The organism is Nostoc sp. FACHB-133, from assembly GCF_014698055.1.
In the GTDB taxonomy this organism is placed as follows: Bacteria; Cyanobacteriota; Cyanobacteriia; order Cyanobacteriales; family Nostocaceae; genus Nostoc.
Map to the genome: position 1 here is coordinate 1 of NZ_JACJSH010000003.1, position 347,771 is coordinate 347,771.

The 347,771-nt window shown below is 41.1% G+C and carries 246 protein-coding genes, 4 pseudogenes and 2 CRISPR repeat arrays; of the genes and pseudogenes, 124 read left to right on the forward strand and 126 right to left on the reverse strand.

Translation table 11 applies throughout. The features are described from left to right. Positions 1-667: 667 nt before the first annotated feature. From H6G86_RS03475 to H6G86_RS03625, 32 genes are all read right to left on the reverse strand, one after another. Positions 668-1,207 (reverse strand): WcaF family extracellular polysaccharide biosynthesis acetyltransferase, encoded by a 540-nt coding sequence (locus tag H6G86_RS03475; RefSeq protein ID WP_190933127.1) that lies wholly within the window; start codon positions 1,205-1,207, stop codon positions 668-670. A 267-nt stretch (positions 1,208-1,474) separates the two neighbouring features. Continuing rightward, the gene (locus H6G86_RS03480) at positions 1,475-2,242 is read right to left on the reverse strand and encodes a glycosyltransferase family 2 protein (RefSeq protein WP_190933128.1); all 768 of its coding nucleotides are present in this window, start codon (positions 2,240-2,242) and stop codon (positions 1,475-1,477) included. A gap of 27 nt (positions 2,243-2,269) precedes the next feature. Further along, positions 2,270-2,935 (reverse strand): class I SAM-dependent methyltransferase, encoded by a 666-nt coding sequence (locus tag H6G86_RS03485; RefSeq protein ID WP_313930433.1) that lies wholly within the window; start codon positions 2,933-2,935, stop codon positions 2,270-2,272. Positions 2,936-2,953: 18 nt separating this feature from the next. Then, positions 2,954-4,147 carry a glycosyltransferase gene (locus tag H6G86_RS03490; RefSeq protein WP_190933130.1) on the reverse strand — a complete coding sequence of 398 codons (1,194 nt, stop codon included), beginning with the start codon at positions 4,145-4,147 and terminating at the stop codon, positions 2,954-2,956. A gap of 86 nt (positions 4,148-4,233) precedes the next feature. Next, positions 4,234-6,033, reverse strand: a complete 1,800-nt coding sequence (asnB, locus tag H6G86_RS03495; RefSeq protein WP_190933131.1) for an asparagine synthase (glutamine-hydrolyzing) — start codon at positions 6,031-6,033, stop codon at positions 4,234-4,236. Between the two features lie 314 nt (positions 6,034-6,347). Further along, positions 6,348-7,505: a glycosyltransferase gene (locus H6G86_RS03500; protein WP_190933132.1), complete on the reverse strand. Its 1,158-nt coding sequence runs from the start codon at positions 7,503-7,505 to the stop codon at positions 6,348-6,350. Positions 7,506-7,547: 42 nt separating this feature from the next. Further along, positions 7,548-8,771, reverse strand: a complete 1,224-nt coding sequence (locus tag H6G86_RS03505) for a glycosyltransferase family 4 protein (RefSeq protein ID WP_190933133.1) — start codon at positions 8,769-8,771, stop codon at positions 7,548-7,550. Between the two features lie 3 nt (positions 8,772-8,774). Next, positions 8,775-10,283 carry a hypothetical protein gene (locus H6G86_RS03510; protein WP_190933134.1) on the reverse strand — a complete coding sequence of 503 codons (1,509 nt, stop codon included), beginning with the start codon at positions 10,281-10,283 and terminating at the stop codon, positions 8,775-8,777. Beyond that, positions 10,280-11,617, reverse strand: a complete 1,338-nt coding sequence (locus H6G86_RS03515) for a glycosyltransferase (RefSeq protein ID WP_190933135.1) — start codon at positions 11,615-11,617, stop codon at positions 10,280-10,282. Before H6G86_RS03515 ends, H6G86_RS03510 begins: the two co-directional genes overlap by 4 nt. Before the next feature lie 13 nt (positions 11,618-11,630). Next, on the reverse strand, positions 11,631-12,443 hold the full coding sequence (locus H6G86_RS03520; protein WP_190933136.1) for an FkbM family methyltransferase: 813 nt from the start codon (positions 12,441-12,443) through the stop codon (positions 11,631-11,633). Positions 12,444-12,453: 10 nt separating this feature from the next. Next, complete coding sequence (locus H6G86_RS03525) at positions 12,454-13,482, reverse strand: glycosyltransferase (RefSeq protein WP_190933137.1); 1,029 nt, start codon at positions 13,480-13,482, stop codon at positions 12,454-12,456. 260 nt (positions 13,483-13,742) lie between these two features. Beyond that, entirely contained in the window at positions 13,743-14,705 is a 963-nt protein-coding gene (locus H6G86_RS03530; protein ID WP_190933138.1) for a hypothetical protein, read from the reverse strand. Positions 14,706-14,780: 75 nt separating this feature from the next. Further along, complete coding sequence (locus tag H6G86_RS39950; protein WP_369009461.1) at positions 14,781-15,029, reverse strand: hypothetical protein; 249 nt, start codon at positions 15,027-15,029, stop codon at positions 14,781-14,783. Positions 15,030-15,339: 310 nt separating this feature from the next. After that, a complete protein-coding gene (locus H6G86_RS03535) occupies positions 15,340-16,335 on the reverse strand; it encodes a glycosyltransferase family 2 protein (protein ID WP_190933139.1) in 996 nt (331 codons plus the stop codon). A gap of 220 nt (positions 16,336-16,555) precedes the next feature. Then, entirely contained in the window at positions 16,556-17,665 is a 1,110-nt protein-coding gene (locus H6G86_RS03540) for a glycosyltransferase (RefSeq protein WP_190933140.1), read from the reverse strand. A gap of 65 nt (positions 17,666-17,730) precedes the next feature. Continuing rightward, positions 17,731-18,705 (reverse strand): glycosyltransferase family 2 protein, encoded by a 975-nt coding sequence (locus H6G86_RS03545; protein ID WP_190933141.1) that lies wholly within the window; start codon positions 18,703-18,705, stop codon positions 17,731-17,733. 125 nt (positions 18,706-18,830) lie between these two features. Then, a complete protein-coding gene (locus H6G86_RS03550) occupies positions 18,831-19,796 on the reverse strand; it encodes a glycosyltransferase family 2 protein (RefSeq protein WP_190933142.1) in 966 nt (321 codons plus the stop codon). Between the two features lie 5 nt (positions 19,797-19,801). After that, positions 19,802-21,127 carry a glycosyltransferase family 4 protein gene (locus H6G86_RS03555; protein WP_190933143.1) on the reverse strand — a complete coding sequence of 442 codons (1,326 nt, stop codon included), beginning with the start codon at positions 21,125-21,127 and terminating at the stop codon, positions 19,802-19,804. Between the two features lie 222 nt (positions 21,128-21,349). Then, positions 21,350-22,513: a glycosyltransferase family protein gene (locus H6G86_RS03560; protein WP_190933144.1), complete on the reverse strand. Its 1,164-nt coding sequence runs from the start codon at positions 22,511-22,513 to the stop codon at positions 21,350-21,352. A 181-nt stretch (positions 22,514-22,694) separates the two neighbouring features. Then, complete coding sequence (locus H6G86_RS03565; protein WP_190933145.1) at positions 22,695-23,918, reverse strand: glycosyltransferase family 4 protein; 1,224 nt, start codon at positions 23,916-23,918, stop codon at positions 22,695-22,697. A 336-nt stretch (positions 23,919-24,254) separates the two neighbouring features. Next, positions 24,255-25,229 (reverse strand): glycosyltransferase, encoded by a 975-nt coding sequence (locus tag H6G86_RS03570; RefSeq protein ID WP_190933146.1) that lies wholly within the window; start codon positions 25,227-25,229, stop codon positions 24,255-24,257. Between the two features lie 175 nt (positions 25,230-25,404). After that, the gene (locus tag H6G86_RS03575; RefSeq protein WP_190933147.1) at positions 25,405-26,637 is read right to left on the reverse strand and encodes an aminotransferase class I/II-fold pyridoxal phosphate-dependent enzyme; all 1,233 of its coding nucleotides are present in this window, start codon (positions 26,635-26,637) and stop codon (positions 25,405-25,407) included. 108 nt (positions 26,638-26,745) lie between these two features. Beyond that, positions 26,746-27,696 carry an aldo/keto reductase gene (locus H6G86_RS03580; RefSeq protein ID WP_190933148.1) on the reverse strand — a complete coding sequence of 317 codons (951 nt, stop codon included), beginning with the start codon at positions 27,694-27,696 and terminating at the stop codon, positions 26,746-26,748. Then, complete coding sequence (locus H6G86_RS03585) at positions 27,693-28,490, reverse strand: TauD/TfdA family dioxygenase (protein WP_190933149.1); 798 nt, start codon at positions 28,488-28,490, stop codon at positions 27,693-27,695. Before H6G86_RS03585 ends, H6G86_RS03580 begins: the two co-directional genes overlap by 4 nt. A 30-nt stretch (positions 28,491-28,520) precedes the next feature. Then, positions 28,521-29,168 carry an acetyltransferase gene (locus tag H6G86_RS03590; RefSeq protein WP_190933150.1) on the reverse strand — a complete coding sequence of 216 codons (648 nt, stop codon included), beginning with the start codon at positions 29,166-29,168 and terminating at the stop codon, positions 28,521-28,523. Between the two features lie 71 nt (positions 29,169-29,239). Next, positions 29,240-30,535: an ABC transporter ATP-binding protein gene (locus H6G86_RS03595; RefSeq protein WP_190933151.1), complete on the reverse strand. Its 1,296-nt coding sequence runs from the start codon at positions 30,533-30,535 to the stop codon at positions 29,240-29,242. Positions 30,536-30,588: 53 nt separating this feature from the next. Then, positions 30,589-31,221: an Lcl C-terminal domain-containing protein gene (locus H6G86_RS03600; protein WP_190933152.1), complete on the reverse strand. Its 633-nt coding sequence runs from the start codon at positions 31,219-31,221 to the stop codon at positions 30,589-30,591. 155 nt (positions 31,222-31,376) lie between these two features. Beyond that, positions 31,377-32,384: a hypothetical protein gene (locus H6G86_RS03605; protein WP_190933153.1), complete on the reverse strand. Its 1,008-nt coding sequence runs from the start codon at positions 32,382-32,384 to the stop codon at positions 31,377-31,379. Between the two features lie 135 nt (positions 32,385-32,519). Beyond that, positions 32,520-34,748 (reverse strand): N,N-dimethylformamidase beta subunit family domain-containing protein, encoded by a 2,229-nt coding sequence (locus H6G86_RS03610; RefSeq protein ID WP_190933154.1) that lies wholly within the window; start codon positions 34,746-34,748, stop codon positions 32,520-32,522. A gap of 125 nt (positions 34,749-34,873) precedes the next feature. Further along, a complete protein-coding gene (locus H6G86_RS03615) occupies positions 34,874-35,719 on the reverse strand; it encodes an ABC transporter permease (RefSeq protein ID WP_190933155.1) in 846 nt (281 codons plus the stop codon). Positions 35,720-35,768: 49 nt separating this feature from the next. Further along, positions 35,769-36,191, reverse strand: coding sequence for a hypothetical protein (locus H6G86_RS03620; RefSeq protein WP_190933156.1), 423 nt, complete (start codon positions 36,189-36,191; stop codon positions 35,769-35,771). 341 nt (positions 36,192-36,532) lie between these two features. Continuing rightward, the gene (locus tag H6G86_RS03625) at positions 36,533-37,891 is read right to left on the reverse strand and encodes a glycosyltransferase family 4 protein (protein WP_190933157.1); all 1,359 of its coding nucleotides are present in this window, start codon (positions 37,889-37,891) and stop codon (positions 36,533-36,535) included. A 1,499-nt stretch (positions 37,892-39,390) separates the two neighbouring features. Here H6G86_RS03625 and H6G86_RS03630 point away from each other — a divergent pair. Further along, positions 39,391-41,571: a GumC family protein gene (locus H6G86_RS03630; protein ID WP_199338148.1), complete on the forward strand. Its 2,181-nt coding sequence runs from the start codon at positions 39,391-39,393 to the stop codon at positions 41,569-41,571. Positions 41,572-41,775: 204 nt separating this feature from the next. Here the strand turns inward: H6G86_RS03630 and H6G86_RS39425 are convergent, their stop codons facing one another. Both H6G86_RS39425 and H6G86_RS03635 read right to left on the reverse strand, forming a co-directional pair. Further along, the gene (locus H6G86_RS39425; RefSeq protein ID WP_277883534.1) at positions 41,776-41,898 is read right to left on the reverse strand and encodes a hypothetical protein; all 123 of its coding nucleotides are present in this window, start codon (positions 41,896-41,898) and stop codon (positions 41,776-41,778) included. 48 nt (positions 41,899-41,946) lie between these two features. Beyond that, a complete protein-coding gene (locus tag H6G86_RS03635) occupies positions 41,947-42,111 on the reverse strand; it encodes a BBE domain-containing protein (protein WP_190933158.1) in 165 nt (54 codons plus the stop codon). 126 nt (positions 42,112-42,237) lie between these two features. Here H6G86_RS03635 and H6G86_RS38515 point away from each other — a divergent pair. From H6G86_RS38515 to H6G86_RS03700, 13 genes and pseudogenes are all read left to right on the forward strand, one after another. Beyond that, positions 42,238-42,654 (forward strand): annotated as a pseudogene (locus H6G86_RS38515) (ISAs1 family transposase); the annotation flags it as partial. 1,051 nt (positions 42,655-43,705) lie between these two features. After that, complete coding sequence (locus H6G86_RS03645) at positions 43,706-45,742, forward strand: polysaccharide biosynthesis protein (RefSeq protein WP_190933159.1); 2,037 nt, start codon at positions 43,706-43,708, stop codon at positions 45,740-45,742. A 70-nt stretch (positions 45,743-45,812) separates the two neighbouring features. After that, positions 45,813-46,832 carry a glucosamine inositolphosphorylceramide transferase family protein gene (locus tag H6G86_RS03650; RefSeq protein ID WP_206758423.1) on the forward strand — a complete coding sequence of 340 codons (1,020 nt, stop codon included), beginning with the start codon at positions 45,813-45,815 and terminating at the stop codon, positions 46,830-46,832. Beyond that, positions 46,819-48,057, forward strand: a complete 1,239-nt coding sequence (locus tag H6G86_RS03655; RefSeq protein WP_190933161.1) for a lipopolysaccharide biosynthesis protein — start codon at positions 46,819-46,821, stop codon at positions 48,055-48,057. The genes H6G86_RS03650 and H6G86_RS03655 overlap by 14 nt, the downstream gene beginning before the upstream one ends. Continuing rightward, positions 48,038-49,225, forward strand: a complete 1,188-nt coding sequence (locus tag H6G86_RS03660) for a glycosyltransferase family 1 protein (protein WP_242064674.1) — start codon at positions 48,038-48,040, stop codon at positions 49,223-49,225. The genes H6G86_RS03655 and H6G86_RS03660 overlap by 20 nt, the downstream gene beginning before the upstream one ends. Positions 49,226-49,260: 35 nt before the next feature. Next, a complete protein-coding gene (locus H6G86_RS03665) occupies positions 49,261-50,460 on the forward strand; it encodes an O-antigen ligase family protein (RefSeq protein ID WP_190933162.1) in 1,200 nt (399 codons plus the stop codon). Positions 50,461-50,503: 43 nt separating this feature from the next. Further along, complete coding sequence (locus H6G86_RS03670) at positions 50,504-51,637, forward strand: glycosyltransferase (RefSeq protein WP_190933163.1); 1,134 nt, start codon at positions 50,504-50,506, stop codon at positions 51,635-51,637. A gap of 59 nt (positions 51,638-51,696) precedes the next feature. Further along, positions 51,697-52,950, forward strand: a complete 1,254-nt coding sequence (locus H6G86_RS03675) for a glycosyltransferase family 4 protein (RefSeq protein WP_190933164.1) — start codon at positions 51,697-51,699, stop codon at positions 52,948-52,950. After that, entirely contained in the window at positions 52,928-54,223 is a 1,296-nt protein-coding gene (locus H6G86_RS03680; RefSeq protein ID WP_190933165.1) for a hypothetical protein, read from the forward strand. The genes H6G86_RS03675 and H6G86_RS03680 overlap by 23 nt, the downstream gene beginning before the upstream one ends. A gap of 55 nt (positions 54,224-54,278) precedes the next feature. Further along, positions 54,279-54,959, forward strand: coding sequence for a sugar transferase (locus H6G86_RS03685; RefSeq protein WP_190933166.1), 681 nt, complete (start codon positions 54,279-54,281; stop codon positions 54,957-54,959). A 246-nt stretch (positions 54,960-55,205) separates the two neighbouring features. Further along, entirely contained in the window at positions 55,206-56,219 is a 1,014-nt protein-coding gene (locus H6G86_RS03690; protein ID WP_190933167.1) for an ATP-grasp domain-containing protein, read from the forward strand. A gap of 13 nt (positions 56,220-56,232) precedes the next feature. Next, positions 56,233-57,402 carry a DegT/DnrJ/EryC1/StrS family aminotransferase gene (locus H6G86_RS03695; RefSeq protein WP_190933168.1) on the forward strand — a complete coding sequence of 390 codons (1,170 nt, stop codon included), beginning with the start codon at positions 56,233-56,235 and terminating at the stop codon, positions 57,400-57,402. Positions 57,403-57,502: 100 nt separating this feature from the next. Then, complete coding sequence (locus tag H6G86_RS03700; RefSeq protein WP_190933169.1) at positions 57,503-58,906, forward strand: GumC family protein; 1,404 nt, start codon at positions 57,503-57,505, stop codon at positions 58,904-58,906. 304 nt (positions 58,907-59,210) lie between these two features. Here the strand turns inward: H6G86_RS03700 and H6G86_RS03705 are convergent, their stop codons facing one another. Next, positions 59,211-61,553, reverse strand: coding sequence for a glycoside hydrolase family 31 protein (locus H6G86_RS03705; protein WP_190933170.1), 2,343 nt, complete (start codon positions 61,551-61,553; stop codon positions 59,211-59,213). Positions 61,554-61,995: 442 nt separating this feature from the next. On the opposite strand from H6G86_RS03705, the gene H6G86_RS03710 reads away from it, so the two are divergent. The 15 genes from H6G86_RS03710 (at position 61,996) to H6G86_RS03780 (ending at position 98,702) form a co-directional block, all read left to right on the forward strand. After that, positions 61,996-62,940, forward strand: a complete 945-nt coding sequence (locus H6G86_RS03710; RefSeq protein WP_190933171.1) for a cation diffusion facilitator family transporter — start codon at positions 61,996-61,998, stop codon at positions 62,938-62,940. A gap of 1,064 nt (positions 62,941-64,004) precedes the next feature. Then, positions 64,005-64,397: a hypothetical protein gene (locus H6G86_RS03715; protein ID WP_190933172.1), complete on the forward strand. Its 393-nt coding sequence runs from the start codon at positions 64,005-64,007 to the stop codon at positions 64,395-64,397. Between the two features lie 73 nt (positions 64,398-64,470). After that, on the forward strand, positions 64,471-64,686 hold the full coding sequence (locus H6G86_RS03720; RefSeq protein ID WP_190933173.1) for a hypothetical protein: 216 nt from the start codon (positions 64,471-64,473) through the stop codon (positions 64,684-64,686). A gap of 61 nt (positions 64,687-64,747) precedes the next feature. Further along, positions 64,748-66,886, forward strand: a complete 2,139-nt coding sequence (locus tag H6G86_RS03725; protein WP_190933174.1) for a patatin-like phospholipase family protein — start codon at positions 64,748-64,750, stop codon at positions 66,884-66,886. 341 nt (positions 66,887-67,227) lie between these two features. Further along, the gene (locus H6G86_RS03730) at positions 67,228-68,316 is read left to right on the forward strand and encodes an isocitrate/isopropylmalate family dehydrogenase (RefSeq protein WP_190933175.1); all 1,089 of its coding nucleotides are present in this window, start codon (positions 67,228-67,230) and stop codon (positions 68,314-68,316) included. After that, positions 68,300-70,009 (forward strand): aconitase/3-isopropylmalate dehydratase large subunit family protein, encoded by a 1,710-nt coding sequence (locus H6G86_RS03735; RefSeq protein WP_190933176.1) that lies wholly within the window; start codon positions 68,300-68,302, stop codon positions 70,007-70,009. Before H6G86_RS03730 ends, H6G86_RS03735 begins: the two co-directional genes overlap by 17 nt. A 240-nt stretch (positions 70,010-70,249) precedes the next feature. Further along, on the forward strand, positions 70,250-70,642 hold the full coding sequence (locus H6G86_RS03740; protein WP_190933177.1) for a hypothetical protein: 393 nt from the start codon (positions 70,250-70,252) through the stop codon (positions 70,640-70,642). Between the two features lie 378 nt (positions 70,643-71,020). Next, positions 71,021-77,644 carry a non-ribosomal peptide synthetase gene (locus H6G86_RS03745; protein ID WP_190933178.1) on the forward strand — a complete coding sequence of 2,208 codons (6,624 nt, stop codon included), beginning with the start codon at positions 71,021-71,023 and terminating at the stop codon, positions 77,642-77,644. Between the two features lie 111 nt (positions 77,645-77,755). Continuing rightward, a complete protein-coding gene (locus tag H6G86_RS03750) occupies positions 77,756-80,986 on the forward strand; it encodes a non-ribosomal peptide synthetase (RefSeq protein ID WP_190933179.1) in 3,231 nt (1,076 codons plus the stop codon). Positions 80,987-81,079: 93 nt separating this feature from the next. Continuing rightward, positions 81,080-88,816, forward strand: a complete 7,737-nt coding sequence (locus H6G86_RS03755) for a non-ribosomal peptide synthetase (protein ID WP_190933180.1) — start codon at positions 81,080-81,082, stop codon at positions 88,814-88,816. Then, positions 88,813-93,024: a non-ribosomal peptide synthetase gene (locus H6G86_RS03760; protein WP_190933181.1), complete on the forward strand. Its 4,212-nt coding sequence runs from the start codon at positions 88,813-88,815 to the stop codon at positions 93,022-93,024. The genes H6G86_RS03755 and H6G86_RS03760 overlap by 4 nt, the downstream gene beginning before the upstream one ends. A 66-nt stretch (positions 93,025-93,090) precedes the next feature. Beyond that, the gene (locus tag H6G86_RS03765) at positions 93,091-94,269 is read left to right on the forward strand and encodes a hydroxymethylglutaryl-CoA lyase-like TIM-barrel protein (RefSeq protein ID WP_190933182.1); all 1,179 of its coding nucleotides are present in this window, start codon (positions 93,091-93,093) and stop codon (positions 94,267-94,269) included. A gap of 202 nt (positions 94,270-94,471) precedes the next feature. Continuing rightward, positions 94,472-96,499 (forward strand): ABC transporter ATP-binding protein/permease, encoded by a 2,028-nt coding sequence (locus tag H6G86_RS03770; protein WP_190933183.1) that lies wholly within the window; start codon positions 94,472-94,474, stop codon positions 96,497-96,499. A 30-nt stretch (positions 96,500-96,529) separates the two neighbouring features. After that, positions 96,530-98,248, forward strand: a complete 1,719-nt coding sequence (locus H6G86_RS03775) for a GUN4 domain-containing protein (RefSeq protein WP_190933184.1) — start codon at positions 96,530-96,532, stop codon at positions 98,246-98,248. Between the two features lie 25 nt (positions 98,249-98,273). After that, on the forward strand, positions 98,274-98,702 hold the full coding sequence (locus tag H6G86_RS03780) for a hypothetical protein (RefSeq protein ID WP_190933185.1): 429 nt from the start codon (positions 98,274-98,276) through the stop codon (positions 98,700-98,702). A 71-nt stretch (positions 98,703-98,773) separates the two neighbouring features. On the opposite strand, the gene H6G86_RS03785 is transcribed toward H6G86_RS03780, so the two are convergent. The 6 genes from H6G86_RS03785 to H6G86_RS03810 form a co-directional block, all read right to left on the reverse strand. Then, positions 98,774-99,364, reverse strand: a complete 591-nt coding sequence (locus H6G86_RS03785) for a Uma2 family endonuclease (protein WP_190933186.1) — start codon at positions 99,362-99,364, stop codon at positions 98,774-98,776. A gap of 249 nt (positions 99,365-99,613) precedes the next feature. Continuing rightward, positions 99,614-100,348 carry an HAD family hydrolase gene (locus H6G86_RS03790; RefSeq protein ID WP_190933187.1) on the reverse strand — a complete coding sequence of 245 codons (735 nt, stop codon included), beginning with the start codon at positions 100,346-100,348 and terminating at the stop codon, positions 99,614-99,616. A 152-nt stretch (positions 100,349-100,500) separates the two neighbouring features. After that, complete coding sequence (locus H6G86_RS03795; RefSeq protein WP_190933188.1) at positions 100,501-101,616, reverse strand: 30S ribosomal protein S1; 1,116 nt, start codon at positions 101,614-101,616, stop codon at positions 100,501-100,503. A 297-nt stretch (positions 101,617-101,913) separates the two neighbouring features. Next, positions 101,914-102,021, reverse strand: a complete 108-nt coding sequence (locus H6G86_RS03800; protein WP_012409025.1) for a photosystem II reaction center protein T — start codon at positions 102,019-102,021, stop codon at positions 101,914-101,916. 117 nt (positions 102,022-102,138) lie between these two features. Then, positions 102,139-103,668 (reverse strand): photosystem II chlorophyll-binding protein CP47, encoded by a 1,530-nt coding sequence (gene psbB, locus H6G86_RS03805; protein WP_190933189.1) that lies wholly within the window; start codon positions 103,666-103,668, stop codon positions 102,139-102,141. 506 nt (positions 103,669-104,174) lie between these two features. Next, the gene (locus H6G86_RS03810) at positions 104,175-104,501 is read right to left on the reverse strand and encodes a hypothetical protein (RefSeq protein WP_190933190.1); all 327 of its coding nucleotides are present in this window, start codon (positions 104,499-104,501) and stop codon (positions 104,175-104,177) included. 299 nt (positions 104,502-104,800) lie between these two features. Here H6G86_RS03810 and H6G86_RS03815 point away from each other — a divergent pair, with 299 nt between their 5' ends. From H6G86_RS03815 to H6G86_RS03830, 4 genes are all read left to right on the forward strand, one after another. Next, the gene (locus H6G86_RS03815; protein WP_190933191.1) at positions 104,801-105,667 is read left to right on the forward strand and encodes a DNA adenine methylase; all 867 of its coding nucleotides are present in this window, start codon (positions 104,801-104,803) and stop codon (positions 105,665-105,667) included. A gap of 213 nt (positions 105,668-105,880) precedes the next feature. Next, on the forward strand, positions 105,881-107,533 hold the full coding sequence (locus H6G86_RS03820) for an ABC transporter substrate-binding protein (protein WP_190933192.1): 1,653 nt from the start codon (positions 105,881-105,883) through the stop codon (positions 107,531-107,533). Positions 107,534-107,602: 69 nt separating this feature from the next. Continuing rightward, positions 107,603-108,628, forward strand: a complete 1,026-nt coding sequence (locus tag H6G86_RS03825; protein ID WP_190933193.1) for an ABC transporter permease — start codon at positions 107,603-107,605, stop codon at positions 108,626-108,628. A gap of 227 nt (positions 108,629-108,855) precedes the next feature. Continuing rightward, positions 108,856-109,353, forward strand: a complete 498-nt coding sequence (locus H6G86_RS03830; RefSeq protein WP_242064677.1) for a hypothetical protein — start codon at positions 108,856-108,858, stop codon at positions 109,351-109,353. A gap of 64 nt (positions 109,354-109,417) precedes the next feature. Here the strand turns inward: H6G86_RS03830 and H6G86_RS03835 are convergent, their stop codons facing one another. The 3 genes from H6G86_RS03835 to H6G86_RS03845 form a co-directional block, all read right to left on the reverse strand. Further along, positions 109,418-109,594, reverse strand: coding sequence for a hypothetical protein (locus H6G86_RS03835; protein WP_190933351.1), 177 nt, complete (start codon positions 109,592-109,594; stop codon positions 109,418-109,420). Positions 109,595-109,764: 170 nt separating this feature from the next. Beyond that, positions 109,765-112,935 carry an efflux RND transporter permease subunit gene (locus tag H6G86_RS03840; protein ID WP_190933194.1) on the reverse strand — a complete coding sequence of 1,057 codons (3,171 nt, stop codon included), beginning with the start codon at positions 112,933-112,935 and terminating at the stop codon, positions 109,765-109,767. A 288-nt stretch (positions 112,936-113,223) separates the two neighbouring features. Continuing rightward, positions 113,224-114,681: an efflux RND transporter periplasmic adaptor subunit gene (locus H6G86_RS03845; protein WP_190933195.1), complete on the reverse strand. Its 1,458-nt coding sequence runs from the start codon at positions 114,679-114,681 to the stop codon at positions 113,224-113,226. A gap of 571 nt (positions 114,682-115,252) precedes the next feature. Between H6G86_RS03845 and H6G86_RS03850 the strand changes: the two genes are divergently transcribed. Then, positions 115,253-116,134: an Npun_R2479 family HD domain-containing metalloprotein gene (locus H6G86_RS03850; protein ID WP_012409034.1), complete on the forward strand. Its 882-nt coding sequence runs from the start codon at positions 115,253-115,255 to the stop codon at positions 116,132-116,134. A gap of 136 nt (positions 116,135-116,270) precedes the next feature. Further along, entirely contained in the window at positions 116,271-117,386 is a 1,116-nt protein-coding gene (locus tag H6G86_RS03855; protein WP_190933196.1) for an ABC transporter permease, read from the forward strand. Here H6G86_RS03855 and H6G86_RS03860 read toward each other — a convergent pair. Beyond that, the gene (locus H6G86_RS03860; RefSeq protein WP_190933197.1) at positions 117,349-117,822 is read right to left on the reverse strand and encodes a hypothetical protein; all 474 of its coding nucleotides are present in this window, start codon (positions 117,820-117,822) and stop codon (positions 117,349-117,351) included. The two genes, H6G86_RS03855 and H6G86_RS03860, sit on opposite strands and share 38 nt — an antisense overlap. Positions 117,823-117,887: 65 nt before the next feature. Here H6G86_RS03860 and H6G86_RS03865 point away from each other — a divergent pair, with 65 nt between their 5' ends. Further along, positions 117,888-118,067, forward strand: coding sequence for a hypothetical protein (locus H6G86_RS03865; RefSeq protein WP_190933198.1), 180 nt, complete (start codon positions 117,888-117,890; stop codon positions 118,065-118,067). On the opposite strand, the gene H6G86_RS03870 is transcribed toward H6G86_RS03865, so the two are convergent. The 4 genes from H6G86_RS03870 to H6G86_RS03885 form a co-directional block, all read right to left on the reverse strand. Next, positions 118,064-118,279: a hypothetical protein gene (locus H6G86_RS03870; protein ID WP_199338150.1), complete on the reverse strand. Its 216-nt coding sequence runs from the start codon at positions 118,277-118,279 to the stop codon at positions 118,064-118,066. The genes H6G86_RS03865 and H6G86_RS03870 overlap by 4 nt on opposite strands. A gap of 362 nt (positions 118,280-118,641) precedes the next feature. After that, positions 118,642-120,177, reverse strand: coding sequence for a DICT sensory domain-containing protein (locus H6G86_RS03875; RefSeq protein WP_190933199.1), 1,536 nt, complete (start codon positions 120,175-120,177; stop codon positions 118,642-118,644). 221 nt (positions 120,178-120,398) lie between these two features. Further along, on the reverse strand, positions 120,399-121,898 hold the full coding sequence (locus tag H6G86_RS03880) for a UDP-N-acetylmuramoyl-L-alanyl-D-glutamate--2,6-diaminopimelate ligase (RefSeq protein ID WP_190933200.1): 1,500 nt from the start codon (positions 121,896-121,898) through the stop codon (positions 120,399-120,401). A 53-nt stretch (positions 121,899-121,951) separates the two neighbouring features. Continuing rightward, complete coding sequence (locus tag H6G86_RS03885) at positions 121,952-122,233, reverse strand: glutaredoxin family protein (RefSeq protein ID WP_190933201.1); 282 nt, start codon at positions 122,231-122,233, stop codon at positions 121,952-121,954. Positions 122,234-122,297: 64 nt separating this feature from the next. Here H6G86_RS03885 and H6G86_RS03890 point away from each other — a divergent pair, with 64 nt between their 5' ends. Both H6G86_RS03890 and H6G86_RS03895 read left to right on the forward strand, forming a co-directional pair. Beyond that, positions 122,298-122,486 (forward strand): DUF4089 domain-containing protein, encoded by a 189-nt coding sequence (locus H6G86_RS03890; protein ID WP_190933202.1) that lies wholly within the window; start codon positions 122,298-122,300, stop codon positions 122,484-122,486. Then, positions 122,483-123,856, forward strand: coding sequence for an AtzE family amidohydrolase (locus tag H6G86_RS03895; protein ID WP_190933203.1), 1,374 nt, complete (start codon positions 122,483-122,485; stop codon positions 123,854-123,856). The genes H6G86_RS03890 and H6G86_RS03895 overlap by 4 nt, the downstream gene beginning before the upstream one ends. Before the next feature lie 91 nt (positions 123,857-123,947). On the opposite strand, the gene H6G86_RS03900 is transcribed toward H6G86_RS03895, so the two are convergent. Together H6G86_RS03900 and H6G86_RS03905 are read right to left on the reverse strand one after the other, a co-directional pair. After that, entirely contained in the window at positions 123,948-124,457 is a 510-nt protein-coding gene (locus tag H6G86_RS03900) for a GNAT family N-acetyltransferase (RefSeq protein ID WP_190933204.1), read from the reverse strand. Beyond that, on the reverse strand, positions 124,454-124,963 hold the full coding sequence (locus H6G86_RS03905; RefSeq protein WP_190933205.1) for a GNAT family N-acetyltransferase: 510 nt from the start codon (positions 124,961-124,963) through the stop codon (positions 124,454-124,456). Before H6G86_RS03905 ends, H6G86_RS03900 begins: the two co-directional genes overlap by 4 nt. Before the next feature lie 257 nt (positions 124,964-125,220). Between H6G86_RS03905 and nrdJ (H6G86_RS03910) the strand changes: the two are divergent. From nrdJ (H6G86_RS03910) to H6G86_RS03920, 3 genes and pseudogenes are all read left to right on the forward strand, one after another. Then, a pseudogene (nrdJ, locus tag H6G86_RS03910) lies at positions 125,221-126,450 on the forward strand (ribonucleoside-triphosphate reductase, adenosylcobalamin-dependent); the annotation flags it as partial. Positions 126,451-126,759: 309 nt separating this feature from the next. Beyond that, positions 126,760-127,833: pseudogene (gene nrdJ / locus H6G86_RS03915) on the forward strand (ribonucleoside-triphosphate reductase, adenosylcobalamin-dependent); the annotation flags it as partial. Between the two features lie 144 nt (positions 127,834-127,977). Next, entirely contained in the window at positions 127,978-128,991 is a 1,014-nt protein-coding gene (locus H6G86_RS03920) for a zinc-dependent alcohol dehydrogenase family protein (RefSeq protein WP_190933206.1), read from the forward strand. Between the two features lie 85 nt (positions 128,992-129,076). Here H6G86_RS03920 and H6G86_RS03925 read toward each other — a convergent pair whose 3' ends face one another. From H6G86_RS03925 to H6G86_RS03940, 4 genes are all read right to left on the reverse strand, one after another. Further along, positions 129,077-129,748 carry a glutathione S-transferase family protein gene (locus H6G86_RS03925; protein WP_190933207.1) on the reverse strand — a complete coding sequence of 224 codons (672 nt, stop codon included), beginning with the start codon at positions 129,746-129,748 and terminating at the stop codon, positions 129,077-129,079. Between the two features lie 240 nt (positions 129,749-129,988). Then, a complete protein-coding gene (locus H6G86_RS03930) occupies positions 129,989-131,116 on the reverse strand; it encodes an aryl-sulfate sulfotransferase (RefSeq protein WP_190933208.1) in 1,128 nt (375 codons plus the stop codon). 103 nt (positions 131,117-131,219) lie between these two features. Further along, positions 131,220-132,257, reverse strand: a complete 1,038-nt coding sequence (locus H6G86_RS03935) for an NADP(H)-dependent aldo-keto reductase (RefSeq protein ID WP_190933209.1) — start codon at positions 132,255-132,257, stop codon at positions 131,220-131,222. A 454-nt stretch (positions 132,258-132,711) separates the two neighbouring features. Further along, the gene (locus H6G86_RS03940; RefSeq protein ID WP_190933210.1) at positions 132,712-132,909 is read right to left on the reverse strand and encodes a hypothetical protein; all 198 of its coding nucleotides are present in this window, start codon (positions 132,907-132,909) and stop codon (positions 132,712-132,714) included. A 312-nt stretch (positions 132,910-133,221) separates the two neighbouring features. Between H6G86_RS03940 and H6G86_RS03945 the strand changes: the two genes are divergently transcribed. The 5 genes from H6G86_RS03945 (at position 133,222) to H6G86_RS03965 (ending at position 137,279) form a co-directional block, all read left to right on the forward strand. Then, complete coding sequence (locus tag H6G86_RS03945) at positions 133,222-133,959, forward strand: Crp/Fnr family transcriptional regulator (RefSeq protein ID WP_190933211.1); 738 nt, start codon at positions 133,222-133,224, stop codon at positions 133,957-133,959. 187 nt (positions 133,960-134,146) lie between these two features. Beyond that, a complete protein-coding gene (locus H6G86_RS03950; RefSeq protein WP_190933212.1) occupies positions 134,147-134,893 on the forward strand; it encodes a Crp/Fnr family transcriptional regulator in 747 nt (248 codons plus the stop codon). A gap of 80 nt (positions 134,894-134,973) precedes the next feature. Continuing rightward, entirely contained in the window at positions 134,974-135,726 is a 753-nt protein-coding gene (locus H6G86_RS03955) for a Crp/Fnr family transcriptional regulator (protein ID WP_190933213.1), read from the forward strand. Between the two features lie 156 nt (positions 135,727-135,882). Next, entirely contained in the window at positions 135,883-136,293 is a 411-nt protein-coding gene (locus H6G86_RS03960) for a response regulator (protein ID WP_190933214.1), read from the forward strand. 317 nt (positions 136,294-136,610) lie between these two features. Continuing rightward, positions 136,611-137,279, forward strand: coding sequence for a peptidoglycan-binding domain-containing protein (locus H6G86_RS03965; RefSeq protein ID WP_190933215.1), 669 nt, complete (start codon positions 136,611-136,613; stop codon positions 137,277-137,279). A 256-nt stretch (positions 137,280-137,535) separates the two neighbouring features. On the opposite strand, the gene wecB is transcribed toward H6G86_RS03965, so the two are convergent. Both wecB and H6G86_RS03975 read right to left on the reverse strand, forming a co-directional pair. Next, complete coding sequence (wecB, locus tag H6G86_RS03970; protein ID WP_190933216.1) at positions 137,536-138,666, reverse strand: non-hydrolyzing UDP-N-acetylglucosamine 2-epimerase; 1,131 nt, start codon at positions 138,664-138,666, stop codon at positions 137,536-137,538. A gap of 232 nt (positions 138,667-138,898) precedes the next feature. Beyond that, positions 138,899-139,273 carry a hypothetical protein gene (locus H6G86_RS03975; protein WP_163939121.1) on the reverse strand — a complete coding sequence of 125 codons (375 nt, stop codon included), beginning with the start codon at positions 139,271-139,273 and terminating at the stop codon, positions 138,899-138,901. Positions 139,274-140,003: 730 nt separating this feature from the next. On the opposite strand from H6G86_RS03975, the gene H6G86_RS03980 reads away from it, so the two are divergent. Continuing rightward, a complete protein-coding gene (locus H6G86_RS03980) occupies positions 140,004-141,287 on the forward strand; it encodes a type IV pilus twitching motility protein PilT (protein WP_190933217.1) in 1,284 nt (427 codons plus the stop codon). On the opposite strand, the gene H6G86_RS39430 is transcribed toward H6G86_RS03980, so the two are convergent. Beyond that, the gene (locus H6G86_RS39430; protein WP_277883537.1) at positions 141,284-141,418 is read right to left on the reverse strand and encodes a hypothetical protein; all 135 of its coding nucleotides are present in this window, start codon (positions 141,416-141,418) and stop codon (positions 141,284-141,286) included. The genes H6G86_RS03980 and H6G86_RS39430 overlap by 4 nt on opposite strands. A 223-nt stretch (positions 141,419-141,641) precedes the next feature. On the opposite strand from H6G86_RS39430, the gene H6G86_RS03985 reads away from it, so the two are divergent. Beyond that, positions 141,642-142,409 carry a circadian clock KaiB family protein gene (locus H6G86_RS03985; protein ID WP_442936480.1) on the forward strand — a complete coding sequence of 256 codons (768 nt, stop codon included), beginning with the start codon at positions 141,642-141,644 and terminating at the stop codon, positions 142,407-142,409. A 366-nt stretch (positions 142,410-142,775) separates the two neighbouring features. Next, positions 142,776-145,382: a CRISPR direct-repeat array (repeat unit 37 nt; unit sequence ATTGCAATCAAATAAAATCCCTATTAGGGATTGAAAC). A 569-nt stretch (positions 145,383-145,951) separates the two neighbouring features. Continuing rightward, entirely contained in the window at positions 145,952-148,711 is a 2,760-nt protein-coding gene (locus tag H6G86_RS03990) for a M16 family metallopeptidase (protein WP_242064684.1), read from the forward strand. A gap of 583 nt (positions 148,712-149,294) precedes the next feature. On the opposite strand, the gene H6G86_RS03995 is transcribed toward H6G86_RS03990, so the two are convergent. Together H6G86_RS03995 and H6G86_RS04000 are read right to left on the reverse strand one after the other, a co-directional pair. Continuing rightward, positions 149,295-149,918 carry a DUF4231 domain-containing protein gene (locus H6G86_RS03995; RefSeq protein WP_190933220.1) on the reverse strand — a complete coding sequence of 208 codons (624 nt, stop codon included), beginning with the start codon at positions 149,916-149,918 and terminating at the stop codon, positions 149,295-149,297. Positions 149,919-149,921: 3 nt separating this feature from the next. Continuing rightward, the gene (locus H6G86_RS04000; protein ID WP_190933221.1) at positions 149,922-150,674 is read right to left on the reverse strand and encodes a TRP family putative cation channel; all 753 of its coding nucleotides are present in this window, start codon (positions 150,672-150,674) and stop codon (positions 149,922-149,924) included. Positions 150,675-151,097: 423 nt separating this feature from the next. On the opposite strand from H6G86_RS04000, the gene glyA reads away from it, so the two are divergent. From glyA to H6G86_RS04025, 5 genes are all read left to right on the forward strand, one after another. Then, a complete protein-coding gene (gene glyA, locus H6G86_RS04005) occupies positions 151,098-152,381 on the forward strand; it encodes a serine hydroxymethyltransferase (RefSeq protein WP_190933222.1) in 1,284 nt (427 codons plus the stop codon). A 114-nt stretch (positions 152,382-152,495) separates the two neighbouring features. Further along, entirely contained in the window at positions 152,496-153,746 is a 1,251-nt protein-coding gene (locus H6G86_RS04010) for a competence/damage-inducible protein A (protein ID WP_190933223.1), read from the forward strand. Positions 153,747-153,794: 48 nt separating this feature from the next. After that, on the forward strand, positions 153,795-154,055 hold the full coding sequence (locus H6G86_RS04015) for a CopG family transcriptional regulator (RefSeq protein WP_190933224.1): 261 nt from the start codon (positions 153,795-153,797) through the stop codon (positions 154,053-154,055). Further along, complete coding sequence (locus H6G86_RS04020; RefSeq protein WP_190933225.1) at positions 154,042-154,458, forward strand: type II toxin-antitoxin system VapC family toxin; 417 nt, start codon at positions 154,042-154,044, stop codon at positions 154,456-154,458. The genes H6G86_RS04015 and H6G86_RS04020 overlap by 14 nt, the downstream gene beginning before the upstream one ends. Positions 154,459-154,822: 364 nt before the next feature. Then, a complete protein-coding gene (locus H6G86_RS04025) occupies positions 154,823-155,617 on the forward strand; it encodes an LmeA family phospholipid-binding protein (protein ID WP_190933226.1) in 795 nt (264 codons plus the stop codon). Between the two features lie 170 nt (positions 155,618-155,787). Here H6G86_RS04025 and H6G86_RS04030 read toward each other — a convergent pair whose 3' ends face one another. The 8 genes from H6G86_RS04030 to H6G86_RS04065 all read right to left on the reverse strand — a co-directional run bounded on the left by H6G86_RS04030 (position 155,788) and on the right by H6G86_RS04065 (position 165,666). After that, positions 155,788-157,179, reverse strand: a complete 1,392-nt coding sequence (locus H6G86_RS04030; RefSeq protein WP_190933227.1) for a UDP-glucose dehydrogenase family protein — start codon at positions 157,177-157,179, stop codon at positions 155,788-155,790. Between the two features lie 150 nt (positions 157,180-157,329). Continuing rightward, positions 157,330-158,280, reverse strand: coding sequence for a UDP-glucuronic acid decarboxylase family protein (locus H6G86_RS04035; protein ID WP_190933228.1), 951 nt, complete (start codon positions 158,278-158,280; stop codon positions 157,330-157,332). 424 nt (positions 158,281-158,704) lie between these two features. Then, positions 158,705-160,843, reverse strand: a complete 2,139-nt coding sequence (locus tag H6G86_RS04040; RefSeq protein ID WP_190933229.1) for a cation:proton antiporter domain-containing protein — start codon at positions 160,841-160,843, stop codon at positions 158,705-158,707. 141 nt (positions 160,844-160,984) lie between these two features. Next, on the reverse strand, positions 160,985-161,641 hold the full coding sequence (locus H6G86_RS04045) for an HAS-barrel domain-containing protein (protein WP_190933230.1): 657 nt from the start codon (positions 161,639-161,641) through the stop codon (positions 160,985-160,987). Positions 161,642-161,827: 186 nt separating this feature from the next. After that, a complete protein-coding gene (locus tag H6G86_RS04050) occupies positions 161,828-162,025 on the reverse strand; it encodes an NAD(P)H dehydrogenase subunit NdhS (RefSeq protein WP_012411449.1) in 198 nt (65 codons plus the stop codon). An 87-nt stretch (positions 162,026-162,112) separates the two neighbouring features. After that, on the reverse strand, positions 162,113-163,426 hold the full coding sequence (rodA, locus tag H6G86_RS04055) for a rod shape-determining protein RodA (RefSeq protein ID WP_190933231.1): 1,314 nt from the start codon (positions 163,424-163,426) through the stop codon (positions 162,113-162,115). 171 nt (positions 163,427-163,597) lie between these two features. Continuing rightward, positions 163,598-164,668 carry an Mrp/NBP35 family ATP-binding protein gene (locus H6G86_RS04060; RefSeq protein WP_163933343.1) on the reverse strand — a complete coding sequence of 357 codons (1,071 nt, stop codon included), beginning with the start codon at positions 164,666-164,668 and terminating at the stop codon, positions 163,598-163,600. A gap of 473 nt (positions 164,669-165,141) precedes the next feature. Further along, a complete protein-coding gene (locus H6G86_RS04065; RefSeq protein ID WP_163933347.1) occupies positions 165,142-165,666 on the reverse strand; it encodes an SRPBCC family protein in 525 nt (174 codons plus the stop codon). A gap of 308 nt (positions 165,667-165,974) precedes the next feature. On the opposite strand from H6G86_RS04065, the gene hemF reads away from it, so the two are divergent. Both hemF and H6G86_RS04075 read left to right on the forward strand, forming a co-directional pair. Continuing rightward, a complete protein-coding gene (gene hemF / locus H6G86_RS04070) occupies positions 165,975-167,018 on the forward strand; it encodes an oxygen-dependent coproporphyrinogen oxidase (protein WP_190933232.1) in 1,044 nt (347 codons plus the stop codon). A 262-nt stretch (positions 167,019-167,280) separates the two neighbouring features. Beyond that, positions 167,281-167,649: an STAS domain-containing protein gene (locus H6G86_RS04075; protein ID WP_163933353.1), complete on the forward strand. Its 369-nt coding sequence runs from the start codon at positions 167,281-167,283 to the stop codon at positions 167,647-167,649. A 56-nt stretch (positions 167,650-167,705) separates the two neighbouring features. Here H6G86_RS04075 and H6G86_RS04080 read toward each other — a convergent pair whose 3' ends face one another. Next, positions 167,706-168,311, reverse strand: coding sequence for a chromophore lyase CpcT/CpeT (locus H6G86_RS04080; protein WP_190933233.1), 606 nt, complete (start codon positions 168,309-168,311; stop codon positions 167,706-167,708). Between the two features lie 204 nt (positions 168,312-168,515). On the opposite strand from H6G86_RS04080, the gene psb29 reads away from it, so the two are divergent. Beyond that, a complete protein-coding gene (psb29, locus tag H6G86_RS04085; RefSeq protein WP_190933234.1) occupies positions 168,516-169,223 on the forward strand; it encodes a photosystem II biogenesis protein Psp29 in 708 nt (235 codons plus the stop codon). A gap of 65 nt (positions 169,224-169,288) precedes the next feature. On the opposite strand, the gene H6G86_RS04090 is transcribed toward psb29, so the two are convergent. The 3 genes from H6G86_RS04090 to H6G86_RS04100 all read right to left on the reverse strand — a co-directional run bounded on the left by H6G86_RS04090 (position 169,289) and on the right by H6G86_RS04100 (position 171,420). Continuing rightward, positions 169,289-169,651, reverse strand: coding sequence for a phage holin family protein (locus tag H6G86_RS04090; protein ID WP_190933235.1), 363 nt, complete (start codon positions 169,649-169,651; stop codon positions 169,289-169,291). Between the two features lie 319 nt (positions 169,652-169,970). After that, the gene (locus H6G86_RS04095) at positions 169,971-170,651 is read right to left on the reverse strand and encodes an ExbD/TolR family protein (RefSeq protein WP_190933236.1); all 681 of its coding nucleotides are present in this window, start codon (positions 170,649-170,651) and stop codon (positions 169,971-169,973) included. A gap of 40 nt (positions 170,652-170,691) precedes the next feature. Further along, entirely contained in the window at positions 170,692-171,420 is a 729-nt protein-coding gene (locus H6G86_RS04100) for a MotA/TolQ/ExbB proton channel family protein (protein WP_190933237.1), read from the reverse strand. 365 nt (positions 171,421-171,785) lie between these two features. Between H6G86_RS04100 and H6G86_RS04105 the strand changes: the two genes are divergently transcribed. Continuing rightward, on the forward strand, positions 171,786-172,100 hold the full coding sequence (locus H6G86_RS04105; protein ID WP_190933238.1) for a YkvA family protein: 315 nt from the start codon (positions 171,786-171,788) through the stop codon (positions 172,098-172,100). 97 nt (positions 172,101-172,197) lie between these two features. On the opposite strand, the gene H6G86_RS04110 is transcribed toward H6G86_RS04105, so the two are convergent. The 4 genes from H6G86_RS04110 to H6G86_RS04125 all read right to left on the reverse strand — a co-directional run bounded on the left by H6G86_RS04110 (position 172,198) and on the right by H6G86_RS04125 (position 178,483). Then, on the reverse strand, positions 172,198-172,575 hold the full coding sequence (locus tag H6G86_RS04110) for a GxxExxY protein (RefSeq protein ID WP_190933239.1): 378 nt from the start codon (positions 172,573-172,575) through the stop codon (positions 172,198-172,200). 41 nt (positions 172,576-172,616) lie between these two features. After that, positions 172,617-175,823, reverse strand: coding sequence for a glycoside hydrolase family 15 protein (locus H6G86_RS04115; RefSeq protein ID WP_190933240.1), 3,207 nt, complete (start codon positions 175,821-175,823; stop codon positions 172,617-172,619). A 595-nt stretch (positions 175,824-176,418) separates the two neighbouring features. Beyond that, the gene (locus H6G86_RS04120; protein WP_012411463.1) at positions 176,419-176,760 is read right to left on the reverse strand and encodes a 4Fe-4S binding protein; all 342 of its coding nucleotides are present in this window, start codon (positions 176,758-176,760) and stop codon (positions 176,419-176,421) included. A gap of 13 nt (positions 176,761-176,773) precedes the next feature. After that, complete coding sequence (locus tag H6G86_RS04125) at positions 176,774-178,483, reverse strand: FAD-dependent oxidoreductase (RefSeq protein ID WP_190933241.1); 1,710 nt, start codon at positions 178,481-178,483, stop codon at positions 176,774-176,776. A gap of 604 nt (positions 178,484-179,087) precedes the next feature. Here H6G86_RS04125 and H6G86_RS04130 point away from each other — a divergent pair. The 3 genes from H6G86_RS04130 (at position 179,088) to H6G86_RS04140 (ending at position 183,112) form a co-directional block, all read left to right on the forward strand. Then, positions 179,088-180,050, forward strand: a complete 963-nt coding sequence (locus tag H6G86_RS04130) for a TauD/TfdA dioxygenase family protein (RefSeq protein WP_190933242.1) — start codon at positions 179,088-179,090, stop codon at positions 180,048-180,050. Between the two features lie 578 nt (positions 180,051-180,628). After that, the gene (mgtE, locus tag H6G86_RS04135) at positions 180,629-181,981 is read left to right on the forward strand and encodes a magnesium transporter (RefSeq protein ID WP_190933243.1); all 1,353 of its coding nucleotides are present in this window, start codon (positions 180,629-180,631) and stop codon (positions 181,979-181,981) included. A gap of 102 nt (positions 181,982-182,083) precedes the next feature. Then, the gene (locus H6G86_RS04140; protein ID WP_190933244.1) at positions 182,084-183,112 is read left to right on the forward strand and encodes an aspartate carbamoyltransferase catalytic subunit; all 1,029 of its coding nucleotides are present in this window, start codon (positions 182,084-182,086) and stop codon (positions 183,110-183,112) included. Between the two features lie 75 nt (positions 183,113-183,187). On the opposite strand, the gene H6G86_RS04145 is transcribed toward H6G86_RS04140, so the two are convergent. After that, the gene (locus H6G86_RS04145) at positions 183,188-184,951 is read right to left on the reverse strand and encodes a hypothetical protein (RefSeq protein ID WP_190933245.1); all 1,764 of its coding nucleotides are present in this window, start codon (positions 184,949-184,951) and stop codon (positions 183,188-183,190) included. A 650-nt stretch (positions 184,952-185,601) separates the two neighbouring features. Here H6G86_RS04145 and H6G86_RS04150 point away from each other — a divergent pair. Both H6G86_RS04150 and H6G86_RS04155 read left to right on the forward strand, forming a co-directional pair. Continuing rightward, positions 185,602-186,828, forward strand: a complete 1,227-nt coding sequence (locus H6G86_RS04150; protein ID WP_190933246.1) for a succinate--CoA ligase subunit beta — start codon at positions 185,602-185,604, stop codon at positions 186,826-186,828. Positions 186,829-187,018: 190 nt separating this feature from the next. Further along, positions 187,019-187,906: a succinate--CoA ligase subunit alpha gene (locus H6G86_RS04155; protein WP_190933247.1), complete on the forward strand. Its 888-nt coding sequence runs from the start codon at positions 187,019-187,021 to the stop codon at positions 187,904-187,906. Here H6G86_RS04155 and H6G86_RS04160 read toward each other — a convergent pair. Beyond that, positions 187,899-189,155 (reverse strand): phosphotransferase, encoded by a 1,257-nt coding sequence (locus tag H6G86_RS04160; RefSeq protein WP_190933248.1) that lies wholly within the window; start codon positions 189,153-189,155, stop codon positions 187,899-187,901. The two genes, H6G86_RS04155 and H6G86_RS04160, sit on opposite strands and share 8 nt — an antisense overlap. Positions 189,156-189,856: 701 nt before the next feature. Here H6G86_RS04160 and H6G86_RS04165 point away from each other — a divergent pair. The 4 genes from H6G86_RS04165 to H6G86_RS04180 all read left to right on the forward strand — a co-directional run bounded on the left by H6G86_RS04165 (position 189,857) and on the right by H6G86_RS04180 (position 195,834). Then, positions 189,857-191,497, forward strand: coding sequence for an adenylate/guanylate cyclase domain-containing protein (locus tag H6G86_RS04165; RefSeq protein WP_190933249.1), 1,641 nt, complete (start codon positions 189,857-189,859; stop codon positions 191,495-191,497). 296 nt (positions 191,498-191,793) lie between these two features. Further along, positions 191,794-193,161: an NAD-dependent succinate-semialdehyde dehydrogenase gene (locus H6G86_RS04170; RefSeq protein ID WP_190933250.1), complete on the forward strand. Its 1,368-nt coding sequence runs from the start codon at positions 191,794-191,796 to the stop codon at positions 193,159-193,161. 121 nt (positions 193,162-193,282) lie between these two features. Next, positions 193,283-194,926 (forward strand): acetolactate synthase large subunit, encoded by a 1,644-nt coding sequence (locus H6G86_RS04175; protein ID WP_190933346.1) that lies wholly within the window; start codon positions 193,283-193,285, stop codon positions 194,924-194,926. 347 nt (positions 194,927-195,273) lie between these two features. Next, on the forward strand, positions 195,274-195,834 hold the full coding sequence (locus tag H6G86_RS04180) for a hypothetical protein (protein ID WP_190933251.1): 561 nt from the start codon (positions 195,274-195,276) through the stop codon (positions 195,832-195,834). Here the strand turns inward: H6G86_RS04180 and H6G86_RS04185 are convergent, their stop codons facing one another. Both H6G86_RS04185 and H6G86_RS04190 read right to left on the reverse strand, forming a co-directional pair. Beyond that, positions 195,835-196,365: a hypothetical protein gene (locus tag H6G86_RS04185; protein ID WP_190933252.1), complete on the reverse strand. Its 531-nt coding sequence runs from the start codon at positions 196,363-196,365 to the stop codon at positions 195,835-195,837. Positions 196,366-196,426: 61 nt separating this feature from the next. Then, a complete protein-coding gene (locus H6G86_RS04190) occupies positions 196,427-197,038 on the reverse strand; it encodes a DedA family protein (RefSeq protein ID WP_190933253.1) in 612 nt (203 codons plus the stop codon). 150 nt (positions 197,039-197,188) lie between these two features. On the opposite strand from H6G86_RS04190, the gene H6G86_RS04195 reads away from it, so the two are divergent. Genes H6G86_RS04195 through H6G86_RS04205 form a run of 3 tightly spaced genes read left to right on the forward strand, consistent with a single transcriptional unit; the run spans position 197,189 to position 200,040 of the window. Further along, positions 197,189-197,971, forward strand: coding sequence for an ABC transporter permease (locus tag H6G86_RS04195; RefSeq protein WP_114083888.1), 783 nt, complete (start codon positions 197,189-197,191; stop codon positions 197,969-197,971). A 6-nt stretch (positions 197,972-197,977) separates the two neighbouring features. Further along, positions 197,978-199,291 (forward strand): cytochrome P450, encoded by a 1,314-nt coding sequence (locus tag H6G86_RS04200; RefSeq protein WP_190933254.1) that lies wholly within the window; start codon positions 197,978-197,980, stop codon positions 199,289-199,291. 8 nt (positions 199,292-199,299) lie between these two features. Then, positions 199,300-200,040, forward strand: coding sequence for a hypothetical protein (locus H6G86_RS04205; protein WP_190933255.1), 741 nt, complete (start codon positions 199,300-199,302; stop codon positions 200,038-200,040). Here the strand turns inward: H6G86_RS04205 and urtE are convergent. Further along, positions 200,003-200,701 carry an urea ABC transporter ATP-binding subunit UrtE gene (gene urtE, locus H6G86_RS04210; protein WP_190933256.1) on the reverse strand — a complete coding sequence of 233 codons (699 nt, stop codon included), beginning with the start codon at positions 200,699-200,701 and terminating at the stop codon, positions 200,003-200,005. The genes H6G86_RS04205 and urtE overlap by 38 nt on opposite strands. Positions 200,702-200,808: 107 nt before the next feature. On the opposite strand from urtE, the gene H6G86_RS04215 reads away from it, so the two are divergent. Continuing rightward, complete coding sequence (locus H6G86_RS04215) at positions 200,809-201,417, forward strand: Uma2 family endonuclease (RefSeq protein ID WP_190933257.1); 609 nt, start codon at positions 200,809-200,811, stop codon at positions 201,415-201,417. A gap of 18 nt (positions 201,418-201,435) precedes the next feature. Here the strand turns inward: H6G86_RS04215 and urtD are convergent, their stop codons facing one another. The 6 genes from urtD to H6G86_RS04245 all read right to left on the reverse strand — a co-directional run bounded on the left by urtD (position 201,436) and on the right by H6G86_RS04245 (position 208,279). Further along, complete coding sequence (gene urtD, locus H6G86_RS04220) at positions 201,436-202,182, reverse strand: urea ABC transporter ATP-binding protein UrtD (protein WP_190933258.1); 747 nt, start codon at positions 202,180-202,182, stop codon at positions 201,436-201,438. After that, positions 202,157-203,275 (reverse strand): urea ABC transporter permease subunit UrtC, encoded by a 1,119-nt coding sequence (gene urtC, locus H6G86_RS04225; RefSeq protein WP_190933259.1) that lies wholly within the window; start codon positions 203,273-203,275, stop codon positions 202,157-202,159. Before urtC ends, urtD begins: the two co-directional genes overlap by 26 nt. A gap of 30 nt (positions 203,276-203,305) precedes the next feature. Beyond that, positions 203,306-204,466 (reverse strand): urea ABC transporter permease subunit UrtB, encoded by a 1,161-nt coding sequence (gene urtB / locus H6G86_RS04230; RefSeq protein WP_190933260.1) that lies wholly within the window; start codon positions 204,464-204,466, stop codon positions 203,306-203,308. A 288-nt stretch (positions 204,467-204,754) separates the two neighbouring features. Continuing rightward, the gene (gene urtA / locus H6G86_RS04235; protein WP_190933261.1) at positions 204,755-206,068 is read right to left on the reverse strand and encodes an urea ABC transporter substrate-binding protein; all 1,314 of its coding nucleotides are present in this window, start codon (positions 206,066-206,068) and stop codon (positions 204,755-204,757) included. A gap of 313 nt (positions 206,069-206,381) precedes the next feature. Continuing rightward, positions 206,382-207,950 carry a sodium:solute symporter family transporter gene (locus H6G86_RS04240; RefSeq protein ID WP_190933262.1) on the reverse strand — a complete coding sequence of 523 codons (1,569 nt, stop codon included), beginning with the start codon at positions 207,948-207,950 and terminating at the stop codon, positions 206,382-206,384. 53 nt (positions 207,951-208,003) lie between these two features. Beyond that, positions 208,004-208,279, reverse strand: a complete 276-nt coding sequence (locus H6G86_RS04245) for a DUF485 domain-containing protein (RefSeq protein WP_190933263.1) — start codon at positions 208,277-208,279, stop codon at positions 208,004-208,006. 529 nt (positions 208,280-208,808) lie between these two features. On the opposite strand from H6G86_RS04245, the gene H6G86_RS04250 reads away from it, so the two are divergent. Continuing rightward, the gene (locus H6G86_RS04250; RefSeq protein WP_190933264.1) at positions 208,809-209,408 is read left to right on the forward strand and encodes a site-2 protease family protein; all 600 of its coding nucleotides are present in this window, start codon (positions 208,809-208,811) and stop codon (positions 209,406-209,408) included. A 162-nt stretch (positions 209,409-209,570) separates the two neighbouring features. Here the strand turns inward: H6G86_RS04250 and H6G86_RS04255 are convergent, their stop codons facing one another. The 4 genes from H6G86_RS04255 to H6G86_RS04270 form a co-directional block, all read right to left on the reverse strand. Continuing rightward, the gene (locus tag H6G86_RS04255) at positions 209,571-210,962 is read right to left on the reverse strand and encodes a hypothetical protein (RefSeq protein WP_190933265.1); all 1,392 of its coding nucleotides are present in this window, start codon (positions 210,960-210,962) and stop codon (positions 209,571-209,573) included. Positions 210,963-211,321: 359 nt separating this feature from the next. After that, positions 211,322-212,992, reverse strand: coding sequence for a phosphatidylglycerol lysyltransferase domain-containing protein (locus tag H6G86_RS04260; RefSeq protein WP_190933266.1), 1,671 nt, complete (start codon positions 212,990-212,992; stop codon positions 211,322-211,324). A 69-nt stretch (positions 212,993-213,061) separates the two neighbouring features. Continuing rightward, positions 213,062-213,970: an alpha/beta hydrolase gene (locus tag H6G86_RS04265; RefSeq protein WP_190933267.1), complete on the reverse strand. Its 909-nt coding sequence runs from the start codon at positions 213,968-213,970 to the stop codon at positions 213,062-213,064. Positions 213,971-214,106: 136 nt separating this feature from the next. Beyond that, entirely contained in the window at positions 214,107-215,072 is a 966-nt protein-coding gene (locus H6G86_RS04270; RefSeq protein ID WP_190933268.1) for an alpha/beta hydrolase, read from the reverse strand. A gap of 137 nt (positions 215,073-215,209) precedes the next feature. On the opposite strand from H6G86_RS04270, the gene H6G86_RS04275 reads away from it, so the two are divergent. From H6G86_RS04275 to H6G86_RS04305, 7 genes are all read left to right on the forward strand, one after another. Then, positions 215,210-216,163, forward strand: a complete 954-nt coding sequence (locus tag H6G86_RS04275) for a lysylphosphatidylglycerol synthase domain-containing protein (RefSeq protein ID WP_190933269.1) — start codon at positions 215,210-215,212, stop codon at positions 216,161-216,163. A gap of 442 nt (positions 216,164-216,605) precedes the next feature. Further along, positions 216,606-216,995 carry an agenet domain-containing protein gene (locus H6G86_RS04280; RefSeq protein ID WP_190933270.1) on the forward strand — a complete coding sequence of 130 codons (390 nt, stop codon included), beginning with the start codon at positions 216,606-216,608 and terminating at the stop codon, positions 216,993-216,995. Positions 216,996-217,155: 160 nt separating this feature from the next. Beyond that, positions 217,156-217,533, forward strand: a complete 378-nt coding sequence (locus H6G86_RS04285) for a hypothetical protein (protein WP_190933271.1) — start codon at positions 217,156-217,158, stop codon at positions 217,531-217,533. Positions 217,534-217,599: 66 nt separating this feature from the next. Beyond that, positions 217,600-220,182, forward strand: coding sequence for a tetratricopeptide repeat protein (locus H6G86_RS04290; protein WP_190933347.1), 2,583 nt, complete (start codon positions 217,600-217,602; stop codon positions 220,180-220,182). Between the two features lie 127 nt (positions 220,183-220,309). After that, a complete protein-coding gene (locus tag H6G86_RS04295) occupies positions 220,310-220,591 on the forward strand; it encodes a hypothetical protein (protein ID WP_190933272.1) in 282 nt (93 codons plus the stop codon). A 202-nt stretch (positions 220,592-220,793) separates the two neighbouring features. Further along, a complete protein-coding gene (locus tag H6G86_RS04300) occupies positions 220,794-221,363 on the forward strand; it encodes a Uma2 family endonuclease (RefSeq protein WP_190933273.1) in 570 nt (189 codons plus the stop codon). Positions 221,364-221,485: 122 nt separating this feature from the next. Continuing rightward, the gene (locus H6G86_RS04305) at positions 221,486-223,402 is read left to right on the forward strand and encodes an aspartate kinase (protein WP_190933274.1); all 1,917 of its coding nucleotides are present in this window, start codon (positions 221,486-221,488) and stop codon (positions 223,400-223,402) included. 28 nt (positions 223,403-223,430) lie between these two features. On the opposite strand, the gene H6G86_RS04310 is transcribed toward H6G86_RS04305, so the two are convergent. Then, entirely contained in the window at positions 223,431-224,303 is an 873-nt protein-coding gene (locus H6G86_RS04310; RefSeq protein WP_190933275.1) for a hypothetical protein, read from the reverse strand. 377 nt (positions 224,304-224,680) lie between these two features. On the opposite strand from H6G86_RS04310, the gene H6G86_RS04315 reads away from it, so the two are divergent. From H6G86_RS04315 to H6G86_RS04335, 5 genes are all read left to right on the forward strand, one after another. Next, entirely contained in the window at positions 224,681-226,738 is a 2,058-nt protein-coding gene (locus H6G86_RS04315) for a tetratricopeptide repeat protein (protein ID WP_190933276.1), read from the forward strand. A gap of 449 nt (positions 226,739-227,187) precedes the next feature. Continuing rightward, positions 227,188-228,168 (forward strand): magnesium transporter CorA family protein, encoded by a 981-nt coding sequence (locus tag H6G86_RS04320; RefSeq protein ID WP_190933277.1) that lies wholly within the window; start codon positions 227,188-227,190, stop codon positions 228,166-228,168. 121 nt (positions 228,169-228,289) lie between these two features. Continuing rightward, entirely contained in the window at positions 228,290-229,795 is a 1,506-nt protein-coding gene (locus H6G86_RS04325) for an acyl-CoA synthetase (protein WP_190933278.1), read from the forward strand. A 208-nt stretch (positions 229,796-230,003) separates the two neighbouring features. Next, positions 230,004-231,482 carry an amidase gene (locus H6G86_RS04330; protein WP_190933279.1) on the forward strand — a complete coding sequence of 493 codons (1,479 nt, stop codon included), beginning with the start codon at positions 230,004-230,006 and terminating at the stop codon, positions 231,480-231,482. Between the two features lie 376 nt (positions 231,483-231,858). After that, the gene (locus H6G86_RS04335) at positions 231,859-232,599 is read left to right on the forward strand and encodes an alpha/beta fold hydrolase (RefSeq protein WP_190933280.1); all 741 of its coding nucleotides are present in this window, start codon (positions 231,859-231,861) and stop codon (positions 232,597-232,599) included. 33 nt (positions 232,600-232,632) lie between these two features. Here H6G86_RS04335 and H6G86_RS04340 read toward each other — a convergent pair whose 3' ends face one another. From H6G86_RS04340 to H6G86_RS04350, 3 genes are all read right to left on the reverse strand, one after another. Next, positions 232,633-232,917 (reverse strand): hypothetical protein, encoded by a 285-nt coding sequence (locus H6G86_RS04340; RefSeq protein WP_190933348.1) that lies wholly within the window; start codon positions 232,915-232,917, stop codon positions 232,633-232,635. Positions 232,918-232,934: 17 nt separating this feature from the next. Further along, positions 232,935-235,178, reverse strand: a complete 2,244-nt coding sequence (locus H6G86_RS04345; RefSeq protein ID WP_190933281.1) for a DUF1796 family putative cysteine peptidase — start codon at positions 235,176-235,178, stop codon at positions 232,935-232,937. Positions 235,179-235,507: 329 nt separating this feature from the next. Next, positions 235,508-236,983, reverse strand: a complete 1,476-nt coding sequence (locus tag H6G86_RS04350) for an AAA-like domain-containing protein (RefSeq protein ID WP_190933282.1) — start codon at positions 236,981-236,983, stop codon at positions 235,508-235,510. Positions 236,984-237,452: 469 nt separating this feature from the next. On the opposite strand from H6G86_RS04350, the gene H6G86_RS04355 reads away from it, so the two are divergent. The 10 genes from H6G86_RS04355 to H6G86_RS04400 all read left to right on the forward strand — a co-directional run bounded on the left by H6G86_RS04355 (position 237,453) and on the right by H6G86_RS04400 (position 247,311). After that, a complete protein-coding gene (locus H6G86_RS04355) occupies positions 237,453-238,223 on the forward strand; it encodes a peptidoglycan-binding domain-containing protein (RefSeq protein ID WP_313930472.1) in 771 nt (256 codons plus the stop codon). Positions 238,224-238,274: 51 nt separating this feature from the next. Beyond that, the gene (locus H6G86_RS38525; RefSeq protein ID WP_190933284.1) at positions 238,275-239,066 is read left to right on the forward strand and encodes a peptidoglycan recognition protein family protein; all 792 of its coding nucleotides are present in this window, start codon (positions 238,275-238,277) and stop codon (positions 239,064-239,066) included. Between the two features lie 132 nt (positions 239,067-239,198). After that, positions 239,199-239,759: a hypothetical protein gene (locus tag H6G86_RS04365; protein ID WP_190933285.1), complete on the forward strand. Its 561-nt coding sequence runs from the start codon at positions 239,199-239,201 to the stop codon at positions 239,757-239,759. A gap of 175 nt (positions 239,760-239,934) precedes the next feature. After that, the gene (locus tag H6G86_RS04370; protein ID WP_242064685.1) at positions 239,935-240,834 is read left to right on the forward strand and encodes a hypothetical protein; all 900 of its coding nucleotides are present in this window, start codon (positions 239,935-239,937) and stop codon (positions 240,832-240,834) included. Positions 240,835-240,848: 14 nt separating this feature from the next. Continuing rightward, positions 240,849-241,271 carry a hypothetical protein gene (locus H6G86_RS04375; RefSeq protein WP_190933287.1) on the forward strand — a complete coding sequence of 141 codons (423 nt, stop codon included), beginning with the start codon at positions 240,849-240,851 and terminating at the stop codon, positions 241,269-241,271. 727 nt (positions 241,272-241,998) lie between these two features. After that, positions 241,999-242,715 (forward strand): biliverdin-producing heme oxygenase, encoded by a 717-nt coding sequence (locus tag H6G86_RS04380; protein WP_190933288.1) that lies wholly within the window; start codon positions 241,999-242,001, stop codon positions 242,713-242,715. A 155-nt stretch (positions 242,716-242,870) separates the two neighbouring features. Beyond that, on the forward strand, positions 242,871-244,253 hold the full coding sequence (hemN, locus tag H6G86_RS04385; RefSeq protein WP_190933289.1) for an oxygen-independent coproporphyrinogen III oxidase: 1,383 nt from the start codon (positions 242,871-242,873) through the stop codon (positions 244,251-244,253). 624 nt (positions 244,254-244,877) lie between these two features. Next, positions 244,878-245,156 carry a GlsB/YeaQ/YmgE family stress response membrane protein gene (locus tag H6G86_RS04390; RefSeq protein WP_114083921.1) on the forward strand — a complete coding sequence of 93 codons (279 nt, stop codon included), beginning with the start codon at positions 244,878-244,880 and terminating at the stop codon, positions 245,154-245,156. Between the two features lie 165 nt (positions 245,157-245,321). Next, positions 245,322-246,014, forward strand: a complete 693-nt coding sequence (locus H6G86_RS04395; RefSeq protein WP_163930946.1) for a manganese catalase family protein — start codon at positions 245,322-245,324, stop codon at positions 246,012-246,014. A gap of 556 nt (positions 246,015-246,570) precedes the next feature. Continuing rightward, entirely contained in the window at positions 246,571-247,311 is a 741-nt protein-coding gene (locus tag H6G86_RS04400) for a DUF3891 family protein (RefSeq protein WP_190933290.1), read from the forward strand. Between the two features lie 135 nt (positions 247,312-247,446). Here H6G86_RS04400 and psaK read toward each other — a convergent pair whose 3' ends face one another. Beyond that, a complete protein-coding gene (gene psaK / locus H6G86_RS04405; protein ID WP_012410900.1) occupies positions 247,447-247,707 on the reverse strand; it encodes a photosystem I reaction center subunit PsaK in 261 nt (86 codons plus the stop codon). A 649-nt stretch (positions 247,708-248,356) separates the two neighbouring features. On the opposite strand from psaK, the gene H6G86_RS04410 reads away from it, so the two are divergent. The 4 genes from H6G86_RS04410 to H6G86_RS04425 all read left to right on the forward strand — a co-directional run bounded on the left by H6G86_RS04410 (position 248,357) and on the right by H6G86_RS04425 (position 253,109). Next, positions 248,357-248,683 carry a zinc ribbon domain-containing protein gene (locus H6G86_RS04410; protein WP_190933291.1) on the forward strand — a complete coding sequence of 109 codons (327 nt, stop codon included), beginning with the start codon at positions 248,357-248,359 and terminating at the stop codon, positions 248,681-248,683. Between the two features lie 289 nt (positions 248,684-248,972). Then, on the forward strand, positions 248,973-250,241 hold the full coding sequence (locus H6G86_RS04415) for a glycosyltransferase family 4 protein (RefSeq protein WP_190933292.1): 1,269 nt from the start codon (positions 248,973-248,975) through the stop codon (positions 250,239-250,241). A gap of 300 nt (positions 250,242-250,541) precedes the next feature. Further along, positions 250,542-252,269: an Rqc2 family fibronectin-binding protein gene (locus H6G86_RS04420; RefSeq protein ID WP_190933293.1), complete on the forward strand. Its 1,728-nt coding sequence runs from the start codon at positions 250,542-250,544 to the stop codon at positions 252,267-252,269. A 561-nt stretch (positions 252,270-252,830) separates the two neighbouring features. Further along, positions 252,831-253,109, forward strand: coding sequence for a hypothetical protein (locus tag H6G86_RS04425; RefSeq protein ID WP_190933352.1), 279 nt, complete (start codon positions 252,831-252,833; stop codon positions 253,107-253,109). Positions 253,110-253,320: 211 nt separating this feature from the next. Here H6G86_RS04425 and H6G86_RS04430 read toward each other — a convergent pair whose 3' ends face one another. The 6 genes from H6G86_RS04430 to H6G86_RS04455 all read right to left on the reverse strand — a co-directional run bounded on the left by H6G86_RS04430 (position 253,321) and on the right by H6G86_RS04455 (position 260,706). Then, positions 253,321-253,842 (reverse strand): hypothetical protein, encoded by a 522-nt coding sequence (locus H6G86_RS04430; protein WP_190933294.1) that lies wholly within the window; start codon positions 253,840-253,842, stop codon positions 253,321-253,323. Positions 253,843-253,880: 38 nt separating this feature from the next. Then, positions 253,881-256,541, reverse strand: coding sequence for a CHAT domain-containing protein (locus H6G86_RS04435; RefSeq protein WP_190933295.1), 2,661 nt, complete (start codon positions 256,539-256,541; stop codon positions 253,881-253,883). A 47-nt stretch (positions 256,542-256,588) separates the two neighbouring features. Continuing rightward, on the reverse strand, positions 256,589-257,524 hold the full coding sequence (locus H6G86_RS04440) for a hypothetical protein (protein ID WP_190933296.1): 936 nt from the start codon (positions 257,522-257,524) through the stop codon (positions 256,589-256,591). A gap of 139 nt (positions 257,525-257,663) precedes the next feature. Then, positions 257,664-259,190, reverse strand: a complete 1,527-nt coding sequence (locus tag H6G86_RS04445; RefSeq protein WP_190933297.1) for an Hsp70 family protein — start codon at positions 259,188-259,190, stop codon at positions 257,664-257,666. 50 nt (positions 259,191-259,240) lie between these two features. Next, positions 259,241-259,885, reverse strand: a complete 645-nt coding sequence (grpE, locus tag H6G86_RS04450; protein WP_190933298.1) for a nucleotide exchange factor GrpE — start codon at positions 259,883-259,885, stop codon at positions 259,241-259,243. 602 nt (positions 259,886-260,487) lie between these two features. Further along, positions 260,488-260,706: a hypothetical protein gene (locus H6G86_RS04455; protein ID WP_190933299.1), complete on the reverse strand. Its 219-nt coding sequence runs from the start codon at positions 260,704-260,706 to the stop codon at positions 260,488-260,490. Between the two features lie 126 nt (positions 260,707-260,832). Here H6G86_RS04455 and H6G86_RS04460 point away from each other — a divergent pair, with 126 nt between their 5' ends. Together H6G86_RS04460 and H6G86_RS04465 are read left to right on the forward strand one after the other, a co-directional pair. Next, positions 260,833-261,420, forward strand: a complete 588-nt coding sequence (locus H6G86_RS04460) for a thylakoid membrane photosystem I accumulation factor (protein WP_163930935.1) — start codon at positions 260,833-260,835, stop codon at positions 261,418-261,420. Positions 261,421-261,563: 143 nt separating this feature from the next. Further along, positions 261,564-262,172 carry a hypothetical protein gene (locus H6G86_RS04465; RefSeq protein WP_190933300.1) on the forward strand — a complete coding sequence of 203 codons (609 nt, stop codon included), beginning with the start codon at positions 261,564-261,566 and terminating at the stop codon, positions 262,170-262,172. 183 nt (positions 262,173-262,355) lie between these two features. Here the strand turns inward: H6G86_RS04465 and H6G86_RS04470 are convergent, their stop codons facing one another. Next, positions 262,356-266,630, reverse strand: a complete 4,275-nt coding sequence (locus H6G86_RS04470; protein WP_190933301.1) for a PAS domain S-box protein — start codon at positions 266,628-266,630, stop codon at positions 262,356-262,358. 304 nt (positions 266,631-266,934) lie between these two features. Then, on the reverse strand, positions 266,935-269,076 hold the full coding sequence (locus tag H6G86_RS04475) for an EAL domain-containing protein (RefSeq protein WP_190933302.1): 2,142 nt from the start codon (positions 269,074-269,076) through the stop codon (positions 266,935-266,937). 279 nt (positions 269,077-269,355) lie between these two features. On the opposite strand from H6G86_RS04475, the gene H6G86_RS04480 reads away from it, so the two are divergent. Further along, a complete protein-coding gene (locus H6G86_RS04480) occupies positions 269,356-275,517 on the forward strand; it encodes an AAA family ATPase (RefSeq protein WP_190933303.1) in 6,162 nt (2,053 codons plus the stop codon). After that, positions 275,514-275,993, forward strand: a complete 480-nt coding sequence (locus H6G86_RS04485; RefSeq protein ID WP_190933304.1) for a response regulator — start codon at positions 275,514-275,516, stop codon at positions 275,991-275,993. Before H6G86_RS04480 ends, H6G86_RS04485 begins: the two co-directional genes overlap by 4 nt. A gap of 273 nt (positions 275,994-276,266) precedes the next feature. On the opposite strand, the gene bioF is transcribed toward H6G86_RS04485, so the two are convergent. From bioF to H6G86_RS04505, 4 genes are all read right to left on the reverse strand, one after another. Further along, positions 276,267-277,427, reverse strand: a complete 1,161-nt coding sequence (bioF, locus tag H6G86_RS04490) for an 8-amino-7-oxononanoate synthase (protein WP_190933305.1) — start codon at positions 277,425-277,427, stop codon at positions 276,267-276,269. 128 nt (positions 277,428-277,555) lie between these two features. Beyond that, a complete protein-coding gene (gene ruvA / locus H6G86_RS04495; RefSeq protein ID WP_041565497.1) occupies positions 277,556-278,188 on the reverse strand; it encodes a Holliday junction branch migration protein RuvA in 633 nt (210 codons plus the stop codon). Then, entirely contained in the window at positions 278,188-278,946 is a 759-nt protein-coding gene (locus H6G86_RS04500; protein ID WP_190933306.1) for a sucrose-phosphate phosphatase, read from the reverse strand. The genes ruvA and H6G86_RS04500 overlap by 1 nt, the downstream gene beginning before the upstream one ends. Positions 278,947-279,165: 219 nt before the next feature. After that, complete coding sequence (locus H6G86_RS04505; RefSeq protein ID WP_190933307.1) at positions 279,166-279,351, reverse strand: hypothetical protein; 186 nt, start codon at positions 279,349-279,351, stop codon at positions 279,166-279,168. A 99-nt stretch (positions 279,352-279,450) separates the two neighbouring features. Here H6G86_RS04505 and H6G86_RS04510 point away from each other — a divergent pair, with 99 nt between their 5' ends. After that, the gene (locus H6G86_RS04510; protein WP_190933308.1) at positions 279,451-285,675 is read left to right on the forward strand and encodes an ATP-binding sensor histidine kinase; all 6,225 of its coding nucleotides are present in this window, start codon (positions 279,451-279,453) and stop codon (positions 285,673-285,675) included. On the opposite strand, the gene H6G86_RS04515 is transcribed toward H6G86_RS04510, so the two are convergent. The 5 genes from H6G86_RS04515 to H6G86_RS04530 form a co-directional block, all read right to left on the reverse strand. Then, positions 285,644-290,164 (reverse strand): PAS domain-containing protein, encoded by a 4,521-nt coding sequence (locus tag H6G86_RS04515; protein ID WP_190933309.1) that lies wholly within the window; start codon positions 290,162-290,164, stop codon positions 285,644-285,646. The genes H6G86_RS04510 and H6G86_RS04515 overlap by 32 nt on opposite strands. A gap of 63 nt (positions 290,165-290,227) precedes the next feature. Then, positions 290,228-290,869 (reverse strand): IS630 family transposase, encoded by a 642-nt coding sequence (locus H6G86_RS04520; RefSeq protein ID WP_190933310.1) that lies wholly within the window; start codon positions 290,867-290,869, stop codon positions 290,228-290,230. Beyond that, entirely contained in the window at positions 290,788-291,174 is a 387-nt protein-coding gene (locus H6G86_RS39955) for a helix-turn-helix domain-containing protein (RefSeq protein WP_190933311.1), read from the reverse strand. The genes H6G86_RS04520 and H6G86_RS39955 overlap by 82 nt, the downstream gene beginning before the upstream one ends. A gap of 148 nt (positions 291,175-291,322) precedes the next feature. Next, a complete protein-coding gene (locus tag H6G86_RS39435) occupies positions 291,323-291,457 on the reverse strand; it encodes a hypothetical protein (RefSeq protein ID WP_277883539.1) in 135 nt (44 codons plus the stop codon). An 84-nt stretch (positions 291,458-291,541) separates the two neighbouring features. Then, positions 291,542-292,408, reverse strand: coding sequence for a WCX domain-containing protein (locus tag H6G86_RS04530; RefSeq protein ID WP_190933312.1), 867 nt, complete (start codon positions 292,406-292,408; stop codon positions 291,542-291,544). A 320-nt stretch (positions 292,409-292,728) separates the two neighbouring features. Between H6G86_RS04530 and cas3 the strand changes: the two genes are divergently transcribed. The 6 genes from cas3 to cas5d are packed head-to-tail and all read left to right on the forward strand — an operon-like array spanning position 292,729 to position 300,625. After that, complete coding sequence (gene cas3, locus H6G86_RS04535; RefSeq protein ID WP_190933313.1) at positions 292,729-294,861, forward strand: type I-D CRISPR-associated helicase Cas3'; 2,133 nt, start codon at positions 292,729-292,731, stop codon at positions 294,859-294,861. Between the two features lie 28 nt (positions 294,862-294,889). Then, complete coding sequence (locus H6G86_RS04540; protein ID WP_190933314.1) at positions 294,890-295,150, forward strand: DUF433 domain-containing protein; 261 nt, start codon at positions 294,890-294,892, stop codon at positions 295,148-295,150. Then, on the forward strand, positions 295,147-295,527 hold the full coding sequence (locus H6G86_RS04545; RefSeq protein WP_190933315.1) for a DUF5615 family PIN-like protein: 381 nt from the start codon (positions 295,147-295,149) through the stop codon (positions 295,525-295,527). Before H6G86_RS04540 ends, H6G86_RS04545 begins: the two co-directional genes overlap by 4 nt. Further along, positions 295,527-298,829, forward strand: coding sequence for a type I-D CRISPR-associated protein Cas10d/Csc3 (gene cas10d, locus H6G86_RS04550; RefSeq protein ID WP_190933316.1), 3,303 nt, complete (start codon positions 295,527-295,529; stop codon positions 298,827-298,829). The genes H6G86_RS04545 and cas10d overlap by 1 nt, the downstream gene beginning before the upstream one ends. Before the next feature lie 48 nt (positions 298,830-298,877). After that, positions 298,878-299,912: a type I-D CRISPR-associated protein Cas7/Csc2 gene (cas7d, locus tag H6G86_RS04555; protein ID WP_190933317.1), complete on the forward strand. Its 1,035-nt coding sequence runs from the start codon at positions 298,878-298,880 to the stop codon at positions 299,910-299,912. Between the two features lie 5 nt (positions 299,913-299,917). After that, positions 299,918-300,625: a type I-D CRISPR-associated protein Cas5/Csc1 gene (gene cas5d / locus H6G86_RS04560; protein ID WP_190933318.1), complete on the forward strand. Its 708-nt coding sequence runs from the start codon at positions 299,918-299,920 to the stop codon at positions 300,623-300,625. Here the strand turns inward: cas5d and H6G86_RS04565 are convergent, their stop codons facing one another. Beyond that, entirely contained in the window at positions 300,626-301,036 is a 411-nt protein-coding gene (locus tag H6G86_RS04565; protein WP_190933319.1) for a hypothetical protein, read from the reverse strand. 109 nt (positions 301,037-301,145) lie between these two features. Between H6G86_RS04565 and H6G86_RS04570 the strand changes: the two genes are divergently transcribed. The 5 genes from H6G86_RS04570 to cas2 all read left to right on the forward strand — a co-directional run bounded on the left by H6G86_RS04570 (position 301,146) and on the right by cas2 (position 304,758). After that, the gene (locus H6G86_RS04570; protein ID WP_190933320.1) at positions 301,146-301,766 is read left to right on the forward strand and encodes a 2OG-Fe(II) oxygenase; all 621 of its coding nucleotides are present in this window, start codon (positions 301,146-301,148) and stop codon (positions 301,764-301,766) included. Further along, entirely contained in the window at positions 301,756-302,613 is an 858-nt protein-coding gene (gene cas6, locus H6G86_RS04575) for a CRISPR-associated endoribonuclease Cas6 (RefSeq protein ID WP_190933321.1), read from the forward strand. Before H6G86_RS04570 ends, cas6 begins: the two co-directional genes overlap by 11 nt. Before the next feature lie 31 nt (positions 302,614-302,644). Next, on the forward strand, positions 302,645-303,238 hold the full coding sequence (gene cas4 / locus H6G86_RS04580; RefSeq protein WP_190933322.1) for a CRISPR-associated protein Cas4: 594 nt from the start codon (positions 302,645-302,647) through the stop codon (positions 303,236-303,238). Between the two features lie 181 nt (positions 303,239-303,419). Continuing rightward, complete coding sequence (cas1d, locus tag H6G86_RS04585) at positions 303,420-304,424, forward strand: type I-D CRISPR-associated endonuclease Cas1d (RefSeq protein WP_190933323.1); 1,005 nt, start codon at positions 303,420-303,422, stop codon at positions 304,422-304,424. 46 nt (positions 304,425-304,470) lie between these two features. Beyond that, positions 304,471-304,758, forward strand: a complete 288-nt coding sequence (gene cas2, locus H6G86_RS04590) for a CRISPR-associated endonuclease Cas2 (protein WP_190933324.1) — start codon at positions 304,471-304,473, stop codon at positions 304,756-304,758. Between the two features lie 268 nt (positions 304,759-305,026). Further along, positions 305,027-306,437: direct repeats of the CRISPR family, unit length 37 nt; unit sequence ATTGCAATTCATTAAAATCCCTATCAGGGATTGAAAC. Between the two features lie 27 nt (positions 306,438-306,464). Here the strand turns inward: cas2 and H6G86_RS04595 are convergent. Together H6G86_RS04595 and bchH are read right to left on the reverse strand one after the other, a co-directional pair. Continuing rightward, positions 306,465-313,082: a HAMP domain-containing protein gene (locus H6G86_RS04595; RefSeq protein WP_190933325.1), complete on the reverse strand. Its 6,618-nt coding sequence runs from the start codon at positions 313,080-313,082 to the stop codon at positions 306,465-306,467. Between the two features lie 948 nt (positions 313,083-314,030). After that, entirely contained in the window at positions 314,031-317,780 is a 3,750-nt protein-coding gene (gene bchH / locus H6G86_RS04600) for a magnesium chelatase subunit H (protein WP_190933326.1), read from the reverse strand. Positions 317,781-318,366: 586 nt separating this feature from the next. On the opposite strand from bchH, the gene H6G86_RS04605 reads away from it, so the two are divergent. The 4 genes from H6G86_RS04605 to H6G86_RS04620 all read left to right on the forward strand — a co-directional run bounded on the left by H6G86_RS04605 (position 318,367) and on the right by H6G86_RS04620 (position 325,391). Beyond that, on the forward strand, positions 318,367-320,316 hold the full coding sequence (locus H6G86_RS04605; protein ID WP_190933327.1) for a bluetail domain-containing putative surface protein: 1,950 nt from the start codon (positions 318,367-318,369) through the stop codon (positions 320,314-320,316). A gap of 395 nt (positions 320,317-320,711) precedes the next feature. Then, on the forward strand, positions 320,712-321,653 hold the full coding sequence (locus H6G86_RS04610; RefSeq protein WP_190933328.1) for an N-acetylmuramoyl-L-alanine amidase: 942 nt from the start codon (positions 320,712-320,714) through the stop codon (positions 321,651-321,653). 264 nt (positions 321,654-321,917) lie between these two features. Further along, positions 321,918-322,916 carry an SDR family NAD(P)-dependent oxidoreductase gene (locus H6G86_RS04615; RefSeq protein WP_190933329.1) on the forward strand — a complete coding sequence of 333 codons (999 nt, stop codon included), beginning with the start codon at positions 321,918-321,920 and terminating at the stop codon, positions 322,914-322,916. A 138-nt stretch (positions 322,917-323,054) separates the two neighbouring features. Further along, complete coding sequence (locus H6G86_RS04620) at positions 323,055-325,391, forward strand: cation:proton antiporter domain-containing protein (protein WP_190933330.1); 2,337 nt, start codon at positions 323,055-323,057, stop codon at positions 325,389-325,391. A gap of 46 nt (positions 325,392-325,437) precedes the next feature. Here the strand turns inward: H6G86_RS04620 and H6G86_RS04625 are convergent, their stop codons facing one another. Beyond that, on the reverse strand, positions 325,438-325,824 hold the full coding sequence (locus tag H6G86_RS04625) for a four helix bundle protein (RefSeq protein WP_190933331.1): 387 nt from the start codon (positions 325,822-325,824) through the stop codon (positions 325,438-325,440). Between the two features lie 98 nt (positions 325,825-325,922). Further along, positions 325,923-331,502 (reverse strand): trifunctional serine/threonine-protein kinase/ATP-binding protein/sensor histidine kinase, encoded by a 5,580-nt coding sequence (locus tag H6G86_RS04630; protein ID WP_190933332.1) that lies wholly within the window; start codon positions 331,500-331,502, stop codon positions 325,923-325,925. A 569-nt stretch (positions 331,503-332,071) separates the two neighbouring features. On the opposite strand from H6G86_RS04630, the gene H6G86_RS04635 reads away from it, so the two are divergent. After that, complete coding sequence (locus tag H6G86_RS04635; protein ID WP_190933333.1) at positions 332,072-333,121, forward strand: molybdopterin-dependent oxidoreductase; 1,050 nt, start codon at positions 332,072-332,074, stop codon at positions 333,119-333,121. Positions 333,122-333,141: 20 nt separating this feature from the next. On the opposite strand, the gene H6G86_RS04640 is transcribed toward H6G86_RS04635, so the two are convergent. From H6G86_RS04640 to H6G86_RS04655, 4 genes and pseudogenes are all read right to left on the reverse strand, one after another. Further along, the gene (locus H6G86_RS04640; protein ID WP_190933334.1) at positions 333,142-333,885 is read right to left on the reverse strand and encodes a hypothetical protein; all 744 of its coding nucleotides are present in this window, start codon (positions 333,883-333,885) and stop codon (positions 333,142-333,144) included. A 1,157-nt stretch (positions 333,886-335,042) separates the two neighbouring features. After that, positions 335,043-337,766, reverse strand: coding sequence for a CHAT domain-containing protein (locus tag H6G86_RS04645; protein WP_190933335.1), 2,724 nt, complete (start codon positions 337,764-337,766; stop codon positions 335,043-335,045). A gap of 373 nt (positions 337,767-338,139) precedes the next feature. After that, positions 338,140-338,853 (reverse strand): hypothetical protein, encoded by a 714-nt coding sequence (locus H6G86_RS04650; protein ID WP_190933336.1) that lies wholly within the window; start codon positions 338,851-338,853, stop codon positions 338,140-338,142. A gap of 908 nt (positions 338,854-339,761) precedes the next feature. Then, a pseudogene (locus tag H6G86_RS04655) lies at positions 339,762-339,983 on the reverse strand (hypothetical protein); the annotation flags it as partial. A 98-nt stretch (positions 339,984-340,081) separates the two neighbouring features. Here H6G86_RS04655 and H6G86_RS04660 point away from each other — a divergent pair. After that, entirely contained in the window at positions 340,082-340,708 is a 627-nt protein-coding gene (locus H6G86_RS04660) for a DUF1802 family protein (RefSeq protein ID WP_190933337.1), read from the forward strand. Between the two features lie 570 nt (positions 340,709-341,278). After that, positions 341,279-341,542, forward strand: a complete 264-nt coding sequence (locus H6G86_RS04665; RefSeq protein WP_012409208.1) for a hypothetical protein — start codon at positions 341,279-341,281, stop codon at positions 341,540-341,542. An 83-nt stretch (positions 341,543-341,625) separates the two neighbouring features. Here the strand turns inward: H6G86_RS04665 and ggt are convergent, their stop codons facing one another. Continuing rightward, a complete protein-coding gene (gene ggt / locus H6G86_RS04670; protein WP_190933338.1) occupies positions 341,626-343,422 on the reverse strand; it encodes a gamma-glutamyltransferase in 1,797 nt (598 codons plus the stop codon). Between the two features lie 204 nt (positions 343,423-343,626). Here ggt and H6G86_RS04675 point away from each other — a divergent pair, with 204 nt between their 5' ends. The 3 genes from H6G86_RS04675 (at position 343,627) to H6G86_RS04685 (ending at position 345,154) form a co-directional block, all read left to right on the forward strand. Further along, positions 343,627-343,938 (forward strand): type II toxin-antitoxin system TacA family antitoxin, encoded by a 312-nt coding sequence (locus H6G86_RS04675; protein WP_190933339.1) that lies wholly within the window; start codon positions 343,627-343,629, stop codon positions 343,936-343,938. Then, positions 343,939-344,454 (forward strand): GNAT family N-acetyltransferase, encoded by a 516-nt coding sequence (locus H6G86_RS04680; RefSeq protein WP_190933340.1) that lies wholly within the window; start codon positions 343,939-343,941, stop codon positions 344,452-344,454. A 70-nt stretch (positions 344,455-344,524) separates the two neighbouring features. After that, positions 344,525-345,154 (forward strand): Uma2 family endonuclease, encoded by a 630-nt coding sequence (locus H6G86_RS04685; RefSeq protein WP_190933350.1) that lies wholly within the window; start codon positions 344,525-344,527, stop codon positions 345,152-345,154. Positions 345,155-345,255: 101 nt separating this feature from the next. On the opposite strand, the gene H6G86_RS04690 is transcribed toward H6G86_RS04685, so the two are convergent. From H6G86_RS04690 to H6G86_RS04700, 3 genes are read right to left on the reverse strand one after another with little or no spacing between them, the layout of a single operon-like run. After that, the gene (locus H6G86_RS04690; RefSeq protein ID WP_190933341.1) at positions 345,256-346,158 is read right to left on the reverse strand and encodes a glycine betaine ABC transporter substrate-binding protein; all 903 of its coding nucleotides are present in this window, start codon (positions 346,156-346,158) and stop codon (positions 345,256-345,258) included. Next, positions 346,158-346,790 (reverse strand): ABC transporter permease, encoded by a 633-nt coding sequence (locus tag H6G86_RS04695; RefSeq protein ID WP_190933342.1) that lies wholly within the window; start codon positions 346,788-346,790, stop codon positions 346,158-346,160. Before H6G86_RS04695 ends, H6G86_RS04690 begins: the two co-directional genes overlap by 1 nt. Continuing rightward, positions 346,787-347,545 (reverse strand): ATP-binding cassette domain-containing protein, encoded by a 759-nt coding sequence (locus H6G86_RS04700; protein WP_190933343.1) that lies wholly within the window; start codon positions 347,543-347,545, stop codon positions 346,787-346,789. Before H6G86_RS04700 ends, H6G86_RS04695 begins: the two co-directional genes overlap by 4 nt. Positions 347,546-347,771 lie beyond the last annotated feature (226 nt).

Here is a 347,771-nt window from a genome sequence, read left to right on the forward strand (position 1 = left end):
TTGAGAGCATCTACACGCTTAAATACAGACCAAGGTGCCAGCGCGCTCGACGGAATAGTCAATGTGCTGGTAGCCGCGACAACCTTCAGTGGCTCCAAAACCGGAATATTTAATACATGACTAATACCGGATAAACTCAGTAGTAACAGTAACGTAATAGCAGTGTGCAGAAAAAATCTGCTTAATTTAGGGTTCACATCATTTATCCTCTGAAATTAAACGGCGTTGCTGAATCAAAACAAAACATAAACAAACTAGCCGCAGTCAACAGGCTGCCAGTTACTACATCTACTAATGACTCTTGAAATATGCAAGAGATAATAGATTAGAGATTGAACTAACAACTTCAGTATTTATTCGGGTGAAAAATTTTGAAAATGTGATGACTTCAAAATGTGATGACTATCACTTTTTCATTAATCTAGGCTAGGCATCCTTCCTTTGTTACTACGCAGAGAGTATATCAGGGATCAAACCGTTCGAGAACCATATATAATTAATTTTGTAATTTTGTCTGATTATTTATAAGCTTAGATTCTGACCTATTTACAACGAAAAATATCTTAAAGTACCATTATCAGTTTAAATTTACGTTAAGAGTGCAATCTGCGATCGCCTGCTTGAAGCTTTTTGCATAGAGGCTTTGGCTGTTTTCATATATGTGTTATCAAAGCTTTCGTTGCTTGATGGGTTGAGCCGGATTACCTGCATAAATGGTCATCGACTGTAGCGATTTTCCAGCAACGCCACCTAATGTTAGTACTGCTCCTCGACCAACAGTGACTCCTGGCCCAATTACAGACTTGGCAGCAATCCAACTACTCTCTTGAATATTGATTGGGGCAACAATTAATTTAAAATCGGGATGATTCCAGTCATGATTTCCGGTGCAGAGATAGACCATTTGAGATAGGCAAACATGGCTTTCAATGGTGACACAAGCGAGGTTATCTATCCATACATTTTCCCCAATCCAAACAAAATCACCAATGTCTAACCGCCAGGGAAATTTTACCCGCACTCCAGGTTTAATGCGGACACCTTGACCGACTTTAGCCCCAAAACTGCGGAGTACCCAAATCTTAAAAACTGAAAATGGTAGCCAATAACTTTCAACTAAGGGCGATCCAATAAAATACCAAAGAAGCTGTTTCCAGTATGGTGTTCCTGGAGTATAGTCGTTAACAGTATATTTATTTAGGCGCATACGGTGGTTAAATTTATCGAAATAGCATTCAGGAGCCAGAATTCAACATGAATTCTATACGACTGGCAGACTTTGACTTCGGTGTGACTCTTCAACAAGGCTCAGTCGAATGCTGAATAGATGGTTTTCAGACCCCAGCAAATCGTAGATTTAGTGGTCAACCTTTGTAGCTGTAGGTCTGAATCTCCTACTGATGGTTACTGAGTGTATCGAAGTATTATAAGTATTTATAAAATTTAAAATAAATTCTTAATAACTTCTGACTAATTAAGTTTTAAATTTCTCAGCTTCTATAAGTCGAATGCTCAAGAGTATTTCTGCCAGAACACGCTGAAAAGCATAGTACCAACCATGCCAACCATCTAGAATACCGCCTTTGATAATCAAGCAGTAAAATAAAATTATAAAAGGTGCAATAATTTTTTGTTTGCGGATGCGATCGCCCAAACTAAGTTCACTTGCAGGTGTTTCTAGTAGTTTTTTACTCTCGATTACCATATAACGATCCTGCGCCCATAGCCAACGACTTAAGGGTTTACGATCATCATGATGGATATAGTTAGAAAGCATGGCAGACTTGCCAGTTAGTTGCAAAAGTTGAGTGTGTCCATCATCTATATAAATTGCTTTAACTTTGCGAAATAAAACTTGTCGAGGAGGAAGTAGTGTACCTCTCAACGGTTTACCCACAATGCAATACTTAAATCTGGCAACATAGCCATTTACCCGCTCATTTACTGGTAAGGCGGCAATTTCCGCAATTAGCTCATCTGTGATGATATAGTCTGCATCTAAAGAAAGCACCCATTCGGATTCAACTTGCTCTAATCCAAAGTTCCACTGTTGAGTATGAGTATCAAATTTTCGTTGAAAAACTTTAATTTGTGAATAGGAAAATAATATTTCTAACGTTTCGTCTGTACTATAGCTATCAATGACAACAATTTGCTTTGCCCATTTAAGAGCTTGAACTGTACGCTCAATATTAGGAGCTTCATTGTAAGTAAGGATAAGAGGAGTAATCTTTTTTAACATTTATTAAAATACGTTAAAAACCTATTTTTATTTAACTAGGGTGCTAGAACAAAGCATAGACTTCCAAAGGTAGGGAAATCTACCTGCAAATTTAAACTTGATATCTGTATAGTTCTCTGACTCTAATAGTGCATTCATTGTTGCTACTGAAAAAAACTTTATGTGACCACCATCCCAGAGAGTAGTGAAGTGCTTATCCATTTCTCCTGAAACAGCAAGCATGAGATTTTTGAGATAGCCATGATAAGGGGTAGTAAGAATTAACCGACCATTTGGCTTAAGACATTTTTTGGCATTTCTTACTAATTCTTTAGGATAAAATAAATGTTCAATCACTTCAGCAGCAATAACAATATCAAATTTTTCTCCTATTTCTGTATAAGGTAAATTGTAGATATTGCCTTGAATAAAGTGGCAGTTTGGAAAAGTTTGGCTAGCAAATTTAACACCAGACTCTGATTCTTCAATACCAACAACTTCATAGCCTTGCTGTGCAATTAAGTTACTCAAACTGCCATTACCACAGCCAATATCTAAAATACGAAGCTTTTGCTGATTTTCAAGACGGTAATTATATTCCGATATCATCTCCATCAGAGGCTTTATAAGATAAAGATGATGGTGTGATGGATTGGGAGATTGGTATTGGTATTCATATTGGTTAGTAATCTTTGAATCCATATATTTAATCACCTATTATTTATCATTACGTTAACTGGCAGTAAAAACAGTCTGACTTTCAATGATCTCAGTATAAACTGAGATTAGTCTTGATGCGATACAATCCCAAGTATAATTTTCTAATACAAATTTACGGGCGCGATCGCCTCGCTTCTGTGCTTCTTCGGGACAATCCAAAACCTGCTGTATAGCAGCCGCGATCGCAGTTACCTGTAGTTCTGTAACATAGCCAAGATGTTGCTGTGCAACCAGATCAGCTAAAGCAATGCCAGGAGTAAGTAAGACTGGAAGACCGACAGCTAAAGCTTCTAAAGCTGCTACCCCAAAGTTTTCAGAGTAGGAAGTGAGAGCAAATAAGTCTGAGCCTTGCATTATTAAATCTTTGATTTCTCCCTTAACAAATCCTGTAATATGGGTGCGGTTTTTAATGCCATTGGATACGAGAAGTGATTTAATTTCACTTTCATATTCTTGTGAACCACTACCTGCTAATACAAATGTAAAGCGATAATCCGATAATTTTCCTAAAGCTGGAATCAGGTATTCTAAACCTTTTTTGTGATGTAGGCGAGATAAAAATAAAATAATTGGTTCATCGTCTGGTAAGTTTAAGTATTGCCGCAAATGCTGACGCGCGTTAGGGTTAATATTAGGAATATCAACACCGTGCGGTAAAATAAAACTTGGGGAACTTAGATTTAATTGCGAAGCTTCTTGTTGTTCTTGCTTTGAGGTAAAATGTATGGATTTACTATAATTGAGATTGGCTTTTTCTATGAGTTGGAGATAAATTTGTTTTTTGCGAGAGCTTTGTTGTAAAGACCATTCACATAGCTGTCCTAAAGGGCGAACGATGTAAGGAACTCCTTGGAAACGAGCGATCGCCATTGCTACTGTAGAAGGATAGGAAAAAATAGCGTGGACGTGTAGTAAGTCATACTTAGAAATATTTTGCCACAACCATATAGTTAGCTCTCTAGAAAAGGCAAATTCTCTGATGGAGCCAACTTTAGGAGAAAATCGCTTAAAGAAATTTACTGGTACTTGGTTGTACTCAATACGCCTACCAAGGGGTACATCAAGCAAATCATTACCATTATCATTAGTAGTAACAATTTCTGCTTCAATATTTTCATTTCTTAATGCTTTAACTACCTCTATTACTGCTTGACTTGGGCCACCTCTTACTGATGCTATTGAAGGAATAATATGAAGAATTCTCATTTTTATTCAAAATTGTGAGGTTTTTAATTATTAATCTAACTTTTTTTGGCAGTCCTCACAAGTTACCTTTAAAATTGAACAATTTTTTAGGCATAAGTTCGCTCTAGCCAATGTTGTAACATCATCAAACTCCAGTGCCGATACCAATGAGTAAGAGAAATATTATCGGGAACTTTTACATTATTAAAATGATTTTGTAAATCCCCAGAAATCCACTTATCAACGGGAACATAAAATCCTTTTTTAGGACGGTTAACAACCCATTCTGGCAATTCAGGAACTGATTGAATTAATAGTTTTTTACCGATTGCTAAACGGATATTACTAGGAATAGAAGCTACTGCCTCAAATAGATTACGATCAACTAGGGGAACCCGTAATTCTAATCCCCAGTTCATGCTCATTACATCACTATCCCTTAACAGTTGATTACGCATATAGCAGCTTATTTCTAACAAACTTACTTCATCTTCTATTGTCAAATCTGCTTTATGAGTATCGGTTGATGGAAAGATATAAGTAGTTAAAGCTTGATGAGGAATATACTGCTGCATAATTGCACATGCTTCTTTATGAGAGAAAATTCCTCTGAAAGTAGAATAGGCAGATGCAGAACTTGGAGGCTGTTCCAAAAAATCACCCAGGCGTTTAAGTTTTGGTGATTTTCCCCAACGCGATAATCCTTTACCTATATTCTTCCCTAGAACAGGAATTGTTTGCAATGTTTTACCCCATGCTAGCATCTGGGGGATTTTTTCAAATGACTTATATCCACCAAAAATTTCGTCTCCACCTAGCCCAGATAAGACTACTTTCATGCCGTTTTCGTGGGCAATCTGTGATACGAAAAAAGTATTAAATCCATCAATACTGGGTTGATCAATAGCTTGTAAGAATTCAGGAAAGAACTGTTTCGCAATAGAGGCCGTAACTTTATATTCTGTATGTTTTGCTCCAAATAAGTTGGCAACTTTTTTTGCAACTTCGCCTTCATTCCATTGGGTTTCTTCAAAAGCTATAGAGTATGTAGATAGCTGTTTATTCTGCACCTTTGTAGCTAGAGCTAGAATAGCTGTAGAGTCAATTCCACCACTAAGAAAAATGCCAACGGGCACGTCACTTACCAAGTGATGTTCGATTGTATCAACTAAAGCATTACGAACTTTTTCTTGGGCTTCTATTGGTGAAATTGCTTGTGGAGTAAAGTTAATTTGCCAATACTGTTGTTTTGTGACACGATCGCCTTGCCAATACAACCAATGACCAGCTGCTAAACAATGAATATCTGCAATCAGGGTATATGGTTCTGGAACTGAACCATATACCAGATAGCCATATAATCCTTCTGGACTCAAGTTAAGGGCAGGTAAACGAGATGCAAGGATAGCTTTAAGCTCTGAAGCAAAGACTAAAGTAAAACCAGATGACCAATAGTATAATGGCTTGATTCCTAAAGGATCACGAGCCATAAAGCAGGTTTTTTCCCAGTCATCCCAAATAGCAAAAGCAAACATACCTCTTAAATGTTCTAAACAATTAGAACCCATTCTTTGATAGAGCTTGAGGATAACTTCAGTATCTGTTTGGGACTGGAACTGCTCTCCTTGAGAAATGAGATTTTGCCGCAGTTGTGAAAAGTTATAAATTTCACCATTGAAAGTAATCCAGTACCGACCATCAGGTGTAGACATTGGCTGATGTCCAGCAGGGCTGAGATCCAAAATTGACAAACGAGTATGAGCAAGAGCTACTCGTCGATCCTCTGATATATAAGTACCTAAATCATCTGGGCCACGGTGCTTAATAGCATTTTGCATCTTTAGCACCAAATTTTCCAGATCCTGATTTATTTCTGTTTTAGTTAAAATTCCGGCAATCCCACACATTTAAGACCTCTTAAGAAATACAGAAAATATAAATATGAAAATTAATAGTAGATTAGCTTAATTTAGCGGTAAAGAATCTACAATCTTTCTTGACGCTAGCTACTCTTTGTACGACAGAGGTACCTATGGATTGGCATAAGTTTCTTAGAAAAGCAAGCTCTGTAAAGAAGTTTTTGAGTCTTCAAACTTTTAGGAAACTTGATTGTTTTCCTTAAGGCATAACGAATGCTGTTCTTTAGAAGCTCACCTTAGAATTACCATCATTTACTTACTTTTATGTAAAATTCATTCTACTCGACAGCAAAGACACAATATCAAGTCTGGGAAAACTGCTTTTCTAGGTAATAATTAAGGCGTTGTTGAAAGCGTTCAAAACCAAATTTATCAATTACCCGCTTTCTTAATTCTTCGGGTTGATATATTAGAGGGTTAGGATATTTACCTTGTAGGATTTGAATTATAGCTTCAGCGATCGCTTCTACATCATCAGGGTCAATCAGTGCGCCTAATTCTCCTTGACATAGAGCATCAACACTTCCATCTTTATTCCCTGCCAAAGTAGGTTTACCACACGCTAGTGCTTCTAGGTAAACAATACCAAATCCTTCACCTTTACTTGGCATGGCAAACAGATCGCAAAGATTATAATAATCTCCGAGTTCTCGGTCAGGAACATAGCCAGTTAAGGTTACACAATCTTGAAGTTTAGACTCGGCAATTAACTGTTCAACTGCTGGTCGGTCAGTTCCTTTACCGACTATAACATAGTGTACATTTGGGATAGCTTGACGAATTTGGGGTAAGACGCTAAGGATTTTATTATAGCCTTTGTATTGCTCTGATTGAGAAAGCCGAGCCACAGTAAGAATAATTGGTTGTTGTGCATTTAAGCCATATTGTTGGAGGAGATAATCTGGTTTGGGTGCAATTCTAAAGCGATTGGGAGTGAAAGTATTAGGCAGGACGACAACTTGATCTGGCTGGAGATTTTGTTCTTTGAGTAGGCGATCGCGAGTGTAATTACTAACGGCTAGAATTAAGTCAGCATTCTTGAGGGCTTTTTTAAGGGTAGGATTTTGGATGTCCCAGGCTTCGATTCCATGCGCTGCAACCCAATAGGGAATGCCAATTAATCGTTTCAATAGGTACGCTATCACACTAAAGTTGAGATGAGTAGAAAAGATGAGTTTTGGTCGTTGCCAAAGACCAAGACCAATCATTTGCGCTGCAAGTATTGGAGTACGTAGGGACAAAGGCCAATTCCCGATTGCATGAAAACACAAATTGGGTGACTTGGATGGCACATTTGTATCGTGCTTAATTACAATATCGTAAGCACAATCGGGGTAGAGACTTTCAAATGCTTTTAAACACAAAGAAGAGTAACATTCAATTCCACCTGTTGAGTTGAATAGACCAGGAAACCAGAGATGATAGTGTTGGTTATGTTTACTAAAGTTTTTCTTATTCACTTTTTGTTATTAACTATCAGCAAATTCAGGGTAGGAAACTTTTTAGATAAGGTTTTTATTTATCTTAGCTGTAACTTCCCCTTGCTTGGCGCGATATACATGTTGAAGCGCCTGTTTTAAACCCTTGCTTGCATGAGTATAGCTGTATTGAGACACAATTTTTTGGCTTTCTTCTCCCCAGCGCTGCAAACGCAGGCGATCAGAAAATGCTTCTTGCAGGCTACTGGCTAAAGCTGATACATTACCAGCCGGAAATACAAGCCCATTGTGTTTGTGATGAATCAAATCTTGGGCACAACCCACGTGGCTGCTGACAATTACTGGGCGAGATAAGCACATTGCTTCGTTAATTGCCAGTCCCCAAGTTTCTGAAGCGCCGTAACTGGGCAACACAACTAAATCAGCAATAGCATAGGTGCGAGGCATCAAGCTTTGATTTTGAAAAGGAGCAAAATAGATATTTGAATGATGGGCGGCTGCGGTTTTTAAATCTGCTTCTAAAGAACCTGCACCGACAAATAGTAGCGATACTTGAGACAGGGTTGCTGCCAAAAAAGCTTGTAGCAAATCCAAAGGACGTTTTTTGGATTCAAATTTACCTGCAAATAGAATCACTGCATGATCCGATGGGATACCCAATTCTTGCTTCCATATAGTTGCCTGGTGTTTGGCACTCTCAGCTTGAGTAAAAAAGCGATCGTTATCAACAGCATGGGGAGCAAAAAATAGATGATTACTGGGTACACCATGATATTGAAAGTAGCCATAATTAGCTTTACCTACATAAAGGCAAGCAGCAAAACGGCGATAAATCTGGGTAATAAACTGCTGACGTGCCCATGCTTTAATTCCAGTAGGCTGTAGTAGTCTATGGGAATCACCTCTAAATAGCAACGGTATCTCAGATGAATTCCATTTCCAGAGAAATTTATAGATGCTAGCGTAGTTGTAGGTCATCAAGAAGACTGCATCAGGATTATAGGCTTTCACTTGTGAGATTAAAGATGGATTTTGTAACCCCCAAAAATGATGAACTCCTGGTTTATAACTAACATTTGGTACAAACTCGTATTGATATCCATCTAAGAGGGGAATATCCCACTGTAGAGCTTGCTGGAAGCCTGTATCAAGCTGATGTGTAACACCGAAGTTCCACAAGTAAAATACCTTAATCTGCAAATCACCAGCACTAGCCAGGTAACGAAACCAAGGTGCGTAGTATTGTATTGGGTGAGATGTGATAATTGCCAGTTTTATCGTATTCATAATTTAATTCATTTGTCCCCCCTGAAAAGCATGTCGTGAAACCCGCTGCTTTTTCATCAAAACTAACGAAATACCAGCAATTGTTGTGCTTGATTGAAATAAAGCAGCAACATATACTCCGGCAGAAAATTCAGATTGGAAAGAGTATGACATCATCAGTACAGCAAACAGAGACTGGAATGATAAAATTGGAGCATTCATACTCCAACGAGTTGCTTTTCCATAAGCTGCACCCAAAATAATAGCCAGTCCTCCACAGCCAATTAATCCAAAATTGGCATAGGATTCAGCTAGCAAACCCCAGCCAATAGTAGTTTTCACACTTTGTTCGTATGTCTGTAGTTTATAGTGTACGTTTAAAATGCTTGTACCTTCGTGAGACCTGATTTTATTAGAGTTTAATATCCGAGGGACTAAAAGTTCTGGTAATATTGCATAGGTCGCTCCGTATAAATAAGGTATTCTATCGGGACTCTTGTCCTGAGCTAAAAGTAGCATTTGGATTACACTAGATCGTTCGACAAAAGAAGCTTTTTCTTCGGAATTACTAGGTAAATTATCTTCACTCTTATTTCTATTTATATAAGTTAGTGAATAGCCTATCCATTCAGAATACCAAGCAGGATAATTCCAGGGTTGAACATAACAAGAGCTATTTTTAGCAAACCAATACTTAGCTCTCATCTCTCCTTTGCCATAGTGCAAAAAATTCAAGATAACCAGAAGGATTATAATTGATATTATAGGTATTTTTTTTCGAGAAATAACAAAGGAAATTATAGCGAGCAAAGAGATACTAGAAGCAGAGACAAGCAGCAATGCAACTGTACTTGTCACTAAATTTGCAATTAGAAATAATATAAACAATCTAGCCTGTAATTTTGATAATTCTTTTTTTCCTAATTGATAAGAAAGGACAAAAACACCTAGTGCGGTTAATCCTAAAATTGTACCGCGCACTACAGCAATTGTTCCTCCATTAATAGATTCAAGCCAGCCAGCATTACTATATACATTAAATAAAACACTGGTTATCAATATAAATAAGAAAAAGTTAATGCCTTTACGAATGTTCAAACTCCGATAAAACTTAGGCATTGGAGGAATAGATTTGACAAATCGGAACCAGACTAAGGTTCCTAGTCCTAAAAACCCAGCTACCGTCAGACCAGCAAACAAATGGCTACTGGGAGAATAAGTCATAACGGTTGGATGATTACTGACAAGTGGTAAGGCATAAGTCCAAAGGAAAGTGAGAGCAAAAAATGGGAAGATAGGCATTCCATGAGCGCGACCTGAACACCAAAGATAGCTAGGTACCAAAGAAGCAATAGTAATCAATATTGCTCCAGCTTTACTAAGTAAAGAGGTATTTTCATTGAAGAAGATTTCAAAAGCAAAAAGCCCTAAAGCGATTATCCAAAATACTCTCAATAGCTGATCTTGTTTCTTCTTTGGGGGGCGAGGAAAGTATTCCCAAGGCTGAGGATTAGACTCAAAGTATCCGTTCATAATGATTTGTTAATTTTGGCAGTAGTAAGACAATTGTCAAATATACTACATTGCTTTTTAGTCATTTCTCTAGCGGTATAAGCTTGAAAAGCAGACCAGTTAGTTTCTGGTTTATAACCTTTTGGGATAGATAATAACCAATTGAGCTGGTCAACTATCTTGGGGAGCAAATCTTCTGGTTTGTTTTGGGAAGTGAAGGTTACAGATTTACCAGCTTGGCAACTCTGTAATATATTGACTACAGAACTTTGCTGGTGAAAAATTGCCAGAACGGGTTTGCGGGCTAGAATGCAAGGATAGAGTTTAGAGGCGGTATAGTCTGGGTCATCAGAACCAATCATTAGAATAGCATCGCTATCGACAAGAACTTGTAGCGCTTCAAAGTAAGGAATACGATGGACATGTTCTCGAACTAAGTCCGCAACACCTAATTCTTGAGCAATCGGCTCTACGGTTTTGACAGCGCGATTTCCTGGTGTATAACTAGTACCTACAAAATGTAATTCAACTGCTTGCCATTTTTCAGGGTGATGACGACGCTCTGACTGGATGCCGAGAAATAGAGTCCGCAGTGCCAAAGCCATATCGTTACCACCTCGACCTACGTAAACCCAATGACGTTTACCATCATGAGGGTTAAATATTTTTTGTTGAATATTGAGGTAGGGTAGTTGCTCAAAATCAGGCTCAGGCGCACCAAAGGGTAAAACAGTAAATTGTTCTGAAAGCAAATGTGGATATCGCTGTTGTAGAGTTTTTGGATAGGCTGGTGATACGCTAATGACATGACTGACTTTGCTCATAGCTCTGGGTTCCAGCAGTTTTGCTTGGAGTTGAGAAAACCCATATTTCCAGCGTCCCCCTGGTGGAGGTGTGTTTGTCTGTTTGTAGTAATCGCTTAACCAGGGATCTTGAAAGTCCAAGACGTAAGGTATGCGGAAGCGGCGATACCATCGGGTACCCAGAGCCATTGTGATAAATACAGTTGTTGAAAAGTATATTAAATCAAATTTTGTTTGCTGAAGTAAGCGATCGCCTGCCTTGAGTAAATAGGGAAAACTTCGTATACCCAGGCTACCTAGACCAATACGCTGAGTTTGTTGCAGAGGTAATGCCTTTGTATAAGTTACAGGGATGCGATCGGGAATTGTTTTTGCTAGTAGAGAGTCTTCAATACCTGCAACATAGTCTGGTTGAACCGTGAGAACGTGAGCTTCCCAACCAAATTGTTCCATGTAGGGTAGAGACATTCTTACCCGTTGATGATCGGGGGCATTAATGGGCGGGAAGTGGGGACTGATGATTAAAACTTTACGCTTTAAACTAGGATACATTGCATATTACAATTTAATTAGGCAGGAAAAGTCCGTTAGTATGACTTGGCCATTGACTTGGAGAATATATTTTACCTCGTGAGTCAAATAGGTAACAGCTATAGCCAAACTGAGTAAGATAATCTCGAATTCGCTGCCCATTTTCATCTATCATCTCTGCGTAAATAGCTTTTATCCGTTGCTCCTTTAAAAAAGCTTCTGCACCTTGTAAGGCTGAAATTTCATAACCTTCTACATCCAACTTCCACAAATCTACTTTTGTAATAGAACGTGCAGCTAATTCGTCTTCTAGACGTACTATCTGAATTTTTTCACCTTCAGTTTCAGATATTTGGCTCCAAGCACCATGTCCCAAGCTATCTCCAATATGGTTGAGACGTAATTGAGCCAGAGATGTACCAAGTCCTGCCTTAATTATTTCTACGGGCAGAGTGGTGTTAATTGCTAAACATTCTTTTAGCCAGTTGCCTGCTTCAGTACCGGGTTCAAATGCTAGTATTTTACCTTGCGGTAGCCACTGAGCTAAGTACATTAACATTTGACCGATATTTGCACCTGAGTCTACAACAATACCATCGCTAGGGAGAAATTTTTTCGCCCAGTTTAGAAATGCTGCTCCTTCATATTTGCCATAAACAATCCAGCGATGGGTGCAATTTGTCAAATCAAGCTTCCAGGGAATTCCTGCTCCGGTTTCCACCCAACAAATGCCTTTTAATGCGATCGCCTCACCAAACAATCGTTCGCAAATTCCCAATTTATGTTTAAAATCCAGCGTTTGTATCCAAGTTAGAGGTAAAGGTAAAGAAATTGTTTCTATGCTCATCTTCTTTTAACTAAAACAAAAGGTTATGATAAAGTTTTTCGTACTGATCTAAAATAACAGAAGCTGAAAAATGTTTTTCAGCCCGTTGACGACATTGATAACGATCAATATTTAGTAATTGGTTAACAGCAACAACTGCTTCGTCAATACTGTTAATTAAGTAACCGTCAATACCTTGACGCACAATCTCTGGCAATGCACCTCTAGGACATGAAATTACCGGAGTACCACAAGCCAAGGCTTCAGCAAAAACAATACCAAAAGGTTCTTCCCATTCAATTGGTACAATCATGGCAGCAGCTTGTCCCAACAGATAATTTTTCTGAGCATCGTTGACAGGCCCAACATACTCAATTCCATCTTTTCCTAGTTGAGGGAGAATTTGTTGTTGCCAGTATTGACCTGCTTCCCCAGTTGTGGAGTGATTACCAGCAATGATTAAGTTGCGTCCGGTTTTTTTAGCAATAGCGATCGCACTATGCGCTCCTTTAATCTGCTCTACTCTGCCGAGAAATACCAGTGGTGCATCGGGAGCTACCTTTGGTTGGAAAGTGTATTTTTCTAGTTCCACACAGTTGTGGATCGTATGCCAAACTCCCCCGGCAGTTCGTCCGATGCTACAAATATAATCACTACAACCAGTAAAAGTTAGAGAACCCTTAGCAAGCTTTGTACCCCAGCGAGTGGTGCGATGGCTGGGATCTCGCTGATAAGACATCACCTTGGGGAGGCTAGACGGTAACAGAGGTAATAAATAGAGGATGCGAGAGAAACTATGGATAATGTCGGGCTGAAACTTCTTTACTGCTGACCATAGGGTCATTGTATTCTGCAATGCATCAAATTTGTTTTGCGATCGCTTCCCCGGCCAAGGAAAGAATTGGGTTACTTTTGAGGTTGAGTCAGGGTGAGCAACTAGTCCCACGGTGTTACCACGAGTTTGTAATCCTGTAACCAATAAATCAACAATGCGCTCAATACCACCATACAATTTTGGTGGTACTGGTAGTTCAGGATCGGCACTGAGCAAGATTCTCATGACACTGGTTTAGTTATTATTTTATTTGTTCCAAAATCATGAAAAATCATTACCCATAAGGCAGCAATACCGCGCCAGTGGTCTAAGATTTTATACTTAGGATTCCAATATTTCATAAATATTCAGCTTGTATGCATTAAATTGCTTTTCTAGATTATCACGACCAATCAATTGTTAAATTAAAAGTATCTCAACGTACTAGATTTGAGTTTACTGAAAAATAAATAAGTTTAATGCTACAGCAGTGATTAGAGTTAATATCAGGTTGATGTAGTGAGAAAGTTTTCCCATGCTAATAGATTAATATCAGCTTCACCTTTTTGTTCTAATGGGACTTGATTTTTCATGACAAACTCTTGAATTTGTGGCAGAAGCTTTATGTATTGTGGTGGTTTAGTCGCAGGATGCAAAAGCCATGCTTGTTCAGATTTGAGATTCAATCGCCAACCACCAGCACCACCTATCCGCTTAAAGAGCATTATTTCTGGAGATCTGGGATAACCACGATTTAAATATTTAACAAGCAAGGTTTCTATCAATAGACGACCTTGAATAAGTGGTAAATAAGTATTTAATTTTTCATTATCCATAAAAAAACAACGGGTACTAAACCAATCGTTACGCCAGCCACCGTCAACTGGAATCAGTGGTCTCCCTTCATGGATGCTCGGTGCATCGAGAATATTTTTATCTTTGTTAAAGGGTGGGCTAATTCTTGGACTAGCAGCTATTGCTTTGGGATGTTGATCTATCAGATATCTGGCTTCAACTGACCAATCATAATTTGGTGCTTGATAAAGCAGCATATCAGCATCGTAGTGGATAATATAACGTGTAGTAGTTGCTTCAAAAGCTGCTAGATAAGACATAAGAGCGCAACCACCATAATCATGTGTTTTATTTACCCAATTGCCTAAGTATTTACGAGAGAGAAGTGGCTGTAAGGAATTACCAGGGTACAAGTAAACAATTCGGTCTAGATAACCCTGAGCTTTTAACTCTTCAGCTATCAAGGTAATTTTTTCTACTCTCTGACTGAATTCAGTTTCAGGGAAGCGATGAGATGGATTAATAATCTTAGTTTTTTGGGGACGACAACAATCAACTATTGCTAGGGTTTCATCTACATTTGTACGATGTGCAGTAACTAAATTTGGTACTGTTAGATGGGCGTAGTTAATATCACCGGGTGAAAGATTAATCTGCAAAGTTACATTATGCATAAGAGGTGATTTGTAGACTAAAGTAAAGTATTTTATTTGTAAAGGTTTCAGTAATTTGAGCAAATAAATCACCTATTACCTATTAATTTTGGGGAGGCTAGATGGTAACAGAGGTAATAAATAAAGGATGTTAGAGAAACTATGAATAATATCGGGCTGAAACTTTTTTACTGCTGACCCTAGGGTTATTGTATTCTGTAATGCATCAAATTTGCTTTGCGATCGCTTCCCCCGCCAAGGAAAGAATTGAGTTACTTTTGAGGTTGAGTCAGGGTGAGCAACTAGTCCCACGGTGTTACCACGAGTTTGTAATCCTGTAATCAATAAATCAACAATGCGCTCAATACCACCTACAGTTTTGGTGGTACTGGTAGTTCAGGATCGGCAGTGAGTAGAATACGCATTTTAGGCTGCCCAAGGCTTATCAGATATTAGAGAACTATGACGTAATACAAAAATGAAATCTGTTTGTCAAAGAGCGATGAATATTAGTGAACCACAAATAAACTCACCCAATACCCAATACTTCAATAAACCTAATCGAGGATCGGCAGGAATAAAAACAGAAGCTAATCCTAAACTTATAGCTATAAGAGTTATAGTGCTTTCTATCGTAAATAAAAAATGATCGGAGCTAAGTAAAATTTTTGCTGTTAACCAGAAATTTATAAGCTTCTTCTTGCAGGATTTTTGATTTTAAGATGAGCAGAGACGATACTGGTCTTCTTACGAGAGTCATTAAAAATCTTAACTTTAAGTTTAGAGGACACATTGACCATAATATCTTCGCTTCTTTAAACACGAGTCCAGTAAATAGCAAAGATGTGTATAATTGCTTTTGAGAAGTAAATGCTTTTTGCCAAAGAGAATCGGCTAACTGTTGTCTCATATCAAACATATCACCATAAACTGTTTCAAATATGGAGCCAATTAACAAAACTTGGTAAGATCCCCATCTTGAGACATCAGAAGACCTATAAGAGTCAATAGTTTCAGCATAATTCACAAGTGGCTTTTTTACTAACAATATAGGATGTGGGATAATCCGTTCTCGAAAATGCTCAGTTACGTCTATAGGAATAGACTGTGGTGTTTGCCAATTAGGTGAGTTTTTTGTTCTCCAAAACATTGAACTATTACAAATTTTAGCAGAACCACATTTGTCTAATAAGTTAGATTTGAATAATTCAAAATCGTTGTCATATTTCCAAATTGTTTTTTGCGTATTTAACCAGCTACCATCTGGTTCCTCTTTCCAGATAATTTCATTAGCACAAGCAAGTTCTATATTAGGAAAATTAGTCAATGCAGATATCATACACTGTAAAAAATCTTCTTGATACCAATTATCATCTTCAAGTAGGCAGGCATACTTAGTGTCTTGGGCTCGAAAAGCATAGTTAAAATTTTCTGTGCCTCCTCTATGAATCATTGGTTGAGATAGAAATATCCTAGAATCATTTAGATTTTTGATAACTTGATTGACGCTATCATCTGTAGGATCGTCATTAATAACTTCTGCGATCCATGATGTATAAGTTTGCTTAGTTAAACTTTTTAATGCTCTGACTAAAAGATGTGGTCTTCTATAGGTGACGATATGAACTTTTACAGTGTCTTGATAGGTCATTATTTTGATTTTCCTCTACTGTCTTGAAAAAAATACCTTAAAATATGACAATCGGCTGGCATTCTTCCAAATAATCCGATCGTAAATAGCTGTTATTTGATATTCATAACTTTGGATAATGACTAGGGTTTTTCCGAGTATCTGTCACGCATCAAAATTGTATGATGATCGCTATGAAGCCCATGCTGTTAGGGACTCAGCCCAAAAATTAAAATGCAGATTAGCTTATTTTGTTCAAAGCTAGTTTAGCTAGTGCAGCGACATCAAGAACAGAAGGAGATGTTTCTGAGGCTAGGATTAGTTTTTGTCTGACTAAAGATATATCATATTCTGAGTCCTTGCCACATAAATAAGAAGAATACTCGTTTATTGCATCGAATCTAATCACATTGCCTTTTTGCCATGTGTATCCTCTACAACCTACTTCAGTGGTTAGGACAGGTATTTGCCACTCCAGTGCATCGGCTAGCTTAGTGCTACAGCCGCGAGACCATATAAATAAAGGATGAATGAACCATGTCCAAGTTGATGCTTCATTTTTAAGGTCTTCGTTATCAAGGCGACCTAGATATTTAACGAAATGAAACCGCTCTTCTAAATATTTGCCCAGTTCTTTTGAACTACTGACTATTCTGATAGTTCCTTCAAAATCTTTCCTAGTTTGCAAGTTAGTCAATATACTTAGCAGTCCTTCATAGTTTGGTTGATGAGCTAATGTGCCAACAAACCCTGCACGACCAGCAATCGGTCTCCAGTCTAGAGGCTTTGGTGAAATAATGCGAGGCAGCCAACTTACGGACTTTGCGCCTAGCCAACGCTCAAATGCGACTTCTTGCTCACTTAATGTAAATACATGATCTATATATTGCCTAAGTTGCATCTCATCAAGAATTGTATTAGCTAGATGCGATCGCTTCCTTGGAGATATTGAAGTCTGATTCTGCGCTGCAAGAAAATCATCGACAAACTGCGCCCCATGAGATAGCAAGACAATCTTGACATCTGGTACGGCATTTTTTAAGTATGGTGCAATAGGTAATGCATCCACTTGGTTGAGAAATACGTAAGGAATATGTTCTGATTGAACTTGTGCAATTAAGGCATCAACAAAAGACTGCGGAATGCGATTATAAAAGCTCGATGGTTTAAGTTTGCGGAAAATTCTCGCCTGCCATCGGCGATCTATTTCATACGCTAAAAGTTCTAAGCTCCATCCTGCCGCTTCAATAACTTCTTGATATTCCTTTGTGCAGCGCTGCACTCCACCAAAAGCACTATTAACATAGACGGAGAAAGTTACAAATAGACCTTTCTTGATTTTGTTTGGCAAATTATTTCCTCTTTTTTATAGCAATTAAAATTATAAAAGTGACTGCACTGGAGTTAATAAACTATTTAGTAATTTATTTGATAGCGATACCGATAGTAAAATCTTTGCAAATTCATTGCAGCCTTCCAGCCAAAAATATCTCTCAAGACTCTAAATAGTGAACCACCGCCTGGCTTGACATCACAACCGCCAAGTTCAGTAATTTTCTTCTCTGCATATTGCACTAACTCTGGTAAACGATGATAAGCAAGAAAAACAAAGTTCTGCCAAGAGCAAGCAGCAGCATAACGTGTCCGATCGCTATTTTCAACACTTAATAATCGTTCTGTACTGAGTCGAATGACTTCATATTGAGACCACAAGGCTTTTTCAGAGCGTTGTCCACTCAAGCTAGGGTTTCCTGAGCGATAATACCATTTAGCTTCAGGACAAAAAACTAAGCGCCTACTGGCAAGTACGGCTCTTGTAAAATATTCCATGTCATTATTCAGTGTTAGTTCTTCATGCCATAAACCAGTCTTTTCAATGATTTCTCGTGGATATAGCCAAGAGCCTGGGGGCATTGTTCCGTGACCTGTCCAACATTCCACCAGCCAAGCGATGGGATCATCAAAGTCGCGCCAATCGTTGTTGGGTACAAATTTAGCGGTTGACAAATCATTTTGATAAAATCTTGCCCAGGGTGCGATCGCCAGAGTACCGCTAGGTTCTTCTAAAAGACGCTTAATTTGTACTTCAATTTTTTGTGGTTCTAAAATGTCATCAGCATCAAGGTATTGAATAAAGTCGCCCTTCGCTTCTGCCAAGCATCTGTTTAAGGCAGCCGTTTGTCCTTTATTTTGACCTTGAGAAATCACTTTTACACCCTTTGATTCGTAGCTTTTAGCTATCGCCAAGCTATCATCTTTAGAGCCATCATCAACTAATATTATTTCTATATTTCGCCAAGTTTGATTTAGAGCCGAGTCTAGATTTTCCCGTAGATATGGCTCGGCATTGTAAACGGGTATGAGTATTGAGACTAATGGACTTATTGACATTTTAATTGTTATTTATAGCAAATTCTAAAGAGCGAAATGCTGATTCCAGACTGATTCTTGAGCATTGCTTGCTCAAACTATTAGATAGCCCGTAAAATCTTGCCCATTAACATCCAGCAATAAATTCAGATTCTCCCAGACTCAGTGATTATTGGCTGACGAAGCTGTGGCTTAAAGAATCTGATTAACCACTCTCTAAAGCGAATAGCAAAATAAGGATTAAAATTACATAACAGCCGGAATAAAGCACTTAAATGATTAGGAGTTTTACTGTTGAGAGAGAAAGCTAGATTCACACAGCTATCAGCAGTGTTCCAGTCTAAATAAGCAGCAGAAACTCCAGCAATTCCCCAAAGTTTTTGAGAAATTTCATTAGAGTATTTCCCTTTGAGAGATTCAGATACCTTCCGCATAACATGAAATTGTGCTTGGGCACATTTAATTTGGTTAGCAGAGGACATAGAATTAGCTCGATAGTAATTAATGATTGTAGTTGTCGGTTCAGCCGCAAATTTTAAACCTGCGATCGCCATCCGACAATGGAATGCTACATCTTCGTTGTAAAGTACTAATGGATCAGTGTCATAACCACCTGCCTTTAGGTATGCTGAACGGCGATACAACCCACAAAAGGGATTAATTTGTCGTCTAATTGTGTATGCGATCGCATCTCGTCTCAATTCGGCATCATCAAACTTGCAAATGCCGAGCAACTCTCCAGTATCATCTCGTCGCCATTCATAATTGAATAGCACAATATCTGGCGGATTCTCTAACGCCATCCATTGATGAGCTTGTTCTACAAAATTTGGATATAGGGCATCATCAGCATCATGAAAATGAATCCACTCGCAAGTTGTGTGTTCTGCTAGCATATTTTTACCGTGAGAACAGCCGCGATTTATTTCTCCTCTAATAACTTTAGCTCCAAACTCAGCAGCGACTTTCCCCGTTTCATCGGTGCTGCAATCGTCATAAACCCAGATTTCATCGAACGGAATTGTCTGTGCTAAGGCAGACTCAAGTAATCGCGGTAAGTAAGCTGTAGCATTGTAAGCAGGAATACATAAAGCTAAGGAAGGATGAGTCATAGCTATCAACTTAGAAATTTTTGCAGACTGCGTTTCCACAGATAATTACTCAACTCACGCAAAGGTAGACGATCAAGAAATTCTAATGGTTTTTCTAAAGGCTGTGTAGGAGAAACAGCATCAATTAACCAAGAATTAGGACTAGTTGAAAATCTACCATTGTCGATCAGCTTTTGATAAATTTCAATTCTTTGTTGGGCAATTTTAGTCGGTGCAAGTTTTGTCTTGACAGTTTCTTGAGCAGCCTTGCCAATTTCTTCTCGTTTTGCGACACTCAAACTCAGTAGACTATCTAAGCCTTTTGCTAAACTTTGGGGATCACCTACTTTAAAAGTTAAACCATTGACTTCATCAGTAATCAAATCTGCTGCTCCAGCTCCCTGAGAACATAATACAAGCTGCCCTTGAGCCATACCTTCTATACAGGTGTAGTTGAATACGTCCCAAATAGACGGTACAAGTATAAAGTTTGCTGTTGCTTGGAGTTGGCAAGTTTTTTCTGGAGAAAAAGTTCCTAATGGCTGAATTTTTTTTCCCCAAATATCAGGATAGGTCTGTGTAAGATAGGCAGACATTAAAGTTTTTGAATCTCGATAAACTGTATCACGACCAATCCAGTTGATATTAGGTGATTTTTCCCCAAGTAATCTTAGAGTCTCACAGAGAATTGTTGGCCCTTTCCAGTACTGAATCCGCCCTACCACTAAACCATTAGCAGATTTATTTAATGGTTTGGTAATAGGCTTAGAAGACAGAGCTGGGGGAATATAGGTAACATCTCTGCCAGTCATCTGTTGCCAAATCTTAGCATTAGACTGACTGTTAGCTTGCAACTCATCTGCTAGCGATAGTAGGTTTAATTCTAATAAACGAATCAAACTACCTTGGAGTTGATTATCAAGTTGAGGATCAGAAAAATCTATTTGACCAATGCTGGCATGAAGTTGAACAACGGTGGGTGGACTGTTTTTTGAGACAATCCAAGGGGCAAACAACATACCCCAATCTGTTGTTTCAACTAAGTCGTAGTCTTGACCTCCGTTTACTTGTTCCCATATTGTCCAAGCAGCTGCAAGATGACGTTGAAATTCTGGAATTGCATGGTAACGATTAAATTTTGCAAGATTAGCATTTACTGCTTGGGGTTTGAGAAATTCTATGGTTAATCCGTTTACCTGATAGTCGGTTAGTGCTGATGAAAAGGCACTACCCACTACTACACGAACTTGATGTCCTTGACGAGAAAGTTCTGGTAGCAGGTTACTATAAAAAGTAGCTATTCCACCACCAGAGCAAGGTGGATATTCGGGGATGATGAATAGTAATTTCATGCAATTACTGAATCCCAAAAATTATCAATTTTAGACTTGAAAACTTGGCGTTTTGCTTTTTATCAAGTGTATAGCAATAATTTATATACATCTTCTGCAATTCTGATATAGGTAGATAAAATATATGATTAATCAATTTATAAATATTATTAAAATCCATATAAATATTTTTTTAATTTGCATGTTTATTTATAACACGTCATATAATGTTTTTGATTAATATTAAAATACCGTATCAGGTAGCTCAAATACAAACTGTGAATGAATACGTTCTGGATTGAATTCATGAAGAGCGAATTTTTGTGTTTGATCGGACATTTGCATCCAAGTTTCTTTGTTTGTCAGCTTGACTAAAGTATTCAAAATTTCTGCGTTATCTAGTTGGGTAATGTGTGCAAGCCACTGGTTTCTCTCAGCCCACTCAGATATGGCTGTAGAGCGAGGTGACAGGATAAGGATTGGTAAACCTAATTTTGAAAACTCAACTAACTTGCTCGGAAAACTAGTGGCTGCCCAAGGTTGTTCAACTAGGGAGAAGGAGTAGGATACCAATATACAACTAGCGTTATCTGATAGAAAGCTGATAACATCTTTATTTTGCTCAAAAGGCTCATGATATTTAACATTTGGGCACATATCAAGCAACTTAGTCAAAGTAGAATTATCACCAGAAGCAATGATTAAAAGTATCCCATTTATTTTTTGCAGAGTTTGAGCAAGGATTAGAAAGTTAGTAAATTGAAATGGATGTAAGCTTCCAGCATGAGCAACAACAGGATGGGACTGGAAATTACTTTTCCATTCCACAAAACTGCAATTGATTTTTTCAGGAATGGGGTAAAGGACAGAACTTTTTTCGGTATTGTTAAGGTTGTAAACTTTTGCAAGCTCTGACGAAACTGGCCAGATTCTAGCTGCTTTGTTAAGTATAGTTAGAGAGCGTTGCCTAATGCGGCAACGTTCGTCTTCTGATTTCGCCCATACTTCTTCTTGATCATGAATTATGACTGATAGAGGAACGTTCCAACTTTGTGATAGATGCAAAGCTAATAAAGGATAGATATCCCAAAGACACGTCAAAATTACTGAGGGTCGCTCTTTTAGTAGATATTGCTCACACTCCCATCGCCAAAGAGGTAGACGCATTTTTAATAGCCCTGAAATTTTCCGTCTAACAGGAGGCCACCACCATTTGCGACCAGTTAAAGGAATAATCTGCCACGAACTGGAAAATTTATTTGTATTGCTTAGAGATGATTCTGGTACTACAACTGATATTTTCCAGCCTTGAAGCTCAAGTTGGCTGAGATGTCTTTTTAAAATAATAGGACTACCAGTTCCTGCCATTGGTGGTAGGAAAGAAACTAAAAGAATATGCTTTTGCATTATTGTTGCCTATTCATAGCATTTACCAAGGACTTACTGAGGGGAATGTATAAGATGGGTATTGCTGCAAATGGACAATTTTCACTGATGCGATTTCAAATATCCACTTTATAATGCACAAACATTACAGTTATAGATAAGGGCGTAAGTGTAACCTGTTGTCAATATCACCCTATCCCAATCATGGCGATCGCAATACCTGTTGGTATAGCTCAATGTATTTTTTTGCTTGCAGTTCCAGGGTATACTCTTGAAGTGCGATCACTCGACAATTTTCACTCATTTTGTACCGTTGCTCTTTGTCTATTAGTAATTGGACAATACCATTACAAAAATCTTGTGTATCTTCTGGTTGAGCTAAATAACCAGTTATTCCTGCACGGACTAAATCAGGTACACCACCAACTTTGAAAGAAACCATTGGCGTACCACATGCCATACTCTCTTGCAGTACCAAAGGTAAATTATCCGCACGAGTGGGGAAGATAAATACATCAGCCGCAGAATAGGCTATTGACTTCATGCGATCGCCACTTACATACCCCAAGTTTAAAGTTGGTATTCCCACTACTTCAAGAACTTTTTCCCCTCCACTACCCAAAGTTAGTAATAATGTTTCCGCTTTTAACGCTTGAGGTAAAGTTTGGATCGCTTGTACAAGTAAATCCCCACCTTTACGAGAATCCTGTAAGCCATCTGCACAAAACATGATAACTTTTTTCTCGGCAGGAATACCTAAAATATTTTTACATTTGTCTTTATCTAAAGATTGATAAGCATCAGTGTCAAGACCATATGGTATGTGATAAATTGAAAATCGGTTAAGTATACTTTTTTTTGCCTGCTCAGTCAGCCATTGACTAGGAGTCACTATTGTGAGATCAGACTTACCGTAAACCCAGTCTTTCAGTTGCCATTCTAGATGAGTATTATCTCTTGCTATCTCTGGATAAGTTCCAGGGTAGGGACATTGACCACAACCTTGCTGCCAGCGATCGCAATCGTAACTATAGGCGCAATGTCCGGTAAAGCTCCACATATCATGGAGGGTAAAAATAGCAGGTTTACTTTTGGTTAATCCAGGAATACCTAAATAATTAAAATACCCTGTGTGCAGGTTGTGGAAATTAATAATATCAGCCTGTTCATAAAAATCATGCTTCCAGATGTCAAACGTGCTTAGTAAATGGAGGTAATTTAATCCTAAGCGCCTAGTCAAACGCAATAATTGATTTTCTACGCGATACTTATGACCTACGGCAGCAACAAGGCTACTATCAGTGTTAACTTTGCCAACTAACAGTTTTGAGTTAACACCTTGTTGCAATAAACCTTGATGAAGGCGATAGCCTGCGATCGCCGCACCGCCACCAATATCGGATTGATTAATATGCAGGACATTCATATATCTGATTAAATTATAGTTTTTATTAAAGTATCTTACGATAGATGCAGACTTAAATTATTCTTATTTATAATAATTAAGCCTTCATGTTAAGCGAGCAGAGGATATCTCTTGAACATCATACGCAACATATTGATTCATCGTATAAGTCTGACCATTATTATTTTAATTCAAGCTTAAACAACAGCTTTTGTAAATTTGCTAGATGCGACGCGATCATTACTTCTTTTGACTTCTCCTACCTAATATCTTCAGCTAGCCAACCTTTGCTATTTAAAAAAATAACTAGTAAAGTTTGGCTATTACCTTATATGTCTTTTTACTAAGTAAAACTTTTTAAATTATTTTTTCAGATGCTATTTTACTTATAAAAGTATACTTTATTTTTTTTAAAACTTTGTATAAAGCTGGAAGATAGATATTCATTAAAAATGAAGTTTTTAATGACAAATCGCTTAACAAGCGATTGTTTAATAAGTCTTGCAATAAGAATTTATTTAAAAATTTGCGAGCATTTTTTCTATCATCATTTTGCATATAAGCTATACATAATAATTTATAATTATCAGACATGGCTATTCTTATTTTATTCTGGTATTTAGAGTCTAGATAGTTTTCGATGTAATGATATGCTTTCAAGATTTCCAAGCGCATTTCTATTTGAGTTCTCCAAGACCAATTCCCATTAGGATGAATTCTATATACATTCATGGTTTCATTGATGTATCCAATATTTCCGTGTTGAGCAAGTAAAATTTGCAATATCCAATCAACAAAGTTTATATCGTACATCCACTCTGGAAATTCTTCTATAAAACCCTGTCGAAACACTATTGAAGCAAATGACATAATGTTTGAGTTAAGTATATCTTCAAGAGTAAAAGTATTTTTACAATTTTCTGGAGGCATAAAGCACCTTGTACTGCCATCCTGATAAAGATATAAGGCATTATGGAAACAGATTGTATAGTCAGTATGTGTATCTAAAAAATCTACTTGTTTTTGTAGTTTGTCCGGAGAAGTCCAGTAATCATCTCCTTCAAGAAGCGCTATATATTTACCTCGGCACGCTTTAAAAGTTTGAATGAAATTATCATGCATTCCCAAATTTTTCTCAGGCAGTAACAAGCGGATTTTCTCTGGATATTCTTGTTGATATCCAATCAGAATATCTTGCGTATTATCTGTAGAGCAGTCTTCGCCAATCACAATCTCATAGTCAAAATTAACTTGCTGCATCAGAACACTATCTAGCGCCTGAGTAATAAATTTTTCATGATTGTAGGCGAGTATTAATACACTTAGTTTCATAGGAATGCTGTCTAAATAATGTTGACTCAAACAAATTGCCCTCAGACTGAAAGTCTGGGGCTATACAAACTAAGTCATCTGTCACGGACTGAATTATCCTAAATTGCCGAGACCTGCTTCGTTTGTTTAATCGCGATTTCTCATTGTCTGATTTTTCCTAAGTGGAATATATTTGTCATCGACGTGTCCGTATCAACTCCTCAGATGCATTAACTAGTCTGTCCTTGACTTCACGACTATGTTGAACTACCAACCTAATAATCTGACAGATTTTATTGATTTCCTCTGTACCAACCGCCGTACCTGTAGGCAGAACCAGTACTCGTTTGCCCAAACTTTCAGTCTCCGGTAGCAGCAGTCCTGCATGAGGAAAGTAGGAGCGATAGGGTTCCATACGATGACATCCAGGATAAAAGTAGCGTCGAGCCAATATATTTTCAGCCCAGAATATTTTTACAAATTGATCTCGGCTGACGTGAGTAATTTCTTGGTCAATTTCCAGCACAATATACTGATAGTTGGATTTTTCAGTCTCATCGTAGGTTAATAATTTAACACCTGGAATATTCCTTACTTCGTGTTGATATTGTTTGTAATTTTGATAGTTGATAGCCACAAATTCGTCTAAACTTTCCAAACCTGTTAGCCCCATTGCAGCACAAACTTCGCTCATTTTGCCATTAGTGCCGATATAACTGACATTCTCAAATCCAGAAAAGCCAAAGTTTTTCATCAGACGAATTTTGCCAGCGAGTTCATCATTATTAGTGGCGACAGCTCCACCCTCAAAGGTATTGAAAAATTTAGTTGCATGAAAGCTGAACACCTCTGCATCGCCAAAGTTACCTATCATTTGTCCGTTGTAGGAACAGCCAAAAGAATGGGCTGCGTCAAACATCAGCTTGAGGTTATGCTTGCGAGCTATTTCTGTTAGGGCTTCTACATTACAAGGTTGCCCCCACAGATGAACGCCAATGATTCCGGTCGTGCGGGGTGTAATCATTGCCTCAACCCGCCACGGATTGATAGTGTAAGTATGAGGATCAATATCACAAAAGACTGGAGTTATCTCTTGCCACTGTAATGCGTGAGCAGTAGCAATGAAGGTGAACGAAGGAATGATAACCTCTCCCGTGAGTCCTGCTGCTCTAATAGCAATTTCTAAAGCGACAGTTCCATTACACATAGGAATGCAATGCTTGACCCCAATCATGTCAGCAATGCGCTGTTCAAACTCCTGAACGTAGCTACCGTTATTAGTCAACCATCTTCTATCTAGCAGGTCGTTAATTCGTTGGAACAGGTGATCGCGGTTCCCAATGTTAGGGCGACCCACATGTAGCTTTTCATTAAAGGCAGGAGCCGCACCGAATATTGCTAAGTGTTCCAATCGAGTTTTGTTACTCATTTGCTGTAAATAACCTTTTAGTTTATGTCTGTTTACTAGGTGATATAGAGAACCAATAGAGTTCTTGAACAATTGCTATTAATGATTTTTATGAACCAAACCTAAAAGCTAAAATTTCCAGTGTGCTGGTACATCACTAACAGCTTGTTTTATTTTTTCAACGACTTCGGGGTCGAGTACGCCAAATTCTACAGCTTGCAAGTTAGCTTTCACTTGTTGAGGATTTCTCATTCCTGGGATAACGACTCCAACACCTGAATGATATAAGACATAGCGCAACGCTGAAATTGTAATTCCTCCTGGCAATTCATCTAGAAAAGCTAATTTTCTGGCACTTTCCAGTAACCAATTTTTATCTATTTCGGACAAATAATGCCGCCAATCATTTTCGGCAAACTCTGGAGTTTGGTACAAATATTTTTGCTTAAGAAAACCGGAAGCTAAAGGCACTCTAGCTATAAATTGATATTCATGATCTAACTTATTAAATAAATATTCTTCAGCACGCCGATCCAATGCATTAAATATTGCCTCAATCGTACTTCCAAATTTATCTTCTGCTACTTTTAATGCGCCTTTGATAGTTTTTGAACTCACACCATATTCCTTAATATATCCTTTCTGCTTGAGGCGTTCTAGAATAAACTTATCGTAATTTTTCCAATCAAAATTATCTGGCGGGCTATGAAATAGTAAAACATCAATGCAATCAATGTTTAAACGCTCAAGGCTGTTAGTTACAGATTTTTCCAGCCATTCCGGAGAAAAATCATGAAAAGAATTACCTTGATTATCTTTTCGATTGCCAAACTTCGTACAAACAATAAAATTCCCACTCGGATAGCTTTGAAAAGCTTTACCTAAAATTTCTTCCGATCTACCCTCTCCATAAGAATCCGCTGTATCAAAGAATTGGATACCGTGATCAAGAGCAAGGTGAACTGCTTGAATAGCTTCTTTGTCGTCAATATACCCCCATCCTTTATGCTGACCAGCAATAAGGTTTTCCCCGCTAAATTGCCAGGTACCAAAGCCTAATTTAGCAATTGCTGTTTTCATGCTGGGCAAAAAAGCTCTAAATTTTTAGATTTTCTTGAATGTAAAATTACAGAACCTTTCATGAGAATACGGTCGCCTTTGTTAGGAGTAAAAAATGCATTTCTACCATGCAAAAGTCTTTCGTCATGGAAGAATACAGCATCTCCTTTTGTTAATATGATATTCGTGTAAATTCCGCTATGATGAACACGATCTTCAAGGAAGTGCTGAAATCTTTCAACTAAATCTTTAGCTTCTGGAGTGTTATCTTTATCTAAGGGGTAATAATTATAATTTAAGCGGATTCCTAATTCGTCTTCTGTAATAATGGGCTTAGTTTTGCTGACACCTTCTTTTGAAAAAGATACAGGAATTTTTTTTAGGTCTTCTAGTAACTGATGCTCATTGTCTAGCTCCAAAACTTTAATGAGCAATTCGCTATCTAAGAAAAAAGTAGCACCTCCCACTTGTGCCTGAGATAAGCAATAAAAATAATTCACTGCATCATGATGATTAAGATAAGAATTATCCGTATGAAGAGGCTGCCTAGTTTTACTTGAGCGGTACTTATTTGGACGTGCGGGATCGTAGCTAATATCTATCCAACGTTGACCCGTTCGTTTACCTGTGTCTTTATCTTCATCCATACTAATCACTAGTCCTAAAAAATCACTTAGTTCCGTGAAATAGTCGTGAATATTTATTTGAAAATCAAACCCGACAAAATGAACTATCTTATATTTATCGAGTGCTTCTTGGATAGCTTTTTTAGTTTCTTCAGGAGAAGTGTATTGTATTTTTTTATAAAATTCCATAATCAGCCTCACCAAATAAATCAATCTTCCTTATAAGTCAATTTTTCTGATTACTCTAGCCGGAACACCATAGACTAAGACACCATCAGGAATATCATTGACGACAACCGCGCCAGCCCCGATTAAGGCACCTGCACCTATCCGCACGCGGTCTATGACCGTCGCTCCAATTCCTACACAGGCTGCACGCCCCACAGTTACTCGTCCAGCTAAGTGAACACCTGGGCAAATATGCGCTCCATCTCCTATCACGCACTCGTGATCAACACTCGCAGAAGTATTGATAATGACATTTTGACCAATCTTTGATCCGGGATTAACAACCGCTCCAGCTGCAATTACGGTTCCCGATCCTATAGACACGTCAGAAGCAATTACTGCTGTTGGGTGAATAGCAGTTGCTAAGGAAAAACCTTTTCTATAAATTAATTCAGACAACTTTAATCGCGCCTGACAATCTCCGAATCCAAAAATTATATACTTAATCCCTTTATCTTTACAATAATCTAACTGTTCTTGTCCTCCCAGAATTTTAGCTCCGCAGAAGTTTTCACCATAACGTTGTGGATTCATATTATCAAGGAAACCAACAATTTCATAGATTCCTTGTAAGCGGATTATGTCTGCGACCACTAAAGCGTGCCCTGAAGCACCCCAGAACAGTAACTTTGATATCATAAAAATTTACTAAAAATCTTCGTTGAATTATCTATGTCTTAGTTCATCTTCAACATTTTTTAGTCAAAAATTTAGCAGGACTTAGATGCGAATATTTCAACGGGAGCAAACCTCCATTTCAAGTTAGGGCGAACTATTCCTTGCCATTTGCCATACCATTTGAATTCTCTCTCAATATCATGCACAGTAAAACTCAGTAAATTTTCACATGTATAAAGTATAGTTGAAGTATCTTGAACGACCATCATCGTAATTTGATAACTTCCATCATTAAAAAAATCTTCAGGAATGTAACAAACTCCTCTGATTAGACCTGAAGTACAAGGAATCGATCTTGAGATTGAATTAAAAACACAAACTCCCTCTAGTGTGTAGACGTGTAAGCTCAAATTTAAATTAGCACCATTGAGGTAATTCCAATACTCAAATTCAATCCTGAGAGGGGTTTTAACCGTAATCTCATCTATTGAGTCATCAATATCTGGAATTACCCTGATTTGATGTATGCGAATTTTATCGTTTCCGGGAGCAGTTTCAATATCATCCCAGATTCTTTCAAGAAATTTAGAGTCATTTTCGGACTCCAAATAACTAGATACGACCTGATGAGTTTCTCCATAAGTTACTAAACATCCTGATTTGAGCAAGATGGCTTGATCGCATAGATTTTTTAATGCTGTCATGTTGTGACTAACAAACAAGACGGTACGCCCTTCTTTTTCAGAAACATCATTCATTTTTCCCAAGCACTTCTTTTGAAATTGGGCATCTCCTACCGCCAGAACTTCATCCACAATCAAAATCTCTGGCTCTAAATGCGCTGCTACGGCAAATGCCAAACGCACATACATCCCTGATGAATAGCGTTTAACAGGTGTATCTAAAAATTTCTCAACTTCAGCAAAAGTGACAATTTCATCAAACTTTCTTTTAATCTCTGTTTTGCTCATCCCCAGAATGGCACCGTTGAGATAAATGTTTTCTCTACCTGTCAATTCTGGGTGAAAACCTGTGCCCACTTCTAAAAGACTTGCGACTCTACCCTTGAGAGAAATACAGCCGCTGCTTGGTTCAGTAATGCGGCTCAAAATTTTGAGTAAAGTTGATTTTCCTGCACCGTTGCGACCAATAATTCCAATGCTCTCGCCCTGTTTAATTTCAAATGACACATCCTTCAATGCCCAAAACTCTTCACGGGCTGGATTATATATTTCTTTGCCAGAAGACTTCACCAATTTTTTACCCAGTGAACTGACTCTATCACTGATGGATTCTCGCAAAGATTTATATCTGCTACTTCCTTCTTGTTGATGACTCAACACGTATTTTTTACTGAGGTTTTCAACCCTAATTACTGTATCAGACATTATTAAATTACTCTCAGTAGATCGAAAACTTTTCTCTTAAAACACCCAAGCTACTATGGTGTACCACGGACAGGCCAACCGTAGACGAGGCTCGGCTTACTGGTGTTGACAACGCCGCCGAAGTTTAGGAAGATTGCCCAGGCGGAATTCCCAGCCTCCTGGTAAGGTCCCGTAGTACTAGACCAGTAGTTGAATTGGATGCCAGTAGCCCACTGTGTCCCTTGTGCAAAGCAGCCTGAACCCTCTTGATCTACCAATGTCGGATTAGTACAGTTTAGATTTGAAGGAGGTAATAGTGCCGTAACCTCGTCTTTGGTCGGCAAACGCCAATCGCCAGAAGAAGAGTTATCCGACAGATTGCAGTCGCCGCTCTTAATCTCAGCTGCTTTGTAATTGGCTGTTGCCCAATCTGTTGCTTCAAGACAATCTGCCTTCTTGAGCCATATAAGTCGAGTTACGGTATCAGTCATCGTGCCATTACCACAGTCTACATAGCGATCGCTGTTATTGAAGCAGGGGCCGGAGGCTTTGACCACAGTTCCCACGGGATGTTGGGTATTGATGTAGTTTCTATGTTTCCTGGCTTGTACCGACACAGGAAGAGTAAAGGTAAAAGCCAGAAAAAATATGAATACAGCCCCGTATAGTATTTTGATAGCAAAACCAGGTAAACAAATGTGGAGCATATTTTTCAACTTCCAAACATCTAAGCGTGCAGATATCTGCCGCTTGCCTCGGTGAATCGGTACTCAGAGATTAAGCATAAAATACTATAAACTACTTCAACAGCAATCTTTTTGTCATACTTGTATATGATAATCACTTAGAGAACAAGGCTTTCTTAGGCTCGCACAAATAGAATTTTATCGACCGCAAATTTTCTCACCAGAGTCATAGCTCCGGTTTTCATATCCACGGTGAACAGGGAATTTGTTCCCTCATATTTGGGGTCAGCAAGGGCAAATAGTTGACCTGAAGAAGAAAAGGCTAAACTTGCCAAGTCATTTTCCAGAGGCTTGTTCTTGAAGCTTAATTCCACCAGTCTGATAATCTTTCCTCTGCCACTAACTACTGCCCTGTTCTCTAGGTCTAGTTGCACTAAACTTAGACCACCTTCACCGCCGACACTAGTAGCGTAAATTTTTCTATCTAATGGAGATTGAGCAAGATTACCAAGCCTCTCCTTGAGGGAAATATATGGTAGACCTGTTGCAACACTAGAATCTACTTGCCCTGAGTTTTGGTCAATAAATGCCAACTCAAAAGGAGGGCTACCTTCTGCAAGACTAATTATACCAAGTAGTACCTGCTTACCTTTTATAGTAGTTGATAATAACCCTTCAACAGTACTATACTTTTTATCCTGGTTTTTTTTGATTTTCAAGCCTTTTGGAGGCTTAATTCCACTCTTTTTAGGAGGTGTAATAGATATCAGGCGACTGAAATCGCCTTTCTTAGTGGCTGCAACAGCGGCAATAACAAATGTGTTATCGGGTAGGACAGTAAAAGCAGTTATCCGCTCGCTGGGCTTTTTAACAACCAAGGCTTTAGCAACAGTCTCAGTGGTTTCTAGGGAGTTAGTAACGCTGTCGGCGGCAATTTCGGCAGTTAATAACACCTGACCAGTTGTAAAGTTTATAGACTGAAAGATAATTCCTGGGATGGTGTTAGCAGTAGCAGCGTCAACTAAGTCTTGTGTTTTACTTTTGCTAGCTGAAGAAAGGGTCACTCCATAAAGCTGCTCCGACTCTTGTGCAAACACCTTAGATGTAAATTTAGCACTTGCTGCGGTGACAGCGCTGACGATAGCCAACTGCCCAAATCTTCGTCGTCTGATTCTCAAATTCATAACCTACACTACCTAAGCAACTGGGATTAGTATTTGCTCAATTATGAAAGATAACTGTGGTGCATCCATTTAGGTGGTACAGACAGTACTCCAGCAAGGGTAGAGCATAATATTTGTGAATTTTGTTACGGTTTTTCAAGGCACAATTATGCCGGAACCGGGAGTCAAAGGTCTAGCTCCCATATCTGCTAATATATTGACAACCATTTGCTTGACGCGATCATCTTCGCGAGGCCCGCTAACGCCCTCGCTGTCTAACCCCCACATAAACTGAATAGAGCCAGTCGAAAATACCTTGGCACCACTAGCAGAAGTGAAGCAAACTGCTTGGGAAATCCGTGGGTCTGTTCCAGCAGGAAAACCCTCTAGTTCAGCTTGATCAAAGTTTTGCGGCTGTATGGATTCGCCGAGAACAACCAACCCACTTGGAGATGCATTTAAATTGATTGCATCCCATTCAAAGCCCACCAAACCACTTAATTTATCCCCATCATTCAGGTTTGTGTTGGCATAGTAGGGGTGAGTACTGTTTTTCACCACAAAATCGAACCCATCAGAAAAGAAATTCCGCCATCTACCTCCAATGTACATATTGCCTTTCAACGCACTCTCTGGCTTGTTGTTTTCTGGGCTGCGGAATTTGTTGGTTGGTGCCACAGGATCTGAGGCATCTTTGTAGCAAACCATAACCCTGTTAGCTACTCCCATACTAGAGTTTTCAAACCGCACTCGCTGATAGACACTGTTCCCTGAGAAAAAAGCCTTGTTGATACTGCTGGTCTTGACACTATTAAACTCCTCTAGCGACCAGTACTCATCGTGACCGACTGACAGAAATACGTTATGCTGTTGCAGCAAACTTGGGTTGGCGTGGACATCCACGTTAGTTACGTAGGAGATGTCATAGCTTTGGGACTCCAGCCACCGCACCATATTGTACTCCCAAGACAAGATAGTGTTGTTATAAGGGTTACTACCAGTTAACGTGCTATGTTGTGCGACTGGTCTGTCGTAGGAAAGCTTAAACCCCCTTTGACCTCCAGTACTCTGTTCTGGGTATAGAGAGTAACCACCACTGAGGTTATAAGCCTGCAAAGTATTGAAGCTGCTCTGGAATAATATGTCAGACCTTTCACTGTCATGACGAACAACAAACACTACCTGCGACTTACTCCCACTTCTCTGGTCAGTTAGCTTGGCAATATACAAACCACTAGTCCAGTCATTGCCAACTTGTAGCGTGTAGGAAGTTGACCAGTTTTCACATGAGACTGTGCGGGTAGAACTGTCGAAATTACATGCGGGCTGGGTAATTCCGTTAAGCTGACCGCTACTCAGTATTAGCCGGCCGCCTTGTCCTCCGTAGTAACCTAAGCGATACACATCAATCGTGTAATTTCCGGCCTGTGCTAAAGAAACTTTGATTGGCAACGAGCCGCCCTTGTTTACACTAGTTGCTGTCGCATAGCCAGCAATATCCGATTGACCTACTTGGGGAATCCGCCAATCTGTAGTACCAGGTTTTTGGTTTTCTAAATAAATCGCATTAGTGTTTGCTGGGTTAGCCCTGGCACTGAAGGTCACGCTACCTATGTCAGAAGCTGTTGCACTCACAGTGTTTGTTATACCAGCTGTTGTCCCTAGAGTTAACACTGTGCTGGCTTGACCATCGTTACCAGTTACCGCACTAGTGGATGAAACCGAACCTCCACCACTGGTGATAGCAAAGTTGACTGTCACTCCTGACTGAGGATTGCCATTACTATCTGTAGCTTTCACAACGAACGGGTTGGCTAAGGCAGAACCTGCCGTACCAGTTTGATTATCGCCGCTTACTTTAGTCAGACTGTTGCCAACCACAAATACTATGTCGCGGAAATAGTTACTGTTCTGATAGGAATTAGTTGGGAAAGAATTCAGACTACCAAAGACTGAATTGTTGCCATCAGCAACTGAACTGAGATCGCCATTCACAACTGGGCTGGCTAATGCGTTATTAGTTACACCAAAATAGCTATTGCAACTGACAGTCACTATATAGGTGGTATTGGCTAAGATACTCACTGGCGTGCTGAGATCCTGCTGCTGCCAACCCGAAGAAGTTTCATTCGAGAAAGTAACACTTCCTAATATAGATCCTGTTGCCGACCAGATTCTCCCTATATGATTGCCAGTCTCATTGACCGCTTTCCAATGGCGGATTGCGGTAATTTGACCACTCTTGGCACTTTGGAACTTCATTCCAAGTTCATAGGATACGCCATCACTCCATTCAAACCCAGGAACCTCAGTTGTAAATAAAGTTTGCGAGGTGGTCTGAGATTGGGCTAAAAGTATTTTATCGAAATCGTTTTGCTGAGTCATTGCTGTTCAGAAATTTAATTTTCTTAACACGTTAGTTAATATAAAAAAGTCGAAGTACAAAATCTTTAGAGTGGGTAGTAGACTAACTACTTGATGTGGTTATGATCAAATATTTCAAATCCCTCCTAAATCACATCAGCAAATGTCCGTTCCATTTTTCGGAAGTACCAAATGCCACTTACCAGTAACAAAGCAACTAGTCCTAGAGATAGTGTGAATCCAGTCCAGTAAAGTTTGGACTCTCCCCCTAAAATTGCCCAGCGAAAGCCATCAATCACGCCTACCATTGGGTTCAAATAGTAGAGCAAACGCCATTGCTCTGGTACAATGCTGCTACTAAAACCGACGGGCGATACATATAGACCAAACTGCACAATAAACGGCACAATGTACCGGAAGTCTCGATATTCCACATTTAAAGCTGCCAACCACAGTCCTACTCCTAATGAAGCAGCAAAGGCAATGCCAATAAATAACGGTAATGATAATATCCGCCAATTGGGAACAAAATTATACCAGGCCATTAGCCCTAAGAGAATCATTGCAGAAACGAGAAAGTCCACAAAGCTGACAATCACTGAGCTGGCAGGCACAATTAAGCGCGGAAAGTAGACCTTAGAAATCAAATTGGCATTACTAATTAGGCTGTTACTACACTCACTTAGAGCATTGGAAAAAAATTGCCAGGGTAATAAGGCAGCAAATACCAGTATTGGATACGGTGCTGACCCCTCTGAAGGTAATTTTGCCAAACTTCCAAAGATGACGCTGAACACGATCATCGTCAAAAATGGTCGAATGAGTGCCCAGAGCATACCAATCACTGTTTGCTTATACCGCACCAGAATGTCACGCCAAGCAAGAAAATAGAATAATTCTCTATAGCGCCATATATCTTTCCAATACTGCTGCTCTGTACGTCCAGCTTCAATCACTAACTCCTGTTGGGAGACAATTTTTGGACTATTCATAGTTCTTGATTGAAGATTAATATTTTTAACGAAATGACACTAATAATTCTTAACTCACAAACTGGAAACCTCTAAGACCTTGATAACCAACTTGCCTGGCGCTTTTACGAGTAAACTCACCAACGGAAGGGTTCCCTAGAGAATCAATCACTCCTGTGACTTGCCGCCATATTTCTTGTGGTGCTACCAAAATTTCATAATTACTATCATCACACTTACGAATGTGATACCAAGTTGTTTGCTGACATCCTTCACACCAAAAAGCTTCTAACCATTCCCCTTCTATAGGAACTGTGGTTTGGTTCGCTACTAACATCAAAGCATTCCGTCGACTCATACCTCGTTGCTGTAATTGACCTGCTTGGTCAGCAAACATTTTATATTTTTGACTGACGCTATCTATATAGCAACTATGAATCGGGCAGTAAATTGCTCTTCGCTTGGAACGTTTCCGATTTCGGTCACACCTCATCTGTAATTTCACCTCCTGTATAGACAAAAACCATGAGCAAGGAAGGCTATCTTGGAGGGACTGAGATCAATAAGACCATCAAAGCCCTACTCCTAAAAAATATTGCAAAAATATTCAATTATAGATGATAATTTTGTTATTATTTTACCTTATTTTTTAATTAATTTACTTCCTTTGTAATTGAAAAAAATGATTTTGCGAAGAGTTAGTTTTTGACTAAATCAAAAGATTCTAATGCTTTATTTTTCTCCTAATAGTCTTATACCATGCAACCAAAAATTTGTGGATCAAATTGTTTAAGGTTTATCAAAATCATAGAAATTTAATAAACCTAAATATGCTTACTTTACATCGCTTCGAGACATGGTGATTATTTCATCAAATACTGCCTGCTGTAAAACATGCAAGTATTGTTTAGAGATAACTTTAGGTGTGAAGTGCGATCGCAAATACTGACGACCTGCTTTGCCCATCTGCTCTCCTATTTGGGGATCTCGATTCAGAAACCGAATAAATTGCGCTAGACCTTGACCATCTCCATTGTCAAATGTGCTACCACAACTAGCATCAGCTACGAGTTGTCTCAGATATGAAGTCTGGGAGCAAATTACTGCTATTGGTCGCCCAGAGGCTAAAGCTGAGTAAAGTTTGCTGGGAACAACTAAACCCTCTGTAGTTGCATCTACACTCACTATTGATAGATCGCAAGCCGTTAGGGAATAAGGTAACACCTGCTTATCTTGATAAGGTAGAAATGTAAAATTGGTCAGCCCTAACCGCTCCACTTCCATCATTAATTCTTCGCGTTTGGCACCACCACCAATGCAGACAAACTGAATTGGCTCATCTTGCAATTGCTTTGCAGCTTCCAACATGGTGTCAATATCATGGCAACGACCCATATTGCCAGAATAGAGGACGGTAAATTTGTTAACTAGGTTATACTTCCAGGCAAACCAGTTTTCTTTCTTAGCAATCGGTACGATCGCTTCTGGGTTAGCCCAACTGTGAATTACAGAAATTTTATCAGCTACTTGGGGACAATGTGCCACTACCTGTTGTTTCATCGCTGGGCTAAGTACTATGATCCCCTTGGCTTTTAACCAAACCTGTTTATTGATTGCACGCCACAATCGCACCAGCCAGTTACTCTTTGAAATTACACCTAGTGCGATCGCAATATCAGGGTACAAATCATATAATACGCATACATAAGGTAACTTGAATAAGATATAAGCTAGATATCCGATCACTGGCAAAAACGGGGGAGCCGTAGTTAGCAACAATACATTGTTGCGACGCGAACCTCTTAGCAAATAGAGCGTCGCCCGCAAGGTGTATAGCACACCATTAATGGCTTTGCCACGAATTCTACCCGGCCAGAGTTGAGCAGTACGCGATCGCTGAATTCGGATTTGGTCAGCCCATTCAACAGCTGGGGCCGTATCAGAACGAAATGCATATCCTGGCTGACTTGTAAAAATTTCAATATCCACTCCTTGCTGCCCTAACTGTTTCACTAATTCTTCAATCAACTGCCCTGTAGCGGCATAATCCGGAGGGAAAAATTGGGTAACTACAGATAACTTAATTGATTGTTGAGTTTTTACAGAAGGCTTGTTTTTTGTATCTTTTTTTGCATCTAAAGGAGTAGAAATGGATTTCAAAAAATTTTGATTAATCCATTGATTAAGTCTCATAGTCTATGTCCTCGTCTGAAATAGAAAAAACTGTTATCCAAAAATTGTATAAACTCGAAATAATCTAGAAAAAACATCTAGACTATATTGTAAGAATTTACAAATTTGGCTTAATATTCACTAAGAAAGCTTGACTCAACAAAATACAATTTTCGCGAAACTAATTCATTTATATAAGGTACTATCAAGACTAATTTTGTTTCGGCACGTTAGCCACAGCTTGGCATACCCTAACTAAACTGAAAACCTTGTATTTTGTTTAGTTCACGCTCCCAAGTAGGGTCTATTTCGTCACCCCACAATAGCTTAAAAGACCTCTGAATGTTGCACATTTAGGCATGATCTTATAACTCTATTCAGGCTAACTAACAGAACACTCTTTCTAGTTTATATATACACTTCTCTAACAGATACGAGAACACAAAAATGATGAGAACACTTCTAGCCGAGAACAAATTATTTTAGAGAGAAGTAATATTTTTATGTGTAAAGCAAGTACTTGACAGGTTGAGCCAGTACTTACTTAAACTTCTAAAAAGAGATTTTATGCTTGCTTGGTGGCAGTCTCTATTGTTTGAGTAACATTCAGTCAACTGAGATATCTGGAGTTATGATTACTATTCACAATTTAATTCTAGAATGCTTTGTTTTGAGTAGTGTTTAGCTTTTGTTTGAGTTTCTCTAGTCACACACAACTTTATAACTAAAGCTTTTAGGCTTTATTACTTTATTATATGTAACACTGAGAACTTCACAATACCATGTTTCCATATCGAATCATTTACTTCATTAAAAATTTATATTTTTAAATTATATCTAATCTAAAACTTTATAAAATAATAGTTTTATGGGCTAGGGGGACTCCTGTTTGATTGTTGAACAGGATTTAGATAATATACTGAGAAAATAAAAGTATAATAAAAAGATGCACTGCCTTTGTATTAAAATACACTTAATATTTATTCAACGAACTGCAAGGTATGCAAAGAAAGAGATCGTCCGAGGAATTAATTATTCAATGCATTTACATAGAATTTGGTAGAAGTCAGCATTTCCAAGGTACCACAGCCGCAGTAGAGGTATGGCAAAAACTCCACTTCATGCCAAGCATCGATAATTTATATCCCTTAATTGTTAACTTAAGCACTTAAGTATTACCTGTGTTTCCACTGAATCCAAAAATAAATTGTTTTTATGAGAGAATAATTTGGATATCATTACCGAAATTCACGTTTATTAAGTAGAAAATTTAAAGTTTTGTACTCTCTTATACTTAAACTAAATTGCTTGTATTATTTCATACTATTTAACGAGCCTAACTAGCAGCTTGCGTTATTTGTGTAATGGATTAAAGAATAAAGACTTGTGATTTCATCATAAGTTTATTAAGTAAATATCAAATCTAGTATAGATTGTTGGTTGTATCAAATTTATCTCACAGAAGCTTATAAAACTCTTTCTACTAATTCTGTCTAACTTATTACCAAATATTTAAGAATATGATAGAGAATTATCCTTCCCAACCTTCAAGTTCTGATCGCAGTAATAATTCTGCGCCTCCATCTCTTCAAAATCAACAAAATCAACTTGTTCCGTGGGTTGAAGAGGAAGAAGAATGGAGTGTGCAAAAATTTCTGGGTGTTTTACGGCGAAGAGCGCTAGTTATGACAGGTGTGACTATTACTGTTATGACAATTGCAGTTATTAGCTTAGTGCTAAAGCAGAAGCCCCCAGAATATGAAGGCAATTTTCAACTGTTAGTGGAACCTGTGAATGATGACTCCACAGATGTGGATGTTGTCAAAGACTCTAACTCACAGATGTCTAGTCTAGATTATGAAAGCCAAATTCAGGTTCTTAAGAGTCCTGAACTGATGAAAGACACTCTTAAACGGCTACAAGCTTCTTATCCAGAATTAAACTATTATTCTCTGATCGATTCTCTAAAAATTACTCGATTAGGTGAAACCAAGATTATATTAGTTAGCTATCACAGTAAAAATCAAGATCAAACTCAAGCTGTACTACAACGGCTCGCTAAAGATTACTTAGACTACAGCAAAATCAGGAGGCAAACCAAATTACGTCAAGGGCTTCAGTTTGTTGAATACCAATTACCTTTAACACAGAATCGGGTAGATCAACTCCAAAAAGAGTTGCAAATTTTTAGACAAAATTATAATTTTGACAACCCAGAAAGCCAAGCAGAGCAAATCTCATCACAAACCATTGAATTATCTCAGAAAAGACAAGAAATTGATCTACAGTTAGCTCAAGCTCGTGCTAATGTAACGAGTCTAAAAGAAAAAAATGGCGCAACAGCAATGCTGGATAATGCTCCTTTATATCAGCAGTTGATTACTCAAATACGTCAATTTGATATTCAGATTGCAACTGAATCTACTCGTTTACAGGACAAAAACCCAACCATTCAAACATTGAAAGAGAAACGAGCTAGTCTTTTACCTTTGCTACGTCAACAGGCACAGCAATTATTGGGTGTAAAATTTGCAGAAGTAGAGATGCAACTTCAGAAATTAGAAGTGCAAAGTCAAGAACTTACCAAAATAGAACAGAAACTTGCACAACGACGTAAGCAACTGCCAATTCTAACAAGACAGTACACTGAATTACAGCGTAAATTACAATTTGCAAATGATAGTTTAAATCGGTTTTTATCAACCCGCGAGAATCTCCAAATTCAAATATCCCAAACAGAGCTAGGCTGGCAATTACTTCAAGTACCAACTACACCGGACATTTCTATTTCTTCTTCTGATACCCTACGCAGTTTTGTATTGGCATTAGTTGCAAGTATCATCTCAGGAGTTGGTATTGTCTTACTAATAGAAAAGCTAGATAATGCCTACCATACTGTCGATGATCTGAAGAGAAAAGTTAAGCAGCCATTGTTAGGAAATATTCCATTTGAAGAGCAGATTCAAACTAAGCAAAACCGCCGCACTTTTCAGCAAAATTTTCCCTTGTTAAGGATACCAAATTTTCTTTCTAAGAAGATTGCTAAACTGACTGTTTTACCAGAGGAAGAACAGGGTGAGTATTCTTCCAACTTTTCCGAAGCTTTAAGGGTAGTTTATACAAATATTAAACTACTCAGTTCCGATAGCCCGTTTCGTTCCATAGTTATTAGTTCAGCTATGCCTGGTGATGGCAAGTCGACCATAGCCCTTCATCTAGCTCAGATAGCTACAGCAATGGGGCAACGAGTCTTACTTGTAGACGCTGATCTTCGTAAACCCACAATTCACAATCTCTCACATTTAAATAATCTCTGGGGATTAAGCAATTTAATTTCTACAAACTTGCCAGTGGGAGAAGTAATTCGACAACTACCTTCTATGAGCAAACTATCTGTAATCACTGCTGGACCAGTATCATCCGATCCCGCAAAGTTGCTCTCATCTTCAAAGATGAAGCAATTAATGACAGATTTTCAGAAGAATTTTGACTTAGTGATTTATGATGCACCTCCTTTAGTGGGATTAGCTGATGCTAGCCTGATAGCACCCCACACTGATGGACTATTGATAGTAGTTCGAATTCACAAAACAAATTCTTCAATACTAAAAATAGCTTTAGATAACCTGAAAATTTATCGGTTGAATATATTAGGCATAGTTTGTAACGGTCAAAAAACTAATTTCAATGGTTTGTATTAAGAGGGAATATACTTTATACTCTCCACATTAGAGTTATAGAAGCCTATGACCTTGTAATTATTGACTCTGGTTCATAGGTTCAATTTCCGGGATGGTGAGGCGAAAAATAATTAATTAACAATCCAATCTTGAAAGGATACTATTGGATCAGCAAAGAAGACAAGGGCAACAAACGATTCAGGCGTTGCTGAATCATGGGATGATTTAGCCAAATTTGGAATGAGTTATCAATGCTTTCACCCGCCAATTCATTCCGTATTTATGCAACGCCGCTTTTTCGAGCGAATCTTTTTCAGAAAGCGATCGCTGTTTTTGATTTGTTGACAACGAAAAAATAAGCCTTTATCAGAAGTATGCACTTCCCCAACAGCTATCTCAAGTAATCGTTTCTTGCTTGGGTGCTGATGCTTCAAGAATCCCTGGACTTGGAGTTAGCAAATTATCAGGATCATAGCGCCGCTTTGCACTTACTAACAGGGCAAACGCATCTAAATATTGACGAGCCTGAATCAGAGTGGAATTTAGGAAAACCCTAATCAAATAAGGCTTTGAGGAAATTAAATATTCACCTATATGGTAATGATAATCATTGTAGAGGGAGGGGGTAAAGAACACGGTGTTCTAACAGTTGCTCTAAAGAAGAATTTCATTCTGATTCTCCTCTCTATGAAGCTAAAGCCAAAAATTACAATTGCTGACCATTTTTTGGGAATAGAAGACCCACGAATAGATCGAACAAAGCGACACAACTTAATGGATATCATAACGATTGCCGTGTGTGCTGTGATTTTTGGGGCAGATGGTTGGGTGGCAATAGAGACTTATGGATGTGTCAAGTATGAGTGATTAAAAATATTTCTAGACCTACCAAATGGTATCCCGTGACATGATACATTCGCACGAGTATTTGCACAGATAAATCCCCAACAGTTTCAGCCATGTTTTCTAGATTGGATAAAATCAATACAGAAGATAACTTCTGGGAAAGTGGTTGCACTCGATGGAAAAACTTTACGTAGTTCTTATGATAGTAGTAACCAAAGCGCAATTATAATGGTAAGCGCCTGGGCAACTACAAATAAATTTAATTTTTAGGTTACACTAACTTGAACTCCGATCAATTACCAATGTGATGTTATTAGTGGTAAGTTTTAGATATAATATTCACTCTTTGCATAAAGATAGCAACGCCACTAAATTACAAAAAAATAATCAAACAGAAGTAATACCAATTTTTTATGAAGCTGCATAGAATTTGAGCCCCCCTAGCCCACGCCAGTCGCTCATGGGGGAAACCCCCTTCTCCACGAGACGCTCCGCGTTCGCGTAGCGTTCCGAAGGAAAGGCGCTAGCCTCTTCCTTTGCGAGAAGACCGCGCTGGCTCCCCTTAATAAGGGGGGAACCAGAAAAACATCTATCAAAGTCCCCCTTTTTAAAGTGGATTTAGGGGGATCAAGATATGTGCAACTTCACATTAAATTGGTATGAAATGTAGTAATATATACAAGAAAATATTAGTTTAAATATCCGGTTTTTCAGAACATAACTTGTCTAAAATTATCAAGGTAGATTATAACAATTGAACAATTGCTGAAGACAACTCAAGCATAACTTAATTGCAGGCATTTATAACTATGACCTTCAAAATGCTAGTTATCTTTTTGACAATTTGTTTAACGCTTTAATTTACCATAAAACTTTTTTGCAAGAGGTCTACTCAAAAAAGCTCTTAGGATATAAGCTGTAAACAAGTAGATACAGCAAGCACTATTGAGAGCCATTAGTAAAGCATATTCCAGTAAACTGGGCAAAGACCAGTAGAAATGTGCATGGGCATTTTTTTGATTATTAGCTATATCCATTTCTAGACAAGCCAACTCTAATATGGATGTAAAAATCAGAAATTAGTAAATTAGGAATTGATTTAAAAATTAAATTTTTGTTCATTTATAAATTATCAAATGGACAAAATACTTACCTATGTCAATTCTCTAGAAATGATTATTTAACAAGATATTCCAGGCAAAAAACATCATTTTCCAAGTTAATTGGCGATATGAAATATTCTCCAAAGGGAGAATTTTTATGTACAAAATGGGTGATTCTGTAGCTTGCTTAGGAGGTTTTTTCAAGTATGAAACTCTTACTTAGAATCTTTCAAAATTTTAGTGCCAATTTATTAAAAAAGCTGCTAGAGCTAAAAAATACGCATTTGTTAATTTTTGATATCATTATTTTTTCAATTACTCCTTTATTAGCGCTGCTTATCCGTTTAGACGGCTCTCTCGATATTCAAGCAAACATATCACAACTAGGAATCGCAACTCTACTATTTTTATTAGTTAAACTAATTGTATTTTGGAGTTTTGGTTTTTATAGGCGATACTGGCGCTATGCCAGTGTTGAGGAACTGACATATATAGCGATGTTGATGGTAGGTGCAATAGTCATCCAAAGCATGACATTTAATCTTCTTAATCACATATTGCCTTTTGTAACAGATAACCTGCCGCGATCGCTGCCATTTATTGATGGATTACTGTCATGTATTTTTATAGGAATGTTACGTTTCAGTTTTCGAGTTGTAGAAAGATTTATCCAACGTCAAGGAGTATTTCATCCACGAGAGCGGGTGCTGATTATTGGTGCTGGTAATGCCGGAGTTTCCCTTGTGCAAGATATGCAAAGCAAACCTAAACTAGGCTTTCATGCTGTTGCCTTCATTGACGACGATCCACGGAAATTAAATGTCCAAATTCGTGGTCTTCCAGTCGTAGGCAATCGCCACCAAATTCCTGATACTTTAAAATCTCTCCAAATCCACAAAGTTATCATCGCCATGCCTACGGTTGCTGGCCATGTTATTCGAGAAATCGTAGATATTTGCAAAGCAACTGGAATACAAACTAGTACTTTACCTGGAATATATGAAATCCTCAACGATCGTGTACGAGTAGATAGCATTCGAGATGTCAGGATTGAGGATTTGCTCAGGCGAGAACCCATACAGACTGATGTTGAGCAAGTGCATAAATTTATCAAAGGTAAGACAGTACTGATTACAGGTGCAGGAGGATCAATTGGTAGTGAACTTTGCCGTCAAATTTTCAAGTGTCATCCTGCGGAAATGATACTTATGGGACATGGGGAGAATTCTATATTTAATATCCAACAAGAGTTAGAAAAACTGATCCAAATACTCAAAAATGATGGGAAAGTACAGCGATACACCCCTCGTATTTATACTTTCATTGGCGATATTCGTTATAGCGTTCGCCTAAAACAAGCTTTTGAACAATTTCAACCTAACGTGATTTTTCATGCGGCTGCTCATAAGCACGTTCCTCTGATGGAATTAAATTCATCAGAAGCAATCACTAACAATGTGCTTGGAACAAAAAACTTATTGGATATGGCACTGCAATACAATGTTCAAAACTTTGTGATGATTTCCACAGATAAAGCTGTTAATCCCACTAGTGTCATGGGTGCTAGTAAGAGAGTTGCCGAAATGTTAGTGCTACAAGCTGCAAAAGAAAGCGGTAAACCTTATGTTGTTGTGCGTTTTGGCAATGTTTTGGGTAGTCGCGGTAGTGTAGTTCCAACTTTCAAAAAACAAATTGCTTCAGGTGGCCCAGTAACCGTTACTCATCCCGATATCTGTCGTTATTTCATGACCATCCCAGAAGCAGTGCAACTTGTTTTACAAGCTGCGGTATTGAGTCGTGGTGGTGAAGTCTTAATGCTGAATATGGGCGAACCTGTAAAAATTGTTGACTTGGCTAAAGAATTAATTCGCCTTTCGGGATATGAAGTAAATAAAGATATTGACATCTTATTTACAGGCTTAAGACCTGGGGAAAAGTTATTTGAAGAACTGTTTATCGAGGGAGAAGAGTACGAACAAACTCAACATGAGAAATTGATAGTAGTGAAAAATGGTAGTCGGATTGTTTCAGAAAATCTCGCCATGACTGTAGAAAAATTGTGTTCCGCAGCAGGTAAAAATGATATTAAATACATCATGTTATTACTGGAACAACTGGTTTCAGGATACAAACCTAAGTATTTAGAAAATAATGAACGAAGAAACAGTCTAAAGAGTAGTGCTGTAATCACATATTCAAGTAAAAACAAACTTGCGAAAGTGGAATCGGGAGGAGCTAAATAAAATAGAGAATTTGGACTCTAAGTCGATGGCTAATTCATCAAATAACTCTACATTTAATTTGGAGAATAACATGGAAACGATCTATGGCTTTCACAGTTTATTACGAAAAACAAATAGAGTATTTACCTTAAAAAAAAGATACTTCTCCTTTTTCAAGGAACTAGCAAGAACTTTGGTAAGAAGACAAACTAAATGGTCAATTGGAATTTATACAGGTCAATCTCTTTGGGATTTCGTTTCTACAGAAAACATCAAAAATCCAGTTTTAACTGCTAAAGATGTAACAGATGTAATGGCCGAATTTGTTGCCGATCCATTTATGGTTAGTGATAATGGCACTTGGTATATGTTTTTTGAAGTACTGAATAGTCTTAATAATAAAGGTGAAATAGGACTAGCAACTAGCAATGATGGATTCAATTGGAATTACAAACAAATAGTAATTAAAGAAGAATTTCATTTATCTTATCCTTATATATTCAATTTTAAAAATGAATACTATATGATTCCAGAGAGTTATAAAGCTAATTCTATTCGCTTATACAAAGCAGTTGATTTTCCAACTAGATGGATGTTTTTAAAAACTTTACTAGATGGCAAAGATTATGTAGATAGTTCTGTTTTTAATTTTAATGAAAGGTGGTGGATGTTCACATCTTCATCACAAAGCAATATTTTACGTCTTTACTATACTGATGACCTAATGGGGCGTTGGATTGAACATCCTCAAAGCCCTATTATAAAAGACAATTTAAACATAGCAAGACCAGGAGGAAGAGTTGTAGTATACGATAATAAAATTTTTCGATATACCCAGGATGATGAGCATTTGTATGGCAATCAAGTGAGAGCATTTGAAATTACCGATTTGACAACAACAACTTATAAAGAAAAAGCGGTTCAAAATAATCCAATTATCAATGCAAGTGGTTATGGGTGGAATAAAACCGGAATGCATAATATCGATCCTCACAAGCTTGAGAGCGGCAAATGGATAGCTTGCGTGGATGGTTATCAAATCATTGTTGTGTTTGGTATCAAACTGCAAAATTGGATGAGGTTAATGACTAAAGCAGATGCAACAACATAAGCCACTAACACTGCGCGGCAATTTTTCTTGGACTTTCGTCGGTAATTTAGTTTATGCAGCTTGCCAGTGGGGAATGTTGGTGATACTGGCTAAACTTGGCAGTCCAGAGATGGTAGGACAGTTTACCTTGGGGCTGGCGATAACAGCACCTATAATCATGTTTACAAATCTTCAGTTGCGAATTGTACAAGCAACAGATGCCAGAAAACAGTATTCTTTTAGCGATTATTTGGGGCTAAGACTAATCTCGACAGCTTTAGCACTTGCGATTATTACGGTTATTAGTTTGTTAGGCGGCTTTCGATGGGAAACATCTCTAGTTATCTTCTTGATGGGTTTGGCAAAGGCATTCGAGTCTATTAGCGACATATTTCATGGACTGATTCAGCAGCACGAACGCATGGATCGGATTGCAATATCGTTGATCATTAAAGGCCCTCTATCACTGCTACTACTGGGCATTGGAGTATATATATCCGGACATATTCTGTGGGGTGTACTTGGGTTAGTCTTCGCTTGGGCAGTGGTGTTAGTCGCTTGGGACATTTGCAGTGGTATCTTAATGCTACAAAGGTCACAATTACAACCACGCTGGCATCAAAAAACCTTAGTAAAACTGGTATGGCTCTGTTTGCCTCTGGGGTTTGTGATGATGCTAATTTCACTCAATACCAATATTCCCCGCTACTTTATTGAGCGATATTTAGGTGAGCGGGAATTGGGTATTTTTGCAGCCATTGCCTACCTGATGGTGGCAGGAAACATAATAGTAAATGCCCTAGGAGAGTCAAGCATTTCTAGGCTAGCTAAGTATTACGCGGCTAAAGATGCTATTGCTTTCCATACACTCTTACTCAAGCTGGTAGGAATCGCTGCTTTATTGGGCGGAACAGGTGTTTTGATAGCTGTTGTAGCTGGACATCAGATCCTGACTCTTCTGTATCGACCTGAATATGCCGAGCAAACAAATTTGTTTATCTGGTTGATGGTTGCAGCTGGAATTAACTATGTGTCATCCTTCCTGGGCTATGGAATGACGGCATGTCGGCACTTTCGCATCCAAATCCCTTTGTTTGTGATTGTACTAACTATCTCAACGATAACCTGTTTATGGCTGCTACCCAGTTTGGGATTGTTAGGGGCAGCGATCACACTAGTTATTGCAACTATTGTCCAAACAATTTTTAGTTTAGGAGTTATCTTTCATGCACTACACAAACTCTAGAGATATGCAGAAGGTCGATGAGCATTCAATACGTATCCTCCATGTTGTTGCGGGGATGAATAGAGGTGGAATCGAAACCTGGTTAATGTACATTTTGCGACACATTGATCGCGATCGCTTCCAGATGGATTTTCTGGTTAACACAGCCCAGTCCAGCGCTTACGATGAAGAAATTCGTACCCTTGGTAGCAAGGTTATTCCATGTCCTCATCCGTCACGACCCTGGTTGTACGCTCCTAATTTCAAACGTATCTTACGCGAGTACGGCCCTTATGATATTGTTCATAGTCATGTTCATCACTTCAGTGGTTATATTCTCCGCCTAGCACAGCAAGGTGGTGTGCCAATCCGTATTGCCCATAGCCAAGTTGATTCTTTTTCACTTGAGGCGAAGGCGAGATGGTATCGGCGTTTGTATCTAAGTTTGATGGAACGGTGGATTTCCCTATATGCAACTGTAGGTCTAGCATGTAGTCGCAAAGCAGGAGAGGCTTTGTTTGGTCTAAGCGATCCGCGTTGGCGGGTGGTTGACTGTGGAGCTGATCTCAAACCCTTCCAAGCTGTTGTTAATCCAGTTACTGTGCGTGCTGAATTGGGTATACCTAAAGATGCCTTAGTCATAGGTCATGTTGGCAGATTTGAGCAACCAAAAAATCATCACTTTCTTGTAGATATCTTTGCAGAGGTCGCTAATCGAGAACCAAAGATGTACCTCTTATTGGTAGGTAATGGATCATTGCGCCCAGATATAGAGCAGAAAATCATGCAAATGGGCTTAACAGATCGTGTAATTTTCGCAGGCGTTCGTCCTGATGTACCCCGACTGATGTTAGGCGCTATGGATATATTTCTGTTTCCATCTTTCTACGAAGGACTGGGCTTAGTATTAATCGAAGCACAAGCAGCAGGGCTACCTTGTGTATTCTCAGATGTTGTTCCTGAGGAAGCAGATGTGGTTAAGCATTTAATGCGAAGAATGTCTCTATCGGAACCAGCTTCTGCTTGGGCTGAGGGAATCCTAGCTGCAAGCAAGACTCTATCAGAAATGAGTCAAAGAAAAGCTTTTGAGATTATTGAGCAATCCTCATTTAATATTCACAATATTGTTGAAAGCTTAGAAAAAATATACTTAGAAAAATTTGTTTTATTCAAAACTATTAATTTTTAGATTTTATATAAAACTAATCATACTGGTGTAAATAAATGTCAAATACCATCATTCAAAAAACATCAAACCAGGATTTTTGGAATAATGTAATTCTTTTACCTATTGACTTAAGTTTGATTTTTTGTTCTACATTTTCTGGAGAAAATAAAACAGTATATGAAATTCCTTTCTTTTTGGTTTTTTGGATAATAGTTTTTGCCTTGAGAAGAAACTTTATTTTAAGCCCAGCAGAAATTTCTGCTCAAATATTCATTTTTCTCGCTCTCCTAGCTATTTTTATTCAATTTTATCAATACAGTTTTGACTATTATTTTGGCGCTGTATCAGGAATTCTATATGTTAATATTCTTGTTTTTGGAACGCATGTAATCGAGCGATTACTAAGTGATAGTCCAGGTTGTAAGCTAATTCGATGGCTACCTGCCATATCACTAATTTTTCTTGGAGTATTATCTCAACAGTTTTCTGGAAATGATCCGAGACAATCTTTTATATTTGGTCCCAATATTTACTACAGGATTATTGGAACTATTTTCTTGCTAAATCTCGTGTTGGTTCATGAAAATTACTCTAGTAAGAAAGAAAGAATTTCAATACTTAGTTTAATAATTACAATATTTTGTTTAGCTATTGCATTGTCTCTAATGGTTAAAACAGGTTCTAGAGGTGCAACAATAGTAGGAGTTTTGATGACTTTATCTTTTATTTACACAGTACTATCTATCAGATTAAATTGGCTAAAATTTGCTAGTATATCTATAATATTTGCTATTTCCGCACTCACTATACATTCAAGTTTTTCTAAATATATTATTGATTCTCGAGTATTTTGGTTTTATGATCGTGGTGTCTCCTCTACTTCTATTGCAGTCAGGGAAGGATATTGGCAAAACTTGACATCTTTTTTTCTAAAAGATAATTTTTTATTTGGAGAAGGAAGCAAATACATATATTCCTATCCTCACAATATTTATCTAGACCTGCTATATAATGGCGGCTTTTTACCTTGTGTAATTCTTCTAGTATTTACTGCAATGTATGGAATATTTTTGTGGAAAGGGAAATTAAATAGAAGCTGGAAGATTATAACTCTAGTTTGTTCACCAATTTATATAGGTTCTCTATTTTCTGGAACATTATATGACAACTATTCAATTATAAGCCTAATATTTGCGCTGCCAATTTTGATACAAAACCAAGTTACTCCTATATCTACAAAAAATCAAAGGGTCTGATAGAGATTCAAATCTATAGTTTGAACAGGAGAGAATCACTTTTATGTATGAATTTGATGAATGTAAAATACGGTCAACTGTTATCCTATATGTTGCGCCAATTACACACAATCGGATTACTGGGTTAACACCTGCCATAACGCCATTAGTTAATGTCCTGCAAAATTTAGGAGTGCAAACTGGACTTTTGACTACTTCTAAACTAGGGCGCTACGAAAATCCTGAGCCATATCCAGTTGTTTATATAAAGGATCTACCTCTTTATCCAAGTTTAGCTTCAATGCCAGAACCATTAAATAGACCCGATCTGATTGTTTTCCAAAGTACCTATGTTTTGAAGCATATTCCACTCATATATGAGGCTTTGCAACGCAAGATTCCCTATATAATTACGCCTCAAGGTGGGATGACAAAGAGAGCACAGCAGCAAAAACAACTGAAGAAAAAGGTAGGAAATTTTTTGTTTTTTAACTGGATGGTGCGAAATTCTGCTGCTTTACATTGTTTGAATGAACAAGAAGCCATAGAGGTCAAAAAAACCTGGAATCATCCTGTATTTATAGTTGGGAATGGAGTCCATATACCTCAATGTAAACTATTGACATATCCAGGGAGTAAACCAGAATTGAAATTTGTCTATTTAGGAAGGCTCGATATCAACCATAAAGGATTGGACTTTTTGTTAGAAGCTTGTGCGCTGCTACAAGAAAAATTGAGACAATCAAAAGTACAAATCCTTTTATATGGATCTAATATAGCTGGAAGTAAGGTAAAACTTGAGAAGATGATAAATAAATATCAAATTCAAGATATTGTTAATCTCAAGGATCCAGTTTTGGGAGACGCAAAGCAAGAAGTTTTCCAAAGCGCAGATTTGTTTATACATACCTCTCGCTTTGAAGGACATCCAATAGCAGTATTAGAGGCTTTATCTTACGGAATACCTTGCCTGCTTACACCCGGTACTAATATGGCAAGTGAAGTGGAGGCGGCTGAGGCTGGATGGTCTGTGGAAGCTACTCCAGCAGCGATCGCTAAAGGTATGGAAGAGGTTTTAGCCGCACGATTAGAACTCTCAAAAAGAGGGCTTGCTGCACGAAATTTAGTAGAAGAAAAATATTCCTGGAACGAGATTGGCAAGCAGTCACTTCGAGAGTACTTCAACTTATTACATTAAAATTACAAGCGTGCAGATGTAATAGTTAAGTCAAATAATTATGTATAGGTTTAACGTTGATGTATACTCGCAGATTAATTTATTTAGATCAATATTTTTCGATTCCCACAGTTTCTGGAGGCACAAGATCCTGGGAATTTTCAACTCGTATTGTCCAAGATAAATGGCAAGTTTGTATGTTTTGCGGTAACTCGAAAATTCATGGAATTTCCGCCGTTAATATCCTGAAATTGTTCAACAGAAAAAATGTGAGTTTTGAACTAAATATTATTCCTTTGAAGTACAGTAATCACATGAGCTTCTCTCGAAGAATTTTGGCATTTTTGAGTTTTGCTGTTAGGTCTTCTTTACAAGTTCTCCGAGAAGAAAAAGCTGACCTCACTTTTGCTACTAGTACACCGCTTACTATTGCAATACCAGCTTTGTTGCGAAAATGGTTGCATGGTACTCCTTATGTTTTTGAAGTCAGAGATCTTTGGCCAGAAATGCCAATAGCTGTGAAAGCTATACGCTCACCATTAGCTATATTTTTGGCTCGGCAATTAGAACTGATAGCTTATCAAAATGCTTCTCATATTGTGGCGCTTTCTCCTGGTATGAAAGAAGGCATCGTCAAGCAGGGTATTCCTCCTGAGAAAGTAGAAGTGATTCCTAATGCTTGCGATAATGCACGTTTTAACATTTCAGAAACAATTGGATTAGAGTTTCTCCGCCAGCATCCCGAATTATCTGGCGGGCCTTTGATTGTTTACACCGGTACATTAGGGCATATAAATGGAGTTAACTACTTGGCTTATTTAGCAAGTCACATGAGAAATATCATACCTGAAGCTAAATTTCTGGTAGTTGGTTCAGGTGCCTGTGAAAGTGAAGTCAGAGAAGCTAGTAGTCAATTAGGGATTTTGGAAAAAAACTTCTGGATGTGGCCACCTATTCCCAAAGCTGAAATGCCAGCACTTCTTTCTGCATGTACCGTTGCCACCTCCTTGTTTAAGCCAATTCCTGAGATGGAGCATAATTCAGCTAATAAATTCTTTGATGCCCTAGCAGCAGGTCGTCCAGTCGTAATTAACTATGGCGGTTGGCAAAAAGAAATTCTCGAACAGTCTGGTGCTGGTATTAGCATTTCTAGCAACGATCCAAAAGTTGCTGCAATTCAACTTGCAAAATTTTTAAATAGCTCTGAGTGCTTGCAAAGCGCTCAGACTGCTGCAAGAAAACTTGCAGACACAGTGTTTGATCGGGATATTTTGTACAAGAAACTAGCAAATGTTTTTCAGAAGGTTTTAAATGAAACGCATTCTGGCATTTAAAAAGTGGAAACATTGGTCGAAAATAAAATTCTTACGTTGTGCTGATAAGTTACTAGCAGCCGTTGGAATTGTTGTTGCGTCCGTCGTCTTTACGGCAACAAATACAGAAGTTGTTGGACAAGATATATACCCTAAGAGTAAGGAATTTCCGCTAGGACTATACTCCATACATGAAGCACAAGATATGCAGAGGGTGCGGCAATACGGATGGAAAATCGCCCAGACATATCATTTTACCCCTTCTTTTCTTGAGACTGTAGCTAAGGGTAAGATGCTTGCTCTTGCCAGCCTACCAGGTAAATCTGAGCCGATACCAGAGGTACAAGCGGCAAACAAGATTACCGCTCTTGCTAAGAGCGATCAGGTAGCGTGGTGGGAATTTCCTGAAGAACGGCGCTATTGGAGAGATGGAGAAATGGCGATAGTCACCAATTATGCGAGTTGGACACGCAAATATGACCCAAAAAAGCGACCAAATTATATGTACATCCCCGGTCACTATGATGCTATAAGTGTCCAGCAGTATGTACCTTATTTAGATATCATTCCCTCCAGCATTTACACAAACTATATAGGGGTGCCACACGCATGGGTGCGATGGCGGATGGAAACCACACTAAAGGGGATCAAGCTAGCACAAGCCACGATAGGCCCTGATTATCTGAATGGAGAAAAAACTCCTGTAGCGATTCTAGAACTTTTTCACGATTCTGGCAATGCGATCGCGACCACTGAAGGGGCATATCACGACTTTTGGCAGTCTATCGTATCTGGTGCTAAGGGAATTCTGATTTTTTCTTACTGGCACAAGCGCGATCATCCGAATCTAGAAAGTGTTTTGCAAACATATCATAAGGCTGCTGGAGAAATCGTAGGGCCAGAACAACTCGGCTCGGCTATCTTGTATGGCACGAGGTTGGACAATGTGAGCTTTGAGATTGTCGCTGGACCAACAAGGACAGAGAAGTTCTACACCTATGGCATGGAGCACCCACTCAGCTTTCCTTCTATTAATCTCTTGACAACTGTTTGGAATCAATCTACTTACGTTATTGCTGTTAACTCAGCAAATGAACCTGTTTCGGTTAGTCTTACTAGACTACCTAATACGTCCACGGAAGCAACTGTTCTATTTGAAAACAAGACAGTTCCGCTTACAGATGGAGTATTAAATACCGAATTTCAACCACTTGGTGTACATATCTTCAAAATTTCTAGCAGCAAAGTATTGAAAAGGAAAAAGCAAAGTCTCTACGCTCAAGTTACTCGATGAAAGTGATAGGTCTTGATTACTGATTTTTACCTTTGCAAAAGTGAAGAACACAGCTATGAACAGCAAATATTTACAGCAACATATTTTCATAAAAAGTAGCAGATTAATCAAGTCTATATTAGATAGATTTGTAGCAGCAATCGCATTAATTATTCTTTCTCCTGTGCTACTAAGCGTTGCGATCGCTATTTATCTTCGTATGGATCGCCCAATTCTCTTTACACAAGAACGTCCCGGTAAAGATGCTCGCCTTTTCACCTGCTATAAATTCCGCACAATGACAGATATGCGTGGGGCTAATGGTGAGTTATTACCTGATGCTGAAAGGCTCACAAATTTAGGCAAGTTTTTGCGTAAAACTAGCCTCGATGAACTTCCACAGCTTTGGAGTGTGTTTACAGGAGATATGTCTTTTGTAGGGCCTCGCCCCTTACTAGTTCAGTATTTACCATACTATTCGGCACGAGAGCGTCAACGCCATTCAGTTCTTCCTGGAATCACTGGATTAGCCCAAATTAATGGACGCAATAGATTGCTGTGGGAAGACCGACTGGAACTCGATGTCCAGTATGTTGAGAAGCAGTCCTTAGCATTAGATATTTACATCTTGTTTATGACTGTTTGGAAAGTAATTGCTCGTGTTGACGTTAATATTGATACAAGTCTAGAAGGTAATTTTGCTAAGTACCGTCAACAGCAGTTAGGACAGCCTATAGATTTGGAGCTAAAGCATTAAGAAAATCAAAAAATAAGGACTGTATGATCGCTACAAATGCACGCAAAGCTTTATTTTGGGGACTAGATTATATGCAGGGTGCACCCATCCATATCCACCTTCGCAATATTCGTTGGCACTCGATATGCATTTGTCGTAGCAGCAGGTTCAATACATAGAGAGAATCCCTAAGATATATTTTGGGTTTTTTAGTTTCATAATCAGCAGTTTTACAGAAATACCATTAGCTACAGAGGGTTGATATTTATGAACGTCATGTTGACTTGTGTGGGAAGACGGAATTATCTTGTAAAATTATTTCAAGAAGCTTTAGAAAATCGAGGTCTGGTGTTTGCTGGGGATACTAGTCTAGAAGCTCCAGCATTACAGGAAGCAGATAAAAGTTTTTTGTTACCACCTGTAAATCATGAAGACTATTTTGACAAACTACTTTATATCTGTGAACAATACCAGGTTCGTTTGTTGATACCACTAAATGATTTAGAATTACCTCTGTTAGCAAAACAACGCGATCGCTTTCTCAATATAGGGACTATCCCTGTAATTTCTTCTTCAGAAGTAATTGATATTTGTTTTGACAAATTAGCTACTTTTAAATTCTTAAATAGTTTGGGTATTTCTGTCCCCAAAACTTATCTTTCTATTAACGAAGCAAGAGAAGCCATCAAACATCAAGAAATCTGTTTTCCTTTAGTCGTTAAACCTCGATGGGGAAGTGCATCAATTGGGATTGAATATCCTGAAGATGATGAAGAATTGGAATTAGCATATCTTCGGTCAAAAAAAATGATATCCAAATCATTTTTAGCGGGCATAAGCTCTACAGACTCCGATGAATATATCCTGATTCAAGAAAAAGCAATTGGACAAGAATATGGTTTAGATATTGTTAATAATTTAGCAGGAACTCACATCACTACTTTTGTTAAACAAAAGTTAGGTATGCGAGCTGGAGAAACAGATCGAGCGTTAACTGTTGAGCATGAAGTTCTTAAAAAGCTGGGTGAAAAAATAGGTAAAAATATAGGACATATTGGCAACCTAGACTGTGATGTAATTGTGGGACAAAAAAGTGCGTGTGTGTTGGAAATGAACCCACGTTTTGGTGGTGGATATCCATTTTCTCATGTAGCAGGAGCAAATATTCCAGCAGCATTGATCGCTTGGGCAAATGGGGAAAATTCTAACGAGCAATGGCTGAAGGTTCAAACTAATGTAATGAGTGCAAAATACGATTGCATTATCACTGTTCGTAGGTAAAAAATAAAAAATTATGAATAAACCAATCCTTCTTTCAACTCCACACATGGGCGATCGCGAGTTAGAACTCATCAAAGAAGCTTTTGATACTAACTGGATTGCACCAGTAGGACCACACGTAAATGCTTTCGAGCAAGAATTTTGTCAAGAAACTGGGGCTGGGTATGCGGCGGCTGTTAGTTCTGGTACAGCAGCTCTACATTTGGCTTTACGGTTAGTAGGTGTCCAGTCTGGAGATGAAGTTTTTTGCTCTACCCTGACATTTATAGCTACCGCTAATCCAATTGCTTACTTAGGAGCAAAACCAGTATTTATTGATAGCGATCGCACTTCTTGGAATATGAATCCTGACTTATTGCAGGAAGCTCTAGAGAACCGCGCACGTTTTGGCAGATTGCCTAAAGCAGTGGTACTTGTGCATCTGTATGGTCAAAGTGCAGATATCGATCCCATCCTGAAAGCTTGCAATCAATATGATGTTCCTTTAATTGAAGACGCAGCTGAAGCTTTAGGTGCTAGCTACAAAGAGCGTTCCCCAGGAACTTTTGGGCGCATTGGCATTTACTCCTTTAATGGCAATAAAATCATCACTACCTCCGGCGGCGGGATGTTGGTTTCCGACGATCCACAATTGGTAGCAAAAGCCCGTTTCTTAGCAACCCAAGCACGTGATTCATCTCCCCATTACCAACACTCGGAAATTGGTTACAACTACCGCCTTAGCAATGTTTTAGCTGGTATTGGTCGCGGTCAATTACATCTTTTGAGTGAGCGAGTGGCAGCTAGAAGACGCAACTTTAAGATTTACCAACAGGTTTTAGGAAATCTTCCAGGCATAGAATTTATGCCGGAAGCTATTTTTGGCTGTGCTACTCGCTGGTTAACCTGTTTAACAATCGATCCAGCAACTTTTGGAGCAGATCGAGAACAAGTCCGCATCGCACTTGCCGCACAGCAAATTGAAACTCGTCCTGTATGGAAGCCTTTGCATCTTCAGCCTGTGTTTGCTGAGTGTGAATATATTGGAGATACAGTAGCTAAAGATTTATTTACACACGGTCTTTGCCTACCTTCGGGATCTAATCTCACAGACGAAGATTTGGAGCAAGTGATTAGTGAAATTCTAGCAGTTCACCATAATAGTTCTAAAACTCATACTTGTATGTCTTTATCTAATCAGTAGATTGGCTTGACAAATTACCTATCTTATCTGTTTTGCTTGTTTGTAATATTGAGTCATTCAAGCTTAATTACATCAATCATTAAAAATTCAATTTAAGTTTATGAAATCTCAAACAGAAAGCATTATTACATTTAATACATATTTGCAAATTTTGAAGCGCCGTTGGTTGTCTTTTATAGTAATATTTTTCCCAGCTTTGCTAATTTCATTGCTACCTTTGTTATTAAGGCAACCTAAGTATATGGCAGAGGGAAAGCTGCTGTTCCACAAAACAAATATAACTTCTTCCCTAACGGGAGTAGGAGCAGAAATAAACAAGCTAGAATCCGTATCTCAGGATCAAACTAATCCTTTAAATACAGAGGCAGAAGTTATACGCTCTATACCTATAGTGCAAAAAGCTATAAAAAAACTTAACTTGAAGGACGACAAGGGAGAGCTTATAAAACTCCAGGCTTTTCTTAAAAAGTTGACTGTGAATAATATTAATGGAACTGATATTTTATTAGTATCCTATCAAGATACTAATCCGAAAACTGCAACAGAAGTTGTTAATAAATTGATGTATGCTTATTTAGAATATAATGTATCTGCTCAGAGAAATCAAACTACGGCCGCTCGCAAATTTTTAGAAAACCAGATGCCGAATACAGAATTAACTGTTCTAAAAGCAGAAGCCGATATAGCAAAGTTTAAAGAAAAACATAGAAGTGTTTCCCTGCCAGAAGAAGCAAGTAAGGCAGTAGAAAACATTGCAGATTTACAAAAGAAATTTGGTGAAGCTCAATCAAGAATTGCCGATATCGATGCACAGTCTAAAGAAATCCGCGAACAATTGGGTATGAACTCTCGGCAGTCAATTATTAAGACTTCCCTTAGCCAAATTTCAGGTGTACAAGATATTCTTAAAGAAATTCAACAATTAGAGTCGCAACTTACACTCAGGCGAACTGTTGTAAAAGACACCCATCCGCAAATTCTAGATTTAGAAGACAAGTTAAAGTCTTTAAACGAGTTACTGCAACAACGCATAAAAAAAGTTACAGGAACGCATAAACTACAACTAAATCAAAACTATGAATTAGGAGAACTACAACAGCAACTCTCAGCGAAGCTTATAGAATTAGAGTCAACCCATCTAGGTTTAGAAAACCAAGCTGCTGCTTTATCTAACTTACAAGCTAGCTACAAACAACGTTTGAGTTATCTTCCGAAATTAGAACAACAACAACGCCAGTTAGAACGTAAAGCACAAGTCGCACAATCTACTTATTTACTTTTGCAACAAAAGCTAGAAGAAAGCCGTTTAGCAGAAAATCAAAACTTAGGTAATGCAATTATCCTATCCGAAGCTCAAGTTCCTCAAGAGCCTATTTCTTCTCCTTTTATGCTTGTGAGTGCTTCTTTGCTGGCTATCCTGGCTACTTTAGTGGCTATCTTTATTTTGGAAGCAACAGATAAATCAATTAAGACTGTTGATGAGACCAAAAGTTGTTGGGATTGACCTTTTTTTAATTAAAAATTAAAAATTAAAAGTTAAAAATTAAGGAGGATAATAATTTTTAATTTGGGGTACAAGCCCCCACTGAATTTTTGATTCAGTGGTCTACAATCAGTGGTGGGTACAAGCCCCGACTGATTGCAATTTTTAATTAATAATTTTTAATTTTTAATTGGAGCGTTCGCGGTAGCGTCTCGTAGAGAAGCGACTTGACTTCATTAGGGATTATTCTTTCTTTGAGTAATACCATTTCACGAATATTACTGAATTCTAAATGCAAATTTCAGAATCAATTTTATGGATCTGCCTAAGTAGAAAATTCCAACCGATGTGCAGTACCATTATCCACAAAAGTCTGTTCACCAACGCCGACTAATTCCACAGTGGTTTCACGCGTTATAGGTGAGAACTCACCTTCTCTAGCTGCAATCTCAACAATGGTTCTTTGCTGCTCGGAATAAACATGGTAAGTTGTGGTGCAAAAGGCTCCTGTTTTGTACTCAAAAGTATGACCATCATCTTCATAAAGGGTAAACTCACCAACGCCCTTCCAAATCCGCAGTCTCATTTGGTTTATGGGATGTTCATCTACATATTGCATTACTGGTGCGATCGCAATAATCGAGCCAGCACGAACATATAACGGCATTTTCTCCAGTGGTGCATAAGCAAGAATGTAAGTTGGCCCTGTAAATGTCTCCCCACTCCACCAATCGTACCAACAACCTTCAGGCAAGTACACAGCACGATGTTCAACGCCTGGACGGTAAATAGGTGCTGCTAGTAACGAGGGACCAAGCATTACTTGATCGGCAAGAGAAAAGGTTTTTGGGTCATTGGGGAAATCATACAGAAGTGGGCGAAGAATTGGTGCGCCAGTAGTTGCAGCTAACCAAAAAAGACTGTAAATATAAGGTAGTAGTTGATAACGGAGTTCAATATACTCGCGGCAAATTTTTTCGATGCGATCGCCAAATACCCAAGGCTCATGCTGTGCAGTAGTTAATGCTGAATGTCCACGCATCAAGGGGTAAAGCATTCCTAGCTGCATCCAACGCGCATATAGTTCAGCTGTAGCATTTCCCGCAAACCCCCCAATATCACTACCAACAAAGGGAATGCCCGATAGGCCCAGGTTACAAAGCATTGGTATGGACATTTCCAAGTGTTCCCACAGAGATTGATTGTCTCCTGTCCAGATAGCTGACCAGCGTTGAATGCCGGCATATCCAGAGCGTGTCAATATAAAAGAGCGTTCAGTCGGACGAGATATTTTCGCTCCTTGATAAGATGCCTGTGCCATCATTAGCCCATAAAGATTGTGAACTTCCTTGTGGGTGGTTATTTCCTCAATTGGTCCCTGTGGTGCATCAAGGGGAAAGGAAATTTTGTTACCAGGGTCGCCGAATGGACGGTCATCAAGTGCGGGTTCATTCATGTCGTTCCAGATGCCGGCAACACCAATATCAGTTAAACTTTTTTGCCAATTTCCCCACCAATCTCTAACTTCAGGACGTAGGTAATCAGGAAAGACAGCCTTGTCTGGCCAAACATAGCCGTGGAACAATTGACCATTAGTTTTTCGGATGAAATAGTTATTGTTTAATCCCTCGTCAAAGACTTTGTAATCTGCTTCTGGCTCGTATTTGACTCCCGGATCAACAATCGTCACTACTTTAAATCCATCTTGTTTGAGATTTTGGATTAATGTTTGAGGGTCAGCAAATCGCTTCGGACTCCAGGTAAAAACCCTATAGCTATTCATATAGTCAATATCTAAATGAATAACATCACAGGGAATGCGACGCTGACGAAATTCATCAGCTAGTTTGCGTACTATATCTTGTGACTCATAACTCCAGCGACATTGGTGATAACCTAATGACCATCGAGGTGGCAAAGGCATCCGTCCAGTTAGCTGGGTGTAAGTCTGGATAATTTTCGCAGGTTCAGGCCCATAAATAATGTAGTAATCTAGTTCACTCCCCTGAGTTTCCATCTGCCAAACTCCAGGCTGCTGTGCGCCCAGATCAAATCGGCTCCAATAAGTAGTATTAAAAAAAAGTCCGTATCCCAATCCAGGACGCAAGGCGATGAAAAAGGGAATTGCCTGATACATACTGTCTGTCATGATGCCGTAATCGATCGCATCTGATGCCCAGTTGGTTCTCACTTTTGATCGCTGATCTAGTAAACCAGTCGGTTCACCAAAACCATAGAAATGTTCGTCAGATTCAATCCGTTTCCACCCAGCAACCTCCCCTGTCCGCCACCCCATCCCTAAGTCTGTATCTTGAGCAAAAGGCTGTCCTGCTGAGTCAAAACACTGGATACGACAAGGATCGCGGGACACGACAATACACAATTGCTCAGTTTCAATTTCTATAGTCTCTGCTTTTTCCCGTACTTCAAACGGCACAGTAGGCCATTCTTCATCCGCAAGTGCCACTGCCCACGATCGCCTAAAGAGAAATTCACCACTTGGGGCCATCCGTACCCGAATTAAGTTTGGTGCTAGCACACTAACTATTAGACAAGGGTCGCCGCACAGCAATAGAATATGGCGCTCATTCTGTTGTATTGCTTGTACTGCTCCAAGGATTGACCAAGGCGCTTCAGTTGTGTGCAGTTGTCCAAAGTATTGTGGCATAATTTCTGATTTCAAGATAACTATTTTACCCAATTGAGATTCACATAAACTACTACTCAAAAGCGTGTATCTTTAGGCATAGGGTATATTGAACTTTATTTATCACTGTCCTAGTAGTTCGCCAAGTTCACTTGGCGGGGTAAAGGGTAAAGGGGAAGGGGGAAAGGTTTCAAATCCCTTACCCCTTACCCCTTACCCTTTCCCCAGCCATCACGCAGCATTTTTGGGTTGGCAGACTACTAGGCAATCAAAGCTGTGCTTTGGAGCCAAAAGTAGTAATATCTGCGATCGCAGATATTATCCCTTCAAGAGCGATCGCTTTTTGTGCCACACCATTACCCGTTTCTATGTGAATACGAAATTTTCATCAAAGTCTCAAGGTGGATGAAGCCATGAGCTAAATTTGTTACTGTTGGCTAAAAATTACAGTTGAGTAAATTTGATGAGTGTTCGAACAGTACGCTCCTACGCTTTCCTATCAATTGGGGCAGCAGTTGTTACTATTGCTTTGAAGTTTGGGGCTTATCTGCTAACCGGATCGGTAGGGTTGCTTTCGGATGCAATTGAATCGTGTGTGAATCTGGCGGCAGCATTGATAGCACTGTGGGCAGTAACTTATGCTGCCAAACCAGCCGATGCAGAACACACCTTTGGGCATTCTAAAGCGGAATATTTTTCCAGTGGAGCCGAAGGTGCATTGATTATAGTTGCAGCAATCAGTATTGGAGTTGAAGCCTGGGGAAGATTATTGCACCCAGAAGCGATCGCTCAAGTGGGATTGGGGTTGGCTCTATCAATGTTGGCAACAGCAGTCAACGGTGGAGTTGCTTTTGTTTTGCTAAAAGCAGGACGACGTTTGCGTTCGATTACACTGCGAGCTGATGCACACCACCTGTTTACTGATGTCTGGACTTCAGGTGGTGTGATAGTGGGAATCTTTTTGGTTCAGGTAACAGGTTGGTTAGTACTTGACCCAATCATCGCTTTATTGGTAGCAGTCAATATTGTCTGGACAGGATTTCGCTTGCTACGAGAAAGCTTTTTTGGATTACTGGATACTGCCTTGCCTATTGAAGAAATAGAGACAATCCGGGTTATTCTCAGTAAATATGAACGCCAAGGTATCCAGTTCCATGCAATGCGTTCTCGGATTGCTGGAACACGTCGGTTTATTTCCTTTCATATTTTAGTGCCTGGAGCATGGACAGTGCAGCAAGGACATGATTTATGCGAAGCAATTGAGTTGAGCATCATTCAAGCATTGCCAAAAAGCAGCATCACAACTCATCTCGAACCATTAGAAGACCCTGTATCCTGGGAAGATCAGGAATTGGAGCGGACTAGTAGTTCGCCAAGTGTACTTGGCGGGTTAAAGGGAAAGGGGTAAGGGGGAAAGGGTTTAAATCCCTTAACCTTTCCCCTTTCCCCTTTCCCCAGTCCTCACTTAGCATTTTTGGGTTGGCAGACTACTAGTAACCAATGACATGAATCACTTGCAAGCGTTGTTCAAGAGGTTAAATAATAGGTGAACCACCTTCTAAACACAAAACAGCCACCTCTGCTCCATTCAACGATCCAACATCAGCAGCGTTTTTTGAAAAGTGTATGTATGAGGCGGTAGCCCCTAGGGACGAAAAAAAGCAAGTACCTCTGGAAATCTGCATAATTATTTACCTAATTACACAGAAGTTACAGTTAGTAACTTCTGTGTAATTATTAATTTTAAAAATTTTAACTATCTCCTTAACTGTCTTAACTGTCTTAAATGTCCGCTTAACTGTCTTAAATGTCTTAAATGTCTGTTTAGCTATCTTAACCATCCGCTTAACTATCTCCTTAACTGTCTTAACTGCTATTGCATTTTGTAGATAAAGCTGAGATGATTTGTAGGCTGAAGTTCAGCTTGTTCTTTGAAATGCAGTTATTAAATTGAAAATTAGTCTATTTTAATAAATCTATCATAATGAAAGTTTTGTCCGATATTAAATAGCAGGAATAACCGTAAATATTATCTCATAAACAATCCCTAATCCACTCCAAAAAACTATAGAGGTCACACCAATAAAAAATATAAAGTTCTTGTCATTAATGGAGGCGGTATCGGGGCAATTGTACTAGCATAAACACAAAAGCGAATAGTAAGTAAAAATTATTTTTAGTTTGTTAGATTTAATTGCTGATATTTAAACCGGAGGTATTCTTACAATCAGACTAACAGAATTTTATTAAACTTAAACAAATCTCATACATTTCCGAGCGCTGAATATAGTATTGAAAATCTCATTAAAAATATTTTTAGTATAGGAATGAGATATTTTGCGAGCTATTATTTAAACATATAGTTGCTTCAATAGAGAATATATTATTCCCATGAAAATATTTCTCTGAATTAGATACTTAAGTAGTGTTTTCATCAGCATCCAAGTGTAAGGATTTTAGGTAATTATTATAATGGATGACATAGTTCAAAAACTTGCTGGTCTGGGTCTTCCTGGTGTAATACTCGTGATTCTAACGGTAACAACAGGGGGGAGTTCTGCTGCTGTTGCAGCTACCCTGACAGCCTTGGGAGGGCCGTTTGGCATCGTCGGAGGTATAGCCCTGCTAGGTCTAGTAACTTTGGTCGGAGATACTGTAACGGGATATGGAATTGAAGCCATTCTTAAAGGCATCTATACAGAACGTAGCAAAACCGAATCTGTGATATTTCTCCTCAAAGAAATTCAAGGTTTACCGATTACAGAGGAGCTAAAACTAAAACTAAAAAATCAACTTAGCGTAGCAATGATTACTGATACTAAAGAGGTTCGATATCTAAAAAAAATTGAAATTATTGAGGAATAATTTTTATATAAACTGTAAAACCGATCAATTGGCCATCTTTTTTAGTCCAAAACTTTTTGATGATCAGAGTTTAGTGAGTCTCACAAAAGGAATTCGCACTCGAATTGTGAACAATCTGAGAGTAAATCCCGATGATTTGATTCCACTAGATAAAGAAATTATTCCTAAAACTGCAATTGGCAAAATTCAGCGATCGCAACTTAGCCAGCGCTTTAATACAGGTGAGTTTAAAGCAATAATTAAACAGATTGATATATTACTGGGTAATGCCAATACTATTTCTGACTAGTTCTACCGTAAAGTATGAAAGCAAAATTACAAATTTATTTTTTTGTGGAGATTAAAATCTTGTGATAAACCAGATATATAGCCAATCAGTATTAACATTTGATGGTCAAGATGATTACATAGATTTTGGCAAAAACGATTTTGATGGTGTTTTTGCTCAAGGAAGTTCAGCCTTTACGATTTCAGGATGGGTGAATCCTCATCAACTAACAGATAAAGCCACCACTTATGGAACGCGCAACGTTTTTTTCGCCCGTTCTTCAGATCGATATAGTGATAATTTTGAGTTTGGCATCAGTGAATCAGGGAACCTAGATGTATACATTGACGAGAATGTTGAAAAGTTTATCAAACCCTTTGGTAATGGAGAATTAACTGTCGGACAATGGCACTTTTTTGCTATTATTTTTAATAAGGGTCAAGTAAGTATATACCTTGACGAACATGAGTACTTTGGCTACTTCACAGGTGACTCTTTAAACAAAGCAACCAGTTCTGTGACTCTGGGCGCGACTTTACACAACAACATATATTTCACCGGTCAATTAGCTAACATTAGCGTCTGGAATTACCCTTGTCCCCCAGTGGAAATCCAGAGGCATCGCTATCAACCTTTAGTTGGCAATGAACAAGGATTAATCGCTTACTGGGCATTAAACGAAGGACAAGGGACAAGTGTAAAAGACCAAACTGGAAATGGCCATGATGGAAAATTGCGTGGCAATCCCAGTTGGGATATTGCACAACTTCCCTTTGGAATTACACAATCATCCGACGAGAGTGAGAAACAAGACCAGATAGCAAGTAGTCCTGATGGGGAACAACCAGAGGAAACTGTGGTAGTGGATGAGGAAAGCCGCTTGATTGCAGAAGTTATCCCCACTGAAGTAACTGCGATCGCTGAAGATGATTTGCGGCAACTATCCGTTGAGGTTCCTCCGGTTGTAGAAACTGACATCCCCACAGAGAAAACAACAAAGGGAAAAAAAGGGACAAAAAGACAGACTGAAAAATCTGCAAATATTCAAACTAACCAGCCAAAGGGACAGAAATCAGAAACAGCCCAAACAGTTGCAGTCAATATCCAACAACAGGAACAACCACAAACATTAACTCAGGAGCGATCGCCAAAAGCTATGAATACTAAAGCCAATTCCAAATATAAAATCCTTGCCATTGACGGAGGCGGTATTCGGGGCCTTATCCCCACCATGATCCTGGCAGAAATTGAAAAGCGGACACAAAAGCCGATTTTTAGTTTGTTCGATTTAATTTCTGGCACTTCTAGCGGAGGAATTCTGGCACTCGGATTAACTAAACCCCGATTAGATTTAGAGGCCACTGATACCTCACCCACCGCCCAATATAGTGCTGAGGATCTCCTGCAAATATATATTGAGTATGGGGCTGAGATATTTTACGAGCCATTCTGGGAAAAAGTACTCGGTCAAATAGAGGATATATTCGTTCAACCAAAATATTCTTCCGAAGGAAGAGAAGAAATTATTAGGCAATATTTTGGTGATACTCCTCTAGAAAATAATCTCAAAGAAGTATTTGTAACTAGCTACGATATCGAGCAGCGAATTCCAATATTCTTTACTAACAAACTGGAAAAACAACAGACAGAATCGAAAAAGTTTCGTAAGTTATGTGCAGGTTTTACCCTCGCAGATGCGGCATTAGCAACTAGTGCAACTCCAACTTATTTTGCTCCCTATCGCGTTTCTAGCTCCCATAATACCAACGGATTTTATACTTTAGTCGATGGTGGAGTAGTTGCTAATAATCCAGCTAATTTGGCTATTTTAGAAGCACAAATCAGTAGACAAGAAACCAAACAACCCCTGAATATAGAGGATATCTTATTAGTATCCTTGGGTACTGGTTCCTTGACCAGTGTCTACGCTTATGATGAAGTGAAACAATGGGGACTATTACAATGGGCAAAACCACTGTTAAATATTGTGCTGGATGGTGGTAGCGAAGTAGTAGCTGGAGAATTAGAACGGTTGTTTGAGGCTACTAGTAAAGGGAATAAAGCTTCTTATTATCGATTCCAAACATTCTTAAAAAGCGAACTCGAGGCAATAGATAATGCCAAACTAGAAAATGTCCGGCAGTTACAAACTTTAGGTAGCATACTGATTCAAGAAAAAAGTCAACAAATCGATGAGTTGTGTAGTATTTTAACAAGCTAAATCTGAGAGGATGTTTTAAAAGTTGCCTTGGCGATATCAAAAGTTTTAGCTCCCTCTAAATCACTCGATAAATTGGGAAACTTTGATTCCAGTCTCCTGCCTTTTTAGGGGGATAGAGGGGATAAAGAAGTGTCTAAAATCACAGATAAACACTTTTAAAACAACCTTTGAGGCTTTCTGAGTAAGTATCAATACAGTTCAGTTAAAGTTAAAACTCTTTGCCCAAGTCAATTTTTTTAACGAACCGCAAAGGACGCAAAGGACGCAAAGATAAGAAAGAAGTCCTTAACTGAACCGTAAAGTAAGTATGTAAAACAACGAGGTATTGGAGTTGTGGCTAAATGGAGTCTTTAAGTAAGGCATATCGGATTGTTGCCATTCCTGGAGAAGGGATTGGGCCAGAAGTAGTGGAAGCTTCCTTAAAAATTCTGCAACACGTTGCTAAAATTCAAGGATTTAGCTTACAGGTAGACTATGGTTGGCTCGGCGCAACTGCCTTTGAACAGCTGGGTAGTTACTTCCCTCAAGCCACCGCCGAACTGTGCGATGGAGCCGATGGGATTGTATTTGGTGCAGTTAGCCAAGGCGGATTGCTGGAACTCCGAAAGCACTTCGACTTCTTTTGCAATCTTCGTCCAATCCTCAGCGTTAACAGTCTTGTGCATAAATCTAGTCTTCGACCAGAGAAAATTCAAGGACTTGATATTCTCATCGTTCGAGAACTAGTCAGTGGAATCTATTTTGGCCCATCTGGACGCTCTTGTGATGAACAAGGAAATTATGGATACCATACAATGCGCTACTACGATGAAGAGATTCGTCGAATTGCTCACAAAGCATTAGAAAAAGCGCAATCTCGCCGAGGATTACTGACCGTAGCTCACAAAGAAAATGCTTTACCTCATTTGCCTTGGACTCGTCTAGTTCAAGAAGAAGCTAGACAATTTCCCGGCGTTGTTGTTGAGCCAATGCTGGTAGATAACTTAGCTATGCAAATGGTTTTAAATCCCCAACGGTTTGATGTCATTTTGGCTGGTAATTTGTTTGGAGATATTCTCAGCGATATTGGCGGTGCATTAGTTGGCTCAATTGGCTTATTAGGATCGGCAAGTCTTAATGCTAATGGATTTGGTTTGTACGAGGCCATTCATGGTACGGCTCCAGATATTGCAGGCTTAGGAATTGCTAATCCCCTCGGAACCTTGGGAGCGTGTGTTTTAATGCTTCAGCAATGGGGAGAAGTGCAGGCTGCTCAACAGATTATTGCAGCGCAAGACCGAATTTTAGCTAAGGGATACCGAACAGCTGATTTGTTTACCCAAGGAGAAGAAATTTTAGTTAACACTGCCACCTTAATTGACCTTTTACTTGAAGAACTTTCAGTTGTGCAACATTCTCAATTAGGAGTGCTTCATGAGTCACGAAAATAAAGTTTTGTACCTTGGGGATGATATCAATACCGATGATATTATTCCTGCCAATCGAGCTACAAATGATGATCTAGATAGCTTAAAACATTATGCTTTAGAGCATGTGATTGGAGCAGGTGAACTGCTAAAATATGATGTGATTGAAGCAGGAGAAAATTTCGGCTGTGGTTCCAGTCGAGAAATTGCTCCCATTGCCCTACAAGCTGCTGGAATTACAAAGATTCGGGCGCGATCGTTCGCCGAAATTTTTTATCGTAATAGCATCAATATTGGACTTTCTCTAGAAATTCTAAGGGAGAAACAGGAGAATCCTGTCGTTGATGCGATCGCAGCAGCAGGTGGGTTAATGTCTTTTAATCAGCTGCGTCGTCAGGGTCAGATTACCATTCCTCGGAGCCTGACCCCGACCCGACCCATGACTTTAGTAGAAAAACTTTTGACCAAAGCCTCTAGAAATTCCTACGTCCAGCCTGGAGAAGTGGTTTTTGCTCAGGTCGATTTAGCATTATCCCATGATGCTGTAGCCGGGCCAGTAGCTAAAACATTCTATAAACAGTATGGAGAAGGAGCAAAGTTATGGGACTCCCAAAAGGTGGTCTTAGTAGCAGATCACTTCATCCAAATCAACGACATCCGTGCTGATGACAAAGCATATCTGATGTACGAACAGATGATTGAATTTGCTAAATTCCAAGAATGCCACTTATTTGATGTGGTTTCCCCAGGTGAAGCAGCAGGTATCTGTCACGTTTTACTCCCAGAAAAAGGGTTTGTCCGACCAGGGATGATAATTGCTGGTACAGATTCCCATACCTGCACCTACGGAGCATTGGGAGCCTTTTCCACAGGGGTGGGAACAACAGATATGGCTAATATCTATGCCACAGGAGATATGTGGATTCGTGTTCCTCCAACCCTAGTATTTGAGTTATCTGGAACCTTACCTCCTACAATCAGTGCCAAAGATATTATCCTGTTTATTCTGGGACAAATCGGCTGTGCTGGCGCTACCAGTAAAGTAATGGAGTTTAGAGGGTCAATCCTCGCACAACTGCCTTTTGATGAACGGTTAACTTTAGCCAATATGGCCGTGGAGTGTGGTGCAATCTGTGGGTTGATTGTTCCTGATGAAGTAACCCGTGAGTATCTAAAAAACCGAGTTTCAGAAGAATTTCAAGAGATTATCGGCGATGCTGATGCTGAGTACGAAAGGGTTTATCAATTTGACCTCAGCAGTTTAGAACCACAAGTTGCACGTCCCCCAAAACCAGATCAAGTAGTTGCCATTAGTCAGTTAGAAAACATTCCGATTACCAAAGCCTTTATTGGCTCTTGTACTGGAGGAAAACTCTATGACTTAGCTCAGGCAGCCGAAGTTTTAAATGGTCGCCAACTGGCAGACGGTGTAAACTTGTTTATTGTACCTGCAACCATTGAAATTAGAGAACAAGCTCAAGAATTGGGCTATCTCGACATTTTTGAACAAGCAGGGGCACAAATTCTCAAGACAGGTTGTGGGGCTTGTATCAATTCTGGATTTGGGGTTTTGGCGAAAGAAGAAACAGGTATTTATGCAACCAATCGCAATTTTAAAGGACGCAGTGGCGATCCAACGGGCAAAAATTATTTAGCCTCACCAAGAACAGTAGCTATCTCTGCTGTAAATGGAAAAATTAGCGATCGCTTTGATTGAATTGGGGACTAGGGACTGGGTACTGAGAAGAATTTAATAGCGATTGGAAACCCAACCAAATCGAACTATCAGATAGGGGTGAATTAGAGGTAAAACTCAAAATATTAACCCAATCTGAACGTGAATTACTCTTATTTAGCTTAGTCTAGGTTTTGAGAGAAGTTTCTTTATTTACAAAGACTCTATGCTCTTACCCTTAGTAATGTCTTAACCAAGAAAAAAGGATTTTAGGTAATTAAAATGGACGAAATCGCTAAAAAACTTGCTGGTCTGGGTCTTCCTGGAATAATTCTCGTGATTTTAACAGTTACATCAGCAGGTAGTAATGCTGCTATTGTTGCTGCCCTTACAGCAATAGGAGGCCCATTTGGCATCGTTGGAGGTATAGGTTTACTTGGTCTAATCACGGTTCTAGGTGATACTGTCGCGGGATATGGAATTGAGGCTGTTCTCAAAGCTGTCTATACAGAACGGAGTAAAACCGAATCTGTAAGATATCTCCTGAAAGAAATTAAAGATTTACCCATTTCAGAGGAGTTAAAACTCAAACTGAAAAATCACCTTAGTCCAGACACTATTACTGAGGTGGAAGATGTTCAGCCTCCAAAAACAATTGAAATTGTCGAGGAATAATTTCACGGTTAGATTCGGTAACATTTAAAATCAAATGGCACAACTCCTATTTGGGATTTTAGATTAGGGATTTGGGGTTATTAAAAGCTGATTGGATTTTGCTTTAAGATATCCATTCGGATTCTATTTAAAATCAGTATCAGTTAACCAATAACACCAAATTTCTGTGAGCAAAGAAAATGGCCTCTGAGTTCAATCTCACCGATTCAACCCTCAAAGGCCTATTTTTTGAGATATCTATGCAATAAATGTGTTACTTTGCAGAAGCCCAAAAATCGCTCTAAATGCTTGTGAAAAAAATAACTGTAAAGCCTGGGCAAGTATATAGCAAAAAGTTACAAAAATAGGAAAATATTTACTTTCTGTACCAAATTTATTATGGAAGAAACTATCATTAACTCTATTCAAAATATGAATAATTTGTCTGCCTTAACTGAGCAGGAGCAACATAAAATATTGGTGGAATGGAATCATACAACGGTAGATTATCCAAAGCACTTATGTATACATCAGTTATTTGAAGCACAAGTAGAAAAAACTCCAAACAGCATCGCTGTTGTGTTCAAGGAGGAACAACTAACTTATCAAGAGTTGAACCACCAAGCCAACAAAATTGCACATTATCTACAAATTTGGGGTGTAAAACCAGAGGTGCTGGTAGGTATTTGCGTTGAGCGATCGCTAGAGATGATTATAGGAATGTTGGGTATCCTCAAGGCTGGTGGAGCATACATTCCGCTAGATCCAACGTATCCCAAAGAGCGTCTATCGTTTATGCTCTCAGATTCGCAAGTCCAGGTGGTGTTAACCCAAGAAAAATTCGTTGAAGAGTTGACTGCAAGTGGGGCGAAGTTGATTTGTCTGGATACTGGCTGGGAATCTTTTCAGCGAGAGAGCCACGAGAATCTTAGTAGTGGGGCTGCACCCGAAAATCTGGCTTATGTAATTTATACATCAGGGTCAACAGGAACACCCAAAGCCGTGCTGATTCAACATCAAGGCGTGTGTAATTTAGTCCAGGCACAAATAAAGCTGTTTGATGTAAAGCAAAATAGCCGTGTTCTCCAGTTTGCTTCTTTCAGCTTTGACGCTTCAGTTTGGGAAATTTTCATGGCTCTGTGTTCAGGAGGTAGCCTTTACCTGGGAACTCAGGATTCCTTGCGCCCAGGAATAGATTTAATTCAATTTTTGCGTAAGCAATCAATAACTCAGGTGACACTACCACCCACAGCACTAGCAGCGTTACCAATAGCAGAATTGCCAAACTTGCAAACCTTGATCGTCGCCGGAGAAGCTTGTAATCCGAAGTTGATTGCTGAATGGTCAAAAGGGCGGCGTTTTTTTAATGCTTACGGGCCAACGGAATCAACAGTCTGTGCCACTGTGGCAGAATATACTGGCGACACTCAACTGACAATTGGTCGAGCGATCGCTAATACACAAGTTTATATCCTCGACAACCATCAACAACCAGTTCCGATTGGCACTCCTGGCGAATTGTATATTGGTGGCGACGGCTTGGCTAGAGGCTATCTGAACCGCCCAGAGTTGACTAAAGAGAGATTCATCTCTAATCCCTTCCAAAAAAGCAGAGGAGCAGGTGAGCAGGGGAGCAGGGGAGAGAAAGAAGACCAATCCTCAAATTCGGAACGTCTCTACAAGACTGGTGACTTAGCCCGCTTCTTACCAGATGGCAACATTGAGTTTTTGGGGCGAATCGATCATCAGGTAAAGATTCGCGGCTTCCGTATTGAACTGGGAGAAATTGAGGCGCTTTTAAGTCAACACCCAGATGTACAACAAGCGGTGGTAATCACTCGTGAAGACATTCCTGGTGATAAGCGTCTTGTCGCCTATATTGTGCTTAACCAAATTGATGCAAGTGTCACTACCCTCAAACGCTTTCTTCAAGAAAAACTGCCTAACTACATGGTGCCAGCAGTCTTTGTAATCCTAGACTCCTTGCCCGTTACTCCCAATGGTAAAGTTGATCGTCAAAATCTTCCAGCTTGCGATCGCTCACGCCCCGATCTCGAAGAAACCTTTGTCGCGCCTCGTAACTCCACTGAAGCAACACTCTTCAGCATCTGGGCTGAGTTATTGGGACTTGAGCAGATAGGAATCGATGACAATTTTTTCAATTTGGGCGGTCATTCCTTAATAGCAGCTCAGATGCTTTCCCGCATCCGCGAGGGTTTCCAAGTCGAGTTATTCTTTCACCACATTTTTGCCAACCCTACCATAGCGGGTCTAGCTGGGCTGATTGAACAACACAGCCACCTCAAGCAACAGTTGCAACGTCCTGCGATGCAACCGATTTCACGGTCAGGATACTTGCCTGCTTCCTTTGCTCAAGAGCGAGTATACTTCATCCAAGAAGTAGCACCTGAAAGTGCTGCCTATCAAGCTCAGGTAACTCTGCGATTCACCGGAAAACTAGATGTGGCGGCATTAGAGCAGTGCCTCAGTGAGATTGTCCGACGGCATGAAATCTTCCGCACGACTTTTCCGGCAGTAGATGGACGGTTATTTCAAGTAATCCACCCAGCCTCACCACTTAAGTTAACAGTAGTAGACCTCCAGACATTTCCGGAGTCTGAGCAAGAAGCAGAAAGTCAGCGCCTATTTGACGCAGAGGTGCAAAAGCCCTTTTACTTAAATCAACTGCCATTAGTTAGGTGGTTATTGTTGAAGTTGAGCGACCAAGATCATCTTTTGATCCACATCGAACATCACATGGTTCATGATGGCTGGTCTTTCAATAACGTGTTCTTGAATGAGTTTGTGGAACTTTATCAAGCCTTCTGTTTGGGAAACCCTTCTCCACTACCAGAATTAACACTCCAGTTTGGAGATTATGCCCATTGGCAGCGAGAGTGGGTTAAAAGCCAGGAAGCCGAAGCTCAATTAGACTATTGGCAACAAAAGTTATCCGGCAGTCCGCCCCTATTGGAATTACCATCAGACCGCCCGCGACCAGCAGAACAAACTTACAACGGCGCTCAAGTCAGGGTAGAGTTGCCCATTAGCTTGTGTGAATCTTTGAGAGTTTTGAGCCGTCAAGAGGGAATAACCTTATTCATGACGACGCTAGCGGCTTTTTTAGTAATATTGCACCGATACACCAGACAGGACGATCTCTGTGTGGGGACAGCTGTTGCCAATCGGCGGATGCGCGAGACAGAACAATTAATTGGCATGATCGTCAATAATTTGGTTTTACGCACCGATTTGTCTGGAAATCCCACATTTCGGGAATTACTGGATCGAGTCCGTCAAGTCAGTCTGGAAGCCTTCGCTAACGAAGATTTACCCTTCGATAAGGTCGTGGAGGTTCTCAAGCCAATACGGAACCTTAGTTATAATCCCCTGTTTCAGGTGATGTTTAGCTTCCATGATTCTCCTCGTCCAGACTTAACTCTCCCAGAGTTGAACATCACCACGAATGTAGCCCTTAGCAACAAATCAACAAAGTTTGATCTTGATGTCGTTCTGATCCCGCAACATGGTGGAAAAAAGGGAATTAGTGTTATTTGGGAATACAACACCGATTTATTTGACGCTGCCACAATCCAACAGATGGCAGAGCAGTATCAAACTTTACTTGTGGGAATTGTTGCTAATCCAGAGCAGCGAGTTTCTGAATTACCACTGTTAACTCAGACTCAGCAGCAATTACTGGTGGAGTGGAATCAGACTCACAGAGAGTATCCGTCTCAGCAATGTTTCCATGAATTATTTGCGGCTCGGGTGGAGTTAACGCCCGACGCTGTAGCTATTCAGCAAGAAGGTCAACAGTTAACTTACCGCGAATTGAGCGATCGCGCCAATCAACTAGCCCACCATCTGCAAAGTTTGGGAGTCAAACCAGAAACCTTAGTCGGTATCTGCGTTGAGCGTTCTCCAGAGATGATTATCGCCTTACTTAGTATTCTCAAAGCTGGGGGTGCATACATTCCCCTTGACCCTGCCTATCCCGAAGAGCGACTGGCTGATATTTTCGAAGATACGCAACTAAGCATTCTGCTGACTCAAGAAAGATTCCAGGAGAAAATACCAGATTATGCCGGAAAAACGATCTGTTTAGATACAGATTGGAAAATAATTGCTCAACACAGTACAGCCAATCCGATTACTAACGTTCAACTCCATAACCTCGCGTACATTATTTACACCTCTGGTTCTACAGGTAAACCCAAAGGGGTGATGATTGAACAGCGATCGCTAATAAATTTTGTCATCACTGCCACTCGTGAATATGGAATTAATGCGGGCGATAATATTCTGCAATTTGCGTCAATCTGTTTTGATACATCTATTGAAGAAATCCTACCTTGTCTTTTAGTCGGCGCAACATTAGTGTTGCGAACCGAACAGATGTTGCACTCCAGCAATGAATTTTGGCGGTGTTGCCGAGAATGGCAGTTAACTGTTTTGGATCTTCCCACAGCCTATTGGCATCAATTAGTCGCAGAACTTACCCCTGAAGACTCCCGAATTCCCGAAAGTATCAGAATAGTGATTATTGGTGGGGAAGAAGTTCAACCCGAAAAAGTGAAGCGCTGGCACAGTAGTGTTGCTCACTTCTGGCATCCACCCCAATTACTTAATAGTTATGGGCCAACGGAAGCAACGGTTATAACCACCTTAGATCGCTTAACCCCAGAAGCTTGCTCTGTTAGCATTGGACGACCGATTAGCAATGTTCAGGTTTATGTCCTGGATCAATATCTGCAACCTGTCCCTATAGGAGTTCCCGGAGAACTGCACATTGGCGGAGCCGGATTAGCTAGAGGCTATTGGCAACGGACTGAACTTACCGCAGAGAAATTTATCCAAAATGCAAAATTGGATCGCCTCTACAAAACAGGAGATTTAGCACGATTTCGCGCAGATGGCAATCTAGAATATCTTGGTCGAGTTGATGATCAGGTGAAAATTCGCGGCTTCCGCATTGAGTTGGGAGAAATTGAAACGGTGCTGAGACAACACCCACAGGTGTTTCAAACTGTGGTCATTGCTCGTGAAGACATTCCGGGACAAAAGCGGCTTGTAGCTTATGTTGTACCGCACGAGCCGCAACCAACCACTGATGAACTGCGCCATTTCCTAAAAGCAAAGTTGCCTAATTATATGGTTCCTTCAGCTTTCGTGCTGCTAGAGACGCTGCCGATGACTCCGAACCGCAAGATAGACTACTGCTCCCTACCAGCACCCGATCTCTCTCGTGGCGCAGAAGATAACTTTGTTGCACCCCAAACCCCTACAGAAGAGAGATTAGCAGCAATTTGGTCGGAAATCTTAAGACTAAAACAAGTCGGCATCCACGATAACTTCTTTGAATTGGGCGGAGACTCCATTCTCAGCATTCAGGTAATTTCAAGAGCCAATCAAGCGGGTATTCAAATTGCCCCTAAACAGCTATTTCAGTACCAAACCATTGCTGAGTTAGCTGCTGTGGCAGGCATGACTCGCTCCGTCAAAGCCGAACAAGGATTAGTAACTGGCAAGGTGGCGCTAACACCTATCCAACACTGGTTTTTCGAGCAGAAATTGCCCGAACCTGATTATTTTAACCAGTCAGCCATGCTGGAAGTGCCGCCAGATTTGCAACCAGAGCTATTGCAGCAAGTTGTACAAGAATTGTTATTGCATCACGATGCTTTGCGTCTGCGGTTTGTGCAGGAAGGCGAAAACTGGCAGCAGTTTAATTACGAATTACGAATTACGTTAGCGAAGCGGGGCGTAGCCCATTACGAATTATTTAGCGTCATCAATTTATCGCACCTATCGGCAGAAGAACAACAAACAGTAATGAAAGCGGTAGATGCTGAACTCCAAGCTAGTTTGAATCTATCGACTGGGGCGATCGCTACGTCCACCACAGGCATCGCACGAGTAGTACTGTTTAGGTTGGGCAACGATCAACCTGGTCGGTTACTGTTCATCATCCATCATTTAGTAGTAGATGGCATTTCGTGGCGGATTTTACTTGAAGATTTGGCTACGGCTTACCAGCAAATCAGCCGTGGTGAAGCCATTAAATTACCAGCTAAGACAACTTCCTTTCAATATTGGAGCGATCGCCTCACAGAATACGCCCAATCAGAGGCAGTCACAGAGTTGGATTACTGGCTAAGTCAATCTAGTATTCAAGTTACAGCTTTACCAGTAGACTATCACTTCGACTCCGCTCAGTACAAGCCTTCCGATAAAGAAAATAACACTGTAGCCTCAACTGCGTCTGTGTCACTTTCCTTAAGTGAAGAACAGACCCGCGCCCTTTTGCAGGATGTACCTTCTGCCTACAACACTCAAATTAATGATGTGCTGTTGACTGCCCTAGTGCAAAGCTTTGCTCAATGGACGGGAGAACGTTCTCTGCTTGTTGATTTAGAGGGACATGGACGAGAAGACTTGTTTGAGGATGTGGATTTGTCGCGCACCGTCGGTTGGTTTACCACCTTATTCCCCGTTCACTTACAGCTAGAAGAAATTGACCATCCAGGAGAGGTTTTAAAGTCAGTTAAAGAACAACTGCGGCGCATTCCCAACCGGGGAATCGGCTATGGTGTGTTGCGATATTTGCACCCCGATCACACAACCCGCACGAAACTACAAGCGTTACCCCAAGCACAAGTAAGTTTTAACTACCTTGGTCAATTCGATCAGGTGCTTCAGGCTTCTACCACCTTGGGTTTGGCTCAAGAATTCAAAGCTGAACAGAGTTTACTTAATCAGCGCAGCCACCTGTTAGGGGTAAGCGGATTCATTCGTGCAGGAAAGCTAGAGATGACTTGGGCTTACAGCGAGAAAATTCATAAACGAGACACTATTGAAGGTTTGGCCTTTGGATTTATGGAGGCATTGCGATCGCTCATTGCCCACTGTCAATCTCCTGATGCGATCGGTCATACACCTTCAGACTTCTCAGCAGCTAGACTCAGCCAAAAACAGCTTGACAAATTTATGACCAAAATCAAAAAAAATAAAACGAAGTAGTCATTTGTCATTTGTCATTGGTCATTTGTCATTTGTCAAGAATCATTTTTTATTCTCCTCATTCCCTATTCCCCATTCCCCATTTCCCATTCCCCAATCCGAGGTAGTTTCATGAACAACATCGAAGACCTTTATGAACTTTCGCCCATGCAGCAGGGGATGCTCTTTCATACCCTTTATGCGCCAGAATCGGAAGTTTATTTTGAGCAGTTGCTTTGTATCCTCTCTGGGAAATTGAATTTTACTGCTTTCCAGCAAGCTTGGGAACAGGTTGTTGCACGACACCCAATTTTACGCAGTTCCTTTTATTGGGAAGAGATAGAAAAGCCCTTGCAAATGGTGAGTAAGCAAGTGAATCTGCCGTGGGAGGAACTGGACTGGCGGAATTTCACGCCTGATGAACAACAAGAGCATTTAGAGAATTTTTTGAAATGCGATCGCCAAAAAGGATTTGAATTGGATGTTGCTCCTCTGATGCGCTTCACCATCATCCAACTAGAGGACTATACTTACCAATTTATTTGGAGTCATCATCATATCCTCTTTGATGGTTGGTCGATGCAGATTATTCTCAAAGAAGTTTTAGCTTTCTATGAAGCACATCAGCGAGGCGAACATTTACGCCTCCAACACGTTCGCCCCTATCGAGAGTATATTAATTGGTTACAGCAACAGGATATTGATCAAGCAAAGAATTTTTGGCAAAAAACTCTCCAGGGGTTTGAAGTTCCTACACCTTTAATAGGAAATAGGGTACAAGGAACAGGGAACAGGGGACTGGAAATATATAATGAGCAACGTTTTCAATTATCCCAAACGGTAACTGAAAAATTGCAATATGCGGCGCGACAGCACCATTTAACTTTGAATAATTTGGTGCAGGGAGCATGGGCGTTACTAATTTCCCGCTACAGAGGGGAAAGCGATGTGGTCTTTGGTGCAACTGTATCTGGTCGTCCACCAACGCTTGTCGGAGTGGATTCGATGGTGGGGCTATTAATCAACACCCTCCCCATACGGGTACAAATTACACCAAAAGCAGAATTATTACCCTGGCTCAAGCAATTACAAAGTCAAGCATTTGAACAGGAACAGTATGCTTATTATTCACTGGCAGAAATTCAGCGTTTGAGCGATGTTCCCCCAGGAATGCCTCTGTTCGAGAGCCTTTTAGTATTTGAAAATTATCCACTAGATTCTGCTGAACAGGAAACCAAAAAAACTTTAGAAATTAGTCATCTTCGTTGTTTTGAACGCACGAATTATCCGTTAACAGTGGTAATTAATCCTGAATCAAAATTGTCTGGAAGGATTGTCTATGATATTGGTCGTTTTGAGCAAGAGACAATTGAGCGGATGATTGGACATTTCCAAACATTGCTATCAGGGATGGGAGCCAATTTACAACAAGATATTTGCCAATTATCCCTGCTCGATGCAGCCGAAGAGGAAGAGATAATTCTACAAGAGAATAATAAAAATATAGATTCTATTCATTACAAATGTATTCATATTTTATTTGAAGAACAGGTAGAAAAAACTCCTGATGCAATCGCACTTATATATGAAAAGCAACATTTAACTTATCGGGAGTTGAATAACCGCGCCAATCAATTAGCCCATTATTTAAAAGGGCTGGGAGTTAAACCAGAAGTACGGGTGGGAATTTGTATAGAGCGATCGCTCGAAATGGTAGTAGGAATACTGGCGATCCTAAAAGCAGGCGGGGCTTATGTTCCGTTAGATCCCGCTTATCCAACAGATCGACTAGCGCTCATGCTGGAAGATTTACAGACACCCATCTTACTAACACAAACTCATTTACAAAATAGACTCCCAATTGATAATCAAACTGTAGTTAATCTTGACTCAGATTGGCAAATAATCGCTCAACACAAAGAAGAAAATTTGCTCAGTGAAGTTAATCCAGAAAACTTAGCTTATATCATTTATACCTCTGGCACGACGGGAACACCAAAGGGAACGGAAGTTACCCATCGTAGCATTATTGGTTTTATGTTTGGGGTTGATTATATTCACCTTGATGCAGAACAGATTTGGCTACAACATTCATCGATTTCTTGGGATGCACTAACCTTAGAACTTTGGCCGCCATTGCTTTACGGTGGGCGTTGTGTACTTTTTCCAGATAAAATTCCCACACCAGAAGGCTTAAGCCAGATTATTCAAGAACAAAGAGTTAACACCTTATTTCTGACTACAGCCTTATTCAATCTCATGATTGAGACAATGCCGCAAGGATTGTCAGGCGTAAAACAACTACTGTTTGGGGGAGAATCCGTTTCTGTAACTCATGTGCGTCGCGCCTTAGAACTATTGCCGGGAACGCAATTAATTAATGGCTATGGCCCTTCAGAATGTACAGTTTTTACTTGTTGTTACCCGATTCCTAAACAACTTGCTGAAGATGTGAATTCAATTCCCATTGGAAAACCCATCGGTGACAGGATAGTTTACTTACTAGATGGGGATTTACACAGAGTTGCAATTGGCATTTCTGGGGAACTTTATGTGGGTGGAGCGAGCGTTGCTAGAGGTTACTTAAATCAACCAACATTAACTAGTGAAAAATTTATTCCTAATCCTTTTATTAAGGGAGATACACTTTACAGAAGCGGAGATTTAGCACGTCGTCTCCCTGATGGAAACCTGGAATTTATCGGTCGAATTGATACACAAGTTAAAATTCGCGGCTTTCGCATTGAATTAGGAGAAATTGAGGCATTTTTAAATCAGCACCCTGACATCAAACAAGTTGTTGTTATTGTGCGAGAAGATGAACCTGGTAATAAGTATTTAGTGGCTTATCTTGTCACCACAGATAATCAACCAACGCCTAGTACACTGCGAAACTTTCTCAAGCATAAGCTACCTGACTACATGATTCCCGCCGCCTTCGTATTTCTAGAGGCATTTCCCTTAACACCTAATAGTAAAATCAATCACAGGGCTTTGCCCGCACCAGATACTTCCCAAAGAAATCTAGAGGTTAATTTTGTTGCCCCTCGCACGCCTACCGAACAAGAATTAGCTACGATTTGGGTTGAAGTTCTCAAAGTAAAACAGGTTGGAATTCACGATAACTTTTTTGAGTTAGGGGGACATTCTTTACTAGCTACACAAGCAATTTCTCGATTAAGAGAAGCTTTTTCTGTAGATTTTCCTCTCCGTTATCTGTTTGAAAATCCGACCATTGCTGAACTTGCCCAAAAAGCGATCGCCCAACAGATTGAACAAGCAGAAAATGATGATCTAGCACATATTTTAAAGGAAGTTGATCAGTTATCAGACCAAGAAGTGACGCAAGAATTGCTTTTGTAAATATTAATTCAACTACTCAATATTTTTGTTATCTCTCTGTGTTATCTGTGTCTCTGTGGTTCGATAAAAAATTAATTTTAAACAATAAATATTATGAGCGATATACTAAAACGTCTAGAAGGACTTTCACCAGAAAAACGAGAATTAGTTTTACAAAAGCTGAAAAAGCAGCAACAATCTGCACAAAATAATAACAGGCTAACTCCACCCCTAACACCCGTATCAAGAAAGCAACCCCTTCCCCTCTCTTTTGCTCAACAAAGACTGTGGTTTCTCGACCAACTAGAAGGCGAAAATTGTGTCTATAACGTACCGTTTTTCTGGCAGATTCGCGGATTTTTGAATATAAGTGCGTTAGAAAAAGCGATCGCAGAAATTATCCAACGTCATGAGGTCTTACGTACTAGTTTCTGTGTTGTCGATGAGTCACCGATACAGGTGATTCATGCTCATCCGCAACTGACAATGCAACTGCTAGACTGGCGACAATTGATAGAAGCAGTCCAGTTAGGCAAGGCGCAGCAGTTAGCAGCAGAAGAATTACAAAAGCCCTTTGATTTATCAAACCCTCCTTTGCTGCGGGTAAAGTTGTTGCAACTGGCCGATCAATCTCATTTGCTGTTGCTGGTTATCCATCATATTGTTTGTGATGGCTGGTCAATGGACATCTTTCGCCGGGAATTGTTCAGCCTTTATACTGCTTTCTGCGCTGGAAAACCTTCTCCTTTACCCGAATTATCTCTACAATATGCCGATTTCGCCCACTGGCAAAGACAGTGGTTACAGAAAGAGGTACTGCAAACCCAACTCAATTACTGGCAAAAACAATTAGCGGGAGTCCCGCCTCTGTTAGAATTGCCCACAGATCAACCCCGTCCATCAGTGCAAAGCTTTAGGGGACGGAGTGAGTTTTTAGAACTCAATCAAGATTTAACGCAGAAGCTGAAGCGTTTAAGTCAAGAATCAGGAACTACCCTGTTTATGACAATGCTTGCAGTATTTACGCTGTTATTGTCGCGCTACAGTGGTCAACAGGATATTGTAGTTGGTTCTGCGATCGCTAATCGCAACCGTCGTGAGACAGAACCCCTAATTGGCTTTTTTGTCAATACCTTGGCATTACGTACCAATCTGCAAGGGAATCCAACTTTCTTAGAATTACTCGAACGAGTAAAGCAAGTAACTCTGGATGCTTATGACCATCAAGATTTACCCTTTGAGAAACTAGTCGATGAATTGGGTTTAGAGCGATCGCTTTCTCATCATCCCCTATTTCAAGTGGCGTTTGGTTTGCAAAGTGGAACCCAAGAGAAACTAGAAACTCCTGGATTATCTCTAACCCGTTTTGAGTGGGAAAACACAACGACGCTGTTTGATTTGTCGCTGATGTTCCGTGAAACTCCTCAAGGCTTGGTAGGAGAATGGGAATACGCAACCGATTTGTTTGACGCTAAAACCATTCAACGGCTGACGGGGCATTTTGCCGTTTTACTTCAGGGAATTTTTGATAATCCTCAACAAAATATTAATAATCTGCCATTAATCGCAGAAAGCGAACGTCAGCAACTCCAAAACTGGAATCAAACTAAAACTGATTATCCCCTAAATCAAACTTTAGTTGACTTGTTTGAAGCTCAAGCTGCCAAAAACCCTAATAATCTCGCTTTAGTATTTGAATCTCAAAGCTTAACCTACCAACAACTTAATCAAAAAGCAAACCAACTAGCTCATTATTTAATTCAAAATTATCAAATTAAGTCAGACACTTTAATTGGTATCTGCGTTGAACGGTCTTTAGAAATGATTATTGGTGTTCTCGGTATCTTCAAAGCGGGTGGAGCTTATGTGCCGATTGACCCCAATTATCCTCAAGAACGAATTGAGTTCATGTTAGAAGATTCTGGGATATCAGTGTTGCTGACCCAAAGTCACCTTAAAGAACAATTACCTCTAGCTAAACTCAAATACCAGGTCATTTGTTTGGATGAGGAAACTTTTGCTCAAGAATCAATAGATAATCCCAATTCTAAAACTACTCCTGATAATTTAGCTTATATAATTTATACCTCTGGTTCAACGGGGCGACCAAAGGGGGTGATGATTGAGCATCGCGCAATTGTCAATCTCAGCTTAGTCTGGGCTGAAACTTTTAAAGTTCAACACGATAGCCGTTTGCTTCAGTTTGGTTCTTTTAGTTTCGATTTATCTGTCGCTGAAATTGCAACTACCTTTGTCACTGGTGCTTGCTTATATCTTGCTCAAAAAGATACCTTATTACCCAGCCAAATTTTAGTTGACTTCTTAATCAATCGCAAAATTACCCACAGCTTTTTATCTCCTTCGGCCTTATCTGTCTTACCTCAAGCGACCTTACCCGATTTACAATGTCTAACTGTTGGTGGTGAAGCTTGTTCAGCAGAATTGGTAGCACAGTGGGGAACAAAACGACATTTTTTTAATTGCTACGGGCCTACAGAATCTACAGTAACTGCTGCGATCGCTCTGTGTGATCATAATGGAAAAAAACCGCCCATTGGTAAACCGTTGTCTAATATCCGCATCTATATATTAGATGCTCACAATCAACCATTACCCGCAGGAATCCCTGGGGAATTGTGTATCGCTGGCGTTGGTTTAGCACGAGGCTATCTCAATCGTCCTGAAACTACCGCCGAAAAATTTGTTGAAGTTGAAATATTTGGCAAAACTGAGCGAATTTACAAAACTGGCGACTTAGCAAGATGGAGAGACGATGGAAATCTTGAATATCTCGGTCGCATTGACGATCAAGTTAAACTGCGGGGCTTCCGAATCGAACTTGGTGAGATTGAATCGCTATTATTGCAGCACTCTTTAGTTAAAGAAGCTGTTGTTATTTTATATGAAACTGATAATAATCCCAGGTTAGTAGCTTATGTCACGGCAAAGGAAATATCCAGCAATTTAGCGAGTCAACTTAAAGACTACCTAAAAATTCGCCTGCCGAATTACATGATTCCTAGCCAGATTATGGTATTGGATCAGTTGCCCCTTACCCCTAACGGTAAATTAGATCGTAGAGTATTACCAGCACCAGATACAGCTACTTCTACTAACTTTGAAACCCTTGTTACTCCAACTGAAGAACTGCTGGCTACTTTATGGCAAAATCTTTTAAAAGCTAAGTCTATCGGTCGTCAAGATAACTTCTTTGAACTGGGGGGACATTCTTTATTAGCAACCCAATTAGTTACTCGTATTCGTGACAGTTTTGGGGTAGAAGTGCCTGTCCGTAAGGTATTTGAGCAAAGTGTTTTGTCTGAGTTGGCAGGAGAAATTGACAAGGCTACTTCGAGTGTCGCCTTACCACCCATTACACCACAGCCTGAAAATGCTCCTAAAATTTTGTCCTATTCCCAATCAAGACTTTGGTTTTTAGACCAACTTGAAGGCATAGGAACTTCGGCTACCTACAATATGTCAACAGCGCTGCAACTTGACGGCAAGTTGAATATAGAGGCGTTGCGTGCAAGTTTTGATTATCTCCTCGATCGCCATGCCATTCTACGCACTTATTTTCCAGCACTGGAGGGAGAGGCGCAAGTAGTCGTCCAAAATTCAGAGGATATAGAAGTACTGACAATCGCAGATTTACAGTCACTCGATCCTCAGTCTCAAGCAGAAACTGTACAACGTTTAGCCGATACCCATGCACAAGAACCCTTCGATTTAAATACTGGCCCCCTGTTCAAAGCACAACTGCTGCAACTTAGTGAAGAGAAAAATGTACTGATGATTAACATGCACCACATTATCAGCGATGGCTGGTCAATGGGTGTGTTTAAGCGCGAATGGGAACAAGCTTATGCTGCTTTTGCTGCGGGGTATACTCCTAATTTGTCACCGTTGCCGATTCAGTATAGCGATTATGCAGCTTGGCAACGTAGTTGGCTACAAGGAGAGATTTTAGAAAGCCAGGAAAATTACTGGAAACAACAACTAGGCGATGCTACCCGATTGCTGGATTTGCCTACCGATCATCCCCGTCCAGCGCAACAAAGTTACCAAGGTGGGCGTGAGGAATATTCTTTAAGCAGTGAACTGACTCAGAAACTCAAAATTGTCAGTCAAAAACACGGGGTTAGTTTGTTTATGACCCTGTTAACGGCTTTTAGTATTTTACTATCTCGTTACAGCCGTCAAGAGGATTTATGTATTGGTTCTGCGATCGCTAACCGCACCCATAGCAACACAGAATCATTGATTGGCTTTTTTGTAAACACCTTAGTATTGCGGAGCAAAATTAAGCCAGAGCAAGGATTTAGTCAGTTACTCCAACAAACCCGCCAAACTTGCCTAGATGCCTACGCTCATCAAGATATTCCCTTTGAGTATTTAGTAGAACAGTTACAACCAGAACGCAGTCTGAGCCATAATCCCTTATTCCAAGTGATGATGGTGTTCCAAAATACTCAAGAAGTGGGGAAAAATATTAGTTTACCAGGGCTGGATATTCAATACTTAGAGCAAAGTTTACCATTTGCCAAGTTTGACCTAACACTGGATCTTTGCGAAAGGGGCGGCCAACTGCATTGTATGTGGGAATATGCCACAGATTTATTTGAAGTAGAAACAATTCAACGGATGGCGGGACACTTTGAAGTCTTGCTGGAAGCAATCGCCCAAAATCCCCAACAACCGATCAGTAAACTACCCTTAATCACAACCGCAGAAATTCAACAACTGCAAATTTGGAATCAAACCAATATCAATTATCCCAAAAATCAGACTTTGGTGAGTCTGTTTGAACAACAAGCAGCACAAATGCCCGATAAAATTGCGGTGGTGTTTGAAGATCAAAGCCTGAGTTATCAAGAACTCAACCAAAAAGCTAATCAGCTAGCCCATTATTTGTTGGAACTCAAAAGGGAGCAACAATTACCTGATAATCCATTGATTGCGATTTGTGTGGAGCGATCGCTCTTAATGGTCATTGGCTTGTTTGCTATTCTCAAAGCGGGTGGCGCTTACGTGCCGATTGATCCGAGTTATCCTCAAGAACGCATTCATTTAATGCTCGAAGATAGTAATGCTTCTGTATTACTAACAACAAATACCAATAAAAAGCAACTTCCCTTAGAAAAACTAAAAAATCCCTGTCAAGTAGTATTTCTAGAGAAAGAAACATGGGCTAATCAGCCAACAAATAATCTCAACTTACAAAGTAGCCCTGATGATTTGGCTTATGTAATTTATACTTCTGGTTCTACAGGAAGGCCAAAAGGTGTAGCAGTTTGTCACTCTTCACTGACGAATTTCTTATATTCAATGAAGGAAAAGCCTAGAATAGCTGCATCCGATACTCTTCTGGCTATTACCACTATATCCTTTGATATTGCTGCACTGGAAATTTATTTGCCTCTTATAGTAGGAGCCAAAATTGTTCTAGTCAGTCGTGAAATTGCTTCTGACAGTTTACAGTTATCAGAAAAATTGCTTAATGGTATCACTTTCATGCAAGCGACTCCAGCGACTTGGCGCATATTATTAGCCGCCGGATGGAAAGGTTCAACACAACTAAAAATCCTCTGCGGTGGTGAGGCTTTAACCTGGGAACTTGCTAATCAACTACTAGAAAGAAGTGCTGAACTCTGGAATCTTTATGGCCCGACAGAAACCACTATTTGGTCAGATATTTATCAGATAAATACTTTTGAGAGAAAAAACTATTCTCAAGGCGCTGTGGTATCTATCGGGAAGCCCATTGCTAACACCCGCATTTATATTCTAGACACCTATAACCAACCTCTTCCTCCTGGTATTCCTGGGGAACTCTGCATTGCAGGTGCAGGTTTAGCACAGGGCTATTTGAATCGTCCCGATTTGAGTGGTGAAAAATTCATTGACCTCAATCTCTTCAACCAAACTGAGCGAATTTATAAAACTGGCGATTTAGCTCGTTGGCTACCTGACGGCAATTTGCAATATTTAGGTCGCATCGATCGCCAGGTCAAACTTCGTGGTTTCCGCATTGAATTAGGTGAGATTGAAGCGTCTTTACTCAAACACTCAAAAATTCAGGAAGCAGTTGTCATTATACGAGAAGACAGTGATTTCGATCAACGTCTATTAGCATACATTGTCCCAACAGAAACAGAGGATGAAGACCTTCAAGGTGAACAGGTGGAATTATGGCAACAAGTTTTCAATGATGCTTACCATAAATCACAAGATCCAGAAGATGACCCAACGCTGAATTTGGCTAGCTGGAATGATAGCTATACAGATAAACCTTATCCCAAAGCTGTAATGCAAGAATGGCGGGATAAAACTATTGACCAAATTCTGGAACTTGCACCCAAACGGGTTTGGGAAATTGGTTGCGGGACAGGGATGTTATTGTTAAAAATTGCTCCCCATTGTCAAAAGTACCTGGGTACAGATATTGCCGCAGCAGGGTTACATTATATTGAACAATATCTTCCACAGCAATCTCTCAAAGAAAAAGTTACTTTAAAACAAAGTGCAGCTAACCAATTTAACGGTATTGAGACAAATAATTATGACCTGGTAATACTCAATTCTGTTATTCAGTATTTTCCTTCTTTGGACTACTTGTTAGAAGTTATTGGTGGTGCTGTTAGTGCGGTGAGAAATCAAGGAAAAATATTTATTGGAGATGTGCGAAATCTCCATTTACTAGAGGTTTTTCATACCGCCGTTAAATTTTATCGTGCCCCAGATGAATTATCAATTAAGGATTTGCGTCAACAGATTCAAAAAAGTATTCACACCGAAGGCGAGTTACTAATTGACCCTAATTTATTTATCGCCCTAAAACAAAGATTTCCTCGGATTAGTCATGTACAAATCCAAATGAAACGAGGTTATGGTCAGACGGAAATGAACCGTTTTCGTTATGACGTTGTTTTACATTTGGATCAAACAGATACTCCCGTCGCGGAACCTGAATGGTTAGATTGGCAAACTGAGCAACTCAATTTAGAAAAAATCGAGAGAATTTTAACAACTCAGCAACCCGATTTTATAGGTATTAAGAATATTCCGAATGCGCGTCTAACTTCAGAAATGGTGCTGTTAGAAAAAATTAGTCAATTGGATGGTACAGTTTCAGACTTAAAAGCCGCAGTTACCGAAGTCAGATCAGGGATAGAACCCGAAGCATTCCGAAATTTAGTACGAGATTTGCCCTATACGCCTTTTATCCAATATAGCCCCACGCAATTTTCTGATTACGATGTTGTTTTTCAACGGAATATTCCTGGACAGGTGACACTACCACGATTGAATCAAGAGGGAAATTTGCGGTTGAAACCTTGGCAACATTATGCTAACCAACCATTACAATATCGCACCAATCAAGTTGAGCCAGCGTTATTAGAAGAATGGCGAGATAATCTGGAAAAAACTCTTCCAGATTATATGATTCCTAGCCATTTTATTGTTTTAGAAAAACTGCCACTAACACCAAATGGCAAAGTAGATCGTAAAGCTTTACCCGCACCAAATGCAACCATTTCATCAACAAACATTGAATTGCCTGTAACCCCGACAGAAAAATTGCTGGCCGAATTGTGGGCGAAGCTGCTTAAATATGAAGCGATCGCCCGCCATGATAACTTCTTCAAGTTGGGAGGACATTCCCTACTAGCCACCCAAATGTGCTACCGCATCCGCGACACTTTTAAAGTAGAACTGCCACTGCGACAAGTATTTGAGTCTCCTATCCTCAGCGAATTGGCAAATTATATAGATAGCTGCATTTGGGTTAATTTTTCCACAGCAGATATACAACCTTTAAACTCAGACGAAGAGGAAATTGAACTATGACTATGACACAAAATCAGCAAATAGTTTCTTTAATGCTTCGTTTGCAGAACATAGGCTGCAAAATTTGGGCTGAAGATGATAAGTTACGGCTTCGTACTAGTAAAAACGCCTTAACTTCTGAACTCAAGCAAGAAATTCAAGCCAACAAAGCAGATATATTAGCGTTCTTAAATTCTGCCAAAGCTGGCTCTGTCATGGCAGAGGAAATTCCAACTTTAGCAGATGATGTCCCCAAACCACTTTCCTTTGCTCAACAACGCCTCTGGCTGTTAGGGCAACTCCAAGGCCCATCAGCTAGTTATAATATGCCGATCGCTTTACAACTGGATGGAAACCTCAATATTGATGCCCTGCATTCTAGTTTGGCTTATCTGCTGAATCGGCACGAGAGTCTGAGAATGTATTTTCCCACAGTGGCAGGACAACCCCAGGTTGCGATCGCAAATTTAGACGACATCGAAGTTTTAACGTACCAGGTACTGGGGACTGGGAATCAAGAAACAACCGTTCAGCGTTTTATCGATACTCATGTTCAAGAACCCTTTGACTTAAACACTAGCCCTTTATTTAAAGCAAAACTGCTGCAATTGAAGGATCACAAATATGTGTTGCTCATAATTATGCACCACATTATTAGTGATGGCTGGTCAATGGGGGTCTTTGTCCGTGAGTTACGGGAAGTCTATACTGCCTTTGCCCTAGGTCATACCCCAACACTTGCACCATTACCCATTCAATACAGCGACTACGCAAACTGGCAACGCCACTGGTTACAAGGAGAGGTATTAGAAACCCAGATCAACTACTGGAAAAATCAACTCAGTGATGCTCCTCCATTACTGGAATTGCCTACCGATTATCCTCGTCCGGCATTGCAAAGCTACCGAGGCGATCGCGATCGCTATTCTTTATCGGCTGACTTAACTCTTGCCATTAAAACTCTAAGTCAACAACAAGGGACAAGTTTGTTTATGACTTTGTTGACGGCTTTCAATATTTTGCTTTCTCGTTACAGTCGCCAAGAAGACTTATGTATTGGTTCTCCTATTGCTAACCGCACCCATAGCTATACGGAAGGATTAATTGGCTTTTTTGTCAATACTTTGATACTGCGTAACCAAATCAAGCCTGAGCAAAGTTTTATCGAGTTCCTGCAACAAACTCGCCAAAATTGTTTAGATGCATACTCTCACCAAGACATTCCCTTTGAGTATCTGGTAGAACAGTTGCAACCAGAACGCAGTATGAGCCATAACTCCTTATTCCAGGTCATGTTCGCACTAGAAAATAATGAAAGTCCCGACCTGAGTTTACCAGGCTTAGAGATTGAATGGCTCCCATTAAGCTATCCGTTTGCTAAGTTTGACCTAACACTGATGGTAATAGAATCTAATAACCAGTTAGATTTAACTTGGGAATACACCACCGATCTTTTTGAAAAGGCTACTATCCAACGGATGGCGGAACAGTTTGAAGTTCTGCTAAAGGGAATTATTGATAATCCTCAACAGCCTATCAATACTTTACCTTTGATGACAGCGCCCGAACTTCTGCAACTACAACGCTGGAATCAAACTCAAAACTCTTATCCTGACGATAAAACTTTAGCTGAGATATTTGAACAACAAGTTGCTAAAAACCCTAATAATCTCGCTTTGGTGTTTGAATCCCAAAGCTTAACTTATCAGCAACTCAATCAAAAAGCGAACCAACTTACTCATTATCTAATTCAAAATTACCAAATTAAACCAGACACTTTAATTGCTATCTGCGTTGAACGATCTAGTGAAATGATTATCGGTGTACTCGCTATCCTTAAAGCAGGCGGGGCTTATGTGCCGATTGATCCCAATTATCCTAAAGAGCGTATTGAGTTCATGTTAGAAGATTCTGGGACATCAGTGTTGCTGACCCAAAGTTTTCTGCTAAATCAATTACCAATCGCTGAACTGAAAAACCCCTGTCAAATAATTTGTTTAGATCAGGAAACTTTTATCACGTTAAAAGAAAATCCTAGCCCTCAAAGTACGCCTAATAATTTAGCTTATGTGATCTATACTTCTGGTTCGACAGGACGACCAAAAGGGGTAATGATTGAGCATCAAGCAATTGTCAATTTAAGCTTGGCTTGGGCTGAAACTTTTCAAGTTAAACAAAACAGCCGTTTACTTCAGTTTGGTTCCTTTAGTTTTGATTTATCTGTTGCTGAAATTGCGACTACCTTCGTCACTGGTGCTTGCTTGTATCTTGCTAAAAAAGAAACCTTGTTACCCAGTCAAATTTTAGTTGACTTTTTAACTCGTCACAAGATTTCCCACAGCTTTTTACCTCCTTCGGCCTTATCTCTCTTACCTCAAGCGACCTTACCCGATTTGCAAACCATAGGCGTTGGTGGTGAGGCTTGTCCAGCCGAATTAGTTACTCAGTGGGCAACAACGGGACGGCGTTTCTTTAATTGCTACGGGCCTACAGAATCTACGGTTAATGCTGCGTTAGCTATGCTTGCCGCAGGCATCGCACTTTGTCATCCTAATGGAAAGAAACCACCCATTGGTCAACCATTATCTAATATCCGCATCTATATATTAGATCCTCACAACCAACCATTACCCACTGGCATACCTGGAGAATTATGCATCGCTGGTGTGGGTTTGGCACGAGGCTATCTAAATCGTCCAGATTTAACAGCCGAAAAATTTATCAAAATTGAATTATTCGGTCAGATTGAGCGAATTTACAAAACTGGCGATTTAGCAAGATGGAAATCTGACGGAAACCTTGAATATCTGGGTCGAATAGACAATCAGATTAAATTACGGGGCTTTAGAATTGAACTCGGTGAAATTGAATCGATTTTGTTGCAACATCCATTAGTTAAAGAAGCAATTGTCACCTTATATAAAACTGAGAGTAACCAGAGTTTAATTGCTTATGTAACGGGAATCACCAATGATTTGTCTACCCAATTAAAAAATCATCTAAAATCCCGTCTTCCCGATTATATGATCCCGGCTCAGATCATCGTATTGGATGAGTTGCCTTTAACTCCCAATGGCAAAGTTGACCGGAAATCTTTACCTACTCCAAATGGAGTAATTGAGGGTTTATATATAGCTCCACGTAACGAAATTGAACAACAACTGGCGCAAGTTTGGTCTGCTGTACTCGAACATCAAGATATTGGGATTCATGATAACTTTTTCGATTTGGGTGGTCATTCTTTATTAGCAATTAAACTGCTCAACAATATTCAACAGGTTTTTGGAAAACAGCTTTCTTTAAGTAGTTTATTTCAGAATCCTACTATTGCTCAACTCGCAGAACAACTTTGTAATACTGAGCTTCAACAGTTAAATTCTGATTTACTTTCACTCCAACCTCAAGGAGATGCAACCCCTCTATTTTTTCTTCCTGGCGCAAACGGACACAGCTTCTATTTTCGAGATTTGGCCACTAATTTAGGAACTGAGCGACCAGTATATGGACTCGAAACTCCAGGAAGAGACGGCTCTAGCGCACTCCCTGAATCAGTAGTAACCCATGCAACTCAATTGATTGATATATTGCGTCAACAGCAAGCGAAAAGCCCATATATATTAGCAGGATACTCTTCAGGTTGTGCCGTTGCTTTTGAAATGGCTTCCCAACTCGAAAAGCAAGGTGAAACGATAAGTTTACTAGCTATCTTGGATGCTGGACTGGTTTCTCAGCCTGAGTATTTTACTGATAGAGCAGAGCTTGATTGGATCTGGCAATTAATTCGACGAATTGAAGTTTTAAAGGGAGTTTCTTTAGGACTACAATACGACGATTTAGCTGCTCAACCTAATGACCTAGCTAGGTGGAATTTAGCGGCAGAGTATTTGTACAGAAATAATGTTTTACCGGAACACTCCACCCTTTCTTTACTCAAAACCAATATGAAAGTAATGAAAGGACTAACACTGAATTACGCTAATTATCAGCCTAATCATCCAATTTCTGCCCCGATTGTTTTATTCCGCGCTCAAGAAGTTAAGGAGATTGTCTTGCAAGAACTCCAAGCTTTTTCTGATTACAATCTACCCGATTGGGGATGGCAACCCTATACTCAAAAGCCTGTCAAAGTAATTTCTGTACCTGGCAACCACGGACAAATGCTTTATGAACCCAATGTCAAACTATTAGCGGCACAATTACATAATTTGATGGTAAATACAGCAGAATAGAGTATTTCAATAGTCTATTCTTACCCTTTCTTTAGTCCACTATAAAATGATTCTGCAATAGGTATAATGGAAACTATTTCTATCAGAATTTCCGATGAAACCCTGCGTGATGGAGAACAACAAGCAGGCATTTTCTTCTCTTATCCAACTAAACAAAAACTTGCTTATTCCATTGCTCAAACGGGAGTACATGGACTTGCTATCATGCCCAGTGTTTGTAAACAAGAAGAAGAATTAGTCAAATCATTAGTATTAGAAGGATTGGATAGTCTGCTCACTGCTTGTACCTTAATGGGAAAGGAGTACATTGATAAAGCCAAAATGTACGGAGTTAAGCGCATTATCCTTTTTTACGGTCTTTCCGATCGCCTGCTGTTTTTGCGAGATCCTCAGATTCGTTTGTTGAACGAGTTTAAAGGAAAAACCATTGATGACAATATCCCAGCAAAAGTAATCGAGATAATTCGCCAAAACGCTATTGATACAATTGTCGAAAATTTGCGCTATGCCACTAAAGTTGCTGGTCTTAGGGTAGACTTTGCCGCCGAGGATGCCTCAAGAGCCGATTTTGACTTTTTAGTGCAATGTATTCGCTCATGCAGCCCTTATATTGAAAACTTTTTGCTTTGTGATACGGTCGGAGTCCTGAGTCCAGAAAAGAGCTATATCTGGGTTAATGATCTGCTCCAACGTACAACAGGCGTTGCTTTCGGGGTACACTACCACAATGACATGGGCTTGGCTCTCGAAAATACTCTCCAGTCCGTTATGGCCGGAGCGACTTTAGTATCGGGTACATTTTCCGGGATTGGTGAGAGAGCCGGAAACGTTGCGATCGAGCAGGTATTAAATGGGTTGCGAGTCCGTTTCGGAATCGAAGTCAAAGGGATTAATTATGATGCGATCGCCGCAGTGACTAATTACATTGAGCAACTGGGGATTCGTCCTGCTCCCCCTTACTCTCAAACTGCTCAACGCCACGAATCAGGTATCCATGTCAATTCTTTGTTTAGCGATCCTCAAAGCTATGCTGCTTTGCGTTACAGCACTATAGAAGTTCTCTTCGGCAAATGGAGTGGAGTCAGTAATTTTCAATATCTATTTGAAAAGCAATTACAAAATCCCCAACCTAGAAATCAATATGAAAAAATGCGTTCAGTGATCAAATCTCTTGCTGTTGAGCAAGAACGTTATTTTACAGCCAACGAGGTATTAGAGTTATGGAAAAATGGGGTTTTTAAATAATCAATGCTCTCACATAGTAGCTCGCTACTGTCATGGGATGGGAAAAATATCCGCGAGCTACATCCTACACCTAAAACATATAGAGTTTGCTTGCACATTACTGTAAAACCCTAAAAGCATTGCAAAACAAAGAATGTAGTCAATATAGTAAAATACCAAAATTATTCAGTCAGCCTCAAGAGTCTTAACTGATTTCTAGAATATGCAATCTAAAACCGTTCATAATCAATCCCTAATCAATACCCCTTCAGCTTTTACTCAATTTTGGGAAGATATCAAAGCGATCGCAGGGCCTTACTGGTATCCCACAGAGGCATGGGGACGAGCATTTTCAGACGTGATTCGTGCATGGGGAATGCTCATTATCCTGATATTATTAATAATAATGCTTGTCGGCGTAACAGCCTTTAATAGTTTTGTTAGCCGCTATTTGCTAGATATCATTACTGAAGAAAAAGATATTAATGAATTTATTAATACATTATTAGTTTATGGTGTTGCCCTTATCTGCGTAACACTCTTAGTCGGATTTTCTAAATTTGTTAGAAAAAAAATCGCTCTTGATTGGTATCAATGGCTAAATAATCATGTTTTAGAAAAATATTTAAGTAATCGTGCCTATTATAAAATCAATTTTAAATCCGATATTGATAATCCAGATCAACGAATATCCCAAGAAATCGAACCTTTAATCAGAAATGCTCTCACGTTTTCGGCTACTTTCCTAGAAAAAGTTCTGGAAATGGCAACTTTTTTAATAATTATCTGGTCTCTTTCCCAATTTGTTGCAGTTGTATTGGTTGTTTATACGATAATAGGCAATTTAATTGCTGTTTATTTGGCTCAAGAATTGAATAAAATTAAACAAGAGGAACTCGAATTTGATGCAAACTATGCTTATAGCCTTACTCATGTACGTAATCACGCTGAATCAATAGCTTTCTTTCAGGGAGAAAAAAAAGAATTAAATATAATCCAGCAAAGATTTAATAATATTATTCAAAGTGCTAAACGCAAGATTAATTGGGAGTTAACTCAGGATATTTTTAACAGAGGATATCAGGCGGTTATCCAAATATTTCCATTTATAGTATTCGGGCCTTTACAGATTAGAGGTGAAATTGAATTTGGAGAAATTGCTCAAGCCAGTTTAGCTTGTAATTTGTTTGCTACTGCTATGGCAGAATTAATTAGAGAATTTGCAACTTCGGGACGATTTTCTAGTTACGTTAAACGTTTGGGTGAGTTTACAGATGCGTTAGAATTTGTTACCAAAGAACCAGAGAAAGTAAGTACTATTAAAACAATAGAAGAAAACCATCTCGCTTTCGAGAATATCACTTTACAAACACCCAACTATGAACAGGTGATTGTTGAAGATTTATCACTTTCTGTTCAACCCGGAGAAGGTTTATTGATTGTTGGCCCCAGTGGTCGAGGTAAAAGTTCTCTGTTGAGAGCGATCGCTGGCTTGTGGAATGCAGGTACTGGTCGTCTAGTGCGACCTCCATTAGAAGAAGTGTTATTTTTACCCCAACGTCCTTATATAATTTTGGGAACTTTGCGTGAACAATTACTCTATCCTAATACAACTCGTAAGATGACCGATGCAGAACTCAAAGAAGTTTTGCAACAAGTCAACCTACAAAACTTATTGAGTCGAGTAGATGGCTTTGATACAGAAGTTCCTTGGGAGAACATATTATCACTAGGAGAACAACAACGCCTTGCATTTGCACGACTACTAATTACTCATCCTAGATTTACTATATTAGATGAAGCAACAAGTGCTTTAGATTTGAAAAACGAAGAGAGTTTATATCAACAGTTGCAAAAGACAAAAACAACTTTTATCAGTGTTGGACATAGAGAAAGTTTGTTTAATTATCATCAATGGGTTTTGGAGCTATCAGGAGATTCTAGCTGGCAAATTATTAGCGTACAGGATTATCAACTACAAAAAGCAAAAGAAGTTGTCATTAATGTTCCTAAAAAGCCTGAAATCACAATAGATGTTTTACCCAAAAATGAATCCCAAACTAAACCAGAAATATCTATCGAGATAGGTACAATCGAAGGTCTTTCTCATAAGGAAATGCAGACATTAACAGACTGTAGCATTAACACCATCAGAAGCAAGGCTAGCCTTGGGAAGTCTATTACTGCTAATGATGGCTTTACCTACCGCTATGACAAAAACCCAAAGGTGTTGAAATGGGTAAGAGATTAACGAATATTTTTACTTTTTAAAATCAAGGTCATGCTAACTAAACAGCAAAGACAACTAATTACTTACAAGACTATTTCAATTTATGAAAGAACCTATCAATTACCAGTTCTAAAAAATAATGCTGTAAAAATAGTTCAAAAAAAAATTAGAGAACGTCAAAGATTAATTAAAGAAGGCGTTCGATATCGTCATCAGCTTGGCGGGATAATTAAGCGAAAAGAAGAAATTAGCCAAGGAGAAGTTTTTCAGGAAATTCAATTATTTATTAAAGATTACAGCCATATTATTGATTTTTTAGAAAATTACAAGGATAACTATCATGATTTTTTATTAAATCTTGCGGATGACTTAAAAGAATTATTTAAACAAAAATATTTGGCTATAAAAAGCTTAGAAGACGAAAGAAGTAAATTAGAGCTAAAAAATCATAAAAATCCGAAAATACTTGATGAGCTAACATGGGAAAAGCAAGAAAATCTCAAAGCAGTTTTGCTACTGAGTAATGCTTATTTCTTAATGCTAGAAAAAATAAAATTGCTTGGTGAAGGGATTAAAAACCTTGCAGAAGATACAAGAAATCAAAAAGAAGTTCTTCAGCAAATAGTAAAAGATTTAGAAGTATATCAAGAGATTTACGAATATCAAAGAAAAGCCTATAAAATTCGTCAAGAAATAGCTAAAATTGCCCACACTGCAATCAACCTTGAAAATTCTTTACAAGATTACTTTAGTCCCTTTCAATCTTTAATAGATGAAGTCATAAAAGTAGATGAATATTTTTATGCAACTGTTGGAGATATTAAAAATTTAGGTGATAATATTTTAAAGCATCAATCAAACTTATTTAATCTGGAAAAAAACCAGGCTATTTCTGAAAGTTTTCTCGATTTTATGGTGACAAGTTATGAGAAAAAAGCCAGATTAAAAGATGCTTTTATTCAATCTCAATTATTAGATTGGCAAATCCATAATTTTGATTTGAGCGAAAATGGTGTCTTTTTAGACAAAGGCATTGATTTAATATCTAACTATATATCCAAGCAACTAACAGATCAAAGAAAAGCGCTAAGTATAGCAGAAGTAAATTTTGTCTCTATAGATTCTCTATCTCCTGTTGAAGAAACAGGATTGATAGGACTGACTAATAGCAATGTTACGTTGCCAAAAAAATTTCCCAGCAATAAAGGTATTGATTATACCCAATTGCGGGATCTCCTAGCACAACATCATTGGAAAGAGGCTGATATTGAAACCACTAAAATAATGCTAAAAGTCATGAGTAAAAATTATTGGAATGAAGTTTATAAAGAAGATATTGATAACTTTTCTTGTCAAGACCTTCACACTATTGATCAACTTTGGGATCAATATAGTTATGGCTATTTCGGCTTCACTGTTCAGCAAACTATCTGGAGCGAAATGGGTGGTCAGGTAGACTACGAAACAGAAAAAAGACTTGGCGATCGCCTTGGTTGGCGAAAAGAGGGAAACTGGTTAGACTATGAGCAACTAACTTTTAAATTGTCCCCTATGACACCGATGGGACACTTACCAGCCCAATGGTTACACTACGATCAACATAGTTTTGACTTATCCCCAAAATCATCTACAGAACACCTTTCAATGGGAGCTTGGCGGGTCAAGTCTTGGTTAGTTTGGCAGATGCATTTATTCTTTTCTCGTATAAAAAGTTGTCACGAAACTTTCTTATGCGATAATCGCACATTTATTAAGAATAGGAAAAATTAGAGCTAAAGCTCATTTGAGGATAAACATGAGTAATAGTAAGCATTCTGATATAGAAATAGAAATTTTACTTTTTGGAAAATGGCGTTTTGATACGTCTTCCGAAAAAGTTACTATTGAATTTAAAGATGATATGACTTATGAACAAACCACGGTTCAAACATTGCTTTTCTCTAAACCTAAAGAACTTATAACAGGGAATAAATTTACTGGGGTATGGTATGTAAGTCAAAAAAAATTGTATTTAAATGTTAAAACTATGCCAAAGTCCTTTTTGAATTTAAGAATACCACTAGTTTTTAAGATATCTATTGCAGATATGGTGGCTACTTTAGGTTCGGTGCTTATGGTAGAAAATTATGAAGTTATGAAAATTAATAGTTCTAAATTTTTAATTAAGGATAAAGATCAATCAATTCTTGGGACAAAAATAAATAATATTAATATTAGAAAGTAACTGTATTTTGTCACTCTGGGTATGCTTACGGCGGACTTCAAGACGTTATTTTTAATAAAATTAACTCTCAACTAAGATGTAATTACAATTACGGGCGGTAACATTTCTAAAACCGTAATGCTCAAGTCAGGAAACTCTAAAGGTGAAATAGTCGCATCTTCTGCCAAAATCACTTCACTTTGATAGCCATCCTGAGTTGGTTCTCGAAAGACGTGCAATTGACGACTAACCACATCTAACACCCAATAATCTGTAATTCCCACTTGCGAGTAGGCTTTAGCTTTGATTTCGCAGTCTAGTTTCAGGCTGCTATCTGCTACTTCAATAATCAGATAAACTTCTTTTGGAGTGGGATGGTGGTCTGCGTAGTCTAGTGGATCTACTTTAACGACAGCTATATCCGGTTCTGGTTCAGATCGTGCGTTTAACTTTACTGGGTCTTGAATACATACCCAAGCCCGATTCCTCAAACTATTTTGCAGTAATCTATCTGTTCTCCCCACTGCTGAACGATGGGCTGTCCCTTTAGCAATCATCCAAATAATCTTTCCTTCTAGGAGTTCTACTCGTTCATCTGCACCAAAAATCCCAGCCTCAGCCATCCGATGGTATTCTTCAACTGTCCACAGGCGAAGCCTTAACGTCGTTTCTGTGTTTTGCATGGCTTGTTTTGCAATTGTGAGAAGTAATTAATATTTTAGCCTGTTTTACTTGACATAAGAAAAATAGTATGATAGACGCAAGATATTTCGCTTTAGTCAATTTAACCTAAAATCGGCTGTTAGAAACCGCATCTATAAAGTCAAAACCCGCGCAGACGGGTTTCAGACTCTTGATTTAACCTTAGCCCAAATCGGTGTAACTCTTGTTTATGTTCCTGTAACCTCTGCGAATTCAACTTGTTAAGGCTGCTAATCTTCTAAAATTTGGATTTCATCAAGTTGATTAATCACCACATCTGCACCTCGGACATTATCTGACTTACCCACCCAAGTGATACCAATACAACCTGCGGCTTTAGCATCACGTGCCATTTCCATATCGCCAACTGCATCACCTACCATCAAGGTAGCACCTGGTTCAACTCCCAATGCTTCGCAAGCTTGCAAAAATAGGACTGGATCTGGTTTGCTCGGCCCCTCATCTACTCCCATTTTTAACTGTATATAATCGCTTAATTGGTGATGCGCTACAAATTTATTTACTTCATCGGTTGTTGCAGCTGAGAGGATACCGAGTTTTAAGCCTCCTTTGCGTAGGTATTTCAACAAGTCTAAGCTACCCACAAATAGCGGTGAAGGAGTTTGTTCGATATATTTTTCTGCTTCATCCAAAGCTTGACGAGCTATTTTTAAGGACTCAAACCATCCTTTTCCTGTTTCGGCAATATATGCCGCAGCCGCAACTTCTGTTTCGCGGCGACTCGCTACCGATATCAAGCCTGCCGGATCTAGAAGATTGCCATTGATGCCAAATGCCATTAATAGGGGTTCCCCAGTTCCAGGGATTTGAGCATCTATTAATCTTGTTGCCTTTTGTGCGAGCGATCGCAAATACGTTTCTGAATCTTCTAGAGTACCGTTTTTGTCAAACAAAATTGCCTGGATATTATCAAAAGTGATTTTTCTACATTTAATAGTTGCCACAATATTTCACCCCACTTATTTAGTCAGGAGTTATGAGTTTTTATTCTTAACCCCTACCTGTTGCCAATTTTCCACATAAAAAAAGAGGGAAAACCCTCTTTATACAATGATTTAATACTCTTACTTAAAAACAAGTAAAACTATAAAATGTATTATTCTTCAATAGCTGCTGGAATTTCTTCTTCAGTTTCCGTGGCTGCTGGAATCTCTTCTTGAACTTCCGCAACTACTGGAGTTACTTCTTCAATTTCTGCTACTGGTGGAATTTCTTCTAGTTCTGCTGCTGGTGGAATCTCGTCTTCAAGTTCTGTTGCTGGTGGAATATCTTCTTCTGCTAAAACATCAGCAGGCGCAGCAGTAGCACCTTGTTGCTTGGCTAACAGTTGTTCACGATATTTAGCAGCCATTTCTTCTGCCTTATCGTAAACCAAATCCCGGTTTTTAATCATGTCGCCGGGTTCGGGTTCTAGCTGCTTGGTAGATAGGGAAATGCGACCCCTTTCTGCATCCAAGTCAATGATCATCACTTTCACTTCATCATTGACATTGAACACGCTATGAGGTGTATCAATATGTTCGTGGGAAATCTCAGAAATGTGTAGTAGACCACTGACACCACCAATATCGATGAAAGCACCGTAGGGTTTGATACCACGAACTGTACCAATCACTACTTCCCCGACTTCTAGGCGGTTCATCTTGCGTTCAACCAACGCCCGACGATGAGATAGAACTAAGCGGTTACGTTCTTCATCCACCTCTAGGAATTTCAATGGCAGTTCTTCGCCTACCAATTCTTCTTTAGGTTTGCGAGTACTGATGTGAGAACCTGGGATAAAGCCACGTAATCCTTCAATCCTTACCAATGCACCACCGCGATTGGTTGCAAACACGCCAGAACGGACAGTGGCATCTTCTGCTTGCAGCTGTCGCACGCGTTCCCAAGCCCGCATATATTCAATACGGCGAATGGAAAGGGTTAATTGACCATCTTCGTTTTCATCGGTAAGGATGAAAAACTCACGCGTTTCGTTTGACTGTAAGACTTCTTCCGGGCTATCCACCCGGTTAATAGACATTTCTTGTATAGGAATATATGCTGCGGTTTTAGCACCAATGTCAATCAGAGCGCCGCGCGGCTCTATACTGAAAACTGTTCCTGGCACAACATCGCCAGGGCTAAAATGATAATCGTATTTGTCAAGTAGAGCAGCGAAATCTTCGTGAGTGAATCCAATTTCTGTAGCGGTTAAATTCTGATTGACCATGCTGATTTGTTCCTGGTTCTAGTCTCCGTAAAGGTTGTGCGACAAGCGCGATGTACTATGTAAGCAGTTCTATGGCAGTTTACACTTAACATCCTTTTTCATCCTAGCGCAGAAAAGCTAGTATTAACACATATCTACTCCCAAGATTGGAAATTATATCACAATATAAAAATGATTGGTTATTTACTTAGTATTTAAAATTAACAAAGGACAAACACAATAATATCCGTTGCTCCTACAATTAGTAGCAACGGATACTAACTTCTTTAAATCAGCTAAAGGTCTGGTAATTAGGATCTACTTATCTTTTGGTTTCTCAAAGCGAGGGGGTTCGCGAAATGCGATCGCAAAAAAGATAGTACCTATACACAGAGTAAAAATCAAGATGTACGCAACGCTTTCCATATTATGAATACCTGCCTATCCAGCTAGTTAATGAGGGATTAGGGATTAGGGATTAGGTACTGGGTATTGGGGATTTGGAAAAGTCTTGCCAGTCCCCAGTCCCCAGTCCCCAGTATCTTAAAGGGCTTCCTTCCGGCGGGTTGACTTGTCACCCACTTTCTGGAACAGCCCCCATTCAACTTGCTCTTCTAGATCCGCATCAACACCGGCAAATACATCTCGGTAGATTGTCCGAGAGCCATGCCAGAGATGACCAAAGAAGAACAGCAGAGCAAATACAGCGTGTCCAAAGGTAAACCAACCTCTAGGACTGGTGCGGAATACACCATCAGAGTTCAAGGTTTCGCGGTCAAATTCAAAGATTTCGCCACCTTGAGCTTTACGGGCATACTTCTTCACATCAGCTGGTTCTGTAAAGGTTTTACCATTCAGATCGCCACCATAGAAGCTGACGGTGACACCAGATTGCTCGAAGCTATACTTTGATTCTGCCCGACGGAAGGGAATGTCAGCGCGGACAATTCCATCAGCATCGGTCAAAATTACTGGGAAGGTTTCAAAGAAGTTGGGGAGACGACGCACGGTCAATTCCCGTCCTTCAGAATCTTTGAATACAGCGTGACCTTGCCAAGATTGGGCAATACCATCACCCTTCACCATCGGCCCTGTACGGAATAGACCGCCTTTAGCGGGGCTATTACCGACGTAATCATAGAAAGCTAGTTTTTCAGGAATCTGCGACCAAGCTTGGTCAAGGGTTGCACCTTGAGCAACGTCAGTTTGGACGCGGCGCTGAATTTCTTGACGGAAGTAGCCTTGATCCCATTGGTAACGGGTAGGCCCAAACAATTCGATGGGAGTGGCAGCGTTTCCGTACCACATAGTACCAGCAACAACGAAAGCAGCAAAGAAGACTGCTGCAATACTGCTAGAAAGTACTGTTTCAATGTTCCCCATCCGTAGGGCTTTGTAGAGCCGTTCAGGGGGTCTAACTGTGAGGTGGAATAACCCTGCAATAATACCAACAACACCAGCCGCAATGTGGTGAGCCGCAATGCCACCAGGGTTATATGGGTTAAAACCATCTGGGCCCCATTCCGGTGCTACTCCCTGGGCAGCCCCAGTTATACCATAAGCATCAGAAACCCATATCCCCGGCCCAAATAGTCCGGTGACGTGAAAAGCACCAAAGCCAAAACAAAGTAGACCAGATAAGAACAGGTGAATGCCAAACATTTTTGGCAAGTCTAGAGCAGGTTCACCAGTGCGGGGATCTCTAAAGAGTTCCAAATCCCAGTAAACCCAATGCCATACGGCAGCTAGGAATAAAAGACCGGAAAGAACAATGTGAGCCGCAGCAACGCCTTCAAATGACCAAAAGCCAGGATCACTTGCTGGGCCACCAGTAACGTTCCAACCACCCCAAGATTGGGTAACGCCCAAACGCGACATGAAGGGTAGGACGAACATCCCTTGCCGCCACATCGGATTGAGAATTGGATCGCTAGGGTCATAAACAGCCAGTTCGTAGAGTGCCATCGAACCAGCCCAGCCTGCTACTAAAGCTGTGTGCATCAGGTGTACAGAAATCAGTCGCCCTGGATCATTCAGAACGACTGTATGTACTCGGTACCAGGGTAGTCCCATCGACTACGCTCCTCCTCGATGAGTTAGTTTACAAAGCAATTTTCTTACTGAGATTCTAAGGAACGAAATTCGCCACTCAGAAAACTCTCTCTTGTTTTTTGTTATTGCCAGAGCCAGAGTACTACCACAGTTAGTCTTATAAGTCAGACAGCGTGGGTGCTTTGACAATGCTTACTCGCTTCGGGAGGTTTACCTTGTAGGGTAGCCACCGCCAAGCAAAAAATGAGAATGTTTTAAAAAGTGTAACTATTGATGGAATTGTTTGCAAGCGTGTAAATTGATGCGATCGCGTAGCATCTCAAAGTTTTTTCGCTACCAATCCCTCTTGGAGATTAAATTTACTTATCTTACTTATCTTTAACTTTATGAGGGGGGCGGGGAGAAAGGAGGCAGGGGAGACAAGGGGACAAGGGGACAAGAGGTGAGAACTTGAAACAAGTCTTTCCCCTTGTCCTCTTGCCCATGCCCAATACCCAATACCCAATACCCAATACCCAATACCGATCCTACTGAACCACCAAATGGATATTTTGCAGTTGGCACTTCGCCTCAGCTGTGTTTAAACGTTCAATTACCTGTTCAGAACTCATCAAACGCTTGAGTACTACTTGACCTATGGTAGTAGCGGCTGTGACTGGTATTGTCGGTTTCACTTCTATGGTTAAAATGGCTTCTTCAACTCGATAAAGCCATAGCAATTCGTTTTCTTCCACTAAACAAATATTCATTCGCTGAATATCTGGTTGCCGTCGCCATGCAGTTACTTGCCAGAGTCCATCAGATGCCCAGACTCTAGCAACTGCCCATCCCTCAGATAGAAAGAAATACTTCACGTTGTTAGTCTCACTATTAAACTTTCAATCTGCTGTTTACGATTACGATATCGTAGATTATTTGTTAATTATGTATAACTAATAATAATTTAAATCAAAGGTGTTTAAATTATTATTACTCAATTTTAATAAAAATAAATTATTCTTTGTATTGAATTTAGCTCAGTACAAAAAATGACAAGATTGCATATTTAAATATTCAGCTAATAGTTGTATTTTGTTACTCATTTTACAATAAATTTAATGTATGCTTTGGATACTAAATGCCAAGCATAACATTAGGAATATTTTAGATAACTATGGACAAACCGATAAACTCACCATTTAGATATCCTGGTGGCAAATTTTATGCTCGACATTTGATTCTTAATCATATTCCTTCTCACTCTTATTATGTTGAACCTTTTGCCGGGGGTGGTTCTATTTTTTTTGTAAAAGATAAAGTAAATATTAATTGGCTCAATGATATTGATGAATTATTAATAAATACCTTATTAACAATTCGAGATCAACCAGAAGAATTAATCAAATTTTTAGCAGGGGAATCCGCCACGAAAGAAAGACATACATATTACAAAAATGAATTCATTCCACAAAATAAATTAGAACAAGCTGGTAGATGGTTTTACCTTAACAGAACCTCCTACTCTGGGATTATGAAGCATCAAAACTGTTATTGGGGATATGGTGACAAATACAGTATGCGTCCAGAGAATTGGCCCAGAAACATACGTCGAACTTCAGAGAAACTTCAAAACGTTAAAATTACTAATCTCGATTTTGAAGAAGTTATCGAATCTGTACCTAATGGATCTTTTTTATTTATTGATCCTCCTTATTTCAATGCAGATCAAGATAAACTTTATGCTCATTCATTTTCTAAAGACGATCATTTCAGGCTATGCCAAATATTAAATAGATATAAGGAAAAAATAAAATTTCTTCTAACTTACGACAATAGCAACGCAATTAGAAATCTATATGAATGGGCATTGGAAATACACGACAAAGAATGGAATTATACAATTAGTAGAAGTGACGATCAAAAAAATGGGAGAAGTAAGCAAGATAACTTGAAAGGCGAACGATATAAGGGGAAAGAAATTTTTATATTAAACTACTCTTCTCTTGACTCTACTTCTCCCAATTCGGAACAGTTAATTTAAAAGTTTGAAGTATTATGATGAGATAAAGTTCTACATATTATAGTAAGCATTTAATTATTTTTACTTAATCATCCTGAATACACATAAATTTATCTATTCGAGCAAAATCCTCTAGAAAAACTATCTAGAGTAGTAATTAATTGTAAAGTTTTCTATAAAACTAGCAAATATATAGTATGATCACTGACTTCTGATTACATGAAATTTAACTGTATGACCTGGTTTTCCTTGTCCGTGCAACGGTGGGGTCGGATTACAAAATTCCTATCTTTGTTCTGTCTATGCTTATTTTTAGTTGTTAGTTGCGCTCCTCGTCCACAGCCTTCTACGCCACCATCAGGTTCTGTAAATAGCCCTACAGGTGATGGCCGTATTACTATAGGTACAACAGCAAAGCCGAGAACCCTTGATCCAGCTGATGCTTATGAGTTAGCATCCTTGGGTTTGGTGTTTAATATGAGCGATCGCCTCTACACCTACGAACCAGGTAGTACGGAAATTAAGCCCCAGCTTGCTACAGCATTACCTAAGGTCAGTCAAGATGCCTTAACTTATACCATTCCCTTACGTCAGGGAGTTGTTTTTCACGATGGGACTCCTTTCAACGCCGAAGCAATGGCGTTTACCATCAACCGCTTTATTCAAAATAAAGGAAAACCTTCATTCTTACTAGGTGATATAGTAGATTCGGTAAAAAGTACAAGTGAGTATGAGTTAACCATTAAGCTGAAAAAGCCATTTGCAGCCTTTCCTTCACTGCTAGCGTTTCCTGGGGTATGTGCAGTTTCGCCAAAAGCTTACGAACTCGGTGCTGGTAAATTTAAGCCGAATATTTTTGTGGGAACTGGCCCTTACAAGTTAGCGCAGTATGGTACTGATTCAATAAGATTTGATACGTTTGATAAATATTGGGGAGAAAAACCAGCTAACAAAGGTGTTAACCTCCAAATTCAAACTAGTCCGGTTAATTTGTTTAATGCTTTCCGTACAGGCGCTGTAGATGTGGCTTATCTATCGCTACAGCCAGATCAAAATCGGAGCTTAGAAGAAGGTGGTAAAAAAGGGGATTGGCAAGCGATCGCAGCTGAAGGTAGTGTAGTAAGCTATCTGGTATTGAACCGGAATCAAAAGCCTTTAGATAAATTAGAAGTCAGACAAGCGATCGCGTCAATAATTGACCGTCCACTCTTAAATGAGCGGGCCTTACTTGGTCAAGCAGATCCGCTTTATAGCATGATTCCCACAACATTTAATGTTTCTGTGCCATTATTCAAAGATGCTTATGGCGATGCTAACTTTGATCAAGCTAAAAAATTGTTAACTACAGCTGGTTTCTCGAAAGAAAATCCAGCAAAAATCCAAATTTGGTATCCTTCTAGTTCGCCTACTCGTAGTTTGGCAGCACAGACGCTCAAATCTCTTGTAGATGCCAAAATGGATGGAATTCTGCAATTTGAAGTTACCCCTGCTGAAGGCCCGACATTTTTTAAAGACATTGCCAAAGGATTATATCCAGGAGCTTTACTTGATTGGTATCCAGACTTTTTAGATCCAGATAATTACGTCCAGCCATTTTTGTCTTGTGACAAAGGTTCAGTTGTTAAAGGATGTGAAGATGGAGGCAGTCAAACTCAGGGTTCGTTCTACTATAACGAAGCGATGAATAAACTGATTGATCAACAACGAAAAGAACTAAATCCTGAAGCGCGTCAGAAAATTTTTGGAGAAATTCAAAAGCAAGTAACTGCTGATGTACCTTATGTTCCCTTATGGCAAAGCAAAGACTATGTATTTGCCCAAAAAGGTGTGAACAGCGTACAACTTAACCCAACCCAAATTCTGGTTTACCAGACAATTAAAAAGTAGTCATTAGTCCTCTGTCATTTGTCATTTGTAAAAATAAATGGCAAATGACAAATAACAAATAACTAAAATATGTCTCGCTCTAAAGCTTTACAATATTACATAGTTTCTCGGTTGCTTCTTGCACCACTTCAGCTATTAACAATTATCACCATTGTCTTTCTCTTATTAAGAGCAACACCAGGAGATCCCGCAGATGCAATTCTCGGTGGACGTGCGCCGGAAGCTGCAAAAGAAGAATTGCGGAAACAACTAGGTTTAAACTTTCCTTTGTGGCTACAATATCTCAATTATTTGGGAAGCATACTGCGCTTTGACTTGGGAACATCTTTAATGAGTCGCGGACAGAATGTTTGGGACATAATTGGGCAATATTTCCCGGCGACGGTGGAGTTAGCAGTATGTAGTATGGCGGTTGCACTCATCGTCGGAATTGCGGTTGGGACTCTTTCAGCTTCTCGTCCTGGGACATATTTTGATGTTGGTGGGCGCTTGTTTGGGATTATCACCTACGCACTCCCTATGTTTTGGGCGGGAATGCTTTTGCAGTTGATTTTCTCAGTCCAACTGGGTTGGTTTCCCAATTCCAACCGCTTTCCACCTAATCTTCCGGCTCCCACTCCTGTTACGGGATTGTATACACTTGATAGCTTACTCGGTGGAAATCTCACCCAGTTTTTCACATCTTTGCACCATCTTGCCCTACCGAGTCTGACTTTGGGAATTTTGCTGAGTGGGATTTTTGAGCGAATTGTGCGAGTGAATTTAAAACAAACCTTGCAAGCTGATTATGTAGAAGCAGCTAGAGCCAGAGGTATTGGTGAAAATAAGATTTTAGCCTCCCATGCCTTAAAGAATGCTCTAATTCCAGTAATTACAGTGTTGGGATTAACTTTTGCCTCTCTGTTAGGTGGGGCGATTTTGACAGAAGTGACATTTTCTTGGCCTGGGTTAGCGAATCGACTCTATCAAGCGATCGCCGATCGTGATTATCCCACAGTCCAGGGAGTGCTAGTCTTTTTTGGTGCGATCGTTGTCAGCGCCAGCATTTTAATTGATATTTTAAATGCTTATGTAGATCCGCGAATTCGCTACTAGCAAAAAGTTCTTAATTATTTCTAACCTTCTTGTGGGGTGGGCCAGAAAGCCATTGGTGTCAAGTTAAGAAAAATAGAAACTTGTCAAGTGGGTAAAACTCAATGGTTAAACTCAACATAAAGGTGTTGAGAATAGGCATGAGTAAGCCACGCAAAAAACAAGGAAATCCAGATTTTCGACATCGGGTAACTTGCCCAGCCCCAACAAGCTAAGAGATAGAATCAAGGTTGATTGAGCTATTAAGTCCAGAGACATTTGCCAATCTCAAAGATATAAAAGACAAAGAGCGGAATTTGCGAGCGCGAGTACTAACCCTACCCGTGATGGCAGCAATAGTATTGAGTTTAGTGTATAGACAAATACAGCATTTCACAGATGTGTTGCGCTGCCTAGAAGTTGAAGGATTATTGTGGGCAGAGGCAATATCTGTGAGTCGGCAAGCCCGACCTCAACGTTTGGAGAGCCTGCCATCAGACCTGTTTATCAAGCTGTTTGAGCAAGTAATAGAGCGTCTAGCAGCCAAGAAAAACAAAAATGAAGTTGCACCAATGCGGGTATCAGTAGCATCATCGTTCAATGCAGTATGGATTGCGGATGCCTCAACCTTAGAAGCAGTCAAAAAACATTTGGGACAACTTCAACAAAAAACAGGGGCAGTTATTAGGGGGAAAGATGCTGATGGTAGTGGAAGCATTTACTCATCGCCCAGTAGCAGCTTTTTTTGATGTCTTATCTGTTGGTTGGTGGCATTAATGGCGTGCAAATGCAAGTGTATGCTACTTGGATTTTTTATGCAGTACTCAATGATTTGTGCGCTGATGTTGCTGTGGCTTTAAATAACTTGCGTCGTTTTTCTACACTCAGAGTCACCAGAAAAGGCAACTTTGCTTGGATAATCGCAAAGGCTGCTTTAATTTCTTGGATATCTGCTGGGGTAAGGGAGCCTGTAATGTTTTGGTAAGCCATTGGTTATTTACTGTGGTAAATCTGTTTGTTATGATTCCCACTGGTAAATGCGATCGCACAATAGTTAAGAAGACGCGATAAATCGCCGTCTCTACAATCAATCTTTTGTAGAGACGGCGATTTATCGCGTCTTTGATTATTGAGGATTTATCGCGTCTTTATTATTTTTATTAACGCGATGGTTTCTTACCAAAGCCATAGCGCAATCTATCCATAATCCAAGTTTGGAAGTTGTCAATGTAGCTAAATATCACTGGCACTACTACCAGTGTCAGCAGGGTGGAAGTTGTGAAACCGCCCATAATGGCAATTCCCATTGGTTGCCGAACTTCAGAACCTGCGCCAATTCCTAATGCTAGGGGCAGTATCCCAGCGATCGTTGCCAGAGAAGTCATTAAAATCGGACGCAGACGTGACACGCCAGCTTCTACGAGTGCCTGACGCTGAGTTTTGCCTTCTTGCATGTTGATGATTGTATAGTCCACCAACAGAATCGAGTTTTTGGTGACAATCCCTAACAGCAACACGATACCAATTAAGGCATATATCCCCAATGGCTTTTGAGCAACCATCAAGGCTACTAGTGCGCCGCCTAAACAAAAAGGCAAGGCCGCCATAATCGATAATGGATGCAGAAAGTTGTTATACAGCAACACCAGAATCGCATAGATACACATTAATGCCAGCCCCAACGCGCCACCAAAGCGCCCAAAAATCTCTTGCATAATTTTGGCACTACCAGAGGGTTGCTGTACTACCCCTGGCGGTAAGTTTTGCATTACAGGTAGTTTGTTGATTGTTTCTACAGCCTCTCCCAAAGAAATCCCTTGCAAATTGGCTTCTACGGCAACTTGACGGGCGCGATCGTAACGGTTGATGGTAGCAGGGCCACTACCAAAACGGATATCTGCAACAGCCACGAGGGGAATCAATTTGCCATTTTGATTGGGGACTTGGAGATTGGTGATTGTGTTAATGTCAGCCCGGACTTTTGGATCGATTTGCACGCGAATGGGGATTTGCCGATCGCTTAAATTAAATTTTGCCAAGTTGGCCTCATTATCGCCGATGGTGGCAAGAGAAGCTGTCCGAGCGATCGCTTGTACTGTCACTCCCAAATCTGCTGCCCGTTGTGGGTTAGGAATTACTAAAATCTCTGGTTTAACCAAACTCGCAGTCGAAGACACTTCTACCAATCCTGGTAGCGATCGCATTTGCTTTTCTAAGGCATCAGCTGCTTGATTCAATGCTTCGGGATTTTCACTCCTGAGAACAATTGATAAACCTTTCCGACTATCTCCTGGTGACTGACTTTGAAAACTAATTCTAGCTCCTGGTATTTGCTCAAAGGTAGGGCGTACTTGTTCCTCAAACTGTTTTTGGGAAATATTTCGTTCTTCTCTGGGTTTGAGATTAATTGCCAGATTTGCAGAATTGATCTCTTCGGTTGCTAATACACGTTCAACGACTGGATTTTCCCGGATGAGGTTAGTCGCTTGTGTAACTACCTTATTAACATCTTCTAATGTCGAACCAGGAGGTAATTCTATAGATACGTTAGAAATCCCAAAGTCGCCATCATCAACGAAACCCTTGGGAATTAAAGGAACCAGCATCAGACTGGCAATGAAGAAAGCTAAAGCGATCGCCATTGTGGTCAATCTATGGCGTAACGCCCATTGTAATAACGATCTATAAGGTTGAAACCCCCGACGATTTTCAGTTCTGAGTGTTTTGTTTCCCTGCTTTCTACTTGGGAGTGCAAACTTGAAATTAAACAATCTTATTACTCCCCCTGCTCCCCTGCTCCCCCGGTTACTGAGCGCAGTCGAAGTATGCTCCCCTGCCTCTCCACTCCCCTCTTCCTTCAAAAGATACGCCCCCATCATCGGCGTAACCATCCGCGCGACAAGAGTTGAGAAAATTGTGGAAACGGCAACGGTAACACCAAATGGTTGGAAAAATTGCCCCGGAATCCCACCCATAAAAGCAACGGGCATAAACACGGCAATAATGGTTGCTGAACTTGCGATTACCGCTAATCCTACTTCGTCGGCAGATTCAAAAGCAGCATCCCAAGCTGATTTGCCCATAGCGATATGCCGTTCCATGTTTTCAATTTCTACCACGGCATCATCTACCAAGTTGCCCACCGCCAGCGCTAATGCCAACAAAGTCATGTTGTTGAGGGTGTAACCAAGGGCTTGCTGCACTGCGAAGGTGGGAATTATTGACAAGGGTAAGGCAACAGCCGTAATTAATGTTGCTCGCCAGTCCCGCAAAAATACTAAAATAACGATGACAGCCAGCACCGAAGCTTGAATTAATTCATCAATGGTGCTTTGGTAAGATTGGCGAACAACATCGGCTCTAGTAAAAATCAAATCTAGTTTGACATCTGCGGGAAGTGTTTTTTCTAGTTCTTTGACTGCTGCTTTAATTCCTTGTTCTACTGTCACCAGAACGCTGCCAGTACTACGCAACACTTGGAAAGCTACCACAGGTTGATTATTTAAGGTAGCGGCTTGGCGCACATCACCAAATTTATCTTCTATAGTTCCCAAACTGGATAAGGGTACTGAACCCCCTTGTGGTAAAAGAATTTCGTAGGTTTTCAAAATATCCACACTGGCGGCACTTCCTAATGTGCGGATACTTTGTTCGCTACCACCGACTTCGGCCCGTCCGCCAGGTAAGTTAATGTTTAAATCGCGGATTTGGTCGTTTACCTGAGTGGCGGTGATACCCAGAGATTGTAAGCGGCTGGGATTCAGGTTAATCCGAATTTCTCGGTCAACTCCACCCACACGTTGAATTTGGGCGACACCACGAACTCCCAACAAGGCGCGGCTAATGGTTTGATCGACAATATTGCTTAATTCTTCTACAGAACGCTTATCTGATTTAACTGCGTAAGTAATCACCGGGCCGCCGGCAAAGTCCAGACGTTCCACAATTGGATCGTTAATCTCTTGGGGTAAATCTTGGCGAATTTGAGCGATCGCATTGCGGACATCATTGGTGGCGCGATCGCTATCTGTGCCCAAAACAAAATTGATTGTCGTCTTAGAATTCCCATCGCTGACGGTGGAAATCATGTAATCGATATTACCCAACCCCGCGACGGCATCTTCAATTTTTTTCGTCACTTGGGATTCTAGTTCGGCTGGGCCTGCACCTGGTTGGGTGACTTTGATCGAAACTGTTGGGACATCAATATTTGGGTTAGTATCAATCCCCAAGGATAAAAAGGAGAACCAACCCACAACCGTCAAAATTAAAAATAAAACTATCGTAGGAACAGGTTTTTTAATTGACCAAGCTGAGATATTAAAAGACATGAGAAAATTTTAGATTTTAGATTTGTCATTAGTCATTGGTCATTAGTCATTAGTCATTAGTCATTGGTCATTAGTCATTGGTCATTTGTCATTCCCTGTTTACGCCGTGTGCAACTTTCTCTCAGACCTAACCCCCAACCCCTTCCCTACAAGGGAAGGGGAGCAATAATCAAAGCCTATCGACCTTTCGGGGAGAGGAATGGAAGTGGGGTTTTAAGAATAAGTCGCACATCGCGTCTATTTCCCATTCCCCATTCCCCATTTCCCATTCCCCATTCCCCATTCCCTTCAATTTGCAACTCGAACCTTATCACCATCTTTGAGATATCCTGCACCATCAACTACGATGCGATCGCCTAATTGCAAACCACTTTTGATTTCTACTTTGTCGCCGTTTGTAGGATTTTCTAAGTCCACTTTCTGGCTGCGAACTATATCTCCACTTGATAAGGTGAATACAATTACACTTCCATCTGCTTGAGATTGGACTGCTTTTTGCGGCACTACCATCGCCATCCCTGAGTTAGTAGTAATTGCAGCATTCGCAAACATTCCTGGTTTAAGTAAAGTTGTTGGGGGTAAGTCAATTTTGACTGTAGCCTCTCGCCTTTGATCGTTAACCTGTGGTTGGATCTCTCTGACTCGTCCTTGCGATCGCACGCGCTGATCGACATCGGAAGTAATTTGCACAGATGCGCCAATTTTCACCTGATTTAATTGAATTTCAGGAACCTTCGCCTGAAGTTCTAACTTTTCATCTCGGATAATCGAAAATAGCTTTTGTGTGCCACCAATCACGGTTCCTACCTGTGTTTGCGGCGGTACACCAGTCACATCACCGACTCTGGCCAGTTTCTCCGCGATCACTCCAGAAACCGGCGCACGCACTACAGTTTGTTCCAACTGAGTTTGTAGTTGTTGCACCCTAGCGGCACTGCTGCGGACATCAGCTTTGGCTTTGTTGATAATAGCTTGAGCGTTACTAATATTAGCCTGAGCGCTACCGATATTGGCCTGGGCACTACGCAGGTTTTCTTGGGATAGATTCACAACTTGTATGGCAGTTTTTACAGCGTAGGAACGAGTATCAAGTTCTTGCTTACTAATGGTTCCAGAATCAGCCAGTTGTTGATAGCGCTGATAATTTTTGGCGGCTTCTTCTAGCTTTGCCTTCGCTTGAGCTAAATCTGCTTGTTTTTGCTGGACTATGGCTTTATTTGATGCCAAATCTGCCTGTCTGGATGCCAAATCTGCCTGTTTTGATTCCACATCGGCTTGTTTTGATTCGACATCTGCCTTTGCTTGGCTAATTTGGCTTTGCAGTATGGAACCATCCAACACCGCCAAAACTTGACCTTTTTTGACAAAAACCCCTTCTTTCACATCTTCAGGGATACTTTTGATTTGTAAACCGTTTGTCTGTGGTAAAACCGGAATTAAATCACGTGCGGCAACAGTTCCAGTAGTTTTAAGAGTACGCACAACACGGGCGGCTTCTACTGTGGCGATGGTAACTGTCATTGATGGGTTAATTTTTTTATCTGCTACCGCGCTTTTTTGGCGGGATGGAAGATGACTTAATACACTCATTCCACCAAAGGCGATCGCAATTCCTAAACCAGCACCCAAAAATAATGGCTTCAACCATGCCCTAGTTGATTTTTGCTCTGATTTGTTCAAAAAGCTAGCATCCTCAGAGGTTATAGGTTCTTCCACCTCGATTTTTGAAATACTTTCATCGCTCACAGTCCGACCTCCACTTTCTGTCTATGCATACCAATATTGGTATTTTCTTAAGAAAACTTGAAATTTATTTACTTCCCATCAACTATGACGCATTTCATAGTAAATGTCTTTTATTTGCAACCGTATATAATAGAACTTCTTTGCTAAGAAAAATTACTGCTATCAACTACTTGAATCCTTTCTGTAGATAATGATACAAGAAATTATTTCATTTCATCTATCTACTCTAAATCACACAATATACCCATTTAGATCACCGTCAACCAATGCTTATATATGAAAAACTGATAAAGCTAATCTAGAATTATTTAATTAAAATCTGAACTATCAATGTATTTTATTGAACCAGCAAAACCTTTTATCTACGCAAATACTAATTCTTCTCAAGCCTTTGTTTTGTCAGGAAGTCGTACATCCAGGGATAGTTCAAGCTAGCGTCTACAGCTACACGTGAGTTACAAATGAGCAAACTCCATTACCTTAAATTCCAGCCAGGGCGATCCTGATAGTGGAATTTTGAAATCAATCAATCAAATCAATAAATAATTGATATTTACCAGAGTCACCAGATATGTTCAATGCCACTGAAATTTTAATTGATGCCTTTGTAAATGAAATTAGAGAAGGCTACCGTCGCACTTATGGCTGCTTCAAAAATGATTATCAAGACATTATCGCCTGGGCTGGTAACATGGCTTTGGAAAACATTGCCAATAGCGATGCCCTTTATCACAACGTTGAACACACTGTCCTTGTCACCCTTGTGGGGCAAGAAATATTACGTGGCAAACACATCAGAGAAGGCGGTGTTTCCAGTGAAGACTGGTTGCATTGTATTATTTCCTTAGTCAGCCATGATATTGGCTACGTTAAGGGAGTTTGCCGACTAGACCAAGAAGCAGTAGGCTTATATTCCACAGGTAAAAATGGCAAAATGGTTTCTGTAGCTCCTGGCGCTTCTGATGCCAGTCTCACGCCATATCATGTTGATAGAGCCAAGCTTTTTATTGATGAGCGTTTTGGAGGTCACAAGTTAATAGATGCTGAGGCAATTAAGAGCAATATTGAACTGACACGATTTCCCGTGCCTGCGGCAGAAGATCATCAAGATACAAAGTGCTTTGCTGGTTTAGTCCGGGCTGCTGATTTGATTGGTCAACTAAGCGACCCACGTTATCTGAAAAAAATTACTTCTTTATTTTACGAGTTTGAAGAAACTGGTGTAAATAAAGTTTTAGGCTATAAAACCCCTGCCGATTTACGGAATAACTACGCTAAGTTTTACTGGAATGGTGTCTATCCCTATATCCAAGAAGGGCTGCATTACTTATCATTGACACAACAGGGCAAACAAATTCTCGCTAATCTCTACTCAAACGTGTTTGTTGTAGAACATGAAAAACAACAGCAAGAACAGCAGAAGTATTTAGAGAAGTTAGGAGTGGGGAGTTGAGAGTTAGGAGAGACGCGAAAAATCTGTGTCTGTACAGGAATTAGGAGTGTGTAGTGGGAAGTTGAGAATGATGAGTTATGAATTAAGATAAGACTTTAATAACTCATAAACTCATAACTTATAACTCCTAACTACTATGGATTGGTGGCGACGACTAAAGAAAAATCCTTTGGCACAATTTGGGGCAATTTTGCTTTTGATTTTCTACATAGCAGTAATTGCAGCAGATTTCGTGGCTCCTTATGACCCTTATGCCTCACAGCCTAATGGTTCACTGCTGCCACCAACTCAAATACACTGGGTTTCTCAATCAGGACAGTTTATCGGGCCCCATGTTTATCCCACAACTCAGGGAGACACGAATTTAGAAACAGGCGATCGCCAACTCATTGTAGACTTCAAAAAGCCATCACCTGTGCGTCTATTTGTTTCCGGGCCAGAATACCGATTGTTGCAGATGAGTTTGCCACTACCCCCCAAGTGGGATGAAGTCACAATCTTTCCTGGTATTCCCTTAAATTGGCATTTATTTGGCACAACAACTGACGCAAAAGTCAATATCTTAGGTACTGATGACCAAAGCCGCGACCAATTTAGTCGCCTCTTACATGGCGGTCGCATCAGTATGTTTATCGGGATTTTTGGCATTATCATTACCTATCCCCTCGGTTTGCTCATCGGTGGAATTTCCGGCTATTTCGGCGGTGTGACTGATAGCGTCATTATGCGCTTGGCAGAAGTGCTAATGACTTTCCCTAGTATTTATCTTTTGCTAACTTTGGGAGCAGTCTTACCACCTGGTTTAAGCAGTACCCAGCGCTTTTTGCTGATCGTGGTGATTACTTCGGTTATTAGCTGGGCTGGTTTAGCACGGGTAATTCGGGGACAGGTACTATCAATTAAAGAGCGAGAATTTGTCCAAGCTTCACGCGCGATGGGCGCAAACCCACTTTATATAATCCTCCGCCACGTCTTGCCGCAAACGGCTAGTTATGTAGTTATCTCTGCTACTCTTGCAATTCCCAGCTTTATTGGCGCAGAGGCGATACTAAGTCTCATCGGCTTGGGAATTCAACAACCAGACCCCTCTTGGGGCAATATGCTTTCTCTAGCTAGCAATGCTTCAATTTTGGTACTGCAACCTTGGTTAATTTGGCCGCCGGCTGTGCTAATTATTCTCACAGTACTAGCATTCAACTTACTCGGTGATGGACTTAGAGATGCTCTTGACCCTCGGAGTTTGAGAAGATAAGCTCTGAGAATAGCAAATGCGATCGCTGAAATAGCAAATGCGATCGCTGGAATAACAAATGCTGTAGCTGAAATAACAAATGCGAACGCCGAAGTAACAAATGCGATCGCCGAAATAGCAAATGCGATCGCTGAAGTAACAAATGCGAATCCCGAAGTAACAAATGCGAACCCCGAAATAGCAAATGCGAACCCCGAAATAGCAAATGCGAACCCCGAAATAGCAAATGCGAACCCCGAAATAGCAAATGCGAACCCCGAAATAGCAAATGCGAACCCCGAAATAGCAAATGCGAACCCCGAAATAGCAAATGCGAACCCCGAAATAGCAAATGCGAACCCCGAAATAGCAAATGCGAATCCCGAAGTAACAAATGCGAACTCCGAAATAGCAAATGCGATCGCTGAAGTAACAAATGCGAATCCTGAAGTAACAAATGCGAACCCCGAAGTAACAAATGCGATCGCCGAAATTAGTCCGCCAAACGCCACGCCAAACGCCATGCCTCCTGCCACAGTTCCCACCACAGTTCCCACCACAGTTCCCACCACATTTCCCGGCACGGCGAACGCCACGCCTCCTGCCACAGCTTCCGGCACAGCTCCTGCCACGCCGAATGCCACACATCGCGCCACGGCTGTCGCCACACCGAACCAGTTAAGGGGAATGTTTACTGCCTAAAAAATTAAATCTATAGCTAGAGATGTAATTACTGTTAAAACTAATCCTTGGAAAAGTAACTGATGTTGGATAGCATTTTGACGCAATAATTCCCATCCTTTGCGCCAATTCATTTCGTCTTTAGGAATATACCCACCTCCGAATTTATCCACATACCATCGCAAAGCTTGGGGAAAGAAAAATACCCAATACAGCAGGTGTAGATAATCCAAAGGATTCCACAGAGATAGAGGACGTTGTAACTTGGGCGCTAAATCTAGCTTTCCATTACCCGGATCTTTCTCAACACTTTTGTGAGCAATTGCTCCAATCCTTACTATGCTTGGATTTTTGAATTTGTAATTATCAATAAGCCTGTCAAAAAGGATTGTTACAGTTTGTGAACCCAGGCTTTCAAGCCTTATGGTGCAAACCTTTCAAATATTAAGAAAGATGTTTATAATGGATAGGCTTAAAAAGAGGGGTTAGGGGGGATCAATAAGTGTCTAAAATCACAGCCAAATACTTTTTAAACAACCTCTTAAGCAAAGTTGCATAGCACCACAAAGTTAACTTAGAGGATAATCATAACTGATCACTCATGTTCTATTGCGATCGTTCTTGGGGCATCGCCAACAATTGCCAGTTGCACTGTAAATGTGGAACCTTCATATAATTTACTTTTTACAGAAATAGATCCCCCACAGCGCAGCAGCAATTGCTGTACTATTGTTAATCCCAACCCAGCACCAGCATAATCTTCTGTAGATCCTGTACGCACACGATAAAATCGCTCAAAGATTTTAGCAATCTCGCTTTCGGCAATACCAATACCTGTATCGCGGAATTCTAATTGGACATAATCGCCTTGAAGACGGGCACGCACCCATACTTCACCCCCATTAGGAGTAAACTTAATGCTATTGTGCAGCAGATTAATTACAATCTGCCTCAGCCCACCACTCACACACCAAATAGATGGGAGTTCGGTGGGTACAGTGTAGGCTAGCATAATCCCTTTTTCTTGGGCTAAAGGTTGGTATGTACTGACTACTCCAGGTACGATCTCTGAGAGCCGCACCGACTCCAAAACCATCCCCTCCAAATTACGTTCTAGTTGCACCAGTTCCAACAAACCTGTAATTAGAGAATTTTGTTGATCGCACTGGGCATTTAACATCTGTAAATAACGTTGTCGCTGCGTAGGTTTGAGATTAGGAGAATTCAATAACGAAAGTGCTGTTTTGATATGCGTCAGGGGTATACGCAGTTCCTGACAGAGATTTTTCAGATATTCATCTTGGAATTGTTCTTTGTTGTGCAGTTCTTGATTTATCTGCTGCAACTTGGTAGTGCGGGCTGTGATGATTTGGCGATTAATTTCATCCTGTCGCAGGAGTTGTTTTGTAAACAGTTGACTCATCGTTGCCGCTTCCGGCATCGTTGGACAAATAAAATCAGCAGGTACAATTGGCGATGATTCTGGCGCGTAGACACCTGGCAGATGATCGTTAGATATCGCTTTTTGGATACCATTTAATACTTGCTGAATTACTCTCCCCTCAACAGTAGTGATAATCAGCAATGGCTGATTTTTATTAGTATTTACCTTCCCCGATGTTTGATTCTTGCGTTTTTTGAGTGGTCGATGAGCCAAAATTAAACTACAAAACTGGGGCGATAAAACCATCAAAAAGTTTTCCCGTCGCAGTTGGCTATCTGGTGGCAGGTGAACGGTGACATGATGAGCAGATGAGGGGGATGAGGCAGAGGGGAGGGGGGAAGAGTGCAAAGGAGAGGAATTTTCCCCCTGCTCACTGCTCCCTGCTCCCTGCTCTCTGCTCTCTGCTTCCTCATCTCTCTGTTTTTCATTCTCGTCAACCTGGCAAGTATAGATAATACTAGACGCACCCACTGAGGATTGGTAACGCGCTAATTCTGATTGCCAAATTTTTTCTGGTGGTAGCTTCACCCATAAAGTGGCTGCAATTTGCTGCTCAATTAGTAAGTCAATTTGCGCTCTCACCAGTGATAGCAGAGTCGCAGGACTGAGGGACAATGGTTTTGGAGGCACTTGCACTCCCATAACCAGTTGATAAACAGACAGATCCTTAGCCAGAGAAACATTCATGAGTCAAGCACAATAAGGATGAAGCAAGAAATAATTCTGTCTCGATTTTCACCTTTATGTGTCCATCTTTTACAAAATCCCCACGGAAAGAAACATTAACTATAAAAAAATCTACCCATAGGGGGAAGGGGAGAAGGGGGCAGGGGGCAGGGGGCAGGGGGAGCAAGGGAAGAAAAACTATTGATTATTAGCCCATTCCCCATTCCCCATTCCCCAATAAATTAAGCTTGGCTATTAATTCTTTGCTGTAAAGCGTCGCGTGCGTGTTCTCGGTCGTCAAAATGGATTTTTTCAGTGCCGAGAATTTGGTAGTCTTCGTGACCTTTACCAGCAAGCAGCACTCCATCACCTGGTTGTGCTTGTAAAATAGCAGTACGAATTGCAGTAGCCCGATCGCAAATTACCATTGGTTTTACTGTTTGGGCAATTCCTGCCAAAACGTCTTCTAAAATCCGTTCTGGGTTTTCTGTGCGGGGATTATCTGATGTCACTACTGCCACATCAGCTAATTCAGCAGCAATTCTACCCATAATTGGGCGCTTGGTGCGATCGCGATCGCCGCCACAACCAAACACGCAAATTACCTTCCCAGGTATAAATGGACGTGCAGCTTTCAGCAAGTTTTCCAAGCTATCGGGTGTGTGGGCATAATCCACAATCACACTAATATCTTGGTCAGAATTAATCTGCACCCGTTCCATTCGTCCGGGAACTCCGGGAAACTCAGGTATTACATTTGCCACTAACTGCAAATCTAGCCCTAAGTGTAAAACTGCTCCTACGGCTGCGAGAAGATTTTCTAAATTATATTGTCCGACTAGTGGCGATCGAAAAGCTACGTCACCTTTTGGTGTATGTAATGTCCCACTGACACCATTCGGCTCATAACTTAAATCACTCATCCATAAATCAGCGCTGTTGTTGTTGACGCTGTAACTCCAAACCCGTTCGGAATCTAACGAGGCAATTAACCGCTTTCCGTAAGAGTCATCAGCATTAATTATTGCCCGTCCCTTGAGATAATCAGGGCTAAATAACAACGCTTTAGCGGCAAAGTAATCTTCCATATCGCGGTGATAGTCGAGATGGTCTTGGGTAAGATTACTAAATACCGCTACCTCAAATTGACAACCCAACACTCTACCTTGAGCCAAAGCGTGAGAACTTACTTCCATCACCCCGAACTCACTACCAGCATTTACAGCCTCTGCTAGCTGCTGTTGCAGTTCCACTGCAAAGGGCGTAGTGTGGGCAGCAGTTTGCTCAAAACCTGCCCAACGAGTGTAGAGAGTCCCCATCAAAGCTGTGGCGAGATTAGCTTTGATCAAGAGAAATTCAATAATATGGGTAGTTGTAGTTTTGCCATTGGTACCAGTCACGCCTACCAGCTTGAGTTTTTGCCCTGGATAACCGTAAAAAGCACTAGCTATCTGGGCACAAGCTTGAGTTATGTTACTTGCACTGATGACCACAGCCTCATTTGTGGGAGGATTTTTTTGTGCAGCTTCGGGAGAAACGATCGCAGCCACAGCCCCCGATGCGATCGCACTTTGCCAAAATTCCCCACCATCAACCCGCGTTCCTGGCATCCCAATAAACAAATCTCCCACACCACAAGCATGGGAATTGGTCTTCAAACCCCTAACTTCCACATCCTCCATCGGATGACTAGGCAATTGTTCAACACTGTCTACCGCCGTTAGTAATTCCCGCAATTTCATGTTGTGAACCTCGTCACATTCTTAATCTTGCGCTTATTCTGCATTATTTTTTTCTAATTGGCTAAATACTTACGCAACATTTGCTCCAACTGTTGCACACTAGCACGAGGAGAAGGACGTGGCAATAATTTCTCACTCCCCTCTGCGTCCTCTGCGCCTTGGCGGTTCGATAAATAAAGTACCGGCACTTCATACTCATACGCACTGAACCAATCTTCACGAGTCGTAATATCCCTAATTTCCAACTCGAAACTGAGATTTTGGATTTGTTCTAGCTTTTCTTGCAAGCCTTCGCATAAATGACAGCCCGGCTTACTGTATAAAATTAATTGCATTTGAGTTGGGGTAAGAAGTTATAAGTTTAAGATAACGAACCGCGAAGGGCGCAAAGGAAGAGAGATGAGAAGAAAAGGGTTTGATGTGGGTGAGTATGTTGATCTTATGGCGTTGTTGTTAGATCTAGAAATAAGAGATGAGTATCGTGATGGTGTGGTGGCAAATTTTGAGAGAATTAGTGCGATCGCAAATATTGTAAATTCTTTCCCTTTAGCGGAGGATATTGAAGTTACACCAGTTTTTGAACCATGAATGATGCTGTATCAATAGCTGCTGCTGTGCGTGAAGGCAAAGTTAGCGCAGTGGATGTCACTAAAGCTGCGTTAGCACGAATCGCAACGCGGAATCATTTATTCAATTGTTTTACGACTATAACTGCTGAGACAGCTTTAATGGATGCAGCCCGCATTGACAGGGAAATTGCTCAAGGTAATAATCCTGGAACGCTTGTTGGTGTGCCTTTTGCGGTGAAAAATCTCTTTGATATTGCTGGTTTTACAACTCTGGCGGGGTCTAAAATCAATGCAGAAAACCCAGCAGCAAGCCTTGATGCAACGGCAGTAGCGAAGATGAAACAAGCGGGTGCTGTGCTGGTTGGCACTTTGAATATGGATGAGTACGCTTATGGGTTTGTTACGGAAAACTCCCATTATGGTGCTACTCACAACCCCCATGATTTACAGCGAGTTGCTGGTGGTTCATCGGGTGGTTCGGCGGCTGCTGTTGCTGCTGGGTTAGTACCTCTGACGCTGGGTTCTGATACTAATGGTTCAATTCGCGTTCCGGCGGCGTTATGTGGCGTTTTTGGTTTTAAGCCGACTTATGGAAGGTTATCTCGTGCTGGAGTAGCTTTATTTTCTAGCAGTTTTGACCACATTGGCCCTTTTGCGCGTTCGGTGCAAGATATTGCTACGGTGTTTGATGTGCTTCAGGGAGAAGACGATCGCGATCCAATTTGCACAAAGCGTCCGCCTGAATTGGTTTTACCACAACTCAAACAAGATATTTCTGATATCAGAATTGCAATTGCAGCTGATTATTTTACCAAAGGTGCAGAACCGGAAACTTTAGCAGCAGTGCAAAAAGTAGCTGATGCTTTGAATGTCACTGAATACGTAACCATACCAGAAGCACACCGCGCCCGTGCAGCAGCTTTTGTGATTACAGCTAGCGAGGGCGCAAATCTGCATTTGGATAATTTGCGATCGCGTCCTCAAGATTTTGATCCAGCGACACGCGATCGCTTTTTAGCTGGGGCGTTAATTCCTAGTAGCTGGTATCTGCAAGCACAACGCTTCAGAAAATGGTATCGCGATCGCGTTCGAGAAGTGTTTCAAAATGTGGATGTGATTCTCGCCCCAACTACACCAATTTCTGCACCGCTAATCGGTCAAGAAAGTATGATTTTGGATGGAGAGGAAATTCTTGTCCGTCCTCATTTAGGACTATTTACTCAGCCATTATCTTTTATCGGCTTACCCGTTTTATCAGTACCAATTCAGCGTCCAAATGCTTTACCTTTAGGCGTGCAATTGATAGCAGCACCATATAATGAAGCTTTAATTTTACGGGTTGCAGCTGCCTTACAAACAAAGGGCGTAGTTGCGGCAGTTATAGTTTAGTTGTAGCAGATACTAAATGTTGGATATATATGTGCGATATTGTTCTATTTTTCCATTCTAAAATCACCTCATTGTTTAGGCGTAAATAATACTATATTTCCTCAAAAACAGCCGGATAAACAACCTTACCTTTATACTTTTTTTTATAGCTTTGCAGTGTTTTAACTATGAAGACATCCTCTGGTACTAGAAAAGGAGACTCGATTTCATAAATAACAGAAGGCTGAAAGCCAAAACGATTATAGAAATGAGGATGACCAAGTACAATAACTAAGGCTTCTTTCTTTGCATCTGCTTTTTCTAATCCTGCTTGTACCAGTGCGCCACCAATACCCCGTCGTTGAAACTGTGGATGAACCGCTAAAGGTGCTAGACCGATTACCTGTAGTGTTTCTTCACCCACCAGGTTAATATAGCTGAATAAAATATGACCAATTACAACATTTTCAACCTCTGCAACTAGAGAAAGTTCTGGAATGTAGCGGTCAGAACGGCGAATTTTCTCTACAAGTTTAGCCTCATTTTCTTGTCCAAAGGCTAATGTATTCACCTCAGCTATTACTGTATAATCTGGCAGAGTTTCACAACGAATATTGATCATTTTAAAACCAATTCCATAAAAACCCAGTTTGCTCGATATTCTAAAGGAATCTCTGTTTTTTCTAAATACGGCTCGATATCCTGAAAGCCATATACACGATAAAGTGTATGTGCTTCCTTTGCAAAAGGGGCGCTGTCTAAACGAATCTTTGAGTAACCAATACTAGAAGCTTCATTGACGATAGTTCTTAATAATGCTCTACCGATTCCTTTTCTGCGAAATTCTGGACTTACATACATCTTTTTAATTTCACCAACATCTTCACCAATTTTTCGCAAGCAAGCGCAGCCTGCTATTTTTGCCTCGTCTTGTGACAAAAGTAAGCATCCTGAAGGGGGCATAAATTCATGAAGCTGAGTCATATATTGCTCAAAGAATGTATTAGCATCTAAATTGATGCCGAACTGATGGCTGAATATTAACTTAGTCTCATTAAAATATTCCCAAAACAGTTTCTGTGTATGAGATTTATGTTCGTCAGTCTCTACTTGTATAATTTTAAGCAAAGTTTATACCTTGGCTAAGTAATTGCACAAAAAACGGTATAAAGAGAATTTACTTATAACTTAATCTGTGCTAATTACAACTCAATATTGAGATCCTACCCAAGGGTGAGGGACATTATACATCATAAATTTCTGTTGCAAATAGTCTGGTCTAGAGCTAGCGTAAAGTGGGTAATTTGACAATCTTTAATACTCAAACTACTTGGCGTATAGTCATAATCTGTCCGCACGCAACAAGAACGCAAGACACTTAATATATGGTTCGAGAGCTAGAAAGAAAACGCCAGAGTGCAAAGTTTCCCGAAACAGCACCGGCTGCGAATCCCGTATTTTTTAGAACCTATAGCCGCCGGACAAAGGCGGGACTAAGGGAAACATGGGATGAGGTATGCGATCGCACTCTACTTGGCTTAGTCGAGTTGGGAAAGCTCACTCAAGAAGAAGTTGCCATACTGGATAAGATGCAGCGCAACTTGAAAGCTATGCCCAGTGGACGCTGGCTATGGGTTGGTGGTACAGACTGGATAACCAAGCCAAAGAACTTTTCCGGCGCTTATAATTGCACCTCTACCAATCTCGAAGACTGGAGTGCCTTCGGATTAATGATGGATCTGGCAATGATGGGCTGTGGTACCGGAGCCGTCCTAGAACCACAATTTATTAACCAGTTACCTCCTATCCGTAATCAATTGAATGTCACTGTAAAAGGTGAAATTGGCAGCACTCCTGTGCAACAGCGACGTGAATATACTGAAACTCATATAGAAGGCAATAACGTCACTATTCACGTTGGAGATAGCCGTGAAGGTTGGGTTGAATCATATCAAGCCCTATTAGAACTTTCCACTAATGAACAGTTTTCAGCAGAAGTTGAAGTATTAGTTGATATCAGCGATGTCCGAAAAGCGGGAGAAACTCTCAACGGCTTTGGAGGAGTTGCAAATCCGGTGAAATTGCCCGGACTCTATCAGCGTTGTGCTTCCATCCTGAGTAAAGCTGTAGGACGGCAATTAAATTCAGTTGAATGCTGTCTGTTAATTGATCAAGCTGCCGTAACAATTGTTGCTGGCAATATACGTAGAAGCGCGGGGATGCGTCAGTTTATTGCTGACGATCAACAAGGAGCCACTGCCAAAGATAACTTATGGCAGCAAGATGAAAGTGGCAACTGGCGAATCGATCCAGAGCGTGATGCACTCAGGATGGCAAACCATACCAGAGTTTTTCACCGCAAGCCAACCTTAGAAGAATGTCTTAATGCCGTTCGCAAACAGTATTATAGTGGCGAGGGAGCGATTCAATGGGCTGGTGAAGCCGTAGCGCGATCAAACATTGATTTGCTGCCAACACAAGCTTTGAAAGTTGAGTTTTTACAAGCTTATGAACAAGGAACAGCAAAACAGTGGTTAGAAGAACGTTATTCAAATCTTGATGCTAATGAGTTAGAACATCGTTTAGCTCGCTATGGGCTAAATCCGTGTGGTAAGTGATTTTGCCTCACGTTAAAAACCTCGCAAAAACGGGGAAAGCTGAGATGCTAATCCCGTGGTAATCAAAGGAATTAAAAAGTCTTTGACACCGTACAGCGTAGAGAGTGAAACTAGATAACATCAGAAATTTGTGTCTAGAATATAATCTTTCCAAGAGTGCGGGGGTGGATGTGAAAAACACTTGTGTTGAGCGGAGCCGAAACACTTTTATTATCTGAAGTCACATCTACAAAAGGTACGCGGAGCTACTGCAAATAATCAAGCAGTAGAACTAGGGGATAAAAAGCCTCTAGGGTAACAAATCTGGAAATCATCGGCAGTAATTTCCACTGCAATTTGTCAGAGGTTCACCTTAATCAAATCGACCCACGTAACTACAAAGAGCAAGAAGAAGCTTTCACTGCTGGGGCGTTATCTGTTGCGGCACTTTTAAATCACAAATTCTTAGAACCACGCTATCAATACAGCCGTGAATTAGACCCGATTGTGGGAGTTTCTTTTACAGGTTTGTTTGATTTCTTTGTCCATGCTTTTGGTGTTGATTGGCTGCGCTGGTGGGAAGCAGGAAGGCCTGCAACTCCACAAGGATTAGCTTTCAAGCGTGAGGAAGAAAAATATCTAAGTTCTTGGAGAGATATTGTACATCGTGTAGTTTGGGATTATTGCGATCGCCACAATCTCAAACGTCCCAATCGCTGTACCACAGTCCAACCCAGTGGTACTAAGGCTTTGTTAACTAATGCTAGTTCAGGATGGCATCCCCCCAAAGCCCAAAGATTTATTCGCCGCATCACTTTCGGCAAAAATGACCCAGTAGCCTTAGCCTGTATTGACTACGGTTACAATGTCATTCCCTCACAATCAGATAAAGATGAACAGGGCAATTTGCTCAACGATCCCTTTGATCCACGAGTGAGTGAATGGTTGGTAGAAATCCCTGTTTCTGTATCTTGGGCAGATTTACCAGGTGCTGATGAAATTGATGTTTCTAAGTTTTCAGTCTTAGCCCAATTTGATTTTGTCCTCCAGGTTCAACGCTGGTATGTGACTCATAACACATCAGCTACTTTGGAACTGCGTTCTGATGAAATCGAACCTTTGGGACAGAAAATCTATGAAACTATTCAGAGCGATCAGGGATATATTTCAGCAGCCCTTTTAGCCCGTTTTGATGACTTGCAATCATTCCCCCGTTTGCCATTTGAACCAATAGATAAACTAACCTACGAGCGCTTGAATCAAGAGGTAAAAGTACGGCGCAAAACAGATGATTTCTGTGCAGTATTAAGCCGCTATGATTTAGGTGAAATGTCAGAGGCTGGCCCTAGTGGTTGTGATTCTGATAAATGTATGTTTCCCGATCAGCAACCAAGCTCATAAGGCGAAATAACATCAATTTAGGGTAGGCAATATTTATCTACAATAAAAAGCAGTGGTTTAATTTAATATTTAACCACTGCTTTTTTATACCAACTAAAATTTGCCTTTTATCCCTTCCTAAGTCAATACGGTTCGGTTAACACAATGAAAGCTTACGAAATTCAAAGCAACGCTAGGATTGATGCGATCGCATTAGTCGATCGCCCTGAACCAAAACCAACTGCGGGACAAGTTCTTGTTCAAGTCAAAGCAACATCCCTAAATTACCGCGATCTGCTTGTCATTGAAGCTTCCTATGGTTCTGGACAGAAGTATCCGTTAATTCCCCTATCTGACGGTGCAGGGGAAGTCGTGGCGGTAGGCGAAGGTGTGACACGGGTAAAAATCGGTGATCGCGTCGCTGGTATTTTCTTCCAAGACTGGATTTATGGCTCTTTAACCAAAGAGAAAATGAAATCCGATCTCGGAGGCGGTATCGATGGAATGCTGGCTGAGTATGTCGTATTACACCAAGATGGTTTGGTAATATTACCTGATTATTTATCCTACATTGAAGGGGCAACCTTACCCTGTGCAGCAGTCACAGCTTGGCATGGACTGGTGACAAAGGGCAATATTGGCGCAGGTGATAATGTTTTATTACTTGGTACTGGGGGAGTTTCAATTTTTGCTCTCCAGTTTGCCAAGATACATGGTGCTAGAGCAATTATTACTTCCAGCAGTGAGGATAAATTAGCACGAGCTAAACAGCTTGGTGCTGACGAGACAATCAACTACAAAACAACACCAGATTGGGAAAAGCAAGTTTATCAATTAACTAATCGCACAGGTGTAGATCATGTAATAGAAGTAGGTGGTGCAGGGACTCTGCCAAAATCACTACAAGCAGTCCGTATTGGGGGAAGGATTAGTTTGATTGGCGTATTATCAAGTAGAGGAAGTGAAATTGACCCGATGCCAATACTTTTTAAGAGTTTAACAGCTCAGGGCATTTATGTCGGCAGTCGGGAAATGTTTGAGGCAATGAATCAGGCAATGCAACAGCATCAAATTAAACCGATTATTGATCGAGTTTTTCCTTTTGCTGAAGCACGGGAAGCTTATCATTACCTCAAAAGTGCCGCTCACTTTGGGAAAATCGTAATTCGTAATTCGTAATTCGTAATTCATAATTTTAAAGAGTTTAATTCTATGTTTCAAGTGGGAATTTAAACCCCACTTGAAACATAATTATTAATTAGGTTTAAACAGCAGCGAGAGTAGGCGCAGCGAATTTAGCATATCGCTCGATGTAGAATTCTTTAGAGTTAGCGATCGCTTTCACAGATTCACGCTCTTTCAAAGCATGTTTCCACTGGCGTACACGGGTAAACTCTTCTGGTATCCCAAAACCACGATACTGCTTTAGTGCAGCCCAGCGCTCAAACCAGGGGAAATAGGTGAAATCGACCAAACTGATAGATTCACCAAACCAGTAAGGACCTTCCCCAGAAAGCTTTGCCAAACCTTCGTTTTCAATGAATTCCAGGTGTTTGTATAGTTCTTGTTTAGCTTCTTCTTGTTTTTGAGGATCTGAACTTCGCAGAAGGGTAGAAAAAGCGGGGACAAATCTGGTGTTAGCAAAATCGATCCAAATGCGAGCCTGTGCCCTTGCAATGGGGCTGCTGGGTAACAGCGGTGGATTGGGAAATACCTCATCGAGATACTCGTTAATTACTGCTGATTCCCAAACTCGGTTATCGCCATGAGTTAGTGCAGGTACTTTCCCATAAGGAGAAACTTTGGTAAAACCTTCAGGCTTATTCTGCAAATCAATCTCAATCAAATCGAAGTCAATGCCCTTCTCTTGGAGTACCAAGCGAGTACGGTGAGCATAAGGACAAACAACTGCACTGTATACTTTGATTTGGGCCATGTTTAAGTACCTTGGTAAATAGGACTTGTTAATCGGCATTGGGAATTGAATTTTCATCCAAAATCCCAAATCTTAAATTGTTAGTGTCTTGAAGCCCCTTTGAAGCGCATGAAGCGTAAAAAATTCCCGACACTAACCAAACTTTTAATATGAGAAGTTCGTAGTAAGGACTTTAGTCCTTAATTTTCTAAGCACTGAAGTGCTTACTACGTACCAAGATTTTATTAGCTTGACAAACTACTAAAGCCAGGGCACTTCTTCAGGTGCATAACGAAAGGCGCGGAAAACTGTATTTTGCTCCCCACGAGTTACCGGCGATTTCTCACCTGGAATATTCCTAACTGCAAAGTGGGGGTTGATGTATTCCCAAACAATCTCTCCTGTAACTGTTACCTCGAATATTCGGCCGTAAGCACCTTCTGTAATCAAGGTGTTGCCATTCGCTAAACGTTGCGCTCCTGATATGTATGCACTGAAGAAATTTTGAGGCGGGTTGTCGGTGTATTCCCAAACTATCTCTTTCGTTTGACGGTTTACCTCAATCACACGGGAGAAATTGAGAGCGACGTTACGGCGATGTGCGCCATTGTCGAAAATCAGGATATTACCGTTAGCTAGTTCGTTGGGGAAGTGCTGCTGTGCTAGCACGTCATCGCCCAACGTCCAAATAATTTCTCCAGTTTTGCGATCGATAATGACAACTGTGGATATATTACGAAAGCTCACTATGATGTTGCCATCGGCGAGTTCTCCGACGGTATTTCCATGAGTCCATTCGTGTCGATGATCCTGGGGCGTAATGGTAAATATATCTGGATCGAGGTGTTCATGGGCGTGCCAAGTCCAAACAATTTCCCCTTCTGGAGTCACTTCATAAAGCACATCCGCATATATATTCCCATCTGGTTCTGTACCTGATACGCCGCCTTTGATACGAGGTACTAACGACTGAGGTATTTTTTCAATGGCGAGTAAAATTGTGTTGCCATTGGCTAGTCTGCGCCCATCGTGATGATGATCTGGATGCTTATATTCCCAAATAATATTTCCTTTGGGATCTGCCTCTAAAACAACACCACTTTTAAACGCAGCCCACAAAGCAAAACGTAGTGGTTCTTCTGGTGGAGTCTTACCGTTATAAAAGAGGTTGCCATTCGGCAAAAGATAACCATATAACCCTGGTGGATATGGCAGATTCCACTGGTGTACTACTTCTCCTTCTAAGTTCAGAAGATAGACTTCACCTTGACCTGTCAGAGGCGTGAAAAGTGTGTATCCTTTAAAGACTTTTTCAGGATTATAAGCCTTTAAACCAGTGCCTCGACGACGAATAGTATTCTGGTCAACTAATGTTACTGTAAAAGTCATATCCTACCTACTAAATATCTAGTTTTGAATCTAAGAACTAAAACAGAGTGCATTACTTACCTTTACTCGTTTCAGAACAATTCGCACTCACTACTCAGCACTCTTATGGTGCCGGGTTTGGAGACTGAGCATGAACTATATCCAACTCTTCCAAAATGTCTTTACTGAGAACTACATCTACACTTTCCAAATTTTCTTTGAGTTGTTCCAATGTCGTAGCACCAATAATTGTGCTAGGAACAAACCAACGACTCCGCACAAATGCCAAAGCAAGATGCGCTGGACTTAGTTGATAGCGCTTGGCAATATCTATATAAGCTGCTACTGCTTCACTAACTTTTGGTTTTAAGTAGCGTTGACCAAAATTTTCAAATAAACTGAATCTTGCTTTTTCTGGTTTACTATTTAGGTATTTACCAGTCAATAAACCGAAAGCCAAAGGACTATAAGCTAGTAATCCAATTTCTTCGTAATAAACTGCTTCTGCTAAGGCTCCATCAAATACTCGATTTAGTAAGTTGTAAGCATTTTGAATAGAGACAACTTTGGGCAATCCTAATTGTTTAGCAGCGTTACTAAATTGGGCAACTCCCCAAGGTGTCTCATTGCTCAAACCGATATAACGAATTTTCCCCGCCTTAATTACATCGGCAAAAACTGCTAGCTGTTCAGCAATGGGAACTGTTTCTCCCACTTGAGTCGGATCGAATACCGTTTGCCCAAATCGTGGCACATAGCGATCAGGCCAGTGGATTTGGTATAGATCAATATAATCTGTTTGTAATCTTTTTAAACTATCATCTACAGCTTGTTTGATATTATCACGGTCAATTGCTTTAGCTCCACCACGTAACCATTTAAAGCCACGTCCGGGGCCAGCAATCTTAGTAGCTATAATCAGTTGTTCTCTTTGTTGACGCTTTAACCATTCCCCAATGTAAGTTTCAGTTAATCCATAAGTTTCGGCACTTGTTGGAACTGGATACATCTCCGCCGCATCAATAAAGTTGACTCCTTGGGCAATAGAATAATCTAACTGAGCATGGGCTTCTTCAATAGTATTTTGCTGTCCATAAGTCATAGTGCCCAGGCAAATTTCAGAAACTTTTAATTCACTCTTACCAAGCTGGTTATACTTCATGTTTTCGCGTTGTTTTTTGTTTAATTTAACAGTGATATTTTTGTTGGATATTTTGCATTTTGTCAAGTACATTATTATTTTTAATAAACTTAGCTTCAAACAACACTTAGTTTGGCAGCAAGCCAATATAAATTTTTCAGCAGAACAATATTATGCTTATACTACTAAAAATCGATAGTTAAATCGTATTTAATGGATGCAGCTGCTTATTATTGCATAAAGCAACGCGATAAGTAAGCTAGTTCATGGAGTCAGAAAAATCTAAAATTGTAGTACAAAATACTTGCTTTTATTGGATTTTTGGGGAATGGACTGTTTTAGCCTTAGTATATACTACGATAAATCAGTTAGTTTACCGTAGTATACCAAAAATCTTAAGATTACTCTGGAATTAAGTCTTAATAAATGTTCATATTAAGAGGCTTGTGAAAAAGTATATTATTTTCGTGAACAATCAAAATATACTGAGTTTATCGGGAAAGGTCACAATATCCGATCGCAATAACAAAGACTTAGGGTTGTAAGGGCTTGCTTGTGTAACCAAGAATTTTTTGCTGCGATCGCTGACAAAGATGCTCGTTTCTATATGATTAGCGAACACAATTTGACTTAATTCTGCGATCGCAAGTGCAATTCCTGTGAAATTTCGCAATTACAAAGAAATATAGTTATTTGCTGTAGTATATACTTAATTTTTTGCTATTAATTTGTATTATTTTTTTCAGTCTTTAGTATAGATACCTCAGACACCTATACCAAATTTTTTGTTCTATAATCTGAATTTTTTTTACTATGAATAACTAATTTAGTTATGTTATATTATAGATATGTGTATAAAAATCTCAATATCTTATTATAACTCTTTTAGAAAATACATCTTTTGACATTAGGGCTTAAACTCTTAATTTTCTCCTCATGCCGCAAGTTGCCTTTTCTAAAGACTGCTACATTCAGGAGAATCTCAATGTCATTAGACAAAAATACCCTTGAGCAACCAGCAAATAATTTGCTGGCAGTTTTGCCGCTCAATGATTATGAGCGTCTTGTCCCCCATCTGAAGCTGGTTAAGCTCTCAAATCAGCAAGTACTTTATGAAGCAGGTGAACCGATCACACAGGTCTATTTTCCTAATAAGGCAGTGGTTTCTATAATTACCACTATGGAAGATGGGTCAACTGTGGAAGTTGGTTTAGTGAGCAATGAAGGTATGGTAGGTATGCCCGTAATTTTAGGAGATAACACCACAACCACAACCGCATTTGTGCAGATTCCAGACAGTGCCATGCAGATCGATGCAGATATACTCAGAAGCGAGTTCAATCGGGGTACAGCTCTCCAAAGCGTGCTGCTACGCTACGTGCAAGGTGTATACACTCAAATAGCACAAGGATCTGCGTGCAACCGTCTTCATAAGCTAGAGAGGCGGCTGGCTCGATGGTTGCTAACAGTTTCTGATCGTCTGGAATCAGATGAATTCCCGCTTACGCAAGAATTTTTCTCGCAGATGCTGGGTGTACGTCGTTCTGGTGTCACCGAAGCAGCTAACATTTTGAGCGAAGCCGGAATGATCACCTACCACCGTGGTCAGATTAACATCCTGAATCGAGAGGCTTTAGAAAAAACTTCCTGCGAATGTTATCGAATTATAGAAAAGGAATTTGTCCGTTTATTAGGCAATAAGCCCAATAAACGGCAAAAATAATTTTTTTAGCTTCTATGTACGAAAATGCACAGACTCACACAAATGTGTTCATTTAAGATTTTCTAGATTGTGCCCATGTTCCTTTAGAGAATACACCTTTTGACATTAGGATCAGATCCTTAAATTCTTTCCTTGTGCCCTGAGTTGGCTTTTCTAAAGTCACCTACCTTAAGGAGAGTGACTTCTAATGTCAGTAGACAAAAACCTTTCTCAGCAACCACCAAATAAGCTCCTTGCAGCCTTACCAGTCAATGATTATGAGCGTCTTCTTCCCCATCTAAAGCTAGTTACGCTTCCAGTTCAGCAAATTCTTTACCAAGTAGGCGAACCGATTACACAGGTCTATTTTCCTGACAAGTCAGTAGTTTCTATAGTAGCCACTATGGAAGATGGCTCAACGGCAGAAGTTGGGATAGTAAGCAATGAAGGCATGGTGGGTATCCCAGTAATTTTAGGAGACAATACCACAACCACAACATCGTTTGTGCAGATTGCGGGCGCGGCTATGCAAATCAATGCAGATGTACTCAGAAACGAGTTCAATCGAGGCGGAGCTATTCAAAAGCTGCTGCTGTGCTATGTACAAGCTGTATACTCTGAACTAGCGCAAGGAGCGGCTTGCAACCGTCTTCATACACTAGAAGAACGGCTCGCCCGTTGGTTACTGACAGTCTCTGACCGTTTGGAATCAGAAGATTTTCCGCTCACGCAAGAATTTATTTCCCAGATGCTAGGTGTACGGCGTTCCGGTGTGACAGTAGCAGCTAGCACCCTCAGCCGAGCCGGAATGATTAGCTACCAACGTGGTCATATTAACATTCTGAACCGAGAAGATTTGGAAGCAACTTCCTGCGAGTGTTATCAAGTCATACAAAACGAATTTGCTCGGTTACTGGGCAAAAAGCCCAGTAACCGAGCCAGAAAATTTTTTTGAGTTATGTGTACGAAACCGAACAGACTCCCAAAAGTAAGTTGATTTAAAGTATTTTGAGCAAATTTCTGTTTTAATGTTCAGTGAGCGAAAATACTCTTAAGCCGCAAGTAAATAAATTACTAGCGGCTTTGCCAACTAGTGATTATGAGCGTCTTATTCCCCATCTGAAATTAGTTTCGCTTCCCACTAGGCAAGTCATTTACGAACCAGGAGAACCCATTACAGAGGTCTATTTTCCCCAAAACGCAGTGGTTTCTATAGTCACTATTATGGAAGATGGTTCGACGGTAGAAGTTGGGATAGTGAGCAATGAAGGCATGGTGGGTATCCCAGTAATTTTAGGAGGTAATACAACAACCACAAAAGCGTTTGTCCAAGTTGCGGGCGCTGGAATGCAGATGGATGCAGATATTCTGAAAACCGAGTTCAATCGGGGCGGAGCTATTCAAAAGCTGCTGTTGCGCTATGTACGAGCTATATATACAGAACTTACGCAAGGATGTGCTTGCAACCGTCTTCATACACTAGAAGAACGGCTAGCTCGTTGGCTTCTCACAGTTTCTGACCGTTTTGAATCAGATGATTTTCCACTCACGCAAGAATTTATCGCCCAGATGCTAGGTGTACGTCGTTCTGGTGTAACAGTAGCGGCTAGCACCCTCAGCCGAGCCGGAATGATTCGCTATCAGCGTGGTCAAATTAGTATTCTCAAGCGAGAGGATTTGGAAGCAACTTCCTGCGAGTGTTATCAAGTCATACAAAACGAATTTACTCGGTTACTGGGGAATCAGGCAAGGCGCGTAGGCGTAGCCCGTCGTAGACATCGCCGATGAATCAATCTTCTAAGCTATTATGTCCGAAACCGGACAGACACTTAGCAATTAGTTCCATTAAGATTTAGTAAACTATGCATCAAATGGTATTTACAAATACGTGCCATTTGATGCAATTGCTACTCTAAGTGTTTGAGCTAGACGGCGGTGACAATAATGTCTAATCAATCAATGTCTTTTAAAGGTCTGCGATTGCTCGTCGTAGATGATGACCCTGATACGAGAACTTTACTTACCTTCTTGTTTGAATTAGAGGGAGCAGAAATTATCACAGCTGCTTCGGCAGGTGATGCTATAGAAATAATGTCATTTTTTAAACCAGACATCTTCATTAGTGATATTTACTTACCAGATGAAAACGGCTGCTCACTGCTCATGAAGGTTAGAAATCTGGAAGCAAATCGAGGGAGAAAGATTCCAGCTATTGCTCTGACAGCATCTGCTTTCGACGAAGACCAGAATCGAGCATTATTAGCAGGTTATGATATATACCGATGCAAGCCGATAGACTTAGATGATTTATCTTCTACAGTTGCTAGTCTAGTTATGCTCGAAGAACACGCTTGACACATTTGGATGCTTAAAGTAATAGCCACTAAGCAAGAAAGCTTTAAATAAATTTAATTTATTTTGAAAATGCCGTGTCTACTGAGGATGATACCAACGCCTGGTAATTTTTATACTAAATTAGCGTGTTGGCGTAGCCCTTCGTAGACATCGCATTTTCTTAGGAATTTTTAGGTCAATAATTTTATTCTTTCTTAATTCCGCTACCAGCAAAAACCTTTGAAAGAGCAGGGATATAAAATATACTAAGAATAAATACAGAGAAGGCTAAAGTAATTCTCTGTGACTACTGATTTTTTCATATAAAGGGCTGCATTATGGAATATCTTGCTTATTCTCACATGTTTATTGCTCAAGAAGAGGCATCTGGAAACACCAAATATAATCTCCCTAAATCTCAATTAAATAGGAAAGAACCTCTTAAATCTTCTAACATAGTTATTGCTGAAAAACAAGCATCTGCAAACAGCAAAACTAAGTTCAGTTGGAAAAAATTACTTAAATCTTCAGCTTGGTTAGCTTTAGCTGGTGTTGGTGTATTACTTCTTGCTGCTACCCAAATTCAAATAAGTTCGGCTGCTTATGTAAAGACTAACGGCGGTTGTTTGCGTATCCGTACAGGCCCAAGCACAAACTACTCTTATGTTGATTGTGTATCAAATGGTGCAATACTTCCAGCGATTGAGAGGTATGAAAACGGTTTTGCTCGGCTTTCTACGGGTAGATATGTTTATGCTCGATGGGTTGGTGATAAACCTAACAATCCTCCAGTGACTAAACCTGGTGGTGTTGGTGGTTCAGTCATTCTTTCCCGTGGTTCTAAAGGTCAGCTTGTAAAAGACGTTCAGACAGCTTTAGGTAATCTCAGAGTTGATGGAATTTACGGTCAAGAAACTGTTAACCAAGTCCGAAGCTTTCAGGCAAGTAAAGGTCTACTTGTAGATGGTACAGTGGGGCCCGAAACTAGAGCAGCTCTGGGTATTTAAAAGTTAGAGACAATTTCATCAACCAGCCACTTTTGAAAAATCTCATTTCTAAGTTATACCTATTTTCTTAGAAATCTAAACTAAGGAAGTCTTAGATTAAAACTTCTCTTATCTGAGACGCTGCGCGAACAGAACATCTAGCCCGTCTTAAAGCGGGCTAGATGCTCACTTCACAATATTGAAACTGTGTTGAATGCAAATAAGAAAAGCCGATTTTATACACCCTGAAAAACAGAAATTTTGTATTTTGTTTAATCTAAGTTGATATTTCGGATGAAACACCCAAGTAATTTTGCACAATCTGCAAAATGCGCTCTGCTGCATGACCATCCCCAAAGGGATTAATTGCATTTGCCATTGCTTCATAGGCATCTGGATCGCTCAGTAACTCAGCCGCAGATGAAAAAATGTTCTCACTCGTAGTGCCTACAAGTTTGGCTGTACCGGCTACAACAGCCTCTGGTCTTTCGGTGGTATCTCTCAAAACCAGTACTGGTTTTCCCAAACTGGGGGCTTCTTCTTGCAAACCACCAGAGTCAGTGAGCAAAAGATGCGATCGCCCAATTGCTCCCACTAGTTCGCCATAATCTAGAGGTTCCGTCAAGAAAATTCGGGGATGATTCCCTAAAAGTTCTTGTAATGGAACTCGCACTGTGGGATTGCGGTGTAATGGCAGCAACAAAGCTGTATCAGGGAACTTGTCTAAGATTTGTAAAAACCCCTGAGCGATCGCTTGCAGAGGTTCTCCCCAATTCTCCCGCCGATGAACTGTTGCCAACAGAACGCGGTATGAATCCCAGTCTAAGCCTGGTACATTACAAACAGCTTGGGTTGCAGCTACATTCAACAGCGCATCAATTACTGTATTACCCGTCATGTGAATTTCACCCAAAACACCAGAACGGTGCAAATTTTCCACAGCCCAAGGAGTCGGCGCAAAGTGCAACTGAGTAATTTGAGAAATCAACCGCCGATTAGCTTCTTCTGGGTAAGGATTGAAGATATCATCAGTTCTTAAACCTGCTTCTACATGACCAATAGGGATTTTTTGATAAAAAGCTGCCAAAGCTGCGGCAAAAGCCGTTGTCGTATCTCCCTGCACCACCACTAAATCTGGCTTTTTCTCTTTAAATAACGCTTCTAACCCTTGTAAACTACGGCAGGTAATATCATTTAGAGATTGCTGAACCTGCATAATTTCCAAGTCATAATCTGCCTTAATGTTGAACAGCTGCATAACTTGCTCAACCATCTCCCGATGCTGTCCAGTTAGAATTACTTGCGACTCAAAAGCTGAAGACTTCTGGAAAACCTGAATCACTGGAGCAAGTTTAATCGCTTCGGGACGAGTACCCAAGATAATGCAAACCCGTTTTTGATTAGTCATTAGTCATTAGTCATCTGTCATTTGCCAATGGTTATAGTCAATGGTCTATGACCAATAGTCAATAGTTGACGGTCAATCATTACACAAATCATAAAAAGCATGAAAAAACCCGGCTTGATCGGGTAGATGAACTGTATATCGAATTCAATTGTAATCACATCATTATTAAAGAGCATGAAAAAACCCGGCTTAACCGGGCAGACGCACTGTTTGTCGTATTCACCTGTGATGATTACATTTTAATCTCACAAGTTAAAGGGCAAGCAGCATAAACAGTAGTCTGCATTTGGTCTGCCTCTCCATGTAACCAGCTTAACCATTTAACTTCACTGGGATGAACTCCTTTAATAGTTAGCACACCCGCAGCAAATACAACTGCCATGACATTAAACATGATTAAAGCACCTGCTACAAGCAAAACAGCACTAACAGGCATCACAGATTGCAAGATGATCGATAACAGACATCCAACCGTAGCCATCAAGACAACTAATGGAAAACCCACAACCAACAAGCATACTGCTAATGTAAAAGTCCATATTAAAAAGCTTTTAATCATCAACAAGGAGTAGGTCTTTCCTAGATTAGAGCTTTGAGCAGAAACCATGACTTTTCCTCCCAAAAAATACACAGCAAATTTTAATTTCAGTCATATCTCGCTTTTGGCGAGTTAACTGATTTGTTTCTCAGTGAAATTCAGTATATAAAAACTAATCGGGAAAATGAGCATTTGTTTACTAAAGTTTACAGTTAGTTTTTTGTAATTGTGGATATAAAATCAAGTTTCTATCTATTAGAATAACTTGTTTTCTGCATCTGTCTTCAGGCATATAACCTAAAAGGTATGGGCTTTTAACGTTGATCCCCAGATATTGTTCCTACTAAGCTTAACATTTCTTATAAAAATTGATAGCGCTTCTCATAATTGATAGATAGGCTGAATAAATGAATAGTTAGTATTTATGCTGTTAATTGCTGGCAATCTGTATTCATGCCCAAGATAAATTTCTCATCTAATGGCTGAGAATATTCATATTTTATTCAAAGTATTATAAAGCACTATACAATCTCTGGATTTTTGCTGAGGCGTTCTAAGCTATTAGGTGTGTTAACCATTATATATAGGTTAAATAATTTTTCTAAATTTTCTGAGTAGCGGAATCTTAGGAAAAAAAGATACCAGTTTAGGTGGATGAAATGGATTGACCGTGGTTCTAAATTTTCAATCGCCTCCCATCACCATTAGGGCTTGTACGCAAGCATTTTCCAAAAGTCATCCAAGTAAGTGATTTGACTTCTCACTGATTCAAATTTTTACCTGCCAAATGTGAAGATATATGACAGAATCACAGTCTCCATCAAATTCTAGCCCTGTTACCGAACGTAACTTGCCCCCAATGCCCCCAATGCCACCACCTCCGCCAACCTTTAGTACGCAGAGGCAGATGACACAAACATTGGATATGTCAATGGATAGGAGTACCAACACACCTGTTGCAGGTCATCGTCCGGTTAGTCCACCGCCAATACCTACTTCAGTTCTCCCTAAAACCAGCAGTGCTGGGCCCACTTTAGAGAAGTTAATTAGGGAAGCTTACGATCAAGGATATTCTGACTTGCACTTAGGTGTCGGTGAAGTACCCCGCTTCCGTACCCGAGGAGAAATTCAATCATGGGATTATCCAGAAGTAAGTAAAGAAGCTTTTATGAATTGGTTGCGGGAGGTAATGAGTGAGGCGGAAATTCAGCGCTTTGAAGAACACTTAGAATTTGACGGAGCAACTCAATATGACTTTGCTCGCGTGCGGATTAATGTTTTTGGCACTCTTAGAGGACCTGCGATGGTGTTGCGGTTGATTCCTCTGAAAATCTTAACTATGGAACAGTTGAGATTACCCCCAGTTTTTCGGGATATTTGTCATCACCACAAAGGTTTAATTTTGGTAACTGGACCCACTGGTTCTGGTAAGTCCACCACAATGGCAGCGATGGTTGACTACATCAATAAGGAGATGGCCAAGCATATCATTACCATTGAAGACCCAATCGAATTTATCCATCAAAGCCGCAAATCTTTAGTCAAACAACGGGAAGTGGGAATGCATACCCGGAAATTTGACAACGCTTTGAAAGCAGCTTTGCGGGAAGATCCAGATTTGATTCTGGTGGGGGAAATGCGGGATAAGGAAACAGTTAACACCGCCCTAAAAGCTGCTCAGACTGGTCACTTGGTCATGGGAACCCTACACACCAATAGCGCGGTTAAAACCATTGAACGGATTCTCAACCTCTACTCTGGTGACGAACAGGATGCAATGCGAGTAGCAATTTCTGAGTCTTTAGTAGCGGTAATTGCTCAAGGTTTGTGCCGCACAACTGACGGGAAGCGAGCTGCTTTCCACGATGTGCTGATCAATACTGAGGCTATTAAAGAATGGATCAAAGACGGTAAGTATGATGAAATTGGCGAGTTGATGAAACAAGCTAGCTTTGACGGCATGATTACGATGAATCAGTCATTGCTCAATCTCTATCAAGACGGTCGCATCACTGAAGAAACTGCTTTGGAAATGTCGCCAACTCCTAATGAAATGGCACAGTTTCTCCGAGGTAGAGTTTAAGATTGGGCATTGGGTATGGGGAATTGGGCATTGGGCAAAACAGTTCCGTTAGCGGTAGCGGGGCGTTTAGCCCGTGAAGAGTTAGGAGTTACGAATTCTCTCCCTGCCTCCCCTGCTCCCTTATCCCCCACTCCCAATACTTCTCGCTTTGTGCATTTTTAATTCGGAATCGGATTTTGGGTAAAGGGAAAAGGGTAAGGGTTAAAGGTTTTTTCTTTCCCCTTCCCCCTTCCCCTTTTCCCCTTAACCGAGAAGTATTGCCCCCACTCCCAAATATCTTTGTCATCCTGGTTGCGGTTATAGCTAAGGTAAAAGGTAAAAGAAAGAATTTTTACTTTTAGCTTCCTAGCCTTTGTGAATAACTTGACAACAAACAAACTATCTACACCCCAGTTGTTTAAAGGCATTGCCCTATTTACACCTGGAGGAGATTTAATTTACTGCATCGACCCTAGCAAACAAGGTCGATGGCATTTGCATTTGTGTTCGGCTTTGCAAGAAATTCTAGATTTGCCAGAGCCACCGCACTTTTTAGTGCCTTGTTATACTGCGACTATTGACCACTGGTTAGATCCGCGCACTCAACAAGTGCGAACTTTTGCTGAAGCTTATCCGGCTGTAATTAGACATCAAGCTTTGCTTAATGCCATTTTTGGTACAGGGGAGTTAGTATGGCAAGCAGCTCCTTGGCAAGAAGGGTTGTGCGATCGCATGGTATTAACATCTTATCGTTCTTCATTTGGGCAGCTTTGGGAAGATCACGATTTAATTGTTCGTCTAGACCTTTCTGAACCTGTGCCAAAATACCACCAGCCGGTAATAGTACAAAAAAAGGAAGTCATCACACAAGGCTATGTTCTTCGCTTGTTTGTTGCAGGACATAGCAGTACAACCGAACGCATTCTGCAAAATTTACACGAATTGTTGGAGCGATCGCTCGGACATCCTTATACTCTGAAAGTAATTGATGTTTTAAGTCACCCAGAACAAGCAGAACTCAATCAAGTTTCTGCAACTCCTACCCTTGTCAAAGTTTGGCCGCACCCAATTCGGCGAATCGTTGGAGAGTTGGATCATGTAGAAAAGATTTTACAGATGTTAGCTGCTAAGGAAAAAATTTAAGTTTTATAACGGAATTGAGCGTTAAAAGTAAAATGCAGAGATTTGAGAGGTGGCAATTGTTTTTGCTAGAAATCAAAGAAAGTCTGTAGTAAGCTCATGGCTCGTGAACCGCTTTGCAATCAGACTAGTTTTTTTGTCAAGTGCGCGAATGGGTAGGTGTTGGTGAAGAGGTGACTACAAACATGGCTGAATTGCGTGTATGCAAAGACTTGACGACTGTAGAATCTTGAAGACATCCGCGCACCTTATGTGGACTGACTTTCAGCGATTTTCGTATGACACATTGCCACTCTTCATGTTATGATTTTTTTGTCCGCGCTCTTGAACCTTGAAAACCAAATAACACAAAGCTTTCAAATGCCAGCGATTGCAATCAAATAAAATCCCTATTAGGGATTGAAACTTGGATCATATTTCCCGTGAGACGGAAGCTGGAAATTGCAATCAAATAAAATCCCTATTAGGGATTGAAACGCCACATCAAGCGCTTTGAAGATGTGGCAGGGCAAATTGCAATCAAATAAAATCCCTATTAGGGATTGAAACAGGAAAAACCCTACGACGTTGTTGGTTATGTCGCCATTGCAATCAAATAAAATCCCTATTAGGGATTGAAACGTGGCTGGATAGTTTTAGCTAGCCCAAGCAATAAATTGCAATCAAATAAAATCCCTATTAGGGATTGAAACCAAGCCCTTGCTTACCGTCGTTGTATTTAATCTTATTGCAATCAAATAAAATCCCTATTAGGGATTGAAACTACATTTGAGCGATTATTGAATCCGGCAACATAAATTGCAATCAAATAAAATCCCTATTAGGGATTGAAACCATAAATCTACTATCCCACTAGTAAACGCAATTCCATTGCAATCAAATAAAATCCCTATTAGGGATTGAAACCTCAGGGGTAAACAGGGACTCTAGTTCTTCCTTGAATTGCAATCAAATAAAATCCCTATTAGGGATTGAAACATGCAGTGAGTTAATGATTGCTGCTAGGGTGGCAGCATTGCAATCAAATAAAATCCCTATTAGGGATTGAAACGTGCGTATGCCGCCCGCATACTCAACCAAGCAAATTGCAATCAAATAAAATCCCTATTAGGGATTGAAACTAGCTCCTGGCGCACTTCCGGCGGGTAAGTTGCTCATTGCAATCAAATAAAATCCCTATTAGGGATTGAAACTCGGATAATCGGGTAGTAGCCATAGAAACAGCAACATTGCAATCAAATAAAATCCCTATTAGGGATTGAAACTTATGCCAGACCACCCCCGACACGGTGCTTTCATATTGCAATCAAATAAAATCCCTATTAGGGATTGAAACGAAAAGTTTGGAGACATTAACGGTGAAAGAACAACATTGCAATCAAATAAAATCCCTATTAGGGATTGAAACCTACTATATCTTTTTTTCGTGACTCCTGAAACAATTGCAATCAAATAAAATCCCTATTAGGGATTGAAACATAGTGATTTAATTTGGTGTAAATGTGCCGTAGAGATTGCAATCAAATAAAATCCCTATTAGGGATTGAAACAACGCTAGCCCAATACCTCGCCTATACCATCGGATTGCAATCAAATAAAATCCCTATTAGGGATTGAAACTTGATAAAATCCTTCTGGGCGGAAGTAAAAAAATTGCAATCAAATAAAATCCCTATTAGGGATTGAAACCATTAAAAGGATCGCTAGGCGACTCTTAGGAAGGCATTGCAATCAAATAAAATCCCTATTAGGGATTGAAACTAAATTTAATCCGTATTCGGATGAACAAGTTAAATTGCAATCAAATAAAATCCCTATTAGGGATTGAAACTTCTAGAAAAAAACTTGAGAAGATGACTAAAAAATTGCAATCAAATAAAATCCCTATTAGGGATTGAAACTTTATTGTCTTGGGCAAACACTAATACTACAGAATTGCAATCAAATAAAATCCCTATTAGGGATTGAAACTTGTCAATGCTTTTCTTCTTTCTTCTAACCATATTATTGCAATCAAATAAAATCCCTATTAGGGATTGAAACTGGTTGTATACACTAGGAAATACTACATAGTAATTGCAATCAAATAAAATCCCTATTAGGGATTGAAACAGTACACTCAAGCAAAAGGAACAATGGCAAAGAAATTGCAATCAAATAAAATCCCTATTAGGGATTGAAACAGAGATATCCCACGATTAGTATTTGGATTGAGTAAAATTGCAATCAAATAAAATCCCTATTAGGGATTGAAACGAGAAACAGTAGCGATCGCACTGGTGACGCTATTATTGCAATCAAATAAAATCCCTATTAGGGATTGAAACCCTTTTTTAATAGCAACTGCATCAAGTTCTACTCATTGCAATCAAATAAAATCCCTATTAGGGATTGAAACAGTACTAATGCTTTTGCTTCCCAAGAAATTCAAATTGCAATCAAATAAAATCCCTATTAGGGATTGAAACGGGAAACACTTAAAGATAAAATAGTTCAACTCGAATTGCAATCAAATAAAATCCCTATTAGGGATTGAAACTCCTAGAGCCGAATGGTTTGTGCATAAAAACATGAAATTGCAATCAAATAAAATCCCTATTAGGGATTGAAACTGGTGAAAAGAGTTTAAATCTAATTGCAGACTCAGATTGCAATCAAATAAAATCCCTATTAGGGATTGAAACTTGAGTGTGGGGAGGGCGATCGCTACAAAAGCAAAATTGCAATCAAATAAAATCCCTATTAGGGATTGAAACACAAACTTTGGCTCCCACTTAATCACTTTTCTCTGGAATTGCAATCAAATAAAATCCCTATTAGGGATTGAAACTACCAAAATCCGACGCAACAGGTACTAAGGCAGACGATTGCAATCAAATAAAATCCCTATTAGGGATTGAAACTAGTAGGTACAATCGGCGTTGCCTGAAATGGTTTTTATTGCAATCAAATAAAATTCCTATTAGGCAGGGTTAGCGCGTCTCAAACCCTATTGACAGGCGGATAATATTACGTAATTAGAGTTTGAGACAGCAGAGGCCAACACAGAACACTTGTCAAATGGAACACATTGCAATAGTTGTTAATATAATTAAAATAATTAGTAACAGTACCTAAATTTATATCTAGCTTGAAAAGATAAAATAAGTGTTATAGGATAGCAACAAAACTTTTTATACCATTATTGTGGACTATTGCTTGTAAGTGTATTGCAAATAAGTCAACATGAAAACCGACTATTACGGCATAGGAAAAATAAAGCTACCATTAAAAATGTTAAAAAAGCTGAGAATGTTAAGTCTTCTCACTTCCACGAAGTGGTACTAAGCTTTTGTTTTATCAAAACAGAATTCAGGAGTCAGAATACCCTTTCAGGGAAGCAAGCTACAGAATGAATGCTGTACAACTGGTGGATAACACAGAGTTAGCAAGTCCCTTACTAATTGATTGTGACCGGAGTTGCGGAGTCCCCGGCTTTGCTTCTGAATTCTTCTTCAAAATTAGAAAGTTTGCATTTGGCATTGCTTATGAAGTTACGTTCATATATGTTTATAGGTTTTTTTCTGAGTCTGCTCCTAACTTTTTTGCCTTTTTCGAGCAATTTCATAAATGCTGCAACACCGACAGCAGTCGCACCTGTATCTGCGGCCTCATTCACCCAAGGGGTTAAAAAAACGGTGTTGGACAATGGCTTAACAGTGCTAACCAAGGAAGTCCATACTGCTCCAGTGGTGAGTGTGCAAGTTTGGTATAAAGTTGGTTCCCGTAACGAGGTTAAGGGAGAAAATGGTATTTCTCACCAGCTAGAACATTTGATGTTCAAGGGTACAACTGCCCGTCCAGTACAGTTTGGAAGATTGTTTAGTGCCTTGGGTAGCCAGTTCAATGCTTTTACTAGTTATGACGAAACAGCTTATTTTGGCACAGTGCAACGAGACAGACTCGAAGCATTGTTGACACTGGAAGCCGATCGCATGGAAAATTCCTTAGTTGGGTCTGAACAACTCACAAGTGAAAAGCGAGTGGTGATCTCGGAGTTACAAGGGTACGAAAATTCACCAGGCTATCGTCTGAGTCGGGCAGTAATGCGAGATGCTTTCCCTAACAGAGCTTATGGCTTACCCGTGGGAGGCACAAAAGCTGATGTAGAGAAATTCACGGTGGAGCAGGTACGGAATTATTATCAAACCTACTACAGCCCAGAAAATGCCACGTTAGTAATTACGGGGGATTTTGCAACAGAACCTGTACTCAAAGTTGTTAAAGAAACTTATGGGAAATTGGCAAAACGATCGCAACAGGGCAATGTAAGGAGAAATGTCGCTCCATCTTCTCCAGTTGCCCCTGTTGCTAAAAAAGCACCTATCGTCCTGAAGCAACCGGGAAGCACGGCACTACTACAAGCAGTGTATCCTTTACCAGACATCAAGCATCCTGATGTGCCGGCAATTGATGTGATGGATGCCATTCTCACAGGTGGACGTAGCTCTAGACTTTACCAGGCTTTGGTAGAATCTGGACTTGCCAGTTCAGTAAGTGGCGGTGCTGCCGAACTCATCGAACCAGGTTGGTATGAAATTAATGCTACGGCGGCTCCAGGTCAAGAGTTAAGTAAAATTGCCCAGGTGCTTCAGGAATCTTTAGGAAAATTGCAACAGCAGCCTGTCACCACAGAAGAATTGAACCGGGCGAAGACACAACTGCAAGCTTCGTATATCTTGGGTAATCAAGATATTACTAGTCAGGCTAGCCAACTCGGATATAACCAAACGATCGCGGGCGATTATCATTTTATAGAACAGTATCTCGCTGCGATCGCTAAAGTCACCCCAGCCCAAGTACAAAAAGTAGCGAAAACTTACTTAAATCCGGCTAAACAAACCATCGGTTTCTTTGAGCCGACTCAACCGGATGGGAAACCAGGGACTTCTAGCGCTGGTTCTGGTCGCACAGTAGAAAATTTCAGCCCCGGTAAACCTGTAGATCCGGCAGAACTAGCTAAATATCTCCCATCTGCCACATCAGCTACAGATTCGGCCAAACAATCGCTACCAGAAGAGTTTACCTTAAATAATGGTTTGCGGGTTTTGTTGTTACGTGATCGCAGCCTCCCCACCATTAACCTAAGTGGACAAATTGACGCTGGTACTGAATTTGACGGTAATCAAAAAGCTGGATTAGCGAATCTGACTGCGGCCAACTTAATGAATGGGACGCAGACTAAAAATGCTCTTACCCTAGCAAAAACCTTAGAAGACCTGGGAGCCGATTTGAGCTTCAGTGCTAGCCGTGAGGGAGTGAACGTTAGCGGTGAAGCACTTTCAAAGAACCTGCCGATATTGATTCAAACTCTGGCAGATGTGTTAGAAAACGCAACTTTCCCCGCTGATCAGCTAGAATTGAGCCGTCAACGGGCACTGACAAGCCTTAAAGTCCAGCTAGATGATCCTAGAGGGCTAGGACGACAAGTATTTCAGCAGGCAATTTATCCTGAAAATCATCCATTTCATAGCTTTCCCACATTCGAGAGCTTAAAAAGCATTAGTCGTGATGATTTACTTGGCTTTTATCAGACACACTACCGACCAGATAACACAACGATCGCAATAGTTGGAGACTTTGATCCAGTTAAGTTAAAAACTTTGCTGAATCAGGCATTTGGCACATGGCAAGCCACAGGTAAGCCACCTTTGCTGAAAATATCATCCGTGCCATTACCGCAAACTTCGACACGTTTTAGCAAAATAATTCCTGGTAAAGCTGAGGCTGTTACCTACATCGGCTACAACGGCATCTCTCGCAAAGACCCGCGTTATTATGCGGCATTGATACTGAATCAAATTTTGGGTGGTGATACCTTATCGAGCCGTTTAGGTACGGAAGTGCGCGATCGCCTCGGTCTAACCTACGGTATCTATAGTGGTTTTGCCGCCGGCATCAATCCCGGCCCATTCTTGATTCAGATGCAGACTGCTCCTGGAGATACCCAAAAAGCGATCGCCAGTACTCTCGCTTTACTTAAACAATTGCGCGAACAAGGAGTAACTGAGGCTGAATTCAATACGGCAAAACGCTCACTTACTAATAGCTACCCCGTGGATTTAGCTAATCCCAGTAATGTATCAAGCATCATTTTGGATAATGCTGTCTTGGGACTTTCACGATCAGAAATCCGAGACTTTCCCCGACGGATTCAAGCAGTTACTATGGCTCAGATGCAACAGGCAATTGAGGATTTAATTAAGCCGGAAAATCTGGTAATTGTCACCGCCGGGCCTGGAGAGATTGTACCTAAAGGCGGTTAATTAACTCACTGAATTTGGAATTTTGGATAATGGAATTGAAAGATTCAAAATTCCAAATTTAACCTGACAGTGCTAAGAGACACATAGTTGAATATTTTGAGAGAGTATTTCTCTATCTAACGGAGGAATTGAGAAAGATAGTATCAGGACAAAATAAACAGATATTCCGATCACCTGACGAACTTTAACTCCTATTTCCCCATTTCTATCTAGAAATGGGGAATTTTTTTTCAAAAGCTACCAACATGGAATTCCAATGAAATATTTATCTGTCTTTAGGAGGAATAAGATCAAGTCTAAAAATAATAAAAACTTAAGTAGCCCGATTACCCTACCGAACTTTGTTCTAGCTCTCCTCATGTTTTTATCTAACGGGGGAGAGTTTATTTAAAAAATCGATGGCTGCAGCAACGCAGATGAGAGTTATTTCAAATCAATTAGCTTAGTTTAATCCTTGATTATCCCTAACCTTCGTGAAAATAATTTTTAATGACGCTTCCAAATTGCTAATGTAATTCGTAAAAAAGTATGTAAATAGAGCAAATTCAACTTCTAACTCTCACAATATCTTGTTTTTCCGATTTTATTTTTCTTCTTTCTTTTCTTCTAAATTGGTTATCTTCGCATTTGGCATCAGGATATAGTTTTCCTGGCTCTTTTGTTCTTCTTTTTTTTCTTGTATAACTTGAGTCGAATATATTTCAACATCTCGTTGAATAACATCTTCTACATTACCCGCAAAAAGATTAAACGCCTGTTGGTGGTTTGTATAATCACGATAAGGGCCTGTCAACTGGGAGAATTGCCACCCTTGGGTTTTCAAAGATTCGACTGTACGACGATAATGTCGCCAACGTTCACCGTAATGAAAAAACTCTTCAATGGCAGCACTAATAGCAACAATTTGACTCAAACCAAAAGTTGACCAGATAATGATATTTCTGGCCCTATTGTTAACTTGTAAATTAGAAGTAGTGTTAATGTTTAAACTTACCAGTGCTGGGAGAATTACACCGCCAATAATAGTTGTTATACGCAAAAAATAATGGCGATCGCGTGATAAATTAGCTTTACCTTCCATCCAAAGTACTTGCTCTAACCAGCGCGATCGCAAAAAATGCTTTTGCCCATCGCCTAAATTCATACCTTCAAATAACTTGTTAAAATCTTCCTTTAAAAATTCCTGATAACTATCTTTTTTTGCCATTATTCACTCCTGCTTAGAAAGCAAATCTTTAATTATTTGTCCTAAATTTTTAACCCCATTCTCTATGTCAATCAAATTGACGTATTGTAATATACCAGATTTTGCTAACTTTTTAGCTCGCTCATCAGTACCCTCTCCACGCAAGGCATCGGCAAGGATATCTGCGGTTCTACCACTACCAGCAATCACAACAACTAACCTTCCAGTATTAACGCTATAAAACGCATCATCAAAGGTGATCTCACCACCGTTTAAAAGTACAGTTACTGAAGGTGCATTATTGGCCAGCATAGTTGCAACGTCAGATATCCAAGGTGATTCGTCGCCCCAATTATCGCCAGGAACCAGTACAAAATGAGTATGGCTTGGCTCTAACGGTGTCAAATCAGCACCAGGTTCTTGTTGATTAGGTAAAGCCACTTTGTTTTCAGGTGTTACACCAATCAAAGCAAACTTAGCACCTATCTGGGTACGAGCCTCACCCATCAATTGCATAACTCCCGCATCCGTACCTCCATCGACAACATAAGCACCCAAACTTTCGGCTATAGGGGCTAAAACTTCCGTAAACAACCGTTTAATCCGGAGAAAATCGGCTTCGCTGATTTTACTTGCACCCCCTACCACTACTAAAATAGAATGCGAACCGCCAAGCCCTATTCGCTCAAGAGCATCTGGTAATTCGGCTTGTTGATCAACTCTAATAGCTAATGCTGTTTGTCCATTGCCAAAGGTAAGTTTCACAGGATTTTTCATTTTTTCACAATTCTGACTGCTTAAGTTTCCCAGGGTAGAGGTTCTTAGCCATGTTCCGCAAGGGTTGTATTACCGACAGTTAATTGCCCAAGCGTTCAGCTTTTTGTCCAACCGAGGAGCGATGTCTCAGACTGGCTATGACGCTTCTGCGTCGCTCTAAGCGTTGGCGCAGCCTCTCGTAGAGAAGCCATGCCGCAGGCTTTACGCTACGCTATCGGTGTCGTCAGAAGTGTTATTTGGTGCAGCTTCAAAAAGCAACGTTATGATAATTAATGCATTAATCAAGCTTACGCCTAATAATAAATAAGTTGGCACAAACAAACTTCTAGAATACGGAGACGATTAATCGCCTCTATAAAAGCTGTTAGGTGCTGTGCCAAACCAAAATCAGCCGTTGTACAAATTTCCATAAGGATAATTGAAGTGACTAGGACTAATTCAGACTTTCTTTCCTCCACCGATCCAGCGATCGCGGAGTTAATCAACGACGAACTACAACGCCAGCGAGATCACTTGGAGTTGATTGCTAGCGAAAACTTTACCTCTGCTGCTGTACTGGCGGCTCAAGGTTCAGTACTGACAAATAAATATGCCGAGGGATTACCTGGTAAACGCTACTATGGCGGTTGTGAGTATGTTGACAAAATCGAGCAACTAGCAATCAATCGTGCTAAACAGATATTTGGCGCTGCTCATGCAAATGTCCAACCCCATTCTGGCGCACAAGCCAATTTTGCTGTTTTCCTGTCGCTGCTGCAACCAGGGGACAAAATTATGGGGATGGATTTGTCTCACGGGGGACATCTTACCCACGGTTCACCTGTAAATGTCTCAGGTAAGTGGTTCCAAGTTAGCCACTACGGTGTCAGTCAACAAACAGAACAACTTGACTATGACCAAATTCGGGAGCTGGCGCTGAGGGAGCGTCCTAAGCTCTTGATTTGTGGTTATTCGGCTTATCCCCGGATAATTGATTTTGAAAAATTCCGTAGTATTGCTGATGAAGTCGGTGCTTACTTACTTGCCGATATTGCTCATATCGCTGGTTTAGTTGCTAGTGGTCTTCACCCCGATCCCATTCCTCATTGTCATGTAGTGACAACAACTACACATAAGACTCTCCGCGGCCCTAGAGGTGGTTTAATCTTGACCAGCGATGCAGAACTAGGTAAAAAACTAGATAAATCTGTTTTTCCTGGTACTCAGGGCGGGCCATTGGAACACGTCATTGCTGGTAAGGCAGTGGCTTTTGGAGAAGCCCTAAAGCCTGAGTTTAAAACTTATTCTGCTCAAGTAATTGAAAATGCTCGTGCTTTGGCAGAACAACTACAAAATCGGGGTTTAAAATTAGTGTCAAATGGCACTGACAACCATTTACTTCTCGTGGATTTACGTTCTGTTAATCTAACTGGTAAACAGGCAGATCAGCTAGTCAGCACTGTAAATATTACTGCTAACAAGAATACTATTCCCTTCGATCCACAATCGCCATTTGTTACCAGTGGTCTGAGGTTAGGTTCGCCAGCAATGACCACGCGGGGCTTAGGAGTAGCAGAATTTACCGAGATTGCAAATATTATTAGCGATCGCCTGCTTTCTCCAGATTCCGACGTAGTAACCCAAGATTGTCGGCAACGGGTAGCAGCATTGTGCGATCGCTTCCCCTTATATCCTCACCTGGAAATTCCTGTACCAGCACTAGCATAATTGGGCATGGGGCATAGGGCATAGGGCATTGGTAAATAGTTCTTCTTCCCCAATTCCCCATTTCCAATTCCCCATTCCCAATTCCCCATTCCCCATTCCCAATTTTCAATTCCAATGAGTGCAGAAATTATTTGTGTTGGTACTGAACTGTTGTTGGGAGATATCCTCAACGGCAATGCTCAATATTTGGCGCAACAATTAGCGCAGCTAGGTATTCCCCATTACTATCAAACAGTAGTTGGGGATAATCCAGAACGGTTGAAGCAAGTTATAGAAATTGCTATTTCCAGAGCGCAAATTCTCATTTTCACTGGTGGACTCGGCCCCACACCAGATGATCTCACCTGCGAAACCATCGCCGATTTTTTTAAAACCCCTTTGGTAGAAAACCCAGAAATTATCGAAGACATAACCCAGAAATTTGCCCAACGAGGTCGGGTTATGTCACCAAGTAACCGCAAACAGGCTTTGATTCCCCAAGGTGCAGAAATTCTCCCCAACCCCACAGGAACAGCACCCGGTATCATTTGGCAACCCCGTCCTGAAATCACAATTTTTACCTTTCCCGGTGTTCCCAGTGAAATGTACCCAATGTGGGAAGAAACAGCTGTTCCATTTCTCAAAAGTCAAGGTTGGGGTAAAGAAATTATTTACAGCCGGAGTTTAAAGTTTTGGGGTATTGGTGAATCTGCTTTGGCGGAAAAAGTTTCTTCCTATTTGAAGTTGCCAAATCCCACAGTAGCGCCTTACGCAGGTAAAGGGGAAGTAAGATTGCGAGTTTCTGCTAAAGCAACTTCTGAAGCCGCCGCAGAAGAACTAATTGCGCCCATTGAGAAACAACTTAAAGAAATTGCCGGACTAGATTTTTACGGCGTTAATAATGATACTCTTGCTTCCGTTGTCGGTGAATTATTGCGGGCATCAAAAGAAACGCTTTCAGTGGCAGAATCTTGCACTGGTGGCGGTTTAGGGCAAATGTTGACCGAAATTTCTGGAAGTTCTGATTACTTTTGGGGTGGAGTAATTTCTTATGACAATTCGGTGAAGGTTAAGCTGCTGGGGGTTAACCAGGAAGATTTAGATAAATTTGGGGCGGTAAGTGCAACTGTTGCAGAGCAAATGGCAATTGGAATCAAAACTCGCCTTGCAACAACTTGGGGATTGAGTATTACTGGTATTGCTGGCCCAACTGGAGGGACAGATACAAAGCCAGTGGGTTTAGTTTACGTTGGTTTAGCTGGGCCAAAGGATGAAGTGACAAGTTTTGAATATCAGTTTGGTACAGTGAGAGGCCGCGCTCTAATTCGTCATGTCAGTGCGAATGCAGCACTGGATAATCTGCGACGCAAGTTGTTGACGAGGTAGAAGGTATGTTATCTTTGTCATACATTTGTATGACAAACGAACCTAACCATGCGAATTAATGCGCGATTAGATGACGAGTATGCTGACAAACTAGCCTTTATTCAACAGCAGACTAATCAGGCAGTAACAGATGTAATTAAATCTGCCCTCGAATTGTACTACCAGCAGCTTCAGCAGGAGCAAAAGAATCCTTTCTCAATGCTCACCCAAACAGGCTTTATTGGTTGCGGTGAGACACATCCGGATCTATCTGTAAATTACAAATCAATTTTGAGAGATGGCTTGAAAGCTAAGTATGATTATTGTTGATACTGGCTTTTGGTTAGCATTGGCGAATCGCAATGACTTGTACCACACTCAAGCAATAACAGTACTTGCCAATGTCAACGAACCTCTGATTACTACTTGGGCTGTCGTTACAGAGACTTGTTATTTACTGCTAACAAAGATGGGAAACCACGCCCAAGTAAGTTTCATTAATAACTTATTTTTAGGGGCTTTTACGGTTTTTGATTTGCAACCCCATCATGGTAAACGCATTTGTGAACTGATGGAAAAATATGCGAACTTACCAATGGATCTGGCCGATGCTTCGTTAGTAGTTTTGGGAGAACATCTGGGACATGGAAGAATTTTGTCTATAGATTTCAGAGATTTTAATGCTTACCGTTGGAAAAATCAGTATCCGTTTGAAAATCTGATGGTATGTTAAAAACTTAATTATCAATTATGCAGCTATGGGCAAAATTCCCCTTCTTCAACCAAATCAATCATACTTTTTGATTTTGATTGAAAAATATACACTTACTCCAGAGTGTTAATCGCATTTGCATTTGTATTACCCTGCTTGGCAAGTTCTAGAATATTTAGCTGTATTATATTTAGTACTGGTGAGAATCTTAGCAATAACTTAGTTTGATTATTCCAACTCATTCAAAGTAATATTTGACACAGTGAACTTCTAATCATCAGTTATCCAACTCCTACCCATCAGCACAATTAATCACGGGATCGCTTGCTGTATTCTTCACGATTTGTTACAAAAGTACAAAGAACTTCTAGAGACCCAAAACCACATGTTCGGCGGACTTACTGGTTTACAAGATCCTAAAGGCACAGATTGGGGTGAGCGGATGCTCAACACGGTCGCCAGCCAAACGATTCGCCACCTGTTTACCCAAAGCGAGTCAGTAGAAGTCTTTGTGCGCTGCTACCCCTCCAGCAAGCTCTTGCAAGGCAGCATTGATAGCTTCAAAATGAGCGGTCGTGGCTTGGTGATTCGGAGAGATTTCGCAGTAGAAGAGATGTCTTTTGAAACTGATGCGGTGGCTATTGACTTCGGCTCGGTTTTAAAGGGCAAACTCAGTCTTAAGCAACCCACTCAAGCGATCGCTCAAGTAATTTTATCAGAAGCAGGGATAAACCAAGCCTTTAATGCGGAACTGGTGAAAAAGCGCTTGCTTAACCTCAGCGTGCCATCACTGACAGAATTATCTGGCGGAGAACCAGTCTCCTTTACGGATGTTCAGATACAGCTATTGCCAGAAAATCGCTTACAGCTTGTAGCAAAAGCAGATTTAAACAATGGCGAACTCGTACCCCTGAGCATGATTTTAACTGTAGGTATTGAAAGGCGGCGGCGAGTTTCTTTCAAAGATCCGAAAATTCAACTTGACCAAGTGCCAGAAGCACAACGAGAAATTTCGCAAACCTTGAGCGTAGCGCTGGTAGAAATTTTAGATAATATGGTTGATTTGGATCGTTTTGACCTTGATGGAGTGAAAATGCGGCTCAACAGGCTAGAAACTGAAGGTCAAAAACTTATTTTCAGTGGATATGCTGAAATTGAACGTATTCCGCATAGCGCTTAATTATGATGTTTTCACGTAAAAGTACAAAGTAAAGTGAAGCTTTAAACAAATTAAATACCGCCTAGAGAATTCTAGGCGGTAGTTTAAATATTTAGGTTTTGAAGCGAGTTAGGAGTTATTAATTATAGGTTGTAATTAATTTTTATTGATAATTCCTAACTCTGAACTTTCTATCTTCCCACGCCTACATATTGGAATCCAGCGCGGATCAGTGTTTCAGGGTCGAGGAAGTTACGACCATCGATGATAACGGGGTGGGCCATCAATTTTGCCATCTTCACATAGTCGAGAGTGCTGAACTGCTGCCATTCGGTGACGAGTACTAAGGCATCGCAGCCGTCAGCTAATCTTTCGGCATCGGTTTCTACTAACACGCCAGAAAGCCCATGACGCATACCTGTTTGGGAAATAATAGGATCGTAAGCTTTAACTTTGGCTCCTAGTCTGTTTAGCTGCTCAATTAAAATGAGGGCTGGAGCATCGCGCAAGTCGTCGGTATCTGGTTTGAAGGTCAGTCCGAGTAGTCCGACTGTTTTACCTTTGAGAATTTTTAGAACTTGTTGGAGTTTCTCCAGAGCAATCAAACGTTGGCGTTCGTTAACACTAACGGCAGATTTTAGTAACTGGGCTTCATAACCATAGTCATCAGCAGTATGAATTAGAGCCGAGACATCTTTGGGAAAGCAGGAACCACCCCAACCGATACCAGCTTGTAAAAACTTGTTACCAATGCGGGAGTCTAAACCAATACCTTTGGCTACTTGGGTGACATCAGCACCGACGCGATCGCAAATATTAGCAACTTCGTTAATAAAACTAATCTTAGTGGCTAAAAAGGCATTAGCGGCGTATTTAATCATCTCCGCCGAACTCAGGTCTGTTGCCAGAATTGGCACTGGGGGTAAAGATTGATCCTCAGCGTACTTGCGTTCCACAATCGGGGCATACAGTTGTTGCATTAAGGCTACTGCTCTTTGGCTATTGCCTCCTAGTACAATGCGATCGGGGTTAAAGGTGTCGTGAACAGCCGAACCTTCGCGCAAAAACTCTGGATTGCTGACTACATCAAACTCGGCTACAAATTCAGGTAATTTCTCATCACTCGGCACTCCACCTGCGGGTATCAGTGTTTTCTGCCGCTCTGCAACACCATCTAGAACAAGCATCCGCACCCAGTCACCTGAGCCAATGGGGACTGTAGACTTATTCACTATCACCTTATAACCACCGTTGAGATTTTCGCCAATCCCACGGGCTACAGCTTCAACGTAACGAGTATCACTTTCACCAGTGGGCAAAGGTGGTGTTCCCACAGCAATAAACAGAATTTCACCGTGGGAAACTCCAGCAGCAAGATCGCTTGTAAAATGAATCTTCTGTGTTTGAATGGCAGACTGCATAATTTCTGAGAGTCCCGGCTCAAAAATTGGGGACTGTCCAGACTTCATTAACTTAACTTTTTCTTCGTTGTTGTCTACGCAAATTACATCATGCCCAATATGAGCCAAGCAAGCACCTGTAACTAAACCAACATAGCCAGTACCAATCACGCAAACACGCATTCTTTAACTCCCTAATTTTTTTTGGTGTAGTCTTCAAAAAGAAGTTATCAATATGACACTTAACACACAGTTAGAAAACTCAGTAACTAAGCATACCAGCTACCCTTTGGGTGAGCCTGCATAAAAATTCAGAGCAACGCTAGGCGCTACTTAGTTGGTTGAATTATTGACATCGCCTTGAATGCGATCGCGAAAATCTTCTATTGTCAGTTTTAACCCCTCTTGCAGAGGAATGGTAGGTTCCCAATTTAACAAAGTCTTTGCCTTAGTAATATCAGGCTGGCGACGACGGGGATCGTCCGAAGGTAGTGGCTCAAACTTAATCTGTGCGTCTGGGTTGATCATGTTCTGCACAGCTTGCGCCAATTGTAAAATTGTGTATTCACCAGGATTACCCAAATTTACTGGGCCAACATAGTCGCCATTCATCAGACGGATGAATCCTTCTACCAAATCAGAAACGTAGCAAAAACTCCGAGTTTGCGAACCATCGCCATAAACAGTTAAAGGATTGCCTCGCAAGGCTTGAACTATAAAATTGCTTACTACCCGACCATCGTTTTCTAACATTCTTGGGCCGTAGGTGTTAAATATCCGCACAACTCGAATATCAACTTTATTTTGTCTGTAGTAATCAAATGCTAAAGTCTCAGCAATTCTTTTACCTTCGTCGTAGCATGAACGTATACCAATGGGATTGACGCTACCCCTATACTCTTCAGTTTGGGGATGAACTTCTGGATCACCGTATACTTCACTAGTTGAAGCCAAGAAAAATCTAGCTTTCACACGTTTAGCCAGCCCCAACATATTCAGGGTTCCCATGACGTTAGTCTTAACGGTTTTAACTGGGTTGTACTGGTAATGTACTGGTGAAGCAGGGCAAGCTAAATGGTAAATTTGATCCACTTCTAACCGAATTGGTTCGGTAATATCGTGGCGGATCATTTCAAAATACGGATGACCTAACCATTTAAGAATGTTACGTTTATGGCCAGTGTAAAAGTTATCCAAGCATATTAATTCATGCCCATCGGTCATTAATCGGTCGATGAGATGGGAACCAATGAACCCAGCACCGCCCGTCACCAAAATTCTCATAGTTTCCCAGTTACTTACAAATATTTTCAGTACCTATTGCACTTACTTTTAGATTACCCAGCTTGGGGACAAAAATACAGAACTCAAAAAAGAACAAGGCTTAATCAAAAAGTGTTATTGAACTTACTTATTTTGCTATGGTTATAGTCTTGTGATGTTTTTACCTGCTTTTTTAACAATTTAACTAGAAAAATAACAAACTTAGTCTCAATATTGTTAGTCTTCTACTTAAAGTTCATCAAATCTTCAATAATATAAATTGTTTTTACGGCTATTGCTGTTCTCAATTGGATGCAAAGCAGCAAAGAATTGACCGTAGGAATATCTATATATTCTTACAGTCAATTCTTTTGTTGCAAAGCTTTTTTTCAATACAGATCGCAGCCCCAGTTCACTCAGATAGACTAAAATCATCTGCTTGATATTATACAGCAGATGTGATACTATTAACCGTGTTAGACATAACTGCGTTTGTGGTTTGGGTGCGCTGCGGTTCTCCAAGCATGACAATGGAGCAGGTTAGTTGTCTGGCTAACTGGGTTGTAACATCGCTAATGGCTAACCCTCCAGGACTGGTACGATTGCGTATAAAAGGTAAAACGACTAAATCATATAATCGTGCTGCCTGCAAAATTGCTTGGGCAACATTTTCATGAGCGATAATTTGAATTTCTGGAGCATTAGCCAAAGCTAAATTAGATACCATTAGGGAGAGATGCGATCGCCTCCAAGCAATTTTACTGGAACTCGTGCGGCGATCGCACACATTTAACACAGTAATGTGGCTCTGATTAGCCTCTGCCAGCATCTGGGCAAATTGTACAGGCTGTAATATGGGTGCTGTTAAGTTTTCTACTGGTACTAAGATGCGCTGAATTTTTTTCGGTGATTCTACTAGACGTGTTACTGCTACTGGACAATGGGATGCCCAAAGCACACCATCAATCACATTCCCAAATAAACGCGCTCGTAACCCAGTCCGTTTACCCCAACCCATCACAATTAAATTAGCCTTTTGTTCGCGGGCGGCTCGGCTAATTCCTTGAGCAAAGGCATCATCAATTCGTAGCATTGGTTCTGCGGTAACACCTAATAATCGACTGTGTGCCGTGGCTTTGGTCAATAACTGCTCACTGCGTTGTAAAGAAGCTTCTAACTGTGGTGCATCCATCTGAGCCGCAGCAGTTGCGATCGCCAGTGGTATAATTTTTCCCTGAGACTGACGCGCTAATAAGGCTGCCATTTCAATTAAATGCTGTTCCGTATGAGGATTATAGACAGGTACGACTATCGTAAAAGCGCTATCTCTCTCTAGTGCATTCTGGTCAGGTAGAGGTGGTGCAGGAGCTTCCACTTGTAAGGAATTCAACCCAACAGCTATACGACTGGTCATCAACGGCCCCAAGGTGGAGGTGACAACCATTAAGACAATGACACTGTGTAATACTTCTAATGGCAGCAATCCGGCCTGATATCCTACGAGGGTAGCTGCTAAGGTTGTACCTACCTGGGGAAGTGATAGCGACCAGATGGTTAACGTTTCTTGCCACTTGTAGCGGTAAAGCAGTTTTGTGAATAAAGCTGCGATCAATTTACTGGCAATCAAACCGATTATCATCAACAGCGTTAACTTGAGCGTATCCAGGTTGTTCACAAAGGCAGGTAGATTGATCAGTAAGCCAAGGTCAACAAAGAAAATGGGAATAAACAGCACACTGCCAATAAATACTACCTTTTCTTTAACTGGGCCTTCACCCACAGCTTCATTCACCGCCAAACCTGCTAGAAAAGCACCAACAATTTTTTCTATCCCAATTAATTGAGCGCCTACAGCCGCCAGAAACACAGAAAGCAATACAAATAAAAACTTGTTTCCTTCATCATCTCCAGACCGCTTGAAAAATTCCTTGCCGGCCCAATCAAAGCCTGTCACAACGGCAACAGAGTAAATAATTAACCAACCCGACAAGGTGAGTAGTTTAGCAAAGCTGAATGCTCCAGCATGAGCGATGCCTACACAAACGCCTAAGATCAGCACTGCCCCAATATCTGTAAAAATCTTAGCTCCAATGGTGACAGTAACAGCTTCATTGTTTACCACCCCCAAACGGCTGATTATGGGATATGCCAAAAGAGTATAGGAAGTGAATAAAGAGCCAATTAAAATTGAAGTATTCCAGCTATAGCCTAAAATGAGCCCTACTAAGGTTCCCATGATCAGGGGGACAATGAAAGTTAAGCTAGCAAACCCAAAGGCACGACTTTTTTGCCGACGGAACTTTTCGAGATCAACTTCTAACCCTGCGACAAAAAGTAAATAAATTAACCCAATGTCTGATAGCAGGTTAATCATTGGTGAGTCAGACTGAAATAAATTCCAGCCTGAAGGCCCAAGTACTAGCCCTGAGAAAACCAAACCCACTAATCCTGGTAATCTTAGCCGCTCAAACATGATGGGGATAACTAAGATAACCACCAGCAAAATAGCAAAGGGAACAATTGGTTCCTTGCCAAGAACTTGGGAAGTTGGTTCCAGAACAAGAACTTGTGATATGAGTTCCATAGGTAGGAATTGAAGGGGCTATGGTAAAATTGCGATTACCTTGGGGCGATCGCCTGATGGATATAAAATGGGCAAGCTACCTGACGAAAAATTAAAAATATTAACTTACACTAACTAGGCAATTGTCTAAGAACTAACTACCTACGGATGGATTTGACTTAAAATAAACCGCAAGCGATCGTAGTCGTCTTTAAGTAGTACGCTTAGGTTACGTCCAGCTTTAATTAGCCATTCTCGGTCAGCTTTGCGTAACTGGTATACATCTCGAATAGCAGCTGCGGTTAAAGACTCGACTGGCGCACTGTTAATACAAAGCAATGTCCGCAAAAAATCTAGTTCTTCAGTAAATTTAACGATCGCTTCTGGTTCACACCGATAAACAGCTTGATGAATTTGCGGGGGACGGGGTGGTAGATACTGATATATTTTTTGGTTATAACCTTGATTCTGGGAAGATTGTTCAAATCCCACGATCGCAGCTCTAAATTCTGTTCTCAACATGGCAAATATCTGGGGTTGTTCCTCGCGTAAGTCTTGCAGTGACAACCCTAAAGCCCTAGCTCGGTGTACTGAATCTATAGGCATGGTAGTGGCATAATATACTACCCCATAAACTTGATTCCCAGATTCTTCATCCACAGAGCAAACCCAACTACCAAAGGGTGGCATGGAGGGAAAGCTCAAATCTTCTGGTTCCAAACACTGAGCTAAAAATTCGGTACTAGTAGTTTCAATCACCTCCGCAATGTGGTTGGGATGGCGATCGCCAGTAGCAAATTGTGGTAGGGGGAGGCGCATAGTAATTTAGTCATTAGTCATTGGTGAGCCAGCGCTGTCTTCTTTCAAAGGGAGAGGCTATAGTCCAAGGGGGTTTCCCCATGAGTGACTGGCGTTCGCCCTAGACGTGCCGGAGGGATCACCCGTAAGGGTCATTAGTCATTAGTTTTTGCCAAAAGACAAAGGATAAATGACTAATGACTAATCTTATTTGGCTTTTTTCCGTCCGGCTATGGTCTCTACAAGTTCCAATTCGCTCAGGCGAAAGGTAACTAATTTATCCCAGTTACCACCTTCAAATAATACGGCTACTTTGCCATCGGTCAGTCGTTGCACGAGTCCTTCGTAGCGATAATAGGTATCTGCGGGATTCTTGACGCGAACAGTTGCTCCAGGCAGAATCATGTTTTTAGCCTCGCTTGTTTCCTTTTAATAGCTTAATACTTGTTATTAGTCATTTGTCGTTGGTTCTTACAAATGACTAATGACGAATCAATAATACTTCTGCCTTTGGCGAAAATTTGCTACCGATTCTACTATTCCCAAGGAAATGAAGTTGGTCAGCATAGCAGAGCGCCCATAACTCATCCAAGGTAAAGGTATTCCTGCCACAGGTGCTAAACCTACAGTCATGCCAACGTTCACAATCACCTGAAACACGATCATGGATAAAACGCCAATAGCCAGCAAGGAACCAAAGTTATCTTTGGCGGTTTGGGCAACATGCAGCAGACGGAGGCAAATTAAGCAGAAGACAAACAGCACTAACAAACAACCAACAAAACCGAATTCTTCTCCGACTGCGGAGAAAATAAAGTCTGTATGCTGTTCGGGTACAAAATTCAGTTGCGTCATTGGCCCCTTGAACAGACCCCATCCCCAAATTTCACCAGCACCAATGGCAATACGAGATTGGATTAAGTGATACCCAGCACCGAGTGGATCGTGATCGGGGTCCATGAATACAGTTAGTCGAGCTTTTTGATATGGTTTTAGAATATGGTTCCAAGCGAAGACTCCTAATTCGCCACCTAGTATATTGAGAGTCCACGAGCCGATCGCACTGCAACCAAATCTCCGCCAAGGGAGAGTTTGCCAGCCCAAAATAGCCATCGCAAATGACCAAACTATTCCTAATGGGCCAAAAGATAGTTCTTTGAATAAAATTATCGGCTCTGATAAAGGCCAAGATATACTAAACAAAATGGCCGCAACCACAGGAGAAATCAGCAGAATTAGCCAGCCTGGGTTAGCATTTGCCCAATAAAGCATTCCTAAGACGATCGCACCAAATACCAATGATGTTGCTAAATCTGGCTGCAAAAATACTAATCCCCAAGGTATGGCGGTAATTGCCAGAACCCGGAAAACACCTTCAAGGCTAGAAGCAGTACGCCTGTGTAGCAAAGCGGCTAAGGTAATGATCATACCGACTTTGGCAAATTCTGAGGGTTGCACGTTAAAGCCAGCGATACTAATCCACCTCTGTGCCCCTTTAGCGCTAGTACCAGCAATCATCACCGCGATTAAGCTGAAATTCGTTAGTGAGTATGTTACCCAGTGCCACTGCATTAAGAGTTCGTAGCGGATGCGAGATAGAAATAGGGCTATAAGCACACCGATACCCGCTACCATCCAGTGCCACCACCAGTCAGTTACTGGCTGCTTCAGTTCCGTACTGAGGATCATGATGCCACCAAAGATACTGACAGCAACTGGCAAACAAAATAGTAGCCAATCTACATTTTGCCAGGGCTTAACCCAAGACTTCCAGCGAATTTTGGGGAGCGATCGTTTTAATAACATTGTGCCAATTTAGACTTTTTTAATTGTTGGGAATTGGGAATTGGGAATTAAGGAGAATAACATTACCTCTTTCCCCCTGCCCCCTGCCCTCTGCTCCTTTGCTTCTTCCCAATACCCGATCTTTAGTATTCCCAGGACATAGCCCAGGAAGCAGATAGAAATTAAAATTAATTATGTCAACGCAGCAACTGATACTTTACCAGCAATTGTAAGAGCGATCGCAGTTAATGCTTTTGCCGAAGCTGAATCTGGATCGCCAACAACTATGGGCACACCACTGTCACCACCAACTCGTGTGGAAATCTCTAGCGGTACGCACCCCAGCAATGGCACTCCCAATTCGGCGGCGGTTTTGGAGCCTCCACCAGAACCAAAGATGTCATAGTGTTTATCTGGTTGATCGGGGGGGATAAAATAGCTCATATTTTCCACGATCCCCAATACCGGGACATTCATCTGCTGGAACATCCGCAATCCCTTGCGAGAATCTAATAGGGCTACAGTTTGCGGTGTGGTGACAATTACTGCCCCGGCCATTGGCACTGCTTGAGTTAAAGTTAACTGAGCATCTCCGGTTCCCGGTGGCATATCTACAATCAAATAATCCAGTTCTCCCCATTGCACTTGATAGAGAAACTGGCGAATTACGCCATTGAGCATAGGCCCCCGCCAAATGACTGGTTGATCTCGGTCAATCAAAAAGCCCATTGAAACTAATTTGACACCGTGATTAAAAGCAGGTTCCAAAATGTCACCTGTTTCAGTGGAACGCACCACAATTTGAGCATCAGCTAGACCCAACATAGTGGGATCGTTGGGGCCGTAAATATCAGCGTCTAACAAGCCAACTTTTGCCCCAGTTTGAGCTAGAGCCACTGCTACATTCACCGCCACCGTACTTTTACCAACACCACCTTTGCCACTGGAAACAGCAATAATATTTTTTACCCCAGAAATACCAGTGCGATCAGGCAAACTTTTTTGTTGGGGTGTTTCTGCGGTTACTTCTATGCTGACATCTGTAACACCCGGTAGCTTTTTGACAGCTTTCTGACAGTCTTCGACGATAAATTCACGTAAAGGACAGGCAGGAGTGGTCAACACTAAAGTAAAACTAACCTTGCCACCGTCAATTTTGACGTTGCGAATCATATTCAGTTCCACCAGACTTTTGCGGAGTTCTGGGTCTTCCACTGGACGCAAAATTTCTAGGACAGAGCGAGAATCGAGGACATCGTACATAAAAATTCAAAATTCAAAATGAATAAATACACTTGTGGCGAACATCTTAGCTATTAACTCGATGTTTTCTTAAGTAAGGTCAGCTTAGTGTTTTCACTGTCAATGCCGTAATAAAACTTAGCAAATAGCATTATTACCTAATAGAATCTTAACTTTCTTTGGGCATTGGGTACAAAAGGCAGAGGAGCAGGGAGCAGGGGAGTGGGAAGAGGGCAGGGGAGCAGGGAGACAAGGGGGAATTATTAGACATCTTGCAAAAGTTACTTTTGCCAAGATGTTGGGGAAAGGTTAAAGGTAAAGGGGAAATTCCATCCCTTTACCCTTTACCCCTTCCCCTTTTCCCCACTTCTCCAAGAAGTCCATTGAACAAGTCTCTCTCTTGTTTCCCCCCTCTTCCTTGTCTCCTTTGTCTCTTCTTCATGCCCAATGCCCAATGCCCAATTGTCAATGCCCAATTCCCAATTCCCCTTTACCTAAAAATCAAAACAACTGTCGTCAAGAGATTTTTTCTTCCCAGATACCGTTGGCAATGCCGTCTTTTCTGCTGCTTCTACTAAAGACCGTGCTACGCGGTCTACATAAGGACGGGATAAAGACCAAATCAGGGGCGATAACCAACCCCGTAGGGTTACAGAATAAGATAAACAAGTGCCACAAACCGTTGACTCTACTTGATAAGTCACCCGTTCTTCTATTCCTGGAATTGCCAGCACTCGGATACTCAGCATCTCCCTGTGATTGACACGCTCTACAAAAATACGGATGGGAATTGGCGAAAAGCGTGTTACAGCATGAAAAATCAATCCTGGTTTGGGTACTAATCCGTAGGGTACATTAGTACTCTTAAGTAGTGGATGCCAGGAAACATCTGTTAAGTCAGCAACTTTTTGCCACAGTTCATCTACAGAAGCAGAGCTTATCTCTCGATATGTCCGCACCAGAGAAGCGCAAAACCGACGACGTTTGCGGTGGATGAATTTGGATAACCAATCTTGCATTTTCCTAATCCTCCTCCCTAGACACTTTCTGGTAACTCTGGTATTGTGTGCAACTACGCTCAGTTCCTGAAGTACCAAATGAGCGAAATAGTTAAAATTAACAAAATAAAACTCAGTCAATATACAAGCCTATACGCATTTGAGGGAAAATAACTCTAGTGATGGCCATCAATCGTATAAATGCTTAACCAGTAAGAAAAAAGCGGGTTGGGCAAATAGAGCTTGATTGTTGGCGCGTGTTTCCCCCAAATTTTTAAAATTAAGAAATTTGTGGCTTTCTGGAAATTGTAATTTAGGTTCGGGAATCTATGTTGACCAACTCGCAAACACCAACTGTAGCAGCAGAATCATCCAAGTCTTTGCCAGCACCTGACGCTCAGATTAGAGTCAGTCAGTTTATGAAACAACTGCAAGACGAAATTACTGAATCATTGGCAAAACTAGATGGTGTGGCTAAGTTTAATGAAGATAGTTGGGAACGCCCTGAAGGGGGGGGAGGGCGATCGCGCGTGCTGCGAGAAGGTGCAATATTTGAACAAGCAGGTGTAAACTTTTCTGAAGTTTGGGGTTCCCATTTGCCAGCCTCAATTTTAACCCAACGCCCTGAAGCCGCAGGACATGGCTTTTATGCCACGGGTACTTCAATGGTGTTGCATCCTCACAATCCTTACGTGCCCACAGTTCATCTAAATTATCGCTACTTTGAAGCGGGGCCAGTGTGGTGGTTTGGTGGTGGTCTTGACTTGACACCTTATTACCCGTTTGCTGAAGATGCGGCACATTTACACAAAACGTTAAAACAGTCCTGTGACAAACACCACCCGGAGTATTACCCAGTATTTAAGAAGTGGTGTGATGAATATTTTTACCTCAAGCATCGTGATGAGACACGTGGCGTAGGCGGTTTGTTTTTTGATTACCAAGATGGTCAAGGTGCTTTATATCGCGGGCCAAATCCCGATGGTGAAGCAGCTATTTATAGCAACCAGGTGGGAACACCAGCAACCCGCAATTGGGAAGATTTGTTTGCTTTTGTGCAAGACTGTGGCAGAGCATTTTTACCAGCCTACGTACCAATTGTAGAACGGCGACATGGGATGGAATATGGCGATCGCCAACGGAATTTTCAACTCTATCGCCGCGGACGGTATGTAGAATTTAACTTGGTTTATGACCGAGGTACTATTTTTGGTCTGCAAACTAACGGACGCACCGAATCAATTCTCATGTCCCTACCACCTTTAGTGCGCTGGGAATACGGCTATCAACCGGAACCCAATACACCCGAAGCCGAGTTGTATGAAACCTTCCTTAAGCCTCAAGATTGGATCAACTGGACACCACCTCAATAGTGCTGTACATGGATAGCGGAGCATTTAGCCTGTGCTGAGTTAGGAGTTAGGAGTTTTTCCCTATCTCCCTCATTTTCCTAGTCTCTGCCACTCCTCGTTTAAAATTGCTACTCAGTACTGATTTAGTGAGTTAAACTACTAAAGTTAAGCACTTAGCAGAAAAAGGTGACAATTTTAGCTATAGCTTGTTAATCTCAAGTGACAGCGTTAGACAATTCTGTAACTACCTAATCTTAAGAGGAATGCCACGGGGAGGGCTTTAGTGATTCATATAGACCAAAAAACTTATACAACCCAAGACGGAAACACCGTTATTGTCCTAACACCAGCAGGTCGCCTAGACATTACCACTGCTTGGCAATTTCGCCTGAAGTTACAAGAGTGTATTTCTAAACTCAGCCGCCATGTAGTTGTAAATCTGGCTCAGGTGAATTTTATTGATAGTTCTGGTCTCACGTCTTTGGTAGCCGGAATGCGTGATGCTGATAAAGTCAAGGGCAGTTTCCGCATCTGCAATGTACATCCAGAAGCCAAACTCGTGTTTGAAGTGACAATGATGGATACTGTCTTTGAAATCTTTGAAACAGAAGATGAAGCTTTAGAAGGTGTACCTCGTAGTATGGCTAGCTAAAAAAGAGTTAGGAGTTAATAGAAACTTCATAACTCGTAACTAATTGAATGATAGGTTTATCTTATTGAATACTGATTCCGCTTGGTGTAGCGATAAGGGCCCATAATCGCTCCCCAAGTTGCTTTTCCAGTTTCTGGATCAATTCCTTTGTCGTAGCTGTGAAATTCTGCCGCAGTGGTTTCGAACCCCAAGGAAACATAGATGCTATTACCAAGATAAGTAAAGCTGCAACGAGTCTCTGGTTGTGGTGTGGCGGTAAATTTATAGCGATCGCCAGCTAATACTTCGTGAGTTACTGTTAGGATACAACCTGGTAGTAAATCTAATTGTTCGGGTGTCAGTGTGTTCAGTAGAGCAGGGTTATTGCCTGCGCCTCTTAATCCATCTGGATCTTGAGGTATATAGTATTGTACTTCCAAAGATGTGTCAGAGTTGCTACCCTGACGCAACCGCATAATTCGCTGACGGTAAGGTTTATCTAGGTTAATCACGCTAGCTTGTTCGGCAAACAAGGTGATGCTATCTTCTGTGAACAAATTCACTGGTCTTTGCCACATTCGGAGATGGACATACCAAACTGGTTCTTCTATAGCTTGTTCCCGATTATCAAATTCACCAGCTAGGTACTCACCTAAAGCAATTAACTGTGGCGAGAAGTTCATAAATTCAATAAACAAATCATTAAGGAGAAATATTTCTGGCTAGTTTTTTAGAGGAAAAGGTCTTAATCCCCTGTGGTTACTAGCTTATAAAATACTTTTGATTTGTTTATATTGTAAATGAAACCGTCACAAGTCAAAAGCTCAACTTGGCAAAGTAGCCTTTAAGCGAGAAAATAAAGATACGTCGCCCTTAACATTTTCTTTGTGAATAACGTCCGTACTGTCTCTGATACAAAACGAACTTTTTACAATCTTCATACCCGTCCGATTAACACTATTTATCGTCGGGTAGTAGAAGAATTGATGGTAGAAATGCATCTGCTGTCAGTAAATATCGATTTTAGCTACAATCCAATTTATGCCTTGGGTGTCGTCACAACTTTTGACCGCTTCATGGAAGGCTATCAACCAGAACGGGATCAAGAATCAATTTTTAACGCCTTATGTCAGGCTATAGAAACAGATCCACAACGCTATCGACACGATGCCCAAAGATTGCAAGCTGTAGCTAAAGGTTTGCCAGTTAAAGATTTAATTGGCTGGCTAGGCCAAACTACTTACTTAGATCGAGATGCTGACTTGCAAGCACAACTGCAAGCGATCGCCAACAATCCTAACTTTAAATACAACCGTTTGTTCGCAATTGGTTTATTTTCGTTATTAGAACAGTCAGATCCTGAATTAGTCAAAGATGAAAAGCAACTAACTGAGGCGCTAAAAGCGATCGCAGCTGGCTTGCACGTATCTGATGACAAACTCAACAAGGATTTGGAATTATACCGTTCTAACCTAGATAAGATGGCGCAAGCGCTGTTAGTAATGGCAGATATGCTCTCAGCCGATCGCAAAAAACGCGAACAACGTAAACAGCAATCAACGACTCCCGTTGCTCCCCCAAGTTCCAACGAATAGTTAAGAGTTAGGAGTTAGGAATTATTAACAACTAAATCCTAACTTCTAGCTCATCACTATTGATTTTAAAAACCTAATAATTTGTAGATTAAGCTGTTAATTATGGTCAGCGTAAATGCTCCAATAACAGCACTCCAAATACCGTAACGTAAGCGGAAGCCCTCTACTAACCAAGCAGCAATACTAAAACAAACTACGGCAATCATAAATGTGAAAATGCCGGATAGTAAATCCAATGTAAGTAAATTGGGGACTGCAAAAACAAGGCTTAAAATCGGTCTGACTATTGCCGTCACGATACCAAGCACTGCGGCAGAAAGAAAGGCTTTACCAGGAGTATCAATTTCAACTCCTAAAGGTAATTTACTAATTATCAACAGGCTGATAGCTGTTACTAGCCAAACAATTAAAAGCGTAACGATATTCATGCCACAACCCCTGAAACGTGAATGGCAATTGGTGATATATTCCTTCAGTTTATCGGTGGAAAAATCTTTAAAGCTCAACCAATTATTTGTAAGTTAGCAGAAATTTTATTGCTAACCGAATTTTGTTTTAGATATCTTTAGGATTGAGAAAAAGCTTCATCTGAGTGGGGAAGGGGCAGAGGGGCAGGGAGACAAGGGGACAAGAAGGAATTATTGAATAAGTCTCTCTCCTGTTTCCTCTCTCTTCCTTTTCTCTTCTTTATACCCCTGCTCCCTGCTCCCTGCCCCCGTGCCTCCTCTGCCCAACATACTCCCTATTTCATCTTTTAAGAGGTGGTTGTGTTTGTTTGGGTGCTACAGGGGCTTGGGATGCTGGTGGGTTGGAAATACCAGGATTGATAGGACTGATGCCTTGCCCGGTTGGAGGCTGACTTACACCAGGTAAGGGTACGGAATTAGGTGCTAAGGGAAATTTAGGGGTAATATTCCCTTCGGGATTGATGCCTGGAACTGGCGCTATACCAGGATTGACTGGGAAAGAGGGGATATTAGGCTGATTGAGTGAGTTTGTGGGTGGTTGAGATGGGCCAGGAATAATTCCCAAAGAAACGCGATCGCCTCCTACTTGCCGTAGCAAATCCAATGTCTCAATCACATCATTATAAGTTGCTGTCCGCGAAGCATTTAGCACCACAACAGCACTGGGGTTTCCTTGGAGATACTGTTTTAGCCTCGCTCCCAAATCGTCGCGTTTTACAGGCTGTTTTTCTATGTAAGTATTACCAACGGCATCGATAGTTACAATCAGACTTCCGCTCTGTGATGTTATTGCAGATACTGTACTAGGGCTGGCTTTGGGCAAGTCAACATTTATTGCCTGTTGCCGTGTAAATTGTAAAGCCGCTAACAAAAAAAACGTCAGGATACAAAAAACGACATCAATTAAAGGGATGATTTGAATTTGGACTTCTTCGATTGGGGTATGTAGATTAACTTTCATTTTCTCAATTTAATCGCCTGCTTAGGGGTTTAATTCTTGACTAATTAGGTAAATTCGGGGGTTCAGGAGGTTCAGGCAACCTAGTCTTTCCTGGCTTGCGGGGTGGAGTGAAATTTTCCCGGACAATTGGTGATGTAATATTACTAAAATCAGGGGGGGACTGGCGGTAGAGTAATTCCATCTCATTCCCTGCCTTCCGAAAAACTTTGACTTGGTTAACTACAAAACTTTGAAATAGGCGATAAAATGCCAAGCTAATAATGGCAACTATTAACCCAGTTGCCGTACTAATTAAAGATTCACCAATACCAGTAGTCACCCCGGCAGTAGATTCAGTTCCCAAATCGCCAATCCGAATTGAGCGCAGAGAGTGAATTAGACCTAAAACAGTACCCAATAATCCCAGCAGGGGCGCGAGGGCAATCACAGCTTCTAAAAGCTTTTCGCCCCGCCGCATTCCAGCCAATTCATCTTCTGCTGTAGCCTCAAGTGCTAGTCGAAAGGTTTCCACATCAGTTTTTGGAAAACGTAAGGGGGCATAAAGAAAACGCCCGACAGGTTGATGGCTTGCTTGTTTAGCAACGTCAGCAGCTGCTTGCCAATTATCTTGGGCAGCATCCAGAATGCGATCGACTATTTGCTTTTCCTGAGTCAAAATTCGTAACCAGAACCACAAACGCTCAAAAATCACACTCAAAGATAGAATCGACAGGACAAGTAAAGGCCACATCGCTGGCCCGCCCTTATAAAATAAATCTAAAATATCCACTGTTTAAGTTTCCTCCCTCCATGACTAGAGCAAATGTGCTAAGGCATTTTAATTCTAGAGATTAATGCAAAATGAGGGACTTCCAAAATATAAATTTCTCGAAAAGCTAAAAAGACACTTTAAGCATGGCGTATTTGACTTAGCCTGCTGGACAAACTTGCTGCTGGGTTGCCATAATCCCGAATTAATACAATCACTGTCTAATTTGTCAAACCCTTGCGGTATTAAACTCTTATCGATAATTACAAAATAGGTTTTTGATGACAGATTAGGAGTAGCGTCTTCTCGACTAACTAGGACGGTTATTCCCACCGGGAATTTTTAGGATTATTTGTCAAAATTAAAGATAACTGGAGGTTAAAAATATGAAATTTTCAATCCAATCACTTTACACCTGGTATCGCGATGTGCTGCGTAACCCCAAGTACCGTTGGTGGGTTATTTTAGGGACGTTGGTCTATTTGGTCAGCCCATTTGATGTTCTCCCAGATTTTATACCCGTTGTGGGGCAGATTGATGATGTTTTCCTTTTGACTCTGCTAGTTTCTGAGGTGTCTGGGCTAGTAATTGAGGGCTGGAAGGCTCGTAAGGGTGATGTGGGTACTGAAGTGCCTAATACTACTGATGGTTCTACCTCTAGTGCAAGCACTATTGATGTTGATGCTGTTTCTGTTAAGTAGTTTTAATAAAACCCCTGCTTTTAGAATTTGAGGTGGGGGATATTTTTTTTAACGCAAAGGGGCGCGGAGGGAAGCGCAGAGGTTCGCAGAGGGGAAGTTAGAGGTTGTTGGCTACGTGTTTGATGCCTTCTTTGAGGTGGAGGACGTTGAAGTTGAGGAGAAGACCTAGTTTGCAGTTTGCTAGTTTGAGATAGGTTAGGAGTTGAACGGAGTGAATTGCGTGGAAGGATTCTACAGATTTAATCTCTACAATTACTTGGTTTTCGACCATCAAATCTAATCGATAAACACATTCCAATTGCACATCTTGATAAACTAAGGGCAATGGAATTTGTTTACCAACATTCAACCCGGACTTCTTCAACTCATAATCCAAACACTCCTCATAAGCCGACTCCAACAAACCAGGCCCCAAAGCAGTATGCACCCTCATCGCACACCCAATAATCACCCCACTCAACTCATTCTGTCTCATCCTCTGCGTTCCTCTGCGCTTCCCTTTGCGATCCTTTGCGTTTAAAAATCCTTCACAAATTCCGTCAAGAACCTGAACGCCTTCAAAATATAACTAGCGCAATCTCTAGGAGAAGTATTGTAAAACGATCGCCACGCACTCGCTTTATCCTCATCATAGCGATCGCTGCGTTGACTATGATTCTCTAACCACGCCAATCGCACTGCGTGTCCAATCAACACATCTAACACAATATATTCTTCGATTTGCAGCTTGGGATTATTAGCTGCGATCGCTCCTAATTCGATTAATGCTTCAATATTAACTTGGCGATATTCTGGAGCTTCGATTTTATTCAGCAAATGCTCAACCAAGAGAGCAAAATTTCTTTCCCCTGCTGTCATCTCGGACAACATTATCTCACTATCTAAACGATTGCGGCGCTCTAGTTTATCCCCAATTACTAGACCCTTGCAATGTTGCATTAATAGCCAAACCTGCTTGAAAAAGTCTTTTGGTACGCGTCCCGTCGCACCCTCGGCTTGACGAAACCGCCGCCAACCACCTGGTGGGACTTCTATTTCTTCAGCGATTCCTGGTAACACCACCCAAGCAATATCACTTTCTTTTTGCTTGACGTGCAGTGATTCTTGTTGGCGTAACAGGTTACTCATGCCAGTATATCCAGTTAATACCTGACGCAAGCGCATTTTCACTTCAAAGGGTGAAAGTTGCATTAAGTAATCGTAAGCTTCATCTTGAGTAACGTGTAATTCCCGCGCTAGTTCGCTGGTGATCAATAAGATGAGATAGCCGACTCTCAAGGTTAGTAGTCCCTGGAATAGTTCGGGTTCTGAGCGAATTAAAATACCAAGATAGATTAAAATCTCTTGTGTTAGGACGCGATCGCGGATATCTTCACGACAAAAATGATTAATTTTATCGGCAATTTCATCGTGGGACATGGGTACGGTAATCAAGGACGCTTCACTGTAAGCTTTACCCACAGCAATTTGCTTACCTCGCACCAAAATACTTGTCACTGCATCTGATAAGCTGATATCAACCATTTGCCTTAACCCCGCAGCCCGACGTACCACTGCCCAAATACCTAAATCTCCAGCTTTGGTGTAAACTTCATCAAGTAAATCGGCTACGGTGACATGATATCCTGGACCGCCATACCCCGTATCAAAGTTCATGCCTTGCAAGCGAGTTAAGGTTTGCAATAACTCAATTTGCTCGTAAATATTCTCTGATGAGCGTAAATAAGAAAGTAATAATGCAAAGTTAGTTTCATACTCCATCTGAAATTCTTGAGTATGCCCTAAGCGCCAGTTTTTCTCAGGATGATAAGCCAAATAATAGCAACGTGGGCCAGCATTTCTCACTGGCGATCGCGAGAATTCTGCATTGGGAAGAAAATCAATTCTTTGGATTCCGGCTGTTAACATTAGCTGATTTAGCCGCCCTAATTTCACTCGCACACCGTTACAAACACCATCTTTTAGTTCTTGCATCAATTCTAGTAATGCTTTCGAACCTGCTTCTAACATGGTGTGCGTCAACATTAAAGTCAAGGTAGGACGACCTAAATCGCTCCAATATTTTTGAATGTAAGCTAGTTCGCTTCTAATTTGATCTAGTAGAAAATGGTAATCAAGGGTTAAGTAAAACTGTTGAGAGTCGGAGAATGAAGGCAAAAATACAATTGTTTCTCCACGAATCCGAAAGATTCTAGATGTTGTCAAACTCCGCAGCCGTCGTACTGGCCGCCCAGTTAAACCAAGTTTGTCGTTACGGCCAATTTGGGTATAAATAGCTGAGAATTCTCCAGCTTTTCTCACCTGAATCGGTTCAACTTGGGTAGGCGTTTGTGTTTCAATCCCATGAACTTCTAGTTTTTTCTGTAAATCTTCATCTTCTGCTAACAACGCAATTTGTACCAATGATTCGCGCTGTTTGCCCACACACAAATGTCTTCCCAAAGGGTCGATATCACCAACTGCTAGTAAACCTTCACTCAACATTTGACTAAGAAAATATAAACTCTGCGCCCACACCAAAGGGATATTTTCATTGGGTAAACGTAGTTGCGTTTGGGGTGTTAACTTTTCTGCTTCTATGTTTTCGGCTGGGACATAATATAGTTCTGGCAGTAAACGCAAACCATCTTGTTCTATAAGTAATGATTCTAAAAGTTCTTGGTATTTTTTAACTTGTTCTTGCTCACTGCAAAATAATCCATCTAAAACTAAATAAGTGAAAAATAACGGCCATTCGCATTCAATATGCTCAAATTGCTTGAGTTCCCACGGTTCGTAGTGCAAGCGCTGATTATCTTCTAAAACCGTCTGGTGTCCATCACGCAAAAAGCGTTTGCAGCCGTATTTACCTACGAGTTTGTTGATAATATCGTTTAAAGTGCGATCGCGTAACTCCAAATCTTCTACTGCAAAGGCAGGATAACTGATAATACTTAACAGCGCCGCATCAATTTCTTTGGAACCAGATTCTCTCGGCAAAAGCGATTCTAAAGTAATTCGGGCACGGGCGATTTCGTCTGGTAGCACATGAATCACCGATGCTTGACTACCACGCACACCAAATAAATCCAGCCCGTTAATAGCTTCTAAAGCAGCTTTTGCCATGCCTACAGAGCTAGCATTTAACTCAGCATTACCACGATTAATTTTATTCCCACGTTCCCAAATACCGTAATCTGGTGTGCGGTAAGCTCGTCCAATGTAGTAAACCAAATTTTGGACAAAATTAACTTCATCAATGGTATAAATTATTGGCAATCCCGCAGCCGTCATTTGTGCCAACATCAGCAAAAATATAGATGTAGCATCAAGTTGCAAATGTCCCCATTCATCATCACCAACAACAATGTCACCAGTAGCAGTATTATATTTGGCGTGCAGTCCATCTAGTAGCGACTGAGTATGTTTAAATGTCTCTACTTTATGAGCCTGTCGCATCATCGCAAATAGCAACCCGCGCATCAGTTTGATGACACTGTGTTCTAGTTCATAGGTGCGTCCTTTGTCGTCGTCAATCTTGCGGTATGCAAGTCCTAAACCCCAAACTGCCAAAATGCTGTAAACGTTGTCTCGCACCCAGGCATCTGTATAATCACCGTGGGCTGTAATCGCTGTACTCGCAGGTAGTAAACCAGTAATCGGATTCTGCCGAGTCAGGATAATCGTTTTGATTTGCTGGTAGTAATAGTCCAGGCGAGTTAGCAATTTGGTAGATGTTTTCATGGTTGGGTTTAGAAATACTTGCAAAATTTGACCCTGTGACTGTCAAGTGAATTACCTAAACCAAGCCAGAATAATTTCTGTAATGGTTGATGGGACAACAGCTAAGGGTGGTGTGAGTTTATTATTATCTCTTGTTAATACGCCTCTGGGTACTTAATTTTAGCGATCGCAAACTAAAACACGATTTACTTAGGTTTTTTTATACTTAAGATAGCGAAAATTATGATTGGGAGTCCTTTTTGCGGCGGTGCGATCGTTGATTGCGTCGTAGAATTAGCTCAAAAATGCGGCGTTAAACCAAGACAAATTGCCCTATCTTACTAGCACCAATTACCGTTGTTGGTGCTAGTAAGATAGAGCATCTAAAAGAAGCAGTTATTGGTGTGATACCAATTTAATGTGAAGCTGCACTAAATGAGTAACTATCTATTCTTGGCGCTCTTCTCTTCGAGACGCTTCGCGTTCATGTAGTGTCTCGTAGAGAAGGCGTACTTGGCGGTTCGTTTAATATTCTGTGCATCTTCATACAGAATTAGTGTGACTTGCAGGTTTTTGACTAATTGAGGTCGCTACCACACTCAATTAAACACTCAAATTAACTTTGATAGGGGCGCGGCAATTGGCGCAGTTGATGAGCAGTATCCAATTCACTATTGTTTTTTCTGCCATACCCCCAACCCAAGATGCGACGATATTCACCCATGATGCCACTTTCAATTAAATCATCCTCATTGACTGCAACATTGGTATGAGATTGGGGCGCAACATAGAGTGCATCCGCAGGACAATAAGCCTCACACATGAAACAAGTTTGACAGTCTTCTTGCCGAGCGATCGCAGGTGGTTGGTTAGGTACGGACTCAAAAACATTGGTAGGACATACTTGGACGCATACATTGCAATTGATACAGAGTTTATGACTGACAAGCTCGATCATGATACTGCTCCTACTACAACTTTGATACAGAGGGTGTGGTTTGAGTGGTTGGTACTGGTGCTGTAGCGATCGCGTTCTGCTCGTCGTAGGCGATGGCATCCGTTAGCCAATCACGCCTCACCCATAGACGATCTAAGCCGCCGGTTGCCTGATAATAACGCTGATTTGGATCGGTTTCGGGATAGTCCATGCGAATATGTTCGCTGCGGGTTTCTGTGCGATGTAAAGCACTAAAATATGCCCATCGCGCTACAGCTGTGAGAGCAGCTGCTCGCCGAGAAAATTCCACATCGCGCACTGTATCTTGCTTCGGGTTCGTCTTTACCTGCTGCCACAACGTTTCTAATTTGGCCAGGGAATCCAAAAGTCCCTGCTCACAGCGCAAGTAATTCTTCTCTAAGGGGAACATCTGCGCTTGTACACCGCGCACGATCGCCTCGCTATCGAATGTTTCAGATGTGGGAGACTGCGATGGACTACGCAATCCGGCTTGGCCAGCAGGATGCACAACCCGTTCATGAGCATAAGCGCCAAGACTCTTCGCAAATTCAGCCGCGCCAACTCCAGCCCATTGTCCTGTGGAGATTGCCCAGGCTGCATTGGGGCCACCACCCCCAGAAGCTAAACCTGCTAAAAACTCCCGCGATGCAGCATCACCGGCGGCGTAGAGGCCAGGAACCTTTGTACCGCAACTATCATTCACAATCCGAATTCCACCCGTACCACGGACTGTACCTTCTAAAATCAGTGTTACAGGCACTCGTTCTGTATAGGGGTCAATGCCAGCTTTTTTATAGGGTAAAAAAGATATGAAATGAGACTTTTCAATCACCGCCTTGACTTCAGGTGTAGCTTGATCCAAACGAGCATAAACGGAGCCTTTTAGGAGGGCATTGGGAAGAAACGATGGATCGCGACGACCATTGACATAGCCACCAAGATCGTTGCCTGCTTCATCACTGTAACTAGCCCAGCCAAAGGGAACACCCCTTGTCACCGTGGCATTAAAAGCGGTCGAGATGGCATAGTGATTAGAAGCTTCCATGCTGGAAAGTTCACCGCCAGCTTCTACTGCCATCAGCATTCCATCACCTGTATTTGTATTGCACCCTAATGCTTTACTCAAGAATGCACAACCACCATTGGCCAGGACTACTGCACCAGCGCGAACAGTATAGGTACGATGATTTTGTCTCTGCACACCTCTTGCTCCAGCCACCGAGCCGTCATCAGCCAATAAAAGCTCTAGAGCAGGACTTTGGTCAAGAATCTGCACCCCAACACGCAATAGGTTTTTGCGAAGTACCCGCATATATTCGGGGCCATAATAACTCTGGCGCACGGATTCCCCATTTTCTTTGGGAAAACGATAGCCCCACTTTTCAACTAGAGGCAAACTGAGCCAAGTTTTTTCGATTACACGCTCGATCCAACGTAAGTTAGCTAGGTTTTTTCCTACGCGATAACGCTCCCATAAAACTTTGTCCCAATTTTCTGGAGAAGGAGCCATGATGCCATTACCACTGGCAGCAGCTGCACCGCTCGTACCTAGAAAACCTTTATCAACAATGATTACTTTGACACCTTCTGATGCGGCTGCCCATGCTGCCCATGCTGCGGCAGGGCCGCCACCAATTACCAGCACGTCGGCAGTTAATTGCAGTTCATTTTCGCTATAGGCTGTTAGCAATTCTTTGTCCTCCTTTTTGGCAGTCAACTTCATACTTTGACTTGGAAAAGTTCTGTTAGAGGGACTTTGAGCAGCGTGCTGATTTCCTAGCTCAGTCCCTAAGAGTTCTTTAATTTTGAATTTCGCTTTGCTGTACCAGTACCTTTTTCATCCGTTCTGGTGTATGCAGTTCATTATAAATACTTATGCAGTAGATAGAGTTTGCATAATCTATACAAAGAATGTGTAAGGCAAATTACAGTTTATATGATACACTAATTATTAGTTTTACAAATATTAAGTGTTGCGAACTAGTATCTTATCCGGTTGGAACTGTGGTAAAAGTTTCCATTCTCGTGAGGGGTAATGACATATCGGCTCACACCAATATCACCATGACCAGACTTAGTAGAGTGCTATGTAGATAAGCTGGCAGCACGCACGCATCTTTAACAAATGAGACGCTATGAACTTCCTGTTATTTCAGCAGTCTAAAAATATATTTGCATTATACTACGGTAATTCGATCGATTTAGTGTATGATGTTAAAAACTACGACCGCTTCCTTTGGAATATTGCTTGTAGTTGATAGCAATATTCCAAAAGAAAAGGACGAGTGCGAACACCATCTTAATAGATCAAACTTTGGAGAGTCTACATGGGCTACAAGCATATTGAAGTCAAACAAGTAGCTGGTTTCATTGGTGCTGAAATCAGCGGCGTGGATCTTTCGCGTCCTCTGAATGATGATGAAGTCAAAGAAATTCGTAAAGCGCTATTAAAGTGGAAAGTTGTGTTCTTCCGTGGTCAGAACATCGATCATGCTGCCCAGGTTGAGTTCACATCTCGTTTTGGCGAAGTGACTTTCGCGCATCCACTTGGAGAACCTGAACCAGTTGCGGGATTTCCGCAGATCAAGCCCGTAGACCGTAGGCTCTATGAAAAGCAATATGGTTTCCGTAGTGGAGGCCCCTGGCACACAGACGTGACTGCGGCAATTAACCCACCAGCAGCGTCAATTTTGCGTGCAGTTAATGTTCCTAGCTTCGGTGGTGACACCCAGTGGAGTAATCTAGTTGCAGCTTATGAGGGTTTGTCAGCACCTTTACGGGCGCTAGCAGACACATTGAAAGCTGAACATCGCTTCAATGGAGGTAAGCATCAGCCCCGCAACAGCAAGTTCACCGAGCGTATTGCTGTCAATCCACTAGTCTCAATCCACCCAGTTGTTAGGGTTCATCCTGAGACTGGTGAGCGTGCGTTGTTCGTTAACCCTGGCTTTACCTCGCACATTGTTGACGTGTCACCACAAGAGAGCAAACTGCTGCTGGAATTGTTCTTCAACCAAATCACCAAGCCTGCTTACACCACCCGTTTCCGTTGGAACAATGGTGATATCGCCTTCTGGGACAACCGCGCCACAGTGCATTTGGCTCCTCAAGATTTAGATCATTTGGATGTCGAGCGTCTCCTCTATCGCACCACCATTACTGGCGATGTTCCAGTTGGGGTTGATGGTTTCCGCTCAGAAGTGGTTCAAGGTGAAGCGTTCAGCGCAGAAGTACCAACCGTCTTCAAGCAAAAAGCCCAAAATCTGGAAGCACAACCAGTGCTTTCGTAAACTACAAAGCGCTAAACCGGGCTGCGTGCATCTGGCTGACGCAGCCTATCATTCAGGGGAAGAAAGTAAAGTTCCTAAATAGATTTTTTTGTATATACGCCAGCATTTAATAGAATCTTTTTTTTGATTCGCCGTGGATTACATTACTTATATATCAGCCTTTATATAGAAATCCTATTTTATTTTTGTCCAGGTAACTATGCATGAAGTTGCTTGACACAAAATACTACTTATTACTGTTGTAAATATTTTGACTCTGTGAATTTTGCGAGTAAATTCCTTTATTGGCTTGACATAGCTTCTAGCAGTAGTAAAATCTACTTTAAGTACACAAAAATTACCTAAAATTTAGGGCAATTAAATTAGTCAGAAATGTTATGGATGCTGAATGCTAATATTCAGTGTCTACCTGAGAGTGCGATTCCGGGTTAGGATGATGACTAGCAATGCCTTAATTTAGATATCGATATTGAATTGTTGAAATTTTATGGGCAATAGTCCACCAGATGGCAGTATCAACCTCCTCTGAGCTGGCGAGGAAGTCTCCCAGCGCGGGGGAGACTTAGGAGATATATCTCATGCTCACACAAGATATTCGTGATTTGCTTACTGATACTACCGATTTAAACCAGTTGAAGTGGGATTTAAATCGCTTGCAACCTGTGGATGTGGGAGATTACATTACGCAATTGCCTGAAAAACAACGCGCGATCGCATTCCGTTTACTCAACAAAGCTCAGGCAATCGATGTATTTGAATATCTGCCTACAGAGGTGCAGGAAGAACTAATTAATTCTCTGCATGATGTCCAAGTAGTGCAACTTGTAGAAGCAATGAGTCCCGACGAACGGGCAGAATTGTTTGATGAATTACCTGCTGGGGTAATCAAACGGCTATTGCAAGAACTGAGTCCAGAACAAAGGCAAGCAACAGCAACGATTCTCGGCTATCCAGAAGGCACGGCTGGGCGGGTGATGACAACCGAATATGTCCGGTTGCGGCAAGGATTGACTGTAGGTGAAGCCCTAAGTAAAATCCGTCGTCAGGATGAAGATAAAGAGTCGATTTACTACGCTTACGTTACTGATGACAACCGGACACTAGTGAGAGTAGTTTCACTGCGCCAGTTGCTATTTACCTTTCCTGATGTTTTCATCAAAGATATTTCTAGCGATCGCGTCATCAAAGTTAGAACTGAAACTCCTCAAGAAGAAGTGGCGCGAATCATGCAGCGCTACGACTTAATCGCTATCCCTGTTGTTGATCGGGAAGACCGATTGGTTGGCATCGTCACCATTGATGATGTCATGGATATTTTGGAAGAGGAAGCCACAGAAGATATTCAAAAACTCGCGGGTGTGAGTGGTGATGAAGCGGCTTTATCCTCTCCCCTACTCACCATCCGCAACCGCTTGCCTTGGCTGTTGGGCATCATGGCTATGTATATTGGTGCAGCCAGTGCGATCGCGCCTTTTCAATCTGTAATTGCCGCAGTGCCAGTGCTAGCAGTAATCATGCCAATTTTTTCTAACACTGGTGGTACTGTCGGTATTCAATCATTAACGGTGACAATTCGCGGCTTAGGGGTGGGAGAAGTAACATCCAAAGATACCTTAAAAATTCTCCGCAAGGAACTTCTCGCTGGTTTAGGTACAGCCGTAGCTTTAGCTACAACAATGTTCCTGCTTTCCTTAATTTGGGCGCGGCCCCAAGAACGATGGGTGGCTTTAATTGCCGGAATGGTAATGGCAACTAATACAATTGTCGCTGTTACACTGGGCACTTTACTGCCAATGGGTTTGACACGGCTGAAGCTTGACCCTGCTTTAGTTAGTGGCCCGTTAGTGACTACAATGCTAGATACAATTGGATTTTTAACGTTCCTCAGCTTAATTTCTCTAGCTTTAAACGTTTTCCATTTACCAACTTGAAGGGATTGAGCATTGGGCATGGGGCATTGGGCATTGATTACTCCCTTATCTCCCCCAGTCCTTTAGTTCCAATCACCAGTCTCCAGTCCCCAGTTCCAAAATATGCCTACTACTACCTGGAATCGTCATCACATTCTTTCCCTAGCCGACTTCACTACCACTGAATACGATACTGTTTTGCAAACTGCTGCCAGTTTTCAAGAGGTGCTATCGCGGCGGACGAAGAAAGTGCCAACTTTGCAGGGACAGGTGGTGGCCAATTTATTTTTTGAATCTTCTACCCGGACTCGCAGCAGTTTTGAACTCGCGGCGAAACGTTTAAGTGCGGATACGCTAAACTTTGCCGCCGCTACATCTTCGATGACTAAGGGAGAAACAATTCTCGACACGGCGAAGACTTATTTGGCAATGGGAACTGATATTATGGTAGTCCGCCATCGAGAGGCAGGAGTACCAAATGCGATCGCGGCTGAAATGGATCGTTTAGGTGTACGAGTTAGTGTCCTGAATGCTGGTGATGGTCAACATGAGCATCCTTCCCAAGCACTGCTAGATTTATTTACCATTTGTACTCTAATTGACCCAGCTAGCCCCCGACTGGAACTTTTAAAGGGGAAAAAGATTGCCATTGTTGGAGATATTCTTCATTCTCGCGTGGCGCGATCGAATATTTGGAGTTTAATCGCCAGTGGGGCCCAAGTCCATCTGGCAGCACCACCAACCCTCTTACCCAAATTATTTGCCGAGTACATCTCTGAAGAGTTAGGAGTCAGAAGTCAGGAGTTATCCCCCCACTTCCCCACTCCGCCACTTTTTCTACATTGGCAGCTAGAACCAGCTTTACAAGATGCCGACTTTGTGATGACTCTGCGCCTACAAAAAGAGCGTATGACAGCTCATTTATTGCCAAGTTTGCGAGAATATCATCAGCTATTTGGCATTACACGTACAAAATTGCAACTTTGTAAACCTAATGTTAAAGTTTTGCATCCAGGCCCCGTTAACCGTGGTGTTGAAATTAGTTCTGAATTGATGGATGATCCAGAATTTAGTCTTATTCAATCGCAAGTTACTAGCGGTATCGCCGTTCGCATGGCGCTACTATATTTGTTAGGTAGCGGCAAAGCTTAATCCTGATAATTGGCAGATTTTACACTTCTGTATTCTATCCAGTTCCGATATATTTCTAACTCCTAAGTTTCTTACTTACCCACCCAAAGTCCGAGTATAAATTACCTGACCTTGAGAATCATAAAGGATAAGGGACAGGTTGGCATTGTCACTAATTACAGCTAGAGCTTCTCGTAAGATTTGCAAGTGATTGGTAATATCAACAGCAGTACTAGAATTCTCAGAATAAGGATTAGCCAAGTTATTTTGTCTTACTTGGTCATAATCAGAAGTTAAACGGACAATAATTCCTGCATTGTCTATGTTAAAGGTACAAATCTGAATTTCATTAATACAGGTTTTATCCAAGTCAGTGCGGGTTTGTTGCAAACTACTAACAACTTGTATTTTTTCTTGTGCTTGTTTAAGGGCTGTTGAATAGGGTTCGATGAGGGACTGAGCTTGAGTGTAGTACAAGCTATCTTGGGAAATTTTTTTAACAGTTTGCAAAGCCTGCTCCCAGTATGTCGCGGCTGCTTGCCATTGGTTTTGTTGCTCATAAAGCTTGGCTTGCTTGGCGGTACTAAGAACTTGTTGGTAGGTTTTTACAGCTAATTGTTCCTTCGTTGTGCGATCGCGTGCCGCCATCAGTTTAGGTTTATAATCTACCAACAGCTTTTCAGCTTCTTGGTATTTAGGGCTAGTTAAGGGAATACTATTCAAAGCATTAATTGCCACTAGCCAAGTAGACCGCACCTTTTGCCAATCATTCAAAGATTTAGCAGTACCTTCTTGCTTTTCGGCAGCACTAGCTACAGCTTTTGCTGCTGTGAGTTTTTTTAGCCATTTTTCTTCAGTAAATATCTGCTGATTTACAGCGTGCAAACGAACTCGATAATTAATCAATTTCCCTTGCACTAACCCATAGAGTTCACTGTCGGAACTTATAGTTTCTAGTGGTGCTATAGCCTGTCGCCATAAGTGTTGTCTAGCTTGTAGTTCTTCTAGACTACTTGCAGGAGTTTGAACTTGTTGCGTCGCCAAAGATGCCGTCTGCAAAGCCTTGACTACCTGGTTGATTTTTTCTGACCGTCCAGACAAACTTGCTTTTAGTTCTTCTGACACCTGGGAACGAGGCGACCAACTAGGAATTACATTCAAGGCTGTACTAGCTGCCGCAAGTTGCTGTTGTACGGCTACTAATTCTTGTTCAGACTTGGCACGGCGGATCAGTTGTGGAGATTTTGTTTTTAATCGCTCAGCATTTTGTATTTCTTTACACTCCGACATAACACAAGGGCGAGTCAAGAAGTAAGCACCACTGCCTAAGATGACAATTCCCGCTAAGGCTACACCCAGCAGCATGGGTTTGATTGCGAATGCTTTTGAAGTCGGCAAATTCGGCGCATCTGCAAACGGGTCAAACAGTTCCTCTTCTTCTGTCTCATCAAGTGATGGAGAATAAGTCAAAGCAGATGAAGAAATAGGATAAAAGTATTGCCCCTCTGCTCCCCCTGCCTCCCCTGCTCCCCCTACTTCCTCATCTCCCCATCCCCTCGTCTGCTTCAGGGGTAGAAAACATTTGGCATAAGGGAGTTGTTCACCAGAAACTCTGAGGAAACATTGCACTCGCTGCTCTCTATGGGGTGCTAGAGACTGAAGTACTTCCTCAATGACTGCAAAGATTATCTGAGCGTCAGCTATTACATCTGATTCATGTTGCGTTAAAATCATTAACCCGTCTTTATTGACGGCACACTTAACCTCGAAGACTTCAGCCGATGAGACTTCTACAAGCAATTGTTCCTGCAAAGTCTTGGCTAAAAGCTGTAAATCTTCGTGCTGGACTGCTACTTTCATAGAGCTTTCCCGCTTAATTTCTATATTGTTTTGATTATTTTTAAGAGGATGAAATGAACTTTTTAGTTTTGTTGAATGCAAATGCACAGTTTAACCAACCACAGCCTGAAAATCTGAACGACCAACTTTCTAACACAAATTCTGACTTTTAACCAAAAATTAAAAAAGCAATTATTGTTCGCGGCGTTACATTTTCACGCTACTAGATGCAAAATTAAATAATCTGTCTTCAGATATAAATTACAAATAAAAAATGGGAATAATAGGAATTTTGAGTATTTTCACTGCATTATTTTGCGACAGTTAAATTTAGAGTAGCTACTATTCTGCAAAATTTTGGTTGCAGAGCAGTTGTGAAAATTTTATCCAAAGGTTAAGGAAACAGTGCTAGGTCAGAGGGTTTTGACAGAAATGGTAGTTATCTTCTATGCTGGGAAACTTACTGAGGAGATTAATTACCTGTTGTGGCTATGGCACAAACAGGTTAGCTATCAAAATTAATATGCCTCATTTGCTGGGTTCGATAAAATTGATACGTAGAAAAAGAAATTTTTATAGCTGCCAAAAGCTTAATTTTTAAATAAAAGTGCTGCAAAATATTAAAACAGCATTCACTAAAAGCTTGGAAAGTGTCAATACAAGGTGTATCAATGGATTTATTAGAGTATCAAGTTAAAGAATGGTTTGGGAAGATAGGCATTCCGGTCTTGCCCTCCCAACGGATTGATCATCCTACAGATTTGAAACGTTTAAAAATTCGCTTTCCGATTGTACTGAAATCTCAAGTACATGGAGCAGAGCGGGCAAAAGCGGGTGGAGTCAGGTTTGCCGAAACGACAATTGATGCGATCGCAGCTGCTCAAAATATTTTTAGTCTACCAATATGGGGCGAATTGCCAGAAGTGGTGCTGGCAGAATCCCAATACGACGCGAACCAAGAATTTTATTTAGCGGTAGTGTTAGATACTGCTGTCTGCCGACCAGTACTTTTAGGTTGTAAAGAAGCAGACATCGATTGGGAATCTGCTGGGGAAAAAATGCACCATGTTGTTGTGGAACAGGAATTTTCACCATTTTATGCCCGAAGACTAGCTTTGAAAATGGGTCTACAAGGGACGCTGATGCAGTCGGTAAGCAGCGTTTTGGAGAAGATGTACCATTTATTTGTGCAAAAAGACCTGGATTTAGTCGAAATAAATCCCTTGGCAGTCAGTGCTAATGGTCAAGTTATGGCTCTCAATGGTAAAGTCAGGATCAATGAACGGGCAATCAAGCGTCATCCAGACCTAGCTGAGATGGCAGCAAAAATTATCAGCCGTCATAGCAGTACTGAAATTAATGGTATTTTAGGTGACTGGGATGGCGTAAAAATGCACGGTAAAATCGGTATTTTAGGTAATGGTACTGGTTCAGTAATGGCAACTTTGGATTTAGTCGCCAATGCTGGTGGCAATCCAGGTGTTTGTTTAAATCTACGTCATGCTTTCCTCACAGATACGACACCAACTACCTTCCGCGATCGCCTAGAGACAGGTCTGAAAATCCTGGAAGCTGACAAAAGCATTCAAGTAATACTAATAAACTTTCTGGGTAGCATTCCTCAAACAGAGGAAGTGATTGAAGTTATAGCCAGAGTTGTACAGCAAGACAACAGTGAACTTGAATCACAAGTTGTACGTTCTAATGGTAATAAAAGTCGTCAAGTACAGCATTTTACACCCTTAGTTATCCGTCTTGCTGGTTCTGAATTTGATGCTGCTAGAAAATATTTAGCAACACTAAAAACCCACAGCAATGCGCTACTCGTGGTAGAAAATTTAGATGAGGCTGTAGCGGCAGCAGTCCGTCTTGCTAAACCAACTGCTAATAAAAAGTAGTGACTATGATTTTGTTCCAAATCAAAAATTATTAATTTTTACCACGTAAGTATATTGTTGTGCATTGGGAATTGGGCATTAGTTATTCTCCCCCTGCTCCCTGCCCCCCTGCTCCCCCTGCTCCCCCTGCCCCCTGCTCCCTACCCTAGTGGCTTAACTCACTGGGTTGTCAAACTTACGGTAATTTTTTATGAACCTAACGCCAGAAAGTAAAGTAATAATTCAAGGCTTTTGTGAATTTATATCAGGTACTCATGTTGCTCAAATGCAAGCTTATGGTACGAATTTGGTAGCAGGTGTCAATCCGGGATGTGGCGGACAGGAACTGCATGGACTGCCAGTATTTGACTTAGTAGAGGAGGTAATAAAACAATTTGGGGTAATTGACACAACAATTATCTGTGTAGATCCTTACGACGTTCTAGATGCTGCATTAGAAGCGATCGCATCTCATATTAGCCAGATCATTATTATCACTGCTGGCGTGCCACCTTTGGATATGGTGCAATTACTCCGCAAAGCCGAAGCCTGTGAAACTTTGGTAATCGGGCCTAACAGTCCGGGGATCATTGTGCCAGGAAAAATTCTTTTAGGCACTCAACCTAGTGAGTTTTATACTCCTGGGGTAGTGGGAATCGTTAGTCGTAGCAGCACTCTCACCTACGAAGTTGCTTACGAATTAACAAAAGCAGGTTTGGGGCAGTCGATTAGTGTCAGTATTGGTAGTGATGCGATCGTTGGTTCCTCCTTTCTCCAATGGTTGCAAATTCTGGATGAGGATGAAACTACAGAGGCGATCGTTTTAGTCGGTCAACCAGGTGGTGGTAGTGAAGAAGCAGCAGCCCGGTATATTGCTGAGGCAATTGATAAACCAGTAATTGCCTACATTGCAGGTAGACAAGCGCCACCAGGAAAAAGTTGGCGGCAAACAGGGACTTTAGCAACCGTTATCGGACGCGATCCTAACTTTGGCACAGCCCAAAGTAAATTAGCTGCTTTAAAAGAAGCAGAAGTTCCAGTAGCTGAACGCCCTTCTCAGATTCCAGAATTATTGAGAAAGGAAATTAAAATTAATTAATTACAAAAAGCGAAGGAAGCAATAATCTGGCTTCGTCTGCCAGTTTTAATCCATGAGTAATAGCGATCGCTCTTGATGTGATAATCTCGTCAAAAGTTCGCTCAAAGCGTTGCTCTAGCCAGCTATGACGAGATTTATTTTGCACTAGCTTTAACAGCCTCCCTGCGATTAGACCAAAATGAAGTGCCGCTAAAGCAGCATAAGTAAAGCGCACCACACGTTCATCCCCATTCCACCCAGCAGAACGTAACCCCGTTAAGTAACCCTCAAGTACAAGTTTTTCCAGGGGTATTAGTGATGAACCATCGACGAACAACAAGAAAACGCTGTCCAGCACCAAATTTATGATGTCTTCTCCCAAGACACCATAGCCAACAAAAGACCAATCGATGAGAACAGTCTGGTCATTGCCATCTGCGTTACGTCGAGAAAACAAGTTGTTAGGCGTAATATCAAAGTGGCAGAGTGTATGGGGTGCTTTGTCCACAGCGTCGAGAAGGATATGACGATCGCTCCACAAGCTCATTACCCGATCGCCGATATCTGGGGAAAATATCTCTTTTAGTAGTGGGTGCTGCCATACAGTAGGTTCTCGCAACGCTTCTAAAGCAGTACTATCGATATTCGACACCCATGCCCGATGCCAGTCACGACTTAGCCAAGGCTCAGAAGGCAATGATTGCGCCATTACATAGCTTCCCTGTAAATAGCCAAGGTGACGAGCCGCTACACCAAAGCGCTCCATAGTCCAAGTGCTGCCAGGACTACCCTGAATATCCTCCAGCCACAGCCAGACAACATTAACAGATGGCTGTGTAACCGCGAAACAACGGGGGGCTACTAAGTCGTCAGTCAAATTATTGAGGATTCCTGACGTATATATCAACGCCTCACGCTGCCAGTAATTCCAGTGTGTGGGGTCTTGAGAGGAATTGAAAATAGAGCCGGCATTTTCTGGTTGTAAGTGCAAAATCTTCAGAATTACCGACCAAGATAATTCTTCGCTGCCATTGTTAGCAATACCAGTAATGCGCTGCAAACCGGCTGTAACATTATTAATAATATGGTGAGCGATCGCTTCGGAGTGCCATTCGCCCAAAGTGGCAGTTTTACTGTCGAGTATATGACAGACAACGGTCGTTAATGTCGCCTCATCAATTAGCGGATGCGTGGAAGGTGAATTCATTGGATCAATGCTTTCTAAAATTTCATTGACTACTTGATGAGGACTTACGCAAACAATAGCCAAAACTCTGATTTTCAGGTATGGGCAATTTATGAATTGTCCCTACAGCGTTTAGTATAAGTCCACCTTTCATCATCACCAAAAGTTTCCAAGAACCATACAAACACCAAACTTAAAATTAAGATAAGTACAATTGCAGATATGTTTTTGCGTTTGGGCATGACAGTCTATTAGGGGTAAAAAATGACTCTTGCTAGACTCTTGTGTAGAGGATTCAGGTGCGGCATTGCGAAATTCCCTTTTCGTCACATTATATTTAGTCCACATGGGCACTAATGAATGAGTAGCATTTGATTAGGGCGATGGTTGCTTGCGATCGCGAAAAATGTGGTTAAAGATGGTGCTTTTGAGTAGCGATTGAGTAGTATGATTGAAACCCAAGCCTGAAAGTACTGTCCAGCCAGGGGAAAAGCACATTAGTTTAGAATTACCGCCCAATAAAATCAATCGCTCAGAGGGGAAATACTTTTGACGCTAGCCTCTGCGTTGTAGCGACTAGCACGACACGGACAAACAAGAGTTTGACAGATATTTTGCGGAAGTCCTACAAACCTCCAGCAAAATAGCCTGATTCAATGTAACATCTGTCACATACAGTTGTCGGAATGCAGTTAACAGTGTCATAAAGAAAAGGCGAAGGTTAACCTATAGGGTAGAACTTACCTGAGAGTTGCTTGCACCTCTAGCTTTGATGGATCACATTCATGACTGAACTCACGCTACGCCTAAAAGAGGGAGATACGGAGACAACGATCGCAGTCGATCAAGGTATATTCACAATTGGTCGTTTGCCGGAATGTAACTTGTACTTACCTTTTGCTGGAGTCTCCCGCAACCATGCTCGCCTGATGAAAACAGCAGACGGTGTGTGGACTATTGAGGATCTGGGCAGCAAAAACGGGACGCAAGTCAATAAATATCTGATTAACTGTCCCCAAGAGTTGCATCATGGTGATATCGTTTGGTTGGGCAATGTTAGCCTGGTAGTAATGCTCACAAGCGCTGTTGCTCAATCGATATCTGAGTATCACGCAAGTTCGGAAAATAATGAGCAGAGAACAATTCTGCATAATGTCGAACAATTACAACAGCAATGGATTGCAGCTGATAGCAAGGATGGGAATATCAGCAATAAGGACAAAACCATTGCTCGTCTCAAAGACTTAGTGGACATAGCGAAAAATCTCTGTGCAGCGGCATCTATAGAAGAAATTTTTTCTCAAGTGCAGCAAGTAGTTTTTCGTTACCTTGATAGTATTGATCGCTTGGCACTATTAATTGATGTTAATGGTTGCGGTCAATTAGAGTTAGTGAACGCTGCTACGAGAAATATTTCCCAACAAAAACATCTACCCTCAGATGGAAGTTGGATCAGTCGGAGTATCTGTCAAAAGGTATTTGACGAAAAAGTTGTGATTCAAACCGCCGATACCCATCAGGATGAACGGTTTGCTAGTGAACAGAGTATTTTAGTCAAAGGCATTCGTAGCGCGATGGCAGTGCCTTTATGGGATGAAAATAAAGTTGTAGGCGTACTCTATGCCGATGCCAATCTTTCTTCTTACCATTGGGCAAATGAAGGCGAGGAAGAACTCAGCTTTTTTTCGGCTTTAGCAAACCTTGTAGCTTCGAGTGTGCAGCGTTGGCTATTGGTAGAGAAACTCAAAACTGAAGAGATGATTCGTCACCGATTAGAACGCTATCATTCTCCAGCAGTTGTGCAGCAGTTGATTTCTGTAGGCGGATTACCGGGTGGCCGTTTAGCACCAGCCGAGAGCGAAATCAGTATCTTATTTGCAGATTTAGTAGGTTTTACAGCAATTTCTGAACGGTTAACACCAACTGCGATCGCTCAACTATTAAATAATTTATTTGAAGAAATGCTAAAAGAAGTGTTTACTTGCGGCGGCACTTTAGATAAATATATTGGCGATTGTATTATGGCATTTTTTGGCGCTCCAGAACCGCAAGCAGATCACGCCAATCGCGCTGTTACTGCTGCCAAAGGAATGCTCACTCGTCTCGAACATTTAAACACCAATGGTTTTTGGCACGAACCCCTGCAATTACGGATTGCGATCAATAGCGGTAAGGCTGTTGTGGGAGATGTCGGTAGTTCCCAAAGGGTAGATTATACGGCATTAGGCGCGACGATTAATCTTGCTGCTCGGATGGAAGCAGTTTGTCCCCCTAGTGAATGCGTGATTAGTGAAGCTACTCATAAAATGCTTTCACTGCCTGAAGACTTCCAAAAAATGGGAGACTATCGTTTCAAAGGTATTGATCGATTAGTTAAGGTTTATCAGACAAATTTGCAGCAAGTGCCAACAATTGTTGGCTATTAGTCATTAGTCACTTGTACTGAGCGTAGTCGTAAAGGCTGGGCATAGCTACGCTTAGGGCACAGCCTCTCCAAGAGTTGTATTGGTGATGGGTATGGGCATGGTGTATTGGAATGACAAATTTATCAAGATAAATACATAGTTTAGTTGTATATTTTGTTTCAAAAATAATTGCAAAATTGTAATATTAAGCGACTAATTTTTGCTTAAAAGACTAAAATTTGGGTGTAGCTTCCAGAATTGATCTGTGTAACACTAGGAAGCCTACCTGAAGCTATTTTTTAACGGGAGGTCAGGTAATGGCGATCGCTACCATCAATCCCGCCACTGGGGAGACGCTCAAAACCTTTGAGGCGCTCAATGATACAGAAATTGTTGCTAAACTCGATTTGGCAAATCAGGCTTTTGAAAAGTATCGTCAGACTGATTTTTCTGAGCGATCGCAATGGCTACAAAAGGCTGCTGATATTTTAGAGCAAGACAAAGCAGAATTTGCTAAGTTAATGACTCTAGAAATGGGTAAGCCATTTAAAGCTGCGATCGCAGAAGTCGAAAAATGCGCCGTCGTCTGTCGCTACTATGCCGAACATGCCCCTAGTTTTTTAGCTGATGTCAGTGTAAAAACTGATGCCAGCCAGAGTTTTGTACGTTATCAACCAATGGGTGCAATTCTCGCGGTGATGCCGTGGAATTTCCCCTTTTGGCAAGTGTTCCGCTTTGCTGCACCAGCACTAATGGCGGGAAATGTCGGCTTACTCAAACACGCTTCCAACGTGCCGCAGTGCGCCTTGGCAATTGAAGATATTATCCGACGCGCGGGTTTTCCTGAAGGTGCGTTTCAAACTCTATTAATAGGCGCTGCCAAAGTCGCCGATTTAATGGCTGATGACCGCGTAAAAGCTGCCACCTTAACCGGAAGCGAACCAGCAGGTATATCCCTCGCTGTCGCCGCAGGCAAACAAATTAAAAAAACCGTTTTGGAATTGGGAGGAAGCGATCCATTTATTGTGTTAGAAAGTGCTGACTTAGAGACAGCAGTTGTCACAGCTACTACAGCACGGATGTTGAATAACGGGCAATCATGTATTGCAGCGAAACGTTTTATTGTCGCAGAAGCGATCGCAGATCAATTTGAAAAATTGCTTTTAGAAAAATTCGAGACGCTAAAAGTAGGCGATCCTATGCAACCGGATACCGATTTAGGCCCACTGGCAACACCTGGTATTCTCCAGGATTTAGATCAACAAGTACAAGCTGCTACCAAAAGTGGTGGTAAAGTCCTCACCGGCGGACATCCTTTATCAGATCGTCCAGGGAACTTTTATCCGCCAACGATTATCATAGATATCCCGCCTGACACACCAATTGCAAAAGAAGAATTCTTTGGCCCAGTAGCCTTGTTATTCCGGGTTCCTGATATCGATGCTGCCATTAAACTCGCTAATGACAGTCCCTTTGGATTAGGTGCAAGCGCTTGGACAACGAATGACCAAGAATGCGATCGCTTAGTTGCAGAAATAGAAGCAGGTGCCGTATTTATCAACAGTATGGTCAAATCCGATCCTCGGTTGCCCTTTGGTGGTACTAAGCGTTCTGGATATGGCAGAGAATTGAGCATCCAAGGTATACATGAGTTTGTCAATGTGAAAACCGTGTGGGTTAAATGATTAGTCAGTAGTCATTGGTCATTGGTCATTGGTCAGAGAACAAATGACAAAGGACAAAGGACAAATGACTAATGACAAAGAACAAAAGTCTTATTCGTTAATAGAGTTGTCGGGAAATAAAATGAATACAGCAGAATTATTGGTGCAGTGCCTAGAAAATGAAGGAGTGCAATATATTTTTGGACTCCCTGGTGAAGAAAACCTGCACGTTTTGGAAGCGCTAAAACATTCTTCCATCAAATTTATTACGACTCGTCATGAACAGGGTGCAGCATTCATGGCCGATGTCTACGGACGCTTAACAGGAAAAGCTGGGGTATGTCTCTCTACTCTTGGCCCTGGGGCAACCAATTTGATGACTGGGGTAGCAGATGCTAACCTTGATGGTGCGCCCTTAGTGGCAATTACTGGTCAAGTGGGAACAGATAGAATGCACATTGAATCCCATCAATATTTAGATTTGGTGGCAATGTTTGCACCTGTTACCAAGTGGAATAAGCAGATTGTGCGACCGAGTATTACACCAGAAGTCGTGCGGAAAGCATTTAAGCGATCGCAATCCGAAAAACCCGGTGCAGTTCACATCGATTTACCAGAAAATATTGCTGCTATGCCTGTCGAAGGCAAACCTTTGCGTAAGGATAATAGCGAAAAAACTTATGCATCTTTTGCTAGCATTCGGGCAGCAGCAGCCGCAATTTGCCAAGCAGTTAACCCATTAATCTTAGTCGGAAATGGGGCAATTCGCGCTCAAGCCAGTGATGCTGTCACCCAATTTGCCACCTTGCTAAATATACCAGTTGCCAATACTTTTATGGGTAAAGGTGTGATTCCCTACACACATCAATTGGCTTTGTGGTCAGTGGGATTACAGCAAAGAGACTTCATTACCTGTGGTTTTGATAACACAGATTTAGTAATTGCGATCGGCTATGATTTGATTGAGTTTTCCCCGAAAAAATGGAATCGGAATGGTGAAATTCCGATTGTGCATATTGGGGTAAGTCCGGCGGAAATTGATAGTAGTTATATTCCTAACGCCGAAGTCGTAGGAGATATTTCAGATTCCCTCTATGAAATTTTAAAATTAGCAGACAGACAAGGTAAACCCGACCCTTTTGCTATCAGCTTAAGGTCAGATATTCGGGCTGATTATGAACAGTATGCCCATGATGACGGATTTCCCATTAAGCCGCAAAAGTTAATTTATGATTTACGGCAAGTGATGGGCCCAGATGATATCGTTATCTCTGATGTTGGCGCACATAAGATGTGGATGGCCCGTCATTATCATTGCCATAGTCCCAATACTTGTATTATTTCCAACGGTTTCGCGGCTATGGGTATTGCCATTCCTGGCGCTTTAGCAGCAAAACTCGTTCATCCTAAGCGCAAAGTCGTTGCTGTAACAGGTGATGGCGGCTTTATGATGAATTCTCAAGAATTAGAAACAGCCTTACGCGTAGGTACACCTTTTGTCACCATAATTTTCAATGATGGTGGCTATGGGTTAATTGAGTGGAAGCAAGAAAATCAATTTGGCAAAGGAAACTCATCTTTTGTGCATTTTAACAATCCTGATTTTGTGAAATACGCTGAAAGTATGGGTTTAAAAGGCTACCGAGTTGAATCAGCTTTAGATTTGATTCCCACTTTGAAAGAAGCCCTCGCTCAAGATGTACCCGCCGTGATAGATTGTCCCGTAGATTATCGGGAGAATCACCGCTTTAGCCAAAAAGCCGGCGAGTTGAGTTGTGCGGTGTAAAAAGTTACGACTTAGGAGTTAAGAGTTATAACTGAGGAGTTAGGAATTATCGAACAGAATTCAGGAGTCAGAATTCAGAATAATATCTCCGGCACGCTCTTCGCGTTCAGCATGAATTCTGTATGACTGGCGCGATGAATAATCAGCGTTTTTGCACGCCCACTAAATTGAAAATTTGATGGTCTTCACTACGTAACGCAAGCGCGTCATCGTTCGCGCAGCGTCTCATAGAGAGTGTCTTGATTCTGATTCCTGTTAGCGGTAGCGGGGCGTTTAGCCCATTCTGAATTCTGAATTCTTCTTCAATTATTCCTAACTCCTTTTTTAGACGAAATAGGTTTTCAAAGATGATTTCAAGCATCAGTTATATCAGTGTTGTATGTGGCGTATTTGTATTAGTCAGCGTTAGCAGCTTTCACAAATCAGCTATAGCTACTATAAATAACCAGTCCCAACTAATAGCGCAAAGCCAGGGTAAAACCCCGGTACACTCAGTTTTTAAATCTATTTTGCCTAAATTAAAGCAAAAGACTCAGATTCGGGTTCTGTTACCGAAATTTATTCCTGAATCAGATGGGGAAAATCGAATTTACGCAATTATAGAAGCTGCTACACAAAAAAACTACGAGATTTTACTCGGTTTCAGTCCTGATTGTAGTGGTGGAACTGCTTGTCGTCTGGGTGTGATTTCGGCTGAAGCAGTAACCCGCAAAACTCCCCGTCTCAGTGGTAAAGCTGTATCTTTAGCTAAGGGTATTACTGGCTATTTTGTGGATTCTACTTGTGGTGCTAATTGCTCAGATGCTACCTTGACTTGGAGACAACAGGGTGTGCAATATGTTGTTGGGTTGAAAGCAGGCGATCGCAATTCTTTGATAAAAATGGCTAATTCTGCGATTAATCCCTAATTAAGATTCAGAGTTTGATTCTACTTCCCATCGAAACAGCCGTGGCAATTGAGACACATCTATAACGTAGTTAACAATCCACAACACCAATTCAAAAATCAATAAATATCGTACCCATACCAACTCACTTTTAGAATCCAAAAGTGTTAAACCTTCATATAGCTGCCAGAAGCGGTAAGGCAAGTATATATAAGGAACCATTACCCACACTACATTTTGCAACTGCCTGAGTGTTACTATCTCAGAGATAATTTGCAACCCTAATATAATAAAATACCAACCAAGCACAGTCAACACAGTGCGATCGCCCCACCATACACCCCACAATAGCATGACTACTAAGGGCAGCAATCCTCCTAGGAGTTGCACTGAGCCAAACCAGATTTTATACCAACCGGGAAATGGTAAAGGTAGAGTATAAGGCTTTGTGTGTTTCCACCCCCAGTTCACAACCACAATAAAAAGTGTGGCAATTACAAAAAAGAGGAGATTTTCTATTAATAGATAGAGGTTAATATTTAAGTAAGTCATGTCGCTTGCTTCCAAATTCCAAATTAACTCATTCCAATCTCCATAAATTACGAAAAGTATTTTAACTTTTATTGGCGCGATTTTCTTGGATTACATGAATCATTGATGGCATTAAAGAAATAACTATAATTGCTCCAATAATTGGTAACAAATACTTATCTACCTGTTCAGGTGGCAGGGATTTTCCTAAGAAAAATCCTAACAGGGTAATGCCAAATGTCCAAAGAAAGCCACCAATTAAGTTGTAAGACATAAATGTTCGGTAATGCATCGCACCAAGTCCAGCCACAATCGGCGCAAAAGTGCGAATAATCGGTGTAAACCTGGCCAAAACTAGTGTTTTTTTGCCATGTTTATGATAAAAATCCTGGGTTTTTACCAAGTGTTTTTTATGAAACAACCATGAATCTTCTTTCTGAAATAATTTTCTGCCAAATTTATGTCCTGTAGCGTAGCCAACGTTATCACCAAGGACTGCACAAACAAAAGCACCAAAAATCAGAACCCAAATGTTAAACCCTGATTTCGGAAGAGATGCGAGAAATCCAGCAGTAAATAGCAAACTATCTCCTGGTAGAAAAAAACCAATTAGCAAGCCAGATTCAGCAAAGATAATTGCCCATACTCCAAAGTAGCCAATTTTTGTAATTAGGTCTGGTAAATCTAAATGCATTAGAATTTTTTAGTTTTCAACAATATATCCACAACATCTTAACGTTTAGCAATTTTGCTGAATAAAAAGTAATATTAAATTTACGTAAAGTTCTTGTGTAATCTTAGAAATTTTAGTGACAGATGGCACATTTTGGGTTAGAGGTGCAAGATGCAAAGATATTTGAAAGTACTAAGACTATTTTGGGGTGCTGCGATCGCATCTGAGTTAGAGTATCGCGTTAATTTTTTCGTTGCTACCCTCACCAGCTTGGGAAATCTTGCGGGTAGCCTCTTTGGATTATTCTTGTTTTACCGCACTGGCTATACTTTTAGTGGCTGGTCATGGGAAGCAGCTTTAGTAGTTTTAGGAATTTTTACTTTACTACAAGGATTTTCTGCGACTTTTCTAGTGTCTAACTTGAACCGCATTGTCCGTCATGTTCAAGAAGGCACTTTGGACTTTATATTATTAAAACCTATTCGCAGCCAGTTTTGGCTTTCGACTCATACCCTTTCCCCTTGGGGACTGCCGGATCTAATTTTTGGTAGTATTATCATTGGCTATGCAGGTAAACGCCTTGGTGTAGGGATAAACGGCTATCTACTTGGTGTGCTGCCGTTATTATTCAGCTTTGTGATTTTATACAGCCTGTGGTTTATGCTAGGTTCAATGAGTATCTGGTTTGTCAAAATATACAACGTTACTGAAGTGTTGCGTGGTTTATTGGAAGCTGGACGATATCCCATTGCAGCATATCCCACTGCTTACCGTTTTTTCTTCACTTTTGTGATGCCAGTAGCTTTTTTAACTACTGTACCAGCCCAAGCGCTGTTGGGTCGGAGTGAAATTAGCTGGTTGATAGGTGCAGCAATCTTAGCAGTAGCCTTGTTTTTCGCTTCTACTTGGTTTTGGCGGTTTGCGTTGCGGTTTTATACTAGTGCTTCGAGCTAGAGAGATATGAAAACTAATCAAATTCCTCCTGGAAGCTTTGGTTTACCTGTATTAGGTGAAACACTCTCCTTTGTTTTCGACCGCGATTTTGCCAAAAAGCGCTATCGCCAGTATGGGCCCATCTTCAAAACCCATCTTCTTGGCAGACCGACTGTAGTAATGGCAGGGCCAGAGGCATTAGAGTTCGTTTTGTCAAGCCATATCGAGAATTTTTCTTGGCGTGAGGGATGGCCTGATAATTTCAAGACATTACTCGGTGAATCACTTTTTCTGCAAGATGGAGAGGAACACCGCAGAAACCGCCGCTTGATGATGCCGGCATTACATGGCCCAGCATTGGCGAATTATTTCTCCACAATGGAAGATATTACGCGCGGCTATCTCCACAAGTGGGAGAAAAAACAGGAGTTTACTTGGTTTCAAGAGTTTAAACAACTGACATTTGATATTGCTAGTCAATTATTGTTAGGTACGCGTCCTGGGCCGGAATGTGTGCGCCTCAGCCAGTTATTTACAACTTTGACGAATGGGCTGTTTGCTATTAATCCGTTGCCATTACCATTTACTACATTTGGTAAAGCTATAGCTGCTCGTAATCAGATTTTAGAGCATCTCACTCAAGTTGTCAGAGAACGTCAGCAAAACCCAACTCAAGATACCATCAGCCTGTTAATCAAAGCTAAGGATGAAGACGGTAACAGCCTAAGTGAAAAAGAAATCATTGCCCAAGCGGTGCTGTTACTCTTCGCTGGACATGAAACTACTACTTCGATGCTGACTTGGTTCTGTACAGAGTTAGCCCGTCATCCAGAAGTACTCGAAAAAGCAAGAGTTGAACAATTGCAACTTGCAAGTCAAGGTGATTTGGATTTAGAACAATTAGGGAAAATGCCCTATTTGGAGCAGGTTTTGTGGGAAGTTGAAAGGTTGCATCAACCTGTCGGAGGAGGGTTTCGTGGCGTAATTAAAGACTTTGAATTGAATGGTTATCACGTACCTACTGGTTGGCAGTTATACTACTCAATTGGAGTTACTCACCAAATTGAAGAAATATATTCTGAGCCAGAACTCTTTGACCCAGACCGTTTTAGTCCTCAACGGCAAGAACACAAAAAATATCCTTTTAGTTTAGTTGGTTTTGGCGGTGGTCCACGCATTTGTATTGGCATAGCTTTTGCCAAAATGGAAATGAAGATTGTTGCTGCTCATCTTCTACGTAGTTATCATTGGGAGATATTACCCAATCAAAGTTTAGAAGTAGTTGCTGTTCCCACTAATCGCCCTAAAGATGGGTTGCGGGTTAGATTCCAACCTCGGTGAAATGTTTTATGGCATCCCAAATAGACATACATTTTCCTAACGGAGTTTTGCAACGCTTACAAAATGTGAAAGATTTTGTCGGTGAAAATGTTAACTCTCTAAGTAACTCAGCACAACAAGTTGGGGAGTCTTTGAAGGCAACGGCAACTACAACGACTGATAAAGCAATTAATACAGTTACGACAAGCTTAGAACAAACTTGGCAAACTGCTGATAAATTTAAAACTACAACATCGGGTGCAGTTAAAGATGTAATGGCATCTTCTGTAAGTGATTGGCTGACACAACACCCGATATTTTTTAGGTTAGTTCAAATACTAGGTTGGGCAACTAATCACCCAATTATTAGTATAGTTATTTTTTTGTTTGCACTTGCTCTCGTCTGGAGCATTATCAAAGCAATTGTCCGCTTGATTGAAACAGCTAGTTGGTCAATACTCCAAGTTCCATTAAAATTGCTTCAGGCTTTGATTAAAGTTAGTTTTTTATCCTTAACTAAAGTTGGCAGTTTTGCTGTTCAACAATTTACAGCTACTAAAACAACTGATAATCTGCCAGCTTTGTTACCTGAAAATTTTCAACCAAATAAAAAACAACGATTAGTAGAAATTTCTCATCGCTTAGAAGCAATTCAAAAGGAACAGCATGAGCTTTTACAAGAAGCAGCAGACTTGATTGCTTCTGACACAATTGATATAGACATCTCCCAAATTAAACAGCTAAAAAGCGTTGAATCACATCTTGGCTAAGTTCGGCTGTGGAACCGGAGGCGACAATACCACCTTTTTGCATGGCGTAATAATAATCAGCTTGACGGACAAAGTGTAAATGTTGCTCTACCAATAAAACCGAAATGCCTGTGGTTTCGACGATGCGACGGACTGCGGCTTCAATTTCGAGGATGATTGAGGGTTGAATACCTTCAGTAGGTTCATCCAAGACGAGTAATTGAGGTTCTCCCATTAAAGCACGTGCGATCGCTAATTGTTGCTGCTGTCCCCCACTCAAATCACCACCCATCCGCGAAAGCATGGTTTTTAACACTGGGAATAAACTAAAAACTTCCTCTGGAATTTCTGCTTTTTTTACTGGTTTCTTTCTAGCTTCCAACCCCAGCAGCAGATTTTCTTTGACTGTCAACCGGGGGATAATTTCTCGTCCTTGGGGGACATAACCGATTCCTAATTTTGCTCTTTGGTCGGGAGATTTCGAGTTGATTAATTCTCCAGCTAAGTTAATTGTGCCACTACGGGGTTTGAGTAAACCCATGATGGTTTTGAGTAGGGTGGTTTTACCTACACCATTGCGTCCGATTAGGCAGACCATTTGTCCAGATGGTACGCTTAAATCTACATTGCGGAGAATGTGGCTTTCGCCGTAGTAAACGTTGAGGTTAGAGATTTTTAGCATTAGAAATTACCTAGATATTAAAATTTCACGCAGAGGTGCAGAAGTGTGTTATTTATTCGGCTGATTATAGTATGTGGTAGTCTGTGTAGGGTAAGAAGGCAAAGCAAATGACCCAAACGACGAAAACCCAAAAACTGCTGACCTTTGAGGAGTATCTTACCTATGACGATGGTACAGACACGCGGTATGAGTTGGTGGATGGAGAATTAGTCGAGATGCCACCAGAAAGTCAGGAAAATAGCAATCTGGGAAGATTTTTATTCGTTGAACTACTAAAATATTTCCCATTTTATTTAGTTGCTTACAAGGATACAGAAATTGAGGTGGCGGGGCGACGTGCGAGATGTCGTCTACCTGACTTAATGGTTCACACAGAAGAATCTTATGCTGCCCTTATCGGTGCTACTCGTGCTACCCTCACCCGCGATATGCCGCCACCTGCGCTAGTGATTGAAATTGTTTCTCCAGGAACAGCAAACAGTGTTCGTGATTATCGCTATAAGCGGACGGAGTATGCCGCTAGGGAAATATTAGAGTATTGGATTGTTGACCCACAGATGCAACAAATTACGATTTGCCAGTGGGTGGAGGGACAGTATGAGGATAAGGTATTTACAGGTGCTACTTGCATGGAATCAGTGGTAATTGTTGACTGGGCGCTAACAGTAGAGCAGGTGTTTAACAGCGCAAACCGACCAGAATCAGCAGGCGAATAAAAAGGGCAATCGAGTTTTTCATTCTTCCTGTTTTCCCAGATATACTTCAATTACACGAGAATCATTTTGCACTTCCTCAAAATTTCCCTCGCACAGCACCGAACCTTCATGTAGCACTGTTACTTTCTTAGCAATTTGACGCACAAATTCCATATCATGTTCAATTACTAAAATTGAATGACTTTGTGCTAATGCTAAAAGTAATTCGCCAATGTTATAGGTTTCTTCATCTGTTAAACCAGCAACTGGTTCATCAACGAGTAATAAATCAGGTGACTGTGCTACTAACATCCCAATTTCTAAACGTTGCTTTTCTCCGTGAGAAAGTAAAGCTGCTCTGATATCTGCTTTCGCAGTTAAACCGATGGTTTCTAATAATCCTTTAATATTATTCTTTTCAACAGTATTAGAATGTTCAAACAAAGTAGAAAAGACATTTTTCTTCTTGTTGATGGTAATTTCTAAATTTTCACGGGGCGTTAAATTTAAGTAAATTCGAGGTGTTTGAAACTTGCGCCCAATTCCCAATCGCGCAATTTTATATTCAGGTAAAGAACGCAGGTTTCTTCCTTTGAATAAAACTCGCCCTACGGTTGGCTGAACTTTCCCGGTAATCACATCCAGAAACGTTGTCTTTCCCGCACCATTGGGGCCAATTACTACTCGTAATTCACCCACATCCATACTAAAGTTAAGCTGGTTTAAAGCCTTAAACCCATCAAAACTAACAGTTACGTTTTCAGTTTCCAATATTTTCGCGTTCATGTTGCACTTCGGGGTCTTCTTCCAAGGTGGGATATGTAGAAATTTCTTGACGGCGGTTGAAAATAGAAATATTCTGGCTACGCAACCATCCCACGATACCGTCAGGAAGCACTGTGACGACTATCAAAAATAGTGCGCCTTGGAAAAATAGCCAGATTTCAGCAAATTGTTCGCTTAAAAAAGTGCGGGCATAATTGACTAATAAAGTTCCGACAATCGCGCCAATTAAAGTAGCGCGTCCGCCTACCGCTACCCAAATCACCATTTCAATCGAAAAGGCAATATCCATTGCTCTAGGTGAGACTGAACCACTTTGAATAGTGTAAAATGCTCCTGCTATACCTGCGATCGCACCTGAAACTGCAAACACCAGCACCTTAAAATCTGTAGGGTCATAGCCAGAAAATCTTACCCGACTTTCATCATCACGAATCGCTATCAACAATCTACCAAAGCGTCCAGTTGTCAACCAGCGACAAATCCCGTAGGTGGCTGCAAGAAACACTACCGTTAGGGTGTAGAAAACAAACTGCGTTTTAGCATCGCTGACCGTTGCCCCAAACAAAGTTGTAAAATCTATCAGTCCGTTCGTACCGTTGAAAAATTGTTGTTGACCGTTAAAGAAGTTGAAAAATACAATAGTTCCCGCTTGAGTCAAGATAGAAAAATAAACACCCTTGAGGCGATTACGGAAAACCAAATATCCCAATAATCCCGCCAATAACCCTGGAATTAGTACCACCAAAGCTATTGTCAAAGGAAAAGAATAAAAAGGTTGCCAAAAGGCGGGAAGTTTCGTAACCCCATAAAGCCCCATAAAATCAGGCAATTCACCAGTCGGGACTTGGAGTTTCAGGTACATTGCGATCGCATATCCACCCAAACCAAAGAAGATACCATGTCCCAAACTCAATAAACCAGTATACCCCCAAATCAAATCGATACCCAAAGCCACAATCGCCAGTGACAAAAATCGTCCCAACAAATTCAGGCGAAACTCCGAAAGCAACACTGGCATAACAATTATAAGGAAGAGTGCGATCGCAACCACCACCCCCACCTCAATTAATAACCCTCCTCCCCTCTTCTTCATTCTCTGCGTCCTCTGCGTCTCTGCGGTTCGTTAAACATCAACAGTACGTCCCTTCTGCGGAAAAATCCCCCCAGGCTTCCACTGTAAAAACACAATAATCAGCGCAAACACCATCACTTTAGCCATACTCGTCGTCGCAAAAAAAGTAAACAAATCAGCCAAAGGCTTTACAGGACTCAACAACAAAGCCAGAGTCCCAGAACCAATTAAAAAATTAGCCGTCCCAATACCCAAAGCAGCCACAATCGTCCCGGCTAAATTGCCCACACCCCCAACCACAACAACCATAAAAGTATCAATAATATAGTTTTGTCCCGTATTTGGCCCTACAGAACCAAGTAAACTAATCGCACATCCAGCCACACCAGCCAAACCAGAACCCAGTGCAAAAGTAATTGCATCAACCTTTTCAGTTGGGATACCCAAACAAGCACTCATACTCCGGTTTTGCGTCACCGCCCGAATTCTTAAACCCCAGCTAGAACGCTGTAAAAATAAATAAATTCCTGACACACAGATTATTGTTAAAGCAATGATGAATAACCTAGCAAAGGGAAATTGCACACCACCCAAAGATATCCCTGCTTGTAACCAAGTAGGTGCTGTTACGTCCACATTTTGAGCGCCAAACCAAGGTTGAGTTACTGCTAGCTGATAAGTTTGACTCAATAAATTGCCTGTTGTGATTGTCACTCCCAGCGATAGTAAAAATATTACCGCCACAATCCAGTTACGAACTCTTCCCAAATCAGTGCGAGAATTTAAAATCCATAAACCTCCAAAAAATAACAGAGAAAATATGGCAATGCCAATTATCAATACCCAATTCACGCTGCGAACAAACTGTTGAAAAATCAAACTTACTCCCCAAGTTGCCAAGAGAGTTTCTAGAGGTCGTCCATAGAGATAACGAATCACGCCTTTTTCTAAAATTAATCCCACAGTAGCTGTGAAAATAAAAGCGATAATCAAAGCTAAAAATATATAGACTTCAAACCATACTCCACCCAATTGTTTGCAGACATTTTGCACAACAAATGTTGTATAAGCCCCAAACATCATCAACTCCCCATGTGCCATATTAATGACACCCATCAATCCAAAAATAATTGCTAATCCCAATGCAGCAATTAATAATACAGCACCAATACTAATGCCATTGAATACAGCTTCTAAAAATCCTGCTAACACTTTTATTTCCTACATATTAACTTCTTGTTATTAGAGGATGTTTGAAAAGTTTTCTTCTCAGTAATAAAACATTTTAGCTCCCCCTAAATCCCCCTTAAGAAAGGGGACTTTGATCCCCCATAACCCCCCTTAAAAAGGGGGGTTATGGGGGATCAACAAGTGCTAAAATCACAGCCAAGGACTTTTTAAACAAACTCTAAGATGGTGGGTTATGGCTTTATCCTTTGTTGCTTGTAACTATATAACCGATGACTAATGACAAATGACTAATGACAAATGACTAGTTATTTAAACTTTCTTGTACTTACCACCCTTAGCTGGGTCAGTCCAATCACAAGCAAATCCTTTAGTCTCTTTTACAAATTGATTCCAAGGAACTGGCTCAACTGGTGCAGGAGTAGCATAGACAATATCAAACAAACCATCTTGTCTAACTTGACCAATCCGCACAATTTTGGAGATGTGATGATTGGCATCCATTGTCACTTTACCTTCAGGCGCATCTAGAGTTTGTCCATAAGCCGCAGTCCGCACTTTCTCTAAATCAGTAGTTTTAGCTTTTTCTACTGCTTGCTTCCACAAATAAACTGCAATATATGCTGCTTCCATTGGATCATTTGTCACGCGATCTTCACCATATTCTTTCTTGAAAGCGGCAACAAACTTTTTGTTAGCAGGTGTGTCTACTGTTTGAAAATAGTTCCAAGCTGCGTAATGACCTTTGAGATACTCTACACCAATTGCTTTGACTTCTTCTTCAGCAATACTTACAGACATAGAGGGATATTTATCTGGTGTCAATCCAGCCCCTTTCAATTGTTTGAAGAAAGCTACATTACTATCACCATTTAGGGTGTTATAAATCACGCCACCATTGGGCAAATTTTGTTTTATTTTCGTAATGATAGGCGTAACTTCTGTATTGCCAAGAGGTAAATAATCTTCACCAACTGTTTTTCCGCCTAAAGCTTCTAATTGGGCTTTGATAATTGTGTTAGCAGTGCGGGGAAAAACATAGTCAGAGCCAACTAAAAAGAATTCTTTACCCTTATTTTTTAACAACCAATCAACAGATGGTTCAATTTGTTGATTTGGTGCTGCACCAGTGTAGAAAATATTTTTAGAACACTCTTGTCCTTCATACTGCACAGGATACCAGAGCATGTGATTTTTGCTCTCGAATACTGGCTTGACATTTTTACGGCTAGCAGAAGTCCAACAACCAAAAACTACAGCAACTTTATCTTGATCGATTAGCTTAGTTGCCTTTTCTCTAAAAGTATCCCAGTTAGAAGCACCATCTTCGGTAATTGCTTCAATTTGTTTACCTAAGACACCACCAGCAGCGTTGATTTCTTTAATTGCTAATTTTTCAGCATCAACAACACTTTTTTCACTAATAGACATCGTACCACTGAGAGAATGCAAAATACCTACTTTGATGGTGTCACCAGCAGTAGCAGCAGCTGGTGAAGCAGTAGGAGGTGCGACTGTCTCTGTAGCGCTTGGGGAATTATTCGCACAAGCTTTTAGAAAAAAGCTGCTTCCGAAAGTTAGAGAACCGTAGATTAAAAACTTGCGTCTGTTAAATTGTCTTCTCATAATCTTTATGAATTTTCCTCTTGATGAATCAACTAACTTAATAGAAAGCTGACAATATCAAACTTTAAAGTGTGATGATAGTGCGATAGTTTACTAGTAAAAAGTTATCTTGGATACCAAACGCCTGATTTTTGTTACAAAAAAATAACTTTACAATATTAATATTTGTAATGAGTAATACCCAATGACAAAATCGGCGTTGCTGAATTCAGGTATGAAAATGATTTTGTGTGATTTCAAAACCCTTGTAGAGAGGTTACATTGCAACGTCTCTACACCAAGATTCATATATATAATCAGCAACGCCACAAAATCACATCCCAGAACCAATGTGGATGCGATCCTCAACTTCGGCAAACTTATCTTGTGCCTGCTGTTCAGTAGTCAATAGTGAAACAACAATCGCCACAATAAACGCTAGGGGAATAGTAATTAATCCCGGATTTTTCAGTGGAAAAGGTGCAGAAGCGTGCTTGAGAATTGTCACCTGAATAGTAGGTGATAAATAAATCAGCAGTAACGAGGAGAAAGTACCGACTAACATACTTGCAACTGCTCCGCTAGTGGTAAAGCGCCGCCAAAGCATTGATAGTAGCAACGCTGGAAAGTTGGCACTAGCTGCGATCGCAAATGCTAAACCCACCATATAAGCGACGTTTTGTCCTTTAAACAAGATACCTAGAAATATCGCCACTAAGCCCAAAATCATTGTCGCACCGCGAGCTACCTTCAGTTGTTCTGACTCGTCAGCATGACCAGAACGCACCACGTTCACCCACAAATCATGAGACAGTGCAGCCGCTCCTGAAAGTGTCAAACCCGCTACAACCGCCAAAATCGTTGCAAAGGAAACAGCAGAAATAAAGCCTAAGAAAGCATCACCACCAAGAAATTCTGCCAACATCGGTGCAGCCATGTTACCGCCAGTCCCAACTTGCTTGATGGCATCTTGCCCTACTAGCACCATTGCTCCAAAGCCCAGGATGAAGGTAAGGAGATAAAAAACGCCAATAATAGCTGTAGCGTAAGTAACAGAGAGTCGTGCTGCTTTAGCATCCGGTACTGTGTAAAAACGCATCAGGATGTGGGGTAATCCAGCAGTGCCGAACATCAACGACATTCCCAAGGAGATGGCATCAAAGGGATCGGAAACCTGTTTACCTGGAGCTAATACACCTGTATATTTATCTGCGGCCGCAGCGAACAGAGCAAGTGGGTTAAAACCAAATCGTGCCAATACCAAAATAGCTAGCAAGATGGTTCCGCCGAGTAACAGAACTGCTTTAATAATTTGTACCCAAGTGGTGGCAATCATCCCACCAAAAATCACATAAGCCATCATCACACAACCGACGATGACCACGGCTAACTCATAATCAAAGCCAAACAGTAGTTTAATTAACTCCCCAGCCCCTACCATCTGAGCAATTAAGTAAAAGCTAATCACTGCCAGCGTTCCAATCGCAGATGCAATGCGTACAGGTTTTTGCTGTAAGCGATAAGCCACTACATCGGCAAAGGTGTATTTGCCTAAGTTACGTAGTGGTTCCGCAATCAAAAACATCACAATTGGCCAGCCCACCAGAAAGCCAATAGAATAAATTAAGCCGTCAAAGCCATTGAGTGCCACCAGTCCAGCGATACCTAAAAAGCTAGCTGCACTCATAAAGTCTCCTGCTAGGGCTAGCCCATTTTGGAAACCACTGATTTTGCCGCCGGCTGTATAGAAGTGGGCGGTATTTTTGGTCAGCTTTGCCGCCCAATAGGTAATACCTAGAGAACTGACAACAAACAGAAAGAAGAAAGCGATCGCCAACGGGTTAAACTTACCAAGACTGGTAATATCCGCCGCTAATGGCAGATCCAACCACACACTATTCATGCTTTTTTGGTTTAGTATTTTGGATTTTGGACTAGAAATTGCTAATAACTAATTTACTTGCGTGTCAGCCTGGCGATTTGATCGTCGTAACTGCTATTTGCCCAACGCACGTAGACAAAAATTAATACCCATGCTGAGACAATTACCAGCGCTCCTAGTAAAATTCCCAGGCTTAGGCCAGGAGCTACTAATGACCCCAATAAGGGCTTATTGAATGCGATTAGCAAGATAAAGCCAAAGTAAATAAACATCATGGCTCCACTTAGAATCAGGGATACGCGCCAACGTTCAGCCGCGAGAGCCTGGAGAGCCTTTGTGCGATCGTTCATTGTCTTCCTTTAGGTTGAGAAGATTAGGTCAGATTGTCTCATTGAAGTTGATATATGCATAATTTTCTTAAAGATTATTAGTAAATCTATTGCTATTTCAGGTAATAAAATTAACTTTGCAAAATGATGCACCAAAATCACAAGGCAATAGCGGCTATATTTTGAGCCAGAGACACATAAAACTATGAGATGCAGTTAGACACAAATAAAGCTAAATCTATCTGTAATTTTTAACTTTACTCTTTTTAGGTATTTTATTATACAGCAAGCTTTTTGATTTGAGTTAATGTCAGTTTTTTATATACTAAAAATTAAAATAAATACGTAGTTACTACTAGGTTTTAAAATTCTTGAAGTGTTATGAGATGTTTTTTAAGCTATCAAATCAACTGAGATTAATAAAATTAGTAAATTTTTTATTTATAAAATATACCAAAAATTACCGTAGCAGCTTAAGTAATTTACTTATTAAAATTTATACTAAAGATATGTTATTACGCAGACGTGCATTGCCAAAATTTAGTAAATTATGTTTATCCAAACACTCATCACAGAGCCGATTCATTTTTTCAGTATCGTTGTAATTGTCATATTCTCCATTACTTTGCATGAACTTGCTCACGGCTGTGCTGCTATGAGTCAGGGAGATAACACTCCCCAACAAACTGGTCATCTGACACTTAATCCTGTAGTTCACATGGGTAAAGAATCAATCATCTTTCTCTGCCTCATGGGTATAGCTTGGGGACAAATGCCTGTCAACCCCTCTAAGTTTCGCTCTGGTAAGCTAGGCAATATTTTGGTATCCGCAGCAGGCCCATTGTCGAATCTGGCATTAGGTATTCTATTTACTGTGTTGCTCAAACTTTTTAATCTTTCAGGACTGTTGAGCGTCGAATTTCTTTATTTAGCGGCTCGGATTAATTTTACATTATTTCTATTTAATCTACTGCCAATTCCACCACTGGATGGCTTTCATGTTTTCAGTGAGATTTTTCCTCAGCTAAAGCCACTGCAATATACTCAATTTGGACTCTTTGGCATGATGCTTCTATTCATAATCCCAGGTTTTGGGAGAGGAATTGGTGGCATTGCTGATTTATTTATCCGGTCAGCATTGAGTATGTAGACAGCAACTTTTTAGGCAACACTATTGTAATGAGTCCTTCGTCTGCAAGTCCAATTTCTTCCGCGATTATAATTGCTATAACAATCCTAAATAAAAGTTCATAAACAAGATCCCCGACTTCTTAGAGAAGTCGGGGATCTTCGGGCTATTGGTATATGCAATCTAATTGTCTATACCGACAGAAATAAGTTTGCTGTAATATTCAGTCTTGGCATAGATGCTGAGAATAGTATTACCAACTGCAAAAAAAGTGCCCTCTTGCTCATTTTTAGAAAATTGCAAATTTGGATATTTAGCAGCAGCTTCCTCAGCAGTCATGGGTTTTACTTTTATTTCATCTGGCAATAATCCAGTACAACCAATGTAAAATACCAAAGGAGAAATCTTCTCTTGGTAGATATTTTCTAAATATTTCTCTAGCTTGGTATTTGCTGCGCTCAAAGCTGTAACCATTTCTTGTTTGCTGATTTGCTTACCAGTTTGTTTATCCTGAAATAACTGTGCCAAAATATTAGCACCAACTTTCTTCAGAATATCTACAACTATGCCATTTTGATCAAGCCCAAGAAAATCATCAAAAATTGGTTTCATAAACTCGTCAACTTTCGTAATCTTGGTACGTGATGACAGTAACCTGTGCCTAACAGCTAGATTTTCATCAAATACCATCTCAAAATTCGGCTTAATGATAATCTCTCCAGTTTCTTTATCATAAAGACGATACATTCTATTCAGAAACTTATTAGCCGAAGGGAACTTACTCAAGTTCAGAATATCTTGACTGCCGATGTCGATTTTATAGCTCAATCTGGAATCAAGAGTACCATTAACTAAAGCTTCTTGGATATCGGTATATTCATTAGTGGTAGGGAAATTGATGTAAGTATTCTTAGACAGATAGTGCTTTTTAAACTCATCTAACTGTGGCGCTATAAATATCTCGGACTCTTTTTTCAAGTAAGCAGAAATAATACTAGTAAGTACTTTAATTTCTGCAATTTGATTGAATAATCCATCAATATTACTGTAACGACTATCAGAAGAGACAAGCGGCAAGTTATCTAGCTGGATGGTATATTCAGCATGGAAGTCAAAATTTTCTGCATCTAACACACCCTTTTCTTTGAGCCAATCAAAAGCTTTTTTACTACTAATTTTGACTTGTAAAGACTTTATATTGATTTTACCGTCACTTACAATCGTGTAATTATTAAAGCTACTGAGGTCATTTACCAGCAAACCTGCTACCTCAAAAGTGGGGGTTTGATCTTCAGATTTGGTAAGTTTGACTTTACGTTTGATAAGCATATTGATAGTAGCGGTATTGCGGTTAAATTGAAACTCGCCCATGCCAGCATACTCAGCATTATCTATATATTCTGTTTGCAACCAAGGTTGTAAGAGTTCCCCTTTTTCGTCTCTCACACCTCTAACCCGCTTGATACCTGTTCTTTGATAATTTTCTTGCAGATGCTTGATATTAATAATGATATTGTTGCGATGTTCTGCAAAAAAATTGATGAGTTCTAGCAGAGAAATTTGATTATTTCTCATATTTCCACCTTCCGTCTAAAGGTCAATAAGTCTGTTAAAGCCACGGTTTCTAATAAGTTCTTCCAACCGTGAAAACTTGAAGGACAAACACACAATAAATTTATGTCAAATAAAGACAAGGAGATTTTGCCCCTCGTTCAAGGTAAGGGAAATTTTGACCTCAGTGTACTAACTACTATGGGGATTCGGTTATGACAAACTTTGGAGATTTCCTGTCAGACTTAGCGTTACATACTCACCGGAGGTTCATTCCTTTATAGTACAATTGTATCACAAAAATGTCAATTTGTGTAGGCGAGTCCATCATAGATATCGCCCTAGAATGAGGTGTTATGGGGTTAATGCCAGAATAGATGCCTTTAGGCTCCGGGTTTGAAATAATCAAAAAGGCGATCGCCTGAATCTGCGCGAATCAATGCTACAACTACATCTGGTAAGGCAGCTAAACTGGGGTAAACCAAATAACGCGGTTCCCAACTGGGGCGGAACTTGTCTTTGTAGGCGTGTAGCCCCTTGAAGTTGTAGAAGCGATTTAAATGCTCGTAAAGATAGTGCAAGACTCTCTCTAAGCGGCGTGATTCTGGGTTGTCTCCAACTCCCGCAAGGGCAGAAAGACCGAAATTAAAGCTGTCGTAACCACACTCTTTAAAATGCTCAAGCAGAGAAATAAATAGGAAGTCCATCGTCCCATTCTCAAGAGATGAGCGATGTCGCATCATGTCAATAGTTGCTTCGTTAAGTTGGTACTCCCGGAGAATGTTGGCAAAGGCGCTGATGTTACCTTCGGGAGTATGCACCACAGCAATCTCGCACTCTCGCAGATAAGCTTCGTCAAACCAGCCCAAAGAAAATTGTTTTTCTGAACCTTGTACCATCTTTAGCCATTCATCACTCACAGGTTTGAGGAGGTGCAACAAAGTATCAGCAATGGGTGGTTGGTAAAACTCGATTTGGTATCCCAGTTTAGTTAAACGATTTATTGATGGTCTAAAATTTTTACCAGCTTTACCTTGTAATGTAAAACTTTTTAGGTCAACGATCGCTTCTTCTCCAATCTTGAGTACCTTAAATCCTAATGATTTGTAAAGCTCAACATCATCGGGCAAAGTTTGGTAAAAGCCTGGATACCAGTCATTGCGTTGGCAAAACTGCCAGAAAGCAACAATTGTCTCTTGGCGGTCTTCAATGGGGCCTATGGGATCTCCTAATGCGATCGCACCCCTGCCTTTGGGAACATAAGCTATTACACTATTACCAGTAGGACTAAAATAATAACTCTTGTCATTTAAGAGTGCGATCGCTGCTAAAGAAGAACGCCCATATTGCTCGACAATTTCTTTAGCTCTTTGGCGCTCTTTTGGCGTTGCTAGATTACGCCAAAATACAGGTTGCAATAACATTACTATTGCATAGGTAATAGTAACTGCGGCAATAATATAGATAGAATTAGCAAAAAATTCTCCAAATCGGCTCTTTGGTTGCAACCCCCAATTATCCTCAGTGAAGAACATCGCTAAAGTCTGAAGTACAGCTTCACTCCAATTAAAATTTTCTGAAAATTTGCCGTCTAATAAATAAAATCCAATAGTTCCGTATGCCAGGGTAAATAGTAAAGCACCTATCAGCACTCTAACTCCCCGTGCAATTGAAGGACGATCTGATTGTGCCGTAAAAAAATGGCGCATCCAGATTAATTGCACCAGTAAAACTCCAGAGAGGAGACTTTCTTCATAGTCCAATCCCTTGAGCAAATGGCTGAAAATGGAAATTACTAGTAAAGCAATGGTTAATAACCAGGCAATTCTTTTTCTGCGTAATAAATTAGTAGCAAGTGCAAGTAAAACAAACCCAGTCAGCGCTGCAAATATATGACCCGTGGCACGAATTTCAAATGGCAAAAATTCCTTTAACCAGTGATTCCGCCCATACAAGTTAGGGGTCACTGCTGACAACAAATTCACTACTCCCACTAAACCAGTAAGGAAAGCTGCACTCCAAAGTCCAATCTGAGTTTTTAAATTATTAGTCATTTGTTATTAGTCATTTGTCATTTGTCATTTGTCATTAGTTTTGGTGTTAAAACTCTTAACTCTTAACTCCTAACTTTTAACTCCTAACTTTTTAAATTGTTCCCCTACATACGAGAGCGAATCTTTAAGGTGTTTGTGGAAGTAGTTCCAGCCTATATCAGCACCAGACAAACCATGACCTCCTGGAAACGCATAAAATACATGAGCAATGCCTAATTTATTTAAGGTTTCGTGGAAGGCTTTGGTAGAAGATAATAAATTAGTATCGTTCAAACCGGCATCCAAGTAAATATGCAATCGCTTCCTATCTTGAGGCGATAGCTGTTGCACTATTTGTTGAGGGCTATTTTGTGAACCGCTATTATCGGTAAAGTAACCACTATGGCTAAACAGAATGTGGAAGTTGTTAAGATAGCGTAACCCGATATTAAATGCCCCCCATCCCCCAGAAGACAGACCTCCCAGCGCCCAAAACTGGGGTTCTTCTAAAGTGCGGTAGCGAGACTTGATAACTTGCACTAACTCAGAACCAATTAAAGTCCCTATTTTGCCATTCGGCCCATCAAAGTAATCAGGATCGTAGAAAGGACTGGAACCACGATTATCATTACCATCAGGTGTAATCACAATTGATGGCGGTAATTTTCCAGTTTGATAAAGTTGATGTAGTACATCTAAGACTGCATACTTGTTAACATAAGCACGAGCATCATCATGACCACCGTGCAATAAGAATATCACCGGGTAGCGCTTTTGCTGATTTTTATCATAATCAGGCGGCAAAATCACGCCATAGTTGCGGACTGCACCCATCGCTTGAGAGTTGAAGGTTGATAATTGAAACTTTAGTCCAGTCTTTGCAACTTTTTGGGGTGGGTCTAGTTGCGGCGCACCTAATATAAATACATAATAATAGCCAGCAGTTGTAAAGAGTGCGATCGCTCCTAGCAAACTAATTAACAATTTAGAAATTTTCATATTTTTTATGGTTAGAAAAATCACCTCCGTTAGAACTTACTATAGTGAATCTGCTTAAGAATGGCAGTAGAGTTTTCCACAGTGATATTTAAATATCAACGGATTTACAAAATAGTATTATTTATCCTGGCGATCGCTAAGGATTTTTATTATTAGCACCTACATTACGAGCCATACTTGCCATCTCAGCAGATTTAAATTGTTCACCCACAAACGTCAAAGAATCGGCTAAATGTTCCCGCCAATATTGCCAAGTGTGACTGCCAGGAAATTGACGAAACAAATTGTAAATTTTTAGATTATTTAGTACTTTAGAGAAATTTTTAGCTTCATCGATTTCTTCAATATCTGCTTTGCCTGAATCTAAGTAAATTCGCAATCTTTTTGTAGCTGGTGTGGGAATGCTTTTTATATAAATTATTGGGCTATTTGTTGGGCCGCTTTTATCTTCAAAATAACCACTATGACTAAATAAAATTGAGAAATGATTTACATTATGTAACCCGACATTCATTGCACCCCAAGCACCAGAAGATAAACCACCTATTGCCCAAAAATCTGGATTATTTAGTGTATGATAACGGCTTTGCACGACTTTTACTAACTCATCACCCACGGCTGTGGAGACTTTACCGTTAGGGCCATCAATATATTCGGGATCTCGGTAGGGACTAGAGCCACGTTTGTCGTTGCCATCTGGTGTGATAATAATGCTAGGTGGGAGCTTACCTGTAGTATAAAGTTGTTCCACTGTCTTGAGAGCTTCTCCCTTATTCTGAATAAACCAATCATTGGGATTACCATGTCCGCCGTGGAGGAGAAAGATTACAGGATATCTTTGTTTTGGGTTTTGTTCATAGCCAGGGGGTAAAGAAACGCCATAAGTGCGATTTGCACCCATTAATTGACTATCGTAGGTTGCAATTTTGTAGGTTAAGTGAGTAGCTGAGTCGCCAGTATTAGACTTTGTTGGAAGAACAGAAGGAGTTGTTTTTAAATCCTGCTGTAGAGGTGGTTTTGCTACGACATTTTGGGATAAATTACAGCTAACTAGGGTTAATACTGAAACTAGCAAGATAATTTTTGAGTGTTTGTAGTTCATCTTTGCAGGTCATTGGACAGTCTGTGCTGGCAACCATTAAGTTTACGCAAGTAAGTTGTCAATGTTGTGTCAAGAGGATGTAAACTTTGCGACTTGTTGTAAGTTAAAAGTCAAGAGTTAGGATAAGTTTCTTCACGATGCTTAAAAAATTGCAACTTAATTTCAGCACACTGTTTGGCTTGTCGCTGCTGGTGCTTTCCCTGTGGGCGATCGCTAACGAACTGCATGAGTATAATTATCGTGACATCCTCAACTCTCTAGCTGCTATCCCCAAAAGCCGCTTAAGCTGGGCAATTTGGCTGACGGTTTTGGGCTATCTAGTGATGATTGGGTACGATATTTTGGGTTTTAGTTACATAAATCGTTCCCTAAACTGGAACAAGATTGCTTTAACCAGCTTTATTAGCTCCGCGTTTAGTAATACTATAGGTTTTGCTTTGCTGACTGGCAGTGCTATCCGTTATCGATTTTATGCTACTTGGGGAGTGTCAGCAGTTGCGATCGCTCAAGTAATTGCTTTCGCCAATTTTACTTTTTGGTTGGGGATGTTTGCCGTTGCAGGTTGCTTATTCCTCATCAACCCCCTCAAAATTCCCACTCAATTACATTTACCTTTTGCTACTGTGCGTACCATCGGCGTGATTTTTCTGCTATTGGTTGCTAGTTATTTGCTAGGAAGTATTTTTATTAAACAACCTTTAATAATTCGTGGGCAAGAATTTCGATTTCCTGATTTTAAGATATCCCTTATTCAGATAGCAATTTCTAGTCTTGATTGGATTTTGGCAGCAGCAATTCTTTATGCAGTGCTTCCCACTAATATATCTTTGTCCTATCTAGATTTTTTGGGTATCTACTTACTAGCGATGTTTGCAGGTGTTGTTAGTAATGTCCCTGGTGGTTTGGGTGTATTTGAAACTATAATTTTGCTGATTCTCTCATCCCAAGTTTCGGCGGCGGCGATTTTGGGGTCAATGTTAGCTTATCGGGGAATCTATTATTTCTTACCTTTGCTAGTAGCATCGGGTTTACTAGGAATTTATGAAATTAGATTTAGAACCCGTAATTTAAAAAATATCAACAAACTGTAAAATTCAGTTTCAGTATGAATACTAATAATTAGATCGATGACTTCTTGAAGAAGTCGGGTATCTGAGCCTTTCGACTAAGAGGTTGTTTGAAAAGTGTTTCGCTGTGGTGAGCTTAGGCACTTTTAGATCCCCCCTAACCCCCCTTTTAAGGCTACGGTAGTTGAATTACCCCCCTTAATCCCCCCTTGGAAAGGGGGGAAAAAGAAATTTAGTTCCCTCCCCTTTCCAAGGGGAGGGTTAGGGTGGGGTAAAATCCTGGTTAATAAGCTATTTTTGTTAATTTCAAACACGATATCTTCATAACTAGCGGCGAAAATTCATAATTTTTGCTGAGGCGATCGCTAATTTGATTCCATCACAATAGTAAGAGTTAATGGAAATTTTTAGTTAGATTTCCATCAATCACAATCAAAATTCTGTTTTACTGCTTGAGGATAGAATCATGAGAAATAAAGTATTATTTGGTGCCATATTCATGGCAACTTGGGTAGCCGCATTGATTCCCAGTGCTTTTGCTGCTTCACCCTGTTCTGTAGGACAAAAGGCTGAGGTTCTTTGGAAGGAAAAATGGTATCCAGCAACGGTACTTAAGGTTAATGATGATAATTGCTATATTACTTATGAAGGTTATGATAGTTCCTGGAATGAATGGGTTGGTGCTGAACGCTTCCGGGCATCATTTGAAGTTGGAGATGCAGTAAGAATTTTGTGGAAGGGGAAATGGTATAAAGGGCAGATTTTAGAAGTTAGTAACGATCTTTATAAAATTACCTATGATGGCTACGATAGCTCTTGGGATGAGTGGGTTGAACCTTCCAGAGTAAGCAGATAGAAAATATTTCACTATTTATAAGTTTAAAGGGACGATTTCACTTGTTGGAGTCGTCCCTTTAATTGTTTTATAGTTTATTCTGCTATTTGCTCTCCATCACCTCTTTAGAGGCTGTTAAACTGAGAACCATAAGTAAAATTTCGTATATTTTGACAAACTTATGGAGCCAGTATCGCTGACAGCAGCTGCGATCGCAACTTTGGTAATCATCAAAGCCTTTGAAAAAACTGGGGAAATCATCGGCGAAAAGGCTTGGAACGAAGGCGAAAAGTTGTTAGTTCTGCTGAAACGCAAGGAACCTAGCACGGCGAAGGTTATCGAACAGGCTAAAACACAATCTTTAGATTATGGTCAAGCTTATCTCATTGGGCAGCAGGTAGAGGAAGCGGCAAAGAAAGATCCTGAAATTGCTCAAGCTGTGGAAGCTGTAGCCAATGAAGCACAACCTCAACTGACGAACACTATTATTGAAAATTGGCAGGGAATAAATATTAAAGGTGGAACTAATACCATTTCTGGTAACACCTTTAACTTCTGACTAAAGTCGCCCCAAGGGGAATCGATAGTTTCTACTGAAATACCGCAAAATTTGCCCCTGAGTGGGGTGGTGGAATTTGTTGGACGTGAGAAAGAATTGCAAAAGCTCCACCAACTTTTGCAGGATAATAAACAAGTTGCGATCGCAGCAATAGCAGGCATGGGTGGAGTTGGTAAAACAGAACTCGCCTTACAATATGCCATCAAACGCCACGAAACATATAACGGTGGGCTTTGCTGGTTGCTAGCAAAGACTGGTGATGTGGGCATTCAAGTTGTGCAGTTTGCCAGAACGCAGCTTGATTTAAAGCCGCCAGAAGATTTTGATATAGTCGCGCAAGTGCAATATTGTTGGCGGCGTTGGCGTGATGGTAATGTGCTGCTAGTGTTGGATGATGTCAGCGACTACGAGGAAGTTAAGCCTTATTTACAGTCGCTACCTTCTCGGTTTAAAGTGTTGATGACTACCCGCCAGAAGTTGGGACGCATCGCACAGTTATCTTTGGATGTGCTGCAACCAGAGGCGGCGCTGGAGTTATTAAAGTCTTTACTCAAAGAAACACCGGGGCGAATTGAAAAAGAATTAGCTTTAGCAAATCATTTGTGTGAATGGCTGGGATATTTACCTTTGGGTGTGGAATTAGTGGGGCGCTATCTGGCGCGGAAAGAGGATTTATCTCTAGCAGAAATATTGCGGCGGTTGGAGAACAAGCGATTAGATGAGCGTTCTCTCTCTAAATCTAAGTCGGAAGCTGACATGACAGCACAACGAGGTGTGTTAGCAGCCTTTGAGTTGAGTTGGCAGGAATTAGAGGACAGTGATAAACAATTGGGCTGTTTACTAAGTTTATTTGCCGCCGCACCCATACCTTGGAATTTGGTGGAACAGTGTTTACCAGATGAAGATGTCGAAGATTTAGAAGAAATTAGAGATGATAGCTTGCTTAATCTGCATTTAGTTCAGCGCAAAGGTGAGGGAATCTATCAATTACATCCACTGTTGCGGGAGTTTTTTCAATATAAGCTTACAGGTTTAGATAAAAAGGAGGAATTAAAGCGAAGTTTTTGCCGGGTAATGGTAGCAGTTGCCCAAGATATTCTTCAATCGTCTACCCTTGAGCAAATCACTGCCATTTCTCCTGCCATTCCTCATATAGCTGAAGTAGCGAATCATCTCATTCAATACGTCAGCCATAATGATTTACTTTGGCCTTTCTACGGCAACGCTACATTTTACAATGCTCAAGGTTTATGTAACCAGGCTTTACCCTGGTTCAAACAATGTCTAGAAGTCGCTAAAAAACACTTGGGAGATGAACATCCATCTGTCGCCACTAGCCTTAACAACCTAGCGTCACTCTACTGTTCCCAAGGCAAATACAGCGAAGCCGAACCCCTTTACATCAAAGCTTTGGCACTTTGGCGCAAGCTGCTCGGAGATGAACATCCAGATGTCGTACAAAGCCTCAACAACCTAGCGTATCTCTACTACTCTCAAGGCAGATACAGGGAAGCCGAACCCCTTTATATCCAAGCATTGGCACTTTGGCGTCAACTGTTCGGAGATGAACATCCAGATGTCGCACAAATTTTTAATAACCTAGCGTTACTCTACTACTCCCAAGGCAAATACAGCGAAGCCGAACCACTTTACATCAAAGCTTTGGCACTCTGGCGAAAGCTGCTCGGAGATGAACATCCATTTGTCGCCTCTAGCCTCAACAACCTAGCGTATCTCTACGACTCTCAAGGCAGATACAGTGAAGCTGAATCCCTTTACATCCAAGCTTTAGCACTCAGGCACAAGCTGCTCGGCAATGAACATCCAGATGTCGCACAAAGTTTTAATAACCTAGCGTTACTCTACTACTCTCAAGGCAAATACAGCGAAGCCGAACCACTTTACATCAAAGCTTTGGCACTCTGGCGAAAGCTGCTTGGAGATGAACATCCATCTGTCGCCACTAGCCTCAACAACCTAGCGTTACTCTATCGTTCCCAAGGCAGATACAGCGAAGCTGAACCCCTTTACATCCAAGCTTTAGCACTCTCACGCAAGCTGCTCGGAGATAAACATCCAGATGTCGCACAAAGCCTCAACAACCTAGCGGGACTCTACTACTCTCAAGGCAGATACAGCGAAGCCGAACCCCTTTACATCAAAGCTTTGGCACTCTGGCGAAAGCTGCTTGGAGATGGACATCCAGATGTCCCCACTAGCCTCAACAACCTAGCGTTACTCTACGACTCCCAAGGCAGATACAGCGAAGCCGAACCCCTTTACATCCAAGCTTTAGCACTCAGGCGCAAGCTGCTCGGAGAAGAACATCCAGATGTCGCCTCTAGCCTCAACAACCTAGCATTACTCTACGACTCCCAAGGCAGATACAGCGAAGCCGAACCCCTTTACATCCAAGCTTTAGCACTCTCACGCAAGCTGCTCGGAGAAGAACATCCAGATGTCGCCTCTAGCCTCAACAACCTAGCATTACTATACGACTCCCAAGGCAGATACAGCGAAGCCGAACCCCTTTACATCCAAGCTTTAGATATTTTTGAGCAACGGTTAGGAGTGGATCATCCTAATACTGTTACTGTTCGTGAAAATTTAGCATATTTGCGCGATCGCCTTTCCTCAAATCCAGAATAAGCTAGTTTTGTGCAAAGCGTATTGTGATAAAACTGAAAAGTGCGATCGCGATCGCATACCGTTCCGAATGAAAGGTATCGCCTAAACTTAAATTCATATTGAGTTAAGTAAAAATGCCTGATTACTTATGCAAAAGCAGCTTTTCCTTCTTCAAAAGCAGCTTTTAATTTCGCATTTTAGTGTTTTCCACAAACGAAAGCAGCTTTTCCTTCTTCAAAAGCAGCTTTTAATCTCGCATTTTAGTGTTTTCCACAAACAAAAACAGCTTTTCCTTCTTCAAAAGCAGCTTTTAATCTTGCATTTTAGTGTTTTCCGCAAACAAAAGCAGCTTTTAATCTCGCATTTTAGTGTTTTCCGCAAGCAAAAACAGCTTTTACTTTCTCAAACTCCAGTTTGCTTACTCATTTGAGTAATTCACGCATTCATTTTGGTATATCATTTAGCCGAAAACTGGCAATCGCTCTTAAAGACGCGATAAATCGCCGTCTCTACAAAAGATTCATTCTTGTAAAGACGGCGATTTATCGCGTCTCTTGCCTTAACGGAAAGGTATTGGATTATAAAATATACTTGCCATCAATAAATATCATTCAAACCTTAAAGTTTCAACTATGATAGCCTCGCCTCAACAAAACCACCTCACTGCTGAAGAATACCTCCAAATGGAGGAACAGAGCGATATCAAGCATGAATATATAGACGGCTACATCTATGCAATGGCTGGAGCGCTTGATCCACACGTTACCATTGCGGGAAACTTATTTGCTCTCCTCCGTAATCATGTGCGCGGCTCTGGTTGTCGTGTTTACATCGCTGACATGAAAGCCCGAATTGAATCTCTGAATCGCTTTTATTATCCCGACGTGATGGTTACTTGCGATCAACGAGATCAAGAAACGCCAGGTTATAAAAGATTTCCCTGTTTAATTGTCGAAGTTTTATCTAATTCTACCGAAGCATTTGACCGGGGCGATAAATTTGCTGATTACCAAACACTGGAAAGTCTGCAAGAGTATGTTTTAATTAATACCAAACGTCAGCGAGTCGAGTCTTTTCGCCGCAATGAGCAAGGATTGTGGGTTTTACAATCCTACACAGCAGAACATCAATCATTTCGACTCAACAGCGTGGATTTTGAGGAAACAATGGCATCACTTTACGAAGATGTAGTTTTTGAATAATCAACTCATGATTGGGTATGCTACACAATTTTTAGTAAACTAAATATCTATTAATATCTTCAAGGCTTCCTAACCCGGCGGAGGCATTGAGCAAAACAGACACAATTGATTGCATAAAAGTTATGGCGCTCATAGTTCAGAAATACGGTGGTACATCTGTCGGTTCAGTGGAACGCATTCAAGCTGTCGCACAGCGTGTTTATAAAACTGTCCAAGCTGGAAACTCTCTGGTAGTAGTGGTTTCAGCAATGGGCAAAACCACCGATGGACTCGTCAAACTAGCTAATGAAATTTCTCCCAATCCAAACCGCCGGGAAATGGATATGCTGCTTTCCACTGGCGAACAAGTAACCATCGCCTTACTCAGCATGGCTTTGCAGGAACTCGGACAACCAGCAATTTCTATGACTGGCGCTCAGGTAGGAATTGTTACCGAAGCTGAACACAGCCGCGCTCGGATTTTGCATATTGACACTACTCGCCTCTGTCGCCACATAAATGCAGGTAAAGTAGTTGTTGTAGCAGGGTTCCAAGGTACATCCAGCGCTGGTGAGATGGAAATTACAACTTTGGGGCGCGGTGGTTCTGACACTTCGGCGGTAGCGATCGCAGCCGCATTACGAGCTAACTTTTGTGAAATTTATACAGATGTTCCAGGGATTCTAACTACAGACCCCCGCTTAGTTGCCGAAGCCCAATTGATGGATGACATCACCTGCGATGAAATGTTGGAACTAGCTAGCTTGGGTGCAAAAGTGTTGCATCCCCGTGCTGTAGAAATTGCTCGTAACTATGGTGTTCCCCTTGTAGTTAGGTCTAGCTGGACGGATCAACCAGGTACTTGGGTGACATCAGCCAAACCCCAAGGGCGATCGCTAATCAATCTAGAAATCGCCCGTCCTGTGGATGCTGTAGAATTTGACACCGACCAAGCAAAGGTAGCATTGTTGCGCGTACCCGATAAACCAGGCGTAGCAGCCAGGTTGTTTGGCGAAATTTCCCGACAAAAAGTAGATGTAGATTTGATTATTCAGTCAATTCATGAAGGTAACAGTAATGACATTGCCTTTACTGTCACCACTCCAATCTTAAAACGAGCAGAAGCAGTAGCCGCAGCGATCGCCCCAGCACTGAGAAATCCATCTAATCCCAAGTCTGACGAAGCCGAGGTAATGCTAGAACATAACATTGCCAAAGTCAGCATCGCTGGCGCAGGAATGATTGGCCGTCCCGGTGTGGCTGCAAAAATGTTCGCCACCTTAGCCGAAGCTGGCGTGAATATTCAAATGATTTCCACCAGCGAAGTGAAAGTAAGTTGCGTAGTTGCAGCCGCAGAATGCGATCGCGCCGTCTTAGCACTCCGTACCGCCTTTGAAATAGAGGCAGGGGAGCAGGGAGCAGGGAGCAGGGAGCAGGGAGCAGGGGGAGCAGGGGAGGCAGGGGAAGCAGGGGGGGCAGGGGAAGATAAATTAATTCTTTTATCCCCCTCACTGCCCACTCAGCACTCAGCACTCAGCACTCAGCACTCCCCACCTCCCGTTCGCGGTGTTGCTTTAGATTTGAATCAAGCGCGTCTTGCGATTCGCCAATTACCAGATCGTCCAGGGATGGCGGCGAAGTTATTTGGATTATTAGCGCAACACAATATCAGCGTTGATATGATTATTCAATCTCAGCGCTGTCGGGTGATTGATGGTGTTCCTAGGAGAGATATTGCCTTTACAGTCTCACGGATAGACGGGGAAAATGCCAAAAAAATGCTTACTCAAGTAGCGGCAGAGTTAGGATGGGGCGAAGTTGTTTTAGATAGTGCGATCGCTAAAGTGAGTATTGTCGGTTCAGGTATGGTGGGACAACCAGGTGTTGCTGCAAAAATGTTTGAAGCGCTAGCCCAACACCAAATTAATATTCAAATGATTGCCACCTCAGAAATAAAAATTAGTTGTGTCGTAGCACAAGAGCAAGGTGTTAAAGCTTTGCAAGCCATTCATGCCGCTTTTGGACTAGCTGGTAGTGAGAAAGTTGTCGTGCCAGCATAGAACTGAAGTTTGAATTTTAAATTGCTGATTATCTATCTTTGAAATGCCATTTTTCTATCATGGCTATCATTTCTGAAAGTCGGCGTTCACCACACCAAACTAAATCAAGTTTTTTAAGTTGTTCAAGACTGATACCACCCTCTTCTTCAGCAATGCGGTGATATTCTTTATCTCCCATTGCTGCTAATAAATGCCCAAAAATAATCATTTCATCGAACTGAGGATTTGTCTCTGGATCGTTCAAAATTGCCATTGCTCGTTCTTGCGACAGTCCTTGGAGAGCATTGACAATAAATCGTGTGGGAAAGTCCGCATCCTGAAGTTGAGGATGACGCGATACTAATCCAGCCACTAGCACTCCTAGATAAGCAGCCGCTTGAGAATTACTCAGTAATTCTATTTGTTGAATGGCAATCTCAGTCAAATTGGTAAAAAATGCACACCCTAACTGCTGTTCGATGGTGGTAACTGGATCTAAAACTAGCGAGGATTCTAACTGTGCCTCAAATGCTGCCTGATGCTCCTGGGGCACTTCGCTGATTAAGACTTGCTTGGCGCGATCGCCTATAATAATACTGCGATCGCGCCCAGAGCTAAAGTCTTTGCCCAGTTCCAAACCTTTACTCACTAAAATTTTAAAGACGTTACTTTGAGCTTTTCCCTCCATCTGTTCATATTGGGCTTGTCCAAGAAAAATTTGACAAAACCAACTGTGGCTGTCAGCATCGCATTCAACCATTACCTCATTAACAATCAAATCAGTTAACTTTTTCGCTCTCAAAATCCTTTGTAACTCTACAACTAAGCTATTAATCGCAGCGATGTCGCGGTCATTGAGCGCCTTGAGGAATTGACGCTTCGCAGTAGCTACCAAGGCTTTTTTTCGCCCAAATACGTTCATTTTCGATTTATTATCTGGGGTTATACATAATTCAAACTGCTATTTTTTTACCCTATTTGAGAATTATCTGTCATGAGTGGCATTGCTGAATAGTCCCAATCAAAATATCCCCCCCGATGGATTAACTTTTTTTTCCAAGCCTCGTTGAACTCACAAATTTTACTTAAATCTGGTAATATATAACCGTACTAAATCAATAACATTCTTTTAATAAAAAAAAATATTACTAGCAATATGCAGCATTAGCTAGTAATTAATACTTTTACCTGCCACAATGGCATTGATTTGTTTTGACGAAGATATTTTTTAAAGAAAATAGTTACCAGTAATAATACGTAAGCTATAATCAAACAATTTATAAGACTATATTTATATTGATGCCTATTCATTTACTAGATGGACGTTACCGAATACTAAAAGTTCTGAATGATGGGGAAAAGGCAAAAACCTATCTAGTTGAAGATGCAAGTCTTCCTGAGAGCCAATTTGTAGTCAAGCAGTTACGTAGTCCTAGCGGCAATTCTCAAACTTTAACTATCCTGCCTCGCTTGTTTGCCAGTAAAGCAGAAACTTTAGAAAAACTAGGGCAGGAACACGACCAAATTCAGAAGCTAATTGCTTATTTTGAAGAAAACGAAGAATTCTATATAGTCCAAGAATTCATCCCTGGTAATCCTTTTACTGAGGAAATTATCCAGGGACAAACTCTGAGGGAAGACCAAGTAATTTATCTTTTATCAGAGATATTAGAAATTTTGGTGATTGTACATAGCTTGGGTGTTATTTACCGGAATATTAAACCGACAAATATTATTCGCCGAGAATCAGATAAAAAATTAGTTTTGGTTGATTTTAGTAATTTTAATGAATCCATCACTAATAATGCTGAAAATATCGAATATATGCCTATAGAACAAGTTAACGGCAACGTTAAATATAACAGTGATATATATGCTTTAGGTATGGTTGCGATCGCAGCAATTTTAGGTTTACCCGCAAACGAAGTATCTAATTTGCACAATCAAAAAAATCGCCTGACTGGTGAAATCCTTTGGTATAACAAAAATATAAAAATCAGCAAAAAGCTAGTAAAAATTATTAATAAAATGGTGCGTTTGGACTATCGGAAGCGCTATCAGTATGCAACCGAAGTTTTAGATGACCTGAAAAAGTTAACAGATATTGAAGTTCCGCAAAAACAGCCAGGTAAAAAATTATTAATAGTTTTGACTGGGATAGCTGGCTTAATCATACTTGGTGTAGGAGTGCGGTTTTTAAGTTCGCCAAAACCTATAAGTAATGCTCAAAAAGAATTATATCAAGAAGGGCTAGATAAATATGATGCAGGAAATTATGAAGGAGCAGTTAAAGATTTCAATCACGTTATTGAATTAGATCCGAAAAATGCTTTAGCTTATAATAAGCGAGGCGATACTTATTATCGATTAGGAGACTATGAGCAAGCACAAGCAGACTCTAGTCAGGCCATTTTACTCAATCCTCAAGATGGTAATGCCTATTTTGACCGAGGATTTGCTTTTTCGGAATTAGGCAAATACAAAGAAGCGATCGCAGACTATACCCAAGCGATTAAATTAAACTCTGATGATGCTTATGCTTACTATGGGCGAGGGTTAGCCCGTGTTCAATTGAAAGATAATAAAGGGGCAATTGGAGATTTTAGTAAAGCGATCGCCCTCAAGCCTCAGTATACCGAAGCCTACTTACAGCGAGGGATTATCCGCCGTCGCCTCAGACTCAAGCAAGGAGCAATCGAAGATTTCGATACAGTAATTAAGATTAATCCTAGTGATGCCAAAGCTTATTATCAGAGGGCTTTAACTCAATCTATTAATAAGCAAAAGTATGCAGCCATTAAAGATTACACAGATGCAATTAACATTAATCCCAAATATATAGAAGCATATCTTAATCGAGGTGATGTTTTCAGCGATCTGGGAAATAAAGTCGAAGCCACTGAAGATTACAATACTATTTTACAGATTGACCCTAAATTTATTGCCGCTTATATTCATAGAGGTATTCACCGCTTTTCTTTTGGAGATTATAAAGGCGCTATTGAAGATTACAGCGAAGCTCTGAAACTAGACCCTAATAATATAGCTGCTTACAACAATCGTGGTAACGCCTATCTTGAACTGGGAAATAAAAAAGCTGCCAATCAAGATTATTCACAAGCGATCGCAATTAATGCTAACAACGCCTTAGCCTACTATAACCGGGGTGTGATTCGCACCAAGCAGAAAAATAAACAGGGAGCGATCGCAGATTTCAAAAAAGCTGCAAAACTATTCCAGCAGCAAGGTGAAAAAGATAGTTATCAAGATGCACAGAAAGAAATTGCAATTCTGCAAAATAATTCAGCACCAGCGAAAGCTTCTCGTCCTAAATCTGGGAACACGGAAAAAAACTGAGCTATGACTCAATACCGTCATCCCATATTATGACGATCCATCTTATACTATTAGCCCATATGTCCCAATTCGCTTGAGTTTACTTTACTCTCTGTAAAAAGGCTACGGTGTACGCACAAGTTTGAAATAGTTGATTAAATAAGGTTTTACCCCACCCTAACCCTCCCCTTATAAAGGGGAGGGAACTAGATTTCTTGTTTCCCCCCAAAACATCGGGGGGATTAAGGGGAGTAATTAGACTTGTGTGTACACGGTAGGTAAAAAGGAGGGAATTAGAGCAAGGCTTTTAAGGTGAGTTGGGGGGAGCTTCCGAGGTAAAATATCACTGTAATATGTCTATTTAACATCAGAAATCGCAGACTTTGACCTTTTATCTGTCGTTGTAGTTAAATCAATTATCGTTCAAGATGAGTCACCGTATTTTCTCACGGCTCAATTAGGATGGCTATATGCTAATTCTCCTCACTTTTTATCCAGATAACCTGGAAATATTCACTCATAGGGATGTCGATACGGTACTGAAAAGAATTGATGCTTCTCAGAATATTTGGTTGCGCTGTGTTCAGTTCCGCGATCGCACTGGGACGGCTAAAATTATCAAACATTTTGAACTCAATCCATCTCGTGTTAACATGATTTTCAACCATTCCCCTTTAGGAATTGATGAAGACGTAGAAGATTGTTTATTTGACAGCTATGAAATTCTAACTGCTCAAATAAAAAATCATGAATTTGAGGTTGCACGTGGCAATATTGTAGTTGGAAATAATTTTATAATTACGTTTGAAATCACTGAATTAAAAGTTTTAAGTATCTTAGCTAATAATTTACAAAAGCGCCCTCTAGATATTAAAAAATGGGGAATAGACTATCTTTTTTATCTGATTTTTAAAGAGATTCTGAATAATTATCATATTGTCTTTGACTATATTTCTAGAAAGCTTGATGATTTGGAAGATGAAGTTTTAGATGATTCTGGTGATGAATCAACGTACCAAAGAATTGCTACTATGAGGCAATCTACTCGTTCAGGAAGACGTAATTTTCAAAGTATTAAGTCACTTATGGCTATTATGGATTACGATGATTTTCAATGGATCACCCAGCCAGTAAAAGAGCTATTCAAAGAAGAGTTGGTTCATCAAGTTGATAAATTATGGCAAGAATATCAAGCTTTGAGAGCTTGGATGTCAGAATTAATGGAAATCCAACGTGATAATATTGCTAGCAAAACCGGTGAACGAATTAATCGCCTGACTATCCTCTCGACCGTATTCTTACCAATTACGTTCATGTCTGGTTTCTATGGTATGAACTTCAAATATATGCCTGAATTAGAGCAGCCTTGGGCTTATCCTGCTGTAATTGGCGTAATGATCTTAATTGTGATTTGTAGTATTGCTTATGCTAAAAAACAACGTTGGTTGTAGCATCAAGTTACCAATAAAAAGATCCCCGACTTCTTCAAGAAGTCGGGGATCTAAAGCAAATAGGATTAGTATATATATTTTCAGTAAGTAGACTGCATTAACCCTAAATCGGTAAATAAACGTGAATCTCCCATTGATTATTCGTGCTGAAGAACACAGCGAGAAAATAGCTATCACTACAACGGATGGATCATTTACCTATCGGGATTTGCTTCACACTTCCAGTCAAATAGCAACAAGTCTTCTTCAGAATGCAAAAGATTTACAAGAGGAGCGAGTTGCCTTCCTCATCCCACCTGGATTTGAGTATGTAGCTACTCAATGGGGGATTTGGCGTGCTGGTGGCATAGCTGTACCTCTGTGTGTTTCTCATCCGCGCCCAGAATTGGAGTATGTAATTACCAATTCTGGAGCATCGATTATTGTTGCTCATCCTAATTTTGAAAGTATACTGCGTAGTTTACCGCCGCAGGCATCGCTCGCCGAAGAACACAATTTGCGATTCATCCTCACCTCAGAAACACTTCCATCTAATATTGCTTGTCTCCCAGAGGTAGATATCACTAGACGCGCCTTAATTCTCTACACTAGCGGTACAACAGGTAAACCGAAGGGTGTGGTTACAACTCATCAAAATATTCAAGCGCAAGTAACTAGCTTAATCACCGCTTGGGAATGGACATCTAGCGATCGCATTTTACATATACTGCCACTACATCATATTCATGGAATTATTAACGTCCTGACTTGTGCTTTATGGGCAGGTGCGGAGTGTCATCTGTTGAGCAAGTTTGATACCGAAACCGTTTGGAGACGAATTTGTGACGGTAACTTAACCCTATTTATGGCAGTACCAACAATTTATGTAAAGCTCATTACCGCTTGGGAAAATGCCTCAAAGGAACGTCAAAAAAGTATGTCAGAAGGCTGTGCTAAGATGCGCCTGATGGTTTCTGGCTCGGCAGCATTACCAGTTCAAGTTTTAGAAAAGTGGCAGACTATCAGCGGCCATTTTCTACTTGAGCGATATGGGATGACGGAAATCGGTATGGCGCTATCCAACCCTTTATACGGTGAACGTTTGGCTGGATATGTAGGAAAGCCTTTGCCTGAAGTTGAAGTGAGATTAGTAGATGAGAACGGAGAGTTAGTCCCAGTAGGAACACCAGGAGAGATCCAAGTTAAAGGCCCCGGAGTGTTTCTCGAATATTGGCAAAACCCCCAAGCAACCGCCAAAGCCTTCCAAGATGGCTGGTTCTGTACTGGAGATACCGCCGTCATTGAGAACGGTAGCTACCGCATTCTGGGACGGATGAGTGTGGATATCATCAAAACCGGAGGCTATAAAGTTTCAGCTTTAGAAATTGAAGAAGTATTGCGATCGCATCCAGATATTCAAGAATGTGCAGTGGTTGGGGTTGCAGATATAGAGTGGGGTGAACGGGTTTGTGCTGCATTAGTATTGCAAGGGTTACAACCTTTGACATTAGAATCTTTTAGGAGTTGGGCAAAAGAGCGATTGGCTGTTTATAAAGTGCCAACCCAAATTTTGATAGTCGAAGAATTACCGCGCAATGCAATGGGGAAAGTGACTAAGCCAACAGTGGTTGAGCTATTTCGAGCATAGCGATCGTCAAGGCGCAATTAGACCTGGAGTTTTAAACCTTAGACATCTCCGAAAAAGAATGTAGAGACGTAGCAGTGCTACGTCTCTACAAGGTTTCTGGGTAAAGTATATTTCATTTCTGGAGATGTCTCTTGTAACCTCTTCAACTTAAGTAAATATAATTAACTTGATCAAGCCTTAAAATCTGACAAATGAGTGAAATAGACCTATGAGTGACTTAGTTTTTCTACCCGCTCATCAACTTGCTCAGATGATTCGCGATCGCCAAGTCTCTGCTGTCGAAGTGTTTGATGCTTACCTGGCGCAGATTTCTAAACACAACTCAAAGCTGAATGCAATTTGCACCTTAGATGAAGACAATGCTCGTACCAAAGCAAAGCAAGCGGATGAAGCCCTAGCTAAAGGAGAACACTGGGGCGCTCTGCACGGTGTCCCTGTGACGATCAAAGACATTTTTGAAACAGTAGGACTCCGTACCACAGCAGGTTACATTCCTCTCAAAGACTACATTCCTCAACAGGATGCCACCGTTGTCGCCAGGCTGCGGGCAGCAGGAGCCGTTATCCTAGGAAAAACGAACATGGCAGAACTGGCTGGTGATTTTCAAAGTACAAATTCTCTGTTTCCACGAGTAAATAATCCCTGGAATCTTGACTACACACCAGGGGGCAGTTCTGGAGGCAGTGCTGCTGCTGTTGCAGCCGGACTTTCATCATTAGATGTAGGCAACGATCTTGCGGGTTCCGTGCGCCAGCCTGCAACTTTCTGCGGCGTGTATGGTTTAAAGCCAACAGATCGCCGTATTTCTACCGCCGGAAGTATCCCTGAAGTACCGGGAATGCCGCTATGCTTGCGGCAAATGTTGACTATTGGTTGTTTTGCGCGATCGCTCGAAGATATTCGCCTTTGCTTCTCGCTCATCGCTGGTGCGGATCTACGTCGCCCAGATGTGCCACCGATTCCCCTTGATACTCCATCAGGCAAGTCTTTGCAGGATCTTAAAATTGCTTGGATTGATGAATGGGTGGAAGTTCCGGTTGCTGCGGAAATTCGAGGCGCAGTACAGACAGTCGTGCAAAAACTCGCTCAAGCAGGTAGTTATGTTGAACGCTGGCTTCCCAAAGACTTTGATTTATCGACAGTGTGGAACCTCTGCGGGCGGATGGAAGCATACATCAACAACTACGCCCAACCCAAGGATCGCTATAATGTGCTACGCAGCTTAGAGTTACTCTTTCGCACGGCAACTCAAGGCGACAAAAAACTCCGAAAGTTGGGAAATTTCAGCAGCTTTCTGCCAGAAATTTTGAATCCCAGCCTCAGAGGATATTTTGAGACACTCACCGAACGCGATCGCTTAATTGCCCAAATGGATGAAGCTTTAGAAGCGTGGGATGTATGGCTCACTCCTGTGACAGCAACTCCTGCATTTACCCATTGTCCGGCTTGGAGCGCCATTGATATTGAGGGTAAATCCTATCCTCATGCGGTGGCAAACGGTGCTTACACCATGCCATTTAATCTCAGTGGTCATCCTGCGGTGGTGATTCCCATCGGGCAAACCCACAATGGCTTACCGATTGGAATGCAGATTGTGGGAAAGCGATGGCGCGAGATGGAGTTATTGGCGATCGCTCAAGAACTTGACAAAGTGGTTGGTGATTTCCGCCATCCATTGGGATATTGAGAAATAGTACTAATTAAACTTCACCGTTTTTACGCAAAGCAGCTTATTGACAATACTGCAATAGGTAAGGTACAAGATAAGCAAGTTGGCGCGAAAAACCCCAAGTATGTTACGAAACACAAATAGACTTTAAGCCCTTACTAATGCAATACGGTTCAGTTAGTGCCAAAAACCTTTCAGCACTTACGCAAAAACTCTCTGAAAATCTTATTCCTTTGTGTCCTTTGCGGTCTTTGCGGTTCGTTTTTTCTTAATTTTCGCTAAGTCTTGTCCTTAACTGAACGGTATTGCTTACTAATGACAAATGACAGCATTTGCTAGTTAGCTTTAATTGCGCCGACCTACTTAAGCACAATTCAAAAAACTTAAAATCGCTATGAGTCTTTTTTGTCTAGTTCATGGCGCTTTCCAAGGCGCTTGGTGTTGGGATTTGTTAATTCCTTATTTAGAAGCGCAAGGTCACAAAACAATAGCAATGGATTTGCCAATTGAAGATGCGTCTGCAAGTTTATCGCAATTTGCAGATGTAGTATTGCAAGCGCTTCCAAAAACTGATAATGATATTGTGCTGGTTGGTCACTCAATGGCTGGTACTGTTATTCCCCTTGTTGCAGAAGTGCGTCAAGTACGTCAACTGGTATTCCTTACCGCGCTTATTCCATACCCAGGAACTAGTACACTTGAGCAATTTTCTCATCATCTCGATTCTGATAGCCTCAAATCATTAAATTACGAACCAAAAGAGTCACATCAACTCGAACAATTTGATGATGAACCTTATATGTTTAATCCTGTTTCTGCTGGGAAAAACTTTTCAGATGAAGCAGTATTGATGGAATTTTTTTATCAAGATTGTCAGCCGGATGTAATGCACTGGGCACTCTCAAAAGGACGTTCGCAGCAATCAATGGCATATATTTTTGAGGTTAATCCCTTGAATGCTCTACCAAATGTAGAGTATAAATATATTTTTTGTACTGATGACCTGATAATCTCTCCTGCATGGTCACACTACGCTGCACGTAAGCGCTTGGGAGTTGAAGCTATAGAAATGCCTGGAGGACATTGCCCACACTTATCTCGTCCTGCTCATCTTGCCTCAGTATTAACTAAATGATCGCAAACTGAACTGTATTGCGTTCTAACCAACTCACGGTAAGTTGAAAAACTCAAACAACCCAGTCGCCGAAGTAGCAAATGCGAACCCCGAAATAGCAAATGTGATCGCCAAATCAACAAATGCGATCGCCGAAGTAACAAATGCGAACGCCGAAGTAACAAATGCGAACGCCAAAATAACAAATACGAACGCCAAAATAACAAATGCGAACGCCGAATCAACAAATGCGATCGCCAAATCAACAAATGCGAACGCCAAATCAACAAATGCGAACTCCGAATCAACAAATGCGTAGGCGTAGCCAACCGTAGGCATCGCCTCTACCCAGTTTCTCACCCCTTCGGTATTTTAGGCGGACACCAAAAGAGGTTTTTACTAGACACATCAAGGGATTCCAGAATTTCTCGCATCACATCTGTGCAATACATCCAATGCCCCAAATCGTCATACATCCGATCGGGATTAAACTCGACATTGTAGTGCAGCACATTGGGAAGGTCTAAAAACTCATCATCGCTTTGAGGAGAAAGAAGCAAGAGATGAAATGGCTTTCCCTGGCATTGTTTTTCTAGCTTATTGACTAAATCTATTACACCACCGCGATCGCTAATTCCTGTGCGGACAAAAAGCACTTTATCGCAGTGCCGCAGTGCGTACCAAAACCTTTCAGAACGTGCTGTGTATCGAACCCGCATCCGTTCATGGATGGGAGACATATCGCTCGTTGGGTCATCTGTCTCCTCGACTTCATGGGCAAAGGATAAACCCGACCACTTACTATGGTAAATTCTGCCTGCATCGGGGCTGTAGTGCAGCAAGGCAGGGTTCCACATATCATAAAAACCGTTTTCGATCGCATCTGCAACATCTGCAATATTAGTCGCGCGCGTTAGATCAAAGGGAAAGGCGGGGCCATCATATTCCATCTTATATAGCATCATGCGGACAGCACAGCGATCGCCAAGGGGAAGAATGGCCACACGGCTGATATCCGATAACTGACATTTGTATTGGAAAAACACCGCAGATTTAGGTGGTGCTTTCACCCGGCTTTCAAGCCCATCTTTGCCAATCATCATGGTACGAAAGGGAATGTCGGGATGAAGCGGATCTTCATAAACACCCGATGGCATGGCTTTAAGGGCGTTGCAAACCTCCGTCCACATCGGTTGGATATTGTATTCGCTATCTGATTCGTTGATTATCCAGAGGTGGCGTTCGTCCGCTTGCAAAATCCCCAGATGCCCGTCATAGAACAAAACCTGTGAGTTGTTTGGCGAAAAAAGATTGAAGGCAGCGCTATATTCTAAGTCTGCGCCAGAGGGGATATTTACTGTGGTGGCGATCGCACCATCTTCTTGCACAGCAAAGAAGGGGAGCGTCCCTGGCTTGACAGACTTTGCAATGTAAATACCTGGTATCAATCCTGCCCTACTTTGTAATGCAGTTTGCAATTCTTGCCAATAGGGAGCGATCGTGTAACTGTATTGTGATGGATTAACGATTCGTAAACGCTTCTCTTCGATACAGACAGAGACATGAAAGCCAGCATTGTCAAAGTAGATGGCAAATTCATTCGGTTGCTGGAAGCGTTGTTTTTCTTTTGCCAATTCGTCTTTGTCGATGTTGAATAAGTGCTGGTCGATCTGCTCATACATAAGGCTATGACCAACTGTGTTCGGGTGAGCCGGATCGAAGGATGTCCCCGCTTTCCATCGTCCTTGTCCATCATCCACGGCTGCTAACCAATCTAGTACAGCTACATCCCAACTTAGCATTCGGTTGTGTGTGTCTCGGAGCAGCCAGTAATGATCCTGAGAATAGTCGCCATTAGGATAGACTCCTCCAAGAATCGGAATTGCTCCGATGTCCCGCGTCATTTTCACCAACTGCTGCAAGCCACTTTCAAACCGTCGCTGTACTGCTCGCCGTTCATGAGGGGGGCAGTAAGCTAACCCTTCGTTACCGAGAGAGAGGGCAATAATCACAATATCTGGTTTTTCTGGGGTGACAAACCAGGGGAATCGAGCGATCGTTCTGCTGACATTCGCCCCTACCTCCGATACATTTACCAGTTGATGCCCATATTTTTGCTCTAAAGCCTGTGCTAACAACCAGACCCAACCTTTCAAAAACCAGGCTTTATGACCTAATGCGACGGAACTGCCAATGACCACAATTTTGAGTCTTTCAGCCCTTTCTTCCACGGGCATCTTGACAGTTGATTTCTCAATGTATCCAAAGGGGTAAGGCTGTAAATAACCGAATGCACCATCATCCACAATAATTGTGCTGGAATGATCTTTAGAATCAATCGGTATCCATCGGTTTGTATCTAGTAAGCTCTCCCATCGAACATTGCCGTTGGCATCAAGCCGCACATACTTGTATTCAACTCTCTGTTGACCGCCTGACTCTTGAATTTCAATATCTGTCCACCATAGAGGATAGCGATCGCCACTTGTACGCAGGTAGATACATTTTTTAATCTCCCACAGTCCCAACTCTGGAGTAGAACCGACCAGACCGATGGATTCACCTGTTTGCGTGTATGCACTGATCTGGAATCGATACATAGAATTTATCCTGTTTTCGTGAGTACGATACCAAACAGTCAGGCTGAAATATTTAAATCTACTTTGACAATATCACATAGAATTCTTAAGAATCTGGTATGGATATTGTCAAGTATACTGAAACCTAATTAAAATTACCAAAGTTATCAGCAGCAAGGCTTTTAAACGATTAAATAGAATTTTTATAGAAAATTTTATATTTAGTCAAATAGACTATATTGTATTAAAAGTATTTGTACAACTAAGAACAAATCAACAAAAGGATAAGATTAAGTTAAATTTTCCCTTCAACGTCACACTTAAAATTTGTGTGCTTGTTCTTAGCATCTCTAACTGTTAATTTGTAGCAGGCGATCGCAGAAAAACGGACGAAATAACTCGCAGGCGAGACTTGCCTTCAGATCATGCAGATGCACTAACCCCATTTTGTGCAACTGGGAGCCTTGCACAGCCTCACAATCTACAGGACTTGACTGTCTGACGATTTCTATAAACGATGGCAATAAATCGGGATAGCGTTGCAGGTTCCACCATTGTTGTTCTAGGTGGTCTGCATAGATAGCGGCAGCGATCGCAGAATTTTCTAAGAGTTCTTCTAGGGTTATTATCTGCTGCTGTAGGCAATAAAATGCTAACTGCAACCGATAGGGATGTCCCCCCAACAGAGCGATCAGGCGCTGGGTTTGTGGCGAGGTTATATCCTGTTCGCACCTATATGCTAGATCCTGCACCTGAGCAGCGGTAAACTCAAGTAACTCAATAACTAGCCCAGTATTCAAGAGAGAGGGATTGATGGAGGGAGGCATCAGAATTTCAGTAGAATGAACCGTCACCAATCGCAGCTTGTGCCAAGGATTAATGTCTGCATCGGCTTCTTTGCCTTGCTCAGACCATGTTCGTAAAAGTAGAAGAAATTCACGAGCAACGTCGGGGTAGGCAAAAAGCTGATTGAGTTCATTGATCGCAATGACTAGGGGGCGATTCTCCCTTGAAGAGACTCTGCGATCGAGGTTGGGTAAGATTACATCCTGGAAATAATCAGTGGTATTTGATTTACTGCCCAAGGAGTTATGCCAAAAACTAGCAATTTCATTTGGCAAGTCTAACTGCTTACTGACTCTGGCACAGAACCATTTTAAGAAGCATTCTAGGTTCTGTAAAATCTCGTCGTTAGCAAGTTGCAAGTTCACAGAAACGGCGCGATGACCCTGGGAGTTAGCGTAAGCCAGGATGCGAGTCATTAGGGAGGTTTTGCCCATTTGCTTGGGGGCGCGGATGTTGATCAACGCACCAGTTTGCTGGATGGCTTCGTAACAGAGGGATTCGAGAATAGGACGGTCAATGTAGAAGACTGAATCCAGGGGCATCTGCCCTCCTGGTGTAGTTAAGAGACGAGGGTAGAGATTGTCTGGCGTTCGTTCCATTTTGTGAGTTTGCCCTACATTGCTGCGAGAATCGCATACTGGTTCGATGCGATCGCAGGCTTCAGCCGACGACATTAAGCCAATCTCGGCAAGATGGTCTTGATGAGGCTCCAGATAAAAATAATCGTCCTTTAACAAGGTCATATTAAAGGCATTAAAGCAGCACTCCAAGGTTCGCTTATCGACTCCTACTGAGCCATTAAAGACTTTACTAAGGGTATTGGGGGTTAAACCTGTCTTTTCACTGAGGTCTTCGAGAGTGTATCGCTTAAAGTTTTGCTCAATTTCTAACTGAGCTTTTGCCTGATTGAGTTTCCTTGAGCCTTGAGCCGTCAGAGTCGCACCCCGCCTTCGTAGATGATTTTTCGATTGTAATTGCATTTTTAATCAAAAAAAATATAAAAATTTACTAAAAATTTACCTATTAGGGTAGGTGAATACTGTTATTACTTATGCCATTTCCAAATTTATGCAGTATAGTTACAAATCTTAAGGATGTAATTTCAAAAAGTTTATTCTGAATACGCTTCGGAGTTGGAGTTTGCTCAAGAAAAGGTAAACAGAAGCATAGTTCTTAACTTGGGGTTTTTTCCAAAGTTAAGAACGACGTTAATCAATGGTTGTAAAGCACTTAAATTTTCGGTAACTGAAACCGAGATGGGGAAATGGTTTGGGGATTTGCTAGTGCTAAATCCTTAACTTTTTTCTTAAAATTGCAAACTTTGCTGGTATTGGCGGTAGAAATTTTGCAAGCTCAAATAATCATCTTACTTAACTAGCCTGTCCCTAACCTACCTAGCTAAATTTTAGTGCGATCGCTACGCCCGCCGCAGGCATCGCCTATCTTGTCGTGACTGTCTTGATTTTCAAGCGATCGCTGATAAAAACAATATTTAATTATCGGGAGAATGTTCTTATGGCAACTGAACTCAAAACTTTTATCGGTTCTCAATTTATCGGTAAGCTTGTCTTGGCAGATATCGAATTTATTCCTCATCTCGAAAAAATTAATGACTTTGCAGCTATCAACGGACTAAAGATTTTTGTTACTAGTTCAGCTCGTCCCTGGGGTGTTCCTGTTGGGGGAGCAATCGTTCCTTCTGGGAAGATGTCTAATCACTTAATTGGTCATGCTATTGACATGAATATCCAAATAGGAGGGACACTATATACTAGTCATCAGCTTGGAAATTTTAACTCACTACCTTCCTCAATTCAAGCGTTTTTTACTGCTATTCGTAATCATCCTGTTTTGCATTGGGGAGCAGATTTTAACGATCCAGTGCATATTGATGACCGCTTAAATATTAGCGACCCTAATATTTGGAAAGACAAATTTCCCATTATCCAATCAGAACTAACCGGATTAACTCAGCCTGGAATCAGAGCAGCGAATAGTCCTAGATTGCTTTTTTTAACTACTCCCTTGATGAAGGGAGATGATGTCAAGGTAGTTCAGGAAAAATTAATTGCCCGGGGTTTTGATTTGGGTACAAGTCGTGCAGATGGATTTTTTGGACAGGCAACAGCTAATGCTGTTATTAAATTTCAAGATCAAGAAGATTTAGACCCCGTTGATGGCATTGTTGGTGATAAAACTAGAAAAGCACTTGGACTTTAGAATCTCTAATTTATTTTAGTTTCAACTTATTCTAACAAGGAGAAAAAATAAATGCCTTTTACTGCCAAAGTTATTACAACTGATGAATGGGGTGCGAAATCTGCTGGCTCCTTTGATAAAACAGTTCCTAAATTTATCGTGATTCACAATACCGATAATCAGAATCCTCCCAATGATGTTTCACAAGGAACAGTAGACGGAGGTAAAAAATTAGCCCGTCAGATTCAAGAAGATCACATGAAGAGAAACGGCTGGAGTGATTCTGGACATAATTTTCTGAATACGACTGGAGGAATTATTTTAGAAGGAAGACATGGAACACTTGATGCAGTGAGAAAAGGAATGTGCATTAGATCTGCCCATGCCGCACAACAGGGAAACCGACTTGCTGGTGGTAATCAATCCCCTGGAATTGAGAATGAAGGCAACTTCATGACTTTTAAAATGGGACAAAAACAGTGGGATAGTTTAGTCGAATTATGCGTTTCTTTGTGTAACTCCTGCAATATTAATCCTAAAAATATTCGAGGGCATCGAGAGTTTAGTAATACTGACTGTCCAGGTGAGTGGTTATTTAGTCAATTACCTCGTTTGCGACAGGAAGTTGCTGAAAAGTTAGGTACTAGTCTTGAACAAGACGAAGAATTACTTAAACTAGATTCAATTGGTCAAGATGTTATTGAACTTCAACAAAAACTAACAGATAAAGGCTTTTCTCCTGGGGCAATAGATGGTGATTTTGGCGAAAATACAAAACAAGCTGTGATCGCTTTTCAGCGTTCTTTTGGACTAGCCGCAGATGGGATTGTTGGAACTGATACTCGCAAAGCTTTAGGCTTATAGGCTTAACTTAAATGGCTTTCTCTGGTTTTGTGGCAAAGTGCAATCGCTAATCTTACTTATAACCTAAAGATATTGAGAGAGCCATTTAACAACGCCAAAAATATATGTAATTAATTCTATTTAAGTAGTTTAATGACTAGAAAATTTACCGCGTGTAAAGCAACAATCTCCAATCGTGGTGTTCCCCCAGATTCGTTTCTGAATGAATTGATTGACTGGGCCAGGAAAGCTCCAGATGAGATATTTAAGGAGAATAACAATAACGACATTTACTCCAGTGTTGCCCCAGAACTCGGATCTTGGAATAGTCTTCTCCACCGCAAGGCAATCATGCTAGAGGTACTGAGGGTACTCGGTGGCTTTGAAAGTTCATGGAACTGGAAAGAAGGAAGAGACATGACGAATCCTAACTCCAACATCCTTTGCTCAGAAGAAGCTGGAATTTTTCAATGCTCAGGCGATTCTATAGGTTTTGACTCTAGTTTGAAAAAGTTGCTTGAAGATGTTTCGGGTAAGACAGATTGCGATACATTTATCAAAGTCTCGAAAAGCAACAAAAAATTTGCTATCGAGTATTGCGCCAGACTTCTTAGGTTTACCCTCAACCATCATGGGCCTGTGAAAAGAAAGGAAATCAATTATTGGTTAAACCCCGATGCTGTGAAGGAGTTTCATGGTTTTCTATCCGATTGAATTTTTGTAAGGGGGTACTAACGCCCCCAATTTCAAACTGACGACAAACTTTTTTTCTAAGAATGAAATCAGCCTGGCTTTGTAAATGTGACTTCTGGTTCACTTTTCTAACACTCTCTGAGGCTACTTGATGACAAATCCAGTTCAATTAAAAAGTTTCCTGCTTTTTTTGATAATGAGTATCGCTCTAAGCGGTTGTAGTCCAGAGAGGAGGGCGGTACTGCGACTGACGGCACTAAACTTTAAGATTCAGGCAAATGATGCGATTGAATCTGTCAAAACTATCTATCAACTCAATCCTCTACCGCGCTCAACTGTTGAACTGCGGCGAAGACTGCTAAAAAGACTCTTAAGCGATCGCAATATAGACTTTGCAGATATAGACCAAATATCGAATATAATTGAAAATCAACTTCAGACAAATACCCAATCAAATCCTGTTAATAACGTTCTCAACGATCTCAAGCAAGAATATATCGTAGCAGGCGAGACTTTTAACAACATTGAACAAGCAGGATTATTAGGCACTGAAGCGGGTGCGGTTGCTAGAGCAGCTGAACCTTCTAGGCGATTAACTGTCAAAATGCTACTTCTAGCTGAACTGATTGCTCAAGATCCACCCTCACCGAAAAACCCAGACCGAGTTGTGATTCTTTTTCAGTTTAGCAAGCTCAGAACGCAATTTCAGAATGCGACTTCTGAGGCAGATAAAACACAAATCTTCAATCAGGGTGAGCAACTTCTAGATGAGCTACTCAGCATAAATACAGAAGATAAAACAATGATTTGCCAAGCTACAGCTAAACTTTTGCTGACAGCTGATACAGGAGCAAAGCTTTCCCAACTCATCGAAAAATACAACGATGTCAGCTTTGATGAAGTTGTTGCAAAAATTACCACAATTTTCGGAATTGCCTCTAGTTTTGGTTCGGATATTACTGCTGTAAATGTAAGAGTTAAAGAGATTCAAGCAGCAATTCAGGAAGATCCCATCCTGAACGATATGTTAAACAAACAAAGACAGAATCTCCTTCCTGCAACTTCTGATTCTCAACCTCTCGAATGTTCATCGTAAGGAGATAATTTACAATGATTACACCAACTAGCCTCAACACAATTAAAGAACAGATCAAAAAGATTATTGATAGCATTGAGTCGATAGCAAATCTGTCTCCAGGGAAACCTGTCAAACCGCAAGTTTTTCAACAATCGGAAAAAAGTTTAAGGAACATCCTTTTCCGATTACAATTTTCACTTTTAGAAGCAGAAGAAGAAGAAGAGAATTGGGAACTTATAGATATCCTCTCTAAAGCTATCGAACAATGTCAGGATGCACTCAGAACAGTGACAGCAGCTCTGTTCACACAAGTTTTGATCCGTCCAGACCACGACATAATTATTGCCGATTTGCAAAACATCAAACGAGATATTGATGCTGCAATTAAAGCAGAGAAAGTGTTGAATTTTTTGATTAGCCTTGCCCGTGTGATGATTAGATTTGCAGGAGTATGAGATTGCTTGGATTATTGAGATGAGAAAATATCAATATTGATCGGTGCGATCGCTCATGTATGAAGGTATACCTAGCACTCACTAATAACCTACCCTTAACACAAGAAGGTGGAGGGTCAATACTTTTCGGGTTTTGGGGGAAAGGGGAAAGGGAAAAGGTTTGAATTTCCCTTTCCCCATTACCCTTTAACCTTTCCCCAGACCAAAAGAGAGATTATTGGGTTTAACCGAAAAGTATTGGGTGGAGGGTTGAATTGAGCGATCGCTCTTATTAATCTCTGCTATTCTCAAATTAAGATCACAACATTGCTCTAAATAGTCGCAAAAACTCTGGATGATTTGTATCCAAAATCAGGGAAAATGCTCGTGCGGCTGTGTTATTCATCTCTTCAATGACTCTAGTATTAAAGAATCCAATCGTTTCAGCAGAGTTAAAATGCCTATTGCAAAATCAGTTTTGTTACTACTCAACTGAAATGTGCCTGAACATGAGTATCAGAAAAACATAAATAAATACTAATATCTTTCATAGTTATATATGAATTAATAGTTAAATAATCTTAGGAGAAATAAAAATACCTGGATTTACATCGGCAGTGGTACTTGCTGGATAGACTGATGCAGATCCTCTCTAAACCTAGAATAACAATCTTGTAGCTGGAATTGGCAGGCATCCTAAGTCGGTGGCTGTCTAGAAACCTTGTGCTTGAAAATGAAGGAAGCAACAATGAGTAGCAATCTCGCCATCAAACTGCGTTCTGGAACTCAACAAGCCCACACATCAGCAGAAAATGTGGGATTCATGAAATGTTTTCTACAAGGAGTGGTGGATAGAGACTGCTTTGCCAAGTTCTTAAGTAACTTGTATTACGTCTACAGCGAATTAGAAGCGGCGTTAGATAGCCATGTAAAGCATCCTGTAATTAGTGCGGTTTACTTTCCTGAACTTAATCGTCAATCCTCGCTCGAAAAAGACATGGTGTTCTATTATGGGGATAATTGGCGAGAGCAAATTACACCCTCACCTGCTGCTCAAAAGTATATTGACCGCATTCGGGAAATTTCTGCTAGTGAACCGACTTTATTGCTAGGTCATGCCTACACTCGCTACATGGGCGATCTTTCTGGGGGTCAAATGCTACAAAAAGTTGCTCAGTCAGCCCTGAAGCTTTCTGGCTATGAAGGCACGTCCTTTTACAATTTTGAGCAAATTCCTGATAAAAAGGCATTTAAGGATAAGTATCGTCGGGTATTAAACGCGCTACCTATTGATGATGCAACAGTAGAACGGATTGTTGCAGAAGCCAATAATGCCTTTGGATTCAATTTGCAGATGGCTCAAGAGTTAGAGGGAAATCTAATTAAAGCACTTGGCCAAGTCCTGTTTAATAGTTTAACTCGTTCCCAGAATTCAGGTAGCACTGAAATAGGTGCGGCTAATTAAGTTTGTCATTTGTCATTGGTCATTTGTCATTTGTCATTGGTCATTTGTCATTTGTCATTTGTCATTTGTCATTTGTCATTTGTCAATAGTTCTTGCTCCCCTACTCCCCACTCCCTATTCCCCTTCGCTTCACACATTCATTGGAAAGCAACTCAATGGTTTTTTTATTACCTGGTGTCAAGTTCGATCTGGATCTGATTCAAAAGTACGACACTCGCGCACCTAGATATACCAGTTACCCGCCCGCTACAGAGTTAAGCGAAACATTCACCGAAACTGATTTTAAGGCCGCGATCGCAGCATCAAATCAACGCCAAACTCCTATGAGTTTATATTTCCACATCCCCTTTTGCCAAAGCGCTTGCTACTTCTGCGGCTGCAACACAGTAATTTCCAACAACAAGAATATTGCTAAACCTTATGTGGAGTCTTTGGTTCAAGACATTAAAAACACCGCAGCTTTAATCGATCCAGACAGAAAAGTGCTGCAAATCCATTGGGGAGGCGGTACTCCTAATTACTTGGATCATCACCAAGTAGAATTTTTATGGAAAAACATCAATCGCTATTTCAACATCGATCCACAAGCAGAAATCTCAATTGAGATTAATCCCCGCTATATCGATAAAAACTACATTTTCTTTCTGAGAGAGATTGGGTTTAACCGCATTAGTTTCGGCATTCAGGATTTTAATACCCAAGTTCAAGTAGCTGTAAATCGTGTTCAGCCAGAAGAAATGCTCTTTGATGTCATGAGTTGGGTTAAAGAAGCTAAGTTTGAGAGTGTGAATGTAGACCTAATTTATGGTTTACCCTATCAAACCCGCGAGACATTTCAAGAAACGCTGAAAAAGACAATTGAATTAGATCCTGACCGAATAGTTGTCTTTAACTTTGCCTATGTTCCCTGGCTCAAACCGACGCAAAAAAATATTCCTCAAGAAGCTTTACCACCAGCCGAAGAAAAGTTAGATATTCTGAAAATGACTATTGAAGAATTGACGAGTAACCAATATTTATTTATTGGGATGGATCATTTTGCGAAAACTAATGACGAACTAGCGATCGCTCAACGCAATGGCACTCTCAAGCGCAATTTTCAGGGCTACACTACCCACGCAGAGACAGAATTGTTTGGCTTTGGTTCTACATCCATCAGTATGCTAGAAGATGCTTATGCTCAAAATCACAAGGAATTAAAAGATTATTATCAGACAATTGCATCGGGTAGTTTACCTGTTAGCAAAGGTGTCAAACTTAGTCAAAATGATATTATCAGAAGGGATGTAATTATGGGTATTATGTCTCACTTTCAGTTACATAAGGAAGATATTGAAAACAAATATCAAATCAACTTTGATGAATATTTCTCTGAGGAGCTAGAGGCATTAAAACCACTAGAAGCTGATGGTATGGTCAGTTTATCAAAAAATCAGATCCAAATTACAGACATCGGTCGATTACTAGTCAGAAATATTGCTGTTATATTTGATACCCACACAAAAATGCAAGAGACAAAATTCTCTCGTGCTATTTAAAACACAATACAGTTCAGATAAGACCAAAAGACTTGTAGAGACGGCGATTTATCGCGTCTCAAAAACCTAAAATTTTTACCAGTAGCCCTTAACTGAACCGTATTGATTTAAAACAGCCGCAAATCATTGGTGAAATTTTGCAGCCTTTAGATCCCCGATTTATTAAAGAAATTGGGGATCTAATGTTTCACCACCACATTTAATTTTTAAATAAAAATGTACAAAATCAAATTTATTAAATATTAGTTTTCCAACTTGATAGACAAAAGCTTTTCATACATCTCTAAAAAGTTAGATTATGTAATTATATCTTCAGATAGATATATCAAAATTTAGATTGCCGATTTTTCTAATAAATCGAAAAATATGTTATTTTCAGAAACCTCGTTATCTAACTAGTAAAGCTTAATAGAAGAATATTAGAGATTTAATAATTTATTATTTATTTGGCTGCCAAAAAATCCTTGAGCATTTTCATGCTATAAACGCCAAATTGCAATTCCCATCTAATTTATATGTAAACTCTTTTGTCTAACTTTTGGATTTAGCATTTATCCCATCTGGTAGAAAGAATTCTGAATCAGAATTGATAACTTAGATACAAGTGAGATTGTTGAGGCAGTTATGAGTATTATTGCTTGGGTAGTTTTAGGACTTTTGGCAGGTGCGATTGCTAAAGCTATTTATCCTGGCTATCAAGGTGGTGGAATTCTCTCCACAATGATTTTAGGTATCATTGGTGCTTTCGTCGGTGGAAGTCTGTTTACTCTATTGCGAACAGGAACTCTGCAAATTACTGCGGCTGGCGCTGGTTTAACTCTTCCTGGTATTTTGGTGGCTGTGCTTGGCGCAATTGTTGCTATTTATCTATGGGGATTAATCAGAAGAAGCAGCAATGCCTAATCGCTGATTGGCAGTTATCAATACTGACATGACCAGTGTATTTTATTGGTCTTATAGTTTTCCAGATTGAGAAGCTATCAAACATCAAATTAGCTCTCTGTGGAACAATCCTAAAAGACCATTCAATCCCTTCTGTAACATCATAATTTTTGGAAGTGTAAATCTATGTTTTTTCACAAAAAAGAGCCTATTCATGCAGTTAACGTAAGTGAACCAAACCCTCGTTTTGCTCAATTACTTCTAGAGCAGTTTGGCGGAGCTACTGGAGAACTTAGTGCAGCTTTACAATATTGGGTGCAATCATTCCATGTTGAAAACGCTGGAATTAAAGATATGCTCCAAGACATTGCAATCGAGGAATTCAGCCATTTAGAAATGGTTGGTAAACTCATTGAAGCTCATACCAAAAATGTGGATCAAACAGAGGCTTATAAGAGTACTCTCTTTGCAGTTCGCGGGATTGGGCCTCATTTTCTGGATAGTCAGGGTAATGCTTGGACTGCAAGTTACTTGAATGAAGGTGGAGATGTAGTCCGTGATTTAAGGGCTAACGTTGCAGCAGAAGCCGGCGCTCGTCAGACTTACGAAGAGTTAATTAAGTTGGCAACTGACAAAGGAACCCAAGAAACTTTAGTCCATCTGTTAACACGAGAAATTTCTCATACCCAGATGTTTATGAAAGCTCTAGATTCACTGGGTAAGTTGACAGATCCATTCTTTGGTAATATTAAGCCAGATGAAACTGTTGCTCTTTACTACAACCTATCTACAAACGGTAATGGTAAAGATGAGCGTGGCCCTTGGAATTCTGAGCCAACATTCAAATACATTGCTAATCCCCTAGAAAGCCACTCTTAGAAGTTTGTTGAAAAGTATCTGTCTATGATTTTGGGTACTTATTGATCCTTTCTAAGCCCTCCTTTTTTAGGCTACAGGGTACACACATCTCTCTACAAAACCAAAATGTAGTAGATCCTCCAAAATCCTCCTTAAAAAGGAGGATTTTGAGAGTTTTTTGCTTCTTAAAAAAGGGGACGGGGGGAGCAAATAGCTTGTAGGGCAACTCTTAAAGACTTGTGTGTACACCGTAACCTTAAAAAGGGGGATTTTTAGGGATCTAAAGCTTTAGATGCGGATCTGTCCGCATCTAACCAAAAATCTTCACTGTTCCCTGTTTCCTCGACCGAAGGTTGGTAAATAACCATACTCCCGACTTACTTCTTAGAGAAGTTGGGAATATTAGCTACATATCTCTGCGTTACGAAGGATGGACTATATTGCACTCAAATTAAAATGGGTGTAAATCGTAAGTCACACTGAAAAAGTCAGAGCGATCGCCTCTTCAATATCTAGCCTGACGTTTCTGAATTCAGATTCAATTCAAAATCAAAACTAAAAATCAGGAGATTAATTTGTGATTGTCAACGCTACGTCAAATGGTTGGGAAGTCATTTACCATCGTGCCCATGCTTTATTAGCAGCTCAACTGGCGGGGCAATGGCGACGTAAAGATGCGCCAGTAAGATTATATGAAACCATCGCTGCAATTTCTCATCACGATGATTTAGAGAAAGAGTGGGAAGAAGATATTCTGACTGAAGCCGGTGCGCCAAAGGACTTCATGCTGTCCTCAAATGCCGATGTAGATGCTGGGGTACAGAAATTGGCTGATTTGGCAAAGAATGCCCTTTACCGTGGACGATGGGTAGCTCTATTAATTTCCATGCACATCAGCCGTCTAAATGAGGGAAGCCGGGGTAAGTATCCCAAACTAGACAAACTTTTGGATGAGCAACTTCAAAACCAGCAACGTTGGCGCAAGGAACTGGGGATAAAAAAGGAGGAAGTTGATGCAGCCTATGCGTTTATGCAGTGGTGCGATCGCCTTTCTCTCATCTTATGCCAGCAAGAACTACCTGACGATGAGCGGTTTTTAGAAATTAGCAAGGGCCCTGAAGGTGAGCGCTATGACATCATGCAGCGCAGTGATAACTTGGTTGTTGTCAAACCCTGGCCCTTCCAAGATGATAAATTCACGGTCAACGTCGAAGCCTGCGACCTCTCGCAGGTGAAATTTAACAGCAGTGCCCAACTAACTCAAGCGCTACAACAAGCCCCGATCAAGGTACTTGAGTGGACATTCGTTAAGAGTTAGTACAGATTAGAACTTAAGAGGAATCCAGCGAATATTAGACAATTTATATATAAAAAAGAGCCAAAGAATTAACACTCTCTGGCTCAATGCTGGAGACAAAAGAATCATCAAATAAAGGCTAACTTGGGCAAGAACCTAAATTCTTCCCAGGTTATGCAATCCTAAAACAGCGCCCACTCCTAAGATATGACCAAAGGCAGTGGTTGCTAAAAGGGCTGGTAAACCAAAACCACCAAAAAGATTAGATGAGGGTAGTGCTGGTTCTGCATTGGGATATTTGATGGTCGATTTCCCAAAGGCAATGGCAATGATATTAGCAATAATGATAATCAGTCCAACTGTCGGACTCCATTGCAGGGGTGTAGTTGCAGCAGCGAGTAAGGTTGAAGTAAACACCTGATTTGCTCCTGAAATTTATTAATGATTGAGAATATAATCTGAGACTTTTCGAAGCAAATTCAATAAAGTACCCGATTTTGCATCAATATTTAACAGTTATTATAACTACTTAATACAACTTGAGTTCAACGTGGTGAGTTAACTGTGCTAGCTGCTTTTAAATTCAATGTCAGAAGTAAGCGTTTTACTAGTTTCAAATTACACCTGTGCATCAGATGTCAAGGAGAATTAATAAAGGTTTATCTATAGTCAGCAAATGTTAATCTCACTTTTAAGGTTGTAAAAATAACATATAGTATTGTCAGTTAGCTACTTAGCTACACTCATAAATACTTGTCAATTTTACACCCCAAAATTAAGACTTTACTCGACTTAGGGGTCAATTTTTAAGTCGGGTAGTTGCTTACATTTACCAAAAAAATCAAAAATCTTATTCCCTCGTAGGTGGGATTTTTGGCATGGTGAATATAATTTCTAACTCCTAATTTTTGCTGTCAATTTGTCAAATTCACGTTAAGTGTTTATCGAAACGCCGTAATACCCCATCCGTCTATAGCTCAGGGGATGTAAGGCAGCGATTGACGATTGCATCTGTAGTTGATTTTTACCGCAGGTAAAAAAGAGGACAAATGATGTTGGCTGGACTTTGTTTCGCCAATGGTTAGAATATTTTGCAACTAAGTTTGGAACTGTTGTAGTTGCTGTTCCTCCCCAATATACAAGCCAAAAATGCAGCAGTTGTGGTGTAATTGTCAAAAAAGCTTTGTCAGTCCGCACCCATACTTGTAAATGCGGTTGTGTTTTGCAGAGGGATGTAAATGCGGCAGTGAATATTCTAAATCTTGCAAAAGCTACAGTCGGGCAGACTGAAAGTAACGCCACAGGACTAGCAGCCTCTACTCTACTTGGGGAAACCCTGGTAGAGCAAGTAGCTAGGAGGAATGTAGAATCCCCACCTTCAATGTACTCATAAGGTGGGGAGTGTCAATTAATTAATTTAGATAAGCATAAAAAAAAGGTGAAAAACTATAATTTTTATCTATCAAAAGTATGAAATATGAGGTATAAATTTTCCTCTATCTAAAGAAATTAAATATAAATACTTAACCTAAAATTATACTTCTGACAGAAGATGTAAAAAAATATTAGGTATATTAAATTAAAATGAATATTAATCAAAGTTTCTCAACAATTCAAGTAAGTGTGTTACACACGAACTTGAAACAGCCTAGAGCTTTGTTAAAATCAGCAACACACAAACTATGAACTCTACCACCGAAAAACGTATCGCCTTGATTTCCGTCCACGGAGACCCGGCGATTGAAATAGGGAAAGAAGAAGCTGGGGGACAAAATGTTTATGTGCGCCAAGTGGGTGAAGCACTAGCGCAGCTGGGATGGCAAGTTGATATGTTTACCCGCAAAGTAAGTCTGGAGCAAGACTTGATTGTTGAACATGGGGACAATTGTCGAACTATTCGTTTAAAAGCTGGGCCCCTTGAGTTTGTGCCGCGAGATGAAATTTTTGAATATTTGCCAGAATTTGTGGATAATTTCCTCAAATTTCAGGTAAAAAATGAGATTAAATACGAGTTACTTCACACTAACTATTGGCTCTCTAGTTGGGTGGGGATGCAGTTAAAGAAAATCCAAGAGAGTAAACAGGTTCACACCTACCACTCATTAGGAGCAGTCAAGTACAACACGATAGAAAATATTCCTCTGATTGCTAGTGTGCGATTAGCAGTAGAAAAACAGGTGTTGGAAACAGCAGAGCGAATTGTGGCGACAAGTCCGCAAGAACAGCAACACATGCGATCACTAGTTTCCACTGAAGGCAATATCGATATCATTCCCTGTGGTACAGATATTCAGCGTTTTGGTTCCATTGGGCGAGAAGCAGCTAGGGCTGAACTGGAAATTGCCAAAGATGCCAAAGTTGTATTATATGTAGGGCGTTTTGACCAACGCAAAGGTATAGAAACCCTAGTGCGTGCAGTTAACGAGTCTCAACTACGCGACTCGAATAATCTCAAGCTAATTATTGGCGGTGGTAGTACTCCAGGTAACAGCGACGGCATTGAGCGCGATCGCATTGAGCAAATCGTCCACGAATTAGGAATCACTGACTTGACCATCTTTGCTGGTCGTCTCAGTCAAGATATTTTACCAACTTATTACGCAGCTGCCGATGTCTGCGTTGTTCCTAGTCACTACGAACCCTTTGGACTCGTAGCGATCGAAGCGATGGCAAGCGGTACGCCGGTTGTAGCTAGTGATGTCGGTGGACTTCAATTTACTGTAGTTAATGAACAAACTGGTTTATTAGCACCACCACAAGATGTAGGTGCTTTTGCGTCTGCTATTGACCGAATTCTCTTTAATCCAGAGTGGCGAGACGAATTGGGTAAAGCTGGCAGAAAGCGTACTGAAAGCAAATTCAGTTGGCATGGTGTCGCAACTCAGTTGAGTGAACTTTACACTCAATTGTTAGAACCATCAGCAAAAGAACCTGCATTGGTTGCTAAATAGTGTTTCAAGCAACTTAATCCACTTCCAATACTTGTCGGTTAAGGGGAAAAGGGGAAGGGGAAAGGGAAAAGAAAAAACCTTTAACCTTTACCCCAAAACCAATTCGAGTTAAAAATGCTTTACCCGAGCAGTATTGAATTTACTTCAGATAAAATCAATCTTACATACCGATAAATTCTGTAGAGAGACGCAAAATTTTGCGTCTCTATATTTGTTAGGGGAGCAATTGGGGGATGTCTACCCTACATTATTAGAGATGATGGAAGTATACTGAGCATCGACCTTTGAACGCGAACGGCTATGCAACCAGTTGACTTCACCACCCTTACAGCTACTTGTAGCGAACTACGCGCTAACTGGCTGCCCTCGCGGACAGAACAGGTTTATCAGCGCGATCGCTATACTATTGCCATAGCATTACGCACCCTGAAACAGCGTGATTGGCTACAAATTTCTTGGCATCCCCAAGCTGCACATATTTGTATTGGCGATCCACCACCGCGATCGCCAGATACTTTTACCTTTAGTCAACAACTGATACACCAATTGGGTGGTTTGGCATTGGTGAGTATTGAAGCGATCGCCCCTTGGGAGCGTGTTATCGATTTGCAATTTGCCCGTCGTCCCGGAGAAAGCGCCCTGTATCATGTCTATGCAGAAATTATGGGCAAATATAGCAACGTTATTCTCACCGACGCTAGCAATATAATTATCACCGCAGCTCATCAAGTCAGTCAGCAACAATCTAGTGTCCGTCCCATCCAAACCGGACAACCTTATGAAACACCACCAAAACTGACTGGAACTGTCCCCAGTTTGAGTGAATCCCAAGAACGTTGGCAAGAACGGGTAAGTTTAGTGCCAGGAGCAATTAAGCGGCAATTGCTGAAAAGTTATAGTGGCTTGAGTGCAGCATTGCTGGAGTTAATGCTGTTAGAAGCAAATATCACACCAGAAACATCTACCGATACTCTTAACCCCGACGATTGGCGAAGGTTGTTTGAGCGTTGGCAAGAATGGCTGCAAGCTTTGGATTCCAAGAAATTTCAACCCGCTTGGACAAAAGATGGTTACACCGTAATGGGTTGGGGTGTAGTTGAAAAAGTCAAAGATATCCAGGAGTTGCTCAACCAGTACTACAGTAACGAAATTGACCAACAGTTATTTTCTCAATTGCGCCATCAGTTGAGTCAGAAATTAAATAATATTCTGGCGAAATTACGCAACAAAGCTCAAACCTTTAAAACGCGCTTGCAGCAATCAGATCAAGCCGACGAGTATCGACAAAAAGCTGATTTATTGATGGCTCACCTGCAAAACTGGGAACCAGGGATGAAAGAAATTATCCTTGCTGATTTTGATACAAACTTGCCAGTAGCGATCGCTCTCCAGCCAGATAAAAATGCTGTCCAAAATGCCCAAAGTCTTTACAAACAGCACCAAAAACTCAAACGCGCTCGTGCTGCCGTGGAACCGTTACTGTTGGAAGTGCAGACAGAAATTGAGTATTTAGAACAAGTAGAAGCTGCGATCGCTCAAATAGACACCTACAAAACATCAGAAGATTTACGAGCTTTAGAAGAAATCCGTGAAGAGTTGATTGGGCAAAAGTATCTAGAAGATCCAGAATATCGCAGTCGCAGTGCAAATGAACCTCCTAGCACCAACTTTCATCGTTACCTTACCCCCAGTGGCTTTGAAGTATTAATCGGCCGCAATAATCGCCAAAATGACCAATTAACCTTTCGTGTAGCTGGGGATTATGACATCTGGTTCCACGCTCAAGAAATTCCAGGGAGTCATCTGCTACTACGTCTAGAACCCGGTGCTGTGGCAGAAGAAGCTGATTTGCAATTTGTCGCTAATCTTGCTGCATACTACAGTCGTGCGCGTCAGAGTGAGCAAGTGCCAGTAGTTTACACTCAGCCAAAACACGTTTATAAACCCAAAGGAGCAAAACCGGGAATTGCGATTTACAAGCAGGAGAGCATCCTTTGGGGAAAACCACAAATAGTCATTAGTCACTAGTCACTTGTACTGAGTTTCGACTGCGCGGAAATCGAGCGAAGTCGAGATTCAACTACCGCGTAGTCGTAAAGCCTGCGGCATAGCTACGCTTAGGGCGCAGCCTCTCCAAGAGTTGTATTGGTTATTGGTGATTTCTTTTCTGCTTCCTCTACCTCTGGTTTTGTCAGTCTATACCCTGCGTTCTACTGAATTCTTCTAATAGATAGAGGCATTTAAGCTTTGCTAATATCTTTTTTTGATGAATATTCCTGAAAAATCTGTGTTGACTGTTACAATATTGTTAAGAAAAGTTGCCCGTTGCATTTTGGGAACGCGCAATTGGGTTTTAACTCTCTTGAGAAGACAACGCAAAAAAATATTTTATAGACCAGCTGTGGGAGGCTGGTCTTTTTGTATTTAATACAGCACTTTGAGTATTTTTTGAGCATTTATAGCTCAATACGCTTGGGTTAGCGCCAAAACCCTTAAACTGTTTAGGTTGGCTTGAGAACGTAGCTTGCTTCCCGTTCGCGTAGCGTCTCCAAAGAGGGTTAAAGGTAAAGGAGTTGGAGTCAAGGCTAGATGCTCTCGAAAAAAAATTTAGCAGCAACTATAGTGTTATCCGTGGCGATCGCAGTATTGAAAGTGGCTCATCAAGTCCTTAGCGTAACTTTCTGCACAGATGCTCATTTCACCCCAGGCAGCGCCCCTTTACTTACTGGCTTGATTGTCTCCCTCACCACTCTATCGGGTTTGCCCTTCGACCCAGCAATTTCTAACGTCATCGTTTTATATCTCCTAAAGGTGGGACTAAGGATTTTTTGCGAATACACTCAGCCAGTTGATGAGCCAGAACTTTAGATTTAGGGGAGCGATCGCACTTCCCAGCTTCGACCGCGCAAGTGGAAACGGTCGAGCCTACCTCAAACCTTGGTATATAAGACTTTGGAGCAAGTGACAAAATTCCATTGCTTAATTTTTGCTTACTTGTGCTTAAAACTAGTGGTTATTTTCATAAGAGCATTGACTAGTTGCACTTGCAGCCAGTCATAAACGAAAGAAACACTTATTGTTACCCTCTGCCTCGTGTTTGTTGAGAAGTATATTTTTTCTGTGGGAGAGTTAAAAGAAGCGTGGAAGTTTCTCCAATCAATGCCGGAGTTGCCTCATTTTTCTCAAACGTTACACCACCAATTTTAATAGAAATCTTGGTTGTCGCTACCACAAGGATCATTGAAGCTGCTAGGGTAACAGATAGGATTGGGTTGCGATCGCCCGCCTCCATTTCCGCCTTATACATCTCCAAAGTCTTTTGCACAATAGCAGACAGGCTTGGTTCTTGGGCTAGAGTTTCTAGAAGATTGCGAGCGATCGCCACTGACTCCCTAGTGTCTAGTTTCACTTCTTCCTCCTCCATTGAGAGGCGATCAATCTCGGAAAATTCTGGCATTGACCGGATTGCAGGTGGTATTTCTTCGACGAGTTGATCGAGATCATCAACTCCATTCAACATCTTTTGACTGAAGTAATCAAAAAACTCAACAACATCTACATCATCCAATGCCCTGATTTGATTAATTACATCTGATGTCATTGCTGTTTCTCCTTAGTAGAGTTTATGCAAGATTCGATTTAACGCCAATCTCCAGACAAGCTAAACCCTGCCCAATAATAAGGCTTGGGGTATAGTAAAGATTCATGTTGACTATCCATTATTAACTCCAGCATCGTCTCACGCCATGCTTTAGCCCGCGAAGCTTGCTCGAATAGCCACTTTTGGTAAAATTTTACACTAAATTTTGCTACCCATTCTGCATGTACATTCCAATGAGTTGCTAGTAGGCTAATGGCTCCTACTTGGAAAAAAGCCCATTCCAGCCCTAAAGCATCGCCACCAATACCCTCTTTAGCAAGACCCGTGACACAAGCCTGCATTGTGACATGGCTACCCCAAAAATTTAGTCTGGGTCGATGTTCCAACACTTGCTCTGGTGTCAGTAAAGTAGCATTAGCTCCCTGTTGACTGCTAGATGGCAAACGTCCATCTTTGGCAAGGAGCAACCCAGAATATTCATAAGGGTTAATTTCCTTATTTTTATCATCTTTGTTGGGGAAAATACCATGAGTCGCAAAGTGAACAAGTCGCTGGGCAAAGGGAAGCCTCAAAACTACTGATAGGTCTGCCTTTTCTCCAATAAGTTCATCTCCTCTTAGCTTTTTGTTGTTTAGCCACTTTGCAACTTGCTGAAATGCCTCTACCATTTCCGGTGAATCTTGGTCTTTCTGTGCTGTTACCTGAACAACAGTAAATTGATTAGGTCGTACAGTTTTTCGATTGAGTAGTTCGGTCAATGCCAAGGCACTATGAGTCCGGGATAGGGAGACATAGCGCACCAGTGGTTCTCCCCGAAAAGGCAGGTAATGAAATGGAATCAAATGCAGCTGTTCATCAGGACAGTAGCAAATGTGATCTCCTTGTTGGACTAAATTGGATTCTTCCTCTAGCCAACTAACTAAAGGAGCTAGACGTTCAGGTAGATCGTCGGGAACTTTTCCCCCTCGGTACTTGTTAACCCAATTTTTAGGGTTGATGGGATTGCGTTCGTCTTTATCGTGTTTGTAATCTAACCACTCTTGAAGTGTTGTCTTACCAATAGGAATAGAGCGAGCGTGCAGTGAACCATCTTTAGCTACCAAGACAGCAAACGTTTCGTCATCGTCAACAAAGTAGCTGATGTAGTGGGCGTTGACAGCCTGTATCAGAGTTGGTAACTGTTGAACTGTTGCTGAAAAACTCCGATCGGGCACAGGTTGATGACTGTAGCGCGTCAGCACATCAGCCAAAACTCTCCCCTTTGCCCCCTCCATAGCTTCCAATAGTTCCACTGGGCGATCGAGGCGATAGAGCAGCTGACAAAGATTACCAAACAGGTAAGGAAATGAACGCATCACCCCAGCCCGTTTTTGTGGGTCGGAAATTGTACTACGGATTGTTTCTAGGTTAGTTCGTAACGTCTGCAATATCTCTATCGCTTGCTCTTCTCGTTTTGTGCGGGAGTAACAACAGGATAGGCACCATAGGGCACTGTTTTCATCTTTTGAGAAGTTATGTTCTTTTGCCCAGTTTCGCGCTTCTATTAATATAGAAATTAATTGTTCAATAATTTCGAGGTCTTTTCCCTTCACCGGATCAATGAGAATATCCCTGGCATTGCTTATGCGCTTCCAATTTTGAAGTTGATTGAGTTGCTCACCTCCTCCACTAATCAAATCTATAACCAAGTTCCTAATAGATTGGTCTTTAAATAAATCAATTTGTGGATATTGTTTGAACTGTTCAGCAAATGAATTGAACCATTCTGCATCTTTAGGAATTGGTTGGGAACGCTGTTGGACAAACCATTGTTTTAGTTCTTCTTGGTTCATTGAATTTGGTAAGACTTCAATTTCTTGCTTGATTTGTTCCAACAATAGATCAAATAAATTTGCCTCTTCCGGAGATACAAGATATTTCATAGATTGAATACCTTTCTCGTAATCACCGAGCAGATTAACAATCACATCTGTGTTGCTAAGTTGAGGTGGAAGCTCACTTGCATCTTTTCTGGCAAATTCTTGAAATTCATTTTCTTGTTTTTCTAAGAAATAGCTTTTAGGCTCTTGGCTAGCTTGAGAAAGCTGTTTATTCGATTTTAATTTTTTTTCTTTGAGTTGTCCCTCTAGTTTGTCTGATTGCTTAGCTGGAAGAATTTTTCTAGCTTGCTTTAGTAGTTTTTCAGCTTCATCAAATTGGATGAGGTTGATGTGTGCCTCAATTTGACCTTGAAATAATTTGAGAATGTCATCTTGAATTATTTGATAGATATCATGCTGGTTTTTATCAGTCTTTGCTTCAAGATACTGGATAGCATTCGTAGTAAATTTAATTAATTCGCTATGCCTTCCTAAAGCGTGAAGTCCCTTGACGCAATTGATGGCACTTGTTCCTGTGTTCATTAAATGGGTATTTCTTGGGGTTGCCTCAAAAGCTTCCTGAGACAACTGATAAATTGCTTTGCTCAGTGTGATTCCCAGTTCACAATCAATTCCTTCACAATAAGTTTCAGCTAGTAAATTTAAGCCCATCAGGGTTATGTCTAGAAAACTGTATGAGTTAATTGTGCTTAAGGCTGTATTTTTAAATCTAGAAGATGGGCACGCTTCAATGAAAGCTCTTTGGGCAGCAATATCTCTGCTTTTTAAAATTCGTACTATGTCGTTGATATCTACGGTTATGGCTTGACTGTCATCCATTGTACTTTACAGACTATTGCAATTGTTATCTCAGAAACTAAGAAGATTTAAGATTGACGAAACAGTGTAGCAGGAATAGTTCCGCTATAAGAATCGTTGACCATGCCATCTAATCGCCATCCGTTGGCAGATATGTTAAGTTGAGATTGTCCGTAGGAATGATAAAAATAGTTCTGATAGGAAATCTGAACTGTGTTGCCAAAAACTGTGCCTTCACCTTCTAAAATGACTGCTCCCATCGCGTTTCTTCCTTGGACTCTCAGCTGATTACCACGCTGCTCAAACAAGTACGTAGCACCTTGCACATCTCGCCAGACACCGCTTAAGTTAATAGATGGTACTTGGGCAGGGGGGATATTTCTAGGAGGGGGATTACTTGGTGGCTGGGGTGTATTAGTGTCCTCAATTAATATTCTACCTATTTCGCGAATAACTTGCTTCCATAAAGGTTTTTGCGGAGAATTATTCTTGTCTATTGAGGCTTTTAGTATTCCTTCTAGGTCAAGAATTTTCTCCTGAAGCTCTTGAATTTTTTCCTGTGCAGTACTATCTGTCAAACTAATTCTTTCAAACTCAGAAGATAGCTTGTCTTGAATCTGTTTGAGTTGTTCTTCTAGTTCATGGCTTCTCCGATTGTCGGTTGAATGACTTCCTGATTGCAGTTTATCCAGTTCCTTAGAGAGCTTTTCGAGTTGCTTGTTTAATTCTTCAATTTTATTTTTATCTGCATCTATTTCCTGCAAATAGTTATTGTAGCGAATCTTGTCACTAAATATCGCTGTAGCTTTCTGCGCTAACAGTAGCTGCGACAGCGAGTTTTTATCTCGCCGTTTGTCTAGCTTGTCCACAATTGCTTCCAAAACATCTTTGTTAATCTCCCATGTATGCTTTCGCGATAGCTTAAATGTTTTCCCCTTGAACTCAACTTCTATATCTTTAAAGAAATCAAAATAATCAATATTATGGAAGGAATCATCAGCCATGATTAAATTTATCCTTACTTAAACATCAACGTTTGCCACACAAGCATTAGTAATTTGATCAGAGGTAGAGGAAAAAAGATACACTTTGTCATTCCTTCTCCCCCTCTTAAATAATCCATTTGAATGCCACTTGATATGATTAAGTAACTTGCAAAGCGGCAACTTTTTCGGAAGCTCTTTTTACTTCTTCACGAGAAAGTAGAGCGTGATTCTTGATTTTTGCAGTAATTTTCTTACCAGACTCTAGCTCTCTGGCATACAAATATACAAAGCCAGATTCGTCATAACTCAGCGATACCTCGATTTGGGGAACTCCTTTAGGCTGAGGAGGAATTCCCGTTAACAGTCCAGCATCACCAACCTTATCGCAATTCTCAGGATTCTCGTCTTCTCCTTGGATAATCTGGATTTCGACCTCCGTTTGGTTATCTTTAATTGTTGTGAAGTTTCCTTCTCCTTTTGCTGGGATTTCAGTGTTTTTGAAAATTAGCTTAGAGTTGATGTCTTTGTCTGTTTCAGCATTTTTAGTGATAATTCCCAAAGAATGGGCAGTGACATTGCGGACTTTGACAGGAGCGATCGCTTTCCCACCCGGTTTCCGCACAGTTTCTCCCGCCAAACCTGCTGCGTAGATTGCGGCTCCTAAAGCTACAACTTCATCTGGGTTAAAGCCAGTTTCTGGTTCTTTTTTGGTTAAATCTTTGACCTTATTCTGCACTAATGGAATCCGCGTTGAACCTCCAACAAGCAGGACTTTGTTTACTTGTTCCCAATCTAGATGTGCGTCACTTAGTACTCTTTTACTCAAAAATAGAGTTTGGTTGATATGATGTTCAATAAGATTCTCAAACTGCTCTCTCTTGAGCGTGAAATCATGTATCTTTCCTTCCGCAGTCAGGTTTATGTAGGTTTCCACATCTGCTGACAAATTTACCTTTGCCGTCTCAGCTTCGGTAAGAAATTTCTGATAGATTTGTAGATTTTCTAGAGGATCTAGATCATGTTTTTGTCTGAACTGTTCGGCAAAAAACTGGCAGATTTCTTCATCAAAATCATAGCCTCCAAGAAGCTTATTACCATCTGTCGCTAGCACTCTCAATTCTCCAGTACCAACCTGCATCAAAGTGACATCAAAAGTTCCACCGCCTAAGTCATAAACGAAGATATTAATGCCGTCTTGAGCTTTTTCAATCCCATAGGCGATCGCTGCCGCAGTTGGTTCATTAATAATATCTAGCACCTCAAATCCAGCAATTTCCCCAGCCTGCTTTGTCCGTTGCCGTTCCAAATCAGCAAAGTAAGCTGGTACGGTAATGACAGCTTGTTTGACCTCTTCTCCTAACCTCTTCTCGGCATCCTGCTTCAGCTTCTTTAAAATCAGAGCAGAAAGTTCTTCAGGTCGGTGTTCTTGTCCATTTTCATCTGTGAAAACATAGTCCGGATTGGACATTTCACGTTTGATGAACTGCACAACATTTTTGGGACGAGCAACCGCAGCATTTTTGGCTGTTCTGCCAACAACGCGTTCATTACCACGAATCATAATCACAGAAGGCGTAAGATTATGCCCTTCTGCATTGGGAATAATTGCGGGTCGCCCCATGTCATCAATATATGCCATTGCCGACATTGTGGTTCCCAAGTCAATGCCAATCACCTTAGCCATATTTCCTCCGCAATTGCTTATTAGAACCGATTACTGTAATTTGTTATGTCTTACTGCTCTTCTCTTTCATATCTGCCCACAACGACCTGTTCGGATCTAAGGATGCTCTCGCGGTACTTAAATCCTCTTTTAAGTACTTCAAGCACCTGCTGATCCTCAGATTGGGAATCAACAAGTCTGGCATCTACTGCTTCTTGAATTACTTCATCAAATGGCATACCATCACCTTTTTTGATGAGTTCAACGTCATGTCGTTCTAATGTCTTAAGAATCTGAGCATGAAAACTCCGAAAACGGCTAATCAGATCCTCTGGTTGTAAGTTCTTTAAGATTGATGGTTTGAGCGTTTCTTCTAAAGTATCAAACATACGAATCAGGTCTTTAAATATGCGATAAATCGTATGTTTAAAGATAAAATCCTCACGGTAGTATGTCAGTTGACTATATAGCTTGTCAAACAGATCTGCTTTTATAGTGTCGTCTTGAATTTTTTCCAGAAACAGTACAGTTAACTGATTTACTTTTTCATCAATAGCAGCAAGTCTGTCCTCAAGTTTCTCAGCTTTGGGTTGCTCAATTTGGGAGTCTTCGGACTCCTTCCCCAAATCATTATCTGATTCAAACAAAGGTTGCTCCCAATTGTGAGTTTGAGCATTGCGCCTCTGCCGATTTATTGAATCATGGTTATTTTCCATATTCAGCTTCTCCTAAGTGGCATAAAGCTAAGGAAGCTGTCACTAGAGGAAAAGTAGCTGAAAAGCCTACCAGAATTAGCTTTGAAAGCGAACTGATGACTCTCGCTCTACTTAAAGGGGTAGATCTGACGAACGTGTCACAAGGGGCAAAATCAGTCTTGCATTTTTCTTTTAAAAACTCCTGCGCCGCAAGCTTTTTAGCCGTTGTGTGGCGGAAAACGTCAGCTTCGGTGATCTTATTCCCAACTCATGTGCTTTATCTTCGATTTCCTCAAACAAAGTCCCGAATTTACAACGGTTATAAAACCCTTGAAAATTGGCTATTTGAGCTTATCCTAAATATGATTCGGATATATACATCATTATGATAAGTTCTAAGACTTAACCTTCTAACCAAAGTTAGAGAAAACTACTTTGCTAGGCTGATTTTGTGTATTTACCAGGTAAGGATGATATTCATCCCAACCAGAAAGGTATATAAGCATTAAATAAAAAGTCAAATAATGCATGATGAGTCATGAGCGCGTAACTCCTATTATCTTCTACCCTTTTCTAAAAACCTACCCTTGAAAGGGGGGGGAGGCAGGGGAAGCAAGGGAGAGTTATAAATCTCGTTCATCCACCTCGGAACTCCGTTCATCCACCTCAGAACTCCGTTCATCCACCTCGGAACTCCGTTCATCCACCTCAGAACTCCGTTCATCCACCTCAGAACTCCGTTCATCCACCTCAGAACTCCGTTCATCCACCTCAGAACTCCGTTCATCCACATCAGAACTCCGTTCATCCACCTCAGAACTCCGTTCAACTCCATCATCCACTTACAAGAGATAATCTCAGTAGACGTTATCTTAAAAAATAGTGTGTGGGCGTAATTACATATCCAGCCCAGTTTCCCGAATTCAGCACAAACTCACGACAAGTAGTAGCTTGCAAGGTTCCTTTTGATGAATAGCACAAAATTTCTTTTTTTACATAAACAAATTACTAGCTGGCAAAGGTGGTTGTCCAAATGCCTGTTGTTGCTTGTAAGTCTTTTCATTATAAGTACGCAACCTGCTTATGCTGGTCTCGATAATGATTTATATGATGGCAACATCTTCGTTGTTTATGCTGGCAACGGTTCATTAGTTCCTCCCAGGCAGACACTTGCACAAACTTTAGCGGAACATAAACCGATATTTTTGGCTTTTTATTTGGATGACAGCAGCGATTCTAAAAGATATGCCATTTCTATCTCACGGGTACAGGAATTCTACGGTCGGGTAGCAGAGATTATGCCGATTAATGTAGATACTATCCCGTCTAAAGAAACCTACGACCCTACAGAACCAGGATATTACTATTCTGGGTCTGTTCCTCAAGTCGTAGTGTTTAATAAAGCAGGTGAGGTAGTTTTGGATAAAAAAGGTCAAGTACCTTTTGAAGAAATAGACGATCAATTTCGCAAAATCTTTGATTTATTACCACGTACCGAAACAGCACAACTAAAGCGACGAGCTTTTAATGAGTTCAGTAGTGAGTTAGCTAGATAAGTTATGGGGTAGACCAAATTGGTCTGCCCTCGTTTTTCGTGCTATCTGTTACTACATTTCTGCTGATGTCAAAGCATAATATTGAAATATCTGTGTTAACCATTTAGAAAAGTAATCTCTAGTCCCGTATTGAGTGTATTCTGATGTCAAAGGTTTACACCACCCAGGAGCTAATTCAAGTTTTGGCAGCCGAACGCCAAGCTTGCCTCAACGGAAAACGCCTAAAGTTAGAGATAACGGTCTCTGGCAATCCTGTAATTGACCAGTTTATCAGGACTGATGGGCTACAACAATTCACAGCTTATCAAGATTTCAAAGCTGCAATTCACGACTATCAAAAAGAAAATCAAGTTTCAGGTATTATCTGGCGGCAGGTGACAGTTAAAGGTAAAAACTTGAACTATCCTGAAGTAAATACTGATTTAATAGCTCTTGCTAGTGACTTAGAGATATTAAAAGCTGCTAAAAATTCCATTGTAGAATTTTGGTATGAAGTCTCTATAGGGATGGATTTATATTTGAGTTTCAATAACAGTAAACAATACCAACAAATTCTTACATCTGATGTAGAAAGAATTGTTCAGAGAACAGAATGGGCAAGTTTATGTAAGTGGGAAAATTCAAGTTTTTTGGAAATGATTTTGCAGCTAGGATGGGGTAAACCAGAAGAAGCTTACTATAAACGAGGAAGACCGGGATCGGGTAGTGAATATATCCATGCAGTCAATCCTGGTAATCGCCCCATTGGATAATTCGTAATTCGTAGTTCGTGATTCGTAATTGTTACACCACGGATAGATGCGTTTGCTTTGAAAAAATGATGATTTTTTCGTTTGTTCTTAACCTGGGTTTTAATCAAATACGGTTTAATTAAGAGACGCGATAAATCGCCGTCTCTACAAGTGTTTTGGGTTTTAATCAAGATGAATTACGAATTACGAATTACGAATTATATTATTGATCGCTGTGGCTAATTCCCCTGGATCTACGGGTTTAGGTAGGTGTTTTTGAAATCCTGCTGCCATTGCTTGGTTGTAGTTAATTTCTCCAGCATAAGCTGTCAGTGCGATCGCAGGAATTTGCCCGCCTTGCTCTGGCGGTAATTTTCTCACCTCACGCAGCAACATATAGCCATCCATTAAGGGCATTCCAATATCGCTTAACAGAATATCTGGGTTTGATTGCATTAATATTTCTAGTGCTTCGGCTGCTGATTCAACTGCTGTTACAGTCGCGCCATATTGTTCTAGTGCAAAGCTAAAAAACTCTCGCACATCAGCTTGATCGTCTACAAGCAGGATTTGTACCCCAGCCAGTAATGTGTTGTCACTACTTAGTTCTGCTTCAGAAACCTCATCGCTGCTGACTCGCAATTCAGAATTTTTCAGCAAAGGTAGTCTGACTGTAAAAGTAGCGCCTTGCCCTTCTCCTAGACTCTCTGCCTGAACTGTACCACCGTGAAGTTCTACTAAATGACGTACAATTGCCAGCCCTAATCCCAGCCCGCCAAATACTCTGGTTGTCTTAGCATCTGCTTGCCGGAAGTAATCAAAGACGTAGGGCAAAAATTCCGGGATGATTCCTTTACCTGTATCAATTACCTGAATTTGAGCATCTAAGCCAACTTGTTCTAGACGCACTTCTACTCGTCCATCTGTGGGTGTGAATTTAACGGCATTGGAGAGGAGATTCCACATTACTTGTTGTAAGCGATCGCTATCGCCGAGGACTTTGCCGATATCATTACTTAAAACCGTTTGAATTTGAATCGACTTGGCTTCTGCTGCTAAACGCACCGTTTCTAATGCACCTGCGATCGCTATTTTCAAATCCACTGCATAGAGATTTAACCTGACTTTACCTTGTAAAATCCGCGAAACATCAAGTAAATCTCCAATTAATTGAGTTTGTAACTTGGCATTCCGCTCGATTGTTTCCAATGCCCGAATTTTAGTAGCTTCATCGAAGTTGCGGGTTCTGAGTAACTTTGCCCACCCTAAAATCGGATTCAAGGGAGTTCGGAGTTCATGAGAAAGGACAGCGAGAAATTCATCTTTAATGCGATTGGCTGTCTCAGCTTGGTCCCTGGCGGTCTTTTCGGCTTCGTAAAGTTGAGCGCGAGCGATCGCTTGGGCACACTGCTGTCCCAGCGTTAACATAAATCCCCGGTCTTTTTCGTTAAATATTTGTCCAGTGGTAAAGCTTAATCCCAGTGCCCCAATTACTTTGCCTTCTGCTATCAAGGGAATGGAAGCCCAAGAATTATTCCCTATAACAGTCACAACATTTGCTAAATCTGGATATCTAGCAATCATAGCTGCTAAATTTTCTAAAAAAATCGGCTGCCCAGTTCTGACTGTTTCTGCTATTTGGTTTGGTGATGTGATGGGAAAAGTTGCCCAAGTATTGATGAGTGTTTGTGGATAGCCAATTGCTTGCACAACTTTTAGGGTAGTATCTCCCTCAGTAAGTAAGACAACAGAACCACTAGTAGCTTCCAAGGCAGCAATTCCTTGGTTCACCACGACATCGGCTACCTGTTGAGGAGTTAAGGCTTCTGAGAGGGCGGCGGTTATTCTTTGTAAAAGTATAGTGCGATTGACAGACCTTTCAGCGCCCTGTTTTGCCTGTTGAGTTTCTTGGTATAGTCTGGCGTTGTCGATAGCTGTCGCCGCCCGACGAGCAATATCTTCAGCTAAGGCTAAGTCTGTTTGTTTGTAGTACCTACTTGACTCGGCTGTGAAAAAAGAGATTGCTCCAAATAATTGCCCACGGGAACGAACTGGAATCACCATTAGAGAACAAATACCCAGACTTTGCAGTAATTGCAAATGTTCATCGTCTTCAGCCATCTCTACCAGATGAGAGTCAGATAATTTGGGATAAAAGACAGATATACCTAGCCGTAGCTGCCGTACAAGCTGTTTGGCTCTGGTTTTGGGTCGATAACGCCGCCGGATTTCGTCTAAAGTATTTAGTTTTGTGGGATCGGCAATTGCGATCGCAATTTGTTTACTTGACCAATCTTCCTGGAAAACATCTACAATACACCAGTCAGCTAAGGTAGGAACTGCGAGATTAGCCACACTTTCTAAGGCAATTTCATAATCTAATGAGGCAGCGAGTAAGGTGCTGGCCTCGACTAAAAACTGTTGTGTTGTTTCAACTCGTTTGCGTTCGCGTAGCGCGGCTTGCCGTTCGCTAATATCCTCAATAATGCCTAACGCATACTTTGGTTGTCCGTTAGTATCCCAAACTGCTGATGAAGTTAGGTTTACCCAAACTATAGAACCATCTTTGCGGATGTAGCGCTTCTCTAGGGAATAACCACTAATTTCTTTTGCTAAAACTCGCCGAGCATTTTCCAAGTCAACTGCTAAGTCGTCAGGGTGGGTAATTTCCTTAAAGGTTATTTGCATTAACTCTTCAGGGCTGTACCCAGTAATTTCACATACGGCAGGATTAACCTGAATAAATTTTCCATCCAATGCTACCAGGGTAATACCCACAGCTGCCTGGTCGAACATTGCCCGGAATCTTTCTTCGCTTTCTCGCAAAGCCACTTCTGTTTGCTTGGCTGCTGTCACATCTGCCAAAATAATCCCAATTCCTACCGTTTCGCCCATTGCGTTGTTGACTGGGTAATAGTTGCCCAGCCAGTAGCCGTAACGTCTGGATTGTTCCCTTGTCTCACCGCTAATTTCTACATTCAGCAGTGGTTCTCCAGTATCTAAGACGCGCTGTAACTGTTGCTCCTCCTCAGCCGCCATTGCTGGTAATACTTCCCCAAATTTGCGTCCTAGATGTTCTTCTATAGTCAAACCATTAATGTCAGCGAAAACTTGATTAATTCGGAGATATCGCAGTTCCCGATCCAAAAAGCATACGGCAACAGGAGCGGCTTCTAACAGTGCATCTAGAAGAGATAGAGATTCGGCGTAATGGACTAAAGCGTGTTGGATATCTTGATAAAGTCGGGCATTTTCTACTGCTAAGGCTGCACGGTGAGTAATCTCTGTTGCTAAAGTGAGGTCAGTGCGATCGTAGCGACGGTTTGATTGCGTGCTGACAAAGCTAATTGTGCCGAGTACTCGCCCTTGTGCCATTAAGGGCACAATCATCACAGACTTCATCCCCAATTGTCGGACAAGTTCTAAATGTTCCTGATTCTGAGTGCTTGCCACTAATAGCGAGTCAGATATTTCTGAGATTAATTCACTTTGCCCGGTTTGCAGTACTCTAGTAATTGCACTTGCACCCTTGTAATCTGTTGCATACTCCTGAAGTTTACGCGCCAACTCTGCTTTCGATGGGTCTGCATGGGCAATTGGTAGGCGGCGAATGGAACCATCTTCATTTAAAATGTCAACACTACACCAATCAGCTAGCTGGGGAACTGAAATTTTGGCAATTTGTTCTAAGGTTTCTTCATAATCTAGCGAAGTCGATAGGACACTACTAACTTGCGCGATATAGCGGAGTTTTTCTTCAGCCTGCCTGCGTTCTGTAATATTCACAGCCGCACAAGTAACACCATGAATACTATTGTCTGTATCTTTCAGTGGTTCAACCAGCAAATCATAGTAACGATATTCTCCGCAAGTTGTCAAATAAACCTCTTCACGGGTTGAGATACCAGTCTCTATTACCCTCAGCTTAATTGCCTTCAATTGCTCTGCTACTGAAGCTGGAAATAATTCATCATCAGACTTACCTAACATTTCCTCAGCAGTATCTAGACCTTGAGGATTATGAATCCACTGATATCGCAAATCTCGATCTTGTTGAAAGACCACAATATCTGAACTGCTTAACGCTAATCGAAATCTCTCCTCACTAACTCTTAGCTGTTGGAGATTTCTATCAGCCCGTCTTTTAGCAGTCTTTAATGCCTCACATAAGATACTAAAGAGTAATCCTTGTAATGCAAACAACCCAATTCGCACAGAATTAGATAGGTCAAAACTCAGCTCATAAACTGGCGGGAGAAAGAAGTAATTGCTCAGTAATGCAGACAAGGAAGTTGCTAATAGCCCTGATTTAAAACCACCATACCAAGCACTCACCATTACAGCGCCAAAAAACAGCAAGAAAGGAGTTCCACTCATGCTTAACCAAGGGTCTAGCATCAACATTAACACTAATGCGAGTGTGACAATTAATACAACAATTCCATAGCGCAGTAACTGGGAATAATGAATATGAGGCATGAAAATGTCTAAGAACAACCAATACTTATTGCAGAGGCTCTACATACCCTAAGCTAGTTTTCAAGTTTTAGTAATTTATCTCTAGATAGATTTTTTTCAGTTTTAAAAACATCTTTTGCTAGAGGCTAATTATTAAGTTATATAGTAAGGTCAGCGATAATTTATCATGAATATTCTATATCCACAACATTAATTTGCCGATTGTGAATAGTCAATTATCAGAAATATAGTAGCCTAATTTGCTTATAAAAATTATGGTATAAAATTTACCAATGGCTAGTTTTCCATTAGTCAGTCGCAATTATCAGAGGATATAATACAAAATTTTACTTGTCGTCAGAAGTGCTTCTACTGTCTGGTGGCTTAGAGGCTTAGAAAATAGATAGCCTTGACCAAATTCGCATCCCAGTTCCTGTAACCATTGAAGTTGCTGCGGTGTTTCGATACCTTCTGCAACAACGGCTAATCCGAGTTGATTGCTTAAAGCAATAATAGTACTAACTACCTGATAATTACGGTTTCCTTGCTGCATCTGACTTACAAAAGAGCGATCAATCTTTAAATTATTAGCAGGTAAACGATGGAGATAATTGAGCGACGAATAACCAGTACCAAAGTCATCAATGCTAATTTGAATTTTTCTAGACTTTAATTGGCTTAATAAATCAATCGTCTGACTAATATTCTCAATTAGCATACTTTCAGTAATTTCTAGGGTTATACAGTCGCCTTCTAAACCTGTTTGGGCTAGTATTTGATCGATGTATTCAATTAAGTTTCCTTGGCGAATGTCTTGAACAGAAAGGTTAATATTAACCTTTATTGGGAAGTGAGTAGCAAACTTTGCTTTCCAGTTTGCTAGGTGTTGACAAGCTTTGTAGAGCATCCAGCGATCAATTTGCACAATTAACCCCGTTTCTTCCGCGATAGAGACAAATTCTTTCGGTAAGACTAACCCACGAGTTGGGTGTTGCCAGCGCAGCAATGCTTCAAATCCAATCAGTCGTCCTGCTTTGCTTTGCTCATCCCCAAGTATGTCAACAATTGGCTGGTAATATATAACAAACTCTTCTCGTTCGATAGCTTTGCGAATATCGGTTTCTATAGTTAGTCGATTTACGGCTTGAGTGTGCATTTTGACATCAAAAATTTTATACGAGTTTCTCCTTTGAGCTTTGGCTTGATACATAGCAATATCGGCATCTCGGAGTAAATCGGAGGCTTGAGAATATTCGTTTGTTCCTAAAACAATCCCGATGCTTGTACTGATAACTACTTCAGCATCATTAAGTATCAATGGTGTTTGAAAATCTATGAGCATACGCTCAGTAATTTGAATAGCTTTTTCAATATCAGAAATATCTTCCAGCAAAATTACGAATTCGTCACCACCAATTCGAGCAACTAAATCAACTTCCCGCAGATGAGTTTTTAGTTTGTGAGCAATATTCTTTAACAGTTGATCTCCAGCCAGGTGTCCGAGGCTGTCATTGATCACTTTAAATCGGTCTAGGTCTAGAAACAAGACGGCATAACGATAGGTTTCTAATCGTTTAGCTCGGTTGATGGCTAGTTCTAGCCGCTCTATCAAAAGTGTGCGATTTGGTAAATCCGTTAAGGGATCGTGTAAAGAGTTGTGGATAATTAACTCTTGTGCTTGTTTGCGATCGCGAAGTGCAACTTGCCGTTCGCTCACATCTAATAAAACACCATACCAGACAATATCCCCATTTTCTCGACATTCTGGACGAGCGCTTGCCTGTACCCATTTGAGTTTGCCAGAAGGTGTAACTAATCGCCACTCGTAAGAAAATGGTTTTAAAGTTTGAGCGCTCTCGTTGGCCGCGGCATAACATCCTGGATAATCATCGGGATGAATTTGTACAAAGCAAAGAGAGGCATTTTCTAAAATTTGATCTGGCGTTAACTCTAAAAGATCCAGACAGCCAAAACTGATGTAATCAAAGGCAATAGAACCATCAGAATACTGAACAAAGCTGTAAATCATTCCGGGTATATTAGACGCTAATGTTTGTAACAGCTTTTGAGCTTGTTTGCGCTCCGCTCTCACCTGTGCATCCCGAAGTTCTCTACGCACTGCCTCTGGCAATCGATTTAAGTTGTCCTTCATGACATAATCATTTGCACCCGCTTTCATCATTTCTACAGCAAGTACTTCGCCAATTGTGCCGGAAACCAAAATAAAAGGAATATCTTTTTGGCTCTGCTTTGCTATTTCCAAAGCCGCAGGAGCATTGAATCCTGGCAGTCGGTAATCTGAAATCATCACATCCCAAGTCTGACTATTGAGTGCTATTTGTAGTTCCTTGTCTGTTTGCACACGCTGCCAGTTTGGATTGAAACCACCGCGACGCAATTCATGAATAACTAACATAGCATCCTCCTCTGAATCTTCAACAATCAGGATGTTCAACAGTTCATTCATACCCCACAATCTCCTTGGGAACTATTCAGTAAACTTGTATAATCAGGTTTGTGAGTCAAGTGATTTTGGATTTTAGATTTATTCTCTGGCTCAAAGCGGTGGCTCTGAATAAAAAATTTTTAGGATTTATGATTTTACCTTTGTTCTCATGTTTAAATTTATTTACTTTAAAAATTTCTTATATTTGGTATTCTAAAATAATTTAATCCAAAATCAGAAATTTAAAATTACCTCATACTAAATTTATCTTTGTATCTAACAATTGTAGGCAGTTTAACCATGCTGGAAATTCCTGAATATAAAATTCATATAAAAATTCATGAAAGTGCTAATTCACGAGTCTATCGGGGAATTAATCAGCAGAATAACTTGCCTGTCATCTTCAAAGTTTTAAAGAAAGACTACCCGACACCAGAAGAAATAACACGCTATAAGCTCGAATACGAAATTACACGTAGCTTGTCATTGGAAGGTGTTATCCAGGCTTATAGTTTGCAACAATATCAAAGGAGTTTTGTCATTATTCTGGAAGATTTTGGGGGCGAATCTTTAACAAAGATCATAGCAAAAACACAGTTTTCATTAACAGATTTCCTGAAAATAGCCATTCAGATTGTTGAAACCTTGGGTGCAATTCATACAGCAAATATCATTCATAAAGATATCAATCCATCTAATATTATTTTTAATCCAAGAACACAACAACTTAAAATTATTGACTTTGGTATTTCAACTGTATTGTCGCGGGAGATATTAACTCTCAGAAATCTACCGACATTAGAGGGAACACTAGCCTATATATCTCCAGAGCAAACAGGCAGAATGAACCGTTCTTTGGACTATAGAACTGATTTTTACTCTTTAGGTGTTACCTTTTATGAACTGTTGACCCATCGATTGCCGTTTGAATCCAGTGATGCGCTGGAGTTAATTCATTATCACCTAGCTTTGGAACCTGTTCCACCCCATTTTATCAATTCAGGAATTCCTGTGATAGTCTCAGGAATTGTACTGAAACTATTAGCAAAAACAGCAGAAAATCGCTATCAAAGCGCCTGGGGAATTAAAAATGATTTAGAAAAGTGCCTGAAACAGCTACAACACACGGGAAGAATTGAGTCTTTTTTGCTAGGAAAAGAGGATATTTCTGATAAGTTTCATATCCCTGAAAAACTCTATGGCAGAGAAAGGGAGGTGGAGATGTTATTAGCGTCCTTTGAAAGAGTAGCAGGGAAAGATAACTCTGATTTACCCGCGTCTGCTTCTCATGTTGAAGTGATGTTGATAGCAGGATACTCTGGTATTGGTAAGTCAGTTTTAGTGCAGGAAATTTATCAGCCGATTACGCAACAACGGGGGTACTTTGTTTCTGGTAAATTCGATCAGTATCAGCGCAATATCCCTTATTTTGCGATCGCTCAAGCCTTAGAGTCACTGATCAAACAATTACTGTCTGAAGACGAAGTGCAGCTGTCTCAATGGCGACAGAACCTTTTAGCTGCCCTCGGCTCAAACAGTCGAGTTATTACCCAGGTGATTCCAGCACTGGAATTGATTGTAGGCAATCAACCAGAAGTACCTGTATTACCACCAACGGAAGCCCAAAATCGCTTTCATCAAGTTTTCCAAAATTTCATTCGCGTTTTTACGCAATCAGAACATCCCCTCGCCATATTTTTAGACGATCTCCAGTGGGTAGATAATGCCTCGCTGAAGCTGATCCAACTACTAGCTACTGCGACCAAAGGGCAATCTTTGTTGTTGATGGGGGCATACCGAGATAACGAGGTTAATGCCGCTCATCCCCTCATTCAGATGGTGGAGGAAATTCAGGAGAGTGGAGGAGTGGTAAACCAACTTTCTCTTTTGCCATTGAGCCTAAATCATATCAATCAGTTCATCGCTGATACATTTCGCTGCCAACCAGAAGATTCCCTGTCTTTAGCTGAACTGGTGCAACGAAAAACTGGTGGTAATCCCTTTTTCATGAACGAATTTTTGAAATCTCTCTACACTGAAGGGCTACTGGAATTTAATCACCAAACCAAAAAATGGCAATGGTCGATCGAGCAAATTCAGCAGCAGGGAATTACAGATAATATTGTCGATTTGATGGCTCTCAAGATTCAAAAGCTCAATAAAAATACGCAGGAAGTGTTGCAGCTAGCTGCCTGCATTGGCAACTCTTTTGAGCTGGAAACTCTGGCACTGACTGCGGAATTATCCCAGCGAGAAACCGCCCAGGCTTTAAGAATGGCGATCGCTCAAGAGTTCATTCTACCCCTAAGCAATGCCCACAAATCGGTTGAGTTAGATGTACCACTCCCTAGCAATTGTCCTGCCATTGAATATAAATTTGCCCACGATCGCATTCAGCAAGCAGCCTATTCCCTGATTCCCGAAGCCGAGCAAAGCAAGATCCATTGGCAAATCGGACAGTCCTTATTGCAAATAACTCCAAGGGAAAACTTAGAACACCAGATTTTTGATATTACCAACCAACTGAACCTGGGCAAAAAACTCCTCAAAACTCAATCCGAGCAGGATAACTTGTCTCGCTTAAACTTGATGGCGGGAGAAAAAGCCAAGGCATCAGGTGCTTATGATGCTGCGTGGCAATATTTGCAAACTGGTTTGGATCTACTGACAACCGATAGCTGGCAAACAAACTATGATTTTACCCTTACCCTCTATAGTGCAACAACAGAAGCAGCCTATCTGAGCGGTAATTTTGAGCAAGTAGAGCCACTGTTCCAACAGGTAATTAACCACGCCAAAACCCTACTAGCCAGCTTAAAAGTCTATGATGTCAAAATTCAGACTTATGTTGCTCAAAGTAAATTACTAGAGGCAATTCAAATTAGTTTACAGCTACTTCAGCAATTAGGAGTTCACCTCCCCATCCAGCCAACCTTTGAAGATGTTCAGCAGGCACTCTCGGAAACCGCCTCCAAATTGGCGAATAGAAGCATTGAAGATTTAGTTGACTTACCAATGATGTCTGAGCCAGAGGTGCTGGCAGCAATGCAGCTTTTGACAAGTATGTGTGCATCAGCTTATTTGGCAGTCCCTCCCCTATTTTTGTTGGTTGTACTCAAGATGGTGGATTTGCTAATTGAGTACGGAAATATGATGTTAGCTCCCTTTGCTTATGCCGCTTATGGGATTATTCTCTGTGGAGTTGTATTGGACATTGAAGCAGGATATCAATTTGGTCAACTAGCTGTAAGTCTGCTCGATCGCCTAGATGCCAAACCCATTCAAGCCAGAAGTCTATTCGCGGTTAGCAACCAGATTAATGTTTGGAAGACACACCTAAAACACAGCCTAAAGCCACTTCAGGATTGCTATCAGGTTGGTATTGAGCAGGGCGATTTCGAGTTTGCTGGCTACGCTGCGATGTATTTCTGTGGTAATTCATTGGCAATCGGTCAACCCCTGGCTGAACTCCAATTACATCTGACAAGTTATGCCCAAGCAGTGAAACAAATCAAGCACTCGGCGGGGATTCATTTAGTAGAGATTTGCTGGCAAACTGTTTTAAACCTGGTTCAGAAAGTTCCGAATCCTGGGCTGTTATCTGGTCAAGCTTATGATGAAGCAACCCGACTATCCCAGATGCAACAAACCCATTTTCACGGGGGTTTGTTCTATTTCTACCTAAATAAATTATTTCTCTGTTATTTATTTGACGATACAAATCAGGCAATTGGCAATGCTGTCCTCGCCCAAGAGTACTTACCAGCAATGACCGGAGCGGCATTGGTTGCCATCTTTCACTTCTACGATTCTCTATGCAGACTGGCGGTGTATTCCAACACAGATACAGCAAAACAATCCGAGTTGCTGGAGCAGGTGGCAGAAAATCAGGCAAAAATGAAAAATTGGGCGCACCATGCCCCGATGAACTATCTACACAAGTGGCATTTGGTAGAAGCAGAATGGCATCGGGTATTGGGTGAAGTAGTAGAAGCAATGGATGCCTACGATCGCGCCATCGCCCTGGCGAGAGAAAACGAATACCTCCAAGAAGAAAGCCTGGCCAACGAACTAGCAGCAAAATTTTATCTGGCAAACAACCGGATAGCGATCGCCAAAGTCTATCTACAAGAGGCAAGGTACGGCTACCGACGCTGGGGAGCAATGGCTAAAGTCCAAGATTTGGAAAGACGTTATCCCCAACTGCTAGAGGTGCAAACTGAAAGAACTAACATCGGAAAAGTTGACATTACAGAATCGACTTCTAGAAAGTTAGAAGCACTTGATTTAGAAACAGTATTGAAAGCCTCCCAAGCGATCGCCAGTGAAATTTTGTTAGATAAACTCCTGGCAAAAATAATGACGATCTTGATTGAAAATGCCGGGGCACAAACCGGTTATCTAATTTTACCAACACAAGAAAAATGGCAGATTGAGGCAATGGGATCGATTGGCGATGAGAAAATAGCTGTTTTGCAATCAATTCCTCTGGAATCAATATCAGCAGACAGTACTCCTTGCTTGCCAACTGCCCTCATCAATTATGTAGTTCGCACCCAAGAAAGCATCGTCCTCAATAATGCGGCTCAAGTCGGTAACTTTCAATCTGAACCCTGGATTGTGCAACGCCAATCAAAATCGATTCTTTGTGCTGCTTTATTAAACCAGGGAAAACTGACAGGAATTGTCCTTTTAGAAAATAATCTAACCACTAGTGCATTTACCCCAGAGCGAATTGAAATCTTCAGTTTACTTTCGACTCAGGCAGCTATTTCCATTGACAATGCCCGTTTATTGAAGCAACAGTCAGAACTGAATCAATCCTTACGGGCTGAAATTGCCGAACGCCAAAGAGCAGAAAAAGATCGCGATCGCTTAATTGCCATTCTCGAAGCATCCACCGATCATATTGGCATGGCCACCCCCCAAGGCAATGTTTTCTGGAATAATGCTCAAGCTAGGAAACTGGTAGGGCAACCAGTGGATGCAGACCTCTCTAGATTAAGCATCCTAAACTACCATCCCCAGTGGGCATTAGAGATTATTCAAAACCAGGGTATTCCTCTGGCGATTCGAGATGGTACCTGGGTGGGTGAAACCGCTTTGTTGGACATTGATGGCAGAGAAATTCCGGTTTCCCAAATGATCATTGCTCATAAAGCAACAGATGGCAGTCTGGAATATTTATCTACCATTATCCGGGATATTAGTGAGGTAAAACGCCGGGAAGAGGATCTGAAAAGATCAGAAACAACGCTGCAAAATTTGGTTATGGGAACGGCTGCGGTTACAGGACAAGATTTTTTCGCAGCTTTGGTTGGTCATATAGCCAAAGCCTTGCACGTCCGCTATGCCCTCGTTACCGAACTAGTAAATGGCGAACTTAAAGCCCTAGCTTTTTGGGCGCATGGGGCATTACAACCACAAAAATCCTACTTTCCGGCCCGTACACCATGCGAATTTGCCTTGAGAAACGGCTTATTCTACTGCAAAAAGCTTGTTCAGCAAGTTTTCCCGGAAGACTTAGACTTAGTGGTAATGCAGGCAGAGAGTTATCTGGGTATTTCCTTAAAAAATGCCAATGGCGACCCAATTGGTAATCTTTGTATTCTTGACGTACAACCACTGGTAGATACGGAACGAACAGAAGTAATTCTAAAGGTATTTGCCGCACGAGCAGCAGCAGAATTGGAGCGCCAGAGGGCAATTGAAGCCCTGCATCAACTGAACCAGTCTTTAGAAACCAGGGTCAAACAACGAACTGCCCAATTGGAAGCTGCTAACAAAGCATTAGAGGCGTTTTCCTACTCTGTTTCTCATGATTTACGGGCACCACTGCGGGCGATCGTTGGTTTTTCGAGAATTATGCAAGAAGACTATGGTGAGCAACTTGATGCGGAAGGCAATCGTTATCTGAAAATTGTCCGAGACAATGCCAAACGCATGGGTGAGTTGATCGACGACCTATTGAACCTATCCCGCCTAGATCGTAAGGAAATGTCCCGGCAGCCTGTTTTTATGAATGAGATTATTCAAGAGGTGCTGAGTGATTTAGCCCCAGATTTTGAAGGTCGTCAAATTGAGTTTGCGATCGCTGATTTACCCATCTATCAAGCTGATCTTTCGTTGTTTAAACAAGTTTGGCTAAATCTATTGTCAAATGCCATCAAATATACCCGCTACAAATCCAGTGCCTACATTGAAATAGGCTATGAGATTATGGCTGGTGAAGGAGTGTATTTTATCAGAGATAATGGGGCAGGATTTGATATGCGGTATGCAGATAATTTGTTTGGGGTATTCCAACGGCTGCACCGCGAACAAGAATTTACAGGCACGGGGATCGGACTAGCGATCGTCCAACGCATTATTCAACGCCACGGGGGGCGGATCTGGGCCGAAGCAGCGATCGATCGAGGTGCGACGTTTTATTTCACCCTTCAAGGGGAAATTAACCCATGAGTGACCAACCCATAGATCAGCCCACTGATCCATATTTTGAGCAAGCACTTTCCATTGTATTAGTTGAAGATAATGCCACCGATGCTGAGTTAACTATCCGAGCATTACGTCGCGGTAAAATTGGCAACAATATTCAACTGCTCGAAGATGGAGCCGAAGCCCTAGATTTTTTCTTTTGTCGGGGAGAGTACGCGCACCGTAGGATGACGAATCAACCCAAAGTCATTTTGCTGGATTTGAAACTGCCAAGGATAAGTGGGTTAGAAGTTTTACGGCAACTCAAATCCGATCCACGCACACAAATGATTCCGGTTGTGGTGCTGACCTCTTCTGCTGAAGACCAGGATATGATCGAGAGTTACCAGCTTGGGGTGAATAGCTACATCGTTAAACCTGTGGATTTTGAACAATTTAACCAAGCAGTCCAACAGCTTGGTTTTTATTGGATCTTGTTTAACCGATTGCCAGTTTTTTAAAAGGATTTGTCATTTGTCATTTGTCATTTGTCCTTAGTCCTTAGTCATTTGTCCTTATACCAATTCTGTATGAAGATGCACAGAATATTAAACGAACCGCCAAGTACGCCTTCGCGAAGCGTCTCGAAGAGAAGAGCGCCAAGAATAGAGAGTTACTCATTTAGTGCAGCTTCACATTAAATTGGTATTAGTCTTTAGTCATTAGTTATTTCTTATTCTCCCATTCCCCATTCCCCATTCCCAATTCCCCATTCCCAATTCCCAATTCCCCATTCAAATAACATCCTTCAGCACTGCTACCAATTTTTCAATATGTGCTACTTCATGAGTCGCCATTACAGATATTCTGATTCGACTTGTGGGTACTGTGGGAGGGCGAATTGCTGGGGCAAAAATGCCAGCATCTCTTAGCTGTTTTCCAGCTTTGAGCGCATCTGTAGCATTAGGCAATTGAAAGCATAATATGGGTGATTCAGAAGGCAGCAATTTTAAGTTAGGTAACTGTTGCAGCAAAGTTTTCAAGTAATGTATATTCCCCCACAATTGGGCACGATGTTGCGGTTCTTGTTGCACTATCTTGATTGCTGCTAAGGCTGCTGCTGTATCAGCAGGTGAAAGCCCAGTGGTATAAATCCAACTGGGTGCGCGGTTCCGCAAAAAGTCAATTAAGGCGCTACTTCCTGCCACATAACCGCCTAAACTACCTAAAGCTTTACTCAAAGTCCCAATTTGAATTAATTGCTTTCCTGTACACCCAAAATGCTCGACACACCCAGCGCCAGTTTTTCCTAGTACCCCAGTGGCATGAGCCTCATCGACTAGCAGCATACAGCTAAATTCATCAGCCAGATCGAACAGCGCGGGCAACGGACATAAATCGCCGTCCATGCTGAAGACAGTATCAGTAAGAATTAAGCAGCGTCGGTAATTTGGCCTCTGCTGATTCAACTTGGCTTTGAGTACTGCCATATCACAGTGCGGATATTCCACAACTGTTGCACCGCTCAGAATCGCTCCATTTTTCAAACTGGAATGATTGTACTGGTCAGATAAAATTAAATCACGCTTGCCCACAAGGGCGGTAATAGCACCCAAATTAGCCAGATACCCTGAACTAAATACCAAGGCATCTTCTGTTTGTTTGGTAGATGCGATCGCCTGTTCTAACTCCCCATGCAATTCTCGATGCCCACTGAGTAATCTAGAACCGGTACTACCAGTGCCAAATTCTGCGATCGCAGCAGTTGCGGCTGCCATCAACCGCTCATCCCCAGCCAAGCCCAAATAGTCATTGCTGGCAAAATTAATTACCTCTTGCCCAGCTAAAACCACCGTTGCACCCGGACGACCGTTGATAGGTTGTACCGAACGATACCAGTCCGCCCGATGAATTGTTGCTAAGGACTGTTCTAGCCAGGCATAAGGGTCGGTCATTGGGAATGGGGAATGGGGAATGGGCAATGGGCAATGGGGAATGGGGCAGGGGGGCAGGGAGTAGGGGAGGCGGGTAAGAATAAGAAATAACTAATGACAAAGGACTAATGACCAATGACAAATGACAATTAAACTTGTTCGCTGCTGAGATGAGCGATCGCTTGTTTAATCCAATCTTCAACGTAGGCATCTTTGGGTAGGCCGATGTCTTCGCTGACTACGTGCAGGGCGTGACTGACTTCATGAGCAGTATATCCCAAGGCGAAGAGGGTCATTTGCACCTCTTCGAGAATTCCTGGTGCTGGCCCGCCTGTGGCGACGAAGAATCCGGCTGATTTACGCCACTCGACTAATTTGCTTTTCAGTTCCAAACAGATGCGCTCTGCGATTTTTTTGCCGACACCGGGAGCCTGAATTAAGATTTGTGTATTGCCAGCGATAATTGCTTGGACTAAATCTGGTAGTTCCAGAGTGTCCAGGAGTGCGATCGCTAAGGCTGCACCAATCCCTGTGACAGTCAGCAAGTGGCGAAATAAATCGCGTTCGGCTGGGGAAGCAAAGCCATATAAGTAGGGCACTTCTTCCCGAATTTGGAAATGGGTAAAAATTTGCGCCACGCCTCCCGATTCTGGTAACTGGTTTGCTAGCCGTTGGGGAACTTGCAAATCGTACCCCAAGCCATTGACTTCCAGAGTCAGAATCACGCGATTAGCGCCAATTGTTTGGATACCAGCGACTATACCTTTTAGATAACTAATCATTACAAGAGACCAAAATAATTTAAGCCTTCAATAATTCCACCTGCACAAAAACCTTTTGCTAGGTAGCGGTGCATAGCGGGATACTCGTTATGCCATTGGAGTAACTCTTTTCGGGCATTCCCGACGATGATTCCCCGTTCGTTGCCTACAGCAAATAAAGCAATATCATTACCCGAATCACCACAGACAACTGTTTGTTCTGCTGCAAATTTCCACTTCTGGCGTAAAAACTGCATTGCCTGACCTTTATCGCTGCTATGGGGTACAATGTCAAGGTCAATACCGCTACTGTAGATTAACTTTACATTTAATTTCGATTTCTGCAACTCTGCTTCAAGTTGTGGTAGAACATTCGCAGATGCTTCTTGTTCTAAAAAAAAGCTCACTTTGAAAGGACGCTGTTCTGAATCTGGTTGCCGAAGTAACTCACGGTATTTATGGGTAATAGATAATACAGTTTCCCGTTCCCATCCCGGAGACAGGGTTTCTGACCAATCTGAGTCTGGAGTATCAGTACCATTGAGATAAATTTCCGTCCCTACAGAAAGAACAAGGGCATCTGGTTGCAAAAGATTTTTTTGAGCTTGGAGTTGTTTGTAAAGTAAGGGCGATCGCCCAGTAGAATAAACAATTTTAGTGCCGTATTCTTGGCGATGTTGACTCAGTAGTTGATTTAGTTCTGGTAAAGCACTGTCATCGCCAACGGTGCGATATACGAGGGTGTCATCTAGATCGGTTACAAAAAGAAATGGTTTCATGATTAAAACTCTTGCAAAATTTCGTTATTTTACCGCGTGAAGAGAATTTTGCAAGAAGTTTGTTTGCTAAAAACCAAATATATCAGACATTCGATTTGAGGTTAAGGATAGTTGCAATTATCATCAGGAAAGGGTTATAGGCATTTTCAATCAAAAAGCCCCTTCTTTTCCCACAGGATAGAACCTTGGAGGGAAATCAAGTGATAATCAGCTATTTACTTATTGGAAATCGCTGTAGTAATAAGCCAGGAAGCAGAAAATCATTTTCAAAAAATGGATAATTAAAGCTTTAATGCCTTCAGCTTTTTGTAAGTCGATAAATTGCTTTTCTATTGGTTGTATATTTTTTGTATTTTCTGCTAACTCAGTTGCACAAAGAGCGATCGCTAACGTGTAGTTTCTCATCAGGCGATACATCCAAAACGTAAATAATTGCCAAAGTTTGTTACAAAAAATGTCTTGTGGGGAATTCTAAACTGACTAGAAAAATTCCCTGAAAAAGTGATGAGCGCAAAAGTGGATGTAACTGTAACACTGGCAGGCTACCAAATTATAGAGCAACTATACTCAGGTTCACGTACACTCGTATATCGCGCGGTCAGAGAAGCAGATAACCAAGCAGTTGTAATCAAGCTTTTAAAACGGGAGTACCCCAGCTTTAGTGAACTCGTACAGTTTCGCAACCAATATGCCCTAGCCAAAAACCTAGAGATTCCTGGGATTATTAAGCCCTACAGCCTAGAACCCTATAATAATGGCTATGCTTTGGTGATGGAAGATTTTGGTGGCATATCGCTGCGACAATTTATTAAGGAACAGCCGCAACACTTAGACCAATTTTTAATTATAGCCCTACAACTAACAGAGATTCTGCACCAGTTACATCAACAACGGGTGATTCATAAAGACATTAAACCTGCTAATATCCTGATTCACCCAGACACCAAGGTGTTAAAGCTGATAGACTTCAGCGTTTCCTCCTTGTTACCGAGAGAAACCACCGAAATCCAAAATCCAAATGTCCTGGAAGGGACTCTAGCTTATCTATCACCAGAACAGACAGGACGCATGAATCGGGGGATTGACTACCGCAGCGACTTCTATTCATTGGGAGTAAGTTTCTTTGAGATACTGACAGGAAAAGTGCCTTTTGATGCTCAAGACCCGATGGAATTAGTGCATTGTCATATTGCAAAACTTCCTCCTAATGTGTGCGATGTCAACTCTGAGATCCCTGTAGTTGTGGGAGAGATCATCCATAAGCTGATGGCGAAAAATGCCGAAGACCGCTACCAAAGTGCGTTGGGACTAAAACATGATTTGCATCTATGTATAGAAAAACTGAACGGAATAGGGAAAATTGAGCATTTCGCGATTGGAAAGCGAGATATAAGCGATCGCTTCGTAATGGCAGAAAAACTCTATGGCAGAGAGCAAGAAGTTAAAATATTACTAGAAGGATTCGAGCGGGTTGCCAGTGGGACATCGGAGTTCATGTTAGTGGCGGGGTTCTCCGGCATTGGTAAAACGGCAGTGGTGAATGAAGTACATAAACCCATTGTCCGGCAACGAGGCTACTTTATTAAAGGCAAGTATGACCAGTTCAACCGCAACATTCCCCTCAGTGCCTTTGTACAAGCCTTCCGTGACTTAATGGGGCAGTTGTTAGGCGAAAGTGACACCCAATTAAAGCAATGGAAATGGAAGATTTTGACAGCGTTGGGGGAAAATGCCCAAGTAATTATCGATGTGATTCCTGAGTTAGAGGAGATTATTGGGCAACAATCCCCAGTGGTGGAACTATCAGGTAATGCTTCTCAGAACCGTTTTAATCTGTTGTTCCAAAAATTTATTCAAGTATTTACTACAGTTACACATCCCTTGGTGATGTTTTTGGATGATTTACAGTGGGCAGATTCAGCATCACTAAACTTGATTCAGGTGTTGATTAGCCAGAAAAAAAGCGGCTTTATGTTATTGATTGGTGCATATCGTGATAACGAGGTATCGCCTGCTCATCCGTTGATATTAACGTTAGAAGAAATCAAAAAATCTGGGACTACGGTCAATACAATCACACTGGCTCCCTTAAGTCAAGAAAGTTTAAACTTGCTGGTTACAGATACATTGCAATGTCCAGCAGCGATCGCTCAACCTTTAACCCAGCTAGTTTATCAAAAAACTCAAGGAAACCCCTTTTTCAGCACACAGTTTCTCAAGGCTCTACATGAAGACAGAGCTATTGAGTTTGATCCTCAAGCTGGGCATTGGCAGTGTGATATTAGTGATGTACAATCGCTCTCTCTGAGAGATGACGTGGTAGAGTTCATGGCAATGCAGTTGCAGAAGTTGCCAGTTGCCACTCAAAATATCCTCAAACTCGCAGCGTGCATTGGTAATTCTTTTGATTTAGCAACATTGGCAATTGTCGATGAGAAGTCGCAAGCTGAAACTGCAACTGACTTGTGGAAAGCCCTTCAAGAAGGATTAGTGATTCCCAGCAATGATATTTACAAGTTTTATCAGTCTAAATCAGAGTTGTTGATTGAGGAGAATGAACAGATAGAAGCAGATAATAAAGTAGTTGTTTTCTACAAATTTTTACACGATCGCGTCCAACAAGCTGCTTATTCGCTCATTCCCGATAACCAAAAACAACTGATGCACTTAAAAATTGGGCGATTGCTCTTAAGTGTCATGAATGAAACGGAAAAAGAGGAAAAAATCTTCGAGATTGTTAATCAATTAAATAAAGGAGCCGATTTAATTGTCTTAGAAACAGAACGAGAGAGATTAGCAAAGCTAAATCTAGCTGCTGCACAAAAATCCAAATCTGCAACCGCTTACCTCACCGCGATTGAATATACAACTAAAGGCATGGAACTTCTCACATCAAATTGTTGGCGGAAATGCTATGAGTTAACGTTGGCTCTATATGATTTAGCCGCAGAATTAACCTGTCTGAGCGGTTACTTTAAACAAATGGAGCAGATAGTTGATGAGGTACTACAAAATGCTCGTCAATTACTAGACAAAGTAAAAGTTTATGAAGTGAGAATTTTGGCTGATGTCGCTCAGAGTCAACAGCCTAAAGCCATTAAAACCGCTCTTTCTGCTTTGAAATTATTTGGAGTGTCGTTTCCAGAGGAGCCAACTGACGCAGATATTACTGAAAGTTTGCAACAGACTCAAGATGTATTAAAAGGAAAACATTTAGAAGATTTGTTGGAACTGCCTGAGATGAAAGACCTCCGAGGTCTGGCCGTGGTCCGAATTTTAGCAACTGTGACAGCAGCAGTCTATCAAGCGGTTCCAGCATTGCTGCCGTTAATCGTGTGCAAGCAGGTGAGGTTATCGGTTGCTTATGGTAATGCTGGGGTATCAGCACAGGCTTATGCTTGGTATGGAGTAATTTTGTGCGGTATTGGAGAAATAGATTTAGGCGATCGCGTTGGTGAACTGGCAATGGGACTACTATCACGCTTCGAGAGTAGAGAATTTAAAGCCAGCACGATTAACATGGTTTATCCTTTTGTGAAACCTTGGAAACATCATATTCAAAATTCACTCACTCCTTTGCTCGACGGATACCATAGCGGTCTGGAGATGGGTACTTTAGAATATGCTGCTTACTGTGCCTACAATTATTGTTCGCTGTCCTTTTTTCTCGGAAAAGATTTGTCAATCTTAGAACCAGAGATGAAGGTTTACAGTCAAGCATTGGATCAACTCAAACAGGAAGTTGCTCACAATTATCTGAGAGTCTTTTACCAATCCGTCTTAAATTTACTGGGACAGAGTAAGTGTCCTTGGGAAATTAAAGGTGTGGTTTATGACGAAGAAATGATGTTGCCCAAGCATCAGCAGGCTAACGATCTCTATGCAATGGGAACACTGTATATTAATAAACTAATTCTTTGTTACTTGTTCAATGAGTGGGAACAAGCAACAAAAGTGGTAGTTAATGCCAAACAATATTTGAATGGTGTATCCGGTTGTTTCATGATTCCGGTGTTTCACTTTTACGATTCATTAACCCATCTGGCGATGTTACCCAACGCCCAAGGTAAGGAATGTAATAGTTTGCCCCAAGAAGTTGTTAGCAACCAGAAGAAGCTCAAAGATTGGGCAAACCATGCCCCTACAAACCATTTACACAAATTTTATTTGGTTGAAGCAGAGCAGTATCGGGTGTTGGGGCGAATGTATGAAGCAATGGATTACTACGATCGCGCGATCGCCTCCGCGAAAGCAAATGCATTTCTTCAAGAAGAAGCCCTCAGCAATGAACTAGCAGGCAGATTTTACCTCAATTGGGGTAAAGAAAAACTCGCCCAAGCATATATGCAAGAAGCATATTACTGCTACGCCCATTGGGGAGCGAAAGCCAAAATAACTGACTTGGAACAGCGCTATCCTCAGCTTTTAACCGCAATTGTGCAACAACCGCAACCTTTACTTAAGCCATCTGACACAATTTTTGCCCCATCTTTTCATTCGACTCAAACCTCTAGCTCCAGCAATATTACAGAATCGCTCGATTTGGCAACCATTCTCAAAGCCTCTCAAACTCTTTCTGGTGAAATTGAATTAGAAAAACTCCTAATGATGCTGCTTCAGATAGTAATTGAAAATGCTGGGGCAGAAAAATGCGTGTTAATGCTCCTGCGGGACAATCGCTTGTTGATTAAAGGGACTATCAGCGTTAATACTCAACCCATCGTTCTGCAAAGAATTCCAGTGGAGGAAAGTGAGGAAATTCCTCTAAGAGTAATTTATCACGTCAAACATTCCTTACAACCTGTGGTGTTGGCGGATGCCACTAATCATCCAGTCTTTGCCAGCGATACTTACATTTTAAGCCAACAGCCAAAAAGCATCTTGTGTAATCCGATTCTCCATCGGGGTCGATTCGCAGGTATCCTTTATTTGGAGAATAACTTGACGACTGGGGCATTTACTAGCGATCGCGTCGAACTGCTTAACCTGTTATGTACTCAAGCCGCTATTTCTCTAGAAAATGCCCGGCTTTATGAACAGACACAACAAACACTGGTAGAACTGCGTGCCAGTGAAGCCCGCTTCCAGAAGGTGGTTGACAATATTCCAGGGATGGTATTCCAATTCTGTCTGGCTACCGATGGCTCTCTCTGGACACCCTACGTCAGTTCGGGTTGCTATGACCTGTATGAGGTTGATCCAAAAGCAGTGATGGCAGGGGTACACAACATTCACCTCATGGCGCATCCAGACGATTCCCCAATGCTGGGACAGTTAGTTGCTGATTCTGGTCGAATGTTAACGCCTTTTAGTCACGAGTGGCGAATTGTGACTCCTTCAGGCAAAATCAAATGGATTCAATGTGTTTCTCGGCCAGAACTGCAAGCTGATGGCTTGATTGTGTGGGATGGGGTAGTGATTGATATTAGCGAACAGCAAGCTGCACTTCGTGAACGCAAACGTGCTGAAGCTGCTCTACAAACTTCTGAGAAAAATCTCCGCACTATTTTTAATAGTGTTAATAATGCCATCCTTGTTCACGATTTGAATGGTGTGGTTTTGAATGCTAACGATTCGGCTTTAAAGCTCTATGGACTAGACAAAGAGGAAATTACACGAATCTCTGTCTTGGAACACTGTTCTGCACCCGATAATCCCTTTCACCTTGCTCCAGACTTTTGGGCAAAGGCATTAACTGGAAAAACCGTTAACTTTGAGTGGAAAAGCAAAAAATTCAGGGATGGTACAGTCTTTGATACCGATATCACACTTACCAAAATTTTTCTGGATGGTGAAACGGTGATTCTTGCCAATATCCACGATATTAGCGATCGCAAACGCGCCGAAGTCCAATTGAATCATCGCACAGCAGAATTAGAGCAAATCCTGCAACAACTCCAGCAAACCCAAACCCAGATGATCCAATCCGAGAAAATGTCAGGATTGGGGCAACTTGTGGCAGGTGTTGCCCATGAAATTAACAACCCAGTCAACTTTATCTTCGGCAATCTTAGCCATGCAAATGAATACACCAAAAATATTCTGAGACTCCTGAAACTTTATCAGAAATATTACCCAATTCCCGACCCTGAGATTCAAGAAGAAGCCGAAGCGATGGACTTGGAGTTTTTAGTAGAAGACTTACCCAAACTTATTTATTCCATGCGAGTTGGAGCAGAACGCATTCAAAAAATTGTTGTCTCTCTACGCACTTTCTCGCGCATGGATGAAGCCGAGATGAAAGAAGTCAATATTCATGAGGGTATTGATAGCACACTGATGATTCTGCAACATCGGCTGAAAGCGAAACCTGATTCTCTTGGCATTGAGATTGTCAAAGCTTATGGAGAGTTACCGTTAGTCGAATGCTATGCCGGACAACTCAATCAAGTGTTTATGAATCTTTTGAGCAATGCCATTGATGCCCTAGAAGAAGCGAACGCTCAAGACCAAACCTTAACTCCTACCATTACGATTAGCACTTGCCTGGTAGAAAGCAAACAAGTTGTCATTAAAATTGCAGATAATGGCTCCGGAATTCCTGCTCATATCAAGCAAAAATTATTTGATCCATTCTTTACGACAAAAGCTGTCGGCAAAGGTACAGGAATGGGACTTTCTATTAGTTATCAAATTGTGGCTGAAAAACACAAAGGCACATTACATTGTGTTTCCGAACCGGGACAGGGAGCCACATTCATTGTGATGATTCCGATTTGCCAATCTTGATCTGTGCGAGTGCTACCACAGCTTGAACTAACTCTTCTGGATCGAGGGGCTTGGTAACGTGGCGTTGATAGCCACCGGTTATGGCTCGCTGGTAATCATCAACTCTGGCATAAGCAGTCAAAGCGATCGCGGGAATTTGTCCGCCTTTTTCGGGGGTTAAAGTTCGGATCTGTTGAATCAAGGAATAACCATCGACTTCAGGCATCCCAATATCACTGACTAACACATCGGGTTGAAAGGACTCCAGGTTTGCTAACACTTCTGCCGCAGAAGCAACAGTTAAGACTGTTGCTCCGTATTCAGTAAGCAATACTGTTAATAGCTCACGGGCATCGGGGTCATCATCCACTGTCAGAACTCGAATTCCCGTGAGTTCAAGTCCTGGTTGTGGCAACTCATCTGTCTGCTTGATTTCTGGTTGAAGATTCAGCAGTGGCAACTGGACTGTAAAGGTAGCTCCCAAGCCAACACCCGGACTGTCAGCCATGATGGTGCCGCCGTGAGCCTCAACCAACTGCCGGACGATCGCTAATCCCAATCCTAACCCGCCATACTTACGAGTAATTGAGACATCTTCTTGACGGAATGACTCAAAAATATATGGGAGAAACTCAAGGTTAATGCCTTTACCAGTATCACGGACGATAATCTGCGCCTGCTCATCTACTTGCTCTAATCGGATTTCAACCCGTCCTCCCTTGGGGGTAAACTTGATAGCATTGGAAAGTAAATTCCAAACGATCTGTTGCAAGCGGTTGGAATCTCCAGAGACTTGCCCAATATTTGGCAGCACCGGATGCAACGCAATTGATTTGGCAATGGCTGCTGTAGTTACCGTGTCGATCGCAGATTCAATAATAAATGCCAGATTCACAGGTGCAGCATCTATGGTGAGTTTACCGCGTAGAATCTTGGCAACATCCAGCAAGTCATCAATCAGTTGAGTTTGCAGTTTGGCATTGCGTTCAATGGTGGCTAAGGCTTCAGCTGTTTTGGTTTCACTAAATTTACGGGTTTGCAGCAGTTTTGTCCAGCCAAGAATCGGGTTGAGAGGCGATCGCAATTCATGGGAGAGAACGGCCAGAAACTCATCTTTGATCCGATTGGCGCGTTCGGCTTCTGCTCTGGCTGCTTGCTCTTGGGCAAGTAGGCGATTGCGTTCAACTTCTAGTTCCTTTTGATCGTGAATATCTGTACAGGTGCCAAACCATTTCACCACCTGCCCCCGTTGGTCTTTTAGCGGCATACCCAGCACCAGATGCCAACGGTAGCTGCGATCAGAAGCTCGTCTAAAGCGATATTCATCACGATAGCTAATACCTTGATGCACAGCATTACTCCACACCGATTCAGCCGCTTGCATATCGTCTGGGTGAACGGCTGATATCCAACCCTGCCCAGTAATGTGTTCAACACACAATCCGGTATAATCACGCAATCGCTGATTCGCGTAATCGCACGAACCACTGGCATTGCAAGTCCAAACAAGTTGCGGAATCGCCTCTGCTAGGTAGCGGTAGCGTTCTTCACTTTGCCGTAATTCTTCCTCTACCTGTTTGCGATCGGTGATATCTTGCACGTTGCCCAGCATCCGTACCCCATTGCCCGCAGCATCATAGAAAACCTTAGCTCTAGCTGCTAACCAGCGAATGCCATCAGGATGTAGGATACGGTAATCTGTTTCATAGTACTCTTGCTGTTGCTGGATGGTGCAATTCACTATTTCATTGGCAGAGTTGCGATCATCTGGGTGCAAGCGGCTTAACCACTCTTCAAAGCTGACTTCCTGTGTGGTTGGGTCAAACCCGAGTAGATTGCAGTACTCTTCAGATACATGAGCGCTATTGCGGATAATGTCCCAATCCCATATTCCTGATCGCGTAGCTTTGTACGCCAGTTTCAACCGGGCTTCGCTCTCCTGCAATAGGAGTTCTGTCTTTTTGCGCTCGGTGATGTCTCGTGAAATCAACAAGATTCGTTCTAGTTGCCCGGAAGCATCCAGAATCGGGCTAACAACCACTTCCCACCATTTGGGAGTGCCTTTTACAGTTGGGCAGTATCCGCGAAAAATGTTGACTTCACCTGTTTTAGCGGCAGCGAGTGCCTGCTCTGCCTGTTGTCGATAGTTGCCTTCCCAAAAACAGAGCCATTCAGTATTGAGATGGGAATTTAAGTCGTCAATTTCCATCAAACACAGTCCACCTGTATTCATGTACAGGAGCCGCCCATCAAGGCTTAATACTTTGATGCAGTCAGAACTGCTTTCTAAAATGCGGTTCTTAAATTCTTCACTCTGGCGCAGGGCTTCTTCGGTTTGTTGCCGAGTGGTGATATCTCGCCAGGTGGCAACAAATCCATCTCCAAATTTAGCCACGCGGATATCAAAGGCTTTAACTAAGCGTTGTTGTCCGTACTCATCCTGATAAATTAGGCTGTCTTTAATCAGCGGTTGTCCTGTTTCTAATACCTGGCAGTATTCATCAAACAATCCACTTTCACGATGCCCTGGTAGTAATTCACACAACCCCCGCCCAATCTGCTCCTCATAAGTCATTTGATTGTTGACACAAGCCGCATTATTGACATATTCAGTCACAAAATCGACAATCTGTCCCTGCTCATTCCGCACAGCACGGTATACGCCAAAGCAGTCCAGCATATTTTCAACCGATGTGCGGAAGCGTTCTTCGCTATCTTGGAGAGCTTTGAGAGAGTGTTTGCGATCGCTGATGTCTTCGGCAATACCTGCAAAACGATAAATCTCTCCTGTTTCATCTCGAAGCCCAAAACAGCGATCGTGAACCCAGCGAATACTACCATCGGGTAAAATAATGCGGTATTCTTCATCAAAGTTACCTGCGACAGCTTTTTCATGAAACGCTCTGTCTGTCGCTTCTCGATCCTCTGGGTGAATACAATCGACCCATGCTTGTTGTCCTTGATACAATTCCTGCGGGTTCAATCCCCACAGTTTTTTATATGCAGGACTGACATAGCTAACTCGATTTTCCGACACCTCTTTGATCCAAAACACCGCATCAATATTTTCTGCGAGTTGGCGAAAACGTTCCTCACTCTCGCGCAGAGCTTCGGCTGACCGTTTACGTTCGGTGATATCTAGATCGATACCCGCCATCTGAATCGGTTGTCCGTGTTGGTCGTAAAATACCTTGCCCTGGCTCAGTGCCCACCGAATCGTACCGTTGGGATATACTACCCGAAATTCAATGTCATAGTTTTCTCCAGTGGCGACAGCACGATCTACAGCTGCCAGCAAGCGATCGCGATCGTCAGGGTGGACTCGCGCCACAAACATTTCAAATGAGCCGTCAAACTCTCCTGGTTGCAGTCCAAATAAGGCTTCCAGGTTATCCGACCAGGTAATTTTTCCTGTTTGGATGTTCCAGTTCCACGTTCCCATCCGAGAGGCTGATAGTGCCAATCGCAGATGTTCTTCGCTTTGGCGCAGTTCTGCTTCTACCTGTTGGCGTTCCTTTAGCTCACGCTGTGCCTGCTGATACAGTTCTGCCTGTCGCAAGGCGATACTCACCTGAGTTGCCAACTCTTTAAGCAAGTCAATTTCTAAGGGCTGCCAAAATCGCGGGGAGGTACAATGATGAGCAATTAGCAATCCCCAAAACTGGTTGTCTTGCAGAATTGGTACAACCAGATGAGCTTTGACTTGAAACTGTGCCAACAATTCACAGTGGGATGGGTCAATACTGCTGTCATGAATGTCCGATACTGCCGTTACTTGCCCCTGATAATAGCCTTCGATATAATTCTTGATAAAGGCGGGATCGTAGCTGACAAGTTGCGGTTGATTGGAGGTGATGTAGGTTTCAGCTAGGAAGGGATCTTGGATAGTAGAGGAAAGAAGCGATCGCCACTCTGTCCCAACCGATTCTGCCACTACTGTCCCATCCCCACTAGGATTTAACCGAAAAACCAGGACGCGATCTGTGTGGAGAAACTGCCGCACCTCGGCTACAGTTGCCTGAAGAATTTCATCCAGATTCAGAGACAAGTGAATTTGCTGGGTAATTTGCGCGACTACGCGCTCTCGTTCAATACGCTGTTGCAGTTGGGTGCGTAGCCGCACTGTTTCAATTGCCCCATTGATTGCTATTTGTAGCCCTTGTGCGGTAATTTGCTCTTTGACAATATAATCTTGTGCGCCGGCTTTCATCGCCTGAACTGCGATCGCCTCATTGCCCTGCCCTGTGACAACAATCACAGGTAGGCACTGCTGTTGAGTTGAGGGTTGCAATTTAGCCAGAAATTCCAGTCCGTCTATGTCAGGCAGTCGATAATCAAGTAAAATGGCATCTGGTTGATGTTGCTGGCAAAGTTCTAGCCCTTGCTGTCCCAGGGTTCCTTCTAGGAAAGTGTAAGAATATTCGCGATCGCGCAACAAATACCGCCGATATAGCTCTCGATCTTCTGGGGAATCATCGACAATTAAGAGGGTGCGCTGTTGCTGAGACATCGTGAATTAATTGAGCGGATAGAGTTCAAGCCCACATTCCGCAGGTTACAGCACTTCCGGCTGTTATGAGGTACAGTAGCAGCAATTAGCAAACCAGTTTCTTAAATGTTGAGGATTTATTAAGTCGAGTGCAACTGATATTAGTTTATCAACCATTTCTGTTGTAGTTGGAGCAAAACTGCGTAAGAAAGATTTAAGTTGTGACCACCATAATTCAATTGGATTAAAATCGGGAGAATATGGGGATAAACAAAGAACTGAAGCGCCGACAGCTTCAATCATTGGCACAATTGAATCGAGTTTATGCGCGGATAAATTATCCATCACTACGACTGCTCCTGACCATAACTCTGGTACTAAAAACTTCTCAATAAATACTTCAAAAGCTTCGCCATCCATTGAATTATTCATTGTCATTAATGCGACTACTTTTTTAATACTAATTGCTCCAATTACTGTAACTTTTGATCCCCGATAGAAGGGGTTAAGAGAGTAAGCTCTTGTTCCAATTTGTGAACGGGCATGAGTCCTTGTTAAACCAAGTAGAACGCCAGTTTCGTCCAAAAATACTAAATTTTCTGGCTCTATATGTTTGACCTTTTCCCAAAAATCTAATCTTAAATTCAGGACTCTCTCCGTGCCTGCTTGGGTACTCCGCTTTGTTTTTTTTTCCGATTTAATCCTAATTTCTGTAACGCACGACACATTGCACTTCGACCTACGAAATTGCCAGTCTTGTCTGCAAATAATTCACACAATTCTATTAATGTTGCATCTGGATGTGATGCAACTAATTCTGTCAACTCTATGTCAGCATTTGTTAGATGACTAAATTGTGGCTTTCCTCGCGGCTTGGATTGTAAATTTCCTTCAACTTTTTGTTGTTTTACAAGCTTTTGGACTAAACTCTTTGAGACGGAAAATATATTAGCTACTTTCCTGATTGAGATGTTTTTCTGAAGATGTGCCGCAACTATTTTTTCTCGAAGCTCGACAGAGTATGACTTCATTTAAAAGTATTTATATTTTAATCTAGTGTACCTTATAACAGACGGAAGTGCTGTATCATAGAGAGATTACTATTTTTGAAATAGCGCTAAAATCCTCATCCATGTAAGAATTTTACCATACCCTCTATTTTATGACTTTAGGAAAAGTCTATGATAATCCTGTGCGCCGACCGATCGCCTCAAAGCATTGCAATTGCTCGTCCGAAAAGGCAACAGTTGCAGGCAATTCAGGATTATCTCGTCCCTGAATCAGTTGAGCGTGAACTCTTATTGGATTTTCCACCACCTCTTACTCCCTACAACTCCTTCTGTTAGTAGTTTACTTGGACTTGTCTGTACACCGTAGCCGACTCGGAGAGGGAAAGAGTTAAGACCTGATTTCGATATCGTATAACTGGCAGAGGGTGAGGAGTTTTTGTTTAAGGCGATCGCGCACATTCTCAGGTAATATCACTACACAATCTGGCGCATACTGCATAACTTCGCGGCTAAACCAAAATGTACTAGATACTCGCCTAACAACTCGCCGGACTCGCGCTTTATCTGGTAGCCATTCATTAATATTGTCTTCTGGTTTAGCTTGATAGGCAAAAGCCAAACCTGCAAATAGATGCATTTCCACTTCTATCTCAGCCAAATTAGTACGCCACTCACCAGAAATTGGCATAACAGCAGCTTCTGTAATCCTGTCTAATCGTAAACTCCAGTTGTGAACTAGTTCTGGGATATCAAAATTCCCTTCTGTCTCTTCGCACCAGCAATCAATATATTGCCGCTTTTCGTGGGGTGTAACTTTGGCGTGGCGAACCGTGAAGTTTAATAAGCGTCCGGTTGCATCTTGATAAGAAAGCTGAAATGGTTGGTTTCGTAAGATGTATTTATCTATTTGTAAACGCCAAGCTGGGGGCAAATTTTCTAAGAAACGTTCGATTTCGCCCCGCAACGGTAATGATAGTTCGCTGCGTTCGAGAAGTAAGTTTGCAATAATTTGGGCTTGTTCAATTTGCCCGATGTCTGTTAACGCATTGATACATCTATGTAATGCCCTGATGCGTGGTTCTTTCCAATCGTTATTGTTACCGATGAGTAACTTACGTTGAGCGATCGCTTTAATTAACTTAGAGATGTTAGGCTCTTCTCCCCACATCATACCGAATTCACGAGCGATCGCTTCTAGCTCGGCTTTATCATGTTCTGATATCGACAGTGTAATAGATTGACCTTTTCGACTCATATTTTATACGGACACTTTTATACGGATATATATTGGCAACTTCTATTTTGCATGGCATTATAGGGAATAACAACGAGTTACGGACAGTTTTTAAGTAAAGTGAAAAACTCGCACCAATGGTGCGAGAAATAGCCTGAAAATGTTTTATACCCATCTAAAAAACTGCAACCAATGGTTGCAGAAATTTGTGGGTGGTATTTAGCACATATATAAAACTGCCACCATTGGTGGCAGAAATCGGATTAGATTTACTAAATCTGTCATTCTTTTTGTATAAAAATTCCGAGAAACCAAGCATTTAACATAGGAATTTCAAGGATATGTCTGAAAATTACAGTATTAGCCTCAAACCTGTTTATTCTAAAACCGTCCCTACACCTGATGGTGTGAAATTACCTAATGATTGGTCACTCTCTTGGCATCAAGTGGCAACTCTGGAGGCATTACGCGATCCAAGTATTGAGGTAATTTTCAACACTGCAATGACTGGAGATGGTAAAAGCTTGGCTGCTTATTTGCAGGCCATGACAAGTAGGACACCGACTTTAGCAATGTATCCAACAAACGAGTTAGCAAGAGATCAAGAAAAACAGGTTCAAGGATATAAAGATATTTTTAAACCTCAGAAAGATCCGCAAATAAGACGATTAACAGCAGCTATTTTGGAGAAGGATATAGCGACTGGTAAACTCTCTTCTAAACGAGATGGGATAGAAGACTTTTCTATTAACTATGAAATTCTACTGACCAACCCTGACATTTTCCACTACATCCATAATTTTTACTACTTGAGAGGAAAAATAGATAACCCTGACAGGTTATTCAGACGTATAGACGAGAATTACAAATTATTTATATATGATGAATTTCATGTTTTTTCATCTCCGCAAATAGCTAGTGTCATTAATACAATACTTTTAATGAGACACACTGGAAATCCAAATAAGAAATTTCTTTTTCTTTCTGCAACACCTAATGAATTACTCAAGAGTTATTTTCAAAAAGCTGGAATAGAACCGAAGATTATCGATCCGGTTGATGTTGGAGCTTACAAATTTTCATCAGATGATTCAACGGATGGGTGGCGGCAGATTAGTCAACCTATTAACTTATGCTTTGCTCAAGGGATAGAGCCTAATCTTAGTTCTAGCTACAAATGGATAGAAGAAAATGCTGAAACGGTGATTTTAAAGTTTTTTCAAGACTATCCTAACAGCAAAGGTGCAATTATTTTAAATTCCATCGCCGCAGTTAAAAAGCTAATAGATAAGTTAAAACCTATTTTTGAACCACGATGGAAGGTTAGAGAAAATACTGGTTTAACTGGAGAAACTGAAAAATCTCAATCAGTTGCTGAGGCAGATTTACTTTTGGGTACGTCTACAATTGACGTTGGTGTAGACTTTCGGATTAATTTTCTAGTTTTTGAAGCTGCTGATGCAGGAAATTTTATTCAACGATTTGGTAGACTTGGCAGACATAAAGGTTTTGAAACTTGTCAAGCTTACGCTCTAATACCTAACTTTCTTGTTGCAAGGCTATTTACAGATAAATCTCATCCTTTACAAGATGATGAAACTTACGATCGCGTTAATTTTAATAATACAATTAATCAATTTTGGACATTTAAAAATCAGTTTGAGCGATATCCTCAGCGATGGGGTGGTATTCAATCAGCTTATATCTATTCAAAGCTGCAAGGAAACCATCACATGAAAGAGAAATATCCAGAGGTAGCTAAGAAATTTGGTACTAGTGTACAAAATGCTTTAGGAATTAGCATTAAACAGATGAATGCACAGTTTTATCGCTGTCAGAGTGAAGGAAAAACAAAAATTATTGATGAGGCTAGGAGTTTTCGGGGAAGTAGCCAGTTAGACTGTGGAATTTATGACTTAACTAATCCAGATGAGCCAGAAGCAGAAAGATTTAAAATGTATAATCTTCCTGGCATTCTCAATAACTTTATTTTCGAGTTATGGGATAAAAATAGCTTTATGGAAAAAGCCGAGAAAGCTGGAGTAATTACTACTCGCTTTGATAAAGCTTTGTGTTATTTAAAGTTCAAAAGCTATCGGGATGTGCGGGAAGATTGGCACTTCTATTATCCGGGGAATCTGAGAGAATTAGCTAAATGCGGTAAGGTGCAAGTTCTACCAGATAAACAACACGAACTACAAGGTTTAGAGATTTCGCAACGACACGGCTACGGTATCAACCAAATTAGTGATGCTGTGAGTAGACGTAAACTAGTGTGCTTCATTTCAGACCGCGATCGCAACTTTTTACGCGCCACTCTCGGATTACCTATGCACTTTCAAGCTTACCCCCTTACTGACGAGCCAGAAGAGACACATCCGCGCTACACCATTACTTTTGGACAAGATGCGCTGTTATTGGAAACCTTAACTTGGCATTGGAAGCCAAAAGACGATGAAGGATGGATATGTTAGAACTAGAGGCTATTAGAGGTGAAGCTACATGACTAACAATGATTTGCTTTCTCGTATTTCCATCGATCCGAATATTTGTTTTGGTAAACCGTGCATTCGCGGACACCGGATTTGGGTATCACTAATTTTGGATTATTTAGCTGGTGGTACAACAATTGAAGAAGTTCTTGAAGCTTATCCAAGCATAGAAAGAGAAGATGTACTGGCTTGCATCGCCTACGGCGCAGAGATGGCGCGGGATGTTTTTGTGGAACTTCCTTTAACAAAAAAAAAGGAAGCAAATGCGTGAAATTAAAGCTAGATGAAAATATCGACTTGCGTGTTGTAACTTTATTGCAATTAGCAGGACACGATGTTGCAACAGTACCAGGACAAGGCTTAAGTTCTGCACCCGATCCCGAAGTTATTGAGGTTTGTCGCCGTGAGGGTAGATGTTTAATCACTTGCGATCGCGGCTTTGGAAATCGTCTGAAATATAAGCCCTCTGACTATTCAGGAATTGTAATTATTCGTCTACCCTCTCGCTACATATTTGCTGATTGGCGTGAAGCTATTGAAATATTAATCACTGGGCTAGAATCCGCCGATGTGATAGGGAAATTATGGATTATTCAACAAGAAAAAATACTTGAATATCAAGCTATTGAAAGCGAGGAAGCAAATTAATGAACGAATTTGATGATGATTTACCGGAAGAAGTGCCAGATTTTGATTCAGAAAAAGATGAAGATGACGAATCGCCTATCAAACGTGAACTTCTCACTATTCGGTTATTTAAAGAAGCTGTAAAAAAGGCAAAAGGAAATGAAGGCGATCGCATCCTAGAAAAGTTTGCAGATTATGTCTTACCTAATTTAATTCGACAGCTAGCAGGTGCAACCGCTAAAGGTGGGAGGTTTACTGAAGACAGAAGAGCAGAAGGTAAAAATGTTGAGCGGAGTAAACATGATCAATCTCTCCTTGCACATCTTTTAAATGGGTTATTTCCTACTTATCGAATTCTGAAAAAACTACAGGAAGAGAAGTTAGGAACTAATGCGGTTAAGCGATTTTGTGAAGACCTGCAAGCTAATGTGTTTATTACATCCTATCTACTTCATGACTATGATAAATTCCCTGATTATACAACTTGGTTAATTGCTAATAATCAAGAGGGTAAATTCAAAAATCGCAACTGGAGACAAAATCCATCCAAAAAATCAGATGCTCCCAATCTCGGACGTAGGTATGTTGCCCAAAAAATTCTGGATTTTGGTTTAAATAATCTACTTGGAGAAGAATGGGAGGATTACATTGATGACATTATCTGGATTAGTAATAATTCTGGAGATAAGTATGATGCTGATCTGGGTCTTAAAAGTCGTGGGCTATCTCCTCTAGATGATGAAAGATTGGATGATAGAGTTAGGGGTATCCTTGTTAATCTTGTCAAACTATCTGATCGTTTTGCTTCAGTTGTCAAACACCCAAGAGATGCTGAGGATGGTAGTATACCTAAAATACTACAACATCTCAGTAATCATCAATTACAACTTACCTATCATTCCCTTTCAGAAAATCGTGGAATTCTCACAAATATTTTCAATAATGCTTTAATCGCAGCACATCGTGAAGAGTTTTATACACCATTACTCTATCTACCTGATGGCGTTGTCTATTTAGCTACTGCTGATGCTCCTCCGATTACAACTGATGGAATTCCTGAACAAGTTATTACCAAAATAAAGTACTTATGTGCAGAGAAACTGAAGGAAAGACAGACAGGTTTTAATCGTGGTGGTAAGGGATTAAAATTTGCAGATTATTACTGGTTATTTTTTGATGTAGTTGAATTAATGGAAGTTAGTATTAATGCTACTTCTCGACTACTTCCAGACTCAAAACCTGCTTCTGCTGATAAGCGAGGCGAAAGCTTGCTAAATTATCAAGCACAAGGCGAACTATCAGCACACTTAAATTTACAAATTGCTAATGAAATTCGCATTGATCGCTTGGCAGAATTTGGTGATGTTTTGTGTCGAGGGATTTGGGGTAGTTGGTGCGAAAAAGTTAATAATTGGCAGAAACAGCTAACAAAAAATCAGAGAAAAAGTATTCCAGATTTGGATTTGACACAAAAGCTAGCTGAATATTTGGAATTGTCAGCAGAAATTCCAGCCGTCAGAGAAATTCAATCTTTGAAAAAAACAGGTGGTGTACCTCTTGATTGGTATTACCTAGCAGCACAATACTTTCGTAATCATTCAGGATTAAGCTTTGCTCAAATCCTGGAAGTTATGAAAGGGATGGTGAATCATGCTGCTACTTTGATTAGACCAATTTTAGTAGAGTTTCAGAATATGCCCGATGGCTGGGATGACTTAAAAACTTATGTCAATCAAGTTATTTCTTTACCAACAGGCGCAGTTATAGAACCAAACCCAGACTCATTTTTAGTTGAACTTAAACGCTATAATGCCGCCAAAATTACAGGTAGAGGACGAAAAAATGTTTGTGCAATTTCTAGTTCTTCATATACTGTGACTGAACAGATGGAATCAGCAACTTTATTTGCTCCTCAAGTCTACAGTAATCGTCAGATTTTATTTAATGCTCAAGCTGCTAAACGGCAAATTTGCTCAATTTGGTCAATTGAAATTATGTTGAGACAAATTTTGATGAATCAAACAAATGCCGTAGGAGCAGATTTTGAAGGTCGGAAATATCGCTATCTCTACCTTTACCCAACTTACTTTTTTACCCCAGAAACCAATAAATTTTTGCAAAAAGCTTACAATCAATTTTCTCGAACTCGGTTTGATGCCGAAATGCGTAAGCATTTTATCTCAGAAAATCAAGTTGCAAAGTTTCAAATTGATGATTATCAAAAAGTTGATTCTCTCTTGATTAAAGAAAATCTAAAACCAGAAGATGACCGCACTTTTAAAATTAGCTTTCCAGAACATGAAACTCTGACATTTTTCTTTTTAGGTTTACCGCCTGGAAGAGACGCTACAGATACAGAATCTTGGGTAACACCAGCTTGGTTAGCATTAGCGTTACCGCTTGTTCTAGATGTGAAAGTCGTAGCATCAGAATCACCTGTACCACCTTTTATTAGTGGTGCTGATTTTGAACAAACAGTTTTAATTGATGGAGAACATCAAGCAATTCGTTCTCTGATTCAAAAAGATAACTATCGTTTAGATAGTATTCTACCTCGTAGTTTAGAAAAGCGTGAATTTTCTCCCCTCAATGCTCTCACTGCTGCTTACTCTATTCACTTGGAAGTTAACCGTAAAAAGGATGGCGATCCAGATTGGGGTAGATTAGCAGATTTAGCAAGGGATTTAGAAACCAATCCTCTCTATGTCTTCCATTACCTTAACAAATGGTTGCGAAAGCAAGACAAGATTGATTCTGTATCTATTGCCAAGATTCGGCTGTATCAAAAATTTTACTACTACTTCGATCCCAAAGGAGATGACATGACTAAACTTCAGGAATTAACAAAACTGTATCGCAGTTTTTATCGAGCTAAAAGTAAGGGGAAATCACCAAAAACTAATGCAATTATCAAGCCAATTGACGAGGCTGCTGATATTATTTTGAAATTTGAAAAATCTATAGCTAGTGATGAAAAATCTCTTACGGAGGTAGTAGCATCACGTTTAGCAAAACTCATGAATAATGTTCGACGTAAAGAAGCAGAAGGACAGGCTGCTTATGACTTAGTTAATGGAGAATTACGATATTTAACACCTGAAGAAGAACGACAAGCAATTTACAAGTTTGCTGAGTATTTTGTAGAGGTAATTTTTTATGAATGTTTTAAAGGTGATCGCGCTCGTTTAGCAGGTACACAACTAAACCTTATTAAGGATACTTGTGAATATCTTTATCGTGTAGCAGAAGATGAATATTGGAAAAACCGGAAGCAAAATTATCCTGAAGATATTACTGATGACTATGCTGAAGATGCAGCATAATATCAAATCTATCATTTTTAGCAAAATCCATACTTAAGGAACCTAACCATGAAATTATTGAAAACACTCGATTCTAAATTTTTCCACGATGTAATTCCTGCTAAACCAATGGGCAAATATGCTCATTTCATTACTATACGGGTTACAGAATCTTATCCTTTATTCCAGACAGATGGTGAACTGAATAAAGCAAGAGTACGTGCTGGAATTGAAAACAAAGAATCTATTAGTCGCTTGGCAATGTTTAAGCGCAAGCAGTCTACACCAGAACGTTTAACAGGTAGAGAATTACTACGTAAATACAATATCGGTGATGCTGAAAAATGTGATTATAATTTCGATTTCAGCAAAACTACTCCTGATTGTATTCTCTATGGTTTTGCTATTGGTGATTCTGGTTCTGAGAAATCTAAAGTAGTTGTAGACACAGCTTATTCCATCACACCATTTGATGATTCTCACCTTAACTTTACCCTTAATGCACCTTGGGAAAATGGGACGATGAGCCGTCAAGGGGAAGTAACCAGCCGTATTAACAGTCAAGATCATATCTTACCTCAAGTCTTTTTTCCCAGTATTGTCACGCTGAAAGATCCCACTGAAGCTGGATTTCTCTACGTTTTCAATAATATTCTCAGAACACGCCATTACGGAGCGCAGACTACCCGCACTGGTAGAGTGCGTAATGAGTTAGTTGGAGTTATTTTCGCTGATGGTGAGATTGTTAGTAATCTTCTCTGGACTCAAAAGATATATGATGTAATGAGTAATGCAACTCCAAAGCAAATTAATCCTCCCGATCCGCTCAATGAAGACGATGTTTTAGAGGCGGCTACACAAGCAATTACTGCTCTAATGTCTCAAGAGTGCATTTCTCATACTGATTTTGTTGGTGAATCCTTCACACAACTTTTGACTAAAGTGAAGTCTATCACCAGTGATGAAACTCGATTGCAAGAAATGTTGAGTCAAGCAAATTCTGAATCATCTATTTATGCTCAAACATGGGTTCTTAAATCAGGTAAGAAAGACCCTAAGAAAGATACCAAGGTTAATAAGAAACCTGCTGCTGTCACGGAGTAAGCAAGATGGCAATTATTTATCGCTGTCAAATAGAACTACATGACAGCCTTTATTACGCAACTCGTGAAATCGGGCGATTGTATGAAACAGAGCCAATAATTCACAATTACGCTCTTTGTTATGCACTGGGTTTAGTTGATAGCCAAATCTACTCTACTACCGTTGCTGAAGAACATTCTTATCGCTATTTTTGCCCAGAACAAGTACCAAAATATGAGGAGCATTTAACGCCACTCAATCAACAGGGAATTTACGTAACTCCGGCGCGATCGCTCAATCATTCTTCCATCCTCAACACCTGGAAGTATGCTAACAACAACTACCACGTTGAAATGGAGAAAACCCAGAAAAATATCCCTAGTTTTGGGAGAGCGAAAGAAATAGCCGCAGAAAGCCGATTTGAGTTTTTTGTCATTTCGCAAAAAGAACTCAAACTACCAAAGTGGATTCGCTTGGGTAAATGGATGAGCAAAGCTGAAGTGACAGTTGAACCATTACCGAAACCTAAAATTGCTGAGGGTATATTCACTTGTACACATCCATTAAATCCTTTAGATGTGATGTTTACTAATCAAGTGATTAGCTATGATGTTGTGAATATGCCTCCAGTTAGTTTAATTCAAAATGTCCAAATGCGAGGTCAATACTATCAATTTGATGGCATTCAAAACTTAAAAATTCCAGTTCAGATACAATATCGTTTTCGGAGTTAATCACTTCCCAAAACCTTTACTACGGCTTTTATTTTTTCGAGGCTCTATCGTCATTAACTCGGCTTTAAAACTTCTGGAATCTTGCAACATTAAATTACGTATTCGCTGGCGTTGGTAAGCCTGCACTTCAGCAGCTAGGGGATGATTAGAGTCAATTTTTAGATGAGTAATAGAAGAAACATATTTTTCTTTACTTTCGGGATTATTTGGATCTTTTAGTCCGCACATAATCCCGCCTTCATCTCCTGAATAGCCAACGAAATCAATTTCAAATTCTCTGTCTGGATCGGCGTTTACTCCTTTTTGCTTTAATGTCTTCAAAAACTCCTTCCCTGCTCGTGCTTTAATAGGTAAGTTCTCTTTAAGTTTTTCAGTTAATGCCTTTGCTGCATTGTAATCATCAATTCTCATTAGTCTTTCTCCATACGTAGTTTTTCTCACTTAAAAGAATACTACTATCATCACTCAACAGTCTTTAAAATTTTAGATACCACACTCAGCGATCGCTCCTCTATCCTCAGTGAAACACTATCAACAACAAACCAACGCCTTCCCCAGCGACTACCTAAACAACTTGTGGGGAGAAATCCAAGCTTGTCCTTACTTTGCTATCAACAACCTCAACCGCGATTTTGTCGCTACTAAAGGATTTTCTGTAGTATTTCAGCGTTCTGGATTAGCAAAAGTAGAACAGCAGTTTCCCTACTTCAAGCCTTACCTAGATTTAGCTCTCCAACCGAGTTGTAATGCTTTTTACCTCAATCCCTTACAACTAAAGGAAGGCTCCCGCGTCGATCCGCATATCGATCGCTCCTTACGTTCCTACTCCAAAACCATTGAACCGCCTGCGGTTGTCAGTGTGCTTTATGTGCGAGTACCTGCGGATATGGAAGGGGGAGAACTGGTATTGCGATCGCACAAACGCCAACTTGGGCAAATTAAGCCCCAATTCAATACTTTAGTTTATTTTCAAGGTGATTTAACCCATTCTGTTAACGCTGTCAAAACCCCAGGAAATCGTCTAAGTCTTGTTTGTGAACAGTATAGTTTGAGTGAAACTGAACTCCAAGAAATCCCTGAGTTCACTGTAGAGTCAAGAATCACTCAGTCTACAACCAAAAAGAGAAAGTATGCCTCATAGTTTAGTGTTGAATTTGCTACCTCAATCGCCTATTCCACCACAGTATCTTACAGGTAGACATCTCCACGCCCTATTTTTAACCCTTGTTAGTTCTGTAGATAGCACATTAGGCGATCGCTTGCACGATTCCACCGCAGATAAAGCTTTCACCCTCTCGCCTCTACAAATTAATTCTCCCCTTTTGAAGGGGGGTAAAGGGGGATCTAAATTGCAATATTCACATCAACAACCCATTCCCGCCGGAACTCCTTGTTGGTGGCGCATCTCTTTATTAGATGACACTCTATTTGGCAAACTTACCCAACTTTGGCTAAATCTTAATCCCAATCGCCCTTGGCATCTTGGCCCGGCTGACTTGTATATTACCAGCATTCAAGGCACACCCCAATCTATTCAACCTTGGGCAAATGCCAGTACTTACGCTCAATTATACGAAGAAGCTAGCGATGTCTGCGACGGGCTACGCCTACGCAATTCTTCCATTAATCTTACCTTCTCCACGCCTACCGCCTTCCGTCAAGGACAGTATGATACTACCCTTCCTACTAGAGAATCTGTTTTCAATTCCCTACTTTCACGGTGGAATAAGTACAGTGGCATAGAATTTCCTCAGATTGCGATCGAGTCAATCTTTCCCTCATTTGTCAATATTCACACAGAAATATTAGCTGATTCTCGCAGCAAATTTATCGGCATTCTTGGCGAAGTTACTTATAAAATTTTAGGGACAGTTGAACCAATACAAATTAAGCAAATTAACGCTTTAGCTGACTTTGCTTTATATAGCGGTGTCGGAAGAAAAACAACAATGGGTATGGGAATGACACGACGGCTGTATTCTCCATAATTTCAATAATCATTTAAAAACCACCTAAGTTATGAATCAAACTGAATATATTTCCATTGCGGCATTGAATCAATATGCCTATTGTTCGCATCGCTGTTGGCGGATGTTTTGTACAGGGGAGTTTACCGATAATCAATACACAATTGAAGGTACAACTTTACACGATCGCGTCCACACGACAAGCGATATACAGCGAGGAGAAACTTGGCAGATTCGAGCAATTTGGTTGAAGTCTGAGCAATACAAGTTAATTGGTAAATCTGATTTAATTGAAGCTGAATCAGGTCAAGTTTATCCAGTGGAATACAAACGAGGACGTAAAGGCGAATGGGATAACGATGAGTTGCAAGTTTGTGCCCAAGCCTTATGTTTAGAAGAAATGACAGGACAACCTGTTACTACTGGATATATCTATTATGCCCACTCCCATCAACGGCAATTAGTAGAGATTAATCAAGAGTTACGGCAAAGTGCGATCGCAACTATTCAATCTGTCACAAATCTCCTAGAAACAGGAGCAATGCCAAAACCAGTTTACAGCAAACGTTGTGAAGGATGCAGTCTTTATTCGCAATGTTTACCCAAAGCAACCGATAAAGTCAAAAGTTATCAAGAAGCTAATTAAGTTATACCCTAATACAGTTCGGTTAAGGATTTCTGTCTCCTCTCTGTGTCCTCTGCGTCTTGGCGGTTCGTTAAAACAATTAACTTTGATAAAGGGTTTTAGCCTTAATTAAACCCTATTGAGTTATACCCTAGCGAATTGTACTTACTCAAGCCCCAATTATTACTAGGAAGAATCCAAAATGGGAACACTTTACGTAACACAAGCCGATGCTTTTATCGGCAAAGTTGACGAACGTCTCACCGTCAAAGCTGAACAAAAAACTATCATGGATATCCCTTTAATTAAACTAGAAGGGATTGTAGTACTAGGGCGGGCTACTATTTCTCCTGCCGTCGTCAGTGAACTTTTAGAACGTCACATCTGTTTAACATTTCTCACCCAAAACGGTCGATATTTAGGACGTTTAGAACCAGAAGTTACCAAAAATCTCTTTGTTCGGAAAGCTCAATGGCAGGCTGTGGGAGAATCAGAACCAGCAATCCATTTAGTTAGAGGATTTGTGCGGGGTAAATTGAAAAATTACCGCCATAGCTTACTTCGCACTCAACGAGAACATCCTGATACTGACCTGAATGATAACATTACTCGATTGGAAAATGCGATCGCACCAATTGAAAAAACTAGCAGCATTGATTCTCTCAGAGGCTTAGAAGGTGCTGGTAGTGCAGCCTATTTTGGTTCCTTTCAACAGCTAATCAAAACCCCAGAATTTCGCTTTGAAGCCAGAAATCGCCGTCCACCAACCGATCCTGTTAATGCCCTACTAAGTTTCGGGTATTCATTACTACGCCATGATGTGCAAAGTGCTTTAAATATTGTTGGCTTCGATCCTTATCTAGGATACTTACACGTTGAACGTTATGGTAGACCTTCCCTAGCTTTAGACTTAATGGAAGAATTTCGTCCTTTAATAGTGGATGCTGTAGTGTTGTCGCTGATTAACAAGCGATCGCTAACCTTAACTGACTTTACCACCGAACCGCTCAGTGGTGCTGTGTCTTTAACCAAAGAAGGACTGCATACATTTCTTCGCGCCTATCAACAAAAGAAACTATCGGAGTTCAAACATCCAGTGATGGGAAACAAATGCACTTACCAAGAATCCTTTGAAATTCAGGCGAGGTTACTGGCTAAATACCTCATGAACGAAATCGATAAATATCCTCCTTTAATTCTCAAATAACTTGTAATTTCTTCCCATTCCCCATTCCCTATTCCCTATTCCCTTCATGTATATTGTTGTCAGCTACGACATTCCAGAAGATAAACGCCGTACTAAAATCCATTCTGTTCTCAAGTCTTATGGACAATGGATGCAACTGAGTGTGTTTGAGTGCAATATCACTTCTACTCAGTATGCTAAACTGCGATCGCGTTTAGCCAAATTGATTAAATCCGATACCGATAGTGTGCGCTTTTATTTTCTCTGTGGCTGTTGTCAAGCAAAAGTCGAACGTATTGGCGGAGAACAGCCACGAGACGAAACAATTTTCTTTGCTGAGTCCCCTTCTAGCTAGGTTTCTGTATTTCAAATGCGCGGATGGGTAGGTGTACAAATTCCACAGGTCTAAAAAAGTGCTTCTATCCCAAGTACAGTAAGGCTTTCAACCTATTAGTCGCTTAATCCTCATCCGCGCAATCTCTGAAATGCTTATCAAAATACGATTTCAGCCTTTAAATTTTCTTGGCGCTCTTTCCAAACGAATTCTCTAATGCTATGATTGCCCTTGAATCGCGCAACCGTACCTTGAAAACTAAATACAGCTTGGCTTTCAGCCTCCCGCCATTGCAATTCATTAAAATCCCTATCAGGGATTGAAACGTGGCCCCACAGTACTGCCGCTCAATCTCCCAATTGCAATTCATTAAAATCCCTATCAGGGATTGAAACAGCCGGAGTGTTGGCTTGTATTGAAGCGTAAAACATTGCAATTCATTAAAATCCCTATCAGGGATTGAAACAGCTATGTTGGGAACCTTTAATATTATATCTTTGCATTGCAATTCATTAAAATCCCTATCAGGGATTGAAACTCTGCTTTGGCTATTTCAAAATTAAGGGATAAAATTGCAATTCATTAAAATCCCTATCAGGGATTGAAACCTAGTACTTCTACTCCTGTTGTTGCTGAGATATTGATTGCAATTCATTAAAATCCCTATCAGGGATTGAAACCTTTTCCGTATCTGTAATCAAAGTTGTCGTAGGGATTGCAATTCATTAAAATCCCTATCAGGGATTGAAACTTGGAATTCAAAACCCAAGCTTATGAATCTGCCAATTGCAATTCATTAAAATCCCTATCAGGGATTGAAACCTGATTTCTTCCTTTCAATTTGTTGATGCCGTATTTATTGCAATTCATTAAAATCCCTATCAGGGATTGAAACACTACGCCGCGACCGAACACGCTGGGGTGCATATTGATTGCAATTCATTAAAATCCCTATCAGGGATTGAAACCAAAGTTTCTCCGAGAAGCAGCAGCGCTGGATTACCATTGCAATTCATTAAAATCCCTATCAGGGATTGAAACTTGATGCCGTACAGGGTACTATGCAAACCTTTGGTAATATTGCAATTCATTAAAATCCCTATCAGGGATTGAAACATGCTTATATGTTAGGTTGCCCTTAGCATTCCAGAGATTGCAATTCATTAAAATCCCTATCAGGGATTGAAACAGCGTTTAGTGGCGGTAAAGACTCCACAGCATTAAATTGCAATTCATTAAAATCCCTATCAGGGATTGAAACTTAACCCACTGTCAACCCTATTCTATTGGTGCGCCTCCAATGATTGCAATTCATTAAAATCCCTATCAGGGATTGAAACCAGTCCTATGGAAACCCCTAATGAATATTTGTGAATTGCAATTCATTAAAATCCCTATCAGGGATTGAAACATCTTTCAAGCCAAAGGAGGATAACTGACCTTGAATTGCAATTCATTAAAATCCCTATCAGGGATTGAAACAGCTACAGCTTTTTTACTGGCAGTTAATAGGATTTATTGCAATTCATTAAAATCCCTATCAGGGATTGAAACCGTTACGACGGATGGCTTTGGAACTCAGGCGATCGCAGATTGCAATTCATTAAAATCCCTATCAGGGATTGAAACTGAACTCAAGCATCAGATTATTAAGCCTTAGTGCATTGCAATTCATTAAAATCCCTATCAGGGTTGAAATCGTTGGCCCCTGCCTCCTTTAATTTAACTTACCGATATAGCCAAACACGTAAGAGTGAAAGCAGTTGTTCAGTATCTACGGGTTTGGTGATGTAGTCTGATGCACCCGCTTCAATACACTTCTCGCGATCGCCTTGCATGGCTTTAGCTGTCAGTGCAATAATCGGCAAAGATTTAAATTGCTCGTTTTGGCGGATTAAGCTTGTTGTTTCGTAACCGTCCATTTCTGGCATCATTACATCCATCAAAACGACATCAATATCTGGTGTATTTTCTAATACGTTAATCCCCTCTCTGCCGTTTTCAGCGTATAACACTTGTATTTGATAACGCTCCAGCATACTTGTCAGCGCGAAAATATTACGCACATCGTCGTCTACAATTAGCGCTTTCTTGCCAGCGAGTAAGTAATCTATGGAATGCAATTGTTCAAGTATTTGTCGTTTGGGTGCTGGTAAATTTGCTTGGACTCGGTGTAAAAATAATGCCGTTTCATCAAGGAGACGTTCGGGCGATCGCACATCTTTAATGATAATTGTTTCGGCAATCCGTCTCAGTTCGGTTTCTTGAGCTTTGCTAATGTCTCTACCTGTGTAGACAATGATGGGCAATGTTTTGCCGTGAGGTAGAAGCTTAATCTGATCGATCAATTCAAACCCGGTCATGTCGGGTAGCCCTAAATCGAGGACGAGGCAATCAAAATGCTGGCTGCGGATGGCTTCTAACGCTTCTGCACCTGTGGCAACAGCAGTAGTATAAACATCGTTGTTGCCAATTAACTCGACAATACTATGCCGTTGAGTGTCATCGTCTTCGACTACCAGTAAATTTTTTACCTGGCGTTCAACAAAACCTTTAATTTTGAGCAATGCCTCGGATATTATCTCGCTGCTTAAGGGCTTTTGCAGATATGCGATCGCACCTAGTTGCAAACTGCGCTGTTGCCCTTCTTCAACGGTCATAATGTGTACAGGTATGTGGCGGGTATTTGGGTCATGTTTCAGACGATCCAATACTGTCCAACCATCCATTTCTGGCATTCGGATATCTAGCAAAACGGCTGAAGGATGGAATTGTTGCGCTAATGCTAAACCTGTACTGCCATTTTGGGCTGTTATCACCTTAAATCCATGCTGTTGCGCCATCTCTATAAGGATGCGGGCAAAATTCACATCGTCCTCGACAATTAACAAGACGCGATCGCCCATGCCAATAGTAGCGCGATCATCACTAATCAGTGCTGAGTGCTGAGTGCTGAGTGGGGAGTGAGGAGGGAGGAGTGAGGAGTGGGGAGTGGGGAGTAGGGAGTAGGGAGTAAGGAGTTGTGTTGATGTAGGTTCAGGATTCAATTGGGGGAAAAAGAATGTAAAGGTGCTACCTTGACCGGGTTGACTTGTTAGTTTAATTTCGCCGCCAAAGAGACGGGCGATTTCGCGGCTAATTGATAAGCCTAATCCAGTACCACCATATCTCCGGCTGGTGGAGCCATCGGCTTGTTGAAATGCCTCGAAAATAACTTTTTGCTTGTCGGGAGCGATGCCAATCCCTGTATCGCTAACTGAGAAGGCGATGACATTTTGAGCGCGATTTAAAGTTACTTGATCGTTGCTCCATCCCTGTTTCGCCACCGCAATCTGCAAGCGAACTTCCCCTTGCTCTGTAAATTTAAAAGCGTTGGAGAGAAGATTTTTTAACACTTGTTGTAAGCGTTTGACATCTGTATAGATGGTTGTGGGTAAGTCGGGAGTAAATTCAATTGTGAATGCAAGTCCTTTGCTCTGAGCGATTTGCCGGAAGGTGCGCTCAATTTGTTCGCCCAACTCTACCAAAGGCATTTGGGTCATGTCAATTGACATGGTTCCCGATTCAATTTTAGCGAGATCCAGAATGTCATTGATTAATGCCAACAAGTCAGTACCGGCTGAGTAAATTGTCTGGCTGTATTCAACTTGCTTGCTGGTGAGGTTGTGATCTATGTTATCTGCCAACAACTTCGCCAAAATTAATAAGCTATTTAGCGGTGTCCGCAGTTCATGGGACATATTGGCGAGAAACTCTGATTTGTATTTTGAAGAAAGGGCGAGTTGTTCAGCCTTGTCTTCTAAAGACATTCTTGCTTGTTCGATTTCTCGATTTTTGCGCTCGACTTCTTTCTTTTGCATCGCTAACAACTCTGCTTTTTCTTCTAACTCAGCGTTGGTTTGTTGCAGTTCCTCTTGCTGTCCTTTGAGTAAATCTTCAGAGGTTTTGAGTGATTGGGCTTGTTGTTCTAAGCGTTTGTTGGTTTCTCGGAGTTCATTTTGCTGAGTTTGGAGTTCTTCAGCCAAAGATTGCGACTGCTTGAGTAATTCTTCAGTTCGCATGGAAGCTGCGATCGTGTTGAGGACGATCGCTATACTTTCGGTAAGCTGGTCGAAGAATGTCAGATGAATTTCGCTAAAGCGGCGGAAAGATGCTAATTCTATGACTGCTGTTACCTGTCCTTCAAAGAGTACAGGTAATACCACAGCATTAAGTGGAGACGCTTCTCCTAAACCAGAGGCAATTCTCACATAATCACTTGGTACATCTGTCAACAGAATTCGCTCTTTTTCTAAAGCGCATTGTCCCACTAAGCCTTCACCCAAGTGGAAACGGTTAGCTAGATGTCTGCGTTCGCGGTAAGCGTAGCTACTAATTAGTTTTAAAAACGGTGTATTTTCCCCAGACTCCATCAGGAAGAATACGCCATGTTGCGCTCCTACCAAGGGTGCTAGTTCTGAGAGAATTAATTTAGATACGGTTTCTAAGTCTCGCTGCCCTTGCAGCATTCGGGTAAACTTAGCTAGGTTAGTTTTCAACCAATCTTGTTCAGTATTTTTCTGCGTTGTCTCCCGCAGATTGGCAATCATCTGGTTGATGTTGTCTTTGAGTATCGCTACTTCACCCAGTGCTTCGACGGCAATTGAACGAGTTAAATCACCTTTAGTTACAGCTGTAGCAACTTCGGCGATCGCTCGCAACTGAGTTGTCAGTGTAGCAGCGAGTTCGTTCACGTTATCAGTTAAATCTTTCCAAGTCCCAGCCGCACCAGGGACTCTCGCTTGTCCGCCTAACTTCCCTTCAATTCCCACTTCCCGCGCTACTGTAGTTACCTGATTGGCAAATGTCGCTAGAGTATCAATCATCTCGTTGATTGTCTCTGCCAAGGTTTCAATTTCTCCCTTAGCATCTAACATCAGTTTCCGTTTCAAGTCACCGTTAGCAACCGCCGTTACAACTCTGGCGATACCGCGTACTTGTGCCGTTAAGTTACCCGCCATCGAGTTAACGTTATCTGTCAAATCTTTCCAAGTACCCGCGACACCTTGGACTTGCGCTTGTCCGCCTAACTTTCCTTCAGTTCCCACTTCCCGCGCCACCCGCGTTACTTCACTGGCAAAGGAACTAAGTTGATCCACCATCGTGTTGGTAGTGTTTTTCAAGTCTAAAATCTCGCCTTTGGCATCGACGGTAATTTTTTTAGATAAGTCGCCATTCGCTACCGCTTTGGTAACTTCCGCGATGTTGCGAACTTGTCCGGTGAGGTTCCCCGCCATTGAGTTAACGTTATCCGTCAAATCTTTCCAAGTACCTGCAACTCCTCGGACGTAAGCTTGCACACCCAATTTACCTTCCGTTCCCACCTCACGGGCAACCCTAGTAACTTCTGATGCAAAAGAATTTAGCTGATCCACCATTGTATTAATGGTGTTTTTAAGTTCCTGAATTTCACCTTTCACATCGACGGTGATTTTCTTGGATAAGTCGCCGTTGGCTACCGCCGTGGTAACTTCGGCAATGTTCCGCACTTGCGCTGTTAAACTTCCCGCCATGAAGTTTACACTATCGGTTAAATCCTTCCAAGTGCCGGCTACACCTTTAACTTCTGCTTGTACGCCCAGCTTACCTTCAGTTCCCACCTCACGGGCAACTCGCGTTACTTCACTTGCAAAAGAATTTAGTTGATCCACCATCGTGTTGACGGTATTTTTCAACTCTAAAATTTCACCTTTGACATCAACGGAGATTTTCTTCGATAAGTCGCCATTAGCTACGGCGGTGGTTACGGCGGCAATGTTTCGCACCTGTGCCGTTAAACTTCCCGCCATGAAGTTCACGCTGTCGGTTAAGTCTTTCCAAGTTCCAGCGACACCGCGCACATCTGCTTGTACACCTAATTTACCCTCACTTCCCACCTCCCGCGCCACCCGCGTCACTTCACTTGCAAAGGAGTTGAGTTGATCCACCATTATATTGATGGTATTTTTAAGTTCCAGAATTTCGCCTTTGACAGCAACAGTAATTTTCTTGGATAAGTCACCATTTGCGATCGCAGTTGTCACTTCGGCAATGTTCCGCACCTGTGCCGTCAAGCTTCCCGCCATGAAGTTCACGCTGTCGGTTAAATCTTTCCAAGTGCCAGCAACGTCCTTAACTTCTGCTTGTACACCCAATTTACCTTCAGTTCCCACCTCACGGGCAACTCGCGTCACTTCACTTGCAAAGGAACTGAGTTGATCTACCATTGTATTAATGGTATTTTTCAACTCCAGAATTTCACCTTTGACATCAACGGTGATTTTCTTAGATAAGTCGCCAGTTGCAACCGCCGTAGTCACTTCCGCAATATTCCGCACCTGTGCCGTTAAACTTCCCGCCATGAAGTTTACGCTGTCGGTTAAATCTTTCCAAGTGCCAGCCACGCCGCGTACTTCTGCTTGCACGCCAAGTTTACCCTCACTTCCCACCTCACGGGCAACTCTTGTAACTTCTGATGCAAAGGAATTGAGTTGATCCACCATTGTGTTAATGGTATTTTTCAACTCCAGAATTTCGCCTTTCACATCGACGGTAATTTTCTTGGATAAATCGCCAGTTGCAACCGCCGTAGTTACTTCGGCAATATTCCGCACCTGTGCCGTTAAACTTCCCGCCATGAAGTTCACGCTGTCAGTTAAATCTTTCCAAGTGCCAGCCACGCCGCGCACATCGGCTTGCACACCCAGTTTACCTTCACTGCCCACTTCACGGGCAACTCTAGTAACTTCTGATGCAAAGGAACTGAGTTGATCCACCATTATGTTGATGGTATTCTTGAGTTCGAAAATTTCACCTCTGACATCGACAGTGATTTTTTTGGATAGATCGCCATTGGCGATCGCAGTGGCAACTTCGGCAATATTTCGCACCTGTCCGGTGAGATTACCCGCCATTAAGTTAACGTTGTCAGTTAAATCTTTCCAAGTCCCCGCTACTCCCCGGACTTCTGCTTGAACACCCAACTTCCCTTCAGTTCCCACCTCACGCGCAACTCGCGTCACTTCACTTGCGAAGGAATTGAGTTGATCCACCATTGTGTTGATGGTGTTTTTCAACTCCAAAATTTCACCTTTCACATCGACAGTGATTTTCTTAGAAAGGTCGCCATTTGCAACAGCCGTAGTTACTTCCGCAATATTCCGCACCTGTGCCGTCAAGCTTCCCGCCATGAAATTCACACTATCGGTAAGGTCTTTCCATGTACCCGCTACCCCGCGAACTTCTGCTTGACCACCTAATTTTCCTTCAGCACCCACCTCACGGGCAACTCTTGTTACTTCCGATGCAAAGGAATTAAGTTGATCCACCATGATGTTGACGGTGTTTTTCAACTCTAAAATTTCGCCTTTGACATCAACAGTGATTTTCTTAGAAAGGTCGCCATTCGCTACCGCCGTTGTTACTTCCGCAATGTTACGGACTTGGGCAGTTAAATTTCCTGCCATCAAGTTAACGTTGTCAGTCAAATCCTTCCAAGTACCTGCAACACCTTTAACTTCTGCTTGTACGCCCAATTTACCTTCAGTTCCCACTTCACGGGCAACTCTTGTCACTTCTGATGCAAAAGAATTAAGTTGATCCACCATTGTATTGACGGTGTTTTTCAACTCCAGAATTTCACCTTTCACATCCACAGTGATTTTTTTGGATAAGTCACCATTGGCGATCGCAGTGGCAACTTCGGCAATGTTGCGAACTTGACCAGTGAGATTACCCGCCATCAAGTTAACGTTATCCGTCAAATCTTTCCAAGTGCCTGCCACACCTTGCACTTCGGCTTGAACGCCCAACTTACCTTCAGTTCCCACTTCACGGGCAACTCTTGTTACTTCACTCGCAAAAGAACCAAGCCGTTCTACCATCGTGTTGACGATATTAGCAGTTTGGAGAAACTCACCTTGAAGAGGTCTGCCGTCAATTTCTGTGGCGATCGTTTGGGATAAGTCACCATTAGCGACCGACCGAATTACCCGCGTAGTTTCAGCAGTTGGTTGAACTAAATCTGTAATTAGAGTATTGACAGAAGTAACACAATTTGACCAAGAACCACGAACATCTCCTAGAGAAGCACGTTCAGCAATTTTGCCTTCTTTGCCGACAACATTACCAATTCGCTGTAACTCTGCCGCCATCCGCTCATTTTGGTCAATAATATCATTGAGCGTGTCAGCTATTTTCCCCGCCACACCAGTATGGTCTATGGGCATCCTAGCCGAGAAGTCACCTTGCTTAACAGCATTCAGCGTTCTTAGTAGCTGATTTAAATCTAGATTATCGCTGTCTCTAGTTAACTGTTCGGTCGCCATAGCCGTATCCTTAATCTTAATTCTTGAGTAATTTTTTGTATTTTTTGCACCCCGTACCTAGTGAGATAACTTTTAGGTAATGCGAATCATAATACAGAGCAGGGAATAGAAAATGGATCAAACTAATTTTTATGGGTGCGAGTGTAAGCAGTTGATAAAGACTGCTAACTAAATGGTATTACCGTCAATGTATCTGGCATACCACTTTACCACTTAGCTAATGATAGCTAGTTGGACGCTGTTATGCAGCATCAATTGTGGGCGATGTCTAACTTGGGCGAGTAAGCGATCGCACAGTAGAATACACGATGACAATTACATCAGTAGGGGCGCAAGGTCTTGTGCCCCTACCGCGTGGTCTACTTGAAAATGGCGATCGCTTTTAATACGGTTCGCATAAGGTTTTTTGATGACACCCCTAGATCGGAAAGACGCGATAAATCGCCGTCTCTACAAAGGGCTGATTATTGTAGAGACGGCAATTTATCGCGTCTCTTGCTTTAACCGAACCATATTGAAGCATCTCCCAAATTGATTGATAAATTCATAAGTTCATTACAACAATTGCTGCAATGATTTAAGCCTTTCTTATATATGGAAGAGCATTTGTTGTAAAGTATTAAACAATTGCAGCAATGACTTATACATTTGCAAGAAAGACTTAAGCCTTTCTTATACATGGAAGAACATTTGTTGCAAAGTATTAAGCAATTGCAGCAACGGCTTATACATTTGCAAGAAAAACTTAAGCCTTTCTTATATATGGAATAACATTAGCTGCAAATGTTTAAATTTTTACAACCTCAAGCGTAATAGCGTAGGCGTAGCCCGTCGTAGACATCGCTTTCAATACGGTTCGGTTAAGCAAAGACGCGATAAATCGCCGTCTCTACAAGAATTTTTATTAATGGTTAGTGTCTTGATTTGAACTTTTAACGCATCTACTTTCTAAACTGTCACGCCCTCCAACTCTTCATCTGTTAACTCATACAACTGACGTAGCTTATCTAACTTATCACTATCAGCTTCCCAGAAACCGCGCCCATGCGCCTCTAACATTCTCCCTAAAATATTGCGAAAAGCTTCAGGATTTGCCTTCCGTAATTTCTCTGCCATCTCTGCATCTAAAGCATAAGTATCAGCCGCTTGGTCATAAACCCAATCATCGGTAAAATCGGCAGTACCACCCCAACCAATCAACGCCGTCATTCGTTGGGAAATTTCAAAAGCACCACCAGAACCTTGATTGGCCATTGCTTGGGCCCATTTGGGATTTACCAACTTAGTGCGATATTCCATTCGCAGCAAATCATCTAAATTGCGCGGTGTAGTATCCTTCGAGAAACTTTCTACAAAGCTAGTTGTAACCTTCTTACCGCTTTGTTTTTCTGCTGCCTTTTTCAAACCGCCGGTATTGGCGTAATATTCTTGAATATCAGTTAAACCATATTCTACCGAATCGATTTCTTGGACAATGCGATCGCTAGTTTTTAACAACGTATTTAAAATTTCCGGTCTAGCTTGACCTTTATCCTCTCTCCCGTAGCTGAATACATTGCGGCTTTGCCAAGTATTGCCTAACTCCTCACCAGATTCCCAGTTACCATCAACCACCCTATCATTGACCAAAGAACCAAAATCACCCGCCGGATTAGAAAACAATCTCGCCGAGGCATTTTCTACCCCTTGGGCTTTTAAAGCCAAAGCGTGTTTCCTAACAAAATTCTGATCATCCGGTTCATCAGCATCAGCCGCCCGTTGAAATAAATCATCCAACAATTCAATGATATTTACAAAACTATCCCGGAAAATCCCAGACAAATTACCCAACACATCAATCCGGGGATGTCCAACCTCCGCCAACGGCTTCAACTCATAACGAACAACCCTACCAGTTCCTTCCTTAACAGGTTCAGCCCCCACCAATTCCAACAGAATCCCCAAAGATTCACCCTTAGTTTTAATCGCATCCAATCCCCAAAGCATCACCGCCACAGTTTCAGGATATTTTCCATATTCCTCCAAATGCTGGGCAATAATTTTTTTACCAATTTCCCGTCCCCGTTCATACGCCGCAGGCGAAGGCATCCGATAAGGATCTAAAGCATGAATATTTCTCCCAGTCGGCAAAACACCAGCCCCATCCCTTAACAAATCCCCCCCAGGCGCAGGCGGAATATACTCCCCATTCAACCCCCTCAACAAATTCGTCAACTCATCCGTAGACTGCATCAACAAATCCCTTATTAATCTTTCTTCTTCTTCGCGTCCTTGGCGTCTTGGCGGTTCGTTTTCTTCCTCTTCCCCCCCAAAATAAGCCTCCAAATACGCCCCCAACTCCTCCTCACTCGGCCTTTCCCCCAAAGTATGCAACCCAGAAGAAAACAACCGATTCTCTAAAACCTGCAAATATTCATACAACTCCACCAAATAAGCATCAAAAGCATGACCGCTAAACATCCGAACATTCTCCGGCGTAAACGCAATCCCCAACTTCCTCGCATCCTCAAACGGACAATCGGCATCCAACCCAGAGTCCACAATCTTTTTACAAATCCCTTCTTTCAAAACATAATTCTTTTGTGGATCTTCACGATATTCCGAAATCAAATCCCGCAACGCCACCAATTCCTTATACAAACCTGCACGCCCATAAGGAGGAACATTATGAGAAATCAACACACCATAACCGCGACGTTTTGCCAACATCGATTCCGAAGGATTATTCGCCGCATATATATATAGATTAGGCAAATTTCCTAACAAAATATCCGACCAAGAATAACCCGTATTCCCCAACGGAGAACCAGGCAACCATTCCACCGTTCCGTGCATTCCAAAGTGAACTAAAGCGTCAGCTTGAAACTCATTTTGCAGCCATTTATAATAAGCAGCATATTGCGGATGAGGCGTTAAATCTCTTTCAAACATTAAGCGCATCGGGTCGCCTTGTATCCCCAAAGGTGGTTGTACACCTATCCACACATTGCCTAATTGCACACCACCAATCTGAAATTCCTCGCCATAAGTTTTAATACCAGTTCCCGTAAGAGATTTCCATTGCTTTTCAATGCGGGAAGTTTGTAAATATCCCAGCCATTTTTCTAGAGTGCGGAAATTTACAGTACTTGTGGGGTGGGCAACATGAGTGCCATTATCTAGGGGCAGGCGAGACGACTGCCCCACAAGAGGATTAGCCTCATCAGCTTCCTTTACCCAGCGAATCAATTCTTCGCCATCTTCTGGTAAATCCCCCACGGTGTAACCTTGTTCTTTGAGTGCGTGGAGAAACTTCAGCAAACTACGCGGCACATTTAATAATGCAGCAGTCCCCACAGCACCATAACCTGGCGGAAACCCATATAAAATAATGGCAATTTTGCGTTCCGAAGCAGGTTTTTGCCGCAAAGACACCCAGCTTTTCACCCTATCAATTAATCGCTGCACCCGTTCAGGAACCAAATAAATATTTTCGCCCACCAACCCACCGAGAGGAATGGTATCAATAGCCCCATCTAATTCTGGTAAGGCGTACAACACCACACTTTGCAATCCGCCAACACCTTGGCGCGTCCACGAGTAAATATCTTGAATTAATAATGGTGCAGCAACAATATAAGGTACATTCTTGGCAGTCAGGATGCGCTTTGCTACTTCTATTTGGCGGCCTGCTTCCATTGAACCAGCCGGGCCACCCACCAGAGGAAAGCCAATTGTCGAAACGATCGCATCTACTTTAACTGCTTCACTTGATAGTGAGGGAGTCTCTATATTACCTAGTTTTCGTTGCTGAATTTCATAGTCGGTTGTCATCAAATCTCGTACCGCCACGTGTCCTTCTACGCCGTTGATGAAAATGGGTAAAGGAGTTAACCCGGCTTTTTCAAAACTGCGAATTAGTTGGGGAATGTAGGGTAGTTTGGTGATGACGTGTTTGCGGTAAAGGAGAATACCGACAACTGGTTTTGTAGAGACGCGATTCATCGCGTCTATTGGGAAGACGCGATGAATCGCGTCTCTACAATGGGTTTTATACCATTCCAAATATTCGCGGGGGGATTCAAAAAATCCTTGATAGTCGGGGTGGAGTAATCCGATGTTGGGGGTTTCAATTAACGGGGGAATGTCGCCGACCTTTAAATTTAAATATTTTTCTGCTAGTGTCCAGAATAATGAAGCGACGTTTTCTGGGCCGCCAGCATTCCAGTAACCATAGATAATTAACCAGTTGCGTAAGTCTTGGACTTTTTGCACTGGGACGTATTTCAGTAGTTTGGGGCCAATTTTTAAGAAGCTGATGTAACCAGCGAGTTTGTCTTCTTCTCGTCCGTTGCTAAATTTGTCAAGAATGAATTTAACTGGTTTGGGCATTCCTTTGGGTTTGTCGCCAATGGCAAAGTCACCCAACTTGGTTAAACTCATCAATTCCAAGGCTGACTCAAAGACTAGGCGAATGGGAATTTGGGAAATGCGATCGCGCAGCCATACAACCTGGTCATAATCAAATAGTAGACTACCGAAAAATACATCAGCGTTATCAAGTGCTGCTTCTACCTCGGTGCGTTGACTGGTAATATTGCGATCGCTAAATACCCGAATATCCAACTCAGGACAGCGAGAGTTAGCCAAAAAAGCTGCTTTCCTGTACAAGTCAGCGTTGAATGATTCAAACCCAGCAACCAAGACGATGCGTTTCATGCCTGTAAGCTACGAAATATTTCTTTACTTAAATCTTAAACGTGCTTTCAGGTTGATTGTCATATATCTACCCACAGATTCGGGTGATTAATTCCTTGAGGTCGTTAGGGCTTGATCATTGCCAAGACGAAAAATTCGGTCTTAAGCGCGTTTTTCGCCCCAGTTGGGATTTATTCTAAATATTGGTGGCGATCGCAGTCCTTTCATGTAACTATTTAATTGGAATCAGTGGACAAAGTAAACTACTGCAAGTTCAATATTTCTACTCATAGCTAAAAAATCAGATTAAAAGTATAAGTTTTTACATTTTTGTTCTATTGTTTAAAGGTGACAAATATGTTTTTTGCATTGCAGGTTAAGCTTTTAAGAGATAGTTGCTATCTAAATTGCAGATAACCGCAGTCATTTATGTCACATTAGCAATGTGAGCAAAAACACTTGCTATAAAAAATTTTTGACTATATTATCTTTTCAATTGCCGATCTAGCAAGCACAAATACATTTGATAACTTGCTATGAGTTTTGATTACCCGCACTACAGAACTCAAGTGTGGTTATACAGATATTGATGGAGAAATAGAAGTTTATGACCTCAACCACAACATACACTTACGATGCCAATGGCAATGTTACAAGTGAGAGCGTAGACAATAATAGTGATGGAACAATAGACTCAGTTATTACCTATAGCTATAACCTAACATCCGTAAATAGTGGCGACAACAGCGACGGCGTAGTTGATAATGTCAACGCCTATACTTATGATGCCAACGGCAACTTGATATCCCTACGTATAGACGGCAATGGCGACGGCATAGTTGATGATTTTGTAACCAATACTTATGATGCTAATGGCAACAGGATATCTAAAAGCACTCCTGGGCAGGTCATAACCTTTACTTATGATGCTAACGGCAACTTGACATCCGAAAGCTATGACGGCACCAGGGACAGCATCCCCGACGGCATAGTTGATTATGGCTCAACCTATACTTATGATGCCAACGGCAATCTGACATCCATTAGTCAGGACGACAACGGTGACGGCATATTTGAGTATGTCATAACCTATACTTATGATGTAAAAGGCAATCAGACATCTGAAAGCTTTGACTACAACGGTGATGGCATCGATGCTATGGTTACAACCTATACTTATGATGCCAAAGGCAACCGTACATCTAAAAGCATTGATAACAATGGCGACGGCATATTTGAGTATGTTACAACCTATACTTATGATGCCAACGGCAACCTGACATCTGAAAGCATTGACAGCAGCATCCCCGACGATGTAATTGAGAATGTCACAACCTATACTTATGATGCCAAAGGCAACCGGATATCCAAAAACTCTGACGGCAACGGCGACGGCATCGCTGAGAATGTCGAAACCTCTACTTATGATGCCAACGGCAACCTGATATCCTTTAGTATTTCCTTGAACGGCATTGCTGACTTTGTTGATACATTTACTTATGACACCAAAGGTAATCGGACATCCATTAGTCGTGACTTCAAGGGTGACGGCATAGTTGATGACTTCAGAACCTATACTTATGATGCCAAAGGTAATCAGACATCCTTTAGTGTTGATGAAAACGGTGATGGCATAGTTGATTTTTTCACAACTTATATTTATGGACGCACATCTGCCAGCTATGACTTCAACAACGATGGTGTAAAAGATGCAGTCGGCATTTATAGTTATGATTTTAGCGGCAACCAGCTTCTTGACAATAATGGTGATGGCATCATTGATCGGGTAACTGCTTCCAGCTACGATGCTAACAACAGACTAGCTGCACAGGTAGTTGACACAAACAATGATGGTTTGGCTGACGAGATTACCAGTTACAACTATAATTCCAAGGGCAAACTAACTTCCGCAGATATTGACAACAACAGTGATGGTATCACTGATGCAGTTGCCAGTTATCTATTTGATGCCAACGGTCAAATAATCAGCAAGACTACCACAGAAAAAAATGTCCCAAACATTACCTTAAACGGTGGCAACTTTGCAGATGTACTCGCTGGTGGAGCCGGCAATGACAAAATTTCTGGCAAAAACGGCAACGATAAGCTCTTTGGATTAGCTGGAAATGACAACCTATCTGGTGGTAAAGGTTGTGACATTCTCAATGGCGGCGCTGGGCGTGATACCCTTACAGGCGATAATGGCGCTGATAAATTTGTGTTCAACAGCTTGAGTGATTCGTTGCTGTCTGGTTTTGATGTGATTAGCGACCTGAACATCTGTCAAGATAAAATAGATGGTCTGAATGCAGTTTCAGCCGATAAGGTGGTTCAACTTGGCCCTGTTGCTAATTTAAATCTTTCAGATTTACAACAAGCATTTACTATATATAATTTTGTGGCTAAGGGTGCGGCAACTTTCACCCTCGGTACGGGCAATCATGAACGGACTTTTTTGGCACTCAATGATAGTAACAATGGATTTTCTGCTCTTACTGATGCTATTATTGAAATTAGTGGTTATAAAGGCAACTTGAATAACTTAGCCATTGTCTAACCTAAGTTAAGTTATTGAATTCAAGTATAAAAGTTATTTTCCTAGAGGTTTTGCATCATTTGAGTTTATATCGGGAGTGCTTTTAAGGGCATTGGGCATTGGGCATCTCCATAAATTAATTATGCGTTTTCAGAACCCTTGTAGAGACGTAGTATTGCTATGTCAATACTGCTCGGTTAAGCATTTTTAACTCGGAATTGGGTTTGGGGAAAAGGTTAAAGGTTTTTTCTTTCCCCTTTCCCCTTCCCCTTTTCCCCAAAACCCGACAAGTATTGATTGCTATGTCTCTACATTCTTTTTCGCTCATATCTCTAATGGTTAAGTATTTCTGCCTTGCCGCTAGAATTTGAAGAGTTTTAAACTAGTGTAAAAATAAGTAATTTGAGGATAAAATCATGAAATTTGGAATTGATAGCGGACACAATTGTCCACCAGACACAGGAGCCAGTGGGATTAAGTTTGAGGATAATTTAACTCTAGATGTAGGTAATAGAGTTATAGCCAAGTTAAGAGCTTTAGGTAATGATGTTGTAGTATGTAGACCGAGTAGTGCTAGTACAGTCCGTGACTCACTCTCAAAAAGATGTTCTACAGCCAATGGCAGTAAGGTAGATATTTACGTCTCGATTCATTTTAACTGTTTTAATGGACAGGCTAATGGTACAGAAGTATTTGCCACTAGTGAGACTGGTAGAAGAATCGCTAAACCTGTATTAGATGAAATCGTCAAGTTGGGATTTTTTAATCGTGGCGTTAAGAGTGGTTCCCACTTGTATGTTCTGAAAAATACAGATATGCCTGCTATCTTGATAGAATGTTGCTTCATCGATTCGCAAAAAGATGTGAATCTTTTTAATCCTGAAGCAATGGCTAATGCGATCGTCAAAGGCTTAACTGGTAAAGTGCCAAGTACTCCTGTTAATCCTGTACCAGATGAAGAGGAGAATGCAGATGCTACGATTCTCAGACTGCAAAAATCCTTAAATCGGCTCAAAATAACTGATAAAAATGGTAAGGCGTTAGTAGAAGATGGCTTCACTGGGGCTAACACCAAATCTGCGGTAGAAAAATTTCAGGCTGTTGTTGGAGTTCAGCCAACTGGAGTTGCTGATGAAGCTACATGGAATGCTATAAATCTGATTTTGGCAAAACGAATTATCAGACCAAACCATGCTGGTGGTGCAGTTGTTAGATATTTACAATACCGTTTAGGCGTTGAGAATGATGGTGTTTACGGGCCACAAACAGAGGTTGTAGTCAAGAACTTTCAAAAGCAAAATGGTTTAGATGCCGATGGGATTGTCGGGCCTGCTAGCTGGCAGAAATTAATTGGTTAGTAGGTTGGCGCAATTAAAGGTAACTGGCTAGGGCTATCATTTGTCCTTCGTCATTTGTCATTAGTAAGGGTTTTAAGCCTATTTGCGTTTTGTAACATACTTGGTTTTTTCGCACCAACTTACTTAGATTGAGTAGTAGATATTATTTGTAGTTGTAGATCCTCCTAAATCCCCCTTTGCTTAGGGGGACTTTGAGAGGTTTTTGCCTTTTTTAAGGCTGGGGTTCTCCGGCTTTAAATAAATTAACCACAGGGAAAAGCGATCGTGAAACACCTTGAGGGAAGAGTGGCATTGGTAACAGGTGCTACGCGGGGAATTGGTAGGGGAATTGCTATTGGTTTGGCTGAGGCTGGGGCAACTGTATACGTCACAGGACGCAGCCTCAGCAACTCCTCTACTGATGCGGTTTCAGGAAGTCTTGGTGAAACCAAATCAACTATAGAGGAAGCTGGTGGTGTGTGTATTCCTGTCCAAGTAGACCACAGCGACGATGAGCAGGTGCGTTTACTGTTTGAGCGCATCCAAGATGAGCAGGATGGACAACTTGATCTATTGGTGAATAATGCTTACTCAGGAGTTGAGGCATTAAAAAACGCTTTTGGGCAGCCTTTTTGGGATTGTGAACTAAGTCTGTGGGATGCAAGCAACAACGTTGGTCTTCGTAGCCACTATGTTGCGAGTGTTTTTGCTGCGCGAATGATGACCAAACGTAACTCTGGACTAATTTGCACCATTTCCTCGTGGGGCAGTATGTCTTATATCTTTAATACAGCTTATGGTGTGGGAAAAGCAGCTTGCGATCGCCTAGCGGCTGATATGGCTGTTGAGTTAAAACCCCATAATGTCGCTTCTGTTTCAATCTGGCCAGGTATTGTTGGGACTGAGCTTTTTTCCCGTTTTGCTTCTGAGATGAATCAAACCGATACTACTGAGCAAAAAAACTCATTTCTTAGCGATCGCTACAACTGGGAAACTCCCTTATTAACTGGACGGGTAATTGCTGCACTTGCTTGTGAACCAAATTTAATGCGCCGTACAGGACGTGTGCAAATTGTTGCCGAACTCGCTGATAAATATGGAATTGTCGATGAAAATGGCGTAGGCGAAGCCCGTCGTAGACATCGCCCCGCATCGCTACGCTCTTTACGTTTTGTGCTACCTGCGGCATTACCTATACTGAGAAACTACTCATGGCTCGTACCCGATATTAAAATGCCGTGGTCACTGCTATTACTGAGTGTCCTTGGCTCACCTAAAATTTAATGGGCATTGGGCAGCAGTTAAAAAACTTCTTGCCCCAATCCCCAATTCCCCATATCCAATTTCCAAACAAGCTGTTTGAGATCGTAAAACTTTGTATCCTGAATTAATAGGTCTTAATAAATAGTTCTTTTAAAACTGGTGCAAGAAGATTTTAGGCTAATCGTTGATTTAGTTTTAGTTTTGGGCGTTGCAGCCTGTGGTGGATTGTTGGCGGCACTTTTACGGCAACCCGTGCTGCTAGGCTATCTCATCGGCGGGATGATTATTGGGCCAGCCGGATTGGGATTGATTAAAGAAGTTATTCAAGTAGAGACTCTGGCACAGTTTGGTGTCGCTTTTTTGTTATTCGCCTTGGGTGTAGAATTTTCTTTTGCGGAACTTAAGAAGGTAAAAGCGATCGCTCTTGGTGGAGGTGGACTCCAGATTGCTTTGACGATTTTGGTGACAGTTGTGGTATCCGGGTTAAGCGGAGCCTGGGGAACCTTACCTGCTAAGGGGATGTTTTTGGGATGTATTCTATCCTTGTCTTCCACAGCCGTTGTCCTCAAGTGCTTGATGGAACGCAATGAAACAGAAACGCCTCATGGACAGGTGATGTTGGGGATTTTGGTAGTCCAAGACTTGGCACTGGGACTGATGTTAGCAGTTCTACCAGCCCTCAATCAACCAGCAGAAACCATTGGCATCGCCGTGCTGACAGCCCTACTGTGGATTGCTTTATTTGCTGCTGGTGCAGTAGCTGCGGGGATGTGGCTGATACCGCCTTTGTTGCGACTGTTAGCCCGTACTGAAAGCCGAGAACTATTTTTATTAGGGGTTGTAGCTTTATGTTTGGGCATTGCCCTATTGACAGAGCATTTGGGGCTGTCCATTGAAATGGGCGCATTTGTCGCGGGTTTGATGATTTCTGAGGTGGAATACGCCGATCAAACCCTAACTTATGTCGAACCACTGCGAGATATCTTTGCCAGTTTATTTTTTTCCGCCATTGGGATGTTAATTGATCCAGTGTTTTTGTGGAACAACCTGGAATTAATTTTGGGGCTGGTAGCACTAGTTTTCATAGGTAAATTTTTAATTATCACGCCCCTAGTGAAACTATTCCGCTACCCTTTAAAAACAGCCATAATCGCCGGTTTGGGACTGGCGCAAATTGGGGAATTTTCCTTTGTTCTCGCCAGTGAAGGGCAGTCTTTAGGGCTAGTGTCCCGACAGATATACTTATTAATTTTGGGAACCACCGCAGTTACTCTCATGCTGACTCCCTTTGTCTTGCGGTTAGTACCATTTTTATTTAACTTTGCCGAATCAATGCCTTGGTTGAAACCGTACTTAGAAGAACAAGAGGCACTGGATGTATCAGAAGATTTGCCCTTCAAAGACCATGTGGTAGTCTGCGGTTATGGGCGAGTCGGCAAAAATTTAGTGAAATTGTTACTGCAACACAACCTTCCTGTGGTGGTAATCGACCAATCAGAAAGTAGAATTCAGCAGTTGCGTGAGGCTGGAGTGTCTTATGTATATGGCAATTGCGTGAGTTTACACGTTTTAGAAACCGCCGGAGTGAATCATGCCAAAGGAATGGCGATCGCACTCCCTGACCCGATGAGTACCCGTCTTTGTTTGAAACGCGCCTTGGAATTGCACCCAGAATTAGATTTGGTTGTCCGTGCTACCCAGGATAAAAATATTGAGGTGCTGTATCAATTGGGAGCTAGAGAAGTGGTACAACCAGAGTTTGAAGCCAGCTTAGAAATGGCAACCTATTTATTAACTGGCTTAGGTTTGTTGTCACCAGCAGTCGTTCAACGGGAAATGCAGCAAATCCGCAACGATCATTATTTAGATTTGCGGCCAGAGCGTTCTGCAACTGAAGTTGCTCGTGATTTACGCCAAGCCACCCGCGATTTAAATCAGCGCTGGTATCCTCTCCCAGCAGATTCGCCCTTAATTGGTATGAGTATAGAAGAGGCAGATATGCGCTACTTAACAGGAGCGAGTTTGATGGCAATTCGTCGCGCTAACGGCGATGAAATCGATTATCCCAATAATCAAACTAAATTGGAAGAGGGCGATCGCTTGCTGGTAGTGGGAGCAGATGAAGAACTGGCAGCTTTGGCAGAATTCGCCAAGGGACAAGCTGCTGTTCCTGGAGAAAATAGTGCTTGCCAGTGGGTTACAGTTAATGCAGATACGCCAACACTAGGTAAAACCCTTGCAGATTTAGATATCAACAAGCAATTTGGAGTACAGGTACAGGCGATCCGGCGCGATGGTAAATTTATTCGCTATCCTGATGGCGGCATGGATTTGCGAGTTGGCGACCAAGTATTATTATGTGGTAGCTTGACAGGTCTGAGTCAAATAGAACAATTATTTGCGATCGCAAATTCACTACCCCTGTCTCTTCCAGTATTGAAGGCTGCTCAGGCAGAAGCACTTAAAGAGTTTCTACCTGTGGATCGTGTGGATTGAAGGGAGCAGGGGAGCAGGGAGCAAGGGAGCAGGGGGATGATAATAATTAGCGTTTGATGAGCCAGGGGGATGGATTTTTGATTATGGTTACTAGAATGCCCAGAACTCGGTTGTAAGTTTCATAAAGTTCTCTGCCTGTTTCAACATTTAGATAATTGCATTGAACTGCGAATTTAAGCCAAGTCTGGGTTTCTGCCGCTTCCGATTCGCAATCGTTCAATTTAGCCACAAAAGCTGCCTCATAACGACGCTTTCTCCATGCTTCTGCAAGATTTGCACAAACAGAACGAGATGAACGACGAATTTGATCAGTCAATGAATACTTCTCCTCCACAGGAAACTTTTTTGACAGTTCAAAAATTTTCATGGCAACATCAAAGGCCATTTTGTATACTTCCAAATCTTCATGACTTTTAATTGGCTCTTTTTCCATTCCCCTTGCCCCCTGCTCCCTGCTCCCTTGCTCCCTGCTCCCCTGCTCCCTGCTCCCTTGCCCCCTGCTCCCCTGCCCCCTGCTCCCCCTTGCACAATTTACTTAAGCGATCGCTGCTCTACCGTATTGTGTAAAGGGATAGAAAGAGAAAACTCCGCTCCTTTTCCCGGTTCGGATATTACACTTATTCGTCCCCGATGTTTTTCTACAATCGAGTGGCTAATTGATAATCCTAAACCTGTTCCTGTGCCTATAGGTTTTGTTGTGAAAAATGGGTCAAATAGGCGCTGTTTCACTTCGTCAGACATCCCAGATCCATTATCTGCAATTTGAATAGTTACTGTATTAGCATTAGTCATTTTGGTACGAATTTGGATAGTGGGGATTTTTGTCTGTCTATCTTCATTTGTGAATGATGAATCCAAGGCATCAATAGCATTGTTCAGAATATTCATGAATACTTGATTGATCTGACTGGCGTAGCAACTAACTTCTGGCAACTGTCCATATTCCTTAATCACATCGATTCCGGGGCGGTGTGCTTTCTCTTCTAGACGGTGGTGTAAAATTAACAGGGTGCTGTCAATGCCTTCATGAAGATTGACACTTTTCATTTCAGCCTCATCCAAACGCGAGAAATTGCGGAGAGAAAGAACAATTTGACGAATGCGATCTGCCCCCACTTTCATTGATTGCAGCAATTTTTGTAAGTCTGGTTTGAGGAAGTTTAAATCTATTGCCTCTAGTTCTTCTTGAATCTCAGGGAACGGTTGAGGATAATAGTGCTGATACCGCTCAACCAGATGCAGCAAATCTTGGCAATACTCATTGGTATAGGTGAGGTTGCCATAGATAAAGTTAATCGGGTTGTTAATTTCATGGGCAACACCTGCTACCATTTGTCCCAATGAAGACATTTTTTCAGTTTGAATCAGTTGGCTTTGAGTGTGTTGCAGTTCCTCTAAAGTTTCTGAGAGATGCTGATTTTTATCATTCAACTCCAAAGTTCTCTGCTCCACCTTTTGCTCTAAAGTATGGTTGTAATCTTCTAATTGAGCTTTTGCTACAGCTAGATTGTTATACAACATGGCATTTTGCAGCGAGATGGCAGCTTGTGCTGTGAGCAACCGCAAAACCTCAAGACGGTTTTGGGTAAAGGCTCCAGTTGTCAAACTGTTTTCTAGGTATAGGATGCCAATCAGCTGTCCACGATTGTGAATAGGCGTACATAGCAAACTTTTAGGTTGCCATAGAATGATGTAGGGATCGTTGGCGAAGGTAGTTTCCTTGCGGGCATCATCTAACACAAGGGTTTCGGTGGTGCGCGATACATAATTCACAACCGCTTTGGGAACATCCTGACTGGCTGAAAGAGGAAGGGAGCGCAGGTTGATTATCCCCAAGTTTTCATCGGTAGGCGTAGGGTGTGGCAGAAATTGCTCTTCTTCAAAGATCGCTCGGCTAGTTTTTTGAGCCACAACGACCCAATTATCCTCTTGAAGCAGCAGAAAAACTGATTTGTCAGCCCCGGCATTTTCGATTACAACCTGCATTAGGGTTGTCAACAGCTTTTCTAACTCAATTTCTCCAGCCAGTGCATGAGAGGCTTTCATCACCGTTGCTAAATCTAATGCTTCAGTCCCAGTGGAACTACTTTGGTTGAATTCGATTGTAGTGGTAAGGGTTGAAGAAGTAGTTTCATCCTGCTGAAACACCTTCAGCAATAATTGAGAATATTGGCGTTCCAACTGGTTAACTTTAGCGATCGCTCCCCAGCTAAGGTAAGTGTAATAGGCATTTTCGAGGTAAATTTGCGCGATCGCTTCTTTGTTCCATTCTAAATAAAATCGGGCAGCCAGTTCATTGGCAAGGGCTTCTTCCTGAATATATCTATTGGCTTTTGCCTGTGCGATCGCGCGATCGTAATGATCCACTGCCTGCGCCATCTGTCCCAACACTCGGCATTCTTCGGCTTTCACCAATTCAAATTTGTGCAAATAATTCATGGGTGCGTGGTGTGCCCATGTCTGCATTTTTTCTTGGTTTTCTGTAACCCGTTCTAGTAATGTTTTTTGGCGAGAGGCTATAGCTGTGCGATACTCTGCTAAAGCTGTCAGAGAATCATAAAAATAAAATATCGGCACAGTGGCATAGCCCGTTCCCGCAACTAGATATTCTCTAGCTTGAGCGGCTGTTTCCACTGCTTGAGAAAGGTTTTCAAACAGATAACAGAGAATCAATTTGTGGAGGAAGAAATAGTGAAGCCCTGTCAATTCATTGGCTTGAACCAGTTGATTCACGAATTCGGCTTCGTTGAGTGCTTCGCCTGTTACAATACAGGGATTCTCAGCTTTGCCAAGCAAATTCAAAACTGTTTGCCAGAAAATACGGCAATAGTTTAGAGTCGTACCTTGCTTAAAATTTTCCAAAACATGACAGTAAGCCCGGATATCTTCCTCTAACGAGTTCAATTCTCGACCGAGAAAATAGGAATATTGGCAGATATCTTTGGTATTGAAACCTACGTAATATACATTTCCAGTTTCTAGAGCAATCTTGTAACCATCCAGCATTAACTGCAAAGATTTTTGCAGTGGAGACTTCAAATAGGTGATGAAAGCACCTACGACATAAAATACTGTGGGTTTGATGTCGCTAATATTAAATTTGTCAGTTAGTGCCAAGGCAAGATTGCCAACTCGATCGGCTGTTTCAATATCCTGAAGAATTCCGCTCAATAGAATGCCATAACAGCCATAACAAAAGGCAGAAAATGGAGCATTACCATATTCAATAGATGCTTGGACTTGAGACAAAATCAGTAGTGGAAACAGATTAGGATCGGCAATGTAAACGGCTGGAGCAACGTTTGCCACAATTCGGGTGACAGCTAGCTTCTCTGCGGCTACCATCACAGGTAAGTCAACCAATTCTGCAATATCACGACCGTTAATCAGAGTAGCCGTTTCTTGCAGGGCTTGCTGAATGTCTTGTGAGGTAGGTGTTTCTGGGAAAACCACGCCAAATTTACTCATTCCTTGACGTGCGATCGCGATCGCGCCCAGCACATCATTTTTAGCTGTATACGCCTGGATTTTGGTTTCGTAAATACCGACTTGATCCAGTGGAGTTTTGGCTTGCTGGATGACTGTTTGAGTCAATTTTTCCATCTGTTCATACGCGCCACTAAGATAAGCAGCATCGGCGGCTGATTCGTGCAATGCCAGAGCCAATTCATACTGACTTTGCCAACAGTCACTTCTCAATAAACGAATCCCAGTAGTTAAATACTCAATTGCTACCTGGTAAGCTGTGGAAAATTTGGCTTTTTTTCCTGCCGACAAGTTGAGTTGTGCCAGTCGATCACGATCGGTTTGAGATGCGATCAGTTCTATGCCAATATTCAATTGATTGACAATTTCAAAAATCAGCAATTCTTGCTCAGTTTCCGGGGTATTGCTCAACAGCAATTGACCAATTTTTAGGTGAGTTGCTGGTTTCTGATAGTCTGGAATTAGTGAATAAGCGGCTTGTTGAATGCGATCGTGGAAAAATTTGTAGGTAATAATTATGGGTGTGTTGTCATTTGTCAACTCATCCATGACAACAGACTCATCCTGAAAAAATGTATACCCTTCCCCACTGGGTAAGATCAATTCATCCTTGAGGGCTGGCCACAAATCTGCTGCGGTTTGGACTGGAGATTTTTCATAGACAACTGATAGGGTTTCTAAATCAAACTGATTGCCGACACAAGCAGCCAGTTTGAGAACATTCTGAGTCTGCTGTGGTAATTTGTGGAGTTGCACTGCCACAAACTCGACAATATCTTCTGTAAAAGATAGCGCCCGGATTTGAACCAGATTGCACTGCCAATCTCCCGTTCTGCTAGCAAAGGCGATTAACCCATCTTCATGCAGCGACTTGAGAAACTGGTTAGTGAAAAATGGATTACCTTTAGTCCTTTGATACACCAGATTGGCGATCGCAGTTGCTTGTTCTGTTGAATATTTGAGGGTATCTGCAATCAGTTGATTTAGGTCGGTTTCGGTAAGGGCAGAAAGAACAATACTACTAACTGTAATCGCTTCTTGACGCATTTCCTCAATGGTTAACATTAGGGGATGGGCTGAGGAAACCTCATTATCCCGATATGCTCCAATCACTAATAAATAAGAGTTGCTGGCTTCACTCATCAACAGATGCATCAATTTTAAAGAAGCCGAGTCTGCCCATTGCAAATCATCAAGGAAAATAACTAGGGGATGTTCTTGGGTTGTGAATACTTGAATGAATTTCTGAAACAGCAAATTGAAGCGGCTTTGGACAGCAGTACTCGATAATTCCGGTAGTGAAGGCTGTTTTCCAATGATTCGTTCGAGTTCTGGAATCACCTCAATAATTACTTGACCACTTTCACCCAAGGTAGATAAAATTTGAGTCTTCCACTGGTCAATTTGAGCATCACTCTCTGTCAGCAGTTGTGCCATTAAGTCCCGAAACGCTTGCACCAAAGCAAAAAAGGGAATATTCCGATTAAATTGATCGAATTTGCCCTTGATAAAGTATCCGCGCTGACGGGTGATTGGTTTGTGAACTTCGTTGACAATTGCCGTTTTTCCAATGCCAGAGGAACCTGCCACCAGCATCATTTCAGAAGTTCCCTGGCGCACCCGTTCAAAAGTTGCTAGCAGCATAGCCACTTCTGCTTCCCGTCCATAGAGTTTTTCGGGAATTGCAAAGCGATCGCAAACGTCCCTGTGGCCTAGCTGAAATGGGATAATATTTCCACTTGACTGCAATTGCTCCAAACAAATTTGTAGATCGTGCTTTAGCCCTAATGCACTCTGATAGCGGTCTTCAGCATTCTTCGCCATCAGTTTCATGACGATATCACAGAGAATTTGGGGAATCTCTCCTCTATCATTTAAAAGTGGTGGTTGTTTTGCTATGTGACAATGCACCAATTCCATCAAATCATCCGATTGAAATGGCAATTGCCCAGTTAAGAGTTCATAGAAAGTGACTCCAAGAGAATAGAAGTCAGTGCGATAATCAATCCCCCGATTCATTCGCCCGGTTTGTTCGGGGGAGAGATAGGCGAGAGTTCCTTCTAAAACAGTCGGGCTGGTTGAAAGTTGGTTAACTCTCGGCAGCAGTGAAGCAATGCTAAAGTCAATGAGTTTGACCTGCTTTGTGGTAGGGTTTATCAGGATATTGGCGGGTTTGATATCCTTGTGGATGATTTCGTGATGATAGAGATCAGCCAGAATATCGGCAAGTGCGATCGCAATCTGTAAAAACTCAGTCAAAAAATCAGGATGCAGAGATGAGGAATTTTCTTGATTTCCTGTCTCACCGAGTCCTTTCCTTCTAAAAGCAGTGTACTCCTTCAAAGAAATTCCGCCAAAATCTTCTAAAATCAGGACGGGTCGATTTTGACAACTTTCCAGACTATAGATCCGAACAACCCCAGGAACATTTAAGATTTTCGTAATTGAGTACTGATTTCTGAATTGAGCCAACTCAACCTGACTGGGATAAGAATTTTTCAGAAGTTTGATCACAACAGGAGTTTGATCGGCCTCTCGCCAACCTCGGTAAACCAGGGTGCGAGTGCTGGTGTAAATTCTTTCACCAATCCCATAACCGGGAACATCGACTCGATTTTCTACCATAAAACTTGCGACTGGATAACCTGAGTTCAGTTTTCCCCAATTAACTCGAAGTATCACAATTCATGCTGTAATTTTCTGAAGGTAAAAAATCGAGAAACCCGGTTGATTTTGCTCAAACAGGTATAGTTAAATACTGTTCATCTAGGGGTGATACCCTGTGGGTTCGCCTTTGTCATTTTTGCAGAGTAGCCGCTTTGCATCTACTGCGTGTATTTTTATATAAGTACTATTTTGAAGAAGAATTCAGAAGTCAGAATGAAGACGCTCGTTCCTCTCTACGAGACACTGCGCGTAGCTCGCTTCTCCGTAGGAGTACGCTAACGCTGCGCTATCAGTGGGGGATTCAGACTCGCCACTGAATTGTTGCACCACTAAATATGCAGATTGAGTGGGGGTCTTAAGGTGATTTCTGATGAAAAAAAATACCTATGTTGACGAGTTTCGGCTACGCTTAACTACCGCTATTCGTTGTGTCGCACAAAATACCTTTCCTGAATTCTGGCTCCTGACTCCTGAATTCTGTTTCGATAAAAAAATGTTTGAAAAATCGTTAATAGCAGGTTGCTTAAATGAATGAGTTCGATCAAACTTTAGAAGATCAGAGCATGAGCTATGTGGGAATGATTGCAAAGTTTCCACTGGGTGTTCACGATCTCAAGTCTTTTATTACTCCTGAAAACCATCTATTCGTTCTTTGTCATCTGGGAATCCCAGACATTGACATAGAGCAATGGAGGTTGAAAATTTCGGGATTAGTAGAGCAGAATCTTGAGTTGTCATATCAGAATTTGCTGAGTCTAGAATATCGTGAATTAACTGTTTTCCACCAATGTTCAGGTAATCCGCTTGAACCTAAAGTTCCGACAAGAACCATTAGTAATGTTACTTGGGGTGGAGTTTCGCTCAGAGCAATTCTTAATCAATTGCAAGTTAAACCTGAAGCTCGTTATGTCTGGTTTGCCGGAACCGATTGCGGTGCTTATGAAGGAGTTTCTAGCGATTCATATATTAAAGATATTCCTATCGGAAAAGCATTAGATAATGATGTGCTGCTGGCGTACAAGCTGAACGGTGAGTTTCTGTCAGCAGAGCGGGGTTTTCCTTTGCGGTTGGTGGTTCCAGGCTACTATGGCACGAACTTTGTCAAGTGGCTCTCACATATTTATGTCACAGATCAGCGATCACCAGGGCCCTTTACAACAACTTTCTATAACGATCAAGTTGGGGGCGATGATGCGACTTTAAAACCCGTTTGGGAAGTTCCACCGGAGTCTGTAATTGTTCATCCTTCTCAAAATGAAGTATTATACCTTCAACCTCAAACACATTGGGGTTGGGCCTGGGCATCCAAGGGTATCCAGTCGGTGGATTTTAGTACAGATGGTGGTATCACCTGGCAAGCTACTGAAGTTGAATCACGGTTGCAATATGCTTGGCAACGATTCACGTTTCAATGGACTCCACCAACGCCAGGACAATATAGCTTAATGAGTCGAGCCACTGACTATGATGGAGTAATTCAACCAATTCAGCAAGAGCGCAATGCTATTTATACAGTAGCTGTCACTGTTAAAGAAACGACGATAAAAGGCTTTGACTCTTTTACCGTCGTCGAATGAATGAAAATTGAGGAAATAGTTTAGGCAGATGTTAGCGATCGCTCTGGTTCGTACACTTTAGAAAATGGTTCTTGATAAGAATGAGTCTTAATATAAACTAAAAACTCATTGATCAAGTCTGTAAAATACACAAACGCCACATCAATTAATTCAAGTGCTTGTTGACGAATTTCTTCCGACACCTCAATTTCTCTCATGATTTGCAAAGAAGAGGGAGTATGAAGAGTGTGGGTATTTTCTATATGGTTATGACGCATACCAAAGTAACGGAACTCTGTTTGAGTCATTTCTTGCAGTTGCAAGGCCGCAGACATGGTTGAACGGAAAAAAACATTCGCCGTCACCTCGGATACCTCAATGGCAACCAATCTGATGATAGGATCTGCTCCCCGAGTATACCGCTCAAAGATAGGAAACATCGAACGGGAAACCTTGGTATGATCGCTCCAAAGGAATCGCACGGCATCACTAAAACGCATAGGATAGTCAATCCCCATCTTTTCCATGTCTTCTAGTAACCATTGCCAGTGAAAATGTTCTTCGTGCGTGTGCAGATTTACCATCTTTTGAATGTAATTAGTCGTTGGCTCATCTCTAAGAACTCGTTTGCATAACTCACTGAACTCCAGTGCCAGTGGAGCAATCACAGGTGCAAATGCCAGTCTCTGGCGTGGATCAATGGACTCGTCTTTCATATACTCAAAGAACGGTAACTTGGCATATTCCTGGTTCTTCTGCTCAATCAACTCAAGAATTGATTTCATTTTCATATTCCTAACGATAGACAAATGGGTTTGTAACCGAATTGGTTATCCAGTCAGCCATAGCACTACTCAGGCAAAAGCCTGAGAGAGTGCTTATTGAGAAAGTCAGAAAGTTTGTTAGCTTAAGATGCTGCCACAGCAATTGTAATTGCTATCAAAATAAACAACTTACCTCATGAACTCTGGCAGAAAATGTTCTGAAAACTCTCCTCACATTTGTGTAAAGAGCTAACAGGAACTCAAACTAAACTATTTTTCGATGACGCAATAAAGTACATACAAATATACTGTTACTACCTTTGGTAAGATCGTAACTTTAAAGATTAGTCATTAAAAACCGTAAAATTACGACTTAAATAAATTATTTTTTTGAATTTTATTATTCAAAACTGCTGCAATGTCAGTAGTTAATTTTAAGAGAATGTTTTTATAGCTGGACTTATTGAAATAAAGAGGAAAATTCTTACGGCAAAGTTTAAAGTATAGAACTTTACTTTAAACACCTGTAAAAAAAAGAATGTCAGTGATGCTATAATCACCAGTATAATCGTATGGAAAGTTTCACAATATAACTATATTTCTGTGGGGAATCAGGTGATTTGAAAATAATAAATGTATGCGATGGTGTATTGCAACAGATAATTATTAAAATTCCCTTATTTTTGAGCTAATGTTATAGCTACTTGCAAAAATTGTAGTATTTCCCATACCTTCATTAGCTTTTGAAAGAAGTCAGTAAATCATGTGCAATTCATGTATCAGCAGCATGTTTAATCACATCAAATGGCATTCCCAATCTTTCGGCAATATCTAGTAGAGTATACTGATACCAATTCTTTTTTATGAAGCTGCGCTAAATAAGGCTTTGAAACCCAGATGATTCTTGCAACTGCTGTTTCAAGCGTTCTAATACCAATTCTGTATAAAGGTGCGCCAAACTATATGAGGAACGAACCGCAAAGGATGCATACTCCTACGGAGAAGCAAGCTACGCGCAGCGTCTCGTCAGAGAAGAACACAAAGGAAGAAAGAAGAAGCAAAGGAAATTTGGCGCAGCTTCACAAAGAAATGGTATGAGCTACTGACTCAATGTATTACTGGAGCCAGCAGCCTTTAATCAGCCATTCCCATGCTCTGTATGAGCCCATGTGCCGAAATTACAACCAATTGCCAATCAACACATAGGCAGACCAAAAGCTTGGTGCTTTGTAGTTAGGGTGTTGCAACAGTTGTAGCTGGGCACGGTGGACAGCTTTGGCTTTGGTGATTTTGCCACTCTTGAGTTCTCGATAGAAGGCACTAACAAACATTGCCGTTGATTCATCATCAATCTGCCACAGTGAGGCGATGGTACTGCGTGCGCCAGCTCGGACAGCTGCTCCTGCAAGACCCAGTGCTGCACGGCTGTCTCCTGTTGCTGTCTGGCAAGCACTCAAAACGAGTAGCTCTACTATAGTTTTGCCCTGACTGCGAAAAAGAGTATCAAAATCTTTGACATTGATCTGACCATCGAAATCCAAAATAAAAGTGTCTTCAAGGCGGGAACTAAACTGACCATGAGTTGCTAAATGCACTATGTTGAATGAAGCAGCATTAATTTCACCCTCTAAATTCTTTTTCTTAAAATCTCCATCTAGTAGGCTAGTTGTCGAGACTCCTGCTTTGGTAATGCCGTCGAATTCAGATTTGATCGCAAGCAACGGTGCAAACTTGGAAAAACCTGGTGGTGGCTGAGTCAGTCCTGCGGTTAGCGCTCTTAGCTGCTGTTTTACCAGTGGTTTAGGATCGAGGAGTTGCAGACCCACGCTCAGAGCAATTGCATATTTCTCTACCAAGTATTGCTTACCATCATATAGAGCTGCCATTGGTAAATTGCGTAAGGGGCCATCTAGGACAAACACTAGGGTATCTACCCCACTGTTTTGCAATTTTGACTCAATGGGTTGAAGCAGCCAGTTGTAAACTTCATGCGCCTGGGTTTGGATGGCTTTGGTAGCAGTGGGATTGACAAGATTTTTTCGCAGTTCTAGTAACAATTTCTCTACTTCTGTATGAGAAATCTGAGTAGTGTAGCTTTGCAGGGGTTGTTTGGGAATTTTGACAATTACCTGAAGTTCGTCAGGAAGAATAATTGGATAAAGGATGGCAGCCGTGGGATTATCTTTATCCACCATTTGATCGAGCGCTACTCTCTGTCCTTGTAGGCAAGCTTCTCGAAAGAAGTCGTCTAATTCTGCTAGTTGGAGTGCTTCAATGCGTTGGCGTGCTTTCTCCAATATTTTTTCATCTGGTTTTCCTTCTTGGGATTTTAGCAGTAACTCTACTGACTCTCGGTAGATGGGTTCTACGCTGTCCCGAAAGTTGAATTGTACATCCTGGTTAACTACATCTTTATTGACTACTAAATCTCTGCGAAGGGACTGGAGAGTGTCCACAGCAGAATCATAGGCTGCGATCGCACCATTCATATCTTTTTTTGCCCGCAGTAATCTACCTAACTGCCACTCTAAGGTGTAGGTGATTTCTGGTGCATTGCTGCTCTGTGCTAAAGCTAATCCTTGCCGGGTAAGCTCTTGCGCGTATGACAACTGCCCGGTTTCTTCATACAAACCACCTAAACTCTTTAGTGAGTATGCTTCTGCCCTCTTGTCCCCTAAACTGCGGGACTGTTCAATGGCTCTGGCGAGTAATACTGCTGAGTCTTTGGTGCTGAATCCTGAGTAGTAATGCTGACTAGATGCTTGCAATATACCACCCTTGACTTTTGCCAAACTTTGGGAAAAGTTAACATAAGCGTAAATGCTAGCACGGCTGGGAGGAAGTTGAGCGAGTTCGGATTCAATCAATGGTAAGAGAGTTTGAACCTTTGCCCATTGTTGATCTTGAATCAGTAAGCTCAGGTGATTGAGTTGAGCTTGGACTTTTATTAAAGGTGGGGGAGATGCTGCAACTGTTTCTTGATAATAGGCGATCGCCAATAGGTTGTTTTGTTGTTTACGGGCATTATTCCCCAGGCTGAACAGACTGGCTGCAATATCTGTGCTTGATTGCAGATTTCGAGCAATTGTCAGACTTTCTTCTAGCGCCAGACGTGACTTTTCCAAATCGCCCACGACTAAAAGAGCATCACCGAGCGATCGCAAACTCACTGTCTTTTCTATCGAATTTGGTTGAGATTTTAACGTCTGACTTACCCGATCGAGTGTTTTGACAGCGCGGGGGTAAAATCCTTGGGTTCGCCACGCCTGTGCTTGATTGATTAGCGATCGCACCACACCACTTTGATTATCTGCTCGCCTGTAAATTTCTTCTGTCTGCTGCCAAGTTGCTAAAGCTGCCTCGGCTTGTCCCATTCTCAGTTGAAGACGACCTTGAATATCCAGTGATTGGGCTAAGATTTGAAGATTCTGGTTTTCATCTTGTCCTTTGAGCAAGTTTAAGCTCTCTGTAATTGCCTGCTGTGCTTGACTCCATAAACCAAGTTGCTGGTAAGCTAGCGAAAGATTACTCAGTGTCGCTGCCTGTCTGAGACTTTCTCCTTGCTGCTTATATGTTTGGACAGTCTGTTGTAATACTTCTACTGCCTTAGCAAAGTTACCAGAATTGTATAAAAATTTTCCCTGTTCTAGTAGCGAACCTGGGTCATTAACTACAGCCAGCGATGTCAAATTGTTAATCTGTAATTGAGATGAAGAATTAATTGAGCCAGGAACTTTTGCTAGCACGGGTGAACCCAATATGCATAGCAAAGCTATCAGAAAGTACAAAGGCAAACGCAAAAATTGAGCCAGTGTTGTTTTATGCCAACGCCCTGGCTGCTTTTGTATTTTAACTTTTACAGAATTCGCGCCAAAAATCCTAGTTGTTTTAGCCATAACCATGACAGGAGGTAATTGATAACCAGGAACGCACAGGATTTACTGTAGTTTGGGCTACCACGGTAATGTTACCATTCACATCCATTACTCATGCCTGAGCTTCCACAATCTTATTTATCATGGCTTGGATAAGGTTTTACTATCTAAACTCCATTGTCACTGATTCCAGATAATTAGACATCTTGCAAAAGTAACAAATGCCAAGATGTCGGGGAAAGGTTAAAGGGTAAAGGGTAAAGGGTAAGGGGAAATTTCACCCCTTCCCCACTTCTGCAAGAAGTCTATTAGACATCTCCATAAATTAAATATGCTTTATCGATAACCCTTGTAGAGAAGTATTAGCATAGCGGGGCCCAATTCAATGCAATAAACCTAATCATTTAAGAATGGATGACTTAATTTCTTGCTCTATCTGATTACTAATAATCTCAGATCCCATAGTAGGTTTATCTAGGTTAACTCTAATAAAATTAGTTTTATCTTTTCCTGTAAATTTTTTATCATTATCTGAGTCTTTGATAATTTTTATAAAAATTGCATTTTGACTTGGAACAACAACCCAATTGATGATTTGAGTATTGTTTGGGGTAATTTGCTGGAGATTCTTACCTGATAAATCAGAAAGATAACCAACAGTAGCATCTTCGCTATTGAGTTTTGTATCTATGTTTGTGTCTTGTTCAAGGATTTTATAAAACCAAACTCTTGTAGGCGGCTTCTCTACCGCTTTTACCTCTAATAAATCAAAGGAGGCGATAATGGCTTTTTTATTTAATAAAATATGAGCTTCACCATCTTGCTTTCGATAAAAGATGATGTTAGACAATTGGTTATTTCTTTCATAAGAACGTGAAAGGCTTAAATCAGTTTTTTTATCTTCATTCTGTTCTGGAAGAACAACGGGAATCATTATATAATCAGATTGTTCTTTAATAATTAAATCTCCATAGACAAGATTCGGATCGGGTTTCGATTTATCTGTTGCTTGTGCCTGTTCTGCTTTTGTACTAATAGAAGACTTACAAGAAAAAGAAAGGAGCGTGATAATAATAGCTGTAGTAATTTTATTTAAAAATCTATTATATTCCATCAATTTTTTTTAACACGATACATTGCCATTCTATTTCTTCACTGCTTGGAAATGACTTAGTTAATTTGAGTTTATATTCTACAAAACAAGCCCATATTAGTGGGCTTTTTTATATATACAAAATGAATAAAGTAACCCAACCAAAAGGTTTGATATTTATTGGGCACATTAACTGGCTTTTGTTAAAAAGACTTTAGTTTCCCAACTATCTCTTCAAGCGTCAATTCCGGCACCATCTGCCGTACCGAGAAGATTATATCACAATAAAATACCAAAAACCTGATCAGGGTTGACCAGGTTTTATCGAGTTCACAGATTTCAAATTGTTAAACTAATTAAGTAATTGGAGGTTAATAACTAGGGTGGACTAGAGAACTAACAAACTCAGCATTCTTGCGTTTTTCCGCTTTGGGATTTGGCTTTGCCTTTGACATTAGGCTTTTGCCACTTTTGTAATCTTGATATGCTGAAATTTGCTTGGGTTGATGACAGGGGACACTAAGTCATTTACCCTTTTCTTTTGGTTTTATTTTGTTTGGTGTCCTACTATTTAAGTTATCACTTCAGTTTCTAAGTTGCAACTCTTAGTTTACTAAAGTTGATGTTTTGTTAAATTTTGCAATCTAGCTCCAGAGATTTGATCCCTGACTATCTTTTTAAGATATTTAAGGGGATCTTCGAGAGATCAGCATAGCTAATCAAACTGCATTGTCATCAATTGCACATAATTTGACTTTCATCCAGGCAATTGCTGGAAATACGTCCAATTGCATCAATTTTTACCAATTAGGCAGGATAAACCTTAATTTAGGTGGCTCATGCGTTGTCTAGTACAACACGGCGGAAATAAACCAATCATTCCAAATCAACGAAACCCTTATGCTGTATTCATTTTTGATTTTTAATTTTTAATTTTTAATTCCGCCTTGCGGTACTAGTGCTTGTTGGGGATAACGTGCCCTTGCAATAGCCTTAATTTGAGGTTGGGCAATTAACCACGGCAAAGCTAACTGAGCAGGGGTACAATTATAAATAAGGGCTATGGGACGTAATTTTTGTAGCGCTTGTTGAGCATGTTCAAAGTTTTCGCATTGAAACAGTTTATTTTTAGTACGATTATCTGCTGGGTTGCTAGCGATCGCTTTTTTATAACTGCTTTCTAATTCATTCCCTTGGACAGTTTCACACTTTATCGGTCTTAGCTTGAATTAAATCAGAGTTACAGTAGATGCTGATGGAATTGACTACAACTTTTCATGCTCTCAAAGAATGGGCAGTCGCCGTAAATGCCTTGGAGAGTGGCAAAACAATTATGTTGCTCCGCAAAGGGGGTATTCATGAACGAAATGGACATTTCCAAGTTGCCCACAAGCAAATTTTGCTTTACCCTACTTATGAACATCAACAAGCTTTCATGCTCAAACCTGAGTATGCTAATAGTGTTTATCCAGTAACATCAGGTTGGCATCCAGAGACAGTTCGCATCGGCAGTTGGGCTGAAATTACAGATATTTTGCCAGTTAGTGACGAATTTCTTGTCAACGCCTTGCTTCCGTTCCATATTTGGAACGAGCATTTTATTAGCGATCGCCTTAAATGGAAACCACGTCAGCCCCTTTATATTCTCCTCCTGCGGACATATAACCTAACCCAAGAGCAAGAAATTCCTTATTACCCTAAATACGGCGGTTGCAAATCATGGATTGATTTAGATAAATCAATCAACTTGCAAGAAACAACGCCAGCTTTGTCTGACTTTGCATACACCCAATTAGTACAGACAATTCGCGGTATTGTCGGCGACAAAATGGCCAGAAAGATTGATATGCTCAATTACCACTCTACCTTTGGCTAAACCTCGGTTGTATTGCTGCTAGGTTTTTCAATTTACAGAGAAGGCTATGGTATTTGGAAAACTCGATCAAATTGGGCTTTGATCGCAAAAAAAACTCGCCCACCAAATATTTAGAGTTTTTCTACAGCGATCGCACGCTGCACTATCCACTAGTCAGGAGCCAGAATTCAGTTCTAAATTCTGCTCTTGGCTCTTCAATACGGTTCGGATAAACACTTTTCACTTTCCTTGTGGTCTGAGGAATGGGTTTGCGGGTAAGGGTTAAAGGATGTATTCAAAACCTTTCCCCTTTTCCCTTTCCCCTTTAACCGAACCGTATTGCCTGGCTCCTGACTTCTGTTTTTTAAAAATACAGCAGATTGCAAATTCCTAACCACCCTGAAAACAGTAGTTATTGCTACACACGATCGCAAAAAACGCGGATAACATTAGAAAAATCTCACCCTAATACATAAGGTGAGGCAAATCTGTTTATCTGCATGTCCAAAAATAGCTCACAAGGGTGAGAAGTAACTTGACAAAAGTCTGATATTATGCGTTAGTTGTTAGCTAAAAGCAAAGGAGTTTGCAATGCATCGACAAATGTGCTGGTTATCTAAGTCTGGTGGCGACGGCGAGAAAATCTTGTATTTGCAGACAGAACCCAATCAGCCTTGGCGGCCCTACACGGCTTTTGGACATTTCACAGTCCCAGATTATCAAATACCAGGTGGTTCTAAAGGTTGGGCAACTTATCAAAAACTTCTCAAAGCAGGTTGGACACTAGTACCTAGCGCACGCGCCAATGAGTTTGGCAGCAGTAGCTACGTAGAGTCAACAATCCAAAATCAATAGTTATTGGTTATTGGTCATTAGTCATTAGTCATTTGTTATTTGTTATTCTGTGCGTCCCTGTGTCTCGCCAGTCGCTCACTCGTTCACAAACCTCTGGGGGAACCTTCACCGCGAGGATCTGCCGCGCCTTCTAGAGTTCCATCAGATGTAACCGCGATCGCGTTACCATTACCCCAAGGAGTAGTTTCCTTTATTTTATGCCCCCGACGGCGTAATTCTTGCAGAGTCAAAGCATCTAAACCCCAGGATTCTACACGCAACTCATCTGGAAGCCATTGATGATGTATGCGTGGAACAGAAACAGCTGCACCAACATCCATGTTGTATTCCAGCACATTTAGGATGACTTGCAAAACCTGAGTGATGATAGTGCTACCACCAGGCGAACCTGCTGCCATCCGAAAATGACCATTTTCTGTGACAATTGTGGGAGTCATGCTGGATAAGGGAGTTTTACGGGGTGCAATGCTGTTGGCATCGTTACCAACTAAACCAAAGGCGTTAGGTACTCCTGGCGCAGCAGCAAAATCATCCATTTCATTGTTGAGGATAATTCCAGTTCCCGGTGTCACCACACCAGCACCAAAACTGAGGTTAATGGTGAAAGTTAGACTTACAGCGTTGCGTTCTTCATCCACAACCGTAAGATGGCTGGTTTCAGGAGATTCATACCGCGTCGTGTGCAGTTTAAGAGACTGATGAGATAACGGAATGGTATTTTCTTCTAAACTCCGATTATTAGCTTGATTAAAACGTTGTAGTATTTTTCTATCTACCGGCTTGACCTTGGTCGAGGGTCTAGCTACTTGCATATTAATTTCTTGACGGCGTTGTTTGGCGTAAGCTGAACTGAGTAGTTCTTGTACAGGAACTTTGACAAAATCAGGATCGCCTAAATATTCTGAACGATCAGCGTAAGCAATTTTCATTGCCTCTACCATTAAGTGGATAGCGTCGGGATGATGCCATCCCAAAGATTTTAAATCACTGTCACCGATAATATTTAAAATCTGCAATAGGTGAACGCCTCCCGATGATGGAGGTGGCATAGAGCAAACTTTAGCTTTGCGGAAATTGCCACAAATAGGAGTCCGCCAGATTGGTTTGTAGGCTTTCAGGTCTTCTAGAGTAATTAAACCACCATTTTTGACCATATCAGAAGCGATCGCACGAGCAATACTTCCGGTGTAAAAACTTTGGGGATTTTCGGCAACTGCTGTTAAAGTGCGTGCCAAATCATTCTGCACCAGTTTCTCCCCTGGTTTGTAAAATTCGCCGTTGTGAGTGAAAATTTCTCGCCCTGCGGGATTATTGAGAATTGCTTGCTGGCGCTGGTTGAGCCTCTGGGTTAGCACATTGCCAAGAATAAAGCCATCTTTAGCGAGTGCGATCGCAGGTTTCATCACCTCTTGCCAAGGAAGTTTACCATAGCGACGATGCACTTCATAAAGTCCCGCCACCGTTCCAGGTGTCGCTACTGCCAAATAACCATTAATACTTGCATTGGGACGCACCTTTCCTTTTGCATCTAAATACATATTTCTTGTCGCTTTCAAGGGTGCGCGTTCGCGGAAATCTAGCGCTTTCATGTCGCCAGTTTTCTCAGAGTGCATCAGCAAAAATCCGCCGCCGCCGATGCCTGCGGAAAAAGGCTCAACTACAGAGATTGCAAAAGTTGTAGCTACAGCTGCATCCACTGCATTACCCCCTTTGCGTAACATTAAAATTCCCGCTTCACTCGCTAGAGGATGGGCTGAAACCACCATTCCCTTTTTGCTGCGTAGGGGTATTAAGGCGGCTGATGCAACTTGGCTGTAAACAACGAGGGTGAAAGAAAAGATTGCGATTGCAACTCGCTTGGGTTTAGCAACAGTAAGCATTTTTATGCCATTTGGTTTGATCTTTCTTAGCCTAGCGCCTGGGAAAGCATTTTATACGCTGCTTGCTTGTTGATTGCTCAGTTGCAGAGCGATCGCTAAATCTTGTTGAAATTCCTATCTATGTTGGTTACTATGAATTTGTAAGGACAAATGCCGTACATTTTATTTTTTGCTAAACATTATTCTTATTATGTAGAGGCTATCATGGCTGATCCTGTGGGTCAAAACCGCCAAGCAAATTTAACGCGCTCTAAGGCTGAACGTCTGGAAGCTCGTATTAGTAAAGAACAAAAAGAAATTTTCCAGCGTGCTGCTGAGATTCAAGGTCAAACATTAACAGATTTTGTGATTAGCAGCGTTATGAATGTTGCCAAACAGATTATCCAGGAAAATGAAATGATGATATTAAGTAGACAAGACCAAGAAGTTTTTGTAGAAGCACTGCTCAATCCACCAGAACCAAGTGCAAAATTAAAGGCAGCAGCTCAACGCTATGAACAAAACATGGGTGTGTAAATGGCGTTACCTGATACTTTTGATAATTATTTAATAGAGCCGCTAGGAAAGCAAGACCGGGCGGCTTTTTCTTGTGATGTTGAGAAACTTGATATTTATTTAAAACAGCAAGCCGGACAAGATGCTCGGAAGCGGATGGCTGCTCCCTTTGTTTTAATTGAAAAAAGTTCTGGAATCGTTGCTGGGTATTACACACTATCATCAACAAGTTTTAAATTTGATGAATTGCCAATTGAGATCACAAAGAAACTCCCAAAATATCCAAATGTTCCTGCAACTCTTTTAGGTCGATTGGCAGTTGATAAAAATCATCGAAAAAAAGGGCTGGGAGAAATGCTGTTAATGGATGCGCTTTATCGCAGTCTACAAAGCGAAATTGCGACAATAGCTGTAGTGGTTGATGCCAAAGACGACAAAGCGCGTTCTTTCTATGAGTATTATAATTTTATTCAATTTCCTAATTTTCCTTATCGGTTGTTTCTGATGATGCAAACAATCGAAAAAATGTTTACATAACTAATTAAAAATAACTTTTTAATGTATATTGTAATCAACTGGCTAACTTAAATTAGTGAAACAGCCGAAAATGGATACCGTAATTACACCAGAAAGAATCGAGTTACCACCTGGCGCGGTATTGAAGCTTTTGGGAAACTGGCAAGACTATCAAGTGTTGAGTCAGCAACTAGGCGATCGCTCTTCGCCTCGCATTAAATATAGACCTGGAGAGATTTTGCTAATGGCACCGCTACCAGAACATGGAAGAGATGCAAGTTTGTTGGCAGATATTGCTAAGATTTTGCTGGATCATTTAAACCGCATATACGAGTCATTTACGCCCATTACCATGAGCTTGCCAGAAATTAGTGGTATTGAACCAGACTATTCCTTTTACATTGAAAATTGTAGAGAAGTAGTTGGTAAAAAAAGAATTGATTGGGAGTCAGATCCACCACCAGATTTAGCAATTGAAATAGACGTTACAAGTTACACCGATATTAATGATTACTTACCGGATCGAGTGCCAGAAGTTTGGATATTAAAGAGTAATTGCTTATTAATTTATAGATTGCACGCAGAAAGTTATGTGCTTACGGAAAGTAGCTACTTTCCTAACGTCAGAGAAATTGTGCAGCAATGTCTCCAAATGGCCAATGAGCAATCAACAAGTGAAGTCATTAGGTGGTTAAAGAACTTTTTGCATGAACAACAGTAGGGTGCGTGACGCTAATGCTTGATTACGAATTACGTTAGCGTAGCGTTAGCGAGTCTTGTCTGCGACACGCTCCGCGAACGAGCGTCATTACGAATTACGAATTATTTTAATCCCTTCGATTTACGAAACTCCTGGACAACATCTTTAACATCACGTAATTCACCCTCAACCAAATAGTTTAATTGCCGCATTTCATCTGCCGAAATCTTTCCGGTGAGTGAAGCGATCGCTGTTTTTAATTCGGGATATTTTTTTAATATTTCTTGCCGAACAATTGGCACAGTTTCATAAGGTGGAAAATAATGTTTATCATCTTTTAAGACAAATAAACCCAATCGAGAAATTTGCCCATCAGTAGAATTCCCCGCCACCATATCTACTTGTTTTTGAATCAAAGCACGATATATCAAACCCAAGTCCATGATTTGGGGAGATTTGGCAAAACGTAAATCGTAAGTTTTAGCTAATCCAGGGAAACCATCTTCTCGTTCTAAAAACTCGTAACCAAAACCACCGCGCCATTGTGGTGTATATTTAGTAGCTTCTGAGAGAGTTTGAATATTGTAGCGTTTGGCATCATCACCCCGGACAATCATCGCAAAAGTATTTTCAAAACCCAAGCTTGGCATCACTTCCAAATTGAATTGCTGGGAGTATGCTTGTTTTAACCTTTCATAAACTTCTTTAGGGTCATTAACTGCTTTTTGCTTTAAAATTCCCGTAAAAGCTGTACCTGTGTACTCAATATAAGCATCAATTTTGCCAGTAGTAATCGCATTATGACAAACAAAAGAACCACCCAAACGGGGACGACGAGATACTTTTAAATTAGTTGTTGCCTCTATTTGCTGTGCTAAAAATTCACCTAAAATATCTTGTTCAGTAAAATCTTTGGAAGCAACAATAATATTGCCATTGCTGCTACTATTTACATTTGGTGTACAGCTAGCAATTAGTAATAACAAACTAAAAGTTAAAAAGCACGATGCTAAAAATCTTTTCATTAATTTTTAATTTTTAATTTATTTTCCAACCAGCCAATTGCAAAGTCAGCCAATAATGCAATTACCGCCGCCGGAACTGCACCAGCTAAAATTAACTGATCGTTAACTACTGATATACCGCGAAAAATAAAGACTCCCAAGCCACCAGCCCCGATCGCAGCTGCAATGGTTGCAATGCCAATAGCAATTACCGTTGCGACTCGTACACCTGCTAAAATTACCCCCATTGCCAAGGGAATCTCAACTTGCAATAACAATTGTCTATCCGTCATTCCCATACCTCTCCCAGCCTCTCGAATCGCTGGATCTACACCAGTAATCCCTGTGTAAGTATTACGAATTATCGGCAGCAAAGAATATACAGTCAGGGCAACAATTGCTGGTACAGCCCCAATTCCACCAATTATAGGAACAGGGATGAGTAAACCAAAGAGAGCCAAACTAGGAATAGTTTGGAGAATATTCGCTATGCCGAGAATTGGTTGACGGAGATATGTTTTACGTGTAATTAAAATACCTAGTGGAATGCCTACAAGTATGGCAATTCCAATAGCGATGCCTACTAAAAACAAGTGTTCTAGAGTATGCTGAAGAATTTCTGGGGCATACTTAACAAGAAAGAAATTTTTCATAAATTGTCTTGGAAGGAACGCAGACATTTAAGAAAGGCTAGACTTTCTGGGTGTTGCGATCGCATAAATTCATCTGTTGTCCCCAATACTACCAATTCTCCGCCATACATTAAACCAATTCTCGATGCCAAAACCAAGGCTTCTTGAATATCGTGGGTGACAAACACAACCGTCTTACCTAACTCTTGCTGCAAACGCCGAAACTCTTGTTGCAGTTCTAACCGCGTAATCGGATCGAGTGCGCCAAAGGGTTCATCCATCAACAACACAGGCGGATCTGCTGCTAAAGCCCTGGCTACGCCGACTCTTTGTCTTTGTCCACCCGAAAGTTCGTGCGGGTAACGCCCTGCAAATTGCGCTGGTTCTAAGCCTACCAATTGCAGCAACTCATAAACCCTTATTTTAATTTGTTTCGGTTGCCAACCTTCCAAAGAAGGAACTAAACCCACATTGCGTTCAACTGTAAAATGGGGAAATAAACCAATTTCTTGAATGACGTAACCAATTTTTCGCCGCAGTTTAATTTCATCCCATTGAGTTGTGGGAATACCATCAAATAAAACTTCGCCTTGTGTAGGTGTGAATAGGCGATTAATTAACTTCATTGTGGTGGTTTTGCCGCTACCACTGCGCCCAAGTAATACTAGTGCTTCTCCTTGGCGGATGTTGAAGTTGAGATTTGACACCAAGGGGCGATGATTGCGGCTAAAGGTAACATCGCGGAATTCAACGGCGGTTTGGTTATTTTGCGGCATTAGTAGCTTTTGGTGGACGCTAGTTATTAGACATCTCCAGAAATTAATTATGCGTTACCTGAAACCCTTGTACAGACGTTGCAATGCAACGTTTCTACATTCATTTTGAGAGATGTCTATTGTATTAAGTAAGCCGTGGGAAAAATTTATAAGTATGTAACAAAAAATTAAGCAGAAGAATTGGAGTTAAATCTTATACGCTGTGTACTATATTTTCCCTTCTCTG

Bases quoted from the DNA above. Each gene is read 5' to 3' on its own strand.
- H6G86_RS03980 (WP_190933217.1), top strand. From the start codon at position 140,004: ATGACAGAATCACAGTCTCCATCAAATTCTAGCCCTGTTACCGAACGT.
- cas4 (WP_190933322.1), top strand. From the start codon at position 302,645: ATGAATCAAACTGAATATATTTCCATTGCGGCATTGAATCAATATGCC.
- cas5d (WP_190933318.1), top strand. From the start codon at position 299,918: ATGGCAATTATTTATCGCTGTCAAATAGAACTACATGACAGCCTTTAT.
- H6G86_RS04690 (WP_190933341.1), bottom strand. From the start codon at position 346,158: ATGAAAAGATTTTTAGCATCGTGCTTTTTAACTTTTAGTTTGTTATTA.
- H6G86_RS04635 (WP_190933333.1), top strand. From the start codon at position 332,072: ATGAATGAGTTCGATCAAACTTTAGAAGATCAGAGCATGAGCTATGTG.
- H6G86_RS04195 (WP_114083888.1), top strand. From the start codon at position 197,189: ATGCAAAGATATTTGAAAGTACTAAGACTATTTTGGGGTGCTGCGATC.
- H6G86_RS04130 (WP_190933242.1), top strand. From the start codon at position 179,088: ATGGGCTACAAGCATATTGAAGTCAAACAAGTAGCTGGTTTCATTGGT.
- H6G86_RS04680 (WP_190933340.1), top strand. From the start codon at position 343,939: ATGGCGTTACCTGATACTTTTGATAATTATTTAATAGAGCCGCTAGGA.
- H6G86_RS04440 (WP_190933296.1), bottom strand. From the start codon at position 257,524: ATGGCTGATGATTCCTTCCATAATATTGATTATTTTGATTTCTTTAAA.
- psbB (WP_190933189.1), bottom strand. From the start codon at position 103,668: ATGGGACTACCCTGGTACCGAGTACATACAGTCGTTCTGAATGATCCA.
- H6G86_RS03990 (WP_242064684.1), top strand. From the start codon at position 145,952: ATGTTTATAGGTTTTTTTCTGAGTCTGCTCCTAACTTTTTTGCCTTTT.
- H6G86_RS03545 (WP_190933141.1), bottom strand. From the start codon at position 18,705: ATGTCAATAAGTCCATTAGTCTCAATACTCATACCCGTTTACAATGCC.
- H6G86_RS03615 (WP_190933155.1), bottom strand. From the start codon at position 35,719: ATGAATAGTCCAAAAATTGTCTCCCAACAGGAGTTAGTGATTGAAGCT.
- H6G86_RS04435 (WP_190933295.1), bottom strand. From the start codon at position 256,541: ATGGATGACAGTCAAGCCATAACCGTAGATATCAACGACATAGTACGA.
- H6G86_RS03685 (WP_190933166.1), top strand. From the start codon at position 54,279: ATGAACAGCAAATATTTACAGCAACATATTTTCATAAAAAGTAGCAGA.
- H6G86_RS03795 (WP_190933188.1), bottom strand. From the start codon at position 101,616: ATGGTCAATCAGAATTTAACCGCTACAGAAATTGGATTCACTCACGAA.
- H6G86_RS04390 (WP_114083921.1), top strand. From the start codon at position 244,878: ATGAGTATTATTGCTTGGGTAGTTTTAGGACTTTTGGCAGGTGCGATT.
- H6G86_RS04330 (WP_190933279.1), top strand. From the start codon at position 230,004: ATGAGTGACTTAGTTTTTCTACCCGCTCATCAACTTGCTCAGATGATT.
- H6G86_RS04045 (WP_190933230.1), bottom strand. From the start codon at position 161,641: ATGCGCCTCCCCCTACCACAATTTGCTACTGGCGATCGCCATCCCAAC.
- H6G86_RS04510 (WP_190933308.1), top strand. From the start codon at position 279,451: ATGAGCGCAAAAGTGGATGTAACTGTAACACTGGCAGGCTACCAAATT.
- H6G86_RS03835 (WP_190933351.1), bottom strand. From the start codon at position 109,594: ATGGCTTACCAAAACATTACAGGCTCCCTTACCCCAGCAGATATCCAA.
- H6G86_RS03930 (WP_190933208.1), bottom strand. From the start codon at position 131,116: ATGACTTTTACAGTAACATTAGTTGACCAGAATACTATTCGTCGTCGA.
- H6G86_RS04250 (WP_190933264.1), top strand. From the start codon at position 208,809: ATGTTTATCCAAACACTCATCACAGAGCCGATTCATTTTTTCAGTATC.
- H6G86_RS04465 (WP_190933300.1), top strand. From the start codon at position 261,564: ATGTCAAAGGTTTACACCACCCAGGAGCTAATTCAAGTTTTGGCAGCC.
- H6G86_RS04700 (WP_190933343.1), bottom strand. From the start codon at position 347,545: ATGCCGCAAAATAACCAAACCGCCGTTGAATTCCGCGATGTTACCTTT.
- H6G86_RS04335 (WP_190933280.1), top strand. From the start codon at position 231,859: ATGAGTCTTTTTTGTCTAGTTCATGGCGCTTTCCAAGGCGCTTGGTGT.
- H6G86_RS04175 (WP_190933346.1), top strand. From the start codon at position 193,283: ATGAATACAGCAGAATTATTGGTGCAGTGCCTAGAAAATGAAGGAGTG.
- H6G86_RS04060 (WP_163933343.1), bottom strand. From the start codon at position 164,668: ATGTACGATGTCCTCGATTCTCGCTCTGTCCTAGAAATTTTGCGTCCA.
- cas3 (WP_190933313.1), top strand. From the start codon at position 292,729: ATGTCTGAAAATTACAGTATTAGCCTCAAACCTGTTTATTCTAAAACC.
- H6G86_RS03480 (WP_190933128.1), bottom strand. From the start codon at position 2,242: ATGTTAAAAAAGATTACTCCTCTTATCCTTACTTACAATGAAGCTCCT.
- asnB (WP_190933131.1), bottom strand. From the start codon at position 6,033: ATGTGTGGGATTGCCGGAATTTTAACTAAAACAGAAATAAATCAGGAT.
- H6G86_RS04035 (WP_190933228.1), bottom strand. From the start codon at position 158,280: ATGAGAATTTTGGTGACGGGCGGTGCTGGGTTCATTGGTTCCCATCTC.
- H6G86_RS04460 (WP_163930935.1), top strand. From the start codon at position 260,833: ATGAATAGCACAAAATTTCTTTTTTTACATAAACAAATTACTAGCTGG.
- H6G86_RS03670 (WP_190933163.1), top strand. From the start codon at position 50,504: ATGTATGAATTTGATGAATGTAAAATACGGTCAACTGTTATCCTATAT.
- H6G86_RS04370 (WP_242064685.1), top strand. From the start codon at position 239,935: ATGAGTATCGCTCTAAGCGGTTGTAGTCCAGAGAGGAGGGCGGTACTG.
- urtA (WP_190933261.1), bottom strand. From the start codon at position 206,068: ATGAGAAGACAATTTAACAGACGCAAGTTTTTAATCTACGGTTCTCTA.
- H6G86_RS03650 (WP_206758423.1), top strand. From the start codon at position 45,813: ATGGAAACGATCTATGGCTTTCACAGTTTATTACGAAAAACAAATAGA.
- H6G86_RS04165 (WP_190933249.1), top strand. From the start codon at position 189,857: ATGACTGAACTCACGCTACGCCTAAAAGAGGGAGATACGGAGACAACG.
- H6G86_RS04080 (WP_190933233.1), bottom strand. From the start codon at position 168,311: ATGAACTTCTCGCCACAGTTAATTGCTTTAGGTGAGTACCTAGCTGGT.
- H6G86_RS04640 (WP_190933334.1), bottom strand. From the start codon at position 333,885: ATGAAATCAATTCTTGAGTTGATTGAGCAGAAGAACCAGGAATATGCC.
- H6G86_RS03590 (WP_190933150.1), bottom strand. From the start codon at position 29,168: ATGATATCAAAGTTACTGTTCTGGGGTGCTTCAGGGCACGCTTTAGTG.
- H6G86_RS03885 (WP_190933201.1), bottom strand. From the start codon at position 122,233: ATGCAATTAATTTTATACAGTAAGCCGGGCTGTCATTTATGCGAAGGC.
- H6G86_RS03525 (WP_190933137.1), bottom strand. From the start codon at position 13,482: ATGAGAATCTTGCTCAGTGCCGATCCTGAACTACCAGTACCACCAAAA.
- H6G86_RS04395 (WP_163930946.1), top strand. From the start codon at position 245,322: ATGTTTTTTCACAAAAAAGAGCCTATTCATGCAGTTAACGTAAGTGAA.
- H6G86_RS04310 (WP_190933275.1), bottom strand. From the start codon at position 224,303: ATGAACGTATTTGGGCGAAAAAAAGCCTTGGTAGCTACTGCGAAGCGT.
- H6G86_RS03700 (WP_190933169.1), top strand. From the start codon at position 57,503: ATGAAATCTCAAACAGAAAGCATTATTACATTTAATACATATTTGCAA.
- H6G86_RS04480 (WP_190933303.1), top strand. From the start codon at position 269,356: ATGCTGGAAATTCCTGAATATAAAATTCATATAAAAATTCATGAAAGT.
- H6G86_RS03965 (WP_190933215.1), top strand. From the start codon at position 136,611: ATGGAATATCTTGCTTATTCTCACATGTTTATTGCTCAAGAAGAGGCA.
- urtC (WP_190933259.1), bottom strand. From the start codon at position 203,275: ATGAAGAAGAGGGGAGGAGGGTTATTAATTGAGGTGGGGGTGGTGGTT.
- H6G86_RS04285 (WP_190933271.1), top strand. From the start codon at position 217,156: ATGGAGCCAGTATCGCTGACAGCAGCTGCGATCGCAACTTTGGTAATC.
- H6G86_RS04140 (WP_190933244.1), top strand. From the start codon at position 182,084: ATGCCTACTACTACCTGGAATCGTCATCACATTCTTTCCCTAGCCGAC.
- H6G86_RS03660 (WP_242064674.1), top strand. From the start codon at position 48,038: ATGCACTACACAAACTCTAGAGATATGCAGAAGGTCGATGAGCATTCA.
- H6G86_RS04110 (WP_190933239.1), bottom strand. From the start codon at position 172,575: ATGAGACAGAATGAGTTGAGTGGGGTGATTATTGGGTGTGCGATGAGG.
- H6G86_RS04605 (WP_190933327.1), top strand. From the start codon at position 318,367: ATGACCTCAACCACAACATACACTTACGATGCCAATGGCAATGTTACA.
- H6G86_RS04365 (WP_190933285.1), top strand. From the start codon at position 239,199: ATGACTAGAAAATTTACCGCGTGTAAAGCAACAATCTCCAATCGTGGT.
- H6G86_RS03600 (WP_190933152.1), bottom strand. From the start codon at position 31,221: ATGCTCCACATTTGTTTACCTGGTTTTGCTATCAAAATACTATACGGG.
- H6G86_RS04345 (WP_190933281.1), bottom strand. From the start codon at position 235,178: ATGTATCGATTCCAGATCAGTGCATACACGCAAACAGGTGAATCCATC.
- H6G86_RS04280 (WP_190933270.1), top strand. From the start codon at position 216,606: ATGAGAAATAAAGTATTATTTGGTGCCATATTCATGGCAACTTGGGTA.
- H6G86_RS03850 (WP_012409034.1), top strand. From the start codon at position 115,253: ATGTTCAATGCCACTGAAATTTTAATTGATGCCTTTGTAAATGAAATT.
- H6G86_RS04155 (WP_190933247.1), top strand. From the start codon at position 187,019: ATGAACCTAACGCCAGAAAGTAAAGTAATAATTCAAGGCTTTTGTGAA.
- H6G86_RS03530 (WP_190933138.1), bottom strand. From the start codon at position 14,705: ATGCATAATGTAACTTTGCAGATTAATCTTTCACCCGGTGATATTAAC.
- H6G86_RS04200 (WP_190933254.1), top strand. From the start codon at position 197,978: ATGAAAACTAATCAAATTCCTCCTGGAAGCTTTGGTTTACCTGTATTA.
- H6G86_RS04375 (WP_190933287.1), top strand. From the start codon at position 240,849: ATGATTACACCAACTAGCCTCAACACAATTAAAGAACAGATCAAAAAG.
- H6G86_RS03535 (WP_190933139.1), bottom strand. From the start codon at position 16,335: ATGACCTATCAAGACACTGTAAAAGTTCATATCGTCACCTATAGAAGA.
- H6G86_RS03705 (WP_190933170.1), bottom strand. From the start codon at position 61,553: ATGCCACAATACTTTGGACAACTGCACACAACTGAAGCGCCTTGGTCA.
- H6G86_RS04065 (WP_163933347.1), bottom strand. From the start codon at position 165,666: ATGCAAGATTGGTTATCCAAATTCATCCACCGCAAACGTCGTCGGTTT.
- H6G86_RS03815 (WP_190933191.1), top strand. From the start codon at position 104,801: ATGGACAAACCGATAAACTCACCATTTAGATATCCTGGTGGCAAATTT.
- H6G86_RS03770 (WP_190933183.1), top strand. From the start codon at position 94,472: ATGCAATCTAAAACCGTTCATAATCAATCCCTAATCAATACCCCTTCA.
- H6G86_RS03880 (WP_190933200.1), bottom strand. From the start codon at position 121,898: ATGAAATTGCGGGAATTACTAACGGCGGTAGACAGTGTTGAACAATTG.
- bchH (WP_190933326.1), bottom strand. From the start codon at position 317,780: ATGAAACGCATCGTCTTGGTTGCTGGGTTTGAATCATTCAACGCTGAC.
- H6G86_RS03900 (WP_190933204.1), bottom strand. From the start codon at position 124,457: ATGATCAATATTCGTTGTGAAACTCTGCCAGATTATACAGTAATAGCT.
- H6G86_RS04190 (WP_190933253.1), bottom strand. From the start codon at position 197,038: ATGCATTTAGATTTACCAGACCTAATTACAAAAATTGGCTACTTTGGA.
- hemN (WP_190933289.1), top strand. From the start codon at position 242,871: ATGGTTTTTTTATTACCTGGTGTCAAGTTCGATCTGGATCTGATTCAA.
- H6G86_RS03765 (WP_190933182.1), top strand. From the start codon at position 93,091: ATGGAAACTATTTCTATCAGAATTTCCGATGAAACCCTGCGTGATGGA.
- H6G86_RS04340 (WP_190933348.1), bottom strand. From the start codon at position 232,917: ATGCCTACGGTTGGCTACGCCTACGCATTTGTTGATTCGGAGTTCGCA.
- H6G86_RS04315 (WP_190933276.1), top strand. From the start codon at position 224,681: ATGCCTATTCATTTACTAGATGGACGTTACCGAATACTAAAAGTTCTG.
- H6G86_RS04025 (WP_190933226.1), top strand. From the start codon at position 154,823: ATGTTCGGCGGACTTACTGGTTTACAAGATCCTAAAGGCACAGATTGG.
- H6G86_RS04170 (WP_190933250.1), top strand. From the start codon at position 191,794: ATGGCGATCGCTACCATCAATCCCGCCACTGGGGAGACGCTCAAAACC.
- H6G86_RS04270 (WP_190933268.1), bottom strand. From the start codon at position 215,072: ATGAACTACAAACACTCAAAAATTATCTTGCTAGTTTCAGTATTAACC.
- H6G86_RS04180 (WP_190933251.1), top strand. From the start codon at position 195,274: ATGATTTCAAGCATCAGTTATATCAGTGTTGTATGTGGCGTATTTGTA.
- cas1d (WP_190933323.1), top strand. From the start codon at position 303,420: ATGGGAACACTTTACGTAACACAAGCCGATGCTTTTATCGGCAAAGTT.
- H6G86_RS03555 (WP_190933143.1), bottom strand. From the start codon at position 21,127: ATGAAATTACTATTCATCATCCCCGAATATCCACCTTGCTCTGGTGGT.
- H6G86_RS03825 (WP_190933193.1), top strand. From the start codon at position 107,603: ATGTCTCGCTCTAAAGCTTTACAATATTACATAGTTTCTCGGTTGCTT.
- H6G86_RS04010 (WP_190933223.1), top strand. From the start codon at position 152,496: ATGAGTGCAGAAATTATTTGTGTTGGTACTGAACTGTTGTTGGGAGAT.
- H6G86_RS04675 (WP_190933339.1), top strand. From the start codon at position 343,627: ATGGCTGATCCTGTGGGTCAAAACCGCCAAGCAAATTTAACGCGCTCT.
- H6G86_RS03800 (WP_012409025.1), bottom strand. From the start codon at position 102,021: ATGGAAAGCGTTGCGTACATCTTGATTTTTACTCTGTGTATAGGTACT.
- H6G86_RS04595 (WP_190933325.1), bottom strand. From the start codon at position 313,082: ATGGCGACCGAACAGTTAACTAGAGACAGCGATAATCTAGATTTAAAT.
- H6G86_RS04185 (WP_190933252.1), bottom strand. From the start codon at position 196,365: ATGACTTACTTAAATATTAACCTCTATCTATTAATAGAAAATCTCCTC.
- H6G86_RS04425 (WP_190933352.1), top strand. From the start codon at position 252,831: ATGCTCTCGAAAAAAAATTTAGCAGCAACTATAGTGTTATCCGTGGCG.
- H6G86_RS03585 (WP_190933149.1), bottom strand. From the start codon at position 28,490: ATGGAATTTTATAAAAAAATACAATACACTTCTCCTGAAGAAACTAAA.
- H6G86_RS04565 (WP_190933319.1), bottom strand. From the start codon at position 301,036: ATGAGAATTGATGATTACAATGCAGCAAAGGCATTAACTGAAAAACTT.
- ruvA (WP_041565497.1), bottom strand. From the start codon at position 278,188: ATGATTAGTTATCTAAAAGGTATAGTCGCTGGTATCCAAACAATTGGC.
- H6G86_RS04500 (WP_190933306.1), bottom strand. From the start codon at position 278,946: ATGAAACCATTTCTTTTTGTAACCGATCTAGATGACACCCTCGTATAT.
- grpE (WP_190933298.1), bottom strand. From the start codon at position 259,885: ATGGAAAATAACCATGATTCAATAAATCGGCAGAGGCGCAATGCTCAA.
- H6G86_RS04610 (WP_190933328.1), top strand. From the start codon at position 320,712: ATGAAATTTGGAATTGATAGCGGACACAATTGTCCACCAGACACAGGA.
- H6G86_RS04150 (WP_190933246.1), top strand. From the start codon at position 185,602: ATGGATTTATTAGAGTATCAAGTTAAAGAATGGTTTGGGAAGATAGGC.
- H6G86_RS03575 (WP_190933147.1), bottom strand. From the start codon at position 26,637: ATGAGTAACAAAACTCGATTGGAACACTTAGCAATATTCGGTGCGGCT.
- H6G86_RS03505 (WP_190933133.1), bottom strand. From the start codon at position 8,771: ATGAATACGATAAAACTGGCAATTATCACATCTCACCCAATACAATAC.
- H6G86_RS04275 (WP_190933269.1), top strand. From the start codon at position 215,210: ATGCTTAAAAAATTGCAACTTAATTTCAGCACACTGTTTGGCTTGTCG.
- H6G86_RS04000 (WP_190933221.1), bottom strand. From the start codon at position 150,674: ATGAAAAATCCTGTGAAACTTACCTTTGGCAATGGACAAACAGCATTA.
- H6G86_RS03750 (WP_190933179.1), top strand. From the start codon at position 77,756: ATGAACAACATCGAAGACCTTTATGAACTTTCGCCCATGCAGCAGGGG.
- ggt (WP_190933338.1), bottom strand. From the start codon at position 343,422: ATGCTTACTGTTGCTAAACCCAAGCGAGTTGCAATCGCAATCTTTTCT.
- H6G86_RS03630 (WP_199338148.1), top strand. From the start codon at position 39,391: ATGATAGAGAATTATCCTTCCCAACCTTCAAGTTCTGATCGCAGTAAT.
- H6G86_RS03855 (WP_190933196.1), top strand. From the start codon at position 116,271: ATGGATTGGTGGCGACGACTAAAGAAAAATCCTTTGGCACAATTTGGG.
- H6G86_RS04030 (WP_190933227.1), bottom strand. From the start codon at position 157,179: ATGCGTGTTTGCGTGATTGGTACTGGCTATGTTGGTTTAGTTACAGGT.
- H6G86_RS03775 (WP_190933184.1), top strand. From the start codon at position 96,530: ATGCTAACTAAACAGCAAAGACAACTAATTACTTACAAGACTATTTCA.
- H6G86_RS03920 (WP_190933206.1), top strand. From the start codon at position 127,978: ATGAAAGCTTACGAAATTCAAAGCAACGCTAGGATTGATGCGATCGCA.
- H6G86_RS04050 (WP_012411449.1), bottom strand. From the start codon at position 162,025: ATGATTCTGCCTGGAGCAACTGTTCGCGTCAAGAATCCCGCAGATACC.
- H6G86_RS03945 (WP_190933211.1), top strand. From the start codon at position 133,222: ATGTCATTAGACAAAAATACCCTTGAGCAACCAGCAAATAATTTGCTG.
- H6G86_RS04240 (WP_190933262.1), bottom strand. From the start codon at position 207,950: ATGAATAGTGTGTGGTTGGATCTGCCATTAGCGGCGGATATTACCAGT.
- H6G86_RS03690 (WP_190933167.1), top strand. From the start codon at position 55,206: ATGAACGTCATGTTGACTTGTGTGGGAAGACGGAATTATCTTGTAAAA.
- H6G86_RS04320 (WP_190933277.1), top strand. From the start codon at position 227,188: ATGCTAATTCTCCTCACTTTTTATCCAGATAACCTGGAAATATTCACT.
- H6G86_RS03760 (WP_190933181.1), top strand. From the start codon at position 88,813: ATGACTATGACACAAAATCAGCAAATAGTTTCTTTAATGCTTCGTTTG.
- H6G86_RS03960 (WP_190933214.1), top strand. From the start codon at position 135,883: ATGTCTAATCAATCAATGTCTTTTAAAGGTCTGCGATTGCTCGTCGTA.
- H6G86_RS03515 (WP_190933135.1), bottom strand. From the start codon at position 11,617: ATGTATCCTAGTTTAAAGCGTAAAGTTTTAATCATCAGTCCCCACTTC.
- H6G86_RS03730 (WP_190933175.1), top strand. From the start codon at position 67,228: ATGGAGTCTTTAAGTAAGGCATATCGGATTGTTGCCATTCCTGGAGAA.
- H6G86_RS04430 (WP_190933294.1), bottom strand. From the start codon at position 253,842: ATGACATCAGATGTAATTAATCAAATCAGGGCATTGGATGATGTAGAT.
- mgtE (WP_190933243.1), top strand. From the start codon at position 180,629: ATGCTCACACAAGATATTCGTGATTTGCTTACTGATACTACCGATTTA.
- H6G86_RS03950 (WP_190933212.1), top strand. From the start codon at position 134,147: ATGTCAGTAGACAAAAACCTTTCTCAGCAACCACCAAATAAGCTCCTT.
- H6G86_RS03735 (WP_190933176.1), top strand. From the start codon at position 68,300: ATGAGTCACGAAAATAAAGTTTTGTACCTTGGGGATGATATCAATACC.
- H6G86_RS03840 (WP_190933194.1), bottom strand. From the start codon at position 112,935: ATGTCTTTTAATATCTCAGCTTGGTCAATTAAAAAACCTGTTCCTACG.
- cas10d (WP_190933316.1), top strand. From the start codon at position 295,527: ATGAACGAATTTGATGATGATTTACCGGAAGAAGTGCCAGATTTTGAT.
- wecB (WP_190933216.1), bottom strand. From the start codon at position 138,666: ATGACTAATCAAAAACGGGTTTGCATTATCTTGGGTACTCGTCCCGAA.
- H6G86_RS04650 (WP_190933336.1), bottom strand. From the start codon at position 338,853: ATGGAATATAATAGATTTTTAAATAAAATTACTACAGCTATTATTATC.
- H6G86_RS03675 (WP_190933164.1), top strand. From the start codon at position 51,697: ATGTATACTCGCAGATTAATTTATTTAGATCAATATTTTTCGATTCCC.
- H6G86_RS04215 (WP_190933257.1), top strand. From the start codon at position 200,809: ATGACCCAAACGACGAAAACCCAAAAACTGCTGACCTTTGAGGAGTAT.
- H6G86_RS04445 (WP_190933297.1), bottom strand. From the start codon at position 259,190: ATGGCTAAGGTGATTGGCATTGACTTGGGAACCACAATGTCGGCAATG.
- H6G86_RS04205 (WP_190933255.1), top strand. From the start codon at position 199,300: ATGGCATCCCAAATAGACATACATTTTCCTAACGGAGTTTTGCAACGC.
- H6G86_RS03755 (WP_190933180.1), top strand. From the start codon at position 81,080: ATGAGCGATATACTAAAACGTCTAGAAGGACTTTCACCAGAAAAACGA.
- H6G86_RS04040 (WP_190933229.1), bottom strand. From the start codon at position 160,843: ATGGAACTCATATCACAAGTTCTTGTTCTGGAACCAACTTCCCAAGTT.
- H6G86_RS04380 (WP_190933288.1), top strand. From the start codon at position 241,999: ATGAGTAGCAATCTCGCCATCAAACTGCGTTCTGGAACTCAACAAGCC.
- H6G86_RS04305 (WP_190933274.1), top strand. From the start codon at position 221,486: ATGGCGCTCATAGTTCAGAAATACGGTGGTACATCTGTCGGTTCAGTG.
- H6G86_RS04630 (WP_190933332.1), bottom strand. From the start codon at position 331,502: ATGGTAGAAAATCGAGTCGATGTTCCCGGTTATGGGATTGGTGAAAGA.
- H6G86_RS03645 (WP_190933159.1), top strand. From the start codon at position 43,706: ATGAAACTCTTACTTAGAATCTTTCAAAATTTTAGTGCCAATTTATTA.
- cas6 (WP_190933321.1), top strand. From the start codon at position 301,756: ATGCCTCATAGTTTAGTGTTGAATTTGCTACCTCAATCGCCTATTCCA.
- H6G86_RS03490 (WP_190933130.1), bottom strand. From the start codon at position 4,147: ATGAGAATTCTTCATATTATTCCTTCAATAGCATCAGTAAGAGGTGGC.
- H6G86_RS04300 (WP_190933273.1), top strand. From the start codon at position 220,794: ATGATAGCCTCGCCTCAACAAAACCACCTCACTGCTGAAGAATACCTC.
- H6G86_RS03520 (WP_190933136.1), bottom strand. From the start codon at position 12,443: ATGAGCATAGAAACAATTTCTTTACCTTTACCTCTAACTTGGATACAA.
- H6G86_RS04660 (WP_190933337.1), top strand. From the start codon at position 340,082: ATGCTGATGGAATTGACTACAACTTTTCATGCTCTCAAAGAATGGGCA.
- H6G86_RS03715 (WP_190933172.1), top strand. From the start codon at position 64,005: ATGGATGACATAGTTCAAAAACTTGCTGGTCTGGGTCTTCCTGGTGTA.
- H6G86_RS04350 (WP_190933282.1), bottom strand. From the start codon at position 236,983: ATGCAATTACAATCGAAAAATCATCTACGAAGGCGGGGTGCGACTCTG.
- H6G86_RS04420 (WP_190933293.1), top strand. From the start codon at position 250,542: ATGCAACCAGTTGACTTCACCACCCTTACAGCTACTTGTAGCGAACTA.
- H6G86_RS03740 (WP_190933177.1), top strand. From the start codon at position 70,250: ATGGACGAAATCGCTAAAAAACTTGCTGGTCTGGGTCTTCCTGGAATA.
- H6G86_RS04255 (WP_190933265.1), bottom strand. From the start codon at position 210,962: ATGAGAAATAATCAAATTTCTCTGCTAGAACTCATCAATTTTTTTGCA.
- H6G86_RS03550 (WP_190933142.1), bottom strand. From the start codon at position 19,796: ATGACTCATCCTTCCTTAGCTTTATGTATTCCTGCTTACAATGCTACA.
- H6G86_RS03865 (WP_190933198.1), top strand. From the start codon at position 117,888: ATGCCTCCTGCCACAGTTCCCACCACAGTTCCCACCACAGTTCCCACC.
- H6G86_RS04145 (WP_190933245.1), bottom strand. From the start codon at position 184,951: ATGAAAGTAGCAGTCCAGCACGAAGATTTACAGCTTTTAGCCAAGACT.
- H6G86_RS04090 (WP_190933235.1), bottom strand. From the start codon at position 169,651: ATGAATATCGTTACGCTTTTAATTGTTTGGCTAGTAACAGCTATCAGC.
- hemF (WP_190933232.1), top strand. From the start codon at position 165,975: ATGTTGACCAACTCGCAAACACCAACTGTAGCAGCAGAATCATCCAAG.
- H6G86_RS04115 (WP_190933240.1), bottom strand. From the start codon at position 175,823: ATGAAAACATCTACCAAATTGCTAACTCGCCTGGACTATTACTACCAG.
- H6G86_RS03820 (WP_190933192.1), top strand. From the start codon at position 105,881: ATGACCTGGTTTTCCTTGTCCGTGCAACGGTGGGGTCGGATTACAAAA.
- H6G86_RS04665 (WP_012409208.1), top strand. From the start codon at position 341,279: ATGCATCGACAAATGTGCTGGTTATCTAAGTCTGGTGGCGACGGCGAG.
- H6G86_RS03565 (WP_190933145.1), bottom strand. From the start codon at position 23,918: ATGAATGTCCTGCATATTAATCAATCCGATATTGGTGGCGGTGCGGCG.
- H6G86_RS03875 (WP_190933199.1), bottom strand. From the start codon at position 120,177: ATGAATGTTTCTCTGGCTAAGGATCTGTCTGTTTATCAACTGGTTATG.
- H6G86_RS04625 (WP_190933331.1), bottom strand. From the start codon at position 325,824: ATGGAAAAAGAGCCAATTAAAAGTCATGAAGATTTGGAAGTATACAAA.
- H6G86_RS03680 (WP_190933165.1), top strand. From the start codon at position 52,928: ATGAAACGCATTCTGGCATTTAAAAAGTGGAAACATTGGTCGAAAATA.
- H6G86_RS04105 (WP_190933238.1), top strand. From the start codon at position 171,786: ATGAAATTTTCAATCCAATCACTTTACACCTGGTATCGCGATGTGCTG.
- H6G86_RS04020 (WP_190933225.1), top strand. From the start codon at position 154,042: ATGATTATTGTTGATACTGGCTTTTGGTTAGCATTGGCGAATCGCAAT.
- H6G86_RS03605 (WP_190933153.1), bottom strand. From the start codon at position 32,384: ATGAATTTGAGAATCAGACGACGAAGATTTGGGCAGTTGGCTATCGTC.
- H6G86_RS03475 (WP_190933127.1), bottom strand. From the start codon at position 1,207: ATGCGCCTAAATAAATATACTGTTAACGACTATACTCCAGGAACACCA.
- H6G86_RS03625 (WP_190933157.1), bottom strand. From the start codon at position 37,891: ATGAGACTTAATCAATGGATTAATCAAAATTTTTTGAAATCCATTTCT.
- H6G86_RS04540 (WP_190933314.1), top strand. From the start codon at position 294,890: ATGACTAACAATGATTTGCTTTCTCGTATTTCCATCGATCCGAATATT.
- H6G86_RS03510 (WP_190933134.1), bottom strand. From the start codon at position 10,283: ATGAACGGATACTTTGAGTCTAATCCTCAGCCTTGGGAATACTTTCCT.
- H6G86_RS03935 (WP_190933209.1), bottom strand. From the start codon at position 132,257: ATGAAGTATAACCAGCTTGGTAAGAGTGAATTAAAAGTTTCTGAAATT.
- H6G86_RS03570 (WP_190933146.1), bottom strand. From the start codon at position 25,229: ATGAAACTAAGTGTATTAATACTCGCCTACAATCATGAAAAATTTATT.
- H6G86_RS03785 (WP_190933186.1), bottom strand. From the start codon at position 99,364: ATGCAAAACACAGAAACGACGTTAAGGCTTCGCCTGTGGACAGTTGAA.
- H6G86_RS04015 (WP_190933224.1), top strand. From the start codon at position 153,795: ATGCGAATTAATGCGCGATTAGATGACGAGTATGCTGACAAACTAGCC.
- bioF (WP_190933305.1), bottom strand. From the start codon at position 277,427: ATGACCGACCCTTATGCCTGGCTAGAACAGTCCTTAGCAACAATTCAT.
- cas2 (WP_190933324.1), top strand. From the start codon at position 304,471: ATGTATATTGTTGTCAGCTACGACATTCCAGAAGATAAACGCCGTACT.
- H6G86_RS03745 (WP_190933178.1), top strand. From the start codon at position 71,021: ATGGAAGAAACTATCATTAACTCTATTCAAAATATGAATAATTTGTCT.
- H6G86_RS03620 (WP_190933156.1), bottom strand. From the start codon at position 36,191: ATGAGGTGTGACCGAAATCGGAAACGTTCCAAGCGAAGAGCAATTTAC.
- H6G86_RS04095 (WP_190933236.1), bottom strand. From the start codon at position 170,651: ATGAAAGTTAATCTACATACCCCAATCGAAGAAGTCCAAATTCAAATC.
- H6G86_RS04295 (WP_190933272.1), top strand. From the start codon at position 220,310: ATGCAAAAGCAGCTTTTCCTTCTTCAAAAGCAGCTTTTAATTTCGCAT.
- H6G86_RS39955 (WP_190933311.1), bottom strand. From the start codon at position 291,174: ATGAAGTCATACTCTGTCGAGCTTCGAGAAAAAATAGTTGCGGCACAT.
- H6G86_RS03780 (WP_190933185.1), top strand. From the start codon at position 98,274: ATGAGTAATAGTAAGCATTCTGATATAGAAATAGAAATTTTACTTTTT.
- H6G86_RS04695 (WP_190933342.1), bottom strand. From the start codon at position 346,790: ATGAAAAATTTCTTTCTTGTTAAGTATGCCCCAGAAATTCTTCAGCAT.
- H6G86_RS04415 (WP_190933292.1), top strand. From the start codon at position 248,973: ATGAACTCTACCACCGAAAAACGTATCGCCTTGATTTCCGTCCACGGA.
- H6G86_RS04530 (WP_190933312.1), bottom strand. From the start codon at position 292,408: ATGAGTCGAAAAGGTCAATCTATTACACTGTCGATATCAGAACATGAT.
- H6G86_RS38525 (WP_190933284.1), top strand. From the start codon at position 238,275: ATGCCTTTTACTGCCAAAGTTATTACAACTGATGAATGGGGTGCGAAA.
- H6G86_RS04120 (WP_012411463.1), bottom strand. From the start codon at position 176,760: ATGATCGAGCTTGTCAGTCATAAACTCTGTATCAATTGCAATGTATGC.
- H6G86_RS03995 (WP_190933220.1), bottom strand. From the start codon at position 149,918: ATGGCAAAAAAAGATAGTTATCAGGAATTTTTAAAGGAAGATTTTAAC.
- H6G86_RS03975 (WP_163939121.1), bottom strand. From the start codon at position 139,273: ATGGTTTCTGCTCAAAGCTCTAATCTAGGAAAGACCTACTCCTTGTTG.
- H6G86_RS04505 (WP_190933307.1), bottom strand. From the start codon at position 279,351: ATGAGAAACTACACGTTAGCGATCGCTCTTTGTGCAACTGAGTTAGCA.
- urtD (WP_190933258.1), bottom strand. From the start codon at position 202,182: ATGAACGCGAAAATATTGGAAACTGAAAACGTAACTGTTAGTTTTGAT.
- H6G86_RS03595 (WP_190933151.1), bottom strand. From the start codon at position 30,535: ATGTCTGATACAGTAATTAGGGTTGAAAACCTCAGTAAAAAATACGTG.
- H6G86_RS04265 (WP_190933267.1), bottom strand. From the start codon at position 213,970: ATGAAAATTTCTAAATTGTTAATTAGTTTGCTAGGAGCGATCGCACTC.
- H6G86_RS04125 (WP_190933241.1), bottom strand. From the start codon at position 178,483: ATGAAGTTGACTGCCAAAAAGGAGGACAAAGAATTGCTAACAGCCTAT.
- H6G86_RS04645 (WP_190933335.1), bottom strand. From the start codon at position 337,766: ATGGTTATGGCTAAAACAACTAGGATTTTTGGCGCGAATTCTGTAAAA.
- H6G86_RS04260 (WP_190933266.1), bottom strand. From the start codon at position 212,992: ATGACTAATAATTTAAAAACTCAGATTGGACTTTGGAGTGCAGCTTTC.
- urtE (WP_190933256.1), bottom strand. From the start codon at position 200,701: ATGCTAAAAATCTCTAACCTCAACGTTTACTACGGCGAAAGCCACATT.
- cas7d (WP_190933317.1), top strand. From the start codon at position 298,878: ATGAAATTATTGAAAACACTCGATTCTAAATTTTTCCACGATGTAATT.
- H6G86_RS04475 (WP_190933302.1), bottom strand. From the start codon at position 269,076: ATGAATGAACTGTTGAACATCCTGATTGTTGAAGATTCAGAGGAGGAT.
- H6G86_RS03895 (WP_190933203.1), top strand. From the start codon at position 122,483: ATGAATGATGCTGTATCAATAGCTGCTGCTGTGCGTGAAGGCAAAGTT.
- H6G86_RS04470 (WP_190933301.1), bottom strand. From the start codon at position 266,630: ATGCCTCATATTCATTATTCCCAGTTACTGCGCTATGGAATTGTTGTA.
- H6G86_RS03665 (WP_190933162.1), top strand. From the start codon at position 49,261: ATGTCAAATACCATCATTCAAAAAACATCAAACCAGGATTTTTGGAAT.
- H6G86_RS03655 (WP_190933161.1), top strand. From the start codon at position 46,819: ATGCAACAACATAAGCCACTAACACTGCGCGGCAATTTTTCTTGGACT.
- H6G86_RS04485 (WP_190933304.1), top strand. From the start codon at position 275,514: ATGAGTGACCAACCCATAGATCAGCCCACTGATCCATATTTTGAGCAA.
- H6G86_RS03890 (WP_190933202.1), top strand. From the start codon at position 122,298: ATGAGAAGAAAAGGGTTTGATGTGGGTGAGTATGTTGATCTTATGGCG.
- H6G86_RS04245 (WP_190933263.1), bottom strand. From the start codon at position 208,279: ATGAACGATCGCACAAAGGCTCTCCAGGCTCTCGCGGCTGAACGTTGG.
- H6G86_RS03580 (WP_190933148.1), bottom strand. From the start codon at position 27,696: ATGAAAACAGCAATTGCTAAATTAGGCTTTGGTACCTGGCAATTTAGC.
- H6G86_RS03925 (WP_190933207.1), bottom strand. From the start codon at position 129,748: ATGGCCCAAATCAAAGTATACAGTGCAGTTGTTTGTCCTTATGCTCAC.
- H6G86_RS04515 (WP_190933309.1), bottom strand. From the start codon at position 290,164: ATGTCTCAGCAACAGCGCACCCTCTTAATTGTCGATGATTCCCCAGAA.
- rodA (WP_190933231.1), bottom strand. From the start codon at position 163,426: ATGTTATTAAAACGATCGCTCCCCAAAATTCGCTGGAAGTCTTGGGTT.
- H6G86_RS04685 (WP_190933350.1), top strand. From the start codon at position 344,525: ATGGATACCGTAATTACACCAGAAAGAATCGAGTTACCACCTGGCGCG.
- H6G86_RS03710 (WP_190933171.1), top strand. From the start codon at position 61,996: ATGAGTGTTCGAACAGTACGCTCCTACGCTTTCCTATCAATTGGGGCA.
- H6G86_RS03560 (WP_190933144.1), bottom strand. From the start codon at position 22,513: ATGCAAAAGCATATTCTTTTAGTTTCTTTCCTACCACCAATGGCAGGA.
- H6G86_RS03695 (WP_190933168.1), top strand. From the start codon at position 56,233: ATGAATAAACCAATCCTTCTTTCAACTCCACACATGGGCGATCGCGAG.
- H6G86_RS03610 (WP_190933154.1), bottom strand. From the start codon at position 34,748: ATGACTCAGCAAAACGATTTCGATAAAATACTTTTAGCCCAATCTCAG.